A 419,055-nucleotide genomic window follows, 5' to 3' on the forward strand; every position below is an offset into this window, starting at 1 on the left:
CTCCTCGATGCGCTCGCGGATGCGGCGAATATGCACCATGACGGTGTTGTCCTCGCCCATGCCGTCGATGCCCCATACGGCTTCGTACAGCTGCGACTTGGAGAATACCACCCCCGGGTGCTTGCAAAAATAAAGCAGCAGCTGAAAGACCTGCGCCGGACAAGACACAGGCTCTCCCAGCACCGTAAGCTCCCCGGCGGATTCATCAACCTTAAACCGGCCGAAATCCCATGCACGCTGGATCACCGGCTGCTCAGACGATACGGTCGTCCCGATGCCGCCACGGCGCAGACGCGCCTTGATTCTTGCGGCAATCTCCAGCGGATTAAAGGGCTTGGTGACATAATCGTCTCCGCCCATCGCAAAACCGGTCAACACATCCAGATCCGATGCCTTGGCCGTCAGAAACAGGATGTGCGGACTACCATAGGAACGGATCTGCGGACAGAGATCAAATCCCGTGCCGTCCGGCAGCATGACATCCAGCAGCACGATATCCGCTCCGTGTGCAGCAATTTCGTTAAGCGCCTCCTTACAGCTGGAAGCCGTGTATATGCGGTTAAAGCCTTCCTTGCGCAGCACTATCTGCAGCATTTTCACAATGGAAGGTTCGTCATCTACAATTAAAATTCGTGTTTGATCCATTTTATCTCACCCGACATTTATGCTAGCACAACAACCTTAACAGGAGTTAAACAAATGCTGAAAGAGTTAAGAAAAAGTTAGGATGCCGTTTCCGAGTTATTTCATTTCGAGCTTTATACTTGGTGTCAGAGGTGATTGATATGAATTCAAATAAACGTTCCACGGCCGTGGATGCGATTCGCGGCTTGAGCTTGCTCGGCATCCTGATGGCCAATATGCTTATTTTTCAATACGGCATGTTCGGCAAAGACGAGCTGCATCTCTTCCAGCCATCCACGCTGGATCTGATCAGCCATGACATGCTGAAAGTATTCGTAGAGGGCAGCTTCATGCCGATCTTTACGTTCCTGTTCGGTTACAGCATGATTAAAATGCGGGAAAGCCTGATTGGCAAAGGGCTTAAATATGGCCGCAGCTTCTTCCGCAGGTCCGTGCTGCTGATCATTCTCGGCTGGCTGCATTCCACATTCATCTGGGAAGGCGATATTCTGTTGTTTTACGGAGCGATCGGGCTTTTCCTGTTACTATTTGTGAAACGGAAGGCCAAAACGATCTTGATTTGGGGCATCCTCGTCCTGACGCTGTTTGCCATCTTCGGATATGGCTCCATGGAGCCTGCGACAGGTGAAACAGAGCGCATGGAGAATTATGTGAAACAATCTATTGAGGTCTACGGCAACGGTACGTTCAGCGAGATCGTAAACTTTCGTTCAACTGAGGAAATGCCCATCGACCTTCCGGACTGGTTGATGCTGCTGGTCATTCTGATTGCCCCACTGATGAGCGCGCCGATGTTCCTATTTGGTATGGTCGCAGCCAAGCGCGGGCGCTTCCTTCATCCTTCCAAGGAGATCAAGCTGTATCTAAGATGGTCTCTACTCGTTCCGGTCGGGCTTGGTCTAAAGACCGCCGGGGTTATGCTCGGGTCGACCGACAACTGGAGCGGCGTCTTCACGATGATTGGCGGACCTTTGCTCGCGCTGGGCTATATCCATCTGTTCGCCTCCCTATACGCCTTCTCGTCTAAACAATCGGTTATCATCCGGGCGTTTGAAGCGGTTGGACGGATGTCGCTAACCAACTATCTGACGCAAAGCGTTGTATGCGTATTGATATTCTACGGATTCGGGCTGGGCATGTTCGGCAAGCTCGGTGTGCTGCAAGGAGCGCTGCTGGCGATCCTGATCTATGCTGTACTGGCAACGGGCAGCCTGCTCTGGTTGAAACGATTCCACGGCGGCCCAATTGAACGGCTGCTGCGCATCGGCACCTACTGGTCGTGGAGCGGCAGGGCGAAACCCAAAGCCATGACGCCAACTGCCGCCATCCCTACCGCAGAGTTTCCGGCAGAAGGTCCTCCAGCGACCTGAGTATTCCATGCTTTTTTCGGCATAAAGCACAGTTCCTCCCAAGATGAAATCAGAATGCTCGTTCATGTATAATGGACATACATGCAAGGGGCTAGACATTACTGGAATGTATCCGGTCATCACCGAAGGAGGAATCAAGCATGCTGGTTGTTACAAACTCGATTAAGGTTAAACCGGGCTTCGGACAAGAAATTGCGCAGCGATTCGCTGAAGCGAAGGGCGTGCAGGACATTGAGGGATTCGTGCGGATGGAAGTATGGCACGAAGCCAAAGAAGGCGCAGAGGCTGAGGAACTGAAGGTCTCTACGGTATGGGAAGACGAGGAGGCCTTCAAACGCTGGACTTCCAGCGAATCATTCCGGCAATCCCACGGTCAGGGCCGCAACGAGAATATTTTGGGCGCTTCCTTGAACAAATATGAGCTGTTGATCAGTCATAAAAAGTAATCAAACAGCATAAATACCCCGCCCGGGCGTTTGCCTGTGGCAGGGTATTTTTTTGCCGTGATATGACAGATACCTTCTCCATTTCGTTCGCGATCCCTATGAAACCAAAAAAGACATACCTCAGGGCCCCTGATCGTTTATCGCGTACCCCGGCAGCAATTCAGGGTTGTGGGAGCGCCCCAACTCGACCATGTACGTGTTCAGGTCGCTCAACTCGGGACCCGCCAGTATATACGATTGTCCATCCACCTCAAACTCGTTCGCCAAGCGAACCTCCCGCTCACCATCCATATCCATTCCAAAGTCACCAAATATGATCACGACGAAATGGTTATATTAAGCACGATCAGGCAAGGCCATACATTCTGAGCAAAAGGAGCTTACGTCATATGGAAAGCACGCACGATTTTGTGGAAAAAATGAACGAGAATGCGGAGAAGGCCCGTCGCAACAAAGAGAATCACGGCAAAGGAACGCCAAGCGACAAGCTGCCGGGCAAGCAGCACAGCACCAAGAAGTAGAATGACGCATGCCGCGATCCTCACAGGATCGCGGCTATTGATATCAGGAGCGCTTCGAACCGGTTATCCGCGCTTCCCTATTACATATGATTTAAAGTCCGCTGGATGCCTGCTTCAGCAAGGATCCGAGCGCTTCATAATCGACCTGCTGCCCTGACGAGATTTTGATGGTTTTTCGTTCAGGCGGTCCCTCGAACAGCGTCTCGGGCCAATCCAGCCCATCCGCATTGAAAATCGTAAAGCTCACGGCGCTCTTCGCGACGCTGATCACCGCCGCATATTTTCCATTCTTCAGAAAATGGGGCTTTTTATATTGAAGCCGTTCCGAAACGTCCGGGATCGTGCTGTGCACGAGCTCCCGAAGCCGCTCGCTGACTTCCACCTTCCAGGTATCACTGATCGCTGCAATGTAATCCGTTACTTCTTGATTCATCTTATTGGCTCCTTCTTTATCATATAGTATTTTTCAGCTTAGCCCTGATGAACCATCTGCCAGGTCATGCCGTATCGGTCCACCACTTCACCGTAGTAGGCTCCCCAAGGCTGCAGGGCAAACGGATATTTCTCGGTACCCCCATCGCTGAGATGGCGATAAGCAGCACGGGCATCTTCCTCGTGATCGAACGTGATGGCCAGCCCCATGCTTGTGCTCTTGCCGGTTCCTTGAAAAGCATCTGTGAGGATCAACTGATTGCCGCCAGCCAGTGTTAACGACATGTGCATGACTTTATCCTGATGGGCTTCCGGTATTCCCGGCATGTCTTTGAATGTAGTCAACAAACCGATCTCTCCACCCAGTGCTTGCATGTAAAAATCCGCCTGACCTCTTGCATCCTCGGAAATAATAAAAGGTACCATTTGTGCTTGCATGTTCATCTTCCTCTCGGTTTATTTTTTGTTTTATATCTAAATGACGAATGGGATTTGGCGTAATCGACACATCTTCATATTTTTTTAAAAATTTTTTTAAAAATTTTTCTTCAGCTTATCTTAGGACTCCGCTGACAGGCATTCTGCCGCTCGGTCAAGCAGCAGGGCACGTTCCCTCAGGTTATCCGTCAGCGATGCGGCCAGCTTGAACTCCGCACAGGCTTCGTCCAGACGCCCCAGCTTAAAGAGCAGGTCTCCCCTTACGCTCGGGAGGAGATGGTATCCCTTCAAGGCCGGCTCGCCTCGTAAAACATCCACGATCTCAAGTCCGATCTCCGGACCAAAAGCCATGGAGAGGGCCACGGCCCGGTTCAATTCCACGATGGGCGAAGGAGAAACTTGGGCTAATGCCTCATATAACACGGAGATGCGAATCCAGTCGGTTTCTGCCGCACTGGGCGCTCCGGCATGACATGCGGAGATGGCTGCCTGGACAGCATAAGGCCCGGTCATTCCACCCAACCGCTCGATCCGTTCCAGAGCGGCAAAACCGCGCCGAATCAATAAATAATCCCACAAGGCCCGATTCTGATCCATGAGCAGGACAGGCTCCCCCTCCGCGTTGACCCGGGACTTGAATCTAGAGGATTGAAATTCCATTAACGCAACCAAACCATGCACCTCGGCCTCCGTCGGGGCGATCTCTGCCAGCACCCGCCCAATCCGAAGCGCTTCCTGACACAGCAGCGGGCGAATCCACTGGCTGCCGGATGAAGCTGCATACCCCTCATTAAACATGAGATAGATGACCTCAAGAACCGATGACAATCGCGGTTTAAGCTCGGCTCCCTGAGGAATCTCGAATGCCACCCGGGTCGCCGACAGCGTCCGTTTGGCACGAACGATTCGCTGCGCGATCGTCGGTTCAGGCACAAGATAAGCGTGGGCAATCTCCGCCGTCGTTAATCCGCCAAGCAAGCGCAGCGTCAGAGCCACCCGCGCTTCAGGGGAAAGAACCGGATGACAGGTCATGAAGATCAGCCGCAGAAGATCGTCGTTCACTTCCCCCGGCTCCGGTACCTGAATATCCGAATCTATCCGGGAGTCCATTTCACGTCCCAACAGCTCATACTTCTGATCGCGTACCTTATTCCGGCGCAGCAGGTCCAGCGCTTTGCGCTTCGCAGCGGTCATGAGCCATCCACCGGGATTATCCGGTATGCCGTCTATCGGCCAGCGTTCCAGCGCAGCGATAAGCGCATCCTGAGCAAGATCCTCGGCGATACCGACGTCACGAACCATGCGAGTCAGGTAGGCAATGATTTTGGAGGATTCGATTCTCCAGATGGCATCGATCGTGCGATGGGTATCTGCTCCTGACATTACGGATTCTGCCTTTGGATGTGTTCACGCATTTCGTATTGTTTAGCCTGCGCTTCCGGGTCCTGCGTTAAGTCAGTCGGTTCAAACACCTGACGGAGCTCGATCTGGCCCGCACCGAAGCCGTGTGGATCCGGCATGCGTTTAGCCCACTCTATCGCCTCTTCCCTCGTCTTCACTTCGATCAAGGTATACCCCGCGATCAGTTCCTTCGCTTCCGTAAAGGGACCATCGGTAATTTTCGGCTTGCCCCCGGGCTCCGGATAAGATATCCGGATAGCGCCCGAACTTGGATGGAGCCCATCGGCGGCAAGCAGCACGCCCGCTCTGGCCAGCTCCATGTTGTACCTCATCATGGCATCCAACTGCTCTGCGCTTGGCAATACACCTGCCTCGGAATCCTCGGTTGCCCTTACAATCATCATAAATCTCATTCTTATTCCCTCCTGGTTCTCGAGACTATCTTGAATTTTCGTTCTATGCTTAATCAACGAATAGAAAATGCTCTAATCGACAAAGACATCAACATTTTTCAAAAAATAATAGGTTACAATCATTTCGTTACTGAATCGTTTATTCCTGTTTGAATGATTCGGCTCCATAAAAAAAAAAAAACCAACCAAGGCAAACGCTTGATGGGTCTTTGGAGTTGGACTTGATTCAAACCTGGTCCCATGGCTGCGGTTCATCCCATGGACTTGCTTCGCTCCCGATATGTTTTATTCTTCGCCCGATTGCCGCAGGCTTTCATCGAGCACCATTTCCCCGTTCCCGGCCTCGAGCGGTCAACGAATACCCACCGACAATCGTCGGCAGTACACACTCTCAATCTGCCCCACATATTCTTTTCACGAAGCCGAAATACCAGAATCAACAGCCGGGCCATCCCACCTCTTCCCTGTGTATCCACTGGCTCCATGGTGTCTGCGGTCTCACCAAAGCGATAAAAGAACCGGAACCGTCCGGCTACACGGTTTAACGCTTGGAAGCCAGCTTCCTGATGATCATGTATATTATTCGGAATAGCTGCTCTTAAGCCGCCCCGCAGCTCGCGGGCCAAAGCCAGATCCTCTTCAGATACGGTGTCCTGTTCCAGAATAAAGCCGTTTTTTAACAGCCACATGTGCAGCTCCTGCGCAGTCTGGAGCAGCTCCAAACCCGGATCTCCTTCATATCGCATGCGTTTATCATGGGTATTGATAAAATCCGCGATGATTTCGAGTTGATCAAATTCCTGTCCCACAACAAAACAAACCTCCTATTGATTTCTCCAAAACAAACAAGTAAAGTGTATTTATCGGTTAGCTAACCAGTTATATATATTTAACGGTCACTCACAACATTATAAAGAAGCCCCTTGTCTCCATTTATCTTTCTACCTACCGCAAAATTTGTTGTCATCAGTATACCAGACTCCCATTCTTTCCAAGAGGTGAAACGAATGAAGATCCAACCGTTTTCTTTTCAAATCGAGCCAGCTGCCCTCGATGATTTATATCGGCGCCTGGACATGACCCGATGGCCTGACGAAATCCCCGGCGGACAATGGGATTATGGAATTCCCCTTGATTTCATGAAGGATATGGCCGCCTACTGGAGGCATGAGTTCGATTGGGGAGCCTTCCAGCGCTCCATTCATACCTTTCCGAATTATATCGCTGAAATCGATGGAGTCGACATTCACTTCATACATATTAAGGGCAGCGGCGAGCACCCCATCCCGCTCCTCATTGCTCACGGTTGGCCCAGCTCCTTCTATGAAATGCTGGAGCTTATCCCTTACCTTACCAATCCTGAGCAATTTGGCGGCCATGAGGAAGATTCCTTCGACGTTGTCATCCCATCGATCCCGGGTCATGGATTCTCAGGTATAGAACTGCGACCGGGCTTTGAAGATCGCCAGGCGGGGGAACTGCTTATGAAACTCATGACAGAACTCGGTTACGAACGATTCGGTGCACACGGCTATGATATCGGAGCCAGCATTCTGGGACTCATGTGTCTCGACCATCCCGACCGTTTCATCGGCTATCACACCACATCGCCAGGGAATCCCAGTCCCTATCTGGATTCGAACTCAACGCTTTCAGCCGAGGAGGCCGAGTTCCTCGACTATCAGAAGCAATGGGGACGCGAGGAGGGCGCTTACGCCCATATTCTGGGCACACGGCCGCAGACGGCAGCTTATGGATTGCATGATTCACCCGTAGCGCTGGCCGCGTTCATTCTGGAAAAATGGCACTACTGGACATCTCCCGAGGATGGCGATGTGTTGCAGCATTTCAACAAGGCGCAGCTCATGGCCAACGTCTCCATCTACTGGTTAACCCAGAGCATCAACGCCTCGAACCGCTATTATTATGAAGGCAAGCATACGAGGTGGCCGGGGCCCAAAGAAAGTTCACCTGTACCGCATGGTGTCACCTTAAGTGCTCAGCGGAACGAGCGTCCTCCCCGATCATATGTAGAACGGATCTTCCCGAATGTGATCCACTGGAAGGATCTAAATGCTGGTGGGCACTTCATTGCAGCAGAACAACCGGCCTGGATTGCTGAGCAAATCATGGCTTTCTTCAAGTTGCTCCGCGATTCGCCGCAGGATGTTGTGTAATTTTACGAATAATAGGACAGGAGATCACCGCATCGGTACCGAAATAAGTAGCTACCATTTCTCATGAATGCGGTGATCTCCTATGGTAACTAACATTCCGAACCGGATCCATATTATCGGCTCCGTCGGAAGCGGAAAAACGACACTCGCCAGGACGCTGTCCGCCCAGTTCCACATTCCTTATTACGAGCTCGACAATGTGGTGTGGGAGCGAGCCGAGCCGGATGATATTCGGAGGAGCGATGCGGACCGGGATGCGATGTTAATAAGCATCATCAACACGAAATGCTGGATCATCGAAGGCGCTCACCTTAAATGGGTCAGCCCCAGCTTCCGCCGTGCAGATCTTATCATATTCCTGAACCCGTCCTACTCCACAATAACCTACCGGATCATTACAAGGTTCATCAAGCAGCGACTGCGACTTGAACAGGCGCATTATACACCCAACTGGGACATGTTCAAAAAGATGTTCGAATGGAGCGCCGCGTTTCAGCGGGAAGGCAGATATCAGATTCAGGATACGCTCGAAGATTATCCCGGCAAAGTGATCGTCGTGAAGAGTCATCGACAACTCATGCAGCAGCTTAAGCAGTGGATACCCTCCATAGAACACCAAGAAAGGACCTCCGGTTAGCCGGAGGTCCTTCTCACTTAGAAAATATCCATGCTCAAATACCGCTCTCCCGTATCCGGAGCAATACAGATAACCCGCTTCCCTTCCCCCAGCCGCTTCGCTACGTGAAGAGCAGCGAATACCGATGCGCCGGAGGACGGCCCCACCAGAATTCCTTCCCTGCGAGCCAAATCCCGCACCGTTTGCAACGCATCCTCGTCGGCGATCTGGATGATCTCATCATATACGCTCGTATTCAGAATCTTCGGTACAAAACCCGGGCTCGTGCCCACTAGCTTGTGCGGTCCAGGCTTTCCGCCGGAGAGCACAGGCGAGCCCTTCGGCTCGACTACCGCGATATGCAGATTCGGCAGGGACTTCCTCAGCTCTTCCCCGGTACCGGTTACGGTGCCGCCCGTTCCCGCCGTTGCCACGAAGGCATCCAGCCGCCCTTCCATCTGCCCCAAAATTTCCGGCGCTGTCGTCAACCTGTGAATGTCTGGGTTGGCCGCATTCTCAAACTGCTGCGGAATGAAGCTGCCGGGAATCTGCTCCCTGAGCTCAAGCGCTTTGGCAATGGAACCCGGCATGCGCTCGCTGCTCGGTGTCAGCACGACCTCCGCGCCGTACGCCTTCAATATATTTATCCGTTCCTTGGACATGTTGTCCGGCATAATCAGGATAGCGCGGTAACCCTTAGCGGCTGCTATCATCGCCAGGCCAATGCCCGTGTTCCCGCTCGTTGGCTCAATAATGGTACCGCCTGGTTGGAGTAATCCTTGCTCCTCTGCGGTATGAATCAGATTGTACGCCGCCCGATCCTTCACGCTGCCGGAAGGATTGAATCTCTCAAGCTTTACATAGACATCAGCAGACCCTTCAGGCACTAGCCGCTGAAGTTTCACCATTGGCGTCTGACCGATCATATCAACTACACTATTATAAATCTCCATGATGTTGATGCTCTCCTTTATATAGGAAGTGAAATCATTCTCCACTAAACCAAATTACTCACAAAGACAATAAACTTACTCGGATTATAACAAAAATGTCGATCAACGTACATCCACAGAAGACGGACCGCAGTTAGAAGAAGTTTTTCTTTGCGATATCAGGAGGTCACGAGCCTCGAAGTTTATACTTTCTGATATCTAAACAAAAACGTTGAAGGTTCCCGACTCATAAGGCGAGGCTCGCCGCTTCAGTATGAATTTATGGTATGCTGTTCAAAGAAAATAACGATCGGGCTCCCCCTCGGAAGACAAACCCTTCCATGGTCTATGCACGATCCACGTATAAGAGGAGGCGCAAGAAAGCGTGAATATTCCGCTGTCACTACCTGAAGATCAACCCGTCCTGCTGCTCGACCGGACCCATGATTTATCGCATCAGGACGTGCTGTACCATTTTGCGCTGGACGAGCTCCTATGCAGGCTGACCGGAGATGGCGGGCCGGCCGTCTGCCATCTGTGGCGGCATCCGCGCGCTTTTGTCATGGGCGTGCGCGACAGCCGCCTCCCCCATGCACCGCAAGGGGTAGCCATGCTTCGTTCCCTCGGCTATGACACCGCCGTCCGCCATTCGGGCGGTGCTGCGGTTCCCTTAGACGCTGGCGTGGTGAACCTGTCCCTCATCCTCCCCTTTTCCTCTACGGGACCGGCGCCTGACTTTCATCAGGACTTTGAGATCATGGTGGAGCTGATCCGGGAGGCCCTCCGCTGCACCGGACAGAACGTAGATACCGGCGAAATTGCTGGCGCCTTCTGTCCCGGAACGTTCGATCTAAGCATAGGTGGCCTTAAATTTTGCGGCATTGCCCAGCGGCGGCAACGTAAAGCCTTCATTATCCAGGCTTTTATCATCGCCGAAGGTTCAGGCAGCGAGCGCGCCCGGCTGGTTCGTTCCTTCTATGATATTGCCGCTGCGGGTGCAGACCCCAAGCAATATCCTCTAGTAGAAGCTAACAGCACCGCCAGTCTTGAAGAGCTTACGAACATCGGCACCGGCCAGAACACCGTCCACCCATTTATAATCGCTGTAAAAGAAGTCATCCGCAGCTGGCAGTCAGGCATGGAGCTGACAGAAGCCGCTTCCAGGTTTACGATGCCAGGCTCTGAGGAGATTCGTGTCATGGCCGAACAGATGCGGCAGCGCTACAAAGGCAACTTAATATGATTATGTATAGTCTCCGCAAGTCCAGCCATGTTCAGGGGCGCCGCTAGACGCCCCCTCCAAGATGACTTTATTTTTACAATTCCACCATTCACCGATGATATTCCCTTAACACTTCCCCTATAAACTTGTCCTGATGGCAATTTATACATTAGGGGTGGATAAGCTTGAGTAAAACGATGGATCGCAAAACGTTTCTGTCTTATCTGGGTACTGGCGCAACCGCATTGGCAGCCGCTTCCGCAGGCTTAGGTGTATTGGAAGGGAAGGCTTCGGCCATGTCCGGAACCGCAAATCATCTGTTCGGATTCAAAACGAATCGGGTCAGCGGTTACTTCGAACCAATTGAACCAACCAAAGCAGACCAGCTCGTCCTGCCTAAAAACTTTAAATATGATGTCATTGCGGCTTTTGATGACGTGATCAATCCGGCTGGCGAAAAATTCGGCTCCGGCTGTGATTACAACGCATTTTTCCCGCTTAAGGGCTCCAATGTCCGCGGCCTTCTGGTCAACAATCATGAATACTCCACCATCTTCTCCATCGGTCCTGTAAAGGATGGGAAGATGACGGCGGATCAAATCCATAAAAACCTGTATTACCAAGGTATGTCGGTCATCGAAGTATACCGTGATGAGAAGGGTGTGTGGAAAATGGACACCACCTCCACCCATGCCCGCCGTATCAACGGCTTCAGCAAATTCGATATCACCGGCCCGGCCAAAGGCATCCCTGCCCTGAAAGGCGCAACGACCGCTACCGGCACGTTTGCCAACTGCTCCGGCGGCGTAACGCTTTGGAACACGGTCTTATCTTGCGAGGAGAACTTCGAGGACACCGCGGCAGTCTCTAACCTGCCGGATACGCATTACGGCTGGGTCGTTGAGGTCGATCCGTTCGATAAATCCTTCCTGAAGAAGCACACCGCCCTCGGCAGATTTAATCATGAGAATACCGCGATGGGCCTTGCCGCAGACGGCCGGATCGTTGTCTATATGGGCGACGACAAGAAGGATGCCTGCGTCTATAAGTTCATTAGCAAAAGCAAATATGATAAAAGCAAAGGCCGCGCTAACTCCGCGCTTCTGGAAGACGGAACCCTGTACGTGGCCAACCTGAAGTCGGGCAAATGGCAGCCAGTCACCCTGGAGGCCGTAACCAAGGCCGCCGCAGAGGATAAAGAGGCCCAAGCCAAATTCAAGTCCCAAGGCGATGTTGTCACTTACTGCCAGGAAGCTGCGCGTCTTGTCGGCGGAACACCAACGGACCGTCCGGAGGACATCGAAATCTCGCCGTTTGATAACACCGTGTTTATCTGCCATACGAACAACGACAATCACGGCAACATCCACGGTCATATCACGCGTATCTTTGAAGCGGGCAACGATCTGGCCGCCATGGAGTTCGACTTTGAGATCTTTGCTGCAGGTGGACGCCAATCCGGATTCAGCTCGCCGGACAACCTCGCGTTCGACTCGAACGGCGATCTGTGGGTCGTGACGGATATCTCCAGCAGCAGCCAGAACAAAGGCGTTCACAAACCCTTTATGAACAACGGACTGTTTGTGATTCCAACAAGCGGGCCGGAACAAGGGGTCGCGCTGCAATTCGCCTCCGGTCCGGTGGAATCCGAGCTTACAGGTCCTTTCTTCACACCCGATGAGCAGACGCTCTTCCTATCCGTTCAACACCCGGGCGAGAATACGGAGGACCTCAGCAAACCAACCAGCACATGGCCTCACCGCTCCGGTGAAAACATGGCGCGCTGCGCCGTCGTGGCCATTAGCGGCTTCAAACTGGAGTAATACCAATCGAAAGGAGCGAGGATCATGCCGTTTGGCAACATCGGAATCGGTGGTTTAATTCTTATTTTGATTATCGCACTCATCATATTCGGTCCATCCAAGCTTCCTGAGCTCGGTCGCGCTTTCGGGCGGACCTTAAGCGAATTCAAGGGCGCAACCCGTGGCTTGATGAACGGAGACGACGAGAATGGAAAAAAAGACGATGCTCCGCAAACTGCTGCAGCGGTCGATAAGCAGCACAGCTAATCCGAACGACCAGAGCGCGATCGAGCATCTGGAAGAAATGCGGAAGCGCCTGATCCGCACCCTGATTGCGTTTCTCGTCGCAATGGTGGCTGCCTTCATCTACGTCGAGAAGATCTACCACTGGCTGGTACGAGGCATGGACAAACAGCTCGTTCTGCTCGGTCCCTCCGAAGTCATGTGGGTATATATGATCATTGCAGGCGTTGTGGCCGTAACCGTCACGCTTCCCATTGCCGCCTATCAAATATGGCGGTTCGTGCAGCCGGCGCTGCCGGATGGGACTCACCGCTCGGCTGTGCTGCTCATTCCCGTGATCAGCGTATTATTTATTGCCGGCATCTGCTTCGGATACTTCGTGCTGTTCCCGATGGTGCTGCAGTTCATGCAGCGTATGGCCGAAGGCGCATTCCAAACGATGTATACCGCGCAAAAATACTTCACGTTCATGATCCATATGACCGTTCCTTTCGGATTCCTGTTCGAAATGCCCGCCATCGTCGTTTTTCTGACGAAGCTCGGCATCGTGAATCCGCATCGGCTGGCCAAGATGCGCAAATCAGCCTACTTTCTGCTATGTATCGTGGCCGTCACCATCACGCCACCGGATATCATGTCCGATTTGATTGTGATCGTTCCGCTGTTCCTGCTGTACGAAATCAGCGTATCGATCTCCAGATTCATCTATCGCAAGCAGCTGCAGCTCTCTCAAGTGGAGGGCAGCGCAACCTAGTAAGGAACCAATTTCAATGTGTGCACTGCTCCCTGTGCGCACGTTGCGTGGTCCGGTGCATGCTTTTTACGAGATTTGTACGAATAATCATACAAACTAAATGGATAAGAGCTATCGACTCAGAATGTTGTACGAAAAATCGCACAACAGGAAGGCTAATGCCAGCTGTTATACGAGATTTGTACGAGAAATCGCACAAACTGAATGGATAAGAGCTGTCGACTCAGGAATTTGCACGAAAAATCGTACAACAGGAAGGCTAATGCCAACTGTTTTACGAGATTTGCACGAATAATCGTGCAAATACGAGTACGAAGGGATCCTTATAGGAAATTAGAACGAAATTTCGTTCAACCTAAGTACATGTCCGTTTCCCCCGAAATTGGACGAAACTTTATAGAACCCGTGAACTGGACAGCCTCAACATGCAGGTTGTCTGACCTACGGGTTCTTTTTTTTTTTGCAATCCTCCCCTTTACCGATATCTTCGCTTCAACACGTATCCCCCGCTTATTTCGAACCGATTGTTTCGTTATATCCCCCCTCATCTGAGACTTTTGACGTGATTCCATTGTATATTCGAAATGATCCATTGATTTATTAGTCAAGTTCTCCTAGTATTTTTAATAGGGTATCTATTGGCTCGTCATGAATGCTACTGCCTCGGCAGCATTTATGATAGCGCTATCAAATGGCGTAACGCGAAAACACAAATTGCTATTTGAAAACCGTCTCGGTGTGTAGAATGAATTAGTTCCGGCTAAAAACTTAATAATCTAAAATCGTAAAAAACGGGAGGTTGCAGATATGAAATGGAATCACTTCAAGTCCAAGCTTCTGCTTAAATACACACTGTCCTACATCTCCATTTTCCTGATACCTCTTGTTATATTAACCATCATTATTTATCACAATGCCGTGAATACGCTCCGTTCCGAGATCGAGCAGACCAATGTCAATCAATTGACCCAGGCCAAAACTGTCATCGATGAGCGCATGAAAGAATTGCAGGACATCGCCTTTCGCATCGCCTACGATGAGCAGCTGACCCGTTATTGGACTCACCATCCTTACTACAGCCGGGAATCCATCGGGGCCTTGGTCAAATACAAAGCCACCAGCTCCATTATTGATGAATTGTTCCTGTTCTTCCGCGGAGATAACAGCATTTATTCGTCACAGGGATTTGAGAATCTGAATGTCTTCACCGACCGCTACAAATTCAACAGCTGGAACGAAACGGAGATGGTCCGTGATTTAAACTCTGTCCCGATTCCGACCATGCGTCCGGCGGAGCAAGTGGTTCGGGGGACCAAAATCCAAAATTCCATGCTGGCATACCTTGTGCCGATCGCACCTAACAATACGCCCGCCCACGGCACCGTCATGTACCTGATCCATGAGTCCAATCTGACCGGATTGATCGAATCCATCCTCAGCGACTATCATGGAATGACATATATATTCGATAATTACGGACAAGTGCTGGCCGCCAATCACCAAGGCGAAACCATTACCGAGCAGGAAGTCCACGCCCTGTTCGCACTTGAGCCTGGAACGCACAGCCTTTCCTTGAACCAAGAGCCGCATTCGGTTGTATCCGTCAAATCCGATGCGGGTTGGACTTATGTCACCGCAATGCCAAGCAACCAATTTTTCAGCCGTATCGTTCATATTCGTACCTTTGTAATTCTGGTATTCTCCTTCGTTGTAGTGATGGGCACCATTCTTGCCATTATGCTGGCTCGCAGGCAATACCATCCGATTTCAGACTTGATGGAGTTCATCCGCTTGAAGAATGACCCGGAAACGTCCACATCCAGCAACGAGCTGGAATGGATCAAGAAAACGCTGCACGACTACAGCCAGCGCGTCGATCTTCAAGAGCCTTATGCACGGAATCATATTCTGCTCATGCTGCTAAAGCATGGCCATACTGGTGAATTCCCTTCCGAGTTCACCGAGAAGCTGGGCATCCGCTTCAGCCAATCCCATTATTTTGTCGTGACCATGGGCTGGGAGTCGCACGCCCTGCCCATTGGCGACAATCCGGAGCGGCGGCCCGTCATGCAGTTAATGAACGATGTGGAGCTGCCGGCGTTTTCCGCCTATGCTTATGGAGTGGAGCTGCCACAGCCCGATCAGTTGGCCCTCATTGTCGGATTTGATGCCGAAACCGGGCATGATGCGAGCCTTAACGCCCGTATGGAGCCGATCGCCCTGGCCCTGCAATCGATGGCGGGAGAGCACACGGGTGTCTCTCCTGCGATCGGGGTAGGCAACCGCTACAGCTATCCGGAGCAGCTGAATCAATCCTTCATTGAAGCATCAACCGCTTTGGAGGCTTCCATGCTGCACGGACAGGGCAGCAGCACCTTCTTTAACGCTCTTTCCGGTTCCGGCGCACAGGATTCATCCTTCTGGGTCCCTAAGGATGTGCTGCTGAAGCTGGTTCAAAGCTTGAAACAGGGCAGTTATGATGTAGCGGTTCAGATGGTATCCACCGCATTGAATAACCTGAAGACGGAAATGCCGTCCGTACCGCTGCTGCGCTGTATCTGCTTCGATATTCTGAATACGATGCTGAAGACCGCGTCCGAGCTTGGCATCCATCATGTGGTCAATCAGCTTCCACGGGTCACCTCTTATGACTCGCTGGAGGATTTGGAGAAGAAGCTGGCAGGCCTTGCCGCGGAAATCTGCGCCCATGTCGAGGCGAAGAGCGAGACCGAAGAGAGCTCCCTGATGGACGAAATCGTTGCCTTTATCGATGCCAATTTTACGGACTATGACCTCAGCCTGGGCACGATCTCGTCTAAATTCTCCATCTCTTCATCATATTTCAGCCGCTCCTTCAAGGAGAAGATCGGGATGAACTTTACCCAATACATCTGGCAGAAACGAATGGATGAGGTGATCCGGCTGCTGCTGCACACAACCGATCCATTAAAGGATATCATCACCCGGGTCGGTTACCTGGACACGCCGAACTTCATCCGCAAATTCAAGAAAGAGACGGGGTACACGCCCGGTCAATACCGCAAAATGCACAGCAGCAACGGCGCTGCTGATTCGCCGGATGAGGATGACGAAGAGTACACCGGATAACGAATTCGGATGATGGCGAAGAATAGTGAGTCGGTAGCAGTTTTGCCGCAAAAATAGAAACCTCCCCTGAACCGTACCGTTCAGGGGAGGTTTTCGTATGTTTTAAACTCATCCGAGTTATCAGATCCACCGCGACCGCCAGCTGTTCCTATTTCCCGGCCGAGATGCTTTGAAGTCTTTGATGCATAGCGCCCAGCAGGCGATGGGTCGGGTCGCATCCATATTCCCAGAACATGATCCCGGCCAAGCCTTGTTCTTTCACATAATTGCATTTGCACTGAATCGATTCCTCATCGTCATAAGAAATCAAGCTGGAGCCGTTAAAAAGGTACGGCGCACAGGCTTCCTCGTCCCAATAACGAATGTAGCCGTTCTTGTTGATGTACTCCGCAGCCAGCTCGGCAAAGGCCGGACCATAGCCGCCTGTGCTGCCAGCCATTTGATGAAGGCCATGGTTTCGATCCGGCACCTCGTTCCATACACGGGAGTAAAATGCGGCACCGATGACTATCTTCTCCTTCGGGACGCCGGCGCGAACGAACAGGTTCACGGAAGCATCCGTGCTGATTCGGAACAGATCTCCGGTTGACGTGTACAGATTCGTATGATGTCCGGTCAGGACCTGAAACCCGCCTCGCATATCATAGGTCATCAACTGGACAAAATCCAGGTACTGCTGTACCTCGGCCATCTCCGTGCCGTCTACATAGTATTGGTCAGCCCCTGCCGCAATCGTGAGCAGGTAATGCCGGCCATCCCGGGAGCCCTTAGCATCCAGCGCCTCCCGGATCGTCTTCAGCAGCAGGGTGAAATTCCGTTTATCATCCGGACTCGACCCTATGTCGGCTTCACCGTAACATGGATACTCCCAGTCCAGATCGATACCGTCAAAAGGATATTCCTCCAGCACCCGTATGGCGGATGCGGCCATGCGGTCCCTTCCGCCCTCGGTTGAAGCGGCTTCGGAAAAACCACCAGCGCTCCAGCCGCCAACAGACAGAAGTACCGTAAGAGTCGGGTGATCCCGCTTGATGTTCCGGACAACCTCGCCATTCTTCAAATGCTCGGTGGTAATCTCATCGTTCTTGACATGACCGAAGGCTACGTTCAAATGCGTTAATTTCAGCAGATCCTCATGCGTCATGTCGGGAAGAACCGAATCGACGGCGTAACCCGCCACAATATACTTCGTCATTACTCTTCACTCCGATCCCTTCTAGGGTTGTAATATCGCGGTTGCAATCTGCAGGGCTTCCTTCCCGGTGCCGATCTTGTATCCGGAAGCCGCATAACGGATTTGATCCTGACGGTCCAGGACGAACAGATGAGGATAACCGGCTTCATGGGTTGCAGGATTCGGGATGAAACCCGACAAGGAAGCATAACTGGAATCCCGTACAAAAATAGTGCGGGCCGGCAGCTTCGGATAGCTTACCGGATCAAAGGAAGCTGTCCATTCCGCATCCCCGATCACCAGCACAATCGGTAAGTCCAGCTTATCCAGCGGCTCGGCCAGCTCGCTGAGCTCGCGGAGCAGATGCTTGGTCGGCTCCCGCTCCGGTTCGATCCAGGCAGCGATAGCGCCCTCGGTTCCCAGAAGATCCTTAAGATCCGCTCCCGTTCCGTCTAATCGGGTAAGCGTACTGCCCGGCGCCAGTTTGCCCAGCACCGGAATGTCGACCGCCGTCTCACGATAGGTCAGCGCCACGCGCGTGGTGTCTCCGGCACGAACGGTAAAGTACGTGAAGCGCACTCTTACCGTTCCGTCCTTCAGCCGGATGCCCGACGTTAGACGGTACGAACCCGGCTCAACCTCATACGGCTCGTTGTAAACATCGGTGCTGCCATAAGGATACACCAGCGTTTTGTACACGCCGTCTTCCAGGCGGGCGAAGGTAAAGTTCTCGGCATAGGATGCGGCCGGCGTATCCTGCGAAACCTCCGGATCCCTGAGGAACTGCAGCATCCCCCAGCCTGAGCTCTCCTGATTCCGGGGGGAGTCCAGAGGGAAGGCTGCATCTTCCCAACTTCCATCACGTAAGTACTGCGGCTTCTGCTCGCTCGGATGCAGTCGGGCGGGAATCCCCAGACTGCGGCATACAGCCACAAACAGAATGTCCAGCGACTGCTCGTCTCCCTTCATGAGACTGTACGTGCCTGCCGGATTTCCCTTACCCTTCAGGTTGGGAAGGTCCTCAGCATAGGCATAGCCCTGCTCCAAATGCCCGGCAAGCGTAGAAGGATTCTTCCTGAATGCCGCAGTCTCCTCCGCCGTAAAGGCATCAACGAATACACGGCGATACGGGACCAGCATTTCATAAGAAACCCGCGGACACAGGATGTACTTCACGAAGGTATCCTCATCCCACTGTCCACGCTGTGAGAGGGCACCCATCAGATGATCATCCAGCGTTTGCCGGAAGGTATCAATCAAATCCTTTTCGTTCAGCGATTCCAGCAGCCGCAGCGGCCACTCGCCGTAATCGCCGGAATGCTCCTCCAGGAACGCTGCGATTTCCTTGCTGTTGCCTCTGGCTTTTCGAAGGACGTCCCACACCCGCTCCGGAGGCAGTCCTAATGACTGGGCCAGTGCAGTTGCCTCTTCTTCGCTCAGGAATGTACCCTCATATTCGGTCCGGACCTTCGTCCCTTCCTCCAGACGGTGGTTATGAGCCTGGGTCTTCTCCTCGGATAACGCCGTCGCGGCGTCCCCTTCTCCTTCCGGTGGAGGAACCATATCGAAATCCACGATCCCTGACGGCTGTTCGGATGAATCAAGCACAAGTTCGATATGTCCGCCGTCCTCGGCCTTGAACAGGACTTCACTCCACTTGCCGCCGCTGACCGCACGAACCAAGAGGTCGCCATAACCGGTCTTAAAGGAAGCCTTCCCTTGCTCATCGGTCTTGATTTCGGCAATCGGATAAAATTCAGCCATATTATACAGCTCAAATCGAATGCTTGCGCCGGATACAGGCTCTCCCTGCTTATCCTTCACGCTCACGTAAAGGGTGCGAGCCGGTGCATAGTTCTCCAGCAAATTAATCTCCGTAAACCCCTTTTCGCATAGGGTAATATCCTCCGGACCGGGGTAATCGGCAAAAATTCGCGTATTGATCAGCATCGCCCTGCGTGCCGGCGGACTGAACCAGCCTTGATTCAAGCGGGCTTCCGGTTCGCATGCCCCGATGTAATACCACTGGCCGTCCGCCCATGCTTCCACCCAGGCATGGTTGCTGTCGCAATGAGCCCAGCGCGGCGTATAGACCTGACGCGCGGGGATGCCGATGCTACGAAGCGCGGCCACCGCCAGCGTGGACTCCTCGCCACAGCGTCCGCGTGCGTTCCGGATCATCGTCAGCGGCGAAATGGTTCGCAGATCGCTGCCGATGTAGGTCGCCTTCTCATGGCACCAATAATTGGTTTCCAGAATGGCATCCGCCATCGATAACTTCGCCGTCCGTTCGGCCAATTCGTTGTAGAGAATACCGCGGTAATCCTCAATATTCTCCGTATTAACCCGGTAAGGAAGCACAAAATGCAGGAACAGATGATCCGGCACGCGCTCGCCCCAAGGCACGCGCTTACGGATGTCCAGGGCTTGGCGCACATGATTCAAGAACAATTCTCCATCATAGTCGGCCATGTCGTTCACCGGCATGTAAGCAAACAAATATTTCAGGGCCCAAATCTCTTCATCGGTCAGTTCCTGCTCCAAAACATGAAACAGCTTATCTTTGCGCGCTTCCGCAAAGATGATCTTCTCCTGGAACTTTTGCTCGATCCGCTCCCGTGTCTGCGAATCCAGCGAGAACACCGCGGTTTGGCTGGTCATCCTAGCGTTCACTCCCTCCATAGCTTTCCGTCTTCCCGAATGCAGATTAGAGCCGTGCCGTCCGATGAAGGCGCGCTAATCTGGAACAGGCTGCGAGTCGTTTCAATCACAGGCTGGATGCTCCATGCATCCTCGCCCATGAGCTGCTTCATGTCCTGCGTAAATTCACCATGGGCTTCATAGTAATTACGCTGCCGGTAATAGAGTCTGCGCAGCTCCCATTTGATCCGTTCGTCTTCCGGAAGCGTAAACGGCTGTTGCTCCTCGCCACCCGCGAACACAACGTAACCCCACAGCTCAGGGTAATGCATATTGATGATGCCCATAGGCGACCATACCCAATTGTCCTCCGGAAAAGGCTTGCCTGTCTCCGGATTCAGCACCTTACGGTACTCGCCGTCTTGCACTTCGGTCTGCCATTCCACGCGCGAGAAGTTGACGCGCCAGAACTCACCTGGCGCAGGGCGGCGGCCACCTTCGGCACATTCCTTGAGACTGGTCCAAGGAATCGCCACCTCCACGCTCCATTTCCGGTTGTCGGCGCCAGGACGGTTCAGCTCCCCATCGATAAATACCGCCGTCTTAAGACCGCTGATATCCCAGCCGTTGACCGGAGGTCCGCCATCCCGGTACGGTTTCACGAGCAGCAAGTCCCACACCGTGTTCAAGGCATTAATTTCGAATTCATAATATTGATGGCTGTCTCCGTCCGGATCAATGAATATTTCAAAGTCATTATCATAGAAAACAACCGAATCGCGTTCAGTCAATGTCGCCCATATCTGATCCTCGATCAGCTCGGCGGCAAAATAAAAATAATCGTCGTCCCACAGCATTTTGACCCGGGTCCGTTTCCCCGGCTTCGGACGAAGATCCCCTTCGATATCAACGAAATCGTCGGTCCACTCCGCCGCATCCCAGAATGCCTTATCCACGCGGCCATCCAGCACGAGCGGCTGCCCCGCACGCTTGCATAAATAATGCTTAGGAGCATACTCAATCCTCGGCTCCGGCACTCCACTTCTGTTCATGTCATTCTCTCCGCTTCATGAGGGAGGCTAAGCACTTATCTAGCGCGTCCCTCCCCGTGATGGTTAGTTATGCGTGACAACAGCTCCCGAGCCGCCGTACATCTCCAGCTCCTCGTCAAACTCCAGCTTAAGAACCGTCACCTGCTCATGCGCGTCTTCAGGAGTCATCTTGATCCACGTCGTCCCCGGGATGTTGAACCAAGGCACGCCCCCATGAATCTCGTGGGTAAGCTCCTTGCCCGAATGCAGCACAGTAATCTTCTTGATCGGGTTGCACAGCCCCTTAATGCACACATTCTCTTTCGGAGCGTCATAGACAAACAGGTACAGCGTCTTTCTGTCCTCGGAAATCGTGCTTCCCCCCAGATAATAGCGGGTCATAATGCCTTCACCCGTTCCGAATACAGCCTCTTCATGGGTCCGGATCCATGCTCCCAGCCCAAGCAGGATGTCCTCCTGCCTTTGATCGATGGTGCCGTCTTCGCGCGGACCGATATCCAGCAGCATATTACCGCCCATCGAGATGCAGTCGCAGAACATCCGAATGATCTGGTTCAAGGATTTGTATTTATGATCGGTCGGCACGTAGCCCCATGAGCTGTTGATCGTTGTGCAGAATTCCCACGGTCCCTCCGGTCTCGTGATCGGAATGCCCTGCTCCGGCGTTTTATAATCACCGTGGCCCTGCAGCCGTGAGTTGATGATGATATCCGGATTGAAGGATTGCAGGTAATGCTTGAACTCCGGCAGATTCCACTGCTCGGCACTTCGCTCCCAATCGCCATCGAACCACAGCAGATCCACTTTCCCGTAATTCGTCAGGATCTCCCGCAGCTGGTTGTTATTAAACTCCAGAAATTTCCGCCATTTCTCCTGATCCTGAACGCCGTCCACGGGACTGGTGTGCGGGTTGACGCTGCTGAGATCCTCCGGCACCTTGCCTCCTTCGAACACGCTCGGATAATCCGGATGCGACCAATCAATCAGAGAGAAGTACATGCCTAGGTGAATCCCCTTCTCCCTGATCGCTTCGGCATACTCCCGCACGATGTCTCGATTGGCCGGTGTCCGCTTGACCACGTTGAGATCGCTGTACTGCGTATCCCACAGCGCAACACCATCATGGTGCTTTGTTGTCAGCACGGCATACCGGGCACCGGATTTCTCGATCAAATCCGCCCATTTCTCCGCATTGAATTTCGATGCCGTAAAACCGTCCAGCTGCTTCATGTACTCGTCGTAAGTGATCCTCCCATTGTAGAAGGACCAGGATTCCGAGACTCCGTCCACGGCATAAATGCCATAGTGAATGAAGATGCCCAGCTTGGCTTCTTCGAACCATTTCTGCATATCTGTCCACACCTCTTCTTGAAGTCGTTGTAAGTGAAAAATACGTTTATGAGGTTGTTCAAAAAGTCCGCTTTTGATAAGAAAACCTCTATCGAGGCCACTTCAAGGATGAGCGACCGCGATGTATAGGTAGGTTTTCTTGCGATATAGAATTTCATCAGTTCCACTGATAACTCATAAATTCTATATCTAACACGAAGCGAATCAGGAAGCAATTCGGCATCGAATCTTGAATTCAGCCGGGCCTAAGCGGATGCTTACGAAGTCATGTTTCCTGCGGAAACATCTTAGGTGCTCACGTACCCAAAACGTACGCTCCGCTCCTGACGTCCCTAGCTTCATCCAACTGAAGCGTTTTGAAAAAACACCCATCGGAAGCATAAGCTTCGGTGCTGAAAATCGACCTTTTTGAACACGCACTTTATATAACCCGTCTCTTAACGAAACCGCAATACATGCGCAATCGGGGCCGGTCCCTGACGTTCCTGATCCGGAAGACGGACCGCAACGCCATCGTCCGTGCGGCGATAATCGAGCGCCTCCTGACCCCCGACGAGATCAATGCGGCTGAACGCCGTCTGAATCGGAATGTGCAGCTCTTCAGGAACAGCATCTTGTTCATTTCGATACAGATAGATGGCATAGGTCGTATCGTCTTTTTGGGTAAACTGGACGGCGCCGGAGGAATACGGCTTGCAGATACGCGTGCCATATATCGCCTCTCCATAGACTTTCAGCCATGCCCCCATGCCCTTCATTCGTGAAATAGCCGTCTCGGGCAGCCTACCGTCCGGCTGCGGACCCACATTGAGCGCTAGATTTCCGCCTTTGGCCACGATCTCGACCAGCAGATGAATGAGCTGACGAACCGTTTTATAACGATCCTCGTAGCGGAAAGAGAAGGAAGTTCCCATCGTGATACAGCTCTCCCAAGGCACATGAAGAGCACGCTCAGGGAGGGTCTGCTCCGGCGTAATCAGATTCTCGTAAGGCCCGCCGACCGTGCGGTCCGCCGAGAGGAGCCAAGGCTGAATCTCTCGCGCTTTCTCTACCACTTCACCCAGGCGGATATTCTGATCACGATAATCGTTCACCCAGCCTGCATCCAGCCACAGTACATCAATGCGGCCGTAACGGGTCATCAGCTCCATGATCTGCTCATGGGTAAACTGGACAAACTGTTCCCACAGCCACGGGTATTTCTTCGGGTCATAGCTAGGACCGCGTGACGTAAAGCTTCCAGCCTCCATTCCCGGCGCCCAGTAGTATGGCGTATGCCAATCGGCCTTCGAGAAATAGGCGGAGATGCCGAGCCCTTTGGCACGAAATGCCTCGAACAGCTCCTTCGTGATATCGGCGTGTTTATGCATATGGAACGGACAGTCTGGACCCGTTACACGGTAGTCGGTCGTATGCGTGTCCCACATGCAGAACCCGTCATGATGCTTGGTGGTAAAGTTCAAATATTTGAAGCCGTTATCGGCTGCCAGGTCAGCCCACAGATCAGGCTGAAAGCGAAGCGGGTTGAAGGTCTTGTTTAGATCAAAATACTGCCGCTTAAGCTCCTCCGCATCGATATCCCAGTCAATGCCGTCACGTGACCAATCCGCGTCTTTATCGCTCAGTGCCCATGATTCGACAAGACCCAACTGGGAATACGGTCCCCAATGCATCATCAGGCCCAGCTTCTGGTCCTTGAACCATTCCAGACGCTCCAAGAGCAGCGGATCCTCCGGCTTGACCCATTTGTCCTCACTGCTGAAATTGTGCACGCCCTGCTCCACTACTGCTTGCTCTTCCTCTACCAGCTTGTTCTCCGACATGGTGTACCTCCAATAGTCATTTGTTGATAACGATAGGTTTGAAGACCGCAAGGAACAGGCTTGCCTGCCCCTAAAAACAATAGCCAACCCCCGGTCATGAATCGACCGGGATACGTTGGCTCTTTGTTTTTCATCTATGCATCTGATTATTGCTCGGCGTTCCAGCGATCATATGCGCCTTGGTAAAGCTCGACGAGACGGTCGCTGCCCATTTTCTTAACTTGTGCAACGTATTTATCCCAATTTTCAAGCGGCTCTTGGCCTGTTACGAATTTCGCTTCCATCTGTTTCACATACGTTTCCAAATCGGACAACAGTGAAGTTGCCTCGCTCTGCTCTTCATTCGTCAAATAGACGTTAGGGAATGGCGATTTGCCGATTGGCACCAGCTTCTCTTGATTCTGCTGATCGATCCACTCATCGAATTCGGTACGAAGACCTTTTGCAACATCCGGATCATTGACGCCTGGTGTCAAAATACCGTAGTTCGGCGTGATTTTGCCGCGATACTCCTCACGATCTCCGCCGCCTGGCACCGGGAGCCATTCTTTCACGCGGTTTGCCTCATCCTTGAATTTCCACAACGTGCCTTCAGGCCCTTGGTTAAACAGTGTAGCGCCTTCATAGCTGTACAGATAATCGATCCAGCGCATGGTAGCTTCCGGAGCCGGGTTGCTGCTCGAAATGGCGAATGTGCCTCTTGCCGACATACCAGGGTGCATGCCGTATACAGGAGAATCGGCGATTTCACTCTTCACCGGCGTCATGAGCGGATGCTCGCTGCTAGGTTCGCCACCGAGCGTGAAGTACGCATGGTAGTCGTTAAACAGAGCCAGCTGATTGTTTTCTCCCTTGGCTTTTTTCTGATCGCCTGTTTGCGAGAAGGTTTCATGATCCAGCAGTTCTTCCTTCCACAGACGGTTCATGAACGTCAGATAGCCTTTGTAGCCTTCTTCCTGGTAAGGATAGTGCACTTTTCCGTCCTTGTCGGAATAAATCCCTTCGTTGTACATGCCCCAGAAGCCGAAGAAGTACATGCGCAGGTCATCCAGCTTGACCGAAGTCAGCGGAATCTCGTCTTTCTTTCCATTTCCGTTAGGATCTTCTTCTTTAACGCGTTTCAAGAATGTATATAGTTCCTCTGTTGTCTTAGGTTCGGACACGTTGAGCGCTTTTAAGAACTTGCCGTTATACCACATCGGGCCTCTGTACCATACGGCGGCCTTGTCGACGAATGGCAAGGCATAGATATGTCCGTCCGGTGTCGTAAAGGACTTGCGAACATCCGGGTTCTCATCAAATATCTTTTTGATGTTCGGTGCATAGCCCTCGTCAATGTACTTCTCCAGCGGAATGAGGATTCCTTGGGTACCATAGGTCACCTGCTCAGCCGGCTTCAGGTCGGCCGCATAAAACATATCGGGCAAATCACCGCTGGCGAACACCAGATTCTTTTTTGTTTCAAAGCTGTCAATCGGAGAAAGCTGATATTCCAGCTTGATGCCTGACAATTTCTCCATCTCTTGTAGTACGGGCATCGTATTCCAATCGGCTACACCGGCATCCTGTGACATGACCGTCAGCGTGATCGGCTCATCCACAATCGGGAAACCTTCCTTTTTTACCCCTTCCGTACTGGCCGTCCCGGACGGTGCTGTAGCAGCCCCGTCTCCTTTGGGTGAACCACAGGCTGCAAGCATTGTTGCTGAGAGGGTGAGGCAGAGTAAAATAGATGATGCCTTGCGAAGCTTTTTCATGACAACAACTCCCCTTTTTTTGGTGTGGATTTATGGTATAAGATCAGCCCTTAACGGAACCAATCATAACACCCTGCACAAAGTAACGTTGAAGGAACGGGTAAACCGCAATAACCGGAAGTGTCGCAACGATAATGACCGCATATTTGACCAGTGCAGCAATTTCCGCCTTGGAATTCATCGCTGCTGCGGATGAGGCGTCAATCGCACCGCCGCCCTGTGCCGCCATCTCCTGAAGGACCAGGATTTGACGAAGGAAGAGCTGCAGCGGGTACTTCGCGGCATCATTCAGATAAATCATGGCACTGAAATAGCTGTTCCAGTGACCGACTCCGTAGAAGAGTGCCATGACAGCAATAATCGGCATCGAGAGCGGCAGTACGATTTTGATGAATAACCGGAAGTTCGTACAGCCGTCGATATGGGCCGCTTCCTGAAGCTCCTTCGGTATGGTCGATTGGAAGAACGTCCGGGACACGATAACGTTCCAGATGGACGCAGCTCCAGGCAGAATAAGAGCCCACATGCTGTTGACCATGCCAAGATCTTTAACGAGCAGGTAACTCGGAATCAGTCCCCCGCCGAAAAACATCGTAACCAGAAACACCGCCATAAAAAATCCTCTGCCCACAAAATCAGAACGGCTGAGCGCATAGGCTGCAGGCAGCGTGACAATCAGATTCACGATCGTACCGATCACTGTATAAATAATCGTGTTCTTGTAGCCAATCCAAATGTTGGCGTTCTCAAACACTCGGGCATATCCATCAAAAGTTATCCCTTTCGGAATCAACCACATTTCACCTGAGCTTACGTACTTCGGATCACTGATGGAGGCGCTGACAATGTACAGCAGCGGGTACAGTACGATGACAAGCGCAATCGTCAGATAGATGTAGTTGCATAGCAGGAATAATTTATCCCCTTTGCTTTCCCTTACCGTGGATGACATATGTTATTCCCCCTTCTACCACAGGCTGTTTTCGCTGGTGCGACGAGCGATTTGGTTCACCGCAATCAGCAGAATCGCATTAATGACCGAATTGAACAATCCGACGGCGGTAGAGAAGCTGTACTGTGCGTCAACCAGACCGGAACGATAAACAAATGTCGAGATGACATCGGAAGAGCTCATATTCAGCGGGTTCTGCAGCAGCAGGATCTTCTCGAATCCGACGCCCAAAATGCTGCCCATGTTCAGGATCAACAGGATGGTAATCGTAGGTATAATCGCCGGGATGTTGATGTGCAGAATCCGTTTGAACCGGCTTGCTCCGTCCACGACAGCTGCTTCATGCAGCTGAGGATCGACACCCGATAAGGCTGCGAGATATATAATGGTACCCCAGCCTGCACTCTGCCAGACCCCGGACAGCACATACACCGTCTTGAACCATGCAGGGTCCGTCAGGAATTGAGGCGCCTGAAAGCCAAGCATTTCCACAAAGTTAACAATCATGCCGGACGAAGGCGACAAGAAGGTGATGATCATACCGGACATGACAACGACCGAAATAAAATGCGGTGCATACGTGACGGTCTGTACGGTACGTTTAAAGAACGAATCCTTCACTTCATTGAAGGCCAGTGCCAGAATGATGGGCAGCGGAAACCCGATAGCCAGCTCATACAAGCTGATGCTCAAGGTATTCCAGAGCAAGTCCCAGAAGTAATAAGAGTTAAAGAAGCGTTCGAAATGGTCGAATCCGACCCACGGGCTTCCCGTTATTCCCAACGTCGGGATGAAGTTTTTGAAGGCGATTTGGATCCCGTACATCGGGCCGTAATGGAAAATGACAAAATACAGAAATGCCGGAGCTATAAACAAATACAACTCCCAGTTTCGAATCATCCTCCTCCATAATGTATTTTTCTTACGATTCGGCATCGTGTTAACCGATAAGCTTTGCGACAGGGCGGATTGACCATCTTGCTGCATAGGTTGCCCCCTCCTTTTCTAATGAAAATCCAGCCATTTTTTTCGGAAAAGCACCCCTGTTTAATGTAAAAGAAAGAGCCTTCCTGGCCACTCCTTAGCGTGCGGCTTTTCGCCCGCTTCAGAAATGTTAACGCTTACACACCAAGTGTATGGACCGCGGCACTATCCGTAAATATGTCATTTTCAATGGTCTAATGAAAACGGCTTCATGCATTGGTATGACGGGCTTTTTACGTCCTTTCCACTCTTGTCATTGTCGTTTTCGGGTAGGAAAACATGTGGTTTTTGACCCTTCCCCTCTGGTAAATTGTCATCCAGGTCAATGGGATGATCCTTGACAGATGTCATATCTGACCGTAAGTTGGAAAAATAAACCGTAAAAGCAAAACTGACATATTCTAAAAGAAATGAGGGATTACGCATGTTGCCATCCTCCTGGATTTTAGCCGGCTACGCAGGGCGCAAGGTCTTATCCACGATCACGACCGAAGATGCCAAGCGGCTCACTCACTTGAATATCGCTTTCGCCCATATCCAAGAAGACAAGATTACGTATACCGATACGAACACCATTCACGAGATCCAACGCTTGAAAGCCGTCAATCCCGAATTAACCATACTGTTGTCCGTTGGCGGCTGGGGCTCCGACGGATTCTCGAAAGCGGCAGCCACGTCCGAAGGAAGACAAAGCGTGTGCGAATCGGCGATCAAGCTGCTGCAAGAGTTTCCATTCGACGGCATTGACCTGGACTGGGAGTATCCATCTTACTCGATAGCCGGAACGGCGGCATCGCCAAGTGACAAGGAGAACTTCACGCTGCTGCTGAAGGAGCTCCGGGAAACACTGGATCAGTACGGGCGGGGCAAGAAGCACTATCTGCTCACGATCGCGGCCGGAGCCGATCAATATTATATCGATGGCACCGAGATCCATAACATCCACCCCTATCTCGACTTCATTCAGCTGATGACGTACGACATGCGCGGTGGATTCCAGACGATGACGGGCCATCACACCAACCTGTACACTTCCACCGGCGATCTGTTCCGAATCAGTGTCGATGCTTCCGTCCGCCTGTTCACCCTAGCCGGTGTGCCGCGCGAAAAAATCGTGATCGGCGCCGGATTCTACTCCAGAAAGTGGAAGGATGTGCCGGATGTCAACAACGGTTACCTCCAGGTAGCTCCATCTTCTGGTGGTTACGGTCCGACCTATACCCAGCTTGCAGCCGAGTATTTTAACAATCCTTCATATAAGCGGTACTGGGATGATGAAGCCAAAGCGCCCTATTTATTCGACGGCAGCAGCTTCATCACTTACGATGATGCCGAATCCCTGACCCATAAATGCAAATATATACAAGATCAAGGCTTGGCTGGTATTATGTTCTGGGAATACAGCTGTGATGCGACACACAACCTGCTGGATGCAATGTACAAAGCACTCCACTCCTAAAGGAAGCAGAAACTTGCCTGAGCCTAACAGCCTCACTCCCCCTCAGCGTGTCTTTATTTCGCTATTCGTTCCGGACTCTTTCCTTATGGTGGAGGAGTCCTTTTTCACTGCTTACGCAAAAAAAGAGGCTGATGACAGATAAAATGTAATGTTTTCTTCCATACTGTTAACTTCCGATTATTGCGCTGCAATGGCTTGGCTTTATTCTAGGAGTTCCTTCCGAACTCCGTAAATATGTCGTTTTTATCTTTAACTATAGAGCATACAAAGCCTCATAAACACTGGAAATTTCATACTGTATATGTTGATCTTGCACCTTACATGAGGTTTACAATTCACTGACCATCTTGGGATTTGCACAGAAAAAAAGCCATTCCTGAACACGGAACGGCTTTTTTCATCTAGGAGAGAATCGATATCTCTCTTTATTTATGTCATTTATATGTCATTAAATGTAACTCATCTAGCTGTGTTTCGGTCGTCATTCGTAACATCACCAAAGAAGCGGATCGAGTACAATGCACACAGACCGACAATCGTATAGATAATACGGGACCCTGCGGAGCTCTGTCCTCCAAATAATGCAGCTACCAGGTCGTATTGAAACAGGCCGACCAAAAGCCAGTTAATGCCCCCAATAATCAATAACAGCAAAGCAATTGTATTAAATGTTCTCATCGCTTAACACCCCCTTGCGTCCGATTTTCACATCATTCGTTACATGGTTTGTTATTCTAAGGATTTTAGTATCTATTTTTAACCATTTACGGCGTTTGTAATCATGCCCGAACAAAAAAACATCCCCTAAAACCGGGATGTTCTTGCACCGAGATCGTTCTCTTCCTTTAGACTCCCTTGGGGAAACCGCGTTTATGATGCAGAAGCTCGAGAAATACCTCAACCGCCTTGGTATGATAAGGTGTCTTCTGTGTAATCCATGAGAACTGCCGGGCCACCGGCTTGCCGTTCGGTAGCAGCATATGCAGCGTTCCGAGCTGAACCTCCTTGCGCACCGCCCATCGCGACAGCAGCGTGACGCCAAGGCCTGCCTCCACGGATTCCTTGATCAGCTGGGTGCTTCCAAACTCCACGATATGCTGAGGGTGAATATGATACCGTGAGAACATCCGCTCCGTTGCCGCGCGGGTGCCTGATCCAGCTTCTCTGACAATCCAGGTCTCATCCGCAAGTTCGGAGAGCGATATCTCTTGCAGATGGTCATACCGCCCGCCCCGGGGAACCATCACCACCATCTCATCCTCGGCAAAGGCCTCGATATGCAGCTTATCATCCTGATAATCCCCCTCCACGATGCCGATATCCGCCTCATGGCGCAGTATCATCTCCCCCACCTCCGTGGTGTTCCCGATCATAATCGATGGGCGGATCAAGGGATAATGTTCCCTCATATAAGCGATCAAATGCGGCAGTATATATTCCCCAAAGGTGTAACTGGAGCCAATGGACAAATTGCCGCTTGCCCGATGCATCAAATCGTCCACAAGCGTGTTCATGCGGGTGTACAGACCCAGAATATCCCTCGCATGGTGATACACGATCTCTCCGGCTTTCGTCAGCCGGACATATTTATTGGTTCGCTCCAGCAGCTTGGTGCCAACTGACCGCTCGAGCGATTGGATATATTGGCTTACCGCGGGCTGTGTCATCAGCAGTTCCTCGGCCGCACGGGTAAAATTCCCCTTCTCTACCACCGTAACGAATACCTCCAATGTTGGATCCACCTTTGGGCCTCCTTCGTTTGCAATATCCACAAATGGTTATGAGTTATATTATCATAACTTAACACTTATGATGATCATCATAATGATTTATTTTTCTTATCCAGTGGAATGAGATACGATGTGTTCAGACCAACCGAACGAATCGGAGGTTACATCTTATGACAGAGCCAGCTTATTCCAAATCACAAGAACACGTCCATCGCCTGGTTCGATGGACACAGCATACGCTGCCCGCAGCCGCAGGCGGCATTGCCTTTACCTTTGTCATCGCCCTCATCGGTTACGCATTAGCAAGCGTGCCAGGCCTTGGCTACCTTGGCCAGCTCGCATGGGCGATTCTCATCGCCGCGATATACCGGCAGTTGCGCGGTTACCCGGAGAGACTGCGCATTGGAATCCAATTCACGGCCAAGCGGCTGCTGCGTGTAGCGATCATACTATATGGCTTAAAGCTGAATATCGGCATCGTGTTCCAGCAAGGCCTTGGTTTAATGATGAGGGATGTCATCAGCGTTGTATTTGCCATTACGCTTACCCTGCTGATTGCCAAATGGCTGAAGGCCGATATGTCCCTGTCCCTCCTGCTCGGCATTGGAACCGGCGTATGCGGTGCGGCGGCTATTGCTGCCGTATCCCCGATTCTCAAGGCGAAGGAGAAGGACACCGCGCTTGGAGCAGGGCTTATCGCCTTTCTTGGAACCATCGTTGCTATCGGATATACCCTTGTCCAGCCGCTGCTTCCTTTAACAGACACTCAATACGGCGTGTGGTCTGGCGTAAGTCTTCATGAAATCGCCCATGTGGCACTGGCAGCTGCTCCGGCAGGTGAGGACGCCCTTGCGATTAGTCTGCTTGCCAAGCTGGGACGCGTATTTTTGCTTGTACCACTCAGTATCGCACTCATGGTCTGGATGAAGCGCACCGGGCGTTTACAGAGTCAAACACGGATGGAGTTTCCCTGGTTCCTGCTAGGCTTCATGGCAGCGAGTGTACTGGGAAGCTGGGAATTTACCGGACAACCGATCATTCCCCTGCCAATCAAGGATTGGATTTCTCAGGCAGCCTCCTTCATTCTTGCCATGGCCATGGTGGGACTTGGCCTGAATGTCCACTTGAAGGATATACGCGGTGCCTGGCGGCCGCTGCTGGCCATGTCCATCACCACCGTGCTGCTGATCCTGCTTACTTATGCCATGGCATAAGTAAGCGGAAGGCAGCCAGTGTGTAAGGAACGAACACCATCCCTAGCGTTGAACTTTTGCGCAGGGGATGGTGTTTTTTTCGTACATGATCAGCCTGGGGGGGCGTGTGTTGCCGCCGGTTTCGGGATCTTCCTCCCCTTGCTTCCTTATTACCGGAGCTTGTCCAGGCGGCATGGAGGTATCCGCTTTGATTTGCCTCTTCACACATTAGATGGATTTTCTTAGGCTATCAATCACTCCTTGATGAACACCCTCATGCCAAAGACTCCCTATGAACAAGTCTCCCAATGTGTACAGCTTACGATCCTTCCCCAAATCAAAAACCCGCGACGCAGATTCTCCGAGTCTCCCAAGGAACCCCCGTCTTTTTCTTTCCATTTTAGGGTAAAACTAAATGTAGGCGATCCGCCCATTTCGGGTGGACGGTTTAGCTCCCCAGCTTTCTTGGGTATTTGAGTTTAGTATGCAGTAAACATGCAGAGCTATCATGATAGAGGAGATGGATGTATGCAACGAAATCATACGATTATGCAATTCTTCGAATGGCATGTTGCTGCCGATGGCTCGCACTGGAACCGACTCAAGAACGCAGCCCCGGAGCTGAGCAAGGCAGGGATCGATGCGGTATGGATTCCTCCGGTGACGAAGGCATCGTCCGCTGTGGACAATGGTTATGGCGTATACGACTTGTATGATCTGGGAGAGTTCGACCAGAAGGGAACGGTTCCCACGAAGTATGGAACCAAACAGGAATTGATCGATGCCATCGCAGCCTGCCACAAGAACGGGATTGCCGTCTATGTGGATCTGGTCATGAACCATAAGGCGGGCGCAGATGAAACCGAGCGGTTTCGGGTTGTGCAGGTCGACGAGATGGATCGGACCAAGGATATATCCAAGCCATTCGAGATTGAAGGCTGGACCAAATTCACCTTCCCTGGCCGAGGGGATCAATACTCCTCGTTTCAATGGAATTTCACGCATTTTAACGGTACCGATTACGACGATATCAGCAAGCGTTCAGGCATTTACCGGATCGTCGGCGAGAATAAATCATGGAGCGATAACGTTGACAATGAATTCGGCAATTACGACTACCTGATGTTTGCCAACATTGATTACAGTCATCCGGATGTACGCAAGGAAATGGTGGCATGGGGCAAGTGGCTGGTAGATACGCTGCAATGCAGTGGTTTCCGGCTGGATGCGATCAAACATATTAACCATGACTTCATTAAAGAATTTGCCACCGCCATGAAGAAAAAGCGTGGAGATGATTTTTACATCGTGGGCGAGTTCTGGAATCCCGAGCTTCAAGACTGCCGAGACTTTCTGGATACGGTGGATTACAGGATCGATCTGTTTGACGTGTCTCTTCACTATAAACTCCAAGCGGCTTCCAAAGCCGGCCGTTCCTTTGACCTGCGGACGATCTTTGACGATACGCTTGTGCAATCGCACCCGATGAATGCTGTCACATTTGTGGACAACCACGACTCACAGCCGCAGGAATCGCTGGAATCCTGGGTGGAGGACTGGTTCAAGCAGAGCGCTTATGCGTTGATCCTGCTGCGAAAGGACGGTTATCCTTCCGTCTTCTATGGCGATTATTACGGAATCGGCGGCGAGAAGCCCATTCCCGGCAAAAGGGAGGCGATTGACCCGCTGCTCTATGCCAGAGCGAATCGGGCGTATGGCGAGCAGGATGATTATTTTGACCATCCGAATACGATAGGCTGGGTTCGCCGCGGCATCCAGGAAATCGAGTTCTCCGGCTGCGCGGTGGTCATTGCCAATGGCGAAGCCGGGGATAAGCGGATGTTTGTCGGCGAGCATCGAGCCGGAGAGGTATGGGTGGATCTGACCCGCACCCGGAAGGATCGCATAACGATCGGCAAGGATGGTTTCGCTCTTTTTCCGGTGAACGGCGGCAGTGTATCTGTCTGGGCTCATCCGGATGTTCCCGTAAAAGGGTAAGCAGCAGCATTTGAACAAAAAAAGACCGGAAGGATGGGTTTCGCCAGCACTCCTAATGTGTAGGAAAACACCTGGCGCAAGTCCTCATCCTTCCGGTTTTTCGCGTTAACGGCTACGTACCGATCAGCCTTTAACCTGATAACGACGGCGCAGGCCCTCGCCTAACAGGTTGAACGTGATGATTAGCAGCATCATCGCAAATGCGGGATAGACAACGAATTGGAACTTTCCTAACCATATATCCGCTCGATTCTTGGACAGAATCGTCGCCCAGTTATACCCGGTCTCCACAAATTCCATGACATAATAATTAACTTCCTTCCACTCATGACCAAGAAAGATGTTCACGATCGCAAGTTGACCAAGCAGCAGCATGACCTTTCCCATATCCAAACAGAAGTTGACGATCACCTCGGGGAACATGACCGGAATATAATAATTCTTGGTCAATGTCCTCGTGCGAAGTCCTAACGCGGTTCCGGCCTCCATGTAAGGCTCGCTTGCCATTTTGTGGGCCTGCTGCTGTATCGTTATCGCAACACGTCCTGCTTCAACGCTGGCCAGAATTAGAATGGCCCAGCCCATCCGCTGCTGGGAGAAGAGAAAGAACGGAAGCGCAAGCAGCAGGGCCGAGGCGAAGACCGGCGGCAAATAGGAGCACAGCTGGTTCCAGAAGGTAATGAACTGGTGGGTGAAGCCCTTCCTCTTGCGGGCAATCAATCCCAGGGGAACCCCTATCGCATATCGGACAGCCGTAATCGCGAGCACAAGCAGAATCGTATCCTTGGCGGTCACAACCAGCTTGCTCAGGTTATCGACCCCCCTCTTATCCGATCCCAGCCAGTTCTTCGAAGAAGGTTTATAAGGCGGAAGGGTCAGCTTCTGCTTCCCGTCCTTCATGACCCATCTGGAGGGTTCCTTCTTCAAATCCTTATCAATGAAGGGCATGTACGGTCCCGCCAGCATAACAAAGACAAAGAAAGCAAGCAGAATGCCGCCAATCCATAAAGGGAAATTCTTCAAGATGACTCACCTCGTTTCTTATCGTGGATCAAAGTACTTGCGTGCCGAATGACTGATCCATTGGACGATCATGAACAGCACCATGAAGGAAAAAGCGATATAAATAATGACACCTGGCTCATAATTGCCGCCTGTGCCGCTGAACGTATTGAAATCCAGTGCCTGAAACAATCTCCAAGCCGCTCCAGGATAGTTGCGGTAATATTCCACCACGAGCAGGTTCGACAAGATGAAGACCAGCAGACCCGGAAGATGGGTCAGGATAGTCGCGATGCCGTTGCGCAGCATATGTTTGTAGACGACCTTCCGGTCGCTCAGCCCTTTGGCTTTAGCCAGCAGTATGTATAACTTGCCTTCCTGTGCAAGCAGAGAAGCCGAAGTGATTCGGGCGATGAAGAAAATCGGGTAAATCGACACGAGCAGCGAAGGCAGCACGAAGGCCTCCCAGCCGTCAACCGCAAAATAACGGATAGCCGGTACATGCTTAACGAGCACCCACTGGGCGATCAGCATCAGAAAAAAATCCGGAATGGATTGGAACAGCCATGTGGTCCAGTGTCCCAGCACATTGAATTTGGTCTTGGACAATTTGTAGTCAAGGACTCCCTTCAGAATGCCGAACACGAATCCAATGATTAAAGCGGATACAATAACGAGCAGGCTTTTACCGACAGCTCCAAAAGCGGCGGCTTCCGAAGACTGGTCGATATACCGCGATTCTCCCAGCGTTCCGTTCTGAACGGCGGCTGCAAAATAATCTCGGATATACGTAACATACTCACCCAGATCAAAGGAATAATTCGTCACCCACAAATTGCTGTCCAGCGACAGATTCAAATCCCTCGGAACCAGGACAATGAGGACGATGAACATAAAAGCGAGCAGGCTGGTTACCGTCGTTTTGAGCATTTGTGTTTTTAATCTCATAAAGTCCTCCCACACATAGTTTCAGCAGTACCTCTTGTTTCATCTTCTTAAATACTTATTCTACTACTACCATATATCTCCTAAATTAGTCCAGATGAAAATACAAAATTTTACTCTCTATATTTCCGCATCATGTATTGCATTCCAGCTTTTGTCATGCATATAGCATATAATTGCCGCTGCCGTTTCTAGCAAATTGCAATCCATGGCGAAAGAATATACTCTGATTGTATATACATCTCATTGGAGGAGGTTCTACGGCGATGTCCATCTATGAATATGAAGTAAAAACGATACGCGGCGAGTCCCAAACGCTCAAATCTTATGAAGGCGACGTCATGCTCATTGTCAATACAGCGACCAAATGCGGCTTTGCCCCTCAATTCGACGGTCTGGAGAAGCTGCACCAAACCTACCGCGATCAAGGATTGGCCGTTCTCGGTTTCCCCAGCAGTCAGTTCATGAATCAAGAGCTGGAGGAGGACTCCGCGATCGAGGAGGCCTGCAAGCTCAATCATGGCGTCACCTTCCCGTTATTCTCCAAGATTGATGTGAATGGCACGAACGCTCATCCGCTCTACCGGCATTTGACGAGCGAAGCTCCCGGCGCATTGGGCATTAAAGCGATTAAATGGAACTTCACCAAGTTCCTTGTGGACCGCAGCGGCAGGGTGATCAAGCGCTTTGCGCCAACTGATACTCCGGAGAAAATAGAAGAGGATATCAAGAAGCTGTTATAATGCAGGCAGCCGATTCGGATAAAAAATGGGCTTGCCCGAGGTCCATCGACCTTGGGCAAGCCCTTCACGTCATGCGGTTCGGCATCATCAATGCTTTGCCATTGCATCCTCTGTATGCTGGTGTTCTGTCAGCTCCCTATCCGGAGAGCCAACGGTACGATCTTTATACTGTGTGCGGCAGCTCGCGCACCCAGACGGCCATTTCATTCTCGCCACGGTTGCCCCATAAATAGTATGGAATGGCCTTTAATGCCGCAGGAAGCCTCTTTTTCGGAGAGGAACGATACAGTTCATCGCCCCAATCATCAGACTCTTCAAGCCACCCATCCCCTTCAATGATAACGGCACCGCCGAGAAAATCCGGGTCGAATCGGGAATGAAGCTTCGGATCGCCTGCGAGCGACAGTGAGGATACCGGCGCTCCATGATCGACGCTCTCCAGGCAGTATACTAGCGGTCCCCGCTGAATCGCGGCCCTGCCGGTATTCTCCCGTATATTGGGATTAGCTCTTACTTGATGAATCTCCATGGAGAATGCCAGTTCCACCGTATCCCCCGGCGCCCACACTCTCTTCACGTAGGCATAGCCGTCTTCGGTAATATCCTCCACGATCACCTTTTGCCCGTTCACCCGCATAACGGCTTTGCCCTGCGACCAATTCGGAATGCGGAGAGCGACGGTCCACTCGACTGCCTGCTCAGGCTGAATCGTAAGCATAACATTCCCGTCCCACGGCAGCGCGCTGGTCTGGGTTACCTTCACCGGCACGTCCCCAAACCGGACCTCCGCTTCGCCGCCGATGTACAGATGGGTATACAGCGTGTCGTCATTCATCGTATACACATATTCACCCAGCGACGACAGCAATCTCGCCACGTTTGGCGGGCAGCAAGCGCAGGCGAACCATCCCGGCCGAACCGGCTTCACATGGAATTTGCCTGGATTATGGCGGCAGGCGGTAGGCCATACCTCAAGCGGATTCACATAGAAGAAATGCCGCCCGTCCTGAGCCATGCTGCCAATGACCGTGTTGAACAACGCACGCTCCATTACGTCCGCATACTCCGATTTGGGTGACAGCTGCAGCATGCGCTGGGCAAAAAAGATCAGCCCAATGGATGCGCAGGTCTCCGAGTATACGGTATCGTTCGGCAGATCATAGTCCGTGGTAAACGCCTCGCCATGATGAGTGGAGCCGATCCCCCCGGTAATGTACATCTGTTTGCGGACTATGTTATGCCACAGATTAACGCAAGCCTCAAGCAGAGCAGGGTCTTTCGTTCTGGCAGCTAAATCCGCCATCGCCGTGTACATGTAAACGGCACGAACCGAATGCCCAACCGCCTCCTTCTGTTCCCTGACCGGCAGGTGGCTCTGATGATAAGCCAAATGCGGCGGATGCAGTACCGAGGGGTAGAATGACTTCTTCCCGCGCTGTTCCCACTCCTGAAGGAAGAAATGGGGTTCAGTCCCGCGCTCATCTATGAAATACTGACTCAGACTCAAATATCTCGGTTCCTGAGTCACCTCGTACAATTTGACCAGTGCCAGCTCAATCTCCTGATGGCCGTCGAACCCATGGATTTTGCCATCCTCGGGTCCAAAAACGGTATCGATATAATCCGCCAAGCGGCACACCACATCCAGCAGCTTCCGCTTGCCTGTCGCCCGGTAATGCGCAACTCCAGCTTCAATCATATGGCCGGCGCAGTACAGCTCGTGGCAATCCGTCAGATTGGTCCATCGCTTCCCCGGCTCCTTCACCGTAAAGTACGTATTCAGATAACCATCCGGCTGCTGGGCATCGGCCACAAGATCGATCAGCTCATCCACCTGCTCCTCCAGCTTCGGATCCGGATGAATGGCAAGCGAATAAGCCGCAGCCTCAAGCCATTTGGCGACATCGCTGTCCTGAAACACCATGCCGCCGTATTCACCCTCCTCCCTGCCGGCAGCAATTCGAAAATTGGACACGCCATAACTCGGTTCCACACCCGGAATTCGATCATGGAGAGCTTCATATTGGTATGGGATCACCACTTCCCTTACCAGTTCTATGTAACGGGACCAGAAAGGATCCGTCAGTTTCACTTGCTTAAGGGGGACGGCGGCTGAACGCGAAGTAAGAGTAATCATCTTGGATATACACTCCTTTTGGAATTCATAAGATAAAGCCTCGACACTTCCCATTCTACGTTCTATGATAGGATGAAAACGATAACATAATCGACCTAATTTCTTATACGATTTCACACTTCCCTGGAGGTGTTACCATGACGGAACGGAGTGTTCTTTCCTTTCCTTCGCCGCCGCTCCCCTACTTCCTTGAATCAGGAAAAACACATTATATGCCGGGCGAGTCGCATCCCAACCGGAGAAACCTTGGCGTTTTCGATCTCATCCTGGTTCAACGCGGCTGCTTGTTCCTGGGCGAGGAGGATATGCAGTGGACGCTTGGCCCAGGGGACTCCGTTGTATTATTGCCGGATGCGTACCATTACGCCGTGCAGGGGTGCCAAGAGGAAACCTCCTTTTATTGGCTGCATTTTCAGTCCGCGGCATCAAGTGCAGCCGATGATGATTCGATCTCACACAACATAAAGCTGCCGAGGCATGGCCCTATCCCTTATCCGGAGCAAGCCTATCAACTGTTCGATTCCCTGCACCTGCTGGCAACGGAACCGAGGTCCACGGCATTTTGGCGGGAACAAACGCTGTTTATCCAGCTGCTGGAGCTGCTGTACCCGTCAAGATCGGATCAGGAGCAATCGCGGGTACGCAAAATAGCGGAGCAGGTAGAGTCCTATATCAAAATGCATTACCGTGAGCCCATCAGCAACGCACGTTTATCGTCCGACCTGCATTTCCACTACAATTATCTGACGCGCTGCATGAAAGAATCGCAAGGCGTGACGCCAACGGAATACCTGCTGCAATACCGCCTGGACCAGGCGAAGCGGCTGCTGTTAACCACCCAGTGGTCGATGGCGCGGATTGCGGAGCATGTGGGGTTTCAATACCCGCCTTATTTCTCCCGCCGCTTCTCCGCACGTTTCGGCCTATCGCCTTTGCAATTCCGAAAGCAGTATACGGAGTAAGACGCGAAGATGGGGCCAGCTTCGAGACACCCTACACTCTGCCATTCGGTTGGCAATGGAGATCGGCGGGGCCTTGATCGCAGAGCAACGAGTTGGCGATGCATTATCAGCAGCAAAAAGAGACGGACCCCTCTAGGGCCCGTCTCTAATGAATCTATTGCGTAACGCAACGTTACGCTTCATTCGGCAGATTAAGCTGCCATGATACGCCGAACTTGTCCGCGATCCAGCCGAATTTTTGGCTAAATCCATAGTTGTCCAGTGGCATCATCGCACCTCCGCCATCAATTAATGCCCCGTACACCTTCTCAATCTCCGCTTCCGACTCGCAAGTCAGATAGATGGAGAAGGAAGGTGTGAACGTAAAATCATGCTTCACATTGCTGTCAATGCACATGAACGTTTGCCCCTTCAACGAAAAGGCTGCATGCATAACGCTTCCCTCGGTTCCCGGCTGATTGGGGCCATAACGGGCAATGCTGGTTATTTCGGAATCCTCAATAATGGAAACGTAATGGTTCATGGCTTCTTCGGCATTACCTTGGAACATTAAAAACGGGGTAACACTCTTCATGGACAATACACTCTCCTTGTTCATCTGATTAGGATGGGTAGTTAATATTTCCTGTCTCGAGCAGCTGCTTCAAGCCCTCAAACATATAACCCCATCCATGTTCGGTTTGGGTATGATACTCCGTGAGCGCCTTCTCGATATCCTCTGCGGTCCAATCTTCCTCGTGAGGAACAACAATCTCTTGCGTGAATGTCATGTCACATCCTGCGTCCACGGCTTTGAACTCAACCGTTATTTGGTCCACGGTTTCGCTAAACTGGGGCATCCTGAAGGTAAGCACCAGCTTGTGAGGCCGGTCGATTACAAGATACTCCCCAATGGCCCGGTACTCCTTGCCTTCCCGAACGTCAACAATCTCCCAGGTTCCGCCCACCCGAGGATCATTACGGGCGATCTTGTTCGTCGTTTCCATCGTAAACAACCATTTGCGCATCATGTCGGGGTTTAACCAGGCATCAAACACTCGTTCCGGCGCTACCTCAAACAAGCGTTTCATGACCAGTGTAGTTGTAGAGGCTTTCTCCAATGTAAATCATCCTTCTCTTATTAAAAGTGGTATTCCGTCTGTTTCCCCTAGTTCTCATCGTTGTCCAGGATGTTCAGCCGTATTCCTGTTAATGCTCCTCCTTCTTCGCTTTGTTCAGCTCACGTTCCAATGCATCAAATTGCCGGGTCCAGAATCGTTCGTAGAATTGCAGCCATTCCATCGCCCTGGACATGACGCCCGAATTGAGACGACAGGTATGTGTCCGCCCCTGAATGGATCGATCCAGCAGGCCGGAGCGCTCCAGCACCTTAATATGCTTGGAGGCTGCCGCAAGCGACATGTCAAACGGCTCGGCCAGCTCGGATACGGTCCGCTCCTGCGCCGCGATCATACGCACCATCTCTCTTCGGGTCGGGTCAGCCAGTGCGTGGAAGATGTGATCCAGTTGTTCTTCGTTATTTTGTTCAACCATGTGGTTAACTATAATAGATGAATCCCACAAAGTCAACCAATTGGTTGAATATAGGGCAACAAAAAAAGCCAAGCCCTCCATTTAAAGGGTCTGGCCACGATAATTCTTTTACTCGATCCTGCCCCGACAGCACTTTACGCTCGCCACAGCATTTTTTTATCCGATAACCTCATCAAGCAGCCCCTCCAGCTCGCCATAACTCGTCACGGTATGCTGCGGTTGATGCTCCGATTCCGGCCCAACGCTCCGATGATTGAACCAAATCACATGCCAGCCCGCGGCCAGGGCGCCAACCACATCATTACGCCACGAATCGCCGATGTAATAAGAGCCCTCCGGCACCGTTCCGGTCAGCCGATTCACATGGTGGAAGATCCGCGGATCGGGCTTGTCCCAGCCCACGGCTCCGGATACGAACAGACGCTCCTCCGGTATGAGGTCACCCAGCTGCATAGCTGCGATTTTATTCATCTGGTGTTCCGCCGGACCATTGGTAATCAAGCCAACGACATGCCCAGCATCCGCCAATTTCTTAAGAAGCTCCCGGGCGCCTTCAAACATCGTGATGTTATACTGTCGGTCCAGGTAGGTCTGCTGTATCGCCTCAGCCTCCTCGAGGGTCAGCTGTATGCCGAATTCGGCCAACGCGTATTGAAAACGACGCCTGCGCATATCCTCAACCGCTTCCCCATAAGCTGCCGTGCCAGCCCCTCCGAGCTCTACGGACAGCTTATCGCTGTAATAGCGCATCCGGTGATAGGCGGCTTCATAAGGAAACGCACCATCAGGCCGGGCAACCTCCTGAACGGCATCGCGAAAAGGCGCCAGATGGTCATACAATGTATCATCCACATCGAAGAAGATCCCCTTCGGTGATATTGGTGTCTTCATACGCATCCCTCTTCCTCATTCGATCTCTCTATTGTACCCGCATCGGCACTCCCCGGGTCAAGCCTATCTGTTAATAAGTTCCTTTCCTATGATATGATGGCAGTAAAGCGGCAGAAAACGGCAATGGCAGCCTTCGTCCGTACTCTCAGAAGCCAGGAAAGCGCCAATTGCAATGCCCGATTCATGTACCCGGATAAGGAGATGAATAATGATGACCAAGGATATGACCGAAGTGTGGAGTAAGGATTTCGTTCCCGAGGGGAACCGTGCCAGCAACGTGGACCGTTTTACCGGCTTTGAGGATACCTACGACCAGCATCGCCCCGAAGCTCCCGAGGAGGTTGTCGCCCTGCTGACAGGATATTTGGAACGCAAGCCCTCCCTCGTCGTCGACTTGGGATGCGGCACGGGACTGTCCTCGTTTGCATGGAGAGACGCGGCGGACCAAGTCATCGGCGTTGAGCCGAATGATGATATGCGGGGTAAAGCCATCGCCAAACTGCAATCACTGCAGCAAGAGGCCGACGCCAGCCACGATGTTCAGCTTGCCGACATCAAGTTCGTCTCCGGCTATTCAAACCAATTGGCGCTTCCGGATCAGTCCGCGGACATCATCACCTGTTCCCAATCCTTTCACTGGATGGACCCGGCCAGCACGTTGAAGGAAGTCTCCCGCGTTCTGCGCGAGGAAGGGATATTCGTGGTATATGATTGCGATTGGCCGCCGAGCCTGACCTGGAAGGTCGAGCAATCCTACCATGAGCTGATCGAATGGGCAGAGGACATCATCGACCGCCATGTGGAGGCACAGGAGAAGGCCTATAAAGGGAATAAGAACGAGCATCTGAAGCATATCCGGGAGAGCGGAGTGTTCCGGTTCTCCAAAGAGATCGTATTCCATCATATGGAGCCGTTCACCGCCGAACGATATACCGGCCTTGCCGTCAGTCAAGGCGGTATCCAGACCGTGCTCAAGCTGAAACCAACCGAATTGAACGATAAAATTGCACAGTTCCATGCGCTGGTCGAGGAGCACTTCCAAGGGCGGACACTTCCCGTGATGCTCAGCTACCGCATGCGGCTTGGCATTAAATAAAGAGAGCAAAAAGGGGCAGCCCAAGGGTCTATTGACCCTGGAGCTGCCCCTTAATCGTTAACCATAAGTATAGAAAAATCGCGCATTTCCCACCACCCGCTCAACCCTTCACGGCACCTGCCGAAATTCCATCAACGAAATATTTCTGCAAGAAGATATATACCAGAATGCTTGGAATGGCAGCCAGCAGCGAGCCTGACGCAATCCAGCCGATCTGCGCGCTGTTCTCTCCGAAGAAGCTGGATAACGCAACCGTGATCGTTCTCGAATCCGGCTCCTGCAGGAAGAAGAGCGAGAACTGGTAGTCATTCCAGATCGAGTTCGCATTCATGATGAGAATCGTAGCCGTTACAGGCTTCAGCAGCGGGAAAATGATCCGGAAGAACAGCCCGGTCCGCGTTGCCCCGTCGATCATGGCGGCCTCATCGAGTTCCCGCGGAATCGTTCCGATAAAGCTGGTATAGAGGAAAATCGCCATCGACAGCTGAAACGTCACATGCAGTAGCACGATCCCCAGATACGTATTCATAAATCCGATATCCACGAACAGTTTATACAGCGGCACCAGAATCGTAAGCGGAGGAACGATCAGCGCGCTGACAAATATACCATAGACCCATTTATTGAGCTTCGACTGATAGCGCGCCAGAGGAAAAGCGGCAAGCGAGCCAAAAGCCAGAATGAGCACGACCGATAATATCGTGATGACACCGGTATTGAGAAACGCCTGGCCCAGCTGGGCATTCTGCCAGGCGCTCACGAAGTTGTCGGTAAACCAGTACCCCGGAAACAGCCACTTCGAGCTCATGTCCCGCATATCCTTGAAAGAAACGGTCAGCAGAATGTAAAAAGGGATGATGTGCACCATCGCCACGGCAAAACCGATGATCGTATAAATCCACGTACGCTTTCGATGCTTCATTGGGACAGCTCCTTTCGACGTAAGAAGTACAGAGCTGTCAGACTGATGACGGTAATGAGCAGGAACATCAGATTGCCGAGCGCGGCCGCGAGCCCCGCATCCTGACGGGCAAAATAAAGCTCATACATCATGGTGGATAGGGAAGCCGAGGCATACCCCGGTCCGCCGTTTGTCAGCGCTTTAATGACATCAAACAGCTTTAATCCCCCAATCAGATTCAGGATGATGCTGGTGGTGAGGGCCGGTGCAAGCAGCGGGAACGTAATCCGGAAGAACCGGTTTTTTGCCGTGGCTCCGTCGATTTCAGCCGCTTCGTAATAATCCTTCGGAATGCCCTGCAGCCCTGAGAGAAAGATCATCATCGCGATCCCAAGGTACTGATAGGTGTTAACGACCATAATGATCCACACGTTAATGTTCGGCTCGGCGAGCAGATTGACCGGTGATCCGGTAAACAGCATGAGGATGTCATTGATGGCCCCGCCATTATACTGGAGCAGGAAATACCATATATAACCCATGATGATCGGGCTGACAATCGCAGGAATATAGACGATAACTCTGACGAAGGTCCGGCCTTTGCCGTACTTGTTCAACAACAGCGCATACACGAGGCCCAATATATTCTGAAAAAGCGTACTGCCGACGCCGTAAATAAGCGTGTTCAGAATAACGGTGTGGATTCGGCTATCCGTCAGCATTCTATGGTAGTTATCAAGTCCAATGTAATTCATCGCCTGAGAGAACCCGTTCCAATCGGTAAAGGAAATGAGCAATCCGCGGAAAAAAGGATAAAAAATAAATACGATAAACAGCAGCAATGCGGGAACGTACATCCAGTTCAGCATAAAATTCGAATGGGTAAACCGCTTGGTGCCCCGGACCGGAGCGGCTTCACTTCTAGCCATGCCTGTCTTCACTCTCGCTCACACTCCTCTTTGCCAAGTGATAAGGCGCGCATAAGCGCAGCTTGCCTGCACTTCGCGCGCCTTCATGTTTATTCCTTGGACAACCGTTCCACCTCAACCTTCATGGTCTCGCTGAACTGCTCCGGCGTCACCCGGCCGGCCAGGAGCTCGGTGCCCGTCTTGCAGAGCACGTCCCACATGCCGTTCGGCAGGTAGACACGATCAAAATAAGGGAAGACGCGAATATCGGCGTATTGTTCATAGTAAGCGGTCAGTTCATGGTTCGTCTGCACATCCTTGAGCCCGGGAGGGTTCTTCGACACGTTGGAGAGCTTGGCCATATTCTCCGGCTTGGCAAAATACTGCAGCAGCTTCTTGGCTTCATCCGGATGCTTGGAATCCTTCCACAACGCAAGCGTATTGCGCTCCCCACCGGCGAATGTCGGCGTATCGCCTTCGATCATGGAAGGCACCGGCATAATACCGATATTTATGTTCGGATCGATTTTATGGACGTCATCCATGAATGCAGGCCCTACCAGCACGAACGTTGCTTTGCCTGCGGCAAAGGCTGCCGGAAGGTCACTTCGCTTCGCCGTCAGAACGTCTTCGTTCATAAGGCCCCGTTCCTTCAGATCGACCAAGCTTTGAGCCAGCGGCGTGAAGCCGGACCAGTCGAACGTCCCGTTCAAGAGAGCCTCGGCTTGATTATTCGGAGCCGTAATGAGAAGCGGGCTCGCAAAATTGTCCAGGTACTGCCCGATCATCGAATCGTCGATGCCCGAGAGATAGAAGGGTCTCGTCTTGCCTCCACTTTCTTCCTTGATCTTTTCGCCGGCCGCAATTAACTCCTCGAACGTGCTTGGCACCTCGATGCCGTATTCCTTCAGCATATCGGCATTGTACAGGAGTCCGTCCTTCGCTTCGGTCAGTACCAGCGCGTATAACTTGCCATCCTCATCCGTCACCACGTCACGAATCGTGTCGGTGAGATTGGCGGCCCACGGTTCATCCCTCAGATCCGCCAAGTACTCTCCATAACGAAGTTTGGCCCAGCCATGCGTATCAAAAATGTCAGGCAGGTCGTTGGCGGCCATTTTGACCTTCATGGTGTTCTCATAGCCCGTGCTGTCAAACTGCAGGTTGACGCTGATGTCGGGATTCTCCTTGGTGAAGCCGTCCACGATCCCGCGATACACCTCGGTAAGCGACTCATCGGCGACGTTGACCATCATCGACAGCGCGACTTTCGCTTCACCGGAGCCAATTTTGCCGGAGCCGCTGCCGCCGTTGTTCGTGCCTGCGCCTGTTTCTATTGCGTCCGGCCGCGAGGAGCACGCCGTGATCAAGCACAGCAAGGCGACAGCCATGATCCAACATGCACGTTTTTTCATCAATACCCACCTCATTCGAAAATGTATAGTGTAACAATCCTTGCATCATTAAGGTTAGCATACATAATAGCGCTTACATATGATCCAAAACTACGATGTAAGCGCTATTTTATCTGTATTGTCGCCCCGTCCAGGTTCCAGTACAATAGAACCAACATGCTTATTCGAGACTTAGCGAAATGGAGGCTGCTCCCGTGAAGAACCGCACCTTGTCCATGCGCTCCAAGCTTATCATCCTCTTTTCCGTGACCATACTGGTCCCTGTCCTTATCATCGCTTACGTGATGCCTTCCTATTATACAAAGCTGATTACGTCGGAAACGGAGAAGCTGACCGAGTCGTCCCTTGTCGGGCTGACCAGCAACATCCAATATTATCTGGATGAGCTCGAACGGGTGACATCCATCCCCTATAACTACGACGAAGTCATGTATGCCCTGAAACTCAGATCCTCCGGCCTGTACCCGAAATCGGATCAATATACCCAATATAAGGCGGATTACGCCCTGTACAACACACTGCCAACCGTGCTCGAAAATATGCACAAGGAGATTCTAGGTACCCTGCTGCTGCCATTCGACGGCTCCGTATTCTACAAAGATAGCCGCTCCACCCTCTACACCGCCCGTACCGATTACGACTACACGGGCCAGGATTGGTACATCGATGCGGTCAAGGCAGGCGGTAAAGCCACCTTCGTGAAAGTCCATGATCAGGATTATGTGAAGATGGACGGTCTCCAATCGGTCTTCTCCGTCGCCAGGCTCATTCGCGACATGGATACACGCAAACCGATTGCGGTCATCATGTCGGATGCCGATACCGTCGTCATCGACCGCATTGTGCGCCAATTGATTACAAACGACTCGGTCGTTGTCATCACAGACAAGAATGGGCAGCTGGTCTATGCAAGCCAACAAATTCCCGAGGAAACCTTGAGCCAGCTCTCGGCAAGCGAGGTCAGATATCATAATCAGACGTACGTTAAAGTGTCGAAGACGATTGAATCCAGCTCGTGGATGGTGACCTCCCTGATCCCTCAAAGCCGATTTACGGAGAAGGTGCAGTGGATGCATAACGTCGGCATGATCTTTGCCGGCGGCGGTATGATCCTTACGCTGTTTCTGTTTCTTGCCTACTCCCGCAAGCTGCTCACTCCGTTTAGGGAGATGATCGGCGTGATGCGTCACGTGCAGCGCGGCGATATGTCCAAGCGGGTCGATATTCACGGCAAGGACGAGGTCGCGGAGCTGGGCGGCGCGCTGAACCGCATGATCGTCAGGCTGGACGAGATGGTCATCAGCGAATATCGTGCCAAACTCAAGCAGCAGGACGCGGAAATGCAGGCTCTGCAGGCACAGATTAACCCCCATTTCCTGTACAACACGTTGAATGGGTTTATCGGCCTGAACCGCAAAGGCGAGCAGCAGAAGCTCGACCGGGCCATCCGCTCGCTCAGCGGGCTGCTGCGCGACATCCTGTCGGCCGATATGTCGATCACGCTGGAAGCGGAATTCAACATTATCCGCAAATATGCGGAGCTGCAGTCCATGCGCTTTGGAGACCGGCTGAACTTCTCCTTCTCGCTGGAGCCCTCGCTGGCTTCGCTGCGAATTCCCAAGTTGCTGCTGCAGCCGCTGGTCGAGAACTCCGTTGTACATGGCGCCGAGCCATGCGCCCACCCGTGCCATGTCGAGATCAACGCCTACACGCGGATTGCAGACAGGAGGGCCCATGCCGTCATCCTTATCAAGGATAACGGCACCGGATTTAACCCTAAGAAGCTTGAACACAGCGATCGCGTCGGACTCCGCAATGCACAGGAACGGCTTGCGCTCATTCGAGACGGTCAGGCTTCACTTCATATCCAAAGTCAGCCTGACCAGGGAACAACCATTACGATCACGATGGAACTGGAAGAGGAGGGGATTGCGCGATGAAGATTATCGTAGCGGATGATGAAATGCTGGCAAGAGAGACGCTGATCCTGATTCTGGAGGACATTCGGCCCGGTCTGGACGTGACAGAGGCCAAGAACGGCCTGGAGCTGGTACAGCAGGCGTCAGAGCTGAGGCCCGACATCATATTCGTCGATATCCGGATGCCTGGCAAGAGCGGACTTGAAGCGATGGAAGATGCACTCCCTCATACCCCCTATGCACAGTGGATCATTATGACCGGTTTTGCGGAATTTGACTATGCCCGTCAAGCCCTGAAGCTGGGTGCTCTGGATTACCTCCTGAAACCAATCGAGCCCTCCGATGTGGAGCGAATCGTGCAGCGTGCTGCCGCCCGGATCGGGCAGGACACAAAATCGCTCAGCCGAGAGTTTGAATCGGTGGTCACATCGCTATGGCATAACCCGATCATGCAGACCGGACCGGAACACGAGACTGCCGAACTGGAAGGCCAATGGACGGGCATGCTGCTCTATGAGACGCAGCCCGTCCATGGTAATGACGCTCGATCCGAACAAGCCGGACTTCTGCCGCAAGCTGCACGCCAGGTCATCGCCGACCACGGCTCCAAGGAGCTGCTTCTGGCCCTAATCGGACTGGAGCAAGGCGAATATGCCCTGATTGGAAAAGCGCTCACTTCCCCAGCGGAAGCAAACTTGCGACGCTTACCCAAGCTGCTTCACGACATGCTGAACAGCCGTTCTCCTGAACATCCCCGGAGCCGTCCGGCAGCCGTGCTGGAATCGGGAACCTATGATTCGTTCGAACCGCTGCGGAATGAAATGCTGGAGATGCGTTCCCTTTCCTACCTGCGTAGCGTCGCAGACGATGGGAAGCCCCTGCTTCTCGCCGATATGCGGCGGCTGGCAAAAGATCCGGTGACCGCCCGGTTTGGCACAACTGCGGTCCAGCTCGTTAGAGCATATGCCGAGGGAGATTATACCGCCTTTATGACCTGCGGTGATAAACTTAGGATGCTGTGGGCCGATGAACGGGAAGCCGCGCGTAAACTTCAATCCAGACTGCTGGCTTTTCTGGCAGGCAGCCTGACCAAGGAAACGCCGACACCGATGTTTGAGGGGTTTGATCCATGGTTAGAACAGCTTTATGAAGAAACAGGGACCCGGCTGCTCCGCAAAAAATCCGAGGGTGACCCCACAGCCAAAGAATGGTTTGAAGAGGTCGTCCTTTATTTGGAGGCGCATTTTTGCGGTGATATTACCGTTTCCGCCGTGGCCGAGCGGTTCGAGGTTTCACCAAACCACCTCAGCACCCTTTTTCATAAACGAATGGGGGTAACCTTTAGCCAATACGTAACCCGGCTGCGGATGATGAAAGCGAAGGAACTCCTGTCTATCCCCGGCATGAAGGTCAATGAGGCAGCAGAGCAAGTCGGATATTACAGCACCCGGCATTTTACCAATCTGTTCAGGGAATATGTCGGTTGTTATCCCTCTGAGTTTGGCAAGCTGCTGAAACCTAAATGATAAAGCTTCACTATTTTCTCCACATCAGCCCGCACAGCAATTCGAACAGATCCAGCACATGGCGCGGATTTTTGCCAGTCAGCTGCTTGATCTGGTTTAAGCGGTAGTTCAGGGGACAATTACACAATCCTGCTTCACTGTTATCCCCTGCCTCTCCTTCATCATTTTTATGTGCTCTGTCATCCCGGCTCGCGGGTACGAATCTCATTAGGGGCCACATGGGCAATGGCCTGCATCGTCTCGAATTGGCCGCTTGAGCCGACTTTACCGGATAGCAGAGTACCGAGGATGCCGCCCGCGAAACCAATCGGAATGGACACGATGCCCGGATGCTTGAGCGGGAAGATCGCTTCCGCCCGGATCCAGCCGGCCCCGGGATCCATCACGTTAGGCCCCACGGCCATGAGCAGCAAGGAGGATACCAATCCGGCCGCAATGCTCGACATGGCCCCATACGTATTAAATCTCCGCCAAAATAGCGTGAACAGCAGCACCGGCAGATTAGCCGAGGCCGCTACCGCGAACGCAAACGAAACGAGGAATGCCACGTTCAGCTTCTGCGCGCCGAGGGCGAGCACAATCGAAGCGGTGCCAACCACGATGGCCGAAAGCTTAGCCACTCTCATCTGCTGTGCCTCGGTCGCCCGTCCTCTGCGGAAAATGATGCTGTAGACGTCATGAGCAAATGCGGAAGATGCCGTCAGCACAAGCCCCGAGATCACGGCCAATATGGTTGCGAAGGCAACAGCCGATACAAAGGCCATTAAGAATTCGCCACCCAATGCGCTTGCGAGCAGCGGCGCCGCCAGCTCAACCCGCTCTGACAAAACGGACCAATCGACGAAGGCAGCCGCCCCAAAACCAAGAAATATGGTCATGGCATAAAAGATGCCGATCGTAAACGTTGCCGTTTTTACCGAAGAACGGACCGTACGCGGGTCTCTTACCGTGTAGAAACGCGCAATAATATGCGGAAGTCCCGCTGTCCCTAACACCAGCGCCATATTAAACGACAGCATGTCTAGCGGGTGGTCGAACATGTTACCCGCCATCAGAAACCGCTCCTGCAATGGGGTCGCCCGCTTCATGGATTCGAATAAGCCGAGCAGATCCCAATCGAACCTTGCCAGTACGATGAGACTCACGATAAAGGTGCTGCTGACCAGCAAAATAGACTTGACGATCTGCACCCAGGAAGTTGCGAGCATGCCGCCGAACGTGACGTAGACGGTCATTAAGCCTCCGACCAACACGATGGCAAGCGACGTTTCCAGCCCGAACAGCAAATGGACGAGCCACCCGGCACCAACGAGCTGGGCAATCATGTAGAAGACGGTGATCATCATGTTGTTGACGGCGATACATCCGCGCAGCCGTTTCTCGCTGAACCGCACCGCCACTGCATCCGCCATCGTGTACCTTCCCAGGTTATGAAGCGGCTCGGCGATGATGTACTGCACGATCACATAGGAGGCGAGGAAGCCGATCGAATAGAAAAAGCCGTCGAAGCCGTACACAGCAATGGAGCCCGCGATGCCAAGGAAGGACGCCGCGCTCATATAGTCACCGGAAATGGCCAAGCCGTTTTGCAGCCCGCTCAGGCGATTGCCCGCTGCATAGAAATCATTCGTGCTTGTTGTCCGCTTGGCGGCATAATACGTAATCATTAACGTGCCGACCACAATCGCCAGAAAAAAAACGATGCCGGATATGTTCATTTGCATGCCTCCTTCCGCTTCAGCCTCAAAGTCCTGTCCTGTTATTCCTTTATTTTACGATAAAATGACAAAAAAAGGGCGATCCCCTGTGCTGCTAAGCAGCTGGATACACCCTTTTTGGTCAATGAATTGAATCCGGATTACGCGCCCGTATTGGCCTTGACCAGCACTTCGGCATACTTCGCTTCATCCTTGGAAGAGGATAGCAGCGTCCCGATATAAGCTGCCACGAAGCCAAGCGGAATGGAGATAATGCCCGGGTTGCTCATCGGGAAGATCGGATCGCCAATCAAAATCGCTTTGCCGGCCGGATCCCATATATTCGGACTAAGCGCCACAAGAATCACCGTGCTGATCAATCCTGTCAGCATCCCGGTAACCGCGCCTGTCGTATTAAACCTCTTCCAGAACACCGTGAACAGGATGACCGGCAAATTCGCGCTGGCCGCAACGGCGAAAGCTAGCGAGACAAGGAATGCCACGTTCATCTTCTGAGCGAACAATGCGAGCAGAATGGAGACAATGGATACGCCAATCGATGCATACCGTGCCATCTTCAGCTGCTCCTTCTCCGACGATTCGCCGCGGCGCACGATTTGGCCGTAGAAATCATGGGCGAAAGCCGATGCGGCGGATAGCACAAGCCCCGTCACCACCGCGAGGATCGTCGCGAACGCAACCGCCGAGATGAGCGCGAAGAGGAAGTCGCCACCAATCGCTTTGGCCAGGAGCGGCGCAGCCATGTTGCCCGCTTTATCGACCGCGGTAATATCCGCCGCGCCTACGAAAGCGGCAGCCCCGAAACCGAGAAAGATCGTCATGACATAGAAGATGCCGATAATCCAGGTAGCGTATACCACGGAGCTGCGTGCCGTCTTAGCATCCTTAACGGTAAAGAAACGGGTCAAAATATGCGGCAGACCTGCCGTGCCCAGTACTAGGGCAAGGTTGAGCGACAGCGTCTCCAGCGGGATTTTGTATTTATTCCCCGGGTTCAGGAATGCCTCCTGCAGCGGGGTGGCCGTCTTCATATGGTGGAACATCTGGGTCAGGCTGAAATCGAATTTGGCGAATACGATCAGCGAGATGATGAACGTGCCGGCCATGAGCAGTATAGCTTTCGAGATTTGAACCCAGCTCGTGGCGTGCATGCCGCCGAAGACAACATAGATGGTCATGAGCACGCCGACAATCAGCACGGACGTAACATAGTCCAGTCCCAGCAAAAGCTTAATCAGCGCGCCTGCTCCAACCAGTTGTGCGATCATGTAGAAGATGGAGATGGAAATCGTGTTCAGCGCTGCAACGCCGCGCACTTTCTTGTCGGAGAAACGAGCGGCAATCATATCCGCCACCGTATACTTCCCGAGATTCCGAAGCGGCTCGGCAACAAGGTACAGCACCACCAGGTAAGCCACGAGAAAACCGATGCTATAGAAGAAGCCGTCAAAGCCAACTAACGCGATCGAGCCTGCGATGCCAAGGAAGGAGGCAGCAGACATATAGTCGCCGGCAATGGCTGTCCCATTCTGCCAGCCCTTGAGACCTCCGCCTGCCGTATAGAAGTCGCTGGTGTTGGTTGTTTTCTTGGCAGCGTAATACGTTATGATCAGCGTGAGAAATACAATTCCGCAAAACAACGCGATAGCCATAGTCGATTACGCCCCCATATCCTTTTTAATATCGTCTACCATACGGTCAAACTGGGCCGCCTTGCGGGAGTACAGGATGCACAAGACCCATGTCATGATGAACTGCGCGAATGCAAATACCCATGCCCACGTGATCGGGCCAATCGCCGGGTGGTTCAACACGTCGGTGTACGAAGTAAGAATCGGCAGTGCAAAGTAAAACAGAAGAAAAAAGACGGTCATCGGAATAATGAACCGTTTCTTGCGGGAGAGCAGCGTTTTGAATTTTTCAGAATGCCATACTTCGGTATAGCTTTTTTCTTCCATTGCCTTTCCCTCCATTAACGATCAAGGATTCTATTGCGTCTCCCATATATGAAAGCGCTTTAGAATGATTATATACAGGAGGATTGTCTGCGACCACAGCTCCTGCGCGAAACGTCCGATAGGGTGCGCGAAAAGGCGGATATGCCGCCTGAACCGGGAGACAACCACCGTCCTCACGCGCTTCTCCCTACGCCTCTCTAAGCAACCGGAACAAATCCCGGGCGGCTTCCCGCGACAAGGGAATCATCGTCCGCTGCTCATCCTTTAGCACAATATTGTAAGCACCGTTCTGCCAAGGGGACAGCTCCGCAATCCGGTTCACGTTAACCAGGTAACTGCGATGAGGACGAAAGAACGAGTAACCCGCCAGCTTCTCCTCCAGCTCCTGCAACGTGCTTTTGCTCGTAATCCGCTGGCCTTCCGCCGTCCATATGCGGATGACCCGCTCCTCGCGCACCGCGTATAGTATCGCCTCGGGATCGACGAGCACATGCTTGTCCCCATCATCGAATAGCAGCTTGCCACGCATACTGCGGGCAGCAGCCTCAGTGGATGGATACGGAGCTATCTGGGGGGCGACATCATAAGCTTCCTGCTTTGGGGAGACTTGCCCTTCATGAACCCTGCTGCGAATTCGCTGCAGGGTTTCCTTTAATCGCATATGGCTGTAAGGCTTCAGCAGATAATCAATCGCATTCAGACCAAACGCCTCGACAGCATACTCGTCATAGGCTGTCGTAAAGACAATCAAGGGCGAGATCGGGGAGGCCTTCAGCATCCGCGCAGCCTGCAATCCTTCCAGCTCCGGCATATGAACGTCGAGAAAGACGACATCCGGCTGCCGTAAGGGAACCAGCTCGAGCAGCTCCCGGCCGTTCGTGGCATAAGGAAGCAGCTCGATATCAGGCTCCTGTTCCAACAGGTAAGCCAGCTCCTCCCTTGCCAATCGTTCGTCTTCCGCTATCATCGTTTTAATTCGCTTCACGGTACCGGCTCCCTTCCGATAGACTGCAGGGGATGCTGAAGGATATGCTGCATCCGCCCTCTGCAAGATTCTCTACGATGAGTCTGGCTTCCTTGCCAAACATGCTGATTAAACGCTGGTTGATATTGTAAATTCCGTTCCCCGTACCCTCGCTGCCGATGATCGGTTGTTCGCCGAGGCTGTCCAGCACCTCAGGGGAGATACCTGCCCCGTTGTCCCGCAGCTGTACAACCGCCATATCGCCCGCCCGCTTTAGGGTCAACTGGATGATGCCCCCGCTCGCTTTATCGCGCAAGCCGTGCTTAATGCTGTTCTCCACCAGCATTTGCAGCGTTGCAGGCGGAATCATAAGCTCGCCCAGCACCGGATCCAGCTGGCATTCAAACGTGAACTGATCCTCAAACCGGATTTGAATAATGTCCAAATAGGCATTCAACAGCTCCATTTCCTCACGAATGGTCGTTCTGCGGGAGGCCATGACCTTGACGTTCAAGCGCATGAACGCCCCCAGCTGCATCGTGGCATGTCTTGCCAGCAGCGGATCACTCCGGATCAACGAATGGATCGCATTGAGCGTATTGAACAGAAAATGCGGATTGATCTGCGCCTGCAGAAGCTTAAGCTCCGCCTCTTTCATTAAATGGCTTATCTTCTCGTGGGCCGTGGCCCCGAGCTGGTAAGAAATCAGCTGTCCAAGCCCTTGAGCCATGACCAGCTCAACGCGCCGAATATCCTGCGGTCGCTTGAAATAGAAATGAATGACGCCTACAATCTCGTGACCCTCGATCATCGGGACAAGAATGGCGGCGCCGAGCGCCGAATGACGGGGCTGAATATCTTCCGCGTTCTCTATGATCCGAAGCTCGCCGGTCGCAATGACATTCTTGGTCAAGTCGGATGTGATCTCTTCTCCGGGATCAATGGTACGGCTGGCGGCACCGGCATGGGCCAGGAACCGCTCCGTATCCGTAATGGCGACTGCCGTTGTTTTCAGCTCGCGCAGCAGCAAGGTGGCCACGGCCTGTGCCGTACGGTACGTCAAGCCCTGCTTCAGATGCGGCAGCGCCGCTTCCGCGATATGGAATGCCTTCTCCGTCTCGTAAGCGGCTGCCCGCTCTTCCTCGGTGAGCGCAACCCGCAGCATCGTCGTGAAGATCGCAATGGAAATGCTGTTGGTCAGCACCATCGGGAGACCGATCAGGTTGACCAGCTCAACCGCGCGGTCCGGCTCATCTGAACAGATCAAAATAACCCCCATGTGCAAGATCGGGGCGAACATCCCCACGAATAACGCTTTTGCCGGCGAGATAACCCGCTCCTGCGAGAAGAATCGGGCCACGCCCCCGGCCAGGGCACCCGTAAGCGGTACGGCGATAGCTCCTGCCAGCCCCGTGTAGCCCCCGATATACAGCAGATGGGCTCCCGCCAAAAGCCCGCCCCCGATGCCAACGCGGGGCCCGCCGATCAGCCCGCCAATGACAACGCCAACCAGAGCGGAATGGGCCAGGGCCTGCTCCTCCGTCAGCTGCATCAGCCAGAAGGAGGAGCTCGACTCGCCATTCTCCACCACAACGCCTGCATACACCCCGAGGATACCGAAGAGGCCAAACAGACAGGAATAGATGAACATTCGCGTGCCAGACATCTCTTTGCGGTCCAGCAATTGGCGGAACAACGGAATTCTCGTCAGTATAAACGTCAGGATGAGCAGCATGCCCATCCGTTCGAACAGATGCAGCGTCAACTCCTGCATGGACATCCCTCTTCTTTGGTAGACTAGGAATCTTCAAATGTCGTCAGTAGACGATATCGATAGATAGGATAGATGTGAATGCGGTTTCATTTCATGCAGTAAAGATTATATAGTACAGCGAGGATTTGGACAATAAAAAGGAATAACATGAAACTTATGTAAAAATATTCACGCAGGGGACATACCCTTCAGTGCACTCAAAAAAACCGTATCCCCCGCAGTTAAGCGAAAGATACGGACAGTAAGCAGCTGCAAGGCCAAAATATCCGAACTTGTTCCTCGTCCTGATCTGTTAAGTCTCTTTGGAATCGCGAGAGCTTACGAGCCGGTCGAATTGGGTTTTCCAGCTCTTCTCCGGGATATCGACCACTTCCGAATGATCTGATTGGTCACCTCCGATAGCAGCAAACCCAGGGCGATGGCGCCTGAAATCATGAAGGCCTGCGCTCCCAGCTGAACAGCCTGATCAAATTGATTCTGGGCGACATGCCGAAGGGCATTGTAGGCGACTCCGCCCGGTACGAGCGGAATAATCCCCGACACGCTGAACACGATAATGGGCGTCTTGTATTTTTTGGCGAAAAAATGGCTGATGATCGTCACGCAAAAAGCCGCAAACACAGTGGCCGTCACCGGCTCAACCATCATGTTCTGCAGCATAATGTAGAGCAGCCAGCCCACCATGCCGGCAAACCCGCACTGCAGCAGTGCTTTTTTGGGTACGTTGAATATGATCCCGAAGGCCGCCGAAGCAACAAAACTCGTGATGAGCTGCTGTATATAAAAGGTTGCCACCATCTTCACCTCCACTCACACATCTCTTAGAATGATAACGTAAACGCAATTCCCGCTCCGATGGCAAAGGACGTAACAAAAGCCTCCGCGCCTTTGGACAAGCCGGATATCAGATGCCCCGCCATTAAATCGCGGATGGCATTCGTGATCAGCAAGCCCGGTACCAGCGGCATCACGGAACTGATAATGATCGTATCCAGCTGATGGCCGAATCCGTATTTGATCATCCATACGGAGGTTATGCCGATGACCAGCGCTCCCGAGAATTCGGCGAAGAATCGCACCGGTATGACCCGATGCATGAATAGAAAGCAGGAGAAGCCAAGACCGCCCGCAATGGCCGCCGGTACGAAATCCGGCCAGACGCCGCGAAACATAATGAGGAAGCAGCCGCTTGCGATCGCTGACAGGAGAATCAGCAGCCATGTCGGATATATCGCCTGCTCATGTTCGATTTTCTCAAGCGCCCTATGAGCCTCTTCAATCGTCAGCTCACCGAGGCTTATGCTCCGAGACACGCTGTTGACCTGATCGATCTTATCGAGATTGGTTGTCCGATCCGAAATACGAATAAGCCGCGTAATATGCTGAGGCTCCTCCACCGAGAAGATAATCCCGGTCGGAGTCATATAGCTGTGGCTGTTCTCCACGCCGAAAGCCGCGGCGATCCGCATCATCGTATCCTCGACCCGATAGGTCTCGGCACCGCTTTGCAACATGATTTTTCCTGCTAACAAGCAGACCTTGATGATGTCATGCTCCCGCTTCAACAAGTCATTCAAAACGACAATCCTCCTGCTGAACACATTCCGATTCAGAATCTTTGCCTATATTATAGTATCATTACCATGATTAAGCATAGGATATGCTTTAAAGCAGCACTGCAGCAGCTGCAATCGTTCTGAACAAAGTCATCCTCCTACACTCCATATATGACATTTACCTATTTTCCGCAGGTTGTTGACAAATCATTCCATCGTACTTATAATTACAATCATTACATATCCAACGTTGGATATCCAGTTATGAAATTATTCTTCACCTACACATCCTAAGGAAGTGACCCAACATGACCAACCTCATCCTGCTCTCATTCCTGCGCCAGCGCCCGATGCATGGCTATGAAATTCAGCAGCTTATTCAGGCCAGCCGCATGGACCTATGGACGAATATTCTGTCCGGCTCCATCTATTATGCACTTAACAAGATGGAAAGCGACGGTCTGATTGCAGCCACCGCTGAAGAGCGGACCGGTGCGAGACTTCGCAAAATTTACAGTATTACGGATGAAGGCGAGAAGTTATTCCAGAAGATGATCCGCGAAACCTTGACGCTTCCTCCCCATACCGTCAAATCCGACTTCTCTCTTGGATTGGTCTGGATCGAGAACATTCCCAAGCAGGAAGCGGTGGAATTGCTGCAGCAAAACCGCAAGCAAGTGGAAGAATCGCTGGCACAATGGCGTTCAGGTAAAGAAATCAAGGGACAGTACGGCTTATCGAAGATCGCTCTTGCTACCTTCGATAATGCGATCTCAAGCCTGGAACAAGACATCGCCTTTCTCAACAAGATCATAACACTCGTTCAAGAATAAGCCTCAGCATCAGCTGCGGCTTTCATTTCCGGTCAATATCCAATATTGGATATATAACATTGGTTAACAAGGAGCGTGAATACGAGATGATGTTACCTACTCTCATTCAAGCGAAAGGTTTAAGAAAAACCTATGGTCAGCGAACGGTCGTACATGATGTGGCTCTAGATATACGAGAAGGTGAAGTGCTTGCGATCATCGGGCCGAACGGCGCGGGGAAATCAACGACGCTGGATTTGGTGCTGGGGCTGCGCCGACCCGATATCGGCACGGTCACCTACTGGACTACGGATCCTGCCCCGCACATCGGGCTTCAGCTGCAGTCCGCTCCCTTCTTTCCGGGATTTACCGCCCTTGAGAATCTGCGAATGTTCGCTGCTTTCTATGGCAAGCGGCTCAAGGATGCGGAGCTCATCGAGCATCTTAGAAGCTGCGGGCTTGCGGATGTTGCCAAAACCGATGCGCTTCGGCTCTCGGGAGGCCAACAGAAACGGCTCGCCATTGCCATAGCGCTAATCCATACACCCAAGCTGCTGTTCCTCGATGAGCCTACCGCAGCACTGGATCCACGGGCACGCCGGGATATCCGAGAGCTGATCCGTTCTCTGGCAGACAAGAGCACCTCGATTGTCTTCACTTCGCATGACATGGAGGAGGTTCATAAACTCGCTTCCCGGCTGGTGCTCATCTGTGATGGGCGGGTGAAAGCTTCCAGCACGCCGGAAGAGCTCCTCGGCTATTACCGAACAGATAGCCTCGAACAACTGTATATCCAACTGACCGATGATCAGGAATAAAGGCCGGTCAGAATAATAAAAACCTTAGGAGGAATATATATGCGAATCATTATGACCACCATGCTGCGGAGTATGTTCCGCGACACCCATACCCTGGTCTGGAACATCGTTTTTCCCATTGCTATGCTGATCGGATTGGGACTATATTTCAACGACGCAGCCTATTCTCACCGACTCCTCGCGGGCGTGCTGACAACGAACATTTTGTTTGGGGCCACGATGGTTACCGCCTTTAACGTCATGGCCCAACGCAACCGCGGCATCTATAAGCTGCTGCGGGTAACACCTTTTCGCACTGTCTCGTTCATTACCGCAATGACAGGGGCACGAACCGTGCTGGCACTGCTCGTAAGCGTGTGCGTCATCCTCATGAGTCTATTTATGCTCGAGGTGAAGCTAAGCCTGACAGGGCTTGCGCTGATGCTGCTTGTTCTTCTGATCGGCACCATTTGTTTTACCGCACTCGGTTTTCTGGCAGCCAACCTTTCTCGGGACGAGAACAATGTCAACATGATCTCGAACCTGATAAGCTTTCCGATGCTGCTGACAAGTGAAGCCTTCTATTCGTTAGAACATGCACCCGCATGGGTCGTCATCCTGGGTCAGCTGCAGCCGTTCCATTACCTAGTCGATGCCATGTCCATTGCCGTTTCTCCGCAAGGCGATATCTCTGGCATCTGGATGCCCCTCATGATTCTTGCGGGCTTCACGGTCCTTATCCTCGGCGCAGCCGCATGGACCTTCCGCTGGGATGCGGAGCAGCCTGCCGGATGGAAGCGGGCAGCTGCGAAGAAAGCGGCGTCGATGTAACAGCGTACAAAAATCCAATGAGCCCCTTGTATAAAAGACACCTCATGCGGTATACTGAACAACAATATTAACATCAGGCCGATGAAGAGCTTCCAACTCCGAGGCGTTCTCGTCAAGGGGATCTGATCCTATAATCGATCAGACATCTCCCTAAGTTAACCGGACCCGCCCGTTACCGCGGAATCAAAGTGGATTGAACACGGACCAACCTGTTTCGTGATTAGGTTACGGTTCAATCAATTTGGGTGGCACCGCGAGCGCATAAGCGTCCCTCGTCCCATATGGACTAGGACGCTTTTTTATTTTTTTCAGAAGAAGGAGCGCGGTGATTATGCTAGATATGAAATGGATCAGAGAGAGCACAGAAAATCAGGAAGAACTGCAGCGAGTGGCTGACCAGAAAGGCATCGCCCTGTCGGTTGCCGAACTTGTCCGGCTGGATGACCAGCGCCGGACACTGCTGCTGGCCGTGGAGAGATTGCGGCAGCAGCGCAATGCCATCTCGCAGGAGATCAGCACGCTCGTGCGACAAGGTAAACAGGAAGAAGCCGAGCGGACGAAGCAGCAGGTCAAGGACATCAACGATCAGTTGGGCAAGCAGGAAGCGTTATACCGGGAGGTTGACGACCCCTACAACAAGCTGCTCATCCTTGTACCGAATATCGTTTCGCCGGATACGCCAGTCGGAGCTTCGGATGAGGACAATGTAGAGGTCAGACGGGTTGGCGAGCCCCCCGTGTTTGATTATGAATACAGGGATCATGTCACGCTCGGCGAGCTGCACCGGATGATCGACATTCCCCGCGGCGTCAAAACCGCCGGCACACGCAGCTACTACCTGACCGGCATCGGCGCCATGCTGCATCGGGCCGTCCAGCAGCTTGCAGTGGATATGCTGGTCGCCAAGGGTTTTACCCTTATGGACGTACCGTTAACCGTTAGGACGGAGGCCATGGAGAACACAGCCTTCTTCCCGCTTGGTCAAGATCAGGCTTTTCAAATTATGGAGCAAGATAAGTGGCTCGTCGGTACGTCGGAAGTGCCGTTGGTATCGTTCTATAGCGGTGAAGTCGTCGATGTGACGCAGCCGATTCGCCTGGCAGCAGCATCGCTGTGCTTCCGGAGCGAGGTCGGCTCGGGCGGCCGGGACGTCCAGGGCCTGTATCGTGTGCATCAGTTCGCGAAGGTGGAACAGGTCGTTCTTTGCGAGGCCAGCGCGGAAGCCTCGGAGCAGCTTCTGCAAGAGATCACAGCCAATGCCGAGGAGCTGCTACAGAAGCTCGAACTGCCTTACCGTGTCGTTGCCGTCTGTACCGGGGATATGTCGCAGAAAACGTACAAGCAATACGACATCGAGACATGGATGCCAAGCCGCGGGGCTTATGGGGAGACTCACTCGTCGTCGAATCTGCTCGACTTTCAGGCGCGTCGCTCGAACATCCGCTATCGGGACGCAGAAGGCAAGCTGCGCTACTGCCACACCCTGAACAACACAGCCGTCGCTTCGCCGCGAATTTTCATCCCGCTGCTGGAGAACCATCAGCAGGCCGACGGTTCGATCCTCATTCCAAAGGCGCTCAGACCTTACATGAACGGGATGGAGCGGATTGAGCCTCCAAGTGAAACAAAATGAACAAAACCAACATAATCTGAACATTCCACAGCGCAGCCGTCAAGGCTGCGTTGTTTTGCTATTATTACCTTCTTAACAAAAAGCTTGCCAAAGCTCCGTCATAAATACACCGAATGGATTCACCGATAATTAGATCAGAATAAAAGCATATATTATATGGAGCAGTTATATAACACAAGAAAAGGTTCCTCTAAATGCGGTCTGGCTTCTGTGAAGGTTCTTCGAAGTACATTTTTCTTTAGATTATCGAAGCTATAAGCTTACAGCGAAGCTGAACCATTCGATAATCGCAAGAAAAATTTCCTCTGAATGCGGTCTGGCTTCTGTGAAGGTTCTTCGATGTACATTTTTCTTTAGATTATCGAAGCTGTAAGCTTTCAGCGAAGCTGAACCATTCGATAATCGCAAGAAAAATATCCTCTAAATGCGGTCTGGCTTCTGTGAAGGTTCTTCGATGTACATTTTTCTTATGGATTAAGTAGGTATATAATGTTCGTTATATGGGGATATCAACTATCGATAATAGATTTCATATTTTCCAGCATCCAGACGGATGTCTTCTCCCTATATAAAAACTTACCGTGCCGCGCACGAATAAGGAGGTCAACCCATATGACAGAACCCCATCTTGATCATACAGCGCCCAAAACGCTTCGCGATATCCCTATTTCCATCCTGGATCTCGCCCCAATTACAGCGGGCAGCACCGCTGCACAGTCGCTGCGGAATACACTCGATCTGGCCCAGCATGCCGAGAAGTGGGGGTATAACCGCTACTGGCTTGCCGAACACCACAATATGCCGGGGATCGCCAGCTCGGCCACTTCGGTCGTCATTGGCCATGTCGCCGGGGGCACGAGCAAGATCCGCGTCGGATCCGGCGGCATTATGCTGCCGAACCACGCTCCCCTGGTCATAGCCGAGCAGTTCGGGACCCTCGAATCGTTGTATCCCGGCCGGATTGATCTCGGTCTTGGCCGTGCGCCGGGATCGGATCAGCTCACATCCCGGGCACTCCGCCGCGGTCCGGGCAGCGACGGGCAGGATTTCCCGGATCGCCTCGGCGAGCTGCGGAATTACTTCCAGCCCACCTCAGGCTCGTCCATGCGTATCCGGGCGATTCCCGGTGAAGGCCTGCATGTACCGATCTGGCTGCTCGGCTCCAGCGGTTTCAGTGCGCAGCTGGCAGGCCAGCTGGGGCTTCCGTTCTCTTTTGCAAGCCACTTTGCTCCGGATTATCTGATGGCCGCTCTCGATCTGTACCGTACCAGCTTCCGCCCTTCATCCGAGCTGAGCAAGCCGTATGCCATGATCGGCGTGAACGTAATCTGTGCCGACACGGACGAGGAAGCGCAGCGTCTGGCTACCTCGCCGTATCAGCAGTTCCTGAACATCATCCGCGGCCGTACCGGCCAGCTGAGCCCGCCGGTGGACAGCATGGATGATCTGTGGAACCTGCAGGAGCAGGCCATCGTGAAGCGCCAGCTCAGCTTCTCCGCCATCGGCAGCCCTGCAACCGTACGTGCGCAGTTGGAGGAGTTCCAGCAGTCGACGAACGCAGACGAGATTATTGTCGCAGCCGCCATCTACGATCATGAGGCACGCCTGCGTTCATATGAGCTGCTGGCGAATGTCGTCGGTATCAAATAAATGTTGTACCAAAAAGACCAGTCACACCCGGTATTCCGGTGCTTGACTGGTCTTTTTTTCTTTATATATTACAGCGTCAATCCGCCATCAATTGTAACCAGCGAGCCTGTCATGTAGCTGGAGCCCGGGGAGGCCAGGAAGGCAACCACGTTCGCGATTTCATCCGCCTCAGCCGGACGTCCCATCCGCATGTTGCCCACTTCCTCAGGCATGTAGCCGCCTTCCATGAAGGACTTGGCCACCGCTGCCGTAAGCGGTGTCTGAACGCCGCCCGGACAAATCGCGTTCACGCGAATGCCCTGCTTCACGTATTCCAGCGCTGCTCCCTTCGTCAATCCTACCACCGCATGCTTGCTTGCCGAATAAGCGGCTGCACTGTGCTCGCTGCGGATACCTGCCGTGGAAGCGGTATTGACAATATGTCCGCTGCCCTGCTCCTTCATGACTTTCAGTACATACTTCATACCGAGGAAAACGCCCTTGACGTTCACGGACATTTGACGGTCAAATTCGTTCTCGTCGATGTCGTCCAGCATCGAGAATTTCTGCACGATGCCTGCATTGTTGAAGAAGAAATCGATTCTGCCGTAAGCTTCAACCGCCTTGTTCACATAGTTCTGAACATCCTCGGTTTTTGTTACATCCGCTTGCACGAAGATTCCCTCTCCGCCCTGTTCCTTGATCAAACGCAGCGTTTCTTCGCCGGCTTCCTTGTTGAAGTCAACGAGCACTACCTTTGCACCGTTCTCTGCCAATTTCAAGCTGCTGGCTCTGCCGATCCCGCTGGCTGCGCCTGTAATGACAGCGATCTGTTTGTTATCGGACATGAAACAACACTCCCCTTGATGATAAGATAAATTAGGTCTGACCGAGTAGTATCACGAACATTTCTGCCGTCTATAGCCTATAGACAAGCCAATGGAAGAATGACTTACTTCGCAAAATATCCGCCATCAATCGGCAGCTCAACACCTGTAATATAAGAAGACTCATCCGAAGCAAGGAACAATACGCCGCGAGCGATATCTTCCGCTTTGCCCAAGCGTGGAAGCGGAGTCTGGGATTGGAACCATTGCATCATTTGCTCATCCTTGAACAAGTCCACGGTCATTGGCGTTTCAATGTAGCCAGGGTGAACCGAATTACAGCGGATGTTATGCTTTGCATAGTCAACGGCTGTGGCTTTAGTCAGCATGCGCACCGCGCCTTTGCTTGCCGTGTAGGGACCAGCGCCGCTGCCGCCTGTCAGGCCGGCAATGGAGGAGATGTTGACGATGGAACCGCCCCCGGCTTCGATCATGTGTGGGATGACATATTTCTGACCGAGGAATATGCTCGTAACGTTAATCGACATCGTCTTCTCCCAGCCTTCCACCGTCAAATCCATGAACGGCGTTGCATTGGAGACACCGGCATTGTTCACCAGAATGTCGACTTTGCCGAATTTTTGAACCGTCTCGTCTACAACACGAACCCAATCTTCCTCAGAAGCTACGTTGTGCTTGAATCCGATCGCTTTGCCGCCAAGCGCTTCAATCTCGGCTACGACGTCTTTGATCTTGTCTTCCTGAAGGTCCGTAATCGCAACCTTAGCTCCCTCTTGTGCAAACAAAAGAGCGTCAGCTTTACCCATACCACCTGCTGCACCCGTAATGATTGCTACTTTATTGTCTAATCTCCCCATGAGAATACCTCCTGATATATTAGTCGTTAGTTTGGCTATCTTCATTGGACTGCCCGATCTTAAGCTGCAGATGTTCAATCATCTTCTCATATGAAGCGATCAACACATCCATCTCCTGATCCGAGAAATCCGACCATAAGCCTTCATTCAAATCACGGTACTTCGCAATCATCCGGGCTTCAACTTCACGGCCCTGCTCCGTAATCTTAAGATAGACCTGACGTCTGTCCTCGATTGACGCCACCCGTTCAATATAACCCTTGCTGACCAGCTTGTTGCTCAAGTTGGTCACAGCCGACAGCGTAACATTCAAGGCATTGGCAAAATACGAGCTGGTCTGCTGCCCCTCATACGCCAAAGTCTGAAGCACGTAGTACTGGGGGCCGGTCAAATCATTGTCCAGAATCTTGGCATAGTTCGCCACAAGCGTCATCATCTGACGAGCCACCATGTTAGATAATTGTTCCCTCTTATCCAGTTTCATCACCTCGATGCACAACGAAGTACTTACAAATATATTACAAATTTAAATAGTTAAAAGCTTTTAACAATCTAAATTGTATACCCTTTCATATCGCTCGTCAACCACGATAAAATGCCCAATCTGGTTGTTATTCCCATCGTCGCAAGTAGAGAAGACGCAATGCGCTCAAAGTGAATATCGCTTGATCGAACCAAGCAAGGATTTTAGTGGATATCGCTTTCTAATCTATAGAAGAAAAGAGCACCCTCAGGTGCTCTTGAGAGTATATCCATCCTCGTTTCGGCGTATCCGTTACGAGAAATAGCCGGTATTCATAGTAGGCGCGAGCCGCGCTTTCTCTGCCATTCCCAGTGGCGAAGAGTGAGATCACCGCTTCGGTAAATCCGCCATTCCGATCCGACGAGACAAGGGCAGCTAATTGATGAAGTCGCACGAAATAGGAGATCCCTAATACGCGGCGTCCGCTAACAAAAAAAGGCACCACCCTAAGGTGATGCCTTCCAAGCCTTTTGTTACCCTGCCGTATCCATCCGCGCATCCAGCGTGAGTTGACGCAGCTGATCGAGTGTCATGCGATCTACGAAGCGCGAGAACTTCTCTTTCTTCTTGCCGTTCTCCTGATAGACGACGATCAGCTTCAGGATGATCGGGGCCAGCTGCTCCGGCGCTAAATCCTTATGCAGCGGCTTTGCCAGAGCAGCCTTCAACCCTTTCGGCTCTCCACCTACATAGATATCATAGGTATTTCTCATCTTAATAACGGCAATATCCTTCAGCAGCGGTTCACTGGTGCCGAGCGCGCAGCCGGCGTAACCGATCTTTAGCGGATTAGGTACAGGATGATCGGCGATCGCTTCATCCAGCATCTTCGCAACATCCAGTCCCGAATCCTCCGCCCCCCGGCAGAAGTTGCAGGTGATCAGGCTCTTGGAGACAAAACCGGCAGGATGAACCTGAAGTCCGGCGGCTTCCAGCTTAGCCTTTGCTTCTTCCACCCGCTCTGCGTCCATCTCCACGTAGAGCTGTTTAAAGGTAGTCATCTCAATGCGGGCATCCTCACCCACGATGGAGCCCAATACGGACAGCTGATCCGGGCGGAACAGCGTTCCGCCCACTTCAAAGCCGGGTGTCACTGCGAATTTTTGCGTTGCCAATGTCTACACCCCCATCAAGTCGCCCTAATAATCATATCCTTGCTAGGTTGCTTCATACACTATATATGAACGGTCAGTCTGCTTTCGTTATACCTTCATTCGCTGCAGGCGAAGGGCATTCAGCACGACCGATACAGAGCTCAGTGCCATGGCGGCCCCGGCCACCCAAGGTGCCAAAAGCCCGATGGCGGCAATCGGAATGCCAAGCGAGTTATAGCCCAGCGCCCAGAACAGGTTCTGACGGATGTTGCTCATCGTCTTGCGGCTCATGTAGATGGCATCCGGAATGCTGTTCAGGTCGCCCTTCATCAGCGTCACGTCAGCAGCTTCCATCGCCACATCCGTACCTGTTCCGATAGCCATTCCAATGTCGGCAACCGCAAGTGCCGGCGCATCGTTAATGCCGTCGCCAACCATGGCGACCTTCTTACCTTGCTGCTGGAGCTTCTTCACTTCATCTGCCTTGCCTTCGGGCAGCACCTCAGCACGCACATGGTCGATGCCAACCTGCTTCGCGATGGCCTGTGCCGTGCGTTCATTGTCACCGGTAATCATGATGACCTCGATGCCCATTTCTTTCAATCTCGCTACGGCAGCACGGGACGTCTCCTTGATCGTATCCGCCACAGCCACAAGACCCGCATATTGGCCGTCTACCGCTGTCAGCATGGCAGTCTTACCCTCGGTTTCAAGCTCTGACATTTTGCCGAGGATCGAATCAATCGGTACGTTATGCTGTGCCATCAGCTTGCGTGTGCCTACCAGCACCTCATGCCCTTCCACGCTGGCACGGATGCCGTAACCTGGAATGGCTTCAAAATGCTCGGCAGCCGGAAGCTGCGTACCTTTTTCCTCAATCCCGGCCACAATCGCTTCAGCAAGCGGATGCTCGGAGCTCTTCTCAGCAGATCCGACCAGACGAAGGAACAGCTCTTGATCTAAGTTATTCACTTCCACATCGGTCAACTCGGGTTTACCTTTCGTGACTGTTCCTGTTTTATCCAGAATAATCGTATTGATTTTATGGGTAGACTCCAAATGCTCCCCGCCCTTGAACAGGACGCCCAGTTCTGCAGCACGGCCCGAACCCGCCATGATCGAGGTCGGTGTAGCCAGACCCAGCGCACACGGACAAGCAATAACCAGAATCGCAATGGCAATTTCTAACGATTGCGCGAAATTACCAGGCGCTATCCAGAAATACCATACGAGGAAGGCAACAATCGCTATGCCGACCACGATCGGAACGAAGATGCCGGAGATGACATCAGCGACCCGCTGAATCGGAGCTTTGGAGCCTTGTGCTTCCTCAACCACCTTGATAATTTGGGCTAGAGCGGTCTCTTTACCTACTTTCGTCGCTTCAAGCGTCAAGCGCCCGTTCTTGTTTATGGTGGCGCCGATGACGGCGTCGCCCGCTTTTTTCTCAACCGGGATGCTTTCACCTGTCAGCATCGACTCATCTACCGCCGACGTGCCCTCCACGACTTTACCGTCCACCGGGATTTTCTCACCCGGCTTCACTAATACAAGATCACCCACCAGGACCTGTTCCACCGGGATGGTCATTTCCTGACCGTCACGAACGACCAGCGCTGTTTTGGCTTGAAGCCCCATCAGGGTTTTGATAGCCTCCGATGTACGGCCTTTGGCCAGGGATTCGAACAGTTTCCCCATAATGACCAGCGTGATCAGCACCGCACTCGTTTCATAGTACATTTCGGGCCCATGGTGTACATTTGCTCCGGCAGCGGCCCAATCGATCGTTAAATACAGACTGTAGAAATAGGCTGCCGAGGTACCGAGTGCGACCAGAACGTCCATATTGGCGCTTTTGTTGCGAAGAGCCTTATAGGCTCCCACGTAGAACTGTTTTCCGATAAAAAACTGTACCGGCGTTGCCAGGATCAGCTGAAACCAAGGGTTCATGAACAGATCCGGCATCCAGATCCAGGAGGTGAAGGAGAAATGGCTCACCATGGCCCAGAGCAGCGGCAGCGACAGAATCGCCGACAGGAGTAGCTTCCGCTTTTGCTTGGTGATGGCCTCCTTGCGGTGACCTTCCTGATCAAGCGTCTCCTGTTTGGAAACCGCCTGATACCCGAGCTTCTCCACACGCTGTTGAATATCGCTAAGGCTTACCTCTGCGGGATTGAATTCCACCCGGGCCGTCTCCAGTGCAAAATTGACGTTGGCCTGATTAACACCTGGCATCTTGCTTACCACTTTCTCGATTTTCGAAGCACAAGCGGCGCAGTACATGCCAATCAGCTGCAGGTCCACTGTTTCCTTTGCTGTTCCGTAACCCAGCTTTTCAATTTTCTCTTCCATCTGCTGGACGGTAACCACATTCGGATCAAATGTAACCGACGCTTTTTCCAGCGCAAAATTCACATTCGCTTCCTGGACGCCTTCCATTTTATTTAGGCCCTTCTCAATCCGATTCGCACAGGCGGCACATGTCATACCCGTTAACTGCAGCGACGTTTTCTTCTGTTCCAATGTTGTTCCTGCTCCCATCTTCTCCTCACCCCTCTTCATCCTCGTGCCGTTTGGTTAAACTACGTTATATCCTTGTTCCTCGATAATTTCTTTGATTTTATCCACATTGACTTTGCCTGCGTCATATTTGACGGAGACCGTGCCTGCCTTCAAATCCACATGACCCTCGATGTTCTCATTCTTTAAAGCTCCCTCAATGGAATTGACGCAATGCATGCAAGACATACCTTCTACTTTTATTGTTACCTGTTCCATGTTCAATCTCTCCTTTGGGTTATGAATTTATTTTGAGCAGCCCTTCTAAAAGCGTGCCCGGAATAAGTTTTGAACTGGTTGTTCTCGTTTCTTGATGTTAGTATACCCCCCTACCCTATATATAGTCAATGGGTTTTCTCATTTTTTTTGAAAAATTATGTCCTCGCTATGAATTAACCGCATAACCATGCGCTATTCTTCACCCTGAATAAACACTTACTGCCACCTTTAGAAGGTGGCAGCTCCATGGAAACTCATCTTAACCAGACCGTCCCCAGCTAGGAATTCCATTATTTCATTAACTTGTTCATGGTTGTTAACAGCTCGGTAATTACCTCGTCGTCACCTTCCTGCAGGCGTTCCACCACACAGCTCTTCATATGATGCTCAAGCAGCAATTTGCTGACGCCGTTCAAGGCCGACTGGATCGAGGAGATCTGGTTTAATACATCATCACAGTACGTATCCTTCTCAATTAAGCCCTTTACACCGCGAATCTGTCCTTCAATCCGGTTCAACCGGCTGACGAGATTGCTTTTCGTTTTGTCGGAATGATGGCTCTTCCGTTCACTGGTTACTGCGCATGCATCATGTACATGTTTCTCGACTGTCATACCCATTCCCCCCTTGATCACATTACTTCATCTTATTCTAACCCTATTCTCAGTATATCATATAGCCCCCCACCCTATAAAGCCCAGCTTATGGAATATATAACCCGACTATATCCGGATTTACATCGGGATCGATTCATTTATTGAGATTTTAGAACGATTCATATAACATGGTCAAAAGGTAATCATCATTTTACGGGAGTGAATAAAATGAGCCGTATCACCATACTGATCGCGGATGACGAATCCGAGATTGCGGATCTGATTGAGTTGCATTTAAAAAAAGAAGGTTACCACTGCATTAAAGCGCGCAATGGCCAGGATGCCATTCATGCGGTTCAAACGTATCCGATTGATCTGGCCATCTTGGATATTATGATGCCCAAGCTCGACGGCTATGAGGTAACCCGGCAAATTCGCGAAGAGTTTTTACTGCCTATTATTTTTCTCAGTGCCAAAATCTCGGACCTTGATAAGATCGAGGGGTTGGTGCGAGGGGCGGATGATTATATGACCAAGCCGTTCAACCCCATGGAATTAGTAGCTCGCGTGAACGCCCATCTCAGGCGTACCAAGCAGTTGAGTCAGTCGGCAGCGGAAGTGAATAAACCTATCGTGGAGATCGGGGGCGTCGTCATTTATCCGGATCAGCGAGTGGTCGAGCTCTACGGTAAGCCCATTGAATTGACGCCAAAAGAATTTGATATCTTGTATCTGCTCGCCAGGCATCCCAAAAAAGTCCATAGTGCCGAACATATATTTCAGCAGGTATGGGGTGAAGACTACTATGAAGGCAGAAACACGGTGATGGTACATATTCGTACGCTGCGGAAAAAGCTCGGGGAAGATACCAACAAGCATAAACTGATCAAGACGGTATGGGGAGTAGGTTATACCATCCATGTCTAACATGATATTTAGCTTTCGGACTAAAATGATTCTGCTGCTCATGGCTAGTATGCTTGCATCCGGCGGTATTACCTTTGGGATCTATAAAGCTCTCCAACTGTACTATCGTTCTGAAGTTTTGTTTGAGAATCCGTTAACTCGAATTCGATATTTCATGAGGTACGAAATTGGAGATGTGAACTCGTTTTTAATTATTTTTGTACCGCTTGCCATCATGTTTTTCTTCTTGTTCACCAAGCCTTATGCTAAATACTTCAAAGAAATCTCCAAGGGGATCCATCAGCTCGCAGCCGGCAATTTCATTGATCGGGTCCATATTACGTCCAAAGATGAGTTCGGTACGATTGGGCGAGATATTAATTTAGCCATGGATAACCTGCGGGAAGCCGTAGAACGGGGCGACTCTGCTGAGAGCAGCAAGGATCAGCTGGTTCTAAACCTGGCCCATGACTTGCGCACACCTCTGACCTCCGTTATCGGGTATCTGGATTTCATTCTTAAAGACAATCAGCTGACTCCGGAGCAGTCCAGGCACTATGCCCATATCGCTTACACCAAGTCTCAACGCTTGGAGAAACTTATCGATGAGTTATTTGAAATCACCCGAATGAACTACGGCAAGGTCCAGCTTGAGAAGAACATGATCAATCTCGATGAGCTGCTTAACCAACTGAACGAGGAATTATATCCTATATTTGAAAAAAACGGCCTTACCTCCAGAATGAACATTGCGGAGCAGCTGATTATAGGCGGAGATGGAGATTTACTAGCACGCGTATTTGAGAATCTTCTCACCAATGCGATCCGGTATGGGAATGATGGCCAATTCATAGACATTCAGGCATATGTGGATGCCGATGAGGTTGTCGTTCAAATCATCAACTATGGGGATTGTATTGAACCTGAGGAGCTTCCGCATATCTTCGATATGTTTTACACCGGCGATCGGGCACGAAGCCATCAAACGGGAAGCACGGGGCTCGGACTCTTCATTACCAAAAACATCGTGGAGCAGCATGGTGGAACCATTTCCGCACAGAGCAGCATGATCCGTACAATCTTCGAGGTGCGTTTGCCCAAGGGCGCTTCATTTATTTAAGAAAAATTTTAGAAATAGCCTACTTCTTTTTTAAATAGTTTCCCCTAACCTTAAGAACATACGACTGGGGGCCAAAGAATAGGAAGCAGGCTATTTATTTGCCAGAGGGATGCGTAATAACTATCCATAAACAACAGGGTGTCCGCATACCCCTCATGAAACATGGATGAAAAAATAAAAATATTCCGCGCCTCTTTTTCTGTTTCGGGCGAATTTTTCTCAAGGAACTTTCCTTTTTTATAGTTATAGAAGTAAAACAGGATGTCATCGGGCTGTGACGGCGCATATAACTCCCCATATCGTTCCTTGATCTCGCCAATTTCCATTCCTATTTCAGCACATGCTCTTGGCCCGTGCCAAGCACTTCTTCAGCATCCGCACGATTCATGCCGTAGTAAAAATACATACTCATAGAAGGTTCGGCATTCGAAAAGTATCCAGCCATAAAAAAAGATGCCCCACCAGATCCAACATCTGATGGGGCACCCTAATTTCCACGTCCAGTTATAAATGATCTTAATAAATCGTCCGCCCCTGCTCATCCGGCACGCCGGATTTACGGAAGAAATATGTGTTGATTACATCCCGCCAATGCTTCGCATGCTCGGCTTGATCAATCAGCCGGTCCGTCACCTGAGCGAAACGCTCCGGATCGACCATTCCTTCCAGCGAGGTCCATGCCTCAAGCAATCCAGCCGCTGCTTGCGCCCCGTCAAAATGCGCATCATAGATATGCTGAATCACCGATTTACCGGATTTCAACACATGGGAATACGGCACATGATGGAAGAACAGCAGCAGCTCGTCAGGGCAATCCGTCAGCGAATCATATCGAGCCCTATTCGGTTCGAAGTACTGTGCGGTATAGCCTGTGCCCGACGCCACCGTGCGGTCGACGCCCATTCCGTCCCGATCCGCGAAATGGTACGTACCCCACCTTGAATATTCATAGCCGTCCACATCCGGACCGTAATGCGTATGCCGCGTAATCATCCAGCCCACCCCGAGCGGAGAGGTGTAGCTTTCATAGATCGGCCACGATTGCATAAGCATGTCGCATACCGTGTTGACCACCATGTCGTCATTACCGAAGGTTAACCTCGTCCATTCTTCCGCGATCTCCTCGGAGGACAATTCCGGATCCCAGACCAGACGTCCAAAGCCATACAGATTCGCCTGTGCCAAGGTGTGACCCGTCCAGTTCTCATCATTTCCAATGTTGGAAACGGCAGCGATTCCGCTGTATTTCATGCCGTGCAGGGAACCATTCACGATCTTCTTCACCTCGGACCCCGCCCCATTCGCATAGGTATCGAAATCCAGCACCTCTTTCCATTGCGGCACCAGATAGCATACGTGACGCTGCTGTCCGGTATATTCCTGGGCGGCCTGGAACTCGAGCACTTGACTGGTCTCTTTCAAGCTGCCAAACAGCGGCGATACCGGTTCCCGCACTTGAAAGTCCATGGGCCCGTTCTTAATCTGCAGCAGCACATTGTCCTTAAACCTGCCGTCCAGCGGGGTAAAATGATCATAGGCCGCCCGTGCGCGGTCTGTGCTGCGGTCGCGCCAATCCTGCATGCAGTTGTAGACGAAGCAGCGCCAGATGACGAGCCCGCCATGCGGCTCCAAGGCTTCAGCCAGCATATTGGCGCCATCGGCATGGTCCCTGCCATAGGCAAACGGGCCGGGGCGATGCTCCGAATCCGCCTTCACCAGGAAGCCGCCAAAGTCCGGAATATGATCGTAAATCTCATTCGCCGTGTCCTTCCACCACTGCTGAACCTCTTCGTTCAGCGGATCGGAGGTCGATACGCCGCCGATATGCAGCGGAGCCGCAAAGTTAATGCTCAAGTACAATGTAATCCCATATTCCCGGAAGATATCCGCGATCTTCGTAATCGTCGGCAAATATTCCGCGGTAATGAATTTCGTCTCGATCTCGTGCACATTGACGTTATTAATGGAGATGGCATTCATACCCACGGAAGCCAACAGACGAGCGTAATCTCTCACGCGATCCAGATTTTCGGCAAACCGTCCGTTTTCGTAAAAAATCGAGTTGCCCGAGTACCCGCGTTCCACCGAGCCGTCGGCATTATCCCATTGATTGATCATCCGCAGTCCGTTCGCTGGCTGCTCGGTTACGTTCAGTCCAGTTAACGGTTGGTCAGAGGCCAGCAATCTCAATAAATGAAACATCCCATATAATACGCCTTTACCGGATCCACCGATCAATACCAACTTCTCCTGCTGCCCTTGGATTGAATGCTCCAGCTGAAAACCTTCTGCGCCTAGCTGGGCTGCCATCCGGCCCCTATCTCGACCTGATCTGTCCCCGCCTGAGCCGACCCCATCGATTTCTCCCATGTCTGCTTCAGCTGCCGCAAGAATGCGTACCTCGAGATAAGATGAAGCCGGGGCCTCGACCGTGATGACCGGTACAATCCCCAGCATGGATTGGCACGCACGCTTCAGTTCCTCAATGGCAGCGTTCACAACCCGCGACTGCTGCAGGTCCGCTACAATCGTGCCGAGCAGCCTGCTGTATCCGGAGGCAAGCTCCCGGTCCTTGATGGGCGCATACTGCAGCCACGCTTTATATAAAGTGCTGTTCAATGTAAACTCCCCCTTTTTGTCCAAGGTCAACGTTTCTCTCCAGCATCTCACCGTTTTCAACGCCTGCTTCCTTAAGCTCGAACATGCAGACGCCGGCCACAAGGACCGGCATCATGACAAACTGATGGCGTCTTCAGCCGCCTGTATTATCGCTATTGTTATATAAAATGATAGCTTAAGCCCTAGTATCCTTACACCTTAATCGTATGCTCCACCAACCGGTGAAACGCCGGTTTCGGCTGATGCCGCTCATCGAACAGGAAAGGCCAATTCTTCCGTCCCTGTACCGGGAAATCGTCCAGCCAAGTATAATCGTCGGCTGCGCCCCAGAAGGTGACGGACGTAATATGTTCCCTGTACTCCTTCAGAATGCCGAACATTGCCTCGTACCGCTTGGCTTGAGCCTCCAGAAGCTCTTCTGGCGCTTCGGTCAGATCCTTCCGCTTGTCGTCAAACCGGAACATCGACACATCGAGCTCCGTGAGCTGAAGCTGCAGGCCGAGCGATGCATACTTCTCGATCGCGGCGCGGATATCGTCAAGACCCGGATCGTACAGATTCCAGTGTGCCTGCAATCCTATGCCATGGATCGGCGTTCCTTGATCCAGCAGCGACTTGATCAGTGTATGGATTTTGTCCCGCTTGTTCGGATGGGACTCATTGTAATCGTTATAGAATAACAGCGCGGACGAGTCGGCTTCATGAGCATACTCAAATGCCTTGGAGATAAACTCCGGACCGGCAATGTCCAACCACTTGGATGGACGAAGCAGCTCGACGCCTTCATCGGCAATTACCTCGTTGACGACGTCCCAGGCGTAAATATCATCCTTGTACCGCTTTACGACCGTATCGGTATGCGATTTCAACCGTTCAAAAAGCGTGGCTTTATCCACCAAGTCCCCGTTTTTGTCTACGAACAGCCAGTCGGTTGTTTGGTTATGCCACACCAGCGTATGGCCGCGCATCTTCATCCCATGCTTGCGGGCGAAGATGACGAGCTGGTCCGCATCCTTGAACGTATATCTATCCTCCGCCGGATGCACGCTGACAAACTTCATTTCATTTTCCGCTGTGATGCTGTTGAAATGATAGGATAGCAATTCCTCTTGCGTTTCGATCGTCCGCGGGCTCACGGCCGCTCCAATGAGAAAGTCATTCGCGAACCATTCCTTAAGCCTCGGTTCATTTCGCTGCGTGTTGGACACATCCAGTCCCTCCTTGAATTATAGATAATAGCAAGATTGATGGTTATGATCGTGATGCCACAGGCATCGGTTGGTCGACAGCCATCCATTCATGCCCCGGACCACGCACCGTGCGCACAGGGAGTAGTTCGCACGATGTACTTTAAATTAGCGGCTCCCGGAGCTCAGCCTTTCACGCCGCCCAGAGTCATCCCTTGTACGAAGTATTTTTGCAGGAACGGATACACCAGAATGATCGGCACGCTGGCCACAATGGTCATCGTTGCCCGAATGGAGGTCGGCGTAACCTGATTCGCACCGCTCTCGGAGCTTGCAAACTGGCTTGCGTAATCGTTGCCCGAATTCAGCGATGAGTTCGAATTCTGGAGTATTTTCATCAGTTCATACTGCAGGGTGCTAAGCTCACTGTATGAAGAGTTGTACAAGAATACGTCAAACCAGGAATTCCACTGGGATACCGCCGTAAACAGCGATACCGTAGCAAGCACGGGCACGCATAGCGGAAGCACGATTTTCATGAAAGTCGTGAATTCGCCGGCGCCGTCGATCCGGGCCGATTCCAGAATTCCTTCTGGTAGTCCTTCAATAAAGGAACGGATGACGATCACGTTAAACACGCCGATCAGGCCTGGAATGATGTACACCGAGAAGGTGCCCAGCATGCCCAATTCGCGAATCAGCAGGAAGTTCGGAATCAAACCGCCGCTGAAATACATCGTTAAGATGAAAGCAATCGATACGAATTTACGCAGCACATATTCCGGACGGCTGATCGTATAGGCGACCATGGCACAGCAGAATACCGAGGTAATCGTTCCGATCACCGTACGCAGAACCGAGATGAAGGTAGCGTGAAATATCGTTGCTTCGTTAAATACATATTTATAATTTTCCCACGTGAAATCCCGCGGCCATAAATAAATGCCGCCTTTCACCGAATCCGTCGCATTGTTGAAGGATACCGCGAGCGTATTGATGAACGGGTATAACGTGATAATCATGAGACAGATCATAAACACCATGTTAAAGGTATCGAATAACCGGTCCGCAGGAGACTTGAACCGGGCATGAGCTCGTGGTGAATCTGACATCTTCGCCATATGAATCCTCCTGTACGTTTTCTGATAGAGAACGGTCCTCGCAAGCTTTCGCTTAGAACAATCGATCTTCGCCCAGTCTCTTCGCGATATGGTTGGCCGTGAACAAGAGTATGAAGCTGACGACCGTCTTGAACATACCGGCTGCAATCGAGAGCGAGAAGTTGCCCATCTGAATACCGTATTTCAGCACGAAAATATCCAGGTTCTCGGAATAATCCACGTTCATGCCATTGCCAAGCAAATATTGCGGTTCAAAACCGGATTCGAGCAGGTTGCCGATATTCATAATCAACAGGATGATGAATACTGGTTTCAGACCCGGCAAGGTGATGTTCCAGATCCGTTGAAAGCGTCCGGCGCCATCGATTTCCGCCGCCTCGTACTGCGAGGGATCGATCATCGTCATGGCAGCCAAATATATAATGGTGTTCCAGCCGACATTCTTCCATACTTCCGAAACACCGAGTATTCCCCAGAAATATTCCCCTTCCCCAAGCCATAGGATCGGTTCCTTAATCATCCCGAACCACATGAGGAGTTCATTGATAATCCCGCCGTCTGCGGACAGGGCCGTCGAAATAATGCTCGCAGCCACAACCCAAGAGATGAAATGGGGCAAATAACTGATCGTCTGCACGACTCGTTTGAACATCAAATTACGCAGCTCATTGAGCAGAATCGCTAACACAATTGCCGTCACAAAACCTAAGACGAGGTTGATAAAACTCATGGCAAGCGTGTTGCGCATGACCCTGAGGAAGTGTTCGTCCTGAAACAGGAAGGTAAAATGCTGCAAGCCTACCCATTGCTGATCGAAAATCTTCTTGGCCGGTTTAAAATCCTGAAACGCGATTGTCCAGCCCCATAAAGGCATGTACTTAAAGACAAACAACCATATCAAAAAAGGAATCGACATGAAGACCAGCGCCTTCTGTTGCAGCAGCTTCTGGAAAAAGCCTTTTTCGCCTGTTGGCGGTTTATTGTTTAATTCAGTATCGTTTTTCCGTTGTTTATTGAAGAAACCTTTCGATACCGCCGGCGTTTCGCGCAACGCCCTCGTCTCTGCAGGTCCAATCGGGTTCGCATTATCCACGGTTTCTTCTCCTTCCTATCCAGCCTATCAATTTTGCTGTTATAGAAGAGGAGGGACGGATACAACCATTTTGTGTGGTCCGCCCCTGATCACCTCTCCTTCATCTATTATTGTCCCTGGACATTTGCGATTTTCTTAGCTACTTCCTCGGTGATCAGATCCTCGTATCCCTTCACATCCAGCTTGCTGAACTCGCCCACGTATTCATTCCAGATGCCGTCAAACTGGGCAGGGTTTGCAAGAACCAGTTTCGGGAAGTATTTACGCTGTAAATCGCTTTTCTTCTGCGTGAAGATTTGGGCCGGTGAGCCCTGGTCAATCGGAATGCTCCAAGCCGGGTACCATGGACGGTCGTCCGGTGCGGCAAACAATTGCGAGAAGGAATCGATGTCGTATGCTTCCAGCAATTTCTTGTCCGGTTCGGAGTAGGACATTTTGGCAACCTCAGGCTGGCGTCCTGCACCCACGGAATTACCGTCAGGAAGCGTAGAACCGTTGCCGTAACGAGGCCAGTTGTATTCAAAGTACTTGAAGCCGAACGACTCGCGGAAGGCTTCCGTATTGGTCTGTACAATCTGCTCTTCCGTACGGTAGAAGCGTCCATTCTCATCGACGGAATACGTCTCGTCCTTAATGCCCCAGTTCGACAGAATCTGGTTCTCGTCCGTAAGCAGGTTGTTGAAATACTTCACAATGCGCTCGGGATCCTTCGCGCTGACGGAGATCCCTACACCGCGGTTGTTAACAAAGGATGGTGGATCCAGATATTGATCCTTGGTATTCTCATCGTATACAATCGGCAACGCCATATATTCGAGATCGTCGTCACCCGATTTATTGGCTGTTTCGCGCAGGTTGTTCATCGCTTGGCCTACCTGCCATCTATAGTCGAAGAAGCCGAGAACCTTACCGGAAGTCAGTTTGGCAAGGTATTGATCATAGTTGTCCACGAAAGAGGATTTATCGAACAGGCCTTCCGCATTCAGCTTGTTCAGCTCCTGCAGGTAACGCTTCGTAATGTCATCGTCCGCGTAATCGTTCGCTACATGGGTTTCCATGTCAATGATGATCCCGCCATCGTTCGGATAGCCGGCCAAGTGCATTGGGGCATTGGTCAAGGCAAAAAATTTATCCTGCGTCGTCAGTGCCAGATATCCGGTCAAGCCTTCCTCCGGATGTTTCTTCACGTAGTCGCGAATCAGGCCCAGGTACTCGTCGAACGTCTTGATCTTCGGATAACCCGCTTCCTTCAGGACGCGGCGTTGAATCCAGAATGCTCCTTGCTCGATATTGGGAGCCGACGTGTACTCGCCTACAACCGCGCTTAGCGGCAGGAAGTAAATGTTGCCGTCCTCGGCCTTCATGAGGTTGTAATACGGCTCGTACACGCGCTTGATGTTGGGGCCGTACTTATCGATCAGGTCATTGAGCGGAATGAAGGCGCCAGCCCCGACCAGCTTGTCGATCGAGCTCCCCGGTACAATCACATCGGGATAATCGTTACTGGCAATGAAGGTTCCCACCTTGGTGTTCTCGTCCCCTACCAGATGTTCCATTTTAAAATTCACGCCGGTTTGGTCCTCAAAAATTTTACCGATGGTGGTCTCGTTCGTATTTTTGTCTTTACCTGCTGCTGAGTTAAAGTAGGTGAAGGTGACCTTCTCTTCTTTCTTCTCGCCTTCGCCGCCGGCTGCCGGTGTGTCATCCGCTGCCTCTTTACCGCCGCCGCAAGCTGCCAGAAGCGATACCATCATAACCACGGTCAGACAGCTCAGCCAAAATTTCTTGTTCATGCTCTTGACCTACCCCTTTCGGTCTCGTTTATTTGTAAGCACTTTCATTATAAGAGAGCTCTGGAGCGATTTTCACCCGTCAATCTTTAGGTGATACTTAGAAAACTATAGAACCGTATCTTTTGTCGTGAAAAATGGCAGATCGGTAGCCTTCTCAACTGCACCCCTGCCGATTAACGAACAAATCCTGCTTATAGTCACTCCGAACCGGAGTGCCAAGCAGGATTTGCCGACGTTATGTTTCGATGGGGATAGACAGTCTTACCCGGGTACCTTGTCCAAGCGAGCTGTCGATTTCAAACTGGAACCGGCTTCCGTAGTACAGCTTCAGCCGGTAGATCACGTTCTGAATGCCGATCCGCTCGCCCATCTCGTCCTCCGTATCCAGGTAGCGATAGATGCGTTCTACTTGCTCTGCGGACATGCCCGCCCCGTTATCCTGAATGTTGCAGATAAGAGTTTGTCCCTCGCGTGCAATATGAACCTCAATGCGCCCCCCGTGCTTGAGCGGCTCAATGCCATGAATGCTGGCATTCTCCACAAAAGTAACGATGGCCATCTTCGGTATTTGCAGGTGTCCCTCTTCGGCTGGCGCATGTACCGAATAATCGATTTTGTCGCCAAACCGGTATTTCTGGATCTCAAGGAAACAATGGATAAACTCAACTTCTTCCTTGAGCGTCACCATGTCTTTTTTCCAAACTAAAGAATTGCGGAAGATCTTGGCCATATTATGAATGATTTTTGCCGTCTCATCCTCATCCTTCATCAGGCTGCGCATGCGGATGGTCTCCAGGGCGTTAAAGAGAAAGTGCGGATTAATCTGGCTCTGAAGGGCGTTCAATTGCGCGTGCCGCCGCTGCAGCTCCAAATTCTTCTTCTGGATATCCGCCACATACACGTCGTTAATCAAGCTCTTGAGCTGCAGGGTCATCCGGTTGAATTCACCCGTCAGCTGACCGATCTCGTCACGTGCCTCAGCCTCTTGGATCGTGTCGTAATGCTGGTTCTTGACCTTCTTCATATGCTTGAGTATCCGTACCAGACGTACGTTCAGAGAACGGCTAATCCAGACAATCACGAGGGTCGGGAGCAGAAAATTCAGGCAGGTCAGCACAATGACGAACCGCAAGGACTGATGCACGTCGCGCAGCACCACATCCTCCGGCGTCACGGCCATGATCGTCCAAGAGTTCAGATTGTTGGTCGTGAACGTATCGGTATGAAACTCCAGAAAGTTGTCGCCATGCACGATGCCGCTGTACGGTACGGAACCCTGTATGACATCGACTTGCGGATCCGTGGTGTATTCAATATTTCCGGCGCTGCTCAGCAGGTACACTTTGCCCTGTACATTCAGATTGCTCATGATCTGCCGGATCGAGGGCATCCGCATATCGATCTTGAGATACTTGGCATGGTCATCCTGGGAGCTAAAATAATTCATGCTCCGGATGATGCTGAAGCTGTCCAATTGACCGTTCTTGCCCGTACGCATCACGATCGGCTGGGTTACGTTCTTGCCCGCGATCGCCTTGTACCAAGCTTCTTCCTTCACCTGGTCATCGATATAATTAATGCCCCCGGAATACAGCAAGGTTGGATTATCCACATAAACCGTAATCTCGCTCACCGAATTGTACACAGCACTGCCTGAATTCAAAATGCGGCGGAGATAGGTATCATAGGCCTCGATATAATCAGCCGGATGATCGTATACCGTCTCCACGATCTCGTTCAATTGAATGTCCGTGTAGAAGACGGAGGATATCTCCAGCGCGTCCTCGACTTCACGACGGAACTCATTCTTCATCTGCTCAAGCGCCACCGTTATATCCTGGATCCGCTGCTCCCTCACGCTGCCGGATGTCACGTTGTAGAAGATGAGATTGGTGACCAGGATGGGCAAAAATACGGCCAGGAAATACATTAGCAGCATCTTGTCCCGCAGACGGACGTTATTGAGGCTTGGTTTCATCGATCCGTCCCTTCGGACGCAGCCTCCTTCATCAAGCGGCTCCGGTACTCGCTTGGCGTCATTCGCTCCAACTTCTCGAATTGCGTAACGAAATAGTCCGGGTTGCCGAAGCCGACCCGTTCCGCCACCTCATAGATGCGCAGATCCGTCTGGCGCAGCAATCGCTTCGCTTCGTTCACGCGCAGCTGCAGCAGGAAATCATTAAAGTACATGCCATATGCTTTTTTGAAGAGCTGTCCCAGATAAACAGGGTTCATATAGAACTTCCCTGCGATGCCCTTCAGGCTGATATTCTCATGATAATGGGTTTCGATATACGCCTTAATCTTCTGAATTCCGCCCTTGTGCTGCTCCTTGCGAAGACGAGCAATATAGTTTGCGCTCTCAATCGCAAAATCCGTAAACAGCCGCATCAGCCCCTGAAGCGACAGGTTACGGTCATGCCACTCGGTCATCGGTTCTAGGCTGGATATTTGATTCTGATCCCCATCCATACTGCTAAGCACCCGGACCACGCCTAGCACGCATTGGTTGATTGCCGTCTTCACCGCTTCGGGAGCGTACAGCTTCTCCCGGAAGGATTCGAACAGCAAACGAATCGTCACTTCCAGCTTCTCGAAGTGCAGCTCCTCGATCTGCTCCAGAAGCTGCTGGTAAAGCCCCTCTTCCAGCCCGATGTAGTGAAGGGTATGCTGGGAGGCCTCCTCATGGATCACAATGCCACTCTCATCATAAATGTACTTGTACAGGAGTGATTCTTTGGCTGTTTCGTAAGCCTTCTGAATGTGGGACAGTTGCATAACCGGTTGACCGAAGTAAACAAAGACTCGTTCGTCGTCCGAGTCGGCAAGCGATTGCTGAATGCGTCTGGCAAATCCCCGCTGACACCCTTGGAACGAGTGCAGGATGCTGCCCGGGACGATGATGCCGATTCGACTGCGGTGCTCATGCAGGTAAAAGGGCTGTTCTCCACTCGAGATCGCTAGGAGAGTCGCTTCCACCCTGTCCTTGAATTCTGCTCTGCCACCGTCATTGTCGTTCGCCCTCGAAGCCAGCGGGTGGTCATTCCGCTCGACAAAGACGTAGAACAGATGACCCTCCGGCTGGAGCTCAAGGCGTTGCTCCCATTCCTGCAGCAGCGCCTCATCGGCTTCCCCTATAATGAGTGATTCCATCAAGGCTCCGGACATCAGCCTCTCTTCTCTCATGCGGGCCTCGCGGTCTAACTCCAGCCGTTCGCTGAGCCGAACCAGCGCATGGCTGAACTCCGTCTCGTCAATCGGTTTCAGAATGAAATCATGCACGCCATAGCGGACAGCCTGCTGTGCATAGTTGAAATCATCGTATCCGCTTACAATAATGAAATACGGCTTCACGATGTCCTTCATGACGACATGCCTGATCAGCTCGAGTCCATCCAGCACCGGCATGCGGATATCGGTGATGACCACATCCGGCTGTAGCCGTTCAATCAGTTCCAGCGCATCTTCCCCGTTGTCCGCCTCATCCACAATTTGGAAGCCGCAGGCTTCCCAATCAATCAGCTTCAGAAGCCCTTTGCGCGTAAACACCTCGTCATCCACCAATATCGCCCGGTTCCATTGCACGGTATGTCCCCCCTCACCTGTTCATGCACATCTTCCTGTTACATATCTTCTATCCGACTAACAGCAAACGCTTTCATATAGTAAGTCCATTGTTCATGCTCCGCACGGAATTGTCAATGGATTTGAAAATAGCGCTCAGCATTGCGGTAGCAAATATCCTGGATAATGGCACCGATATATTCATAATCGGCGGGCAATTCCCCTTCCCTGATCCAGTCCCCGAACAGGCGGCACAGCACTCTGCGGAAATATTCATGCCTCGGGAACGACATAAAGCTCCTGGAATCGGTCAGCATGCCCACAAAGGTGCTGATCAGCCCCATGGAAGACAACGCGGTGAGCTGCTTCAGCATCCCTTCCTTCTGATCGTGGAACCACCAAGCGGAACCAAGCTGAAGCTTGCCCTCAACGCCAGCCGACTGGAAATTCCCGATCGTGGTGGCAATCATTTCGTAATGAGAAGAATATAGGCTGTACACAATGGTTTTCGGCAGCTGATCGTTCCTATCGAGCCTGCTCAGAAATCCGTTCAGGCTTTCCGCCAGATGGAAATCAAGAATCGAGTCATACCCGCTGTCCTTGCCGATCTTCGCGAACATGCGCGCATTATTGTTCCGAATCGCCCCAATGTGCAGCTGCATGGTCCAGCCCTTGGCGTGATACATTTCCCCAAGCTTGAGCAGGGTGTAGGTGCGATATTTCCGTTCCTCAAGCGGTGTGATGCTGCCCCCACTAATCGCTTTGCTGTAAATGTCCGCAACCTCTTGTTCATCGACTTGTTCGCAAGGAAACGCGCCGAAGCCGTGATCCGACAGGCGGCAGCCATGATCGTGGAAATATTGAATCCGTTCTTGCAGTGCATCCAGCAACCCTTGATAAGTATCCACAGCTAAACTGGCCGTCGTTCCTATAGTCTCAACATAAGAAGTGAAGTCGGGGTGCGTGAGATCCAGGACCCGATCCGGACGGAATGCAGGGGCAACGACGGTGGACAGCTCCCCATGATTGCGAATGGCGCGATGAAACTCCAACGAATCGACGGGATCATCTGTCGTGCAGGCCACTTTGACCTTGAACTTTTCCAGAATTCCGCCTGCCCGCAAGGCAGGAGCCTTCAACTGCTCATTGCAAGCTCCCCAGATCTCCTTGGCATTCTCCGCGGTCAAACGCTCTTGAATTCCGAAATAGCGGGTCAACTCCAGATGGGTCCAGTGATAAAGCGGATTGCCGACCAATCGCGGAACGCATTCCGCCCAGGCCATGAACTTCGCTTCAGGACTGGCGCTGCCTGTAATCAACTCTTCGTCGACGCCGAGCCAGCGCATCGCCCTCCATTTGTAATGGTCCCCCTCCAGCCATAGCTCCGTCAGGTTATCGAACTGGCGGTTGATGGCGATATCCTTCGGGTTTAAATGATTGTGGTAATCGAATATCGGCATCCCTTCCGCATAATCATAAAAAAGTTTCTTTGCGCTGTTGCTGTTCAGCAGCAGATTTTCCGTATCCAAACGGCTCATGTGATTCCCCTCCGATTCTTATTTCGATTTTCAGTTCCATACTACCATACAAGTATGGTAGTATGGAATACATTAGGAGGTGATGCAGTGGTAGAATCTTTGCGATTACAGCCAGGATCGGCCGGAAATATCGTGTACTCCCGGCTTAAACAGCAGATTGTCAGTCTAGAGCTGCCGCCGGGAACGGCTCTATCCGAGAAGGAGGTTTCCCTTTCGTTCGAGGTCAGCCGGACGCCAGTTCGGGAAAGCTTTGTCCGTTTGGCCCAGGAGGACCTTGTGGTTGTGCTTCCCCAGCGCGGCACACGTGTTTCGCTCATCGATTCGGAGCTGGTCGAGGAAGCGCGTTTCATGCGCGAACAGCTGGAGAAAGCCGTGGTCCGGCTTGCCTGCGAAAGCTTTCCCGAGGATAAACTCGCCGAGCTGGAGCAAAATCTGTCCGAGCAAAGCGAGAGCATCGAGAAGCATGACGGTAAGCACATGTTTGAGCTGGATGAGGCCTTTCACCGTATTTTGTTCGAAGGCTGCCGTAAGGTCGGCACATGGAACGTGCTGCAGCAGATGAACGCTCATCTAAACCGGAGCCGGATGTTATGGCTGTCCGCCGATCCGAATTGGACCAACCTGTACGAGCAGCATCGGGAGATCGCGGAGGCGATTGCACGCCATGACGCCGATCATGCCGAACGAGAAATGCAGGCGCATCTGAGCCTGATCATCTCCAATCTGGCCGTGCTGAAAGAGAAGCATCCCGATTATTTTAAATAGGCCTATGCCAGTGGATAGACTTTAACCGACTCGCAGGCTTCCATCTTGGCAGTGCACTCGTAACTTGCAAAATTCCCAGCAGCTTTGCGTTAACTCCTTAAACTTGTAAAGGCGGTGAAGAAAATGCGCATGGTATTCAGGTGGTTTGGTGAGGGCAACGATACGGTCTCACTGGATCAGATTAGACAAATCCCTGGCGTGGAGGGCATCGTATGGGCACTTCACGATATTCCTGTCGGCGAGGAATGGCCGATGGAGCGGATTGAAGAAGTCGTGGGCCAGGCGAAAGCGTACGGCCTTCATATTGACGTCGTGGAAAGCGTGAATGTGCATGAGGATATCAAACTTGGGCTCCCCTCACGGGATCAGTACATAGCCAACTACATCCGGACGATTGAGAAATTGGGCCAGGTCGGCGTCAAAGTCATCTGCTACAATTTCATGCCGGTATTTGACTGGGCTAGAACCGATCTTCATAAGCAGTCTGCCGATGGATCGACGGCTCTCTTCTTTGAGAAAGCCAAAATCCACGGCACTGATCCGATGGAGCTGGTTCAGACGATCAACCGAAACAGCACGCTTACGATGCCTGGCTGGGAGCCGGAACGTTTGGCCCATCTAACCTCCCTGTTCGAAGCATACCGCGGCGTTACCGAGGACGATCTGTGGCGCAACCTCGAATATTTCTTAAACGCCGTCATCCCGGCTGCCGAGAAGAACGGTATTCGAATGGCCATTCACCCGGATGATCCGCCTTGGCCGATCTTCGGTCTGCCGCGGGTCATTACCAGCCAGGACAATCTGCGGAGATTCCTCAAGCTATATGATAGCCCGGCGAACAGCTTGACCCTGTGCAGTGGATCGCTCGGCGCCAATCCGGACAATGACATCGTCTCCATGATCCATGAGTTCCACGACCGGATTCCTTTCGCACACATCCGGAATGTGCGCGTCTATGAGAATGGCGATTTCATCGAAACGTCCCACCGCACCGAAGACGGTACCGTCGATATTTCCGGCATCGTGCAGACTTATCATGATAACGGTTTCACTGGATATGTAAGGCCCGATCACGGGCGGCATATTTGGGGTGAGCAGTGCCGTCCGGGTTACGGTCTATATGACCGCGCCTTGGGCATTATGTATCTCTGGGGGTTGTGGGACGCTTACAGCCGGGAGCGCGCAGGCAGCGCAGCTCAGTTGAAGGAGGCCGTTCAATGAGTGAGGTAAATAAGCATACAACAGGTACCTCTGAATCCGGATCAAGCGGTGCTTCCTATGCATCCACGCCGCAAGTGACGCCAGCCCTTCCTATCCATCCATCATTAAACGGGAAGACGGTTGTCATTACGGGCGGCTCCGGGGTGCTGTGCCGAGCAATGGCTCTGGAACTGGGTCGGCAAGGCGCCAAGGTCGCCGTCTTGAATCGTACGGCCGAGAAAGGGCAGCAGGTAGCGGACGAAATTACGGCTGCCGGCGGTACAGCGATTGCCGTTCCCTGCGATGTAACGGATGTGGAAAGCGTCCGGCAAGCCGAGAAGGCTGTGCGCGAGTCTTTCGGACCCTGCGATATCCTTATTAACGGAGCCGGCGGCAACCGGAAAGACGCGAATACAACCAACGAGATACTCCGTCCGGAGGATGTGGGGCAGCCGGATCTTACAACCTTCTTCGGGCTAAGTGTGCCTGGCTTCCGCAGCGTATTCGATTTGAACTTCATCGGCACGCTCATACCGACGCAAATTTTTGCGGAAGGGATGCTGGGGTGTCCCGGGGCCGTCGTGCTGAATATCTCGTCCATGAGCGCACCGAGCCCGATGACCAAGGTTCCGGCGTATAGCGCAGCCAAAGCGGCCATCAACAACTTCACGCAGTGGCTGTCCGTTCATCTCGCGGAATCGGGCATTCGCGTGAACGCGATTGCGCCGGGCTTCTTCCTGACCGAGCAGAACCGCAATCTGTTGACTCATAGCGACGGTTCATTAACCGAGCGCTCTCATAAAATCATCTCCCATACCCCCATGAGACGGTTCGGCGTGCCGGAGGATCTGCTGGGCACCCTGCTCTGGCTCGTGGACGATCAGACCTCCGGCTTCGTCACGGGAACGGTAATTCCCGTGGACGGCGGCTTCATGGCTTATTCAGGCGTATAACGGATTACTATGCTGCAGAGCAGCAGCCTGTCAGCCATAAGCTTGACTGGCTGGACCATGATGAGTAAGCAGATGAAATGCTGGAGTGACCTCCGCGAGGAGTATCTCCTGAGAATTCCTCAGCATTATACAGCAGCAGGGCCGACTTAAGATCTTAGATCTTAAACCGGCCCTGTACTTTTTGTATCACGGCAACTGTATATGTCTGAGTTTATCCGGATTTGCCACGGTATACATCGTTTCGATCCGATTGTTTTTAAAAGCAAAAGAATAAATAAATTGGACTCCGTTATCCAACTGGATCCGCATTCCCGGCAGACCATTGACGGTAAGATAAGAGTATACATATTTCCCTTCATACATTTTAAGCAGGTTCAAATGCAATTGGATCACTTTATGGACTCCAACCACAGGAATTTGCGCCGCTCTGACTTTACCGCCGCCATCCGAGTAGAACACAAGGTTCTCGTTTAACAGCAACAACAGCTTATTCGTGTTCCCCTGTAAAAGGGAGTCTACAAATTCCTTGATTTGCTCCTCCGCCACCGAGATCGATGGACTCTGATCAGGAACAAAATGAATGCTGCCCTTAGCACGGCGGAAGATTTGACGACAATTGGCGCTGCTTTTTCCCAGAATTTCAGCTATTTCATCATAGGAATAATGGAAAATCTCACGAAGAAGGAACACGGCTCTTTCCACCGCGTTGAGCTGCTGAAGGAGCAGCAGGTACGCTGTAGAGATGGACTCTTGCTGCTCTACGATATGAGATGGGTCCGTCTCTGACGCCATATTCTCGATCAGGGGTTCTGGCAGCCAAGGGCCGACGTACAGTTCACGTTTTTTGGCAGAAGAGCGCAGCAGATCCAAACAACGATTCGTTACGATTTTGTACAGAAACGCTCTCTCATTGCGAATATCCTCCGGGTGGGGCAATTGGTTATAACTAATGAAAGCCTCCTGCACGATATCTTCCGCATCCATCACACTTCCCAGCATTCGGTAAGCTAACGAGAAAAGAGCGGATCGATAGGTTTTATACAATGACTCTGTGCTCATCATTCGGGATCCTTGCCTCACTTTCAAGCGAGAGTATATGCTGTACAGCCCGTTTGGCGCTTGCGGTTGCAGCATCAACCAAGAGTTCGCCATGCGCTGCCCATTCTCCCGCTACATATAACCCGATGATTTCCGGGACGGCTGGACCCGGGTTCTCTTGGCGGTTCACATGCATAAAATCGTGGCAGACCGTGATGTTAGGAAGGTATTGTTTCTCAACGAGCTCGTTGCGCCAACCCGGCTGCACCAAGTCTAAGGTTTCTTCTAATTCCTGCAAATCCCTTCTTGCATCCTTCTCCTTGCCCTGATACTTCAGCAAGGTTATGACTTGTGCGCCATCTTCACTGAGGTAAGCCGCTCGGGATTGATTCGAGAGAAAGACGGTTTGATCGAGGCCGTACACAAACTGCTGCTTCGGTTCCGGAAGACGACGCAGGGCTACATCCAAGCAAGCCGCTGTCACTTCGACCGCCTGCTCCTTCCAAGTATGAAGGGCAGTTTCTTCTGCATGAGGCACCAGTTCGTGAGCAACAGCTGGCGGTGTGGTAAGAATAATATGGTTTGCTTCTATTTTCATGCCATCCCCGCATAGGACATGCCGTACCCTTCCCTCGTGATGATCAACTGAAATCACTTTATTCTTCGTTACGATTTGAACTCCCTGCTCGAGAGCCTTTTGTTTTAATTCATCGACCATGGCTCCCCAGCCCCGATCCAGATACAGCACCCCCTTCAGCGCGTGCTTAAGCTGCTGCAGTACGGGACCGGCAGCCTGCAGGTCAGGGGCTACCACATAACTCGCTGTACGCAATAGCGAATAAAATAAATTTCGTACCATGGGATCCTGCACGTTACCTTCAATCCATTCGCGCAAACTCATGTTGTCGTACAGCTGCGTATCCAGTTTACCTAATTTCGCAAGCCAGGCACCGAGCTCCATCTTGCCCTTCCAGGTTAATAGTGGGGTAGTGAATAGGGATTTCACGCCCATGGGTAACGGACTTAGTTTCCCTTTCCATATCCCGTACCCGTCAATTGAAGGTTGGCCTCCCGCCAATTGGAGCCCTAATTCGCGAAAGGTTGAAAGGGCATCTCCATGGTATAAGGCATGCCCGCCCAGATTGAAGTAGGCTCCCTTCTTCTTATGGGTCATGGCCCGACCACCTAAACGTTCCTGCTTCTCAACAAGTATCGTTTGCTTCCCGGCTCTTGCCGCATAGATTGCGGCTGTTAAACCGGCTACGCCTCCACCTACAACAGCTACGTCATATTTTAGCATCCGTCATCATCCCTTTCGGTTTTATACGGGTATGACGGGCGAGGATACCCAGATGTGACAGGAATGAAGATCTAATCCGAAAATTCATATCATCCATGATTTCGGAACTCCTACCATAAAGCCCCTCTTCAATACGAAGAGGGGCTGCATGGCTCTATATCATAACCGCACGTTTGAGATTCATTTCGGTTTACTGCACGGTCTCCGCCTTAAAAAAAGCAGGCAAGTACTTTTTGTTCGCCTCCAGCATTTCACCCAGCAGCTGCTTCGCTACACTTACGGAAGGCACCAGCGGATGGTGAACCAGCGCTTGCAGCGCAATTCCGCGATCACCAGTAATGGCCGCTTCAATCGTCAATTGTTCATACACTTTCACCGCATGCATCAGTCCTTTAACATGGGAAGGAACGTTCTGCGGTGTAAGCGGAATCGGCCCTTGGCCCGTTACCACGCAGTTGATCTCGATGCTGGCATCCGCAGGCAGGAAGTCATAGATATTGCCGTTTGCGACATTCAATGTCTGGATATCATGGCGGTCATTGTAGATGGACGTCATCAGGTTAACTGCCGCTTCGGAATAGTAAGCGCCGCCCCGCTGCTCCAGCTGCTTCGGCTTCACGGCCAAATTCTCATCCTTGTAGAGCTCAAACAGCTCCTGCTCAACCCGGCTGACCACATCCGCTCGAGTTCCGTCCTTCTCCAGCGATGCCTTCATATCTGCAAACATCGTATCGGTCATGTAGAAATATTTAAGATAATACGTCGGGATCGCTCCAAGCGAGCGGATAAAGTCCGTATCCCAGCCGAAGGTCGGCACGTTCTTCGCCGTATACGATTTGCCGCCGTCCAGCAGCTCCGGCATCTTCTCGTCCCCGTTAACGATAGCCGACGTCACCCAGTGAAGATGGTTGATCCCGACAAACTCGGCCAGAACGTCCTTCTCCGACACGCCGTACTCGGCCGCCAGGAACTTCTGAAAGTTAATTGGCGAATTGCACAGACCAACGGATTTCACCTTACTGTGCTTTGCAACCGCCTCGGTAACAATGCCCGCCGGATTCGTGAAGTTCAGCATCCATGCATTCGGTGCCAGCTCCTCGATATCACGACAAATGTCCAGAATCACCGGAACCGTGCGCAGCGCCTTCAGCATGCCGCCAGGACCCGTCGTCTCCTGACCGATAACGCCGTGCATAATCGGAATATGCTCATCCTGTTTACGTGCCGCAAGCAAGCCGACACGCATCTGGGTCGTCACAAAATCGGCACCTGCAATCGCTTGTCTGCGATCCAGTGTCAGGTGAACCTCTATCGGCAGGCCCGATTCTTTCACCATGCGTTTCGCTAGATTGCCTACAATCTCCAGCTTATGCTTGCCCTCTTCAATATCAACGAACCATAATTCGCGAATCGGCATTTGCTCATAATTGCGAATGAAACCTTCAACAATTTCCGGGGTATAGGAGGAACCTCCCCCGATGACCGCTATCTTCAATCCTGCTGCCACATTAATCGCCTCCAAGGTATGATATCAATCCGTATTTATCAGGTTCTATATTAAAACGATAAACTGATCAGGCTGTGGTTACCTGCTCAAACGTAAATGCTTTCAGTTTGGCCTCCGCCTGTGCATCAATGGCATGACCGTCGGCATCCATCGCGCAGAGAAGCGCGCCGGAAACCGGATCGGATGTCAGTCTTACACAGCTCGCATGTGGTGCCCGGACCGCAACAATCCGTTCGATCGCATCCGTCAGGATCGAGCTATTCGGCCTGTTCAGCACACTGCCGATATAAACAATGTCAAAGGCTTCATCTGTCATGTCCAGCCGCCGGATCAGCGTACATACCGCATTAGCCAGCTCTTCGCCTTCATTCTCAAGAATTCGGGTTGCCACCTCGTCACCTGCTTCAGCTGCCTGGAACAGCGTCTTCACCAGGCTTGGCGGAACCTTTGTCTTACCGTAGAGGACATCCTCATACATCGGTTCTACGGACGTGTATCCCATCTGCTCCAGTACGAGCGATGTCAATAAGGTTGCCGGGCCCCGATCATCCCAGGCCCGAATGACTGCCCGGAAAGCCAGCGTGGCAAATCCGAAACCGCCCGCGTATCCATCTCCATACAAGAAGCCGAATCCGCCATACTGCAGCTCTTCTCCCGCACGGTTGCGGGCTGCGCTGTTGAAGCCTGTACCGCAGATCAATGCGGCGCCATACGGACGGCTCGTTCCAGCCCTCATCCCGATAATGGTATCGCATGCGATATCGTGCTTAGGATAACCGAGAGCCCCGATCATCGGACGCAGGATCTCGTAATCGGCTTCCCTATCCGCTCCGGCCAAGCCAAAATAAGCATAACTGATATTTTCTTTGGCAACTCCCGCCTCTTGTAAAGCCGCATTACAGGCTTCCTCAATATTACGGGCCGCATGTTCACGGTGAATCTGGTGATTGCCGTTCCCAGATGCTCCCTTGCCGAGAATATTCCCTTGCTCATCGCAGATCACGGCGTGTGTCTTACTACCGCCGGCATCTACACCCAGATACAGACTCATGCATTTCACTCCTACCCGCCATACAGCGGCGTCATGTGGTGGTATATATTTAAGATACCGCTTCCACCAGCATCCATCTACTGCTATACGATCAAGGAGTGATACTATCTTACTGTTTTCTTGGTTTTGAAGTGGAGAGGATTACAGGAGTGCTGGCATAAGCACGCTCCCGAATTTCGCTTGGCGATGCGCCGACATGCTGCTTGAACAGACGATTGAAATTAGACAGATTCCGAAACCCGCAGGATTCCGCAATCTCGATAATCTTCTGGTCCGTCGTCTCTAGCAAGTGCACGGCATGCGTCAACCGCAGCTGGATCAGATAATGGTGCGGTGAAGTGCCGACCGCCTGCTGGAACAGAGAGCTGAACCGGGAAGGGCTCAGATGCGTTAAGTCCGACAGCTCCTGCAGCGTCCAGCTGTAGTCCAGCTGAAGCTCCATCGTGCGCAGGACTTCTTTTAACGCATGCATTCCCCTGCCCTTGATCGGACTGTTCGCTTGAGCCGGAATCGACAGATGACGGTTCGCCAAACTCAGGAATCGAATAAGATCCGAACGGATCAGGCTCATATAAGCGGTTCCTCGGGCCTGATACTCTTCCCTCATGCGCCCCAGCAGGTGAGCCAATTCATCGTGCACGGGGGACTGCCTCTCCATGTTTCCAAGCGAACGGAAGGGAGCCATCAGATCCGGATCGAACTTGAGGTCAATGGATAGCAGCGAAGGCTCGAACATAATGACATCCATCACCAGGTTCTCGGTCTCATACGCCCGGTGAAGATCATTGCTGTTGATGAAAATAATATCTCCCTGCTGAAACGGGAGTTTCATCCCGTTGATCAGAATAAATCCGGTCCCGCTCTGAATATAGTTGAGCTCCAAAGCATGATGCCAATGCAGGCGCTGGGCTCCGGCAAATATGCCGTGCGTGGTCGACGCTGTAAAAGGAAAAGCAGCGTTCGTAAAATCAATAGCATCAGGAACGACACTCTGCGGACGATTCACTAAAAAAGCACCTCCATGCCTTCGTACGTCAACGTGTCAACAATTTAACCTCATCGTAACATGGCGCTTATCATAAGAAAAACGTTTATCGACGTATCTTCTCAGAAGACAAACCGCATATAACGAAGAGCCCGAAGGCCAATTAAGAGTTGGATCACCGAGAGAGCTGTGATGAACAAAAAAAGGACCCTGCCTCAGTATGCCTGGGCAGGGTCCTTATAGGTTCATTAAGATAACGTAAGCTCAACCGTCCAGCCGAACGGATCCTCAACCGTTCCGAGCTGGATGCCTGTGATGGCATCATATACGCGTTTAGAGAGTTCGCCCGTTGCTCCCTCACCAATCTTCAATTGCTCATCCTGCCATTCCAGGGATCCAATCGGTGAAATTACCGCTGCCGTACCGGTACCAAAAGCTTCGGTCAACAAGCCGCTGCGGTGGGCCTCCACGATTTCATCAATGGAGATGGCCCGTTCTTCTACCGGGATATTCCAATGCTGAAGCAGTTGGATAACCGAGTTCCGGGTAACGCCATCCAGGATGCTGCCATTCAGCGCCGGGGTTACGACCGTATCGCCCAGCTTGAAGAATACGTTCATGCTGCCGACTTCCTCGATATATTTGCGATGTACGCCATCGAGCCACAGCACCTGCGAGTATCCCTTAAGCGTTGCTTCATCCTGCGCCTTCAAACCTGCCGCGTAGTTGCCAGCCGTCTTGGCATTGCCCACGCCGCCGGCTACGGCACGCACGTATTTCGGCTCCACATAAATGCTGACCGGATTGATGCCTTCTGCATAATACGAACCGACCACCGACAGGATAATCATGAACTTGTATTGCAGTGATGGCGCTACGCCAAGCACGGGCTCGGTTGCGATCACAAACGGACGGATATAGAGCGATGTGCCCGGCTCTGAAGGAATCCAGTCGCGGTCCACGAGCACCAGCTGCTTGAGCGCTTCCATAACAAGTTCCTCGTCCAATGCCGGAATGCTCAGGCGCTGGTTGGACAGGTTCAGCCGCTGAATATTTTTGCTCGGGCGGAACATGAGAATTCGCTCATCTTCCGTCAAGTAAGCCTTCAGGCCTTCAAATACGGTCTGCCCGTAGTGAAATACCTTGGCGGCAGGGTCCAGTTCGATCGGCTGATACGGAACGACGCGCGGATCGTGCCAGCCTTGACTAGCATCATAATCGAGAATAAACATGTGGTCCGTAAATACCGTGCCGAAAGCCTGTTTGTAGTGGCTCGGCTTTGTCTTCGGGGTGGTCGTTAACTCCACGGGTATCGCGTAAGTCATGTGCACACATCTCCTTATTTTGTAAACGTTATTAGTTGAATCATATCAATCGATACCCTATATTAAAAATATCTGATTTATAGGGATACCATACCTTAAAGGTATGGAGAGGGGGTATGAAGATGGACATTCGACAGCTACGATATTTCCTGACGATTGCGCAGGAAGGACAGATCACGCGTGCAGCAAAACAGCTCAATATGGAGCAGCCTCCATTAAGCCGTCAGCTGAAACTGATGGAGGAAGAGCTCGGCGTTCTGCTGTTTGAACGCAGCGGCAAGCAGCTTCAGCTCACACACGCAGGCGAGCTGCTGCAGAACCGAGCCGCATCCCTGCTGAACCAGTTCAATGAAACCCTAACCGAGGTGAAGGAGATCCACGCTGGAATCCGCGGCATGCTCTCCATCGGCGCCGTCGTCTCCTGTATTTCGCTCTTGCCCCAGCGCATCCAGATTTTCCGGCAGCAATATCCCGAGGTCACCTTCAAGATTCGGGAAGGCGATCACTCCCTGCTGGCGGATCAACTCGACAAGCGTAATATTGAGCTGGCAGTGACCCGGCTCCCTTTCGAATCCAGCTTCGGGCCTGAGCGTTATGCCGTTCGGCCTCTGCCCTCCGACCCGTTCGTCGCGGTCCTTCCAAGCAGCTGGGAAAGTGTATCCTCCCATTCGGAAATCTCGATGCGCGAGCTGGCCGAATATCCGTTCTTATCCTTAAAAACCGATCAGACGATCGGGATGCATGAGCGGGTCATCCAAGAATTTAAGCGCGGCGAACTTGAACCGCATGTCATTTGCGAATGCTCCAGCGTTGCCATTATCGTTGCTCTGGTAGCTGAAGGCATCGGTGCCACCATTTTACCCGAGTCGGTGATGTCCTCATTTGCGATTCCCAACATCCGGACACTGTCCATTACGAGCGCTGATTTCCAGTCCGACGTGGGCATTGTCTGGCTGAGGGATCATGTACTATCCAATCGGGCCCGGCATTTCTTAGCTACCTTTATAGAATAACATTTGTTGATGCCCCTCGTCTTCCCCGGCTTTGTCCAAGCCGTGCCACTTTATGGATTCACTATTCATTGTTAACAAACTTGAAGTCTCGAATCGTTCCGCACCGGATAAACCCGATATTTTGGTACAATCGATTGGAGTCCGGGTTGACCTGATCGGCATACAGCATGGGTACCAAACCGTCCTGCAGCAGACGAAGTCCAAGGTCTGCAACCAGGGCGCTGGCATACCCCTTTTTCCGTTCAGCCCTCGGCGTGTATACTGCGTTTATGCGACCGTGCCTTGGCGAACGGTGTGCAAGATTAGCCATCGAGACCGCTTTGTCACCGGCTATCCATAAATACAACCCGCCCTGCTGAATGAGTCGCTGCGCTGTCTCGACTTGGCTTGCCGCATTCGCGCGGACCCCATAAGCATCCTCCGAGAATCCAACCAGAAACCGGGCCACCTGCTGCGTATCTTCTTCAGCGGCCTGCCTGATCGCGCCCTCGACAAAATGAGGAGGCTCCACAGCGGGGGCATGATAAGACTCCATGATCATATGATGACGGTAGGTCCCTTGACGCTCCTCTGCATAACAACGTGCAAACTGCTCTGCCACACCCGGCTCCCCGGTCACCCCAGGCAGGGTCACCGCTTCAAGCTCGCTTACCAGCTCTTGGAGCAGGTGCTGCCGCTTATCCCCGGAAACCTCCCGGGAAATCCATAACCACGCGTTCCCCCGGGGAGACTGCGCAAAGATCATCCGTCCATCCGGCGATTTCAGCCCCATGTTCTGCGGTGACCCAGCAAGGAGATGAATCAGATTGTATGACACCTCATCCTGAATAAAATCTTCCTGGTACAGCACCTCGTCCTGAGGCATCAATTTCGCAAGCATACGTACACTCCTCTCTTTTCCATGGTCTAAAGGAACACAAAAAAGCCCCGTCCCTTGTAGGGACGGAGCCTTGTCTCCGCGTTACCACCCTGATTCGCACCGGTCAAGCCGGTACGCACTCTCGTCATCATCCATCAATGATGCCCCATGGTAACGGCAGGGAATACCGGATACGCCTCAAGTTATAAACGATCGGCGGATCTGCTCCGAGGTGATGGCCATACATCGCCGCTGACTGCTTCGCACCACCCAGCAGTTCTCTGATTCAACTTCCACTTGCGACCCTGGCGTCCTCATCCTAGCATTTTCGAAAAATTTAACTCAGTTTACTCCCAGCAGCATCCAGCTGTCAAGCCCGATTCCACATATGAAGAAATGCTTATTTGTTATTAAAACGGAAGACCAGCATATCCCCTTTTTCCGGATGGACGCCTTCATGCTCCGTATATCTTCCGCCCGTGTACGTGTTCAACGTCTTGCGCCAAAAAATCTGGGTACTCATATTGCGCTCGGTCGGATTCGTTTGTAGCTCCCATGCACCTTGGAACTGATCGAACACAAGCTCAGCCGCTCGTTGGGCTACACCTTGTCTTCGAAAAGTCCGAAGCACAAAAAAATCATTCAAGTAGTACTGAATATTCGGCGATGGAATGTACGGGGTGGTCGCCACCAGGGCCAACCCTGCCGCGATACCATCTACAGAGATCAGATAAGGAAAAAGAACCGATGGCTGCTCCCACCACATATCGAGCTGCTTGCTCTGTTCGCTTAAGGTCGGCACATCCTCTTTTTCAAATACACCGAACCGGTTAGGACGGACCCCCCATATCTCAGCAATGTCATGCAAGTACAGTGGATAGATGTTATGCAGAATAAATGACTGTTCCTTCGGGCATAAACGTACCTCAATATTCACGGTCAATTCCCTCCCTAAATGAATGATGTATGTAAGTTTAGTATGTCTAGGATAACATATTTACTCTTCCAAGAGGTTTACAGGTATGTAAATTGCGTTACGAATGTAGTAAAAATCTGTTAACCTTACTTCTTATTTCACCATGATTTCATTATATGTCCTACAGCTCATCCAAAATAATGTTGAATTCTGTTAATTTATATCATGCAAAGAGCCAACCGAATGTATGCATCGGTTGGCTTGTAGTTTTCTAGAGAGCTGTATTCAGTGGGTTTGCCGTCTCACCAAACAGTATAAAATTCCTTGCCGACAATCTCCTAGTTCGAGGAGGCTTCCTCCGTCAATCCTAGGGCATTCCGCGCCATCGTCATATACTCTTCCTGACTCGTCAGGAGAGCGAACTGGGCAATCAGCACGGGATAGGCGGCATGCTGCTCGACAATATGATCAAACATGCGCGGCCACACCTTCCCTCCGGCTTGTTCATACCGGTCCAACAGGACGCGGAGATTATGCTCGCCATAAATGGCGTAGTATAACACGAAGTCTTTGGCGGGACTTGCTACCTCCGACTCCGTCCAATCCAAGAGCCCGGTAACCTGCACGCGCTCATCAATCAGGATATGCGGGGGATGAAGATCGCCATGGATGAGGGCAGAATGCGTTGGCCAATAGGAATCCTCTTCCAGCCATTTCTGCCATCTTTCCCACAGCGCATCGGAGACGCCCAGACGGTTCTTGATGTCTTCCATATTTCGCGCCGTCTCTTCACGAACCTCTTGGGGACTCTTCACCCGCAGACCTGCTGCTCGCGCCGCATCATGATCGATGCCATGCAAGGCAACCAGCGTCTCAGCCAATGAGCGGACAAATCCGTCACCCGGGTTCTCATGATCCATATTCCATGCATAGCCTTCGGAGCTGACGGAAGCGGCAGGCTCCCCACTAAGCAGCGGGTAGGCGATGAGCTCCGGCGTATAAATCCGCCAATCTGGTACATCAACCGGAAGATAGGATGGGATCAGCTTAAGGACCCGGGCTTCGTTATCAGCCCTTTCCAGCACATCCGATCGCCTCGGTTTACGCAGAATCCACCGTGCTCCGGTCCCTGCTTCCTCTGCGAATCCAACAAGGAAATCCATGCCGGATTCATTCATTTCAATTCCCTCCGGATTCAAATTTACCCCGTGTTTTCCGGTAATCTCCAGCATCTCTTGTATAATTTGTGTATACTCATCATTTTGTTTTGCTATTGTCATAAGGAATCAATCCCCTTCCATATTTCATTGCATCATCGCCGTCATAACAACAAAAAAAGCACAGGCATCGAGCTGCCTGTGCTGGGTAACCGGAACGGGTTCTATAGCTGTCCACCGTTCCTGGAATGCCTAATCTAAATACACATCCAAATAAAACAGGAAGGTGAAAACACCGTTATCCCGCAAATGAATAGACGTGTATTTCTATAGACATATCATAAAAATGGGTTACGTAAAAAAGACGGACCCATCCCGATTACCCTGCATCTGTGCAGGTCTCTTTAGCGCTATTTCATTAGCCGCGAAAAGATCTCAATCGGGAATAATCCAACATACGTAACCCTCCGTTCGTTATAAGTTGTGTTTAACTTTACCAAAACCATCCGTACTTTGCAAGACCTGCCTCGGCAATCATTTCCACTTTCCATGGAAGAACCTACAATCCGTAATGTTCAGCATAGAATGACCAAGTCACCCCGCAAGTGCCTGTTTCACATCTTCCGACTCTATTTACGCTTCCTGCAAATGCTCTTTGCAAAAAGCCATGAGTTCTTCCTCTTCCTCGGGCTCCATATCGAAGTCCAGGTACTGGTCCGTTGTCCGCTCATAGAAGTCGTACTTTACAATGCGCGAACGCTCCTCATCGTCCAGGTAAATCACTCTCAAATAGACGCCATGCTCCGAATAAAGCTCATCGTCCTCGGGCACGTCCAAATCACATACAAACTCAAAACGTTTGCCTGTCAGGATTCCAAAAGGATCCTTCACCAATTCAACGCTGTATTCTTTGATTGTCAGCATATTCCCATCCTTCCTATCACTCTACTCATTATACACAACAGCGCATTTTGGGGCAGGGCAGCCAATATCAATATACCCGATCTACCGTATGCAAGCCGACCTTCATTTATCGTCCTCTTGACCGGTCCGTTCCTTCCCCTTGGCAGTTGCTGCGAACGTTCTGGTCATAGACTTGATCAACTCTACTTTACGGTAGCGCATGGCCGACCAATCCTCATCGATAGCGATTTGCCGAACGGGCTCATAGCCTTCTTCAGCAAGAATGCCCGTAATGCTCTCCCGGCTGCAATCGGAGTTCCTGTAGGTCTTGGACGACTTCTTGGGGTAACACAGCCACAGCAGGCCGTTGTCTGCCACGGAGCTGGCTGCGATCTTGGCAAACCGCTGCAATTCGTCATTGCTTGTCCCGAATGCTTGCACAAAATCGTACGGCACTTGTCTAGGCTCGGTATGAACATCCCCTTGCAGGGAGTTGATGACCTCATGATAGGCCTGCGGCGCGTTTAGCATCAGAACCGGCTGGCCGAGGTCTTTGAATTGCAGCTTTTTGACGGTTGGATGTGTCTCCAGCATGTTTAAGTTCATTCCTCTCGATTCGATTGTAATATAAAGCACTTCGGACACCTTATTAAGAAGAGCATACCCATATGAGTGGGTACGCCCTTTCAACTGGCCAATCCATACGGCGGAAAAATCCCCCTGAGATTGCACGTTATTCTTGTTACTGCGCTTTCTTAATCTGCTTGCTTCGCAGCTGCCCGCAGGCCGCATCGATGTCGGTTCCATGCTCCAGGCGAACGCTGCAGCTGATGCCTTGTTTTTTTAAGGTATCATAAAAAGAGGTGATCGATTCTTTCGTGCTGCGCTGATACTGGCTGTGCTCATCTACCGGGTTGTACGGAATGAGGTTCACATTCGCCAGATTGCGTCGCTTGCCAACAAGCTCTGCCAGCTCGAGCGCATGCTCAGGCTGATCGTTTACATCCTTCAACAGAATGTACTCCAGCGTGATGCGACGATTCGTTTTTTCCAGATAATAATCAATCGCTGCCATCAGCTTCTCGATCGGAATCGCCTTGTTAATCTTCATAATGCGGGTCCGGATCTCGTCATTCGGCGCATGCAGGGAGATGGCCAGATTTACGCCCAGATCACTGTCCGCGAACTCGATGATTTTGTTAGCCAGTCCGCTGGTCGATACCGTAATATGACGGGGACCGATGGCAAGCCCCTTATGATCCTTGATCACGCGAATGAAATCCGACATGTTCTCATAATTATCAAACGGCTCCCCGATCCCCATCACTACGAGGTGGCTGACCCGCTCGCTTTTGCCTCTTTGATCCAAGTGAAGCTGAACCTGCATGACCTGTTCCACAATTTCCGCTGCGGATAAATCCCGGCTTTTCTTCAGTAAACCGCTGGCGCAGAAGCTGCAGCCGATGTTGCAGCCGACCTGGGTGGTCACACAGACCGATAAACCGAATTTATGCCGCATCAATACAGTCTCAATCAGGTTGCCGTCCACCAGCTTGAACAGGAACTTAACCGTTCCGTCCAGAGATTCCTGCTTGGTATGCTCCTCCAAGGTCAGAATCGTATAATGCTCCGCGAGCAGCTGCAAGCACTCCGGATGCACATCCGTCATATCGGAAAAAGCGGTGACCCGCTTCCGATACAGCCACTCCCATACCTGTGTTGCCCGAAACTTTTTATGTCCACGCTCGCCAAGCCAAGCTGTCAACTGATCTAATGTTAATCCATAAATGGATGGTTTGTTCATTGATTGGTCCTCTTTCTATTCATAGTCCACTCCTTATTGTCCCAAAATTCCGAAGCGAACACAAGGGGAGTTATAGGCAATTCACGCTTCTTGTACGTAAAACAGGATTGACATATCCAATAAATACCTTTATCTTATCATTGACTGACTTAATCAATCATAAATATGAATAGCAGAAGGGAGACATCGGCTCGATGTTCAACGAAGTTCACCGCCATCAGTCCTGCCCCTGTATTCCAAATTTGAATTTCAGAAGGAGCTTTTGTGTTTATCATTGACTGACTAAATCAATCTATATTGGAGGTCTTCGAATGAAAACAAAAGGCAAAGCGCTCATTCTAGGTGGAGGCATAGCCGGACTATTCACTGCAACCGTGCTATCCAAGCATTATGACGAAGTGATTGTCACGGATCGGGATGAGTTTCCGGCAGGACCGAAAAATCGGGCAGGTACGCCGCAGGCCTATCATCCGCACCGTTTCCTTGAGCGCGGCAAAATGATCGTTGAACGATGGTTCCCTGGCATAACCGAGGAATTACTTCAGCAAGGGGCTCATTCCCGAGGACTGAAATCCGTTAAAATGACCACCCGCTACGGCACGCTGGAACTGCCCGATGAGCCCAATGCGGGATGCAGCCGCCCCCTGCTGGAGTGGACCCTGCGCAGCAGAGTGGCCAAACTGCCCAACGTTACTCTCTTACCGAAACTGACGGCGCAACAATTGCTGTTTGACGCTGACAAGAATGCCGTTACCGGCGTTGTGTTCCGGGATAGAAGCGTCAAGGAACCGGCGCTCCTTCATATGAATGCGGATATCGTCGTTGATGCAAGCGGGCGTGGGTCTAAGCTCGCTGATTGGCTGCAGAACCTCGGGTATGCGATACCGAAGGCAGAAAGGCTGCGCATATCTCTCGGTTACAGCACGCGGCTCTATAGGGTTGCGGAGGAAATTCAGGCTGTGTGGAGTACCATCCTGAATGAAGGAGATCCCTCCCTTGGTATCGGTACGGCCGTATTCAATCCGATCGAGAACCAGATCGCGGAGGTGGTTCTATACCGCGCTGGAGGAGCTTCCTATCCGACAACCGACCATCAGCTATACGACCAGGAAGCCCAAAATCTGTTCGGTGCCACCATCGGAGATTTGCTTCAGCAGCTTGAACCGGTCTCAAGCCCGCGGGGCTACCGGATCGAGGAATGCGTGAGACAGCATTTTGAGCAGATGAAGGATTGGCCTTCCGGTCTGCTGGTCCTCGGCGATGCCTTCTGCAGCTTCGATCCGATATTCGGCCAGGGCATGACGGTGGCGGCCATCCAGGCTGATACGCTGGATCAGTGCTTGCAATCGATGCAGAATGGTGTCCTGTTTGAGGAGGGATTCGAACGCTTCGCCCTTCTAAAGATTCAATCCGCCATGGAGCCTGCATGGTGGCTTAGCGCAGCTACGGATCTCAGATGGCCGGGCGTGACATACGAAGGCCATCTGTCCGCCCAAGGATTCTCTTTTGCCCAGAGCCTGTTTGATATATGCCAGGAGCTGGCTTATGGCCATAACGATATGGCCGTATTCGAACAGTACATGATGGTAACAGGTCTTTTCGCTTCGCCTCAGGATTTGTTTAATGCAGAGTATATCACCTCGCTTGTGAATGCGGACCCATCGGGAAAAGGTAAAGCTTGGCTCCATCAAGTATTACAGGAAACAAACTTGCCGCTGGAAGAATTATTGGCGCGGATCATCCCGGTCTTTAATAACGAATTCCTGCCCTCATTGATGGGATTGCCCGATTAAATCAAATGCGTTATTGTTGATATCAGCAAGAGAATACCATGATGAGGGATGGACGCAATGGCCCCGTTAAACGAAGAACAACTGCATCAAATACGCGACGAACGAAAAGAACAAATCATGCAAGCTGCCATCAAAGTATTTTCTAGAAGAGGTATTTTCGGAACCAAAATGAGCATGATTGCCAGCGAAGCCAGAGTCAGCCATGGCCTTCTCTATCATTACTTTAAATCCAAAGACGAGTTGTTCATCACGCTCGTTCAATGGTCGATGGAGGAGGCACGGCTAGCGCTTTCCGAAATCTATAACGTGCCCGGTACCCCTCTTGAGAAAATTACATTGCTAACCTCCATGATTCTCCAAGAGGATGATAATTCGCACTTTATGCTGATTCAGCAAGCACGTACCTCAGATGGCGTGCCCGAAGAGGCCAAGCGGATTATCGAGAACTATTCCATCCATGCCTTCGTTGACCAGCTGATGCCGCTGTTCGAAGCAGGGCAGGACGCCGGAGAGATTGCGGCTGGCGATCTGAGGGAGTTGGTGGCCTGTTATTTATCCGTGCTATCGGGATTAATGACGCTGAAGTCCCAAGGGGATCCGAGCTATGCGCCCCCTAAGGCGGAGCTGCTGCTGCGACTGCTTACGAACGGATAAAGGTAATAACGCAAACCAAACACACCTCCAAATGAAACTACCCGGATCATTTCCGTACATTTCATAAGAGGTGTGTTTTTATTATTGTCGTATTAGAGGAGCGCCCCGGGTTCATGCTTCTCCTGCTCCCGTATTTGCGAGCCGTCGCTCAGCGTAATCCAAGTGTCGAACTGCCGCTGTCCTTCATGCAGGCAAATAACCCTCGCACCACGGAGCATGCCTTCCCGGCCATATGTACCATAACCGGTAGCTCTGCCGTAACAGAGACGGATGCCGTGCAATTCCCCCCAGTAATCATTGATATGATCATGTCCGGCAAAAGTGCCCATCACATCGCCCCGCTCCAGCATGGCCGCGAACAGACCGGTATTCACTTCGGGACAGCACACTCTCTCGAACTTGCTCCCGTAGCACGTTTTCCGCTCCCAGACTTCATGATACTCCGGTAGAGGGATATGGAAAAAAGCCAATGCGGGCAGCGGATTTCCTTGATGCTTGGCACTGTAAGCCAAGGACGCCATCTCATACCAGCGAATCTGATCGCGCCGAATCCAATCGTACCCCGGAACAGCAGGATGTTCAGACTCTCTCCCTGAATCGAAGAAATACAGAACGGCCGCCGTGTCTTTCCCATGACTGTCGTACAACGGAATCGTATAATTACCAACGCCGTGAACTTCTGGCGAGCCATGCTCTGCACAGTTGTAGGTGTGCTGCAGAGCTGCATTCATAAGTTCTTCACGCGTGACATCCCCCTCCGTATCATGATTCCCGAATACGAAAGCCCAGCGGATTCCGCGTGACTCCACCGTCTTGACAACATCCTTGAAGGCCTGCACCGGATCCTGGCACTTTTTCCAGCCGGGATCGGCTTCGCCCGAATAAATGAGATCGCCCGTAAATACCACCAAATCCGGCTGCTCCAGGTCCAGTACCGTTTCCATGCAGCGCCGGCTCATCTGATCCTCCGGCTCCCCATTCTTCCAATGAATATCTGTGAACTGCACAATCTTAAAGGTATGATCGTCTCCGAATCGAAGAGTTGGCTTCAACATAACCGTCTCCTTTACATGGCATGTGGTTTTTTAATGAATTCTTGTGGTTTTATGTGTATATTAGTGGAGGTAACGACGAAAAGTCAATGATTTTTCGTTGACAATCTCGTTTTACCAGCCTAATATAAGATCGAATCCACATCTTCGGTCAACATCAGTCATATACAATATTGAGGTGAATGAATTTATGTCTGTAACCTATGAGGAACGCAGGGGGAAGATCTTAAATCAATTGGAGCTTGAAGGCAAGGTGAAAGTCCACGCCCTTGCGGAGCTGCTGGAGGTATCCGCAGAAACAATCCGGAGGGATTTGGATCGGTTAGAGAAAGAAGGCCAGCTGCGCAAAGTTTACGGCGGCGCCGTCAAATCCCGTTCCGGGCATATTGAGCCTTCCTTCACGAGTCGTTCCCAGACATGCGCAGAGGAAAAGGCCGCGATTGGTAGACTCGCAGCTTCCCTAATTAAGGAAGGGGAGACCGTTCTGCTCGATAACGGAACAACCACGATTGAAGTCATGCGTTATCTTAAGGACCGGTCTGATGTCACGGTCATCACCCACTCGCTGCCAGTCCTGAATCTGGCGATGGAGATTTTCCAGGGAAAGATTATTTATATCGGCGGGGATATGGACCGGACTAAACAGGCGGCAACAGGTCCTCTGACCGAAATGCTGCTGGAACAGTTCAAGGTCAATAAAGCGTTTATCTCGGCCGGCGGCATCTCATTAACCGATGGCATTACCGATTATGATCTGGATGAAGCCTACATATCACGAAAAATGCTGGAGCGTTCCGAGGAAGGCATCGTCCTTGCCGATCATACGAAACTCGGGGTAACCACGTTCTCGAAGCTCGCCAAACTGGAGGACATCTCCATGGTTATCACGGATCCAGGCTGTTCACAGGAATGGGTGGATAACCTGTCCGCTCGCAGCATTGAAGTCCTTATCGGACATTTCTGATGGAACTGCTATCACTGCTGCTGGTGCTGTCTTCCGGTTTAACCCATGCCCTTTGGAATCTGTTCACGAAGCGAAGCATTCATAAATCGGTGTTTCTGTGGTGCATCCATTCTGTCACCTTAATCCTCCTGATGCCTTCTTTTCTCATGGAGATGTCAGGGCTGAAGCTGGAACCGCACATTTACGGACTTATGCTTCTGTCCATGACCATCCAAGGCTTCTATATCACGCTGCTCTCCAAAGCCTATACTCATGGCGATATGTCCCAGGTATACCCGTTTATGCGAGGGCTTGGCGCTATGCTGACTTCGCTGTGCAGCCTCGTGTTGTTCCATGAGCATCTAAGTGCAGCAGGTTATATGGGCCTGAGTATCATCATCTTTTCGCTGTTTGCTTTATCGGGTTTGAGATTCAAAGGCCCTTCCAGCCTGAACCCCAAAGCCTTAAGCTATGCTTGCCTGGTCGGGCTTTGCATTTCAGGATATACCCTGACCGACAAGGCCGTTCTGGATGCGGGGGTCTCCCCTATCGCGCTAATCCAGTTATCCAATATCAGTTATTTCATCGCTCTGATCGTTCCCGTGATGCTGTCAAGAGGGCTAAAACAGGAATGGTCGGTGAACTGGCGCACGATCCTGCTGGGCTCCATCCTGGCACCGGGATCTTACCTGCTGTTCCTGTTCGCCATGCGGCTCACCCCGCTTGCGCACATCGCGCCGGTCCGTGAAATGAGCACGGTATTTGGCACCATACTCGGCATCATCGTTCTGCGTGAGCAGCAAGGCTGGCGGCGAATCATTACGTCCGTGCTCATCACGCTAGGTATCGTGACCATTGCCTTATGGGGGTAGCAATCGTCATCGCAAGTCAGCAATCCTTTACACATTTTGCATAATGTCTTATTCAACTTCAATGCTTAAAGATCAAATTGTTCTTACCGAGGAGGAGTTTATCGATGGCTAAACGTGTCGTTATTCTTGGAATTGATGGAGCAGGCAGGTTCGTTCAAGAAGCGGACGCACCGCATCTTCACGCCCTGCTGCAAGCAGGAGCATACTCGTACGATGCTCAGACCGTATTTCCCAGCATCAGTGCTGAGTGTTGGGGCTCGCTGTTATATGGCGTAGGACCGGACCAACATGGTCTTGATAATGATCGGGCAATTCACCAGCAAATTCCGGAGAGTTTCCCCTATGCTTCACTATTCAAGCTGGCCCGCCAGCAATGGCCGGATGCTCCTCTGTCTGCATTCAGCTGCTGGGAACCGATCAATACAGGAATCATTGAGAATACGATCAACGTTCATATGGAATCCAAACCGGACCCCGAGCTGACGGAAGCCATCGTCGATTATATTCATCAGAAGCCCAATTTCAAACTGATGTTCATTCAGTTGGATCACCCCGACGGTGCGGGCCACAAGTACGGATTCGGTACCGATAAGCAGCTGGAGCAGATTGCCGTTACGGATAAGTACGTAGACATGATGGTCAAGGCACTGGATGATCAGCAGCTGCTGGAAGACACCTGGATCATCACGGTCACGGATCACGGCGGCGGAGGCGCTCATCCTAATGACCACGGCAGTGATCACCCGATGGATATGACCATCACCTGGGGGATTACAGGTCCGGGCGTAAAACGCGGCCTTCTCGATGCACCGATCAGCATCATGGACACGGCCGCCGTCATCGGTCATGTGCTGGGGCTGCACGCACCGGATTGCTGGGAAGGAAAGGTACCTGAAGGAATATTCTAATCCGGAAATTCGAGTTAGGGGGAAGCCCGTTCCAAGATGAATCACTTTCTCTTACCTATTCAATATGAAAAAAGCCGGCGATTTACACGCCGGCTTCTGTCGTTAAGACGATCTCTTCTGTTGTTTTTAGGTCCGCAAACCATTTCAGGGTAGCGTTCACATGATCTATGATCTGCTGCGCGGTTAACACCGAATTGTTCCAGGTGCTGTGAGCATCTGATACCAGCGTGACATCGTAGCCCAAACTGAATGCTCTCCTGCATGTGGTATCTACACATAACTCACTCTGCATACCCGCAAGAATGACATGTTGGACACCTTTTCGTTTCAGTTCTTCCTCAAGCGTCGTGTTATAGAATGAATCCGGTCTGGTCTTCTGAATGATCGTATCCGACATCGCAGGCGCAATCTCAGGGTTAACCTTCCACGCCTCCGACCCTGCCTTCAAACTTTCGTCATTATGTTGTATGTAAAAGACAGGAATGCCGCCGCTTCTAGCTATTGCGATCAGCTGCTTGAGATTGTGGAGCAATCGATCTCCTTCAAACACCGGATCATTCACTTGAAACATCTCATTCTGCACATCAATGACCAATAGCGCACTCTTCTTCAACTATAACACCCTCCTGTACGATCCATTTACTCCTCGGCTTTATTATAGAACGAACGTTCCTGCTATGTATATGAGCATTTTGCAGTAACCTGAGTCCTTGATACACAAGGAGTTCCAAGCATAAAAAAGGACTTCACCCTAACTTAGAATAGAGGAAGTCACCGCGAAGCAGGACGGGGCCATCGTGAATAAAGCAGCCTACATGGTCAACAGCAGTTTGAAAAATAGCATGGCTAAAATGCTGCAGGTCCGCCCATTTTGAGAATCAAGCCTCGCATTAAGCTTTGATTGCTAGCAGATTCTGCTATCTTTAAATCGATGCAAAATGCTCATTTATTAAGTCCATGGATAGTTTCTCTCATAACAGCTGCTGATTTTTCAAGCATCTGTCTTTCGGTTTCATTCAAATCAATTTCAATAACTTCCTTAATTCCAGTACGATTTACCACAGCAGGTGTACTTAAATACAAATCGCTTTGCCCATATTGTCCTTCCATCAAACATGACACCGGAAGAATACTATTTTCATCTGCGAATATTGCTTTAGTGATCCGTACCAAACACATACCAATGCCATAATAGGTAGCACCTTTTCGATCAATGATGTGGTACGCGGCATCTCGTGTATTTTCGAAAATACTCAGTAATGCAGCTTTATCTCCTGAGTTGTTACGTCTAGCCAATACTTTCTCTAAACCTTCAATCCCAATAGCTGCTTGAGACCAAACCGGAACTTCGCTATCTCCATGCTCCCCAATAATTGCAGCATGAACATTACGTGGATCGACTCCAAGATATTCACCCAACATGAAACGAAAGCGAGCACTATCTAAAGTCGTTCCTGATCCGATTACACGCTCTTTTGATAAACCACTCTCTTTCCAAGCAACATAAGTCATAATATCAACAGGGTTACTTGCAACTAAGATGATACCATTAAATCCGCTCGCCATAATATCTCTGGTAATACTTCGAATAATCTCCGCATTCTTACCAACCAACTCAAGACGTGTTTCATTTTTGTCCTTTTGGGGAGCACCTGCGGTAATAACCACGAGATCGGCTTTCTCGCAGGCGGCATACGTACCAGAAGTTACACGAGTAGTGGTTGAAGCAAATGCCATACCGTGTTGTAAATCCATTGCTTCACCTTCTGCTCGCTTTTCATTAATGTCAATTAGTGTTAACTCTTCAACAACGCCTTGATTGATCAAGGCGTAGGCATAACTACAACCTACCGCTCCTGTACCCACTAATACCACTCGGCTAATTTTGTTCTTCATAAATCCTCCTAGTATAGTAATAGGTTTATTATCCCAATGGCAACAAGGAATATTAGACTTATTTTGATTGTAAATTTAAACAATAGATTTTCCTGTCCACTTAAACCTACTGATGCTGCCGCTACGGCTATCGATTGTGGGCTGATCATTTTAGCCATGTCGCCACCAATCACGTTGGCTGCAACCATTGACCCGGGATCAATTCCGATTTGGCTAGACGTTACGGCTTGAAGTGGTGCAAATAATGACCCACTGTTGACCACTGATCCAGTTAGGAATACACCTATCCAACCCAACACTGGAGAGAATAATGGAAATAACCCTCCAGTCGAAGCGAATGCTAACCCTAACGTAGACGACATTCCGGAATAATTACAAATATAAGCAAAGGCTAAAACACTGCATATCGTTATGATTGGGAATAGCAGTTCTTTAAAAGTATCTTTTATTGAACTTTTTACCGTTGACCATTTAATACGGTAAATCAAAATAGTCAACAATCCTGCTAGTACGATCGCGGTAACGGTTGAAGATAACAGATCCACGTTGAAAATCGCCGCATACGGACTAGGTTCGGTTGTTATTGGTGGATGCTTGATAATTTCGTTATGAACACCTTGGATTGGTATCTTTAAAATGAGATCGTCAAATGTGACTTGTGAAAACAAAATTACAAATACGGTGAGCATGATGAATGGTAGCCACGCGACTGTAACTTGTCTAAAATCACTTTTGTATTTGGTTTTTTCACGCCACAAAGTAAATATCGTGAGAGCGATCAAACTCAAACTTGCAGCCAAAATATCAACGAGAACTGCACCAATCGTATTGAGTACTGCAAATTGTACTAAGGCGAAGGTTCCTCCACAAACAACGATCGATAACCAAGTCTCACGAATGCCTTTCATTCCATCAACCAGAAATACAACTAAGAATGCAACAATGAAGCTGACAATCGGAATAATATAAGATGTATAGCTTGCCACATCTAATGGAGATAAATCGGTCAATTGGGCCGGAGTAGTTACTGGTATGCCCATTGCACCGTAAGACCCTCCTGCAATATTAGCAACTAAGCATATACCGGCGGCATTGATTGGTTTGAAACCCAATCCAACGAGGATTATCGCTGTTATTGCGACCGGGGCTCCAAACCCGGCAGCACCTTCTAAAAATGCCCCAAAGCAATAGGCAATCAGTAACACTTGGATGCGTTTGTCCGGAGTTATTGAGGTTATACTTTCTTTGATGATTTCAAATTTTCCGGTTTTAACCGTTAACTTATAAAGAAATATTGCAGCTAATACAATTGCTGCCACTGGCCAAACTCCTGTTAATGCCCCGTATATTCCAGTTCCCAATACTTTAGAAAAAGGCATTCCGTAAGCAACCATTGCAGTCAACGCCGCAATAACAACACTCAAAACTCCTGCTATGTAGCCTTTAACTTTGAATACTGACAAAACGATAACAAAAAATAATATGGGTATTGTAGCAACAATTGCCGATAACCAGATATTATTTAATGGGTCATAATGTTGGTTCCATTCCACTAAACACACCTCACCATATAAAAGCCGTGCCCAAAGATTGAGTACGGCATTAGTATGATGGAGTCATATAGTTTTTATTCATCGGATGTCTACGGTCGTAGGCCTTCTGTAAAACTCTAAAAATTTACGTCCACCCACGCAAACAAAGGAATCCCTCTCTTAGGACTCCTTTTACCTCTTCTTCAGCTCCCCATCGTAAAGCCGATAAAAAACAGCCAAGGCAACTTTTAGCTACTCCTCCTCGACGATAACCCCCGGGGTTGCCGACTTTTTCTTTACATTATACTGATGAAGCTTCCTCATGGTCTTGTAAAGCTGCTGCAACTCCTGTTCATCCAAAATGTCGAACATAGAAGTTTGGAAATCTGACAGCAGCGGGATAATCTCTTCTAGTAGGGCCTGTCCCTTATCCGTTAGCGAGATATACTTTACCTTCCAATCCTGCTTGCGGACAATCAGGCCCAGCTTCTCCAGTCGTTTCACCATATGCGAAACACCGCCGCCGCTAATGGAAAGATATTCGGCCAGCTCCTGCTGTGATAAAGGTTGGTGGGCAAAAACCTGAATCAAAACGTCGAATTGGGCAACCGTGATGCAAAACGGCTGTAAGAACTCATTCGAGAGGTGGTTGCCAATCTGTTGAAAACGGGTAATCCGAATCCAAGACAGCATGGCTAATCGGTTCTCCTGATGAAATCCCAATTGTTTCATTGACTCCCTACACCTCCACTCCCTTAATCACAGTCAATTTATCACTCAAGTGAAAAACTGTCAAATCAACGCCCGCCGCTCCTTGAATATTTGATATATCAACTAGTAGTATTATTCGTTTATTATATATACCAATTAATTCTCTCCAATTTATCGGTGCTGAGAGCGCCTAATCTTGAAATATAAACGCGAAAACGATATTATGGACATAGAATCTTTGAACTACATGCACAATGAGCAGTGTATTCATTTTGTACATTCAAACATAACAACTGTAACTTTTTATCAAAAGTATCAATTAGACTTTGATATAAACACCATAAAATGATATATCAAATTCAGGGAGGAGATCCGCTTTGGAACAAATTCCACTATACCAACATATCGTAAATGCTCTAACAGCCCAGATTGAATCCGGGGAGCTCCAGGCTGGAGATCAGCTACCGACCGAAGCTGAGATTTCGAAAGAATACAACGTCAGCCGGATCACCTCGAAGAGGGCGCTGACCGAGCTGGAGAATGCCAAGCTGATCTACCGGATCCAAGGTAAGGGAAGTTTCGTGAGCACAGACAGGGCCCCACACAGGCCCCTGGGCAAGACGAACAAGGAGATTCTGCTGATTCTACCGTTCACTCATAACCCGGGGCTTGGAGATTATGAAAAAGGCATCAACGAATTTCTCGCAACGACCGACTATACCCTGAACATTCAGTCCAATACGATTGTCGGACAGCGGAAGCTGCTGGAGGCCGCGCTACAAAGCGCCAATTCGGGATTGATTCTCTACCCGATAAGCAGCATCTCGGATCTTGGCATTCTGTATCAGTATCACCTGGCAAAGTACCCGCTTGTGACGATGGATAAATGCATTGAAGGCATTCCATTCCAGTCCGTTGTCTCCGACAACTTCGGCGGCGGATACTTGGCCTCCAAACATCTGATCGAGAATAATCATAAGAAAATCGCCTTTATCTCCTCCTTGAAGGTAGAGAACTCTTCCTCGATCCGAGAGCGGTATTTCGGTTATTTGAAGGCTCTGTATGATTACAGCCTGATCGATTACAGCGTCAGTGACTTGACCGACTGGTACTTGACCCACGACAACGACAACGGCAGAGAATACTATATTCAGTTTATCCAATCCGTTGTGACACAGGGAATTACGGGGATTGTTGCCGAGAATGACCTGATTGCGATCGAGATCATTCAGATTGCCAAAGAGCTGGGTCTATCGGTACCGGATGATTTCTCCATCGTGGGCTTTGACAACATTCATCTCGCAAGCTTCGTTGAACCCAAGCTGACCACCATATCCCAGGACTTTGGACAGATGGGATATCAAGCTGCACAAAGCCTTATCACCCTGATCGAGAATTCCCTGGATCAACCGAATGAGAATGTCGTAGTTCCCGTTCGTCTCATTGAACGTCAGACCGTAAAAAAGCTGTAACACGCCTATTTCTAAAATCAAAGGAGACTTTTACATGCTAAACTATATCGATACAAGGCAAGGCACCAACAATCAGTACACTTATTCCAACGGGAATGCGCTCCCTTATACGGGTGTACCTTTCGGTATGAACCACTTTGTTGTCCAAACCAAAAATGAAGGAAGCTGGTTCTTCAACCCCAATGACCGCGTCTTCCAAGGCATTCGCCTGACGCACCAGCCAAGTCCATGGATGGGCGACTTCGCCCACTTCCTGATGACGCCGATTGCGGACGACAAAATCAGAGGGTCCGTCTTCACCTGTCAAAGTTCCTACCGGCCCGAAGAAGCGATATTCAAGCCCCACTATCTCAAAGTAAAGCAGCAGCGTTATAACATCACCACGGAGCTGGTTCCCAGCACCTACGGTGCGGCAATGCGCATGAAATACAATTCCGGGCAGCAGGCAGGCTTTGTCCTAAACGTTAATAACATAAGCGAATTCCGACTGGATGCAGCCCAGCGCAGACTAACGGGCTATGTCAGCAACTTCGCAGGCTGTCACGATGACGGGTTCCGTATGTACGTAGCCATGAGCTTTAGCAAGGACATAGATCTCGCAACAACAGGTTATTACAACGAGGAAGGCCAGTTCTTCCCTGAGATTGCTTTTAGCGGTGTCGACCAGCATGCCGTCATTCGTTTCAAAGACTGTGAAGGGGACGTGCTGGAGGTTAAACTGGCAACGTCGTTTATTAGCCTGGAGCAAGCAGAGCTTAACCTTGCGCGCGAGCTGAACACATCCCTGGATGAGCGGAAGGAATTGGCTGCGCAAGCTTGGAATCATTACCTGAACAAAATCCGGGTCACTCACCCGAACGAAGAATATATGCGGACCTTCTATACTTGTCTTTACCGCATGTTCCTGTTCCCGCAGAAGTTCTATGAGCTGGATGCCAACATGGAGCCGGTACATTACGATACAACGGCCCGATCCGTCAAGAAAGGGATTCTCTATACCAACAACGGCTTCTGGGATACTTACAGAACCGTATATCCGCTCTATTCCATCATCGCACCGAAAGAATATGAAGAAATGCTGGAAGGTTTCCTGAATTCCTACCGCGAAACCGGCTTCCTGCCGAAATGGCTGTCTCCGGATGAGCGCGGACTGATGCCAGGTACGCTTATTGATGCCGTCATTGCGGATGCCGCGGCTAAAGGATTGGCTCCGCACCTGATGCCGGAGCTGCTGGAAGCCATGCTGACTGCCGCTACCACGCAGAGCGGAAAGGACTGTTATGGACGTCAGGGAACGATGGACTACATACAGTACGGTTACGTGCCAAACACCTATCACGAGAGCGTGAACCACACGCTGGATTACGCATACAGCGACTACTGCATCAGCCGCGTGGCCGATGTCTTGGGCCGATCAGATGTAGCGGATCAATATAGACAGAGCGCGCTCAACTACAAGAATATCTTCGATACGGAAACTGGGTTCATGCGGGCAAAGGATCCGAACGGCCAGTTCCGACCGGATTTCAGTGATACGAGCTGGGGGCTCGATTATGCCGAAGGAAGCGCCTGGCAGACCAGCTTTGCAGTGTTCCAGGATTTCCAGGGTTTGATTGAGGAATACAGTTCGAAGGAACGATTTTTCGACAAAATAACCGAATTGTGTAACAAAGCACCGGACTTCGACGTGCGGGGCTACGGCTTTGAAATTCATGAGATGAGTGAGATGGCTGCCATCGACTATGGCCAGCTGGCCATTTCCAACCAGCCAAGCTTCCATATTCCTTATCTGTTCAACTATGTAGGGCAGCCGGCTTCTTCCCAGGTTGTCATTAAGCAGCTGATGTCGAACCTGTTCAACAGCGGCTTTAACGGCTTCCCGGGTGATGAGGACAATGGAAGCATGTCCGGATGGTATGTATTCAGCTCCATGGGCTTCTACCCGGTATGTCCAGGCAGCAATGAATACGTCCTCGGTATCCCGTTATTCGACAGCGTGAGCATTGAGCTGCCAAACGGTAAGCAGATGTTGATTCATACCGACAACAATAATCCGCAGTCCAATTTCGTTGCGAACGTTCAATTAGAGGGACAAGATTATACCAAACTGTACATTACGCATGAGGATATACTGGCAGGCAAGTCCCTTGATTTCCGTCTCGGACTGGCTCCAAGCTATCGTTCTTACAGCCCTGATGAGTTGCCGTTCTCGATATCGAAGAAGTAACTGTTACAACTATGCTCATATAAGAAAGGGGCATCCCCATTTAGGTTAGCAGCCTGGGGATACCCCTTATGTATGAGGTATACATGGATATGACCAACTTCGGTTCCTCCATAGATGAAACGAGCGCTGACGTATACGGTCAGCGCTATTTATGTTTGCCATGGCTTACACCAGAAACATCGCCACGACGGTAGTCACGGTCAGTCCTAGCAGCACCGGCTTCAAATTTCGTCTGGCAAGCTCGAACGGGCTGACTCCGCAGATGGCTGCAGCCGGGATCAACGCCCAGGGAATGAGCGTACCGCCACCTACCCAGATTGCGGCAACCTGCCCAAGCGCCGTCAGGGTAGCCGCGCCCGAGCCAATGGCCGTAGCGAACAGCTGCGCGATCGAGCCGGCAAGCGATATACCCGAGAAGCCCGAACCGTCAAGCCCTGTAATCGCGCCGGTGATCGTCAATGTTACCGAACCCACCGCACCGTTCAGCGGCACCGCATTCGCGAGGGCAACCCCCAGGTCGTTCACGATCCCATGAGATGCTTCCGGAAGCACTTTACCGAACAATTCGGTAAATGCTGCATCCCCCAGATAGAAGAACGCCGCAATAGGAATGACGGGACCGAATACTTTGAATCCAAACATGAATCCCTCGATCAAATACGAGGTGACCTTCTCTAATCCCCGGTTGCGGTGAGCCAGCAAGGCAATGACACTGAGGATAAGGACGGCTGTGCCGCCGACCAAGGCCGTTGCATCTCCGCCCTGCAGCTTTAGGATGAACATGGTGACAACGTCTGCCGCGAACAACAGCAAAATGACGATAGCCAACCATTTTTTCATAACCGGGGATATCGCCGAAACAGCATCATCCTCTTCGGTACGCGTGGTAAGCGCGTCCCCCATGCTTTTAATGGTTACCAGTCCATCTCTCCAGCTGCCGTTCCGCTGATCTCTGCGCATCATCCAGAATGCCGTTACGGTTGTCACAAGTCCCATGACGATCACGAGCGGCACACTGGCAGCCATAACGCTGGATACAGGCAAACCGGCTGCATCCGCGGTTAATTTAGGCGCACCCTGGATAATATAATCTCCCGATAGCGCAATGCCGTGACCGAACAGATTCATCGCCACCGCCGCACCGAGGGCCGGCAAACCCACACGGATGGCCACAGGCAGCAGGACCGCACCAATTAACGCAACTGCCGGTGACGGCCAGAAGAAGAAGGACGTGACCATCATAATGATTCCGATGCCCCAGTAAGCCATCGTGGGAGTACGTAGAAACCGGGTTAGCGGGGCCACCATCGTCTCGTTGATCCCCGTCTTGATCAGGACTCGGCTCATCGCCACAATGATGGATATAATCATGATGGTGCCCATCAGCTCTTTAGTTGCATAAATGAATGAGTGAAACACGCCGGAGACCGAGCCGCTTAGCGTTTCCGTAGCCAGAAGGCCAAGCGCAAATATTCCGGTAATACAAATAAGCGACGTATCGCGCCGCCGAATCAACAGCGTCATGATCAAGACGATAAACGCCAGGTACACCCAGTGAATCGCGGTTAAATGAATCCCCATATGAAGTCACGCCCTTTCTCAGGCAGCAGGTTTGATGTGACTACATCTTATGCATGGGCCTGGGCAAAGGTTAATTCGGGATCGTGCCATGATTCACAACTTGATTGGGCATCTCATATACTTGGTATGTTATGACCTATTTCATCTAGATTATGGTAAAATAATCAAAACATAAAAGAGGTGTACAGCATGCCAAATCGGGAACAACGCTTCATCGCTATAGCCGCGATCATTCAGGTGATCATCGTTGTAATCTTGGGGTATAACCGTGTTCGGGATTCTATCCGATTTACCAATGAGACATTTGATCCTTCGTTCTTGTCTCAAGGGGCCTACATTCTATTATCTCTCGTTATATTTCTCCTGTTCATTACCGCTTCGTTAGGGGCATGGGCACAAAAGACATGGGGATGGTCGGCAACAGTGGGACTATATGTTACATTCATATTTTCCATCTTCATGTCAACAGGTGTTGCCATGCGAGTGTCCGACATTGATATCAACGCGCAATTCTTTTGGAAGCCCATACTCTTGATTATCATCTCCATTGCTGCGCTATGGTTTTGGTTTCGAGCGGCCATCCGCAGCAGATTCCATCTACAGCTTAAATCAGCGATACTGCTTACTTTGGTTGCCAGCATCGGGTTCATTCTCCTCGCAGTTCTCATAGATTACCTCCAATTCAGAATCATGGACCACTGGATTTCCAACGTCATCTCCAATTCGGTATAGTAGTACATGATGTAGTTTGGAGTTAAAAGGAGTTGGAAGGATCAGTGTATACCATCCTGATTGTGGAAGACGATGAACGCATCGCGGATAAATTAAGATCGGCTATTTCCAAATATGATTTTAACGTACGGATCACCGAAGACTTCAGCCGCGTCATGGACATTTTTACGGATACGAAGCCGGACCTGGTTCTGCTGGACGTCAACCTGCCGAAATACGACGGTTTCTATTGGTGCAGGCAAATCCGTACCCAATCGCACTGCCCGATCATCTTCATCTCGGCGCGCGACAGCGGCATGGATCAGATTATGGCGCTGGAAAACGGGGCGGATGATTATATTACGAAGCCGTTTGACATGGAGCTCGTTCTGGCCAAAATCCGCAGCCACCTGCGCCGTGCGGTCGGTGCCTATGCCTCCGGTCAGGAAGATGAGCATACCGTCGAAAGCGCCGGTGTTATCATCTATCCGGAGCGATTCGTCGTGACCTATGGAGACGAGTCTGCTGAGCTTACCCAGAAGGAAGCAGCCCTGCTGACGATGCTGATGGAAAAAGACGGCCGTGTGGTCAGCCGTGAGCGGCTGCTGGACCTGATGTGGGAAGATCAGCATTTCATTGATGACAATACGTTAAATGTTTATATTACACGGGTTCGTCGCAAGCTTCGCGAGCTGGGCGCCGGAGATCTTATCGAAACCGTCCGGGGAGCAGGCTACCGATTCATGACAGGCAGGGAGCCTCAATGAGACTCTTCTTGCGGGAGCATCTCCCGCTCATTCTGTTTTTTACCGTTCAAATGCTGCTCATCCCCCTGCTGTACTGGCTTACCGGCGAAGGCAGACCTTTTACTGTCGTGTTATATGGGGTGCTGCTGAGCAGTGTCGTGCTGCTTCTCTATCTTGCATACCGGTATCTTTCCCATCGCACGATGTATCAAGAGCTTTCTTCCGAGGAGCTTTCGGAGAAGGAATTCATAAGCCCTCCCCTGGGTGAAGCGCCTCTACCGGAAGCGATACACGAGCGGATCGGCCACTATGAACGCTTATACCGCGAACAACTGCATCGGCATCAAAGCCAAACCGACCAGCATCTGGCATTCGTCAACCGCTGGGTACATCAGATGAAGACCCCGCTGTCGGTGATTCAGCTAACGCTCGATGAAGTCGAAGAAACACCCGCCGAACATATTCGGGAAGAGCTTGAGCGCATTCGTAAAGGCCTCGAAATGGTGCTGTATACCGCGCGCCTGGACCGGTTCGAGCAGGATTTCGCGGTAGAAGCCATCGGCCTTCATGCCGCGGTAAGCGAATCCGTCGTCGAGAACCGCAAGCTGTTCATTCGTAAGGGGATTACGCCGGTGTTCCAAATCGATGATCGGATCTTTGTCTATACTGATGCCAAATGGTTTCGATTTATGCTGGGTCAGATTCTGACGAACGCCGTGAACTACTCCGGCAGCCCTGGCAAGAAGATTCAATTAACTGCAGAAGAAGCGGGAGAACACATCAAACTCCATATCCGCGATGAGGGTATCGGCATTGCGCCCGAGGACATCAATCGGGTGTTCCATCCCTACTTCACCGGAGAACGCGGTCGGCAATATCATGAATCTACCGGCATGGGCCTATATCTTGTCCGTGAAATTGCCCATAAGCTGGATCACACCGCCCAACTGGAATCCACGCTGGGTGAAGGAACTACCGTTACCTTGACGCTGCGGAAAGCAGTAAAAGAAGACACATCTCAAACTTAGATGTGTCTTCTTTGCATTGGACAGAGGCTAATTTCATATCGATCATCTCGGAATACGAACAAAAAATACGAACATAACCTTATGGCAGTTGTAAGCTCCGTTTCACCTAAATCCATAGCAGGGTCAAGTCAGTATACGATAGAGTTAGGTTACACTATGAGGTATATAGAAAGGAGCATCTGGTTTTATGGATATTCTTGAAGTAAAAGCATTAAACAAAGTATATGCGGGCAAAGTGGCGACACAAGCTCTTACCGATATTCATCTCACCATCCAAGAAGGAGAATTCGTCGGCATCATGGGCCCTTCTGGCAGCGGCAAAACCACCCTGCTGAACATGGTGTCCACCATCGATCGTCCAAGCTCGGGCGAGGTCAAGATCGGGGGCAAAAATCCTTATACTATGAAAAAAAGCGAGCTTGCCCACTTCCGTCGCAGACAGCTCGGCTTTGTGTTTCAAGATTTCAATCTGCTTGATACGTTAACGGTTGCCGAGAATATCGTGCTTCCGCTTACGCTGGACCGCCGTCCGCTCAAGGACATGGAGTCGCTGCTGCAGCAAACCGCTTCACGGCTTGGCATCCGCGAAATTCTGAATAAACGCGTGTACGAAATTTCGGGAGGGCAACGACAGCGCACCGCGATTGCCAGGGCTATCATCGGCGCACCTCTGTTATTGCTTGCGGATGAGCCTACAGGAGCGCTCGATTCCAACTCCTCACGCATCGTGATGGAGTCGTTAGCTGAGATTAACGAGCGGGATCGTACCACATTGATGCTAGTTACGCATGATCCTCTGGCCGCAAGCTATTGCAACCGCATCGTCTTTATTAAAGACGGCAAGCTTGCCGCCGAAATTCACCGCGGAGAGAACCGGCAGGCCTTTTTCCAAAAAATCATCGATACGCTATCGTTCTGGGGAGGGAATACAAGTGAGCTTTCCTCAATTCGCGTTTAACAACGTCCGGCGTAACGCGCGTCAATATTTCGCTTACCTGCTTAGCAGCTCGTTCATGGTCATGATCTTCTTTACGTATGCGGTGTTCATCTATCATCCGGCTATCGAGAATTCGCCTATGGGCACTATGACGCGTACAGGAATGACAATTGCCACGGTCATCGTCTACGTGTTTGCGTTCTTATTCGTGCTGTATTCGATCAGCGTCTTCCTGAAGTCGCGGAACCGGGAGTTCGGTATACTTACCATCCTCGGAGCCGAAGCCAAACAGATCAATTGGCTGATCTTCCTGGAGAACATTCTGATTGGCGCCATTGCCATCGTAACAGGCATCGCCAGCGGAATGCTGTTATCCAAGGTATTCCTGCTCATCAGCACCAAAGTAATTGATATGGACGAGCTGCCGTTCTATTGGCCGGTCGAAGCGATGCTGCTGACCGCCGGTGCGTTCGCCGCGCTGTTTCTCGTCATTTCGCTCTTTACCTTGTTATTTATTCGGAAAAATCAAGTCCTGGAGCTTCTCAAAGGCACCAGCAAACCGAAAACCGAACCGAAAACCAATCTGTTCCTGGCCCTCTTGGGCGTGGTGCTGCTTACCATCGGCTTTACCGTCCTTCGCGTCAAAGAGTTAGACCCTACGGGACTGATGATCGCCGCGGTAACCGGAATTATGGGCACGTATTTCTTCTACTCCCAGCTATCGGTGTGGGTTGTCCGGATGCTGCAGAGAAGCCGCACGACCACATGGAAAGGGACCAACCTGCTGTGGATTTCCGAAATGAGTTACAAGATCAAAGACAATGCCCGCATGCTATTTTTGGTCACGGTTGTGGTGGCCCTGGCTTCCATGAGCACCGGTTTCGTGCTGGCTATGCAGCAATCGGTCAACTCGGTATATTTGGATAACCCGTATGCGCTAAGTTACAGCTACTACGGCAATACCGACGATAAGAAAGTGCAGGAAGAATTGGCTCTGATTGAACAGCGGCTGCAGTCTGAAGGGTTGGCGTACAAACAGGCGGATATTGAGACTATCTACTATAGCATGTCACCGAAGGGGGAGAACTCCTTATCCATCATGCCGCAATCCCAATACAACCTTTTGGCTGCCATGATGAATGTGGAGCCGTCCGGGACATTCGGCGAGAATGAAGCCTTATTGGCGGAAACCCCGATTGCAGCGAAGAAGAGCAAGGGAACGCTAACGGAATTGGATATCGAATTATCCGGTCAGCCCTACTCTTTCAGCTTGGAGAACCGCACAGACCGGATTGCGGCTGTGGTATATAGCGGCAGGCTGCTGGTCGTCACGGACAACATGTTCGAGGAGCTGCGGGAGCAAATAGCTAACAGATTCGGAGTAAATCGAATGAGGCAATTTATGCTCCCAGCTTCTGAGGGGCTTCCCGAGAAGGATGATACCGAAACCAAGCTCGGCCTTGAGCTCTCAAAATGGAACCGGGATGCCATTCATGAAGGGTATGTTCAATCCAGGGCGGAGAACTATTACACCAATAAACAAGGATTTTCGTTATTCAGCTTTATCGGGGTGTTTGTTGCCTTGATATTCTCAATCTCATCGGCAAGTTTCTTGTATTTCAAACTGCATACGGAGCTTTCAGCTGATCAAGCGATGTATCGTTCTCTGTCCAAGATTGGACTCAGTGCGCGGGAGATGAACATCTCCGCAACGATTCAGATTGCCGTACTATTCTTTATCCCCATCCTGGTTGCAGCCCTGCAGTCCCTAGTTGTGCTCGGTCCGATTCTCGGATATCTGGATGTTCCGTATGTAAGCGGTCCTGTACTTGTTGCTTCATCAGCATTCCTGGCTGCCCAAACGATCTATTTCCTGATCGCCAGAGCCCGTTATATTAAATCTGTGAATGGAATGATGGTGTGAATGCATAAAGAACAAAAAGACACAGTGACTCAGCATCGGCCTGCCATTGGAAAGGGGCGATTACATTTTTTAGACCAGTTCAGGGGGTTTGCCCTCCTTGGTCTGCCGTTTGTTAACGTATTGGCGCTCTGGCTCATCGCCACGCCGGAAACCGCAGCGGATTTTTGGCTGCAGCGAGGGCTTAACTTTTTCGTAGAAGCCCGATTCTACACCATCTTCACGTTCCTGTTCGGACTAGGGTTCTACATGTTTCTATCCCGAAGCGCTTCATCGGGAGGAAAGCCAAGACTTCGGCTGTATATCCGCCGATTAGTGATTTTAGTGCTGATCGGGTTCATACATCAGCAGTATCAATCCGGGGAGGCCTTGTTTCATTATGCGATTGTCGGTCTGCTTGCGGTTCCACTCTATTGGGCACCGCGGAGGGTTAACCTTGGCATTGGATTGGCGGGGTTTACATTTGCGGCAATCATGGGAGGCAAGCTGCTGACCATCCCGTTCCTGATCCTGTTAGGGCTGGCCGCAGGCCAATATCGATTAATGGACATCATCAGCAAGGAATTACGATTAAGCAAGCTGCGCATGGTTTGGCTGCTGTCGTTACTTGGAACCGTCATTGCCATCGGGGCCATGTGGTGGGCAGCACCTCCCGAGCCGATGTCACCGTTTTTATTCAAGGTAGAAGGCGAATCGCCATCACCGACCATGGAAGCGGCCTTCACTCTGGCACATATCGGGATAGCGACGGGCCCTCTCGTGTCCGTATTTTATCTAAGCTCACTCTTAAAGCTTGGGCGTACCCGCATAGGTGCGAAGATGCTGTATCCGTTGCAGGCATATGGGCGAATGGCGCTTACCAACTACATTGGACAGACCGTCTTTCTGGTAGGGATTCAGCGCTTGATCCTAGACGCCTCACCCACAACGTATGTCGTATCGACGCTCGTTTCCCTAGGGATTGTTGCCTTCCAAATCATAACCAGCAATCTGTGGATGCGTTGGTTCCAATTCGGACCTCTCGAATGGTTGTGGCGATGCGGTACCTATGTGTCCATCGTGCCGATTCGCAAAAAAACAGGAGCCCTATAGGGTTCCTGTTTTTTGGGTTTGTTATTGCCGAGTGGCCAGATAAACTCCCCATATCAGCGTCCCTCCCGCTATCTCATCCTCAGCTCCAGGCGCCTGATCTCCTGCTCGATGACCGTCAATCCCGCCTCAATCCGGGGTTTCTCCACCCCGATTATACATAACCGAATCCGGTCATTTTGCTGATTCTCCGGCAGCAGATGCAAATCCACGTTCGTAACCGAACCCCCTCTTTGCATCAGGCGCTCCTGCAGTAAAGATGCCTTTACGTATTTCGGGAGGCGGAGGGTGATGAACACGCCGGAGGAAGGGCAAGTATAGGAAATGCCGCTGCCGAAGACACGGGCACACACCTCGGTGGCATATCGCATCTTCTCCCGGTAATGTGCCCGAATTCTGGCGGCATGGCGCCTGTACATTCCACTCTTGATATAAATTTCAAGGGCGCCTTGAGAGAGAATCGGAGATGAAACGTCCGCAGCGTTCTTATACGTTATGAACAAATCCAGCAAGAGCTCGGGAAGAATAACGGCACCCATTCGAATACCCGGCAGAATCGTTTTCGAGAAGCTTTTGACATAGATGACATGGTTTGACTGATCCAGTGCGTACAAGGGGTCTACCTTCGCATCCTCCTCCAGATCCGCCAGATAATCGTCTTCCACGATATAAACATCATACTGCCGGGCAAGCTCCGCAATACGCAGCTTCTGCTCCAGCGAATACGAGGTGCCTAGCGGGTTAAGGAATCTCGGTACCGTATAGAAGAATTTGATCTGTCCACTACGAAAATGAGACTCCAACACCTCCATGTCGATACCCCGCTCATCGCGCTGGATTCCGATCACCGAACAGCCTGCAACGCGCGCTGCCGCCAAGAAACCGAAATACGTCGGCTGTTCTACCAGCACCGCCTGCCCCTTACCCGGAAAAGGCATGCGCGTCAGGATCGAGAAGGCTTGCTGCGCTCCAGTGACCACAGCGATGTGATCGGGTTTCGCAAAGATCTGCTGCCCATAGAAGTACCTGCTCAGCTCGTTCCTTAAAGAGAAGATCCCCTGCGGATCGGTGTAACCGAACAGCTCCTCCTTATACACGGAAATCGCCTTCCGTAAGCAGTGCTCCATCTCCTGGAACGGCAAAAAATCGCCCCGGGGTGTCGTTGAGGCGAAATCAATCGGCTCGCTTTCCGTTCGCGCCGAGGTGCGGTTCTTCCCTTCAACAAGGTAGTAGCCGCTCTTGGCTACCGGGTAGATGACATCATCGCGCTCCAAGGTCTGATATGCACGAACGACCGTGTTGGGACTACAGGAGAACATTTTGGCCACGGCCCGGACCGAAGGCAGCTTATGGCCTGACCGGATATGCCCCCCTTCCACTTCCCGGATCATATACGCAACAATTTGCTCGTGCTTCGTGTCCATCCCAATCATCCCCCTGTATTGATACAGTTGATCTAAATTGTCCTGTTCATTTTCTGCTCCATGATTAGAATTAGCTTATTCCATGACATAGCGGAAGTAAAGACATAGGAAAGGAGCTGACGGGTCAGCGATGAAAAAAGATCGGGGTTATGCGTGGATCATACTACTGTATCTATGGACACTTGGTTTTGCAGCGGCAATCAGCCGGTTTGTCATGTCTTATTACCAGCACGAAATGGCACGGGATTTGGACGTGGACCTGACCTTTATTAGCTTCACATGGTCCTTCAACATTGCCGTCGCCGCTATCTGTTCTCCCCTCGGCGGATGGTTAACCGATAAATACGGCCCCAAAAAAATGATGCTCCTGAACGCCCTGTTTGGCGTACTGTCCATGCTGACCGTGCTTACGCTTCATCATCCGGCGGGATTTTTCATAGGACTCGGACTGCTCTCCGGCCTCTCCGGCATGGCCGCGAGTACAGGATATGTCGTGGTTACAAGCTGGTTCAGCCGGCATAAGGCGAAAGCGCTCATGATCATGACCAGCGCAAGCTCCCTCGGATTGGCCATACTGACGCCTCTATTTGTCAGCAATCGGGATTGGCTTGACTGGACAACGGCATTCACCATCACCTTGTGGATTACGCTCATTTCCATACCGCTCACTTTCCTTATCATGAAGGAACGCCAACCGGGTCAGCACAGAGAGAAACCCGCTGTTTCGGATTCACCCCCATCAACGGGACGGCTGCCGTTCCTCTCGATCGCCAGGGAGATGGTAACCAACCGGACGGTACTCCTGGTGGTCTTTGCCTTGTTCACTTGCGGCTTCAGCATGGGAACGGTTGAAATGCACCTGATGGCCATCCACCGGCATGATCATGTCGGCTCGGTAATGTTCACATCCTCACTGAGCATTCTCGGTCTGCTTGAGTTGGCAGGCGGGCTGCTGTTTGCCTTGCTCCTGGATCGGATGTCCAGAAGTTTGGCACTGTCCTTCCTGTATGCATTCCGAATTCTGGCCTTTACGATGCTGTTTCTGCACTTCAGCATTTCTCCGATCGTCTTCTCGGTCATCTTCGGAGCCAGTTATTTAGGGGCCATCCCCGGTGGCATATTGGTGGCTAGCGAAGCTATGGGCAATCGCTCCGTTGGATTGCAGACAGGAACGCTGCTTATTTTCCATCAAGCGGGAGCTGTTCTCGGTTCTTTTTCCGGCGGATTCCTGTTTGACCTCACGAACAGCTACCAATGGTTGATCGGCCTCAACCTGATGTTCAGCGCCTTGTCGGCTATGGGCTACTATCATCTTCATCGAACGTCGAATCGAAGACGTTCCGTCCCGGGTCAGTCGTCGGCCGAGGCTTAATAAACTCCCTATAGGCAGGTGTTCTTAATGAAAATGGCTTTTATTCTGTTCCATGGGATGACGTCCCTGGACCTTATCGGCTTCACCGAAGTGATGACCAGGCTCTCCCGTATCCGTCCCGACTCGGAAATCTCCTGGGATTACTGCGCGATGAGCCAGCAAATTACGGATGATCGCGGACTGGAGTATGTCATATCCAAGGTAAGACCGAATCTGTCGGAATATGACCTGGTCTTCGTGCCTGGCGGCTTTACTACGCGGGAGTTGAGGTTCGACCCCGATGTACTGGCTTGGCTGCGGACAGCCCGGGAAGCACAACATCTCGTATCCGTGTGCACAGGATCGCTGCTGCTTGGCGCGGCCGGGTTGCTGGAGGGCAAGCGGGCTACCTCCAATGGTTCGGCTTACGAGCTTTTGGCACCCTACTGCAAGGAGGTCGTTCATGCACGCATTGTACAGGATGACCGCCTCTTTACGGGCAGCGGGGTTTCTTCATCCATCGATCTCGGCCTGTACGTGCTGGAGAGGTTAACCGATGCAGCCACCGCGGAACGGGTGAAATCGGATATGAGCTACCCGTATTACCAGACGGGAAACTCATCCTCGGTCTATCATGCCAAGACAGGCGTATAAATTCCGAAAAAGCCTCCCCGAAATGGGCCCACTTTCCCCATTCCGAGGAGCCTGGCGGGTTCATAGAAGCCTAATCTCCATTAAGCATAAACACGCAGCCGATCATCAATTAGACCCAGCAGCCATGCTCTTTCTCCAGGGACATCCTCTCTCAGCCTGGCTGCCGCTACCGGCAGCATCCAGCGGTCGATCTCCTCCATCTTTGCATGAGATAATCGACGATATTCATTCAGGTATATTTTATTCCATAGGATTCGGGCCATCCGAAGCGGAATCACCATAAGGCTCGACTGTTCGAGCGGATGAAAAGGAGATTGAAACATCAGGGATGTCCTGGCGATGTCGCATAGAGGGTCACCAATCGTGGCGTTATTCCAATCGATCGCCCGGTATCCGCTCTCCGCCACGATCACATTGTCCGGGTGGAAGTCGCCATGACAGATGGAGTCCCCCTCAGGAAAAGAGTCCAGTACCTTGCATATGGCCTGCGCCTTTCCCTGCAGGATGCCGCTTGCATCAAGAATTGCATGCTCCAGCCTTTCTTTTTGCGGCGGCAGCAAGGTTGTCGTGCAGCCATGCATCGCATGTTGGAGCCGTGCCATCTCACGGGCGCACTTCATGAGCTTGCGCGGTGACGATTGAACCTGATGCAGCATTGACGGTCCTGTCACCCGTTCATACACCAGCCCCGTTCGTCCCTCGATATCCACCATGTCAAAGACGGCAGGGGCAGGCACGCCCGCTTCCGCAACGATGCGGCCCATCTCCGCCTCATATGTCACCCATTCCGGGGGGTACCCTTCATAATACAGCTTTAAAGCCTGAGACTCTCCCCATTCATACACCTCTGCGCTCCTGCCTCTTCCAATCTGTGTACCCTTCTTCAAAGCATTTCCTCCGCTTCCTACGTCAGCTGGATTTTGATTTCGAACGCATCATTAACCGCTGAATCCAGCCTGGCTCCTGAATCCGGCAGTTGTGAAATGCGGATATCTTCCATTCCCCGTTCTGTTTGATGAGCACGTTGGTATTAATCGAGAATCGGCTGGTGGGCGGCTTCTTATGAAATCTTAGCTGTACCGCTCCTGTTGCGTGGGCTATCGCAAGCTCCGGGGTCAGGAAACGCAGTTCCGTTGGGGTGGGTCCCGCCACCAGCTTGGAATCTCGCAGAACCCCGTTCCACAGCTCCTGATGGACCTCATCGATCTCTTGGCGGCCCTTCAAGTGCTGTCCGCTAAACGTGACGTAATCCGCATCATCCGTAAAGCATTCCGCATAAGCCCGGCCATTCCCTTCTCCCCACGCCTTGGACAGCGAATCGAATAACGTTTGGATCGCCTGGCGATCCTCGTACGTTCCGTTCATCAGCCTCATCTCCATTCCTTTCTTGCTCTTAAGCGGGATCGCTGAATCTTCTTTGAACCCATTGTATGATAATCCGGCCGGTTTTGAATTCCCACTCCAGGATGAAAACCGACTCGGTCTTGGGACCGAGCTGTTCCTTCAGAACCGGCGAGCTAAGTTCTTTACGTACGCAGGAGCGCGAGATATGATATCGTTATCCACGCAGACCGAATCGTAAAGGAGGTTGCCATCGGCATGATGAAGATCAGCGCTTTTGCCAAGGTCAGCGGCATTTCCATCAAGACATTGCGATATTATGATGAGCTGGGCCTATTGAAGCCGGCCCATGTTGATGAACAAAGCGGATACCGTTACTATTCCGAGGAGCAGCTTCTGACCGTCAAGCGAATTGCCTCTTACAAGGAACAGGGGTTTACCTTGGAACAGCTCAAGCCTTTTTTTGAAGAGGATCTAGAAACCGATGTCGTAAAGAACAAACTTGCGGATAAAATGACGGAGCTTCAGCATGCGATGCAGACCCTCCAGCAGCAGCTGGAGGGAGTGAACAGCAGGATGTCGCGCTTGGAACCATCCGAAGCCGGTGATCCGGCAGGCCCCATCCGTATCCGGGAAGTCCCATCCCAGCTCGCCGCTTCCATTCGCGACCAAGTCCCCCGTAGCCAGCTATGTCTCTTGCTTGATGAGATTACGAAATACGCTATCTTATATGGAGAAGAGGAAGCTAGCCAACTAACCATCCTTTGGCATAATCACGACAGCGAGAATACCGACATCGCCGACATCGAAGTCGCAGTCCCCATAACTAGGGATATACCTGCTAATGGTCGGGTGCGTGTAGACTTCCTACCGGAGTTGCAATCTGCCGCATCTCTTGTCCATCGTTGTGATCCGTACGGCTATAGCTGTCTCGCCTTACCCGAGCTCAAGGCATGGATTTCGTCCCAAGGCTTCGTTCAATCGGACCGGGAGCCGATCCGTGAGATCTATCTCACCTCGGATAAAGATATCTACGGCAAGAAGCGTCCTGCGGAATTGCTTATCCCCTTACGAGGTAACATGGAGTAACCCTTCCTTTGCACTAATAGGCTACCGAAAACGAACCTCGACCCAGCCTCCATCCGTACTTACAGCAGCAGTAATCTGGTATGACTTTTATGTTCATGAAAAAACTCTAGAAAAATTCTAAACCACCCTCTTGACTCTCCCCTTAACAGGAGAGTGTACAGTAACGTTAAATCGAACAAGAGGAGTGGGGTTTCATGAAACGATTGGAAGGCAAAATTGCATTGGTTACAGGTGGAAGCCGAGGAATCGGCAAAGGAATCGTCCTTCGGCTGGCGGAAGAAGGGGCGCTGGTCGCTGTGCATTACGGCACCCGCAGCAATGCAGCGGATGAGGTTGTTCAGACCATTCAAGATCAGGGTGGGCTTGCTATCGCCCTGGGTGCCAAACTGGAATCGGTAGCCGGAGCAAAAGGACTTATTCATTCGCTGGAGGAGGAACTTCTTCGCGTAACGGGGGACAACCGTTTCGATATTCTGGTGAATAACGCAGGCATCGGAACCTCCAACACCTTTGAAGAGACGACCGAGGAAAGCTTCGATGAGCTGCTTGCCGTCAATGTAAAAGCACCGTTCTTCCTGGTCCAACAGGCGCTGCCGCTCCTGCGTGACGGCGGACGCATCGTCAACATCTCCTCCGGTGTTACGCGTATCGCCTATCCGCATATTATGGCTTACAACATAACCAAGGGAGCCATCAACACGTTCACCTTGCATCTCGCCAAGCTACTGGGTCCACGTGGGATCACGGTGAATGCGGTTCTACCAGGCATCGTGGATACGGATGTGAATGCTGCATGGCTGTATACACCGGAAGGGCAGTTGCATGCCGCGGAGATGTCCGCGCTTGGCCGAATCGGCCAGCCGTCCGATATTGCAGATGTCGTCGCGTTTCTCGCATCCAGCGACGGACGCTGGGTAACAGGACAAATGGTTGACGCAACCGGCGGTTCTCATCTGTAAGTATAAAAGAAGCTATCCGTGCCTGGCATTAACGCCAAGCAAGGATAGCTCTTATGCTATATTCTGCTGGTAATCGGATCCGCCAATCTACTCAAGATCGCTTTTTCCTGTACCTGTTGTTAATCAGATTCGCCCATCCGCACAATCGACTTCCGCTCCGGGTTCCAGCGCCATGACGGAGCCTTACCCCGCACAAGCAGACCTCCTACCCATTTATCGGTCGTTCCGGTGTAGGGGGCATAGTCGGACTTCCCGGCTAATACCTCCCGCCCTAGACTCGTCACTTGCAACACCCGATCTTGGAAATGGGGTACAGCTAGTTTGAAGTCGGGAAAAAGTGCTGTACCATCGATAACGAGCAAGGAATCCGGTCCCTCTGTCAGCTTCGCCAGGTAATACCAGAACTCCAGATCTCCCATTCCCAGTGTATGGAGCTGGTCACCTACCTTTCGGAATAACTCGTGAGGCTTATGGATTCCGCCCGCTACAGCCTCTAACGTGGTCTGCTCAATGATCCCAAGTCCATTGTTCACGGAGGGCAGCCGTGCCAGATGGGCTGCGAATGCAGCCCTAGCAAAAGGCAGTGCCGAGGAATCAACCTCCAGCATGCGCTGATGTTTCTCCGGCAGATCCGAAGTATAGGCTTCCCACAACATACTGCCCAGCATGAGCTCTTGTTCTCCAATCGTGTGCCATGTGCCCGATAAAGTCTCGAGCTGCTCCGTGCTGAGCTGCCCCAACCCACGAAAAAGCTCGATGCCCGGGTATGCGCCAATGCACAGCAGACTCAGCTTCGTATTTCCCAGTGACTGTTCCTTAAACCAATGCAGCAAATAAGACAGCATCGTCTGGTCAAACAGATCATGCTCAAACCAGAGCACGATTTCATCATATTGCTGAAAATCCTGAAGCTTCCTCTCCTGCGCCTCGCAGGTCCCGATATATTCCTTCTGCGGAATCCCCAGCGTTTGCTCCAGATACTGAGCTCTTGTTCTCCGATGATCCGGCACGTCCATCTTCGTGAAGACCGGACCAAAAGAATAAAGCTCTCGCCACACCAGAATGTCCCCTTGAATGTTCCCTTGCTTCAGTTTATCTCCTACCGAATCCCCATTAACGATATGCAGCATACGCCTGCCTCCCTCATATAGATCGGTGAACACCGATACAAAGTCGGCTACATGAAGCGTGTTCTTCAGCTTCAGCCGGGCATCAAAGAGCCTCTTCTTCAAAGCCGGCAGGGATATATCCAAATATTGCGAGATCTCCCGCAGGCTGTAGCCTTGAAAATAATAGAGCTGGACCGCAATCCGCATGCCGGGTGGCAAATCTGCGATCGTGGCATGCAGCTGACCGATCATCTCTCTCTTTTCCACGACCGACTCCAAGCTTCGCTGATCTCCAGCCGCCAATTCAACCTCATGCAGCGGTAACGTCTGAAATTGCTTGCGGCGCAAGTCCCTGTAACACTGCCGCTCAACGATCACTTTGAACCATCCGGGAAAACGCCGGGGATCCTGCAGCTTATGCAGATTCGCAAAGACCTCCGTAAATGCCTCCTGCACGGCATCTTCCGCTAAATGTTGATCCTGCAATTTATCGTAGGCCACGGCCAGCGCCATGCCGGTAAAATGCCGAACCAAGCTTTCCTGGGCCTCCGCACTTCCCCGCCGGGCTTCCTCAATCCACTGGAACACGTTCACTAAAACCTCCCTTCCCGGTGTCTCTAACACTTAAGTGCCGATTCGTATAAAAAAGGTTACCTCTCTTCAGGAAATTATCGTCTACACCGGATGGATGATATATCGGAAATTCTCCATTGCCTTCGCCGGCGCTCCCGAAACACGGTTCCAATGATGATAGAAACTAAATGGGAATTTAAAGAGATGGCCGAAGTCCCAGTCGGTCGCAGCCCCGTCGATACCCGCCCAGTACTCCGACTGATGCGGCAAACAAGACGATCTTGCAGCCTCCACAAGTGGCAGCCGATCCACCGGAGATACGATTCGGATCGGCTCTGCAGGGTCCAGCTGGTTGCTGGTACGGAGCACCTTCACGATTTTGAGTAAACCCGGCAAGCCTCTATGGAAATAAGCGTGGTGGCCAAGATCGTACAATATGTTTAAGGCATGTGAGAAGGTCAGCATATGCCCCATCAAATCATGATGGGCTTCCGCTCTGTAGATCACCGAATAAGAGGCCAGTTCGTTCAAAATAAAGGCCGAGAGCTGATCGCCGTCCGTTATTTCAGGTATCCCGTCAAGTTCATCCAGGGTCAACCGTTTGACCTCGGCTGCAGAATATCCGATCCAGGACCTTCCCGGAATCGTCTTCACGAAAGAGGAGACTAATTCCGCAATATCGGTTGCTTCATGGCAGAGACCGCCTCCAAGCTCGTGGAGTGCAGCCAGACTTATTGCGGCATAGATCACATTGTGCCCGACCCAGTGCAAACCATCAATCGTATCGTCAAGGGCCGCAAGAATCAGTGATTCGGCGCTTTCCACGCTCACGCTTTCCTCTGTCACCGTTCCCGGCTGCAAATACTTGCCGAGCATCCTCCGGTTCTCCGCTGCCACAGCCTCTTCGACCTTCCCGGTCAAATGGTTTGCTTTTATAAAAAAATAACCCGCGATCGCGGCCGCTCCGTAATGGGCTTGCCAAATATCCCCCGTTTGCCGTCTACTCTGCGACAGTATGGATAATCCGTCTCCGAGAATCGCCGTATCATTATCCCTCATCATGAATCCTCCCCATACCCTCTTGACATTCACCTAACACCTGTGTAATGATTCTCATCATATTCATCTTGCTCTCTCTTCTTATCCGAAGAGCAGCTGCTGATGAACTTAAGAACAACATACCACACGGCTATGAGAAGAAATAGTAGCTTATCTCTCGAGGTCCAAGCGAACCGGCGAATGGTGCGAGGCCCGGTACCCCGAATAAAGTGAATGGATCTTCTCGCTTCAACCCGAACCTCCGATCTGTGCCGGGGCAGTAGGCCTTGACGGCTCTCCACCGTTATTTTGGGAGATATGGCGGGAATAATGGTGCATCTTCCTCATTTTCACGTCATGCTTAAGAGCGACCGTACAGTCGAACTTGGGTGGTACCGCGAAAGTTACACTTCGTCCCATAGAGGGATGAGGTGTTTTTGTGTTGTTCGCAAACAATCAGGAGGTGTGTTATGAAACGATTATTGTCAGGAATTAAGCCGAGTGGAGATTTGAATATTGGCGGATATGGAGGTGCCCTCCGTCAATATGTGAAGCTGCAGCATGAGTATGAGTCCTATTTCTTCGTGCCGGATCTGCATGCGGTCACAGTCTATCAGGATCCCAAGGAGCTGCACCAGCGCACACGAGACATAGCCGCTCTGTACATTGCGTCAGGCATTGACCCCGATAAAGCGACGATCTTTCTGCAATCCCAGGTCCCTGCGCATGTGGAGCTCGGGTGGTTGCTGGAGACGCAGGCGCATTTCGGGGAATTAAAGCGGATGACCCAATTCAAGGAGAAATCGGACGGAAAAGATACCGTGAGCTCCGCGTTGTTCACATATCCGGTCTTGATGGCTGCCGATGTGCTGCTCTACCAGGCAACGCATGTGCCTGTCGGTGACGATCAGAAGCAGCATCTGGAGCTGACCCGTGATGTAGCCGAGCGCTTCAATAACCGGTATAGACACACATTTACGCTTCCCGAGCCGATCATTCAGGATATTGGCTCCCGCATAATGGGCCTTGACGATCCGTCCAAAAAGATGAGCAAAAGCAATCCGAATAAAAATAGCTGCGTCCATATGATGGATACGCCGGAGGATATCCGCAAGAAATTATCCAAAGCCGTTACCGACTCCGATGGCCAGGTCCGGCATGACTGGGAGCAAAAACCGGCGGTCAGCAATCTGATCGAGATTTACTCCGTATTCTCCGAGGAAGCCATCTCCGTCATTGAGAAACGGTATGAGGGCCAAGGATACGGCACGTTCAAGAAGGAATTGGCCGAGGTGGTCATCGAAAAACTTCAGCCAATCCAGGAGAAGTTCCATCAAATCGTGAATTCCTCCGAGCTTGATCGCATTTTGATGGACGGAGCGAAGCGGGCTTCCGAAACCGCAGTCCCAACACTGCTTGCCGCCAAGAAAGCGATGGGATTGGTCACGTTCTGAAAGAACCGAGAGGGCGTCCCCTTGATGACTGTTTCCTTATCGGGAATCAGAACAAGGGACGCCCTGCTTATTTTGTTGGCATGCCTTTTTACATTGTACACAAGTATCTACGCCGCTTTAGTCTGTCCCGCCTCGCTTTAACCCCATGGTTCTTCTTATTCTCGCCTTATTTATTGAAATGCCTGCTATGTCGTTCCAGCCCCCTTGACATCATCTCCCTATCGTAACCGTAATCTTGTTCCCTTGATCAGGAACAGTGATCGCCAAGATGCCACTCTTCGAATCCAGGAAAGGGCGCAGCTCGAGTTGATAGGCGTCCGTACCGGCAACCGCCGCGTCGCTCCTGGATATCGATTCCAGATGGGGATGGTAAATCAACGTCTCTCCAACGGATGAAACGAAATCTATACTTAAACTGCCGTTATCATGATCATAACGGTATGCTGAGAGCACGCCGGCTGTCGCTTGCGGATACGCGCGATTCAACGCCTTGACATATGGGGCTTCCTTGAAGCCGTCACACCAACACCAGTATGTATTGCTCCAAAGATACCGCTCAAATATCGCAATGATCTGCTTGGAAAGCTGAAAGGTTGCCGGATGTTGGGAGAAGGCCCCCCATTCCCCGACCAGGACCGGCACGTTCAATCGTTCCTGCACCTTGCGATGGGTAGCAAAAATCAGCTGGACGCGATCCTGATTGTAAATGTCATAATGCTCCGTATCGACCACCAGATCATAGCCGTGCGGTGCAAACACCTGATGGTGTAAGGTTTGACCAGCTGGATCCTGCACTAGCTGCAAGCCGGACTCGATCCCCATGTTCGAGAAATAGCTCGTTTCCAACATCAAAAATCCGTCCGGGGAAACGGAGCGAATTGCTGCCGCTGTCTTGTTGAAAAAGGGCGCGAGAACTTCCCGTTCGAAGATTTGCGAGACTTCTCTGGCGCTGTCGACGAGTATGCGGTACGTATCCATCTCCGCCATCCCGGCAAGAACCTCTAGCCTCTTTTCCTCGTCAAACCAGAGTCCGGCAAGCTGTTCCATGTTCGGGTCGGCTATTCCCATCACATGCCCCGCATATGCGGCAATGATTGTGCCAAGCACCTCCTGTCCGCTTGTTCCGGGGTACGGCTCGTTCATCATGTCATAACCGATGATATTCGGACAATCAGCCATAAACTGTGCGGCATGCTTCCACATCGCTGCATAGTGATCCTGCAGGCCGATCCCGTCGGAAGCGGACGTATTCCGCCAGAAGTGATCCAGAGCGCGGTTCACAGCCGGACTTTCCAGGTAGGCGTCACTCCAAATATGTCCGGTAATATGAGGAAGATCGTCGGAGAGGGTCGCCCATGCGGGAGCCCCGTCGCCGTAGAGCAAGCTGTACAAATCCTGGTGCATATCCAAAAAAACATAGAGATCATTCTGCTCAGCCCATACAACTTGCTGCTTGATTCTGCTCAGATACGCATCGTCGTAGACCCCAGGCTCCGGCTCGACGCCATCCCATATTAAACCTAGACGGACAACGTTAAATCCTTGTTCGCGGAACCAGGCGAACAGAGCTGCATCACAGGGCTCAACATATCCTTTTGCCTTGTCCTTGCTTACGAGATTGATGCCGTTCAGGATCACTTGAGCGCCGTCTTCATTCAAGAATCGTTGTCCGTCGATCACTAATTTTTTCATGTCCGCTTCCCCCTATCGTTCTTCTACCGGAATGTAAATTTCAATGTAATGATTGTCGTACTGGTTATAGAGATTGACTTCGAGAGAATGACCCGCGATCTTTAGTCCGCGATTGCGAATGAAGGCTTTCATCTGATCGTAGTGATCGTCCATCTTGGCATAGTCGTCCCTGCCGATAACCACGCATTTTCTGGCACAGTAGCGAGGCTCAAGTTTCTGAAAGACGGAAGAGTCACCCTCCATCGGGAAGGTGGACAGAATGCCATTGTACAGGTATTTGTGAAAACGGCCTGCGTTAAGGTTATCTTGCGACACAATCGATATGGCATGACAGAATGCAAGCCATTCCCTGGCATTGATTCTTCGTACCTGTTGCTGCACTTTGCTCCCGAGTCCATGATCTCCGCTCTCCATGATGGAATCGGTAAGGAGCACCCAGCACGGGTGGCTTAGTACAAGCTCAATGACCTCCGTGTTATCGAACCGTTGAAGCTGAACATCCAACACTTCCAGCTTGTGAGACAAATGTTTCAAATAAATCCGCTGGCGATCGATGTCTTGCCGCTTGTCGGAGAGCAGCCTGCGAATAGCGTTTAGGCTGTTGTCCCGAAGCATCTCTTGGATTCGCTCGATCGACACATCCATTGCCCGCAGCATTCGAATCGTGATGAGTGAATCGAACTGCTCAAGATCATAATAGCGGTACTTGTTCGCGTCCCGACTGCGGGAATGTAGCAGTCCGATCTTATCGTAATAACGCAAGGTATCGATCGGGATATCCAGAATTTTGGACACTTCGCCAATCGTAAAATTCAAATTTAACGCCGATTCCTTCACATCTTCACCCCCCCCCCTTCTGGCGTTATTGCTGAACGCGGAGATGTCATCCTCTTTTTTCTTATCAAAAGGGTACAACGCCAGCGGAATTAATCCGAGGAGAAAAGCGGCCAGCGGAATCAAGCCGGTTGCTACCCGAATGCCGAGCATGGCGGACTCGGACTGTTCCGCCGCAAGACCGTCATATCCGTATGCTCCGATGACATTAATGAAGATAACCGTTTGCAGGCTAGAGAAGGCGACCGTGAATAACGAGAACAATCCGTCAAACAGCCCGGTTTTCCGCACGCCGGTCGTGCGCTCATTCTCGTCGATGAGCAGCGCCGGGGCCGGAGATATTGCCGTTCGAAGATAGTTCACAGCAAAGACGATCAGAACGTAGGATGCCGCCGCGGTCCATATGCCGTCAGCAAGAAAGATCCCCCCGTATCCGAGCACCACAAAGATTGTCCCCAGGTATACACTCTTCTTCGTTCCGTTTTTCTTGACGATAGATCCCATGACCGGCAAGAATAGGAGCGCGATCACATGCGTACTCACATCGATGACGGTAGCTTCGATACCCGTTGACTGCACGACGCTGTCCATGTAGTAGAGAAACGGCGTAAAGTAGAAGAACACGGGGCCGGTGACGATGGTAAATATAATAAAGGTGAGGAAAGGCCTTGATTTGATGATCTGCCAGGCTTCTTTGTAAACCTCTTTTGTATCGATATGTTGCTTATCCAGTGATTCGTACATTTGCGCATCTTCTCTCAGTCCCCTCAGGGCCAAAGTGAAGAATATCGCTTCTGCCACGATTACGGCAGAGAAGATCGGGATGATAACCTCCTGTTTTCCGTCCCCAACGAGCAGCAGCGTCGGAATCAAGGTGATCAGAAATGACATCGCTTGGGATAAGTAGTTCTGGATCACACCAACATCGATGCGTTCCTCCTTGGTTGGAGCCGCGATCAGCATAAACGATTGATAGGCTATACTGTAAGCGGTTGCAGCCGTGTCGTAAATAAATAACAACCCGGTATACAGCAGAAAGATCAACCACTGATCCCATGCCGGATTAGACAGCATCATGAGGAAGGAGGAAACGATCATGAACGGCACCGTCACTCTCATGATATAGACGTATTTCCCACGCTGCACGCGATGCCTCATTCTGTCGATCCATACGTCAAGCACCGGGTCGTTAATCGCGTTCCAGATGTTATAGATAATGTACACCCAAGCGACATACTTCGGACTGAGACCGATGATATCCGTGTAATACTTCAAGAACACATTGTGGATGAGCACTCCTCCGACTGACAGGATCGGACCAGGAAGAGCCAGACGCCATTTCTCCCCTAGAGTCAGTCCGGTAGCAGTGAAGCGAAAGGCTTGCCGCAAGGCACTTCGCTCTTTTCCCGATATTTTCCATCCCCCGATCGTTCAATGTTTCAACCAGATCCTGTATCCTGAACTCATTGTAAACCATGGAGTAACTCCAGATGAAATAGCCTTGTTCATTTTTTTCAGTAGATTTTTCGCCGGAAGAACGGGTTTCAGACTAATGAAAAAGGGAGCTGTGCTGGTTAAGCAAGCCCCTAATCGCTTATAGTCGGTCATCCTATGTGCAGTACAAGGTGACCCCACCATTAAATTTAAATATAGCTCTGTGTATCTCTATTTCTCCCAAACTTGTAGGTAGCAATCAGCGATAAGGCCAAGGCAAAAGCCAGCAGAATCGCCACATTTAGCATGATGTCATTCAGCTTACTTCCTTGCTGAAGCTTGCCAAACGTATCGAGCAGCCAATACTGCGGCAGGAAATCGGCGATTCGCTGAATCGATTCCGGCATCACGGAGAGCGGGAATACGCACCCTGCCAGCAGCGAAGTCGGCATGATCACCATCGTCTGGATTCCGTTAGCCATCATGGTGCTGTCAGAGAACGCGACAATGACCTGCGATAAACTGACCGCGACCAGAGCGAACAGCGACAGAATCAGGAACATCTGCCATAACGGAATGCCTGGCTCGATGTGAAAGAATCGGGTCATAACAAACAAGGTGGCGGCAATCTGGATCATCATCAGAACGATGTTCACGATAGCATTCGAGAAGACGTAACTGCGGGCCGTAATAGGCGACGATAAGAGTCGATAGTACGTACGGTTCTCACGATCCCGGATTGTCAATGCCGATAGATTCACGGCAGAGAATAACATGAACACAACCAAGTAACCGATCGTCCGGTTGGTCATATCATGATTGGCCGATTGATCCGCAACCGTAGTCGTGGACAATTGAAACGTTGAACTCCGATAACCGCTGTATAATTCGTTAAACGCAGCGGCATCGCCATCCGCTATAACCCCCATGGATGAAATATTCTGGACGTACGCGTTCAGATACGATTTGACATAACCGGTAACCTGAGCTCCCTTAATCGATTCGATCCGGACCGGCTCGGGTGTCCCCTGAATTACGCCTTTCGCAAACCCCTCGGGGAAGATCAGCACCGCATCCAGCTCACCCGACACAACCAAGCCATCCGCTTCCGATTCCCTAATGACCGATGCCTCGGTATGCTCCAATTGAGCAACAAAATCGATCGTATCTTGCGTGACTTTCTGTTCGATATCGTGATTCACGATGCCAATGGTAACGGAGGCATCTCCGGAGCCCTTGTAGATTAAGGTGGACAGCAGAATGCCGACCACGGGAAGCGCAATAACGAGCAGCAGGTTTTTATAATCCTTCAACGAGGTCAATACCGTCTTTCGAATGAGCCAGAGCATATCCTTCAACATTACAGTCCCTCCCTTCTTCGCATCGAAATCATGGCTACGGCCAGCAGCAGGATGGAAAATCCAATATTCAGCATCATCGCATGCATGGCTGCCGACCCGCTGCCTGAATAAATGAGCTGCAGCAGAGCTTCATTGGACCAATGCAAGGGAGAATACGTTGCAGCCTCCCTCATGAATCCCGTTGTGCTTGCAACCGGCGTATAACCTCCGCCAAAGAACGCAGCCAGTTGAATAATGACCATGATGACAGCTCCGGCTGCATTACCCTTCAGCACGTAACTGATGCCGAGCCCGAGGCTGAGCGCAAACAGGATCTCGGTGAACAAAACCAGGAACACCATGATGGGGTTCTCCCCCCAATAGGCATTGAACATATATTTGCTGATCAGCACAACGATGATGACAAATACGGCATTGATTGCGAGCGTGCCCGTTATTTTTCCGGCAAAAATCTCGGCTTTCGTCACCGGTGAAGCCAATAGGCGCTGTGCGGTGTTTCGCTTTCGCTCGCTATCGATGAGTCCGCCTGCCGTCAAGGCGCTGTACAGGATGATCATCGTAGTCACCGCAATCGCAAAATAATCAAGTGAACCCGGCTGCCTCGCTCCCTGAATAGAAGACTCAACCACATAGCTCTCTCCATCATTAACAAGCAGCTTGTTCTCATATTCCGGATCGATCTTCGAGGCTTCGGCTGACAGCCGGTACCGGTCGGTAAATGCGGACAGCATCCCCTGCACAATCCCGTTCTCCATACTGTTGCGGCTGTTTCCATCATATCGGATCCCTTGGCCGTCCATTTCCACGTAACCGGTGTACCGGTTGTTTCTCACTTCCTGCCCTCCGTCCATGCCTTCCCTGACTTGCTCAAAGACAATGCCCGATGAGCGCTCCGCCTCCTGCATAAATGCCTGCCATTGCTCCGTAAGCACGGGTTCTGCTCCGTCGTTATGGTATAACACCCGGATGTCTCCAATCGCAGTACTGCCGTTAAAAGCGCTCGACAGCGCCGTCCCTAGGATCAGAATGAGCAGCACGGGCGTTGCCAGCATGAATACCAGCATCCGTACCTCCCGGACGATCTTCATCTCCTTCAGTGCGATTCTCAGTACGTTCATATTCTTCCACCCCCTCTACCCTTGTCTGTTAATCCCGGAGGCTCCTGCCGGTCAGCGTCAGGAACACCGTTTCCAAATTCGGCTCGGAGGCTTGAACAGAACGAATCTCGATGCCCTGCGCCGTGAATTGTTGAATGATTTTATTCAAGTTATTGACCTCTGCATCGGAGCTGATGTGCACGATATTTTCCTTCACTTCAACCGCTTTGACGCCTGCAATGTCCTCCAACTTGCTCACTTCAAGATGGGTGGCCGATTGTACTTCAATTCCGATATCCTTCTGGTCCGTGATGATGGCCTTCAGCTGTGCCTTCGTGCCCTCCGCTATGATCTTGCCGTGGTCGATAATGGCAATCCGGGTGCAGAGCTCCTCCACTTCCTCCATATAATGGCTCGTGTACAGGATCGTGCTGCCCATCTCGTTCAGCTTCCTGACCGAATTCAGGATATAATTCCTCGATTGAGGATCGATGCCGACGGTCGGCTCATCCATGATGATCAGCTTCGGTCTGTGAGCAATTGCGCAGGCGATATTCAGTCGTCTCTTCATGCCCCCGGAGAAACTCTTCGGGTATATCTTATGTTTGTCGCTAAGTCCGACGAAGGCGAGGGCCTCCTCTGCCCTGCTCTTCAGCTCCGGTCCTCTCAATCCATACAATCCGGCAAAAAAATGAACATTCTCATAGGCGGTCAGATCCTCATAAATCGCAACCTCTTGCGGAACCATGCCGATCTGCTGCTTCGCGAACTTTCGATGCCTCACCAGATTCTTGCCCAGGATATGAACCTCTCCCTTGGTCATGGGCATGAGCGACGATATGATGTTGATGGTTGTGCTCTTGCCAGCTCCATTCGCTCCCAGGAAGCCGAAGATCTCGCCTTCCCGTATGTTCAACGACAACTGATCTACCGCTATGAAATCCCCAAACTTTTTCGTGAGCCCTTTGATCTCCAGCACGTTCATACGCGTTTCGCCTCCATATTCCATCCACGCATCAACCGGTGGACTTGATCTGTATGTATCGTACGAAAAAAGGATGCCCTTGCGATAGTGCACAAGTTCATCCTTACCCATGAGAATCTTCATGTTGTTGAGGACCCAAATCTTCACCCTTCGGGGGAAAGGAAGTCCCCTATGACCGATCTCCCTAATTCACCAAATCAAACTTACCGGGTGTTAGCGATAAGGAATCAAAGTGGTCACCGAGAAGCCGGTGGAGCCATCCACGATCACGGTTCCATTCACGACCGCGGCACGCTCCTCCATGCCTACGATCCCAAGACCCTTGATGACCTTCTGCATACCCTTTCCATTGTCGCTGACCTTGGCCTTGATCATGGTGCCCAGAACCTCAATATGTAACGAGACTGCCGTTGCGTTGGCATACTTCATCGTGTTGGTTAACGCTTCCTGGGTGTTATCCTGAATAATTTTCCATTGCAGCGGCGTGATCCGGTCCACATTGCCCTCATGCGTCAATACGGTCTTGATTGGATGCTGAGCCGAGAACTCCTCCAGAAATAAACGCATCCGGTTGATGCCGAGCTGTTCCGTAGGCGGCTTCACATTCTTCAGGACCAGCCTGATACTCTCAATGCCTTCTTTGGAGATCGATATGGCATTCTGGAGCAGCTCGGCGGACTTGTCCGGATTCGCTGTCATCAAGCGCTTGGCCGCTTCCATCTGAATCAATGCCCCTGTCATGGAATGCCCGATCTTATCATGAATCTCCTGCGACAGCCGATTTCGCTCTTCCAGCTTGAACATGTATTCAAACTGCCGGATGTACTCATTATTCTCGCTCAACCGCTGGGTCAACCGATCCAGTTCAAGGTGCATATGCTCACTCTGCTCCTGGTAGGATGCGACTCGGCTTACAAAAGTTCTTAGCATCGTAAGATAGATATAGGATAGAACGGATATAAAAACATACGTAATGACAAGCTCGTGAGGCACCATAAGCGCTGGAAGCAATAGGAGGATCAGGATCATCCAGCTCCTGCGAAGGTATAAAAACAGCAGTTCATACAGATTCGCGGGAAGCAGCAGGAACAACAGCGGATGTATGTAGAATGAGGAAGCCCCGACAATAAGAATAGCCAATACCATGAGGCACGGCTGTGCATTCCAGCTCTTGAAAATATAGACGGATACGTTCACGGACAGGTAGAGAAGAATGACAAGGATATACCACGGCGTTATCGCAACATCAGAGACATAAGACTGGCCGATCACATACAGGAACAGAATCGTTTGAAAGCCGATGACCCACAATTCGGCATAATTTCGACGTTCGCTCACTTATTCACTTCCCCCGTCAAATAAAAAATCGCGATCTGGGTTCGATGCTCAAGACCTGTCTTGCTGAGAACCGAAGTGATGTGATTGGCAATCGTGCCTTCGGAAATAAACAGCTTCTTCGAGATTTCCTTGTTGGCCAGCCCTTTGGCGATGAGCGCCATAATATCCAGTTCCCGTTCGGTGAATAGACTCCGGTCGAACTTGGCACCGGTGTCTTCCTTGTCCGGATTCAGCCCGGATTTGATTTTATCCAGCACGACGTCCTGCAGCACATGATGGCCGTGGTACACGGTTTTGATCGCATCGCGAATCCTTTCCGGGTCGTTATTCTTCAGCAGATAACCCTTGGCGCCGTTCAGGATCGCGTCGGTAATATATTCATCGTCGTCGAAGGTCGTCAAGATCAGCGTCCTGGTTTTGGTGCGCTCCGTAAGCTGTTTCGTGGCCTCAACCCCGTTCAGATTCGGCATCCGGACGTCCATCAGTGCCACATCCACTTCATGCGTTTCGCAATAGGCGACTGCTTCCTGGCCGTCTTCAACCGTCGCTACCACGTCGAACTCATCAAACGTAGCCAAAATGATTTTCATGCCTTCCCTGATAAAAGAGTTATCGTCCGCTATGATCACTTTAATCTTCAACTTACGCTCACACTCCCTTATTCAGGATTATACAGGCTGCCATCTTGAAGAACGATAGTATTTTATTCACCTTGAATAAAGGTTGATCGTCACGATGCTAAACACTTTTGCCATGATCACCCGACCGATATAGACCAACCTGCTTAAGCAAAGTAAAAAAGCAGTGCGGGTACACACCCCACACTGCCCATTCGCCAGCCTATTCTATTAGTGCGTGTTCATAAAGTCGGATTTTCAGCACCGAGGTTTATGCTTCCGAAGTGCGTTTTTTCAAAACGCTTTAGGTTAGATTTTGAACAACCTCTATTAAGAAGCGGTCATCGACTTTCTTTTGTCGGAAAGGCTCCCCTTCTTCAGCACCGAGGCAAGCAGCAGGACAAGGAAACCTCCGGCGACAGACCACAGTACGGCAGCATTCGCGGAAGATGCGGAAACTCCGTCAAAATACATCACATCTTTTAGAGCTGAAGCAGCAAAGCGGAGCGGCGTCCACGAGTATAGCCAATCCTGCGTTGCCTGCGGCAGAAACTCCGGCGCCATATTGAGAAGCGGCATCGAGAAGAACATCAGGAGCACCAAAATCCCCATAGCCGGGATTCCCATCCAGTTGAGCAGGGTCGACTGAAGGAGGAAAAAAGCAGAACCGGCCAGCCATAACATCAGCCAAACACGGCCCCCGTTGGCAAGCTCCATGCCATACCAGGAGGAAGCCATCCATATCAGGAAACCGGAGGCCAGACCCGCCAGCAGCAAACCAGCAGCGCTTTGCAGCACAATCGACGCCCCCCTGCTGCTGCCATCAGCTACGGCTTTCTGCAGCGCCTGGAACAAGAACACGCTAATGATCAGACACCCGATCCACAAAATCTGTACCAGCATGCCCGGCGCATTGCCGCTTGCATGGTTAACCCCGACAGGGTGAACAACCTCCTCATGAACCTCAAACGGGGTAAGGAGAGCCTGTGCGGTTGCTACCGGCAGCATATCCGTCTGCGTGCTGATCATGGTCAATGCCTGGTTGGAGAGCTGCACTCCCGCCATCTTCATTGCTTGCCCGAGCATCTGTTTCACCGCAGTGGATGCCTGCGTGCTCATCCCCTCGTTCACCAGCACCTGCACCACAGCCGGCTTCGGAGCAGGCGATTGCAGCGACAAGATGCCCGCGCTTAAGTCCTCAGGCAGCACGAGGGCTCCATAATACTTTTGGCTGTCGAGCCCTTCCCGTGCCTCCGCTTCCGATTTCACGATCTCCCAATGAATGGGCAGCTGTGAGTTTCCCTGCAGCATCCCCTTCATCATATCGCCAACAGCAAGGGGTTCGCCGTTCGGTAACGCCGCAGGCTGATCCAAGACGACCAATGCAACGGGCAGAGACTTCGGCTTCGCTCCCGCGATCGATCCCATCATGGCCACGCCGAAGATCGACAGCACCAGAATGATAACCAATGCGCCGACCCACAGCATGTTTTGTCTTAAGAAACCCATATCTACCACTCCTCGTCGTTAATGAACATACTGTTGATTAAAGATCACAGCGTTAATTATAATGAAGAGAGAAATATGTTCAATCATCAGCTTTCGGCGGAGTGTTCACTACTCATCAATGTACAAGCCTTCTGTTGATTAAGTGTTCAAATTGTACTGGAGGGGAATTCCTTGACCAAGAAGACGGATCGCCGGCAAATTCGGACGAATCAGCTGTTGCGGCAAACCTTGTTTGAGCTCATGGACGAAAAAAGCATAAGCGCGATTACCGTCACCGATATCGCCAATCGCGCCAATATCAACCGAGGTACCTTCTATCTGCACTATCGGGATGTGCCGGATATGCTGGATAAGATCAAAGAAGAGGTGCTTCAGAAGATTGAAAACATCGTGATCCATATCGATCCCAGGGATTCCAGAGACTATGCGGAAAAGGGAGAGCCTTATCCAGCGTCAGAACAAATATTCGAGGAGCTCATCTTGCATGCCGCCTTCTTCCGAGCCATTGTCGGCCCGAATGGGGACATATCCTTCGTTCGACAATTCAGGGAGTTCATGAAGGAGCATATGTTTGCTAAGCATGCGTTCAGAATGCCAGCAGGCGAGAATCAAATTATTCCGAGTGATTACCTGATTGCGTATATGACCTCAGCCAATATCGGCTTGGTCATACACTGGATCGAATCCGGCATGAACAAATCCGCAAGAGAAATGGCGATCATGATGACGCAGCTGCTCAATTATGGCCCGTTGATTACTTCAGGGATTATCCAAAAACAATAAGGATAACAAAAAAAGAGAAGCGGGGATTCCCTTGCTTCTCTTCTAACGTTACATGCATGTACACGCATGCCCTTGTTCTAATTGATCAATTGCTTCACTAATTCGCGATTGCGCTCTTTGAACATCTCGTTATGCGAAGAGACCATCGCGTACTTTTTGGCATCCGGTTCAATGAACTGCTTCGCGCTGTTCACCGCGTTCGCGGCATCCTGGAAGGCGCCTGCAATCAGGTGCAGCTTCCCGTCAAAATGCAGGATGTCGCCGGCAGCATACAGTCCCGGTATGGAAGAATTGCAGCTTGCGTTGCCCGCGATATAGTAATCATCCACCCGATGAATATCGAGCTTGCTGTTCTCCAGGAGGGACATATCCCGTTCATAGCCATGGTTAATGATCACTTCGTCCACGGCCAGATAGGAGACTTCCCCTGTTTCATTATTAGTTAATTCCACCCGCTCAATTACCTCATGATTATCCGAAGCAATAAGCTTCGTGATCGATGTATTGAGATGGCAAGTCGCCTTGCTGTTCATCAGCTGCTCGACCTGGGCTTCATGGCCTGACAATTCGCCTTTGCGGTAGGCCAGATATACCTTCTTCGCTACAGGCTCCAGCTCATTCGCCCAATCCACGGCCGAATTCCCTCCACCGGACACAATCACCGTTTTGCCCTTGAAGTGCTGCAGGGACTTCACCGTGTAGTTCAGGTTCGACACCTCAAACCGCTCGGCTCCTTCAATCTCCAGCTTCTGCGGATTCAGGATGCCTCCGCCAACCGCTACGATGACCGTTTTGGACAAATGCACGCCGGAATTCGCCGTATGTAATTCGAACAGCCCATCCTCATTGCGGGCGATCGATTCAACCTTCTCGTTTAACAGCACTTCGGGATTAAACGTCAGACCTTGCTGAACCATCTGTTCGATCAGCTTCGCGCCCGGAACAGGCGTCAGTCCGCCGACGTCCCATATCATTTTCTCCGGATAGACGTGAACCTTCCCGCCAAGCATGGGTTGATATTCTATAATCTTGGTCTTCATGCCGCGCAGTCCACTATAAAAAGCAGAATATAATCCTGCTGGTCCTCCACCAATAACCGTTACATCAAATATCTCTTTCCCACTCATGCATTTCACTCCCGGTCTATAGATTAAAAGGCTGTTTGTGATCACCTTGTAACGTAAATGATTATCATTATCAATTAGTATACGTTGCCTTTCACCGTTTTACAATCAATCATTTAGAAAAAATTCATATTGTCACAATTCCGCCTATATATAGGTATGTAACACCATGCCAATCTATATATGGATATTATTCGGATGAAACATGAATATTATTTAAAATTTCCATTAAGATATTTATTGACAACGACGCGGCCCCCCATTATATTTATGGATGAAATTGAGAATCATTATCGTTTGATAGCTAACTACTCTGGAGGTGAAATGATGATTCGCCTAAGTACAGATCGAATAAGCGTCGGTTACGGCGAGAATCTGATATTGAATCGTCTTAACGTAGATATTCCCGATAAAAGAATCACGACCATTATTGGACCTAACGGCTGCGGCAAATCCACTCTTTTGAAGGCCGTTACCCGCATTATTCCTTACCAGTCCGGTGCTGCCATTCTGGATGGAGAAGAAATCGCCAAGATGAACACCAAGCTGCTGGCGAAAAAGCTGGCCATTCTGCCCCAGACCCCAGAAGGACCGGGCGGATTGACAGTGGGCGAGCTTGTCTCCTATGGCCGATATCCTCATCAGCGAGGTTTTGGCCGCTTGACCAAGCAGGATATGGAAGTGATTGACTGGGCGCTGGAGGTTACCGGAACCCAGGATTACAAATATCGCTCAGTGGATGCTCTGTCCGGCGGACAAAGACAGCGGGTGTGGATTGCGATGGCACTTGCTCAGGAGACCGAAATGATCTTCCTCGACGAACCGACCACATATCTGGACATGGCGCATCAGCTTGAAATCCTGGAACTGCTGGAGAGGCTAAATATCGAGCAGGAGCGTACCATTGTTATGGTTCTGCATGATTTAAACCAAGCCGCCAGGTTCGCTGATTACATTATTGCGATGAAGGATGGAGATATCATTCAGGCCGGAGATCCGGAAGCCGTCATCTCACACGATGTGTTGAAGAAAGTATTCCATATCGATGCCGAGATCGGTCGCGATCCGCGCACGGCAAAACCGATCTGCATCACATACAATCTATTAAAAGGGGATAAAGAGGATGTACTCAAAACGGAGCAAAACGACAACTATGAAGAAACTACTCCTCCCGTTTATAGCGCTGCTGCTCATTCTTAGTGCTTGCAGCAGCAAGCCTGCAGAGACAAACAGCAACAATACAGGAACGGCCGAAACACCTAAAACAGACCAAAGCGAAACTCCATCCGGGACCATTACATATGAGTCAGAGAACGGACCCGTCGAAGTACCTGCTAATCCGCAGCGCGTGGTTGTACTGTCCTCCTACGTAGGCGATCTGCTTGCACTCGGCGTCAACATGGTGGGCGTTGACTCCTGGTCCAAAGCCAATCCTGCATTTGCGGACAAAATCAAGGATGCCGAAGAAGTGACGGATGAAAGTCTGGAGAAAATCATCGAGCTGGATCCCGACCTCATCATCGGCCTGTCCAATATCAAGAATGTGGATAAGCTGAAAGAGATTGCTCCAACCGTGACCTTTACCTACGGAAAAGTCGACTATCTGACACAGCATCTTGAAATCGGCAAGCTTGTGAACAAAGAAAAAGAAGCCCAGGCCTGGATCGACGATTTCAAACAACGGGCGCAAAAAGCAGGCGAGGACATCCGTGCCAAAATCGGAGAAGACGCAACCGTATCTGTTATCGAGAGCTTTGATAAACAGCTTTATGTATACGGCGATAATTGGGGCCGTGGTACCGAAATCCTGTATCAGGAAATGAAGCTGAAAATGCCTGAAAAAGTGAAAGAAATGGCATTGAAGGATGGGTATTATGCTCTTTCCGCGGAAGTGCTGCCGGAGTATGCCGGCGACTATGTCATTCTCAGCGAATTTGCGGATGCCGATACGTCCTTCCAACAAACCGAGACGTATAAGCAAATCCCGGCGGTGAAGAATGGCCGTGTATTCGAAGCAGACGGAAACCGGATTTATTTTAATGATGCAACCACGCTGGAGTACCAGCTGGACTTCATTACGGAACACTTTCTGGGCAAATAGGATATAGGCTGCTGTTGCACAGACTTATTTAGATTGAATATTCCAACTTTAAGATGAAAAGATGATTCCATGACAAAGCCTACGAAACGGTCCATTCCTTTTTCAATCCAATTGACTGCGGGCATCATCGTATTTATGGGCATGTTTGTCGTTGCGATGGTGTTCGGCGCAGCTGAAACCAGCATCAAGGATGTATGGTTTGCCCTCACCACCTCGATGGAGGGCGAGAAATTATCCCTCCTTCGCGAAATTCGGCTGCCCCGTGAGGTTGCCGCTATTCTGGTCGGAGCCGCGCTGGCGGTCTCCGGTGCCATCATGCAGGGCATTACCCGCAATCCGCTGGCGGATCCCGGCCTGCTCGGCCTTACCAGCGGGGCGAATGCGGCGCTGGCCTTCACACTGGCTTTCCTGCCGTCTGCCAATTATTTTGGCATTATGGTGGCCTGCTTCATCGGAGCAGCAGTCGGTGCCGTGATGGTCTTCGGCATTGGAGCCATGCGAAAAGGCGGCTTCTCTCCCTTACAGATGGTGCTGGCTGGATCAGCCGTATCCGCATTCCTGTACGCCATCGCCGAAGGAATCGGGATTTATTTCAAAATATCCAAGGATGTGTCCATGTGGACGGCAGGCGGCGTGATCGGTACATCATGGGGGCAGCTGCAGACGATATTTCCGTTTATTCTCATTGGAATTATGATTGCCATCGTGCTATCAAGACAGCTGACCATCCTTAGCCTGAGTGAAGAAGTCGCCGTCGGTTTGGGACAAAACATTGCTGCTATCAAAGGCGTCCTGTTTGTCGTGATTGTCCTCCTGGCAGGAACCTCTGTGGCATTGGTGGGGAATTTGGCCTTCCTCGGCCTGATGATTCCCCATATCGTCCGCGGGATCGTCGGAACCGACTACCGTCATGTCATCCCGATGTCCGCTCTGGTAGGAGCTATATTTATGCTGTTTGCCGACACGGTCGGACGAACGCTGCATGCTCCTTACGAAACGCCCATAGCCGCTCTGATCGCCATCATGGGATTGCCCTTCTTCCTGTTTATCGTACGCAAAGGAGGGCGGGGAATGTCATGATTCATCCATCGTTATTAAGAAAACAAAGAATTACGTTTCTAGTATTGTTGATCCTTACAGTGGTTACTGTCCTCGTTGGTTTGGGTCTCGGTTATTCGTCCGTTAGCTATGACCGGATTATTCCAACCCTGCTGGGCCAAGGCAGCTTCAAAGAGAAATTCATTATCTTCGATGTACGCCTGCCGCGCATGCTCATTACTTTGCTGGCCGGAATGGCGCTCGCCTTATCGGGTGCCATTCTGCAGAGCATCACCCGAAATGATCTCGCGGATCCCGGAATTATCGGCATTAACTCCGGGGCCGGGGTCGGCGTAGCCGTATTCTTCCTGTTCTTCCCGATCGAAGCCGGCTCCTTTATTTACATGCTGCCCTTGGCGGCATTTATCGGAGCTGTGCTAACGGCCGTGGGCATCTACCTCTTCTCTTTCCGAAAAGGCGAAGGCCTGCAGCCCGTTAAATTGGTGCTTACCGGTGTCGGGTTCTCCATGGCACTCTCGGGCGTCATGATTGTGCTCACATCATCTGCCGAGCGGACTAAGGTCGATTTTATCGCCAAGTGGCTGGCTGGAGGGATATGGGGCTCCGATTGGCCCTTCATTGTGGCGCTTCTGCCCTGGCTGATCATCCTGATTCCATTCACCCTGTACAAGGCTCAGCGTATGAATCTGCTGGGATTAAGCGATCCCGTGGGCATCGGCGTCGGCGTATCCATTGAGAAGGAGCGCATCGTGCTGCTTCTGGCCGCCGTAGCGCTCGCAGCATCCGCGGTGTCGGTCACAGGCGGCATCACGTTCATCGGACTCATGGGTCCTCATATTGCCAAAGCGTTGGTTGGCCCGCGGAATCAGATGTACATTCCGATTGCCATATTGATCGGGGGCTGGCTGCTGCTGCTCGCAGACACGATCGGACGGAATATCGTGGATCCTGATGGCATCGCCGCAGGCATTATGGTCGCTATTATCGGCGCGCCGTATTTTGTATATTTGCTGCTGAAGAAAAAATAACCGTTATTCTCTTTTCAAATGAACACCTAATAGCCCCTATTGCACTCTTTCAGAGGTGTAATAAGGGCTATTTTGTATGCGGTGAATCGCTTCATTCATACATAGAGTTCATAAATAAGGTAATATAAGGATAATTATCTCGGTAAACAAAAAGGAGGTATTATGGCAAAATCAAAGGAAGCGGTCGATTCAGCTGCAAAGCGACGGATGTCAACATTTCCTCTATGGATCATCGTGACGATCAGTTCACTATGCATGTTCTGGATATTTGACCTCTTGATCAACCTCGGGCTGCCTCGACAGGATGCAGGCTGGATCAACATCGCTATCGTTGGAATGTACCTCACAGGTTATTTTGTCGGTGAGCTGTATGTCTATCTGGATCGAACGTATGTTGATAGAAAGCAATCCTATACCCCGGGTGACGACATGAAGTCCGGATCCTTCAAGAAACGAATCCTCCTTCAGTTCCCCATATACCTCTTTGTGATCCTAAACATCCTATGTTTTAATTGGATTCATGGATTATTCCGATCCCTTGGGCTGTCTTCCTGGTATGCCTACTACTTACACATGTCATTACTATGCTTGTATTGGCTTGGCTATGGTAGCGGTCATTTCCGAGCTTATCTCTTCACAAAATAAAAAGGGTACCGCATGGATGCCCTCTTTATCGCGCAGGTAATATAAAACCTCGTTCCGCCAAGCGTTTGCCTTCACTTCTTCCCCCGGTTGGCCGCTTCCTCCAGGCGGCGGAACCGCTTCAGATCAGCCTTCCGAATCGGAATCGGCTCGCGGCTCAGCAGCTTCACCACGGCAATGACCAACAGCAGCAGCAGCACCGTGAACGGCAATGCCGCAATCAATGAAGCCGTCTGCAACGCTTCCAGCCCGCCTGCAAAAAGCAGGACACCGGCTATGGCTGCCATGAGCGTGCCCCACACGATTTTTGCCATTTGAGGAGGGTTCAGACTACCATAAGTGGTCATGCTGGATAAAATGTAGGTTGCTGAGTCCGCAGATGTCACCAGGAACGTCAGAATGAGTATAATCGCCAGCACATTCATGACTGAAGAAAACGGCAACTGGTTGAACAATTGGAACAGTGCCGACGTGACATCCGCATTAACGGCTGCAGCAATCCCGGTGCTCTCGTGCAAATCAAACCAGATGGCCGTCCCGCCGAATACCGCGATCCACAGACAGGCAATGACCGGCGGCACGACCATCACACCCACAATGAATTCGCGAACCGTTCTTCCCTTGGATACCCTCGCTACGAAAGCTCCCACATACGGGGACCAAGCAATCGCCCAGGCCCAGTAAAAGATCGTCCATTCCCGTACCCATGTGCCTTCGGCATAGGGTTGAAGCCGCAGGCTGTACGATACGAAATTCGTAATGTAATCGCCAAGCGCCAAAGTAAAGGTCTCCAGGATGAAGACGGAGGGGCCGCTAACAAACACAAACAATAAGAAAATGAGCGCCATCGCGAGATTCAGGTTGCTTAAGTATTTAATCCCTTTATCCAGCCCCGTTGTCGACGAGATCATATAAGCAACGAAAATAAGCCCCAACATTATTAACTGCAAGCCGACACCGTTGTTTACTCCCATAATGGTGTTCAAACCACCGCTCATCTGCAGAACGCCAAGTCCAATAGAAGTCGCGATACCCATGACCGTTGCAATCACCGCGAGGATATCAATCGTATCCTTCACACCGGGCTTCGAGCCGGTGACAGGCTCAAGCGCTGTAGAAACCAGCCCATCCTTCTGCTTACGAAACTGAAGAAACGCAATCACAAGTCCGACAAGGGCAAACACGGACCACTGACTAACCCCCCAATGAAAAAAAGAATAGCCCATAGCCACACGTGCCGCGTCTACACCTTGTGCTTCAACGCCGCCGAAGGGTGTCTTAAAAAAATGGCTCATGGGTTCAGCTACACCCCAAAACACCAGCCCTACACCAAATCCCGCAGAGAACAGCATTCCGATCCAGGTGAAGAACGGATACTCGGGCTTCTCCTTATCTCCACCAAGACGAATCGTGCCGTATTTACTGGTTGCCACCCAGATCAGAAATATAATAATCACAAAGATCGAGAGCAGATAGAACCAGCCGAACGTATTCGTCGTAAATCTGTACAAATACCCTGCCACTTCCCCGAAAGCTCCGGGCATAGCAGCCCCGAGAATAGCAAGAATGGCAATGATGACGGCCGAAACCGTAAATACGATGTTCTTGAATAAACTCCCTTTCATATGCTCCACCTCAGGCTATTAAGTCATCCATTCCTATACAGTATTTGTATTTAAACCAGAATTGATGTACTTAATCGGTGAATGTGTGCAGCAAAGGATAATTCTTCTGATCGAGGCTATCTTGAAGTGCTATTCGTTGGGGACCTCTTGAGAATCGATATACAATTGACCCAAAATAACCATCTGCTCAAGCAACGCTTCAAATTTCCGGCCAAATTCCGTTACCGAGTACTCCACCTTGGGAGGCACCTCTTGATACACCGTCCGTTTCACGATGCCGCTCTCCTCTAACTCCCGCAATTGCACGGTAAGCACATGCCTTGATACTTCAGGTATTCTCCGATGCAGCTCACCAAAACGCAGGGTTTCCTGAAACAGCTCATACAGGACTCGGGGCTTCCACTTCCCACTAATCATGTGCAAGCCCACTTCAGCCGGGCACCCTTTTTTCTCATCCTGATATGGCATATGTATTACTGAACCCCCTTGGTCATTGGTCATAAATAGATGACTATGTCATAAAATTCTGCGTACTTATCACAGCTTTCATTTTCAGATAGGCTATTGCTATCATCATACAGAAAGAGGAGATTCAATGAAACCATCCACTCCCGCAAGCCAAGTTTGGAAGCCCGAGGATATGAATGCTGCATTTGCTGACGCGTATAACTCAGGGGATATCGATCAGGTGCTGGCGTTGTATGAACCGAACAGTATTCATGTTCACCGCAATGGAAGCTTGGAGATCGGAATTCATTCTTTCCACCATACGCTGGAGGAACTGCTGCTGCTTCAAGGCAAGATGGTCTCCACCAATCTATACTGCATCCCATTTGAAAATATCGCTATGCTGCGTGCCTATTTTACCTTGCGTACCTCGGACCGGGACGGCCAACCTCTTCTGCTTCAAGGTTATACCTCCGAAATCGTGAGACAGCAACCTTACGGAAGCTGGCTGTACATCGTGGACCATCCGTTTGGTTCGGATGAAGTGGGATGAATAGTAAGATCCATTATTTCAGCGATACAAAAAAAAGCAATCCGCCCTTGTCGTAAATAAGCGGATTGCTTCTTAAGATTCATTACATTATTCCTTTACGAATTCCTTCGTGCTGCGAACGGTATCAATCGGACGAACCATACGCTCGATCTGTTCGCGCTTTGGTTCCAGGAATGGAGGCAGAGACAGCTTCTCGCCCAGCGTTTCATATGGCTCATCGCCCATGAAGCCTGGACCGTCGGTTGCGAACTCAAACAGAATTTGCGGTGCAACACGCGCATACAGGGACTGGAAGAAATAGCGGTCTACAAAGCCTGACGTATGGAACTGGAAGTCGTCCAGACGCTTGATCCAATGTTCCAGCACTGAGCGGTCCTCGACCCGGAAGGCCGCGTGGTGTACAGTGCCGAAGCCCTGCTGGGCTCTTGGAAGCACGGCGTTGTACTCAACAACCACCTGTGCGCCATTACCGCCTTCACCAACCTCAAACAGATGAAGTGAACCTTCCTTGCCGATTTCCTTGAATTGGAGCACTTTCTCCATCATTTCCTTGAAATTATCGAAGTTGGATACCCGTACAAACACCGGGCCGAGTCCTGTTATTGCATGCTCCAGCGGAATCGGTCCTTTCTGCCAAGGAGTTCCTGAAGCCACACCTTCGTTGCTCTCATCGGAGATGAGCTGATACTGCTGATCGTCAAAATCAACAAAGGCGAGTGTCTTTTTGCCAAATAACTCTTGAATGCCTTGATGCTTCACATCCATTCGGTCAAATCGCTTGACCCAATATTCGAGCGCTGCATCGTTAGGGACACGGAACGAGGTTTTGTAAATCTCGTCTGTACCATGTCTGCCCTGCGGGATCCCCGGAAAATCGAAGAAGGTCATATCTGTGCCGGCACTGCCCTTGTCATCTGCAAAGAACAGGTGGTATGTCTGAATATCGTCCTGATTAACCGTCTTCTTCACGAGCCGCATGCCGAGCACATAGGTGAAGAACTCGTAGTTCTTCTCGGCACTGCTCGTAATGGCTGTTACGTGGTGAATTCCTTTTAATCCGTTCATGATTAATTCCTCCATCTCTTATATTTAGAAAGTGTTGGCGCAACCTACATAAATTATTATTTCGATTTAAAACATCTTTAATTTAAGATAATAATATCACAAGAATTCTGTTCCGTCAACCTTCTACATTCAAAATCTTATTTTAGCCGTGCATGATATACAAAAAACGGCCGGACATAAGAACATCCAGCCGTTCTATTTCTTTCCTCATAAGAGAGAGACTCTCCATGTCCGTTATGCGCCTGTATTGGATAACCCAATGACAGGAAACAGCTCGATGCGTTGATGGGTCTCCTCGTGATACAACCATCCATCCCGAACATGGTCCACAAACAATATGCCGTTCAGGTGATCAATCTCATGCTGCATACATCTGGCCAGATAATCTTCGCCATCCAGAATTACCGTCTCGCCTTGGCGATTCAATGTCTTTACCTTAACTTTATTGGCTCTCTTCACATATCCGTAATACCCTGGATAAGAGAGACACGCTTCGGGGCCCAGCTGTTCCCCGTCCATCTCTACGATTTCTGGATTAATCAGCTCGATCAATCCTTCTCCGCAGTCCATGACAATAAGTCTTCGTAATATACCGATTTGTGGTGCGGCAAGACCAGCGCGCCCTTCGCTGTCATACAGAGTCTCTGCCATATCATCCAGAATCTTCAATGCTCTGGCATTTACGGTATCGACTGGCCGGGCGATCTTTCGCAAGATCGGATCCCCGAATGGCACAATAGCTTTAACCGTCATTCACTTAAGCCCCCTTAGTTCTAGAAGGAGGTGTATGCACCCATAAGTCACCTGGAGTACACTCTAAGGTTGTGCAAAGGGCATCTAACGTCTCTGCCTTCATCTGCCTGGGCTGGTTCGTCAGCAAGGCACTAATGGAAGCAGCTGACAGGCTGTAATTCGCCTTCTCTTTCATCAGCCGCGCCAAAGCCGCTCCCGACCATATCCCTCTCTCCGCCATCACATTACGTAGCATCCATTCGAGCAAAGGGTCCCCCTCCCGTTCCATTCAAATATTAGCTCACACCTTATTTTATTAGGTGCTACCTAATATCTCAAGTCTTTTTTAGGGATCTAACCCTAACCGAAGGAGTTCTCTACAGATCTTGAGGATCCTTAGGAGACACTTAATCGGAAACGAGTTCAGCCTGGACAATCAAACGATGTGTAGCCTCGTAGATAGGATCGCAAGTGATCAGTGTAATGATCTGCTCATCCGGGTCTCCTTCCAGAACAGATACATCGGTCGGCTCCACGACGGAAATCTGGTCAACTCGGTAAATCAGTTCACGGCCTTCCGTTTTTATGATGACCTCATCGCCGTATGTGAGCTCATTCAATCGATTGAACAGACGCCCGGTCTTATGGGCGCGATGGGCGGCAATGGCGGCATTTCCGGCTTCTCCGAGTTTTGCCGTCCCCGTTACGCGAGCAGCCGCATTCTTCATATTCGATTGGGTTGCTCCCTCCAGAATGGGAAGTTCTAACTTCAACTTGCTAATGGTGATAATGCCGATAGGTGAACCTTCTTCATAACTGGCCTGTTCCTCTTGTGTTGAAGCTGGTGCCTCTCCCTCATCCAGGATACGGGAGAGCTCCTTGTAGTGAACAGCCACGTTATCTTGCGCGGTTCTCTGTTGAGCTTCAGCCTCGATTCGCGCTGCTTCCTTCAGCAAGCCATCCTGCTGGCGGTCCGCATTCCAGTCGCGGAGGATCGGATATAAGAATATGAGAAATCCAACAAGAATCAAGGCAACCGAAAGTTTCCGCATGAACAGCCGTCCTTCCTTACTATAATTGAAATTCAAATCCCCCTCTCCAGATATTAGCAGGGAGAAGGGGATATCATCATTTATTGACGTTTGTTACGCAGGCGGCGGCTTAAGAAGTAGCCTGCAAGTATAAGTGCCAGTCCTCCGAGTTGGAACGGTGCTGGATTGCTCTCTCCTGTTTTCGGGAGCGTGGCAATCGGGCCGCCTTCCGGCTTGGTTTCATTCACCGGATTACGATTCGTATTGTTCCCGGCGGATGGGGTAGAAGGATCTTCCGGCTTCGCCGTCTCGTCCCCAACCAGGGTGTCATCTTCTTCCGGTTCCTCTACAGGGATTGGTTCTGGATCAACTTCGCCCGGTACGACGGGATTGGTTTCTCCGGGTTGTACAACTTCCCCGGGAACGGTTGGCGTTCCTTCATCGGTATTACCGCCCGGTGATGTCCCTGGATTACCTGGGTTTGGATCGGGGTTACCCGGGTTTGGATCCGGATTGCCAGGATTCGGATCGGGGTTACCCGGGTTTGGATCCGGATTGCCCGCTCCAGCCGCACTGACCCTCTGGCCATTAAACGTACCAAGGCCCGTACCAAATATACCTTGGAACATCAAAATAACAATGAGAGCCAGCATGCCTCCTTTCTTTTTCATAGTTTAACTCCACCTCTAAGTATGATTTCATCTGTTTTTAGTAGAATATTATGACAAGTGGTCGTGTGTACAGATGCTACAGCCTGTAATCATACATGGTGGAACTCGACAATTTCTCTACAACAAACAGATTAAGCTGGTTTCGACTTGTTCCGCACAAGCGGTTTACGACTAGCGCTCTTGGATCTCCCTGCAAGGCTGGTCCCAATCACACCAATAAGGACAAGCGCTGCTCCAATGATATGATAATAAGCCAGCTCTTCATTCAAGAAGGCGACACCTCCGAAAATCGTGACGACGGTGGCCAGATTGTTAAAGATGCCCATCCGGGATGCCTCCATCTGGGACAATGCATAATTTGACAGTAGCGATGTTCCAAGGGAGGACAAAACGCCAAGATACAGAGCGGCCCATACGAAGGATGGATGCAGAAACGGGTCAAAATAATGTACGAGCGTCCCCTGCGCAGCATGTTGAGCGGCCGACATCAGGTTAAACAGCACGAATCCGATCATCGACATGATGAACGTTATATCAAGTACCGACTGCTTCTGCGTTAACTTGCGTGCCATCACGCTGTATATCGCGTTGGAAAGCGCCGACAGCAGAATTAGTACAATCCCGAGCGTACTTGATGTCTCGAAGGAAACGCCCTTCAGCACGAATATAGAGATGATCCCTGACACTGACAACACGGTAAATAGCTTTTGTGCCCAGCTGGAGCGTTCCTTCAAAAACAGTGACGCCAAGAGCAACGTAAAGATCGGTACGGTAGCGTGGATGATCCCGGCCTCGGCTGAAGAGGTGTAGACCAAACCGAAGGTTTGCAGCGTAAAAAACAGGAATGGATAGAATATGGCCAGCGGCACGATGGTCAGCAGCCGTTTCAAATCCAGCTTGACCTTTCTACGGGCGATGAGGAGTGCAAGCGATGCGGCAATGAACGAAATAGTGAACCGGTGGGCCAATGTGTCCAGCGGGTTAGAGACGATCAGCGCCAGCTTCACAAACATAAAGGAAAAACCAATGATGACTGTATATCCCAACGCGGCGGCATAAGCACGGCTTGTATTCGGTGTATTCATAATAAGTATTCTCCTTCATCTTCTCTATTTGAGTCCAACCAGAGGAGGTTGGTACATTTGCTACTTATCTTACGGTAGGAAGGACTTCCTGACGATTTGAAATAACGCCAACTGTACCGGTACAGTTGGCGCGATGAAGGAAGTAATGACAAAAAGGCTGTTTCCCATCATCCCAAGATGATAGGAAACAGCCCCGCTATACTTTAAATCCTAACGTTTCATAACAGGTATAGGCCTGCCCCGTTATCAATAACAATACTCGTTAATCACGTTTAACCGAAATCCAGCCGTCGCCCTCCTGATGTAACGTTGCGCCGAGCGCTTCGGCCATAAACCGAAGCGGAACATAGGTAGAACCATCGCTATGCACGAATGGAGCTTCCTTCAGCGTCACGTTTTCACCGCCGACGCTGGCTGTTTTGGAGCCTACGGTCAATACGATTTCTTCCCCTGTCAGATCATTGATGACTGTAATTTTCTTGGAGCCTTTGGTCCACTTCACTTCGGCGTCTAACTGGTCTGCCAGGTAACGAAGCGGGACGAAGCTCTGATTGTTCTTCTTGATTACACCATATCCATAATCATCGCTTGAGGGGCTGAGGAACATCGATTTTTGCGTGATCTTCAGATCATCCTTCAACACGTTATAGATGAGGGAATCCTTTTCAAAGTTCCGCAGCACTTGGCCTGGCGTCACCGTCCCGTTCAAGACGTCGAGCACGCCTTTGGACGTGTCTACCTGATTGGCTTTGACCGCGCCACCGATGTTCCATACTTCACTCTCGGAATAAACCTTAAAGGACTTCAGCGGCAGTTCCTCAGAAGCCGGAAGCGCGATGTTTAGTTCCAACGCACTCTTGCGTGTATTCAGCTGCTCATCGAAGAAATAATCCAGCTTGAGTGTTGTATCCTTGCCGAAGACCGTTTCGGATCCAGGAACCTCCTCTAATAACTGTTTCTTCTGTTCATCGTAATTTACCATCAGCTCGCTCAAACCGCCATGAACCATTTCGTAAAGCGAAGCGACGGCTTCTTCCTTGGACTCTTGCGGCAGGAGCTCCACATCTTCGCCGTAGGTCTCGCCAATGCTGGTCATCATCGGATAAATAGCATCGTAAGCATCGCCTATCAACTGCTTCAAACCGGCTTCGTCCTTAAGTAAACTCTCTGCGAAGGGTTTGAACATATTCAGAATTTCCTCACCCGTCAACTCCATATGGAGATGCGTCAGGTTCAAGCTTTCCCCGTTCACCTTCTCCTGAGCGGACTTCACCGCGATTGTCGATGGATTCGGGAAATGCTTCAGCACAAGCCCTGCCGCCTTCTTCACGACATCTTGAATCGCCTGCTCATACTGACTGGTATCAGGCAATCCGGGAACGGTCGTATCCATCGATAGATAGAACGGCTGCTTGGCGCCTTCCAATTGAATCGCCATTCCTTTGGAATCCATGGATATATGAAGCGGAATTTTCTTGTCCGAATATTGGACACTGCCCTGAATGGACACGGTTTTGCTATCCTGCACGATGGCATGGTCCATATTCAAGGATAACGAATTAATGAGATCAATCGCTTGTTTATCTTCAGTCGATAGGGCCTTGTCTGATGGCACCACCTCGAATCGAATACTTGCCTTGGATTCGCTGGATTTAACATCGAGACTGGTAAGCAACGCCTTGTTGATATCCAGTCCCCCGACAGCCTGACATCCTGTCATAACGACCAGCACAGCTGCAACGAGTACAGTCAACCATTTGAACTTCTTATACATAACTATAGTTTTCCCCTCCCAAGTCATAGGCTCATTTCTATTATGGGAAGTGAGGAAATGTTTGTAAATAGGTATTTAAGCCTCGTCACATGCGCACACGCAGAATGGCTGCCCACAGATAGCACATATCGACATTTTGCTATACACTGGGAATGAAATATGGATAGTAAAGTGCAAGTTCAACAGTCAACTTTTTTTAGCACCGGGAAGGTTTGCTAAGGGACTTTTGAACAACCCTATAAAGCGTGGTGAATCTCTTGTTTAAAATTATGTTAATCGAAGACGACGTGACCCTATTCCATGAAGTGCAGGAGCGCCTTTCGCAATGGTCGTATGACGTTTATGGCGTCCACGATTTCAGCGCCGTACTTCAGGAATTTACAGCCGTTCAGCCCGATCTGGTCATTATCGACATTCAGCTGCCGAAGTTTGACGGGTTCCATTGGTGCCGAATGATTCGGTCCCACTCGAACGTGCCGATTATCTTCTTGTCTTCCCGCGATCATCCGACGGATATGGTGATGTCCATGCAGCTTGGAGCCGATGATTTCATTCAGAAGCCGTTTCACTTCGATGTCCTGATTGCCAAAATACAGGCCACTCTGCGCCGGGTATACAATTACAATACCGAACGGACCGAGCTGAGAACTTGGCGCGGAGCCACTGTCGAATTCGGTAAAAATACGATTAGCAGCCCCCAGGGCACCGCTGAACTGACAAAGAATGAAATGTTCATTCTGAAAATCCTCATGGAGCGGAAGAATCAAATCGTCAGCCGGGAGGATCTAATCAAGAGCTTATGGGACAACGAGCATTTTGTCAGCGATAATACCTTAACGGTCAACGTCAATCGGCTGCGCAAGAAGCTGGAGCCTCTCGGTCTTGATCCCTACATCGAAACCAAAGTGGGACAAGGTTATATGGCCACGGAAGAGGCCCATACATGATGATAGCCTATATCCGGGAACGACTAAGCTGGATTCTGTTCTTCCTGTTTCTGCAGCTGCTGTTACTGTTCATAGCCGCCGTGGACTCCCAAATCCCGTTCTTGCCCATCCTTTATATCGTGTTTCTGTCGATGCTGTTCTTCCTGGTGTTTCTGTTCGTGAGGTACAACCGGGAAACCAAGTTCTACAAAAGCCTCCAGGCATGGGATGACACTTACGATTTAGCCGCCATCAGCGAGCCGGAGCACCCCTTTGAGGCGATTGCCATGGACATCCTCTCCCTGCAAACCGAGCGCTTCAAGAAGGAATCCTCCATGCGTCTAATGGAGATACAAGGGGAGGAGGACGAGCTGTTATCCTGGATTCACGAAGTGAAAACGCCGCTCACCACCATGCAGCTGATGATCGAGCGCATGAAAGACGAGACGTTAAAAGCTCAGCTCCAGTATGAGTGGCTCCGCATCCACCTGCTGCTTGACCAGCAGCTGCACCAGAAGCGCATCCCCTTTATCCGGAATGATCTGGTAATCGAGGTATCCGCGCTTGAACCGATCATCTTTCAGGAAATACGTGCGCTCAAGTCCTGGTGCATGCAGAAAGGCATCGGATTTGACGTTTCCCTTGAGGTAACGGAAGTGCTCAGCGATGCCAAGTGGCTGGGCTTTATCATCCGCCAGCTGTTGACCAATGCAGTCAAATACAGCAACGCTTCGGACATCCTCATCGAGAGTGATCTCACGGATGATCATGTCAGACTCACCATCCAGGATTCTGGACGCGGCATTGATCCGAAGGACATGCCCCGGATTTTCGACAAAGGCTTCACGTCAACCACCTCGCATCAGGACGGTGCCGCAACCGGCATGGGGCTCTATTTAACGCAAAAAGTAGCCGATGCCCTTTTGATCCGCATTCAGGTGGAATCGAAGCCGGGCATCGGCACCACCTTCACATTAATCTTTCCGAAACGGAATGATTTTGTGAGCATGACCGACATGTGACAACAATGTCACATGCTTTTGCGCTTTGTTCGGCGAATCGAAGGAAAAGATGCTCCGACTCCTTTATGATAAGGACAGATAACGAAGGAGTGAGTGAAATTGGCAATTCTTGAAGCTAACCAAATTCATAAAAGCTACGGCAACAAATTCAATAAACAGGAAGTGCTGAAGGGCATCGATATCCGCGTGGATAAAGGCGAGTTCGTCAGCATCATGGGCGCTTCAGGTTCAGGGAAAACCACCCTGCTGAACGTGCTGTCCTCGATCGATAAAGTAAGCCTCGGCAGCATCAAAATCGAGGGTAAAGAGTTTACGGGCCTCAAGGAGAAGGAGCTGGCGGAGTTCCGGAAGCACCATCTGGGATTTATTTTTCAGGAGTATAACCTGCTCGATACATTAACCGTCAAAGAAAACGTACTGCTGCCCCTCTCTATAAAGAAGGTTTCCAAAAAAGAAGCCGATCAGAAATTCCAAACCATTGCGACTGAGCTGGGCATCTATGAACTCAAGGATAAATATCCGAACCAAATCTCCGGGGGACAGAAGCAGAGAACCTCCGCAGCCCGCGCGTTCATCCATGATCCGAGCATTATTTTTGCCGATGAGCCGACAGGAGCGCTGGACTCGAAGTCCGCTTCCGATCTGCTGAACAAGCTTAGCGAATTAAATCAGAAGATCGACTCCACGATTATCATGGTAACCCATGATCCCGTGGCCGCCAGCTATTGCACCCGGGTTGTCTTCATTAAGGATGGACAGATCTATTCCCAGCTGAATAAGGGTGAGCAATCGCGGCAAGCCTTCTTCAACGACATTATCAAAACCCAGGGCGTGCTAGGCGGTGTTCAGAATGAACATTAATTATCTGATCTACCGGAATTTGAAGAAAAATATCAAAAATTATTATCTGTATGTATTTGCGCTTATCTTCAGTGTGGGCCTGTACTTCGCGTTTGTTACGCTGGAATATGACCCGGCGATGGATGAAGCGAAAGGCTCCATTAAAGGGGCGGCTGCGCTTGGCGCAGCTTCCGTGCTGTTAGTAGCCATCGTGGCCATATTCCTGCTGTATGCCAACACGATTTTCATTAAACGGCGCAGCAAAGAGATCGGACTGTTTCAGCTCATCGGACTGACCAAGGGCAAGATATTCCGAATTCTCAGCGCGGAGAATCTGATTCTGTATTTCGGTTCGATGGTCATCGGCATTTTTGCAGGATTTGCGGGTTCACGCTTGATCTTAATGATTCTGTTCAAGGTCACCGGCGTTGATACCGAGGCGGCGCTAACCTTCTCTACCGAAGCGATGATTCAGACTGTGATTGTGTTTGCCGCCATCTACGTGCTGATCATGATCATGAATTATACATTTATCAAAAGACAGAGCATTCTGTCCCTCTTCCACGCGGTATCAACCACCGAGAACCGGGTGAAGAAAATGTCCTTCTTGGAGATGCTGCTCGGTCTGTTTGGAATCGGGCTCATTGTTCTCGGTTATTATGTGTCTACCAAGCTGTTCGGCGGAGCCTTCACCTCCATGAATGAGTTGTTCATGGCCATGATCCTGATCCTGGGATCGGTTATCATCGGGACCTATCTGTTCTATAAAGGTTCGGTCAGCTTCCTGTTCAATGTGATCCGCAAGAGCAAGGGCGGTTACTTGTCCCTGAACGAGGTGCTGTCTCTCTCCTCCATCATGTTCCGCATGAAATCAAATGCGCTGCTGCTGACCATCATTACAACCGTATCCGCACTTGCGATCGGACTATTGTCACTCAGCTATATCTCTTACTATTCGGCGGAGAAATCGGCCGAGCAGAGTGTTCCTAACCATTTTGCAGTGGCAGACGAGAAGGATCTCACGGCTTTTATTCAGGCACTATCCGATGAGAATATCGAGATTAAGCAGACCAACCGCGATGTCATTCAGGTGACTGCGGACCTATCCGGCGTTATCGGGACCAGTCTGGATACATCTGGACAGTTAGGACCCACAGCCATCCCGGTAATCAGTGATGCCAGCGTGAAAGACAAGGATGTTTCCCCCGGAGAGATGCTGTTAACGGGATTCAGTGACGCAATCCAGCAATTTATGGCGATTCAAAGCGCAGGGGAAATTGAACTCATAAGCCCGAATCAAAGCTTTAAGCAAAAGCTGATCGGCCTGGACAAAGAAGCCTACGTTTCCTATTATTTCGAAAGCGGTGGACTGCCTATGGCGATTGTGGACCAGTCCGTATTCGATAAGCTGGCTTCGGACCTGGATCCAAAGATTCAGAAGAAAACCAATGTCTATCACGGCATCGATATTGTGGATCCGAGCGCTATTGATCAGGCCAATCAGATCTTTAAGAACCTCGGCATTAGCGAGGGAACAGGGAACCTGTCCCAGACGGAAATGGTCTTCAACCAGAAGAGCAATATGGGCTTGATGATGTTCATCGTGGGATTCCTGGGACTTACCTTCCTGATTACTTCAGGATGTATCCTGTACTTTAAGCAGATGGATGAAGGTGAAGAGGAGAAGCCGAATTATACCATTCTCCGGAAGCTGGGCTTCACTCAAGGAAACCTGCTGAAGGGGATTCAGATCAAGCAGCTGTTCAACTTCGGCATTCCGCTGGTTGTCGGGTTGTCCCACAGTTACTTTGCCGTTAAATCCGGCTGGTTCTTCTTCGGAACCGAGTTATGGCTGCCTATGGTCATGGTAATGCTGTTGTATACGGCGCTGTATTCCATATTCGGGTTGTTATCGGTCATGTTCTATAAACGGGTAATTAAAGAAGCGTTATAAACGAGGTGCATGGTTGGGCCCAGGGATGATTCGGGTACCATCCATGCATTTTTCGTGTGGGAGGCGTGAAAAACTTTGGATTACCATTCCAACGCTCTGCAGCTCTTCTGCAGCTTCCGAATATACACAATCTGGCCGATATGATAGGCATTGTGCAGGGCGGCATTGCTTATGATCTCCCACCACTTGGCCGGCTCCGGAAATCCGTTCACTTCCTGCTCAAGCTTGGTCTCTGACAGCAGTTCCTGCCACTGCAATAAGACCGCTATCAATCGGTCTCTCAACTCTGCAAAAGTTGCGTGATCCGCAATGATGAAGCTTAAATGATTGCCCCCAATAGAGGGCACGGCATCTATCCGCGATTCACGGTACCTGGACTGCCACGTTTCATTCCAATACAGCAGGTGCTGTATGATCTCAACAATGCTATGGCTCTCGTTGGCAGGTGTCCAGAACGCTTCATCCTCGGTCAAATGTTCCACAGATTGCTGGAACGGGATATGCCAGCTGGGATCATTCGCATTCGCTAACATTTGATTCATTAGAACATCATTTGCATGCGCCATGGGTCATTCACTCCTTCATGCGCCCGGTAATGAGCAGCATCACAAATCATGACTAATTTTACTATAGGATGAAGTCCTGTGATTCGCAGAAAATGATTAAAATTATTCTTTCTCGGCTAATCATGCCCGCATAGAATCTACCTTACATGGAATAAGTCCAAATAATACTGCGCCGTTGGCGTATCATTCTTGAAACGCAGCTCGATCTTCTCCAGGCTTCCCTTGCACAAACCCACCGTAATCTCAAAATAGCTTGCTCCGTGCATCGCATCAACAGGACTTGCATGATGGTCTTCCTCCCTCATCGTTGACCGCTCGTTGATCGATAGAATCTGTTCGCAGCCAAAAGAAGGATAAGTCTCATGGTATATATCCTGAAGTGACGATCGGATAACCGGGTATAGCTGCTGCAGCATGGCCTTCTCGAGCTGCTGCTCTCTTGACTTCTCTTGTGGCCGTGCGTAGGCTGCGCTTCCTACCGGGCCGAAAATGAGGAGGCCGCTTAGAAGCAGCAGACAGAAGGTTAATTTTGGCTTCACGTGCATTCACCTTTTTCGTTTTTCTGCTTAGGATTTCCTATTGGAAGCTTATATAGTCCTCCTTGCATTTTCGTTCATGCATGCCAAAAAAGACTGCCTCAGCGGCAGTCTTACATGACTTTAAATCTTTGATGAATGCACGACAGCATGCCCGTCGTTCCCGTCTCTTTCTTTTTTCCCAACTAAGAAGTGATACAGCACAATACCCGCAGCGAGCAGGACTGCCATTGCAATGTACATGCCCCGGAAGCCGACAAGCGGTGTCAGGAAGCCTAGAATAAAGGGTCCGAACCCGATTCCCACGTCCACAAATATATAAAAGGTCGACGTCGCAAGTCCAATCCGGTGAGCCGGAGAACGCTTGATGGCAAGGGCCTGGGAGCTGGACTGCGTCGTACCGTAGCCCAGACCGACAAATACGGCCGAGAGCAGCAAGGTCAGACCGTGGTGGGCTTGACTGAGCAGCACCATGCCGATTGCAAATGAAAGTATCGCAGGATACATCACCACGTTGGCCCCTCTTTGGTCAAACCACCGGCCCGTGAACGGTCTCGACAGAATGACCACAATAGCGTAGACAATAAAGAAATAACTGGCTATTTCGGTCAAACTGATCTGTCCGGCAAAGATCATGAGGTACGTTAAAACGCTGGAATATCCGAAACCCATGACGAAGCTAACCAGTGAAATCGGTAATGCTTTCGGTTCAATAAAATTAGATAGTTTCAATCCTTGCAGATCCTTCTCTTGCTCAGCGGTCAGCACCAGCTTCGGTATGTTCATAAAGAATGCGGACAACAAAGAGAGAATACCCAGTACCGCGCACAGCGTGAAGTTAGCCATCATCGAAGCATGTTCGTTAATCATCAGACCAATAAAAGGGCCAATGGCCGAAGCGATAATGATACTCACGCCATAATAACCCGTACCTTCACCCCTTCTGGAGTTTGGAATCAGGCTGGCTGCAATCGTGCCTGTTGCCGTGGAAGCGAGTGCGAAGGCTATGCCGTGGAAAAACCGGACAATGAGCAGCACGCTCAGGCTGTTCACGATGAAATATAACCCGATAAGAACGCTAAAGGCAATCAGACCGGTAAAAAGAAGTTTTTTGCGCCCGACCCTCTCAATGATGCTGCCTCCGATCAACCGTCCAATCAAAGCGCCCACGACAAAAATGCTGGAAGCCAAGCCAGCCATTCCTGTTGATGCATGAAATTCATTCTTCGCATATGAGGACATAATGACCACTAATAAATAAAAACATAAAAAGAGCAGGAAATTGACGCCAAACACAATCAAAAAATCCTTGCTCCACAATCGATCTCGCGAGTCTGCTTGCTCCAAGTTAATCACCTTTTCTAATAATGTTGTCTCTGACCGTCTCCATCACACGAATAACCGTGGCCTGTTCCTCAGCAGAGACACCTTCCATAATCTCCTGTTCATATTGGTCGAACACCTTGCGGACTTGCTGGACAACGCCAACTCCCGTCTTGGATAGCTGAATGCGCTTCTCCCGTTTATCACGCACCGGAATTTGCTCCACGTAGTCGAGCTTAATCAGCGCGTTCACGGTTCGGGTTACCGTGGGCTTCTCCACGTACAGCATTTTGGATAGCTCCACCAAGGTCATCGACTCGTAAACATCCAGATAGTACATAATGGACCACTGGGCATAATACAGGTTATAGTCTTCAAGCTTACGGTTCAGCTCATTGACGAAAGGGCGATGCAGCGTAAAGTATTTATGGAAAAAATGTCTGTGGGCGTCCATTTGATACCTCCATCCAAAATGGTTACCTTGGGTAACTATTTATTGATTATAAAGAAGATCCTTTGCATTGTCCATCCCAATTGATTTCCAATTACAAACGCTAGCCGCTTTCCAATCAGCATAACGACGCTTATTCTCCCTGTTTTGAAATGATCTATTCGCTTCTTGCCCCTTCCGTGAGCGAACATCGGGCAACAAAAAAAACGCCCTTGGGCGATGGAAGATAAGACAGCCATCTAAGGGCGATTTTATTTGAGATGTTTGATCGTGGTCTAGCCAATATCACTGATCGAATCGGAGATGGGCCCAGATACATCGAACAGCCTGCCCATATAATCACTCAGCAGGATGCCATCCGGGTCCAGCTCTTCCCGAACCGCACGGAATGCTTCCCACATCGGATAGAGCTCCTTCAATTGAGCAGCCTCAAGATTATGCATTTTTCCCCAATGCGGCCGGCCGCCATACCGGAGGAAAATGCGCTCCATCGCATGGAAGTAATCTTCATACGGCATGCCTTTATACATATGAATCGCAATATAAGCGGAATCCCGGCCATAAGCGGGGCTTAACCATATATCATCGCCCTTGGCATAGCGGCATTCCACAGGAAAATGTACTTGAAACTTGCCTCGCGACAGCTCTGTACGCATGTCTTCAATAACCGCATTCATCGACTCTACCGGAATGTTATACTCCATCTCGTTGAAACGAACGAGCCGCTGGGTCGCAAACAAACGATGGCTGTAATTCACTTTACGCCCCAGTGGAACCTGTGACGCCGAGAAACGGCTGACATACGGACTTGCTTTCGGCACCTTACGGCACAGCTCCGAGATTAGACCGAAAAGGGTATTCTCCACCAACACTTCACTGATATAATCCCTGATCCGATGTTCCTTCACTTCTTGATCGGTCTTATTCATCAGCTTGATCTGGCACGGCTCCGCATAAGGGAACCAATAAAATTCGAAATGGCGGTTCTCTTCCGCTAATCGAGCCTGCTGTTTCAAGCATTCGTCGAGGGTTACTCTCCGGCTTTCATATTCTATTTTGTAAGCCGGCTCAAGCCTCAACGTCACTTGCACGATAATGCCGAGTGTACCCAAGGAAACCTGCAGCGCCTTGAACTCATCGAGATGCGACTCCCTGCTGCACTCCAGCACCTCACCTGTGCCGGTCACCACCGTCAATCCAACAACTTGTGTGGATATATTCCCGAATGCCCGGCCCGTACCATGCGTCCCCGTACTAATGGCCCCCGCAATGGATTGCACATCAATATCGCCGAGATTCTCCTGTGCCAGCCCATGCTGGAACAGGAGGTCGCCGAGCAGCTTCAACTTCGTCCCCGCCCACACGGTGGCTATTCTGGCTTCAGCGTCGACATGGACCAGTCCCTGCATGGCGTCCAGGGAGACCAGGCAGTCCTCGGATGCAGCAATGGGAGTAAAAGAATGTCCTGAGCCGACCACCCGCAGCCGCCTGCCCTCCTGCCGGCACATCTGCACCATCTTCACCACTTCCGGAATGGATGCAGGATACAGCACCGTTCTTGGATTGGCTCGCACCGCTCCCGACCAATTGGACCATTGGACCTGCTTCATAGAAAACACTCCCCCATTCCACGGTAGGTGGCATATTCGCCCACGATACGGCCTTGCGAGACCGCATACAGCACCTTGAATCGTTCGCACAGCTCCCCGGCCTTCGCATGACGGAAGAACACCGGATCTCCCAGGCCTAGCTTCACATGGGCAGGCAAGCGCAGCGGCGTTTGAACCTCACCGGCACCCTCCAGCGAGAACAGCTCCAGTCCTTCAGGCAAATAGGGCTTCGCCAGCTTATCCTTATCCGCTGTTCCCGATGCCGAGTATCCCCCGCCCATACAGGTCACGATCCCTGCCTTCGGTATCCGCACCACCTCTATGGCATAAGCTGCTGCCGGCTTATAACGGAATGACGCATAATGGTCGAACAGCCCCGGCGCATAGAAGCCCGATCCGGCCGTAATCTCGGTTACCCACGCTTCCTTCCGGGAGCTGTCCAAACTTCCGGTTCCTCCTGCGTTGACGAAGCGGAGCTGGATATCCATGGCATTAAGCCGCTCCACGACTTCCTGCTTTCGCTTGGCGGCCTCAACGATGGAGCGGCTCTTCAGCCACCGGACCATCGTATTCTTTACATATTTTCCGGCTGTGTTATCCCCGACGCCTGCCACCTGCGCCTCGTATCCCATGATGCCGTCCAGTCGAAGCCAAGGGGAGCCAATGATCTGCTCCACTATCGGGTACATGCCCTCCCACGAATGGACGGGCGATCGCCACACACCGAAGTGGAGGCCGGGATAATGTACCGACATATCCAGATCAATGCATAGCGGCATCACGATACTCTGTTGTTTGGCGAACTGTTCGATGTGCTCGACATGCTCCACACTGTCCACCATTAAGGTAATCGAGCGGCCTTCGCTAACCAGATTCACGATGGACCGAACCGCTTCCGACTGCCACTGAGGATAGCCAAGCAGCAAATCATCGAAGCCTTTTTCTGCTAGAAATACGGCTTCCGCAGCGGTATAACACATGATCCCTTGAAACATGCGATCCGAATCCAGGATACGATGCAGCACATCCACGGAGCGGATCGACTTGCTGGCCAGCCGTACCTTCTTGCCTCCTGCAGCCCGCGCAATCGCTCGTGCATTGTCATCCAGCATGTCCAGATCCACCAAGGCGAACGGCCTCGGGACTTCCGCGAATATCTCTTTATAGTACTCGTATGTCGACATCCCTCTATCAACACCTTCCCGTTTCCCCTCACGCCTATGCCAAATGATATTCTCGAAGCCTGCGGATTATCCTTCTGCACACACCCATCCACACAATAAAAAAAGCCCAGCCGGTGGTTGGCTGAACAAATTTATCGTATAGGAAATATAGTGCGTCTTATGTTTCTTGAACCGTGAAGTATGTTGAAACTCTATATATCCCGAAGGAACCTATCGGGCCTACACACTTGTCGCGGCATATTGACGCCCAAGCGCCTGCAGCCGTTCCGCAATCGCATGCTCGATATCGCGATCCAGCGGCAGTTGTTCCGAGGCGTAAGGTGCCAACAGCGGATGATCACCGATCATTACCGCGTGCAGCGCATGCTGAAACATCGTGATATCATTGGCATCGTTGCCAAAGGCAACATACTCGCCCTCCTTCACGCCCAACTGCTGAAGCCCGCTCCATTTATGTATCCCCTTAGGGCTGATATCCAGCACATTTTCCCCACCATGCACGTGAACAACGACATCCAGCTGTCTCAGCCTCTCCTCCACTTCCGCCATATCGTCTAAGGTCAGCATCAATATTTTCACAACCGAAGTCAGCTCCTGGAGCGCCACGTTCTTAGCCAGCTTGTGCGGATCCAAATTTAGCAGAATCGGATGATCTGCAGGACCCGTATAGGCATAATCCCATTCTCCATCGATCAAATAGCCCACGTTATACGTTATTAACAGCTGAAGAAGGCTCGGGAGCACCTCGCTGTCAAAGCCCGCCGTGGAGACCCGCTTTCCCCCTGCCGCCACCATCGAACCGTTGCCTCCGATCATCGGGTAGTGATGAACACGCTCATGAAGGACGGGAAGCAAGTCGCGAATCGGCCGGGCGGAAGCAAAAATAACCTCATGCCCTTGCGCCACCAGCTCCTCCAATGCCTTCAACAACTCGTTCGAAACCGGCTGCCCTTTAAAACAGATCGTTCCGTCCAGATCGAATACAAATTTCATGCCCATGTCCTCCTGTATCTTCTCATTGCTCTTATCATAGCAGTTGATCGTATAATGAGAAGGACATTTGTCCAGGAGAGAAAGGAGCAACCCAAAGACCCATGAAACTACTTCATGATGCACCCTTGCTGAGAGCCAAGCTGGAGCAATTTCAATTCGAGAGCATGCTGGATCTGAGCAAGCCTGTGCCTTTTACATTGCAGCAATACGAGCCTGGCGAGATCATTCTGCATGAAGGCTTCGCCATGAATTCCCTTTTGTTCCTCGTGCAAGGAAAGATCAAGGTGACCTCCAGCATCGAAACCGGTAAATCGCTTCTTCTGCGCTTTGGCCATCCTTTTTCCATCATCGGGGATATTGAATTGATTCGAAGCGTCCCGGTCCAATCCCAGATTGAAGCCGTTAACGAGTGCCTGTTCATCGGGCTGTCCTTTGACTATATTAAGCAACATGAAATGACGAACGCTCGCTTTACATCCACCTTGCTGGATCACCTGAGCTATAAACTTCAGACCTGCACGACCGCTTCCCGCGTCAATCTGTTGGCATCGGTGGAGAACCGGTTTGCCAGCTATCTCATGTCCACCCTGTCGCCGGGGGCCAATCCTTCCTTTGGGATGGAGCTGAAGACCGACCATATCGGGGAGATTGCCAGCTTGCTTGGCACCACGCACCGACATTTGAACCGGGTGATGTTTGCCTTCGCCCAAAAGGGGGTCCTGGAGCGGAGCGGACAGACCATCCGTATTCTGGACTGGAACGCCATAGAGGTGGCATCGAATGGGATTCGCTATGAGTAGATCGCCCGGCCGAAACTTTTTTCTCAAGTTCTTGTAACGAATCGGCCATGGGCCTGCGGCAAGCGAGTCCGTTGAGATGCAGTTCAGAAGCAAGGAGATTGAAAACAAGAGACCGCCAGGGTAGCCCATTAGGCCCCGAGCGGTCTCTTGTTGAACCTCAAACTGTCGTAACGGGTCTAAACAATAATCTCCACTCGATCCAAGCGTAGACCAAGCCGACCACCCCGAACAGAATAATCGCGGTGCTGACATAGAGCTCATATTCCTGTATGAATCGAACCTCATAGGATTCATAGAACAGGAAAGCCCCAGCCCCGGCCCACATCACGGCATACAGCAGAGCATACAGGATGAGGGAAGCTCTAACCCATCGAATCATGCCGATTAGCCACGATAACGGGAGCACGATCACCGGATATAGGATCGAGGATAAGAAGATCGGGATGATCACCAACACCAGACCCATATTACGAAGGCCATAATGTTCCGTCGTTGCAATCTTATATCCTTCGATATACTCCAAGCCTACGATCGCACCGGTAAACATCCATATAAATACGAACCACAGCAGAAAATATCTGGCAACCCGCAAGATGTACACCACCTTGTACGTTTATGTCATAAACGGTATGGTCCGAAAAAAGGTTACGTTTAATTCCGTTTCATCTCAATAAAAGTGCTGCCAGCTTACTCCGCAGGTTCACCAGCCGCTTCCCAGCGGTCGATTTCCTTGCGCACCCGAGGGGCGACTTCGGTTCCCAGCAGTTCAATGGCTCGCATGACTTCATCATGAGGCATCGTTCCCACCGGCACGTGCAGCATGAAGCGGGTAATGCCCACATGCTTGCGCAGGTGAATGATTTTTTGGGCGACCGTCTCCGGGTCCCCCACATAGAGCGCTCCTTCGAAGCTCCGAGCCGCATCGAATCTTGCGCGGTCGTAGTTTCCCCAGCCCCGCTCCCGTCCCAATACATTCATGCTGGCTTGGGTGGATGGGAAGAACTTGTCCGCTGCCATCTCCGTATCTTCCGCAATAAATCCATGGGAATGCGAGCCGATCGGCAGCTTCGATACATCATGACCCGCATGCGCGGCCGCTTCTTTATACAGCTTAACCAGCGGTGCGAACTGCAGGGGACTCCCGCCGATAATCGCCAGTACCAGCGGCAAACCGAGCAGGCCTGCCCGCACGACCGATTCCGAATTGCCTCCGCTGCCAATCCACACCGGCAGCGGATTCTGAACCGGGCGCGGGTAGACGCCTAAGTTATGAATCGCCGGGCGATGCCCGCCCTGCCAGGTTACTTTTTCCGACTCGCGGATTTTGAGCAGCAGCTCCAGCTTCTCGTCGAACAGCTCATCATAATGGCTCAGATCATAGCCGAATAACGGGAACGATTCGATGAACGAACCTCTGCCTGCCATAATCTCGGCACGGCCGTTCGAGATGGCATCCAAGGTGGCGAAATCCTGAAACACCCGCACCGGATCAGCGGAGGACAGCACCGTCACCGCACTGGTCAGCCGAATCCACTTCGTCTGCGACGCAGCCGCAGCGAGCACAACCGCAGGCGAAGATGCCGCATAATCCTTACGGTGATGCTCGCCTACCCCATACACATCCAATCCCACCTGATCAGCCAGTACGATTTCCTCAACAACCTCGCGCAGCCGCTGTGCATGGCTCATCACTTCGCCTGTTGTCACATCCGGCCAAGTCTCTACGAACGAGCTAACTCCAATCTCCATCATGATTTCCTCCTATTATGCTTTGCCGTGGGGCAGAACCGCAGGCAAAAGGTTATCGTTGTTTTATGCCTTAGGGCAATCAACATCGTTATCAAGCATTCAATTATCTTTATATTGAACTTTTAGTAGGGATTTTTCAAGTTACAAGTTAACTGATAACGTGAATCCTGCGGGTCAATGGACATGAGGAATTCAAAAATGGCCAGAATCCATGCGGATTCCGGCCATTCATGATATCGTTTGACGCTGATGGTATGGAGAGCAGCTTATTGCTTTGTTGCCAAGTATTCCTCCAGGCGATCCCAGGTTTGGGTAATGCCTTCTTCCATTCCCATGTCCAGCACGGTTTTGAGAGCCTCCGGAGATTCGTACACTGCCCGGCTGATCAGCTTTGTCTTTCCATCCTGCTCCTCGAATGACATTGTAACCGTTGTTGCGGGCATTCCCTCCGCAATATTGCCTTCTGCATCCGAGAAATAGTCGATGTAGACAATTTTCTCAGGCTCCTCAATTTCTTGGTAGACCGATTTGCCCCAGGATTCCATGCCGTAGAAATCCCCCTGATTCTTATCCAAACACTTCATGCAGTAATGCCACGAGCCGCCCGGACGGAAATCCATATTGGATACGGTAACCTCCCATCCGCGAGGCCCCCACCACTGCTTCAGATGCTCTCCATCCGTAAACACCTTGAATACCAGCTCCCTAGGTGCATTAAACACACGTTCCAATACAAGTACTTCCCCTTCAACCCGCGTAATCATTTGGTTTGTCATTATCAATTCCTCCTCATATTAGGTGTTAATCCTGTTTCTTACCTGTTCCTTCCGATTGCAGTTTCTCTAAGTAGTTATCCAAGTTGTCGAAGCGCTCGTTCCATATGCTTCGGTAATTATGGAGCCAATGGTCCAGTTCTACAAACGGTTCCGACCGCAGCATGTAGTTCCGACGGTTCGCCTCCGCCCTTACTTCCACCAGCCCGGCATCCAGCAGCACCTTCAGATGCTTAGACGCTTGTGGCTGCCGAATGTCAAGACGTTCAGCGATTTCCCCTACCGTTAAAGGCCCTTTCAGCAGGAGATCCACAATACGAAAACGATTCGGTTCGGCTAAAGCGTTAAATGTGGTTAGTTCCATCTTGTTGGGATGACGGATACAGACCCGCTGCTATTGCGTGTACGGTGATTGTCTGTTCTCTCTGTCCACGTCACCAACATCACCTCTTTTTTTGCTGATTTAATGGTGTACCGTACTTCCTGATCACAATATACCACGATAGGAATATTCTTGTAAAGGAATATTCAAACAAAATTTTTGATTTCCTTTATCACAACACAAAAAAGCAATAAACGCGGGGCTTTACTCGGGCCACGTCTATTGCTTCTTGTCTCTTTATCCTTCGTATTCCTTACTTAAAGAACACCTTGTCTATATTATATTTGGCCTTGAATTCATTTATGATATAGGTTTCATAGATTTCTCTATGAACGGCGTCTTCAATGATACAGACCTCCATTCGTGTAACCTCATCCCGATGCTCCTTGATCGGAGAAACGCTATCTTCAAAATGCTTCTTAATCCGCGGTCTTAACTTTCTTGCTTTGCCAACAAACAGGAGTTCCTCCTTGCTGTTGTAGAACATGAAAATCCCGCCCCGATCTCTTGGAATCAGGTGAAAATCTGTAAATCCGTAAATGTGGCTCAATTCCGGAGCTGCCTGCTTGGTAATGGTGACGTCTACCTTGGGAATGGTTATATTGATCACGACTAACGCTCACTTCCTCAACTCATATATTGATCTAAATCGTATCACTAATCTGCTTATTTGCCCATGCGGGAAATTCAAAAGCACCCCTCTCTAGGCATCCGCATAGGATGGAAACTAGGTATGACTAATAACGATGGGGGTCTTTTACAATATGAGCATTCAATATCCCGGACACCAGGAACAAACCTTGTATCAAGCTGAACCCAACATGAGGCACAACATCAAATCTGTTCGCGATCATATTCACCATCTATGTAAGCAGCATGCGAATCAGCTGGTTCGCGTCGAAATGCTCGACGGTGATGTTTTTGAAGGGACCATCATGCATTGCGAAAAAGGGATTCTGTACTTGAGCATGCCCGGATACGGAAACCAGCGCGGCTTCGGCCCCAGTTATTATAACAATGTAATTCTGCCACTTGTCCTCTTCGAATTGCTTGTCATCACCTTGCTTTACATCTAGAAGAAGGGCTTACATTGTTATTCGGCAGCCTCCCGCGTACTTCCCAACCTAATAACCCGATTAAGGAGTGAATCCATTATGGCATTTATGCCGCCGCAAGGACCCCAGGGACCGATGCAAGGGCCCTCATCCCCTCCTCCACAATTTATCCCCGAGCAGCCTGTGGCCAGCACCTTCGCTGTTGACCCTGGAGCAATCACGGGCTGTTTATTTCGAAACACCTATATTTGGCCGAGAAATGGACCCGGCTTCTGGTTTTTTCCTACTTTCGTTGGCCGCACCTCGGTTGCAGGTTTTCGATGGACGGGAAGAATATGGGTATTCTCGGGGTTCGATTTAAGAAGTATCCAGTCGTTCACTTGTTTCTAAAACCCTTATATTCAAAGTATGGATCAGCAGGCTCGATAAATGGCCTCGATGATCCGCCCGCTCATCAAGAGAGTGCCCCTGCGGTACTCTCGAGTTCTTGCATACTGGACAAGCTTTCCTTAGTAGGGGCTTCCCTATTCAGGGTATCCATTTTCCCCAAAAAATAAAGTTCTTGATTATCCTCCGACAACATTAAATAATATGTAACAGTCCCTCTTTAAAACCGATAATGATGATTGGGATTATATCTTTAACAAACACAGTAGAAAGGTTGACTTGAACACCATGGATATATCGCAACACGCCACTGGGAAAAAAGGCGCCAAAGAGCCATTTCCCATCTCTATACTGTCTCTCACCGTTGGTGCTTTTGCTATTGGCATGACGGAGTTCGTCATCATGGGAATACTCCCTAATGTCGCGGATGATCTGAATGTCAGCATTGCATCGGCCGGGCAGCTGATTACGATGTACGCCCTCGGGGTAGCCGTAGGGGCACCTATTCTAACCGTTCTAACCCACCAAATTCCACAAAAAAAGCTGCTTCTGCTGCTCATGGGCCTGTTTATTCTGGGTAACGGCATTTCGGTCTTCGCTCCGAGCTATGCCGTTTTGATGGGTGCCCGCATGCTGACCGCGCTGACGCACGGTACTTTCTTCGGTGTGGGAGCCGTCATCGCTTCGAACCTGGTGCGACCGGACAAGCGTGCTGGGGCGGTGTCCATCATGATGGCCGGATTAACGATAGCCAATATCATCGGGGTTCCGATTGGCACCTTCATCGGCCAGACGATGGGCTGGCGTGCTTCATTCGCCGCGATTGCCGTTATGGGGGTGTTGGCATTGATCGGCATCCTGATCTTCATTCCGAAGCTACGGCAGGAACAAGCTTCAAGCATCGTTCAGCAAATCACAGCACTCATTAGACCACAACTCCTTCTCTTCCTGCTGATCGGGGCGCTTGGCAACGCTGGCCTGTTCGCCGTCTTCACTTATATTGCGCCGCTGCTGATTGAGATCACCGGCTTTGCCGAACCAAGTGTCACCTGGATTCTGATCCTGTTCGGTATCGGCGTAACCGCCGGTAATATCGTGGGCGGAAGGCTGGCCGACTGGAAGCTGCTGCCCTCCATTCTGGGCGTTTACTTTGCGACGGCCGTCATTCTTACCATCCTCACCGTGACCATCCATAACCCGGTCACAGCCGTGCTGACCATCGTGCTGTGGGGAGCTGCCTCTTTCGCCGTTATGCCGGGCATGCAGGTGCGCGTGATGAGTCTGGCCCAATCCGCCCCAGCGCTAGCCTCCACGGCAACCCACTCTGCGGGCAATCTCGGAAACGCAGCGGGAGCCTTTATCGGAGGGTTGGTCATTACGCATCTAAGCTTAACCGCCCTGCCTTGGGTGGGCGCTGGACTGGTGGGACTCGCCTTCATTCTGGGCGCAGCCTGCTATATGTATGAGCGCAAGGCCGTAACGGCTAATGCTTAATCTGTTCCATTAGGTATGTAACTCTCGCTGCCATACCGGGCATGAACCATGTTGAAAAGGCGTAACCGGACATCGTGATTCCGGTTACGCCTTCTATTTATATATTCGTTGATCCCCTGCGATTACAGAGCTTTGATCTCCAGCAGCTCATACTTGACGATACCCATCGGCGCTTCCACGTTGACTTGATCACCAACCGCTTTGCCCATCAGTGCTTTGCCAAGCGGACTCTCATAGGAGACTTTATTGTTCAATACGTCGGCTTCTGCCGGTCCTACGACCTGATATTCAAGCTTCTCTGCAAACTCGATGTCGTTCAGGACGACATTCGAACCAACATTCACCGTTTTCGAGCTTACATGCTTGGCGTCGACAATCCGGGCGTTATTGAGTGTTTTTTCCAGGATAATGATGCGCGTTTCCATGAACGCTTGGTCGTTCTTGGCTGAGTGGTACTCGCTGTTCTCCTTCAAGTCACCATAGCTGATCGCGAGCTTGATCCGTTCCGCTAACTCTTTGCGTTTTACATACTTGAGGTCATCAAGTTCTTCCTGGAGTTTATCATAGCCCTCCTGGGTCAAGATCAGTTCTTCTGCCATGTTCATCACATCCACTTTTTAATTTCTTACTTCTAGTGTACTCTTTATTTCGAAAATAAGCGAAAACTTTCTGAAAATCGATGGATGGAATATTTGGGATTTAATGACAATGACGGCGTTGCCGCTACCCAGATTGAACCACTTGGACAGCTATACATGAACGATTATTTTGAACAAATCAGGATCGTTGTATTCCCCGAGATAGAACACGCCGAGAAGAGAATGTACATCGCAGCCCCGGCAACCACCCTAGAGGAAGCGAACAATGTTCTGAAGAACGCGAGATAAGAGAGCACGGTCTCCTGCTTATGCATATAGCCCCTGATTTCTCCGCAAGGAGAACCAGGGGCTATATAAGATGATGGGATGCCATGGCCTATCGGCACGTGTATCCACCTGCTATTGGATTCATTCCAATAGCTTACGAACTCGCTTCGATATCAGCCTTCAACGCTTCATACTGCTCCATCAGCTCACCCATGATCGGATGCTCACCGGCAATGCCGGTATAATGGGAGGCCGTGTCGCTTGCACCGATATCCCGGACCGATGCTTGCAGCTCCACGCTTTCCGGATCTTCCGGAACATCGAACAACAGTGCCGCTGCCATGGATTTCGCCAAGCTCTTATACGCAAGCCCGCTTTCGAATGCCAGCATGGCTGGCGACACCAAGCGGTCGCCCGGGGACAGCTTCCGAATCGGCGAGCGGCCTACGCGGGACACCTCATCGGTCAGCGCCGGATTGCGGAACCGCTCCAGGATGGTATCGATATAGGCTCCATGCTCGGTAGGATTGAAGCCGTGTTTATGCACAAGCGCAGCTCCCGTCTCCTCGAGCACAGCGCGGACATGACTCGCTACCTCTTCATCCTTCATGGCGTCCTGGATGGTCTCGTAGCCTTTCAGAAAGCCTACATATGCTGCCGAGCAGTGTCCGGTGTTCACCGTGAACAACTTGCGTTCAATATACGGCTCCAGGCGATCCACATAGTGAATGCCTTCCACAGGGACATAGTCCTTAAACATCTGCGAGCGGTCCACCGCCCACTCATAGAACGGCTCCACCACAACCTTCAGACGGTCCTCATGCTGCTGCAGCGGCACAATCCGGTCTACGGCCGCATCCGGGAAAGCAACCCGCTGGTCGGCCTTCTGCTTCGTCTCGTCATCAAGCTTCCCGTAGACATGCTCTTTCAGCTGCGTGCTGCCACCGATGGCATTCTCGCATGCAATAATATGAAGCGGTGCAGCAGACTCCGCTTGCAGCCGAAGCTTCAGCCCCTCGGCAATGGTGCCGGCGATGAACTTCAGAATATTCACGCCTACCGCTGTTGTCACGAGATCCGCTTCCGCTACTGCACGTGCGGCAGCTTCAGGCTCCGAGGCGCTGTTGAGTGCCGTGATGCCTTTAACGATGGTGGTCTCCTGTCCTTCGCTGGCCAAGGTTACGGGATACTCCCCGCGTGCTTTCAGCTCCGATACCAACTCTTCGTTCACGTCGATAAAACAAACCTCATAACCGGCTTGTGACAGCAAGAGCCCTATAAAACCGCGTCCGATGTTGCCTGCTCCGAAATGGACTGCTTTCATGCGCCCATTCCTCCTTCGAAGATCGCCAGAATCTCCTCTTCGCTGGAAGCGTTCATTACCTTCTCAATGCTCTCGTCATCCGTAAAGATCATGGCCACATTCGTCAGAATCTCCATGTGGTCACCACCGGCAGCCGCGATACCAATGACTATAAACGCTGGCTCATCTCCTCCGAAATCTACGCCTTCCGGGAAGCGGACGATGGACAATCCCGTGGAAATCACCATGCCTTTGGCCTCTTTGGTGCCATGGGGAATCGCGAGCCCTCCGCCCATATAAGTGGATGCAATCTCTTCGCGTTCCAGCATTTTATCCACGTAATCCTCGGAAACATGGCCTGCCTGCACAAGCAGATTCCCCGCCATGCGGATGGCTTCGCTCTTGCTATCAGCCTTTGCGTTCAGTACGACTTTATCTTTGGACAGTATGTTACTCATGTTGGTCTCCCTCTTTCTATGGTCTGTAATTGAAAAAATGCTGAAGCTCTTCCGCCAAATAGGAGCGGATTTCTTCCTCGCTGCCCCGCTCCATCAGCTCGATCAGCTCGGAGTGAAGCAGCATGGCGCTGATTTCACTGAGCACCTCCAAGCTCTCCTTCGGAAGCTGCTTCGGCGCCAGCATCAGCAGTATGACACCCGCCTCCGCCCCGTCCTCCAGCGGCGCTGCATGCGCCAGCCGGAACAAGGTTAGAGACGGCCAGGTAATATAGCGGCTGCGCGTATGGAATAAGGCCAGCGTCGTATCCGGAATGAGCTGGGTGCCCATCCGTTCCCGCTCAAGCAAACGCTCCTTCACCTTCTCCGCATCACGGACAGCCCCGTGCTCAACCACCTTAGCCAAAGCTTCGTTCAATGTGCCCTGCATATCATCCTGCCGATTATCCAGGTGGTACACATGAAAGCCATCCAAAAGCGATACAATCTCGTTCATCAGGGCAGCCTGCATGCGCAGACGCTCGAATGATGCGACCTTACGCTCTTCCTCGATTCGCTTATCGGCAGCCATGCCTGCGGCCGGTTTCAAGGATGTGCTCTGGATGAATTGCAGTAATGCCTCTTTATCATCCGCCGTGAGCAGCGGACTTAATCTCACATACCGATCCTTCGACAGCGGAAGATCAATGGTCGATATGATGAGATCATATTGCTCCTTCGGTATCCGGGCCGCTTCATACCACGAGACGTTGCCGAGCACCTCAATCTGCGGCATCTCCTTACTCAGTCGTGTCCCGAGAAGCCTCGAGGAGCTAAGGCCGCTGGAACATACCAGAATGGCTTTCAGATGATGTCCCAGTTGGTTCAGCCGTTCGCTGGATGCACCGAAATGCATAACCAGAAACCCGATTTCTTCATCCGGGACGGTTATGTCCAGCTTCATTTCATCAACCGAACGACGGACGATTCCGAACAACTCCTCATAATCCTTCCGAATCGGGCTCAGCAAGGGATTACGGATCCGGGTCCCTTCCCGAATCCGTTTCATGGCAGCCCCGATGTGCTCCACCAGACCTGCCCGCAGCGTGCGGTCTTCCTGGAACGGAATGCCGGTGCGCCCCTGAACCCGTTCGATCAGACGCTGGGCGATCTCCACCATCTCCACATCCGTGTGAGCCAGTTCGCTGACCTCGGACATGTCCTTCGCTGATTCGAATAATTGAGCTATATATTTCATTTCAGGATCGTGAAAATCAATCTTTAAGGTTTGGCCTAGGCGACTCGCGAAATCCTTTGCCTCCTCCACTGACGCTGAGGATTTACCATATCCCGTCATATCCGCTGTCTCTATGCTCCGCCCCTGCTTGATCCTGTTTACGGAAACCGATAACGCTATGAGCATCGCGGTATATGCACCTTCGTTAAGACTCTCCGTCCAATCCCAGTTCATATCCCATAAACATTTCTCTACATCCAGCAGCACCGGTTTATCAATCATGGAGAGTAGACGGGCGGTCACCGGCTCGCTTTGATCACGATATCCATCCCCGACAAGATCGGAATAATCCAGATATTCCTCAACAAGGCGACAAATCGCCGATCGCCTTACGCCTTCCGAGCCTTCAATCTCGATACCATAGCCTCTGCGGCGAATTAGGTTAAGGTTAAACCGCTTCATTAATGGCTCCAGCTCATCCAGGTCATTACTGATGGTCGGTACGGTTACCTTTAAACTATGGGCCAAAGCAAACAGTTTGATGGGCTCATTCTCCTCAAGCAGGGCGCATAGCATGAGGATTTTGCGCTCTTCGACGGAATAATCAGCTGGTTTTCCTGCAAGCAGGCGCTTCCGCAGCTGAGCCATCTCCTCAGGCGTCTCCTCTTCCAGCCGGATACCCGTTCCCGACTTTTTATGAAGCAGAACGCCCGTACCCTGCAGTTCCTTCTCAATCTCCTCCATTTCCCGGTGAACCGTCCTGACGCTGACCCCGACCTCAGCGGCTATTTCTGCAGCCGTCATGCCCTCGTTCCTGCTCATCAGGAGCAGAAGGATTTGTCGCTGGCGGGCAGTGATGTGTCCCAGACGCATGGCCCCCTTCGTCATGAAATGAAAGACAACGCCGGCATTACTACGCCAGCGTGTCATATGGTTTTAGGCTTATGTTAGTCTTTGAGTCGATCCACCAGCTCATCATATCTCGGACTCTTCAAGAAGTTGTCGATGGAGATATGCTCCGCATTCGGATTCTTCGCGATGGCCCGCTCGGTGAGTGTCTTCTGGGTAATGACGATATCCGCGTCATCCGGTATTTCACTTACCGCCGAGTTCACAACCGTAATGTCGACGCCCGCTTGCTGCAGTTTCTTTCTTAATACCGAAGCGCCCATCGCGCTGGAGCCCATGCCGGCATCGCAAGCAAACACGATTTTGTTCACGTTGTCTTTGTCCAGATTGGCCACAGCCGCAGAAGCTGGGGCGACTTGGTCATTCATGCCGCCGGTTTTCATTTCCTTCATCTTGGCCGATGCTTCTTCAAGATTCGGCTCTTCTTCAGTCTGTTTGCCTGTTTTGAGCAGTAATGCCGCTACAGCAAAGGAGACCACCGTTGCAACAATAACACCGGCTAGGACCGCAATCAGACCACCTTTAGGCGCCATGGCGAAGTAAGCAATGATGCTGCCCGGCGACGCAGGGCCCACCAATCCGGCTCCAAGAATCTGGAAGGTGAAGGTGCCGGCAACACCGCCTGCAATAGCAGCCAGGATCAGAACCGGTTTCATCAGAATATATGGGAAATAGATCTCATGAATACCGCCCAGGAAATGAATCACGACCGCGCCCGGTGCGGAGGATTTGGCAGAACCGCGACCGAAGAACCAATAGGCGAGAAGTATACCCAGCCCGGGACCGGGATTCGATTCCAGCATATACAGAACGGATTGACCGATACGTGCCGCTTCCTCTGTGGCGATCGGACTGAATATTCCATGGTTGATCGCATTGTTGAGGAACAACACCTTCGCCGGCTCAATGATAATGTTGACGAGCGGCAGCAGGTTGGCATTGACCAGTACGTCAACACCTGCTGACAGCGCTTTGGTAATGCCCTGTACAAGCGGCCCAATTCCAGTGTATGCCACCAATGTCAGCGCGCCGCCGATGATGCCGAGCGAGAAGTTGTTCACCAGCATTTCAAACCCGGATTTGATTTTGCCGTCAACCAGCTTGTCGAACTGCTTCAGTACCCAAGCTGCAATAGGACCGATAATCATGGCGCCGAGGAACATTGGAATATCTGCCCCGACAATGACGCCGACCGTAGCAACCGCACCGATAACCGCACCACGCTTGCCGTGGATCATCTGTCCGCCCGTATAACCGATTAAGAGCGGGAGCAGGTACGTGATCATCGGGCCAACCAGCGCTCCCAGATTCTCGTTCGGGAACCAGCCGGTCGGGATGAACAGAGCCGTAATCAGACCCCAGGCAATAAACGCGCCGATATTCGGCATCACCATGCCGCTAAGGAGACGGCCAAGCTTCTGAACCATTACGCGAATGCCTTTGGAAGCGTTTGTATTTGTCTCGTTGGACATCGTATAGAACCTCCTAGTCATATTTGAACATAAATCTGAAATTTGTTGTGTCGCTTTCATCTGACATCTCTATGTTAAGTCAGCCCGGCAAAAGGCTCAATGAAAGGAAAAGCGGGTTTCGTCAAGAATATTGTTGACAACTTTTAAATGGATCATGTCATAATTTTGAAAATGCAGTCCTGACGTGGTTTCTTTCGTAGAGCAAGCCTGCCCGCAGCGAAGGAGTAAAACGCTTTCAATAAAGCGCGGTGTGTATCCTCGTATACAGCATCCGCTATTCTATGCTCATCCCTTTCTGATTGTCGATTCGCTATCTTAACAAAACAAGCCCTCCCGGGTCCGGAAGTGCTTGTTCATTCATTCTTATTCTTCTTGTGTCTGCAAAATATAACCTTTTCCCCGGATGCTTTCAATGTCCAGAATGCCTCGCGTCTTCTTGCGCACCCGGTAGATCAGCGCATTCAGCTCCTCGGAGCTCACATCGGGCACTTCATCCGTTCCATAGCTCCGCTCGGGCCAAATGTATACCTTGAGCTGATCTTTGGACACGAACTGGCCTTGGTGGTTGACTAGCAGCTCCATGCATTTGTACTCTTTTTCCGAAAAAGCACACACATCCTCGCCATATACCAGCTCCTGCTTGAAAGGATTCAGCCTAAGTCCGCCTGAAGCCTCGACCGCTGCCAGCTGTTTGATAAGCGGTGTAATGTCCATCGTCTCATCCATGCTGAGGATGGAGAAGGACAACACGATCAGATCTCCAGCGAGTACTATGGTATCTCCGTGCTGAAGGGAAATTTCATCATGGGGAGCCAGCCGTTCCTGATTGACGAAAGTTCCATGTTTGCTGTTCAAATCCTTAATGCTGAATTTCCCGTTTCGATACAGCAGCGCTGCATGCTGCCGGGACACAAAAATGTTATCAAACGCGATATCCGGATCAAAATGCTGGCCCTTGCGGCCAAGCACCGTTATGGGTTTGGTCAAAGCTATAACGTCTCCACGCTCATAGGGGTTCCCCCGCTCCACCATCAAAAAGGAGGATTTATCCATCATGCTCCCTCCCGTTCTTATTATGCTGCTCATTGTGTTTATCAGTTCGCTATTATGCAATTGTTATGGTCCAGCTATTGAGTATGCGCCCAAAATCACTAAGATGTATGAAAGAAGGATTTTAAATAGAGAACTTAGACAGAGATAGAGATAAATATAAATCTACTACTGCATATTGTATACGATTTTGGGGGATTGGATCATGCGAAAACTAAAAAGATGGAAGAACATCATACTGTTTGTTCTCGTGTTGTTTGTGTTTCTGTTTGTAAATAATACATCCCTGTTCACCAAAGACCGTGACGTAGAGCCGCTGCTGCTGGCGCATCGGGGGCTTGGCCAGACCTTCTCGATGGAAGGCATTCAAGCCGATACTTGCACCGCCTCCCGCATCTATGTGCCGGAGCATGCTTACCTTGAGAACACCATTCCGTCCATGAAAGCCGCATTCGAAGCAGGCGCCGATATCGTGGAACTGGATATCAAACCAACCAAGGATGGCCAGTTCGCCGTGTTCCATGATTGGACCCTGGAATGCCGTACTAACGTGGAGGGCTCGGTCAAGGATTATACCATGGAGCAGCTAAAAAACATAGACATCGGGTATGGCTATACGGCCGATCAGGGAGCGACTTATCCTTTTCGGGGAAAGGGCGTCGGGCTGATTCCGTCGTTAGCCGAGGTACTAGAGGCATTCCCTGACGGCTCATTCCTGATCCATATCAAAAGCGCCGACACTGAAGAGGGGAAACTCCTGGCAGAGTACTTGTCCGGACTGCCGGTGAAGCGTCTCAGCCAGCTGACCGTTTACGGAGACGATGAGCCGATTCGGGCATTAAAATCGCAGCTTCCATCCCTGCGCGTCATGTCAAGGGGTACGCTGAAGAGCTGTCTCGTATCCTACGCCGGAGCCGGCTGGAGCGGCTACCTTCCATCGGTTTGCCGCAACACCCAGCTTCATATACCGGAAAAATACGCCCGTTACTTGTGGGGATGGCCGGATAAATTCCTGAACCGAATGGACAGCATAAATACGCGCGTCATCCTCGTCGCCGGGGACGGCGGATGGTCGGAGGGCTTTGACTCCGTAGCGGATTTGGAACGACTGCCAGAGGACTACAGCGGCGGGATTTGGACGAATCGGGTCGACGTGATCGCCCCGGAGCTGACCTTGAAGAAGAATGAATGAGTTGAAGCATCATGTTCGTTCAATTCATGAATATGCGCGAGTTGCAAACCCGCATAAACCGGAAAATTAGCCCACTAAAAAGCCCCTGCCTCATCGCGGGGGCTTTTTTTTATTTTCACGGGGTGTAGGGCAAAGTTTTTGGGACGATTTTACCGATTACTATTAATAGGGGTCTTTTAGCCTAATTTCATAACTAGAATCATTGAAATATATAGGAGTTGATATTTTGGCCAGGGAAACAGAGAAAAAAGGAATGGCGTGGTTTAAGAGTGCCCGCTCAAATCAAAACCAGCCCGAGAAGAACATTGCCGAACAAGAGGATCTTGACGTAACGGCAGAAGAAGTGGCAGCTTACTCCGCGGAGCCTGAACTGCCCGCTGCAGAAGGAAACAAACAGCTATTCTCCAAGGATAACCAGGACAAGATCGGCCTCGATGTCATTGTTTCGATCGAGAACATGCTGAAGGAACGACAGCTGCTGACCTATAAGAATAGGGGCCTTGAGGATCAGCTCTTTACCGCCAACGAAACGATTAACCGGTATAAGCATGAGCAGATTAAGAGAGATCAGCTGGTTCAGGAGAAGAACAAGGAAATCCGCGAACTCGAGAACGTGCTGACCAATAAACAGATGACCTACGACCAGCTGCTCGAGGATTACAAGGAATACCAGCTAACATCGAACCTGGCGTACGAGAAGCTCTCCAACCAGTTGGAAACCGAAACCGCCAAGTACAACAAGCTCTATGAGGAGTCTAACAATACGCAATATCAGAGCATGCTCAAGATCAACTCGCTTGAAGAGAAGGTTCGTGAGCTGGAGATTGCCAATCAGAAGTACGCAGAGCAATACCAAAATATCCTGGATGATAAAGCCAAGCTGATGCAGACCATCAATGATTTTACCGAGAAGATGTCCTTCTCCTTCTCACCGAAAACCACGGCTTCCAATACACCATCGGAATAATCATACCCGCATAAACAGCTAGAGAAAGGGGGGCCATCATGTCACAATCCTATGGGAAAATCATAGAACTGCTGGCGATCGAGAGGGATACCGAAGCATTCGGTCTACGAATCAAGCTATCCCTTATAGAGTCTGCGGAGCTAATATGGTTAACCGATAACGAGACCATAGCGAATATAGCAACCGTGGCAGAGTTCGACGGGGTTCATAAATACCGACTATCCTTACATACCGCATGGGATGCTAACAAACAGCAATACATAGGTTCCATTACGCGTACATATCGTGATCATAGTGAGCGCTTTTCATTTGCCTGCTCCGTTCCTTTCAGGAACGAATTAGAGTCCATAAAGAAGATCCGACTTGTAGATGACTTGCATACGCTGCCCTTCTTGTCCACACATCGATCCGAAACGGATCAGTCCGAGGAGATGCAAGCCGAACAGGACATCAAGACCTATCATTTCGCGAGGAAACGGCGCCATCTTCCGCTTAAGCTGGTAAGCGCAATCATGATGAGCTTGGTTTTTGTTGTATTATTAAGTTCATTTAATTACTCGTATCCCGGTTACATTCGGCCACACCCTGCAGCAACGGCCACGGCGGAAGCAGAGACCGTCATCCAATTGTTTGCCGAGAACCGGAGCGCACTCATTGGGAAAACCGTGGCAGTCTCAGCGGAGGAAGCAGCGGAGAGCAAACCGGAGGATATCAAACCCTCTGCCTCCGTTCCACAGCTGGAGCTGGAAGAGTTCATCTCGTTCGGCCTGCCCAAAGGCTATGTAGCCCTTACATTCGATGATGGGCCATCCAAGCACTCCATCGATATTATGAACGTCTTGAAAAAACACGAGGTTGGCGGAACGTTCTTCTTTGTTGGCACCAATGTGAAAAAACATCCCGACTATGTCAGGGCCATCCATGCGAACGGATACTCCGTCGGCAGTCATTCCATGACCCATAGCCAGCTGACAAGCCTTACCTATGAACAGCAGCAGGCAGAGCTGACCCGCGTGGCCGACCTTATCGAGCCTATTACAGACGAGAAGCTGGTACTCTTCCGTCCGCCCTACGGTGCCTTTGACGATCGGACCGAGGCGTTAAGCCAACAGCAAGGTAGTAAAATGGTGCTCTGGAACCGGGATCCCGAGGATTGGCTGACCCGCGACGAGGATAAAATCCTCGATTATGTCCAGCATATCGAAGCTTCCGGCTCCATTATACTCCTGCATGAATCTCAAGCAGTAGTGGACGCCTTGCCGAAGATTATTAAGCACCTGCAGGATCAGGGGCTCACTATCGTCAGTTTGAACTAGCCAGACTATGGCTTTAAGAAAGACGACGTCTATCGACGTGCTTTCTCAGTAGACAGACCGCATTTAGCGGAAGTTTTTCTGGTGAGATAAAGATGGTGAGTCTCTGAAGTTTAAGAAAAGGCCGTCCCCGTTGTTCTGTAACTTCAGACATCGGGGTGCGGCCTTTTTTATGGATAAATGAACGATGGATCCGAGAAGCTATCTTTATTCGTCTCCGGGACTTCTTAAAGGCTTTAGGAACGCAAGCGTAGAATAGTATGTTCGAGGTGAACCTATGACAACCTGGATTTCCACTCGCAAGAAAACCATTCTTGCTATCATCGTCGCTCTTGCTCTAACCGGCATTGTCTTCATAGCCTACGCTATCATCCAAAGCAAGGAGAACCCCGACGTGACAGCAGCTTTCATTGAAGAGCATATGATTAACGACAATGGTACCATCGCTACCTATCTCAAGCCCACTTCCTCCGAGCACCCGGACATCGTTGCCGGAAGAGAGGCGTTATCCGAGTCACTTGGGCTTTGGATGCAGTACGCCGTTTTATCTGATGATCAATCACGGTTCGACGATAGCGTCCAGCTCCTCACCACCCATTTTCTCCATCAGGAGCAGGAGCCCTATATCCGGTGGAAGCTCAGGCCGGACGGTGAATCCGAGGTAACGACCAATGCGCTGGGCGATGATTTTCGAATTCTCGATGCCCTGCTGAAGGCGTTCAAGCGCTGGGGCGACGAAAAATACCCTCAATTGGCGAAGGAGATCGGCTCCACATTGCAAGCCTCGGCTCAAACCCAAGGATATTTCGTGGATTATCATGATTTTGAACGTAATGAATCGGCAGCCGTGTTAAGCCTGGTCTACGCGGACATTTCGGCACTGCGCGAAATGCAGAATAACGGAATCCTGTCCCGCCAGGAGTATGAACAGTATCAGGATCTGCTCTCCCAAATGCCTTCAGACGGCGTCTTCTATCCCAAAACGTATCAGATCAGTTCCGGTCAATATAAGTACGATGCATCGGTCAATCTGATTGACCAGCTGATCGTTGGCATTCATCTGGCGGAGATGGATCAGCGGCCGAAGGAGCTCATACAATTCCTCAAGGGAGAATTCCAGCAGAATCAGCAGCTGGTGGGCCGCTACAACCGGAAGACACGAAAGCCCGACGCGACATATGAGTCGCCTGGTGTCTACGGCCTGGCTATTATCCTGGCGCTAAAAACGAATGACCTCCCTTGGGCCCGGCAGCTGCATGATCGAATGATCCAATTCCGAGACCAAGATCCTGCTTATCCGGGAGGGTATGTGTTTGATGGGAATACACATGCTTTTGATAATCTGTTTCCTCTGCTCGCGGAGACGCTGTTAGAATCAACTGGGAAGTAATCCTCGTCGCTGGGACCTCTAGCGTCTTTACAGGCTCTCGATGAGCATATACACGCCCGTAAAGATCAAAATGATATAGGTGAATATCTGGAATACGCGCTGGTTAATGACGTTGAATAGACGCTGTCCGATCAACAGCCCGACAAATACCAAGGGAAGTGCAATTCCACTCGACATCCAGACCGTCTTGCTCGTTCCCGCCACGATGACCTGAATGATCAAACTCAGGGAATAGATGAACAAATAGAAGGCGAGGGTCGTCCCTCTGAGCTTTGCCTTCTGCGTGTCGGTCCCCGAGAAATATAACAACAGGGGCGGACCCGGCATTCCAATACTGGTCGTTAGAGAGCCTGCTAGCCCCCCTACCGTAAGATCCCTGCCCTGGCTCTGGCGGATTCTGAATTTTAGCATCAGCATGACGGTTAGTGCCAATATGATCAGACTAATACCTAACTTAAGATAACGAATATCGATAAGCGAAAAAATAACGATGCCGACAGGGAGACCTGCCGCACTTCCGATCACCAATCGCTTGAGGATGCCATAGTCGATATCCTTGCGTATCCTCGCAATCAGAGCAACCGAGATGACAAGCGATAGAATCAAATTAATCTGAATGGCCTCGTTAGGCTGGAATAAGAGCAGCAGAAACGGCGTAGCCAGGATAGAGAACCCAAATCCGGTGCTGGTCTGTAGGATGGACGCTACAAAAATAATGACGACAAACAGTATAATATCCACGCTGCACCTGCTTTCATCACGTATTGCGGGAAGCTCCTATTCGAAGCAACTCCATCCTACCATTGTAACATATTGGAATCATGGAGAAGGGTCAGTTGGCGCCATTAATTTGTGCATGTTGCGCACCAGATGCTATACGACGTGCCATGGTTAAATGAGAAAAACCCTCCACTAATGGAGGGTTTTGTTACCGTGTATCCACGATGAAATGGGATAACACATCTTATATCTTTTTAACAAATTCCGATTTCAATTTCATTGCGCCGAATCCGTCGATTTTGCAATCGATATCATGATCGCCATCGACCAAGCGTATATTTTTCACTTTCGTGCCTATTTTCAATACAGAGGAGCTGCCTTTTACTTTAAGATCTTTGATTACCGTTACGGAATCGCCGTCGGCCAAAACATTGCCGTTCGCGTCTTTAATGATCTTCGTATCTTCATCATGCTCCGCTTCGGACTCCAGGGTCCATTCATGAGCGCATTCCGGACAAATCAAGAGGTTCCCATCCTCATATGTATATTCAGAATTACATTTCGGGCAATTCGGCAAAGTAGACATCGTTTCGTATTCTCCATTCGTTTTATATTAACTATACCCTATATTAGAAACCTATGCTGGCCAATACTTGTGTTACTGAGAATTAAGCCTTTCCGCAGACACCGTAGAAGAACATATGAACCATCCCCTCCAGGAAGCCGTCCATATCATCACTTTGCTGGGCCATCGCCAGAATCGATTCATATTGATTCATGTACAGCTGGATAAAAGCCAGGATGTGTTCCGTCGATACCTCCGGTGAAATTTCGCCGCTGTCCTTACCCTCCTCAATAATCTGAATCGTAAGCGGAATAGCTTTGTTCCTGTACTGTTCGTCCATATAACGGGCCAATTCTTCGTCATCGATTAACAACTCTTTGATCAAACCGGGCGGGAAATCATTGTAGGACTCCTTCTCCAGAAAAATAATGTGTTCGATCTTCTCCTTCAAGGAATGACCTTCGCTCATATATTCCTCGAAATCCCGGATCGCCTTATCAAAATAGTTGCGAAAAACCTCACGCAGCAATTCCTCCTTGCTGCCAAAGTAATTATAAATCGTCACCTGCGATACCTTGGCTGCCTTGGATATATCGGCAATCCGAATCCGCTTCAGCTCCGAGGTTCGCACCAGTTCCAAGGTGGTTCTCATTATCTTCTCTTTGATCAGATTCGCTCTTTTCTCAAAACCGTTCATATCCCTTCATCCTTACTCCTAAGATTAGTTATGTAATTAGTGAAATTTAAACATAAATTAATTTCATAAAATTATTGACGATACCACAAGCCAGGTATATTATAACATATGAAATATACGATCTATAATATTTCATTTCTTCAATTTTCCGGAGGTGGCGGTATGTTAACCGTTCAACATTTGACGAAGACATTTTCCAACGGGAGGGGCATCTTCGATGTATCTTTTTCGGTGGATCCGGGTGAGGTTTTTGGTTTTTTAGGGCCGAATGGCGCCGGAAAATCAACGACGATCCGGCACATCATGGGTTTTATGAAGCCGGATCAGGGACACGTAAAGGTAAATGGGCTGGATACCTGGAGGGAACAAGGGAAGTTTCAATCGGATGTAGGGTATCTGCCAGGAGAAATTTCCTTTATCGAAGGGATGACCGGAAAGGCCTTTCTGGATTTCATGGCCGACATGCAGGGAATTCGTGACTTGTCCAAGCGGAATCGATTAATCGATCGTCTACAATTCGATGTTCAGACCCCGATTCGTAAAATGTCCAAAGGAATGAAACAAAAGGTTGGGATCGTCGCTGCCTTCATGCATGATCCCAAAGTCATTATTCTGGATGAGCCCACTTCGGGACTCGATCCACTGATGCAGAAGGTGTTTATTGAGATCGTTCTGGAGGAGAAAGCCCGCGGTACGACATTCTTAATGTCATCCCACAGCTTTCAGGAAATCGAGAGAACCTGTGATCGAGCCGCCATTATCAAGGACGGGATCATCATTGCCGTCAAGGACATCCACGAACTGCAATCCATGCAGCGGAAGCTGTTCGAGGTTAACTTCGTGCATCCAAGCGATGCCGAGGCCTTCCGGAGCTCGGGGCTGCTTATCGAATCTTATGAAGGCAATCGGGTGAGAGTAGCCGTCCAGGGCAATTACGATCAGTTTATCCAAGAGACGGGGAAATACCCTGTGCGGAGTATCGATGTCTTCACCCAGAACCTCGAGGATATCTTCATGAATTATTATGATCGGAAGGGGATATCGAAATGAATGTCACCTTATACAAACAGATGATGAAAGTAAATATGAAAAGCTTGATGAACTACGCGTTCGGTTCCGCTTTCTATATCCTCCTGATGTTCTGGTTATATCCCAGCATCGCCAAGAACACAAAAGCCATTGATGATTTAGTTGCATCGATGCCGGAGGGCGTCGGAAAAGCCTTCGGGCTTAATGGTTTCGGTACAGCAGAAGCTTTCATCTCCGGGGAATATTACGGATTAATTCTGGTTCTCATCCTGGCTATCGTCTGCGTGCAGCTGACGACCCAGCTTATGGCCAAATTGGTCGATCAGGGCTCGATGGCCTATCTGCTATCCGCCCCGACAACAAGAGGGAAAGTGGCGCTCACGCAAGCGATGGTTACGACAAGCGGGCTCTTCCTTATCCTAGCTGTTACGACGTTGGCCGGATTCGCCGGAAGTGCTTGGCTGCTGGGGGATTCCTACGAATTCGATACCGCCCGATTCATCCAGATGAACGTAGCGGCTTTCCTGCTCTTTTTTGCCATCTCCAGCGTCTGTTTTCTCGTGTCCTCGCTGTGTAATGATGAGAAGAAGGCACGAAGCATTTCCGGGTTGATTACGTTTGGGTTCTTCAGTCTGGATTTGATCAGTAAATTCAGCGAGAAAATCGAATGGCTGCGCAACCTTACCCTCTTCTCTCTCTATCGGCCCGGTGAAATTGTTAATGGAATTGGGGAATTCATGACAACCTCCCTAGTGCTGGCCGCCATCGGTCTGATCGCATTTGGTCTGGCCGTCGTGTTATTTCGAAAACGAGATTTGCCGCTGTAATCAAGCATCTACCGATTTACCCCATATTTGTTATTGCAACTCAAGAGGCTCCACCATCTGTTGTAGCAGACGGGGAGCCTCTTGAGTTCTTCTTATGGCTATCTTTATGTTATTTCACCCATTTATGCAGAAGTGGTCCTTCCTCTCCAAAAACAGGGTCCATATCCGGGACGGGCACGCTTCGGATTTCGTTGATCGCCTGCGCCCGATCCGTCGGGTTCCGCTCCCTCATATTTGGCGTATTCCCTTCGGGATAGGCACCAATCACTTCAAAATCAGGGGTGCTGGTGAGCTTCATATGTGCAGTGCCCGCCGGCAAAACAATCACATCACCGGTAGCAAGCTCTAGCCGTTCTCCTGCATCGCCGCCCACAAGAACGGTCGCGCTTCCAGACCGTACACCCAGGACCTCATGTGTGTTGCTGTGATAATGATGGTAATCGTATACGCCGCCTGCCCAGCTTCCGCTCCAGTGATGCCGGTTGAAGGCAGCCTCCAAGCCGCTCGGGTCATCTGCGAATACTCCATTGTATACAATGACCGGCAGATCGGGATTATTCGGAACCTCTCCATCATCCTTCACGAAAAATGATCGGACATGTACTTCCACCATCATCCGCTCCTTTCAACTCATTGATGCACTCGTAGTACCAGTACCCGGGACGAGCCGTTTTCAAACCGAGTTGTCCAAAATAAATGTTATGGAGAACGGTCAAAGCGAGTTAACCGTTCTTTGTGGTATCATGTCCGAGCCGCCCAGCATGGCCTCCGCAATCATCAGGAAATCCTCTCGTTTGATCTCCAAATGCCCATAACGAAAGGCATAGCCCCAATTTCGCTTCCCTCGCGTAAAGCTAAGCTGGTCCAATAGGCAGGCTATTTTGACTTCCTGACCGGGAATATACCGGATATCCCGGCGCAAGGGGACGAATGATGCCGTCATTTGATACTCGTAAACTCGATCATTCACAACCTGGCCCATGGCTGTAAAAGCTTGGAGTGCCTCCCCAGACCTCAATTCGGTGCGCGGGGAATAATAGATCAGCCAATCTCCTTCGCGCATACGCCGCAGTGGAGCCGATTTACCGTGACATAGTTGGGCGAATCCCCCTTCCATCCCCAATTTCACATGCGATTCGGATACCACTCCAATCCAATAACGGGTCCGCTCTTCTAATTGCTCCAACACATCCTGATAGTCCACGACCTGACGTTCCATCATACACGCTGCTGCTCCAAGGCTTGTTTCAACCGGTCTAGCTGCCGGACATGATGCCGATAATGCATCTCGATGAGCAAAAACCACTCTTGGGCATGCAATCCTCCGAAACTCGGATGGGGGACGGTATGCTGCAGGGATGCCTCTCCAAGCATTGGCTCGGTTTGTCTCATTCGTTGGACGACAGTATCCAAACCTTGAATCAACTGCTCTTTCGTTGCAGGCTGCTCCGGGGTATATTGGGGAGACGGCGGAACCTGAATACGGATGGGAGGGAAACTGCCCTGTCCGAATATTGCCATACCTACTTCCGTTTTTCCCGCTGAAGAGACTGCTGCATCCTCAATCGGGTTTAAACATAACTCAATATATCGCAGATGCATGGATAACGCGGATTGAATCAAGTGCTGATACATTTGCCCGATCGACCACTCGTCCTCTGCTTGTCTGTACTTTAATTCCTCCATGCCGAAACCATCCAGCTCCTGTAGATACACCTGCACCGTCTCTTCAAACCGCTGCAATGCTTCCGTTGTATTCATATCTACCACTCCCATGAATCGTCTTTGTACCGAATATACAAAAACACTACTGACAACGTCATGTCAGTAGCGTTTTAACATCTTTTCCGCTTCGTCGCGGATTCGGTCACGGAAGGATTCTGGCTCAAGAACGACGACATTCGATCCCCAGCCGAGCACCCACTGCATGATTTCCTCCGGCCGGCGAACGCGTAAGCTCACCAGCAACCCGTCCTCACATTCTTCCAATGTCTCCGTGTAATAATTACCTGATTCCTTAACTCGATCCGCAATATCGGGATTTGCCAGAATCCGCACCCGCAGATTACGGTCATCCGGAGGTCGATAGTCGGCCAAGTTAAAATCCGGCGGCATCTCAAAACGCTCCTCAAGGACCGTCAGGTCCTTCATGCGGGATAGCCGAAAATGGCGGATGCCTTGCCGGAGGTCACACCAGGCAACTAATGTCCATGAACCTTGGAGAAAGACCAGCCCATAAGGAGCTGCCGAGCGAAAGCTCTTTCGGTCGCCTTTGGAGTCGGGCATCTTCTTCACATAATGGAATTCCACCTTACGCTCTTCCAGTATGGCTCGACGAACCATTTCAACATAGTCCTTCTCTTCTCTTGAAGTTGCCTTGTTACCGGGAGTCAGAAGCCGCATGGTCTTCCGAACCCGCGAAGCATCGGCGCGTACAGGCTCCGGCAGAATAGACTCTATCTTTTTGCGGGAAGCCTGAGCCTTCAAACCATATCCTTCGTCAAAGCGTTGTTCGATGAAATCCGTTCCAATGAGCAGCGCCACGGCTTCCTCCGCCGTGAACATGACCGGTGGCAGAAAATACCCCGCCATTAACGAGTATCCTTGCCCGGGGGCCCCCATCACGGGTACGCCCGCTTCGCTAAGGGCCTGAATATCCCGGTAGATGGTCCGGACGCTCGTCTCGAATATGGATGCCAAATCTTCGGCCCGCACAACCTTTCGCTGCTGCAGCTCAAGCACGATAGCCAGCATCCGGTCTGTCTTGTTCATGCTGCTGTACCTCCCGTTCCATTATTAAAGCCGGTGCTCTATTATTCTGCAAACAGCGAAACCAGTCAAGAAGATTAGCTTAAACCTCTCCCCAGTACACCTTCGTCTCATAATCAAAAAACACGCAGCCAGCCTGCTCATTCCGTTCAAATATCGTGCGCAGTCTGTTCATCATTGGATCGTAGTTCGGATGGCCCGGCAGCGGAGCGTAAGAGGACGAGTGCAAACGGCCGCATAAGCCCTCATAATCAAACGTCTGCCGATTAAAGAATTTCCCCTCCCTCATGTCCCCCGTCCGGAAAAAAGCAGCCAGCGTTTCACGCGAAATGTTCTTCTGATCCACTTCTTTATAATCGGTTCCATAGGTAAGGAGCAGCTGCTCATACGTTTCCAGGAACGGCGTTCCCTGCGTGAGCCTGGAATTCCAGATCAGGGCAACCTTCCCGCCCGGTCTCAGGATCCGCCGGAATTCCGATTGGGCGGCATCACGGTCAAACCAATGAAAAGCCTGGGCGCTCACGATATGATCCACGGATTGATCAGGCAGTCCCGTCACTTCGGCTGAACCCGTAACCATTCGAAAGCCGGGCTCGCCTCCAAGGTCCGACTCGGCAGCTTCCCGCATCGCCTGATTGGGTTCCACGGCAGTCACTCGGCTCCCCCGCTTCAGCAGCAGCTTCGTGAAGATCCCCGTCCCGGCCCCAATGTCGGCAATCTCTCCGTCCAATCCTACCGTATCATACAAATAATCCATGACCTCTTGCGGATAACTCGGGCGATACTTCGTGTACGAATCGACGCGATTCGAAAACCGTTCCTTGCTGTTCATCCTAACCACGCTCCCATCAAGATATAAGCGAAATCCAGACAACGACGACTGTAGTTTCATTAGATGAAACTTAATTTCATTTTTCAATTCCATTTTATAGCAACACTCGCTTATTAGCCAGCATTTATTGCCTAACACCTAACCAGATCGGCGGGTGCCTCATTTTGAGCACTTACAATACAGAAAACCCCGCATTCGCCTGGGCAGGTGAACCGGGGTTATTTGGGATTCAATTAGAACGGACTGCCTGTCGAGCTGAGTCGTGATTGTCGTCGCCGCCACCTGCAAAATATGTTACAGCAAACAGGCTGCCGAAACCTGACGCGAAGTTGTATCTAGGGCTCATACTCGCTCAGCTTCCCCTCATAGATCAGCTGCAGGCGCTCGCTTTGGCGAAAATCGTCCGGCGTCACCAAGGCGGGCAGCTTATGCCATAGCCTGACTCCGGACCGCTGCAGAATCTCCGCCACGAATTGCGAACAAAAGTAGGAATTGCTGAATTCGATCGGTTCCTTTAGCGCGATGCCCAGGACGCCCAATATATTATAAAAATACTTTTTGTCCTTTCGGATAAAAGCCTGCAGGACCCGCTTCATTTTCGCGATGTCGCGTTCCGACACCTGAAGCTCATAGATGACGCACGTCGTGTTGGGATATTTGCTGAACGTTCCCGTCTTCAAATCCTCCTTCACGAATCCGCCGTTCAGAGGATTGTTCGGATTCTTCCTCCCGAAGCTATATAACTCCGACAACTCCCGGTTAAAGGATATCGAAGCGTGGTTGTAAGGTGCTCTCGTGTAGCCCTGAATGACTTTCGTAAAGAGCGTGCCGGTATTGGTAAGCAGTATAAAGACCGAGCGATCATCTACCATTTACGAAATTTCCCCTTATCCGTATTGAATTATTCCTTCATAATAACATATGATTCCTTTAGTAGAACAAGAATGATACCCGTGACAAGTTGGTGATGATAGACATATGGACAGCTCGCTTTTAACCTTAATCCTGATATTCTCCGTCTTATCGGTCATCCAGCTCCTCTATTACGTGATGAGCAAGACGCAGCCGAATATCGACTATACCGAAGTCGGATTTCGCATCAAAACCTGGTGGGGCATGCTGGTCATCTTCTGCTTGGCGACGCTTCTGAATCCCGTGGTTTCCCTGCTATCCCTCATGGTGCTAACCTTCTTTACACTCAAAGAATATTTCTCGATGATCAAAACACGAAAAGCCGATCGTCGTTTATTTCTGTGGGCGTATTTAACCATACCCGTTCAATTCTATTGGATCTATATCGAGTGGTACGGGATGTTTATCGTGTTTATTCCGATCTATGTATTCCTGGTGCTGCCGCTTCCGCGGCTGATCAACAAAGGCACCGTCGGATTCATGCGCAGCGTCAGCTCGACCCAATGGGGCCTGATGCTCATGGTGTTCGGTCTCAGCCACCTGGCCTATTTCCAGTTTGCCACGCCCCAGTATGGAGCAGGGCTGGTGCTGTTTCTGGTCGTCTTAACGCAGCTGAACGATGTGGTGCACACGATCGCCTCCCTCTATTTTGGCAGACGAAGAATTGTGCCTACCTCCAACCCAAATCTGACTTGGGAAGGCTTTGCCTGCGCGTTTATCATTACCACCGTAAGCTCATATCTTATCTATCCGTATCTGACGCCGCTCAGCCCGACGTTTGGCCTTCTGTCCGGCATGCTCATCAGCCTCGGCGGCTTCTTCGGCAGCTTGACGGTTTCGGTGCTGAAGCGCGATTTGTTAATCGGAGATGACGGGCGGTTCGATGCCTTGAAGAAAAGCTATCTGAGCCGGGTCGACAGCCTGACCTATACCTCACCGATTTTTTTTCATTTCATCCGTTACTTCTATGACTTTATGTAGTACCTCAGATAACCACAGGTATACAAGCCATAACCATGCGAGCTTAGGCTCAACTTGGTTATGGCTTTTGTCAGATATAGATTTCCGTGCTTAATCGCTTTAGCCGCCTAAAATATAGAAAGTTGAACCAAAACAGAGACTGCTCTCGAAAAGCATCTATGTATTCGTTTTCTTGCTCCATAGAGCGGTTTTACATTTAGGAGCCAATTACGATAGTTTATTACATAGGGTGTCATATGGGTTTATATGGAATGAAAGGTTTTAAATGGAGATGATATTATCCCTTTATGCCTGGATTTTGTCCCTTGACATTGCTTGCTATAGAAAAAGCGCATACCTAATCCGAGTCCATAGAGTAGGCGCACCATACTGGTCTTCACAAAGAGAGACAGAGAAGAGAGGAGTGAGGAGTTTGCAGTACTTTTTTTATGGATTAGCCAGCGTATTCCTTGTGTTTCAAACCCTGTATACGTTCATCCCGCTGCTATGCAGCAAGGTGAAGAAGCTGAATCCTGGTCTCGCCGAAAAATCAATCTCTGTGCTCGTCCCCGCTTACAATGAGGAGCTGACGATTCGGAATTGCATCGATGCCATGGCCGGCTTGCATTACAGCAACTATGAAATCATGATCATCAACGATGGCTCCAAGGATGGAACGTTATCCGCGCTTGACGAACTCCTGGATTTGGAGCCGGATGCCAGGATGGCAGACAGTAAACTGACTTATAAGCCGATAAAAGGATTCTATCGCTCGCATCGATACCGCCATATTTATGTTATCGACAAGGTGAATGGCGGAAAAGCGGACTCGCTGAATGCAGGCATCGATTATGCTGCTTCCGATATCGTGATCACTCTGGATGCGGACAGCATGCTGGAAGCCGACTCGCTCAAGTACGTGAATCAATACTTTCACGATGACGAGATCATTGCGCTGGGCGGTACCGTCAAAATTGTACAGGGTGCCGTGCGGGATAAGAACGGTGCCATCATTGAGAAGTTTCGCGGAAAAGGGCTCATCAAGAGCCAGATCATCAATTATACGCACGGCTTCTACGTCCGCAAACTCACGCAATCGTATTTTAATTCGATCGTAGTGATTTCAGGCGCTTTTGGTGCCTTCTATAAAGACGTTCTCGTTCATGTTAACGGATTCCGCAGCACGGTGGGGGAGGATATCGACATTACGCTGAAAATCCACGAGTACATCAAAGCCAATCAATTGAAGAAAAAACTCGTCTACGCCCCTGAAGCGGTATGCTACACCGAATGCCCGGAGAATCTCCCCAACTTCTATAAGCAGCGCATTCGCTGGCAGAAGGCGTTTATTGACTGCATCCTCATCTATTGGTCCAGGCTGTCCCGGAAATTCAGTGTCAGCGTGAGCCTGTTCTTTGCGATAGACGGGTTTATGCTGGGGACGCTCTCGGCGTTTACGACGATATTTTATCTGGGGCAGACACTGATCGTTGGCGGGAACATCCTGCATGCGATCATCTTCCTGCTGATGAGCGTGCTGCTGAATGCCGCACAGATCATCATCGCCCTGTACTTATGCCGCAAATATGGCAGTACGTATACGTTCTCCGATTATGTGAAGATGTTCTTGTTCAGCCAAGCGGAGCTGTTAACCTATCGGAATTTGCTGCTGTACATTAACATTGCGGGGACATTCAAATATTTTGACAATGATGAGGGCTGGGGCTTCGTGGAGCGTAAAGGCGTGGCCGCCATCAGCCAGAACATTGCCGCAGGATCGAATTAACTTATGGTGAAGGAGGCTGCCTGAAACAGCATGAGTCCCAATAAAAGAATTATCTATGTCGATATTCTAAGAATTCTATCCATTGTTGCCGTCATTATTCTGCACTACACAGCGGAGGTGCTAACCAGCACGAATGATTTCAATTCCTCCTCCTGGTGGATCAGCAACGGGTTCAACTCCATATCCCGCTTCGCCGTACCGGTCTTCTTCATGATCAGCGGAGCGATGATCCTGCGCACGAAGATTACATCCTACCGGGAGTTCTATACCAAGCGCGTCGTACCGCTGCTCATTCCCCTTCTGACCTGGTCGCTTATCTATGGCTTGTACAATCAATACTATCTGATGCGAAGCAAGCTGAATGCCTATGAGTTCGTTGTTGACTTCGGGTATCGGCTGCTGACCGACCGGAATTATGTGCATCTGTGGTTCCTGTACGCCATTATAGCCATCTATATGACGGTGCCGCTGATGAGCAAATTCATCAAATCCTGCAGCGAGAAGGATCTGCGGTATTATCTGCTCCTCTGGTTCATCGTCAGTATTGCCTATCGCTTCATCTCGGATGCCGTATTCCGTGCAACGGATCAATACATCAACATTCCGATCATGAACATCCCGTTCTTCATGGGCTTTCTCGGCTATTTTATCCTGGGGTACTATCTATTCCATTTTGAACTACCGCTCAAGGCAAAAAACATACTATACAATCTGGGCATCATCTCGTTTTTTATCACGCCGGTAGCCACCTATTTTGTCTCGCTGCGCAGCGGTGTCCTGGATGAGATGTTCTACGGCAACTATTCCGTCACCACCTTCTTCATGGCTGTCGGGTTGTTTATCTTCTTTAAGGAAAAGGAGGCCAAGATCAGCGATCAAGTGAACCATAAAATCCAGAAATTGATCAGCTCGGTCTCCCGGGCCAGCTTCAGCATCTATCTGATTCACCTGCTGGTCGAAATGATGTTATCCGGCCGAACCGAGGTCGAGGCCACGTTTCTGGAGGCCTCCCTCAGTCTGATCGTGAATATCTCCATCATCTTCGCCATCAGCTACATCACCGTCAAGGTACTGAACCTAAGCAAAACGGCAACCTACATTCTATTCGGCGGGCGGGGTTAAAGGACGATGAGAATCACGATATATACGAAAATATTCATTGTGGTGCTGCTTGCGGGCATGGGTCTCTATTTCTATCAGATCTCCGCGGCGGAAGAGCGGAAAATCACGGCGGTATACGTGGAGGCCTGGCAGGATTACCGAAACATCAAGCTATCGGAGAAAGGCGTGGACATCGCGTTCATCGCTTTTGCCAAGATCAAAGGAACGGATCTCTATTTCCATGAAGACAGCACGACCAACAACCAGATCAAAGAAAACATCAAGCAGTTGAAGGCAGCCAATCCGAAGACCCAAATGGTGCTGGCCGTAGGTGGTTACGGTGCAGATGGCTTCTCCGACGCTTCGCTGGACGGCAACCGGTACCTCTTCACCGAGAGCATCATCAACCTGATCAAGGAACTGGATTTAGACGGCGTGGATATCGACTGGGAGTATCCGGCGTTCCATGCCTGGAACACGCAGAAGGCCCGCCCGGAAGATACGAAGAATTTCACCAGCCTGATGAAGGAACTACGGGAGAAGCTGTACAGGCTGCCTCACAAGAACAAGAACTATCTGCTGACGTTCGCCTCTGGAACCCAGGACTGGTATTTCCAAAATGTCGAGGTCAAAAAAGTGGAGAAATACGTGGATTACATCAACGTCATGTCCTATGACCTGACAGGCAAGTGGTCTGACACCACAGGCTTTAACTCCAATCTGTATGTGGACAGCCAAGGGAAATCCAAACACTCCATTGATGGAATTATCTCGATGTATCTGGACCATGATATCGACAGCAAGAAACTGCTGCTCGGCGTGCCCGCTTATTCGTACGGCTGGAAAAACGTGAAAGAGGCCAAGGGTGCTAAAGACGGCCTCTTCGCTCCTGGGACGCCCATCGACATCGACAAGGTGAACCTCAATTATAAGCAGATCGAGAAAGCCTACCTGAACAAAAATGGCTTCAAGCGTTATTACGACAACAAAGCCAAGGCCGCCTACCTCTATAACGGCAATACCTTCATCAGTTACGAGGATAAAGAAGCCTTGAAGGAGAAGGTGGCGTACATCCAGAGTAAGAATCTTGGAGGCGCGATGGTCTGGCAGTACTCCCAGGACGCGGAGGACGGCATCGTGAAGTATCTGACGGAGCATTTGAATGAGAGGCAGCAAGCCGCCAAACGATAATATAAGGCATACAGTACCTTTTCTCAAACCATTCTTTACAATTTCTTAGAGGGTAAGCGTCTAAAGTCACTACTGCTTTACCAAAAAAGCCGATGATCCTCGCAGTCGAGTGCGGGTCATCGGCTTTTTATATTCTGTCAGCCCCTGCATGTGCTTGTTGCGGCCGATTCATCAGTATTCTATATTTTCGTTTATCACATTTCACCAGTGATTCTTACAGCCTCTATGTGACTATATCGATTAAAATAAAGATCTTTGTCCTTTTTGATCCATCTGATCACGATATGACAGAAGAGAAAGAACCATAACAGAGCTGTAAGAAAAACCACTCCAATTACAAATAGGTTGGCTAGAAGATCTTCACCCATTTGATTAGAAAATATCTTCGATAATGCTGAGAGCAATAAAGGCATATAAACAATGATGTAGCGTCGGCTCAAGCTTCCTAACCAGTTCCCCTTTTCCGGAAGTAATCTCATGCGAACGATCTTAGAACCCACCGTATGTCCTTTCCAAATCACAGGGATAACTACCATAACCACAAAGAAAATAATGGCAAAGATAATCTCGTCAACAAATACTCCTGGTCTCTTCAGCAACCCGAATATAAAGCTGGTTATCACTCTGGCAATAATAATATTTAGAAGAACCTCCATGAGTTGGGCACCAAAAGTTGCTTTTCTCTGATTGTTAAAGAAGTGGCTTTGCTCACTAAGGGTTTCCCTCGATGGAATTAACACCAAAAACATGGGAGCGAGTATAAAGCCTAGTACAGTCCCCACCGTATTTGTCATCAAGTCATCTACATCAAATATACGATAGGGGCATTCAAAAAAGCCAAACAAAGCGGTTCGTTGGGTTATTTCAAAGAAAAGCGAAACACTAAATCCAATAAGAGCAGCATGAAACCATTTAGCTTTCCCCTTAAAAAAGTACCTCAGAAAGACACCTAAAGGAAACAAAAGCAAAACATTAAAAAACATTTGATAAAAGGCCCGCGTCGTTAACAAGTCGATATAACTTGAAGGCACCGCCCAATGAAATCCGCTTTCACGTTGAATATCCCGTATAAATTGAAAAGGACGATTTTGAATAAAAATCGCGCCGGGATCAATCGAAGCACAATTATTCCGAGCACTGGGTATTGGAAAAATCACTAAGAAGAATGCACTTAATCCATAAAAGATAAAGCTTAAGATAAGTAATGTTCTCCAAAAGCTAAAGTACCCATGTTTACGGTACTGATAAACGGCCCATGGAAGCGTCAAAATGAAAGCTAATAAAAAACAAATGGCTATCGCAACGAAAATAGGCAATACATATGCTTGCATTTCATTCTCCCTTTCTAATAAACAAGCCGAGGAATATAATAACAGGAAATTTGAATGAATTTCAATCATTTATATTCTTCCCAAATAATGATCCGTCATCCCAGTAAAACAATAATAGACCGTCTCTTTCTGCTCTGTGATAGATGAAAAAAGCCCATGGGTTGAAATCCATCGGCTTCCTAAATTCTTTATTTCCATATGCACCTGGCCCTCCCTCCTAGTGTTGCAGAGTGGGGGCGGATCCTATTTTCGCATTGCGGGTCCGATCAAGGGCTAAGAGTCCCGCTTTAATGGGCCTCTGGCAACCGTTCATGTTCCAGTCCTAGTTCGAGCAACAATTTCATCCATAAAGCATTGTAATGTGCTCGTTACATATGAATCTTTTCGCCGAATAAAAATAGTTGTGACTTCATGGTAAGGTTCAGGTATGCTATGGCAGAATACCGTTCCATTCGCAACCAGATTGGAAATAGATGACTCTGGGATAATCGTGATTCCTATTCCTGCAGCTACACTGCCTATAATCGTCCCGAACGTTCCAAACTCCATGATCTGTTTGGGAATAATCCCCTCGGCCTTCATCCAGCTTTCCAGTCTATCGCGATACCCGCAGCCTTTATTGTACAGCAATAGAGGCCTTTTCGTTATTTCCTCCATGGAAAAGGTTTTCTCTTTAGTTACAAGTACCAGCTTTTCTTGAATAACCTCAACCTGTTCGATTAATGGATGCCTGATAGGTCCTGTCACAAAGGCTCCATCCAGCTTCATATCAATCACCTGTTGTAACAGAAGATCGGTAACCCCGGCTTTTAATGATAATTCAACATTGGGGTACTTACGATGATAAGCCGATAAAATATATGGAAGAAACATCACCGTCTCCACAATCCCAATTTCCAGAACACCCGAGGGGTTCGATGTATCTTGAAACGTACGTTTCAGTTCTTCCACTCCGGACAAGATCTCCCTCGATTGTTCTAACAACCGCTTTCCTTCCGTGTTTAAGATCATCCCTCGCTTATGCCGATAGAACAATGGCGTCCGAAGCTCTTTCTCAAGCAGCTTAATTCTGGCTGTCACATTGGATTGAACGTAGTTTAGCTCCAATGCGGCTTTACTGACACTTCCATACGTAGCAACAGCCTGAAAAATTTTCAAATCATTAAACTCCAATCTAACCCCCCCTGCTCTCTGGTACGTATTCACACCTGCGAAGTATCATTATAAATGATCATAAACTTTATTTTCAATCATTTTACTAAAACCTTTCGCCCTCCTATGATGAGTTATACACAAACAAAGAGTTGGCAGGGAGAGAGACATTACATGCTAAAGAAACAAATCGTCATCGGGTCCATGCTATGCCTGATCGCAAGTATGTCATGGGGGGCTATGTTTCCTGTTGCACACATCGCGCTGCAGCAAATTGATCCATTCTATTTTTCGTTTATCCGTTATTTCGTCGTTGCCGTCATCCTCAGCGTGTTGCTGTGGATGAAAGAGGGGAGAGCCTCCTTTCGTCTGGAGGGAAGAGGCAAGACATTGTTGTTCTTGGGAACGATGGCATTTACGGTCTACAATATGTGCATTTTCCTTGGACAGCAGCTCATGGGTGAAGCAGGTGCTGTCGCAGCCTCTATTATGGAGTCACTCATGCCGATGATATCCATTATGATCTTGTGGATCACGTCCAAAAAAACGCCGAATAAATACATGCTTAGAAGTGTAGCTATCGCGTTTGTCGGTGCTGTACTCGTGATCACCAACGGGAAACTTACCTTTTTCAAAATGGCTGGACAACATCTTGTTCCTTTATTTCTGATTTTTGTTGGGGTATTGGGATGGGTGGTGTATTCGATGGGGGGAAGCCGATTCAAGAATTGGTCGATCCTGCGTTATTCTACGCTAACCTGCTTGCTAGGAAGCGCTGTGTCCTTCGTTATCGTTACGCTTGGGTCCGTCTTTGATTTGATTCCTGTTCCAACATGGAACACGATTCTCTCGGTTAAATATGAAATGTCTTTCATGATTTTATTGCCCGGGCTAGCAGCCTTGCTCTGCTGGAATCAAGGGATCAAATGGTTATCACCGCTTAACGGCATATTATTTATTAATTTTGTTCCCATTACCACATTCGTTATTATGGCTCTTCAAGGCTACCAAATCAGTAATTATGAATTTTATGGAACGCTGCTCATTATCTTTGCCCTTGTACGAAACAATGCGTACCAGAGGAAAACCATACGCGTTAATGATAACAGAGCTTATTCTGTTGCCCATGAGCCTAAAGATGAGATCATGGAGACTGCCCGGTGAGATATCGGACAGCTCAGGCACTATAGCATATTCAGCCTGTTCCGGGGAATGCGCAATCCGCACCAGAATCTCAACGGCTTCCTTGATATCAAAATTCATAATCCCTCAGCTCCCTTTCCATCCGACGATTCCCTTTTACAAGAGGGCCTTAGTTCACAGCAGCTGAGAGTATACACGGCCGATTTGTCGGATTTCACGAATCTCCAAGTCTCGCTGGATCAGATCAAGAAACACGAGGATCATATCGACCTGCTGTTTAATAACGCAGGTGTCTCCTTCGGCGAACTATCCTATTCCAAACAAGGGCGCGAGATGCATTTTGAAGTAAACTCCGTGGTGCCATATGTCATCTTGATGGAAATGAAAGAGCTTCTAGAGAAGGGCAGCCTCAAGACAGTAATCAATACATCCTCCAATGCTTTGTTGTATCTCAAACAGTTCGATTACCATACATTGGCTTCCCCTACCGTGTTCAAAAAGCTGGTTGGGCCTTATGCCGCGAGTAAATTAGCCCTATCGTTGTGGACTCAGGAGATCGCCACTGCCATACAGAAGGATGGCATTATGATCCGGAGTGTCTGTCCGGGAGCGAATAAAACAACCATTACCAAGAACGCCGGGATGCCCAGATTGATGATCCCGATCCGCAACCTGTTCTTCTCCCATCCCAGTCAAGGAGCTTCACGGCTGTATGAAGCAGCGCTGGGCAGCTCCCAACAATCGACGGGAGTTTTCCTCAACAAGGGTAAAGCAACGCCATTGAAATTCTCGAGCCAAGGTTCGGAGCTGCTTAGCACGATAGAGCTAATCTATAAGCAGGAGTTTGCAGCCATATCTTAAACCCATGCAGCAGAGTTAATGATGTTTTCAGCCCATCTCATGAAGGCCTGTTATCGGGTTTGCTGCCATTCCTCCATGAATCGCAGGGTGTTGCGTGCGTGATAATCGGCTAAATTTCGAGCAAATGCCTGATCCGGGAATCCACGGTGAAGCAGCTTCAGGCCGCCCGAGGTTAATGAGATATAGTGATGCAGACGGTAAAATAACATCCGATTCGGATCAAGCCCATCATGTCGCAAATACCGGTAATGCTCCCCGAATCGAAGCTCAAGAAACGTATGCTCATGCTCGATGTCGAAGAATTGCGCACCTTCGATATCAATCAGATAGGGCTCTAAACGGTCTGTAACCAGGACATGATCGGGTCCCAGCTCGCCGTGGATAAAGCCATATCGCTTGCGGGAATCTATCCTGGATTCCAGCTCATGCAATACAGCGAGCAGACTGTCGTGATTCTTCCGGATACTCTCGTTATGCAGGACGATGTAGGACAGCTGTTCCTTCGCATTTTTCAACTGCACATGATGGCATCGTTCCCGTTGATTCCCGCTTTGATCGGGTTTTCCATAGTTCTGTCTGTGGTTTGCATGCATGCGTTCGATCATGTGACCCAACCGTTCGAAGACCTCATCCTGAACCCGTTGGTCCGGGTGCTGAAAGTAAGTTTCCGCCTTCTGTCCTTCTATATATTCAACAAGAGCATAGTCAAACGGGTAACTGTCCTGTTCCGTGTGAAGATCATATAGAGCTGGCGTAGAAATACCATGATCCCTTAACCATCGGTTATTGCTTTCGAACGAATGGCCCCCAAAGGACCGTTCCTGCACACTCTCGTTTGCTATTTCTTCCTGAAAATAATTCTTCGTCAAATCCCACACATACAGCACGCATGGGAATCCATTTTGACATTGGATCTTATAGACAACCTTTTGCGCCCCGCCATGCATCTTCGTTACATCCGCCACCACATAACCGGTACCCAAAACCTTCCCGACATACTCCTGTACATCTGTTTCATCGAGGTGACAAGTCCAAGTCATGAAACCACGCTCCATTTCATTTGTTTTTGCCGGCTCCCCCACTCTATGGCATTTCCGGGTAAAAATATAGACTGTTTCTTTCGGTTCTGCTATGATGTTGAATAAGGTCTCGAAAAAAATAGCCATACGATTTATAGCCCTTGGACACCGGTCCAGGGGCTTTTTTGATGCATCTCGACTCATGCGGAGCTCGACTGGATCCAGGAATGAAGGAGTCCTGCGATTTTTGTCGAATCTCTTGGTATCATGCGAACAATAAATCAAACGGCCCTTCAATATATCGCCATCGTTACCGTATTTCTCAGCGTACTTCTGGGCCTACGCTGGGCTTGGTCTGAGATATTCGCTACATCCGAGCATCCCCGAGCCGTCCAGGGTGTGCTCGATATGCGCGGACAGGATCTAAATGAAGCACCTCCCGTCTATTTGGATGGCCAATGGGATTTTTATCCTGGGGAGTTATTAACCCATGAAGATCTGCCTGCAAAAGAAAGCCAATATCACAGCATCCTTGTTCCGGGAGATTGGGGACCCGTGCTAAATCCGGAAACCAGATCCTCCTATGGGTACGGCACGTATCGACTTCGGATCTTAATCGATCCGCTCCAGCAGCCTGTCGCCTTCTGGCTGCGGGGGATTCAGGCTGCATCCGCCGTAGATATCAATGGCGTAGCCTCTGGGGTAATCGGGGCCCTTGCCGACAATGCTGATGATTATATACCCACAAGCATATCTTATACCTCGACCTACGCTGTAGAAGGGACAACGGAGATTGATGTGCTCATACGAGTAGCCAACTTTGACGAACCATATAACGGTGGGCTTGTCCGCTCCATCCGATTTGGCTCGGCGGCTTCCATTGACTATGTGCGCTGGTATTCCATTGGATTTCAGCTGGTTACGTTTATCGTGCTGCTGCTTCACGGACTGTATGCCTGCATCCTGTATCTGTTTAACCGGCAGGAACGGGCATTGCTCATTACAAGCCTATTGACGCTGTCAGTCGGTGTTGCCATTCTATGCGGTCACGATAATGTGCTTCTATTATGGCTGCCGATTAATTACACATGGGCAGTGAAGATCCGGCTAATATCGCTGTTGTGGCAAAACCTGTTTATTCTGCTTCTATTCCGAAGATTCTTATCGACGCAGCAAGGAAACCTATGGATCAAGTCGTATACCGCGGCCCTTATCCTGCTCTCCGGGTTTGTGCTGGTTTCGCCTGCTTCATTCGTCAATGCAACGATTGATTTAAAAATATTTTTGCTCTTCTATTTCATTCCATTTGCCGGATTCATTCATATCGTAGGGACCATGATCTTCAAAAAACATACCGATCAGGACGCGGTCTTCCTGCTTCTGAGCGCGGCAGGCATCATATCGAACCTCATATGGAGCGCCATGGAATCGTTCAGTGAATTGACTACCGTGTATTATCCAATCGATATCATCGCCGCGATTGTGGGCTTCTCTACCTACTGGTTCAAAAAATACTTTCGCAATAGCCGAGAGAATGCGAAGCTCAACGTTCAATTGCAGGAAACAGACAGGTTGAAGGACGAGTTCCTTGCCAACACGTCGCATGAGCTGCGAACGCCGCTGCATGGCATTATGAATATCGCACAGACCGTCGTAACCAAAGAGAAAGAGCAGATGAACGAGGGCAGCGTGAAGGACATGGAGCTGCTAATCACACTCAGCCGCAGGATGTCGCATTTGCTTGGTGATTTGCTTGATATCGCCCGTCTCCAGGAACACCGCATTACACTGGAGGTGGAGCCGCTGCGCATCCAATCAGTCGTTCCCGGAGTCATGGCCATGCTCCGATTCATGGTGGAAGGCAAGCCGGTGCGGCTGCATATGAATATATCGCCATCGATGCCGCCGGTAATGGCCGATGAGAAGAGGCTTGTACAGATTTTATACAACCTGGTGCACAACGCTTTGAAATATACGGAGGCCGGGTCCATCTCCGTCTCCGCAGAGATTCGGAACGGAGAGGCCGTCATCCATGTCGCGGATACCGGGGTTGGTATGGACGAAGACACGCAAGCACGGGTGTTTGCCCGTTATGAACAAGGGACATACGGAATCCGTGACGGGCGGGGTATCGGGCTTGGCTTAAATATATGCCAGCAGCTGGTTGAACTGCATCGCGGCGTCCTGACCGTTCGCTCCGAGCCGGGCAAAGGCTCTGTATTCAGCTTTAGTCTTCCGCTGGCCCAAAAATCGGATATCGCGTTGCCCGAAGATTCCCATCATTCGCAGCTGGTGACCGAAGGAGACCATGTTATCTTGCCTGCCGGGTTCATATTTCAAAATAATGCCATGGATGAGGTTGCAACCGCTCGGAGTATCCCGCCGCTTTTGACGGATCGGCAGATCCATATCCTTGCAGTTGACGATGATCCCGTGAATCTCAAGGTGCTTGTGGACATCCTCTCGACGGAGCCGTACAACATCACCATCGCAAACTCCGCCCGTGAGGTGATGGAGTTGCTGGACACTCAGCCATGGGATCTGTTGATCGCCGATGTCATGATGCCCCATATGTCCGGCTACGAGTTGACGCAGAAAGTGCGGGAGCAATACTCCGTATCCGAGCTTCCGATTCTGCTGCTGACTGCACGCAGCCAGCCGGCCGACATCTATACCGGATTTTCCTCCGGAGCGAATGATTATGTGACCAAACCCGTCGATGCACTCGAGCTGAAATATCGAATCCGGGCTTTAACCACGCTGAAGCAATCCATCCATGAGCGTCTTCGGATGGAAGCCGCTTACTTGCAAGCACAGATCCATCCCCATTTTCTGTTCAACACACTCAGTTCGATTATGGCGCTGAGTGAGATTGATACGGAGAAGATGCAGCGGCTCGGAGATGCGTTTGCTGCCTTTTTACGCATTAGTTTTGACTTCCTTAATACGGGAGAGCTTGTTGAATTATCCCATGAGCTGGAACTTGCGAAAGCCTATCTATATATCGAACAAGAGCGGTTTCCGGACAGATTGTCCGTTCTATGGGAAGTGGAGCCGGATATTCAACTGCTGCTCCCTCCGCTCTCCATTCAACCTTTGGTTGAGAATGCCGTCAAACATGGCATCCTTAGCCGGAACAAGAGCGGGACTGTCCGTATTCGGATTGCACGCCAAGAAGGCGGGACACTCATAGAGGTACAGGACAACGGCAAGGGTATGGAGCCTGGACAGGTCATGAAACTGATGAGCCCGGCATTACAGGGTCGGAGCGGCATCGGAGTATCCAACACGAATCGGCGTCTGACCCAATTGTACGGGAGGGGCTTGTCCATCAACAGTACATCCAATACTGGAACAACAGTCTCGTTTATCGTTCCGGATCACGGCCGTTCCAGTTAAGATCCTGCTTCGAAGGATTAAGCAGACAGCTACTCCCCCCATATATAAAAAGGCCAAGCAAAGTAAATCTTGCTTGGCTTTTTGAGGTCCTTGGAGTTATATCCATTACCTGTGTGCATGATGGTCAATTTTTTAAGGTGGAGCGTCTTGATCATGCTAATCTCCGAAGTTCATTAAACTTGTTCTTATTTCTCCCTATCCTTTTTCCTATTGGAGCACTCCTTCATCCTTACGTCCCGCAAAAGGTTCGGTATGGACGGGACAGCTCAGGCACGATTGCATATTCCGTCTGTTCCGGGGAATGCGCATATGGATCGGACAGCGCGTGGAGCAGCTGCTCCATCACACTGTAGTCCCCTTCCTGCTCCGCTGCTTCCAGCGCTTCCTCCACCCGATGGTTCCGCGGAATGACCGCCGGATTGCTGCTGCGCATTAAGTGATGGGATTGTTCCTTCGATTCCTGCTGGCTGCCAAGTCTCGCTTGCCAGCGCTCATACCAGGAAGCTAATTCGGGTGTGCCGTATAGAGGCGTATCCTCCAGCTTGTCAAACGTTAACGCACGGAAGGTATTGGTATAATCCGCCTGGTGATTTTTCATCATCTTGAGCAGGTCTTCGATCAGGGATTCGTCATCCTCCTCTTCATGGAAGATTCCCAGCTTGGCTCTCATGCCTGCAAGCCACTGCTCGTGATATAGATCGGTAAAGGTTCCGATCGCACCCTCGGCCAGCTTGACGGCCTGCTCCTCTTCTTCATGCAGCAGAGGCAGCAGGGATTCGGCCAATCTTGCGAGATTCCAAGCCGCAATATACGGCTGGTTGCCATAAGCATAGCGGCCTTGAGAATCGATGGAGCTGAATACCGTATTCGGGTCAAAGGTATCCATGAAGGCACAAGGGCCATAATCAATCGTTTCGCCGCTGAGGGTCATATTATCGGTGTTCATCACCCCATGAATAAACCCGACCAGCTGCCACTTGGCGATTAGAGCGGCCTGACGCTTGATGACCTCCTGAAGCAAGACCAGATAACGGTTGGCGCCGTCACTAAAGTCAGCCTCCGGGTAATGCCGCTGCAGAGTGTAATCCGCCAGAATCCGCAAATCCTCGGTTGTGCCCGCTCCCCTTACATATTGAAACGTCCCCACTCTCACATGACTTGAGGCCACGCGGGTCAGAATCGCACCCGGCAGCTCTCTCTCACGAGTGACAGGCTGGCCGGTGGATACCACCGCCAGGCTGCGGGTGGTCGGAATCCCCAGCGCATGCATGGCCTCGCTGATGATATATTCGCGCAGCATCGGACCCAGAGCCGCCCGACCATCGCCTCCACGGGAGTACGGCGTCCGGCCCGAGCCCTTAAGCTGAATATCCATACGCTCACCCTGCGGCGTGATTTGTTCACCCAACAGGATCGCACGGCCGTCGCCCAGCATCGTAAAATACCCGAACTGGTGCCCGGCATAAGCCTGTGCGAGCGGAGATGCTCCCTCGGGTATCTCGTTGCCCGCGAGCATCGCCACGCCCTCTGCGCTTTGCAGGGCCTTGGCATTTAAACCCAAAGATGCCGCCAACGGCTCATTGAGGATTACCAGCTCCGGTGAGCGTACAGGGGTGGGATCTTGTTTGGTAAAAAAGGACTCCGGCAGTTCGGCATAACTGTTATCAAAATTCCAACCTATATCGATCATGTCTTTCTTATTGGTCATGGGATCTCCTTCTTCAAGCAGTATGATGATGACAGTATCTACTTATTATTTAAACACAAGTCGCTCTTTGTAGGGTTTACTGAAGGAAATTTATTATTCTGCTGGTTCAAAGCTACACTCCATACCATAAGAAAAACGTCTATCGACGTACTCTCAAAGCAGAAAGACCGCGTTTAGCGGTAGTTTTTCTTGCGATATCAGGCAGCAGCTCCTCCGAAGTTTAAACTTCTGACATCTTAAAAAATCGCTGTCGAGAATGCCTCGACAGCGATGTTGACCATACCAATCCAGATATTAATCCCGGTTCGCCAGCTTCGCCAGCAACCGGATAATTTCGATATACAACCATACGAGCGTAACCAACAAACCGAAAGAGCCGTACCATTCCATATATTTGGGCGCACCTTGCTGTGCTCCCTCTTCGATAAAGTTGAAATCGAGTATGAAATTCAATGCTGCGATGATGATGATCACAACCGAAATCCCGATGCCGATCGGAGTGCTGTCATGCAGGTAAGGCACCGCCACACCGAACAGGCCCAGAACCATACTAAACAGGTATACAAGCGCAATGCCGATCGTTGCTGCAATAATCCCCTTTTTGAAGCCTGCAGTTGCCCGGATCAGACCTGTTTTATAAGCGAGCAGCATGCCCAGGAATATGCACATCGTCAGTAAAGCCGCTTGCAATGTGATTCCGTAGTACAGATATTCATAATGAGCGGATAATGCTCCGAGGAAGAATCCTTCCACAATCGCATAGATCGGTGCCAAGTAAGGTGCTGCCTTCGGCACAAAGCTGATGATCAACGCCAGGACAAAGCCGCCTATGGCTCCCCCGATCATGAACGGGAATACATCATACCCATTAAAATACATAACCCATGAAATGACCGCCGCCCCGATCAGCAGCGCGAGCAGCATGAACGATTTGTTCACCGTTCCGCCAATCGTCATCGTTTCCTGGCCGTTATAATACCCACTTCTCTCAAATGTTTCTTCGTTTAGTGTCGGATTCCCACTGCGCCCTATCAATTAAATGCCTCCCTAACTTTCTTTTTTGTATCCATTTTAGCACAGGTTGGAATATTTTAGGATGCAAAAAATATTGCATCACGGATGAATTGGAAATGGCACTAATTCAATGGGAAGCTCTATTGATGAAGCCGATAATATCCATAGATCTGAAAGTCATGACGATCTTCTTCTGCACTCCAATACCATTGAAGGCTTCCAACGATGTTATTCATCAAACGATAAATCTCCTCACGAAGCCTTTTATTGACCTCCTCAACTTCACGCTGAATAGCTGTAAGCAATACATAATCGATTACTAAGCGCTCCCCGTAGAAGTATGCCTGATTCTCATCATCCAAAGATTCTAATAAAACATTCAGATATTGCATTCTTTGTGCACCTTATCCTTTAGCTAAAGTTAAAGTTGAAGACACTTGGATGTATAACTTCATTTTAGTGTATATAAGCACTATTTTAAATTAAATATCGAATATTATATTCTGTTTGTTCCCATACTACTTCTTTAATCTGGAATAGAGGTGGTTAAAGATGCTCCTGAAAATGATAGGTGAACGAATCAAGCAGCTTAGAAAAAAACAGGGAATGACACAGGAGGAACTGGCAGAGAAGGCTGGGATTAACGCCTCTTACATAGGAACGGTAGAACGTGGGGAACGAAATATATCCATTGAAACACTGGAAAAGATCATCGAGGGACTGGGAGTATCGTCAGCAGCTATGTTCCAGTTCCACGAGACAGAGAGTCTGGATACCGCAAGTGAGAAGGCAGAGATCCTAGAATCCATCAGCTCGCTTCTTTATTCTCGTACATTGGCTGAAAGCAAGCTGCTCTTTCGTGTACTTAAAGACATCTTGGATACTATGGATGATCGGGAGAACTAATATTACCCCCATCTTACATATACAAAGAAAAAGCATCCCCCACTCAGGAGATGCTTCATTCGTTTTACGAATCTTTTAGAACTGCGAAATATTGATAACTCTTGCTTATGTTATTTTTCCAAGCCGCCAATGAAAGCCTCAAAGTTCGAAGCAAGTCGGGTTATTTTGTAATCATTGGCCTTGTCCACATGGATAACCTCGGGCTCCCCGTCATTACCGGATGAACGGTAATCCAGCATTACGACCTCGGACTGGGAAGGACAATCGCAAATGACCACGCCAATCTCAGGGTATCCGCCATTCTCGATCATAAAACGGCTGCCCAAGCTTCCGCACAATGATTTTTTCTTCTCTCGTCCAATGCCCAAAACACCTTTGATTTCAATATAATCCTGCGCTCCATCCCCGATAGGGAACTTTCGGTTCCGGGGAATCCCGCCATTATGTAATTTCATTGCTTGAATATACGATGCGGGAAGCTTGAAGACCAGCGCTTCCTCTACGGATTCAATCAATTCATCCGTAGGCGGTGCCGACACGTATTGGTCTGCCTCAAGCGCGCCATCATCCCAGAAATTCAGCACATCGGGGTCCGTATAAGACATCGTAGTGGACTCCTTAGCAGGTTTCGGAGCGGTCTTGTTCCGAATCCACTCCAGAAACTCTAACGTATCCTCATCGCCGGGATCCAGATGATCGGCCACTTCAAATGCTTTCCGGGCATCTTCATACCGATCCAAGTAATAATAAGCGAGCCCTATGCGGTAATGCCACAAAGGATCATCCTTACCCTCTTCTTGAATGGATAGGAATTGCTCAACCGCCTCTTCATAACGTTCAAGATTATTCAACGCTCTGCCCAAATGGCTGATCAGCTCATAATCCCGCTCATCCTCAGGGATCTCCATAATCGCATCTACGATTTCTTCGAACTCATCCTCTTCGTGCCATTCTTCCAGCTGCTCCAAAAGCTCCTCACTCATTGCTTCACGCCTCCCACTCTAATCATCCTTTCTGAGATTATACCATTCCGGCATGGCACTCTCCAGCATGGTGAAGCTAGCGGTGCATACTAAGCACTTGGACGTGATTATGCTCTTTTTGAACCTGATTTTACGATCACTTCTAGTTTAGAATGTATAAATTTCAATATCAGAACCAGATTCACAGTATAATAAATGAGCATACTATTGGTGTACGGTGAAAGTCTGTATATATAGGTATTCGAATATAGCGTAGAAGAGGTTGAAGATGGGCAGGAAACATTTTACAGATTATCAATTAAGCGAAGCGATAGTGAAAGCGCTGAATAGCTTGGGATATGATACACCGACAGAGGTACAGACGGAAGTCATTCCCGTTGCGCTTGAGAAAAGGGACCTGGTGGTCAAATCGCAAACAGGTAGCGGCAAAACAGCTGCTTATGGTATCCCGCTCTGCGAGCTGGTGGACTGGAATGAGAATAAGCCGCAGGCATTAATCCTGACGCCAACCCGCGAACTGGCGTTACAGGTCAACGAAGATATCACGAATATTGGGCGTTTTAAGCGGATCAAAGCAACACCTCTTTTTGGGAAACATCCTTTCCATATCCAAAAAGCCGAGTTAAAGCAAAGAACGCACATGGTTGTGGGTACGCCGGGACGTGTGCTGGACCATATTGAACGCGGATCGCTCTCGCTGGAGCGGATTGCCTATCTCGTCATCGACGAAGCAGATGAGATGCTGAATATGGGCTTTATTGAGCAGGTTCAGTCGATTATTCAAAAGCTGCCTCGTGACAGGGTCACCATGTTATTCTCTGCTACGTTTCCTGAGGATGTGGCCAATTTGGCCCACAAATATATGAACCAGCCTGCCCGCATTGAGATTCAAGCCAGTGGTATAACAACTGCCACGATAGAACACGCGCTCATTCAGGTGATGGAGACGAACAAGTTCGCCCTTCGTCAAGATCTGCTCATTGTTGAGAGTCCGGACAGCTGTATAGTGTTCTGCCGTACGCAGGAGCATGTAGATAAACTATTCAGATCATTGGCTGAACTCGGTTATCCATGTGATCGTATTCACGGTGGAATGGAACAGGAAGAGCGTTTCGAGGTCATGAATGCATTCAGAAGAGGACAATTCCGTTACTTGATAGCGACGGATGTAGCCGCCAGAGGTATCGATATCACGAATATCACCCATGTTATTAATTACGATATCCCGCTTGAGAAGGAAAGTTATGTTCACCGTACGGGGCGTACAGGACGCGCAGGCAAGACGGGAAAAGCGATTACCTTCGTCACACCGAGGGACGACAGGAGATTAGCCGACATTGAAGCGTATATTGGATTCGCGATTCCGAAAATAAAAGCTCCCTCCGAACAGGAAGTGGATCGCCATAGGGAAGATTTTGAACAGAAACTAAAGTTTAAGCCTGAACCGAAAAAAGATAAGCGCGAGCAATTAAACAAGCAAATTATGAAGCTTAACTTCAATGGCGGCAAGAAGAAAAAGCTAAGAGCCGTAGACTTTGTTGGGACGATTGCTAAGCTTGACGGGGTAACTGCAGACGATATTGGGATTATTACGATCCTCGATTTTGTGACCGATGTTGAGATTCTGAACGGCAAAGGACCGCTTGTGCTTGAAATGATGCAAAACACGACGGTCAAAGGCAAACTGCTAAAGGTGCGCCAAGGGAATAAATAAAAAGTTAAATTTGACATAACAAGGGTGATCTTAGCAATGTGCTGAGGTCACCCTTCTGTATTGGACTCGTGTAATCATTTATTTTGATTGTTAATAACTTGTGAAGAAATCAAACTTTCCACGATTGAGGTTTGAAAGCGAGGTGTAGGCTATTGCCCGTTATTACTGTCATTTTGGTACTGTCCATTACCTTAACACTATTCACGACATCATTCATTATCGTAATTCTAGTAAAGCAACTGCGAGCACGCAACAAACGAAACACGCAGCGCAAGGCGATTCTCACAGGTGGTATGTCCGCTCAAGCGAAGATCAACTCGATCCAGCAAACGAATGTGCAGGTCGATAATCAACCAGAAGTGTTGCTGGATCTAAGCGTCACGAAACCGAATGGCGAGACCATTCATACGGTAGTAAGAACCGTCATCCCGATCGTGAATATACCTGCCTTTCAAAAAGGCAACATCATCGAAGTAAAGCATATGACGATAGACAACGAGTTAAAATTTGAGGTTGTAGGTGCCTATGTTCCTTGAGATTGAGATTACAACTCTCCCTCAAGAAAACGGATGAGGTACGATTCAGGCTGCGCGAAGAACTCGGTAAAGCTGCATAAATCGGCGTACGTCTGATGCTCCACATCGTAGCAACCGATCTGGCCTTTTTTCTTCGGATTCCACAAAAGCAGCAGATCGGAGTAATTATCGATATTGGCTGACAGACGCAGCAGCTTTTGCCGACCGACTTTCATCTCGATCGTATCGGTCAGGGGGAAGAAATCGATATACCCGATTTCATATTCATTCTGCGATAGCTTAAGCCGCAGCTGGTCTCCTGTCAGAAAGCTGACGAGTTCATCGGTCAATTTATATTTTTTCAGCGCATACTTCTTGTTCTCTAAACTATGAAACTCAGCTGGCTCCAGCGATTTCAAGAAGTCCGCCAGGGCGGTATCCTTATTGCTCACAGCAATCGTATATGGTCGTTCACCGTCCTTTTCCGCTATCGTCACGTCCGCGTCTCGCTCAATCAAATATTTGACCATGCCTTGATTCCCCATCCGCGCGGCGACGGTTAGCGGGGTCGCTCGATAAGGATAGACCATATCGGGCTGATTATAATTGATGTCCGCCCCATGATCGAGTAGATAATCGAGGGTCTTATAGTCATGGTCCGACACGGCTTGGCGCAGTACAGCGCTGCCATGCAGCTTGATATCCAACCCCAGCTCATGAATGAGCGGGATGTTTTTTTTGTTGCCGTAATAGGCCTGTGCATATGCACCTGACCCGATTTGATTGAGTTTATCCAGCTCGGCGCCTTGCGCAGCGATATACCGAACGATATCTTCCTTACCATAGCGAACAGCCTTTAAAAAAGCTGGATTATGATGGACATTCAGGTTAACGCCCTGCTCGACCAGTAGCTCCACAACATCCATTCGCTGAGATATCAGCGCCAGATCAAGCGGACTTAACGTCGTATATCTGCTCAGTACGATGCCTTCCTCTATATTCCAACCAGCGGCGATTGCTTCCTGCAAAGCCGGAATGTTTCCTTTGTAGATGTGCATGGCTATTTCCGGCAGCTCTTCGAATTTGCCGATATCTTTCAGAACGATCATCTATTTTCCTCCCTGCGAAAATCCTGTGTACGTATGTTCCTTCCTTAATTCAATAATTGGAACGAATTCGATGTGATCCATCGCCTGCGGCACGACTTTGAGCGGCTCCGTCGAACCGATGATTTCATCGCCTATGTCTCGGCGGCGGACAGCGTCGAGGAAGATTCCCTGACGACCAGTCAGTTGCTTCGACGATGTGTCAGCGAAGAGCTGCTGTAGAAGGCCATGCCTGACGCCAAAGAGAAGGACGAAGCCTTTCGGGCGGCCATAAATGCGGTACAGCAAAAGCCCCTTCGGGAGCAGGTATCCAAATCAAGCGTATTATCCCTACTATCAAAACGTCTGGATGTTTTCCGGCCATAACTTTCCGGTAAAACGCGAAATACAACAAAGATATCGAATGGAAACTTCCAGGCGGCAGCTATTTCCTCTAACGGCAGCAGCTCGTCCCTCAATTGGCCTACGCACGTTCCGTGTGTATCCAGCGTAAAAGCTAGCTTCATCCCACGTCCCCCTCTAGAAGATCTTATAAAACATAGCCCTGCTTAAATTTATCTTGTACTAGAATGCAGTTCCCTCTTGATGAGTACCGATAATAATCTATGTGTTATGAAATCCTTTCGCACCCTTTCGACAAGAGCCATGCCTCCATAACGGCAAACGCCTGCCCTGCATTCTGTTCATAGAAGATGGCTACCTCTTGCTGATAAGCATAATTGAATCGTACATATCCGCCCAGTTCCCGGTAGAACAAAAGGCAAACATAGGGCGTTTCAATAGACAGATCGGAAGGAAAGGCCGCTTGACACATTCCCGCCAGCTCAGGCAATGACAGCCCATCCTGCACCGGAGGCAAACGTAAGAAGAGATGGCTCCGCGTACCTGTCCACGGATCATAATAAACGGCTTCCTCTTGGCTGCGCCCATACACCTGACGATATATTTCGTCCAGCACTTCCGCGTACAGGCCTTCATCGTCCTGCTCCCGTGCCTGCAGCGAAATCGCCTTTATACGCTCCTCATGCCGGGGCAACCACAGCAGATCGCCCGCCTGGGGATGCACGGCCAAAAAATCACCGTCCACCGTTGTTCCTATTGCGATACACTCTGCAATCTGCTGCTCGGTAATCGGGCTGTCTTCATCGTGCTCCCATAACCCGTACTCGGCAAAAGGATGAAGCACCTCCATATCCGGCAGCTGGACATTCATCCACCCTCGGTAAGTCCCTTCGCCGAATCGCTGCAAAAACCGGACGTAGCCCGGTGGATAAACAGCTGCATCCTCCCTGGCAAGCTCCTGATTTTGACCATCTGATAGAAGCCTGGGTTCAGATACGATGTACATGATCACTCCTCCTATTTTTGAGTAGATTCACTTCCGTCAACGAATTTCAATTGGCAATGCCCCTACCCATTATTCCACAATTTTCAAGTGGTGACGATAGCCCCATCGTCGCTTGCCCAATTCCCTTCCTCCAAATATGACACGTGTCATACAGATCTCTTTACAGGTGTGAATGTTCCGTCAAACGGATCGCACCTACAATAAAGTGACAAGAGAACTTAGAAGGAAGAAGGAATGGGAGAGATGGAACAACGAAAAGACAGAATCCGCCTGCTGGACATTTTGCGGGGCTTTGCGATCCTGGGAACGCTTGGAACGAATATTTGGATCTTCGCGCATGCGGGGGACCTCAGCTACATTACAACCTTTGATCATTCCGGTTGGTGGGGAGCGAACGACTTACTTCGCATGATCGTCTTATTCCTGGTGAACGGGAAGCTGCTAGGACTGCTGACAATCATGTTTGGCGTCGGCCTGGAAATGAAGTATCGGCAGGCTAAGCGCAAGGGAAAGCCGTGGCCTGGCGTTTATTTATGGGCCGTTATGTTTTTGGTCCTCGAAGGCCTACTGCATTTTATTCTGGTCATGGAGTATGACATCTTGATGAGCTACGGAATTACCGCCATCATTGCAGCCTTCATCGTAAAGGGCGGCGACCGGCTCATCGCCCGCACGATGAACGTGATCGGCAGCGTCTTCGCCATTGCGATTCTGACCCTTGCGGGACTGATGCTGGCGAGCGGTGGCCATATCTCACTGGGGAGTTTTGGCGATGTCGTTGCTCTTTATCAAGAAGGCACTTGGGTGGAGCAAGTTCAATATCGGCTGGCGAACTTCCTTCCGCTGCGAATGGAGGCCATCCTCGTGATTCCGACCAATGTGTTTCTGTTCCTGCTGGGGGTTCGCTTCATGCGGGCAGGGGTATTCTCCCCGGATGAGAACGGCAAAAAGCTGCGGAGTACGCTATTCAAGCTTGGGATATATGTTGGTGTGCCGCTCAATTTGCTCATTTTTATCCCCGGCGGCGCTTTCGATCTACCGGTGCGCTATTTATTCGCCCCGCTGATGTCCATGGGGTATATAGCAATCATGGCGAGAATGATACAATATACGAAATGGGAATGGCTATGGCGCCGTCTGGAGAACGTCGGAAAAATGTCGCTAAGCTGCTATGTGCTCCAGAACATCCTCGCATCCGCTGTTTTTTACGGCTGGGGGTTGGGGCTTGCCGGCAAGCTGAATTCAGCGGCCATTATCGCCATCTGGCTGGTAATCTCCGCATTTCTACTGGGCATGTCGTCCCTATGGCTCCGCGGCTTCAAGCTGGGACCCATGGAGACCATCCGCAAACAGGCGGTAGGTTTCTTCGAATCAAGATAGCCAAAGTTGGGGGCTTGATATGTTCTATAAGTTGTACCCGAGGGATCAGATCAAAAGTTATTTGCTCATCGATATCGTACTGACCGTATTCTTATGCTACCGGGTGTTTCGTTCGGATACGGCGCTGGGACTGTGGGGCAGCCTTTTGCTGCTCCTGCTGTTCCTTGTTTCGTTCTATGTCGCGCTATGGCATCGGGGCGGCTGGCTGCTCGCTGCCGTGCTCACGGGTCTGTTCGCGATTGCCGTGCTCGGAACGTATATCGGGCCGAACGTCCTGCTGTTCGGGATCATTTTTGCCGACTTGCTGGGCCGGTCCAAGTCCAAGGGGCACATTGCCATCGGCAGTGCAGCCATTGCCCTATCGTTCCTGCTCGTGTTCGTTTTCCGGCAGGAACCGCTGCTCGAAACGTCCAATGCCATTTACCTTCCGGTCATGATCATTCAGTCGGTATATCCGATCGTCATCTACATTAAGGAGAAAGCGAAAAGCCTGCAGGGGGAGCTGGATGAAGCCAACGAGCAGATCGCAAAGTATATCCAGCAGGAGGAGCGACAGCGAATCGCTAGGGATCTCCACGATACCTTGGGACAGACCCTCATGATGATCAAAATGAAGAGCGAGCTGGCGAAGAAATGGGTGGATAAGGATGCTGCCCAAGCCAAGCGAGAGCTAAGCGAGATTCTGGATACCACCCGAACCGCCCTGAAGCAAGTGAGGGAGCTGGTATCCGATATGAAGTTCATCTCTCTGGCAAGCGAGCTGGAGCATGCGGCCAAGCTGCTGCATACGGCGGGAATTTCGCTGAGTATCGAGAATCCGGAGAAGCCCCCGCTGTTATCCAGCGTGGAGGAAACGATGCTTGCGCTCTGCGTCCGAGAAGCCATGACCAATATTATCAAGCATAGTCGCGCCAAGCGGTGCACGATCATGCTGGAAACGAAGGACCATGCCTTCGGCATCCATATTGCGGATGATGGCGTGGGGCTGACGGGGAACGGCGACGGAAACGGCATCCCGTCGATCATGGAGCGGATGAAGACGCTAGGCGGCTCTTTCGCCATCGCCCCGTCGCCTGAGGGAGGCACCAGGGTATCCTTGAATCTCCCGCTTCGCCGGCATGAAAAGGAGGACGCTTCATGATTCGAATCGTTATTGCGGAAGATCAGAAAATGCTTCGCGGTGCATTCGCCTCATTGCTTAATTTCGAAGATGACATCGAGGTGGTGGCCGAGGTGCCTGACGGGCAGCAAGCCTGGGACGCGATCCAGCAGCATCAGCCGGACGTGTGCCTGCTCGATATCGAGATGCCTCATATCAGCGGCCTGGAATTGGCCGAGTCCATACGTCAAGCAGGTCTGCCCTGCAAAATCATGATCGTTACGACCTTCGCGCGCCCGGGTTATTTGCAAAAAGCGATGGATGCGCAGGTGGAGGGCTATCTGTTAAAGGACGAGCCGATCGATTTCTTGATCGCAGCCATCCGGCGGGTCATGAAGGGCGAGCGGGTCGTGAGCACCGATCTGGCGGCCGCACTCTTCATGAAGGAAGAGAACCCGCTCAGCGAACGGGAAATCGAAATGCTTCGCTTAACCAAGGAAGGCATGACCACCGGCGAGATCAGAAAAGCCCTATTCCTGACGAGAGGAACTGTTCGCAACTACCTCTCTTCAGCCATACAGAAGCTTGCGGCCGAATCCCGGCAGCAGGCCGTGGCAACCGCCGAGGATAAAGGATGGCTGTAAACATCCTCGGACACAGCGCCCCTTGTTTATGACTTGAAGGAGGAGATCGAAATGAAAGCTTTGGCCCAAACGACAACCAGCATTCCATGGCAGCGGTTGACGACCGCCTATGGAAGAGGAACGGACATTCCGCGGCTCATGGAAACCGGGCAGTATGAGGAATTGGCCAACCTGATCGAGCATCAAGGGACCCTGTGGCAGACAACGCCGTGGGCCCTGCTTATACTCCTGCGCGAGCTTGCCAAGCGGACACCAGAGCAGGTCACCTCGGAGGAAGTTGAGCTGTGCATGGCCATAGCCTAACCAGACGATTACAAGAGAAGAAGGAATGGCGATGATCGCTCGAGGTTATCAATTGATCAAGCCAGGCCATGCAATGAGCGAAACAGAAATTAACAGACTGCTTGCAGGGTATGAAGATGCGTCCCAAGTAGCAAGATGGGCCAAGCCTTCTGTAGCAATCCTGCTGTCAGCAGATATTGTCCAAGGAAGCGGGGATAAGGGATTGACTCCGAAATCCACGATGACGCGGGCTGAAACGGTAGCCTTGATGCAGCGTCTGCTGCAAGTTACCCATTTAATCGATTAGATCAATAAGTATGAGTCAATGACCCGCATGAGGCACTTTGGAAAAAGTGACCGCTTGCGGGTCATCTTTGTTCGACAGTCTAACACCTGAATCAGTGGCCTATTTGTTATTCATAACGAGCTCATATTTCTTAAAGATCCAAGAGTGAACCATGTCATTCATCGCATCTTGACTTATGCGAACAGATGGCTTTTGCTCTTCCATCGCATCTTTCGAAAGTACCGAGAAACGAAGCGGCTTTGTCATTTTTTTCGTGTATTTTGCTATTTCATCAAAAAAATCATGAGTTAACGGCTGATGTCCCCGAATATCCTCATAAATATAATACTTCCCTTTTTCATCCTCTACATTGATTTGAACGCCTTTAGGAAGGGAGAGCATGACATACGGTAATGCATCTTCTGCCCACTGCCCAAGATAGGGAAATTGGACACCTTCATTTCTGACAAAGAATCCGGAGTTTTCATTACCCATAACTAAAGAAATAGAATAGACAAAGAACGGGTGGTAATCGGGCTTTTCTGAAGCTGTAAAATACTGATAATAGGTTCTATACGCCTCAGACACCTGATTTAGATCATCTTGGGTCCTGGCATAATTCGTATGATGGAATTGCGCTTGTTTTTGCTCAAATAGTGTCAAAACACTTTTAAATTCTTCCGGCGTTATAAAGAATTTCACTTTATAAAATCCGCTGTTTTTCAATCTATCCATTCATTTCACCGCCAAATATTAGACTCATTAATAATTCTGATACCTATTCCACATATCCCGCACTTTTTCCTGGATTCTCTATAACATTCATTTCCGTCGTTGTAATGACACCGTTCATCGGCGCACAAACCCCGGTAAGAAAAAAGCCGCAGCTTCAATGCTTCGGCTTTTTTTCGTATCGATAAAATAACACTTCCTACGTCTCGCTGCGCACGTAAAAAGTTACCTTGGTCCCCTTACCTAATGTGCTTTTTATTTGGAGCCCTGATCCGAAGTGCCGCTTTAAGCGCTGATGCGTATTGATCAGGCCGACTCCTGAGCTACGGTCTGCTTTCCTTTCCAATATCCGTTGCAATTGAACTTCGTCCATTCCGATCCCATTGTCTTGAACCGTTATCTCTGTAAGCGTGTCATGGACAGAAATTCGAATATGTATTTCCCCTCCGCGAGTCCGCTTCATAATGCCATGTCTTATCGCATTTTCAACCAAAGGCTGAATCGAGAGGAAAGGGATTTTTAACTCTTCGCAGTCATCAACCTCCCAAACGACCTGTAGCCGCTCATCAAACCGGACCTTTTCGATGTATAGATATGAGCGCACTAGACTTAACTCCTCTTTGATCGAAACAAGTCCATCCGTATCTTGGAATCTAAATTTATACCTCAAAAAATTGCTGAACTCATCAAGCAAATGACGCATCTTGTCCAAATTAATGTCACTTAGAGCGGTTACGGCGCTTAATGCATTGAATAAGAAATGAGGTTGGATTTGCGCTTGCAGCCATGCCGCCTCCAATCGCAATTGTTCTCGTACCGTTTGTTTAATCGTCGTTAGCGCTTCAATCCGCGATCTGATTTCTAATGCTTCCACCGGCTTTGTCACATAATCGTTTGCTCCTGCGACAAAACCGCTTTGGATATCCTTCGGCTGGCTTCTTGCGGTAAGGAGCAGCACTGGGAGCTCGGTAAGTGTATACCGCTCTCGAATTCTTCGTGTCAGCTCATATCCCGATATCTGCGGCATCATAATATCGGTGATGACCAGATCCCATTCCTTCGTGTCCAGCATAGCCAATGCTTCCTTACCGCTCGTTGCCATCGTTACATCATAATCGTCAGGCGGGAGTATGGCTTCGAGCACTTGCAGATTAACAGGATCATCATCCACAATTAATAAGAGCGGACGATCACGATTCATTGCAATAAAGGTTGTTTGTTTTTCCGCTGACGGAATGTCCTCTTTTTCCAGAACAATTGAGGCTGTTTCCTGAGTCGACACTGCCTGTAATGTTATGGATTCGAATGAGTCGGCAACATCTTCTTCCTCCTCTGCATTCAAACCCGCTAGCTTTAACGAAAATGTAAATTTCGAGCCTTCTCCTAAAACAGAGGACACCTCTAACGTACCTTGATGAAGTTCAATGAGCTGCTTGCTTATACTTAAGCCTAACCCAAAGCCGCCTTCAATCATGGTCTCACTCGCGCTGGCTTGCTCGTACGGAAGGAATAAGCGTTTCAGCATGTCCTCATCCATGCCGATCCCGGTATCAGCAATAACAACATACGCTCTTCCGTCCTCTGCCAAAGCCTGAATCGAAATGCCCCCTTCATTCGTATACTTCACGGCATTATGAAGTAAATTGAAAACGATTTGAATCACCCGGTTCTCATCCGCTATGACGGGAGGAAAATCCTCAGGAATCTGATTTACAATGTTGACAGACTTCACCTCTGCATTAAATTGCAGCATATCAATGACTCCCGTTATGATCGGCTGAATCGATATGACTTTTTTCTGTAAACGTGGGTTGCCTTCCCGCAGACTCATCACATCAATCAAATCATTTAATATGAGTGTTAGCCGACGTCCTACGGATAGTACCGTTTCGAGCTCCTTGACACTTCGATCCTGTAACAAATGTCCTTCCCTGTTCAAAACGGACTGTGACATGTTAAGGATGCTATGAAGCGGATTTTTAAATTCATGAGACGTATTCGCCAAAAATTGATCTTTATGGTCATTCACTCTTTGCAAGGTTGCGGCAATCTCCTTGGTGTTGGCATGCATGTTGAAATACCCCTTAAACCATACGGCGGCCAAGCATCCCATCGAAAAAATCAGATCAAACGGATAATGGGCAACGCTCAAAGCGCTTTCCCGCAAGATTAGCGCCCAAAGGAAATGATGGACCAGCGCAAGCATGGAAAAAAGCAGTAACAGATGGTCTTTGATACCCTTGATTACCTTTTTTACGATGGCAATGATCGTGATGATTGCTGTGGTAAAGCCCAATAGAAAATAAACTGGGAAGAGCATGATCACCTGAGGCGGAGCCAAGAACAAGGTCAAGCCGGCAGTCCCAATAATCATAACATTATAAACAGGATAAACCCTGCTCCAATAAGGGAGTTCGCGATGAGTGGTACATTCCAGCAACGCATAGCATCCAATCATGAACGCCGCATTGGACAGCCGAAAATCCCAATCGCTGCCGATGTAGAATAATTGATGGAACAACTTCTCATCCGTACTCAATACACTCGAAAGGGTTACGCACAAGGTCAGCAAAGAAAAATAAAGCAGCCTCTTTTCCCTATTTCCCAGTAAAAATAAAATAAGCGCATAAACCGAATGCATCAAAAATAGGATAGCTCCCAGCGTCTGCATGGAAACGGAGAGTTTCATTTCCTTCCCAATGGCTGCTTCCGAACCGAATTTAATGGACCTGGCAATGCCGCCGCTCCGACTATCCACATAATTTGCCGCCTGAATCACCATTTCGATAACGCCATTGTCGTCTGCCGTAAAGCTTGTAGAATAAGGCAGGTTCTTCGCCGTATATTCATCCTTCGTTTCCGCTACCCGACCGGATTTGGCAAGCAACCGGCCATTTACGTATATTTCGGATGAAGTACGCACGTTGGATACACGAATGCTATAATTCATGTCGTTCTCCGGACTTACAAGAATACGCAGTCGATAGGTCCCAAATCCATAGGAAGTTGACTCTTCACCATGCAGAGCCTCATTCCATCCTCCCGGAACCGAAATCAGTCTGGGCTCCAGCTCTCCTGATACATCCTGCCCGCTATCATCCAGCAACCAGTGCGAGGGATAAAACTCCCACTGCCCATCAAGCAAGAGCACGCCGCCATCTTCTGCATTCCAATGACGCAAGTCCAATTGCCCATTCGTAATGGACACCTGCACCTGATGAGGGAACAATTCCATCCACACCATGCGCAGGCTCGATAGAATGACTAACAATAACCCAATAAACAAGATCATATGACTCTTTTTTATTTGGTATTTTGGTGAGTCGTTTGCCAAGAAGTATTCCTCTCCTAATCCATTCTAATATAGGCACTGCTCCATGAAAGAACAACCATTGACGACTTTCATGCCATCAATGGTTGTTTGAGTTGCTTCATTATATATCGGCCAGGATGGTCAATCTCAGCAGCCTTGCAATCAGTGGCTTACGGCACTCGTCAATTGCGCAACATCCAAATAGTGTCCTACATCAGATTAGCAGCCCTATCTATACAAAAACTATACATGCTGGGCACGGGCCTTGACCGCGATTCTACGATGGATCCGACGATATAGCAACCAAAAAAAGAGCGTTCCCCACTTAAGGGAAACGCTCATTCTAGTCATCCGAATTATTTCAAACCCAGCACTTCAAAATCATAAATTCGCGCTGCCGTATCCCCGCCTTGTGTTGCCTTCTCTACTTGAAGACGCACGTACTGTGCGGAGGTAAGTTCGATGGCATGGCTGCTGACCGCTTTCGTATTGTCTTTGACCGATACCGCATCCTTCCATTCCTTGCCGTCCGAGCTTACCTGAATGGAGAATGCCCGCGTATTGAATGCGGCCGGCTCGCCTCCGGCTTCCGCATGCTTGATCACGAATTCGCTGATCTTATGCTCGGCTCCCAAGTCCACCGTCATCGAATGAGGCCCGTCTCCGACAGCACACCATTTGGTAGCCGTATTACCGTCCACCGCAAATTGAGGTGCTTCCTTCTCATTCACAAAGCTGGATGCTGACGTTTTCTTGCCAAGGGCAAGGTTGCCAACGCCATTCTCCGCTTCCCGTGTAACCGTGATGAGCTTCTTCCGAACCAAGTCCTCGCCAACGCTATTTTTAGCAGTTAGCGTCACTTCGTACGTTCCTTCCTCCGGATATGTCACTTTAGGATTCTGCTCCGTGCTGGACGCTGGCTGTCCACCTGGGAAGCTCCAGCTCCAGGACTCCGTTACTTCCGAGGAAATATCCGTGAATTGCACCGTTTCTCCTGGTGCGATCAGCGTTTTATCCGCTTTGAAGGCTGCAACCGGCTTCGGATATTCCGGCCAGTCAAAGCTTATCGACGATGCTTTTCCTTGTTCATAATGACGGTTCACCGGAATCACGACCATCTTGGTTGCCTGCTCTTTCAGCAGCCGCTTCATTTCCGGCACGTAATACACGGTATTCCCCGTCATGCCCATCAACTCGTACTTGCCGTCCGGATGAACCCGGTACACCTGGTAGTACATCACGTCCTCAGCCTGTTTCGGTGCCTTCCAAGACAACCGCGCATCCCCATATATTCCGTCCCGGAAGTCGTTCTCGATCACCTGAAGATCGGTCACCTGGTGCGGTTTCTTCGCCTTATCATTCACCTGCGTAACGGCCAGTTTGCCGATATTGGCCCAATAATCCGCTATGTCCGCGGCAGATTCGAATTGAAGCGAGATTCCCACGATCGTGCGGTCTTTATACTTGTTCAGCTTGACGCTTCCCTGCTTCCAATCCTGATCCGCGCCCGTGGCGGTCCACTTGCCAGGCTCGAAAAATTCATACTTATCCGGCGCATCGGAGAATGCCAAACCGATCTTTACCTTGGCGTCCTTCGCATTGTCTGCATAGACAAGCGATACTTCCGTCGTCGCTTCTACCGGGATATTCGCCTTATACAGCTTGACATGGGTAGAGGAGTCTTTGCTTACGGCACCCGCCACCTGAAGCGAGCTGCCTCCGTAGTAGGATTTGCTAAAATCAAATCCAGGCTTGAGGGCTTCACCTTTGCCGCTTAGTTCCGTGATCCAGCGCCAGGTCGGCAAAATATCCTGCAGGCTCCGGTTACTCCAGTCGCTGCTTCGCATCACTTTGCCGTCCACAGCAAACATATGCCCGTTGCCCGTATTGAAATGGGTGACAAATTCGGAATCGGTGAGCACGGTTTTGGCAATCACATCATTCGCAATCCCTCTCCAGCCAAGCGGATCGGTCCCTTCAGGCTGCGAGGTATGGGCCGGATTCATTCCAGGTCCCACCCAGAAAACCTGCTCCTTTTTCATATACTCCTCATGGGTTTCGGAGCTGTTAAACGCCCAATCCGGACGGTAAATGCCAAGGGAGGTTGTAGCTTTCTTGCCTTCCGGGAACACAACCGGCCAATTGAATTTGCCCTCGTAGCCGTTTGCTTCCACGTCGATGCCAGCGTAAAGATCATACGGACTGCGACCAAGCTCCGCCGCTTTAGCCGGGGAATTTAAGAACGGCGTGATGTAATCGTATTTGCCGTTCTTCTCATCCTTGTACTGCCAGCGAAAATCGATAAACATATTGTCGGAAACCCGCTGATTTCCCGCCTGGAAGAACATCTCGTTCTTATCCGTCAAGGCCCCCTGCCACTTCACCGGTCCCTCCTTGATCATGGAATCGTACCAGATCACTTCCATGCCCGGCGCTTTTTTCTGCTGAAGATACGTTAAAAATTCAGCCATCTTGGCGGCATCCTCTGGCGTTCCTCCCTGAGTTTCCTGATTGATAAACCAGCCGTCAAATCCGTAATACGTTGCAACCTCAATCAGTTTGTCTGCCACGGGGAAGGATCCGTCCTCCCGCTGCTTTAACAGATCATGCAGCCATTGGATCTTGCCTCCATGCTCGGTTTGCGGTAAGAAAACGGTTCCAAAAACAGGTACGCCATTCTTGTGAGCCGCATCGATCACATCGGCGCTTGGCGGAACGATCAATCCTTCGCCTGCCGAGCCGCCCCACATCACCAGCTTGTCGATATACTGCCAGTTACTGAACGTATAGGTATGGAACTTCTCCGAGCCTTGGGAAGGAGCTCCGCTTGTGCTTGGATACATGGAAGCAATCGATAAAACCTTCACTTCCTCCTTGGCATTGCGGTTTACCTTATTGCCCTGGATACGCTGATCTTCCAGCTTCACCGTTCCCCGGTTAAAAAGCGCATCCTTATCCTTAGACGGCGACCATTCCAGCAGCGTGTTCGGATACCAGTATGACGAGTGAGGCTGTGCTGCTTCGGCTTCTCCAGCAAAACCCGTCAGGGACGCGGCCAGCACTGCCGTGCTCATCCATACCGTCATTCTGCGTTTCCACTGGGCTTTCGTTAAATAATCCGGTTTGATTCGTTTCAATGGAACAACCTCCTATGTTTATGATTTCTAGATATGACAGAGAGAAACGGCCGTGAAGATCAGCCGTTTCTACCCTCATACACTTTTTATGGATTACTTGTTTTGAGCTTTCCACTCATCAAACTGCTTTTGAGCCTCAGCGATAACTTTGTCAATTCCAGCATCCTGGAACTTTTGTTTTGCTTTTGGCAAGTATTCTTCAGGATCGATGGAGCCGGTATACAGTGCAGGAATAAATTCCTTCGCTACGTTCGTGATAGCCGCAACTTCCGTTTTTACCGGAGCCGTATCAAAGTTAAAGCCGAACGTAGGAGCTACTACAGCGGAGCTGTTAAATTTCTCGAATGCTTCCCACTTGTCCTTAGGCTCGCCTTCATGAAGGTACGTCAGGAACATATTGCCGAGCGCAAATCCAGGCATAGCATAGCTCTCTTGCATAGCAGGCATATCCTCGATGTACGGCTCTTCAAGCTTCTTGTAGTGCGTTCCTTCCAAACCGTATTGAATCATATTCCGGAGTTTCACATCTGTGTTAAGCAGGTTCAAGAACATCATCGCCCGCTCCGGATTTTTGGAGTAAGAAGAAATCGCCATCATTGAGCCTGCTGCGGAGCTGGTGTAAATGACAGGATCATGCATCGGTCTCGTCACAATGTCATATTTCGCGTTTCTGGACCAGCCGAGCTCTGCGTATGGCTGGGTAATCTCGCGGTCCACGAGCCATTTGCCGGTTTTGATGTTATCAATGCCATCCAGCGTCGCTACGTCCTCGCGCACATAACCCGCTTTATAGTATTTGCGCATCGTGGTCAGAGCCGATTTCAGTTCAGGTGAATCCAACAGGTTCACAAATTTAAAGTCTTTGGTGTCAAGGTACATACCGATCGGAATTTCATCACCAAGCGGGAAATCAACCGGCAAGTACGGCTTAAAGCCTTTCGGTACAGCAAGCGGTGTAATATCTGCAGGCTCGCTCTCTTTAATCGTTTTCAGAAGCGGCTCGAGATCCTCAAGCGTCGTTACATTGGAAATGTCCAGGTTGTACTTATCCAGATACTTCTTATTGAAGCGCCATACAAACTGTTGTGCCAATTCCTTGTTGGCCGGGATGCCATAGTTCACGCCGTTGACCTTCGTTCCTTCCAAGAAACGAGGATCCAGCGTTTCCTTAATGCCTTTTCCATATTGATCAAGCAGGTCATTCAGCGGCTTAAACGCGCCCTTGGCTGCATTTGGGAGATAATCGAACGCCCATGAGCTAGTGAAGGCGATGTCGTAATTCTCACCGGAGCTTGTAATAACCTGCATCCGCTGGCTGTAATCGCCCCAGTCGATCATACTGATCTCGATCGTTGCATTGATTTTTTCCGTCAAATATTTATTGATTTCCTCTTGAACCACGGGAAGATCCTTCTGGTTAGGCCCGATCATGTACATTTTTAGTTTGACCGGATCCAGCTTGGATACATCGACCGTACCGTCGCTTTGAACGGCTGCCCCTTCTTTCGAAGGTTCGCCAGACTTAGCGCCTTCCTTACTGCCGCAAGCCGACAATACGACCGTCAGCAGAAGCACGAGAGCAAGGGACAGTATAGAGACCTTTTTCTTAAACATGTGTTTTTTCCCCCTGTGTCACTTAATGGTTAATGCTATATTGACACCGCTTACACACATGAGACATCAAAGCCGGATTTCTCCGGCAGTGTGCGATGCGGGTACAACCTTATGAAATTATGCTTGAAATTATCCTTTAACCGAGCCTACAGTCAGACCCTGGACAAAATATCGTTGAAAGAACGGATACGCCATAACAATCGGCAGTGTCGCCAATACGACCATCGCCATCCTCACCGTCTCTGTCGGCAGGCCAGCTGCTGCATCGAATGAACCGATATTTTGCGCATTCTGCGTCAGAAAGTCCATGTTCTTCTCGATCTTCATGAGCATGAACTGCAGCGGAGGCGTTGCCTGCGGATTGTTATAATACAGCAAGGCGTTGAACCAGTCGTTCCAGTACCCCAAAGAGCTGAACAAACCAATTGTGGCAATCCCCGGCAGCGAGACCGGCATCACGATTCGGATAAAGGTCAGAAATTCGCCGGCGCCATCGATTTTGGCGGACTCAATAATTTCATCCGGAATCGTCGTTTGGAAAAAGGTCCTCATGACAATGATGGAGAACGCGCTCAAGGATAAAGGAAATATCAACGCCCAGATTGTGTTCTGCAGATGCAGAAACTGGGTCATCACGATATAACCAGGTACCATACCACCCGAGAACAGCATGGTAAAGAATGCAAGGAAGCTGAAAAAGCCTCTAAATTCAAAGTTTCGACGGGACAATGCATAGGCATAAGTCGTAACCAAAGCCAGACTTACCAGCGTCCCCAGTACCGTGACCAGGAGCGTTAAGCTGAATGAGGATAGCAATTCGCCTCCCGTTTCGAAAATATATTCATACGCTGCCGTACTGAACTGACTCGGCAGCAGCCTAAAACCTTCCAAGACCAGCGTCTGTTCGTCCGTCAGGGAAATAATAATAACAAATAGAAACGGAAAGATACAGGAAAACGAGAAAATGCCGATCACGATATTGAAAATCGTATTCCACAATGGGGAGATGGCGTTGTAATCTCTCTTCTTTGAACGCTTTGCCGGCGGATTCGCGGTTTGCGTGGATAGCTGCGGCATTATAGGTACACCTCCCTCGGATTAGAAGATCGCATGATCTTTTTCAATTTTACGAACGATATAGTTAGCGACCAGAATCAGAATCAATCCTACAAGCGATTGGTACAAGCCCGCCGCCGTACTCATTCCGATATCTCCCATATTGATGAGTCCACGGTAAACGAAGGTATCGATAACATTCGTGACCGGATACAAGGCGCCCGAATCCTTCGGAAGCTGATAGAACAATCCGAAATCGGAACGGAAGATGCCCCCGATTGCCAATATGGTCAGTATGATCATTAGCGGTTTCAACAGCGGAATCGTTATGTATCGCACCTGCTTCCACTTGGTGGCTCCGTCGATGACAGCCGCTTCATAATAAGACTTGTCGATCCCTGTAATAGCGGCCAGGTAAATCACGCTGTTGTAGCCCACGCCTTTCCAGATGCCGACAAAAACGAGAATGAAGGGCCAATACTTCGCTTCCGAATACCAACTGACCGGATCTCCTCCGAAATAGGTAATGATCTGATTCAGCGTCCCTTTGTCCACACTCAGGAAGGTGAACGCAAAATAACTGATAATAACCCACGACAAAAAATGCGGCAAAAACATGCCGGTCTGATATACCTTGGCCGTCCGCTTGTTGACAAGCTCGCTTAGCATGATCGCAAAGCCCACTGCAAAGACCAGACCCAGGATGATAAAAGCCAGGTTGTATAGGATTGTATTTCTCGTAATGATATAGGCATCATTGGTTGTAAACAGATACTCGAAGTTTTTGAACCCTACCCATTCGCTGTTGAACACGCTGGCGAAAAAGCCGTCCGGACTTATACGGAAGTCCTTAAAAGCGAGAACGGTGCCGAACATAGGCAAGTAAGCAAAGATAAGAAACCAGATGGTTCCGGGCAGTATCATCAGCAGCATAAACCGGTTGCGTATTACCTTTTTGATGAACCCCGACATGAGCACTCCTCCTCTTCCCTGTTAAATACAAGTGATGCGACTGTTGTAGAAGATCCCCCATGATCTTTGTCGATGCGGCTATTCTATCACTCGCCCTTTAACTACTATCATTGTGCCAAGTAAGCGCTATCGTGCTCAAGTTGAAAAATACTAGAACGGGATGGATAAATTAAAGAATCCCCCAAAAACAGCAAAGAACAGGCCAAAAGGTTATCCACCCTGAGCCTGTCGCTAATGGTTTACTGTTCATTTAGATCCGATACATGGACCTCATTTCGGTTGGAGATACGCCTGTATATTTTTTGAACTGCCTGTAAAAGTACGAGCTGTCCGTATAACCTACGCTGAACGCAATATCCGCCGTCTTCTGATCCGTATGTAATAGAAGCTGTGTTGCTTTCTCGATGCGGTACTGGTTCAAATAATCCGAGAAGCTTGCGCCGACCTCCTGTTGAAAAAGCTGCCCCAAATAATTCGGATGCATCTGCAGCCGCTGACTGAGCGTCTTCAGAGAAAGCTCTTCCGGATAATGATGCTGCACCTGTTCCACAAGAAACGAGACATGCAGGCTATAGCCCTGATCCGCTTCTTGCAGGCGCGCGAGACTGCGCTCGACGATACGCCATACATGATTTCGGAGCCCCTGTAGCGTATTAATCCGGTGCATTGGGGTAAATATCTCGCTGTAATCGGGGTTTTTCTCCATATCCTTCGCCGCGATCATCAGTTGGACTGCCGCATTCAAGCAGGTTCCCCGGGGTACCGTCTGCTCCCCACTGCCATCGCCGAGAACAGACTCGATATAAGCCTGCAAGGAGGGAACGTCTCCCTCGATCAGCAGCTTTGCGAACGTGTCGGGACGAGCGGACGGCGAAGAAGCCTGAACGGTCTCCGGTTCCGCAGGCGAACTGTAAAGGGTCATGTCATCTCCGGCAATCAGGCAGGCGTTGAAATGGCCCTTCGCTTTCCTGTAGCTCTCCTGAATATCTTTGAAATCATTGAGTCCCGCATTCCCTTCGGAGCACCACATGCGCAAGCCAGTCAGCTCTCGCAGCTTAACCATGGCATTTCTCATGCCCTCCCGTGCGGCATCCCTCCGTTCATTCATCGCGACCGACATCACGACGATGTCGTCATCCGCATCGGGGAAGCAAATTACCTCATGATCTCCCCCAAGCTCTTCCGAAAAAGCCCGGCAATATTCATCGGCTAGGCTGGTTAAGCGATAAAGCTGGGATACCGGGCGTTCGTCGGATATGAGCCGCAAAACATAAACCTGGTAAGACACATAATTCAGCGGAATGCCGAGAAGTTCGGCTCTTTGTTTTAATTCCGAGCTTTTAATTTCGCCGTTGACCCAACGCTGCAAAATATTGCTTCGAAGGATCTTCCAATCCTCCTCGGAGCGAAACCGTTTCAACTCCTCGCGCTCCCAATCGCCGCGGATATGCTTAATGGTGGCTTCCAGCTCCTCGATGTTGATCGGCTTCAAAATGTAATTCTGAATGCCGAGCGTGATCCCCACCTTCACATATTCAAATTCTTCGTACCCGCTCAGCACAATAAATTTGGTGCGGGGATGCATTTCTTTAACCTTCTTGATAAGCTCGAGCCCGTTCATTCTTGGCATCATAATATCCGTGATCAGCAAATCCACCGGCTCTTCCCTCAACCGCTCAAGCGCTTGTAACCCATCGTTGGCCGAACCTGTTACGTGCAGGTCGTAATTCTGCCAATCCACAATGGTGGCCAAGCCCTGAGCAATCAAAGGCTCGTCATCAACAAAAAATACCTTCCTCATGTCGTCTCCCCCTTACGAAGCATCGGTATTTCCATGCGGACCTCGGTTCCCTGTCCTTCTGTGCTGTTTATGGTCACTCCGTAATCATTTCCGTAATTCAGCACGATTCGTTCATGCACGTTCATCAGCCCGATCGAACGGTAACCTTTGTCGGGAGGCTGGAGGACCTTATCCAAAGTGCCGCGGATTTGGGTCAGCTTTTCCTCCGGTATGCCCGTTCCATTGTCCGATACGATGATCACAACCCGGTCATCTGCCCGACGGGCACAGACTGAAATTTTATTGTTGTCTTCCAGCGGACGAAATCCATGAACGATATAGTTCTCCACGATCGGCTGGACCAGCAGCTTGATAATGCTGACATTTTGGATTTCCGGATCCACCTCGATTTCCGTCTCCAGCCGTCCGTCATAGCGAATGCGGAACAAGTCGAGATAAACGGAACACATGTCTATTTCCTCTTCAACGGTAACCACCGTGCTTTTTTTCACCATGTTCTTGAACATGACCGACAAGCTGTATATCATTTGACCCACTTCTTTTGCCCCCACGAAATACGCCTTCATGCGTATCGATTCGAGCGTATTATATAGAAAATGGGGGTTAATCTGGGATTGCAGTGCAACCAGCTCCGCGTTTTTTTGCTTGATTTCCGAGGTATACATTTTATCGATATATTGCTCCAAGCGGTCGCCCATGTCGTTAAACCGGCGGGAAATCTGCTGAAGCTCATCTTCGCCGGACATCTGTATACGCGTCGACAGATCGCCTTCGCCGATCCGGTTCATCGAGCGAATAATCCGCTGCACTTTTTTGGAGAACTTGCGAACGATCGTAAACGTAATCGCGAAACTAGCCGCCATAAACACCAGGGTGACCAGGATCAGTCCGGTTCTTAAACTCTCTGTGCTTTCTTCGATCAGGGATTGCGACACAATCCCCACCACTGACAGTCCCGCATTGCCGACATTTAATATGTTTACTTTGGAGGGTTCATCCAGCTCCACCCAGTCCCCGGCTTTTTCCTGCTCTAAGTGGTAGGGAAAGGCTTGACCGTAGTACTCATCCTCTGAATCGTAAATAACGGTTCCCTGCGCGTTCAACACTAGAATTCGGCCTTTTACTGAAGCACGGCTCTCCAGCCAGGATGAAATTTGCCGGGCGTCGAACTCCACATTCATCATTCCCACCCGATTCAGCGTCCACGGATCCTTCAGCTCTCTCGAATAGGAATACGATCTTGGACTGGAACCTCCGGACGAACCCGAGGACTCGTTTTGAGGCATGGTATCCCAGCTGTGCTGCTCCCGGCGGGCGAACCAGGTCTCCCACTTGTTCTTGGAACCCGCTTCATTGTTCAACTGCTGGTTGGTCCGGCTGATATGCATGTAAAAATTGTTCGGATAACTGTAGATTGACACACTTCTGCCGCTTGATTCCTGCTCCAGATAATTTTTCAGCAAGGTATTGAAAGACCGTAAACGCTGCTCCCCTGTCCTTGTGTACAAATCCAGCCGGTATTTCAGGTAACTCTCATATTCATGGTTCAAAAAATAGATCAGCTCATCGCTCAGCGTGGCATCTCCGTAAATCTGCTGAAATATATTCTGTATCCCCTCATACTGCCGACTCAAATAAATATTCAGAACATGCGCGGATTTGAGATTCGCATCGGTCTGTTCACGGAGTATGCGCTGCGTCTGGTATTGATAAACCAGAGTTGCCGCAATCGCGAACAGCACGATCATGACGGTTGAATACAGCACAACGATTTTGTTGAACATTTTTCGCTTTAGATGATTTAAATAGAATTGGCGCAGTTTGAAAATATGAAACACACCCTGTTCTATAATGGTCACTTCGGCACCCAGTGTACACCCTTTCCGTAAACCCGGCAATTGAAATTTGCATCGTTATGAAGCTCAAAGAAATACATCGCGCCCTTTCCGAAGCCCTCCAATCCTGAACTCCGTCCATACAACCGGACGGTGAATCAATGTTTTCCTAGCGAGGCATGGCGGGCGATGCAGGGAACGAGAAATGATATCCGTTCGACCTGATCGAACGCATGAATGGAAATGCCAAACTATGATTTGGAATGGAACGGAATGGGACAAGTCAGCACAATACATTTATGATATCGACGAGCAGAGGAATGCCCTTCTATATGTTGAATATGTATACGGACCTAAATTATAGATGAAACCGAGGATATGAAGGATGAAACTTCAATTACTATATCATGAATATCTGAATCTAAAATTCAATAGAGGATTGCCGTCCGTTCCGTTGGACGGCTTTGAATATGGACTTCTTGAGGAAGATGGCGCTGAATTATTCTTTGTCGAACGTAAAGATGAGGCCTTTGTTGAATGGACGTACGAATTACAGCCCCGAGATCCCCATTATGCTGCGAGCCCGGACTGGAAGCCTGTGCTCTCGGCATTTTTTAACCATCTGGACGTCTATGACGAACTCGTGCTCTATTACCTGTTATTTACGATCAACAAGACTACATCCATCGTAAGGACCAATCCATTCCTTGCCATGAATGATTTTATGAAGAACTACTGCTTTTTTCAGTTGGCTCAGTTGACGGATGCCTCCCGGTTGAACGAGGAGCAGAGGCAACAATTAAGGGACTTCTTTTTCTTTTTCTACCTGTATGCTCACCCGGTTAATGAGGAGACGCTCTACGCCTTTTCATTCAACGGGCAAGATTTGATTCATACGAAAACCAATATCCTTATGGAGCATTATTTTACTGTATATCACGATTACTATAGCGAGAATCTCGACAAGCATAGAGACCAACTGTTCATCGCTCCTCATGAAATTCATGCCTGCAAGGATCTCACACTGGAGCTGTTAAGGTCCATCGAGGGTAAATTACCCAAGCTAATCATGCCTTCCGAAGAGGGTTTAGACGTACTATTACAGCTGATCAATAACGTTGATGATTTGATTCATATGAACGCCGAGAATAAAACAACGTTATTCGGTATTATGAAAGACTTTCTCTCGGACAATCGCCTGAACCCCTATAGACAGCATTGTTTCCGTATGCTGCTCCAGAATTACGTTTGTTATATCCTTTATTTTAAGTTTGATGAAATTGATGATCTGGTCGATTACTTTAAAGGCACTCCGGTATGGTGCGAAGCGATCATCAATTACATTTTTACTGATGCCATCTTTATTCAGAAGATGATGAGGCAGAACCAGATCGATATAACCAAGTATCCGAACGTGATCGAATTCTTCAATGAGGAAGCCCGAAGGATTTACCTGTAAGCCAATGTATGGCCATCCCGCAAGGAATGGCCATAATGCGCCGTCTTCATCACAGCTGGATCTTGATGACCGTTGCGCTCATTCATATAAACCCGAAATAATGGGGCCCAACCAAAAAAATGGTACCTATCCTTCTGATTATGAAATTCGATAGAATTAAGATGTCTCCATTGTAAGCGTTTTCCTTTATTCGCATATGCTGGGGAATTCATTTATCTTAAGGGAGGGTATTTATGAAGCGATCTCAAATTTCGGAAAGGCGGTATAGGCAAAAGGTATTGAGTTTGTTCTTAGCGATCGTGATGCTGGCTGGCATCGGTCTATTGCCGACTTCGAAGGTTCAGGCTGCTGGAACCACCATTGCCTCGATGTCTTACTTTTCAGCTGCAGACGGACCTATCATCACAAAATCAGGCGTTGGGCAGGCCAGCTACGGTTTTGTCATGCCGATATTCAACGGAGGCTCTGCCACCTGGAATGATGTTGCCCAGGACCTGGGAGTAAAGGTGAAAGTAAATGGCAGCTGGGTCGATATCGACAGTGTCAGCAGCTTTGTCTATAACCAGAACTGGGGGCACTGGAACGACGGCGGCTTTACCGGCTATTGGTTCACGCTCTCCGCAACGACCGATATTCAGCTGTACTCCAAAGCCAATGGGGTTACGCTTGAATATTCACTTGTCTTTCAAAACATCAACAAAACAACCATCACCGCGATGACCCCGACCCAAGGACCGCAAATTACAGCAGGGTTTACCGGCGGTGCCGGCTTTACCTATCCTATTTTCAACAATGATCCGGCCATAACCTATGCGGCCGTAGCAGATGATTTGAAAGTGTATGTGAAGCCTGTAAACAGCAGCCAGTGGATCGATATCGACAACAATGCAGCCAGCGGCTGGATCTATGATCAAAATTTTGGCCAATTCACTGACGGAGGAGGCGGCTACTGGTTTAACGTAACGGAATCGATTAACGTCAAATTAGAATCAAAGACCTCTTCGGCTAACATCGTCTATACCATCACCTTTAATGAGCCCGTAAGAAACTCTTATGTCCTTACGCCTTATGAAGGAACGACCTTTACAGCCGATGCGAGCGGCGCTATCGGCATCCCGCTACCTAAGATTGATGGGGGTGCGCCAATCGGCACGGAGCTTGGCAATTTCGTATACCAGATTAACATCAACGGGCAATGGGTGGATCTGGATAACTCAAGTCAGAGTGGATTCGTTTACTCCGCTAATGGCTACAATAACATGTCCGATGCCAACCAGTGGGGATATTGGGCCGACCATATCTATGGCCTGTGGTTCCAGCCGATCCAGGTGGATATGCAGATCCGTATCGGCTATCCACAAAATGGACAGGCAGGTGGAAGTGTGGGCAGCAATTTCGTCAACTATACCCTGATTGGCAACCCAGATGCTCCTCGTCCAGATGTAACCGATCAGGAGGATATTCCGATCGGAACGCCAAACGACCCAGCCATCGAGGGTAGGAATCTCATCTGGCAAGATGAATTTAATGGAACCGCGCTCGATCAGAGCAAATGGAATTATGAAACAGGTTACTATCTCAATGACGATCCCAATACCTGGGGTTGGGGCAATTCGGAGCTGCAGCATTATACCGATCATGCACAAAATGTTTTTGTACAGGACGGAAAACTTAATATCAAGGCCTTGAACGAGCCAAAATCCTTTCCGCAGGATCCAAGTCGGTATGCACAATACTCCTCTGGCAAGATTAACACCAAAGATCATTTTTCCCTCAAGTACGGCCGAGTGGACTTCCGTGCAAAGCTGCCTACAGGCAACGGCATCTGGCCTGCGCTCTGGATGCTTCCCCAGGATAATGTGTATGGAACATGGGCATCATCCGGTGAAATCGACGTGATGGAAGCAAAAGGACGCTTGCCAGGCTCGACGAGCGGCGCCGTACACTTTGGGGGACAATGGCCGACGAACCGGTATCTTTCCGGTGAATATCACTTCCCTGAAGGGCAAACCTTTGCCAATGACTATCATGTTTATTCCGTAGTCTGGGAGGAGGACAACATTAAATGGTATGTGGATGGCAAGTTCTTCTTTAAAGTGACCCGGGATCAATGGTATTCCGCAGCGGCGCCGAACAATCCAAATGCGCCTTTCGATCAGCCGTTTTACCTCATTATGAATCTAGCGATCGGCGGGACCTTTGATGGCGGCCGGACCCCGGATCCGTCCGATATCCCTGCAACGATGCAGGTAGACTATGTGCGTGTGTATAAAGAAGGGGAAGGCGGCGGCCAGAATCCAGGAAACGTGCCGGTTACCGGCGTAACAGTGAGTCCGACCACGACACAGGTCGAAGTCGGGCAGCGTGTTCAATTAAATGCCAGCGTGGCACCGTCCAATGCAACGAATAAGCAGGTCACCTGGTCCGTTTCCGGTTCCAGCGTCGCTTCCGTGAGTCCGAACGGTCTCGTGACCGGACTCGCTCAGGGTACAACAACCGTCACGGCGAAGACCGCTGATGGCAATAAAGCAGCCAACGCCACGATCACCGTTGTACCGGCATCATCCACCGTTATCGTCATCGGCGATGAGGTGAAGGGCCTGAAGAAGATCGGCGATGACTTGCTGTTCTATGTCAATGGCGCAACCTTTGCCGATTTACATTATAAGATCAATAATGGCGGGCAGTTAAACGTAGCCATGACTCCAACGGGGAACGGTAACTATACCTACCCTGTCAACAACCTGAAGCATGGGGATACCGTCGAGTACTTCTTTACCTATAACCCGGGGCAAGGAGCACTAGACACGCCTTGGCAGACGTATGTTCTTGGGGTCACGCAAGGAACACCGGAGTAATCGGGGAAACTTGGACAGACATGTCTCTGCCGATATACCGATGCCTGCTCCGGGTTGCAAGAGTGCAATGTGAAATAAATCAGGGCAAACAGAAGGCCGTCGACATCATCGACGGCCTTGCTTCAGTAGATCAGCTATCGCCGGTTCTCCGTTAACTGATTCACTCGTCCTTATATTTTTGCAATATCTTCAATATTACGACTGAACACTCGCTGCTTTACTCGCCTGTCTTGAATGTAAGATTTTCATGGCGTATCTTGCTATAGGCTGTGCGACCAACATTTCAATCCAGAACGCTACACCAAAGTTTCGAGGCCAGGTATGGAGGAAATTTTTAAACGGATCCAGACTTATGTGTTTGGTGCCAACCATCGGGCCAATAATGGAGAGCAACAGAGATAATACCGTTACATTTAGAACGATATTTAATAATACTCTTGCATTGAATCCATCGGTCTGTCCCACAAATTTGGGCATCACCTTACCAACGAGCGGGCCTGCGATCAGCTTTACGCATAACACGACGATGACCCACATAATAGGAATCACTTTTAGACCATCCATGTAAACTTCTTTACTAAAGCCGCGTTCCAATCCCATAATAATCGGCGCGATCGTGTTTACTGAAATAATCGATATGATCAATAAAAATAATATACCCTCTTTTCCGTTTCTAGGCAGTCTTGTCTCTACGTACTTCTGGTTTGCCATTCCCTATCATCACCCCTTATATAAATGGTTCACCGTGTTATTTTAGCGATTTTGGGGCTTCTTCATAAGTGAACATTTTGTGAACATTCTCGCCTCGCTGATCATTCGGTCATCAAGCGTTTACACCAACATGCCGTTCAATTTCCGATATACCGATTGATTAAAACCCCATAGCCCATTACGATTACTTATAAGATACTTGTCCTGAGAGACATAGCTATCCTCAAAACAGAAAAAGCACATGGACTGTATGCCGCGTAAAACAGGAAGCCTTCTGAACGTTTGACGCGGCTATTTATAAATACGTACATTACGTCCCATACTTAGGTCTATCAACGGTGAGAGGATCAACATCTAACCAACTCGTTCCGTAAGGGGGATAACAGACGCATGGAAAAGGAATTCATACTGACACACAAGCTGTTGACCCTGCTCGATTCCGAATATCGCTGGTTCACCCTTGCCGAGATTGAAGAGCAGCTTGGCGTATCGGACAAAACGATCCGTAAAATTATCGATGAAGCCAAGCAGGAGCTTCCTCCTTCGATTCATTTTGAAATCTCGCGGGGGAAAGGCGTCATTCTCCACTATGATAAACGAAATGTCGCGATTGGCGAGGTCATCTCTTCCATGTACAGGCAGAGAACCTTCTACCAGCTGCTCGATGTGCTTTTTGCCGAGGGAGGGCGCTACTCGCTGGATGAGCTGGCCGACAAGCTGTATATGAGCTCTTCCTCGCTGAAAAAGCTGATCATCCGGCTGAACAACCATGAATTGAAGCGATACCATTTGCGCATTGCGTATTCCATGCCAGAGGTCAAAGGCAGTGAAATCAGTATTCGTTATTTCTACTGGAAATTGTTTTACGATGCCTATGAATTCTCAGGCTGGCCATTTGCCGACATAGACCAAGCCCAGATCCATGAGTATGTTACGGCGATCGAGTCGGAGAATGACATCGTGTATTTCCTTAATGCCAAGCGAAGCTTGTCTTTTCTGGCGGCGATCATGATTACCCGAGTGCTGCAGGGCAAATATGCGGATGTTCGGAGCGGGCCATATGACTGGGAGAACCGTATGCTTCACGCCTCTGTTGCCGCATTGGCCAGAGCGCTGGAACAGCGGTACGCCATTCATTTGCCGCTGGACGAAATCCGGTTTCTGCAGGCCATGTTCAGCTTAGGCCAATACAATTATTATGATGAAGCGAAAGTCAGCGCGATGATATCGAGGGAGAAAGCGAATCTCATGCAAATCGGGGAGGAAAAATATCAAGTTATCAATCATTTTCTCATGCTGGCGCTTGCCGCGTTCCCTGCGATTGATATGAACGACCGGTTTATCTGGGAAATCGGAGATTTCTTTGAGAAGCTCCGGCTGGAAAATGCGCTTCCCGATCTGATCGCCGTCTCGGCAAGCGGCCTGACGGAATACGTCCAAAGGGATTGCCGGCCCATGTACCAGAGCGTAAAGAGCTGCATGCTAGAGTGGAGCCAGCGCTACCCGGGCATTCAGTATAACGACTATCATCTGACGAAGCTGACGCTGTTGATCAGCTCCAGCCTGCGCTATAACAGCAAAAAGGCTTTCCTGCTAATCGGCGAGGAATTCTCCATCCGCCATTACGTCGCCAAGCTCATCAAGAATGAAATCGGTGACGAGCTGATCATCAACACCTCCATTATGGAGGGGCTTACCGATGAAATGATTCAGAAGCACAGCATCGATTTCGTGATCAGTACGTTTCCCGTCGAGCTGCATACGGTGCCCGTGGTCATTATTTCAACAATACCGACCAAACGAGATTTGGAAAATATCCGTAAGGAATTAATGCAACCATGAGACTCATGGTTGCATTTTTCCGTTAAGCTCCGTAACATTCTGGTCTTGGTTATCCCTCCGATTCTGACTATGATAAAGGCAGATCGAGAATAAAGCGCTTTCTTAAAAGGGAGGCCAGTAAGCAGGAGGAGCAAGATGAGCATACATTTGGGAGCAAAACAGGGAGATATCGCAGAACGTGTGCTGCTGCCCGGCGATCCGCTGCGGGCGAGGTTTGTGGCAGAGCACTTTTTGGAGGAGGTAAATTGTTACAACGAAGTGAGAGGCATGTACGGGTACACCGGTCTTTATAAAGGGGTTCCCGTTTCTGTCCAGGGTACGGGAATGGGCAACCCGACCATGAGCATATATGCGACGGAGCTGATTCAGGATTACGGGGTCAAAAAGCTGATCCGCATCGGTACTTGCGGCGCCATGCAAAATGAGCTTCAGGTCCGCGACATCGTACTGGCCCAAGCCGTATCCTCGGACAGCAATCTGATGGAAAAAATATTTCATGGCTGCAATTACGCGCCAACCGCCGATTACGGCATGTTAAGCAAAGCGCATCAACTGGCTCAGGAGAAGCAGGTGAATGTCTTTGTCGGCAACATCTATAACTCCGATGAATTCTATAGGGAAACTTCGGACCGTCTTCATAAGTTCATGGAGTTCGGCGTGCTCGCAGTCGAGATGGAAAGTGCCGCCCTATACACGCTGGCCGCGAAATACGGCGTCAAGGCCCTGTCCATATTGACGGTAGGCAGTCATCTGCTGACCAATGAACGCTCGTCCCATCAAGACAGCGAGAAGTCCTTCCACGACATGGTGGAGGTCGCGCTCCATACCATCTTAGCCGACGAATAGGGATTGCTTGAAAACAAACTATGCTCTAGGGGGAAAAATCAATGGGACTCAAACGCGGATTTAAATATGATTTTTCGTTGTTGGCCATTTTGTTGATCCCGATCGGGATCGCCATCAACTTTGTCGGTGCGCAAATCATACTGCTGCTCAAGCTGCCGATTTACCTGAACACCATCGGGACGATTCTGACGGCCATGATTGCCGGTCCTTGGGTCGGTATGATTACGGGGGCGAGCACCAATCTCGTTGTCGGCATAACGAACCCGGTCTCGTTCGCATTTACGCCTGTACAAATGGCCGTCGGTCTGGTGGTCGGACTCCTCTCCATGAGAGGCATGTATACGAAGCTGTGGAAAGTGATCTTGTCTTCATTCGCTGTCGTACTGACCGTTCTTATCGTGGCCTCTCCGATCCAGGTGTTGATGTTCGGCGGAGCGACCGGCAACTCTTCGGATGCCGTGGTTGCTACATTCCTGGCCTCCGGTCAGCAGATCTGGACAGCGGTATTCTCAACCAAAATCCTGGTAGAAAGCGTCGACAAAATCATCAGCAACGTCATTGCCTTTGTCATCGTGATGAAGATGTCCCCAAGATACTTGTCCAAGCTCAATTACGGTGCAGCTTTTATCAAAAAGAAATGACGTGTAGTCCATAATGGATACGCTTTCATAAAGGAGGGGTTCTTGTGAATAACGAACGGTCCTTGTTGAGCCGTCTTTATCCAACAACCAAGTTTATGATTACCATCGCTTTATGTTTGGCCGCATTTATCGTGCCCGGCTACGGGTTCAGCTACGCCGTTCTACCGATTTGCATGGTGCTGGCCTACTTCGCCGGCAGCTTTAAGGAGTTTTCCAATCTGGCGATCAAGGCTCTGCTGATGATTGTTGTGTTCATCTTTATCCTGCAGAGCTTCTTCTATCCCGGCAACGACATTCTGTGGAGCTGGAGCATCTTCTCCATCAAGCGGGAAGGACTTGAGTTCGCCCTGTTCCTGACATCCAAAATCGTGGCGGTGGCATCAGCCTTCATTCTGTTCTTCCGCATTACCAAGGTCAAGGATTTGGTCCATTCCCTGGAACAGATCGGCCTGCCGTCCAAAGTAACCTATGTCATCTTGTCCACCTTACAGCTCATTCCGGAGATGAAAAAGCTGACCCACGTCATCATGGATGCCCAAAAAACAAGAGGCGTTGAAACCGAAGGCAAGCTGCTTGTCCGCATGAAGGCCTTCCTGCCGACCCTAAGTCCGCTCATTCTCGGATCCGTGGCGAGCACGGAGGAACGGGTACTGACGCTGGAGTCGAGAGCCTTCTCGGCCAATGTCAAAAAAAGCAGCATCTACAAACTGGAGAAAACAAAGCATGACCGGCTGGTTCGAATTTTGCTGGTCGTACTGCTTGCTATCTTAATCGTCTGGAGAGTTGCGCTATGAGTATCATTACGATCAAGAATCTGTCCTATCAATATCCGATCAGCGAGTCCGATGCACTAAAGAACGTGAATGTGACGATCGAAAGAGGCAAGCTGTATGCGCTGATTGGGGCCAACGGAGGCGGAAAAACGACCCTGTGCAACGTCATTCGCGGGTTTATCCCCCACTTCTATAAGGGAGATCTGCGCGGCGAGGTGCTGATTGAAGGCAAGGATATCCGCGAATGGGGCATGGGCGAGCTCTCCCAAAAGGTCGGCTATGTGTTCCAGAATCCATTTACACAGATCAGCGGCGTGAAGGATAACGTGTTTGAGGAAATTGCATTCGGCCTTGAAAATCTGGGCATGGAGCCCACACTTATCCGGGAGAAGGTGGATCAGGTCATCAACATGCTGGATATCGATTATTTGCGGGACAAAAACCCGTTCGAGCTCTCCGGCGGCCAGAAGCAGCGGGTTGCGCTTGCCTCCATCATCGTCATGGAGCCGGATGTGCTGGTCATTGACGAGCCGACCTCGCAGCTTGATCCGAAGGGAACGGAAGAAGTGTTCAAGATTATCGAGCTGATGAAGAAAAAGGGGAAAACCATCATACTCGTCGAACATAAAATTGAGCTGATTGCTGAATATGCCGACGATGTCATCCTGCTGAGCGAGGGTGAAGTAGCTATGCAAGGCAGCTCGCAGGAGATTCTTACCGATGAGCGTGCCCTGGCATTCGGAGCCGCGCTCCCCCAATATTCGCTGTTCGGCCTGGACATGCGCAAACGGGGGATGGAACTCGGTAGCATCCCCTTAACGGAAAAAGAAGCCCTCGAGGCCGTGCAGACATGGATGAAGAAGGGGGTTAACGCATGAGCTTTCTGACTTTGACGAATGTTTCCTATGCCTATCCGAACGGCTACAAAGCGGTGGACGGCGTCAACATGTCCTTTCAAAAGGGGGAATCCGTTGCTATTGTCGGCCAGAACGGGGCAGGTAAAACGACCACCGTCAAGATGATGAACGGGCTGCTCAAGCCTTCCGAGGGGGATGTCGTCATCGACGGCTGGAATACACAGGATTATACCACCGCGCAAATATCGCGGAAGGTAGGCTATGTGTTCCAGAACCCGGACGATCAGATCTTTCATAACGATGTGTACAGCGAGATTGAATTCGGCCCCCGCAAGCTCGGCCTTCCGGAGGAACAGGTCAAAGCGAATGTCATGAAAGCGGCGGAGCTGGCAGGCGTCGTTCCGTTTCTTAAGGACAATCCGTACAATTTACCCTATTCCATGCGTAAATTCGTAACGATTGCTTCCGTCATTGCGATGGATTCCAGCGTCATCATCCTGGATGAACCGACGGCAGGTCAGGATCTTCCAGCCATGGCCCGGCTCGCCCATCTGATCGAGGCTTTAAACCAGGAAGGAAAAACCATCATCACCATCACGCATGATATGGAATTTGTCGTGAACAACTTCGAGAGGGTCATCGTCATGGCGAACCGTCGGGTCATTGCGGATGACGATAAGCGGGCCATCTTCTGGAATCTGGATGTGCTGGAGCAGGCGATGCTGAAGCAGCCGCATATCAGCAGGCTCAGCCACTCCCTGGATATCGGCCATAACATTCTGGCGATACCGGAGCTTGCGGACGAGCTTGCCAAGCATAAATGAGGGAATAAGGGAGTGACAACGATATGGAGCAGGAGCAGGTTAAACACATCCTCTTGGATGTGGATACCGGCGTGGATGATGCCCTGGCGCTCATCTTTGCCGTAAAGTCCAATAAGCTGCGTATAGAAGGCATTACAACGGTATTCGGCAATGTGGACGTGAAGCAGGCGACGAAGAATACGCTCCAGGTGCTGGAATTGGCGCAGCCCCGGTACGAAATTCCCGTTGCCATGGGAGCGGATGCCCCTTTATTTCGCCCTCGACGGGAAAACGTAACCGCCATTCATGGAGCAAACGGCCTGGCCGGATATGAACTGCCGGAGGCGCGGCAATCGCCGGTGAACGAGAGGGCATCCGATTTCATCGTGCGGAAGGTGCGGGAACAGGCGCATGACATTACGCTGGTCTTCACCGGCAGGCTGACCAATTTGGCGGTGGCGCTCGCCAAGGACCCGTCGATCGCGCAGAAAACCAAGCTGGTGCTGATGGGAGGCGCCATCAAGGTGCCGGGCAATATAACGCCCGTATCCGAAGCCAACATTCACGGCGATCCCGAAGCGGCGCACCGGGTGTTCAAGTCCGGGATTCCGATCACGATGGTGGGCCTGGATGTGACCGGAAAGGCCAAGTTCGGCGAGGCTCATTATCAACAGCTCATGAGCGGCTTCAGGGATGAACAGGCAGAGTTAAAAGCTTTCATGCAGCATATATTCACCTTCAGCTTTGAGGCAAGCGACCGTTTGAACGAGGGCAGATACCGGCTGATGCATGATCCGCTGGCACTGGCTGTCGTTGAGGATGCTTCCCTTGTGGAGACGGAGGATTATTACATCTATATTGAGACAAAAGGACAGCTATCTTCCGGTGCAACGCTGGTCGACTTCAGACGTCCACAGTCACGGACCAATGCCACTGTCTGCATGCAGGTCCGTGAAGAGGCGTTCTTGCAGCATTATATCCGAACGGTGCTGTCATAACCGTCAGAGAAAGGAGGAACATGATTGATGAATCGAATCGTATTGGATGTGGATACGGGCGTTGACGACGCTTTGGCGATTGCCTACGCTGTCCGATCCTCGGCTCTTGATATTCTAGGGATAACGACCTGTTTCGGAAACGTACCGGTGGAGGATGCGACACGAAATACGCTCCATGTATTGGAACGGCTTGGTGCAACCGGGATTCCTGTCGCCATGGGGGAAGCCGCCCCCTTGTTCCATCCCTCGATGAAGTCGTATCCCGTCCAGTTTCATGGCGAGAATGGACTCGGCAACTTGGCATTCCCCGATCCGGCAGCTAAGCCGGTCTCAACGTCGGCCGCTGCCTTTATGGTGGATCAGATCCGGCGATATCCGAAGCAGGTAACACTGATCTGCGTCGGCCCGTTGACCAATCTGGCTGCGGCCATTCTGCAGGCGCCGGAGATATCGTCGCTTGTCCGTCAGATTATCGTGATGGGCGGAGCCGTGGGCGTGTCGGGCAACCGCCGAATGCATGCGGAAGCGAATGTATGCTCCGATCCGGAAGCGGCCCAACTCGTCTTCCAATCCGGAGTTCCGGTTACGCTGGTCGGACTGGATGTGACCATGCAGACCGAGCTCAGTCTAAAGGATATTCAGCGCTGGAGAGACCTGGATTCGGATCTAACCCGCTTCTTGGCCGATGTAACTACCTACTATATCGGAGGCTACCGGGAAGCCTATGGCGACCGGACAGGCTGCGCCCTGCATGATCCGCTTGCAGTAGCCGTCGCGATCGACCCGAGCCTGGTCGAGGTTCAGCCGATGGTGCTCCAGGTGGATCTGGAAGGCATCCACTCCTATGGCAGAACCATTGCCGATCTTCGTCCGCGTTGTACCGACCGGCCGAACGTCAACGTCTGCATCGGCGTCGACGCCAAGCGGTTCCAGGAGCATTTTATGGAGACATTGATGAGATAAGCTGCATAATAAGAGTGAACGCCGAGTGCGTTCGCTCTTATTTGATTGATGCAAAAGCCGGTCAGTCCTGGTATCTCATGATCCAAATCCAAGATGCTCACCCCTTAGCCCTCATCTAAACGTTACTCATTGTATGGTCCAAGGGATGATTATCCGAGAACAAATCCGGATTGTCCTTGAGCATTTCCGTTATGACATCCGCCACCACGGCCGCATCGCATACCCGGACAACGGCATCGCCAAAATGCCCCTTATGCATCGCGCCCCGACTTTCAAGGACCTCATCGACCTTCCAGAAATGCTCCGACCACGACAACCCGCAATGTCTGTGGGAAGGCACCGGGATTTCCGTTCCATCTGGTAAAACGGTGTACAGCTTCTCATGGCCATCCGTTAACCTGCCCGGGATGTCCACCCACTCTTCGACTCCATGAATAAAGGTATTGCGCTTCAAATCGACACCCACTAACAAAATCGTCGCCTTGCGGTCGAGCAGCTTGCCCCAAGCGGATCCTCTAGCGCATGGCGTATCAAAACGATGATCGTCGCTTGTGAACGTGATGGCATCCCGACCTAATGCCGCCACGGAATGCGTGGGGTGCAGCGAACGCACCACATCAGGGCGTTTGCGAAAAAGCTCCGGCAGGATTCCGACACAGGATGGGGATTGGTCCACGTAAAATCTCGGATTATCCGCATTGATATAAGACCACGTGTGGGTGGGCAGCACCAGCAGCCCTTCTTTCATGTACGCTGTCAGTGCATCGAGGACGGTATCCGCGCCGCCTTCAACCGGCCCCATACTCTTCATGGAAGAATGGACCAAGAGCGTCCCTTTGCCGTCAATGCCCAACTGCTCTAATTGCTTCATTAAGCTTTCCCATGTATGCATGTTCTTCTCCTCCTGGGCCAGGATATCTAAACTGGCTGTCGCTATTATTTTTCGATGATTTCCCAGTGCAATTCGGCGGGTGTATCGGTTACTAACTGTCGAAGCGCAGATTCTACAAGCTCAAGGCTTACGATGTACTGCTGAGGAAACTCACAGGCTTGGCCGCCTAACGTAACCTCGACAAACTCCTCTTCCTCCTCCTGTGAGCCGAGAAGGTTGTGAATCGCCGTGCTTGTCTCCACCGTCACAATGAACTCGTGACTGCCGCCGCCAATCATGATCATGTTATCCATATGCTGAATGCTGACCTGACTGCGTGTGAAGCCATCCATCTGCCGGATGACGTCCAGGCACTTCTCCAGCGATGCTTGAGCATGTTCGACCGTGTGCGCCACAGCTCCTTGCCGCTGTTCCTCATAAATGGTGATCACCGATCAACTCTCCTTTGGATAGGCTTTTTACTTAAGATACGTCCATGATATAGAGGACTGGGAATATTTGCAATGTTCCTATGCATATTGGTTCTAACGTTCCAAGCTTCGCCTTCTTTTCGCCTAATCGGTTACAAATACTTTCTTCTATACATCAAGGTAATCTGATCCGCAATGTATTCAGCGCTATGCTCGGTACCATCCTTAATCCACCACATAATAACCCCCAGAAGTGATGATGCCACAATATCAACGGAGGCAACCCGACTCGTGGAATTGATGTTTCTTGCGTCTCTGCGTTGTTCTATCGTATTTTTCAATAGGTTCGACAAGTGGGTTTTGAAGCCCGTATGCTCAACCAACACGGCGAAAATTTTCCGGTATTCATAAAAATAATTTAAAAATGTAATCAGCTGCTCCCGTTCGTTTCGGCTCTTCAATTGTAATAGCGGCTCGACTTTCATGGACAGGTCGTCAAAGATCTCATGCACGATCTGGCGCAGCAAATCGTTAATATCCTCATAATGCAAATAAAACGTGGCACGATTCAGTTCTGCGCGGGTTGCAATTTTTTGAACGGTCAATTGAGAGATCTCCAGATTGTCGGCCAGTAATGAAAAAACGGCCTGCTTCAGCATCTTTTTGGAGCGAATGGCTCGTGGATCCACTCTTTTATGTTCAGGCATGTCATCCCTCGATTATCGTTAATTTGTCACTTCATCGACCGATCTTCCGATACTGTCGTTTAGTCGACAGTTTCAGCAGAATTGTAAATAGGAATCACTCTTCAATGCTGATAAGATATATTTTATTGACACTGTGTCGAAAAAGCAATGAAGAGAGGACAGCAGCCATGCAAGAAGACATAAAGAAAATAAATAAAGGGATATTACTAACCATCTTAATCCTGGGTTGTTTCTTATCCACGCTCAATCAGACGCTGTTAAATGTCGCCTTAAGCAATCTAATGGATGTATTTGATGTCACGGCAGCCACCGTACAATGGATTTCAACGGGATTTATGCTGGTCAACGGGATATTGATCCCGATTACGGCCTATTTGATGAAACGCTTTACCACGCGTCAATTATTTATAAGCGCCATGTCGTTTCTATTAATCGGTTCGATCATCTGTGCGGCGGCGCCCAGCTTTGTTGTGCTCTTGTTAGGACGGATGATCCAAGCAGCCGGTGCAGGAATTGTCATGCCGCTCATGATGAGTGTTGTGCTCGCCATCTTCCCCGTCGAAAAACGCGGCAGCGCTATGGGACTGCTGGGACTGGCCATGATTTTCGCTCCGGCCATTGGGCCGACGCTCGCGGGCTTTATTGTCGAATACCACTCTTGGCGCTGGTTATTTATCGGACTCATCCCACTTGTCATCATTGTCATAGCATTGGCATTCAAGTATTTAGTAAATGTATCCGAAACGTCTAAGTCGAAGCTTGATGTGGTAAGCGTTCTTTTATCAACGGTCGGATTTGGCTTTATTTTATACGGCTTCAGTAGTGCAGGCAGTAAAGGCTGGGACGATGTAATGGTCATCCTGTCCTTGGGTATCGGGATTGTTGTAACGGCCATATTCTGTATGCGACAAGTCAAGTCCGATGATCCACTGTTGGACCTGTCTGTCTTCAAAAATAAAGTCTTTACGATAACGTCTCTTATTAACGTATTAGTCACGATGATGATGTACGCAGATATGATCTTACTGCCTATTTATCTGCAGAATGGTCGTGGTTTTACAGCATTCGATGCAGGACTGCTCTTATTGCCGGGTGCGCTTGTAAATGCGTTGATGTCACCCGTCACCGGTAAATTATACGACCGTTTCGGTGCGAGGCCGCTGTTCATCATTGGTTTGCTGTTTATTATTCCATCCATGTGGGCGGTAACAGATTTATCTGAATCGACAACGTATATGTATTTAATGATTCGTACCATTTGCCTACGAATTGGATTAAGCTTCATCACCATGCCACTCAATACGGCCGGGCTCAATGCGCTGCCCAAACAACTCGGTACGCACGGTACGGCAGTGAATAATACCGTTCGCCAAATTGCCGGTGCCATTGGTACTGCTGTCGTGATTACGATTTATACCGTGCAGGCAACAAGCCATGCAGCTGCAGTGATGCAGAACAATCCTTCTACGACTGCTGAGCTCCTTAAATCCCTTACATCCATTTTAGGGGCAAGCGACGCCTATTACTTCATGATGATTCTAGCAGTTGTCGCGTTTGTTATCACATTATTTATGCCTATGAAAAACAAGACCATGATCGAAAGAAAGCAAACATAGTTAGCAAGGAATGCCCTCTGTTGTAACCGGCACTAACCTAGCAATTACGGTATATAAGAAAAGCCAATCCTTTTAAGGAGTGGCTTTTCTTCGATTTATTTGACGAAAGGATTACCGATTACATTTTGAATACCGTAGATCCGAAATCGCTCGCCTTTTCGATCCCACATTTACCTTCGCCGATGCTCTACCGAACCCGGAACGATTCCCTTATCCAAATCGCTGCGTTTTGTACCACTTGGCTTTTCTCCCTGTCACTTTGTCTATGACGAAAGAATAGAGCGCGCGCAGGGAAATCAACAGAAATAGCTGAGCATACGTGAAATACGATAGGCAGGATAGAATAAAGTTTTGGGTCGTGCTTTGCCCGACATCGGTTGCCAGCGCCAGATTGATCTGCAGCACAAATAGGTAATACATCAATCCCCAGGCAACCATCAGATAGACGTATACATCATCGGCAAACTGGAACGGTGACACCACATCCGGATTGAACAGCGCAATCACCCAGTAGGCCAAGTTGACGACGATGATGATATCCGACACGATAATGGATAATAAGAACCAGAAATAACTCGCCGCATAATACAGCACTTGCAGCTTAATCCGCCAGCTTGACCGATTAAACAAATGATGGATGTTCTCAATCACGACCGAAAAATTCCCCTTGGCCCATCGTTCCCGCTGCTTCAAGTACACACTGAGCTGCTCCGGCTCCTGCTGATAAGCTTCCGCCTGGGGAGCCAGAGCGATCAGCTGTCCCCTTGTCATAATCTCGAACGAGATGGCCGTATCCTCCGTAATGGCCTCCGTATCCCAGCCGCCGATCTCGCGCATCAGATCCGTTTTTACAATAAAATTCGTCCCTGGAATCGTCCCCAGCTTGAACAGCTCCCACAATCCGGTATGATAGATTCGCTGCGCGGTGACCAGTTCGAGATTAATGCATTGGGAGAGGAAATTCTGCCCGCGGTTTCTGGCCTTGTTCCGTCCAAATACCGCTCCATAGGTTTCAGGGTCTTCCATCGCTTTTTCAATCAAAAAGTACAATGAGTTCCGCTCCGGTGCCGCATCCGCATCAAAAATACAAATCCACTCGTTCTTGGCATACTCCAGCGCATCATTAAGCGCACCCGATTTGCCACCCGTTCCTGTACGTTCAAAAATCATAAAATCCCGGTCGCGATACGCTTCCTTGCTCTTCAAAGCCTTCAATTTTCCGGCCGTATCATCACTGCAGTTATCGGCAATGACAATGAGCTGCACCTTATCCTTCGGGTAATTCAGCCGCAAAATATTCTCCGCCGTTGCCGCGATAACCAATTCTTCATTGTGCGCCGGCACCATGACAGTTACCTTGGGGAAAAGCTCCATCTCATCCACCCCGGGAATGTTCCATTCCCTGCGGCTCTGCCTGAAAATAAACCGAACGGCTCCCCCCATAATCAGGATCGACTCGAATACGGCAGCCCAAATGCTAATAATACAAAATATTAATAATAAGTCAGCCACGGATCTTCCTCCGGTCGTATTTTCGCTGTACACGAACTCGAAGGGCCATCGTTGCAATAAACAGACCCAGCGCCGCAAGGGTAAACATCAGGCTGACAATTTTGCATAGCGGGACAAACCATTCCGTATAAGACATTTCTTCCTCCTCCTGCCGCTAACTAAATAAATTGGCAATGATTTATATATATTCTCCGATCAAATCGGTCTCCGTATTGCGTTCGAGCGCGGCAATGACCGCATCCGCATCTTCATATTTACTGAACTGCTCCTTAGCAAACACCAGCGCTCCTGCACGGATCACCAGCTTCAGCTCCCCGCCTTTCCGGTCCTGAAACGGCATGTCCATCAGCGCGTGCTTGATCCGGTCCGTCAATGCCTTTAAATACTCCTGGTTCGTCATGGGGAGCAGCAAGACAAAACGCCCCTCGTCAAGGCCGAACTTGTAATCCTCGTACCGAATATGATTCCGTATCCCTTCCGATAAGGAAGCGAGCAGCCGAGCATAGCCTTGGGAACCAAGGGATTCCCGCACCATCGGCAGAAATTCAATTTTAAACATGGCCAGGCAAAAGGTATATGCATCCGCATAACGATTGGCCAGATTCGACTGCTTGACCAGCGTTTCCTTAAAGGCTTCTTTATTGCTTAGCGAGGTAGCCAAATCCACTTCCGGATTCTTTCGCTGCAGCTCCTCAAGCCGCTCCATCAGCCGCTTGTTGCGAATCAGCCCGGCTTTGATAAATGTGGCCACGGCCACATTGGCTGGCAGCAGCCAGAGCCAGGAGATGGACAGCACATCGACCTCGGCATACGTCGTAAGCCATACAAAATAAGCAACGATATAAACAAAAGTACAAACAACCGAGACCCCGGGGGGGACCAAGAAACCGAGCAGCAGAGCCGCAAGGCATCCGATGCTGAATCCCAGTTCAAGCAGCGTAAATGATGAGTCTCTAAAAACATTAATATAGACCAACAACTCCTGCAGGACCGCTATACCGATCAGCAGTACGTACCCCCAGACCATGCGCTGGATCAATCTTTTATTTTCCATGTCCACCTCGATCAAAAGCATATTCCCCTAATAAAGGAAGCAAGTTATCAAAAATATGCGTATTTTTTCCGAATACATATCCTCCGGGATAACGAGCATCTTTTCCCTTGAGAGTCTGCATGCGTTTGTACAGCTTTGCTGCAAATGGCCTGTCATCCCTTTGAATAGCATACATAATTGCAAGCCCATACACCGAAGAAGACTCGTAATTCACCACGGCCGTTCGATCAGCGCGTCGATACTGTCCGGCTACTTTCCCCGTCCGCTTAAACTCTTGCTTCAGGAATGTAAGCAGCGGCTCTTGGCCCCTTTCCGTTTCCCCGGCATGCAAAGCGACTAACAGCTGATCAATTAAATTCGCATTTGCATCATATGTATATTCCCCGGTCACTACATTAAAGGACTTGGGGTAGAACACACCGTCATCCGGCATTTCCTGCAGAAGGGAATGATATCGATTGTACGTTTCCATATCCAGTAACCCTTCTTCCAGGAGCGCTTTTAGTGCCGGGAGATCCACATAGGCAAGACTCAATGTATCGGGCAAATCCTGACTGTAGAAATCGAAGAAATCCACCAGATACCCGTTTTTCTGTGACCGGCTTAACAAGGTTTCCGCGAGATCCCTGGCCGTCGTCTTCCATTCGGAGTGGCCCTTCCATATCCGGGCACCCTCGAGCAGAGCCCCGATAATCCGCAAATCGTCGCCAAGCGCGTTCGTGCTAACGTCCGCCCCTCCTTCGGGATTTAGTTTCCACACAATATAATGGCCATCCGCTATAAAATAACGGGTTAATATGTCATAACTCTTCTCAAATGCGACAAGGTCACGACTTTCCAGCGCCGCCTGCATCCAAAACCCGAGGGACTCGGAGAGTGCCTCTCGTCCTGCTGCCAATTCAGGATGGATCGACGGGGCTTCCTGCAAATAGGTAGCCAGTGTGCCATTCGGGTTGGTCATATTCATCGTAATAAAACGTTTTGTTGAAATATCCCCCTTAGCTTGGATCAAACATCCCCCGATCCCCAAAGCTGCGCTTAACAATATACTGAGGCCTATCCACAAGACTTTACGTCCGCTTCGCCATTCCAAGCCGCCCAACCTCCATTCACCCAGGAGTAACACCCTTATACCAAAAGGCATCTGCACCCGAGGGTTCTCACCCCCTCGCGAATTGTATCATTCAATTCTGTACAAAAACTGTACAGGTCAGGGCTTGAAGATGAAACAGTGTGATTGGAAAAAAATAAGAAAGGAGCATGCCGCAGCAGCTCCTTTCTTACTCATCACATTTTATTTTTCAACTTGATGCTTATTTTGATTAATAATAAAAAACCGTCCCTCAAAGGCTTAACCCAAATTTCAGTGTGCTGATGATTCTCCCGTTCACTTCAACTGATCGTCCAACATTGCTTCAATAACTTTCAGTATCCTCTTTTGCTCATTTTCACTTCTGCTTCTGAGCCTGTTCACAATTTCTGCGAGTGTAGACTCGCTGGCCTCTCCGCTCACAGGCTGGATATAACTAAAAAACTCCACCATCGAGAGGTTGAGCGCATTCGTAATTTTATCCAGTACCACAACGGAACATACTTTTTCGGAACGCTCCAGCTTACCAATATACGTTTCGTGTACCTCAGCCTTACTTGCAAGTTCCTCCTGGCTTAGCCCACGTAGTTTTCGGAAGTGCCGAATGCCTTCCCCTACCATCTTCATCAAATCACTCACAACGATCACCCTAAGCAAACCATAGTCGTTAGTGGCTTCTCAAGGCGTGCTCGATTCGCTTATCCGGCATGAACCAGATTACGGCAACAAGTACGAAAAAGAAGCCGGATATCCAAACACTCACATAAGCGGTCAAGGCCGCAGTCAAGTAGAGTAAAGGAGACAGTTTTCCCTTCCAATCTTTACCTATCGATCCGACGAATGAGGAATCGCCGGAATGCTGGTTCATAATCATGCGCTGAAGCAGCCAGTACGAGAACGCCGCTAGCAATAAAATTATCCCGTACAGCGCCGTTGGAGTGGGTGCAAAATGGCTTTCCCCCATCCAAGCTGTCGTGAACGGCACAAGGGATAGCCAAAATAAGAGCAGCAAGTTGAGCCACATCAACCGCCCGTTCATCGTTCGAACCATATGCAGCAGGTGATGATGATTGTTCCAATAGATGCCGACATATACGAAACTGAAAATATAACTAATAATTTTTGGACCAAGTTCAACTAGCGCATGCCAGTCATGGCCTTCCGGCACTTTGAATTCCAGCACCATGATCGTAATAATAATGGCCAGCACGCCATCGCTGAATGCTTCCATCCGATTCGCTTTCAAAGCACCTTTTCCCCTCGCTTCATATTATCCCAGGCGTCCTCTGCCATTCCTGGTTCGCTACCACTCTTTATAATTTCCATCTAAAGCGGAAAGCCATACCTATACAGTTCTTGTGTTTTCAAAATGAAATTCAAATTTCTCAAATCGATTTCTGAGATCATCCTCGTGTGGGATCCACTCCGAATCACTCCATAAAGACATGCTTATGAGTTCCGACAGCTTATCTACGGCTTGTTCCGACTCGTAATCCTTATGAAGTCTTCGAAATCTCCACTTTGAATATCCAACGCTACTCGCAGGTAGTCATCATGAAGCCGCTCTTCTTGGAGTCCGTATTCACTTCTCGTCCACGGTTCACAAAATAAGGCTTATTCCCTGCTTCCTCCATAGCTTCAAAAATTCCATCATCTACGTTCATCTTGGAAAGATGCTCGGACATCTCAATGTACGTCTCTTATATTCATTATAGAGATCGTTTGTCCAGAGTCTACCTACTTTTCACCTGAATTTTGGAAATGACCTTGAACGACTCCACATCCCTCTGCAACACTCTCCAACTTTCCACAACATTATTTTTCGCCGTTACTTATGATAAGGTCCCAGATTCATTCCCTGAACGATCTACTCCGTATAGCGCATTCATGTGCTCAATATGGGCCGCACCCCAATCATTCAATGCCTGTAACACCGTACTTAAACCTTTGCCGTAATCCGAAATCGAGTATTCTACTTTCGGAGGGATTTGGTTATAAACCTCACGATGTACGATATCGTTATACTCAAGTTCTCTTAATTGTTGAGTAAGCATCTTTTTGTTTATATCTGGTATTGCTTTTTGAAGCTCGCTGAATCTCATTGTGCCGTTCGAAATAAGCTGAAGCAGAATGACTGATTTCCATTTTCCCACTAAGATATCCAAGGCTGATTCAAATTTACAATACTCTTTCATTGAACTTCCCCATTTCCCTTTGCCTGGTTAGGTAACTTTTTGTTTACTATGTTTAGATAAAGTGCCTACTTCCTTAAATCGAATACCAAAGTCTATTATACCTTTAGAGGATGTTGATAAAGTAGTCAGGAGGTTGGCACCATTCATGAATATCGCAATATGGATCATTCAAGGGCTTGCAGCACTAGGTTTTGTCTACTCAGGGTGGTTGAAGGCATTTCAGTATGAAAAAGCCAAAGAGTCTTGGGTTTGGGTAAAAGACGTTTCAAAAGAGTTCGTCGTCTTTATCGGGCTAGCAGAATTGTTCGGGGCACTTGGAATCATTCTGCCCCAAGCGTTGAATATTGCACCTGTATTGACGCCAATTGCTGCAACCGGACTTGCCGCAGTCGTTCTTTTCGGCGCCCTATACCATGTTTCACGTAAAGAATATAGAGAAATCGGCGTGAACATTGTCTTCTTCGCGTTAACTGTATTTGTTGCGATCAGTCGTTTTTAAGCGGAAACAACATGTATAGAAGCCATCGAAGTTTCAATATAACTAAACGCTTCTACCAATAGGCAGGTTTAAAGGTATTTCAGCAGGTTGTTTAAAATGACGGCATATCCGTTAGCAAACATATGGATCCCGTCGATGGCGTATTCCTTTTTTAAGTTACCCTCGCTATCCGTCAATCCTTCGTTTACGTCAATAAATGTATATCCGTGCTTCACCGCAAGCTGCTCAACCGCTTGGTTGGCTTTCCGGATGGCCTCATTCGTCCGATTCTGGAACACCTCATCCATCGAAGCTCTGGGCACGAAAGGAAATTCAGCCTCGGCATTTACGGGATAATACGCCATGACGTACACCTTGCAGTCCGGCAGCCTTTCGGCAATTCGAGTCAAAATTTCGTCATAGTTTGCCAGTAAGTTTTCCAATATATAATCAGGCGCGCTGATGTCGTTGGTACCGATGTTGATAAAAATTTGAGAAGGCTCCAGTTCGAAAATGCATGTCTCCAGCGACGCTATCAATTCCGCCGTCACGTAGCCGGCAATGCCGCGATTATATATGCAGTATCGGTGTTCCAGCGTTTGCTGCAGCTCGTTAATCGAAAAAAATTCCATCAGTGACGAGCCGACAAGCACCGTTTGGCCCTTCCGGGCAAGCTGATTGAGGATCTTGTATTTTCGCAGCTTCTCCTTCTTCTCATCATGCGCTTCCGGGAAATCGTCCAGTTCCTCCCGCTGCTCTCCGCTCCGGACTGCTTGAACATGTTCATGACCGTCTGATGATGCCATTTAAAAGTTCCCCCTCCTTCATCGGTTGACTCTCGATCCCACTCGCTGGAAGTTTCCAATCATTTAAAGTATTCGCGAAGTCATGACACGATCCTGCCCGTTAGCTTAGTGACTACGAATCCATTTTGTGCAGCACTATCTTAATATTTGTTTACGTTACAACTAAAACCCCAAGTTGTTTTATAAAAAAGGCTGCCACGGTTAAGGATACATGTTCTTGTCCCTCGACAACTAATGACACAAATCCCCCCCTGAAGAAGTAAAAAATAAAAAAGGAAGGGCGCTAATGGCCCTTCTCTTCAACAGTCAGCGATGTGTATCTGATAAGCAGAATATATCTTTAAAACAAAAATCAGACGTCTTTTGCATGTTACGTTGTGCAAAAAATGGTGCTTACTTTAGAATATACGTTCTAGAAAATGCTTTAAAAACCGATCTGATTGTACTTGCGTACAGACTTGAATTTTTGGCTCGCCACTATGCCTACCTATGGTTCTACCAGTTTCTTCCCCTTCTGTAGCAACCCTAACATTCAATTTTTTTGTCTTTACAAAACTAGAATCAATGGCAACTCCTACAGCAAGCGGATCATGAAGCGCACAACCACCAATATCAGGATGTGATGATGCATATGCACTCATGTAAAATTCAGTCATATCAGCAAAAAATGGGGCAACTTCCTTGCCTGACGCACGCCAGTCAGCAAGTTTTTCTTCAGGCAATAACGTTTCAAGCGTTACATCAAGTCCGACAAGAGTTACAGGTAATCCTGATTGGAACACACAATCTGCTGCCTCCGGATCGCTTACTATATTCGCTTCACAATATGGAGTCACATTACCGGGTACATAAACGGCACCCCCCATTATCACAACCTCTTTTACAAGAGAAACAATTTCAGGGAACTTATTTACAGCGAGAGCCAAATTCGTGAGTGGCCCAACCGCAATAATCGTAATCTCATTTGGAAGCTTTTTCACCTGATCGATGATAAAATCGGTTGCAGATTCAGCTTCAACAGTTCTCATCGGGTCCTCGTCTAATGTGTTACCCAATCCATCTTCACCATGGATATGCTTTGGATAGTGTTCTTTCATACCACGTGTTAATGGTTTTTCTGCTCCCAAAAATACAGGTACATGTTTACCCAATTTCTCTACAACTGCTAAAGTATTGCGAGCTGCTTCTTCAACTGGCACATTCCCAAAACACGTTGTGAAACCAAGTATCTCTAACTCGGGAGAATTTAATGCGTAAGCCATTGCCAATGCATCATCAATACCGGTATCAACGTCAAATATAATTGGCTTCAATATGCCCCACTCCATTCCTAACAACGCCCTTTTAGATTCCCATTCAGAATAGACGTTACAAATTCTCCGATAATCCAAGCGGAATCTCTACATATCTTCGATTTATTCTAGCCTTTCTACAACTAATCGCTCCATTAATAACTGTATAAATCTTTCCTGATCAACATCTAAGCACACCTCTACATTTCCATCATCTGCAAGCATGGCCAATGTTTGTCCTGTTTGTGGTCTATTGTCATACTCTACATAAACCTTCATTTTCCTTGTCTTTACTAGGCTTCTATCAATTAGTAGGGCAACTGTTAGCGGATCGTGCATGTACGTATGCTGTTCGTTATTATATTCAAACCACCCTTTCATCATAGTAGACAAGGCTATATTAAGTAAGTTACCTGTGTCATGAAGTTTTCTTCTTTCTTCTTCTGTGATGATAACTTTTAGTGTAACATCCAAGCCAACCATCACAATAGGAGCATTGCTTCTAAACACAACAGATGCCGCTTCAGGGTCGCAAACAATATTATGCTCTACAAGTCTCATTTCAGGTCCACTTTCTCCAAAACGTGTGACCCCACCCATCAACACAATTTCCTTTACATTTTCAACGATTCTGGGTTCACGAATGATGCTAGCTGCTATATTCGTTAAGGGACCAATCGGTACTAAGGTAATCTCACCGGGATTATTCATAACGGTTTCAATGATAAAATCAACCGCATGTTTACTATCATATTCTAGAGCATCTTCCTCAGTTAATAGACCTTCTCCCTCATGTCCGGCCATCCAAATTTCGCGATTATTCAGCAACGGATTGTTAATACCTGCGTAGACATGTACATCTTCTCTATTTCCAAATTGAAGCAATTTCTTTACCATCTTTGCCCGAAGATCAACATCACCGTACACAGTAGTAACACCCTCCAAGATGATCTCCGGTGATCTCATTGCCAATGCCAAAGCCATGGCATCATCGATATCGCTTCCTATATCTGTATCAATAATAACTCGATTTAAAGTCATGAAGAAATTCCCCTTTCAATTTACAAAAAGCCATTATACATTATATTCATTTATCCAATATAAGGAATTCAAATACTTTGCATTTGCTGAACCATTTCCTTAATATTTAGTATTCTCCCATTCATGCCCAGATCATGGCTTAAAGAACTTATAGCTGGTTGCTTTAAACTACTTCTTTCTAGAACATCAAAATCCCAGAATATATCCCTTTTGTCAGAATCCTCAATTTTTTTCTTATTTGCCATAACGATTACCCGTTGAAAATTATCCACTACAAACTCCATATCATGAGTAATGGTTATAATAATCTTATTTTCTTTTTGCAAAGTCGAAATAATCGACGATAGTCTCTTCAATGATGGTAAATCTTGTCCAGCTGTTGGTTCGTCAAGAATAACAACATCAGGATTCATTGAAATAATCGATGCAATTGTAACAAATTTTCTCATCGAGTAAGCCAAATTATATGGGTGTTCCTTCAAAAAGGGCTCTAGGCCGGTTAGTTCTATTGCTTTTTGAGTGTTTTTTTTCACAACTTTTGCAGGTAATTTTAAATTTTTGGGTCCAAACTCTATTTCACTGTATACATCACTATGAAAAATTTGATCGTCTGGATTTTGAAACACATATCCTACCCTTTTAGAAAGTTGTGCAGTAGTGTAATCTTTTGTATTCCAATCTCCTACATATATCTCTCCCTCTGTTGGTCGCAACAAACCATTAATTAGCTTTACCGTTGTCGTTTTTCCCGCCCCGTTCTGCCCGACAATAGCTACTGCCTCTCCTTGTTTGAAAGACATGGAGATATTTTCCACAGCAGTGTGCCCATTAGGATATCTATAAGTTATATTTTCTAACCTAACACCATTCATTTTTTATCCTCCCTTAACTTATTCCATTCACGAATTGTCGAAATTGCATTTTTTCTTGTATATGGAATTTGATCTATAGAGAGTCCTTGCTTTTCCATCTCAATTCCCAATAGAGCATATTGTGGCAGAGCTCCTTTATGAGAGAGAACACGTTCATCCGTGAAAATTTCATGGGTCTCTCCTTGCATAACAATCTCCCCATCCTTTAACAAAACAACCACATCCGCATATTCTGCTAATAAATCTATCTTATGTTCTACTAAAATAATTGTTTTTCCCTTTTTCTTCATGATCTCGATAATTTTAAAAACTTCCTCTGTACCTTGCGGGTCTAATTGTGATGTTGGTTCATCAATTACAAGAATTTCAGGTTCCATGACAATAATGGACGCAAGGGCAACCCTTTGTTTTTGTCCTCCTGACAGTTCAAATGGGTTTTTATCTACTAGTCCCTCAATATGAAATAAAGATAACACCTCATCAACTTTTTTGTGAATTTCCTTTGTTGGTAACCCAAGGTTTTCCAAACCGTAGGCAATTTCTTCGTATACTGTATCTTTTGTGCCACTAATTTGAGTAAATGGATTTTGAAACACATATCCCACTTTTTGTGATAATTCACTAAGTGTCCATTCGCGAATATCTTTGCCCTCAAGAATGACATCACCACGAAGATGTCCTTGATAAAAATGTGGTATAAATCCACGAATAGTATTGCATAAGGTTGTTTTTCCAGCACCATTATGTCCAATTAGTGCGTAAAGCTTGCCCTTTTCAATATTCAAACTTATATCACGTAAAACTTCCTTGTTTTCAATGGGATATTTATATGATAGATTCTTAATCTCTACTACGTTCATAATAAAAATCTCCTCATTATTAAAATAATAAACAACAGCATAATAGCTATTCTGACGATCATATCTTTTGGTGTTTTTTCAATATGATACACATGTGTCTTTTTTACTTTAGAGGAAAAAGCTCTTGATTCTAATGTTAGTACCCTTTCCTCCGTTCCTTGTATTGATGAAAGAATAAGGGGGCCAATTAAGGGAACAAACGCCTTTACACGAACTAAGAACTTTCCTTCAGTCTCAATTCCTCTTGATCGCTGTGCATCGGCAATCGTATTAGACAGAGCCTTCATTTGTGGAATTATCTGTAAAGTCGATAGTATTACAAAACTTACTTTTTTCGATACGCCCATTTTTTCAAGAGAGTACATGAAATCCTTGATCTGTGTAATTTGAAAAAACAAAATGAGGGATGCACTTATGGCTATAAGTTTAGAGGTAAGCAGTAAGCTATTCATAATGCCTTCTTTACTAATAGACAAGAAACGCCACTCATATAAAACCGTTTCCCCAGGTATTAAAAACACTTGGAAAATGAAAATAAACAGTACGATAACGATGATTGTTTTGCAAAATACACTTATAAATAACTTGAATCTCCCAGCAAGTAAAGCGATGATTATAATTATTGGTAATATAGAATACTGGTATATATAACCTGGCAACATTAATGCTGAAATAATAACAAAGAAAACAGCTAACATTTTTGTGGTAGGGTACAGATCTAAAATAAACCTATTAATAGTATTCATCTATTACACTCCCCCAATCATTTACGATAACCTCTTTTTGAAATATGGGTATCCATAATTCATTTTCGACAAATATCTTTGTGGAATTTTCTTTACAGTCAACAAACTAACTCCAACGGTAACACTTGATGTAAGGATTCCACTTATAATAGAAGATGAAAATACAGAATAAAAAACGGTTTGTCCCGAAGCTATTATGGCACCCGTGAGAAGATCGAGACCTGAACCAGTAACACCACCAAATACAAAAATGGAAGTAAGCGTTCCAAGTACCTTTATACAAATAGAATAGAATATGCAAAAACATGTCTTCTAAAAAATCGGAAAGCACTGATCTCTGAAATTGCCCTAGACTCTGGGTTTGTCAACGATGCACAATTTTGCAGTATGTTCAAGCGGGCAACTGGTATGACCCCGACAAAATATCGTGAGCAGGTAAGTGCTAATACCTCGTATAATAATAAGATTAAGAAGACCCCAACCTAAACTGGTTGGGGCCTTCTTTCACCTTAATGTAACGATGTGGAGCAAGAAATAATGAGGCGTGCTCAGCGGCTGGATAAGGAAAGGATCGGCTGAAAAATAAGGACGTTAAGAGCAGCTCGCCGCCGATCACGAATAGCCCCTTTGGGCCTTCCAAAAGGGCTGTTCCTTTCTTCTTCGGTTACGGTGATTCGCCTTCTGCCGCAGCAGCTCCGGGTGGCTTCATCAAGCCTTGAACGGCGCCGAGAAACGGGCGTATGGACTTGATCATGCCGTATCCCATCCTCACGACCGGGACAAATCTTTGGATCATGCCGAACAGGCGCATGCCGCCGCCTAACGCACCGCCGAGCGATCCCGCAGCAGCGCCGCCAAGCCCGCCGATGCCGCCTAATCCCCCGAACAGCGAGCCTATCATCGGCAGAAAGGCCGATACCCGGACGTCGGGCTTGCGGGAGCGGGAACGGACGGAAGGCTTGCGCGCGCCGCTTCGCCGGCTCCCGGAACGGCTACCCGAAGCATGGGAGCCCGCTCTGCGCTGCTTAGGCCGGGAGCCTTGCTTCCGCGGCTGAGCTCCGGTGCTGGCCAGCGTCAAGCCACTGCTGTTGGCGTCGGTAATGTAGCCAACGTAGGTCTTTCCGCTGTGCAGGGTGATACATACCGGCTGACCCTGCAGCCGCTTGACCCGTGCGAGCACCTCTTTGGATTGTTCCATGGAAGTTCACCTCGCTCACTGGTTATGGTTCATTGTACGCTAGGGGCGGACTGCCTGCTTGTGCGAATGCAGCATGCACATAAGCCCTCCTCGCTGCGCCAACGCCTTTTTCCCCGTGTCGCCTTCATTCTCACCCAAGGATGGGTTGCTTTTATTAATTGAAATATTGATGAATCATAAGTAATAATGAGATTATGCTTAAATCAATGATGAAGGAGTTAACCATCACTTACGGTACAACTTCATGGCTGGTTACTGCTTAGTAATTTCATTGCAGCATAGTACACACATAACCGGAGGTATACATGTATGAGTAAACATGATGCAGAGTATTATATATCCAAGCTTGGGCTTGAACCCCATCCAGAGGGCGGATATTACAAAAGAACGTTTGAATCTGAGGAAAAAACTTCAGATCAAGAATTGTCCGTTTCCTTTGAGGGAACAAGATTGCTTTATACAAGCATCTACTTTTTATTAGGCTCAAATGACCTCTCCCATTTCCATCGTTTGAAATCCGATGAACTATGGTATTATCACGCTGGAGGTCCATTAACAGTACATGTTATTGATGAGAATGGAGAATATAAGGAGTTTAAATTAGGAATAAACTTGGATAAAGGAGAAGTCCCGCAAGTGTTAGTCCCAAAAAATTGTATCTTTGGTTCATCTGTTAAGGATCAAGATACCTTCTCATTAGTAGGGTGCATGGTTTCACCTGGTTTTGAGTTTCGGGACTTTGAGTTATTTACACAGGACGAGCTCTTTGCTAAATACCCACAGCATAAAGATGTCATCATGAAGTTAGCCTATGAAGTGATTCCAGTTTAGTTTTAAATAGCCAGTCGGTGATATTCTATCGGCGACTGGCTATTTAGTTTCGCATGAATATATAGAATCCGTCCTACAATATTTAGTCCTACATCAACTATTTATATAGATCATCATCGCTATTTGTACGATTGTCTGACAATTATGCGAGAGTGTTAGTATTGTCCTAGAAGACCTTCCTTCATGGCAGTTTTTTCGCAGCGATGAAATCCAACGAGCCCTGCAATTAGATATACCAGCGAATTTAGTCCCCACCCCATGCCCAACAAAACGTCTTTTCAAGCCTGCTGAGGGATCTTCTGAAAAAACCTGCCGCTATTTGTGGTACGGTTCATCTTAACGGCACTATCGGCTAAAATTGCGAGAGGAGCTGCCGCGGCAGCTCCTTCGTTATTTTCATTGAAATATTGAGCTAACCTATCTGGTAACGGCTTCCTTATGCCAACATGTTAAATTCGCTTGCAGTTTAACTTAATGCGTTGGCTTCAGCCCATTTACTACCCCCATCGCTCTAATGGATTGCAGCAGCAAGAGCCCGATCTATCGCAAAGTATCCGACATTCCCCCTACATCAACGAGCATTACGTGTTGCCGCCTTGAGTATGCACTGTCGTGGCTGTCGGGTCGACACCGCCCGTCAGGCCTTTACTTGGACTCAATACGACCCAGCGGGATGGCGCTATTTTCCAGAGCCGCACGAGCTGCCGGCCAGCTGGAATCGTCGAGATCGAGCGCGTTGCGAAGGTAGGCCAACGTGAGCCGCTGGATCAGGGCGACTCGTTCGGGGCTCTCGTCCGTCGTCTCCGCGACGCTGTAGCCGGGGATCCCGCCGAGCGAGTGCTCTGCCCCGAAGAGGGTGAGCAGGCTCTTGCTGCCCGGGCTCAGGAAGTACGGGTCGGTGAACCAGTCCGGCCCCCGAGTGGACAGTTGAGACTGGTCATGGTCTCCCGCTACCACGAGGGTCGGCGTGCTCATGTCCGAGAAGCTCGGGTTCATGAAGGGGAAGTGCTCGGCTGCGAACGGAGACAAGTCAGCTCCGCCCCGGCCAGTAGTGGCCAGCAACACGCCCGCCTTAATCCGCGAGTCGGACATGTCCTCTCCCGGTCTGCCATGCGCATCGAGGACTCGTGCCCCTAGCAGCATGCTCACCGTCTGGCCTCCCCAGGAGTGTCCAGCTGCGGCGATGCGGCTTCGATCGAGGCGCCCGTTGAGGCCGGGAACGGAAGCCTCAATAAGATCAAGCTGGTCGAGGGTGCGCTTCATGTCCTCGACTCGGAAACGCCAGATCCGTGGTGTACGGGGATCATCAGGAGGAAGGTTCAGTGTCCTCGAGTCGAGATGGGTGGGTTGAATGACGACGAAGCCGTGAGCAGCCCAGAAGTCGGCCAACGGGCCGTAGCCGTCCAACGACCAGCCATAGCCGTGCGAGAAAACAATAATAGGCAATTCACTCCCAATCGCGGGCGCAGACACTCGTACTTGCAGATCCTCACCACGGCCCGGGGCTGGTAGCACTACCGGCTTCACCGAGATAACTGGAGTAGGCGCACTAACGTTGATTTTCATAATAAATGTTCCTTTCTTGGAAAAAGATTAGCCCAACCGTTTCTGGGAGGAAGCGGTCAAGCAGGTTCCTGAAATACGGGTACTCTTCGATAACACGTTCGAGATAAATCACCAGGGGAGCGGGCCGCCCTCGTTCGACAACTTGCCCATCGGACCGTTCGCTTCGAGGAACACGAGGCGCACGGGCGCACGGGCGGCCCGCATAGTAACACTCTCCCTTTTTATTTCGATGTGCGATCTTTGCAATATATTCTCAGGTTGATATATCAACCTGTATCAACGATAACACATTGTAGTTGACGCGTCAACCGTGCTATTATGTTCCTATGGATAAGAACGAACTAAACAAAGAGGAAATGCGAATATGGCATATGTGGAAAGGCTCCTTTCAGAGCATCTTCGGTCGCGTAATAAAAGAGATGTCGGAGCACACAGGACTATCAGAGGGTGATTATGGGGTATTGGATCGGTTAGACCTTTTGGGGAACGGCAGCCTTCGCCAACAGGAATTGGCCGACTCGATGGACTGGGATAAGAGTCGATTATCACATCATCTGACGCGGATGGAAAAACGCAGACTTGTGATGAGGAAACCATTAGACACTGATCGGGGTGTTCAAGTCGTCATCACTTCCGCTGGAAAATCAGCATTGGATGATGCCCGTCCCATAGTCTCCATGGCAATACGCAAACATTTCCTTGATCAATTAACGGATCAAGACATTGAGTCGATTACTAGGCTGGCGGAAAGGACAAAAACAGGGTCTTCAGCGTCTTGTGAAGCCCCGCCAACATGACAGCGTTTTTGATGTTATTCATGAAGAGAAAGTGGACCGGTACTCCATGAAAAGAACTCTCCAGATTCGGAGGGTTCTTTTCATTTTTTATCCATATATTTCGCCCTTATCGACAGTTACTTTTTTACTTATTTTTATGTTCATTTTATTTATATTAAATGTAATCTCATGTTTACTCTTTACCGTCACTTGTGATACGATTCTCCGCACTGTCTGTACCGGCAAGTTTTAAGGCCATCCTTTACGGGATGGCCCTTTCTTTTAGTCACGTTTACTTAACTATTCCTTTTGCTTAGCTCTTCGGAATCAGATTGAATAATTGCTTGCGTAGCTGCTTTTTGTCCACCTTATCCACGACCGTTCGAGGCAACGAATCTAGGATGAACAGTTGAGTTGGCCATTTGTATCTTGCGAGACTCGGTTCGCAAAACGCCTGCAGCTGTGCCAGGTCCAAGCTACCGCCGTCCCGCAGAACCACGCAAGCGACGAGCCTCTCACCTTCGCAAGGAAGTGAGAGTCCGATCACCGCCGAATCAATAACCATCATTATTCAGGTGTTAAAATTCGGATTAATAAGAGAATACCACTTATATTGAATGATTGGGCATTAATCTTTCCAATTAAATACAGCAAGTCCGGCAGGATCTATTCGTGTTGAATGCCTTAAATACGATGCCTCATTTTATTTTCAACACCGCAAAAATGCTTTTGTTTTAAAATTTTCCTTGTTCAATAATCCTTATCCTGCTATTATGAAATAGCATGATTTTTGGAAAGCGAATAGTCAATATATTTAGGATCTTTCCAAGCAGATAATCTTTGACCACTTCTATTTAGGAAGTTAAGGCCATACGGACAGCCGGGTCAATTGCCGATTGGCAACTTTCGTTGCCTTATTGATTGAGTTCAAAGCTCAAATTTTATAAGTTGGTTACTTTACAACCAGTGCTTATGCACACAACTTGTGAAACGGTCAATAAGAGTGGTAAAAGTAATTATTTGCTATATAGACTCTGATCCTAACATGATATATTTGAATATTAAGCGCCTTTCTATAAAACGTTGAGTTTTATAGCTGACTGACGAGCAAGCAAGAGGTTTGTCCGGTCATGCTTATTGGGACTATCTTATTATTTGACTATATCAAAGCAAGTGTGATGCGCATGGTGCGTGTTTCGCTTGCTTTTTTTGTTGCCGTTTTACATTAAAAAAATTTATTTGGGATAGGAGATCGAAAAATGGGAAAAGCACTAATCATTGGCGCCGGCGGCGTAGCATCTGTAGCCATTCATAAATGCGTTCAAAACAGCGAGGTTTTCGAAGAAATCTGTATCGCCAGCCGTACGAAATCCAAATGCGATGAGCTGAAAGCAAAATTGGAGGGTGGCAAAACCAAAATTACGACCGCACAGGTCGATGCAAACAACGTAGATGAGCTGATCGCTCTGATTAACGAAGTCAAACCGGATATCGTCATGAACCTGGCTCTGCCTTACCAGGATTTGACGATCATGGATGCTTGCCTGGCCACCAAAACGCACTATATGGATACGGCAAACTATGAGCCGGAAGATACGGCGAAATTCGAATACAAATGGCAATGGGATTACCGCGAACGCTTTGAAAAAGCAGGAATCACAGCTCTTTTGGGCAGCGGATTCGATCCAGGCGTAACCGGCGTATTCTCCGCTTATGCGCTGAAACACTATTTTGACGAAATCGAGTATATCGACATTCTGGATTGCAACGGCGGGGATCACGGCTATCCTTTCGCAACCAACTTCAACCCTGAAATCAACATCCGTGAAGTGTCCGCTAACGGACGCTACTGGGAAAACGGGAAATGGATCGAAACGAAGCCGATGGAAATTAAGCGTGAATATAACTTCGCTGAAGTCGGCCAAAAGGATATGTATCTGCTCTACCATGAAGAGCTTGAATCCCTTGCGCAAAACATGCCTGGACTGAAACGCATCCGTTTCTTCATGACTTTCGGTCAAAGCTATCTCATGCACTTAAAGGCGCTTGAGAACGTAGGAATGACTTCCATCGAACCGATCGAATACGAAGGAAAACAAATCATTCCGCTTCAATTCCTGAAAGCCGTACTCCCGGACCCGGCTTCCCTGGGACCTCGGACAGTGGGCAAGACGAACATCGGCTGTATCTTTAAAGGAAAAAAAGACGGCCAAGACAAGACTTACTACGTCTACAATGTTTGCGACCATCAAGAGTGCTACAAAGAAGTGGGCTCCCAAGCCATCTCCTATACAACTGGCGTGCCTGCCATGATTGGCGCAGCGATGGTCATGACGGGCAAATGGAATAAACCGGGCGTATTCAATATCGAAGAGTTCGATCCGGATCCATTCATGGAAGAACTGAACAAATGGGGCCTTCCATGGGTAGAAGACTTCAATCCGGTCCTTGTTGACGCATTGCCTGAAGAAGCGAAACAGCCGGAGCTTGTTCGCTAATATGCGGTTCGAGGAATTACCGACACCCTGTTTCGTAGTCGATGAAGCACTCATCGAAAAAAACCTGAACATTTTGAACGGCGTTATGCAGCGTACGGGAGCCAAGATTGTGCTGGCGCAAAAAGCTTTTTCCATGACCGCCATGTATCCCCTCATCGGACAATACTTAAGCGGCACGACTGCGAGCGGTTTATTCGAAGCGCGGCTGGGTCACGAGGAAATGGGTAAAGAAAATCACGTCTTTGCGCCTGCCTATCGTGAAGATGAAATCGACGAAATTATTTCCATTTGCGATCATATTATCTTCAATTCCTTCTCCCAGTTGGAAAAGTATAAAACGAAAGCTCTTGCTGCGGGTAGAAAAGTAGGCCTTCGCATCAATCCGGAATGTTCGACGCAAGAGGGACATGAAATCTATGACCCCTGTTCGCCGGGGTCCAGATTTGGCGTGAAACGAGAGGATTTCCGGCCGGAACTGCTCGAAGGCGTTTCAGGACTACACTTCCATACCCTGTGCCAACAGAACTCGGATGATTTGGAGACCACGCTGAATGCGGTCGAAGACAAGTTCGGGCAATGGCTGCCGCAGATGGAATGGATCAATTTTGGTGGCGGTCACCATATCACGAGAGACGACTATGATATCCCGAGACTCGAAGCTTGCATTAAGAGGATGCAGGAGAAATACGGTTTAGAAGTCTACCTCGAACCCGGAGAAGCCATCGCACTCAATGCGGGCTATATGGTCACCTCCGTGCTGGATATCCATCGAAACGGCATTGAAATCGCGATCGTGGACACGTCCGCTACTTGCCATATGCCCGATGTTCTGGAAATGCCTTATCGTCCGCCACTCGTCGATTCGGGCGAAGCCGGGGAGAAACCATACACCTATCGGCTTGGTGGTCCGACCTGCCTGACGGGTGATGTCATCGGAGACTATTCCTTCGATCAGCCCCTTAAGAACGGTGACAGATTAGTGTTTGAAGATATGGCGATCTACTCCATGGTCAAAACCAACACCTTCAACGGCATGCCGCTGCCGGCCATCGCCGTGCAGGAGAAAGACGGCAATTACCGCGTCGTACGCGAGTTCGGCTATCAGGATTTTAAGATGAGACTAGCGTAATGAATAACCAAAGCCTTAGCCCTGCAATAAGGGTTAAGGCTTTTTGGTCTAGTTCAGTTTAACAGGGCTATCGGCCAATTCCGCCAGCACCTTGCCAAGTCGGTCAAGCTGCTGTTCATTAGCTTCTATACAGATGGGCTTAGCTTGTTCAAACTCCTCTTTTTTCTTGAAAAGTTGACGGAAGGTGACCCTGGTCCGGCCATCGAAGCCCTCGAAGGTAGCCGTTACCCGAAATTCATGAACGTTTAGATGATCAATCACGACCCGCTCCGTCGGCACAATCTCAACAAAGACGTTATGGTTAGGATAATCCACGCCATCCGGTCCGTGCATGGTGAACTTCCACGTACCTCCCGGCCTCATATCGCATTCGTGAAACGTATTCGTGAAGCCTTGCGGCCCCCACCACTTTGCCAATAAACCAGGGGTCGTCCATGCCTGAAATACAAGCTCCCGCGGGACATCGTACTCGCGCGAAGCAATAAGTTCATTCTCACCTATAGTCATGTTCCTACCTCCCTTCTACTACCTTGCCCAGTGTGTCCAACATGATGTTTGTACCGTGCTCTCGTATTTCTGGCGTATCATGTCCGTCAAAGAATGCACCTTGCTCTGTGAAAATCAAATTCGTACCGCCCTCCACCTTGAAAAGCTCGACCGTTGTGATCGACACGGAGAAGCGTACGCCGCCCGAATCCAGTGTGTACGTATAGACAATGCGCTGCTCTGGAACAAGCTCCTGGTAGCTGGCGTCAAAGGTAAAGATCGGCCCTTCGGGCGGCCCGCCGCTGCTGTACTCGCGCCCTCCAACCTGGAAATCAAAGATGTCTGGCTTCGAAAACCACTTGGCTTTGGCAATCGGATCAGCCCATGCGTGATAAACCCTCTCCGGCGAAGCGGCATAAGTCCGCTCCACAACAAAGGTTCCATGCTTGACGAATCGTTCGTTCATTGATTTTCCTCCTTATGTTCCGGATTTCCGCTCTCCTCGGCAAGAAAGTCTCCCAAAAGGTCCAAATGTCGCCCCCAACTGGTTTGCCGCTCAATGACCGGTTTCTCAAATCCGATCTTCATCGCTTGCAGAAGGCTCGTGAAATCTTCAACCGTTAATTCAGATTTGCCCTGCATAAGCTTGGATACATGTCTGAGCTGCTCCAATAGTTTCTGTTGCTGCTTGATCTGTTCTTGGATTTGATTTATCTGCAGGCCCACGATCTCAAGCGGACTGATCTGCCCGCCAGTTAAGGCCGACTTAATCTCCACGAGAGATAACCCCAGCTCCTTAAGCGATAATATCTGGTGTAATCGTGACAAGTCCAATTCATTGTAAAGCCTGTGGCCGGATTCCGTTTGTCCTGACGGGGAGAACAACCCGATTTGATCATAAAACCGCAGGGTTCGGACGGTAAGCCCTGTCAGCTTGGCGAGATCCCCGACCTTCCAATGTCTCTTCATGAACCATCCCCACTCTTTGGCGCTAGCTATGTACCGGTAGCTCTATTGTAAAACATTACGTTACGTAAGGTGCAAGCGAAATCGTAACGCTCTCCCAGTATATTTTTTTGCGCCCTAATTTTGAACACAAGCTATTAATCCAATCCCATCAACACTACTACAAAGCTGCTTACCTTTTAAAACCCGATCCAGTGGCTATAATCAAGTTTACATAACAAGCACAGAAGGCCACCGAAATAATTGTGGTACGGTTCCACCGTATCATCTATAACGCGAAATCGAAGAGCTTTATCGACCAATATAAATCACTTGCGAACATAAATAAAAATGAGCCCAGTATAATTACCGGACTCATTTCATATAAACTGCCCAATATATATGATGTCTGGCTTTTTAGAGTCACTTCACAGATGGAACAGCATTTATATCATTAAGGCTTCGACACGGATACGAGAAGCTCGTTATCCCCAGAGATGACCGTCATTTCAGGCGGTAGGATTAGGACTTTCACGAAGCGCGTATCTTCGATTTCCATCGCGCTGATGTCCAGCTCAACGGTAGATGGCACCAAATCTTATATTTCGCACTACTTATGATAAGGTTCAGCTTAACGGGTCTATCGGCGAAAATTCACCAAGGCACTTAAACGCCAACCATCTTTATTTGTAATGACCCATAATCATATTCAAAGGGTTTTTATCACAAACGTATGCAACTAACTTATACCAGCTCATCTGCGATCATTTTTGTCTTTTCCGCAAGCTCTCTCATATCATCGGCCGGAACAAGCTCGGATAATTCGTAAGCCAGCGGATTACGGGAAAACTTGTACAATTCATCCCGAAGCAGGTTCCTTTTTTCTTCGGAGGCATCTATATAAAGTTTGCACGGCTGCCTAGCCTCATCCAAATCATGCAAATCGACATAGCCTGATTTATGAGACTCCAACACAATGGCTGAAAGATCCATTAGAACTGAGCAGGCAATATCAAGTTCTGCTCGAAACGTGCCGTTAGCATTTTTCATATCAAACCCAATACTTCCGCCGTTTATCAAGTCCCCCTCAGAAAGCAGAACATCGAAACCCAAGTCCTCTAAAATCTGATTGAGCGTCACATCCGTTGAGTCCAATTGTTCCAAATAGTCTATTAATGCCAGCGAATCATCGGAACCGCCAATTAAATCTCCCCACCATTTGCTTATGTACATGTTCTTCTCCCACTTTCTTTTAAGCATTGTAATTATCCAAATAAGATCGTTTCATTATATAAGGGGTCATAGGCTTTAACTACGCTTAATCCCTCAAAAGCACACTTATCAATGCCATTTCACTGAGCCACCATCAGTCTATGCCCGCTGCCTTTAGCAGGCGAAGCAATAGCTCCTTGCGCGATTCCTGCGCCTTGCGAGCCAATGCAGCCAGCTTCTCCAACTTGCCCCAGATCGGATACAGTACCCGCTCAGCCTCATCATCCGACAGAGTCTCTATTTGCTGTACGAATAGCAACAGCTTGTCTTCGCTTTCCAGCTCCGGCTGAATCTTCAGCTTTAGCGAATCGTGGGAGCGCAGCAGGCAGACGATCATGGTAGGAATCGAGCGTTCCGTTATGCCATAGGTTTCGGCAAAAACGGCTGTGAACTTGTCATGCACCAACTGATGCTCATCATCCACAAGGTCCATGTAAGCTTCAACAAGCGGAAAATAACGCTCGGACGAAAGCCCCAGCCCGAACACAGCATAGCTGCCCGGCATGACGCTTTTTTCGTCCTCCGTATCTTCATACCATTCAAATTCTACCATCGCCTCACGAGCATATTCCTCCAATAACGGATGCAGCTCGGAATAAGCCAGAGCATTCGCAAACAAACGGTGCGTGTCTGATTTGGCTAGCCCCTTGATGGGCAAATACTCTCTTACACTGGATTTTAACTTGATTTTGTAGCTTTTTGGGAAGCCCTTTCGAAGCAGATTGAGAATAAACGAAATCGCCCGCTCATACGCCCCGGCTTCTTCCTTGCGAATCGTGATGGTGAAGAGGGAAAAAACATCGTTAGCCTTGCATTCAACCAACTCATGGCGCATATTCACTTCATCGTGCGAGAAGCTGTCGCTGCCCTCCTTCAACATACGTAAGGCTTTGCCACTGCCAAGCTGCTCCGCCAGCTCCAGGAAAGTCTGCCCCCTAGATTTGCTGTAGTTCGGCTCATAACGAATAATCATTACGGCGCCGTATAACAGAAGGTCAATAGGTTGATTCGGTTCATCCTTATTCTCAAGAACCGCATCCGGCTTGAGCACATATTCGTTGGTCCTGTATTCGGAACGGGTGACGTCATAGTAACGTGGCAGGAATACATCCTCGGCCCAGCCCGTCAAAGCCCTAATAATATCTCTTCGATGCTCCGCGAGAGCCTCAACCCGTTCTTTATTCAACTCCTGAATCCGGTCAAATAAAGCGATCGTCTTTGCAGCTTCCGGTTCGGGGAACAAATACGGATCCAGCAGATGACGCGCCAAAAAGAAGGTCTCCAGCGGCTTTGTCGGGTAAGAGCCCTTCTCCAGTTTTTTCTCGATATAGGACTGAATTCGCTCCAGAAGCTGTCGCTTTTTCGCTTCATATACCGTTTTCAGCACCGTTAATTCCACAAGCCCGTCTGTCGTCGCGAAGGTTCCTTGAAAGGTAAACTGGTAATTGATCAGCGGCGACGTTTCCAACTTGTCCAGCCTCTCCCGTACGATTTCCACCAGCAGATGCTGGACCTCATGCAATATCTGCTCCCGTGTAAAGGGCGAAACTTTCATCGACTTTTTGCCAGCGGCGCTCCCCATAGATTTCGAACTGTCAACCCCAGTCCTCCCCGGCCGATAATCCAGCATGACAAAGTTAAAGATGCCTACTTGCAGCGTGGTGCGTAAGACCACTTCCTCTACGTTCGTTCGATTCTCCTGTTCGTCAAACCACTTATGAATGGCCGTTTTCATCTCTTCCAAGGCTTCTTTCTGCAATTCGTTCATTGTCTCTCACCTTTCCACATATTCCATCTTTTCTCAACATTATCATACTATGAAAATGGAAATCCTTGTTGAAACTATATACCTCTTCTGGAGACCAGCTAAAGCTCAATCCTTAGTCCGTTAATGAAGGGCATGACCTGCCTCAAAATCTCTCTTAACCTGAGTTGAGCAGAACCCACCCGATTCCGCATACCACTTTGCCCTTCGCTTCATCTCCAAAAAGAGCGCAAAAAAACCGCCATGGCTTTGGCGGCAGTGGCATGTTTATACCGATTTAAAATTAAGAAGTCCGAGCGAACAAGTTTTATAATCAGATTCTAAGGAAACAGAATTTAACTCAAAGCACTTCAACTTTGATACATCGCCATAGGGCCTGTACGTCCTTGCGATGTATTCTTTATTGTACGAAGTCAACACGGAGCCAACGCTTCGCTTCAACATTTTCAGCGCAGGTTGAATCGAGCGTTCGCTCGTATTCGTCCCGATCAAAATTCTGACCACCCGAATACCGGCCTCAGCATCTTGCGAATCCAATAAGCGATGATCGTCCCTGGGTTCCATGAACCGGGATTCTGCAAGTACTCCATGTATTGATCGTTGATAATATAAGTCCAAGTGGAAGTAGGGCTCTTCAGCCCGAACTCTTCCCACTTCGCCGGATCATTCGAACCTCCGAGCTTTACGAGCATATTTGCCGACTCTCTACTTATTTTAGCCGGAATTTGCTCGTAGGCTTGGATGATTTGCGCATGAAATTCGTCGATCGGATTGCGATTAGCAAGGCTCGTCAAATGGATGCTTTCGCGAATGTAAGAAACGTAAGCCAGATGCTCAGCCCAGAACTTGTCGATATAGTAAAGCCGTACCCGCTGCTCCGAAGGGCTCACCTTTGTCTCGCCTTTCAAAATTCTGAGACGCTCCTCGTATAAAATACGCCTCTGTTCCTCCACCATATCCGAATAACAATTCAGTTCCTGGCGGATATGGAAGTTTTGGCCCATAATAACGCGCTGAATATGCGTAATTTTGCTGTAGAGCACCGACTCTCCGAGTGCTTCTTCCTGCCTAAGATCGCGATACATGGGCGGAATCGCTTTATCGATGCCGAATTGAAGGATCAACTCGTCCTCCAAGCTGACGAAAAATACGGAAGCTCCGGGGTCGCCTTGGCGGCCGGAACGCCCTCGCAGTTGGTTGTCGATCCGCACGCTTTCGTGCATATGTGTACCAATCACGTACAACCCGCCCAGCTTGGCGACAACTTCTGCTTGCGTGGGGTTGCCGCCGCCGAGCCGAATGTCGACGCCGCGTCCCGCCATGTTCGTAGACACCGTCACGGCGCCGATTTCTCCCGCTTTGGCGATGATCTCGGCTTCTTTTGCGTCGTTCTTCGCATTCAGAACATGGCAAGGTACATCGGCAGCCGCTAGCGCCTCCGCCAGCATGTCAGACTCCCCAACGCTTGACGTACCAATGAGAATCGGACGCCCCGCCCTATGGACGGACGATATTTCTTGTACAAGTGCCTTAAGTTTGGCTTCTTTATGAGTATAAATCCGGTGCGGATGGTCGATCCGTATGTTTGGCTGGTTCGGCGGAATTTGCATGACCTGCAGCGCATAAATATTTTCGAATTCCATTGCGGAAGCGTGCGCGGTAGCCGTCATTCCGCAAATCTTCGGATATAGGCTAAGGAAGTGTTGAAGGGTGATCGTACCGAGAATTTTCCCGCCGGCTAAGGACTGCAGCCCTTCTTTGGCCGCAAGGGCGGCTTGCAGCCCGTCCGGCAAATGCCTGTTCTCCGCCACGCGGCCGGTATATTCGTCGATCAGCTCGATTTTACCATTCCTGACGATGTAATCGACATCTTTTTTCAATAACGATTCCGCATGCAGCGCGCAATTTAACGACGATAACAAATGACTATTATGGCTATCGTACAAATTGCCGCATCCCAGCAGCGATTCGGCTTTAGCAGAGCCCGCTTCATTCAAATAAACATTCCGCTTGAACTCGTCGAAGTCGTAATGCTCATCTTGCTCAAGCTGCCTAGCCACTTCTGCGAAACGGATGCCGTCACTCTTGGCTGAGCCCGGCTCGCCGGCGATGACTAGAGGCACTCGAGCTTCGTCGAGAAGCAGTGAATCTGCTTCGTCGACGATGACGTAGTGGAAAGGACGATGCACGGCATCGGCTTCGTCTAGTGCGATCGTGTCGCGCAAATAATCGAATCCCGCCTCTTTGGCCGTAACATAGGTTATATCTGCGGCGTACGCTTCCCTTTTCTCGGATAATCCCATGCCCGCTTGAACCGATTTTACCGTTAACCCAAGGAAACGATAGATCGGGCCCATCCACTCCGCATCTCGATATGCCAAATAATCGTTAAAAGTCAGCACATGACAGCCTTCGCCGGTTAGCGCATTTAGATAAGCAGGCATAACAGCAGAGAGCGTTTTTCCTTCACCGGTATGCTGCTCGATCAAAAATCCCTCGTGCAGAGCGATGGCAGCCATGATCTGGACATCGTAGGGCTGTAATCCGAGCGTTCTCTTCGCTGCCTCACAAACTAGCGCATAGGCATCGACAAGCAGCTCGTCCAAAGGCATACCCGATTTTGCTTCCTTTTTCAGCCGGAGAGATTCCGCTTGCAGCCTCTCGTCGTCCCAAGCTTCCATATTCCGTTTCCTGCTAAGCTCTGCTTTGTCCCGATAGCCCTTCAACTTAAGCCGGATATCGCGGTCTTTGAATTCTTGCATCAACTTGACGACTACATTCATCGGAATTTGATCCCTCCTCGGTAGAAATAACTCCCCATCATAATATATTGGTTAAAACCACATGCCACCCTCCTAGTTAGTGACTCCAAAGGATATATGTAACAATTATAATGTCGGGATACTTTTTTGTCATTTTCTATTAAAAAAAGGGATGAGTCCGGTATAATTACCGGACTCATTTCATTAAACTGCCCAATACATATGATATCTGGCTATTTAGGGCCAGGTCTTTCGGAAAAGCCTCTACTTCAATTTTTATTCACTACATCATAGTTTGTGAACTGAAGCGTGACTTCAGAATCCATGCCTAGGTTAACCCCCTCCATATCGATTTGCTTCTGAGTCAAGGTTTTTAGCTCATAGGATGAAATCAAGCCATCATACTCTGCCGTGATGAGCGCTGTTACTTCCGACTTCGCCGTTACTACACCACTAGCGCTGATCTCCACTATACTTGGATCACTGCTTGTATAGGTGACGTTTATCTCTACCTTTTCACGGCTTCCATCACTGTATACTGCAGTAGTCACCGTTTGATCACTCTCCCCAACGGCCAGCGTAAGCAGCCCCTCGAGCTCAAGCCCAATCAGGCTAACTGGCTCTTCTTCGTTGCCTTCTGATACCGCTTGTAAAACAGGTCGTTTAACAATACCGTCCCATCTCCAAATAGCGTTAAAGTCCCACCCTAACCTGTCTGTATAGGTGGATGGAGTCTCTATTTCAGTTTCAGATAGACCTAATCCTTTAATCGTCGTTAAGTATCCTTCAGCAACTCCTTCTCGATCCACAATCATGACATCAAGTGCATAATTATTTTCGAGGGTGGGGGTGTGCCCCGCAAGAACTCGTCCCATCACCCGGTTCGCCATCGTTGGCGCCGTAACCGAAGGACCCAGGGCAATGACATTTCTGACGACCGTATCATTGTATCCGTATCCAGTCACTCCGCCCGCATTGCTCGTCATCGCCCGAACGGTTCCAGACGCATACACGTTTTCTGTTAGGCTGCCCGAGTTCGTAATTCCGATTAGGCCGCCGGCCTGACTTACCTGAGCGGTTACATCCGCGGTAGAATAGCTGTTTCTGACGATACCATTGGAATAGCCTACTAGACCGCCCACTGTGCTGGAGCCTGTAATGGAGCCTGTTGAAAGACTATTCTCTACCTCGCCATTGTTCGTGTTGACGAGTATGCCTATTCTGCTCCCGCCAGTGACGCTGGCATCTATCATGGCTATATTTTTAATCACTCCGGCATTTAGATGGAATAAGCCGCCGCTCGAAGAATTAAAGTTAACTATTTTCTTCCCGCCGCCATCCAGTACACCGGTGAACGAAACTTCTTTAAAAAGTGGCTCAGCCGGTTGTCCGGCGTAATCCAAATCATTGTCCAAAATATACTTTTCTGCTGGGAAGTTTTCCATAACGTTCAAATCAGTAATGGATTTGATTTTGTAATAACCTGCTTCATTTCTTTCCAAAGGCACGACAGGTTCGCTTGCCTCTTCAGGATTACTGCTCAATACCGGACGCTTTAACGTATCATCCCACAACCAGATCGACTCAAAATCCCATTTCAGTCTATAGGTATACGTATTAGGGTCTTCAACCTGTTGCTTTGATAGCCCTAAACCTTTTCTGTTATCAGCAGCGGCAATACTTTCGCCTTCTTTATCCACAATCATGCCATCGAACGCATAATTATTCTCAAGCGTTGCGGTATGCCCGGCAAGGACTCGTCCCACCACACGGTTCGCCATCGTCGGCGTCACGACTGAAGGACCCAAAGCAACAACGTTTTTAACAACCGTATCATTATAGCCATAGCCAGTCACTCCGCCTGCATTGCTTTTAAGAGCCTGGACGGCTCCAGATGCATACACGTTTTCCGTTAAACTGCCTGCGTTTGTAATTCCGATTAGGCCGCCAGCTTGGTTCGCCTGAGCAGTTACATCCGCAGTAGAATAGCTGTTTCTCACGATGCCATTGGAATAGCCCGCTAGACCGCCCACTGTGCTGGAGCCTTCGATTGAGCCCGTTACATAACTATTCTCTACCTTTCCGTTGTTCGTGTTAACGAGTATGCCTATATTACTCCCGCCAGTGACGCTTGCATCTACCATAGCTATGTTTTTAATCATGCCGCCATTGAGATGGAATAAGCCACCATTTTCTGATTTAAAATTGGTTAAAGATTTATGATTTCCATCAAAAATGCCAAGGAAAGGCATCCCCTTAAATAGGGGTTCAAATAGCTGCCCTTCAAAATCAAGATCGTTTTCCAATATATAATTTTCATTTGGAAATTCTGAAATGGTCTTTAATTCGCTAATCGAACGAATGATGTAGTACCCATCTTCGTTCTGATCAAGCTTCGGCTTTGGAATATGATCTTCGTTAATTTGCTCCAAATTACTTTGCAGTAATGGACGTTTGGCATCTTCATTCCAGATCCAGATCGAATCAAAATCCCAACCGAGGGTTTCTGTGAAAAATGATGACTTCGTAAATGTTTCGGTACTGACCCCCTGTCCTTTCTCATTGTTCGGATCATTCACTGTAATGTTCTCACTGCTAACAAACATATTTTCATCGGCGTAATTATTGACTAAAGTTGCCGTCTCCCCAGCTAAAACTCTGCCGACAATTCTATTCGATGCAGTACCTGTAACAATAGATGGATTTAATGCCATACTATTTCGAATGACCGTATGGTTATATCCGTATCCGCTGATGCCGCCAGCATTTGATTCTTCTGCTATTACGGCTCCGGTTGTATAGACCTGTTCTGTTGTACTCCCCCGATTCGTAATCCCGATCATGCCGCCGGCTTGCTTGCCTCGTGCATGGACCCGAGCTGTTGAATAACTGTTTCTAACGATACCGTTCGAGTAGCCCACAAGACCGCCAACGGTAGAATTGCCTCGAATAGATCCAGTACTGTAGGTATATTCCACGATTCCATCATTCTGATCCACCAGGATCCCAACATTACTTCGGCGCACATCAATGTCAGCATTGATAATGCCTACATTTCGAATCGTCCCTTCATTAACGGCAAAGAGACCCGCGCCGCCTGAAGAGACAATAACGCCTGATATCGTATGTCCTTGTCCATCAAATGTACCCGTAAATGGAGTGCCATTCGCGCCAATCGCTTCAAAAAACACGCCATTACCGTCAATGTCCCGATCTAAAATAAAATGTTTGTCCGGGAACTCATGCATTTTATAGAGTCCACTGGCACTTTTGATTTGATATGGGTTGCCTTCCGAACCATCGCCCAGCATTCCTTCTTTAGCTATTAACGGGTCCGTTAACGGCTCTTGATCGATTGGATTATTAACCAATCTTACGATGATCGTATGTTCATCGCCAAATGCAAGAGGGTTGTCAAATAAGATGATTTGTTCACGTCCGAGGTGTTCTAGGGTTGCTTCTTGAATCACCGTTTCCAACAGCTGTTCACCTGTATGATCACGCTTTTCCCCGATAACGGTGACACGTTCAAGTGAGCTCGGGTAATTCAAAACCCCAACGCCCTTCAAGACGTTATTTTCTACAATTGCGCTCGTTAAGCTCATATAATTTTCAGGTTGGTTAATCGTAAATGAATCCATTTCAACTCCGTCGCTGTTGTAAGCTTTCAACGTGAGAGATTGATCGTTTGATTCTAAAATAACACCCGTCTGCTTATTTTCATCATACACGATATGATCCCAGTCAAATGATTTGTTATCAAAGAACGTTGGACCTGATGACCCAACTGTCACAAAAGTTGTTCCTAAATTCATCGCTTCTTCCGATATATCTTTTACACCGTTTCGTATGGTTGTCCGTTTATACACATGATCATGACCGCCAATATACATACTAACGCCAAGCCGTTCAAATGCTTGAGACAATTTCACTCTCATCATGTCCATACCGGTCTCATCGCCAGATTGACCGCCATAATAAGGATAATGCCCCATCACAATTTTCCACTTCTTGTCGGTTGCCCGCAAATCTTTTTCCAGCCATGACATCTGCTTGTCGAAATCCAGCACAGAATTCAGAACAGCAATGTGCATATCGCCATAATCAAACGAATAATTCGTTTCCCGGTAACTGCCTTCACCGCTCTTCGGCAGGTTGAAAAACCCGGAGAACGGCCCGATTTTCCGCTCCGTCGCACGTTCACGGTCCCCGACAATGTGAGCAGAAACGAGACCCATATCATTGTTGTAAATGTTGCTAAACACATCATCCCAGGCATACATATTGCCGCCGTTCTCGACCAAGTCTCCGACTTGAATCACAGTCTGTCCGTTTGAATTTTTCTCCTGCAGAACATCCAGCATATTTTTAAACAGTCGGAAACTTTCCGGATTTCGATCTGGAACTTCAAGATCTCCCATCACATACATGACGGCTTCCTCTGAAGCTGGCGCGGTCCTAAAGCTATAACTGCCGCTCCAAGGTCCAGTCGGTGACATTCCATACCGATAGTCATACTTAGCCCCTAAGTCGAGATCTGTTAAATTCGCTTCATGAGCTGCAAGCACCCGATAATTACTCTTCGCAAACGTATCACCATAGGCGACTTGAAAATAAGAGACTTCCGCTTGTACCACTTCAGCATGGTCCCACGTCGTCTCGGACTCAGGTTTATATTGAACATACGACGTTTCTAATGCCTTATCCGTCACTACATTTATTCCCACTTCATGTTCGCTTGCACCTACATTAACAATGGGTTGAAATTCATTTAAAATTTTATCGGCATCTAGCTTTTGTTGATCAACAAGTAATCGAATAAGTTCAACACGCGTATTTCCTTGAGAGTCGGTTGCTACATACTTAATGAAATATTCTCCATACATGTCGACCTTGAAATGCTGATTTGCTACGGCTACTTCTCCTTTATCATTTAAAACGATGGTTTCCACCGATAAAGATTGACCGCGATTATCCGTCGCCGAAGCGCCCAGCACCTCCACTTGATCCCCAAGCTTAATCGTGTCCGGATATTGTCCATGTACCGTAATTTCAGGCGCGTGCACCGTGCCCCTCGTTTCATCACCAATCCAAATTGGAGCACTTATAGCTTCTTCACCGTCTGCTTGGAAAGCTCTAACGATGAAATAATCCCCATCTTTACTTGCTAAGCTTACTTCCTTTTTAAATTGATTGCTGGCAATATTGCGGTACTCCTTGACGATTTCACCGCTGTTTTTGTAAACAACGACTTTATCCAAATCATCGTTAGCATCAGGATCATTTATCCGTACTTTAAGTTCAATTTCTTTTGTTTTGGCTGGAAGGATCGCCCCCATCATCTGACCTTTTGCTGAAACCGCCATTTCTAAGTTACGATCAAATGATACATAGGTGCGGTGGTTTCGCATCGCCTCGTAAAGACCTTCTCTTGTTAGATTATCCCCCCACATACCGGTCACATGGGGCTGGACCATTCCCCAATTTCCTTTGTGCTCGTCTCCGCCAAACACAGGTGAAACATGCCAGCCTTGATCTAACGCCTTGGTATAGATTGCAAAATCATTGGAGGATTTGTATTCCATCAGATTAAGGTTTCTATCAACATCCCGGTTATAATGTTTAAATTCATTGAAACTCCAATTTCCTGACGAGCGTGGATGATTAAATTGAGCAATCGCATTAGGATCTTGGGCAAGTCTTGCGTAAAAGGTTGGCAAATCATATTTTATGTCGCTCCAGCCCCAAGTGCCATCCGCACCTACTCCATGTGTTCTTGCAAACCATGGGGCATTAAATAAGTTGATATGGCCCGCTTCATCATACCAAGTCACTTCCGTACCAGGCAGCGTAATAAATTCGTGATCACGATTGTGAGCATCTGATTGCTCATGCAGCAACTTGTATTCTTCTGAATAAGAGTCTTGAACATCCGTAATAAAATCACTGCCCGTACTGATGTCATAAGTCACGTCGTGTTCAGTCACTGCATAAAAATCAAAGTCTGTATTAGCTTTCACAAAATTGTAAGCATCATTAGGCAACAATATCCCATCACTGAGAGATGTGTGGGTATGCATGTGACCTTTGAACAGTGAAGCTCCTAAGTACTTAGCTCTATCTTTTTTAGAAACACCATCTTCTTTATCTGAAGACGCCGCGAATACATTAATGCCGTAACAAAGACTAACAACCCCCGCAATGAAACAAGCCATCACAATAAAAGGCAGACTTCTTCTTTGGGACTTCAATTAAAATCCTCTCCTTTTTCGGCTTAAATGGTAATACAGGTATTAGAAAAACAAACAGCCCCTAAACTAAAAATGCGTCTGAAGGCTGTTCATATCATCTATCTTGTTAATCACAGTCGCAACAATCGCTTTATGATAGGTGCAAGCGACTGTGCCATGCGCAAAAATCCGAGGTCCGTTGGATGTGTTCCGTCAACCGTACAATCATTGACGAAATCATCGCCTAGCAGCTTAAAACCGTCAACGAAATGGAGATTACAGTCTCCTTCTGTCCGCCTCTGTTCAACGTTCTCTATCTGAATCAGCCTGCGGCGATCATGAAGCTCCCTTCTCTCCGTATAGAACTGATCTTCTGCAGTGCTAATCCTTGAGACTACTAATATAGGAACTTCGGGATGCCGCTCTCTCAAAATTTGGATGAAGGCAGGCAGCGTTCGTGCGATGTTTCCGGCTTCGCCCGTATTCCCTTCATAATCAAGAATGAATAGCCCCGGATCATGAATTTCCGACATGATATGCGCGAGTTCCGGCTCGCCCTTTCCATTCCCCGAGAAGCCAAGATTTACGAACTCCACCGGAATCATACGGCTGAGAATATTAGAATAAGCCATACCCGGCCGGGAGGCGCATCCCCCTTGCGTAATCGAAGTTCCATATATAATGACGGGTCTACTGCTTGCATAGGCAGGTGCATCGCTTATGACAGCATCCTTATCTACACCGATCCACACCTCCTCTACCCCTTGGTAGAGCGGCATGTTTAAGGTGACGGCCACATCTTTTTTTGTATCCCACTGATAAAGCTGTGATTCATATTCACTTTCCGTTGGCTTGAATTTAGCCGTGGTGATAAAGCTCTGCTCTCCCGGCTCTCCAAGATAACAGTCAACCCCGCACTGCCCGGTAGGCGGCATATGATACATATTGGCCGGTCCGGCAAGACGCATCCTTATGACCAGCCTTGAGGAATTGGTGCGAAAGCGAATTTGCCCGCCTGCCGTACAATAAGCAAGCGTATCAACCGCGGGCGGCAAGACAGCCCCGGAAGCCAAAGGCAGGCGTCTGTAAATCCCATCCTGTGCAAGCCAAGGGAAGCCCGCGATGTGAAAGGGCGCTTCAAGCGGAGAATGCCATTTCAACTGTTCGCCATTTGTTGTCTCCGGGTATATAGTTCCGCCCAGTTGATCTAAGTTTATCTCTTTCGATTGAACGGCCATCTATGTCTACTCCCTCACTATATTTACTAGAATCTGTTTGCTGTGTTTACTCCATTTGGAATACATATTTCCGAATCGCCTGAGCAACGCCGTCCTCATTGTTGGTAGCCGTGATTACGTCCGCTATTGACTTGATATAATCTTCACCGTTAGCCATCGCCACACCGAGACCTGCCGCCTTCAATAGCTTCGCGTCATTATCACTGTCTCCCATAGCAATTACATCGGACATAGAGAAGCCAAGCATCTGACAAACCTCGCGTACTCCGCTTTCCTTCGTAATGCCTTTAACTGAAATCTCCATATTACTAAGGGCCGAACGGGTAACTTCAAGCGTCCCCCAACTGAGCAGCTCTTCCTTAATTTCCGCGAGCTTCTGTTGATCATTGCTGCCAATGCCGAATTTCATCCAATCCCGTTCGAACATCTCCGGAGTCCAATCCTTGTCGCCCGTCAAGCTTTTCACGCTGTAGCCCCAGTACCATTCGCCCCGCTTGGCAGCAATGGCGTGCATATCGCGGACCGTGTCCCGAGGGAGGAAGACTCGCTTTTTAAGCCTGCCCGGTCCCTCCCAAACTTCTGCGCCATTGAGCAGCACCATCGGGGAATCGAGCTCAAGCTCGTCCCAGAAGCCCTTGGCAGTTTGCAAGCCTCTCCCGGTGGAGAACATTACTTTAACACCCTGATCTACTGCATATTGAAGCCACTTCTTGGTCTCTTCCGTAATGTGCTTTTCATCCGTCAGAAGAGTCCCGTCCAGATCCAATGCAATCAGCTTATATTTCGCTTTCACTTGCTGCACCGTATTCATCCCTTCACCGCTCCCATGGTCGCGCCTTCCATAAGAAGTTTTTGGAATAAGATATAAATAATAATGGACGGTACCATCGCAATGGTTACACCGGCAAACAAAGTCACCCAATCCGCAGTAAACTCCATTTGCTTATTGGCAGAATACATTTGCACCGCAATGGGATATTTTTTGGGATCGCTCAAGTAGATGAACGGCGCTAAGAAATTGTTATAGAACCCTAGGAACTTGAATACGCCAACGGTTACAATTCCCGGTGTAGACAAAGGAACGATAACACGCCAAAACTTTTGGAATAATGTAGCGCCATCCATCGTTGCGCTTTCCTCAAGCTCCATCGGCAAAGAGCTCATAAACCCTCCGAGCAGCATAAGGTAGAACACGCTTTCACCCAAACTGGACAGAAGAATTAATCCGGTCAAGCTATTGGTCAAACTCAGTTCCCGCATAATGACATACTGGGGTACAAGCGCATTGATGCCCGGCAGGAACAGGGACAACATAATCAAGCCCCAAATCAATTTTCTACCTTTGAACTGCATTCTAGTAAGCGCATAGGCGTTAAGTGTTGTAAAGAAAAGTCCAAGGACCAGACTTCCGCCAACATAATAAAGGGTATTTAAGAGTGATTGCCCAAAACCGTATTGATTCCAAGCCTTCGAATAATTCTGCAATCTTAGTTCCGAAGGCAGCGCCCATATATCTTTAAAAAACTCAGGATTGCTTTTTAACGATTCATAAATAACCCAGATTAAAGGAAATATTATAGTCAGCGACCAGGCATACAGCACCAGACGCCACACAATGTCCATTAACGTTCGTTTTTCCTTCAAACATATCCCTCCGAACCTTCATTTGGAAACTAATACTCGTAGCCTTTGTTCGGCACAAATTTATCGATTAACAGCTTTGCCGTTACTAATATGACGAATAGAATCATACCGACTGCGGAAGCGTAGCCGTAATTCCGATACTCTACGCCAAAAGCTAAGTTAAACATGTAGAGGCCGATGACGTCCGTCGACCCGAATGGCCCCCCATTCGTCATAATGAGGATGATTTCGAAGCCCTTCATTGTGCCGACGACAAGGAACAAAGCGCTGACGCGGATAATTGGCGTAACAAGCGGCATTGTAATTTTAAACAAACGTGTCATATGTCCGGCGCCTTCAAGAATCGCCGCTTCGTACAATGACTTTGGAATCCCCAGCATCGCATTGGCAAAGATAATAACGTACAAGCCGACGCCGCCCCAAACCCATGCCGGGATAATGGATGCAAGCGCCGTGCTTTCATTGCCCAGCCAATAGAAATTTCCGGTATCAATTCCGACGAACTTTAGAATCCCATTCAGCAAACCGTACGATCCGTCATAAATGAAAGCCCAGAGGAGAGCGACTACGACCGTAGATAAAACGTTCGGGAAGAAAAACAATACCTTCAAAAATTTATTTTCTTTATACGATTTATTGGTAATTAAATAGGCAAGGAGCAGGGAGATGATAATAACAAAGAAAGGCACTGTTATCATAAGAATCAAGTTGTGGGTAAGTGCGCGCCATACATATTTATCTTGGAATGCGGTGACGAAATTGGACAGCCCGACAAACGTTGCATCCGTAAACCCGTCCCAATTGAGCAGCGCATAATAAACGGATAGAATGTTCGGAAACAACGTAAACAGCAAATAGCCGCCAAAGGGAGGCACGATGGCTATGAACAGAAATATCCACTTCTGCGTATTCGCTTTATCTAGACCCATAAGCTTGCGCATAGCGGTCTTTGGTGTCTTCACAACGGTTGAATCAGACACAAGAGGTCAACTCCTATCTTACTAGACGTTTATAAGAGGTTGTTCAAAAAGTCGTCTTTTGATCACGAAGTGAGTCAATAAGTAACTCGGCATCGAATCTTGAATTCAGCCGGGCCTTCCGGTGCTCACGTACCCAAAACGTACGCTCCGCTCCTCACTCCCTAGCTTTATCCAACCTTCTCGGTGCTGAAAATCCGACTTTTAGAACACGTACTATAAGTCACTTGCAGTGCGAAGCCTACAGGATCTCAGAAGTTAAAACGGAAGAGCGGAGATGAGCCCCCCGCTCCAACACGTCTTATTATTTCTTTTCAGCCTCTAGAGCTTTCTTCAGCAGCTCTTCAGCTTGCTCCAGAATCGGTTTCGGATCCTGCATACCCATAGCAAATTTCACAATATTCTCATTCATCAATTTTTCTGCTTGAGCAAGATTCGGATCGGAAATGTTGATAGACCGGCTTGCTTTAAAAGTCTGAGCATTATTATCTGCAATGTACTTCAGAACAGATTGAGCAGAGCTGGAAAGGTTAGCCGCTCTGGCAGGATCTTCCGTCAAATCCTTGCGCATTGGCAAAGCGCCTGCCTTTTCGGCAGCAAATTGTTGATTTTCAAGCGTAACCAGCCATGCGATCAGTTCTTTGGCCCACTTTTTGTTTAGTTCCGGCTTAGCTGCCCAGATATAGTTGAAGTTTGAAGTTCCGCTTCGAATCCAAAGCGTTTGATTGGTGTTATCTCTGAAAGGAACAGCCATGAAACCCCAATCGAAATCCGCAGGCGTTGCTTCCTTCATCTCATTCTCGACATGTGTCCCAGTCGATACCATAGCGGCTTGCCCCTGAATAACCTGCATTTGCGATTGCGTATGGTTCAATGCCGGAAGTCCTTCTGCAAAATATCCCAGCTTGCCAAGCTCATAGAAGCGCGTCCAGGTTTCAACCGTCTCTGGATTTGTATATTGCGGCAGACCATAAGTTCTATAATTGTCGATAAATTCATCGACATGGCTATTGATATCAGCCAACTCAAAATTTTTGGCTGTTCCGAAAGCCCAGTTATGGTAGCTTGGATGAATGCCTGGGAACGTAATTGGAGCAATGCCGTCCGCTTTAATGTCTGCTAGAAGCGCTTTAAATTCGTCCCATGTGTTCGGGTTTTGGTTCCAGCCATGCTCTTCGAATAGCTTTTTGTTAAAAAACAACCCGCCAAAGCTGCTCGCCGTAGTAAATTCATACCTTTTCCCATTGATCAGCGGCGTTGACTCGTACATGCCAGGCATCATAAGATCCTTGACCTTTTTATCCGGTACGTCTGGAAGAGGGAACTCCCAGATGTCATCCATTGGTTCAAGCTTGCCGGCTTCAGCGAGCCCAATAATACCTCCAGACGGCTCTGTATTGAATAGATCAAACATGTCATTATCATTGCCTGCCGAGATTTTTGTAGAAAGAATCGTCTTCATATCAGCTGAAGCCGTGATGTCTATTTTGACATTGGGATACTTGGCTGTGAACGATTCAACTGCATAATCGAACCACTCCCGGCCATATCCTCCTACAAAGAAGCCTACCTTTAGCGTTACTTCCTCATTCTTCGGCAATCCATTCTCATAAACATCTACTTCAGCAGATACACCCGCCTTATCCGAACCAGCAGGAGTTGTACTTGGGCTAGCCTCGTTCTTTCCGCTGTTACCACCGCAACCAGCCAGCATTGTTAAAGATAATAGCGCTGCAACACCCGTGCTCATGAATCGTTTCATTTTTCCATTAAACATTATTTCGCTCCCCCATTAATTAATAAATAAATTAGATTAACTATTTAAGCATAACTATGTTTTGTTAATCAGCAATCAAATCAGGGTAAATAATTTGTAAATAGATACTGGCTATAACCTCTGGAGCCTCACCTCCTATATGCACTGTAAACGCTTACATATTAATTACTAATTGGCCCGTTGTCAACCCTTTTATCAATTGTTTTGATCATTAATTACCCTATTTATAATTGGGAGAGTTAATAGGAATGCCCGAATTTCCAAAAATGATAATTTCATCTGAAATCCCACAATGCTTCTAAGACTTCGATTAGCGCAGAAATCGCCTTTTATGCCAAGACGTTGCATAATATACTTCGTGCGGCGGATATGAAATAAATTTGTTATGATAATAAAAGATTTTAGCTGGTATTGCTCCATCAATTGCTTGCTAAAGATTAAATTTTGAACGGTGTTGTATGACTCGTCTTCTTTTAATAGTCTTTTTGCCGGAACGCCCTTCTCAACCAGGTACTTCTTCATCAGCTCCGCTTCCGAGTGACGTGAACCAACCGCTCCCCCCGATACAATGATATATTTGTGCCCATACTGCCGAAATAGTTTGTAAGCCTCATCCAGTCTTTCCTTAAGCAAAGGGTGTATTCGGCCGTCTTTAGATACATAGCCAAGTACAATAAGTGCATCTGCTTTACCAGGTTTCAACTTAACTGCATGCAGCCAGCATATGTAAGTCAGCACCGCCATCGCCGCTATTGCAATTATCCATCCAATCCATGCCATTATTTGCTCCTCTAGGCGTTAATTTGTTATGTTTAATCAAATCAGTTTACAAATATAATATCTTTTTTTATCACAATGTCAATACAATCCGTTTCGTTTTTTTAGTATTTTTGGATTAAGAGCTTTCGTATGGGCTGCATCATACTGCATAAAACCGCCATCTATCGTCATTTTTTTTGGAAATTCATAAGGAATGTTAGTTGAATTTACTAACTTGCAACTTTTATTCATCTCGTATTAATGCTACACTTGAAGCAAAGTATGTTCCTAATTTGTCAAATGTTTTGAATCTATATTATATAAAACGTTGTTGGAAAGAGGATGCATATCGTGAGCGATTCGGTCAAACCAACTAGTCATATGTTATTAAAATCAATTAATCAGCAGAAGGTTCTTTTTCTCATTTATTCAGAAGGGCCGATCTCTCGCGTAGAGCTTGCGGAAAAGACTGGACTAAGCAGACAAACGGTAACCAATATCGTTAATCGCCTGTTGAAGGAAAAAATAATCGTGACAGGGGAGCTTATCGACTTGGAGGGAGGCAGCGGAAGGAAAAGAGTCGGCCTTCATATCAACAGCGGCCACTTTTATGCCATCGGGCTTGAGCTCGCCGGCAAATACATTCGCGGAAAAGTATACAACCTGCGTCAAGAGGCTGTCGCATCAGCAGAACGCACGAGCAATAAATATGGTTCTATAGATGTGCTGATGCAGCTGTTGCATGAAGTTATTGATGAGCTGCTCACCCAGGTACCCAACACCTCCAAAGTAAAAGGGATCGGAATCAGTATGCAGGGCCTGGTAGATTCTCAGCATGGCATCGTTCTGCGGACCCCCGGCATAGGCGTTCATCGCCTGCCGCTCAAGCAGCTGCTTGAAGACAAATATAACATCCCCGTGTATATCGAGAACGATGTCAATCTTCTCTCTGTCAACGAGAATATGAACGGCTCCTTGAAGGAATCCAATAACAATATCACCATTAAGTTTGATTATGGTACAGGCGGCGCAATCGTCCACAATAAACAAATTATGGCAGGATCAAGCTTTGTTGCAGGTGAATTCGGGCATTATAAAGGCTTCTATGGAGAAGATGCCTATCCATGCCATTGCGGCAGATCCGGATGCTTAACGACGTTGGCTTCCAGCAGCGGACTGAGTGTATCCATCAAATGCACACTAGAGGAGTTCGCAGAAGGCATAAGAACTGGAGATCCTAAGTTCCTTAGTTTATACGAAAAAATTGTTGATGGCATCGCGACCGCCGTTACCAATATCATTACATTTATAAATCCAGACAGTTTGCTTATGACTGGGCGAGTCATTCCTACCATCAGTCCCGAAATGTTCAACGAGATTAAAGCTAGAGTGATGCACCAGTTACCTGTGACAGTTAATAACGTACAATTGATCCACCTTCATAACAAACCGGATGAAACAAAGCTTGCTGCCGGGTTAGTTATTAAACGTGCATTTGAAATACCGCTGGATACTTTATCTCTTTAATACGACGGATTAAACCATACCGGAACGGTTCATCTCTGACTTAGAATGAGCCGTTTTTACTTTTTACCATCGACATAACTTTAGATCGTACATTTCGGTGGATAAACCTTATAACCGACAGTGTCAGCCCTCTTTCTCTACAAAATGCCGACCCACGGAGTAATATTCATCCTTATTCACGGCATCGTCCAGCCACTTCATCAGCTTTACTCCGTCCTGTTCGGCTGTGTAAAAATGATTTAATGGGGAGAGTGTATGTGGTGTCCTGCCCGTCTTCTCGTTAAGACCGTAATCCGTGATGTAATAATAGTAGCCTGGCAATCCTTCAGTTAGCTCTCCGGCAGATTGCAACATGCGGGCCGACCAGCGATGCACATATTCGCCATCGTCCAAAACGTCACCATTCAGATCCTTTTCAAAGTCGAACAGCAGCTCATCATAAAGCGTATTGGACTGCAAAAGAACCGCATTGTCCGGGAGCAGCTTGCGGTTCGCCGCGAATACGGACGAAATCAAATCGCCGTTGACTTCATAACCAAAGGTTTCTGCAAAGTTGACCTTCCATTCGTTATCGATAATATCCGGCCAGCGGTCGACATTTAAGTAGGAGCCGTCCGAATATTGATAAATGCGGGCATCCGGGTAGCGTTTCGCAATCTCAGGCGCCCAGAAAGCAGCTCCGAATCCTCCGGCGCTTTCTCCCGCAATGAGGATCTTTTCCGGCGCAGCGAAGTGGTTTGCAATCCATTCCAATGCTGCGCGCGTATTGGCTTGACCGTTGTAACGCATTGTAAACGGCTTGCCTTTGGCGTCCGTATATTCCTTGGATGCATTCCCGATATGCAGATCACCAGTAGAATAAGGGATATATACAATATTCCAATCCTTGAACGGATTGTCGGGGTTATTATTTTTCAACAGGCCGCCAAGCGTACTTACTTTAAAGAATGGAATGTTCGGAAAGTAATATTTGATCTCACCGTTCTTCATTACATTACTCAGACTGATCGGCTGCGCGGCAGTCACCGCATCCCAGGCCACACCGCCCCCAGAAAAATAAATGATCAATTTATCTTCAGTAGCTGCTCCCTTATTGGCAAGTAAATAGTATTCCGAACCGTCGGCAGAAATTACTTGTGCATCCTGGTCAAACTTGATTTTATTCCAGACATAGCGCTCTGCAGCAGCCCATTTATCCGGTTCAGCAGGCTTTTCAAGCATGAAGAAATAAACATAACCCGCCAAAACACCCAAAATAAGTGCAATTCCGCCGATCGCAGTCAGGAGAATCTTGTTGATTCTTTTCACTATTTTCTTTTTTGCCACACAAAGACCGTCCTCTCAACCATAAAGTAGTCCACAAGTTTTTCAAACTTCGTTATCATGCTAATTTTAAGGTCCAGTGTGAATTTAAGCACCATAAAATTTAGAGCGCTGTTTATGCTACTGATCTAAAAATAAATTATGTTGAATTAGTGCTCGAAACCAGGGGTCAAAGTGTGGCGAATTATAACTTAGATGTCCTCTATCTCATACACTCGCCAACAATCTCAAACTTCAACAACACCCCAATTTTCCGCCGTCACTTATGGTACGTTTCAGCTTAACGGATCCATCGAAAAATAAGGGCACCTAAACGGGTACCCCCTAAACTGGATCAAAAGAAACCTAAAAAAATCGCGTCCTCCAAGGGAGAACACGATATAAAACAGCTTGACTCCGTGTTTCAACATCGTCATTAACGCTTTCGGGCGACCACCGCTAACCGGCCGTTTTCGGTCGAGTACTCGCACGTGGACAGTACAATAAGCTTGTCGCCATACCGGGCTGTTACGCCCGTGTCATAAAGAGCGAGTTTTTTGATGTTCTGAACATACGAATCGAACTCGGCGGGTGCACTTACATTCTCAATCTGGTAGTATTTAAAAACATCGTCCGATTTGCGATAAACTTGTGACAGAATAACGGCAACAATCTCATATTCTTCCTTTTCGTAAAGCGTGCTGAACTGGAACGAAGCATGCTCTTTATAAAAGCTTTCGTTCTTGTATTTCATTAAATCCTTAAACATCCAGCCGCTTTTCATGTGATGTCCATGAATCAGCAAAATGTCCGAACCGTTGGTCCGGCTATGCGCGTCCAAAAAGGGGAGGCCGCCTTTGTTTTCCTTTTTATCAAAATCATGATTGAGATAGTACTCCGCATCCTGTGGATTCTGCATGACCGGGTACTCAATTTGGGTGCCGTCAATCTTCAGCCAACCGACGATGTCCGAGTTCCTCTCGTAAAGCCCTCGAAATTCGGGAAGCATGACCGGCTCATTCGCCTTATTGAACAAAAGGGAGGGGAATGCATCCCCTCCGCCTTTGTCCGACCCTTCCTCCCAAGCTTTTGTCAGCTCTTCGATTTTCTGCTGCTCAGCATAATTCTGCAAGAGAGTTCTCGCAAAACTGACGAGAGAAAATACCAACACAAGGAAGGAAACGGCGATAAGAAATTTTTTAGTTTTGCTCATTTTCTTACCGCCTTTCCGGTCACTGGATGTACTTTTTCTTCTTGTTACCGAGTAGACAGAATCCGATCGTCATCAAGGACATCAGCGCCAAAGCCAGATAGAAGATTGGCGATACGCTGTTGTCTCCGGTTTTCGGAGTATCGTCCAGCTCGTTGCCAACGTTGCCGGTTCCGTTGTTACCGTTGTCGGTTTCGTTGTTGCTGTTGTCGGTTCCGCTGTTACCGTTGTCGGTTCCGTTGTTACCGTTGTCGGTTCCGCTGTTACCGTTGTCGGTTCCGTTGTTACCGTTGTCGGTTCCGTTGTTACCGTTGTCGGTTCCGTTGTTACCGTTGTCGGTTCCGTTGTTACCGTTGTCGGTTCCATTGTTACCGTTGTCGGTTCCATTGTTACCGTTGTCGGTTCCATTGTTACCGTTGTCGGTTCCATTGTTACCGTTGTCGGTTCCATTGTTACCGTTGTCGGTTCCATTGTTACCGTTGTCGGTTCCATTGTTACCGTTGTCGGTTCCATTGTTACCGTTGTCGGTTCCGTTGTTACCGTTGTCGGTTCCGCTGTTACCGTTGTCGGTTCCGTTGTTACCGTTGTCGGTTCCGTTGTTACCGTTGTCGGTTCCGCTGTTACCGTTGTTACCGTTGTCGGTTCCATTGTTACCGTTGTCGGTTCCACCGTTACCGTTGCCGGAGTTGCCGCCGGAACGGATCGGCTTCATTGGCACGTCGTATTTTATTATGTCATAATCGACAGAAATCGTATCGCTCCTGTGCGTCTCATATCCGTCCTTCGTTACGATCAGATAGTAATCCGCTTCAGGAAACACCATGTACGCATAGAAACCATTGGCGTCGCTATCCTGCTCCGGGCTCTCGTTGTCGTGCGGCGGAAAATTCGGAACTCGAGGAAGCGTTACTTTCGTATCCGGAATGCGGCCGTTATCTCTATTCCGCTTCGTATCCGCATAATACAGGGTAACTTTGGCTCCGTCAATTTTCTTGCCAGTGATGGCATCTCCTGTCGTTTCATCATAAACCGTACCGTAAGGGTCGACCAATTCCTCGGAAATATTCAGCTCTCCGTTAGCTTTCACGTCCAGTTGCGTCACTTTGAGGAGCAGTTCCTCGCCGGTCTCAGCTTTATAGCGAACTTCCATTGTGTACTTCTGCTCGCTTAGCCCTTCCACGGAGAAAGTTCCATTCGAAGCCATCGGGAACGCCTTGGGACGACCGTTCTCCTTAATATAATTGCCGTCCTTGTCCTTCAAATAGATATGCATCTGGCTGGTAAACGAATCGTTGAATAGCGCTTTTGTTCCATTCAGCTGCTTGAACAGAACGATCCCTACCGCCGTAATGTCCGCCGGAACGGTCTCGTCCGTCACGCTGACGTCCACAGTGGCCTTCTGCGTGAATTCGACAGGGAAATCCTTCCCGCCTACCTGATACACCTTCGTATACGTGATCGTATAGTCGGTATCCGCTACGGCAGGGAATGAATATTCACCCTTCTCATTTGTCCAAATCGTCTTCTGTTCGTTGTTCTTCTTGTTCGTCACGATGATTTCCGCGTTCGGAATGACTTCGCCTGTGTTGTTGTCACGCAGCACGCCTTCCAGATACGGGCGGGTATTGACAAAGTGCGCTTCGGCCACTTTTTTCTCCGGAATGGTGCCTGTGCGAACGAGCCTTTCAGGATCCGTCACATAGCCGTCTTTCGTATAATCATCCTGGGCCACCTCATACTGGAGATACGTCGGAAGTCCTTGCACAACGATAGTCTGGCCATCTATAAGCTCGAAGGTCTCTCCGCTCTTAATCATGCCCTTGCTGCCGTCCGACTTCTCATAGGAGTAGGATTTGTTATCTCCCTTACCTGTGAAGGTGATTGTGTACTTGAACAGCTTTTTCTTGTCATCGTCTTTACCTTTAACCGTGTTGCTGATGAGCAAGCCGCCCTTTATGACTCGCACGTTCGTGAACGGGGCATTTTCATCTTTGCCCTCCATGACTCCGGTATAATACCGTTCCTCAGGGTTCGTCACGTATTCGTCGGCTGTGTAGTCCTTCTGGGTAACTTTGTATTTCAGATCCTTAGGCAGACCCACAATTTCCAGTGTCTCTCCATGCTTGAGTGTGAAGGATTCGCCAGACTTGATCGTGCCCGGTGTACTTGTCGCGCCATCCGACTTCGTATACGCGTAGCTTCCATCCTTGCCTGCTTCTTCAAAGATGACGGTGTACTCGAACTCCTTCGTCTTGTCGCCGCCGTTGCCCATGACCGTATTGCTGATCGTCAGCTTGTTGACGGTCCGATCATTGGTGAAGTCCGCTTCGCGATCGACGCCCACCATTACTCCCTCATCAGACAATCCTGTAGGGGTGGTCACGTAGCCGTCGTTCTTGTAACTGTCCTGGGTGATCGTATACTTCAAATTGTCGGGAAGATCCTTAATTTTAAAGGTCTCACCATGCTTGAGCTCAAAGGAAACGCCGGATGTGATCGTGCCCGTCGTGCCGTCTGAATGCTCATAATCGTAGGCTTGATCCTTTCCCGCACCGTCAAAGGTCACCGTGTACTTGAACGGCTTGTCCAGTTCTGCGCCGTCCCCCGTTACGGTATTGCTGATGGTCAGATCGTTAACGTATCGCTTGTTGACAAAATCTGCCATGTGGTCACCTTTATTCTCGATTGTGCCGAACAGCTCTCTCGTTTCCGGCATGGTCGTGTAACCGTCTGGAGTATAATCTGTCTGGATTACCGTATAGCCCAGATCTGCAGGCAGAGCCGGAAATACAACAGATTCTCCGTCCTTGAGGAAGATCTTGTCTCCGCTCTTGATCGTGCCAGACGTATTATCCGGCTTCTTATAGGTGTACTCCCCGTCCTTGCCTTCGCCGGTGAAGATCACGGTATATTCAAAATCCTTGGAAGAATCGCTGCCGTTGCCTTCCACCTTATTGCTGATGGTCAGCTTACCTTGGGCCGGCGTAGGCACGACCAGCGGATTATCAGAGGTTACTTTTACGCCATCTACCCAGATAGGCTTGCCTGGCGTATTTCCTACATACACCTGATACACATGGGTGATCGGCAGCCAGGTATTCAGATCAATGTAGGTTTCCTTCAGCTCGTAATAGCCCGGATCCGGGAACAGCAGATTAAGTTTCCCTCCGCTATCGGTTGTTCCTTTTGCAACTTCCGTTCCATCGCTCTTCTTATACAGTGTAAACTGTACACCCTGCAGCGGCTTACCGTCAGGATCAACCTTCTTCAGTGGTAATAGAGCATTGGAACTTGAACTGCCGGCTACATCTGAGCTGTCCAGCGTGCTTTCGCTTCTGGCACTGACAGATTTCAGATTGTCATCGCCCTCCAGCTTTACCTCGTTGCCCATCTTGTCTCCGGCTTTCGCTTTAGATGGATCAACCTCCGTTTGGTACACAAACTGGTAAAACTTATTAGGGTCGTTCATTTTGAATTTTAGAACTGTGGTACCTCCCGCGCCTGGTGCAGCTTCAACCTGAACTTCGGCATTCGGGTCACTTAGGTCCAGTGCTGGGCCCTCTCGTTCCAGAGCACCGCTGGCAGTCAGTTTAGCAGGATAAACTGCCATACTAGGCGATGTCAGCACAAGCTTTCCGTTTTCTTCATAGCGCAGGTTCATGTTAGCACCTATCGTATCCTGCAAAAACACGCCCTGCTCCATGTTGAATGGCGGGGTATAGTTCACTGTCCATTCCAGCACCCCTGGAACTGGCTTAGTTACCGACTTGCCCAGGGTCTGAATAGGTACAATAACTTTGCGCTGTTCGGTGAGGACCTTTTCCACACCGCCCCATGTCATATGTAGGTCGGCTTTGTTATACAGCACCTGCCTGTCTGTACCGTTTGTAGTGTATTCCTCCAAATATTTCTCCAGAGCTGCATTGGAAGGTCTCGCCTTCACCAGAATGACATAAGGACTTTCCAATTTAGAGAAGGTGAACGTTCCTACGTTTCCGCTATGGGAGAAGTTTACTACATGAGCATTAGTGCCTGGTTCAATAATTGTTCTGGCATCATTTCTAATACCATATTCGGTACCACTACCATTGTCCGAATAACCTTTCCAAAGCTCAAAATCTTTGCCTTCAGAAAACGGCACGAATTCCCAGCCTTCAGGTAGTGTGTCCACTAGCTTGATATTGCTAATGACTCGATTACCGCTGTCCTTAGCCATTTCTTCTGTGTTATATCCAGGCATATTTACCCCTAAACGGAATGTGACCGTCTTGGTTGTCCTGTCATAGCCAGAAATCGTCCACGCTTCATTGCTGTCGTTTCTAATGTAGCTACCAACATTATTTGGGGTTACATTTTCAGGTGTACCATCTGCCTTCAAGGGCTTCGAAGCAAAGAGCATATCCTTGTTCAGCATACGCACATGAAGATTGTTTCCACCGTCCGCTGTCTTCACTGTTCCGCCGTCGAACAGCAAGGCCCGGTTAGTTTGCCCCTTGGATACGTTAATATCTTGTCTGAACAGAATATCCGGATTTGTTACGACAGAGCGGAAGCTGAAAGAAGCCGGCTGATCCGTGTATCCTGTTACCTTGATCAAGTCCGCTACGGTCTTGCCGTCAACGGTTAAAGGAATCGCCTTCAAATTCAGATCTTTATTTGCGCTATTAAGCGTATCCTTTCGATATTGCTTCCATAGCTGGTTGGCCGTCACATTCGCTTTAATCTTGGCAATCGCTGCTGCGTCAACCTCACCCGTTGCATCCACTGCACGGTCCAGGACGTTCAGATCTCCGCCATGAACGAGTACATCGTAAACTACCGCGTCCGGCAGCGCATACTGTGGATTTAAATTAACGGTCCATGTGACGCCGCCTAGGTTATAATCCTCCATCGAAATTGAGATTGATTTAGTAAAATTATGCGCGCCGATGTTGACAATTGCCTCATCCGTCACTGCGTTAGGTCTTGTACCGGTCATGATATCGTTGTTCTGTATGCCATCTGGCGTATCCAAATTCCAGTTGGCACGTGGGTCGATTCTAAAGTTGGAACCGCTTTGTACTTTGGACTTAATGATTAGTTCCACTTTACCGTCAACATCGCCAAAGGTATAAACGCCGTTCGTATCTGGTTTAATTGATGTTTCTCCAGATGCAACGCCATCCACCCATGTCTGCCATGTAGCTGATTCAAACTCCAGCCCAGCAGGTAATTCATTTGTGATAGTAAAGTTCTTTAACCCTTTTTTGTTATATTGGTTCACAACGACTGTCCATGTGATTGTTTCATTAGGATGGTCATAAGAAGCGCTAGCTTGAATCCAGTCTGGAGCAAAAGAAATCTCCTGACCTGCCTCCACTAACTTATCATCACCCTGATTCAATTGCACTTTACCATGCATGTCCCGATAGCTACGACCAAGATTGCCTGGTGGATTCTTATGCTCGTAATAATAGCCTTCCTTTGGAATCCATGTTTTATATTCGACCTGCGGATTTTCACCTGTTCCATTTGGGAAAGTATAGGTCAGCGATCCGTCTGCCCCAATGTCTGGAGTTACATTTTGACCATTTACTTTGAATGAATCCTCCATATAGATACCGCGGACATTTCCAAAGCCTGTATTATAGGATGCAGGGTTCGTATAAAACGTCTTCCCGTCCAGCCGCAGTTTGATTGTATTATCAAACTGATCAAAAGCAGATACGGTTGACTGCCAAGTAATTGCCCCCTCAACAAATTGCTCGCGTTGAATTCCACGATAACTATACTGATCCCACCTAATCATTCCCGGCGAGCTTAAAGTAATGCTATACGCTGCTGTAACATCTGGGTTATTTAGCTGATAAGTTGTCCCAAAGATGTCGATAGGCTTTGTTTTGCCATAGTCTATTCCCGTTACATCGGCATCTGCAGTAGTTTCAAAGCTGAAGTTAATACCACGTCCGACACCGTTGAAAAAGTTGTCATCACCGTTAAATGCAATCTTGATGCTATTCGGCGTGAAATAGGCGGTACCGAGCTGTTTCATACCTGAATCAGTCTGTGCATTCAGGGTTTTAGTAGCTGTCGGCAGCACCACTTCCTTGAAGTAGTCTTCTTTTTTCAGCTCAATCCAGTCACCCTTCTGAATGTATAGGTCGGGATTCGCATTTGTCGGATTAGCGTCATCACCATTCACTGGTACCTTGAGACCTTCCGACTTGAGCGTGAATTGCTGTCTACCCTGAATAATACCGTTTGGATCAATAACAGCATTTCCCTGTGTCACCTTCAGCGGAAAGTTTGAATTAGCATTTATAAACACCGCTGTTTTGTCCGACGGGGCTCCCGCCATCACTATGTAATTGTTCGGCACGTCGTACACCGCCTTAGTTACTGGCGGCGGTTCGTCCACGCTCGGCGAATCGGCTTCGATAACAGCCTCCGCCCCGGAATCGCTTAGAGCGCCATCCGCATATCCAGTTCCAGAGAACGCCACCGTCTGCAAGACAAGCATAATTGCCAGGCAGAGAGAGAGTATTGCTTTACCTATGCTGCGTTTTCGTTTCAAGACACATTTCTCCTCCATTCCCGAAACTACTGAAATTTTTAGCGACAGTAAGATCATCGACCCGATAACGCTCAACCGAATAGACATCTTCTATTTGCTTGATCCCAGCAGCCCTTTGAATCATCGAAATCTTGTAAATTCCCTCCCTTTCACCTCCTCCATAGATACTGATTGACTTGTTAGTACATGTAGTAGGGCTCTCTTCCTGTTATCATAGTTTTGCTGTGATTTATCTCACAAAATCTTCTCAGGTGTAGGACACCGATAATAGGATATCTAGATATGACCAGCCTGTTTTAGTTCTATTTATAATATTTATAATTGAGAAGATTTACCTGATTAGTGTACGTTATAAGTCTCTACAAAATCTCTACAAAATCTCTACAACGTGAAGAATTGCCTCCTTGTAAATCTCAATAAAAACAACCACCGACAGACTTCAAAGCAAAGCGTTATATATAGTTCGCAATAATGGCTGCCTAACATCGCAGTAATTTTGAGACACTCCCCGAAAAAATGGCGCCTAACGATTTGAGGATCTGATTTAATAGAATAAAGATATTCTCCTACGTAAGTATTTTCTTTTGTTGCATAGATTGGGGGAAATCGTTATTTGATGTACTTCCGAAGAGAAAGCACCTTTCACCGCTGTCTCCTTCTGCCGATATCATTTGTTCAGCTTACGCTCCGTTTCGTTCGGCCACCTGCAGATCGGCGACGCATGGATAAAGAAATAATAGCCGGGATGAGTCCAATTGCGACGCAGACTCCGCCAAACCAACCAACTGCTGCAAGAGAGATGCTGTCTACAACGATACCCCCAATTACAGCCCCTACGGCCATTCCCAACTGCACGATAGAATTGTTCAAACTCAGGATGATCCCCGAAGCCTGAGGAGCCATGCCGATTAAATAAACTTGTTGAACCGGCCCCGTCGACCAAGCGAAAAAGGACCATAACATAAGCAAAGGCAACACGACCATGGACGAATGGGAGAACGCCGTCAGCAACAATAATATTCCCGAGTGAAAGAGCAAGCCTCCAATCATCGTACGGGGGATACCCCATTTATCTGCACCGTAGCCGCCAACTTGGGAGCCTATGAGACTGGCCAGCCCAAACGCAAACAGCCCGACGTTTACCATCCCTTCGCTCATTCCTGTAATGTCCAGAAGAAACGGCGTTATATAGGTGTACAGCATCGTATAACCCAATATCCAGAAAAAACTGATGGAAAGCGCGACAGTGATTCGGGGGCTTTTTAATAAGGCGAGCTGTTCCCGAATAGGAACAGGAGCCTCTCCTTCCGATTTCGGAATTGTCAGCAAAAGGACCAACATCGCGACCAAGCTCAGGGCTCCGACTCCCGTGAAGATGATTTTCCAATCATGTGAGCCCGCAATGATCCTCCCAAGCGGGACCCCTAGAATAAGTGCGAGGTTAAAGCCCACCAGAACTGTGGCGATAGCGCTACCCTGTTTTCCAGGATGAGATATTTTGGCGGCAACCGTCAGGGCGACGACCATAAATACCCCCGTGCTGATCGCCAAAATAATTCTTGCTCCGAGCAGCATGCCGTAGCCTGTCGTTGAGACAGTGATCAAATTCCCAACGAAAAATAATCCCAAAGCCGACAGCATAAGCTTTCTTCGATCCATTTTTGCCGTGAGTGCAATAAGAATCGGGGTGCCGATGGCATAAGCAAGCGAGTAGACCGTAATCAACTGCCCGGCCGCCGCTACCGACACTCCAATATCACTTGCAAGCATATCCAAAATGCCGGCAATCACAAACTCCGAAGTTCCGACTAAAAAGCTGACAATGGCCAGAATATAAATTTTCCATGAATTCCCCATCTATTTCTCCTCTTTTCATTTCAATAGATCTAAATCTATAGAAGTAGTATTTAAAAAATAATGCTCAATTCGCCGACTTCATTTCTCGGCTCAATCAAGCCTCCTCGTTCCAAGCATTCGTACTCTGCTTTAAGCGTTATAGCCTTACGTCTGACGGGCGAGCTCCTTACGGACAATCGGCGCTACTTTGGTGCCGAGAAGCTCAATCGTCCGCAGCAAGTCGCGATGCGGCAATGAACTGAAATCGTTGTACATCATGAATCGAGTCAAGCCTAGGTTCTTATGCAGCAGCACGATCTTCTCTGCGACATATTCGGGATCTCCGACATAAAGAGCGCCGTGCAGGCTGCGGGCTGAATCGTACGAGTCACGTGTATAAGGAGACCAGCCTCGTTCCCGACCGATTTGGTTCATTTGCTCGGCCATGACAGGATAATACCGCTTAGCTGCCTCTCTTGTCGTATCCGAAATAAAGCCATGCGAATGCGTAGCAATTTGCAGCTTATTCGGATCGTGACCGGCTTTCACGGCGGCCTCTTTATAAAGCTCAACCAAGGGTGCGAATCTTTGCGGCTCCCCTCCCAGGATAGAGAAGGCAATCGGAAGTCCCAGCAAACCGGCCCGAACAGCTGATTCCGGGTTGCCGCCCGTACCGATCCAGACAGGCAAGGGCTCCTGCTGTGCACGAGGATAGATTCCCATGTTGTCAACCGCCGGGCGATGACCGCCGCGCCAGGTCACCTTTTCGGAGGCCCGAATCTTTAACAGCAGTTCCAGTTTATCTTCAAACAATTCCTCGTAATCTCTTAGGTCATAGCCGAATAGCGGAAACGATTCGATGAACGAACCCCGCCCGGCCATGATCTCCGCTCGCCCGTTCGACAGACCGTCCAGCGTTGCAAAGTCCTGATATATCCGCACCGGATCGTCCGAAGATAGCACCGTCACTGCGCTCGAGAGCCGGATCCGCTTCGTTGTAGCGGCAGCGGCGGCCAGAATGACAGCAGGCGACGAGCTTGTATAGTCGATTCGATGGTGCTCGCCGACGGCATAGACGTCGAGGCCAACTTGATCTGCTAATTGCACCTCTTCGATTGCCTGGCGCAGCCTCTCGGCATGCGAGACACCGCCATTTCCGGGATTAGCATGGAGGAAAGTGCTCATTCCAATCTCCATCGTATTCGTTTGACCGCTCATAGTTATTCTCTCCTTCTTAATATGGAATAGGGATGATTAGCAAAGATCATTGAAGGATCATTCCAAGTCGACACGTACGCCAAAATCTCCTTCAAGTATGAGCCCCACCATTTCTACTGTTCTAAATATATAGAAATGATTTCGAAAAAAATTACGCCAACAAAAAGGGCGCAAATTTTTCCGCTATTTCTCGATTGACGTTATAGTGAATAAACGATCCATTCTTGCGAAAATCAATCAAGCCAGAGTCCGTCAATTGCTTCAAATGATGCGATAGCGTCGAGCCTGCAACCGATTCAAGCCTTTCACCGACGGCGGTGAAGCATAAATTGCTCTCTTTCGCGAGCAGTAAAGCGATTTTCAGCCGGGTTGGTTCCCCCAAAGCTTTATACACTTTAACCGCTTGCCCGATATCTTCTGGATTTTCTCCCACTATTAGCACCTCCCCGCATCCATTCCGCAGTTCTATAACTATCGAAATCAATATTAGCACCGCTTCGTTCAAAAGTAAAGGGGGAGACATTGATTTTGCGCCCGATCAGCGCCGATAGATCGTAACCAGCCCAGGCCGCGATCCTGCTCATGGTAAATAAGTGCATAAAACGGATGATGGTTTGGTGACTTCACCATTATACCTCTAAACAATCTTCTCGAATTAAATATTGGATAATAAAGCCATTCCTTGCTTTGGTACGTCTAATTAGATATATGAACTAAAAGTGGGTGAGGAGAATCGAAAATCTCGTACATAAAGCACGATTAGGTGATCACCATGCGTATATCGCGTTATTTCAGCAATATGAACAGCAATTGTATCGAACAGCCTTCATGTACGTGAACAATCAACAGGACGCTTTGGATGTCATCCAAGAAACGGCCTATCGCTCATTCAAGCTAATTGCGACCCTGAGGGAACCAAAATATTTTAAAACGTGGTTAATCCGAATTTGTATTACTTGTGCAATCGATCTGCTTCGTAAGCGGAAAGAAGTCGTTCATCTAAAGCCCGAACATGTAGAGTTTGCTGTCAGTAATGAGGATTACGATGTGCCGCTTTCGATTTCATTGAAGCAATTACTTGAACAATTAGATGAGGATGAACGAAGCGTAGTCCTGCTGAGATTCTATCATGATTTCACGATCAGGGAGATTTCCGAAGTCCTGCAAATCCCTCTCGGTACCAGCAAAACGATACTATACCGCGCCTTGCAGAAGCTAAGGAAGATAGTTAAGGAGGAGTCTGTATATGAGCAATAATATAAAACAAGCCATAGAGGAAATCCCTATTCCTGCAATGCTTCATGAACGAAGTTTAATGGGCATTCACCAAGCGAAAGAAGAATGGGATGTGGCATTAGCTGCTCCAAAAAAGAGGAAGCGGGTTATGAATCGAATGGTTGCTGCCTCCTTGATCGGCGTACTCTCCATTAGCGCAGCAGTTACATTCAATCCGCATCTTTCAGCTGCAATTCAAAGGGCACTGCAGTTCATTCCAGGAATAGGTGTTGTTCAAGAGAGTAGCACAGATTCTTATATGCTGACAGAACCAGTTGATATTAAACTTAGCAATCATGACGTTACCATAACTTCTATGTTGGTTCAAAAGGATATGACGACGATTGAATTGAACGCATATACAGAGAGTTCTTATAAGATTAATATCATAAGCGAATCTGGTGAGGTGTACAAAAGCTCATATGTTTCCACATATGGTGGCGATGCCTTTTCAAAAATCACACATAAGTTCTATGGTCATGTTGATATTAAAGATTATGCACAGTTGTCTTTTGATGATTTCAAGAAGGAGGTATTTACCATTCCACTTAGCAAGGTGGATAGCATTGACAGCCTAAACGCTATCGGTAATTCCATGGAAAGCCATGATCTCGAGATTACGGCTATTCCAACTCCTGCAGGTCATAAGGGCAGAATATTTTTAAGTACGGAACACTCGAATCCATTCAGATATAATGAACATAGTTCTGCTGAGAAAGGTGATCTTATTATACTGAATGAAAACATCAGCGTTACGGATGAATTTGGTAATGACTATCCAATAGATAACAAGGGCACATGGATTCCTTTTAAAGACATTTATTTCAACTTGGGAGGCTCAGATGTTAAGAAATACACGTTAACCATCCCGCAATTGATGAGTGTCGGTCATGAGGAAGCCAATTTCTCGATCAACGTTCCGGACGGACAAGAAGGACAATTAAACCAATCCTTCGACATAGCTGGTTACTCAGTAGAACTGACTAAATTCAAAAAATTCAAGTCGCCAGATAACAGAGACCTGATAGAGATATATGTAGAGATGCCAAACACGCAACAGTTGAATCGTTCTTTAAAGGATTTCGATGTTTCTATAGATACTACACTTGGATCGTACAAGGCACGTGATGCAACAACTGGCGTGTTGAAATCTTTCTCGGTTAGTTATGATCCTAACGACTCGGGAAAACTGGATGTTACTGTATCCAAACCGATTATTGATATGATGGGGCCATGGAAATTTGAAATAGCAGCAGATAAATTTAAGAGCAAACAGGTCGTCGAACACGAATAAGAGCAGAGATCTCTGGTCTAAATGATCATGGCGACTGCATGTACTAAAATGGAAGTTTGAATTCCCGTCGTTAAGAAGCCTAGTATTTAGAAAAGAGAGCAACACGAGTGACTGCCACTCCCGGGCGGTAGTCATATCCGGGGAAATAAAAGCATTAAAAATGAGCTGGCGGGGACATACCGCCAGCTCATTTTCGTGCCGTATCATATTGCAGGCATGTTAGTAAAGATGCCGGTTCCGTCGGCTGGATCGGGACACCTCACGCGACTCTCGGCGCGAGGTGCTCGGTCATACGTCGGCCGGACTTATTCCCGTTCTCCTGCCGCATATTCACCCGGACTGACGTCCATCACTTCTCTGGAAGGCTGGATCAGCGACATTTCGAACCTGCAAGGCCAATGCACGTCCGGCGCCATCTCCCCATTCAGCAAGCCGGCGATCGTTTCGCCGTCGCTCACCGGTACATCCGCTTCAAACAAGTAGGCTGCGACATTGAATGCATGCCGTGACACGTCATTCGGATCCAATGTATGAAAGTGGTACTGGACATCCGGAAGGCCGAGCGCAAAGAGACCGAGTGAATCGATCAAGCTGTCTTCGGTCCCATGAATGGTAAAATAGCGGATATTCATGCCGAACTGCAAGAACCGCGCAGCTCCTTCGTACGGATTATCCGCAATTTCGGCCGTATGCAGCAATTTCCCGCTTGATGGAATCCAGATCGCTTTGCAGGTCGGGAACAGGCTTACGGCAGCCTCCAGCCAATCCGCCAATAAGGCGCTGCGCGATTTATAGTCCAGCCCCGACGCCATGAAGTCGCTGATCAGCAGCTTATAGCGGCATTTTTCCAGAACGTCCTCGGCATCCGACATCGTCCAAAACTGGGTGCGCTCCAAGTCGGTAATCGTCTCCGGTTGAAAAGGAGTAACGTCTGCCATCATCACCTGAGCTGGCAAGTTCCCCTCCTGGTAGGCTACTTTATAGGCCTCTACGGCAAACGACGACAATGCGCCATCTGCCGACACGGTATCCGTTTTCCCGCATCGGGTTTCTAACGCATTCCGGACGGCTTCCACATTCGGCCGTTCCACTTTCTCCTCAAACAGCAGATACATTTGAAATAACCGCTGAAACTCACTTTTTTCATCCAAATCTTGCTGAAGCACGTGTTCGCTCTCCATTTCTCCTCTACCTCTCCGTTCGTATGTCGTTCCCCTATACTATAGAGATTGCCGCATGATTCACGCAAGTCCGATCAGGAAATTGATTCCAAAGTCGGATCTATGGGGGTTACAGCCTTTCCCAAATCCGAAATTCCATTTCCGCTTTACGCCTATCAAAGCATTCGGGTGAAACTGGACCTTCTGTAACCCCTTCAACAAATAGCGAAAAACATGGGAGAGGACGAACACCATTTATTACAATGCGGAATATACAAATGAATAGGCACTTATCCCAATCATGCTTATTCTGTAAACTTTGCGAATCGGAATAGGCACAAAGGAGTGTTTCAGGTTGGTAGTAAAATCATCTCACTATTTTGCCCACGGCAACACTGCGCACGGAGCTCATTTCTTGTATACATCCGCATTTGAAGGGCTAAACAAGATATTTGTCCTTACGGGACCCCAAGGTACGGGGAAATCGACGGTCATTCAAAGCTTGGCGGATAGCCTGCTGGATAAAGGCTTGCATGTGCAATGCTTCCACTCCCCTCTCCGTCCCGACGAACTGGATGGCATCATTTTAACGGAATTGAAGGTTGGTATTGTCGACGGGCGAGTCTGTCAGGGGTTTTCGGATAGCGGGGCCGATGAAATTGTCTTTATTCATTTCGAGGAAGCGTTTGATAACAGCCTTGTTTTACCGGAACACTTCATAACGATAGAAGATCTTAGAGGCAAGCTTGAGAGCGCCTATTCAAAAGCGTATGAAACGTTCGCAATGGCATTGCGGATTCATGACGAGTGGGAAAAATATTATATCGAAAATATGGATTTCTCGAAGGCGGACCAGATTACGCAGGATTTGATTCAAGAATTATACGCCGGTCATGAAAGCGATACGCCAACCGCTTCGCGCCACTTATTTTTCGGAGCTGCGACTCCGAGGGGGGCATTCGATTTTATTCAAAGCTTGACCGCTCAGCTGGAAAGACGGATTTTCATCAAAGGAAGGGCGGGATCTGGCAAATCGACGCTGCTGAAAAAGCTTGCCTCCGCTGCCGAACAGAAAGGAATCGAAGTTCAAGTGTTTCATTGCGGCTTTGATCCGAACAGTTTGGATATGTTGATATTCCCGAAGCTTCGAACAGCTATCTTTGACAGCACCGCTCCGCATGAATACTTCCCGGATCGGGACGGGGATGAGGTCCTAGATATGTATACACGCACTATAGCACCTGGAACAGATGAAGCTCATGCTGCCGAAATAGCCGGTATTAAAGCGCGCTATTCGGCAAAAATGAAAGAGGCCACCTCCCATCTGGCGGAAGCCAAGCCATCGATTCTCAAATTAAGGCCTACTATGTTGCAGCCACCAATTTTTCGATCGTAGAGAAACTCCACCTGCAATTACAGTCCGAATTGAATGAACTGATCAGCTCAATTCAGCTTTCAAAATAAACATACAACCCAAAAGCGTTCTATTTCTGGCGAGACTCAGCAGTCTAATGCAAGCTGAGCCCCGTTTGAAATTGAATCTGCTTCCACTTCTCCTATGGCCTTCTCCAAAACGACTGTGCGTATGGGACTGCAACGGAGGGCTCTCCCTTTATCATGAATACATCTCTATTATCTGCGTGTACAATCGCCGCTTTCTCGGAGATGCGAGACACACTATAACGTTTGTCGTATATGGTTACCGATTTGCATCCAAATTTCGACCTACTTATGGTACGGTTCCCCGTATCATCTATAGGGCGAATTTTGGTGCGACTAAACGGTAAGCCTTTCGAAACCGCCCATCCGATCACCGGATGGGCGGTTCTTACTTCCTACTTCTCCTGCTCCTTTATCACCTGCTCAATCCCGAGCAGAATCAGCTTCAAGCCGAACTCGAACGCCTTGTCGGTCCCCATCAGTTTGAACAGCCCGTTCGTGAACATTCTCCGGAACAGTCCCGCATCCGTCTCGCTCATGGAATCCAGAAGGCGAGTCATTTCCTCACCCGGAAGCGCTCCCGCTCCATGGTCCTTAAGAATCGCGGAGACATTGCGCTGGTGCTCATAATCGTCCAGAACGAAGTTGTAGACATAATTCATAATCGTAAGAACCGCTTGTATTTTTTGCTCTTGCTCAAGAGGCGTCGATTCCACGCAGAGCAGCATACGGTTGGTGAACCGAATGATGTCCGGTTCGTGGGGCAGCGTCGACATCATGAGCTGCGTGGAGCAAGGATACCGGCTGAGCACGCTTCGGACCGTTACCGCAAGTCCCTTCAGCTGCTCCTTCCAGTCCCCCTCGGAGTGGTACTCCTCCAGAATGATTTTCGATACCTGGTTGGCCAGACGCTGGTAGAGATTCTGCTTGCTCTTAAAGTACCAGTATATAGAGGGAGCCTGAATCCCTAGCCTAACGGCCAATCGTCTCATGCTGAATTTCTCGATCCCCTCCTCACCAAGTAACTCCCACGAGGCTTCCAAAATCCTATCCTCCGAAATCTGAGGTTGCTGTTTTTTCATCGTTATCCGCCCTTTTATCTAACAGTGTAAGTTTATGCTTTACAGGTTCATAGGTTCATGATATCATCTAACACTGTAAGGTTCAAACTAACACTGTAAGATTGAACTCAAAATAAATAAATAAAGAAAGTAGTGACCCGCATGGATGCAGAAAACCTCCATTACTTTGAAAAAGCCCCGGTCGGGAAAGCCGTAGCTCACTTCGCTGTACCTATGATGCTAGGCACGTCAATGAGTGTCATCTATTCCATCTTGAATGCCTATTTCCTTGGTACACTTCACAATACCGCCATGTTAACCGCACTCGCGCTAACCTTGCCGCTATTCGCAATTATCATGGCGCTAGGCAACTTGATTGGCATGGGTAGCGGTACATTCATCTCTCGATTGCTGGGAGAGAAAAAATATGATGACGTAAAGCAAGTATCGTCATTCGCTTTTTACAGCAGTTTGGTTCTCGGTCTGATTGTGATGGCCGTCGGTCTCCCGTTGATCGATCCCATCGTTTATGGCCTGGGGGCAACGCCTGACTCCTTCGGATTCACGAAGGCCTATGTCACGATTATGCTTATCGGTTCACCAATCGTCGTATTATTCTTCACGCTGGAGAATATCGTGCGCTCGGAGGGTGCAGCCATCACATCGATGATCGGTATGATTCTCAGTGTGGTCGTCAATATTATTCTCGATGCGTTCGTCATCTTCGTGTTCCATTGGGATGTGATCGGCGTTGCGTCTGCTACGGTCATTTCCAACTTGGTTGCGAGTGCATTCTACGCCTTCCATATTGGTTACAAGAGCCAATTCTTAACCGTCTCCGTAAAATGGTTCAAAGCTTCCAAGGAGATTCTGAGCAATGTATTCAAAATCGGAGTTCCCGTCTTTATTATGAGTATCTTTTTGGGTGCAATGTCGCTTATCTTAAATCGTTTTCTTGTTGAATATGGAGAGCCGGCCGTAGCGGCTTACGGAATTTCATCACGTTTATTGCAATTTCCTGAGTTTATTCTGATGGGCTTGTGCGAGGGAGTCGTGCCGCTCATTGCCTTTTCCTTTACAGCGAATAAATTACGGATGAAGCAAACCATTGGATTTACGATCAAAACGATTGTGGCGTTAGCCGTCGTATTCGGTGTCATCGTCTATCTGATTTCCGATCACTTAATCGGTTTATTTACGAATGACCCGCAATTAATAGAAATGGGCAGCTACATTTTGCATGTGACGTTCTTATCCTTGTTCATTACAGGAATGACCACGTTGTTTACGGGGATCTTCCAAGCAACAGCACAAGGAACGGCCGCGTTTATTATGTCCGTTATTCAAGGAGTTACTCTGATTCCTGTGCTCTATATCGCCAATCGGATGAACGGCTTCCACGGGGTGGTCTGGTCGCTCGTCATTGCGGATGCCGTCGCATTCCTTGTCGGTGCCATCATGCTGTATGTTTTGCGGAACAAATTGCAGCCGGATTTTGATAGTTTAGTACAGTAGAAACCTAAAACACGCAAGAAGGCAGGGTAAGGGCACCCCCTGCCTTTTTTATATACGGTGAAGCCAAAAATTTCACCGAATACAAGAAATACCTGATCATTTGATTTATTTTTATTTACATTGATGCGGTTTGGAAACTATCACGAACAATTCATTCATTCATTCATGCATGGCAAGTAACTGCACATCGAATTGATTGGAAGCAATATAGCTTAAATGGTGATTTACAGGAATATCGAGTGAAAGATGGTTTTTTTTGATCCCAGCCCTCAAATGGGATACAGTGATACAATAATAAAAATGGAGACAATAGGTTTGAAGCGGTATCTCTAACGGGCAAGGCCAACCAAACCGGTCGTCTATTTATTTCTTCATCGCTTCGATTGCATACTCCAACTCGACGTCTTGCCCGTCCATCATGCTTGCTTTGAACGTTTCTTCATTTAGGGGGATTTTGATATCGGGAACCGCGCCCCCCACTCCGGTTTGGTCGGCGTCTCCCTGGACCTTCTTGTTCTGATTGAGCGACCTTCCATCAGGGAACTGGATGACGTAGCCTTCCGGCATCTTGATCTCGATCGGGCTGCTCATAAGTCCGAACGAACCGGCCGTTGAGGTGAACCCTACGATTTTGACATTGGGTACGCCTTTTAGAACAAGAGGCATCCCTTCTCCTGAGCTTCCGGTTCTGCTGTTGATCAAGATGGCCACCTTCCCGTCGAAATAGGGCTTTACGGGCTTGACCTTGACGACTTCATTCCGGTTCAGTTCAAATTTCCCCGTGTATCTGTTGTAATAACTGACATATTCGTAGTGTTTCATCTCCTTGACGAAGAAACCGGCCAGATTGGCGGCAAGCTGATCGTCCCCGCCGGGATTGTTCCGCAGATCGATGATCAAGCCTTTTGCGTGCCTGTCCTGGAACATTTTCAATAGGTCCGCCAGGCTTTTTTCCGGTGAGGTGGCGTTTGAGTCGGGGAGAAAATGCTTGATTTTCACATATCCATAGCCGTTGCCAAGAATTCTCCCTTCGATAGGGGAAGCATCCAGATCGGCTTGGGTGAGTTGGATTCTCGTCTTCTTCAACGTCTCGAATTGATCGTCATAAGCCGTCAGCTTCGTACGGATATGCTCGGACTCCCCCCAATTGCGAAATTCGACCTGTACTTCCTTGCCGATCGGCGCGCGCACCATAAATCGCCCCTGATTGAACCTCTTCACCTCATCCGTAGCCATGTTGTTCTCGTTCCAAGTCGTCTGGTCGAACGTTTCCTTCCCCGTTTTTCCGTCCCACGCGACGATTTCCGCACCTAGCTTTATTCCGCTCTTGGCCGCGGGGCTGTTCTCCAAAACCAGACTTACGACAACTTTGCCGTTATCCAATTGAACGGTGCTTAGTCCAAAGCCGCCGCCAACTTCCTTTTTAAATACCGTATTCCCATCGTACACATTATCGTTAATAATTTTGATATGTCCGTCCCGCAGCGAAAACAGATATTCTCTTAACGTTTTATAGTACAAATCGAAGTTTTCGTCTTTCTCGGCCTGTTTGAATATAGGCTCATACTTGCTTCGGCGCTCATTCCATTCGATCTTCTTCCATTCCCCGAACGGATATTCCCGCGATAATCTTTCATTCATGGCCACGAACGCCTTGGAGTAGCTCATGCCGCTAAAATCGCTAATCGGGTTGTACCGTAATACCCCCGCGTTTGCTAACGCAAACACAATGGGGACAACTCCGCATACGCAGATTACGCTCCTAACGCTCCTAAATACTTTCTTCTTTGGAGCCGTCCAGACTTTGGGCTTTAACAGTCTCCTTATTGTGCATAAAAACACGATTAGCGTCAGCGACTCGATGATCAGAGCCAAATGGGTCATATCCCCGGACAGGATACTTGCAATGGCTGCGAGCACACCCACACTGGGTAAAAAATCAAACCATCTGGAATATTTTTTGATAGGTACCGCGTAAACCGTCAATACGAATAAACTGATGATGCACATAACCAACTCATAAACCGTCAGCCATTTTACCGAATCGATCGTGCCAATAACGCTCATTTTCCGTCTCCTCCAATTCCTTTTCTCCTGTAGTCGTTGCGATACATTCGGAAGAGTATGGGAGAAATATGAACGGAGCGTGAACTGGTTTACGCTTTGACAGGCGGAATGGCGGGCAGATGAACGACGACTTTCGTGCCTTGTCCGACTTTGCTTTCCATATTAATATCACCCCGGTGAAGAGCGACAATTTTTTTGACGATAGCCAGTCCAAGGCCGTTGCCACCGCCACTGCGATTCCGGGACCTGTCCGTCATGTAAAAACGCTCAAAAACGCGGTCCAGTTGTTCAGGTGCAATACCGATCCCGGAATCGGATAAAGTCACGGTATATCCGTCCATGCGAGTCCTTAATTGAAAATGGATAAGTCCGCCTTCCGGCGTAAACTTGATGCTGTTGCCGAGCAGATTCGTCCATATTTGATTGAGCTGATCCTTATCGGCCGTTATTGCAACAGCCTGAGGCAAATCCAGATCAATATCCATGTTTTTCTCTGACCATAGAGGTTCGCAGTTCACGACAACCTGCCTGATTTGTTCGTCAAGATGAAACGTGGCGTACTCCAATGGATGGTGATTGGAATCGAGGGACGCGAGCTTGAGTAAATTATCGCTGAGCCTGGATAATCGGCCACTTTCGGCCAAGATGATATCAAGATACTGAATGCGCTCGTCTTCGGCAATTGCTTTTATGTCCTTCAGCGCTTTCGCAAAACCGGAAATGGACGTTAAAGGGGACTGAATCTCGTGCGACACATTCGAGACAAAGTCCTGACGCATCTGCTCCAATTGTTTAAGCCCAACCGCCATCTCGTTAAAGCTCTGAGCCAAAGTTCCCAGCTCGTCCTTGCGCTTCACTCCCAATTCCACGTCGAAATCGCCCTTCGCAAGCCGTCTAGTCGCGGCAGTAAGCGTCTTTATCGGTTTTACAACATAGATGGCGGCTATGAGAATGCAGGCGCTTCCCGTAATCAGAACAAATAAAAGGATGGTAAACATCAAGTGAATGAGGGTCGATTCGTTCCTGGATGAGGGCCGCAAAAATAAAGCTTGACGCTCACCGCCGATTTGGAAAGGCAGCCCGATGAACGTCTCCTTATCCTTGGAGGAAGACCGGTATATCTCGCCTTCCCTTACTTTCCGAATGGATTCCTGCGAAATCGCAAGATCTTTCGTGTCGGAGCTGTACTTGAAGGATCCCATGGCTCCAGAGTCGTCGTATAGTTGAACGGAGTAGGAGGTCAGCTTCACCATGCTATCCATAAACCGAGCCAAATTTGCCGGCCCCGTCTGTTCGTAGACGCGAATGATTTCCTCGCCCGCGGCTATCAAATCGTTCTGCCCGATTCGGTCTATTTTTTTCTCGAATAGGGCGAGCCCCGCCAGAACGGAGACAATCAGGCCTATTCCCATGGCAGCCAAAAACGTTAGCACGACGCGGACGTATAAAGACCTTGTCATTTCTTCACCTCTAGCCGGTATCCGAGACTGCGGACCGTCTCGATTCTGAAATGCTCGGAATCCTCGGTGAAGCGCTCCCTAATTCTCTTAATATGGACATCGACGGTTCGGTCGTCGCCTTCGTAATCCATCCCCCATATTTGCATGATTAGCTGTTCTCTGGTAAATATCTGTCCAGGGTGACAGGCCAGTTTGAACAGAAGCTCAAACTCTTTTAACGGCAATATGAGCTCTTCGCCTTGTCGAACCACTTTGAAGGCCCGCCGGTCCAACACGATTCCACCTAATTGAACGATCTGGGAGGAAACGATTCGATAACGCTTCAGAAGCGCTTTTACTCTCATCACAAGCTCCAAGGGATCGAAAGGCTTGGTCACATAATCATCCGTGCCGAGCTGGAAGCCTTTCACCTTTTGCCCCGATTCTCCTTTGGCTGTTACCATAAGCAGCGGAATTTCCGGATATAGACGACGGATCTCCCTGCACAACTCCCATCCGTCCATATGCGGCATCATAATATCGAGAATAACGATATCGACAGTCGAATTCTCCATGATGGATAGCGCCTCGACACCGTCTGCCGCCTCGACAGTATCGAGCCCTTCGTTCCGCAAATACAAGGCTATGAGCTTGCGAATATGGGCATCGTCGTCTGCGACAAGAATTCTGGTCATTTTCCTATGGGCCTCCTTTGAAATTCACCTAAATTTACGTACGGGCTTTTGATGGAATTATAGCTCTTCCGCATTAAAGGGTAAATCGCCCAAGCTGTCATTGCATACGGAGGAAGGATTAAAAGGTGTAATACAGCTTATCAATGACGTTGATTATTTGATACATATTTACTCCGATAATAAAACAACGTTTACTCTGCTTCAGAATTATGTCTCTTATATCCTTTATTTCGAGTTTGGTGAAATTAACGACTTGGTGGATTACTTGAAAGGCCTTTTCTGCTCATTAATACGCTTGCCTCGAAGCCTATCCACGATTTCTGAGAGTGTAGACTCGCTTCCCTCTCCGCTCACTGGTTGGATATAACTAAAGAACTCTACCATATTCTCCACTTTAAAACGCGATGTTTCCAAAGGCTTGGCCGCAAACGCAATATCGCGTTCTTTCAAAATGCGGTTCACATAATCAAGGCTCTCTTGACTCTCGCTGGCGGGTGCAACCGTAAATTCATGCTTGTATTTGTTCATAAAGTAGCGAGCTTCATTAGCACGTAAACCAGAAAGCGCTTCTGCTACAGGTGAAGACTCTAAACCAATCGTAGACACATTGATGGCGCAGAAATGTGTGTAAAGCAAACTTGACAAAAGATCTGGTTTTAATTACATTATGTATAGTTTAGTTTACATTTTGGAAATGATTCCTTTAATGAGGAGGTCAATATGTCCTATCAAGAAAAAAAAATTTTTGTTTCCATCATCAGCAGTTTACTCATCTTCACGCTCTACACTTTATACGCTGTAAACAAGGCCGAGGAAGGCAGCATCACTTCGGCCAGCGACTTCAGTTTTTGGGGTTCCTTCATTCTGGTGCTGCTCCCGGTGTCGATTGTAGCTAAGATTATTATTCATGTCGTGTTTGTCATCATCAATAAAATCGCCACGAATGAAGATGGGCCTTCTTTTGAAGATGAGTTGGATAAGATCATCGAGTTGAAGGCAGACCGGATTTCGCTTTATGTGTTTTTCTTCGGGTTTATATTATCCATGATTCCACTCGTTACGGATCTTCCAACTTACTTAACGTTTCTTGTGTTGATCTTCTTCGGTTTTTTATCCGATCTACTGGGACGTATCGCTCAATTCTACTTTTATAGAAAGGGAGTCTAACATGGGAAAGGATGCGATCAGCAATCATATACGGAATCTTCGCTTTCATCATAACGAGATGACCCAGCAGCAATTAGCTGATAAGGCCGGGGTCACCAGACAAACGATTGTTGCTATCGAGAAGGGGAATTATTCACCTTCATTGGAGCTGGCTTTTCGCATCGCGCGTGTCTTCGAAAAGTCCATCGAAGAGGTCTTTCAATATGATGATAAGGGCAGGTAAGGATGAGGAGGCTCATGGATGATGAGGAAGAATACAAATTCAGGCAGAAGGTCTGCAGTAATTACCGGGGTGTTATTATTAGCCGGGTTGGTTACAGGTATATTTAGTGTTGTTCCAGTTATAGATGGAGCAGACTACCTTGTTCAGGCTTCTACAAATGGAAATCAGGTACTGATAGGAGCGTTTTCCCAGTTGTTAATGGTTGTTGCATATGTGGGTATTCCTATTGCGTTGTATCCGGTTCTAAGTAAGCATAATAAAGGTTTAGCTCTTGGATCTGCTGCTTTCGGAATCATTGCGGGTGTGTTCATTATTACTGGTGTAATCATTCTTCTGTTGCTATTGACATTAAGCCACGAATTTGCAAAAGTTGGAACTCTGGATGACTCGTATTTTCAGACCTTGGGTGGATTGTTACGGGAAGGACGTGATTTGGTGAATCATGTGGCCACGACACTGACATCTGTTTTGGCTATGTTCTTGTTTAACTGCATATTTTACCAAACAAAATTCGTCCCACGCTGGTTGTCCGTTTCGGGTCTTATTGGATCTATATTGTCCATATTGGCGAGCTTATTATTTATGATTCGCTTCATCGGTCTCGATGCAACCTACATGACGTTGAACGTTCCAATAGCCTCTCAACAATTGGTTTTGGCTATATGGCTAATCCTTAAAGGATTCAACCGGGCGGATGCTCTTGAAAAGAAGGTGTAACGGAAATGAATGCATCAGAACGTTTCTGGGACAAAACAGCAAGTCAATATGATCAAATCGAGATGAAGGATGAACAGACTTACATCAATATAATAAAAAGAACGAAAACGCATCTTAAAATAAGCAGCATTGTTTTGGATTTCGGCTGTGGCACTGGGTTGATAGCAAATGAAATTGCCGAATATGTGAAAGGGATTCATGCGATTGATATATCTTCGAATATGATCGCAATTGCAGAAAAAAAGGCAAAAGAGCGAAACATCGCAAACATAAACTACGCTCATGCGACCATTTTCGATGAAAGGCATAAGAAAGGCTCATTTGATGCCATTTTGGCCTTCCATGTTCTGCATTTGTTGGAAGATGAACATATCGTTCTGCAACGAATGAATGAACTGTTGAAACCGGGAGGATTATTGATTTCTGCAATACCATGCTTGGGAGAAAAGAAATTTCTAAGCAGCTTGTTATTCATTGCAGGTAGAGTTGGTCTAACGCCGAATATAAGATCATTTAAAATACGAAATTTAATCGATACAATTGAGAAAGGGAGTTTTTCAATTGTCGAATCAGATTGCTTGAAGAAAAGCTCTCAGGAATATTTCATTGTTGCTAGGAAGATTTGATATGTTACGAAAGAGCCATTTCACCAAATATTTCGCCGTTACTTATGATACGGTTCAGCTTAACGGAGCTATCGGCGAAAAAACAACCATCGACGATCGTAACTCGTCAATGGTTGTTCGGGTAACTTGTTTACTTGTCTATCAAATTGGTTGTTTTAAGCAATCTTGCAATCAATGCCGTCGTTTCGGCACGTGTCATATTCGATTGCGGACTGAGCAGTTGGGGCCCGTTGCCCTGAACGATTCCCACTTCGATCAGCCGGGCGACTTCCGCTCTCGCCCAAGCGGATACGCTTGCCGCGTCTTTATAATTCGCCAGCAGTTCAGCAATGCGATTCTCGCTGAGCGAGGTTTGCGGGTCGATCAGGTTGTATGCCCGCGCGACCATCGCGATTCCCTGTTCTCTCGTAATCTGTTGGTCACCATAGAAGTTACCGTCGTCATAGCCTCGGACGATATCGAATTCAGTAGCAATCGCAACGGAGTTTCGATACCAAGCGGAAGCCGGAACGTCAGGGAACATGTTCTCTGGTGCGTTCTGCCGCATCAAGCCCAAACCGAGCCCAACAATTTCCGAAAACTCGGAGCGCGTCACGTTCCGATCCGGCGAGAACGTATTGTTCCCGGTACCCGCAAGATCAAGCCTTGCGGCAATATTGTTCACGTCCGCTTTGCCCCAGTGCTTCTTCACGTCGTCGAAATCCTGCGGATTCCAGATGACCGAGTAGGAACCGCTGCTGCGCAAATCGTTGATCATCGCATAATAGCGATTGTTGATCTTCGTCACGACCGTCGGAACGTGGAACACGCTGCCGTCCGGATTGACGATAACGCCTGTGGTAATGCGGTTCGGATCGATGTCTTCCGGTTGAGCGATGTATTTCGCCGCATATCCGTTCAATTGTTCCGATCTGACCGTCTTGCTGCCATGCGAGAAGGTGAGATCCAGATCGACCGGGTTGACCAGAAGTTCGTAACCTTCCGCTGACGCTTTGTTCTTTGCGTTATTGATCAAAGTATCCGAAGAACGCTTTATGTCGATATGAACCGCTATATCGCCGAGCGCCGCGTTGTCCAATTGCTTGGACACCCCGTTGAAGTCCATTTTTCCGCCAGGAACCGGATAGATCGCTAGCGGATTGATGATCTCTAGGGTTGCGCCCTTATCGGCGATTTGCTTCACGGTTTCTGCCGTCAATCCGTCAACCTTTAAATCGCTGTCTTTCGGAGAAAGAATCTCAAGCTTTTGTCCGTTGCCTTGATTCAAAGCATTGTTCAGCTTGTCCAGATCGACTTGAACCGACGTTATCGTGCGGTCTCCCGAAGTTGACGTTTTGCCGGTTGCAAACGAATACTCTTTCCCGTTCACGGATGTACGAATGTCCGAGCCATCCGACGGTACAGGTGCAGTTGCGCTTCCCCCTTCATTGCCGCCATTACCGCTATTACCGCCATTACCGCCACCACCGCCATCGCCAGGCGTAGGTGCACTGGCTCTGGTTACGATAACGGTATACAACCTTTCAACGCCATCCTGATCCGTCACCTTAAAGACGACCGTGTTGTCGCCGACTTGAAGCGAATGAAGCGGAGTTGCGGTTCCTCTGGCGATCCCAGCGTATGCCCCGCCATTTACGCTGAACTCGATCGTAGCGGTCGAATCCAAGGTTACCGGCGTCCAATGAAGCTGATAGACGCTGTTCGTAACGCTCATCTTATAATTTTCCGTTAGCGTGTCGAATGCAGGCTCCAAGACACCGGTAGAAGGCGTCAGCGATATGAGCTTGTTGGAAACACGATAAACTTCAATCCGATACACATTCGTATTGCCATTCGGATCGGTCACCTCTACCTTGATGACATTGAGGCCTTCATGGAGCGGCAGACGATCCCATTCGGCGGCATCGACCTCTTGTCCATTTAATGTCACTTTGACGGTACTGTTCGGATTCAATGCTTTCAGTTCAATGCCGACCCCATAGACGGAATTCGAAACCGTCGTATAATTCAAGTATCGATCGCCGTCGAACGGCGGTTCGAAGTCGATCGGGCTTCTATCGTCGGCATTGAAGACGTTCAGCGATTCAAGCTCCGCTCCCGCCATCACGAGGTTTCCGCGCGCAGTCTCAAGCGCCTTTAATGCCGCATCGATCTCCGCCTTCGTTGCGTTCGGATCATTCAGAACGGTCTGGGCCTCGCCCAGCTTGTTCTGCAACTCGGCCCAGCTCTCCTCCGTATAATCCGTTTCCGTCAACGTTCCGCCGGTAATTTCGCCGTTAATCTCATCCACTTTCTCCTGAAGTGCCGCTATGCTTACTAGCGCTACACGAGCATCCTCAAGAGCCTTCAAGGCTGCATTCACTTCATCTTGCATTTTATTCGCATCCGTAAGAATGCTATTAGAATCAGCTAATGCTTGCTGAAATGCCTGCCAGCTGGCTGCGGTATAATTGGCCTCCACCAGGGTTCCGGCATCAATAACATGAGACTCCAACGACCTCTTATCCACATACTCCACAAATGTAAAATAGCTGCCGTCAGACAATACGCTGCTGTTCACCGTAATTTGACCCGTCGCAGCATCCAGCGGCAGCGCGGTTACATCCGACGAGAATGCGCTATCCGGACTTACGAATAAGAACACTTGATTCTCGCTTGCATCCGCGCCGTCCACTTTTAAGGTAATCGGAGCATCGCTCCAATCGGCGCTTTTGTCGACCTTGTATGCGCGATTCATCATCTTGGCCGACGTTACGCTGGTTGCGAGCTGTAATTGATGGCTTGCGGGAAGATCGTCATTATCGATGACTTTGGCGTACACGGTCGACAAGTTATTGTCGCTGAAAACGAAGAAGCTTTTATCGTTTGCAATCGGGTTCGTATTAGCATCGTTAGTCGCTGTGATCGCATCACCCAGCGCAATCGTTACATTGGCGCCCGCTACCTGCGACTTCGATTGCTTCTGATTCAATGTGCCGTTATCGTCGCGGCCAATTCCCGTAATGTGCTTGCCATAGCCGGTGTTGTCGGCATGGCTAAACATCTTGGTTATGCCGTCGCTGGCCAAATAATCACGGGTTGCCATCGTCATCCCGTATTTGAGAGCCAGGTAGCTATTGACCTGTTGCCGCTCCGTATCTGTCAGTGTGCGGTTATATACCAGGACTTCCGCGATGTTCCCGCCCTTGAAAGGTGTTGCTTTAGCTCCTCCGATCGCATAGTATCCGTCATCTGCCCCGGTCGTCTCCCAATTCACTGTATTGGTCGATTCGCCACCAGTTATCGCCCCGTTCATGTTAAGCCTCCAGCTATTAACCGCGCTTGAGACATTCAACATGGTAGGTAATTCTTTAAAGGGATTAACTGTCCCCCTCACTTGAGTAGAACCGAGACCTGAAGATATTCTACCGAAACCGGTTTTTGGGGAACAATATTCATCCGGCATAGTCCCCCCCATTACCCAAGGAAAGCCGCTATTGTACGTACCAGGAGGAGGCACTGCTGGGCATGCTTCATCCAGATCTTTTGACTGAACGGAAAATACTTCCCGTGCATTTGAAGTTGGATCGGCAAATGGCGAATTCGTCTTATATTGTACGGCAGCATCGGAACTTTCGGGAACGGTCACGAGGTGGAAGTTGATCATTTTATTGCCGATATTCTCCACCTTCTGTTCCTTTGTTGCAAACGGAGTCCATTTCCTTCCTTCATCCGCCAAGTCCTGCAATTCGGTAACAAGGTTGTTTTCAATTTTCCCCTGCTCCATGCTCTTCGTGAACTCTACCCAGGAGATCAAATCTCCGCTAACCCCGCCTGGAGCAGGAGCAGCCGCTTTCGCCGTTTGTGGCGCAAGCATAGTGAAAAATCCTTCCGCTACTAGCATAAAAACAAGCAGCAGGATCAGTTGTTTATTCCAATAATTCCTGGATCCATGGACGCGCATATAAATCATTCCTCCAAATTCATTGCGATTTTAAATGAAGTGGGATAAGCCCCCATCCTCATAGCTGACTTTTTCGATCCTCCTTTACGATATAATAAAAAAACTTCCGTCCTTTAAGCGGCATGCGCTAACAGACGGAAGTTTCCGTCGTATTCGGCGGCTGGCTGGCATTGACATTTGCGTTTTCAGCAAATCCTTTAGCCCCTCTAGCTTTGCGTCCCCGTCTTTCAACGGGTTTGCCATTATCGTACGAGTATGTATACAGTATTGAATTTAAACACTTGCGTAATTAGGATTATACTTCGAAAAAAATGGACGGTTAGGCCCGATACTCCAACTTTGTTGAAACCTACTTTTATTTGCAGAATTTTAGGAAAAGTGATCACCACTATTTTTTTTATTCGGGACGATCATGTCGGATCCGCCAAAAATCTACTTATTTCTTCATTAACTTATAGTCTACTAGCTCCTCCTATACATTTTCTATACAACCTTATCTGACTTGCAGCGGTCACGGCCTTGAGGGGCTGTTTGTCAACTTTCTCCGGAAAATGGTCGGCCTACTGCTCGGCTTCGGCGGAGTCGCCTCGATGAGCATCGGTGGATTGGAGGCATCTCCATCTTCGGCATTCTGCTCGCCTTGGGATCCGCAACTAAGCTGGGCGCTTGGCACAGTCTATATCAAACGGCAGGCGGCCAAGGTCGATTCGCTGTGATGACCGCTATGCAGATCGTGATTGGAGGCATCGTCATGACGGCTTACGGCTCGACTGTCGAGAGCTGGTCAGAGGTGCGCTGGACGGCAGCCTTCTTGTACGATACGCTGTTCATCTCCGTATTCGTCATTGCGCTCGGTTGGCTCGTATACTTCAAGCTAATTGGTTCAGGCGAGGCATCGAAGTCGGCTCGCACACGTTCCTCATCCCGGTCGGCTCAATCATCTGCAGCATTTTGTTCCTGAATGAACATTTGACGATGAACCTTATCGTGGGCATGGTGCTTATCGTTGCCAGCATATTGCTTGTAAATGTAAGGCCAAGACAGGTCTAACGTGACTTAATCGTAAAATACCGCACGCTCAACGCAGCCAAAATCATCGTCGCGAAGATTTCAGTTCTGCCCTTAAAAGTACTCTAATTCGTTGCCTCCATCCACCACGGATGGTCCCTACACCTGGTGTTTTCGTGCAAATTTCGCCCTACTTATGATACGGTTCAGCTTAACGAGGCTATCAGCGAAAATTAAGAAAGGAGCAGCCAAGGATGCTCCTCATGCAATCACTTATTTATCACCTAGCTTTATCCCCGCTATTCAACCTGTTATGTACATGAAAAGTTACCTTTGTCCCTGTACCTAACGTACTTGTGATATGAAGTCCAGTTCCGAAGTGCCGTTTTAATCGCTGATCCGTATTAATCAATCCGACACCTGAACGACTATCCGCTTTTCTTTCTAATATTCGTTGCAATTGAACCTCGTCTATTCCGTCCCCATCGTCTTCAACGGTTATCTCTGCATGCGTCTCATAGACAAAAATCCGAATAAGAATCGTTCCTCCACGATTGCGCTTCATTATGCCATGTCTTATCGCATTTTCAACGAGAGGCTGGATCGTAAGAAATGGGACTTTTAAGTCCCCGTAGCCATCTATCTCCCAAATAACCTGTAACCTTTCTTCAAACCGAGCCTTTTCAATATTTAGATAAGAACGCACTAGACTTAACTCCTCTTCGATCGGAACAAGCCTATCCATATTTTGAAATTTAAATTTATTCCTCAAAAAATTGCTGAATTCATCGAGCAAATTACGCATCTTATCCAAATCAATATCGCTTAAAGCTGCTACAGCATTCAACGCATTAAATATAAAATGAGGCTGGATTTGCGCTTGCAGCCATGCAGCTTCTAATCGCAGTTGTTCCCGAACGGATTGTTTAATCGTAGTTAACGCCTCGATCCGCGATTTTATTTCTATTGCTTCCACTGGCTTCGTCACATAATCGTTTGCCCCCGCTATAAAACCGCTCTGAATATCTTTCGGTTGGCTTCTTGCGGTAAGGAGCAATACAGGGAGCTCCGTGAGTGTAAACCGCTCACGAATCATTCGTGTCAGCTCATAACCGGACATCTGTGGCATCATGATATCGGAGATGACCAGATCCCATTCCTTAGTGTCCAGTATAGCTAATGCCTCTTTACCGCTCGTTACCATCGTTAAATCATATTCGTCTGGTGGTAGTATGGCTTCAAGTACTTGAAGGTTGACAGGATCATCATCAACAACTAATAGAATCGGACGTTCACGATTCATTTCTATTAAAGTTGTTTGATTCGTAGCTGGCGGAATTTTCACTTTTTCCATATACACTGAGGAGGCTATTTCTTGAATCGGCATGAATTGTAATGGTAAAGAATCAAATGAGTTCGTCACATCATTCTCTTCCACCGCTTTCAAGTCTGCTAGCTTTAATGAAAATGTAAATGTTGAGCCTTCTCCTAAAGTAGAGGACACATCTAACGTACCCCCATGAAGCTCAACCAGTTGCTTGCTTATGCTTAAACCCAACCCAAAGCCACCATCAATCATAGTCTCACTCGTGCTGGCTTGCTCGTACGGACGGAATAGGCGCTTAAGCATGTTCTCATCCATTCCGATCCCGGTATCAGCAATAACGATATAGGCTCGTCCATCCTTTACAAAAGCTTGAATCGAAATGACCCCATCATTCGTATATTTCACAGCATTATGAAGTAAATTGAAAACGATTTGAACAACCCGGTTCTCATCCGCATTTACTGGAGGAAAATCTTCAGGAATTTGATTTGCAATTTTTACAGACTTCACTTCTGCATTTAATTGCAGCATATCAAGTACTCCGGTCACAATTGGCTGAATAAATATGACTCTTTTCTGTATACGCGGATTGCCTTCCCGTAAACTCATCACATCAATCAAATCGTTTAATATCAATGTCATTCGACGTCCTACAGATAAAACCGTTTCAAGCTCCTTGATGCTCCGTTCCTGCAATAAATGCCGCTCCCTTTTTAAAACGGATTGTGACATGTTAAGCATGCTATGCAGCGGATTTTTAAATTCATGCGAAGTGTTTGCCAGAAATTGATCCTTATGGTCATTCATTCTTTGCAAGGTTGCAGCAAGCTCTTTGGTGTTCGCATGCATGATAAAGTAACCCTTAAACCATTCAGAGGCTAAACAACCCATCGCAATAATCATATCGAACGGATAGTAGACAAGACTTAATCCGCTATCCAGCAAGATTAACGACCAAAGAAAATGGTTCATCAACGCAAGAAAAGAGAAAAGCAGTAAAAGATTGCTCTTTAAACCTTTGATTACTTTTTTAAACATTGTAATCAACGTGATAACTGCAGCAATACCAACCAATAGATAATAAACCGGAAAGAGCATAATCACTTGAGGTGGATCTAAAAACAAAGTGATGCCGGCAGTCCCTAGATTCAATACTTTATAGACAGGGTACATCCTACGCCAATATGGAAGCTCGCGATGATTCGTACACTGGAGCAAAGCATAGGCTGCCATAACGAGGGCAATGTTCGCTATCCGGAAATCCCAAACACTGCCAATATAAAATATTTGGTGGAACAACTTCTCATCAACACTAAATACACTCATGATTGTTACACATAATGCAAGCAAACTGAAATAGAGCAGCTTCTTTTCCTTATTTCCTAGTAAATACAAAATAAGTGCATAGACAGCATGCATAATAAATATAATCGCTGCCAAAAACTGCATATAAACGGAAGCTTTCATCTCTTTAGCAATGGCTTCTTCTGAACCAAATTTAATGGATCGGACAATGCCCCCGCTTCGACTATCCACATAATTTGCCGCCTGAATGACGAGTTCGATTACACCGTTGTCATCTGCTGTAAAGGTTGTAGAATAAGGTAGGTCCTTCGAAATATATTCATCCTTTGTTGTCGCCACCTGTCCTGATTTAGTAAGCAATCGACCGTTTACATATAATTCTGATGCAGTGCGTACGCTGAGTACACGAATACTATAATTAAGGTTCTTTGCCGGGTCTACATAAAGACGCAAACGATACGAGCCATACCCGTATGGAGATGGCTTGTCAGCATGCAAAGCTTCATTCCATCCTCCCGGTACCTGAATATGCCTTGGCGCAATATCGCCTAACAATTGTTGCCGACTACCATCTATCAACCATTGCGAAGGATAAAACTCCCATTCCCCGTCAAGTAATAGAATGCTGCCATCTTCTGCATTCCAATTGCGCAAATCGAATTGCCCATTATGAATTGACGCCTGTTTGGGATCCTGAAACGTTTCCATCCATAAAATACGCAAACTAGTTAAAACAACTAATATGGACACTAGCAATAATATAATATAGCTCTTTTTCATTTGATATTTGGATGAGTGAGTTTCCAAGAAGTATTTCTCCCCTAGTCATTTTCTTCTAAGACATTTAAATAAGTTCTCTCCATAATTTACCACAGTTAATATAGCAGAGAAACGGACGATAGAGATATCTTTATGTCTATTATATAGAAATATCTACTTGGAATTTCGCGAGTTTGTTGTTCAAAGGTACTTTCAAGGTGCCGTCAAGCCGAGGCCCTCGAGCACGCAAGCGAGCCTCCCGAAAACCGTACTGCACACTCCTTTTTACTACTAATGAAGTTCCTTATCGAGTATATGTTGTGACTTCCTTTGTACAACACCCATCCGAGCATAGATATGAAGAGCGACAGCCTTGCAATCTCTCCTGCATCACTCACTACTGCTGTTATGATAAGAATAACCACACACCTTGGGGGATTAAGCCAATTAATTCGCCCTACTTGTGATACGGTTCAGCTTAACGGGTCTATCGGCGAAAAATGTGCCGCTGAGAATAAACAACCATCGACGACATGAAAGTCGGCAATGGTTGTTTAGCATAACTGTTTACTTGTCGATCAGACCGGTTGTCTTGAGCACTCTTTCGATCAGTGCTGTCGCTTCTGCGCGTGTCATGCTCGCTTGCGGATTCAACAGGTTAGCGCCTTTGCCTTCAATGATGCCAGCTGCTACCATTTGAGCAACAGACTCTTTCGCCCAGTTGGATACTTTGGCCGCATCAGCAAAGCTTGCAAGCGTTGTGGCAATTTCTGCCTGGCTCATCGCTTTTGGTGTCGCTGCAAATCGGTAGGCACGAGCGATCATTGCAATGCCTTGTTCGCGTGTAATTTCCCGCTCTCCACGGAACAAGCCGTCCGTATAGCCGCGTACAATGTCAAACTCATGGGCAATCGTCACTGCATTATGGTACCACTTCGCTTGCGACACATCGCTAAACATGTTTTGCGGCACATCCTGTCGCATGAAGCCCATGCCCAATGTGACAATCTCCGCAAATTCGGAACGGTTCACATTGCGGTTCGGTGAGAATGTATTGTTACCTGTTCCTTTCAATTGCAGTCTTGCTGCAATATTGTTCACATTGCTTTGCGCCCAATGCTTCTTCACATCATCAAAGTCCTGCGGATTCCAGATCACCGAGTAGGTGCCGGAGGTGCGCAGATCGTTGATTTGTGCAAAGTAACGATCGTTGATCTTTGTTACGACTGTCGGCAAGTGGAACATTGTGCCATCCGGATTCACCACGACACCCGTCGTAATCCGGTTCGGATCAATGTCTTTCGGCAGTGCGATATATTTCACCGCATACTTGTCCAGTTGGCCTGCGCGGACGGTTTTGCCGTCCTTCGAGAACGTAAGGTCCAGATCAACTGGGTTCACGAGCAACTCGTAACCTTTTGCCGCCGCTTCCTTGCGGGCGCTGTCAGCCAGCGCTTGTGGCGCACGTTTGATAGTGATGTCCAGCGCAATATCTTTCAGTTCCGCGCCATTCCATTGCTTCGCAATCGCGTCCAGATCCAACTGCTTCGCCGGTACCGGATAGATCGCTAGCAGTTCATCCTCAATCGTCAGCGTCGAGCCTGTGTCGGCCAGCTTCTTCACATCCGCTGCCGTCAGGCCTTTTACCTCAACGTCCTTATCTCCAGGAACCTGGATCACCAGCTTCTGGTTGTTTCCTTGGGACAAAATGTCGTCCAGCTTGCCTTTATCCACTTCGACAACGGTGAATTCATTGTCGCCGTCTTTCTTGGTGCTGCCGGTAGCAAACGAACCCTGCTCGCCGTTCACGGTTGTTTTAATGTCGGAAGGCTGGGAAGGATTTGGGACTGTCACTGGCGGCCACCAACCGTTATTACCGCCGCCTGTAGAGACACGTTCTAAGTTTTTATATGCGTCTTCCAACGCTTTCTTCGCATCGTCTACTTCTTTCTGCGTTGCATCCGGTTTTTTAAGCACTTCTTCGGCTGCTTTCAACGCATCGTCGAGCTTTTTCCAGCTTTCAAGTGTGTAGTCCGATTCCTTTAAGCTGCCGTCCTTCTGCTTACCGTTGATTTCATCTACTTTTTGTTGCAGCTCGGACTTGTCTACCTCGGCCTCTTTCTCCTTCAAACCGTTGCGCGCTTCTTCCAACGCTTTCTTTGCATCGTCTACTTCTTTCTGCGTTGCATCCGGGTTCTTAAGTACCTCTTCGGCTGCTGTCAATGCATCTTCAAGCTTTTTCCAGCTTTCTGGCGTGTAATCCGATTCCTTTAAGCTGCCGTCCTTCTGCTCATCTTTGATTTCATCCACTTTCTGTTGCAGCTCGGACTTGTCTACCTCTGGAGCCTTTTCTTTCAAACCTTCACGTGCCTCTTCCAATGCTTTCTTCGCATCGTCAACATCTTGTTGCGTCGCATCCGGGTTCTTAAGTACCTCTTCGGCTGCTGTCAATGCATCTTCAAGCTTTTTCCAGCTTTCCGGCGTGTAATCCGATTCCTTTAAGCTGCCGTCCTTCTGCTCACCTTTGATTTCATCTACTTTCTGTTGTAGCTCGGACTTGTCTACAGGAATTTTGACCAAGCCATCATACGCTTCTTGCAATGCTTTTTCCGCTGCGTCTACCTCTTCCTGCGTTGCATCCGGGTCCTTCAGCACCTCTTCGGCTGCTGTCAAAGAATTCTCGAACTTTTTCCAGCTTTCCGGCGTATAATCTTCTTCTTTCAGCGTGCCCGTTCCCTTGTCGTCTTCGATTTGATTAACAAGCTCGCGAAGCTTGGTCTTATCTGTTTTATAAATGATCACGGTGTAGGTGTTCTTCTTGCCCTCAAAATCCACGGTTACGATGATCTCGTTAGGGCCCGGCTGAAGCGGCAGATCGTCCCATTTCTTAACTTCTTTCCCATGGAACGTTACATTAACCTCGCTTTCCGGATGCAGTTCCTCAAAAGAGAGCTCAGCACTGTAGACACTCTCCGTTACAGTAGCTTGATAGTTCAAATATCTGTGTCCATCGAATGGAGGCTCCAGCTTGATTTCCTTCCCGCCCTGGGCGTCGAACACCTTCAACTCCAGCTTCTCAAGAATAGCATCTTTGGTGACCAGATTATCATAAGCTTCTTTTAGTTCCTTGTTCGCATTGTCAATTTCCCGTTGCGTAGCGTTCGGATTACCCAGCACTTCTTTGGCATGCTTTAAGGCATCATCAAATATTTCCACACTTTCTGATGTGTAATCGCCTTTATTAAGTTCGCCACTGTCAATGATTTGCTCTAGTTCGTTTACTGTTTTTTCAAGCTCCGTCTTATCCGTCTTCAATCCGTCACGTGCTTCTGTCAACTTCTCCAACATCTCGTCGACTTCTGTTTGTGTCGCCTTCGGATCATTAAGCACTGTCTCAGCCTGCTTCATAGCTTCCTCTAAAGCAGCCCAGCTATCCTTGGAATAATCCTCTTTATCAAGCTTCTCGTCAACAATTTCCTGACGTTTCTTTGCCAGTTCCGTTTTGTCCGCAGCCAGTTTATTTTGCGCTTCAGCTACTTTGTCCAGCGCTTCATTGACTTCCTTCTGCGTCGCATCCGGGTTATTTAATACTTTCTTGGCATCTGCCAGCTCTTTCTGGTAAGCTTCCCAGCTATCTTTGGAATAATCAGCCTCTTTTAAGGCAGCTTCTTCAGCAATCTTCTCCTGGAGAGGCTTCTTGTCTACAAATTTAACAAAGGTAAAATGACTTCCGTTGGCCAGCTTAGCGCTATTAAAGGTAGCCTTGTTGGTCGCATCCAGCGCTATTAGCTCATCCTCGGGTCCAAATTTGTCATCTGCACTGATTAACAGAAAGAGCTTGTAATCTTCAGCGGGTTCATTATCCAACTGCAAGGTAATGTTTGCATCCTTCCAGTTGCTCTTTTGCACCTTGAATACTCGATCCATCAGCTTGGTTGTCTCATTCAACCCTTTTGGAAACGAACTAGTATCAGTAATAAGTTTCGTATATTGCCCCGTTCCCCCATTATCACTGAACGTGAGGAAGGACTTATCGTTTGGAATTGCATTTTTATTGTCTTTATTAGAAGCTGCAATTTGATCACCAAGTGCAATCGTTACTAGCGCCCCTGCTTCTTGCGAAAGAGACTGCGTCTGCTCCAGACTGCTTGCTGCATCCTTGCCAATACCGGTTATGCGATTGCCATAGCCGCTATTGTCTACAGCCGTCCACATCTTTGTGGTACCGTCGCTTGCGATATAGTCGCTCTTGCCGCCGTTAAGCGTAATTCCATACTTCAATGCCAAATAAGACTCAATCTTGGCCGCATCTACACTCGTTTCTCCGCTGTATAAAATAATTTCGGCCACATCTGCGCGAAGGCCATACCAGTTCATTGTCGATCCTGGGGTCGCACCAACTACAGGTGTGAATGCAAATTCACCAAATGGGTTATTTCTACCTACTGGAACTTCTTTTCCATCAACTCTGCCAATGTGTTTTGTGGCGTTTTGAATCTCATAGCCGGCAATTTGGTATCTGCTTCTGTCCGGAACTCCGAATTTGCGCCAAATAGAGTTCCCGCCAGTCCCAACTGCAAACAACTTTTCTGAGCCGCCCAAAATCAAGGCACCATAATCTTTAGTTGTAGTGGATCCAATAAGCGCACCCGCATCTCCAGATTCAGGCCACTTATAAACTGCATAACCTGATTGGAATGTAATATTCTTATCGCCAACCAGCTTGGCCGAAGCACCATAATGGCTTGAACTAGGTGGATTGTTGAACTTTACACTCGGGTTAAAGTTTACCCCGCTTGCATTAATTTTAGGGGTTCTAGCTTCTTGTCCACTCGGAACATTCAAGGTAAAGTTGACTGGACTCACTGATTTATCTGCCCAACCGGTCAACTGATTATTCGCATCGGCTGCAGCATCGTCGGCTTTAAGCCACAGTACCAAATTACTACCTACCCCTCCGGGTGCTGCCGGATCCCCAGCCGCTGCCGCGGACCGTGGCGCAAGCGCACTAGAAAAACTGCCTGCAGCCAGCACGAATATCAGTAGCATCATCAGCTGCTTTTTCCAAATTTTGTTTTTTGGTAAATACACTCTCTATCCGTCCTCCTTTTCACTACAATCTGACAATCATCTTTTCCCTCGCTTTAACCGATCAATACGAGTACGATACCGGGATTTCTGAACCCCCTAATCATCACCCCCATATAGGATGTCGATCCAATCTAGAAATAAAAACCTCCGTCTAAAAGCGGCATGCGCTAGACGGAGGTTTCCGTCGTATTTGGCAGCTGGCTGGCATTGGCTTTTGCGTCTTCAGCAAATCCGTTAGCCCCTTAAGCTTTGCGTCCCCGCCTTTCAACGGGTTTGCTATTATCGTACGAGTATGTATACAGTATTGAATTTAAACACTTGAGTAATTAGGATTATACTTCGAAAAAAATGGACGGTTAGGCCCGATACTCCAACTTTGTTGAAACCTACTTTTATTTGCAGAATTTTAGGAAAAGTGATCACCACTATTTTTTTTATTCGGGACGATCATGTCGGATCCGCCAAAAATCTACTTATTTCTTCATTAACTTATAGTCTACTAGCTCCTCCTATACATTTTCTATACAACCTTATCTGACTTGCAGCGGTCACGGCCTTGAGGGGCTGTTTGTCAACTTTCTTTATGCTTTTTTTCTTCTTAGGAGGGATAGTCCTGCAAGCAGCATGATGCATCTCGCCAGCAAATAGCTGTACATATTCGTAGCTGTGTTCGGCAACTTGTTATCTGTGCCTTTACTGTCTCCGGACTCTACATTCACCGAATCATTCGAAGTATCGGATGGACCAGGTTTATCAGATTCACCTAATATATCCGTTTCATCGGACCCACTTAATCCGCCGGGTCGGCTGAAATCTGGAGATTCAACATCCGAATCTTCCCCTCCTGGATTGTTCGGCTTAACCGAAGAAGATCCATCACTTTTTGATATGTATTACGGGAAGTTTAGGGTCGGTTTTTGAGCTATTTTAAATGCTTAAATTCCCCCCAAATCGAGTATTCACCCCCATATTAGGATAGTCCCCCCCCAGTATCAGGGGCCGATCATGTCCGCCAATCAACTCTTACATCGCCGGACCCGAACTCATCTGATCTATAGACAAGGTTTATAGTGGTAAAATATAGATATGAAATATTGGGGGTGAAGTTGTGTATGGCTGAGTACAAAGATAATAGGAAGTTGAACTTTCTATTACGGCACCTAGAATATCATAACACCTACAAAAAAACGTTCAATAATGAGGAAGAAAAAGGGAAGAAACTCCTCCATTTTATAGTTGATTGTCCCGGCCGCGTCGCGGGGAATCCCCCTCCGCCGCTCAGGGTGCGAGTATCTTCCTCGGGAGGGCGATGTCGTTGATGAGGGATGCTGCGGAGGGTAAGCAGAAGCACGGGCAGCAAGAACATATCGAGACGTTGCCGCTGTTCTCCACCACGGATAAGAACGGACGGATGACTATGCTCCGGCCGGGACGTAGCGTCGGACGCGCGGCTCCGCTGATACCGTGGCTGCTTTCAGCCGCTGCACTGTGGGCGCTGACAGGCTCCGTGCCGTTCGGCGCACTGCTCGGCATGGCGCCGACACCGGCGATCAGCATGCTCCTCGGTCATCCGGTCACAGTGGGCGTCGCCGTTTTGCTGCTGTTCGTCGCGATCGGTACGACCGGTGGAGTGTACTCGCGATCGATTGAGCAGTTCGGACAGACCAGGGTGGCGGGCCTGTTCGCGACGCTATCGGTAGCAGGAGGGCTCGCAGCAGTCGCGGGAGTCCTCCTGCTCTGGACGCTGACAAGCGACCTATCGCGCCCCTTTGACCTCGAGGCCATAGTGACATCGCCGACGATCCCGCCAGAGCTCGGCGCCGTCGTCGGAGCTAGCTTAGCCCTCTGGGCCGCCATCGCGCTCCTGCGGTTGCCCGGCTCTATCGCCCACGCCCGGCGGCGTCAGGCGGACATCGAGCGACTCCGCGTGGAGGGTTCATCATGCAATGGGACGTTGACCGCCGTGAATTTTACTAACAGTTGGCTCTTCAATTTCCCGATGTTCACGGTTGATGTAAATTATATCGTTGACGGTGCTCCTCGTGTCGTCTCAGCACACATGCGCACCAGCGCCGACCGCGTTCCCGTCGTCGGGTCGCGAATGATCGTGCTGACCGACGATCGCGGAACCACCCACGTAGAGCTGGACCTGGCGAGTGGAGCGGCATTCGAGCCGGACGTGGGTAAGTACGCCCCATCGGACGGTTGATTTTACGGCCCTGATGCAACATGGTTATAAGGAGTTCAGGCAACACGGAGCTAAAGCTTCGCTCCACCATTTTTAACGCAGGACAAATTGGGCGCTTGCTCGGTATTCCTATGCGCAGCAAGTAGCAAGAGAGGCCTTGGTGGATCATCCGTATCACAACATGGAAAATGGGTTATTTACGCCTATAACATTCCCAAGCGTCCCACCAAGGAAATTTTTCGCCGTCACTTATGGTAGGGTTCAGCTTAACGGGTCTATCGGCGAAAACAAATGGCGGTCCTATGGCCGCCAAGCTTCACCTTCGCTAATGATCGCCGTGACTTTATCGGCTGCCGCTTTCCCCACGTTTTAAGCTTCTGCTCAATCACACCCACGCCAATAAACCACTTTAAAATTCTCTACTTTAGAGGGCTTGGTAATGTCAGCCTTTTTACAGGGGGAGGCGAAACAGATGGTGGCCCTGTGTGGCAGAATACTTGTTACCATGCTTTTCAGTTGCCTTGGATCTTAGTTCCGCAAGATGTATCTCTTAGAAATGAAACGTACCAAAAAAATATTTGGTACATTTTGGGACGGATAAGATAGGGGTTTTTGACCGTTTCAAAAAGCATGCTTTTCGAAAGTTGAGAAGAACAACTTTATAAAAACCAGCGGTGTTGGAAGTTCGGAGTGGCTGAATTAAAATCGGACAGCGACTCGCTGCCGCCGAAGAAGAAAATACCAAGCGTTGCTCGACAAACGGCGCAACAAGGAATGCCCCTACACCTCTAACGCAAAAGAAACGGCCTGCTCTCTCGTCATTCCTCTTCCAATCGTAATGGCCTCGTTAAACGGCGCATCGCCGCATTCTAGCCTGCAGGTTCGTTTCGCCTGCTCGTAAATCCATTGAAACTGGGGCTGGGCCGCGGAGCCAAGATTGGCTCGTAATTTCTCGGAGACTCCGATCAGCGTAGCGGCCACCCGGTATTCTCCCAGCCCGCACAACGCGCTTGCAAGCCCCTCGACTCCTCGCGCGAGGAACCACGTTCCCGGATATGTTTGGCAGATGGCGATGCCTCTCTTGAAAAGCGCCAACGCTTCTCTGGGTTTCTGCCGGTTTAACGCAATATATCCCAAGGCCCGAAAAGGTCCCGACAACTCCAAGTCGTCTTTTGCTTTCTCGAATAGCGTGGCACTTTCGACGAGCAAGGGTTCCGCCCGTTCCCACTGCTGCTGCGCCACCAGGATGTAACTCAGAGTACCTAAGGATGACGCAAGGCTCCAATCGTCACCTGAATTCCTGGCATGCAGCACGCTCTCTTCTGCTAGCCGAATCGCTTCGTCCGTCAAGCCCGAATGCGATGCCAGCTGAGTAAGCATACGAAGCTGAGATGCCAGGAGCGCCGGATGACCGAGCTTGCGAGCTTCATCCGCGCTTTGTCTGGCCAGGTCTTCGGCTTCCTGGACTTCTCCCATGACCCACAGCAACACGCTAAGACCATGCTTCGCTTTTACCGCGTGTTCTTGAACGGAAGTTTGACTGTGCGTCGCCAGAGCCGCACGCAGCTGTGCGGATCCTTCCTGCAAGGTCCCTTCATGCAGCCAGTAATAATAGAGGCAGGATGCCATTCGTATTGCAGCTTCCGCCCGCGGATGATCGCAGGCTAGTTTCAGCGCGGAGCGAATGTTGGCGTATTCCCGCCGAATCGCCACGAATGCGGCATCCCGGTCTCGACTGCGGAACCCCCGTTCTGCTCTTTCTACGAATCGACAGTAGTGCTCGACGAAGCGGCGGATCATCCGTTCGCGTTCCTCGCCGGTGCAGTGCCTCTCCCATTGTTCGCTTCCAAATTGTTTAATCGTCTCGAGCATCGCATATCTGTGCCTAGGTCCGCTACTCGCCAAATCAACAGATAGGAACGATTTATTGAATAGGCTAGCAACCAAGCTTAAGGCATCCTGACGATCGAACCGTCCGAGCGAGGGGTTCGATTCCTCATCCACGCAGATCTGTTCGACCGCTTCCAGCTCGAATCCCCCGGTAAAAACACTCAGCTTCCGCAGCAGCTGCCGCTCTTGCTCCGTGAGCAGGGCGAAGCTCCATTCCAGGGTGGCTCGAAGCGATTGATGACGGGGTGCGGCCGTTCGCTTCCCCGCTGTAAGGACGGCGAACATATCGGACAGCCGTTCGTCGAGTTGCTCGATGCTGAGCACGTTCGTCCGGGCGGCTGCCAGCTCGATGGACAGCGGGATGCCCTCCAGACGTTTGCAGATTCGCCCGACGATCTTCACGTCCGCTTCCGATACGCGGAAGGAGGGAGATACGGCGGTCGCGCGCTCGATAAACAGCTGAACGGACTCGCGGGACAGAATGGCGTCATCTGATGCGTGATCCCGCAACTCATTCTCCGTGGGGAACGTGAGCGGCGGAATCCTCCATACGCGCTCCATGCCGATGTTCAACGGCTCCTGGCTGGTGGCCAAAATAACGACCCTAGGGGAGGCCGACAACAACCGCTCGATGAGAGAAGAGCAAAAATCGATCAAGTGCTCGCAGTTGTCGAACACGAGAAGCATGCATTTGTTCCGGATATGGTTGAGCAAGGACTCGATAAGCGGCCTTCCCTTCTGTTCCTTGACGCCCAATACCGAAGTGATGATTCTCAGCGCCGAGAGCGTATCCATCGCCGAAGCGAGCTCGAACAGCCACACGCCGTCGGGATAAGAATGGCAGGCGTCCGATGCGACCTTATACGCCAGGCGCGTCTTGCCACTTCCCCCGGCACCCGCGAGCGTGACGAGGGGGGAATCGGCAAGATGTTGCCGAATCTCCCAGACCTGTTCGAGGCGGCCGATAAATGAGGACATTCTGCTTGGTAGATTCGTTGCTCCATATGGTGCGGTAGCACTTCGCGGCGATTCATCGGTCCTGTGTGCCGGCGAACCTGCCGATCGGATTCCGGAGTGAACGTCAGCCTCTCTACCCGCAGAAGCAGCTGCGAGAATCGCCTCGAACCATTGTTCGTCAAAAAGGGGATACATCCGGTTGTTTCCTGACCTGTCGTCATGGAATCGACGGACCGTCTCCCAAAGCAACTGAGCCTCCGCGCGCTCGGAACCGCGAAGAAATTTTTGTTCAACGACAAAAAGTTGAATCAACAATTGCAGATTATCAGCTCTCGGCAGCCGTTCGCCATTTTCCCACTGCTGAATCGTCCTTATATCCACCCCGATCCGCTCGGACAGATCGATCTGCCGCAGCTTCGCCCTTCCTGCCGGGCCCGGTCTCTGCCGCAGTTTGCGAATCATCTCTTCCGGCCATATCCGTTCCGTTTGATTACCTGTCATTTATTCTCCTCCCGATAACACGAACTTACACGAACTTACACGAACTCTTCGTACGAATTCGCCTGCATTCTTAGCATAGACGTCATCGTGCTAAGATTCAATCATACCGAACACGCCGAGTAAGCGTGAGGAAAAGACTAAAGGAAAACGAGAAGGAGGAATGCGGCATGCCATTCGTACGCATCGCATTGATGAAGGGCAAATCGGCGGAGTATCAAAAGAATGATGTTCCCACGCTATTTGGTTGATTTCGATGTGCAAAAGCTCCCTCGCGTCCGGACGGATGTGATCGTCATTGGGGCGGGGATTGCCGGCTTGTTTACGGCGATTAAAGCGAGCGAGACGAAGTCGGTGGTAATGATTACGAAAAAATCGCTGCTCGATAGCAATACCCGATACTCCCAAGGCGGCATCGCGGCGGTCATCTCCGATGAAGACTCGCCGGAGTTTCATAGGCAAGACACTTTGGTTGCCGGGGCGGGTTTGTGCGACGAAGCAGCGGTTAGCGTGCTTGTGCACGAAGAGCCGGACGGCGTCCGCGACCTGATTCGGATGGGGACCGTATTTGACGAGGAGAACGGCGAATTGGCCTTGACGAAAGAAGGGGCACACAGCCATCGACGTATCCTGCATGCCCATGGGGATGCGACGGGGGCGGAAATCGTGCGCTCGCTGTCGGAACGGACGAAGCAGGACCCGAACATCGAGCTGTGGGATGACCATTATGTGATCGATCTGTTGACCGAGAACGGCGAATGCCGCGGCGCGCTTGTGCAGAAGCCGGATGGGACACGAGTCGTGGTGGAGGCGGACGCCACGATTCTCTGCTCCGGAGGGGCAGGACAACTGTTCCGCTATACGACGAATCCGGACATTGCTACGGGCGACGGCATTGCGATCGCGCTCAGAGCCGGTGCGGAAATTCGCGACGTCGAATTTGTCCAGTTCCACCCGACCGCCTTGTGCTATCCGGGTGCGCCGCGGTTTCTGATATCCGAGGCGGTGCGCGGCGAGGGTGCGATCCTGCGCAACACGAAGGGCGAGCGCTTCATGGCCCGATATCACGAGCAGCTTGAACTGGCTCCGCGCGATGTTGTAGCAAGAGCTATTCTCGATGAGATGGAAGCAACGAAGTCGACGTTTGTCTACATTGATATTACGCATGAATCGGAAGAATTCGTCAAGCGCCGCTTTCCAACCATCTACGACTTCTGTCTGAAATATGGGCTCGATCTGTCCACGGACTGGATCCCGGTTGCACCGGCGGCGCACTACATGATGGGCGGCGTCAAAACGGATCTGCATGGGGAGACAGCGGTGAAACGGTTGTTCGCCTGCGGCGAAGTGTCGTCGACTGGCGTGCACGGGGGGAATCGGCTGGGCAGCAATTCGCTGTCGGAGGCGATTGTGTTCGGCCGCCGCATTATCGAGCGGATCGCAGCGCTGCCGCTGCTGGGCCACGGGGTGCAGCAGCTCTGCGCGGCGACGCACCGGCAAGAGCCGCCGCGGCATTCGATTGTGGAAAAGCGGCTGAAGCTGCAGAAAATCATGCTGCGCGAAGCCGGTATAAGGCGCGATGCGAAGGGGCTTCGACGCGGATTGGACGAGCTGAAGCGGCAAGTCGCGTTCTTTGACGGGGCATTAACGAAGCAGGAAGAATATGAATTTGCCAATTTGCTTACTTGCGCGTTGCTAACTACGAAAGCCGCTCTGCGACGCGAAGAGAGCCGCGGCGGACATTATCGGATCGATTACCCGAAGCGTGACGACGACCGCTGGATACGCCACATCGTCTTTCGGTTAACGCACGAGGGACAGTTGGAGGAGAGCATTCAAGCGGCTGGAGCTGAACCGCGAACGGATACGCCGCAGGTTTGAGCCGCGGCGGGGTGGAGTCGATGGAGCAGCTAGGGCCGCCTCACGAAACGGAAATAATCGTACGGCAAGAGTCGCTGACCGGGCGTAACGGCCTGAACTTACCGGGTGCCACCTGGTTGCTCTGTTGCCATGTGTAGTCGCCAATCATGTGAACTGGCAGGAAACAGCCCAACGATCAAACCATACGTTTATTACGGAAGCGAGGGAATGTACATGTTATACGAGCTGCGCATTTATACGATTCATGAAGGGAGAATGGATGCGATTCAGCAGCGATTCGAGCGGCACACGCTCGGTATTTTCGAGCGGCTGGATATAAAAGTGGCCGATTTCTGGATCGATCAGACTGGGCATCCCAAGCTGTATTACGTGATGGAATACAAGAATATGGAAGATCGGCAGCTGAAGTGGGGCACGTTTGTGCAAGATCCGGAATGGGTCGAGGTGAAGCGCAAGTCCGAGGAAAGCGGTCCGATCATAGCGAAGATAGAGGAAATATTTATGAAACGGGCCGAATTTTTTAGGCGTTAACGTCGCTTGCCCTAGCAGTGGATATATTTGAACGAAGCCCAGCGGCAAAGGCTAGCCGCCGGGCTTCGTTTCATTTAAGCTCCCTTTCGACAGCAATTGTTAGATTAATCACCGTCTTGCGCGGCTTGCTCCGCTTCATGAAGTTCCGCTCGCTCCGACCGGGCGATGAAGACCAGGGTTCCCCGCACTCCGCATACCTGTTCACAAATCGCCGCGCATGTGTTTACGATTGACACGAGATGCTTGGAGTGGTTTAAGTTTCGCCGTCACTTGTGATATGGTTCCCCCCGATTAATCTTCACCGCCCGATAAATCTGCTCTACCAGGACCAGGCGCATCAGCTGGTGCGGCAGGGTCATCCGCCCGAAGCTGAGCTTCGTTTGGGCGCGCTTCAGTACGTCCTCGGAGAGGCCGTTAGAGCCGCCAATGACAAAGGCGACGTTGCTGGTGCCGTACGTCCCCAGCTTGTCGATGTGGGACGCCAGGTCCTCGCTGGACCACAGCTGGCCGCCGATCGCGAGAGCAATGACGTGCGTGTCCGGCTTGATGTGGCTGAGAATACCGACGCCCTCCTTCTCCTGCACTTGGCGCATCTCCGCTTCGCTCATGTTCTCCGGGGCCTTCTCATCCGGCACCTCGTGCACGGACAAGCGCACGTAAGGCGCAAGACGCTTACTGTACTCCGCAATGCCCTGCACCAGGTACTTCTCCTTCAACTTGCCTACGCATACCATCTGTATATTCATAGCGTTTTTCGCTCCTTAAACTCTGCTGTTATGTCGTTCATTCTAACATTGTACCGCCACCAATTAAAGGACATACCCAGACCCGCCCCGCCTTCCTACAGCAAGCTCCCTGTATTTCCTTGTCAACGCAAAAGCCAGCAGAGCATTAGAGTTTGAGATTGCCAACTCATTTACTTCTAAGCTTGTTCGACTGTGTTTGACCAACTTACAGCGATTATCGAAAAAAAAGAGCCGCTCTCTGAGAGTGACTCTTCTCTTCGTGTCTATTTTAAAAAGACCGGCAGCTCCTTCAGCGCAAACATCATCGTGCTATCCATCCGTTCCAGCTCTACGGAGCGATCACGGCGATATTCGGGGTAACGATCCAGCAGGGTCTGGAGGGCAATCCGGGACTCCATCCGCGCCAGCTGTGAGCCCATACAGTAGTGGATGCCGCTTCCGAGGCCCAGATGCGGGTTCGGATTCCGGTGGATGTTGAATACGTCCGGCTGCTCGAACACATCCTCGTCATGATTGGCCGAAGCCATCCAGATATAAACGAACTGTCCCTGCTTCAGCTCCTGCCCGCGCAGCACGGTGTCCTGCTTCACGCTGCGGAACATCAATTGAACAGGTGAGAAGTAACGGAAGACTTCTTCGATTGCCCCTGGAAGCAGCGTTGAATCTCCAAGTACCTCTGCACGGACCTCAGGCAGGCTATCAAAAGCAAGCACCGCCGATGAGATCAGATTGGTTGTCGTTTCATTACCCGCTACGAGAAGGAGAATACAGAACCCGATAATCTCCAGGTCGGTGAGATGTTCATTGTCGATACGCGCCTCCACCAGTTTCGTAATCAGATCGTCCTGGGGATGACGACGGCGATTCTCCGCGATTTCGGAGAAGTATTCGCTCATCTCACGCTGACACTGATAATAAGCATCCCCATTGTTACCTACCAGGGCGTCCGACCACGCCTTAAATCGCTCCCGGTCCTCCATCGATACGCCGAGCATCTCGGCAATCACCGTGATCGGCAGCGGACTTGCGAGATCGGCAACGATATCCATCTTCCCCTTCTTCTCCGCTTCGTCCAGCAGGGATGTCGTGATCTCCTGGATCTTGGGGGCAAGCGATTCTATGATACGAGGCGTAAAAGCATGGGATACCAGCTTGCGCAGCTGACGGTGCTTCGGCGGATCCTGCCGCAGGATGCTGGATTCAATCGGGTCATCGGAAGAAGAGGCCCCTTGAGAAGAGAACAATTCGTAATTCGTGAAGACGGCTTTAACATCCACGTATTTATAAACGTTCCAGCCTCCATTACCCTCAATTGCCTCCACCGGAGATTCCGTCCGCATCTGGCGGAACCATTCCAGCGGAAGTAAACCGTTCTTATTCCATTCCATGCTTAACACCTTCGCTTTCCATCGCTAATTTGAACTGACTGGTCAGTTATACATACTTAAAAAAAGAAGGCCTTGCTTATTCAAGCGATATAAACAGGCCTTGGGTAATCATCGTGAAGGCAAACCGCTCCAGATCCTCGCGTGAATACGTATCCTGATGATTCAGGTAATAATTACATGTGCTCTCCAGCGTTCCGACAATACTGGCAGCGGCCAGATTAGGATCAACGGCACGGCACAGGTTCTCTTCGCACTGACCTTCCTCGATGATGCTTGCCAGGAAGCTTAAATACTTCCGTTTCAGCTCCTTCAACTCGTCCAGAACATCCTGCTCGATGCCGTTCGAAATCTCATTAAATACGATGTGCGAGAAATGGCGGGATTCGAGAAACAGATCCAGATGATGGCGAATCGTGCGCTCAATCTTCTCCTTCATTGGCAGGGAGGAATTCAGGTCTGCCTCCGTCCGCTGCATAATATCTTCGAAGCCCTGCTTCACCACCGTCTTGAAGAGCTGGGATTTGCCCGGGAAGTTATAGTACAGAGTCCCCTTGGCAACCTGTGCGCGGGCGGCAATCTCGTCCATGCTTGCGCGGTGATATCCGTTCTCGGAGAATACTTCAATGGCTGCTTGGATAATTTTATCTTTGCTCACAATCGAATCGGCCCTTTCACAACTAAATTTCAGATCACCGTTCTTATTCTGACTGGTCAGTTCAAAAATAAGATACCATGCTGGCAAAAATTAGTCAACCGAAGACATGCCCCTACTTATACCGAAATCTCAATCTCCATATAATTCGATCCTTATGATGATTTCCGTGGTATCCTATACATATGGCCTAATACAGTGTATATTTCAACAGTGCTGGTAAACAATCAGCATATAGGGACAAGAATATACCGTAACGGAGTGATGGGTTGAGTAAATCCAAGGGCAAGGGCGGAACAGGCAGAGGCACAGGCAAGAAGGGCTGGAGCCGCTGGGATGCAAGTGCGAGAAGAGCGAAGAGTAAACCCAAACCTTATACCAGTAAAGGGGCCAAGCAGGCAGACGGTACATCGGAAGCCGAGAATCATAAAGGTACCCCGAAATGAACATATGGTACAGATCGACCTGATACATCATATTGAAGGAGATGAACAGATTGGACAGTCAAGAATTAATAACGGACATGCCCGAGAATTACGAGGAGCTCAAAAGCTCCGCCAACCGGAATGCCAATTGGAGAGAACGGTTAGACGCGGTGGAAGCGTTGGGAAATTGGAAAAATCAGAAATCCATTGATATTTTGCTGCATAGACTGAATACGGATGCGGTTTATCAAGTGCGAGAGGCAGCCTATCGTAAACTCCTGGCCTTTGGTGAGGACGTGCAGATGCCGGAAAGACCCAAAGGCGAACTGATGAAGGACGTTTCGAAGGTGTTGCTCCGCATTAAAAAAAGCCTTCCCCGTGACCACACGTATGAAGACTTCAAAGAGAAATTAAAAAAGATGAGAATCGACATCTACGATACGTACGAAGGTGACAAGGGCGATGACTTTGATCACTGGCTGGAACAGACTTGGTCTTCATTATTAAGAAGATAACAAGGCGTCAAGCCTTCCGGAGCTGACTCTGTATATGAGAAATCCGGTTATGTTATACTGAACACAAATATTAGTTATAGGAGTGGTACTCTGAGAAAGCAAAAGCCCATGTCGTTTGATGATCTGTTGAAGGAATTACAAGGCCAGAAATCGGTACAGGAGGATCCGGATAACATCTCTCTGGAAAAGCTGTTCAATGAATCGTTTATGCGTAAACATTCATCGCACAGCAGTTTTGGAGATTTTGTGGTAAAAGGTAACTTCCAAGTGGAAACGCACGAAGATATCGATAACATTCCGGATGAACTGTTTGACCGTCATGTTTCAAGAGAAACCGATTTCCCAGATTGGAAATCGATGCTGGAGCAGGCAAAAGCCGATCACGCTGCGGCCATTAAGTAAATCATGATAATGTCGCTGCAATGGCGCAGCTATGATCAGGGGCCGTTGGCCCCTTTTTCTATTTCCATCCGTTAGATGTGGAATGCATTCGACATCGTCTTCCTTACTTCGACTCGGACTTGGATTCCGATTCCGATTCGGTTTCCGTCTCCGCCTTCTCCCTAAACCTCTTGTAGAGCTTCGTAATATTCGCCGTATTGATCTCGATGTTGTGCTCGTAAGCGTATTTTACCGCATATCCCAGCGCCAGGGTAGTGGCACCCGCTACCGTTGCTCCGGCGACCGACCCGGCTCCAGGGAAGACCTTCACAATCTGCCGAAAAATACTCTTGCCGATATTCCCGAATATCGTGGCAATGACCAGCTCCTTCGCCGTCTCCTTGCTGATCGGCCTATTGTACAGTACCGCAAGCCTGGTGAGCAGACTCACCTGAATGCCGGTAATCGGAATGATATCCGACCCCGGAATGGGTGATGCGCCTACCGCTCCTGCCGAGATCGAGGCTCCGATGATCCATCCGTTGGCAGTCGCTGACTTCTCCTTGATACTTTTGGCAAAGAGAATGTCTTTAGACTTTTTTTTAAGCATCTCCAGAATGCTGCTCCGCAGCCGGTCAATGTTTTCTCCCGTCCGTGAAGATACCGGCGCAACCTCATAATGCCCACCGGTCTCCTTCTTAATCCGTGCTACCAGGCGGTCGATTTCATCTGCAGCGTCTATTTTGTTCAGCACGATCAAGATGTTCGAGTTCACGTCCTGAATCTTCTCGAAGGACTTCTTCTCCGCCTCGGAGAAGACCGTACCCGCAGCGTTCAGGAAGAATAGAACGATATCCGCTTGTTTATAGTATTTCAAGGTGATCTCCGAGTTCGCGGTGTTCACATCATTCAACCCGGGTGTATCCATGAAGTAAATATGCTCCTTGTACTTATGCGGTTTAATTTCCGTCGTTTCTCCAGGCTCTGCCCCGACACCAGCGACCTCTTCACCGACGATCCGGTTCATGGTGGAGGACTTGCCTGTATTCACATCACCAATCAGAGCGATGAGAATTTCCTGCTTCAGCTGTCGGTTGATGTCATCCATTTCCTTCTCATAGGCCTCATCGGCTGCCCGACTGATCTCGTCTTCCCATGATCTTCTGTAGTCACCCATTTCTGATCGTCTCCATTCACGCTAGGTTACCCGCGCCTCCGTGTAATCTATACATCCATCATACACTACGGAGGACTGTCCATCGAAGCTTTGTTTCTTCTATTCACTTCAACATCTCTTTAAACAAAAAAAGCGTGAATTCATCACGCTTTCTCATTTGGATTATTTATTTAATTTAAATATTCACGTTACACAACTAAAAACTCAGCATGCTTCTCGCACTCCGCGCACTTCACCGGTGGGTCCCAGTCCGAAAACTCGGTCTCCTTCAGATCAACAATATCCGGGGCATCCTCATATTCATCCACGAAATTTTCGATCGCTAGTTCCACATGTTCCTTGCATACGACGTACATTCTATGCATCCTTTCTATCTTTCGCCTCATGTTGTGTTTTTCTTCAAACCAGTATAGCCACTCTTCTGTTCTACCACACTCTACGAGAAAAAGAAATGTTTTTAACCCATTTGCTCATCCCGGCCGTTTTTCAATCCACAAAAGCTTCCTATCTATCCATGGATTTCACATCCAAAGTCCTTATACCCACCATCATTTCGATGCAGACAGCAAAAAAAGAGCGTAATCCACGCTCTTCTTCGCGGCCGTTTCACGGCTCGTATCTAACCTTTTTCAATCTCTCTATATTGGATATTATTCAACGCTAACCATAATATATACCCATGAACCTACTGCATTAAACAATGGACAAGCACATTTACTCCAAAAAATCAGCAGTGACTTGGGCCAACCAAGTCAACCAATCCAGCCTGCATTATTCTCCAGGCTTCTCTTCCAGCATCACCTTCAGCGACTGCAGCTTGCCGTCACGATAGAAGGTCACGTCCAGGTCTTTGCCCACCTTCGTGTTAAGGTAGAGATGCTTACGCAGCTCCAGCGTTGTCGTGATCGGTTTGCCGTCCAGTTTGATGATCACGTCGTTCAGTTGCAGGCCGGCATCCAGCGCAGGTCCAAGCGCATCCAGCACGACCACGCCTTCGGTTACCGTCTTCGGCAACTTGAGGTTCTCCTTCTCCTTCTTGCTTAGTGGAGCATACGGGTTACCCAAGTCCACGGTGTATACGCCAAGATAAGGGCGTGCAATATGCCCCTTCAGCATTAGCTCGGTTACAACCTCCGTAATTTCATTGACAGGAATTGCAAACCCAAGCCCTTCTACGCCGGTGTCCGCAATTTTCATCGTGTTGATGCCGATAACTTTACCATTCAAATCCACCAAAGCGCCCCCGCTATTCCCCTCATTAATGGCAGCGTCGGTCTGAATGACCGCCTGCTCCCAATCGTAGATGCCGTCCTGGTTCAGGGATACCGGTATCACACGATTCGTGTAGCTGACAATCCCGGATGTGAGCGTGTCGCCCAGGCCCAGCGGGTTGCCGATAGCGATGACCGTTTCGCCGAGTCGAAGCTTGGAGGAATCCCCAAACTCTGCGACCTCTCCGATGCCTTTACTGTCAATCGACAGAACAGCAATATCGCTAACTTTGTCTGTTCCGACCAACGTCGCCTTCTTCTTCTCGCCACCTACCAGCACAACCTCAAGGGAAACGGCACCTTGAACCACATGGTTATTCGTAATCACGAAGGCTTTGCCTTCAAGTTTCTTGAAGATAACGCCAGAGCCCAGGGTGTCTTCCTGTGAACTGCCGAAATCATTTCCGAAATCAAAATCCTCACCGAAGTCGAATCCCTCCGGAAGCTCAAAGTCTCCCTCTTCCTCTGGCAGGGTACCGAAATCCTCTTCCAACCCTTCTCCCTCAGGGCCTACCTCTTCAGGCACCGCGCTCTCTTTATGTGTCAGCACACTGACAACAACCGGTCGCACCTTCTGAGCAACGCTAATAATCCGTTCATAGGGATCCCCATCGGACGTGGACAGCTGATGGCTGCCATTAATCAGGGTAATCGGTGAAGAGGTTGCAGGATGGCCCGTTATGAAGCTGAACAGCATCACCGCAATCAGAGCACTGCACACCGAACTGATCGCGGAAATCTGGAATGTCGATAAACCCTTTTTACGGCGGGTCGTCCGCCACTTCGTTCGCTCAGGTCGGTCCTCGCTGGTATTTTTGCTCCGTCTGGAAATTTTAGTTGAATAGAAATCATCGTCAAATAATCCCATTGCGATCCCTCTCTCCCCTTGGTTGCTACGCGTCAAGATACTTTACCAGCTTCAGACCCTCCGCCATTACCGACTGACCTATGAAATCATCTTGTCGTCATAACAACCTGCCCTGTACCGAGTGTATCTAGTTTCCTATGAAATCGGCAGCGTATCACCTGTTAAATATCTCTCTATTGTAAAGACTCTTCAGCGGCTAAAAAAGTTGCATTTTTGAGCATTCTGCTTGAACTTTTATCGAAATATGGCTTTACATTGAATATTTCAATCCATAGCCTGAAATGTAGTTCCAAAAAAGGTATGTATTGCCACCCAACAGTTCAAAAAAAACCCTGTATTCTTCTATTACCACAAACAGGGCGACTTAAGCGCAAAACATCTGTTTTTTCTAAAAAAAGATGGGAAAACCTGGGCTGGCCGCATTTTAGAAATGCAAACTCCCTGGTACTTATTCGATGCAAGTGCTTAACAGAAGCATTCAGACCTTCTAGGTTTCTATTGTACCACACGAACAGAGGTTCACGTCAGCTTTCTTTAATAAAAACAAATGCCAAATTGATGGAAATTTTGAGAGTCAGTACAATGAGAGATTCTTCATTTCATAACAACGAATTGCCCGAATGAACCTATTAACCTTGTATACGTACAGACAACCAAATGGTTCCATTATGCAGGGATTTTCTTCAATCCAACTCTTCTCTTCCGGCATATCCGCTATTCCTAACAGCCTGCAACCCTCATTCGCGCATTTCCCCCTTAAACAGGATACCGGACAATTATGTAAAGAAAATGGCAATATTGTCAGTCTCTCATGACAAATCGATCCAGTCCAGAACACAACGTTGAAGGGGACTTCGGCGACCCACACATCATTCCTATTTGGATTCCCCGCAACTTATTCTTCCTAAGCCACCCCTTGGAAAAATTCTTCCTGCTCCCCTCCGCTTGACCCCTGTAGACAAGATCGGCTTATCTTGTTTCCCTATTAAAAAGACCAGAAACCCTATCACATATGGTAGGGTTTCTGGTTGAAGATGAATCTAGCTTATGCGCCCACTACTGACAAGATAATAGGCTCTCCCCGCAATTAAGCGAGCACGGTATCCATCACCATTCGTAAGAAACGGCGGTAGTCCGCTTCATAGGCCACATTGATCTCGGGCAAATGTTCCCAAGTATGGTGATGGCGCGTATCCAAAATCGTCATGCCCAGGGTTAATTCCCCCTTCGTCTCGATCCCGACCTTGCCCTTCACGTATTGAATCAAGGAAGGCTCGATTACTGCGGCGACAGCCATCGAATCGATGAGCACGCAATACGATTCAAAGCCGCGTCCCAGCACGAATTGAATCATGTTATGCAGGAAATCCGCCTCGCGGTTTTGAGACTGCTTCAGCTCGGCAAGCTCACTCTCCGTAAAGTTCACGTCAAAATGAGTAGCAACGTCCAATCCGATGGCATACAGCGGCACGCCTGAGTTAAATACGATCTCTGCAGCTTCCGGATCCACGTACACATTCCACTCACTCTGCGGATTATCGCCGGTAGCGTTAGCTGTTGCATATCTATTAAGACCATAGGAACCGGCAATCGCCGTGATCGAGCTGATCATTGGTTTGATCTCCGGTGCAATCATCATGGCCAGCGCCACATTGGTCAGGGGACCCAGCGCCAGAATATGAATATCTCCCTCATTCTTCTTGACCATCTCTATAATCATGTCAGCGCCATGCAGGCTTGACAGCTCCAGCTTCGGCGCCGGCAGATGATATTCAGCTTGTCCGTCCGAACCATGACTGAACGGATCGGAAGCCAGTGCCCGCACCAGCGGTTTCCCCATGCCTTTAGCCACAGGGATATCGATCTTCCCAAGCAGCTCCATGACTTTCAGGGCATTCGTGCTAGTCACATCGATCGGATAGTTACCGGCTACCGTCGTAACGGCCTCTACCTGAAGGGCAGGGGATTTGATCGCCAAGATCAGGGCCAGGGAATCGTCCATCCCCGGATCACAGTCAATAATTACCTTTTTCATTGAACTCTTCCTCTCTCCATACGAAAAAATATTACTTTACACTTCCCTGGGTGAGACCGCTCACCAAATAGCGCTGGAACACAATCGTTAGTACAATAACAGGCAGGCTAGATATCAAGCCGCTGGCCGACATCAGCCCCCGGTCCAGTCCGCGTTCGCTCACGAAGGTGCTGGTCAGAACCGGCATCGTCTTCGTATGGGCGCCCGACAGCGTCACCGCGAACAGGAACTCATTCCAGCAGAAGATGAAGCAGATCAGCCCCGCTGCCGCAATGCCCGGCATGACCACCGGCAGCACGATGCGGAAGAACAATCCGATGCGGGAACAGCCGTCAATCATCGCCGCCTCCTCCATCTCCACGGGCAGCTGGGCGAAGAAGGAACGGAGCAGCCATATGATTAGCGCCATATTCAGCGCAGAATAGGTAATGATTAAAAGAACATACGTATCCAGCAGATTTACGCGGTAAGCCAGCAGGAAGATCGGCACAATCACGACAACGGGCGGAATCATCCGCGTCATCAAGAGCAGATTCGGCAGCAACGGGCCCCCGGTACGGAAGCGTTCAATCGAATAAGCCGCAATCGCACCGATAACCACGGTGATCAACGTGGCAATGCCGGAAATCAGCAGGCTGTTCACCAGGCTTGTCACAAAATCCGGATTCTGAAACAGGGTCAGGTAACTGTCAAAGACCGGCTGCTCCGGGAACCAGACCGGCGGAATGGCCATCTGGTCAACAGGGCGTTTAATCGATGTCAGCGCCACCCATACGATCGGCAGCATGAAGAAGAGGAAGAACAGGAGAAGTATCCCTGTTTTGAATCCCGTAAACAGATGGTCTTTCAGTTTTCGGCTATTCATCGCTTCTTCCCTCCCCGGCTAAGCATATAAAGCGCGCCGAATATGACCACGGCCAGCAGTATCATCACGGCAGTGGAGACAGCCGACGCATATCCCATGTCATAGCGGCTAAATGCGATTTTATAGTTGTATACCGACACCAGCTCGGTTGCCGTGCCCGGTCCGCCACTGGTTAGAATGTAGACCAAGTCGAAGGTCCGGACGGCGTCCATCGCCCGCAGCACGGCTACGGACAGCAAAGCCGGGGCAACCAATGGCAGGGTCATCGACCAGAAGGTCTTCCATCTGGAAGCCCCGTCCATCTGGGCGGCCTCGTACACATCGTCCGGGATCCCTTGAAGGTTAGCGAGTACCATAATCATGACAAACGGACTCCACTGCCACACGTCCGCCAAAATGACCGAGAACATCGCCCAGCCCGGATCGGTCAGCAGCTTCGATGTATCGAAGGGAATATGCAGAAATTTAAAGATGGGTCCTAGCGGCGTAAATTCCGGAAGCAGGAACAGCCTCCAGGCTACCCCGACAACAACCGGAACCATCATCATAGGGACCATAAAGGCAACTTTGAAGAATGACTTCCCCCACACATGACCCTTCAGCAGCAGGGCCAGCATCGTTCCCACGATCATTTCCGCGGCAACGGCACCTACCGTGAACTGGACACTTCTCCATAATGAATTCATGAAGGTGGTGTCCGCCAGAAGCCTTTTGAAATTATTGAGTCCAATAAATTGGATGCCCAAATCCGGTCGCTGTAGCGGGTAGGAGAAAAAACTGAGTCCCAGTGCTGCCAGAATCGGAATCAGCAGAACCAGAACGATGATCAGAATGCCCGGCAAAACGAACCATAGTCTTTCACGTGGTTGAGATGGCATTGTTCATTAACCGCCTTACGTTAGAGAATATAGAGAAAGGAAGGGTGCCCCTTCCTTTCTCTTAGCAGCGAACTGCTGTCATTCCTGTATGATCCTTAGTATCCTCGCGATTTCATCAATTCATTGAATTCGGTTTCCGCCTCTTTCAGGGCATCCTCGGCAGCTCGTTCGCCGAACAAATATTTCACGACGGCATTCGGTAGAATTTCGCCTGTAATCGTCGAACCTTCCGGAATGAGCGGCAGCGTCTCCAAGCGGAAGGAATTCATGATGTCCGCATGCGGCTCATAGAAGCTGTATTCCGAAGCCAAACTTCCGGTAAGCGCCGAAGTACGGGCAGGAATGTTTCCTACCGGCGCTGCCTTCTCCATCATTTCTTGGCTGGTTGCGAACTCCATCCATTGGAAAGCAGCCTCCTGATTGTCGGAATGCTTGGTCATGACAAAACCGTATGGCAGATAGAAACGTTTAATGTCGCTGGTGTTGTCATCATTTGCCGGAATTGCAGTGAATCCGACTTTCCCGGCAATAGTGGACTGATTCGGATCCTGCGCCATTTGCGCAACCGTAGTGGCCATCTCCGCCATCGCGCTGCGTCCTTGCAGGAACTCGGAGGAAGCATCCGACCAGCCATACTGTCTGGCCGCAGGAGAGGCATACTGGAACAATTCCTTGAAGTCATTCAGCGCTTTGATACCCGCTTCATTGTTGAATTGCTGTTTATAATTGTCGTCGTATAAGTCGCCGCCGTAGTTAAACAGACGGTTATAGAACGCAAAACCGGACAGAATGCTATTCTCGCCCATCAGTGTCACACCGTACAGGTTCTCGTCCGGTCGGTTGAAGAATGCCGCGATATCCTTGTACTGCTGCATCGTCTGCGGCGGCTGAAGCTCATAGCCATACTTGTCCTGAAACGCTTTCTTCTCGGCCGCATCTTCAAACAGGTCGGTCCGATACAGAATACCGTGCGTTTCATTCATATAAGGAAGGAAATACAGCTGTTTGTCCGCACCGAAATAAGCGTTGTCGATTCCCGGAAAATCATCCAATTCCAGCTCGTCCAGTTTGGCCTGCTCCGTGGCAATCGGAACGATATAGTTCGCCAGTTGGAATTCAGGCACCCAGCCGATCGGGATGTACGCCAAATCGAAATCGACCTGTTCGGATACAAATTTTAATTTAAGCTGTTGTTGATACTGGTCGTAAGGAAGTTCCACGACATTCACTTTCACACCGTACTTTTCCTCGAAGTCAGGGATGATGCTCTTGAACGCATCCGCATGGGAACTGGTTTCCGCCATAATCGTCAGGGTCTTCGAACCCGAAGTCTCCCCCGATCCAGCCGTTCTGCTTCCAGCTCCAGACCCGGAACATGCGGAGAGCAATAGTGAAACCATGAGTAATGCCGCTAACATTGTAAAACTTCTCTTTTTAGAAAATACCATGATAAGCCGACTCCCCCGTTTTTCTCTATAGTTTGTTGGTTCCTAACCCATAACCTGTAACGAAAATAACAAAAATACCGACAATAGAATAGAAACGTCCCCCTAAAGCATAAGATGACACGCCTTGTCGAATTGTCATAATAGGAACTAACTGATAGGATAATAACAATAAAACAAGCGGGATATCACCCGAATTCGGTCATCTTTTTATAATAATCGGCTAATATTTAGCCACAAGGAGGGGAATTATGAACCGGTTGCTGTTTCTTTTCCATACTCACCATAAAAAAGACACCTACATTCAGCTGCATCAGCATAAATGCTATGAACTTGTTTATTACTTTGGCGGAAGCGGAAATACGCGGATCGGAACGACCAATTTCACCTTCAAACCGCATACCTTCGCCCTCGTCTCTCCGCATACCCTGCACGATGAGAAGCATACCTCCGATTCGGAGCTGCTCTTTATCGGCTTTCTCTGCGAACAGGAAGAGGTCATCCGCAATTTGAACAAAGTCATTGAGGATGACGATAAACATACGATCCAGCAGCTGATTCTGAGGATGGAATATGAGTTTACCTCCCAGCAGGAGGGATATTATGAGATGCTCAATCTGCTCGTCAGCGAGTTGACCACGCAAATTCAGCGCCTGGTAGGTCTGAACAAACATCTCCAGCCGGATGAAGGACGGCTTAAATACGCCATCAATTATATGGACGAGCACTTTCAGCAAAAAATTTCCGGCGAAACGTTAGCCAACATGTCCGGGTACAGTTACGAGCGTTTCCGCCATTTGTTTAAGGAAACAACCGGCGTCTCTCCTCAGCACTATTTGCTGCGCAAAAGGCTGGACCATGCCAAGTCCCTGCTGCTGCACACGGAAATGACCATCTCGCAAGTGGCTAACGATTCGGGGTTCGTCAAGGACTCCCAGTTCTCTGCTGTATTCAAACGGGAAACCGGGGTTACTCCAATGGCCTTCCGCAAACAACCCAGCCTCTAATACGAAGTACATCTGAGGTATACCTCAATTAGTCTATACGTTAGGTAAGATTTCGTCAGATATTGAACGCAAGGGATGCTCTGATTCTGATCCTGTGTGCAGAATTTGCTACCTCTGCCACAGTCCCATTCTCTTCAGCTCTTCCCATAGTTGAACTGGTTAGGTTATCCATTCATCTGTAGGTGACCTGCAGGGAATGTTATGAAGGGGAAACCATACTGTAAGGAGGGGTTATGGAATGGCTAGAAGATCAAGGCGGCGCCGGAGTCCCGAAATGCAGCAGTTCATGACCAACGTCATGCGGGAGGAAGGCTATCAAGTAGACCCGCAGAGACAGCAGGACGTCAAATATGAGGTGGCCAAGTCACTTGGTGTTCCGCTGAAGCCGGGCGACAACAGAGATCTGACCACCGAGCAGGCCGGTAAAGTCGGCGGTGCGATTGGCGGTTCCATGGTCCGGGAGATGGTTCGTATGGCGCAAGAGAGTCTCAGCAAGCGTTAGAACGAGCCTTGTTTCTTGGAATACGGTATCCTTAAACAGCAAAAACAGCTCCATATCATAGATCCCTATGACGGTGGGGCTGTTTTTGTTATGCCTATATAATGATAACTAATATACAATGGCTTCGAAAATGAATTCTTCTATGGTAAACCTGTCGTTGCCTAAACTATTCTCCTACCTTATCCCAAGGGGTCGGACGGTCATAGTACGTATCGCACAATTTAAACTCGCTATCCTTAAAGAAGCAGCCGCGGTCCTCCATCGTATCGCGTACGGTCATTCTCGCCAGCTCCATCATGTTGTGATCGAGGCTGAGATGAGCAAGATATGTACGTTTGGTATCTCCCGTCAACAGCTCGCTTAAGGCATCGCCTGCCGAATTATTCGATAAATGCCCCATGTCGCCGAGAATCCGGCGTTTGGTATTCCACGGATAGCGTCCCATCCGGAGCATCTCAATATCGTGATTGGCTTCCAGGACCAGGACATCCGATCCATCCAGCGCTTTCTTCACCTTATCACTGACATAACCGAGGTCCGTAGCGACGCCCAGCTTCTCGTCGCCGTCATAGAAGCAATAACCGACCGGTGCCGCAGCGTCATGGGATATTTCAAACGGCTCCACCCGAAGCGTGCCAAAATCCTTGACCTCATGACTCTCCAGCACAATCCGGTTCTCTTCCGCAATCTTGCCCAGCGACTTGCTCATCGCTTCCCACGTCTTCTCATTCGCATAGATCGGCAGATTGTATTTGCGCGCCACCGCGCCAAGCCCACGAATATGATCCGAATGCTCATGCGTGACCAGAATCCCGTCGATTTCTTCTCCCATCATTTCGCGTTCCTTCAACAGCTCATCGATGCGCCGTGCACTTAAGCCCGCATCAATCAGCAGTGTCGTATCCTCATTGCGGACAATGGTCGCATTGCCCGTTGAGCCGCTCGACAGCACGGAAAATGAAATCCCCATAGTCTTGTTACTCCTTTGTCGTATCGCTTTTTGGCGTCAGCACGTCCCCGCTGATGCCTTGTACATAGATCATCTCGCCATGATCCAATGTAAACCGCCAGGTTGGTGCTGCTAACTGATCCTCCGTATTAAACAACTGTCCATAATAGCCAAGCTGAATGTCCCTTACCGCCGAATCAGGCGGGATGAAATTACGTTCAATAAGTGTCTCCAATGCCTTCGATGCGGGCAGAACCTTCTGCTCCACCATATCGCTGCTTGGCAGAATCTCAAACACGGGTACGCGAAACGCATGGATCTTCTGGGTTTCATGGATAAACTCCAATTCCACATTAAACAGCGGCCATTCCTTCTGCACCAACGGTCGGAATACGAAGACGTTCTCCTTATCCGATGGCTCATCATGGCGATAGTTCCCAAGATCCGCGATCTTGCCTTCCAGCGCATTCCGCAATTCCTTCTCATCGGCATAAATCAGCTTGGTATCCACCGGCTGCTCCAGCCCTACCGGCTCTCCCTGGGCTTCCGCGCTGTAGATATAATTAATCTTGGGCAGCTGCGGCGTTTCTGTTGGAATCGGACTCAGCAATTGAATCCCATTCTCCTCCATCACCTGCTGGGTGCTCTCGGAAAGCGAGGTGAAATCCAGATTGGAGCCGACCTGCTCGCGGTAATCCATCCAGAGCTGATAGCCCAGCACCAGATTCAGCAGCAAAAACGCGTAAATCAATACATTTTTGGCACGGCCCCAATCCATGATCATCCCTCCTTGTGATTCAATTTCCATTTTCAACATTTATTCGAGTGTGATAACTGACCCGTTCTGGAGCTCCAAGGCCCATACAGGCTTTAGCAGCAGCCCTTCTCCCGTCAGCACCGGTAAATAAGCAGGATCCAGACCCATAACCATATTTTTCTCCTCGATATAAGGCTTCAGCTTCGCTTCCAAGGCCTCGCCCCCTGTCAGCTTCACCATCTGCTTCTTCAAGGCAGCAGACTCAAGATATAAGAGCGAGCGCTCATACGAGGTGACTGTTCCCTGCTGTAAATCCAATTCCATGACGCCATACTGAAAGCCTGGTGTATTCAGGATCGGGTATCCGCCATAGTACTGCTGGAATTTGACCAGTGTCCGATCCTCGGATTCACCCGCCTTAGCTAGCCTGTACGTGCCATTCCAGCCCCCGTGCTGATTCACGAAATCGATGGCGGACAGCACGTCCTTGCCGGGGCTGCTCTCACCGGATGGCGGCGCAGCCGGATCGGTATAACTGATCCATTTCTGCCCCTGATCTACCTGCAGGCTCCGCTTACTGTCCGTATAAATCTCGGACCCGTCTTTTTCCCGGATGTTGCGGGTGATACTAGGGTCAAAGAACAGACTTCGCTGCATCTGCTCTACCGTATATTCGCCAATCGGCAGTTCAATGCTGACCATATTCAGTTCCTTCTCCGGGGTATAATACCGGCCATTCACCATCTTATACGGTGTCCAGCTCAGCCCGAAGTCCACCAGTTGATCCACGTCCTGTACGGTCAAATCCGCCTGCGCAGCTTCATAAACGACATCGCCCTCCGTACTGAAAAACATCACATGAATCTTCGCTTCGCCTTCCACGCTGTACAGCCATATTTTATTGATGCTCTCCCCTTCAAACAGGGAATCCGGAACGATCTGCATCACTCTCTGGAGCAGGGTAACCGGAATGCCGGAATCAAAGCTCAGCTCAATGCCCCGATTCTCGGAGCGAACCTTGGCCCAATCGATGTTACTGACCATCCGTCGCTGGAAATTATCAAAGGTTCGGCCTTTAAGCCGGTTATATACGAGATTGTAGAAAGTATCATTCGGATAGAACACCGTATGTTGGTCTTCGCCCAGATGAATAATCATCTTGTCGGGAAAGAGCAGATTCTCAGCCTTTTCCTCCGGGCCCATTTCCTCGGTTCGGATATAGGCGTTCTTAGATTGCACAACCGAATCACTGCCTGGAAAGCGGAAAATCAAAACGTAACTCTGCAGCAAACTGCCAACGACCAACACAACCAACAGAATGGTCTTTAATCGTTCCTTCACGTTAACGCCCTCCCCTCATAATCCAGGGGCAAGGTGAAGGTCACCGTGGTGCCTTTCTCCAGCTCGGAATGAAGCGTAATAAAACCTCCATGTGCCCTGACAATTTCCCGGGCAATGGATAGACCGAGCCCCGTTCCGCCTAAATTGCGCGTCCGGGCCTTATCTACCCGGTAGAAGCGCTCGAAGATCCGGTCAAGATCCTTCTTCGGAATGCCGATCCCGGTATCCTTTACCGATAAGGACAGCATGCCTTCCTCCGTAATGCTTGCATCCATGGTGATTGTGCCTCCGTCTGGCGTATATTTAAGAGCATTAGATATCAGGTTGTCGAGAACCTGGTCAATGCCATCCCGGTCCAGCATAGCTGTCGATACGCCCGGTTTCACCTCAATAATGGTACGGATATGCTTTTGCTTCATTTGGAAAGAGAAACGGTCCTCTACGTCCTCCAGCATCTCCACAATGTCCGTTGGCTCCTTATGCAGCGAAGCCTCCTTGGAATCAAGCCGTGACAGATGCAGCAGGTCCGTTACCAGCCGGATCATCCGGCCGGTCTCATTCTGAATGACGCCGACAAATCGCGGCCCCATCTGTTTATCCTCCAGCGCCCCATCCTCGAGCGCCTCGGTATAACTCTTGATGGTTGTCAGCGGCGTGCGCAGCTCATGGGATACATTCGCCACGAACTCCCGCCGGGATGCTTCCAATTTTTCTTGCTCTGTAACGTCTTGCAGGACCGCAATCGTACCGGTGATGCCGATCTCCCGCCGGTGAATCGGAGTAAAGGTCACACGCATCATGAACGGTTCGCTGCCCTCGTGCGGCACAATCTCCAGCAGTTTGGAATCATGACCTTCGCTGAGCGCCAGCGCCTCCGACTCGGACTCCTCAAGACCCAGTAGGGACACGATATCGTGTCCTGCCAGTTCTTCCCCCTCCACGCCCAGCATTTCGCCGGCGCGCCGGTTCATTAGAATGACGCGTCCCGCTTCATCGGTTGCGATAACACCGTCGCTCATATTGGTCAGAATCGAAGCAAGCTTCTCTTTCTCTTCTTCGTTCTGCGAGAGGGCTTCGCGCAGACGGCTGGTCATATAGTTGAACGCCTGGCTGAGCTGGCCGATCTCATCGCTGCCGAACACTGGCGTTTTCTCAGTAAACCGGCCATCTGCGACAGCCCGGGCATGCTTGGTCAGCTCCTTGATCGGATGGGTAATCGTATGTGACAGGATTACGCCAAGCACCGCCGTCAAACCAAGGGCCAAGAGAATGCCCGATATAAAAATATTGTTGATCCGCTGCATCGTGCTGTACAACTCGCTCATGCTGGCTACGATATAAATCGCACCGACGATTTTCTCGTTGTACATGACGGGCTTGGCCACCACTTTTTTGCGGATATTATCATCATCGATGATATACTCTTCATTATCCTGTATTCCCTGCAAGGCCCGGCTGACAACCGTCTGCGTGTTCTTGGTGTTCACATAATCAGCGTGGGAGGGTAGCGAGGTCGTCAGTACCCGCCCGGTGGGATCCAGCACCTGGATCTCGGCTCCGTTCAGATTGAACAAATTGTTCACCATGACACGCAGGCTCTCATACGGGTCCTCCTCCGTATCATTCTCGCCACCAAGAGTTTTGGCTGCCAGAACCGACATCAGCTCTGCGCGCTCCTGCAAATCCTTCGTGAAGTTGCTGGTCAGCGAGTTCTTCATCGCACTAACAAAATACACCCCGATCAGCTGCATCGCGATCAGAATGAGAAGAACATAGATGATGATGACCTTCGCCTGAATGGTGCGGAAGAAGGACAACCACTTCATTACAGGCCTCCGTTTTTAGCGCTGCGCATCAGGTAGCCTAGTCCGCGCCGAGTCAGGATATATTCCGGCTTGCTCGGATTCTCTTCAATCTTCTCGCGAAGTCGGCGAATGGTAACATCCACAGTCCGCACATCGCCAAAGTATTCAAAACCCCATACCGCCTGCAGCAAATGTTCACGAGTCATCACTTTGCCGGCATTACGGGCCAAATAATACACCAATTCATATTCGCGGTGCGTCAGATCAAGCGCTTCCCCGCTTTTGTATACCATGTACATATCGGTATCAATAAACAGCTCAAACAGCCGCAGGCCTTGTCCGCCTGCACTTGTGTCGCCTGTGTTATCCGCTGAGTTGTCCGGCTTCTGCTGACGGCGCAGATGCGCCTTCACGCGTGCCAGTATTTCTCTGGTGCTGAACGGCTTCGTCACGTAATCATCCGCGCCAAGCTCAAGTCCGAGCACCTTGTCGATCTCCCCGTCCTTCGCCGTCAGCATGATAATCGGGATCTGCAGGTTCGCGGCACGTACCTCGCGGCACACATCCATTCCGTCTTTTCCGGGCAGCATCAAATCAAGCAGCATTAAATCCGGCCGCTTCGTGAGTGCAATCTCTACCGCGCTAATGCCATCAAAAGCGCAGATGACCTCATAGCCCTCTTTTTCCAAGTTAAACTTTAAAATATCGGCGATGGGTTGTTCGTCATCCACCACCAGAATGGTTCCCTGCATTGTCCTGTTCACCTCATACCTTCACTTAAAGTGGATGTTCAAAAAGCCCCCCTTTGATCACGAAGCAGCACCAGTAGCCCACTCGACATCGAATCTTGAATTCAGCCGGGCTTTCCGTTGCTCACGTACCCAAAACGTACGCTCCGCTGCTCAATCGCTAGCTTCATCCAACCTTCTCGGTGCTGAAAGTTTGACTTTTTGAACTCACCACTTAAACGGTCTTCCTCCCATTTTACCACACCTGCCGCCGCTACACACCCACAGCTCCTAACAGCTCACCTGATTCAGGGGGCGGCTACTTTAATGATAATCTTGAATGAATAACAGATCAGGCGTAAGAGAAGAGGACTCCCTTCGCTTTATGAGTGCGCGGATTAAAATGATGAAGATCGTGCTCTTGTAAAACCGTCTCGATAGTTGAAATTCATAACTTTTCTGGATTATGATGGAACTGCTATTTTTAAGGGAATTTCATCCGTTTTATTTAAGTTAAGAATGAGTGCTCAATTTATAAATATAGGAAGGGGTTATATGGATGGAAAGTACAAATATAGTTACTCATTTTAGACCCATATATATTCTGTTTATCCTCATTCTGATCATCTCATTGTTCATCATGATTTTTCGGAATCGCCATAAAATAATCAATGGCTTTACAATCGCAATAATTACCCTTATTAGTTTGGCAGTATCGGCTCATCTGACCTATCAAATAGGTTACCTTGCAGATGAATTAGGAACCAGCGGCGACGCTGTTTCCTTTATGATGTTTATTGCAGTGGTGATACTATCGTTGGTTAATCTCCTAGTCTACGCCTACAAAAGAGAATAATTCTTATCGCGGGACACCACTTGCGCCCCCACTGCAGACACTTTCCCGTTCTGTCCCACCCACACCGCCTCCCTACGGCCGCTCGATTTAGGGAGCGGCCACCAGCTTCGCAGCTTAGCAGGAAGGCACGGGGATGGATTCGACAGATAAGGGAAAATATCTTGGAAGACGCCTTTGGGAGCCCTTTGTCCCCTCATAAAATTCAATTCAGACAAAGGGCGGACAACAGCGGCCGGAAAGATATTTCCCGTTCTGTCCCACCCACACCGTCTCCCTACGGCCGCTCGATTTAGGGAGCGGCCACCAGCTTCGCAGCTTAGCCGGAAGGCACGGGGATGGATTCGACAGATAAGGGAAAATATCTTGGAACGCCTTTGGGAGTCCTTTGTCCCCTCATAAAATTCAATTCAGACAAAGGGCGGACAACAGCGGCCGGAAAGACATTTCCCGTTCTGCCCCGCCCACACCGCCTCCCTACGGCCGCTCGATTTAGGGAGCGGCCACCAGCTTCGCAGCTTAGCAGGAAGGCACGGGGATGGATTCGACAGATAAGGGAAAATATCTTGGAAGACGCCTTTGGGAGTCCTTTGTCCCCTCATAAAATTCAATTCAGACAAAGGGCGGACAACAGCGGCTGAAAAGATATTTCCCGTTCTGCCCCACATCCCCACTCCGACTGGCAAGACGCAAAGATGGCCGCCCCCGTTAAGGAGCGGCCATCTTCACTATTATGATATATGAACCAATAATGGCTTATGTCGCATTGGTTTACCTAGTATAACACAGAACTACAGATAATTCATCGGATTTTGGGCAACTCCATTTTTTTGCACTTCGAAATGGAGATGAGTTCCAGTAGAACGGCCCGTATTGCCCATGACGCCCAGCTTGGAGCCTTGTCCAACGGATTGTCCGCTGCTCACGGAAATCCTGCTCATATGCCCATATAGGGTGCGGTATCCATTGCCATGATCGACAATGACGACATTGCCGTAACCGCTCTGCTGACCAGCGAAGACCACGGTTCCCGAAGCGGCTGCCATAATCGTGCTTCCGCCAACCATATCGACACCCTCATGGCTTCTTCCCCAGCGATGACCGTAGGCACTCGTAATGCGTGCCCCGCTGACCGGCCATGCGAACATGCTGCCATCGGACTTTCGGCTCACTGTCACCGCTTTTTTCTTAGGTGCTACCTTGGTGCCTTTATACACGACTTCCGGCAACGATTCCTGAACCACTTGTTGGCCTGTCCATTCCTTGGAGACAACCTCGCCATTCTCTTTGGTCACGATATAATCCACCATTTTGACGCCATCCCGTCCGGGCCGAACGACCTTTCGTTTCCCAAGTGGAAGCTCGCTGCTCTTGCGGACAATCGTTTCCGGTTTGCTCGGCTGCTTCAACGACACCGTCTCCACCGTTCTTACCGTCAGCGGCGCTTCCGGCTTCGTTACCTGCAACTCGGCCCCGATCTGAACATATTTCTCCTCCAGTCCGGGATTCAGCGCCATGACGTCCGCAGACTTCATACCGAAATGCTGTGCAATTGAGGAGATCGTATCCCCCTCTTTCACCGTGTACACCACCGGCTTGTCCTTCGTGCCGGTCAGCACCTTGACCGCTTCTTCCACGTCCAGCACCTTGTTCGGGTCGGCCTTCGTGTTAGCAAGCGAGATCTTCTCCTTGATATCCACGGACTTGAGCCCGCTTCCGTCATCGCTCTTCTTGCCCGATGCCGATGCGGACGTTTTCGTGAAAGCAACCCTCTGCGTCTTCTCCTTCTGGGCAGCCGCTGGAGCGAACTTCAGCTTAGCCGCTTCAACGGCGACCTTGGCCGTCTGTTGATCCTTTACGATCGCCACAGTCTTGCCGTTCACCTTCAGCTCCACGCCGCGGGCATATGCCTTCAGCATGTTATCCAGCTTATGGAGTGTCTCCTCGCTGTTCACCTCGGGTTTAAAGGAACGATCGGCCTTTGTTGTAATGCCGTCGGTATGAAGCACCATAAGTACATCAGGATACTCCTCCTGATACTCCTTCTGCTTCTCTTTGAGCAGCTGGTCAAGCTGGGCATCATCTTGAATGGTACCGATTGCTTTTCCATCTACATACACATGATAGAACGGAACCGTATTCGCGTTCACATACGCTTTTCCGCCCGTATATATCGATCCTGCTATGAGCATTGCCCCTGCCGAAATCCAAATCCACCTGCGCGGTGAGGTCCATCCCCGTTTTTGTGGATTTGACGGCTCCGAGGGCTCACGATTCGAGTTGTTGTTGTGGGCAGAATGATCGGCTGCTTGCTTGCGCAAGAGGCTGTCTATCCACCGTTTCCCCTTAGAACCTTTCATGTCTCTCTCCTTTAAGCCTTGTTCATATGTAAGAATCCATTCATCTGAACATGCTGACTTAGCATTGAATGTGACACAACCTGTCAAAAGGTATCAAAATTTTAACCTTTTCGATCTTCGTATACTTTAACATAGCCTTTACAATCATTTCAAGTTTACGAAAACAGCGAAAAACCCGCGCCCAGCGCGGGTTTCCTCATTTTTCCTAATATATATCCTTAGCAAGTCAGTGACAAAACAGTGACAGAACAGGCCTGAACGCCGTCATTCCGTTATTCTTTGAGCATGGTGATCAGTTTATCGAATTCCTCTGCATTCAAATATTTGGATATGCCCTGTTCGATGTCCGCAAGTTCCGCTGCGGTCAGACCATCCTCCATCGCCTCGGAGATCTTCTGCATTTCCGATTGAGGCAGCTTATTCATCAGCATGGTAAAAATCTCTTCCTTCTCCTCTGTTGGCAGACTGTCCTTCCGATCCACAATTTCCCCCGGTGTCATTACAATCTCCTGATCCTCCAGCGAGGAATCGTCAGGCTGCTCTGTCGTGTTTGTGCCCATCACTGGCAAGGAATTATCAGGTGCCTCTTCATCTGCTGGCGGCTCACCCGTCGTCCCCAATGGGTCCGAACTGGTCTCCTCGTCCTCTTTTGCCTCACCTTTCGTCTCTGATCCGACTCCTGATGCCGGTTCTTTGGACTCGGTACCTTTATCTTCTGCCGATTCGTTATCCTTCACGGCGTTGACGCTGCCAACATCCGACTTTGTGCCGGAGCCCATGCCCAGCATCGACTTCATAATACCTCCAACCCCCATCGACTCTGTCTCCAGCTGAATGTTAAAGCTGGACAACACCGATTGAATATAGGCATTGACCACGATGCCTGTTGTCACAATCGTGAGCGTGCTCACCAGGATGGCGGTCAGGCTGACTTTCAGCAGCCATTTCATCCACTTCATCCGTATTCCTCCTTCGCTCATGCATGCTCTGAAATGACATGGCCATAATTGCTTTCTTTTTTCCAGTATTGACGGCTCGGAATCGCTTCAATCCCATATCATCCATTTTTTCTACTTCCATTTGATATATTTCATGATTCAGGTGATTTTAGGCCACACTACTTCTGTGCTATGAAGGCTGCAATCGACCGCACAGGGGTATTTATGATACATATATAGTCATCAGAACTGCACACGAAGGAGGTTCATTCTAGTAATGATTCATATATTAATCGCCGATGACGACGCGCATATTCGGGAACTGCTGCAATATCATCTGCAATCCGAAGGATACACGGTGTTTACTGCCGCTGATGGGGAAGAAGCTTCAACTCGCTTGGCCGAGGAACAAGTTCATCTGGCTGTCGTAGATGTCATGATGCCGAACAAGGACGGTTATCAGCTCTGCGACGAAATCCGACGTTATTATGATTTTCCCGTCATTCTGCTGACGGCCAAGGATCAGCTCGTGGATAAGGAGAAGGGATATGCCGTCGGCACGGATGACTACTTAACCAAACCATTTGAACCAAGGGAGCTGCTATTTCGAATCAAAGCGCTTCTTCGGCGCTATCAGCTGGTCAGCGCGGACAAGATCCGACTGAACGAAACCACCATCGACCGCAAAAGCTACGAAGTCCAAGGACACGGGAAGGTACTGATGCTGCCGATGAAGGAATTTGAACTGCTCTCTCAGCTTGCGAGCTATCCGGACCGGACGTTCTCGCGCGAAGAATTGATTCAGCTCATCTGGGGAACAGATTATGACGGAGATGACCGGACTATTGACGTCCACATCAAACGGCTCCGGGAACGCTTTGTAGACCGAACTGGCGATTTCCAGATACGGACCATCCGGGGTGTGGGGTATAAATTGGAGGCGGCGCCGCAGTGAGAACTCTCTATTCGCGCATCGTCCTCACCACCGTTGCCATCATGGTGATCAGCAGCTTGATTGCTTTTGTGCTGTCCAATCTCTACTATCAGTACAATCTCAAGCCATTTAATGATCAGAAGGTCACCACCATGGCCAAAAATATCGGTGAATTCTATAACAGCCACCCGGAGATGGATGTACATGATTATCTCCACCACATCGGACAGCTCGGTTATCAATTCTATTTGGTGAACGATCAAGGCAAAGAGTGGTTCTATGGCGGCTTATTCCGTGAACGCGATCTCTCGACCGAAACGGTGCAGCTGGTACTGAACGGGAAGGTGTACCATGGCATCGGGGAGTTCCCATCTGAACTGTTCATTACCGGTTTTTTCGACAATGTCCTAAGCAATTCCATCGGCATTCCATTACAGGTTGACGGCAGGTCTCACGCGCTCTTCATCAGGCCCGATATTACCGTTCAATTCGGGGAAATGCGAATCTTCTTCTCGATCATCATGGCGATCGCCATTCTGCTGAGCATCCTGCTTGTGGGCATCATTACCCGATACATCGTGAAACCGATCGTGAAGTTAACCGAGGCTACCCAAAGCGTGGCGCAGGGCCAATATAACATTGAGCTGAATGTCGCCAGGCGGGATGAGCTGGGGCAGCTCGCGGATCATTTTTCCCAGATGGCCAAAGGTTTAGCGCAGCTGGAGCAGATGCGCCAGGAGTTCGTATCTAATGTGTCACATGAAATCCAGTCACCGCTTGCTTCCATTCAAGGCTTCTCGCAGACGCTGCAAACCAAACGCTTGTCCGAGGAACAACAGCAGCATTACCTGGCGATCATTGAAGCGGAGAGCCGCCGCATGTCCCAACTCAGCAAACAGCTGCTTATGCTGGCTTCCTTGGATAAGGAAGAGAATATTCTGGAGAAAACCACCTTCGACGTTGCCGAGCAGATCAAGCAGGTATTGTTCCACACCGAATGGAGCTGGCGGAGCAAGGATCTCACCATCGATATGTCGCTGCCGTCAACCTATATTCACGGCGACCAACAGCTGCTGCATCAAGTATGGACGAACCTCATCACGAACAGCATTAAATTTACGGCTCCGGAGGGCGTCATCACGCTGCGTGTCACCGATCAACTCAACAAACAATGCAGCATCGAGATCTCAGATACAGGGATAGGCATTCCGCAAGAGCATCTCCCCCACATCTTCAACCGATTTTACCGTGTGGATGAGGCTCGGGATCGTTCCGAGGGCAGCAGCGGATTAGGCTTATCCATCACCCGGAAGATTGTCGAGCTGCATGGCGGACATATTGAAGTGACGAGTCAGCCTGAAAAAGGAACCACCTTCACCGTCATCCTCCCTATCGCGTAATGAAGCCTTATCTCTGAGTTCATGCTCTGTTCATATTCCATTCCTATACTTGAAGCATATCCCGCAAGATAGATACGAAGGGATAAGGTGCTGCTTAATTACAGGAATGGAGATGAGAAACATGTTTCTTGCACTGCGCGAACTTCGACATGCGAAGCTGCGCTATCTGCTGATTGGCTTCATTATGGTGCTGATTGCCTGGCTCGTCCTGTTCGTGACCGGATTGGCCCAGGGACTCTCCTCTGATAACGCCTCTTCCATACAAAATATGAAAGCCGACTATCTGGTCCTTCAGGAAGAGTCCGATCATCGGATCAATCGCTCCATTCTTACCGAGGAGCTCTGGACCGAAGTACGGAGCCACCCAGGTGGAAACAAGGCCACCCCGCTAGGGGTACACATGAATACGCTGACTAAGGAAGGCTCCACAGCTAAATTCGATGCAGCTTTTTTTGCCATCGACATGGAGAGCATGTTAGCTCCCAAGGTTGTTGAAGGTACCATGATTAACAATACGGATGCGGACCATGTCATGGCTGACCGCTCCTTGAAAGATGACGGATACCAGTTAGGTGACCGGATCGTTGATCAGGCTACAGGCGCCACATATACCATTGCGGCGTTTACTGAAGGACAGTCCTACAGCCATGCTCCGGTTATTCATATGAATTTTGAAGGGTGGAAGGCTCTTCAGCCAAGGAGTGCGAAGCAAGAACCCATCTATAGTGCAATTGTTTTGAATGGCAGTCCGGAACAAAAGGAAACCCTAGCGCGGGACATATCTGGTATTGAGATTATAACGAAAAGCGATGCGCTGCAGGGCATCCCCGGATTTAAGGAGGAGCAAGGCTCTCTTATCATGATGATTGTATTCTTGTTTGTGATCGCGGCTTTTGTCCTGGCTGTGTTCTTTTACGTCATCACGATTCAGAAAATGAATCAGTTCGGCGTCTTGAAGGCCATTGGAGCTGGAACCGGATATCTGGTGAGGAATCTCATTTTTCAAGTCCTGACCCTTACCATCGTCAGTCTTGCGATCAGCATTGGCCTGACTTATGGAGTATCGCTCCTACTGTCCGGCATCGTACCGTTTTCATTACCCCCTTCGGTCGTCCTGCTCTGTTCGTTGCTATTCCTCGCGGTATCCCTGATGGGATCGCTATTGTCGCTGTATCGCGTCATCAAGATCGATGCCATCGAAGCTATCGGGAGGGCTGCATAATGAAATCATCCAAACTGTTATTGGATCAGGTGAGCAAAGAATTCGGCGATGGGGATACCACAGTTAACGTACTTAACAACATATCACTGGACATCAAAAGCGGGGAATTTGTCGCGGTTGTTGGGCCTTCCGGCTCCGGCAAAAGTACCTTTCTCTCCATTGCAGGGGCACTGCTATCCCCTACCCAGGGACGAATATGGATGGGCGATCAGGAGGTTACAAGGCTATCTGCAAAAAAATTGAATCAGCTGCGGCTGAACCATATCGGATTTGTCTTTCAATCCTCCAATCTGATTCCTTATCTAACTGTTCGCGATCAGCTCCTCCTGATTGCCAAGCTGGCAGGTCAGCACGGCCAGGAGCCGCAGCAGCGGGCGGATGAGCTGCTTCATCGGCTGGGTTTATCGCACCGTAAGTTTCATTACCCTGAGAGCTTATCCGGCGGCGAACGGCAGCGCGTTGCCATTGCCCGGGCATGGATGAACAATCCGGAGCTCATTCTTGCAGACGAGCCGACTGCAAGCCTGGATTCGGAGCGCGGTCGAACCGTTGTTCAGATGCTCGCCGATGAGGTCAAGTTGCGCCAGAAAGCCGCCGTCATGGTCACGCATGACAAGCGCATGCTCGATCTATGTGACCGAATCGTCTATATCGAGGACGGCAAGTTAACCGAACAGCGACCGCCCACTCTACTATAGTATGAAAAAACCGGATTCATCCCTAGTAACCTAGTAGATGAATCCGGTTTTTATTATGCTGGATCGTGTACCTTGTCCAGCTCTCAAGAAAGCCATACACCTCATTGAATTCGTATGGCTTCTGTCCCCCCTACATTGTTCTGACTGCATATACCCGCTGCTTTTAGCCCCAATTCCAAATTATCAGCGTGCTGTCCTCTATGTCTCTCTCCATTATAGGGTGGATGGACAACCGACTAAGGGATAATATTATTCAAATGAAGGGACAAATTCTTCCACATTTTGGTTATCAATGTTATCTCGAGGTGTTTCTTGATTTCACTTCATTGCCCAAAAGAAAAACCCGCCGACAATATCATCGGCAGGTTCATGGACCTATCTTATTGTTGAAGTTGAACTTCTAGTCTCTCTATTCTTGGTCCAACGCTAGATTATTTCTCGTAAATCGGAAGCACTTGATTCGTCTGCTCCCGGTTGCGGCCAACGGAGAAGATGGCAATCGGAATGCCGGTCAGCTCGGATACGCGCTCGACATAGCGACGGGTGTTCTCCGGCAGATCCTCCAGCGTTTTTGCTCCGGTAATGTCTTCGTTCCAGCCTGGCAGCTCTTCATAGATTGCTTCGCATTCAGCAAGCATTTTCAGGCTTGCTGGATAGTGTGTGATTTCTTCACCGCGGAATTTATATGCAGTACAGATCTTAACGGTCTCAAGACCACTCAGCACATCAAGCGAGTTCAGGGACAAGCCGGTAATTCCGCTCACACGGCGGGCATGGCGTACAACTACGCTATCGAACCAGCCTACGCGGCGAGCACGTCCGGTCACCGTGCCGTATTCATGTCCTTTTTCACGAATGTACTCACCGATCTCATTGTCCAGCTCCGTTGGGAAAGGTCCATCCCCTACACGCGTCGTATAGGATTTAGCCACACCGATCACCTGTTGAATCTTCGATGGCCCTACACCGGAGCCGATACATACACCGCCGGCAGAAGGATTCGAAGACGTAACGAACGGGTACGTGCCTTGGTCGATGTCCAGCATAACGCCTTGCGCGCCTTCGAACAATACTTTTTGATTCGCATCGATTGCATCATTCAGGATGACGGAAGTATCACGCACATATTTACGAATGATTTCGGCGTATTCCAGGTATTGCGTCAGAATCTCTTCGACATTGAGTTCTTCCCCGCCATACACCTGGGTAATGACTTGATTCTTCTCCTTCACCAGATGGCGAAGCTTCAGCTCGAACTCTTCCGCATCCATCAAATCTGCGATCCGGATGCCGTTACGTGCCGCTTTATCCATGTAGCAAGGGCCGATTCCCTTGCGGGTCGTACCGATTTTGTTCGGACCTTTGCGATCCTCTTCCAGAGCATCCAATACCATATGATAAGGCATGATAACATGAGCACGATCACTGATTACCAGATTATCCGTGCTAAACCCGTTATCATGAATATAATTAATCTCTTCAATAAGTGCAGCCGGGTTAACGACCATACCGTTTCCGATCACACAGGTTTTATCTTTATAGAATACTCCGGATGGAATCAAGCTAAGCTTGAATTTATTACCGTCAATCAGAATGGTGTGGCCGGCATTGTTGCCGCCTTGGTAACGGGCTACCACGTCAGCGCTTTCCGCCAAATAATCCGTGATTTTCCCTTTCCCTTCATCTCCCCATTGTGTTCCCACAACGACTACCGTTGACATATTCATTCCTCCGCCCGGGCTGTTACACCCTTAATATTTCACGTAACACTGATGAAATAACCTCTACATGATGATTAAAATTCAACCTCACTGCACTAAAGCAGCAATACCAGTGTAACAGTCCCCATTTTTAAAGTCAAATACAAAAACGAACAATCGTACATCAGTGTGTACGATTGTTCGGAATTAGGACGAGATTATACAATGATTGCCGCATTATTCGGGGAACCACCATAAGAAAAACGACTGTCGACGTACTTTCTCTGAAGACAGACCGCGGTTAGAGGAAGTTTTTCTTGCGATATCAGGAAGGGCCCAAGCTTCGAAGTTTATACTTGATATCTTAAGAAATGCCCCTAACTTACAGCCAGCGGCAAGTATCTGTCTGGCTAGACTAAGGTTGGATACCGCCGTTATCCGGCGGCGAAGGCATCGGCATGGGTTCGCTCGTAATTGACGAATTTATTAAAGTTCTTCAGGAAGACCAGTTCCACCGTGCCTACAGGACCATTACGCTGTTTGGCAATGATGATCTCGATGATGTTCTTCTTCTCCGTCTCCTGATTGTAATAATCATCCCGGTACAAGAACGCAACGATATCGGCATCCTGCTCAATCGAACCGGATTCCCGAAGGTCACTCATCATCGGACGCTTATCCTGACGCTGCTCCACTCCCCGGCTGAGCTGTGACAGCGCAATAACCGGCACTTCGAGCTCACGGGCGATTTGTTTAAGCGTACGCGAGATCTCGGATACCTCCTGCTGCCGGTTCTCCCCGGCCTTGCCGCGTCCATGAATGAGTTGGAGGTAATCGATCAGGATCATGCCGAGCCCCTTCTCCTTCTTCAGACGGCGGCACTTCGCACGTATATCGGCAACCGTAACGCCCGGTGTATCATCAATGTAGATCTCGGCTTCCGACAGAGCTGCAATGCCCATCGTGAGTTTGGACCAATCCTCATCACCCTTGAAATCACCGTTACGCATGACCCCGGCGTCCAGGTTAGCCTCCGCACAGATCATACGCTGTACGAGCTGCGGCGCTGACATCTCCAGACTGAAGATCGCTACGGTTTCCTTGGCACGAATCGCCACATTCTGGGCGATATTCAAGGCAAATGCGGTTTTACCTACGGAAGGACGGGCAGCTACGATGATCAAGTCGTTGCGCTGGAATCCGCTTGTCATTTTGTCCAAGTCCACGAAGCCGGATGGAATTCCCGTTGTATTTCCCCGGTTCTGATGGAGAACCTCCACCTTCTCGAATACTTCCATCAGCACATCGCGGATCGCAATAAACCCGCTGCCTGTGCGTCGATTGGAGATCTCGAGAATGCGGCGCTCCGCCTCGCTGAGCATACCGGATACATCTTCTCCTCCGGTATATCCTTCACTGACAATCTGTGTTGCGGTTCGAATCAACCGCCGCAGCATCGATTTCTCTTCGATGATCTGGGCGTAATAATCCACGTTTGCAGCCGTCGGAACCGCATGTGCCAGCTTGGCTAAATAGCTGACGCCTCCGACCTCTTCCAGCTGCCCTTTATCTTGCAGGAGAGATGTAAGGGTCACCAGATCGATCGGTTGATTGCCTTCCCCGAGCTGCACCATAACTTCATAGATCATCTGATGCGTTTTGTCGTAGAAGTCCTCGGCCTGCACCCGCTCCATCGCTGTAATTAGCGCTTCACTTTGCAGCAGAATGGCACCCAGCACCGCCTGCTCTGCCTCAAGGTTCTGCGGGGGGACCCGATCGAAATAGAGTTCTCCTCCCATATTACTCCTCCGTAATTTGAACCTTGAGCGTCGCCTTGACGTCAGGGTGCAGCTTCACCGGAATCTGGGTAACACCCAGACTGCGGATCGGATCGCTAAGTTCAATTTTGCGTTTGTCGATTTTAATCTTCTGTCCTGCCAGAGCTTCAGCAATTTGTTTGCTGGTAATGGCACCGAACAAACGGCCGCCCTCTCCAGCTTTAGCTTTCAGGACAACTGTCATCTCTTCCAGCTTCTTGCCGAGCGCCTGCGCCTCTCCCTTCTCCTGGGCTTTGCGCTTCTCCTCGGAAGCCTGCTGCTGCTCCAGCGTCTTCATGTTGCCGTCGGTTGCCGGACGAGCGACTCCCCGCGGAATCAGGAAGTTTGTTGCGTACCCTTCCGAAACTTCCTTCACTTCACCTTTCTTGCCTTGACCCTTCATATCTTTTATGAAAATGACTTTCATTCAAATAACCCCTCTTTCGCTTCGATGTCCTTCAGTACCTCCATCAACTTCTCCTCGGCTTTCTCAGGCGTCGTATCCAGTTGTACTGCGGCGTTCGTTAAATGTCCGCCTCCCCCGAGACGTTCCATAATCATCTGAACATTCATCTTGCCCATGGAGCGGGCGCTAATGCCAATCTTGCCGTCTGTGCGTTCGCTAATGACAAACGATGCCTGCACATCCGTCATATTCAGCAGCATATCCGCTACTTGAGCGATCAGCAGCTGCGGCATAGGCTCCCCGCTCGTCGATACCGCAATGGCGATATGGTCATATACCATTTTAGCATGTTTCACGATTTCTGCCTTCGCTATAAATTCTGTCAGATCTTCCTTGAGCACCCGCTGAATCATCATCGTATCAGCTCCGTGACGCCGCAGGAAACCGGCAGCCTCGAACGTTCTCGATCCCGTGTGGAGGGCAAAATGCTTGGTATCTACCGTGATCCCCGCCAATAGGGCCGTCGCCTCAACCGGAGTAAGGGATACCCGCTCGTGAATATATTGCAGCACCTCGGTAACCAGCTCACAGGTCGAGGAGGCATACGGTTCAAGATAGATCAGCACTGCGTCATTAATAAACTCTTCTCCGCGCCGGTGATGATCCATCACCACAACCCGGCTTGCGCGATGAACCAGCCGCGGCTCCATCGTCATGGAGGCTTTATGCGTATCAACCACAACGAGCAATGTATGCTCTGTCATCATCTGCATCGCTTGTTCGGTGGAGACGAATCGGTTCATCAAGGCCTCGTCCTTGCGGACCTCTTCCATAAGCCTCGAAATCGACGGATTCATTCCCTCCATCACGATATAAGCCTCCACTTTATACATCTGGGCTGCTTTCAGTATGCCGATTGCAGCGCCGACCACGTCCATATCCGGCAGCTTATGGCCCATGATGATCACTTTGTCGCTCTCCTGCATCAAATCACGCAGCGCATGGGAGATGACACGTGCCCTTACGCGCGTCCGTTTCTCCACTGCATTGGATTTACCGCCATAGAAGGAGAGCCTTTGACCCGCTTTGACGGCAGCTTGATCTCCGCCGCGGCCCAGCGCCATATCCAAACTGGATTGTGCCAGCTGCCCCAGCTCCGTAATGTCCTCTGAACCGAAGGCAAGGCCAACGCTTAGCGTCAGCGGTACCTTCAGATCGGCGGTCATCTCCCGGACTTCATCCAAGATGAGAAAACGGCTGTTCTCCAGCGCATCCAGCGACCGGTGGTTGAGCATCATCAAATAGCGGTCCGAGGAAAGTCTCCGCAAATAGACGTTAAATTCACGCGCCCAATCGGTGATCTCACTGGTTACCTTCGCAATCAATGCCGTACGCTGTTGATCATCCATCCCCTGCGAGGCCTCATCGATGTTATCCATCATGATAATGCCCAAAGCCAATCGCTCATCCTCATACCGCTGCCTTAGCACGGCCAGCTCGGTAATCTCATCCAGATAAATGAGTCGCTCATCCGGAATGACCGTTGCTCCATAGAACTTATCCTCGTGGGAGATCTCCAGACGAATTTCTTTCGGCAGCTTCTCCTTGTTATCCTTCTTCTCTTGGGCTTCCTTCATCGCGTTAACCAGCTGAGGAAACAACTCCTGCAAGGATACCCCGACCAACGATTGATGCGGAAACATATTGACTACAAATTGGTTATGCCACTCCACTGTCTTGTCTTCGCTGTACAGCACAATGCCAAATGGCAGTACGCTTACCGCTTCGCCCTCGACCCGCTGAATCCGAAATGACAGATCCCCAATATAATCCACCAGCTCGCGTCGGAATTGCATCTCCGTCTTCAGCATCGCATAGCCGCCTACCACCGCAAGCAGCAATCCGACCAGCCCCAGAATGGTATTGTAGAACGACAGAAAAATAACAAGCAGAAGCACCAGCGCAAACGCCCAGACGGTATGATAGCCGTGCCAGCGCTTCTGCAGAAATTTAGGCATGACTCATCACCCTATCTTTTGGTTTTACTAAACGCCTGACGAAGTGGGAACGCCAAGTCCAGGATTCCGATAATCATAGCCGGCGGGAACAGCACAATCGGTATAGCCGTCAAAAGCGGTACAATCGGATGCCACTTCCGTTCGTGAGCGAGATAGTAGAAGAACCCCAGCGCTTGGATCATGAAGCAGATCTGCAGCAAAGGTGTAGCGTTAGCCACAATCATCTTCATGAAGGTATTGTCCGAATCGACGGTTGCTATGTTGATGAAGAAAATGAGCAAGTAGTACCAGATCAGGGAACGCGGCAGCATCCATTCTCTAGCCGGCTTCAGCCGCGGCACGGACAAGCCCATGCTGCCCAGCGTAGGACGAGCCAAAGCATGGGTTACCACCGTCATGAGGAACGAGCTGATAATCATCGCAAATGGAACCAAGCGCATCGTTTGATCTTTAATGAACTGTGTATCGAGTTCTGTGCCAAGGAACTGTCCGCCTAGGCCGCCTTCTACACCCATCTCAGTGAGCGGAGCGGTCGTCATCTTTACAATCTCATCCACGTACTCCGACAGATTTAATTGGAAGAAGGCCGTGCTGATCATGAGCAGAACGAGCATTTCCACCAGCATGACAGCCATGCCATACTTCAATACCTGCATGGCAGCCTTCCGCTTCCGATACAAATACCCCATGACGATCCCCGGAATGGCAAAATAGATCGCGAATAACACATATATGGGATGAATCAGAAGCGCGATCAGCCACACGGGCACCACATGCATGATAAATGATTTTGTATTCAAAGCCGTAAACAGAATCGCAACCGGCAGAACTAACAAGAAAGCCGTTACGATCGAAAAGGGTGTGAGTAGTGATAGCAGCAGAAGCAAATAAATAACGCTCCATACCGCCGTAGTCCAGCGCAGTTTCAATATGTTCACCTCTTACGTAAATGTTCTTCGAGCGCGGAAATATCCTGGTACCAATCTTCCAGTTGATGTCCTTCCTGCTTATGCTTTTTCAATTTCTCTAACAAGAGATCGTCCAAATCCCGATAGGTCAAGCCGAGCCTTCGGCCCAGTATGTATGAGCTCATCATCAGGCTTGCCAAACTGTCTCCAACCTTTGTAGTGCTGCCTTCCCATAGAGCTTTGAATAACCGGGATACATTGTCAATTACTTCGGTTTTGAGCCATTCAATCACTTTGGCGCGTTTAGCTACATCCAAGTCCTTCGGCATATTTGGCATATCCATCTCTCCCTGAAAACAGCTTTATTCTCCATTATAGCATAAAAAAAAGCCGCCCACACAAAGGCCCATGCACCCTGTCCATCCTTAGAACCAGCGGATAGAGATAACCTACCTTCTCTTTGTACTCCAATAGGGCCCCGGTTATTCCTCCCCGCTCTTTCACTGCTGCCTCGCTTCTATAAAAATAGGACGTGTTACCCACATTGTCATCGTGGTCCCACGCCCTTGTTTATTCACAAATCTACTTGATTATGATGCCCCGTGGGACTCCATCGTCTCCTTGGAGACAAACCGTTCACAATACTCAATGATAAGGCTTCTGCGTACAATGCCGATAAAGCGGTTCATATCGTCCACCACAGGCACAAAGTTCTGCACCTTGGCCAGATTAATCAGATCCTCCATCCGGGCGTCAATCGACACCGGTTTAATATCCATACGAAAAGGAACATCCTTCAATAAAAATTTCGAAGCATTCTCAAAAGTGATTTTGCCATCCGAATTTTTCATATGCCACAACAGATCACCTTCCGTTACAGTCCCTGCGTACTGTCCGTTCTTATCCAGTACGGGCACAGCCGTGTATCGGTGAAACTCCATCCGTTCCAGCGTCTGCCTGAGCGTAGAATCCAGTGTTAAACAGATCACTTCCTGCTTCGGTAATAGAAAAAAAGCGATATTCATAATGCATTATCCTCCTTATGACTCCAACTTCTGAAGTCATGTTAAGTAACCTTCCTGATTTAAAGCCTAGGTATGCAGGTTACTCCTTCCCCTATCCATACTCATACATACGTTAACTTCGTCGTTCTGATTCCTTGTATAGGGCACAAAATCAGCAGCCATCCGACTGCTGATTGAGATGAAGCAACGTACTATGACATTCATCCGGGTATACCGGTGTATATTTATTTCAACTTTTGCTTCTCTGCATCTTTGGGCTGCAGCAGCTGGTCAGCCGGTGTATCCGGATTCATCCAGTTGTCAATCAAATCCCGGGCTTCCTGCACATCATCCATGTCGGGCTCGTTGTAATAGACGCCGCCAATTTTCATGCCTTCCCCCATGATTGTAAAGCTGGTCATATCCACTTTGCCCCCGGTCAGCATCTGCTTCGCCAGGTCAATAATGAATTTAGGCTGCATATCGGTCTGGAAATTATCTCCCATGATCTCAATAAGTTCAGGCACCTTGCCGATCTGATCAAGCTTCATCACCCGCTTGGCCGCTACGTCCAAAAACACTTGTTGTCTCTTCGCACGATTAAAGTCGCTATCTTCCCGATATCGGACATAATTCAAAGCTTCCTCGCCGTTATAAATCGGTTTGTTGGCTTCAATCGTGAATTTCTCATGGTCTCTGCCTTTATTGACGATATCCTTGCCGATCGGCAGCTCCACGCCCCCGATGGCATCAACAACATTCTTCAAGCCCTTAAAATTAATGGAAGCATAATAATTAAGTTCTTCCTCGAAAAATGCCTCCATCGTATCTTTGGCCATTTGATGTCCGCCAAATGCAAACGCGTGGTTAATCTTGTCTTTCTTGTCCTTACCGATAATATCGACATACGTGTCCCTAGGAACCGATATTAAGAGCACTTTGGACTCCATGGGACGTACAACCGCATAGATCAACGTATCCGAACGCGCAGGTTCATCCTCCCGCTGGTCACTCCCAAGCAGCATAACGGAGAACGGTTCGCTCTGGAGTACTACAGGTTCAGGGGTCTTGTCGCTCTGGAGCGGTTTATACGATTTCTGCAATGATTCCTCTACATCTTTTGCCATAAACAGATCAAATGCTACAACCGCAAGCTGCGTTCTGAACAGAAACGCGGTGGAGCCCAGCAGTATGACCAAAGCGAGAGTAATATATATTGATTTCCTCTTCATGAGTTCGATTCCTTCTTTATTATAAAATAATTTAATGGATAAGTCAGATCGTTAAAGGTCCTTGCTTGCACCCCAAGCTACTTGGCTCACCCTCCTCTCCTTATTAAACGGGAACTCTTCCCGTTGACTCACTTCATATCAGTAGGCCAGTTCCAACACATCATCTATTGTAAACCAGATTATTGTCAAATGTGAACCCTTCACGGGCAGTTCTATAAATCTACCAAATCTTCAACGATCCGCTAAACGGGTCTCTTATCATACGTAAGAGCGGCTGTGACTCCTGAATATTGAAACCAGTCATCCAGTCGCTCTCTCCATGTTAACGTTTTAGCAAATCCGTAGTCAAACAGCTTGCGTGTCTCTTCGAATCTTGCTTCTTTAGACTCGGTACCCATGACAACGGCAACAAGCCGACTGCCTTGTTTCTCCGCGGTGCCCGTGAAGCAGTATCCTGCATTGACCGTGTACCCTGTTTTTAAGCCGTCCGTGCCTTCATAGGAATAAGGGCCTCCTACCGATGGCAGCATCCAATTGGTGTTGCTTAAATATAAATTGCGTCCACTGATCTTGGTTTGGGTCTTGCTGGAGGTGCTAAGAATATCCGGGTGGCTGCGAATCAAATGCGCTGCCAGTTTGGCCGTATCCTCTGCGGTCATCACTGTTTCTCCATCCAATGGCCAGGCTTGATCGCTGCCTGTGTCTCGCTCGACTCCTGACGCGTTCACGAATCGTGTCGCGCTGGATAAACCAATCTCTTTTGCTTTGGCATTCATTTTTCGGACAAACGCTTCCTCAGAGCCCGCAAAATGCTCGGCAAGTGCTACGGCGGCATCATTCGCCGAATAAACCGTTATGCTCTGGAACAATTCGCGCACCGTCAGAATTTCACCCGATTTCAGGGCAATCTTAACTCCTCTGACGTCCGTTGCGAGATCACTTATTTTGACTTCATCGTCCCAGGATCTGCTTCCGGTTTTGATATCATCAAGAATAACCAACTCGGTCATCAACTTGGACATGCTTGCAGGCGGTAAAGGTACATCGCCATTTTTGCTGAGCAAAATACGCCCGGTGTTTAAATCCATCAAGACAACCGCTCGCGCGTCCACCTTCGGTTTAAACCCCGCTCGTTCTATATTTCCTATGACAACCGCCCCAATCGGGACGATAATTAACAACATCATGACCAACCAAAGCCACCGTTTTTTCATAGAATTAGCCCTCCATAGTTATAGACGGTTGAAAGGGGCATTTGGTCTGCGTTTTTTCAGAAATTTTATTTAGAAATTTTTGTAAATACGGTCGATTAGTCACTCGGAAATTAAAAAGACCCCCTTCCGTCCGCAGACGGAGGAAGTCCCCCTATGAATCTATTTATTTTCTAATACATGTCCTGATTGCTGTCAGAAAACTTAGATATGTAGAGTCATATTAAGCGTAGTGACAAGCAACGAAGTGGTTATTACCCATATCGCGATACTCTGGAATCTCCTGCTTGCATAGTTCTGAAGCCAGTGGACAACGAGTATGGAACTTGCAGCCTGATGGCGGATTCGCCGGGCTCGGAATGTCGCCTTGCAATACAATCCGCTCGCGCTTCAGCGTTGGATCCGGTACCGGAACTGCCGACAACAATGCCTTCGTATAAGGGTGCAGAGGATTGCGGAACAGTTCTTCCTTGCTAGCCATTTCTACCATCGATCCCAGATACATTACCCCAATTCGGTTGCACAGATGCTCTACAACACTGAGATCATGAGAAATGAACAAGTAGGTCAACTGTTTCTCGCGCTGCAAGTCACTAAGCAAGTTGATGATTTGCGCTTGAATCGATACGTCCAGTGCAGATACCGGCTCATCCGCTACGATAAAGTCTGGATTCAGAATCAACGCGCGGGCAATCCCGATCCGTTGACGCTGTCCACCGGAGAATTCATGCGGATAACGATCATAATGATAGGCAGCAAGGCCGCAAATCTCAAGCGTTTCTATAACGCGATCCTTAAGATCCCTACGGTTAACTAAACCATGGTCAATGAGTGCTTCGCCGATCGCTTCGCCAACCTTGATTCTTGGGTTCAGGGAGCTGAATGGATCCTGGAACACAATCTGCATCTTCGGACGCAGTGCACGCATTTTCTCTTTGGACAATGTATGGATATCTTGACCATTAAAGATAACTTTACCTTCCGTTTTCTCCAACAAACGGAGAATGGTTCGGCCAATGGTGCTCTTGCCGCAGCCGGATTCACCTACAAGCCCGAAGGATTCCCCTTTGTTGATGGTAAAGCTGACTCCGTCAACTGCTCTTACATTACCCACCGTCCGCTGCAATATGCCGCCGGTGATGGGAAAGTATTTCTTCAAACCATCAATTTCGATCAATGCTTGACTCATTACGCTTTCCCCTCCTCTTCATACAACCAGCAAGCGACCTTATGGCCGTTAGAATCGGTACCGAGCGGAGGTGTCTTCTCTCTACAAATCTGCATGCATGATTCACAGCGATCATGGAAATGACAGTTGTCTCCAAGATCTACCGGATTGGGTACCTGTCCCGGAATCGAATACAGACGTTCTTGGGTCTGGTTAATGATGGGCTTAGCTTTCAAAAGCCCCTTGGTATATGGATGCTTCGGCTGCTTGAAGAGCTCAATTACCGGAGCTTCTTCAATGACTTTTCCTGCATACATAACAACAACGTAATCAGCCATTTCGGCTACGACACCCAGGTCATGCGTAATCAGCATAATGGATGTATTCAGCTTCCCCTTGATGTCGCGCATCAAATCTAAAATCTGGGCCTGAATCGTAACATCAAGCGCAGTTGTTGGCTCATCTGCAATTAGGAGCTTGGGATTACAGCTAAGCGCAATCGCGATCATAATCCGCTGGCGCATACCGCCGCTGAGCTCATGCGGGTAGGAGTCGAAAATCTTCTCCGCACGCGGTATTCCTACCAGATTGATAAGGTCGATGGCACGTTGTTTAGCCTCTTTACGGTTTACGAGCTGATGTAGCAGAATCGGCTCTACAATCTGCTCCCCGATCGTTAACACCGGGTTGAGTGAGGTCATCGGCTCCTGGAAGATCATGGCGATATCGTTACCGCGAATCAAACTCATCTCGCGCTTGCTCATCTTCAGCAGGTCCTTGCCTTCATAAAAAATCTCACCGCCAACCGGAGGTGTATCAATTAAACGCATGAGTGACATGGCTGTCACGCTTTTACCACAGCCCGATTCACCGACCACGCACAGTGTCTCGCCTTCACGGATTTTGAAGCTGACATCGTCGACGGCTTTTACAGTACCTGCGGAGGTTTGAAAATGCGTTTTTAAATTGCGGAATTCAACTAATTCTTTTGCCATATTCGCCTCTCCTACTTCTTCATTTTCGGGTCAAGTGCGTCGCGAAGTCCGTCACCGATCAAGTTAATCGCAACTACGGTAACAAGAATACACATGCCTGGCGGTATCCACAGCCACGGTCTCTTGCGGAAGTCAATCAAATTGTTTGCCGCAGAAATCATATTCCCCCAGGATGGTGTTGGCGGAACAACCCCGACTCCTAGGAAACTCAATGCCGATTCATACAGGATAGCTCCCGCTACACCAAGCGTTGCAGATACAATGATGATTGGAATCGTATTAGGAAGCAGGTGACGGAAGATTTTTCGACGATCTTTAAGTCCCAGAGCTTCTGTTGCTTGCATAAACTCCTGTTCGCGGAGCGTTAAGATTTGACCACGTACGAGACGTGATATACTACTCCATCCCAATATACCGATTATAAGCATCAAGAAATAGATGCGTTTGGAAGGATCCACCTTCAAATCAGACAAAACCGCACCCATGATAATCAGAATTGGCAGCCCTGGCAGAGCCATGAAGATATCAGCAATACGCATAATCAGCGTATCTACCCATCTGCGATAGAATCCAGCCAATGCCCCAAGCGTAGCTCCGATAATAACGGAAATACCTGTAGCTACAAGTCCTACTGTTAAGGATATTCTCCCTGCGAGCATCATACGCAAGAGAATATCACGCCCAAGTTTATCTGTACCCAGCCAATACTTGGCACTTGGAGCCAAATTCTTATCAGCTACACTATAATCATACAAAGAATGAGGCGAAAATACCGGCCCAATAAAACACAACAAAAACATAAATACAATTATGAAAAGTCCGATGACAGCGAGACGGTTTCTGGAAAAACGGCGAATGGCCATTCTCCATGGGGAATCCGGCTGCTTCTTCGGAACTGGTAGATTCGTTTTTAATGGTGCAGCCTCTGCGGACAAATGAATCTCCTCCTACTTTAAGCGAATTCTTGGGTCAGCGGCGCCATATAGAACATCCGACAACAAGTTGCCGAGCAATGTCAATACGGAGATAAATATCGTGAAGCCGAGCATAAACGGATAATCCCGCATACTGATCGATTCCAGATATACCTGACCAACCCCAGGCCAAATGAAAATCTTCTCCAAAATGATGGCTCCACCAAATAAGCCTGGCAATTCGAAGCCCATCAAAGTGATCGCAGGAAGCATTGCATTACGCAAAGCATGCTTGAAGATAACCGTACGTTCCTTTAAGCCCTTAGCCCGTGCTGTCCGGATGTAATCCTGACGGATAACCTCCAGCATGCTTGTACGGAAATACCGTGTCAAGCTGCCTGTGCTGAGCATAGTAAGTACGGTAACCGGCAAGAACATATGCCATGCAATGTCAACCAGTTGCTGCCACGTGTTTCCATTCATACCTGAAGTCTTCATGCCGCCAACCGGGAACCACCCTAAATCCAAGGCAAAAATCTTGATGAGAAGGAGCCCGATAAAGAAAGAAGGCAGTGACATGCACAAAAAGATGAATAATGTCACGAGTTTATCAAACAATGAATACTGAAATTTAGCCGAGAATACCCCAGCAAAGATAGCAATGATCCAGCTTAATATTAACGAAAAAACAGCAATAAAAAAGGAGTTCCATACATAGTTACCCATAACGGCAGTAACCGGTTGTTTGTGCTGAAGGGAATCTCCGAGATTGCCCTTTAACATATTGCCAGCCCAAGTGAAGTATCGCTCCACCGGCGGCTTATCCAAACCATAAATTTCCCGAAGCTGCGCTGCTTTCTCAGCAGTCATCGTCGGGTTATCCATTGCAGTGATATAATCACCTGGCACCATTGCTGATATTGCAAATATGAGAATCGAGATCCCGATCATTGTCGGGATAATCTGCAGCAGCCTCCGGATAATGTACTGCTTCATAATATTCCTCCCGGCTTATAAGTGGATATGCCCAGCTCTTGCGAGCTGAGCATATGTTTCCTGCTGTTATTGTTCAAGTTCGACTTTGTAAAGATCAAGCACGAAGTTTTTGTATGGAGTGATTTCCATACCTTTAACTCGGCTGTTGATACCCCACATATCACGTCTTTGGTAAATCGGGAGATCCGGAACGTCTTGATTCAGCACTTGATATGCTTCTGCATATGCTGCTTTACGCTCCTCAAGATCGAAGGCTTTTAGACCTTTATCCATTGCTGCATCATAAGCAGGATTGGAGTATCCGATATCATTTTGCGCTCCTTTTGTACGGTATACAGTGGATTCTGGATCTGGAGTCAAGCCCCATGCAGCAAAGAACATTTCGAAATCGCCTTTATCCTTCTTATCCATGATCGCATTGAAGTCTAATGTTTCTGCAATGATCTTAATGCCAAGCTCTTGGTAGTTCTGATTCATTACCGGAATCAAAGCATCTACAACCGGGTTATCAGCTGTTGCAGAGAAGTGAAGCTCAAATTTCGTGCCGTCTTTCTCACGGATGCCATCAGCACCTGGAACCCAGCCTGCTTCATCAAGAAGCTGCTTCGCTTTCTCGATGTCGAAATCATGTGTATCGATACCTTCAGTAGTATATGCCCATGATACATTCGATTGTGGAATGTTGATTACGTTAGCATAAGGACCATAGATAATTTCAACGATTTCTGCACGGTTCAAACCGTATAATAATGCTTGACGAACTTTCGGATCTTGGAACTTAGGATTTTTATGGTTCAAGGCAACGTAACCGTACCCATTGGTTGGGAAGATGTTGATATCCAAGAAGCCCATGGATTTCAACTCTTCTACGGTATCTTCGTTAACGGTAACCATATCCATATCGATTTCACCGGATTGGAACATGGCCAATTTAGTTTCATCAGTAGTTGTTTTGTAAATTACGTTTTTGATTTTCGGAGCCCCCAGGAAGTAGTTCGGGTTAGCTTCCAATACAACCTCTTGACCAGGAGCGAAGCTCTTCAGTACATACTGACCGCTACCGATTGGTTTAGTATGCAGGTTCTTCATGTACTCCAGGTTGCCTTGTTTGTAATCTTTACCGTAGTATGCTTCTGGTACGAAAGAAATGTCTCCTAGAGAATCCTTCGTCATAGCGTTTGCTTCAGTTACTTCAATCTCGATGGTGTGGTCATCGATAACTTTAACACCAGAGATGTCCGTTGCTTTACCATCATGATACTCTTGACCACCTTTTACATGTGTCGAGAAGATATCAGATTGACCGTCATAGCTAGCATCATGAAGAACTTTCATCGCAAATGCATAATCTTTTACTGTTACAGGTGTGCCATCTGAATAAGTTACACCCTGTTTCAATTTAAACGTATACTTTAATTTATCCTCGGAAACTTCAACGCTTTCTGCCAAACGGTTCGAATACGTTCCATCACCGTTCAACGTGAAGAAAGAATCGAAAATTGCTTCTACAACATATTTATCATATGCTGTTTGCCAGAAGAACGGGTTGAAAACACCTTTTGGTGAAGTCATACCAACGATCAGTGTATCTTTACGATTTTTAGCAGCTGTTGGATTCTTAGATGGATCAGTCGCTTCGAAATAACCTTGGCTTTCGTCTCCAGTTTCAGCAGGCGGTTCTGTAGTATCTTTGTCGCCTTCAGCTGGTGGTGTTTGCTCCGTTTGCTCCCCTTGACTTGGCTGTTCTGCTGTTCCTCCGCCTCCACATGCTGCCAATACCGTCATGGCCAAAAGCATGATTGCAAGCAGGAGTGACATTCTTTTCTTCATGCGAATCCTCCTCTTAAAAAATGTTGTTGCAATATAAATTATCAGGACGAATATTGAAATCATCCTTAAATAATTTCGGTATTGAAGTTCTCTAGGATGTCATTGCATGATGTGAAATAAATTGAAAGTTTTACAGAAAATATACCATTGGTCAATTAGTGCCAAAGTCTCTAGCAAAATCTTCTTGCCTATAAAATTAATGTTATGATACGTGTAAATTTAGGTAACGTCAATTACTTTTTTTCATTTTTCTCAAAAATCATGTTTTTAACGTCATTTTCGAGGTTAATAATTAAGTTTATCTCCGTTGGATATCCTTAGTTTACTGAAAATGTATGTAATATCAAGATTTATTTACAATTTATAACTATATTCGTTCATGGTTTTGCAGCGTTCATGTAATATTAAATTACATATATTTCGGAATTTAATTCTATTTATTAATTTTTCGGTCTATTAGGTAATGTGTATGTTATTTAATTTAACATAACTTGAGTTGGTCTACCCTGAATACAAGTAGGAACCATTTTTATGTAATATATTATCCTTACGATATGCTTCAATTCGTTATTAGATGACGCAGATTTATGATTCTACTTTTTCATAGTTTAGGCTCCTACTGCGTTAAAGCTTAAAAAAGCAATCCGGGACTGTGATCCGGATTGCTTTCACGTTGAATTTCATGTCAGATAAATCAACCTTGCTCTTTCATACTTGCGAACTACAGATTCTTTACCCAAGCGAGTTTTAAATCCATCTCTTCAATGCACTGCTGGTGATCATGTGTATCATCAGCCACTAACGGCGTGACCGGATACATTCGCATCTGTCCGCGGTACGTATGAAGCAGCGGATGAACCGCATGTCTTCCTTGGATTTCCGGATCCAGCCACTTTGCCATATTTTCCTCAGACAAAATCGCCGGCATTCGGGTTTCGAACTCTCGAATCGCTTCATTGGCATCTGTCATTAGAACCGTACATGTTCTCATTTCATTTCCCCTGGCATCTCGCCATGTCTCGTATAGACCGGCCATACCAAATATTTCATGATCTCCGATAACGGTCCGTACCGCATAACTCCGTTTGCCAACCGTTCTCCAGTAATATAAACCGTTACAAGGGATCACACAGCGTCTTGTATCAATCGCTCTACGGTAAGTGGGATTTTGATCAACCGTTGTAATATCCGCATTGACCGCATCTTTACCCCAATAGGGCACTAGCCCCCACCGATACTCGTCGAGCACCCGCTCTCCCTGTTCCTGTACAATGACCGGCATGGTTTGAGTAGGGCTAATGTTGTATCGGCTTTTGTAGTAATACATTACCCGTTTGATGCCAAAGCGTTGATTCACTTCATCGATCCCAGCGGACAGCGAGAATCGTCTGCACATACAACTACCTCCTTTTTCCTTTATCGTTTGGATAATGGAGGCGGAATATGCATAATAAGACTAACAACATGGAGCTTCCACTACTTGTACGCTTGTATCCCTGGAGTGGACATTATATAATTGAAAGGTTTCTGCAAGTTATATGTAATCACATTATTAAATTTTCTTTAGCGCTCTGTCGTACCAATGTTCTGATATCATGTTTGTATACGATAGACATCATCTTCGACCAAGTAAGCATCAAATTTGCCCATAACGTTCTCTTCTATTGAGCCAACATTTCGATTGTACTTTATTTTCAAAGTGGTGATCTTCCCAGCTCTCATTTGATGAGCCGATACATACCTATATATAATAGAAGGAATTTTTTCAGATTTCTTTTTTTCGCCTTCATAATCGTATTTTTAATTCTTACAAGGGTACTCCAGTTATCTTATAAAATGTATTGCTTACAATAGACACTGTCCATTTAAAGCAGACATGGTTTCAGGGCTTTAAAACTGGAAAGCTTTACACTAGGCTTGTGTTTCTCGGTAGCTGCTTTTCCTTCTTAGTGTACACTCTGGGGAGACACGGTTCTTCTGCGGAGACATTATACATCCCAACATTTGGATAACCCTGATTCATCCCAAAATCAATTATTTCCGCATCACGTGCTGAGCTTTCACACCTGTGAGGTAAGCTTGGATTGTAACTTGTAAGACTCTCGTCTTTAACAACTCTCATCACATCCCTCCTCGAAACCAGCCTGTACTCTTCCATAATAAAAAACGGTCCAGCCTATAAGTTAGGCTGGACCGCTCTGACACAAATGATTACTCAGTTGTGTATGGAAGCAATGCGATTTGACGGGAGCGTTTGATCGCAATCGTCAGGGCACGCTGATATTTAGCGCTAGTACCTGTTACACGACGAGGCAAGATTTTTCCGCGCTCGCTGATGAATTTCTTGAGCAGGTCTGTATCTTTATAGTCAATGTGAGTAATTTTGTTCACAGTGAAGAAACATACTTTACGACGCTTGTTGCGGCCGCCACGGCGTGCTGGTCTTTTGTCGTTGTCTCCGCCTTCTCTTTGTTTAAAAGCCATGTGTTGTCAGTCCTTTCCGTATTAAAATGGCAAATCATCATCCGAAATATCGATCGGTTTTCCTTCATCGGAAAAAGGATCCTGATTGTTGTTTCGCGAGTTGTTATTGTTCCCACGGTTTCCGCCACTGCTATTGCTGTTGCTTCCTCCGCTAAACGATGATTCCTCACGATTTCCTCCGCCACCGCTTGTTTCACGGTTTGACTCCAAGAAGCGAACATTATCGGCAATGACTTCGGTGACGTATACACGCTTACCTTCGTTATTCTCGTAATTCCGCACTTGAATGCGCCCTTCTACAGCCGTCAGACGGCCTTTACGCAGATAGTTTGCACAAGTCTCCGCAAGCTGTCTCCAGGTCACGACCGGAATGAAATCCGCTTCGCGCTCCCCGCCTTGTCCAGTAAACGGACGATCGACAGCAAGTGTAAATTGCGTTACAGCAACACCTGAAGGAGTATATCGCAGCTCGGGATCCTTAGTCAGTCGGCCAATCAAAATGACACGGTTCAACAATCCAATCCCCTCCTTAGAACGAAATCAATTACAAAGTTTTTTTACGTATTAAGCAACGTCGTTCGTGATGAGATAACGAATAACTTCGTCAGAAATCTTCATGAGACGCTCAAGCTCAGCTACAACTTCAGGTGTTGCGTTGAAGTTTACCAGAACGAATACGCCATCACGGAATTTCTTGATCTCATACGCAAGACGGCGTTTACCCATTACGTCATGCTTTGTAATTTCTCCGCCGTTGGAGATGATGCCTTGGAATTTATCGACTGCAGCTTGAACAGCTTCTTGTTCAATGTCAGGACGAATAATGTACATCACTTCATATTTGCGCATATGTTTCACCTCCTTATGGACTTCGGCCCTCAATCTCTGTTGAGAGCAAGGAGCGAGTCTAACTCGCACCATAATACTATATCAGAACGGGTGATCGGATGCAAGTTTCTTTTCAATGCTGAATATGCTCTCTTCCCTTTATTACCGCGCTTTTCTCACTTTCCCTGCGATGATTTAGAGTCCAATGGCGCATGATAATACATGCAGTCCATCCATCATAATGAGGAGGAATTCCACAATGGGAGAACAGTCCGAATTTCGTGCAGGTGACAAAGCCCCAAACAACGGCATTTATATGGAAGTGGGCGTCAGAGACCATATCATGGGGATCGAAAATCCTCGTCAAATCCAAATGAACAAAGGTGATACGTTTCCTGAAACCCAAAACGACGATCGTGTATGGTTAAACAAGCGCAGAGTGCAGCCTAAGTAACCACCTGAAGTCATCAGCCTGGAGTTTTTTACATTATGCTTACCTCATCCTTTGCGCACGGTACGAAGTCAGGGCATGGCTTGAATCACTGTTGACCAAGCCATGCATTCTAAACATTTGATATTGGAATTTTTATCCGGTGAATTTTGTGTGTATACAAAGGCACCTTTATGCGCACATTATAATCAGGCGGTGCATGAGAGAGGTGTGGTTCCGTTGAACGTTGCAGCAGAACGACGCATGAGGTTTCTGATCGTCACACGGATTGCAAGCTGAGGAAATGAGCCGAATGCTTGACCTCTTGGACAAGTGAAGCTATTGACAAGGTTCGCAGAAGTGCTGATAAAATGATTCCAATTCACAAGCACCGCCTACCCAGAAGGAAGGGCCCAATCGGGCCCTTCTTTTTTGTGCAAAATACTCGGGACCAAAAACTCAATTTTGTTCCAACGAAAAACACCCTCTGCAGGTCGTCTGCATGAGGGTGTTTTATTCAAAGGCGCTTTACAGCTTAACGCCTAAATTATGTATCAACATCGTTTATAACCATAACAGCGGAACTTTAAACGATTGGTGGCGGAAAGGGTGGGATTCGAACCCACGCACGCCTTGCGACGCCTAGCTGATTTCGAGTCAGCCCCCTTGGGCCTCTTGGGTACCTTTCCACAGCAAGGTTGATTATATCATGGAAACATTATCTGGTCAATAGCTTGTCTTAACGCTTCGGGGAGGAGATATTACGGTGTATCTCCTGCCCCTTCCGTCTCCTGAGCCGAACGTAAAACCTTCTTCATATTCTTCTCAAACTTTAAACGGGGGATTAACACACTATGCTGACATTTGGTACATTTGATCCGAATATCCATCCCCATGCGAATAATCTCCATCTCATTATTCCCACAAGGATGCGGCTTCTTCATCTGAACGATATCCCCTAACTGAAATACCTTGCGCTCCATGGCTACCGCTCCCTTTTACTTCTATCACTTCTTCTATCTATTATATATCATTGGTTAACCGATTAGATCAACCCTGCACGCGTTCTTGTCCCAAATCCCGTGCTTCAATCGCCTGTTTGATATCCGTAAAAATCTGACGCTCCACATCTTCCCTTGCATTCGGATTGCATTCCGCCACAATACGAACAACATACTCGGAAGTATTCAATGACTGGATTCCTAATACATCCGGTGTTCGCTGTACCTCGGGACTGCGATCCATGATTCCCGTTAGGGCCGCTTGAATCAGTGTAATCGTGTCCTTCACCTGCTGGTCGTTCTTTACCGGTAGATCTACAATGGCTAATGAGTTGGAAAGGGAGTAGTTCGTGACGCTGGTAATCATCCCGTTCGGAATAATATAGGTCTCCCCATTCAATCCCTTTACACGCGAGGTGCGAAGCCCGATCATTTCGACAGTTCCCCGGTACTCACCACTTTTGATTACATCACCTACCGCAAACTGATCCTCGAATATAATGAAGAATCCGGTAATAACGTCCTTCACTAAACTCTGTGCACCAAAACCTATAGCAAGACCAAGGACTCCGGCACCGGCTAACAGCGGTCCTAACTCGAAGTGGAACTCCGAGAGAATGATCAAAATCATGACAAAGTTGCATACAACGGAGGTTACATTTTTTAACAACTCCCCTACCGTGACAAAACGTCTTGAGTTCACTTGTATTCGACTCTTCTCCTGCCTAAGGAGAAACTGATCAATCATTTTATACACAACCCGTATCACAAGACGCGTCAGAATAAAAATGATGATAACCCGAATGCCGGATGACAGGATATGCATCCACATCTCTTCATTCGTTAACCATCCCCAGACTTTATCTTTCAAGCCTTCAGCCTCCTTAGCCAATCCCTCTAAATCCACATCATCTGCATCCCCTGATAAGTAACCAAAGCCCCTCATCCTGATGTCCTCCTCTTACTCTTCGATGTTGATATACCTCTCGTTGTTATGCAGCGCAAAGATTCCCCGGATCTCCACATGCTCCTGCTGAATGATCTCTTGAACATCTTTTAACGCATCATATGGGAATTGAATCGATAATGCACAGCCTGCTGTAATCTCTTTTGGTGTAGGAAAAAGATCAATTTCGATATCCGCGTACTCCAACAGCATTTCCGCACGCAGTGCCTGCTGGGTGGAATCGAATGCGATCAACATCGCGCCTTCCACTGCCCCGTCCCCCTCCATCATACCTATCATTTCTATGTATGATCTTCTCATCATCATTTCCAATGATTAAGAGTTTTATATAAACCTTTTCATAGATCAACATATTCATATACCTCATGCAGTCCAGGTCATATCCTCTTTCTAAGAACATCCTTCTGTCTGACATGAATATAAATCACATTTTAAGCGAATCCCAAAGTATAAAAACAGTCTTTCATCCATATACTGATACTACCAAATGCAGACGAAAGGAAGATTCTATGAACCGTCTATCTAAAATCACGTCTCGCCCGGAGGCTTCCAGCTTAAAAATACCACACACAGACCCTAATATCCATTCTGCTATTATACATCGCTTGCTCTTCCATCTCTCTGACGCCCGTATTCAGCATCGTCCGCTTGTCATTGTCTGCATCGGTACCGACCGGTCTACCGGCGACTGCCTGGGGCCGCTTGTCGGCACCTCACTTGCACGCTACAACAGTTCCATGTTTCATCTCTACGGTACGCTGGACGAGCCTGTCCACGCCATGAATCTGAAGGATACGCTAACGGCCATATACGAAAAATTCGACAACCCTTTTGTAATCGGAATTGATGCTTGTTTAGGGCAATCATCAAGTGTAGGCTCTATTCAGATATCCGATGGTCCTCTAAAGCCTGGAGCCGGCGTACATAAAGAATTACCGCCGGTCGGCGATATCCATGTAACGGGTATCGTCAATGTCGGCGGCTTTATGGAATACTTCGTATTGCAGAACACTCGCTTAAGCTTGGTCATGCGGTTGTCTGATATTATTGCAACCTGCCTATTTGCAGGCATCAAAGAGTGGAACCGTTCTACCCTTCTTGCAGCGCAAGAGTGACGGCCTCTTTTTCTTCTGGAGACAATGGATATTTGGACTGCCCATCCTTCAGTGGTTTAGCGTACACAAAAGAGCTCTCCCGGTTATGCAGACCGGTCAGCACGATTCCTTCCTCTTGTTCGCTGAGAATAGCCAGGGAGAAGCTCATTTCGTTTCCCCGCTCGCCAAACGCATTGTATCGTACGATACCAACCTTGGACTTCATCCCTTTCAAACTGCCGCTGATCGTATCCAGCATTTTTTGATGATTGGCATGCCCCTCTTCAATCTCATCCATTTGGATTTTCAATTGGACCAACAGTGATTCGATGTCTTCTACCCCACTACCTGCCATCATCGCATCATAACGACGCCTCATTTTACGTAGTTTTGTCCCTTGTACAATTAAAGTTACCCATAAGATCAAGATGATCATGACCATTCCGACGACAAACCAATGAAGCTGCTCCATGATCAATTCATTTAATTCAGACATGCTTTCTTCCTTCCTCTTCTCCATCTTGATCTATTCAATTAACTATGAATCTCTGCAATCGCTTTTCGCATGAACTCTACCTCGTCACGGCTAGTAGATATCCCCACGCTCGCTCTGATTGCACCCGTCTGTTCCGTGCCTGATACCATATGGGCAAGCGGTGTACAATGATAACCGGCACGCACAGCAATTCCATATTCCCGGTCCAGTCGGAAAGCCAATTCAGACGCACTGAATCGCTCCGACACAAATGCAACAATACCTGTCCTCGCCTGTCCAAGAGCAGGACCTAGTATTCGAAGGCCTCCTACCTCTTGTAGACCCTCCATCATACATTGCGTTAACTCCCATTCATGCCGGTAAATATGCTGGGGTGTCCATTCAAGCACCTTCTTCACACCCGCTTGCAATCCCGCATATCCAATCGTGTTAGGCGTCCCTGCCTCATATCGATCCGGACGTACCGTTGGCTGTTCAATAGCCTCCGATTGACTCCCTGTGCCTCCGTGCAGTAATGGTTCCAGATCAATATCAGGCGAGATATACAACCCGCCTGTCCCCTGCGGCCCCAGAAGCCCTTTATGCCCCGGAAAAGCCAACATGCCTACATGCATCTCCTCCACGTGAACATCCAGCATACCGGCACTCTGGGCAGCATCTACGAGCAGTACAGCCCCTTTCCTCTTCACCAGTTCTCCTATTTCAACGAGAGGAATAATCGAACCAAGAAGATTGGAACTGTGACTACATACAACAAGCCTAGTATTAGAACGAAAAGCTCCCTCCATTAGTTGCACATCAAGCTGACCTTCCTCATCGACAGGAACATAGTCCACTTGTATCCCTCGGGTGCGTTTCAAAAACTCTAACGGTCTTCGCACTGAGTTATGTTCAATCATAGTGGCAATCACATGGTCGCCTTCACGCAAATAGCCTTTGATTGCTAAATTCAACGCTTCTGTTGTATTCGATGTCAGCGCAATATCATTAGGATTTTTCACCCCAAACAAATCGGCGAGCGTCTTTCGCGTTCCGTAGAGTACACGAGAAGCTTTCACCGCCATCCGGTGACTCCCACGTCCCGGGTTTGCAGCCTCCTCCTCCATTGCCTTTCTCATCGCCTCAAATACTTCAGGAGGCTTTGGCCACGAAGTGGCTGCATGATCCAGATAAACGATCGGGTCCATGATGTTTCCCCTTCATCTTTACCGTATTGGTGTCTCTTAACAGGATATGTCCAAAAACCTCTTTAATCCAGCATCAAGGCTATGGCTTCACGTTTAGTTAAATAAAGACATATCTCATTCCCTTACAGGAACGTCGACATGTCTTTGGTTTTTAATCGCACTCATTTGCTGTTCGACCATTTGTTGTTCAACCCGTCACTCACAATAGTATCTTCTTCAACAAAACTACGACTCTTTATTGAAGAAGTTCCAACAACCGCTCCAGGTCCTGTCTGCTATAGTAATTAAGCTCAATCTTCCCTTTATCCTTATTGTGCTTAATTTTGACAGTTGTTTTAAACCGTTCTCTCAGATCCTCTTCCAGATGATCGATATAAGGATCCCTATTCTTAACCTTAGGCTTCGCTTTATCCGTTGGTTTACGATCCAGATTCTTAACAGCTTCCTCTAGTTCACGAACACTCCACTCTTGCTCAACACACTGTTTTGCCAACTGCTTAACAAGAATTGGATCCTTAATTCCAACGATCGCTCGGGCATGTCCCATGGATAATGTTCCACGTGAAACATTATCCTTCACTTCTTCTGGTAGAGAAAGCAACCGCAAAAAGTTAGCGATGTGAGAACGAGACTTACCTACCTTCAATGAAAGCTCTTCTTGGGTTAAGGAAAATTGTTCCATCAAACCTTGATAAGCTACAGCAATCTCCATGGCGTTCAGGTTCTCGCGCTGCAGGTTCTCAATCAGGGCAATTTCCATAACTTGTTGATCGCTAAAAGATCGAACCACCGCCGGAATCGTAGCTTTTCCGCAATATTGAGATGCCCGGAATCTGCGCTCCCCGGCAATAATCTCATACCCTTTCAGCACACTGCGGACGATAATCGGTTGTATAACTCCATGCTGACGGATCGATTCCGCCAATTCCTGGATTGCCTCATCGTTAAATGTCTTGCGCGGCTGATACGGATTCGCTCGCAATTGACTGAGCGGAATTTCCACTACCTTGTCATCATCATGAATAGACAAAGATGGAATAAGCGCATCCAGCCCTTTTCCCAATCGTTTACTCATACGAGATCACTTCCTTTGCCAGCTCCAAGTATACTTCCGCTCCCTTAGAACGAGGATCATATGTAATGATCGACTGTCCATGAGAAGGTGCCTCACTCAAACGAATGTTTCTAGGAATAATCGTTCTGTACACTTTTTCCTGAAAATACTTTTTCACTTCTTCAATCACTTGAATGCCCAGGTTCGTGCGCGCATCCAGCATCGTCAGCAATACGCCTTCAATCTTGAGAGAGGTATTCAGATGTTTCTGAACAAGGCGAACCGTATTCAGCAGCTGACTCAGACCCTCCAGTGCGTAATACTCACATTGAATCGGGATAATTACTGAATCGGCCGCGGTCAATGAATTGATCGTTAAAATGCCAAGCGATGGAGGACAATCAATCAAAATATAATCGTACTGAGGCTTGATTAATTGTAGTGATTTCTTCAATCGTACCTCACGAGAAATCGTAGGGACAAGCTCAATCTCAGCACCAGCCAATTGAATGGTTGCCGGAATGATGTCCAATCCTTCTATGTTAGTCCCACAGATGGCGTCCTTCGGGTGTACTTCATTGATGATAATATCATATATGCAATTTGCAACATCGGCTTTATTAATGCCAACCCCACTCGTTGTATTCCCTTGGGGGTCTATATCCACCAAAAGCACCCGTTTGCCTAGCGAAGCCAATCCAGCTCCCAGATTGACGGAAGTCGTCGTTTTGCCGACACCGCCCTTTTGATTTGCTATGGCAATTATCTTTGACACTCATTTCACCTCAATGTAGGAAGACTCTTCTAAGTAGTCGCAATAGATGATATACAGCGATAGGCTGTATATGTATTAAGCGAACGATCCCGGTAACTCCGGGATGCCCAGGATATAGCGGTGATGAAAATGAGTAATAATAAATTACATGGTTCTCATCTGTAACAACAAACCTTACCCCTTCGTTAATCGATACAGCCTGGTGCAGGGCACTATCTCTTGATCAACAGAAAAAGCGGTACGATGCATACCGCTTCACACCATATCTTAACGTTTAGGTATTTTTATAACGATCTCATAGTGATCTTCATGATCATTCTCTGTTGTTTTAATTGCCATCCCGGAACCGGATACCATATCAATCGATTGACGAATCGTGTTCAAAGCCAGGCGAACATCCTTACTATAAGATATACGCTTAGACTTCTTCATCGTTGTTACTTCTTTATAAAAGGCGATTCGTGCCTCCGTCTGCTTCACATTCAGTTCCTTGGTAATGATCTCATCCAGCACCTTGAGCTGGGTTTCTTCATTATCCAAAGAAAGCAGCGCACGAGCATGGCGTTCCGTCACTTTACGTTCCATCAAGGCCACTTTGACTGCTTCCGGCAGCTGCAGCAAGCGAATCTTGTTTGCAATCGTAGACTGGCTTTTTCCTAAACGCTGTGCCAAGCTCTCTTGTGTCAGTTGATGAAGATCAATCAGCTTCTGATAAGCAACAGCCTCTTCAATGGACGTCAGTCCTTCACGCTGCAAATTTTCGATTAACGCAATCGATGCCGCCTGTGAATCGTTGAACTCCCGAACAATGGCCGGAATCGTGTCCAGACCCAGCTTCTTAACCGCACGCCAGCGGCGTTCCCCTGCAATGATCTCATACATGCCATTACGGACACGAACAACGATAGGTTGAATGACTCCATGAGTTTTAATCGTCTGGAGCAGTTCATCAATCTTCTCATCATCAAAAATCGTCCGTGGCTGGTATGGGCTGCTGACAATCTCGTTTACCGGGATTTGTTTCACTTCATCCCCTTGGTTCCGCTCTGCCGCTAAGCCAAACAATCTCGAAAATTGTTCTTTCATTCCGTATATTACCACCTAATTTCATGATAGCACGGATAAGCCTCCGAATATCCCGGAATCGGTTAAACGATTGGACAACCACAATATGGAGCCATACACAGATGATTCCACCATCCATTGGCGCTAGAATCCACTGTGGTGCCAGGCATTTCCCTGCAAAAACAGATTTCATGCTGATCAGAGAAAAGACGCCTGTGGTGATCATAGACGTATTACTCTGATCCAAACCGCTGCATGAAGCGGTTTCTTCTTGAGAGATATAACAGGAGGTTTTATCATGATGCTTACTATCAATCGATATCTCACAAGTGGTATATATGTTTTCTACTTCGCATAAGGCCATGATCCCCTTGGGATCGCACGGCACTTTCCAAAAAACAGCAGCCACAACGATCAAGGTTGTTGACTGCACGAAGCAAGGATGGAAAAGTGACCAAACCAGGATTTATACTCTTTCATCCTATTAAAGAACGGGCAAACCGGCCCTTCTGTCCAAATGGATACTACGATTCTATTCTACCACTTTTTGTCCTATAACTCTATTCTCCAATATCACCTTTTTTCCTTCATTTCTCGCTTGCTTTATACATGATTTGTGCACAGTTCCAAAGTTTTTGCGTCGATATCATGTTAATAGGCCACCTTTATCTATCCTGCAGCCTTTCTAACGATCCTAGCATTCAGAATAATTGTGGGATTTGCCAATAGATTAGATCTCTCCAACGACCAATATCATCCAAGTCAAAGACGAGCTGAATCTCAAAAGCTAGTAGATGAATGAATACGAATTATGTAACATCGTGCGTCACTGCTCCCTTTGCGCACTTAGCGTTCTCCGGCGCATGATTATGATACCTTCAAACTTCCTTTCCTTAGGGGGTCTATCCTTCAATATTCAAGTTAGATAATATAGTTGATATCATAATAATCTGACAAGAAATAACACTTCCAAAGGGATGTCTATTTATACCCGACAACTTACTTCTAATGTTTCACGTGAAACATTGCAAATTTATCAGGTGCATCCACAGCGTTGATTTCATTCTTATTTATAAGCTCAGCTTGAACTTAAAAATCTCCCTTTAGAAGCCAGCCTTGGTTATGTTTAATAAAATCCACGCAAAGGGTGAACGCGTGACCAAAACCTAAAGATGCTTCCGTATAGACTTCCTCCCACTCGGTGATCCGAGTCGAATTCTTTATGTGATTTCACCCACGCCCCGATCTATAGAATAGATAAACGTACTGATGGACTTAACCAACGAAATCAAAATAAACAACGGTCTCTATGTGTATTGCATATGTGAATAGAAAAAGATATTAACGACCGATCTGCCCGCTCAACAAATCTTACACAGCCAATTAAAAAAGAGAAGAACTCCATAGAGTCCTTCTCTTTGATTAGTTTACTTGTCTCCTTGCCAAACTTGCTTCTGCAAGGGAGTCATTGATAGTGCCTTAGATCGGAGTTGCAAGATACTTACACAATCGGCGTCTTGCTGGCCGTACCCGCCTTGCGGGGGTACTTAGAAGGCGTGGCTCCCTTTTTATCGATCACCACGATATGCCGGCCAGATTCCTCTACGGGTAAGGAGAACGAATGAACCTTGTTCAAAGCCCCTCTCAGTTCCTTCAAGCTGCGAGCCGCCTCCTTCACCTCTTCCGTAGGGTCACTGCCCTTCATAGCGGCGAATCGCCCCCCTACCTTGGTGAAAGGTAGACAGAACTCGTTCAACACAGCCATGCGAGCAACCGCTCTTGCGGTGACCAGGTCGAACCCGTCACGGTACCCCTGCTTACGAGCAACCTCTTCCGCACGTCCGTGAATCAGTTCAACCCCATTCAGGCCAATCGTATCCACAACATGCTTCAGAAAGTTAATTCGTTTGTTAAGCGAATCCACAATCGTCAGTTTCACATGCGGGAAACATATTTTCAGAGGAATACCCGGGAAGCCAGCGCCTGATCCGATATCCGCCAGATTGCCGATTTGAGTCATATCCACGTAAAAGGCGAGTGTAATCGAGTCGTAAAAATGCTTCGTATAAACTTGCTCCCGTTCGGTAATTCCGGTTAAATTCATTTTCTCGTTCCACTCTACCAGTATTTCGTAATACATCTCGAACTGGTGAAGCTGTATCTCATCGATCGTAATCCCGTGCTCACCGAGCCGGTCAACAAAAGCCTTCTGAATGTCGTCCATTCCTTATCCTTTCGCTGCGGTTACCCGGTTATAATGCTCCAGGTAAACGAGAAGTATCGAAATATCCGCTGGCGTTACACCTGCAATGCGTGATGCCTGACCGATGGAGATCGGACGGATCTTGTTCAGCTTCTGCCGAGCTTCCATGGCCAGTCCGTTGATTTCGTCATAAACGATATCTTCGGGAATGCGTTTTTTCTCCATCTTCTGCAGCTTTTCCACATGACCCAGCTGTTTCTCAATATAACCCGCATATTTGATTTGAATTTCGACTTGCTCCTTCATTTCCTCATCCAGTTCGTAAGGAGACGGCGAGAGCGACTCAATCATCGCAAACGTGATTTCCGGACGACGCAGGATCGTCAGCATATTGCTTCCATCCACAATCGGTGCAGAACCGGCCGCTTCCAGCATCGCATTCACTTCAACCGGCTTCACCTTCGTTTGACGAAGACGTTCGATCTCTTGCTCAACCAGCTGCTTCTTCTGAATGAATTTAGCATAACGCTCTTCCGAAATGAGGCCGATGTCGTGACCGATTTCAGTAAGACGCAAATCGGCATTATCATGACGAAGCAGCAGACGATATTCTGCACGGGAGGTGAGCAAACGATAAGGCTCATTTGTCCCTTTAGTCACCAGATCATCGATCAGCACTCCAATATAACCCTGGGAACGATCCAATATCACTGGCTCTTTGCCCTGCACTTTACGTGCTGCATTGATTCCCGCCATAATGCCTTGTCCTGCTGCCTCTTCATAGCCCGAGGTTCCATTGATCTGTCCGGCTGTGAACAGACCCGGCAGTTTTTTCGTTTCCAAAGACGGCCACAGCTGTGTTGGCACCATTGCATCATACTCGATAGCATATCCGTTACGCATCATTTCTACCTTCTCCATTCCGGGGATGGAACGAAGAACCGCAAGCTGAACATCCTCAGGCATGCTGGTGGATAGCCCTTGCACGTAGTATTCTTTCGTATTTTTACCTTCAGGCTCAAGGAAAATTTGATGTTTCGGTTTGTCGGCAAAACGAACGATCTTGTCCTCGATGGATGGACAATAACGTGGCCCAGTACCTTCAATAACGCCGGAGAACATCGGTGCGCGGTGAAGGTTGTCATTGATGATCTGATGCGTATCCACCGACGTATACGTCAACCAGCAAGGAAGCTGCTCATTGTCGGAGGACTTTGTTTCATAAGAGAAGAACTTAGGCTTCTCATCCCCAGGCTGAATTTCGGTCTTGGAGAAATCAATCGTATCCTTATGCACCCGCGGGGGTGTACCTGTCTTGAAGCGAACAAGGTCAAATCCAAGCTCGCGCAGGTTATGCGCAAGTTTTACCGACGGCTGTTGATTGTTCGGACCGCTCTCATACATCAATTCCCCCATAATAACTTTACCGCGCAAATACGTACCGGTTGTCAGCACAACGGCTTTCGCACGATATTCCGTACCCGTCTGCGTTATGATCCCCACGCACACACCATCTTCTACGATCAGCTGATCCACCATACCCTGACGAAGGGTAAGCTTCTCTTCCTTCTCCATCGTCTCTTTCATGGTATGCTGATAAGAAAACTTATCGGCTTGAGCACGCAGCGCATGGACAGCCGGACCTTTACCTGTATTCAACATTCGCATTTGAATGAAAGTTTTATCAATATTGCGTCCCATTTCTCCGCCCAGTGCGTCGATTTCGCGCACGACATGGCCTTTGGCAGGCCCTCCAATGGACGGGTTACACGGCATAAAAGCAACCATATCCAAGTTGATGGTAACCATCAACGTTTCAGCACCCATTCGTGCAGATGCAAGTGCAGCCTCGCAGCCGGCATGTCCTGCACCGACTACAATCACGTCATAAGTGCCACCCATATAGCTCATAGCTCACCATCCTGTTCTAATTGTGTTATATACGTAATCAAAGGGCATCTACCTCGGATATCCCTGAAATTGCTCAGCTGTTCCTACTATATATAGTAATCCTTGGAGCTTATTTACCCAAGCAAAACTGTGAAAAAATCTGATCAATGAGCGAATCGCCAACCGCTTCGCCCAATATCTCACTTAACTGCTCCCAAGCCATTCTCACATCGATTTGGATCATATCAATCGGGATGAGCTGTTCAGCCGCATCGTAAGCATCCTGCAGCGACTGCTTGGATTTCTTCAGCAAAGCGATATGTCGCACATTGCTTACATACGTCAGATCTCCGCCTTCAATCTGGCCGCTGAAGAACAAGTTGGATATAGCCTCTTCCAACCGGTCAATTCCCTCTTGTGCCTTCATCGACATCGGAACAATCAATTCATCGGGGTAGTACCGATGCAGAATGTCCAGATCGAGATTAGACGGTAAGTCCATTTTATTCATAATGACAATACATTGTCTACCGCGTATTTGTTCCATCAATTCCAATTCGTCCTGATGCAGCGATTCACTGGCATTCAGCACGAGCAAAATGAGATCCGCTTCGTTTACCGCATGCTTGGATCGTTCAACGCCGATCTGCTCGACCACATCCATCGTTTCCCGGATACCCGCCGTATCGAGCAGCTTCAACGGAATATTGTTAATAGTCACAAATTCCTCAATCACATCGCGAGTCGTCCCCGGTATATCCGTGACAATCGCCCGATTATCCTGGGCCAGCGTGTTTAGAAGCGAAGATTTGCCCACATTAGGGCGACCGATAATGGCTGTCGTAATCCCTTCACGTAGGATTTTCCCTTCTTGCGCAGTCTTCAGCAGCTTATCAATTTCACCCATGACAAGCTGGCTTTTCTCTTTAATGAATTCTGAAGTAAGCGACTCCACGTCATGCTCAGGATAATCGATATTCACTTCAATATGGGCCAGCGTTTCGACCAAGGTATGACGAAGCTCGTTAATCTTACGGGATAACGTTCCTTCAACCTGCTTGAGGGCAACGGAAAAGGCGCGATCGGATTTCGAACGAATCAGGTCGATAACGGCTTCCGCCTGGGATAGATCGATTCGCCCGTTTAAGAAAGCCCGCTTCGTAAATTCACCGGGTTCCGCCAAACGGATGTTTAATTGAAGCAACAAATCCATCACCCGCTTGACGGAGATGACCCCACCATGGGCACTGATCTCGACGACATCCTCGGTCGTGAACGATCGAGGAGCACGCATCACCGTCACGAGCACCTCTTCGAGGTTCTCTCCCGTTTTCGGATCTACAATATGACCGTAATGAACGGTATGGGAGTCCACTTCCGTTAACTTGTTTTTACTTTTGAATATACGCTCCACTTCCTGAACGGAATCCGGCCCGCTAACGCGAATAATCGCAATGCCGCCTTCACCGACAGCTGTTGAAATAGCTGCAATCGTATCACTAAACATCGTTTCCTTCACCTCTTTCTTTCGTAAAAAACATCAGAATTACAGCCATATCATATATAATCCGGCTGCTACATCTATCAACGTTAAAGAAAACCTCCTGATGGAGTCTTCCTGTATATGTCTTTTTAAAAAACAATGACTCCCTCTTGAAGCTTAAGGAGTCATTGTTTATATATACTCTTCAACTCATTTAGGACGACTTGGGTGTAATGACAACCCGCCGGTTCGGCTCTTCGCCCTTGCTGTACGTCTTCACGGCTCCATGCGACTGGAGTTTGGCGTGAATCACCTTCCGCTCAGCAGCAGGCATAGGCTCAAGCACAATCTCTTTACGGGTCTTCAGAACCCGTCCCGCTAACCGATCCGCCAGATCCTCCAGCGTCTTCTTGCGACGGTCACGGAAGTTCTCAGCATCCAGTACGATGCGAAGATAACTGTCGGAGTAACGATTAGCTACGATATTCGCCAGATACTGAAGGGCATCCAGAGTCTGACCTCTGCGCCCGATCATCAGTCCAAGTCCGGCACCGGAAATTTGAAGCGTGGTAAAGTCTTTCCCCTTCTCGACGTCAACCGAAATATCAAGCCCCATGGCTTGTCCGGTTTCAATCAGAAAGGTGATGGCTTCCTGGTAAGGATCCTTGCCTGCAAGCGAAGCTGTGTCAGGGCTCTCTGTATCCATGCTGACAGCAGGTTCCTGCGTCATTACAGAGGTATTAGAGACCTGAACCACTTTGGCTGGAGCAGCTTGCGCGTTCGTAGGTGGTACTTCCTTCACAGATGAATCGCCGCCAGCACCGTCAGGCAGGAGCGTTAGTTCGACTTTCGCTTCCTTGACCCCGAACAGGCCCAGGAATCCTCTTGATGGCTGACTCAATACTTGAACCGATACACGGTCTTGACTTACACCCCATCGGGCCAGCCCTTGTGCGACAGCATCTTCAATGGTTTTTCCTGTTGCGACGATTTTACTCATCTCGACTTCTTGGCTCCCTTCGAACCTTTTTTCCCGCCTTTGCTGCCACTCTTTTTCCCGCCCTTGTTACCGCTCTTATTGCTCTTCTGACCGTCGGTTGCGCTGGCAACGCTTGCCACGATAGCAGCCTTGTCATTGTTGCGGTACAAGAAGTAGTTCTGCACGATCGTGTAGAGGTTACTGTAGAACCAGTACAACGGAAGTGCCGAAGGGAACTGGAAGGACATTACAAAGATCAGAATCGGATAAACAAACAGCATGAACTGCATCATTCCCATTTGCTGAGACGGGTTCATCTTCATCATCATTTTCGTTTGGAAAAACGTAGTTACAGCGGCAAGCACCGGCAAAATAAACAGCTTGTCCGGTTGACCTAATTGCAGCCACAGGAATTCGTGATCACGAAGGAGATTGTTATAGTAAATCGAATGATAGAGTGCGATAAATATCGGCATTTGTACGATCAGCGGCAAACATCCCGCCATCGGATTAACCTTATTCTCCTGGAAGAGCTTCATCGTTTCCATTTGAACTTTTTCAGGTTGATCTTTATATTTCTCGCGAATTTTCTGAATTTCAGGCTGAATGGCCTGCATTGCCTTCGAGCTTCTGACCTGTTTCAGAGTCAGCGGTAAAATCAAAGTACGGACGATAAGCACCATCACGAGTACGGACAATCCGTATTCACCGTTAAACCATGTAGCAAACGTATCAAGTGCCCATGTAAAGTAATAAACAACGTTGCTCTGCCAAAAGCCTCCATTTTTCAAATCTTCAATGGTACGCGTTTGGTCAGCTCCACCAGGCGCACAACCTGATATAACGGCCACTGCAAGTATTACAGCGGTGAGGAGGAACCATTTCCCTCGTCTTGTCTTCATGAACGACACTTCAAAACCCCTCTCTTCGCCATTCCATTCCACGGTAAATCATAACATATTTATATGGACAAATAAACACATGGTTCAGCCCCTCTTCGCTTTCAGAAGGGACGATTTCCTCAATACATGAAGCACGCTTTTTTCCAGCTCCTGATATGACTTATCGAGTGCTCCCTTTCGAACGATAAAGATCAGGTCAATATGCTCGATAATCTGATGCTGATGGTGCCTGACAATCTCTTTAACCAGCCGTCTCATCCGGTTGCGGACAACCGCATTGCCGATCTTTTTGCTGCATGAAACGCCAACGCGAAACTGCTCTACCTCTTTTTTGCGTGACCAATATACAACAAATTGATGATTGGCGAAGGACTTTCCGTGTCGATATACCCGGCTGAAATCAGCGCGGTTCCGTAAACGAAGTTTTCTATGCACAAGTTTCTCCCGCCCTGCCGTTAATCAAGTTCAAGAATTAAACGTTTCTTTGGCATCTCTTCTATTATAATAGTATAGTCATGCCAAAACCGCTATAAACACTCACTTGGAATACTTTAAGACACACTATAGCCTATATCCTGCCGATTTCAAAAGGAAACTCCTCACACTGCAGGAGATATTACGAAAAAAAGACCACCTCGGTGGTCTTCGTGGCACAATATTAAGCGCTCAGTACTTTTCTGCCTTTTTGACGGCGGTTAGCCAATACTTTGCGTCCGTTCTTCGTGCTCATTCTTTTACGGAAGCCGTGTACCTTTTTACGTTTGCTTACATTCGGTTTGAAAGTCGGTCTCATGAATTAATGCACCCCCTTACAGGAATATGTCGTACCCATATTTTAAGATCATAACGTCAATCGACGCACTTTCACGGAAGAATAGACCGCGATTTGTTGAACCGACGTCTATGGACGTATCTCTTGTAAACAGACCGCTAAATGGCAGCGGATAATGTTCTCATCTTCACAGAAAATGCCTTTATACATTTAATCACGTTCAGGCCCAAAAGTCAAACCTTAGTTAACTTCAGCAAGCACTTAAGTTTTCCACAAGTAGTCATTATTGCTAGTTTTGAATTATCCACATGGGGATAACCTATTTAAATAGGTTGTGGATGTCATTTTTCGATCCATATAACGCCTTTCATCCCTAAAATGTCCCTTATTTACACAGGCGCTATAAAAGAGTAGTATAAATAATTGAATTTAAGTTGTATACAAGTATACACCGAAGAAGGAGCTGCTTTGTTTTATGAAAATAGGCATGATCGGTCTGGGGAAAATGGGCCTCAATCTGGTTCAGAATCTAATTCATCATCAGCATCAGGTCGTAGCTTACGACTTAAATAAGGAATTGGTCGATCAAGCTGCCCAGTGTGGTGCCGAGGCCGCAGCATCAACTGAATTGCTTGTTGCCAAACTGGATAAACCCCGCATCGTTTGGATGATGGTACCAGCTGGAGATATCGTGGATTCCGTCATTGATTCCCTCACCCCACTCCTCGAGTCCGGTGATATTCTGATTGACGGTGGCAATTCACATTATAAAGATTCCAAAGCCCGTGCAGCGCGGCTGGAGGATCAAGGCATTCATTATTTTGATGCCGGCACTTCCGGCGGTATGGAAGGCGCTCATAACGGTGGCTGCTTTATGATTGGGGGCAACCGCGACGTATTCAACAGCATTGAACCCCTATTTAAGGATATGGCTGTTGAGAACGGTTACTTGTATGCCGGGGAAAGCGGCAGCGGTCATTTTCTGAAAATGGTCCATAACGGAATCGAATACGGCATGATGCAATCCATTGCGGAAGGCTTTGAAGTGTTGGAAAAAAGCGCGTTCGACTTCAACTATGAGGATGTAGCGCGGGTATGGTCCAATGGTTCCGTCATTCGGAGCTGGCTCATGGAGCTGACGCAAAACGCATTTTCCAAGGATCCGAAGCTGGATGGCATCAAAGGGGTGATGAAATCATCCGGTGAAGGAAGATGGACCGTTGAAACGGCACTTGAGGTTCAAGCCAGCGCTCCAGTCATTGCCATGTCGCTGTTCATGCGATATCGCTCCCTTGACCAAGATACGTTCCACGGCAAAGTCGTTGCAGCACTGCGTAATGAATTCGGTGGCCATGCGGTTGAAAAATCGGAATAGCATTAATTCTCTTCTATAATCTGCTGTTTCTTAAGGGCATCATGTCATAGTCTCATTATGGTCCCTTTTCCTTTCGATGTGGTATCATTACCACTAGAGAAAATTAGAATCAGTACCGGATTGGAGAATTATGCTATGAAATTTCCCTCAACGTGGCTTCAAGGAGCCTCTCTCGGAGAGGCCATCGCCAGTGAACTGAGATTACAGATTATTAGTGGTACCATCAAGCGCGGAGAAATCCTGTCCGAGAACCGGATTGCAGGTGAATTCGGCACCAGCCGATCTCCTGTGCGGGAAGCAATGAAAACGCTGTCCAGCGAAGGACTGATACAATTGGAGCGCATGGGCGCCGTTGTCATGGGCTTATCGCTTAAGGAAGTAGAAGAATTATACGATGTCCGTTTTCTTATTGAGAGCTTTGTTCAAGGCCAAGTGTTTGCGAATCCCCAGCCGAAATTAATCCAACATTTAAAACAAATCGTTGATCGGATGGAGCTTGCCGCGAAACATCAGGACCCGGTTGAATTCTCCTATCAGGATTTGGCTTTTCATGAACGGATCATTACGGAAGCGAACCATAAACGGATTCTTCATCTGTGGAAGAGCATTCGCCCTATCGTGATCACGGTCATGTTAATTACGACCCGTCAGGTGTTCGGTGGCGGAGGCGCCAAGATTCGGTATGTCATGGACAAGCATCTTCAGCTTATTGCAGAGATGGAATCCCTGGATCCGGCACGGATCCAAACGGCGGTTCAACATTATTTCGATGATTCCCGTCAAACGCTTCATCTTAGTTTTCCGGAGGGTTAGCTTAATCCTCCCTTCCTCCGTCTTACGAAACACTGCATGCGCTCTAAGTTGTCGACAAGTATACAATAGAATTCAGCTTTGTTTTGGGTATACTACCGCAGAACAGCTCGATATGAACCATTTCCCAATTCAAAATGGGTAATCTATAGGAGGAAGCAAGATATGAACTCACTATTCGGTCTCAGTCATAATGCTACATTAATGATCTGGACGCTGCTGACGATCGTCTTCCTGATCGTGCTGATTTCCAAATATAAATGGAACCCATTCGTGACCCTACTGATCTCCGCTCTGATCCTTGGTCTATTGACGGGCATGCAGCCTGCGGATGTTATTACCTCGATCACAGGCGGCCTGGGGGGAACGCTTGGAACGATTGCCATCGTTATCGCCCTTGGTACCATGCTCGGAAAAATGATGGCTGAATCCGGAGGCGCCGAGCAAATCGCGACCACCCTCGTTGATCGCTTCGGCGAAAAGCGGGTCCATTGGTCCATGATGATTGTCGGCTTTATCGTCGGTATTCCCGTATTTTTCGAGGTGGGCGTTATCCTGTTGATTCCTATTGTCTTCACGGTTGCACGCAAAACGAAAATGTCTCTGCTGCACATCGGCATTCCGATTCTCGCCGGATTGTCCACCGTTCACGGTTTGGTACCTCCGCATCCCGCTCCAATGATTGCTATTGAAGCTTATGATGCGAACCTTGGCATGACGATCCTCTACTCGCTCCTGGTCGGGATCCCTGCAGCAATACTGGCCGGTCCGGTGTTCGGCAAATTTATCGGCAAACGGATCCGAACCGAACCACCCGAGGAACTTGCCGAGCAGTTCTCAAGCAAAGCTGAACGCGGATTACCCGGCTTCGGCATCACTTTGTTTACAATCTTGCTGCCGGTCATTCTGATGCTTATCGGTTCCGCAGCCGATATTATCGATCCGGAGTCCACCAGCTTTATAGCCGTGTTCTGCAAATTTATCGGTCATGAAGTCATTGCACTGCTCATAGCTGCAGTCTTCTCCTTCTTCTCGCTGGGATTCGCACGCGGCTTTAATAAACATGATCTGTCCCGCTTCACTAGCGAATGTCTCGCTCCGATCGCTACGATCATTCTGATCATCGGTGCGGGCGGTGCATTCAAGCAGGTTCTGATCAACAGCGGCGTCGGCAATGCCATTGCCGAAATTGCAACCGGTGCAAATATCAATATCATCCTGTTCGCGTGGCTTGTAGCCGCACTCATTCGAGTTGCAACCGGTTCCGCCACTGTAGCCATGACGACTGCCGCAGGGATTGTCGCTCCTGTGCTTGCCATGACGCCTGGGGCTAACGTAGAGCTTGTGGTGCTCGCTACCGGGGCAGGCTCCATCGTACTGTCTCACGTGAACGATGCCGGCTTCTGGATGGTAAAAGAATTCTTTAACATGACGGTAGCCCAGACGCTGAAATCCTGGACCGTGATGGAGACAATTCTGTCCCTGACCGGACTGGTGTTGGCTCTGGTTCTCAATGTAATTGTATAATGAAGCAATAAGACACATGGGGGCTCTCGGAATGCTGATATTTTGACAGCGAACCGGGTGCCCTTACGTAGAAAGAAGGTATGTCTCTTGAGTACTCAGAACTATATGATCGGTGTCGATATCGGAACAACCAGCACCAAAGCCGTGCTTTTCAAGGAGAATGGTGAGGTTGTAGCCAAAGCCGGCGGCGAATATCCGCTGCTCACCCCTACTCCCTCTACGGCGGAACAAGATCCGGAGCAAATCTTTCAGACCGTCATTTCCTCTGTCCAAGGGGTCATGTCGCAGAGCGGGATTGATCCGGCTCAAGTTCTGTTCGTATCTTTCAGCGCGGCTATGCACAGCGTCATTGCCGTAGATAGCCAAGGCACCCCGTTGACTCGCTGCATTACCTGGGCCGACAACCGCAGTGCTGCCTGGTCTGCAAAGCTCAAAAAAGAACTCGGCGGGATGGAGCTGTATCTTAGAACCGGAACTCCGATTCATCCGATGTCGCCTGTGACCAAGCTGATGTGGATGCGCCATGAGCTGCCCTCCATCTTTCATCAAACAGCCAAATTCATTTCGATTAAAGAATATGTTTATTTCAAACTATTCGGCCAATATATTGTAGACCACTCCATAGCCTCCAGTACCGGAATGATGAACCTCGAGGCACTGGCATGGGACCAGCAGGCGCTCGAGCTCGCTGGCATCACGGAGGACCATTTATCTACGATAGTACCGACGACACATATCATAGAAGGCCTGAAAATAGAGTATGCCGCAGCCATGGGGCTCTCCACTTCCACACCCTTCGTGCTTGGAGCTGCCGACGGCGTGCTGTCGAACCTCGGCGTGAATGCCATCAAACCGGGAGTCGTTGCCGCTACCATCGGTACGAGCGGTGCAATCCGTACGGTTGTCGACAAACCGATGACTGATCCGAAGGGTCGTATTTTCTGCTACGCATTAACGGAGAAACACTGGGTCATCGGCGGCGCGGTTAACAACGGCGGCATGATTTTCCGCTGGGTTCGCGATGAATTTGCCGCCTCCGAGGTCGAAACAGCCAAGCGGCTCGGCATCAATTCGTATGATGTTCTAACCAAAATCGCGGACCGTATTCCGCCAGGCTCGAACGGACTGCTATTCCACCCGTACCTGACCGGAGAACGTGCGCCGTTATGGGATCCCAATGCCCGTGGATCGTTCTTTGGTTTAACCCTGAATCATAAAAAAGAGCATATGATCCGCTCCGTGCTGGAGGGCGTGATCTTTAATATGTATACCGTTCTGCTGGCGATGGAGGAACAAATCGGCCGGCCGGCCAAAATCCATGCCACCGGCGGTTTCGCCCGTTCACCGATCTGGCGGCAGATGATGGCGGATATTTTTGATCAGCAGGTGATCGTACCGGAGAGCTACGAGAGCTCTTGCCTTGGCGCCGTAGTCCTTGGTCTGTACGCTACAGGAAGAGCGGATTCACTCGACATTGTAGAGACGATGGTTGGCGGCACCCATGAACACCAGCCTGTGAAGGAAAGTTCTGATGTTTATAAGGCTCTGCTGCCAATCTTTATCCGCATTTCGCGGAAGTTGGAAGAAGATTATGAAGCCATCAGCCAATTTCAGCGCCGATTCGAGCAATTGTAAGCTTACTATAGTAAGGAAAACGTCTATCTACGTACATTCTAGAGAAAACAGACCGCGATTAGATGTTGTTTTTCTTGCAATATCAGGTAGGCCATGTTTCGAAGTTTATACTTTATCTGAAGTAAAAGCCCGTTTTCGATGGATCCGATCCATGGCGAAAACGGGCTTTTTTTGTCATAATGCCTGTGTGAAAAATATCCACAATGAGAATCCCATACCGAAAATTCCCCCTGCCTTACACATAAAGAAGTAGAAATCGCTGGGCTCCGGACTTTCAACCATCCAATTCGAGGGCGATATATGAAACAAAAAGCGTTGAAAGGCTTCATAACGAAATCCGCACCAGGCATAGATCAGCATCACGAGCGCCAATATGAAGAATCCTACGCTGCCGTTAGGGTCATGATATCGCTCGTTGGAAGCCTTCACAAGCTCTGAGGGGAAGTAGCGTGGCTCTTCCGGATCGGATCGGTGGACTTGCCCCGTTCCATCGCTGAACCTGATGCCTGGAACCATCATTTCTCCCTTCTCGTCGTATGAAAGAAAACTCCGATCTCCAAACGGCTTCGCACGGTAGGCCTTTTCGCCGGGATAAAGCACTTCATATGACGCAGAATCGTCCGATTCCTTGCCATATGCACGGATTTCATATATCTCGCCCGCAATCTCAACTCGTTTCTCTTCTTCATAAGTATGAACATAAATTGGCTCACCGCGGCCAAATGAAGCCCTATATTCGATGCTCCCGCTTCCCAAATCGGTATATTTGGCATACTTTAGTCCTTCCATATGAAACACTTTCTTCGAATAATAGCCCTGGGCCCACACGGTAATTAGAACCAATGCGGCCGCCAGAGCGAGTAATAACCCTATTCTTCTCCAATTCAAGGCCTTCCCTTCCGTCCGCATCCTTGACTCCCCGTTCCAATTTTTTCTAAATCATACGGTCCCTTCACAAAAAAGGTTTCAAAAGCCAAAGGATTGCCTATTGCCAACTTAAGTCCCTAATAAACTCCTGTTATACGACACCCATCGCGAGTTAAACCTTAAATAAGGGGCCTTTCAAAGGCTCACGGGTACAGATTAAGCAAGATTTTTCTATAAAAAAAGCCCTAAATGGAAATCTAGCGATTCCATTTGAAGACTATCCACAGTCATTTTTCACCTTTGGTCGATTGATTGGCTGCTAGAACATTCAACCATAAGTTATGAACAGATGGTGAGAGAAGAAAATTCTGCTTGCGAATCGGACAACCTGTGAATAATTTTTTGCGTTTTGAGGCCAATGATGTCGAAGGCTAAACAAATTATAAACAATATATAGTGGTGTGAATAAAAATTATGCACAACGTATTGAATTTGTGGATAAATTAGCGACATACATTGAAAATAAGGCCTTCTTTTGCTATGATGATATTACTTTTGGTTGTGAATATGTGAATGAAGCTATAATATTATCAACAGGCTGTGGATAAAGTTGTGAACAATTTCAATTTATCCATATTTTTTTGTTTCCACAGGAGTTAGTTCTGGGGATAATTAGACATCATTCATTTTCTTTCGACAATTCCACACATGGCTCTAGCCACATTTGGAAGATTTAAAGGAGTGACAGTT

368 protein-coding genes, 1 tRNA gene, 1 pseudogene and 2 riboswitches (1 of these 372 running past the window's edge) are annotated in these 419,055 nt (G+C 49.2%); of the genes and pseudogenes, 129 read left to right on the forward strand and 241 right to left on the reverse strand.

Features of this window, described 5'->3' with window-relative positions; all coding sequences use genetic code 11:
* Positions 1 to 645: the 5' portion of a response regulator transcription factor gene (locus MHH48_RS33050; RefSeq protein ID WP_076323876.1), read on the reverse strand. 75 nt of this gene lie to the left of the window's left edge; only the first 645 of its 720 coding nucleotides appear in the window; the start codon lies at positions 643 to 645; its stop codon lies beyond the left edge, outside the window.
* Between the two features lie 140 nt (positions 646 to 785).
* Here MHH48_RS33050 and MHH48_RS33055 point away from each other — a divergent pair, with 140 nt between their 5' ends.
* Both MHH48_RS33055 and MHH48_RS33060 read left to right on the forward strand, forming a co-directional pair.
* Positions 786 to 2,015, forward strand: coding sequence for a DUF418 domain-containing protein (locus MHH48_RS33055; protein ID WP_076323875.1), 1,230 nt, complete (start codon positions 786 to 788; stop codon positions 2,013 to 2,015).
* A 140-nt stretch (positions 2,016 to 2,155) separates the two neighbouring features.
* Entirely contained in the window at positions 2,156 to 2,461 is a 306-nt protein-coding gene (locus MHH48_RS33060) for an antibiotic biosynthesis monooxygenase (protein WP_076323874.1), read from the forward strand.
* Between the two features lie 120 nt (positions 2,462 to 2,581).
* Here MHH48_RS33060 and MHH48_RS33065 read toward each other — a convergent pair whose 3' ends face one another.
* Positions 2,582 to 2,758: a hypothetical protein gene (locus MHH48_RS33065; RefSeq protein WP_179090657.1), complete on the reverse strand. Its 177-nt coding sequence runs from the start codon at positions 2,756 to 2,758 to the stop codon at positions 2,582 to 2,584.
* A gap of 92 nt (positions 2,759 to 2,850) precedes the next feature.
* Between MHH48_RS33065 and MHH48_RS33070 the strand changes: the two genes are divergently transcribed.
* Positions 2,851 to 2,982 (forward strand): DUF4023 domain-containing protein, encoded by a 132-nt coding sequence (locus MHH48_RS33070; protein ID WP_076323873.1) that lies wholly within the window; start codon positions 2,851 to 2,853, stop codon positions 2,980 to 2,982.
* A gap of 91 nt (positions 2,983 to 3,073) precedes the next feature.
* Here MHH48_RS33070 and MHH48_RS33075 read toward each other — a convergent pair whose 3' ends face one another.
* The 5 genes from MHH48_RS33075 to MHH48_RS33095 all read right to left on the reverse strand — a co-directional run bounded on the left by MHH48_RS33075 (position 3,074) and on the right by MHH48_RS33095 (position 6,475).
* A complete protein-coding gene (locus MHH48_RS33075; RefSeq protein ID WP_076323872.1) occupies positions 3,074 to 3,415 on the reverse strand; it encodes a DUF1801 domain-containing protein in 342 nt (113 codons plus the stop codon).
* 38 nt (positions 3,416 to 3,453) lie between these two features.
* Entirely contained in the window at positions 3,454 to 3,852 is a 399-nt protein-coding gene (locus MHH48_RS33080; protein ID WP_076323871.1) for a VOC family protein, read from the reverse strand.
* Positions 3,853 to 3,972: 120 nt separating this feature from the next.
* Positions 3,973 to 5,235 carry an RNA polymerase sigma factor gene (locus tag MHH48_RS33085; RefSeq protein ID WP_076323870.1) on the reverse strand — a complete coding sequence of 421 codons (1,263 nt, stop codon included), beginning with the start codon at positions 5,233 to 5,235 and terminating at the stop codon, positions 3,973 to 3,975.
* Positions 5,235 to 5,666, reverse strand: a complete 432-nt coding sequence (locus tag MHH48_RS33090) for a YciI family protein (protein WP_076323869.1) — start codon at positions 5,664 to 5,666, stop codon at positions 5,235 to 5,237. The genes MHH48_RS33085 and MHH48_RS33090 overlap by 1 nt, the downstream gene beginning before the upstream one ends.
* A 251-nt stretch (positions 5,667 to 5,917) precedes the next feature.
* Complete coding sequence (locus tag MHH48_RS33095; protein WP_076323868.1) at positions 5,918 to 6,475, reverse strand: CGNR zinc finger domain-containing protein; 558 nt, start codon at positions 6,473 to 6,475, stop codon at positions 5,918 to 5,920.
* Between the two features lie 198 nt (positions 6,476 to 6,673).
* Here MHH48_RS33095 and MHH48_RS33100 point away from each other — a divergent pair, with 198 nt between their 5' ends.
* Both MHH48_RS33100 and MHH48_RS33105 read left to right on the forward strand, forming a co-directional pair.
* Positions 6,674 to 7,843: an epoxide hydrolase gene (locus MHH48_RS33100; RefSeq protein WP_076323867.1), complete on the forward strand. Its 1,170-nt coding sequence runs from the start codon at positions 6,674 to 6,676 to the stop codon at positions 7,841 to 7,843.
* 82 nt (positions 7,844 to 7,925) lie between these two features.
* Positions 7,926 to 8,480 (forward strand): DNA topology modulation protein FlaR, encoded by a 555-nt coding sequence (locus MHH48_RS33105; RefSeq protein ID WP_076323866.1) that lies wholly within the window; start codon positions 7,926 to 7,928, stop codon positions 8,478 to 8,480.
* Positions 8,481 to 8,497: 17 nt separating this feature from the next.
* On the opposite strand, the gene cysK is transcribed toward MHH48_RS33105, so the two are convergent.
* On the reverse strand, positions 8,498 to 9,412 hold the full coding sequence (gene cysK / locus MHH48_RS33110; RefSeq protein WP_076323865.1) for a cysteine synthase A: 915 nt from the start codon (positions 9,410 to 9,412) through the stop codon (positions 8,498 to 8,500).
* A gap of 364 nt (positions 9,413 to 9,776) precedes the next feature.
* Here cysK and MHH48_RS33115 point away from each other — a divergent pair, with 364 nt between their 5' ends.
* The 5 genes from MHH48_RS33115 (at position 9,777) to MHH48_RS33135 (ending at position 16,520) form a co-directional block, all read left to right on the forward strand.
* Complete coding sequence (locus MHH48_RS33115; protein ID WP_076323864.1) at positions 9,777 to 10,634, forward strand: ligase; 858 nt, start codon at positions 9,777 to 9,779, stop codon at positions 10,632 to 10,634.
* A gap of 176 nt (positions 10,635 to 10,810) precedes the next feature.
* Positions 10,811 to 12,436 (forward strand): alkaline phosphatase PhoX, encoded by a 1,626-nt coding sequence (locus MHH48_RS33120; RefSeq protein ID WP_076324077.1) that lies wholly within the window; start codon positions 10,811 to 10,813, stop codon positions 12,434 to 12,436.
* A 24-nt stretch (positions 12,437 to 12,460) separates the two neighbouring features.
* Complete coding sequence (tatA, locus tag MHH48_RS33125) at positions 12,461 to 12,682, forward strand: twin-arginine translocase TatA/TatE family subunit (protein WP_015737862.1); 222 nt, start codon at positions 12,461 to 12,463, stop codon at positions 12,680 to 12,682.
* 37 nt (positions 12,683 to 12,719) lie between these two features.
* Positions 12,720 to 13,412, forward strand: coding sequence for a twin-arginine translocase subunit TatC (tatC, locus tag MHH48_RS33130; RefSeq protein ID WP_339273727.1), 693 nt, complete (start codon positions 12,720 to 12,722; stop codon positions 13,410 to 13,412).
* 807 nt (positions 13,413 to 14,219) lie between these two features.
* Positions 14,220 to 16,520 carry a helix-turn-helix domain-containing protein gene (locus MHH48_RS33135; protein ID WP_076323861.1) on the forward strand — a complete coding sequence of 767 codons (2,301 nt, stop codon included), beginning with the start codon at positions 14,220 to 14,222 and terminating at the stop codon, positions 16,518 to 16,520.
* Positions 16,521 to 16,668: 148 nt separating this feature from the next.
* On the opposite strand, the gene MHH48_RS33140 is transcribed toward MHH48_RS33135, so the two are convergent.
* The 8 genes from MHH48_RS33140 to MHH48_RS33175 all read right to left on the reverse strand — a co-directional run bounded on the left by MHH48_RS33140 (position 16,669) and on the right by MHH48_RS33175 (position 28,255).
* Entirely contained in the window at positions 16,669 to 17,715 is a 1,047-nt protein-coding gene (locus MHH48_RS33140) for a glycoside hydrolase family 18 protein (protein WP_076323860.1), read from the reverse strand.
* Between the two features lie 21 nt (positions 17,716 to 17,736).
* Positions 17,737 to 20,355 (reverse strand): transglutaminase domain-containing protein, encoded by a 2,619-nt coding sequence (locus MHH48_RS33145; protein WP_076323859.1) that lies wholly within the window; start codon positions 20,353 to 20,355, stop codon positions 17,737 to 17,739.
* A gap of 8 nt (positions 20,356 to 20,363) precedes the next feature.
* Positions 20,364 to 21,386, reverse strand: a complete 1,023-nt coding sequence (locus MHH48_RS33150) for a carbohydrate-binding family 9-like protein (protein WP_076323858.1) — start codon at positions 21,384 to 21,386, stop codon at positions 20,364 to 20,366.
* A 63-nt stretch (positions 21,387 to 21,449) separates the two neighbouring features.
* Positions 21,450 to 22,736, reverse strand: a complete 1,287-nt coding sequence (locus MHH48_RS33155; RefSeq protein ID WP_076323857.1) for an alpha-L-fucosidase — start codon at positions 22,734 to 22,736, stop codon at positions 21,450 to 21,452.
* 437 nt (positions 22,737 to 23,173) lie between these two features.
* Positions 23,174 to 24,559: an alpha-L-fucosidase gene (locus MHH48_RS33160; RefSeq protein WP_076323856.1), complete on the reverse strand. Its 1,386-nt coding sequence runs from the start codon at positions 24,557 to 24,559 to the stop codon at positions 23,174 to 23,176.
* A gap of 146 nt (positions 24,560 to 24,705) precedes the next feature.
* On the reverse strand, positions 24,706 to 26,316 hold the full coding sequence (locus MHH48_RS33165) for an extracellular solute-binding protein (protein ID WP_076323855.1): 1,611 nt from the start codon (positions 26,314 to 26,316) through the stop codon (positions 24,706 to 24,708).
* Between the two features lie 43 nt (positions 26,317 to 26,359).
* Positions 26,360 to 27,268 (reverse strand): carbohydrate ABC transporter permease, encoded by a 909-nt coding sequence (locus tag MHH48_RS33170; protein ID WP_076323854.1) that lies wholly within the window; start codon positions 27,266 to 27,268, stop codon positions 26,360 to 26,362.
* A 15-nt stretch (positions 27,269 to 27,283) separates the two neighbouring features.
* On the reverse strand, positions 27,284 to 28,255 hold the full coding sequence (locus MHH48_RS33175) for an ABC transporter permease subunit (protein ID WP_076323853.1): 972 nt from the start codon (positions 28,253 to 28,255) through the stop codon (positions 27,284 to 27,286).
* Between the two features lie 421 nt (positions 28,256 to 28,676).
* Here MHH48_RS33175 and MHH48_RS33180 point away from each other — a divergent pair, with 421 nt between their 5' ends.
* The gene (locus tag MHH48_RS33180) at positions 28,677 to 29,711 is read left to right on the forward strand and encodes a glycoside hydrolase family 18 protein (protein WP_076323851.1); all 1,035 of its coding nucleotides are present in this window, start codon (positions 28,677 to 28,679) and stop codon (positions 29,709 to 29,711) included.
* Positions 29,712 to 30,170: 459 nt separating this feature from the next.
* Here the strand turns inward: MHH48_RS33180 and MHH48_RS33185 are convergent, their stop codons facing one another.
* Both MHH48_RS33185 and MHH48_RS33190 read right to left on the reverse strand, forming a co-directional pair.
* A complete protein-coding gene (locus MHH48_RS33185; protein ID WP_076323850.1) occupies positions 30,171 to 30,389 on the reverse strand; it encodes a DUF378 domain-containing protein in 219 nt (72 codons plus the stop codon).
* Positions 30,390 to 30,556: 167 nt separating this feature from the next.
* Positions 30,557 to 31,453: a LysR family transcriptional regulator gene (locus MHH48_RS33190; protein ID WP_076323849.1), complete on the reverse strand. Its 897-nt coding sequence runs from the start codon at positions 31,451 to 31,453 to the stop codon at positions 30,557 to 30,559.
* A gap of 158 nt (positions 31,454 to 31,611) precedes the next feature.
* Between MHH48_RS33190 and MHH48_RS33195 the strand changes: the two genes are divergently transcribed.
* The gene (locus tag MHH48_RS33195) at positions 31,612 to 32,655 is read left to right on the forward strand and encodes a putative sulfate exporter family transporter (RefSeq protein ID WP_076323848.1); all 1,044 of its coding nucleotides are present in this window, start codon (positions 31,612 to 31,614) and stop codon (positions 32,653 to 32,655) included.
* Positions 32,656 to 33,162: 507 nt separating this feature from the next.
* The gene (locus MHH48_RS33200; RefSeq protein WP_076323847.1) at positions 33,163 to 34,632 is read left to right on the forward strand and encodes an alpha-amylase; all 1,470 of its coding nucleotides are present in this window, start codon (positions 33,163 to 33,165) and stop codon (positions 34,630 to 34,632) included.
* A 123-nt stretch (positions 34,633 to 34,755) separates the two neighbouring features.
* Here the strand turns inward: MHH48_RS33200 and MHH48_RS33205 are convergent, their stop codons facing one another.
* The gene (locus tag MHH48_RS33205; RefSeq protein ID WP_076323846.1) at positions 34,756 to 35,655 is read right to left on the reverse strand and encodes an ABC transporter permease subunit; all 900 of its coding nucleotides are present in this window, start codon (positions 35,653 to 35,655) and stop codon (positions 34,756 to 34,758) included.
* An 18-nt stretch (positions 35,656 to 35,673) separates the two neighbouring features.
* Positions 35,674 to 36,582 carry an ABC transporter permease subunit gene (locus MHH48_RS33210; protein ID WP_076323845.1) on the reverse strand — a complete coding sequence of 303 codons (909 nt, stop codon included), beginning with the start codon at positions 36,580 to 36,582 and terminating at the stop codon, positions 35,674 to 35,676.
* A 263-nt stretch (positions 36,583 to 36,845) separates the two neighbouring features.
* Between MHH48_RS33210 and MHH48_RS33215 the strand changes: the two genes are divergently transcribed.
* Positions 36,846 to 37,322: a glutathione peroxidase gene (locus MHH48_RS33215; RefSeq protein WP_076323844.1), complete on the forward strand. Its 477-nt coding sequence runs from the start codon at positions 36,846 to 36,848 to the stop codon at positions 37,320 to 37,322.
* 163 nt (positions 37,323 to 37,485) lie between these two features.
* Here the strand turns inward: MHH48_RS33215 and MHH48_RS33220 are convergent, their stop codons facing one another.
* Positions 37,486 to 39,459 (reverse strand): beta-L-arabinofuranosidase domain-containing protein, encoded by a 1,974-nt coding sequence (locus MHH48_RS33220; protein WP_076323843.1) that lies wholly within the window; start codon positions 39,457 to 39,459, stop codon positions 37,486 to 37,488.
* 137 nt (positions 39,460 to 39,596) lie between these two features.
* On the opposite strand from MHH48_RS33220, the gene MHH48_RS33225 reads away from it, so the two are divergent.
* Positions 39,597 to 40,421 (forward strand): AraC family transcriptional regulator, encoded by an 825-nt coding sequence (locus tag MHH48_RS33225; protein ID WP_076323842.1) that lies wholly within the window; start codon positions 39,597 to 39,599, stop codon positions 40,419 to 40,421.
* Between the two features lie 172 nt (positions 40,422 to 40,593).
* On the opposite strand, the gene MHH48_RS33230 is transcribed toward MHH48_RS33225, so the two are convergent.
* The 4 genes from MHH48_RS33230 to MHH48_RS33245 all read right to left on the reverse strand — a co-directional run bounded on the left by MHH48_RS33230 (position 40,594) and on the right by MHH48_RS33245 (position 42,851).
* Positions 40,594 to 40,995, reverse strand: coding sequence for a VOC family protein (locus tag MHH48_RS33230; protein WP_076323841.1), 402 nt, complete (start codon positions 40,993 to 40,995; stop codon positions 40,594 to 40,596).
* 28 nt (positions 40,996 to 41,023) lie between these two features.
* The gene (locus tag MHH48_RS33235) at positions 41,024 to 41,521 is read right to left on the reverse strand and encodes an SRPBCC domain-containing protein (protein WP_076323840.1); all 498 of its coding nucleotides are present in this window, start codon (positions 41,519 to 41,521) and stop codon (positions 41,024 to 41,026) included.
* Between the two features lie 88 nt (positions 41,522 to 41,609).
* Positions 41,610 to 41,954, reverse strand: a complete 345-nt coding sequence (locus MHH48_RS33240) for a metalloregulator ArsR/SmtB family transcription factor (RefSeq protein WP_076324076.1) — start codon at positions 41,952 to 41,954, stop codon at positions 41,610 to 41,612.
* A gap of 156 nt (positions 41,955 to 42,110) precedes the next feature.
* Positions 42,111 to 42,851 (reverse strand): HAD family hydrolase, encoded by a 741-nt coding sequence (locus MHH48_RS33245; protein ID WP_076323839.1) that lies wholly within the window; start codon positions 42,849 to 42,851, stop codon positions 42,111 to 42,113.
* Positions 42,852 to 43,056: 205 nt separating this feature from the next.
* On the opposite strand from MHH48_RS33245, the gene MHH48_RS33250 reads away from it, so the two are divergent.
* Entirely contained in the window at positions 43,057 to 43,941 is an 885-nt protein-coding gene (locus MHH48_RS33250) for a class I SAM-dependent methyltransferase (protein WP_076324075.1), read from the forward strand.
* A gap of 100 nt (positions 43,942 to 44,041) precedes the next feature.
* Here MHH48_RS33250 and MHH48_RS33255 read toward each other — a convergent pair whose 3' ends face one another.
* The 3 genes from MHH48_RS33255 to MHH48_RS33265 all read right to left on the reverse strand — a co-directional run bounded on the left by MHH48_RS33255 (position 44,042) and on the right by MHH48_RS33265 (position 47,165).
* Positions 44,042 to 44,863: a carbohydrate ABC transporter permease gene (locus MHH48_RS33255; protein WP_076323838.1), complete on the reverse strand. Its 822-nt coding sequence runs from the start codon at positions 44,861 to 44,863 to the stop codon at positions 44,042 to 44,044.
* Entirely contained in the window at positions 44,860 to 45,783 is a 924-nt protein-coding gene (locus MHH48_RS33260; RefSeq protein ID WP_237566627.1) for a sugar ABC transporter permease, read from the reverse strand. The genes MHH48_RS33255 and MHH48_RS33260 overlap by 4 nt, the downstream gene beginning before the upstream one ends.
* 77 nt (positions 45,784 to 45,860) lie before the next feature.
* Positions 45,861 to 47,165, reverse strand: coding sequence for an extracellular solute-binding protein (locus MHH48_RS33265; protein WP_144023483.1), 1,305 nt, complete (start codon positions 47,163 to 47,165; stop codon positions 45,861 to 45,863).
* Positions 47,166 to 47,359: 194 nt separating this feature from the next.
* Here MHH48_RS33265 and MHH48_RS33270 point away from each other — a divergent pair, with 194 nt between their 5' ends.
* Positions 47,360 to 49,105: a sensor histidine kinase gene (locus tag MHH48_RS33270; RefSeq protein WP_179090661.1), complete on the forward strand. Its 1,746-nt coding sequence runs from the start codon at positions 47,360 to 47,362 to the stop codon at positions 49,103 to 49,105.
* Positions 49,102 to 50,610 carry a response regulator gene (locus MHH48_RS33275; protein ID WP_076323835.1) on the forward strand — a complete coding sequence of 503 codons (1,509 nt, stop codon included), beginning with the start codon at positions 49,102 to 49,104 and terminating at the stop codon, positions 50,608 to 50,610. The genes MHH48_RS33270 and MHH48_RS33275 overlap by 4 nt, the downstream gene beginning before the upstream one ends.
* A gap of 10 nt (positions 50,611 to 50,620) precedes the next feature.
* Here the strand turns inward: MHH48_RS33275 and MHH48_RS33280 are convergent, their stop codons facing one another.
* From MHH48_RS33280 to MHH48_RS33315, 8 genes are all read right to left on the reverse strand, one after another.
* Positions 50,621 to 50,818 carry a hypothetical protein gene (locus MHH48_RS33280; protein ID WP_076323834.1) on the reverse strand — a complete coding sequence of 66 codons (198 nt, stop codon included), beginning with the start codon at positions 50,816 to 50,818 and terminating at the stop codon, positions 50,621 to 50,623.
* The gene (locus MHH48_RS33285; protein WP_076323833.1) at positions 50,790 to 52,328 is read right to left on the reverse strand and encodes a cation acetate symporter; all 1,539 of its coding nucleotides are present in this window, start codon (positions 52,326 to 52,328) and stop codon (positions 50,790 to 50,792) included. Before MHH48_RS33285 ends, MHH48_RS33280 begins: the two co-directional genes overlap by 29 nt.
* A 140-nt stretch (positions 52,329 to 52,468) precedes the next feature.
* Entirely contained in the window at positions 52,469 to 53,980 is a 1,512-nt protein-coding gene (locus MHH48_RS33290) for a cation acetate symporter (RefSeq protein ID WP_076323832.1), read from the reverse strand.
* Positions 53,981 to 53,986: 6 nt separating this feature from the next.
* Positions 53,987 to 54,286 (reverse strand): DUF485 domain-containing protein, encoded by a 300-nt coding sequence (locus MHH48_RS33295; protein ID WP_071218738.1) that lies wholly within the window; start codon positions 54,284 to 54,286, stop codon positions 53,987 to 53,989.
* 187 nt (positions 54,287 to 54,473) lie between these two features.
* A complete protein-coding gene (locus MHH48_RS33300; protein WP_083659734.1) occupies positions 54,474 to 55,271 on the reverse strand; it encodes a LytTR family DNA-binding domain-containing protein in 798 nt (265 codons plus the stop codon).
* Entirely contained in the window at positions 55,258 to 57,024 is a 1,767-nt protein-coding gene (locus MHH48_RS33305; protein WP_076323831.1) for a LytS/YhcK type 5TM receptor domain-containing protein, read from the reverse strand. The genes MHH48_RS33300 and MHH48_RS33305 overlap by 14 nt, the downstream gene beginning before the upstream one ends.
* A 318-nt stretch (positions 57,025 to 57,342) precedes the next feature.
* A complete protein-coding gene (locus tag MHH48_RS33310; RefSeq protein WP_076323830.1) occupies positions 57,343 to 57,822 on the reverse strand; it encodes a threonine/serine exporter family protein in 480 nt (159 codons plus the stop codon).
* 23 nt (positions 57,823 to 57,845) lie between these two features.
* The gene (locus MHH48_RS33315) at positions 57,846 to 58,601 is read right to left on the reverse strand and encodes a threonine/serine exporter family protein (RefSeq protein ID WP_076323829.1); all 756 of its coding nucleotides are present in this window, start codon (positions 58,599 to 58,601) and stop codon (positions 57,846 to 57,848) included.
* Between the two features lie 287 nt (positions 58,602 to 58,888).
* Between MHH48_RS33315 and MHH48_RS33320 the strand changes: the two genes are divergently transcribed.
* The 5 genes from MHH48_RS33320 to MHH48_RS33340 all read left to right on the forward strand — a co-directional run bounded on the left by MHH48_RS33320 (position 58,889) and on the right by MHH48_RS33340 (position 64,303).
* Positions 58,889 to 59,413: a PadR family transcriptional regulator gene (locus tag MHH48_RS33320; protein WP_076323828.1), complete on the forward strand. Its 525-nt coding sequence runs from the start codon at positions 58,889 to 58,891 to the stop codon at positions 59,411 to 59,413.
* Between the two features lie 86 nt (positions 59,414 to 59,499).
* Positions 59,500 to 60,210 carry an ABC transporter ATP-binding protein gene (locus tag MHH48_RS33325; protein ID WP_076323827.1) on the forward strand — a complete coding sequence of 237 codons (711 nt, stop codon included), beginning with the start codon at positions 59,500 to 59,502 and terminating at the stop codon, positions 60,208 to 60,210.
* 39 nt (positions 60,211 to 60,249) lie between these two features.
* Positions 60,250 to 61,020, forward strand: a complete 771-nt coding sequence (locus tag MHH48_RS33330; RefSeq protein ID WP_076323826.1) for an ABC transporter permease — start codon at positions 60,250 to 60,252, stop codon at positions 61,018 to 61,020.
* Between the two features lie 331 nt (positions 61,021 to 61,351).
* Positions 61,352 to 62,653, forward strand: coding sequence for a serine--tRNA ligase (serS, locus tag MHH48_RS33335; protein ID WP_076323825.1), 1,302 nt, complete (start codon positions 61,352 to 61,354; stop codon positions 62,651 to 62,653).
* 612 nt (positions 62,654 to 63,265) lie between these two features.
* Positions 63,266 to 64,303: an LLM class flavin-dependent oxidoreductase gene (locus tag MHH48_RS33340; RefSeq protein ID WP_076323824.1), complete on the forward strand. Its 1,038-nt coding sequence runs from the start codon at positions 63,266 to 63,268 to the stop codon at positions 64,301 to 64,303.
* 68 nt (positions 64,304 to 64,371) lie between these two features.
* Here the strand turns inward: MHH48_RS33340 and MHH48_RS33345 are convergent, their stop codons facing one another.
* The 8 genes from MHH48_RS33345 to MHH48_RS33380 all read right to left on the reverse strand — a co-directional run bounded on the left by MHH48_RS33345 (position 64,372) and on the right by MHH48_RS33380 (position 70,996).
* Complete coding sequence (locus MHH48_RS33345) at positions 64,372 to 65,130, reverse strand: SDR family oxidoreductase (RefSeq protein WP_076323823.1); 759 nt, start codon at positions 65,128 to 65,130, stop codon at positions 64,372 to 64,374.
* Positions 65,131 to 65,234: 104 nt separating this feature from the next.
* Positions 65,235 to 65,987: a glucose 1-dehydrogenase gene (locus MHH48_RS33350; RefSeq protein WP_076323822.1), complete on the reverse strand. Its 753-nt coding sequence runs from the start codon at positions 65,985 to 65,987 to the stop codon at positions 65,235 to 65,237.
* 19 nt (positions 65,988 to 66,006) lie between these two features.
* Positions 66,007 to 66,423 (reverse strand): MarR family transcriptional regulator, encoded by a 417-nt coding sequence (locus tag MHH48_RS33355; protein ID WP_256720651.1) that lies wholly within the window; start codon positions 66,421 to 66,423, stop codon positions 66,007 to 66,009.
* A 268-nt stretch (positions 66,424 to 66,691) separates the two neighbouring features.
* Positions 66,692 to 66,904 (reverse strand): hypothetical protein, encoded by a 213-nt coding sequence (locus tag MHH48_RS33360; RefSeq protein WP_144023482.1) that lies wholly within the window; start codon positions 66,902 to 66,904, stop codon positions 66,692 to 66,694.
* A gap of 79 nt (positions 66,905 to 66,983) precedes the next feature.
* Positions 66,984 to 67,625 carry a nitrite reductase gene (locus tag MHH48_RS33365; protein WP_076323820.1) on the reverse strand — a complete coding sequence of 214 codons (642 nt, stop codon included), beginning with the start codon at positions 67,623 to 67,625 and terminating at the stop codon, positions 66,984 to 66,986.
* Between the two features lie 87 nt (positions 67,626 to 67,712).
* A complete protein-coding gene (locus tag MHH48_RS33370) occupies positions 67,713 to 70,145 on the reverse strand; it encodes a heavy metal translocating P-type ATPase (RefSeq protein ID WP_076323819.1) in 2,433 nt (810 codons plus the stop codon).
* A 36-nt stretch (positions 70,146 to 70,181) separates the two neighbouring features.
* Entirely contained in the window at positions 70,182 to 70,382 is a 201-nt protein-coding gene (locus MHH48_RS33375) for a cation transporter (RefSeq protein ID WP_076323818.1), read from the reverse strand.
* 290 nt (positions 70,383 to 70,672) lie between these two features.
* Positions 70,673 to 70,996, reverse strand: coding sequence for a metal-sensitive transcriptional regulator (locus tag MHH48_RS33380; protein ID WP_071218722.1), 324 nt, complete (start codon positions 70,994 to 70,996; stop codon positions 70,673 to 70,675).
* Positions 70,997 to 71,206: 210 nt separating this feature from the next.
* On the opposite strand from MHH48_RS33380, the gene MHH48_RS33385 reads away from it, so the two are divergent.
* Entirely contained in the window at positions 71,207 to 71,905 is a 699-nt protein-coding gene (locus MHH48_RS33385) for a response regulator transcription factor (RefSeq protein ID WP_076323817.1), read from the forward strand.
* Positions 71,898 to 73,004, forward strand: coding sequence for a HAMP domain-containing sensor histidine kinase (locus MHH48_RS33390; RefSeq protein ID WP_076323816.1), 1,107 nt, complete (start codon positions 71,898 to 71,900; stop codon positions 73,002 to 73,004). The genes MHH48_RS33385 and MHH48_RS33390 overlap by 8 nt, the downstream gene beginning before the upstream one ends.
* A gap of 516 nt (positions 73,005 to 73,520) precedes the next feature.
* On the opposite strand, the gene MHH48_RS33395 is transcribed toward MHH48_RS33390, so the two are convergent.
* From MHH48_RS33395 to uxaC, 8 genes are all read right to left on the reverse strand, one after another.
* Entirely contained in the window at positions 73,521 to 75,623 is a 2,103-nt protein-coding gene (locus MHH48_RS33395) for an alpha-glucuronidase family glycosyl hydrolase (protein WP_076323814.1), read from the reverse strand.
* A 191-nt stretch (positions 75,624 to 75,814) separates the two neighbouring features.
* Positions 75,815 to 76,831 carry an endo-1,4-beta-xylanase gene (locus tag MHH48_RS33400; RefSeq protein WP_076323813.1) on the reverse strand — a complete coding sequence of 339 codons (1,017 nt, stop codon included), beginning with the start codon at positions 76,829 to 76,831 and terminating at the stop codon, positions 75,815 to 75,817.
* 164 nt (positions 76,832 to 76,995) lie between these two features.
* Positions 76,996 to 77,931 (reverse strand): carbohydrate ABC transporter permease, encoded by a 936-nt coding sequence (locus tag MHH48_RS33405; RefSeq protein WP_076323812.1) that lies wholly within the window; start codon positions 77,929 to 77,931, stop codon positions 76,996 to 76,998.
* A gap of 52 nt (positions 77,932 to 77,983) precedes the next feature.
* Positions 77,984 to 78,847 (reverse strand): ABC transporter permease subunit, encoded by an 864-nt coding sequence (locus tag MHH48_RS33410; RefSeq protein WP_256720668.1) that lies wholly within the window; start codon positions 78,845 to 78,847, stop codon positions 77,984 to 77,986.
* 284 nt (positions 78,848 to 79,131) lie between these two features.
* On the reverse strand, positions 79,132 to 80,817 hold the full coding sequence (locus MHH48_RS33415) for an ABC transporter substrate-binding protein (protein ID WP_076323810.1): 1,686 nt from the start codon (positions 80,815 to 80,817) through the stop codon (positions 79,132 to 79,134).
* A 235-nt stretch (positions 80,818 to 81,052) separates the two neighbouring features.
* Entirely contained in the window at positions 81,053 to 82,795 is a 1,743-nt protein-coding gene (locus MHH48_RS33420; RefSeq protein ID WP_076323809.1) for a sensor histidine kinase, read from the reverse strand.
* On the reverse strand, positions 82,792 to 84,402 hold the full coding sequence (locus MHH48_RS33425) for a response regulator transcription factor (RefSeq protein ID WP_076323808.1): 1,611 nt from the start codon (positions 84,400 to 84,402) through the stop codon (positions 82,792 to 82,794). The genes MHH48_RS33420 and MHH48_RS33425 overlap by 4 nt, the downstream gene beginning before the upstream one ends.
* 113 nt (positions 84,403 to 84,515) lie before the next feature.
* On the reverse strand, positions 84,516 to 85,919 hold the full coding sequence (gene uxaC / locus MHH48_RS33430; RefSeq protein WP_076323807.1) for a glucuronate isomerase: 1,404 nt from the start codon (positions 85,917 to 85,919) through the stop codon (positions 84,516 to 84,518).
* 87 nt (positions 85,920 to 86,006) lie between these two features.
* Between uxaC and MHH48_RS33435 the strand changes: the two genes are divergently transcribed.
* The 3 genes from MHH48_RS33435 to MHH48_RS33445 all read left to right on the forward strand — a co-directional run bounded on the left by MHH48_RS33435 (position 86,007) and on the right by MHH48_RS33445 (position 88,837).
* Complete coding sequence (locus tag MHH48_RS33435; protein ID WP_076323806.1) at positions 86,007 to 86,684, forward strand: GntR family transcriptional regulator; 678 nt, start codon at positions 86,007 to 86,009, stop codon at positions 86,682 to 86,684.
* A 123-nt stretch (positions 86,685 to 86,807) separates the two neighbouring features.
* Complete coding sequence (gene uxuA, locus MHH48_RS33440) at positions 86,808 to 87,905, forward strand: mannonate dehydratase (RefSeq protein ID WP_076323805.1); 1,098 nt, start codon at positions 86,808 to 86,810, stop codon at positions 87,903 to 87,905.
* Entirely contained in the window at positions 87,902 to 88,837 is a 936-nt protein-coding gene (locus tag MHH48_RS33445) for an SDR family oxidoreductase (protein ID WP_076323804.1), read from the forward strand. The genes uxuA and MHH48_RS33445 overlap by 4 nt, the downstream gene beginning before the upstream one ends.
* 186 nt (positions 88,838 to 89,023) lie before the next feature.
* On the opposite strand, the gene sigJ is transcribed toward MHH48_RS33445, so the two are convergent.
* The 6 genes from sigJ to MHH48_RS33475 form a co-directional block, all read right to left on the reverse strand.
* Positions 89,024 to 89,899 carry an RNA polymerase sigma factor SigJ gene (gene sigJ, locus MHH48_RS33450; protein WP_256720648.1) on the reverse strand — a complete coding sequence of 292 codons (876 nt, stop codon included), beginning with the start codon at positions 89,897 to 89,899 and terminating at the stop codon, positions 89,024 to 89,026.
* Positions 89,874 to 91,175, reverse strand: a complete 1,302-nt coding sequence (locus tag MHH48_RS33455) for an FAD-dependent oxidoreductase (protein WP_076323803.1) — start codon at positions 91,173 to 91,175, stop codon at positions 89,874 to 89,876. The genes sigJ and MHH48_RS33455 overlap by 26 nt, the downstream gene beginning before the upstream one ends.
* A 190-nt stretch (positions 91,176 to 91,365) precedes the next feature.
* Positions 91,366 to 92,682, reverse strand: coding sequence for a 6-phospho-beta-glucosidase (locus MHH48_RS33460; protein WP_076323802.1), 1,317 nt, complete (start codon positions 92,680 to 92,682; stop codon positions 91,366 to 91,368).
* Between the two features lie 67 nt (positions 92,683 to 92,749).
* On the reverse strand, positions 92,750 to 93,733 hold the full coding sequence (locus tag MHH48_RS33465) for a BadF/BadG/BcrA/BcrD ATPase family protein (RefSeq protein ID WP_076323801.1): 984 nt from the start codon (positions 93,731 to 93,733) through the stop codon (positions 92,750 to 92,752).
* Positions 93,734 to 93,842: 109 nt separating this feature from the next.
* Positions 93,843 to 94,739 carry an AraC family transcriptional regulator gene (locus MHH48_RS33470; RefSeq protein WP_076323800.1) on the reverse strand — a complete coding sequence of 299 codons (897 nt, stop codon included), beginning with the start codon at positions 94,737 to 94,739 and terminating at the stop codon, positions 93,843 to 93,845.
* Positions 94,740 to 94,966: 227 nt separating this feature from the next.
* Entirely contained in the window at positions 94,967 to 96,043 is a 1,077-nt protein-coding gene (locus MHH48_RS33475) for a branched-chain amino acid aminotransferase (RefSeq protein ID WP_076323799.1), read from the reverse strand.
* Positions 96,044 to 96,165: 122 nt separating this feature from the next.
* Here MHH48_RS33475 and MHH48_RS33480 point away from each other — a divergent pair, with 122 nt between their 5' ends.
* Complete coding sequence (locus MHH48_RS33480) at positions 96,166 to 97,056, forward strand: LysR family transcriptional regulator (protein WP_076323798.1); 891 nt, start codon at positions 96,166 to 96,168, stop codon at positions 97,054 to 97,056.
* A 61-nt stretch (positions 97,057 to 97,117) separates the two neighbouring features.
* On the opposite strand, the gene MHH48_RS33485 is transcribed toward MHH48_RS33480, so the two are convergent.
* From MHH48_RS33485 to rlmN, 6 genes are all read right to left on the reverse strand, one after another.
* Entirely contained in the window at positions 97,118 to 97,936 is an 819-nt protein-coding gene (locus tag MHH48_RS33485; protein WP_076323797.1) for a GNAT family N-acetyltransferase, read from the reverse strand.
* Positions 97,937 to 98,315: 379 nt separating this feature from the next.
* Entirely contained in the window at positions 98,316 to 98,852 is a 537-nt protein-coding gene (locus MHH48_RS33490) for a GNAT family N-acetyltransferase (protein WP_076323796.1), read from the reverse strand.
* A 317-nt stretch (positions 98,853 to 99,169) separates the two neighbouring features.
* A complete protein-coding gene (mphI, locus tag MHH48_RS33495; protein ID WP_076323795.1) occupies positions 99,170 to 100,111 on the reverse strand; it encodes a macrolide 2'-phosphotransferase MphI in 942 nt (313 codons plus the stop codon).
* A 510-nt stretch (positions 100,112 to 100,621) separates the two neighbouring features.
* On the reverse strand, positions 100,622 to 100,912 hold the full coding sequence (locus MHH48_RS33500) for a DUF6509 family protein (RefSeq protein WP_076323794.1): 291 nt from the start codon (positions 100,910 to 100,912) through the stop codon (positions 100,622 to 100,624).
* Positions 100,913 to 101,014: 102 nt separating this feature from the next.
* Positions 101,015 to 101,485 (reverse strand): DUF3052 domain-containing protein, encoded by a 471-nt coding sequence (locus MHH48_RS33505; protein ID WP_076323793.1) that lies wholly within the window; start codon positions 101,483 to 101,485, stop codon positions 101,015 to 101,017.
* A gap of 148 nt (positions 101,486 to 101,633) precedes the next feature.
* Positions 101,634 to 102,695: a 23S rRNA (adenine(2503)-C(2))-methyltransferase RlmN gene (gene rlmN / locus MHH48_RS33510; protein WP_076323792.1), complete on the reverse strand. Its 1,062-nt coding sequence runs from the start codon at positions 102,693 to 102,695 to the stop codon at positions 101,634 to 101,636.
* Positions 102,696 to 103,006: 311 nt separating this feature from the next.
* On the opposite strand from rlmN, the gene MHH48_RS33515 reads away from it, so the two are divergent.
* Together MHH48_RS33515 and MHH48_RS33520 are read left to right on the forward strand one after the other, a co-directional pair.
* Positions 103,007 to 104,488 (forward strand): FAD dependent oxidoreductase, encoded by a 1,482-nt coding sequence (locus MHH48_RS33515; RefSeq protein ID WP_076323791.1) that lies wholly within the window; start codon positions 103,007 to 103,009, stop codon positions 104,486 to 104,488.
* Positions 104,489 to 104,545: 57 nt separating this feature from the next.
* Complete coding sequence (locus tag MHH48_RS33520; protein ID WP_076323790.1) at positions 104,546 to 105,142, forward strand: TetR/AcrR family transcriptional regulator; 597 nt, start codon at positions 104,546 to 104,548, stop codon at positions 105,140 to 105,142.
* 92 nt (positions 105,143 to 105,234) lie between these two features.
* Here the strand turns inward: MHH48_RS33520 and MHH48_RS33525 are convergent, their stop codons facing one another.
* The gene (locus MHH48_RS33525; protein ID WP_076324071.1) at positions 105,235 to 106,194 is read right to left on the reverse strand and encodes a metallophosphoesterase family protein; all 960 of its coding nucleotides are present in this window, start codon (positions 106,192 to 106,194) and stop codon (positions 105,235 to 105,237) included.
* 190 nt (positions 106,195 to 106,384) lie between these two features.
* On the opposite strand from MHH48_RS33525, the gene MHH48_RS33530 reads away from it, so the two are divergent.
* The 3 genes from MHH48_RS33530 (at position 106,385) to MHH48_RS33540 (ending at position 108,917) form a co-directional block, all read left to right on the forward strand.
* Entirely contained in the window at positions 106,385 to 107,158 is a 774-nt protein-coding gene (locus tag MHH48_RS33530; protein ID WP_076323789.1) for a DeoR/GlpR family DNA-binding transcription regulator, read from the forward strand.
* A complete protein-coding gene (locus MHH48_RS33535; protein ID WP_076323788.1) occupies positions 107,158 to 108,009 on the forward strand; it encodes a DMT family transporter in 852 nt (283 codons plus the stop codon). Before MHH48_RS33530 ends, MHH48_RS33535 begins: the two co-directional genes overlap by 1 nt.
* Before the next feature lie 104 nt (positions 108,010 to 108,113).
* Entirely contained in the window at positions 108,114 to 108,917 is an 804-nt protein-coding gene (locus tag MHH48_RS33540) for an alkaline phosphatase family protein (protein WP_076323787.1), read from the forward strand.
* A gap of 82 nt (positions 108,918 to 108,999) precedes the next feature.
* Here MHH48_RS33540 and MHH48_RS33545 read toward each other — a convergent pair whose 3' ends face one another.
* From MHH48_RS33545 to MHH48_RS33560, 4 genes are all read right to left on the reverse strand, one after another.
* Positions 109,000 to 109,530 carry a cysteine hydrolase family protein gene (locus MHH48_RS33545; protein ID WP_076323786.1) on the reverse strand — a complete coding sequence of 177 codons (531 nt, stop codon included), beginning with the start codon at positions 109,528 to 109,530 and terminating at the stop codon, positions 109,000 to 109,002.
* Positions 109,531 to 109,859: 329 nt separating this feature from the next.
* Positions 109,860 to 110,813: an L-lactate dehydrogenase gene (locus MHH48_RS33550; protein WP_076323785.1), complete on the reverse strand. Its 954-nt coding sequence runs from the start codon at positions 110,811 to 110,813 to the stop codon at positions 109,860 to 109,862.
* 8 nt (positions 110,814 to 110,821) lie between these two features.
* Positions 110,822 to 112,375 (reverse strand): lactate permease LctP family transporter, encoded by a 1,554-nt coding sequence (locus MHH48_RS33555; protein WP_144023481.1) that lies wholly within the window; start codon positions 112,373 to 112,375, stop codon positions 110,822 to 110,824.
* Positions 112,376 to 112,597: 222 nt separating this feature from the next.
* A complete protein-coding gene (locus MHH48_RS33560; protein ID WP_076323783.1) occupies positions 112,598 to 113,077 on the reverse strand; it encodes a MarR family transcriptional regulator in 480 nt (159 codons plus the stop codon).
* A 356-nt stretch (positions 113,078 to 113,433) separates the two neighbouring features.
* Between MHH48_RS33560 and MHH48_RS33565 the strand changes: the two genes are divergently transcribed.
* Together MHH48_RS33565 and MHH48_RS33570 are read left to right on the forward strand one after the other, a co-directional pair.
* Positions 113,434 to 114,528: a GntR family transcriptional regulator gene (locus tag MHH48_RS33565; protein ID WP_076323782.1), complete on the forward strand. Its 1,095-nt coding sequence runs from the start codon at positions 113,434 to 113,436 to the stop codon at positions 114,526 to 114,528.
* A 34-nt stretch (positions 114,529 to 114,562) separates the two neighbouring features.
* Positions 114,563 to 116,755, forward strand: coding sequence for a GH92 family glycosyl hydrolase (locus tag MHH48_RS33570; RefSeq protein WP_076323781.1), 2,193 nt, complete (start codon positions 114,563 to 114,565; stop codon positions 116,753 to 116,755).
* Between the two features lie 165 nt (positions 116,756 to 116,920).
* On the opposite strand, the gene MHH48_RS33575 is transcribed toward MHH48_RS33570, so the two are convergent.
* Complete coding sequence (locus MHH48_RS33575; protein ID WP_076323780.1) at positions 116,921 to 118,336, reverse strand: hypothetical protein; 1,416 nt, start codon at positions 118,334 to 118,336, stop codon at positions 116,921 to 116,923.
* Positions 118,337 to 118,525: 189 nt separating this feature from the next.
* Between MHH48_RS33575 and MHH48_RS33580 the strand changes: the two genes are divergently transcribed.
* The 6 genes from MHH48_RS33580 (at position 118,526) to MHH48_RS33605 (ending at position 124,771) form a co-directional block, all read left to right on the forward strand.
* Positions 118,526 to 119,068: a hypothetical protein gene (locus MHH48_RS33580; RefSeq protein ID WP_076323779.1), complete on the forward strand. Its 543-nt coding sequence runs from the start codon at positions 118,526 to 118,528 to the stop codon at positions 119,066 to 119,068.
* Positions 119,069 to 119,112: 44 nt separating this feature from the next.
* Positions 119,113 to 119,814, forward strand: coding sequence for a response regulator transcription factor (locus MHH48_RS33585; RefSeq protein WP_076323778.1), 702 nt, complete (start codon positions 119,113 to 119,115; stop codon positions 119,812 to 119,814).
* Positions 119,811 to 120,821: a sensor histidine kinase gene (locus tag MHH48_RS33590; RefSeq protein WP_076323777.1), complete on the forward strand. Its 1,011-nt coding sequence runs from the start codon at positions 119,811 to 119,813 to the stop codon at positions 120,819 to 120,821. The genes MHH48_RS33585 and MHH48_RS33590 overlap by 4 nt, the downstream gene beginning before the upstream one ends.
* Positions 120,822 to 121,008: 187 nt before the next feature.
* The gene (locus MHH48_RS33595) at positions 121,009 to 121,779 is read left to right on the forward strand and encodes an ABC transporter ATP-binding protein (RefSeq protein ID WP_076323776.1); all 771 of its coding nucleotides are present in this window, start codon (positions 121,009 to 121,011) and stop codon (positions 121,777 to 121,779) included.
* Positions 121,754 to 123,682, forward strand: coding sequence for an ABC transporter permease (locus tag MHH48_RS33600; protein ID WP_076323775.1), 1,929 nt, complete (start codon positions 121,754 to 121,756; stop codon positions 123,680 to 123,682). Before MHH48_RS33595 ends, MHH48_RS33600 begins: the two co-directional genes overlap by 26 nt.
* The gene (locus tag MHH48_RS33605) at positions 123,683 to 124,771 is read left to right on the forward strand and encodes a DUF418 domain-containing protein (protein ID WP_076323774.1); all 1,089 of its coding nucleotides are present in this window, start codon (positions 123,683 to 123,685) and stop codon (positions 124,769 to 124,771) included.
* Between the two features lie 68 nt (positions 124,772 to 124,839).
* Here MHH48_RS33605 and MHH48_RS33610 read toward each other — a convergent pair whose 3' ends face one another.
* The gene (locus tag MHH48_RS33610; RefSeq protein WP_076323773.1) at positions 124,840 to 126,192 is read right to left on the reverse strand and encodes a PLP-dependent aminotransferase family protein; all 1,353 of its coding nucleotides are present in this window, start codon (positions 126,190 to 126,192) and stop codon (positions 124,840 to 124,842) included.
* A gap of 130 nt (positions 126,193 to 126,322) precedes the next feature.
* Here MHH48_RS33610 and MHH48_RS33615 point away from each other — a divergent pair, with 130 nt between their 5' ends.
* Together MHH48_RS33615 and MHH48_RS33620 are read left to right on the forward strand one after the other, a co-directional pair.
* Entirely contained in the window at positions 126,323 to 127,564 is a 1,242-nt protein-coding gene (locus MHH48_RS33615; RefSeq protein ID WP_076323772.1) for an MFS transporter, read from the forward strand.
* A 27-nt stretch (positions 127,565 to 127,591) separates the two neighbouring features.
* Positions 127,592 to 128,197 (forward strand): DJ-1/PfpI family protein, encoded by a 606-nt coding sequence (locus tag MHH48_RS33620; protein ID WP_076323771.1) that lies wholly within the window; start codon positions 127,592 to 127,594, stop codon positions 128,195 to 128,197.
* An 80-nt stretch (positions 128,198 to 128,277) separates the two neighbouring features.
* Here MHH48_RS33620 and MHH48_RS33625 read toward each other — a convergent pair whose 3' ends face one another.
* Positions 128,278 to 129,084, reverse strand: coding sequence for an aminoglycoside phosphotransferase family protein (locus MHH48_RS33625; RefSeq protein WP_076323770.1), 807 nt, complete (start codon positions 129,082 to 129,084; stop codon positions 128,278 to 128,280).
* A 22-nt stretch (positions 129,085 to 129,106) separates the two neighbouring features.
* A complete protein-coding gene (locus MHH48_RS33630; RefSeq protein WP_076323769.1) occupies positions 129,107 to 129,562 on the reverse strand; it encodes an SgcJ/EcaC family oxidoreductase in 456 nt (151 codons plus the stop codon).
* Positions 129,563 to 129,796: 234 nt separating this feature from the next.
* On the opposite strand from MHH48_RS33630, the gene MHH48_RS33635 reads away from it, so the two are divergent.
* Both MHH48_RS33635 and MHH48_RS33640 read left to right on the forward strand, forming a co-directional pair.
* Positions 129,797 to 130,627 (forward strand): MerR family transcriptional regulator, encoded by an 831-nt coding sequence (locus MHH48_RS33635; protein WP_076323768.1) that lies wholly within the window; start codon positions 129,797 to 129,799, stop codon positions 130,625 to 130,627.
* 194 nt (positions 130,628 to 130,821) lie between these two features.
* Positions 130,822 to 131,586 carry an SDR family oxidoreductase gene (locus tag MHH48_RS33640; protein ID WP_076323767.1) on the forward strand — a complete coding sequence of 255 codons (765 nt, stop codon included), beginning with the start codon at positions 130,822 to 130,824 and terminating at the stop codon, positions 131,584 to 131,586.
* A gap of 119 nt (positions 131,587 to 131,705) precedes the next feature.
* Here the strand turns inward: MHH48_RS33640 and MHH48_RS33645 are convergent, their stop codons facing one another.
* Both MHH48_RS33645 and MHH48_RS33650 read right to left on the reverse strand, forming a co-directional pair.
* Positions 131,706 to 133,283, reverse strand: coding sequence for a sigma-70 family RNA polymerase sigma factor (locus MHH48_RS33645; RefSeq protein ID WP_076323766.1), 1,578 nt, complete (start codon positions 133,281 to 133,283; stop codon positions 131,706 to 131,708).
* 87 nt (positions 133,284 to 133,370) lie between these two features.
* Positions 133,371 to 134,327: a hypothetical protein gene (locus MHH48_RS33650; protein WP_076323765.1), complete on the reverse strand. Its 957-nt coding sequence runs from the start codon at positions 134,325 to 134,327 to the stop codon at positions 133,371 to 133,373.
* 449 nt (positions 134,328 to 134,776) lie between these two features.
* On the opposite strand from MHH48_RS33650, the gene trpS reads away from it, so the two are divergent.
* On the forward strand, positions 134,777 to 135,760 hold the full coding sequence (gene trpS, locus MHH48_RS33655; protein ID WP_076323764.1) for a tryptophan--tRNA ligase: 984 nt from the start codon (positions 134,777 to 134,779) through the stop codon (positions 135,758 to 135,760).
* Positions 135,761 to 135,970: 210 nt separating this feature from the next.
* Here trpS and MHH48_RS33660 read toward each other — a convergent pair whose 3' ends face one another.
* The 8 genes from MHH48_RS33660 to MHH48_RS33695 form a co-directional block, all read right to left on the reverse strand.
* Positions 135,971 to 137,452, reverse strand: coding sequence for a cellulase family glycosylhydrolase (locus MHH48_RS33660; RefSeq protein WP_076323763.1), 1,482 nt, complete (start codon positions 137,450 to 137,452; stop codon positions 135,971 to 135,973).
* Between the two features lie 12 nt (positions 137,453 to 137,464).
* A complete protein-coding gene (locus MHH48_RS33665; protein ID WP_340389475.1) occupies positions 137,465 to 139,675 on the reverse strand; it encodes an MFS transporter in 2,211 nt (736 codons plus the stop codon).
* Positions 139,676 to 139,929: 254 nt separating this feature from the next.
* Complete coding sequence (locus MHH48_RS33670; protein ID WP_083659731.1) at positions 139,930 to 141,081, reverse strand: ABC transporter permease; 1,152 nt, start codon at positions 141,079 to 141,081, stop codon at positions 139,930 to 139,932.
* Entirely contained in the window at positions 141,081 to 142,199 is a 1,119-nt protein-coding gene (locus MHH48_RS33675; RefSeq protein WP_076323761.1) for an ABC transporter permease, read from the reverse strand. Before MHH48_RS33675 ends, MHH48_RS33670 begins: the two co-directional genes overlap by 1 nt.
* 28 nt (positions 142,200 to 142,227) lie before the next feature.
* Positions 142,228 to 143,163 (reverse strand): ABC transporter ATP-binding protein, encoded by a 936-nt coding sequence (locus tag MHH48_RS33680; RefSeq protein WP_076324068.1) that lies wholly within the window; start codon positions 143,161 to 143,163, stop codon positions 142,228 to 142,230.
* Positions 143,164 to 143,376: 213 nt separating this feature from the next.
* The gene (locus MHH48_RS33685) at positions 143,377 to 144,501 is read right to left on the reverse strand and encodes a histidine kinase (RefSeq protein ID WP_076323760.1); all 1,125 of its coding nucleotides are present in this window, start codon (positions 144,499 to 144,501) and stop codon (positions 143,377 to 143,379) included.
* The gene (locus MHH48_RS33690; RefSeq protein ID WP_076323759.1) at positions 144,498 to 145,142 is read right to left on the reverse strand and encodes a response regulator transcription factor; all 645 of its coding nucleotides are present in this window, start codon (positions 145,140 to 145,142) and stop codon (positions 144,498 to 144,500) included. Before MHH48_RS33690 ends, MHH48_RS33685 begins: the two co-directional genes overlap by 4 nt.
* Positions 145,143 to 145,448: 306 nt before the next feature.
* On the reverse strand, positions 145,449 to 146,627 hold the full coding sequence (locus MHH48_RS33695; RefSeq protein ID WP_076323758.1) for a DUF3533 domain-containing protein: 1,179 nt from the start codon (positions 146,625 to 146,627) through the stop codon (positions 145,449 to 145,451).
* Positions 146,628 to 146,798: 171 nt separating this feature from the next.
* Between MHH48_RS33695 and MHH48_RS33700 the strand changes: the two genes are divergently transcribed.
* Positions 146,799 to 147,410: a TetR-like C-terminal domain-containing protein gene (locus tag MHH48_RS33700; protein ID WP_076323757.1), complete on the forward strand. Its 612-nt coding sequence runs from the start codon at positions 146,799 to 146,801 to the stop codon at positions 147,408 to 147,410.
* A 77-nt stretch (positions 147,411 to 147,487) separates the two neighbouring features.
* Here MHH48_RS33700 and MHH48_RS33705 read toward each other — a convergent pair whose 3' ends face one another.
* Complete coding sequence (locus tag MHH48_RS33705; protein ID WP_076323756.1) at positions 147,488 to 148,537, reverse strand: NAD(P)/FAD-dependent oxidoreductase; 1,050 nt, start codon at positions 148,535 to 148,537, stop codon at positions 147,488 to 147,490.
* 324 nt (positions 148,538 to 148,861) lie between these two features.
* Between MHH48_RS33705 and MHH48_RS33710 the strand changes: the two genes are divergently transcribed.
* From MHH48_RS33710 to MHH48_RS33730, 5 genes are all read left to right on the forward strand, one after another.
* Complete coding sequence (locus MHH48_RS33710; protein WP_076323755.1) at positions 148,862 to 149,734, forward strand: ABC transporter ATP-binding protein; 873 nt, start codon at positions 148,862 to 148,864, stop codon at positions 149,732 to 149,734.
* Positions 149,688 to 150,635, forward strand: coding sequence for an iron-hydroxamate ABC transporter substrate-binding protein (locus MHH48_RS33715; protein ID WP_076323754.1), 948 nt, complete (start codon positions 149,688 to 149,690; stop codon positions 150,633 to 150,635). The genes MHH48_RS33710 and MHH48_RS33715 overlap by 47 nt, the downstream gene beginning before the upstream one ends.
* A 69-nt stretch (positions 150,636 to 150,704) precedes the next feature.
* Positions 150,705 to 151,715, forward strand: a complete 1,011-nt coding sequence (locus tag MHH48_RS33720; protein WP_076323753.1) for an iron ABC transporter permease — start codon at positions 150,705 to 150,707, stop codon at positions 151,713 to 151,715.
* A complete protein-coding gene (locus tag MHH48_RS33725) occupies positions 151,712 to 152,722 on the forward strand; it encodes an iron ABC transporter permease (protein ID WP_076323752.1) in 1,011 nt (336 codons plus the stop codon). The genes MHH48_RS33720 and MHH48_RS33725 overlap by 4 nt, the downstream gene beginning before the upstream one ends.
* A gap of 162 nt (positions 152,723 to 152,884) precedes the next feature.
* Positions 152,885 to 153,367, forward strand: a complete 483-nt coding sequence (locus MHH48_RS33730) for a hypothetical protein (RefSeq protein ID WP_076323751.1) — start codon at positions 152,885 to 152,887, stop codon at positions 153,365 to 153,367.
* Positions 153,368 to 153,438: 71 nt separating this feature from the next.
* Here MHH48_RS33730 and MHH48_RS33735 read toward each other — a convergent pair whose 3' ends face one another.
* Positions 153,439 to 154,989, reverse strand: coding sequence for a BCCT family transporter (locus MHH48_RS33735; protein ID WP_076323750.1), 1,551 nt, complete (start codon positions 154,987 to 154,989; stop codon positions 153,439 to 153,441).
* Positions 154,990 to 155,118: 129 nt separating this feature from the next.
* The gene (locus tag MHH48_RS33740; protein WP_076323749.1) at positions 155,119 to 155,457 is read right to left on the reverse strand and encodes a helix-turn-helix domain-containing protein; all 339 of its coding nucleotides are present in this window, start codon (positions 155,455 to 155,457) and stop codon (positions 155,119 to 155,121) included.
* Positions 155,458 to 155,584: 127 nt separating this feature from the next.
* Between MHH48_RS33740 and MHH48_RS33745 the strand changes: the two genes are divergently transcribed.
* Positions 155,585 to 155,989 carry a DUF4440 domain-containing protein gene (locus MHH48_RS33745; protein WP_076323748.1) on the forward strand — a complete coding sequence of 135 codons (405 nt, stop codon included), beginning with the start codon at positions 155,585 to 155,587 and terminating at the stop codon, positions 155,987 to 155,989.
* Between the two features lie 87 nt (positions 155,990 to 156,076).
* Here MHH48_RS33745 and MHH48_RS33750 read toward each other — a convergent pair whose 3' ends face one another.
* From MHH48_RS33750 to MHH48_RS33780, 7 genes are all read right to left on the reverse strand, one after another.
* Positions 156,077 to 157,069 carry a ring-cleaving dioxygenase gene (locus tag MHH48_RS33750; protein ID WP_179090660.1) on the reverse strand — a complete coding sequence of 331 codons (993 nt, stop codon included), beginning with the start codon at positions 157,067 to 157,069 and terminating at the stop codon, positions 156,077 to 156,079.
* A 219-nt stretch (positions 157,070 to 157,288) separates the two neighbouring features.
* Complete coding sequence (gene def, locus MHH48_RS33755) at positions 157,289 to 157,807, reverse strand: peptide deformylase (protein ID WP_076323746.1); 519 nt, start codon at positions 157,805 to 157,807, stop codon at positions 157,289 to 157,291.
* Positions 157,808 to 157,811: 4 nt separating this feature from the next.
* The gene (locus MHH48_RS33760) at positions 157,812 to 158,054 is read right to left on the reverse strand and encodes a helix-turn-helix transcriptional regulator (protein WP_071220536.1); all 243 of its coding nucleotides are present in this window, start codon (positions 158,052 to 158,054) and stop codon (positions 157,812 to 157,814) included.
* A gap of 139 nt (positions 158,055 to 158,193) precedes the next feature.
* Positions 158,194 to 158,874: a class D sortase gene (locus tag MHH48_RS33765; RefSeq protein ID WP_256720643.1), complete on the reverse strand. Its 681-nt coding sequence runs from the start codon at positions 158,872 to 158,874 to the stop codon at positions 158,194 to 158,196.
* Positions 158,875 to 158,918: 44 nt separating this feature from the next.
* The gene (locus MHH48_RS33770) at positions 158,919 to 159,488 is read right to left on the reverse strand and encodes an LPXTG cell wall anchor domain-containing protein (protein WP_076323745.1); all 570 of its coding nucleotides are present in this window, start codon (positions 159,486 to 159,488) and stop codon (positions 158,919 to 158,921) included.
* A gap of 131 nt (positions 159,489 to 159,619) precedes the next feature.
* Entirely contained in the window at positions 159,620 to 160,573 is a 954-nt protein-coding gene (locus MHH48_RS33775) for a DMT family transporter (protein ID WP_076323744.1), read from the reverse strand.
* Positions 160,574 to 160,835: 262 nt separating this feature from the next.
* On the reverse strand, positions 160,836 to 162,347 hold the full coding sequence (locus MHH48_RS33780; RefSeq protein WP_076323743.1) for a copper amine oxidase N-terminal domain-containing protein: 1,512 nt from the start codon (positions 162,345 to 162,347) through the stop codon (positions 160,836 to 160,838).
* A gap of 257 nt (positions 162,348 to 162,604) precedes the next feature.
* Between MHH48_RS33780 and MHH48_RS33785 the strand changes: the two genes are divergently transcribed.
* From MHH48_RS33785 to MHH48_RS33800, 4 genes are all read left to right on the forward strand, one after another.
* Complete coding sequence (locus tag MHH48_RS33785) at positions 162,605 to 163,294, forward strand: response regulator transcription factor (RefSeq protein ID WP_076324066.1); 690 nt, start codon at positions 162,605 to 162,607, stop codon at positions 163,292 to 163,294.
* Positions 163,291 to 164,295 carry a sensor histidine kinase gene (locus MHH48_RS33790; RefSeq protein ID WP_076323742.1) on the forward strand — a complete coding sequence of 335 codons (1,005 nt, stop codon included), beginning with the start codon at positions 163,291 to 163,293 and terminating at the stop codon, positions 164,293 to 164,295. The genes MHH48_RS33785 and MHH48_RS33790 overlap by 4 nt, the downstream gene beginning before the upstream one ends.
* Positions 164,296 to 164,394: 99 nt before the next feature.
* Positions 164,395 to 165,156 carry an ABC transporter ATP-binding protein gene (locus tag MHH48_RS33795; RefSeq protein ID WP_053490949.1) on the forward strand — a complete coding sequence of 254 codons (762 nt, stop codon included), beginning with the start codon at positions 164,395 to 164,397 and terminating at the stop codon, positions 165,154 to 165,156.
* The gene (locus tag MHH48_RS33800; RefSeq protein WP_076323741.1) at positions 165,146 to 167,089 is read left to right on the forward strand and encodes an FtsX-like permease family protein; all 1,944 of its coding nucleotides are present in this window, start codon (positions 165,146 to 165,148) and stop codon (positions 167,087 to 167,089) included. The genes MHH48_RS33795 and MHH48_RS33800 overlap by 11 nt, the downstream gene beginning before the upstream one ends.
* Before the next feature lie 80 nt (positions 167,090 to 167,169).
* Here the strand turns inward: MHH48_RS33800 and MHH48_RS33805 are convergent, their stop codons facing one another.
* From MHH48_RS33805 to MHH48_RS33835, 7 genes are all read right to left on the reverse strand, one after another.
* On the reverse strand, positions 167,170 to 167,655 hold the full coding sequence (locus MHH48_RS33805; RefSeq protein WP_076323740.1) for a DinB family protein: 486 nt from the start codon (positions 167,653 to 167,655) through the stop codon (positions 167,170 to 167,172).
* A 137-nt stretch (positions 167,656 to 167,792) separates the two neighbouring features.
* Entirely contained in the window at positions 167,793 to 168,194 is a 402-nt protein-coding gene (locus MHH48_RS33810; RefSeq protein WP_256720642.1) for a hypothetical protein, read from the reverse strand.
* A 120-nt stretch (positions 168,195 to 168,314) separates the two neighbouring features.
* Entirely contained in the window at positions 168,315 to 169,547 is a 1,233-nt protein-coding gene (locus MHH48_RS33815) for an MFS transporter (RefSeq protein ID WP_083659729.1), read from the reverse strand.
* Positions 169,540 to 169,968, reverse strand: a complete 429-nt coding sequence (locus MHH48_RS33820) for a MarR family transcriptional regulator (RefSeq protein WP_076323737.1) — start codon at positions 169,966 to 169,968, stop codon at positions 169,540 to 169,542. The genes MHH48_RS33815 and MHH48_RS33820 overlap by 8 nt, the downstream gene beginning before the upstream one ends.
* Positions 169,969 to 170,240: 272 nt before the next feature.
* Positions 170,241 to 171,575, reverse strand: coding sequence for a D-arabinono-1,4-lactone oxidase (locus MHH48_RS33825; RefSeq protein ID WP_076323736.1), 1,335 nt, complete (start codon positions 171,573 to 171,575; stop codon positions 170,241 to 170,243).
* Positions 171,572 to 172,759: an amino acid deaminase/aldolase gene (locus MHH48_RS33830; protein ID WP_076323735.1), complete on the reverse strand. Its 1,188-nt coding sequence runs from the start codon at positions 172,757 to 172,759 to the stop codon at positions 171,572 to 171,574. The genes MHH48_RS33825 and MHH48_RS33830 overlap by 4 nt, the downstream gene beginning before the upstream one ends.
* Before the next feature lie 219 nt (positions 172,760 to 172,978).
* Positions 172,979 to 173,752, reverse strand: coding sequence for an HAD-IIB family hydrolase (locus tag MHH48_RS33835; RefSeq protein ID WP_076323734.1), 774 nt, complete (start codon positions 173,750 to 173,752; stop codon positions 172,979 to 172,981).
* 101 nt (positions 173,753 to 173,853) lie between these two features.
* Here MHH48_RS33835 and MHH48_RS33840 point away from each other — a divergent pair, with 101 nt between their 5' ends.
* Positions 173,854 to 174,552: a cyclic nucleotide-binding domain-containing protein gene (locus MHH48_RS33840; protein ID WP_076323733.1), complete on the forward strand. Its 699-nt coding sequence runs from the start codon at positions 173,854 to 173,856 to the stop codon at positions 174,550 to 174,552.
* A 157-nt stretch (positions 174,553 to 174,709) separates the two neighbouring features.
* On the opposite strand, the gene MHH48_RS33845 is transcribed toward MHH48_RS33840, so the two are convergent.
* The 5 genes from MHH48_RS33845 to MHH48_RS33865 all read right to left on the reverse strand — a co-directional run bounded on the left by MHH48_RS33845 (position 174,710) and on the right by MHH48_RS33865 (position 178,066).
* Positions 174,710 to 175,144, reverse strand: coding sequence for a hypothetical protein (locus tag MHH48_RS33845; protein WP_076323732.1), 435 nt, complete (start codon positions 175,142 to 175,144; stop codon positions 174,710 to 174,712).
* A 95-nt stretch (positions 175,145 to 175,239) separates the two neighbouring features.
* The gene (locus tag MHH48_RS33850; protein WP_076323731.1) at positions 175,240 to 176,301 is read right to left on the reverse strand and encodes an LLM class flavin-dependent oxidoreductase; all 1,062 of its coding nucleotides are present in this window, start codon (positions 176,299 to 176,301) and stop codon (positions 175,240 to 175,242) included.
* A 266-nt stretch (positions 176,302 to 176,567) separates the two neighbouring features.
* On the reverse strand, positions 176,568 to 177,077 hold the full coding sequence (locus MHH48_RS33855; RefSeq protein ID WP_076323730.1) for an SRPBCC domain-containing protein: 510 nt from the start codon (positions 177,075 to 177,077) through the stop codon (positions 176,568 to 176,570).
* Between the two features lie 25 nt (positions 177,078 to 177,102).
* Entirely contained in the window at positions 177,103 to 177,438 is a 336-nt protein-coding gene (locus MHH48_RS33860; protein ID WP_076323729.1) for a metalloregulator ArsR/SmtB family transcription factor, read from the reverse strand.
* A 271-nt stretch (positions 177,439 to 177,709) separates the two neighbouring features.
* On the reverse strand, positions 177,710 to 178,066 hold the full coding sequence (locus tag MHH48_RS33865; RefSeq protein WP_076323728.1) for a nucleotide excision repair endonuclease: 357 nt from the start codon (positions 178,064 to 178,066) through the stop codon (positions 177,710 to 177,712).
* 154 nt (positions 178,067 to 178,220) lie between these two features.
* Between MHH48_RS33865 and MHH48_RS33870 the strand changes: the two genes are divergently transcribed.
* The 3 genes from MHH48_RS33870 to MHH48_RS33880 all read left to right on the forward strand — a co-directional run bounded on the left by MHH48_RS33870 (position 178,221) and on the right by MHH48_RS33880 (position 180,392).
* Positions 178,221 to 178,532 (forward strand): hypothetical protein, encoded by a 312-nt coding sequence (locus MHH48_RS33870; protein ID WP_076323727.1) that lies wholly within the window; start codon positions 178,221 to 178,223, stop codon positions 178,530 to 178,532.
* 78 nt (positions 178,533 to 178,610) lie between these two features.
* Positions 178,611 to 178,901 carry a transporter gene (locus tag MHH48_RS33875; protein ID WP_076323726.1) on the forward strand — a complete coding sequence of 97 codons (291 nt, stop codon included), beginning with the start codon at positions 178,611 to 178,613 and terminating at the stop codon, positions 178,899 to 178,901.
* Positions 178,902 to 179,186: 285 nt separating this feature from the next.
* Positions 179,187 to 180,392 carry an MFS transporter gene (locus tag MHH48_RS33880; protein WP_076323725.1) on the forward strand — a complete coding sequence of 402 codons (1,206 nt, stop codon included), beginning with the start codon at positions 179,187 to 179,189 and terminating at the stop codon, positions 180,390 to 180,392.
* A gap of 122 nt (positions 180,393 to 180,514) precedes the next feature.
* Here MHH48_RS33880 and greA read toward each other — a convergent pair whose 3' ends face one another.
* Positions 180,515 to 180,991, reverse strand: coding sequence for a transcription elongation factor GreA (gene greA, locus MHH48_RS33885; protein WP_076323724.1), 477 nt, complete (start codon positions 180,989 to 180,991; stop codon positions 180,515 to 180,517).
* A 93-nt stretch (positions 180,992 to 181,084) separates the two neighbouring features.
* Between greA and MHH48_RS33890 the strand changes: the two genes are divergently transcribed.
* Complete coding sequence (locus MHH48_RS33890; RefSeq protein ID WP_076323723.1) at positions 181,085 to 181,279, forward strand: hypothetical protein; 195 nt, start codon at positions 181,085 to 181,087, stop codon at positions 181,277 to 181,279.
* Positions 181,280 to 181,412: 133 nt separating this feature from the next.
* Here the strand turns inward: MHH48_RS33890 and MHH48_RS33895 are convergent, their stop codons facing one another.
* The 5 genes from MHH48_RS33895 to MHH48_RS33915 form a co-directional block, all read right to left on the reverse strand.
* Complete coding sequence (locus tag MHH48_RS33895; RefSeq protein ID WP_076323722.1) at positions 181,413 to 182,582, reverse strand: mannitol-1-phosphate 5-dehydrogenase; 1,170 nt, start codon at positions 182,580 to 182,582, stop codon at positions 181,413 to 181,415.
* On the reverse strand, positions 182,579 to 183,019 hold the full coding sequence (locus MHH48_RS33900; RefSeq protein ID WP_071220559.1) for a PTS sugar transporter subunit IIA: 441 nt from the start codon (positions 183,017 to 183,019) through the stop codon (positions 182,579 to 182,581). Before MHH48_RS33900 ends, MHH48_RS33895 begins: the two co-directional genes overlap by 4 nt.
* A 16-nt stretch (positions 183,020 to 183,035) precedes the next feature.
* Entirely contained in the window at positions 183,036 to 185,105 is a 2,070-nt protein-coding gene (locus MHH48_RS33905; protein WP_076323721.1) for a BglG family transcription antiterminator, read from the reverse strand.
* Between the two features lie 74 nt (positions 185,106 to 185,179).
* On the reverse strand, positions 185,180 to 186,613 hold the full coding sequence (locus MHH48_RS33910; protein WP_076323720.1) for a PTS mannitol transporter subunit IICB: 1,434 nt from the start codon (positions 186,611 to 186,613) through the stop codon (positions 185,180 to 185,182).
* Between the two features lie 363 nt (positions 186,614 to 186,976).
* Positions 186,977 to 187,669 carry an FHA domain-containing protein gene (locus tag MHH48_RS33915; protein ID WP_256720640.1) on the reverse strand — a complete coding sequence of 231 codons (693 nt, stop codon included), beginning with the start codon at positions 187,667 to 187,669 and terminating at the stop codon, positions 186,977 to 186,979.
* Between the two features lie 199 nt (positions 187,670 to 187,868).
* Here MHH48_RS33915 and MHH48_RS33920 point away from each other — a divergent pair, with 199 nt between their 5' ends.
* The 4 genes from MHH48_RS33920 to MHH48_RS33935 all read left to right on the forward strand — a co-directional run bounded on the left by MHH48_RS33920 (position 187,869) and on the right by MHH48_RS33935 (position 192,525).
* The gene (locus MHH48_RS33920; RefSeq protein WP_076323718.1) at positions 187,869 to 188,855 is read left to right on the forward strand and encodes a glycerophosphodiester phosphodiesterase family protein; all 987 of its coding nucleotides are present in this window, start codon (positions 187,869 to 187,871) and stop codon (positions 188,853 to 188,855) included.
* A 226-nt stretch (positions 188,856 to 189,081) separates the two neighbouring features.
* A complete protein-coding gene (locus MHH48_RS33925; RefSeq protein ID WP_076323717.1) occupies positions 189,082 to 189,822 on the forward strand; it encodes a hypothetical protein in 741 nt (246 codons plus the stop codon).
* Positions 189,823 to 189,860: 38 nt separating this feature from the next.
* Positions 189,861 to 191,138: a polysaccharide deacetylase family protein gene (locus MHH48_RS33930; protein WP_076323716.1), complete on the forward strand. Its 1,278-nt coding sequence runs from the start codon at positions 189,861 to 189,863 to the stop codon at positions 191,136 to 191,138.
* 274 nt (positions 191,139 to 191,412) lie between these two features.
* Positions 191,413 to 192,525: a glycosyl hydrolase family 8 gene (locus MHH48_RS33935; RefSeq protein ID WP_076323715.1), complete on the forward strand. Its 1,113-nt coding sequence runs from the start codon at positions 191,413 to 191,415 to the stop codon at positions 192,523 to 192,525.
* A 27-nt stretch (positions 192,526 to 192,552) separates the two neighbouring features.
* On the opposite strand, the gene MHH48_RS33940 is transcribed toward MHH48_RS33935, so the two are convergent.
* The 3 genes from MHH48_RS33940 to MHH48_RS33950 all read right to left on the reverse strand — a co-directional run bounded on the left by MHH48_RS33940 (position 192,553) and on the right by MHH48_RS33950 (position 194,507).
* Positions 192,553 to 193,266, reverse strand: coding sequence for a sulfite exporter TauE/SafE family protein (locus MHH48_RS33940; RefSeq protein ID WP_076323714.1), 714 nt, complete (start codon positions 193,264 to 193,266; stop codon positions 192,553 to 192,555).
* A 223-nt stretch (positions 193,267 to 193,489) separates the two neighbouring features.
* Complete coding sequence (locus MHH48_RS33945) at positions 193,490 to 193,831, reverse strand: zinc ribbon domain-containing protein YjdM (protein ID WP_076323713.1); 342 nt, start codon at positions 193,829 to 193,831, stop codon at positions 193,490 to 193,492.
* 82 nt (positions 193,832 to 193,913) lie between these two features.
* Positions 193,914 to 194,507: a TetR/AcrR family transcriptional regulator gene (locus MHH48_RS33950; RefSeq protein ID WP_076323712.1), complete on the reverse strand. Its 594-nt coding sequence runs from the start codon at positions 194,505 to 194,507 to the stop codon at positions 193,914 to 193,916.
* Positions 194,508 to 194,669: 162 nt separating this feature from the next.
* Here MHH48_RS33950 and MHH48_RS33955 point away from each other — a divergent pair, with 162 nt between their 5' ends.
* Both MHH48_RS33955 and MHH48_RS33960 read left to right on the forward strand, forming a co-directional pair.
* Positions 194,670 to 195,557 (forward strand): ABC transporter ATP-binding protein, encoded by an 888-nt coding sequence (locus MHH48_RS33955; protein WP_076323711.1) that lies wholly within the window; start codon positions 194,670 to 194,672, stop codon positions 195,555 to 195,557.
* Positions 195,554 to 196,363, forward strand: a complete 810-nt coding sequence (locus tag MHH48_RS33960) for an ABC transporter permease subunit (protein WP_076323710.1) — start codon at positions 195,554 to 195,556, stop codon at positions 196,361 to 196,363. The genes MHH48_RS33955 and MHH48_RS33960 overlap by 4 nt, the downstream gene beginning before the upstream one ends.
* A 109-nt stretch (positions 196,364 to 196,472) precedes the next feature.
* Here MHH48_RS33960 and MHH48_RS33965 read toward each other — a convergent pair whose 3' ends face one another.
* From MHH48_RS33965 to MHH48_RS33990, 6 genes are all read right to left on the reverse strand, one after another.
* Complete coding sequence (locus MHH48_RS33965; RefSeq protein WP_083397623.1) at positions 196,473 to 196,973, reverse strand: cupin domain-containing protein; 501 nt, start codon at positions 196,971 to 196,973, stop codon at positions 196,473 to 196,475.
* A gap of 102 nt (positions 196,974 to 197,075) precedes the next feature.
* Positions 197,076 to 197,582 (reverse strand): EVE domain-containing protein, encoded by a 507-nt coding sequence (locus MHH48_RS33970; RefSeq protein WP_076324065.1) that lies wholly within the window; start codon positions 197,580 to 197,582, stop codon positions 197,076 to 197,078.
* Positions 197,582 to 198,124, reverse strand: coding sequence for a DinB family protein (locus MHH48_RS33975; RefSeq protein ID WP_076323708.1), 543 nt, complete (start codon positions 198,122 to 198,124; stop codon positions 197,582 to 197,584). The genes MHH48_RS33970 and MHH48_RS33975 overlap by 1 nt, the downstream gene beginning before the upstream one ends.
* 63 nt (positions 198,125 to 198,187) lie before the next feature.
* Complete coding sequence (locus MHH48_RS33980) at positions 198,188 to 199,135, reverse strand: YafY family protein (protein ID WP_076323707.1); 948 nt, start codon at positions 199,133 to 199,135, stop codon at positions 198,188 to 198,190.
* Positions 199,136 to 199,214: 79 nt separating this feature from the next.
* Positions 199,215 to 199,964, reverse strand: coding sequence for a class I SAM-dependent methyltransferase (locus MHH48_RS33985; protein ID WP_076323706.1), 750 nt, complete (start codon positions 199,962 to 199,964; stop codon positions 199,215 to 199,217).
* A 335-nt stretch (positions 199,965 to 200,299) separates the two neighbouring features.
* Positions 200,300 to 200,836, reverse strand: coding sequence for a hypothetical protein (locus MHH48_RS33990; protein WP_076323705.1), 537 nt, complete (start codon positions 200,834 to 200,836; stop codon positions 200,300 to 200,302).
* Positions 200,837 to 200,942: 106 nt separating this feature from the next.
* Here MHH48_RS33990 and MHH48_RS33995 point away from each other — a divergent pair, with 106 nt between their 5' ends.
* The 4 genes from MHH48_RS33995 (at position 200,943) to MHH48_RS34010 (ending at position 205,914) form a co-directional block, all read left to right on the forward strand.
* Positions 200,943 to 201,857, forward strand: a complete 915-nt coding sequence (locus MHH48_RS33995; RefSeq protein WP_076323704.1) for a phosphatidate cytidylyltransferase — start codon at positions 200,943 to 200,945, stop codon at positions 201,855 to 201,857.
* A gap of 412 nt (positions 201,858 to 202,269) precedes the next feature.
* The gene (locus MHH48_RS34000) at positions 202,270 to 203,622 is read left to right on the forward strand and encodes a glycosyltransferase (RefSeq protein ID WP_076323703.1); all 1,353 of its coding nucleotides are present in this window, start codon (positions 202,270 to 202,272) and stop codon (positions 203,620 to 203,622) included.
* A 30-nt stretch (positions 203,623 to 203,652) separates the two neighbouring features.
* Positions 203,653 to 204,744, forward strand: coding sequence for an acyltransferase family protein (locus tag MHH48_RS34005; RefSeq protein WP_076323702.1), 1,092 nt, complete (start codon positions 203,653 to 203,655; stop codon positions 204,742 to 204,744).
* 6 nt (positions 204,745 to 204,750) lie between these two features.
* Positions 204,751 to 205,914 carry a glycosyl hydrolase family 18 protein gene (locus MHH48_RS34010; protein WP_076323701.1) on the forward strand — a complete coding sequence of 388 codons (1,164 nt, stop codon included), beginning with the start codon at positions 204,751 to 204,753 and terminating at the stop codon, positions 205,912 to 205,914.
* Positions 205,915 to 206,108: 194 nt separating this feature from the next.
* Here the strand turns inward: MHH48_RS34010 and MHH48_RS34015 are convergent, their stop codons facing one another.
* Positions 206,109 to 207,314 (reverse strand): VanZ family protein, encoded by a 1,206-nt coding sequence (locus MHH48_RS34015; protein ID WP_256720637.1) that lies wholly within the window; start codon positions 207,312 to 207,314, stop codon positions 206,109 to 206,111.
* 240 nt (positions 207,315 to 207,554) lie between these two features.
* Entirely contained in the window at positions 207,555 to 208,418 is an 864-nt protein-coding gene (locus MHH48_RS34020; RefSeq protein ID WP_076323700.1) for a LysR family transcriptional regulator, read from the reverse strand.
* Between the two features lie 153 nt (positions 208,419 to 208,571).
* Between MHH48_RS34020 and MHH48_RS34025 the strand changes: the two genes are divergently transcribed.
* Complete coding sequence (locus MHH48_RS34025) at positions 208,572 to 209,561, forward strand: DMT family transporter (RefSeq protein WP_083659728.1); 990 nt, start codon at positions 208,572 to 208,574, stop codon at positions 209,559 to 209,561.
* Positions 209,562 to 209,744: 183 nt separating this feature from the next.
* Complete coding sequence (locus MHH48_RS34030; RefSeq protein ID WP_340389542.1) at positions 209,745 to 210,401, forward strand: SDR family NAD(P)-dependent oxidoreductase; 657 nt, start codon at positions 209,745 to 209,747, stop codon at positions 210,399 to 210,401.
* Between the two features lie 50 nt (positions 210,402 to 210,451).
* On the opposite strand, the gene MHH48_RS34035 is transcribed toward MHH48_RS34030, so the two are convergent.
* Positions 210,452 to 211,441 carry a phosphotransferase gene (locus tag MHH48_RS34035; protein ID WP_076324062.1) on the reverse strand — a complete coding sequence of 330 codons (990 nt, stop codon included), beginning with the start codon at positions 211,439 to 211,441 and terminating at the stop codon, positions 210,452 to 210,454.
* Positions 211,442 to 211,687: 246 nt separating this feature from the next.
* Between MHH48_RS34035 and MHH48_RS34040 the strand changes: the two genes are divergently transcribed.
* The gene (locus MHH48_RS34040) at positions 211,688 to 214,819 is read left to right on the forward strand and encodes an ATP-binding protein (RefSeq protein ID WP_076323698.1); all 3,132 of its coding nucleotides are present in this window, start codon (positions 211,688 to 211,690) and stop codon (positions 214,817 to 214,819) included.
* 229 nt (positions 214,820 to 215,048) lie between these two features.
* Here MHH48_RS34040 and MHH48_RS34045 read toward each other — a convergent pair whose 3' ends face one another.
* The 3 genes from MHH48_RS34045 to MHH48_RS34055 all read right to left on the reverse strand — a co-directional run bounded on the left by MHH48_RS34045 (position 215,049) and on the right by MHH48_RS34055 (position 217,933).
* Positions 215,049 to 216,527 (reverse strand): YdiU family protein, encoded by a 1,479-nt coding sequence (locus tag MHH48_RS34045; RefSeq protein WP_076323697.1) that lies wholly within the window; start codon positions 216,525 to 216,527, stop codon positions 215,049 to 215,051.
* A 294-nt stretch (positions 216,528 to 216,821) separates the two neighbouring features.
* Positions 216,822 to 217,562 (reverse strand): Bax inhibitor-1/YccA family protein, encoded by a 741-nt coding sequence (locus tag MHH48_RS34050; protein ID WP_076323696.1) that lies wholly within the window; start codon positions 217,560 to 217,562, stop codon positions 216,822 to 216,824.
* Between the two features lie 119 nt (positions 217,563 to 217,681).
* Positions 217,682 to 217,933 (reverse strand): hypothetical protein, encoded by a 252-nt coding sequence (locus MHH48_RS34055; RefSeq protein WP_076323695.1) that lies wholly within the window; start codon positions 217,931 to 217,933, stop codon positions 217,682 to 217,684.
* Positions 217,934 to 218,093: 160 nt separating this feature from the next.
* Here MHH48_RS34055 and MHH48_RS34060 point away from each other — a divergent pair, with 160 nt between their 5' ends.
* A complete protein-coding gene (locus MHH48_RS34060; protein ID WP_076323694.1) occupies positions 218,094 to 218,447 on the forward strand; it encodes a helix-turn-helix transcriptional regulator in 354 nt (117 codons plus the stop codon).
* A gap of 110 nt (positions 218,448 to 218,557) precedes the next feature.
* Here MHH48_RS34060 and MHH48_RS34065 read toward each other — a convergent pair whose 3' ends face one another.
* Positions 218,558 to 219,430 carry an SMI1/KNR4 family protein gene (locus MHH48_RS34065; protein ID WP_076323693.1) on the reverse strand — a complete coding sequence of 291 codons (873 nt, stop codon included), beginning with the start codon at positions 219,428 to 219,430 and terminating at the stop codon, positions 218,558 to 218,560.
* Positions 219,431 to 219,698: 268 nt separating this feature from the next.
* Between MHH48_RS34065 and MHH48_RS34070 the strand changes: the two genes are divergently transcribed.
* Both MHH48_RS34070 and MHH48_RS34075 read left to right on the forward strand, forming a co-directional pair.
* Positions 219,699 to 221,144: a DEAD/DEAH box helicase gene (locus MHH48_RS34070; RefSeq protein WP_076323692.1), complete on the forward strand. Its 1,446-nt coding sequence runs from the start codon at positions 219,699 to 219,701 to the stop codon at positions 221,142 to 221,144.
* A 152-nt stretch (positions 221,145 to 221,296) separates the two neighbouring features.
* Positions 221,297 to 221,680: a hypothetical protein gene (locus MHH48_RS34075; RefSeq protein ID WP_256720636.1), complete on the forward strand. Its 384-nt coding sequence runs from the start codon at positions 221,297 to 221,299 to the stop codon at positions 221,678 to 221,680.
* A gap of 8 nt (positions 221,681 to 221,688) precedes the next feature.
* On the opposite strand, the gene MHH48_RS34080 is transcribed toward MHH48_RS34075, so the two are convergent.
* The 3 genes from MHH48_RS34080 to MHH48_RS34090 form a co-directional block, all read right to left on the reverse strand.
* Positions 221,689 to 222,768 (reverse strand): ankyrin repeat domain-containing protein, encoded by a 1,080-nt coding sequence (locus MHH48_RS34080; protein WP_076323691.1) that lies wholly within the window; start codon positions 222,766 to 222,768, stop codon positions 221,689 to 221,691.
* Positions 222,769 to 222,947: 179 nt separating this feature from the next.
* Positions 222,948 to 223,271, reverse strand: a complete 324-nt coding sequence (locus MHH48_RS34085; protein ID WP_256720635.1) for a hypothetical protein — start codon at positions 223,269 to 223,271, stop codon at positions 222,948 to 222,950.
* Positions 223,272 to 223,375: 104 nt separating this feature from the next.
* The gene (locus MHH48_RS34090) at positions 223,376 to 224,113 is read right to left on the reverse strand and encodes a hypothetical protein (RefSeq protein ID WP_076323690.1); all 738 of its coding nucleotides are present in this window, start codon (positions 224,111 to 224,113) and stop codon (positions 223,376 to 223,378) included.
* Between the two features lie 243 nt (positions 224,114 to 224,356).
* Here MHH48_RS34090 and MHH48_RS34095 point away from each other — a divergent pair, with 243 nt between their 5' ends.
* The 5 genes from MHH48_RS34095 to MHH48_RS34115 are packed head-to-tail and all read left to right on the forward strand — an operon-like array spanning position 224,357 to position 227,825.
* Entirely contained in the window at positions 224,357 to 225,493 is a 1,137-nt protein-coding gene (locus tag MHH48_RS34095; protein WP_076324060.1) for a DUF418 domain-containing protein, read from the forward strand.
* A 19-nt stretch (positions 225,494 to 225,512) separates the two neighbouring features.
* Positions 225,513 to 226,634, forward strand: a complete 1,122-nt coding sequence (locus tag MHH48_RS34100; protein WP_076323689.1) for a sensor histidine kinase — start codon at positions 225,513 to 225,515, stop codon at positions 226,632 to 226,634.
* Positions 226,631 to 227,236, forward strand: a complete 606-nt coding sequence (locus tag MHH48_RS34105; protein WP_076323688.1) for a response regulator transcription factor — start codon at positions 226,631 to 226,633, stop codon at positions 227,234 to 227,236. Before MHH48_RS34100 ends, MHH48_RS34105 begins: the two co-directional genes overlap by 4 nt.
* A 51-nt stretch (positions 227,237 to 227,287) precedes the next feature.
* Complete coding sequence (locus MHH48_RS34110) at positions 227,288 to 227,539, forward strand: hypothetical protein (RefSeq protein ID WP_256720634.1); 252 nt, start codon at positions 227,288 to 227,290, stop codon at positions 227,537 to 227,539.
* A 25-nt stretch (positions 227,540 to 227,564) separates the two neighbouring features.
* Positions 227,565 to 227,825 (forward strand): S-layer homology domain-containing protein, encoded by a 261-nt coding sequence (locus tag MHH48_RS34115; RefSeq protein ID WP_076323687.1) that lies wholly within the window; start codon positions 227,565 to 227,567, stop codon positions 227,823 to 227,825.
* A gap of 99 nt (positions 227,826 to 227,924) precedes the next feature.
* Here MHH48_RS34115 and MHH48_RS34120 read toward each other — a convergent pair whose 3' ends face one another.
* The 8 genes from MHH48_RS34120 to MHH48_RS34155 form a co-directional block, all read right to left on the reverse strand.
* Entirely contained in the window at positions 227,925 to 228,539 is a 615-nt protein-coding gene (locus tag MHH48_RS34120) for a hypothetical protein (protein WP_076323686.1), read from the reverse strand.
* Between the two features lie 196 nt (positions 228,540 to 228,735).
* On the reverse strand, positions 228,736 to 231,870 hold the full coding sequence (locus MHH48_RS34125; protein ID WP_076323685.1) for an ATP-binding protein: 3,135 nt from the start codon (positions 231,868 to 231,870) through the stop codon (positions 228,736 to 228,738).
* 335 nt (positions 231,871 to 232,205) lie between these two features.
* A complete protein-coding gene (locus tag MHH48_RS34130; protein WP_076323684.1) occupies positions 232,206 to 234,986 on the reverse strand; it encodes a discoidin domain-containing protein in 2,781 nt (926 codons plus the stop codon).
* 93 nt (positions 234,987 to 235,079) lie between these two features.
* Positions 235,080 to 236,600 carry an ABC transporter substrate-binding protein gene (locus MHH48_RS34135; RefSeq protein WP_076323683.1) on the reverse strand — a complete coding sequence of 507 codons (1,521 nt, stop codon included), beginning with the start codon at positions 236,598 to 236,600 and terminating at the stop codon, positions 235,080 to 235,082.
* A 129-nt stretch (positions 236,601 to 236,729) separates the two neighbouring features.
* Entirely contained in the window at positions 236,730 to 237,677 is a 948-nt protein-coding gene (locus MHH48_RS34140; RefSeq protein WP_076323682.1) for a carbohydrate ABC transporter permease, read from the reverse strand.
* Positions 237,678 to 237,698: 21 nt separating this feature from the next.
* Positions 237,699 to 238,628: a sugar ABC transporter permease gene (locus MHH48_RS34145; protein WP_076323681.1), complete on the reverse strand. Its 930-nt coding sequence runs from the start codon at positions 238,626 to 238,628 to the stop codon at positions 237,699 to 237,701.
* A 250-nt stretch (positions 238,629 to 238,878) separates the two neighbouring features.
* The gene (locus MHH48_RS34150) at positions 238,879 to 240,429 is read right to left on the reverse strand and encodes a response regulator transcription factor (protein WP_076323680.1); all 1,551 of its coding nucleotides are present in this window, start codon (positions 240,427 to 240,429) and stop codon (positions 238,879 to 238,881) included.
* The gene (locus MHH48_RS34155; RefSeq protein WP_256720633.1) at positions 240,426 to 242,327 is read right to left on the reverse strand and encodes a sensor histidine kinase; all 1,902 of its coding nucleotides are present in this window, start codon (positions 242,325 to 242,327) and stop codon (positions 240,426 to 240,428) included. Before MHH48_RS34155 ends, MHH48_RS34150 begins: the two co-directional genes overlap by 4 nt.
* 322 nt (positions 242,328 to 242,649) lie before the next feature.
* Between MHH48_RS34155 and MHH48_RS34160 the strand changes: the two genes are divergently transcribed.
* Both MHH48_RS34160 and MHH48_RS34165 read left to right on the forward strand, forming a co-directional pair.
* Positions 242,650 to 243,723, forward strand: coding sequence for a hypothetical protein (locus MHH48_RS34160; RefSeq protein ID WP_076323679.1), 1,074 nt, complete (start codon positions 242,650 to 242,652; stop codon positions 243,721 to 243,723).
* Between the two features lie 233 nt (positions 243,724 to 243,956).
* Positions 243,957 to 246,581: a family 16 glycosylhydrolase gene (locus MHH48_RS34165; protein WP_076323678.1), complete on the forward strand. Its 2,625-nt coding sequence runs from the start codon at positions 243,957 to 243,959 to the stop codon at positions 246,579 to 246,581.
* Between the two features lie 195 nt (positions 246,582 to 246,776).
* On the opposite strand, the gene MHH48_RS34170 is transcribed toward MHH48_RS34165, so the two are convergent.
* The gene (locus tag MHH48_RS34170) at positions 246,777 to 247,292 is read right to left on the reverse strand and encodes a hypothetical protein (protein WP_076323677.1); all 516 of its coding nucleotides are present in this window, start codon (positions 247,290 to 247,292) and stop codon (positions 246,777 to 246,779) included.
* 390 nt (positions 247,293 to 247,682) lie between these two features.
* Between MHH48_RS34170 and MHH48_RS34175 the strand changes: the two genes are divergently transcribed.
* From MHH48_RS34175 to MHH48_RS34210, 8 genes are all read left to right on the forward strand, one after another.
* Entirely contained in the window at positions 247,683 to 249,134 is a 1,452-nt protein-coding gene (locus MHH48_RS34175; protein ID WP_076323676.1) for a helix-turn-helix domain-containing protein, read from the forward strand.
* Between the two features lie 135 nt (positions 249,135 to 249,269).
* Positions 249,270 to 249,980 carry a purine-nucleoside phosphorylase gene (gene deoD / locus MHH48_RS34180; RefSeq protein WP_076323675.1) on the forward strand — a complete coding sequence of 237 codons (711 nt, stop codon included), beginning with the start codon at positions 249,270 to 249,272 and terminating at the stop codon, positions 249,978 to 249,980.
* A 41-nt stretch (positions 249,981 to 250,021) separates the two neighbouring features.
* A complete protein-coding gene (locus tag MHH48_RS34185) occupies positions 250,022 to 250,621 on the forward strand; it encodes an ECF transporter S component (RefSeq protein WP_076323674.1) in 600 nt (199 codons plus the stop codon).
* A gap of 44 nt (positions 250,622 to 250,665) precedes the next feature.
* Positions 250,666 to 251,415 carry an energy-coupling factor transporter transmembrane component T gene (locus MHH48_RS34190; RefSeq protein ID WP_076323673.1) on the forward strand — a complete coding sequence of 250 codons (750 nt, stop codon included), beginning with the start codon at positions 250,666 to 250,668 and terminating at the stop codon, positions 251,413 to 251,415.
* Positions 251,412 to 252,272, forward strand: a complete 861-nt coding sequence (locus MHH48_RS34195) for an ABC transporter ATP-binding protein (RefSeq protein ID WP_076323672.1) — start codon at positions 251,412 to 251,414, stop codon at positions 252,270 to 252,272. The genes MHH48_RS34190 and MHH48_RS34195 overlap by 4 nt, the downstream gene beginning before the upstream one ends.
* Positions 252,269 to 253,075, forward strand: coding sequence for an ABC transporter ATP-binding protein (locus tag MHH48_RS34200; protein WP_076323671.1), 807 nt, complete (start codon positions 252,269 to 252,271; stop codon positions 253,073 to 253,075). The genes MHH48_RS34195 and MHH48_RS34200 overlap by 4 nt, the downstream gene beginning before the upstream one ends.
* A 23-nt stretch (positions 253,076 to 253,098) precedes the next feature.
* Positions 253,099 to 254,052, forward strand: a complete 954-nt coding sequence (locus MHH48_RS34205) for a nucleoside hydrolase (RefSeq protein ID WP_076323670.1) — start codon at positions 253,099 to 253,101, stop codon at positions 254,050 to 254,052.
* 27 nt (positions 254,053 to 254,079) lie between these two features.
* Positions 254,080 to 255,015: a nucleoside hydrolase gene (locus MHH48_RS34210; RefSeq protein ID WP_076323669.1), complete on the forward strand. Its 936-nt coding sequence runs from the start codon at positions 254,080 to 254,082 to the stop codon at positions 255,013 to 255,015.
* A gap of 115 nt (positions 255,016 to 255,130) precedes the next feature.
* Here MHH48_RS34210 and MHH48_RS34215 read toward each other — a convergent pair whose 3' ends face one another.
* The 3 genes from MHH48_RS34215 to MHH48_RS34225 form a co-directional block, all read right to left on the reverse strand.
* Positions 255,131 to 255,907: an AAC(3) family N-acetyltransferase gene (locus tag MHH48_RS34215; protein ID WP_076323668.1), complete on the reverse strand. Its 777-nt coding sequence runs from the start codon at positions 255,905 to 255,907 to the stop codon at positions 255,131 to 255,133.
* A gap of 44 nt (positions 255,908 to 255,951) precedes the next feature.
* Complete coding sequence (locus MHH48_RS34220; RefSeq protein ID WP_076323667.1) at positions 255,952 to 256,338, reverse strand: hypothetical protein; 387 nt, start codon at positions 256,336 to 256,338, stop codon at positions 255,952 to 255,954.
* Positions 256,339 to 256,469: 131 nt separating this feature from the next.
* A complete protein-coding gene (locus MHH48_RS34225; RefSeq protein ID WP_076323666.1) occupies positions 256,470 to 257,024 on the reverse strand; it encodes a TetR-like C-terminal domain-containing protein in 555 nt (184 codons plus the stop codon).
* 167 nt (positions 257,025 to 257,191) lie between these two features.
* Here MHH48_RS34225 and MHH48_RS34230 point away from each other — a divergent pair, with 167 nt between their 5' ends.
* Positions 257,192 to 258,640 (forward strand): DHA2 family efflux MFS transporter permease subunit, encoded by a 1,449-nt coding sequence (locus tag MHH48_RS34230; protein WP_076323665.1) that lies wholly within the window; start codon positions 257,192 to 257,194, stop codon positions 258,638 to 258,640.
* A 210-nt stretch (positions 258,641 to 258,850) separates the two neighbouring features.
* On the opposite strand, the gene MHH48_RS34235 is transcribed toward MHH48_RS34230, so the two are convergent.
* The 8 genes from MHH48_RS34235 to MHH48_RS34270 form a co-directional block, all read right to left on the reverse strand.
* Entirely contained in the window at positions 258,851 to 260,152 is a 1,302-nt protein-coding gene (locus tag MHH48_RS34235; RefSeq protein WP_076323664.1) for a glycosyltransferase family 2 protein, read from the reverse strand.
* Positions 260,145 to 260,288, reverse strand: a complete 144-nt coding sequence (locus MHH48_RS34240) for a hypothetical protein (RefSeq protein ID WP_179090659.1) — start codon at positions 260,286 to 260,288, stop codon at positions 260,145 to 260,147. The genes MHH48_RS34235 and MHH48_RS34240 overlap by 8 nt, the downstream gene beginning before the upstream one ends.
* A gap of 42 nt (positions 260,289 to 260,330) precedes the next feature.
* Positions 260,331 to 261,206, reverse strand: coding sequence for a diguanylate cyclase (locus MHH48_RS34245; protein ID WP_076324058.1), 876 nt, complete (start codon positions 261,204 to 261,206; stop codon positions 260,331 to 260,333).
* Positions 261,196 to 262,299, reverse strand: coding sequence for a glycosyl hydrolase (locus MHH48_RS34250; RefSeq protein WP_076323663.1), 1,104 nt, complete (start codon positions 262,297 to 262,299; stop codon positions 261,196 to 261,198). The genes MHH48_RS34245 and MHH48_RS34250 overlap by 11 nt, the downstream gene beginning before the upstream one ends.
* 294 nt (positions 262,300 to 262,593) lie before the next feature.
* Positions 262,594 to 262,935: a helix-turn-helix domain-containing protein gene (locus MHH48_RS34255; protein WP_076323662.1), complete on the reverse strand. Its 342-nt coding sequence runs from the start codon at positions 262,933 to 262,935 to the stop codon at positions 262,594 to 262,596.
* A 28-nt stretch (positions 262,936 to 262,963) separates the two neighbouring features.
* Positions 262,964 to 263,542: a TMEM175 family protein gene (locus MHH48_RS34260; protein WP_076323661.1), complete on the reverse strand. Its 579-nt coding sequence runs from the start codon at positions 263,540 to 263,542 to the stop codon at positions 262,964 to 262,966.
* A gap of 289 nt (positions 263,543 to 263,831) precedes the next feature.
* Positions 263,832 to 263,981, reverse strand: a complete 150-nt coding sequence (locus tag MHH48_RS34265; RefSeq protein WP_179090658.1) for a hypothetical protein — start codon at positions 263,979 to 263,981, stop codon at positions 263,832 to 263,834.
* A 147-nt stretch (positions 263,982 to 264,128) separates the two neighbouring features.
* Positions 264,129 to 264,491 carry a winged helix-turn-helix transcriptional regulator gene (locus MHH48_RS34270; RefSeq protein WP_076323660.1) on the reverse strand — a complete coding sequence of 121 codons (363 nt, stop codon included), beginning with the start codon at positions 264,489 to 264,491 and terminating at the stop codon, positions 264,129 to 264,131.
* A gap of 145 nt (positions 264,492 to 264,636) precedes the next feature.
* On the opposite strand from MHH48_RS34270, the gene MHH48_RS34275 reads away from it, so the two are divergent.
* Entirely contained in the window at positions 264,637 to 264,990 is a 354-nt protein-coding gene (locus tag MHH48_RS34275; RefSeq protein ID WP_076323659.1) for a DoxX family protein, read from the forward strand.
* 68 nt (positions 264,991 to 265,058) lie between these two features.
* Here MHH48_RS34275 and MHH48_RS34280 read toward each other — a convergent pair whose 3' ends face one another.
* From MHH48_RS34280 to MHH48_RS34310, 7 genes are all read right to left on the reverse strand, one after another.
* Positions 265,059 to 265,775, reverse strand: a complete 717-nt coding sequence (locus MHH48_RS34280) for a GDSL-type esterase/lipase family protein (protein ID WP_083659726.1) — start codon at positions 265,773 to 265,775, stop codon at positions 265,059 to 265,061.
* A gap of 398 nt (positions 265,776 to 266,173) precedes the next feature.
* Positions 266,174 to 267,088: a nucleoside hydrolase gene (locus MHH48_RS34285; RefSeq protein ID WP_076324056.1), complete on the reverse strand. Its 915-nt coding sequence runs from the start codon at positions 267,086 to 267,088 to the stop codon at positions 266,174 to 266,176.
* A gap of 102 nt (positions 267,089 to 267,190) precedes the next feature.
* Positions 267,191 to 268,108 carry a nucleoside hydrolase gene (locus MHH48_RS34290; protein WP_076323658.1) on the reverse strand — a complete coding sequence of 306 codons (918 nt, stop codon included), beginning with the start codon at positions 268,106 to 268,108 and terminating at the stop codon, positions 267,191 to 267,193.
* A gap of 68 nt (positions 268,109 to 268,176) precedes the next feature.
* Entirely contained in the window at positions 268,177 to 268,980 is an 804-nt protein-coding gene (locus MHH48_RS34295) for an ABC transporter ATP-binding protein (protein ID WP_076323657.1), read from the reverse strand.
* Positions 268,977 to 269,840, reverse strand: a complete 864-nt coding sequence (locus MHH48_RS34300) for an ABC transporter ATP-binding protein (RefSeq protein WP_076323656.1) — start codon at positions 269,838 to 269,840, stop codon at positions 268,977 to 268,979. The genes MHH48_RS34295 and MHH48_RS34300 overlap by 4 nt, the downstream gene beginning before the upstream one ends.
* On the reverse strand, positions 269,837 to 270,586 hold the full coding sequence (locus MHH48_RS34305; RefSeq protein ID WP_076323655.1) for an energy-coupling factor transporter transmembrane component T: 750 nt from the start codon (positions 270,584 to 270,586) through the stop codon (positions 269,837 to 269,839). Before MHH48_RS34305 ends, MHH48_RS34300 begins: the two co-directional genes overlap by 4 nt.
* A 664-nt stretch (positions 270,587 to 271,250) precedes the next feature.
* A complete protein-coding gene (locus MHH48_RS34310) occupies positions 271,251 to 271,784 on the reverse strand; it encodes a hypothetical protein (RefSeq protein ID WP_076323654.1) in 534 nt (177 codons plus the stop codon).
* A 309-nt stretch (positions 271,785 to 272,093) separates the two neighbouring features.
* On the opposite strand from MHH48_RS34310, the gene MHH48_RS34315 reads away from it, so the two are divergent.
* Positions 272,094 to 272,615: a cupin domain-containing protein gene (locus tag MHH48_RS34315; protein ID WP_076323653.1), complete on the forward strand. Its 522-nt coding sequence runs from the start codon at positions 272,094 to 272,096 to the stop codon at positions 272,613 to 272,615.
* 645 nt (positions 272,616 to 273,260) lie between these two features.
* Here the strand turns inward: MHH48_RS34315 and MHH48_RS34320 are convergent.
* On the reverse strand, positions 273,261 to 274,181 hold the full coding sequence (locus MHH48_RS34320; protein ID WP_076323652.1) for an alpha/beta fold hydrolase: 921 nt from the start codon (positions 274,179 to 274,181) through the stop codon (positions 273,261 to 273,263).
* A 419-nt stretch (positions 274,182 to 274,600) separates the two neighbouring features.
* Here MHH48_RS34320 and MHH48_RS34325 point away from each other — a divergent pair, with 419 nt between their 5' ends.
* Positions 274,601 to 274,978 (forward strand): MarR family transcriptional regulator, encoded by a 378-nt coding sequence (locus tag MHH48_RS34325; RefSeq protein WP_237566648.1) that lies wholly within the window; start codon positions 274,601 to 274,603, stop codon positions 274,976 to 274,978.
* Between the two features lie 292 nt (positions 274,979 to 275,270).
* Here MHH48_RS34325 and MHH48_RS34330 read toward each other — a convergent pair whose 3' ends face one another.
* Complete coding sequence (locus tag MHH48_RS34330) at positions 275,271 to 275,525, reverse strand: hypothetical protein (protein WP_076323650.1); 255 nt, start codon at positions 275,523 to 275,525, stop codon at positions 275,271 to 275,273.
* Positions 275,526 to 276,216: 691 nt separating this feature from the next.
* On the opposite strand from MHH48_RS34330, the gene MHH48_RS34335 reads away from it, so the two are divergent.
* Positions 276,217 to 277,455: a saccharopine dehydrogenase family protein gene (locus tag MHH48_RS34335; RefSeq protein WP_076323649.1), complete on the forward strand. Its 1,239-nt coding sequence runs from the start codon at positions 276,217 to 276,219 to the stop codon at positions 277,453 to 277,455.
* A gap of 1 nt (position 277,456) precedes the next feature.
* Positions 277,457 to 278,584: a carboxynorspermidine decarboxylase gene (nspC, locus tag MHH48_RS34340; RefSeq protein ID WP_076323648.1), complete on the forward strand. Its 1,128-nt coding sequence runs from the start codon at positions 277,457 to 277,459 to the stop codon at positions 278,582 to 278,584.
* 48 nt (positions 278,585 to 278,632) lie between these two features.
* On the opposite strand, the gene MHH48_RS34345 is transcribed toward nspC, so the two are convergent.
* From MHH48_RS34345 to MHH48_RS34410, 14 genes are all read right to left on the reverse strand, one after another.
* Positions 278,633 to 279,091, reverse strand: coding sequence for an SRPBCC family protein (locus MHH48_RS34345; RefSeq protein WP_076323647.1), 459 nt, complete (start codon positions 279,089 to 279,091; stop codon positions 278,633 to 278,635).
* A 4-nt stretch (positions 279,092 to 279,095) separates the two neighbouring features.
* On the reverse strand, positions 279,096 to 279,536 hold the full coding sequence (locus tag MHH48_RS34350; RefSeq protein ID WP_076323646.1) for an SRPBCC family protein: 441 nt from the start codon (positions 279,534 to 279,536) through the stop codon (positions 279,096 to 279,098).
* The gene (locus tag MHH48_RS34355; protein WP_076323645.1) at positions 279,533 to 280,039 is read right to left on the reverse strand and encodes a MerR family transcriptional regulator; all 507 of its coding nucleotides are present in this window, start codon (positions 280,037 to 280,039) and stop codon (positions 279,533 to 279,535) included. The genes MHH48_RS34350 and MHH48_RS34355 overlap by 4 nt, the downstream gene beginning before the upstream one ends.
* Positions 280,040 to 280,469: 430 nt before the next feature.
* Positions 280,470 to 280,574 carry a hypothetical protein gene (locus MHH48_RS34360; RefSeq protein ID WP_244879114.1) on the reverse strand — a complete coding sequence of 35 codons (105 nt, stop codon included), beginning with the start codon at positions 280,572 to 280,574 and terminating at the stop codon, positions 280,470 to 280,472.
* 185 nt (positions 280,575 to 280,759) lie between these two features.
* Positions 280,760 to 281,248: an imm68 putative immunity domain-containing protein gene (locus MHH48_RS34365; RefSeq protein WP_076323644.1), complete on the reverse strand. Its 489-nt coding sequence runs from the start codon at positions 281,246 to 281,248 to the stop codon at positions 280,760 to 280,762.
* A 133-nt stretch (positions 281,249 to 281,381) separates the two neighbouring features.
* Positions 281,382 to 283,055, reverse strand: coding sequence for a DUF6138 family protein (locus MHH48_RS34370; RefSeq protein WP_076323643.1), 1,674 nt, complete (start codon positions 283,053 to 283,055; stop codon positions 281,382 to 281,384).
* Positions 283,056 to 283,540: 485 nt separating this feature from the next.
* Positions 283,541 to 285,835: an accessory Sec system translocase SecA2 gene (locus MHH48_RS34375; protein WP_076323642.1), complete on the reverse strand. Its 2,295-nt coding sequence runs from the start codon at positions 285,833 to 285,835 to the stop codon at positions 283,541 to 283,543.
* A 248-nt stretch (positions 285,836 to 286,083) separates the two neighbouring features.
* A complete protein-coding gene (locus MHH48_RS34380) occupies positions 286,084 to 292,065 on the reverse strand; it encodes a CehA/McbA family metallohydrolase (RefSeq protein WP_256720630.1) in 5,982 nt (1,993 codons plus the stop codon).
* A 110-nt stretch (positions 292,066 to 292,175) separates the two neighbouring features.
* On the reverse strand, positions 292,176 to 293,282 hold the full coding sequence (locus tag MHH48_RS34385) for an SGNH/GDSL hydrolase family protein (RefSeq protein WP_076323641.1): 1,107 nt from the start codon (positions 293,280 to 293,282) through the stop codon (positions 292,176 to 292,178).
* A 46-nt stretch (positions 293,283 to 293,328) separates the two neighbouring features.
* A complete protein-coding gene (locus MHH48_RS34390; RefSeq protein ID WP_076323640.1) occupies positions 293,329 to 294,093 on the reverse strand; it encodes a Cof-type HAD-IIB family hydrolase in 765 nt (254 codons plus the stop codon).
* Positions 294,090 to 294,926, reverse strand: coding sequence for a carbohydrate ABC transporter permease (locus tag MHH48_RS34395; RefSeq protein WP_076323639.1), 837 nt, complete (start codon positions 294,924 to 294,926; stop codon positions 294,090 to 294,092). The genes MHH48_RS34390 and MHH48_RS34395 overlap by 4 nt, the downstream gene beginning before the upstream one ends.
* Before the next feature lie 29 nt (positions 294,927 to 294,955).
* Positions 294,956 to 295,906 carry a sugar ABC transporter permease gene (locus tag MHH48_RS34400; protein WP_076323638.1) on the reverse strand — a complete coding sequence of 317 codons (951 nt, stop codon included), beginning with the start codon at positions 295,904 to 295,906 and terminating at the stop codon, positions 294,956 to 294,958.
* A gap of 301 nt (positions 295,907 to 296,207) precedes the next feature.
* The gene (locus MHH48_RS34405) at positions 296,208 to 297,680 is read right to left on the reverse strand and encodes an extracellular solute-binding protein (RefSeq protein ID WP_076323637.1); all 1,473 of its coding nucleotides are present in this window, start codon (positions 297,678 to 297,680) and stop codon (positions 296,208 to 296,210) included.
* Positions 297,681 to 297,875: 195 nt separating this feature from the next.
* On the reverse strand, positions 297,876 to 298,460 hold the full coding sequence (locus tag MHH48_RS34410; RefSeq protein ID WP_076323636.1) for a YdcF family protein: 585 nt from the start codon (positions 298,458 to 298,460) through the stop codon (positions 297,876 to 297,878).
* 321 nt (positions 298,461 to 298,781) lie between these two features.
* Here MHH48_RS34410 and MHH48_RS34415 point away from each other — a divergent pair, with 321 nt between their 5' ends.
* Positions 298,782 to 299,966 (forward strand): ROK family transcriptional regulator, encoded by a 1,185-nt coding sequence (locus MHH48_RS34415; protein WP_340389608.1) that lies wholly within the window; start codon positions 298,782 to 298,784, stop codon positions 299,964 to 299,966.
* Between the two features lie 123 nt (positions 299,967 to 300,089).
* On the opposite strand, the gene MHH48_RS34420 is transcribed toward MHH48_RS34415, so the two are convergent.
* From MHH48_RS34420 to MHH48_RS34445, 6 genes are all read right to left on the reverse strand, one after another.
* Positions 300,090 to 301,292, reverse strand: coding sequence for a pectin acetylesterase-family hydrolase (locus MHH48_RS34420; RefSeq protein ID WP_076323634.1), 1,203 nt, complete (start codon positions 301,290 to 301,292; stop codon positions 300,090 to 300,092).
* 412 nt (positions 301,293 to 301,704) lie between these two features.
* Positions 301,705 to 302,481 (reverse strand): class B sortase, encoded by a 777-nt coding sequence (locus tag MHH48_RS34425; RefSeq protein ID WP_076323633.1) that lies wholly within the window; start codon positions 302,479 to 302,481, stop codon positions 301,705 to 301,707.
* A 19-nt stretch (positions 302,482 to 302,500) separates the two neighbouring features.
* Positions 302,501 to 309,031 (reverse strand): carboxypeptidase regulatory-like domain-containing protein, encoded by a 6,531-nt coding sequence (locus tag MHH48_RS34430; RefSeq protein ID WP_340389614.1) that lies wholly within the window; start codon positions 309,029 to 309,031, stop codon positions 302,501 to 302,503.
* 675 nt (positions 309,032 to 309,706) lie between these two features.
* Positions 309,707 to 310,888 carry an MFS transporter gene (locus MHH48_RS34435; RefSeq protein WP_340389617.1) on the reverse strand — a complete coding sequence of 394 codons (1,182 nt, stop codon included), beginning with the start codon at positions 310,886 to 310,888 and terminating at the stop codon, positions 309,707 to 309,709.
* Positions 310,889 to 311,032: 144 nt separating this feature from the next.
* Entirely contained in the window at positions 311,033 to 312,085 is a 1,053-nt protein-coding gene (locus MHH48_RS34440) for an LLM class flavin-dependent oxidoreductase (protein ID WP_076326733.1), read from the reverse strand.
* A gap of 151 nt (positions 312,086 to 312,236) precedes the next feature.
* Positions 312,237 to 312,518, reverse strand: coding sequence for a metalloregulator ArsR/SmtB family transcription factor (locus MHH48_RS34445; RefSeq protein WP_083659884.1), 282 nt, complete (start codon positions 312,516 to 312,518; stop codon positions 312,237 to 312,239).
* A 290-nt stretch (positions 312,519 to 312,808) separates the two neighbouring features.
* On the opposite strand from MHH48_RS34445, the gene MHH48_RS34450 reads away from it, so the two are divergent.
* Positions 312,809 to 313,342, forward strand: a complete 534-nt coding sequence (locus MHH48_RS34450) for a sigma-70 family RNA polymerase sigma factor (RefSeq protein WP_306024485.1) — start codon at positions 312,809 to 312,811, stop codon at positions 313,340 to 313,342.
* A complete protein-coding gene (locus MHH48_RS34455; RefSeq protein WP_076326734.1) occupies positions 313,332 to 314,654 on the forward strand; it encodes a hypothetical protein in 1,323 nt (440 codons plus the stop codon). The genes MHH48_RS34450 and MHH48_RS34455 overlap by 11 nt, the downstream gene beginning before the upstream one ends.
* A gap of 305 nt (positions 314,655 to 314,959) precedes the next feature.
* Here MHH48_RS34455 and MHH48_RS34460 read toward each other — a convergent pair whose 3' ends face one another.
* Positions 314,960 to 315,835: a DUF4261 domain-containing protein gene (locus MHH48_RS34460; RefSeq protein ID WP_076326735.1), complete on the reverse strand. Its 876-nt coding sequence runs from the start codon at positions 315,833 to 315,835 to the stop codon at positions 314,960 to 314,962.
* A 334-nt stretch (positions 315,836 to 316,169) separates the two neighbouring features.
* On the opposite strand from MHH48_RS34460, the gene MHH48_RS34465 reads away from it, so the two are divergent.
* Positions 316,170 to 317,210, forward strand: a complete 1,041-nt coding sequence (locus MHH48_RS34465) for a hypothetical protein (protein WP_340389630.1) — start codon at positions 316,170 to 316,172, stop codon at positions 317,208 to 317,210.
* Positions 317,211 to 317,649: 439 nt separating this feature from the next.
* On the opposite strand, the gene MHH48_RS34470 is transcribed toward MHH48_RS34465, so the two are convergent.
* Complete coding sequence (locus MHH48_RS34470; RefSeq protein WP_340389633.1) at positions 317,650 to 318,336, reverse strand: TetR/AcrR family transcriptional regulator C-terminal domain-containing protein; 687 nt, start codon at positions 318,334 to 318,336, stop codon at positions 317,650 to 317,652.
* Between the two features lie 141 nt (positions 318,337 to 318,477).
* On the opposite strand from MHH48_RS34470, the gene MHH48_RS34475 reads away from it, so the two are divergent.
* Positions 318,478 to 319,830: an MATE family efflux transporter gene (locus tag MHH48_RS34475; protein ID WP_340389636.1), complete on the forward strand. Its 1,353-nt coding sequence runs from the start codon at positions 318,478 to 318,480 to the stop codon at positions 319,828 to 319,830.
* Between the two features lie 363 nt (positions 319,831 to 320,193).
* Here MHH48_RS34475 and MHH48_RS34480 read toward each other — a convergent pair whose 3' ends face one another.
* From MHH48_RS34480 to MHH48_RS34495, 4 genes and pseudogenes are all read right to left on the reverse strand, one after another.
* Positions 320,194 to 321,897 carry a S41 family peptidase gene (locus MHH48_RS34480; protein ID WP_076326712.1) on the reverse strand — a complete coding sequence of 568 codons (1,704 nt, stop codon included), beginning with the start codon at positions 321,895 to 321,897 and terminating at the stop codon, positions 320,194 to 320,196.
* An 89-nt stretch (positions 321,898 to 321,986) separates the two neighbouring features.
* Positions 321,987 to 323,357: a sensor histidine kinase gene (locus MHH48_RS34485; protein ID WP_076326713.1), complete on the reverse strand. Its 1,371-nt coding sequence runs from the start codon at positions 323,355 to 323,357 to the stop codon at positions 321,987 to 321,989.
* Complete coding sequence (locus MHH48_RS34490) at positions 323,354 to 324,031, reverse strand: response regulator transcription factor (protein WP_076326714.1); 678 nt, start codon at positions 324,029 to 324,031, stop codon at positions 323,354 to 323,356. Before MHH48_RS34490 ends, MHH48_RS34485 begins: the two co-directional genes overlap by 4 nt.
* A 381-nt stretch (positions 324,032 to 324,412) precedes the next feature.
* Positions 324,413 to 324,643: pseudogene (locus tag MHH48_RS34495) on the reverse strand (phage tail protein); the annotation flags it as partial.
* Between the two features lie 108 nt (positions 324,644 to 324,751).
* Here MHH48_RS34495 and MHH48_RS34500 point away from each other — a divergent pair.
* From MHH48_RS34500 to MHH48_RS34515, 4 genes are read left to right on the forward strand one after another with little or no spacing between them, the layout of a single operon-like run.
* Positions 324,752 to 325,198 (forward strand): hypothetical protein, encoded by a 447-nt coding sequence (locus tag MHH48_RS34500; RefSeq protein ID WP_076326715.1) that lies wholly within the window; start codon positions 324,752 to 324,754, stop codon positions 325,196 to 325,198.
* 1 nt (position 325,199) lies between these two features.
* Positions 325,200 to 325,421: a helix-turn-helix transcriptional regulator gene (locus tag MHH48_RS34505; RefSeq protein WP_076326716.1), complete on the forward strand. Its 222-nt coding sequence runs from the start codon at positions 325,200 to 325,202 to the stop codon at positions 325,419 to 325,421.
* Positions 325,422 to 325,439: 18 nt separating this feature from the next.
* The gene (locus MHH48_RS34510; protein WP_076326717.1) at positions 325,440 to 326,138 is read left to right on the forward strand and encodes a DUF4386 domain-containing protein; all 699 of its coding nucleotides are present in this window, start codon (positions 325,440 to 325,442) and stop codon (positions 326,136 to 326,138) included.
* A gap of 5 nt (positions 326,139 to 326,143) precedes the next feature.
* On the forward strand, positions 326,144 to 326,764 hold the full coding sequence (locus MHH48_RS34515) for a class I SAM-dependent methyltransferase (protein WP_076326718.1): 621 nt from the start codon (positions 326,144 to 326,146) through the stop codon (positions 326,762 to 326,764).
* A 130-nt stretch (positions 326,765 to 326,894) separates the two neighbouring features.
* Here MHH48_RS34515 and MHH48_RS34520 read toward each other — a convergent pair whose 3' ends face one another.
* Positions 326,895 to 330,707 carry an S-layer homology domain-containing protein gene (locus MHH48_RS34520; protein ID WP_076326719.1) on the reverse strand — a complete coding sequence of 1,271 codons (3,813 nt, stop codon included), beginning with the start codon at positions 330,705 to 330,707 and terminating at the stop codon, positions 326,895 to 326,897.
* A 152-nt stretch (positions 330,708 to 330,859) separates the two neighbouring features.
* A riboswitch (cyclic di-GMP riboswitch) is annotated at positions 330,860 to 330,958 on the reverse strand.
* Positions 330,959 to 331,297: 339 nt separating this feature from the next.
* On the opposite strand from MHH48_RS34520, the gene MHH48_RS34525 reads away from it, so the two are divergent.
* Both MHH48_RS34525 and MHH48_RS34530 read left to right on the forward strand, forming a co-directional pair.
* Positions 331,298 to 331,423 carry a hypothetical protein gene (locus MHH48_RS34525; protein ID WP_340389649.1) on the forward strand — a complete coding sequence of 42 codons (126 nt, stop codon included), beginning with the start codon at positions 331,298 to 331,300 and terminating at the stop codon, positions 331,421 to 331,423.
* Positions 331,423 to 331,668 (forward strand): hypothetical protein, encoded by a 246-nt coding sequence (locus tag MHH48_RS34530; RefSeq protein ID WP_179090760.1) that lies wholly within the window; start codon positions 331,423 to 331,425, stop codon positions 331,666 to 331,668. The genes MHH48_RS34525 and MHH48_RS34530 overlap by 1 nt, the downstream gene beginning before the upstream one ends.
* Positions 331,669 to 331,995: 327 nt before the next feature.
* Here MHH48_RS34530 and MHH48_RS34535 read toward each other — a convergent pair whose 3' ends face one another.
* Complete coding sequence (locus MHH48_RS34535; RefSeq protein WP_144023549.1) at positions 331,996 to 335,154, reverse strand: ATP-binding protein; 3,159 nt, start codon at positions 335,152 to 335,154, stop codon at positions 331,996 to 331,998.
* Between the two features lie 519 nt (positions 335,155 to 335,673).
* On the reverse strand, positions 335,674 to 340,197 hold the full coding sequence (locus MHH48_RS34540) for an S-layer homology domain-containing protein (protein ID WP_076326720.1): 4,524 nt from the start codon (positions 340,195 to 340,197) through the stop codon (positions 335,674 to 335,676).
* 189 nt (positions 340,198 to 340,386) lie between these two features.
* A riboswitch (cyclic di-GMP riboswitch) is annotated at positions 340,387 to 340,485 on the reverse strand.
* A gap of 1,030 nt (positions 340,486 to 341,515) precedes the next feature.
* Between MHH48_RS34540 and MHH48_RS34545 the strand changes: the two genes are divergently transcribed.
* Positions 341,516 to 342,406 (forward strand): hypothetical protein, encoded by an 891-nt coding sequence (locus tag MHH48_RS34545; RefSeq protein ID WP_076326608.1) that lies wholly within the window; start codon positions 341,516 to 341,518, stop codon positions 342,404 to 342,406.
* A 759-nt stretch (positions 342,407 to 343,165) separates the two neighbouring features.
* On the opposite strand, the gene MHH48_RS34550 is transcribed toward MHH48_RS34545, so the two are convergent.
* Complete coding sequence (locus MHH48_RS34550; protein ID WP_076326607.1) at positions 343,166 to 345,733, reverse strand: helix-turn-helix domain-containing protein; 2,568 nt, start codon at positions 345,731 to 345,733, stop codon at positions 343,166 to 343,168.
* 225 nt (positions 345,734 to 345,958) lie between these two features.
* On the opposite strand from MHH48_RS34550, the gene nadB reads away from it, so the two are divergent.
* Together nadB and MHH48_RS34560 are read left to right on the forward strand one after the other, a co-directional pair.
* On the forward strand, positions 345,959 to 347,611 hold the full coding sequence (nadB, locus tag MHH48_RS34555; RefSeq protein WP_076326613.1) for an L-aspartate oxidase: 1,653 nt from the start codon (positions 345,959 to 345,961) through the stop codon (positions 347,609 to 347,611).
* A gap of 207 nt (positions 347,612 to 347,818) precedes the next feature.
* The gene (locus tag MHH48_RS34560; protein ID WP_083659874.1) at positions 347,819 to 348,142 is read left to right on the forward strand and encodes an NIPSNAP family protein; all 324 of its coding nucleotides are present in this window, start codon (positions 347,819 to 347,821) and stop codon (positions 348,140 to 348,142) included.
* Positions 348,143 to 348,408: 266 nt separating this feature from the next.
* Here MHH48_RS34560 and rlmH read toward each other — a convergent pair whose 3' ends face one another.
* The 3 genes from rlmH to MHH48_RS34575 all read right to left on the reverse strand — a co-directional run bounded on the left by rlmH (position 348,409) and on the right by MHH48_RS34575 (position 350,931).
* Positions 348,409 to 348,888: a 23S rRNA (pseudouridine(1915)-N(3))-methyltransferase RlmH gene (gene rlmH, locus MHH48_RS34565; RefSeq protein WP_076326606.1), complete on the reverse strand. Its 480-nt coding sequence runs from the start codon at positions 348,886 to 348,888 to the stop codon at positions 348,409 to 348,411.
* A gap of 263 nt (positions 348,889 to 349,151) precedes the next feature.
* On the reverse strand, positions 349,152 to 350,276 hold the full coding sequence (locus tag MHH48_RS34570; RefSeq protein ID WP_256720879.1) for a cytochrome P450: 1,125 nt from the start codon (positions 350,274 to 350,276) through the stop codon (positions 349,152 to 349,154).
* Between the two features lie 76 nt (positions 350,277 to 350,352).
* A complete protein-coding gene (locus MHH48_RS34575; protein WP_076326611.1) occupies positions 350,353 to 350,931 on the reverse strand; it encodes a TetR/AcrR family transcriptional regulator in 579 nt (192 codons plus the stop codon).
* Between the two features lie 266 nt (positions 350,932 to 351,197).
* Here MHH48_RS34575 and MHH48_RS34580 point away from each other — a divergent pair, with 266 nt between their 5' ends.
* From MHH48_RS34580 to MHH48_RS34590, 3 genes are all read left to right on the forward strand, one after another.
* Complete coding sequence (locus tag MHH48_RS34580) at positions 351,198 to 351,374, forward strand: DUF3934 family protein (RefSeq protein ID WP_076326604.1); 177 nt, start codon at positions 351,198 to 351,200, stop codon at positions 351,372 to 351,374.
* A gap of 41 nt (positions 351,375 to 351,415) precedes the next feature.
* Entirely contained in the window at positions 351,416 to 351,868 is a 453-nt protein-coding gene (locus MHH48_RS34585) for a HEAT repeat domain-containing protein (RefSeq protein WP_076326603.1), read from the forward strand.
* Positions 351,869 to 351,976: 108 nt separating this feature from the next.
* The gene (locus tag MHH48_RS34590; RefSeq protein WP_076326602.1) at positions 351,977 to 352,270 is read left to right on the forward strand and encodes a hypothetical protein; all 294 of its coding nucleotides are present in this window, start codon (positions 351,977 to 351,979) and stop codon (positions 352,268 to 352,270) included.
* Between the two features lie 103 nt (positions 352,271 to 352,373).
* Here the strand turns inward: MHH48_RS34590 and MHH48_RS34595 are convergent, their stop codons facing one another.
* The 7 genes from MHH48_RS34595 to MHH48_RS34625 all read right to left on the reverse strand — a co-directional run bounded on the left by MHH48_RS34595 (position 352,374) and on the right by MHH48_RS34625 (position 360,761).
* Positions 352,374 to 353,426 carry a GTPase gene (locus MHH48_RS34595; RefSeq protein ID WP_076326601.1) on the reverse strand — a complete coding sequence of 351 codons (1,053 nt, stop codon included), beginning with the start codon at positions 353,424 to 353,426 and terminating at the stop codon, positions 352,374 to 352,376.
* A gap of 188 nt (positions 353,427 to 353,614) precedes the next feature.
* Entirely contained in the window at positions 353,615 to 353,782 is a 168-nt protein-coding gene (locus tag MHH48_RS34600) for a CxxH/CxxC protein (RefSeq protein ID WP_006207301.1), read from the reverse strand.
* Positions 353,783 to 354,197: 415 nt separating this feature from the next.
* On the reverse strand, positions 354,198 to 355,565 hold the full coding sequence (locus MHH48_RS34605; RefSeq protein ID WP_076326600.1) for a trypsin-like peptidase domain-containing protein: 1,368 nt from the start codon (positions 355,563 to 355,565) through the stop codon (positions 354,198 to 354,200).
* 1,087 nt (positions 355,566 to 356,652) lie between these two features.
* On the reverse strand, positions 356,653 to 357,600 hold the full coding sequence (locus MHH48_RS34610) for a nucleoside hydrolase (RefSeq protein WP_076326599.1): 948 nt from the start codon (positions 357,598 to 357,600) through the stop codon (positions 356,653 to 356,655).
* 31 nt (positions 357,601 to 357,631) lie between these two features.
* Complete coding sequence (locus MHH48_RS34615; protein ID WP_076326598.1) at positions 357,632 to 358,465, reverse strand: carbohydrate ABC transporter permease; 834 nt, start codon at positions 358,463 to 358,465, stop codon at positions 357,632 to 357,634.
* Positions 358,462 to 359,343 carry a sugar ABC transporter permease gene (locus MHH48_RS34620; protein WP_083659872.1) on the reverse strand — a complete coding sequence of 294 codons (882 nt, stop codon included), beginning with the start codon at positions 359,341 to 359,343 and terminating at the stop codon, positions 358,462 to 358,464. The genes MHH48_RS34615 and MHH48_RS34620 overlap by 4 nt, the downstream gene beginning before the upstream one ends.
* Before the next feature lie 95 nt (positions 359,344 to 359,438).
* Entirely contained in the window at positions 359,439 to 360,761 is a 1,323-nt protein-coding gene (locus MHH48_RS34625; protein WP_256720878.1) for a sugar ABC transporter substrate-binding protein, read from the reverse strand.
* 278 nt (positions 360,762 to 361,039) lie between these two features.
* Between MHH48_RS34625 and MHH48_RS34630 the strand changes: the two genes are divergently transcribed.
* Positions 361,040 to 361,795, forward strand: coding sequence for an AraC family transcriptional regulator (locus MHH48_RS34630; protein ID WP_076326596.1), 756 nt, complete (start codon positions 361,040 to 361,042; stop codon positions 361,793 to 361,795).
* A gap of 238 nt (positions 361,796 to 362,033) precedes the next feature.
* On the forward strand, positions 362,034 to 362,297 hold the full coding sequence (locus MHH48_RS34635; RefSeq protein ID WP_256720877.1) for an alpha/beta-type small acid-soluble spore protein: 264 nt from the start codon (positions 362,034 to 362,036) through the stop codon (positions 362,295 to 362,297).
* A gap of 166 nt (positions 362,298 to 362,463) precedes the next feature.
* Here the strand turns inward: MHH48_RS34635 and MHH48_RS34640 are convergent, their stop codons facing one another.
* From MHH48_RS34640 to MHH48_RS34670, 7 genes are all read right to left on the reverse strand, one after another.
* The gene (locus tag MHH48_RS34640) at positions 362,464 to 363,267 is read right to left on the reverse strand and encodes an MBL fold metallo-hydrolase (RefSeq protein ID WP_071219359.1); all 804 of its coding nucleotides are present in this window, start codon (positions 363,265 to 363,267) and stop codon (positions 362,464 to 362,466) included.
* Between the two features lie 7 nt (positions 363,268 to 363,274).
* Entirely contained in the window at positions 363,275 to 364,024 is a 750-nt protein-coding gene (gene yycI, locus MHH48_RS34645) for a two-component system regulatory protein YycI (RefSeq protein ID WP_076326594.1), read from the reverse strand.
* Between the two features lie 39 nt (positions 364,025 to 364,063).
* Positions 364,064 to 365,344, reverse strand: coding sequence for a two-component system activity regulator YycH (gene yycH / locus MHH48_RS34650; RefSeq protein WP_076326593.1), 1,281 nt, complete (start codon positions 365,342 to 365,344; stop codon positions 364,064 to 364,066).
* Positions 365,341 to 367,170, reverse strand: a complete 1,830-nt coding sequence (walK, locus tag MHH48_RS34655; RefSeq protein ID WP_076326592.1) for a cell wall metabolism sensor histidine kinase WalK — start codon at positions 367,168 to 367,170, stop codon at positions 365,341 to 365,343. The genes yycH and walK overlap by 4 nt, the downstream gene beginning before the upstream one ends.
* Positions 367,170 to 367,901, reverse strand: a complete 732-nt coding sequence (gene yycF, locus MHH48_RS34660; RefSeq protein ID WP_076326591.1) for a response regulator YycF — start codon at positions 367,899 to 367,901, stop codon at positions 367,170 to 367,172. The genes walK and yycF overlap by 1 nt, the downstream gene beginning before the upstream one ends.
* Before the next feature lie 1,620 nt (positions 367,902 to 369,521).
* Positions 369,522 to 371,090, reverse strand: coding sequence for a peptidoglycan DD-metalloendopeptidase family protein (locus MHH48_RS34665; protein ID WP_076326263.1), 1,569 nt, complete (start codon positions 371,088 to 371,090; stop codon positions 369,522 to 369,524).
* Positions 371,091 to 371,362: 272 nt separating this feature from the next.
* A complete protein-coding gene (locus tag MHH48_RS34670; RefSeq protein ID WP_076326264.1) occupies positions 371,363 to 372,049 on the reverse strand; it encodes a hypothetical protein in 687 nt (228 codons plus the stop codon).
* 256 nt (positions 372,050 to 372,305) lie between these two features.
* On the opposite strand from MHH48_RS34670, the gene MHH48_RS34675 reads away from it, so the two are divergent.
* From MHH48_RS34675 to MHH48_RS34690, 4 genes are all read left to right on the forward strand, one after another.
* Complete coding sequence (locus MHH48_RS34675; protein ID WP_076326265.1) at positions 372,306 to 372,983, forward strand: response regulator transcription factor; 678 nt, start codon at positions 372,306 to 372,308, stop codon at positions 372,981 to 372,983.
* On the forward strand, positions 372,980 to 374,362 hold the full coding sequence (locus MHH48_RS34680) for a HAMP domain-containing sensor histidine kinase (RefSeq protein ID WP_076326266.1): 1,383 nt from the start codon (positions 372,980 to 372,982) through the stop codon (positions 374,360 to 374,362). The genes MHH48_RS34675 and MHH48_RS34680 overlap by 4 nt, the downstream gene beginning before the upstream one ends.
* Before the next feature lie 121 nt (positions 374,363 to 374,483).
* Positions 374,484 to 375,584 carry an ABC transporter permease gene (locus tag MHH48_RS34685; protein ID WP_076326267.1) on the forward strand — a complete coding sequence of 367 codons (1,101 nt, stop codon included), beginning with the start codon at positions 374,484 to 374,486 and terminating at the stop codon, positions 375,582 to 375,584.
* Entirely contained in the window at positions 375,584 to 376,282 is a 699-nt protein-coding gene (locus MHH48_RS34690) for an ABC transporter ATP-binding protein (RefSeq protein ID WP_076326268.1), read from the forward strand. Before MHH48_RS34685 ends, MHH48_RS34690 begins: the two co-directional genes overlap by 1 nt.
* Positions 376,283 to 376,713: 431 nt before the next feature.
* Here MHH48_RS34690 and MHH48_RS34695 read toward each other — a convergent pair whose 3' ends face one another.
* From MHH48_RS34695 to rpsF, 18 genes are all read right to left on the reverse strand, one after another.
* A complete protein-coding gene (locus MHH48_RS34695; protein WP_076326269.1) occupies positions 376,714 to 378,003 on the reverse strand; it encodes an adenylosuccinate synthase in 1,290 nt (429 codons plus the stop codon).
* A gap of 413 nt (positions 378,004 to 378,416) precedes the next feature.
* Positions 378,417 to 379,781, reverse strand: a complete 1,365-nt coding sequence (gene dnaB / locus MHH48_RS34700) for a replicative DNA helicase (RefSeq protein ID WP_071219350.1) — start codon at positions 379,779 to 379,781, stop codon at positions 378,417 to 378,419.
* Between the two features lies 1 nt (position 379,782).
* Positions 379,783 to 380,226: a 50S ribosomal protein L9 gene (gene rplI, locus MHH48_RS34705; protein WP_076326270.1), complete on the reverse strand. Its 444-nt coding sequence runs from the start codon at positions 380,224 to 380,226 to the stop codon at positions 379,783 to 379,785.
* Positions 380,223 to 382,223, reverse strand: coding sequence for a DHH family phosphoesterase (locus MHH48_RS34710; RefSeq protein WP_076326271.1), 2,001 nt, complete (start codon positions 382,221 to 382,223; stop codon positions 380,223 to 380,225). The genes rplI and MHH48_RS34710 overlap by 4 nt, the downstream gene beginning before the upstream one ends.
* A gap of 11 nt (positions 382,224 to 382,234) precedes the next feature.
* Positions 382,235 to 383,152: a DUF2232 domain-containing protein gene (locus MHH48_RS34715; protein WP_076326272.1), complete on the reverse strand. Its 918-nt coding sequence runs from the start codon at positions 383,150 to 383,152 to the stop codon at positions 382,235 to 382,237.
* Between the two features lie 5 nt (positions 383,153 to 383,157).
* Positions 383,158 to 383,460 (reverse strand): MazG-like family protein, encoded by a 303-nt coding sequence (locus MHH48_RS34720; RefSeq protein WP_179090743.1) that lies wholly within the window; start codon positions 383,458 to 383,460, stop codon positions 383,158 to 383,160.
* Positions 383,461 to 383,721: 261 nt separating this feature from the next.
* Entirely contained in the window at positions 383,722 to 384,156 is a 435-nt protein-coding gene (locus tag MHH48_RS34725) for a CBS domain-containing protein (RefSeq protein WP_076326274.1), read from the reverse strand.
* 224 nt (positions 384,157 to 384,380) lie between these two features.
* Positions 384,381 to 385,367, reverse strand: coding sequence for an LCP family protein (locus MHH48_RS34730; RefSeq protein ID WP_076326275.1), 987 nt, complete (start codon positions 385,365 to 385,367; stop codon positions 384,381 to 384,383).
* A gap of 242 nt (positions 385,368 to 385,609) precedes the next feature.
* On the reverse strand, positions 385,610 to 386,581 hold the full coding sequence (locus MHH48_RS34735; RefSeq protein ID WP_076326276.1) for a D-alanyl-D-alanine carboxypeptidase family protein: 972 nt from the start codon (positions 386,579 to 386,581) through the stop codon (positions 385,610 to 385,612).
* 220 nt (positions 386,582 to 386,801) lie between these two features.
* Entirely contained in the window at positions 386,802 to 387,767 is a 966-nt protein-coding gene (locus MHH48_RS34740; protein ID WP_076326277.1) for a dipeptide ABC transporter ATP-binding protein, read from the reverse strand.
* Positions 387,767 to 388,741, reverse strand: coding sequence for an ABC transporter ATP-binding protein (locus MHH48_RS34745; protein ID WP_076326278.1), 975 nt, complete (start codon positions 388,739 to 388,741; stop codon positions 387,767 to 387,769). The genes MHH48_RS34740 and MHH48_RS34745 overlap by 1 nt, the downstream gene beginning before the upstream one ends.
* Positions 388,742 to 388,752: 11 nt before the next feature.
* Positions 388,753 to 389,676 carry an oligopeptide ABC transporter permease gene (opp4C, locus tag MHH48_RS34750; protein WP_076326279.1) on the reverse strand — a complete coding sequence of 308 codons (924 nt, stop codon included), beginning with the start codon at positions 389,674 to 389,676 and terminating at the stop codon, positions 388,753 to 388,755.
* A 12-nt stretch (positions 389,677 to 389,688) separates the two neighbouring features.
* Positions 389,689 to 390,651 (reverse strand): ABC transporter permease, encoded by a 963-nt coding sequence (locus MHH48_RS34755; RefSeq protein ID WP_076326280.1) that lies wholly within the window; start codon positions 390,649 to 390,651, stop codon positions 389,689 to 389,691.
* A gap of 66 nt (positions 390,652 to 390,717) precedes the next feature.
* A complete protein-coding gene (locus tag MHH48_RS34760; protein ID WP_076326281.1) occupies positions 390,718 to 392,481 on the reverse strand; it encodes an ABC transporter substrate-binding protein in 1,764 nt (587 codons plus the stop codon).
* A gap of 721 nt (positions 392,482 to 393,202) precedes the next feature.
* Positions 393,203 to 393,877 (reverse strand): SOS response-associated peptidase, encoded by a 675-nt coding sequence (locus MHH48_RS34765; RefSeq protein WP_076326282.1) that lies wholly within the window; start codon positions 393,875 to 393,877, stop codon positions 393,203 to 393,205.
* 815 nt (positions 393,878 to 394,692) lie between these two features.
* Positions 394,693 to 394,965 carry a 30S ribosomal protein S18 gene (gene rpsR / locus MHH48_RS34770; RefSeq protein ID WP_006207333.1) on the reverse strand — a complete coding sequence of 91 codons (273 nt, stop codon included), beginning with the start codon at positions 394,963 to 394,965 and terminating at the stop codon, positions 394,693 to 394,695.
* A gap of 21 nt (positions 394,966 to 394,986) precedes the next feature.
* Positions 394,987 to 395,481 (reverse strand): single-stranded DNA-binding protein, encoded by a 495-nt coding sequence (gene ssb / locus MHH48_RS34775; protein ID WP_076326285.1) that lies wholly within the window; start codon positions 395,479 to 395,481, stop codon positions 394,987 to 394,989.
* Between the two features lie 48 nt (positions 395,482 to 395,529).
* A complete protein-coding gene (gene rpsF / locus MHH48_RS34780; RefSeq protein WP_036640509.1) occupies positions 395,530 to 395,814 on the reverse strand; it encodes a 30S ribosomal protein S6 in 285 nt (94 codons plus the stop codon).
* 238 nt (positions 395,815 to 396,052) lie between these two features.
* On the opposite strand from rpsF, the gene MHH48_RS34785 reads away from it, so the two are divergent.
* On the forward strand, positions 396,053 to 396,247 hold the full coding sequence (locus tag MHH48_RS34785) for a YjzC family protein (RefSeq protein ID WP_053490757.1): 195 nt from the start codon (positions 396,053 to 396,055) through the stop codon (positions 396,245 to 396,247).
* Between the two features lie 574 nt (positions 396,248 to 396,821).
* On the opposite strand, the gene MHH48_RS34790 is transcribed toward MHH48_RS34785, so the two are convergent.
* From MHH48_RS34790 to MHH48_RS34805, 4 genes are all read right to left on the reverse strand, one after another.
* A tRNA-Ser gene (locus MHH48_RS34790) sits at positions 396,822 to 396,912 on the reverse strand.
* Positions 396,913 to 396,984: 72 nt separating this feature from the next.
* Entirely contained in the window at positions 396,985 to 397,206 is a 222-nt protein-coding gene (locus MHH48_RS34795) for a DUF951 domain-containing protein (protein WP_076326286.1), read from the reverse strand.
* Between the two features lie 67 nt (positions 397,207 to 397,273).
* The gene (locus tag MHH48_RS34800) at positions 397,274 to 398,170 is read right to left on the reverse strand and encodes a mechanosensitive ion channel family protein (RefSeq protein WP_076326287.1); all 897 of its coding nucleotides are present in this window, start codon (positions 398,168 to 398,170) and stop codon (positions 397,274 to 397,276) included.
* A gap of 15 nt (positions 398,171 to 398,185) precedes the next feature.
* Complete coding sequence (locus MHH48_RS34805) at positions 398,186 to 398,440, reverse strand: DUF3343 domain-containing protein (RefSeq protein ID WP_083659846.1); 255 nt, start codon at positions 398,438 to 398,440, stop codon at positions 398,186 to 398,188.
* A gap of 260 nt (positions 398,441 to 398,700) precedes the next feature.
* On the opposite strand from MHH48_RS34805, the gene yyaC reads away from it, so the two are divergent.
* Positions 398,701 to 399,306, forward strand: coding sequence for a spore protease YyaC (yyaC, locus tag MHH48_RS34810; protein WP_076326288.1), 606 nt, complete (start codon positions 398,701 to 398,703; stop codon positions 399,304 to 399,306).
* Here yyaC and MHH48_RS34815 read toward each other — a convergent pair.
* From MHH48_RS34815 to rpmH, 12 genes are all read right to left on the reverse strand, one after another.
* Positions 399,281 to 399,781, reverse strand: coding sequence for a DUF4446 family protein (locus tag MHH48_RS34815; protein WP_076326289.1), 501 nt, complete (start codon positions 399,779 to 399,781; stop codon positions 399,281 to 399,283). The genes yyaC and MHH48_RS34815 overlap by 26 nt on opposite strands.
* 38 nt (positions 399,782 to 399,819) lie before the next feature.
* A complete protein-coding gene (locus tag MHH48_RS34820) occupies positions 399,820 to 400,968 on the reverse strand; it encodes an aminotransferase class V-fold PLP-dependent enzyme (RefSeq protein WP_076326290.1) in 1,149 nt (382 codons plus the stop codon).
* A 235-nt stretch (positions 400,969 to 401,203) separates the two neighbouring features.
* Positions 401,204 to 402,043, reverse strand: a complete 840-nt coding sequence (locus MHH48_RS34825) for a ParB/RepB/Spo0J family partition protein (RefSeq protein ID WP_076326291.1) — start codon at positions 402,041 to 402,043, stop codon at positions 401,204 to 401,206.
* Positions 402,036 to 402,797, reverse strand: a complete 762-nt coding sequence (locus tag MHH48_RS34830) for an AAA family ATPase (protein WP_076326292.1) — start codon at positions 402,795 to 402,797, stop codon at positions 402,036 to 402,038. Before MHH48_RS34830 ends, MHH48_RS34825 begins: the two co-directional genes overlap by 8 nt.
* 267 nt (positions 402,798 to 403,064) lie before the next feature.
* Positions 403,065 to 403,883: a nucleoid occlusion protein gene (noc, locus tag MHH48_RS34835; protein ID WP_076326293.1), complete on the reverse strand. Its 819-nt coding sequence runs from the start codon at positions 403,881 to 403,883 to the stop codon at positions 403,065 to 403,067.
* A 1,480-nt stretch (positions 403,884 to 405,363) separates the two neighbouring features.
* Positions 405,364 to 406,086 (reverse strand): 16S rRNA (guanine(527)-N(7))-methyltransferase RsmG, encoded by a 723-nt coding sequence (rsmG, locus tag MHH48_RS34840; protein WP_076326294.1) that lies wholly within the window; start codon positions 406,084 to 406,086, stop codon positions 405,364 to 405,366.
* A 3-nt stretch (positions 406,087 to 406,089) separates the two neighbouring features.
* Positions 406,090 to 407,976 carry a tRNA uridine-5-carboxymethylaminomethyl(34) synthesis enzyme MnmG gene (gene mnmG / locus MHH48_RS34845; RefSeq protein WP_076326295.1) on the reverse strand — a complete coding sequence of 629 codons (1,887 nt, stop codon included), beginning with the start codon at positions 407,974 to 407,976 and terminating at the stop codon, positions 406,090 to 406,092.
* Positions 407,977 to 408,085: 109 nt separating this feature from the next.
* Entirely contained in the window at positions 408,086 to 409,462 is a 1,377-nt protein-coding gene (gene mnmE, locus MHH48_RS34850) for a tRNA uridine-5-carboxymethylaminomethyl(34) synthesis GTPase MnmE (protein ID WP_076326296.1), read from the reverse strand.
* A 190-nt stretch (positions 409,463 to 409,652) separates the two neighbouring features.
* Positions 409,653 to 410,438 carry an RNA-binding cell elongation regulator Jag/EloR gene (jag, locus tag MHH48_RS34855; protein ID WP_076326297.1) on the reverse strand — a complete coding sequence of 262 codons (786 nt, stop codon included), beginning with the start codon at positions 410,436 to 410,438 and terminating at the stop codon, positions 409,653 to 409,655.
* Positions 410,435 to 411,328, reverse strand: a complete 894-nt coding sequence (locus tag MHH48_RS34860; protein WP_076326298.1) for a YidC/Oxa1 family membrane protein insertase — start codon at positions 411,326 to 411,328, stop codon at positions 410,435 to 410,437. The genes jag and MHH48_RS34860 overlap by 4 nt, the downstream gene beginning before the upstream one ends.
* Before the next feature lie 75 nt (positions 411,329 to 411,403).
* The gene (gene rnpA / locus MHH48_RS34865; protein ID WP_009591465.1) at positions 411,404 to 411,754 is read right to left on the reverse strand and encodes a ribonuclease P protein component; all 351 of its coding nucleotides are present in this window, start codon (positions 411,752 to 411,754) and stop codon (positions 411,404 to 411,406) included.
* 223 nt (positions 411,755 to 411,977) lie between these two features.
* Entirely contained in the window at positions 411,978 to 412,112 is a 135-nt protein-coding gene (gene rpmH, locus MHH48_RS34870) for a 50S ribosomal protein L34 (protein WP_006207379.1), read from the reverse strand.
* A gap of 454 nt (positions 412,113 to 412,566) precedes the next feature.
* Here rpmH and gnd point away from each other — a divergent pair, with 454 nt between their 5' ends.
* The 4 genes from gnd (at position 412,567) to gntK (ending at position 417,438) form a co-directional block, all read left to right on the forward strand.
* Positions 412,567 to 413,466, forward strand: coding sequence for a phosphogluconate dehydrogenase (NAD(+)-dependent, decarboxylating) (gnd, locus tag MHH48_RS34875; protein WP_076326299.1), 900 nt, complete (start codon positions 412,567 to 412,569; stop codon positions 413,464 to 413,466).
* A gap of 135 nt (positions 413,467 to 413,601) precedes the next feature.
* On the forward strand, positions 413,602 to 414,279 hold the full coding sequence (locus MHH48_RS34880) for a GntR family transcriptional regulator (RefSeq protein ID WP_076326300.1): 678 nt from the start codon (positions 413,602 to 413,604) through the stop codon (positions 414,277 to 414,279).
* 162 nt (positions 414,280 to 414,441) lie between these two features.
* Positions 414,442 to 415,803, forward strand: coding sequence for a GntP family permease (locus MHH48_RS34885; protein WP_076326301.1), 1,362 nt, complete (start codon positions 414,442 to 414,444; stop codon positions 415,801 to 415,803).
* Between the two features lie 87 nt (positions 415,804 to 415,890).
* Positions 415,891 to 417,438 (forward strand): gluconokinase, encoded by a 1,548-nt coding sequence (gntK, locus tag MHH48_RS34890; RefSeq protein WP_179090742.1) that lies wholly within the window; start codon positions 415,891 to 415,893, stop codon positions 417,436 to 417,438.
* A gap of 174 nt (positions 417,439 to 417,612) precedes the next feature.
* Here gntK and MHH48_RS34895 read toward each other — a convergent pair whose 3' ends face one another.
* Positions 417,613 to 418,326: a hypothetical protein gene (locus tag MHH48_RS34895; RefSeq protein WP_256720856.1), complete on the reverse strand. Its 714-nt coding sequence runs from the start codon at positions 418,324 to 418,326 to the stop codon at positions 417,613 to 417,615.
* Positions 418,327 to 419,055 lie beyond the last annotated feature (729 nt).

The organism is Paenibacillus sp. FSL F4-0100 (assembly GCF_037993005.1).
Classification (GTDB): domain Bacteria; phylum Bacillota; class Bacilli; order Paenibacillales; family Paenibacillaceae; genus Paenibacillus_AQ.

Bases quoted from the DNA above. Each gene is read 5' to 3' on its own strand.
- MHH48_RS33875 (WP_076323726.1), top strand. From the start codon at position 178,611: ATGGCATTTATGCCGCCGCAAGGACCCCAGGGACCGATGCAAGGGCCC.
- MHH48_RS33580 (WP_076323779.1), top strand. From the start codon at position 118,526: ATGCCAAATCGGGAACAACGCTTCATCGCTATAGCCGCGATCATTCAG.
- MHH48_RS34335 (WP_076323649.1), top strand. From the start codon at position 276,217: ATGGGAAAAGCACTAATCATTGGCGCCGGCGGCGTAGCATCTGTAGCC.
- noc (WP_076326293.1), bottom strand. From the start codon at position 403,883: ATGAAAGAACAATTTTCGAGATTGTTTGGCTTAGCGGCAGAGCGGAAC.
- MHH48_RS33675 (WP_076323761.1), bottom strand. From the start codon at position 142,199: ATGAACGTACTGAGAATCGCACTGAAGGAGATGAAGATCGTCCGGGAG.
- MHH48_RS33730 (WP_076323751.1), top strand. From the start codon at position 152,885: ATGGCAAAATCAAAGGAAGCGGTCGATTCAGCTGCAAAGCGACGGATG.
- MHH48_RS33255 (WP_076323838.1), bottom strand. From the start codon at position 44,863: ATGAAGCATCGAAAGCGTACGTGGATTTATACGATCATCGGTTTTGCC.
- MHH48_RS33780 (WP_076323743.1), bottom strand. From the start codon at position 162,347: ATGTATAAGAAGTTCAAATGGTTGACTGTACTCGTTGCAGCTGTGCTG.
- MHH48_RS34735 (WP_076326276.1), bottom strand. From the start codon at position 386,581: ATGAAAAAACGGTGGCTTTGGTTGGTCATGATGTTGTTAATTATCGTC.
- MHH48_RS34325 (WP_237566648.1), top strand. From the start codon at position 274,601: ATGTCGGAGCACACAGGACTATCAGAGGGTGATTATGGGGTATTGGAT.
- MHH48_RS34570 (WP_256720879.1), bottom strand. From the start codon at position 350,276: ATGGAATGGAATAAGAACGGTTTACTTCCGCTGGAATGGTTCCGCCAG.
- MHH48_RS33145 (WP_076323859.1), bottom strand. From the start codon at position 20,355: ATGACCAGCCAAACCGCGGTGTTCTCGCTGGATTCGCAGACACGGGAG.
- MHH48_RS33290 (WP_076323832.1), bottom strand. From the start codon at position 53,980: ATGGCTATCGCGTTGTTTTGCGGAATTGTATTTCTCACGCTGATCATA.
- MHH48_RS33155 (WP_076323857.1), bottom strand. From the start codon at position 22,736: ATGCAGAAATGGTTCGAAGAAGCCAAGCTGGGCATCTTCATTCACTAT.
- MHH48_RS33990 (WP_076323705.1), bottom strand. From the start codon at position 200,836: ATGGTAGATGATCGCTCGGTCTTTATACTGCTTACCAATACCGGCACG.
- MHH48_RS34230 (WP_076323665.1), top strand. From the start codon at position 257,192: ATGCAAGAAGACATAAAGAAAATAAATAAAGGGATATTACTAACCATC.
- MHH48_RS33520 (WP_076323790.1), top strand. From the start codon at position 104,546: ATGGCCCCGTTAAACGAAGAACAACTGCATCAAATACGCGACGAACGA.
- MHH48_RS33295 (WP_071218738.1), bottom strand. From the start codon at position 54,286: ATGGAAGAAAAAAGCTATACCGAAGTATGGCATTCTGAAAAATTCAAA.
- MHH48_RS34665 (WP_076326263.1), bottom strand. From the start codon at position 371,090: ATGAAAGGTTCTAAGGGGAAACGGTGGATAGACAGCCTCTTGCGCAAG.
- rpsR (WP_006207333.1), bottom strand. From the start codon at position 394,965: ATGGCTTTTAAACAAAGAGAAGGCGGAGACAACGACAAAAGACCAGCA.
- MHH48_RS33215 (WP_076323844.1), top strand. From the start codon at position 36,846: ATGTCCATCTATGAATATGAAGTAAAAACGATACGCGGCGAGTCCCAA.
- yyaC (WP_076326288.1), top strand. From the start codon at position 398,701: ATGAACCGTCTATCTAAAATCACGTCTCGCCCGGAGGCTTCCAGCTTA.
- MHH48_RS34525 (WP_340389649.1), top strand. From the start codon at position 331,298: ATGAGCATCGGTGGATTGGAGGCATCTCCATCTTCGGCATTCTGCTCG.
- MHH48_RS33410 (WP_256720668.1), bottom strand. From the start codon at position 78,847: ATGTCGATTCCTTTTTTGATATGGTTGTTTGTCTTTAAGTACATGCCT.
- MHH48_RS34675 (WP_076326265.1), top strand. From the start codon at position 372,306: ATGATTCATATATTAATCGCCGATGACGACGCGCATATTCGGGAACTG.
- walK (WP_076326592.1), bottom strand. From the start codon at position 367,170: ATGAAGTGGTTGTCCTTCTTCCGCACCATTCAGGCGAAGGTCATCATC.
- MHH48_RS33415 (WP_076323810.1), bottom strand. From the start codon at position 80,817: ATGAACAAGAAATTTTGGCTGAGCTGTCTGACCGTGGTTATGATGGTA.
- MHH48_RS34500 (WP_076326715.1), top strand. From the start codon at position 324,752: ATGTCCTATCAAGAAAAAAAAATTTTTGTTTCCATCATCAGCAGTTTA.
- MHH48_RS34300 (WP_076323656.1), bottom strand. From the start codon at position 269,840: ATGAACGTAGTAGAGATTAAGAATCTATCATATAAATATCCCATTGAA.
- MHH48_RS34690 (WP_076326268.1), top strand. From the start codon at position 375,584: ATGAAATCATCCAAACTGTTATTGGATCAGGTGAGCAAAGAATTCGGC.
- MHH48_RS34165 (WP_076323678.1), top strand. From the start codon at position 243,957: ATGAAGCGATCTCAAATTTCGGAAAGGCGGTATAGGCAAAAGGTATTG.
- MHH48_RS34550 (WP_076326607.1), bottom strand. From the start codon at position 345,733: ATGACAGGTAATCAAACGGAACGGATATGGCCGGAAGAGATGATTCGC.
- MHH48_RS33385 (WP_076323817.1), top strand. From the start codon at position 71,207: ATGAGCCGTATCACCATACTGATCGCGGATGACGAATCCGAGATTGCG.
- MHH48_RS33230 (WP_076323841.1), bottom strand. From the start codon at position 40,995: ATGAAGAGTGTTACCCCGTTTTTAATGTTCCAAGGTAATGCCGAAGAA.
- MHH48_RS34740 (WP_076326277.1), bottom strand. From the start codon at position 387,767: ATGAGTCAAGCATTGATCGAAATTGATGGTTTGAAGAAATACTTTCCC.
- MHH48_RS34305 (WP_076323655.1), bottom strand. From the start codon at position 270,586: ATGAATACTATTAATAGGTTTATTTTAGATCTGTACCCTACCACAAAA.
- MHH48_RS34005 (WP_076323702.1), top strand. From the start codon at position 203,653: ATGAGTCCCAATAAAAGAATTATCTATGTCGATATTCTAAGAATTCTA.
- MHH48_RS34610 (WP_076326599.1), bottom strand. From the start codon at position 357,600: ATGAAAAAGGTAATTATTGACTGTGATCCGGGGATGGACGATTCCCTG.
- def (WP_076323746.1), bottom strand. From the start codon at position 157,807: ATGACGGTTAAAGCTATTGTGCCATTCGGGGATCCGATCTTGCGAAAG.
- MHH48_RS34375 (WP_076323642.1), bottom strand. From the start codon at position 285,835: ATGAATGTAGTCGTCAAGTTGATGCAAGAATTCAAAGACCGCGATATC.
- nspC (WP_076323648.1), top strand. From the start codon at position 277,457: ATGCGGTTCGAGGAATTACCGACACCCTGTTTCGTAGTCGATGAAGCA.
- MHH48_RS33820 (WP_076323737.1), bottom strand. From the start codon at position 169,968: ATGGACGCCCACAGACATTTTTTCCATAAATACTTTACGCTGCATCGC.
- MHH48_RS34695 (WP_076326269.1), bottom strand. From the start codon at position 378,003: ATGTCAACGGTAGTCGTTGTGGGAACACAATGGGGAGATGAAGGGAAA.
- MHH48_RS33970 (WP_076324065.1), bottom strand. From the start codon at position 197,582: ATGGAACGTCAGGTCGTGGACTATCAGGATGTGTTGGAGCAATTAGAA.
- MHH48_RS33370 (WP_076323819.1), bottom strand. From the start codon at position 70,145: ATGGGAGCAGGAACAACATTGGAACAGAAGAAAACGTCGCTGCAGTTA.
- MHH48_RS33960 (WP_076323710.1), top strand. From the start codon at position 195,554: ATGAATGTCACCTTATACAAACAGATGATGAAAGTAAATATGAAAAGC.
- MHH48_RS33280 (WP_076323834.1), bottom strand. From the start codon at position 50,818: ATGAGATTCGTACCCGCGAGCCGGGATGACAGAGCACATAAAAATGAT.
- rplI (WP_076326270.1), bottom strand. From the start codon at position 380,226: ATGAAAGTCATTTTCATAAAAGATATGAAGGGTCAAGGCAAGAAAGGT.
- MHH48_RS33375 (WP_076323818.1), bottom strand. From the start codon at position 70,382: ATGGAACAGGTAACAATAAAAGTAGAAGGTATGTCTTGCATGCATTGC.
- MHH48_RS34635 (WP_256720877.1), top strand. From the start codon at position 362,034: ATGGCTAGAAGATCAAGGCGGCGCCGGAGTCCCGAAATGCAGCAGTTC.
- MHH48_RS33680 (WP_076324068.1), bottom strand. From the start codon at position 143,163: ATGAACGTGCTGGAGATCAAAGGGCTCACGAAAAAGTTTGGGGATTTC.
- MHH48_RS34095 (WP_076324060.1), top strand. From the start codon at position 224,357: ATGGAACAACGAAAAGACAGAATCCGCCTGCTGGACATTTTGCGGGGC.
- MHH48_RS33210 (WP_076323845.1), bottom strand. From the start codon at position 36,582: ATGAGATTAAAAACACAAATGCTCAAAACGACGGTAACCAGCCTGCTC.
- MHH48_RS34385 (WP_076323641.1), bottom strand. From the start codon at position 293,282: ATGGCCGTTCAATCGAAAGAGATAAACTTAGATCAACTGGGCGGAACT.
- MHH48_RS34405 (WP_076323637.1), bottom strand. From the start codon at position 297,680: ATGTTTAATGGAAAAATGAAACGATTCATGAGCACGGGTGTTGCAGCG.
- MHH48_RS33310 (WP_076323830.1), bottom strand. From the start codon at position 57,822: ATGGTGGCAACCTTTTATATACAGCAGCTCATCACGAGTTTTGTTGCT.
- MHH48_RS34160 (WP_076323679.1), top strand. From the start codon at position 242,650: ATGAAACTTCAATTACTATATCATGAATATCTGAATCTAAAATTCAAT.
- MHH48_RS33085 (WP_076323870.1), bottom strand. From the start codon at position 5,235: ATGTCAGGAGCAGATACCCATCGCACGATCGATGCCATCTGGAGAATC.
- MHH48_RS33380 (WP_071218722.1), bottom strand. From the start codon at position 70,996: ATGACAGTCGAGAAACATGTACATGATGCATGCGCAGTAACCAGTGAA.
- MHH48_RS33735 (WP_076323750.1), bottom strand. From the start codon at position 154,989: ATGAAAGGGAGTTTATTCAAGAACATCGTATTTACGGTTTCGGCCGTC.
- MHH48_RS33405 (WP_076323812.1), bottom strand. From the start codon at position 77,931: ATGGCGAAGATGTCAGATTCACCACGAGCTCATGCCCGGTTCAAGTCT.
- MHH48_RS34670 (WP_076326264.1), bottom strand. From the start codon at position 372,049: ATGAAGTGGATGAAATGGCTGCTGAAAGTCAGCCTGACCGCCATCCTG.
- MHH48_RS34765 (WP_076326282.1), bottom strand. From the start codon at position 393,877: ATGTGCAGACGATTCTCGCTGTCCGCTGGGATCGATGAAGTGAATCAA.
- MHH48_RS34720 (WP_179090743.1), bottom strand. From the start codon at position 383,460: ATGCCGAAGGACTTGGATGTAGCTAAACGCGCCAAAGTGATTGAATGG.
- MHH48_RS33575 (WP_076323780.1), bottom strand. From the start codon at position 118,336: ATGGGGATTCATTTAACCGCGATTCACTGGGTGTACCTGGCGTTTATC.
- MHH48_RS33055 (WP_076323875.1), top strand. From the start codon at position 786: ATGAATTCAAATAAACGTTCCACGGCCGTGGATGCGATTCGCGGCTTG.
- MHH48_RS34390 (WP_076323640.1), bottom strand. From the start codon at position 294,093: ATGAATACGGTGCAGCAAGTGAAAGCGAAATATAAGCTGATTGCATTG.
- MHH48_RS33930 (WP_076323716.1), top strand. From the start codon at position 189,861: ATGTCACAATCCTATGGGAAAATCATAGAACTGCTGGCGATCGAGAGG.
- MHH48_RS34435 (WP_340389617.1), bottom strand. From the start codon at position 310,888: ATGGGGAATTCATGGAAAATTTATATTCTGGCCATTGTCAGCTTTTTA.
- MHH48_RS33640 (WP_076323767.1), top strand. From the start codon at position 130,822: ATGAAACGATTGGAAGGCAAAATTGCATTGGTTACAGGTGGAAGCCGA.
- MHH48_RS33250 (WP_076324075.1), top strand. From the start codon at position 43,057: ATGACCAAGGATATGACCGAAGTGTGGAGTAAGGATTTCGTTCCCGAG.
- MHH48_RS33995 (WP_076323704.1), top strand. From the start codon at position 200,943: ATGGACAGCTCGCTTTTAACCTTAATCCTGATATTCTCCGTCTTATCG.
- MHH48_RS34015 (WP_256720637.1), bottom strand. From the start codon at position 207,314: ATGATTGAAATTCATTCAAATTTCCTGTTATTATATTCCTCGGCTTGT.
- MHH48_RS33455 (WP_076323803.1), bottom strand. From the start codon at position 91,175: ATGCTAAAATATGACGTAGCTGTTGTAGGTGGAGGCGTAGCCGGTTTA.
- MHH48_RS33650 (WP_076323765.1), bottom strand. From the start codon at position 134,327: ATGAGGGATAATGATACGGCGATTCTCGGAGACGGATTATCCATACTG.
- MHH48_RS34515 (WP_076326718.1), top strand. From the start codon at position 326,144: ATGAATGCATCAGAACGTTTCTGGGACAAAACAGCAAGTCAATATGAT.
- MHH48_RS33330 (WP_076323826.1), top strand. From the start codon at position 60,250: ATGCGAATCATTATGACCACCATGCTGCGGAGTATGTTCCGCGACACC.
- nadB (WP_076326613.1), top strand. From the start codon at position 345,959: ATGTTCCCACGCTATTTGGTTGATTTCGATGTGCAAAAGCTCCCTCGC.
- MHH48_RS34035 (WP_076324062.1), bottom strand. From the start codon at position 211,441: ATGACTTGGACTTGTCACCTCGATGAAACAGATGTACAGGAGTATGTC.
- MHH48_RS34460 (WP_076326735.1), bottom strand. From the start codon at position 315,835: ATGGAGAGCGAACACGTGCTTCAGCAAGATTTGGATGAAAAAAGTGAG.
- MHH48_RS33850 (WP_076323731.1), bottom strand. From the start codon at position 176,301: ATGGAGATTGGAGTTAGCTCGTTCGTAGAGACTTGGCCGGATGTGACA.
- dnaB (WP_071219350.1), bottom strand. From the start codon at position 379,781: ATGGGAGGAGAACTCTATTTCGATCGGGTCCCCCCGCAGAACCTTGAG.
- MHH48_RS33185 (WP_076323850.1), bottom strand. From the start codon at position 30,389: ATGAGAACATTTAATACAATTGCTTTGCTGTTATTGATTATTGGGGGC.
- MHH48_RS34415 (WP_340389608.1), top strand. From the start codon at position 298,782: ATGCATATCGTGAGCGATTCGGTCAAACCAACTAGTCATATGTTATTA.
- MHH48_RS33895 (WP_076323722.1), bottom strand. From the start codon at position 182,582: ATGAAAGCAGTCCATTTCGGAGCAGGCAACATCGGACGCGGTTTTATA.
- MHH48_RS33135 (WP_076323861.1), top strand. From the start codon at position 14,220: ATGAAATGGAATCACTTCAAGTCCAAGCTTCTGCTTAAATACACACTG.
- MHH48_RS33350 (WP_076323822.1), bottom strand. From the start codon at position 65,987: ATGGGGAGATTAGACAATAAAGTAGCAATCATTACGGGTGCAGCAGGT.
- MHH48_RS33635 (WP_076323768.1), top strand. From the start codon at position 129,797: ATGATGAAGATCAGCGCTTTTGCCAAGGTCAGCGGCATTTCCATCAAG.
- MHH48_RS33465 (WP_076323801.1), bottom strand. From the start codon at position 93,733: ATGAGTCTGTATCTGGGTGTAGATGCCGGCGGTAGTAAGACACACGCC.
- MHH48_RS34060 (WP_076323694.1), top strand. From the start codon at position 218,094: ATGCTCCTGAAAATGATAGGTGAACGAATCAAGCAGCTTAGAAAAAAA.
- serS (WP_076323825.1), top strand. From the start codon at position 61,352: ATGCTAGATATGAAATGGATCAGAGAGAGCACAGAAAATCAGGAAGAA.
- MHH48_RS34685 (WP_076326267.1), top strand. From the start codon at position 374,484: ATGTTTCTTGCACTGCGCGAACTTCGACATGCGAAGCTGCGCTATCTG.
- MHH48_RS34330 (WP_076323650.1), bottom strand. From the start codon at position 275,525: ATGATGGTTATTGATTCGGCGGTGATCGGACTCTCACTTCCTTGCGAA.
- MHH48_RS33515 (WP_076323791.1), top strand. From the start codon at position 103,007: ATGAAAACAAAAGGCAAAGCGCTCATTCTAGGTGGAGGCATAGCCGGA.
- MHH48_RS34280 (WP_083659726.1), bottom strand. From the start codon at position 265,775: ATGGCATCATCAGACGGTCATGAACATGTTCAAGCAGTCCGGAGCGGA.
- MHH48_RS33945 (WP_076323713.1), bottom strand. From the start codon at position 193,831: ATGTCTACTTTGCCGAATTGCCCGAAATGTAATTCTGAATATACATAT.
- MHH48_RS33160 (WP_076323856.1), bottom strand. From the start codon at position 24,559: ATGTCGGAGAACAAGCTGGTAGAGGAAGAGCAAGCAGTAGTGGAGCAG.
- MHH48_RS33805 (WP_076323740.1), bottom strand. From the start codon at position 167,655: ATGGCGCATGCAAATGATGTTCTAATGAATCAAATGTTAGCGAATGCG.
- MHH48_RS34350 (WP_076323646.1), bottom strand. From the start codon at position 279,536: ATGAACGAACGATTCGTCAAGCATGGAACCTTTGTTGTGGAGCGGACT.
- MHH48_RS34135 (WP_076323683.1), bottom strand. From the start codon at position 236,600: ATGTTTAAGAAAAAGGTCTCTATACTGTCCCTTGCTCTCGTGCTTCTG.
- MHH48_RS33500 (WP_076323794.1), bottom strand. From the start codon at position 100,912: ATGCTGACAATCAAAGAATACAGCGTTGAATTGGTGAAGGATCCTTTT.
- MHH48_RS33915 (WP_256720640.1), bottom strand. From the start codon at position 187,669: ATGATGGATAAATCCTCCTTTTTGATGGTGGAGCGGGGGAACCCCTAT.
- MHH48_RS34365 (WP_076323644.1), bottom strand. From the start codon at position 281,248: ATGTACATAAGCAAATGGTGGGGAGATTTAATTGGCGGTTCCGATGAT.
- MHH48_RS33740 (WP_076323749.1), bottom strand. From the start codon at position 155,457: ATGCCATATCAGGATGAGAAAAAAGGGTGCCCGGCTGAAGTGGGCTTG.
- MHH48_RS33830 (WP_076323735.1), bottom strand. From the start codon at position 172,759: ATGTCGACATACGAGTACTATAAAGAGATATTCGCGGAAGTCCCGAGG.
- MHH48_RS34510 (WP_076326717.1), top strand. From the start codon at position 325,440: ATGATGAGGAAGAATACAAATTCAGGCAGAAGGTCTGCAGTAATTACC.
- MHH48_RS34175 (WP_076323676.1), top strand. From the start codon at position 247,683: ATGGAAAAGGAATTCATACTGACACACAAGCTGTTGACCCTGCTCGAT.
- MHH48_RS33090 (WP_076323869.1), bottom strand. From the start codon at position 5,666: ATGAGATTTATGATGATTGTAAGGGCAACCGAGGATTCCGAGGCAGGT.
- MHH48_RS34520 (WP_076326719.1), bottom strand. From the start codon at position 330,707: ATGCGCGTCCATGGATCCAGGAATTATTGGAATAAACAACTGATCCTG.
- MHH48_RS33530 (WP_076323789.1), top strand. From the start codon at position 106,385: ATGTCTGTAACCTATGAGGAACGCAGGGGGAAGATCTTAAATCAATTG.
- MHH48_RS34815 (WP_076326289.1), bottom strand. From the start codon at position 399,781: ATGTCTGAATTAAATGAATTGATCATGGAGCAGCTTCATTGGTTTGTC.
- MHH48_RS33590 (WP_076323777.1), top strand. From the start codon at position 119,811: ATGAGACTCTTCTTGCGGGAGCATCTCCCGCTCATTCTGTTTTTTACC.
- MHH48_RS34295 (WP_076323657.1), bottom strand. From the start codon at position 268,980: ATGAATGGTGTTAGGTTAGAAAATATAACTTATAGATATCCTAATGGG.
- yycI (WP_076326594.1), bottom strand. From the start codon at position 364,024: ATGGATTGGGGCCGTGCCAAAAATGTATTGATTTACGCGTTTTTGCTG.
- gnd (WP_076326299.1), top strand. From the start codon at position 412,567: ATGAAAATAGGCATGATCGGTCTGGGGAAAATGGGCCTCAATCTGGTT.
- MHH48_RS34615 (WP_076326598.1), bottom strand. From the start codon at position 358,465: ATGAATAGCCGAAAACTGAAAGACCATCTGTTTACGGGATTCAAAACA.
- MHH48_RS33320 (WP_076323828.1), top strand. From the start codon at position 58,889: ATGACCAACCTCATCCTGCTCTCATTCCTGCGCCAGCGCCCGATGCAT.
- MHH48_RS33670 (WP_083659731.1), bottom strand. From the start codon at position 141,081: ATGTTGAAGGATATGCTCTGGCTCATTCGAAAGACGGTATTGACCTCG.
- MHH48_RS33120 (WP_076324077.1), top strand. From the start codon at position 10,811: ATGGATCGCAAAACGTTTCTGTCTTATCTGGGTACTGGCGCAACCGCA.
- MHH48_RS33275 (WP_076323835.1), top strand. From the start codon at position 49,102: ATGAAGATTATCGTAGCGGATGATGAAATGCTGGCAAGAGAGACGCTG.
- MHH48_RS33240 (WP_076324076.1), bottom strand. From the start codon at position 41,954: ATGGTTGAACAAAATAACGAAGAACAACTGGATCACATCTTCCACGCA.
- MHH48_RS34820 (WP_076326290.1), bottom strand. From the start codon at position 400,968: ATGGACCCGATCGTTTATCTGGATCATGCAGCCACTTCGTGGCCAAAG.
- MHH48_RS33305 (WP_076323831.1), bottom strand. From the start codon at position 57,024: ATGCAGGAGTTGACGCTGCATCTGTTCGAACGGATGGGCATGCTGCTC.
- MHH48_RS33340 (WP_076323824.1), top strand. From the start codon at position 63,266: ATGACAGAACCCCATCTTGATCATACAGCGCCCAAAACGCTTCGCGAT.
- greA (WP_076323724.1), bottom strand. From the start codon at position 180,991: ATGGCAGAAGAACTGATCTTGACCCAGGAGGGCTATGATAAACTCCAG.
- jag (WP_076326297.1), bottom strand. From the start codon at position 410,438: ATGAGTAAAATCGTCGCAACAGGAAAAACCATTGAAGATGCTGTCGCA.
- MHH48_RS33715 (WP_076323754.1), top strand. From the start codon at position 149,688: ATGAAGAAACTACTCCTCCCGTTTATAGCGCTGCTGCTCATTCTTAGT.
- MHH48_RS34730 (WP_076326275.1), bottom strand. From the start codon at position 385,367: ATGAAGAGGAAATCAATATATATTACTCTCGCTTTGGTCATACTGCTG.
- MHH48_RS33840 (WP_076323733.1), top strand. From the start codon at position 173,854: ATGAAACTACTTCATGATGCACCCTTGCTGAGAGCCAAGCTGGAGCAA.
- MHH48_RS34170 (WP_076323677.1), bottom strand. From the start codon at position 247,292: ATGGCAAACCAGAAGTACGTAGAGACAAGACTGCCTAGAAACGGAAAA.
- rlmH (WP_076326606.1), bottom strand. From the start codon at position 348,888: ATGAATATACAGATGGTATGCGTAGGCAAGTTGAAGGAGAAGTACCTG.
- MHH48_RS34585 (WP_076326603.1), top strand. From the start codon at position 351,416: ATGAACAGATTGGACAGTCAAGAATTAATAACGGACATGCCCGAGAAT.
- rpmH (WP_006207379.1), bottom strand. From the start codon at position 412,112: ATGAGACCGACTTTCAAACCGAATGTAAGCAAACGTAAAAAGGTACAC.
- MHH48_RS34710 (WP_076326271.1), bottom strand. From the start codon at position 382,223: ATGCCTAAATTTCTGCAGAAGCGCTGGCACGGCTATCATACCGTCTGG.
- MHH48_RS33955 (WP_076323711.1), top strand. From the start codon at position 194,670: ATGTTAACCGTTCAACATTTGACGAAGACATTTTCCAACGGGAGGGGC.
- MHH48_RS33475 (WP_076323799.1), bottom strand. From the start codon at position 96,043: ATGACTTACGCGATACCCGTGGAGTTAACGACCACCCCGAAGACAAAG.
- MHH48_RS34490 (WP_076326714.1), bottom strand. From the start codon at position 324,031: ATGACCAGAATTCTTGTCGCAGACGACGATGCCCATATTCGCAAGCTC.
- MHH48_RS34150 (WP_076323680.1), bottom strand. From the start codon at position 240,429: ATGAGGAAGGTATTTTTTGTTGATGACGAGCCTTTGATTGCTCAGGGC.
- MHH48_RS34200 (WP_076323671.1), top strand. From the start codon at position 252,269: ATGAGCTTTCTGACTTTGACGAATGTTTCCTATGCCTATCCGAACGGC.
- MHH48_RS33550 (WP_076323785.1), bottom strand. From the start codon at position 110,813: ATGAAGAACAAAATTAGCCGAGTGGTATTAGTGGGTACAGGAGCGGTA.
- MHH48_RS33100 (WP_076323867.1), top strand. From the start codon at position 6,674: ATGAAGATCCAACCGTTTTCTTTTCAAATCGAGCCAGCTGCCCTCGAT.
- MHH48_RS34010 (WP_076323701.1), top strand. From the start codon at position 204,751: ATGAGAATCACGATATATACGAAAATATTCATTGTGGTGCTGCTTGCG.
- MHH48_RS33750 (WP_179090660.1), bottom strand. From the start codon at position 157,069: ATGGAGGAATTAATCATGAACGGATTAAAAGGAATTCACCACGTAACA.
- MHH48_RS33880 (WP_076323725.1), top strand. From the start codon at position 179,187: ATGGATATATCGCAACACGCCACTGGGAAAAAAGGCGCCAAAGAGCCA.
- MHH48_RS34455 (WP_076326734.1), top strand. From the start codon at position 313,332: ATGAGCAATAATATAAAACAAGCCATAGAGGAAATCCCTATTCCTGCA.
- MHH48_RS33285 (WP_076323833.1), bottom strand. From the start codon at position 52,328: ATGAACATATCCGGCATCGTTTTTTTTCTGGCGATTGTGGTCGGCACG.
- MHH48_RS34310 (WP_076323654.1), bottom strand. From the start codon at position 271,784: ATGGAACAATCCAAAGAGGTGCTCGCACGGGTCAAGCGGCTGCAGGGT.
- MHH48_RS34245 (WP_076324058.1), bottom strand. From the start codon at position 261,206: ATGGAAAATAAAAGATTGATCCAGCGCATGGTCTGGGGGTACGTACTG.
- MHH48_RS33595 (WP_076323776.1), top strand. From the start codon at position 121,009: ATGGATATTCTTGAAGTAAAAGCATTAAACAAAGTATATGCGGGCAAA.
- MHH48_RS33975 (WP_076323708.1), bottom strand. From the start codon at position 198,124: ATGAATACAACGGAAGCATTGCAGCGGTTTGAAGAGACGGTGCAGGTG.
- MHH48_RS33540 (WP_076323787.1), top strand. From the start codon at position 108,114: ATGGCTAAACGTGTCGTTATTCTTGGAATTGATGGAGCAGGCAGGTTC.
- MHH48_RS34800 (WP_076326287.1), bottom strand. From the start codon at position 398,170: ATGAGGGGCTTTGGTTACTTATCAGGGGATGCAGATGATGTGGATTTA.
- MHH48_RS34360 (WP_244879114.1), bottom strand. From the start codon at position 280,574: ATGGAAATCGAAGATACGCGCTTCGTGAAAGTCCTAATCCTACCGCCT.
- rsmG (WP_076326294.1), bottom strand. From the start codon at position 406,086: ATGGACGACATTCAGAAGGCTTTTGTTGACCGGCTCGGTGAGCACGGG.
- MHH48_RS33920 (WP_076323718.1), top strand. From the start codon at position 187,869: ATGCGAAAACTAAAAAGATGGAAGAACATCATACTGTTTGTTCTCGTG.
- MHH48_RS34825 (WP_076326291.1), bottom strand. From the start codon at position 402,043: ATGAGTAAACGATTGGGAAAAGGGCTGGATGCGCTTATTCCATCTTTG.
- MHH48_RS34215 (WP_076323668.1), bottom strand. From the start codon at position 255,907: ATGCATACATGGGAAAGCTTAATGAAGCAATTAGAGCAGTTGGGCATT.
- MHH48_RS34145 (WP_076323681.1), bottom strand. From the start codon at position 238,628: ATGTCGGGGTTCATCAAAAAGGTAATACGCAACCGGTTTATGCTGCTG.
- MHH48_RS34205 (WP_076323670.1), top strand. From the start codon at position 253,099: ATGGAGCAGGAGCAGGTTAAACACATCCTCTTGGATGTGGATACCGGC.
- MHH48_RS34620 (WP_083659872.1), bottom strand. From the start codon at position 359,343: ATGCCATCTCAACCACGTGAAAGACTATGGTTCGTTTTGCCGGGCATT.
- MHH48_RS33775 (WP_076323744.1), bottom strand. From the start codon at position 160,573: ATGAATACACCGAATACAAGCCGTGCTTATGCCGCCGCGTTGGGATAT.
- mnmG (WP_076326295.1), bottom strand. From the start codon at position 407,976: ATGAGCTATATGGGTGGCACTTATGACGTGATTGTAGTCGGTGCAGGA.
- MHH48_RS33935 (WP_076323715.1), top strand. From the start codon at position 191,413: ATGACAACCTGGATTTCCACTCGCAAGAAAACCATTCTTGCTATCATC.
- rpsF (WP_036640509.1), bottom strand. From the start codon at position 395,814: ATGCGCAAATATGAAGTGATGTACATTATTCGTCCTGACATTGAACAA.
- MHH48_RS34590 (WP_076326602.1), top strand. From the start codon at position 351,977: ATGTCGTTTGATGATCTGTTGAAGGAATTACAAGGCCAGAAATCGGTA.
- MHH48_RS34240 (WP_179090659.1), bottom strand. From the start codon at position 260,288: ATGTCTTATACGGAATGGTTTGTCCCGCTATGCAAAATTGTCAGCCTG.
- MHH48_RS34345 (WP_076323647.1), bottom strand. From the start codon at position 279,091: ATGACTATAGGTGAGAATGAACTTATTGCTTCGCGCGAGTACGATGTC.
- MHH48_RS33835 (WP_076323734.1), bottom strand. From the start codon at position 173,752: ATGAAATTTGTATTCGATCTGGACGGAACGATCTGTTTTAAAGGGCAG.
- MHH48_RS34725 (WP_076326274.1), bottom strand. From the start codon at position 384,156: ATGAATATCGCTTTTTTTCTATTACCGAAGCAGGAAGTGATCTGTTTA.
- MHH48_RS33720 (WP_076323753.1), top strand. From the start codon at position 150,705: ATGACAAAGCCTACGAAACGGTCCATTCCTTTTTCAATCCAATTGACT.
- MHH48_RS33485 (WP_076323797.1), bottom strand. From the start codon at position 97,936: ATGCTTGCGAAATTGATGCCTCAGGACGAGGTGCTGTACCAGGAAGAT.
- MHH48_RS34275 (WP_076323659.1), top strand. From the start codon at position 264,637: ATGAATATCGCAATATGGATCATTCAAGGGCTTGCAGCACTAGGTTTT.
- MHH48_RS33910 (WP_076323720.1), bottom strand. From the start codon at position 186,613: ATGTCCAACGAGACAAATACAAACGCTTCCAAAGGCATTCGCGTAATG.
- MHH48_RS33900 (WP_071220559.1), bottom strand. From the start codon at position 183,019: ATGAGTAACATACTGTCCAAAGATAAAGTCGTACTGAACGCAAAGGCT.
- MHH48_RS33790 (WP_076323742.1), top strand. From the start codon at position 163,291: ATGATGATAGCCTATATCCGGGAACGACTAAGCTGGATTCTGTTCTTC.
- MHH48_RS33825 (WP_076323736.1), bottom strand. From the start codon at position 171,575: ATGAAGCAGGTCCAATGGTCCAATTGGTCGGGAGCGGTGCGAGCCAAT.
- rlmN (WP_076323792.1), bottom strand. From the start codon at position 102,695: ATGAACAAACCATCCATTTATGGATTAACATTAGATCAGTTGACAGCT.
- MHH48_RS33985 (WP_076323706.1), bottom strand. From the start codon at position 199,964: ATGAACAGCAAGGAACGGTTTTCGAATCGCGTCGATTCGTACACGAAG.
- MHH48_RS33860 (WP_076323729.1), bottom strand. From the start codon at position 177,438: ATGGAACTAACCACATTTAACGCTTTAGCCGAACCGAATCGTTTTCGT.
- MHH48_RS33535 (WP_076323788.1), top strand. From the start codon at position 107,158: ATGGAACTGCTATCACTGCTGCTGGTGCTGTCTTCCGGTTTAACCCAT.
- MHH48_RS33195 (WP_076323848.1), top strand. From the start codon at position 31,612: ATGACAGAGCCAGCTTATTCCAAATCACAAGAACACGTCCATCGCCTG.
- MHH48_RS34090 (WP_076323690.1), bottom strand. From the start codon at position 224,113: ATGTACATCGTATCTGAACCCAGGCTTCTATCAGATGGTCAAAATCAG.
- MHH48_RS34055 (WP_076323695.1), bottom strand. From the start codon at position 217,933: ATGCAATATCTGAATGTTTTATTAGAATCTTTGGATGATGAGAATCAG.
- MHH48_RS33570 (WP_076323781.1), top strand. From the start codon at position 114,563: ATGCTAAACTATATCGATACAAGGCAAGGCACCAACAATCAGTACACT.
- MHH48_RS34625 (WP_256720878.1), bottom strand. From the start codon at position 360,761: ATGTTAGCGGCATTACTCATGGTTTCACTATTGCTCTCCGCATGTTCC.
- MHH48_RS34120 (WP_076323686.1), bottom strand. From the start codon at position 228,539: ATGGATAGATTGAAAAACAGCGGATTTTATAAAGTGAAATTCTTTATA.
- MHH48_RS33610 (WP_076323773.1), bottom strand. From the start codon at position 126,192: ATGGACACGAAGCACGAGCAAATTGTTGCGTATATGATCCGGGAAGTG.
- MHH48_RS34320 (WP_076323652.1), bottom strand. From the start codon at position 274,181: ATGAAAATCAACGTTAGTGCGCCTACTCCAGTTATCTCGGTGAAGCCG.
- MHH48_RS34760 (WP_076326281.1), bottom strand. From the start codon at position 392,481: ATGAAGAAAAGAATGTCACTCCTGCTTGCAATCATGCTTTTGGCCATG.
- mphI (WP_076323795.1), bottom strand. From the start codon at position 100,111: ATGACAATAGCAAAACAAAATGATGAGTATACACAAATTATACAAGAG.
- MHH48_RS33075 (WP_076323872.1), bottom strand. From the start codon at position 3,415: ATGAATCAAGAAGTAACGGATTACATTGCAGCGATCAGTGATACCTGG.
- MHH48_RS33605 (WP_076323774.1), top strand. From the start codon at position 123,683: ATGCATAAAGAACAAAAAGACACAGTGACTCAGCATCGGCCTGCCATT.
- MHH48_RS33065 (WP_179090657.1), bottom strand. From the start codon at position 2,758: ATGGATATGGATGGTGAGCGGGAGGTTCGCTTGGCGAACGAGTTTGAG.
- MHH48_RS34785 (WP_053490757.1), top strand. From the start codon at position 396,053: ATGGGAGAACAGTCCGAATTTCGTGCAGGTGACAAAGCCCCAAACAAC.
- MHH48_RS34600 (WP_006207301.1), bottom strand. From the start codon at position 353,782: ATGTACGTCGTATGCAAGGAACATGTGGAACTAGCGATCGAAAATTTC.
- MHH48_RS33660 (WP_076323763.1), bottom strand. From the start codon at position 137,452: ATGAAAAAATTAGTGATCGACGGACAACGATTCTTGAATGAAGACGGC.
- MHH48_RS33980 (WP_076323707.1), bottom strand. From the start codon at position 199,135: ATGAACAAGACAGACCGGATGCTGGCTATCGTGCTTGAGCTGCAGCAG.
- MHH48_RS34505 (WP_076326716.1), top strand. From the start codon at position 325,200: ATGGGAAAGGATGCGATCAGCAATCATATACGGAATCTTCGCTTTCAT.
- MHH48_RS34085 (WP_256720635.1), bottom strand. From the start codon at position 223,271: ATGAAGCTAGCTTTTACGCTGGATACACACGGAACGTGCGTAGGCCAA.
- MHH48_RS33105 (WP_076323866.1), top strand. From the start codon at position 7,926: ATGGTAACTAACATTCCGAACCGGATCCATATTATCGGCTCCGTCGGA.
- MHH48_RS33630 (WP_076323769.1), bottom strand. From the start codon at position 129,562: ATGAACGGAACGTACGAGGATCGCCAGGCGATCCAAACGTTATTCGAT.
- MHH48_RS34410 (WP_076323636.1), bottom strand. From the start codon at position 298,460: ATGGCATGGATTGGATGGATAATTGCAATAGCGGCGATGGCGGTGCTG.
- MHH48_RS34885 (WP_076326301.1), top strand. From the start codon at position 414,442: ATGAACTCACTATTCGGTCTCAGTCATAATGCTACATTAATGATCTGG.
- MHH48_RS34065 (WP_076323693.1), bottom strand. From the start codon at position 219,430: ATGAGTGAGGAGCTTTTGGAGCAGCTGGAAGAATGGCACGAAGAGGAT.
- MHH48_RS33710 (WP_076323755.1), top strand. From the start codon at position 148,862: ATGATTCGCCTAAGTACAGATCGAATAAGCGTCGGTTACGGCGAGAAT.
- sigJ (WP_256720648.1), bottom strand. From the start codon at position 89,899: ATGATGAGCACAGAGTCATTGTATAAAACCTATCGATCCGCTCTTTTC.
- MHH48_RS34545 (WP_076326608.1), top strand. From the start codon at position 341,516: ATGAGGGATGCTGCGGAGGGTAAGCAGAAGCACGGGCAGCAAGAACAT.
- MHH48_RS34195 (WP_076323672.1), top strand. From the start codon at position 251,412: ATGAGTATCATTACGATCAAGAATCTGTCCTATCAATATCCGATCAGC.
- MHH48_RS34140 (WP_076323682.1), bottom strand. From the start codon at position 237,677: ATGCCGCAGCTATCCACGCAAACCGCGAATCCGCCGGCAAAGCGTTCA.
- MHH48_RS33170 (WP_076323854.1), bottom strand. From the start codon at position 27,268: ATGTCATCCACGGTAAGGGAAAGCAAAGGGGATAAATTATTCCTGCTA.
- MHH48_RS34105 (WP_076323688.1), top strand. From the start codon at position 226,631: ATGATTCGAATCGTTATTGCGGAAGATCAGAAAATGCTTCGCGGTGCA.
- MHH48_RS33225 (WP_076323842.1), top strand. From the start codon at position 39,597: ATGACGGAACGGAGTGTTCTTTCCTTTCCTTCGCCGCCGCTCCCCTAC.
- MHH48_RS34115 (WP_076323687.1), top strand. From the start codon at position 227,565: ATGGCGATGATCGCTCGAGGTTATCAATTGATCAAGCCAGGCCATGCA.
- MHH48_RS33480 (WP_076323798.1), top strand. From the start codon at position 96,166: ATGGACATTCGACAGCTACGATATTTCCTGACGATTGCGCAGGAAGGA.
- MHH48_RS34560 (WP_083659874.1), top strand. From the start codon at position 347,819: ATGTACATGTTATACGAGCTGCGCATTTATACGATTCATGAAGGGAGA.
- MHH48_RS33745 (WP_076323748.1), top strand. From the start codon at position 155,585: ATGAAACCATCCACTCCCGCAAGCCAAGTTTGGAAGCCCGAGGATATG.
- MHH48_RS34080 (WP_076323691.1), bottom strand. From the start codon at position 222,768: ATGATCGTTCTGAAAGATATCGGCAAATTCGAAGAGCTGCCGGAAATA.
- MHH48_RS34315 (WP_076323653.1), top strand. From the start codon at position 272,094: ATGAGTAAACATGATGCAGAGTATTATATATCCAAGCTTGGGCTTGAA.
- MHH48_RS33855 (WP_076323730.1), bottom strand. From the start codon at position 177,077: ATGACAAACCAAATGATTACGCGGGTTGAAGGGGAAGTACTTGTATTG.
- MHH48_RS33165 (WP_076323855.1), bottom strand. From the start codon at position 26,316: ATGAAAAAGCTTCGCAAGGCATCATCTATTTTACTCTGCCTCACCCTC.
- MHH48_RS34100 (WP_076323689.1), top strand. From the start codon at position 225,513: ATGTTCTATAAGTTGTACCCGAGGGATCAGATCAAAAGTTATTTGCTC.
- MHH48_RS33070 (WP_076323873.1), top strand. From the start codon at position 2,851: ATGGAAAGCACGCACGATTTTGTGGAAAAAATGAACGAGAATGCGGAG.
- tatA (WP_015737862.1), top strand. From the start codon at position 12,461: ATGCCGTTTGGCAACATCGGAATCGGTGGTTTAATTCTTATTTTGATT.
- MHH48_RS33445 (WP_076323804.1), top strand. From the start codon at position 87,902: ATGAGTGAGGTAAATAAGCATACAACAGGTACCTCTGAATCCGGATCA.
- MHH48_RS34270 (WP_076323660.1), bottom strand. From the start codon at position 264,491: ATGAAAGAGTATTGTAAATTTGAATCAGCCTTGGATATCTTAGTGGGA.
- MHH48_RS33150 (WP_076323858.1), bottom strand. From the start codon at position 21,386: ATGAACAGAAGTGGAGTGCCGGAGCCGAGGATTGAGTATGCTCCTAAG.
- MHH48_RS33615 (WP_076323772.1), top strand. From the start codon at position 126,323: ATGAAAAAAGATCGGGGTTATGCGTGGATCATACTACTGTATCTATGG.
- MHH48_RS33870 (WP_076323727.1), top strand. From the start codon at position 178,221: ATGAGCATTCAATATCCCGGACACCAGGAACAAACCTTGTATCAAGCT.
- MHH48_RS33265 (WP_144023483.1), bottom strand. From the start codon at position 47,165: ATGAAAAAACGTGCATGTTGGATCATGGCTGTCGCCTTGCTGTGCTTG.
- uxuA (WP_076323805.1), top strand. From the start codon at position 86,808: ATGCGCATGGTATTCAGGTGGTTTGGTGAGGGCAACGATACGGTCTCA.
- MHH48_RS33560 (WP_076323783.1), bottom strand. From the start codon at position 113,077: ATGAAACAATTGGGATTTCATCAGGAGAACCGATTAGCCATGCTGTCT.
- MHH48_RS33140 (WP_076323860.1), bottom strand. From the start codon at position 17,715: ATGACGAAGTATATTGTGGCGGGTTACGCCGTCGATTCGGTTCTTCCC.
- MHH48_RS34040 (WP_076323698.1), top strand. From the start codon at position 211,688: ATGCGAACAATAAATCAAACGGCCCTTCAATATATCGCCATCGTTACC.
- MHH48_RS34045 (WP_076323697.1), bottom strand. From the start codon at position 216,527: ATGACCAATAAGAAAGACATGATCGATATAGGTTGGAATTTTGATAAC.
- MHH48_RS34595 (WP_076326601.1), bottom strand. From the start codon at position 353,426: ATGGGTGACTACAGAAGATCATGGGAAGACGAGATCAGTCGGGCAGCC.
- MHH48_RS33180 (WP_076323851.1), top strand. From the start codon at position 28,677: ATGTTGCCATCCTCCTGGATTTTAGCCGGCTACGCAGGGCGCAAGGTC.
- uxaC (WP_076323807.1), bottom strand. From the start codon at position 85,919: ATGAGCCGTTTGGATACGGAAAATCTGCTGCTGAACAGCAACAGCGCA.
- MHH48_RS34425 (WP_076323633.1), bottom strand. From the start codon at position 302,481: ATGAGCAAAACTAAAAAATTTCTTATCGCCGTTTCCTTCCTTGTGTTG.
- MHH48_RS34485 (WP_076326713.1), bottom strand. From the start codon at position 323,357: ATGACAAGGTCTTTATACGTCCGCGTCGTGCTAACGTTTTTGGCTGCC.
- MHH48_RS34110 (WP_256720634.1), top strand. From the start codon at position 227,288: ATGAAAGCTTTGGCCCAAACGACAACCAGCATTCCATGGCAGCGGTTG.
- MHH48_RS33355 (WP_256720651.1), bottom strand. From the start codon at position 66,423: ATGATGACGCTTGTGGCGAACTATGCCAAGATTCTGGACAATGATTTG.
- MHH48_RS34605 (WP_076326600.1), bottom strand. From the start codon at position 355,565: ATGGGATTATTTGACGATGATTTCTATTCAACTAAAATTTCCAGACGG.
- trpS (WP_076323764.1), top strand. From the start codon at position 134,777: ATGAAACGATTATTGTCAGGAATTAAGCCGAGTGGAGATTTGAATATT.
- MHH48_RS33770 (WP_076323745.1), bottom strand. From the start codon at position 159,488: ATGAAAAAGAAAGGAGGCATGCTGGCTCTCATTGTTATTTTGATGTTC.
- MHH48_RS34265 (WP_179090658.1), bottom strand. From the start codon at position 263,981: ATGTCCGAGCATCTTTCCAAGATGAACGTAGATGATGGAATTTTTGAA.
- MHH48_RS33705 (WP_076323756.1), bottom strand. From the start codon at position 148,537: ATGAGTGGGAAAGAGATATTTGATGTAACGGTTATTGGTGGAGGACCA.
- yycF (WP_076326591.1), bottom strand. From the start codon at position 367,901: ATGCAGGGAACCATTCTGGTGGTGGATGACGAACAACCCATCGCCGAT.
- MHH48_RS34640 (WP_071219359.1), bottom strand. From the start codon at position 363,267: ATGGGGATTTCATTTTCCGTGCTGTCGAGCGGCTCAACGGGCAATGCG.
- MHH48_RS34755 (WP_076326280.1), bottom strand. From the start codon at position 390,651: ATGAAGCAGTACATTATCCGGAGGCTGCTGCAGATTATCCCGACAATG.
- MHH48_RS34355 (WP_076323645.1), bottom strand. From the start codon at position 280,039: ATGAAGAGACATTGGAAGGTCGGGGATCTCGCCAAGCTGACAGGGCTT.
- MHH48_RS34795 (WP_076326286.1), bottom strand. From the start codon at position 397,206: ATGGAGCGCAAGGTATTTCAGTTAGGGGATATCGTTCAGATGAAGAAG.
- MHH48_RS34070 (WP_076323692.1), top strand. From the start codon at position 219,699: ATGGGCAGGAAACATTTTACAGATTATCAATTAAGCGAAGCGATAGTG.
- MHH48_RS33245 (WP_076323839.1), bottom strand. From the start codon at position 42,851: ATGCGTATGAAGACACCAATATCACCGAAGGGGATCTTCTTCGATGTG.
- MHH48_RS33060 (WP_076323874.1), top strand. From the start codon at position 2,156: ATGCTGGTTGTTACAAACTCGATTAAGGTTAAACCGGGCTTCGGACAA.
- MHH48_RS34480 (WP_076326712.1), bottom strand. From the start codon at position 321,897: ATGAGCGTTATTGGCACGATCGATTCGGTAAAATGGCTGACGGTTTAT.
- MHH48_RS33220 (WP_076323843.1), bottom strand. From the start codon at position 39,459: ATGATTACTCTTACTTCGCGTTCAGCCGCCGTCCCCCTTAAGCAAGTG.
- MHH48_RS33905 (WP_076323721.1), bottom strand. From the start codon at position 185,105: ATGCGTCTGGGACACATCACTGCCCGCCAGCGACAAATCCTTCTGCTC.
- MHH48_RS34290 (WP_076323658.1), bottom strand. From the start codon at position 268,108: ATGACTTTAAATCGAGTTATTATTGATACAGATATAGGAAGCGATATC.
- MHH48_RS33950 (WP_076323712.1), bottom strand. From the start codon at position 194,507: ATGAACGGTTTTGAGAAAAGAGCGAATCTGATCAAAGAGAAGATAATG.
- MHH48_RS34470 (WP_340389633.1), bottom strand. From the start codon at position 318,336: ATGAAAAAACAGCAACCTCAGATTTCGGAGGATAGGATTTTGGAAGCC.
- MHH48_RS33345 (WP_076323823.1), bottom strand. From the start codon at position 65,130: ATGTCCGATAACAAACAGATCGCTGTCATTACAGGCGCAGCCAGCGGG.
- MHH48_RS34745 (WP_076326278.1), bottom strand. From the start codon at position 388,741: ATGGCAAAAGAATTAGTTGAATTCCGCAATTTAAAAACGCATTTTCAA.
- mnmE (WP_076326296.1), bottom strand. From the start codon at position 409,462: ATGTTTAGTGATACGATTGCAGCTATTTCAACAGCTGTCGGTGAAGGC.
- MHH48_RS34025 (WP_083659728.1), top strand. From the start codon at position 208,572: ATGCTAAAGAAACAAATCGTCATCGGGTCCATGCTATGCCTGATCGCA.
- MHH48_RS34225 (WP_076323666.1), bottom strand. From the start codon at position 257,024: ATGCCTGAACATAAAAGAGTGGATCCACGAGCCATTCGCTCCAAAAAG.
- MHH48_RS34475 (WP_340389636.1), top strand. From the start codon at position 318,478: ATGGATGCAGAAAACCTCCATTACTTTGAAAAAGCCCCGGTCGGGAAA.
- MHH48_RS34530 (WP_179090760.1), top strand. From the start codon at position 331,423: ATGACCGCTATGCAGATCGTGATTGGAGGCATCGTCATGACGGCTTAC.
- MHH48_RS33325 (WP_076323827.1), top strand. From the start codon at position 59,500: ATGATGTTACCTACTCTCATTCAAGCGAAAGGTTTAAGAAAAACCTAT.
- MHH48_RS33800 (WP_076323741.1), top strand. From the start codon at position 165,146: ATGAACATTAATTATCTGATCTACCGGAATTTGAAGAAAAATATCAAA.
- MHH48_RS33725 (WP_076323752.1), top strand. From the start codon at position 151,712: ATGATTCATCCATCGTTATTAAGAAAACAAAGAATTACGTTTCTAGTA.
- cysK (WP_076323865.1), bottom strand. From the start codon at position 9,412: ATGGAGATTTATAATAGTGTAGTTGATATGATCGGTCAGACGCCAATG.
- MHH48_RS33175 (WP_076323853.1), bottom strand. From the start codon at position 28,255: ATGCAGCAAGATGGTCAATCCGCCCTGTCGCAAAGCTTATCGGTTAAC.
- MHH48_RS33390 (WP_076323816.1), top strand. From the start codon at position 71,898: ATGTCTAACATGATATTTAGCTTTCGGACTAAAATGATTCTGCTGCTC.
- MHH48_RS34210 (WP_076323669.1), top strand. From the start codon at position 254,080: ATGAATCGAATCGTATTGGATGTGGATACGGGCGTTGACGACGCTTTG.
- MHH48_RS33080 (WP_076323871.1), bottom strand. From the start codon at position 3,852: ATGCAAGCACAAATGGTACCTTTTATTATTTCCGAGGATGCAAGAGGT.
- deoD (WP_076323675.1), top strand. From the start codon at position 249,270: ATGAGCATACATTTGGGAGCAAAACAGGGAGATATCGCAGAACGTGTG.
- MHH48_RS34440 (WP_076326733.1), bottom strand. From the start codon at position 312,085: ATGAGCGGTCAAACGAATACGATGGAGATTGGAATGAGCACTTTCCTC.
- MHH48_RS34880 (WP_076326300.1), top strand. From the start codon at position 413,602: ATGAAATTTCCCTCAACGTGGCTTCAAGGAGCCTCTCTCGGAGAGGCC.
- MHH48_RS33420 (WP_076323809.1), bottom strand. From the start codon at position 82,795: ATGAAACCAAGCCTCAATAACGTCCGTCTGCGGGACAAGATGCTGCTA.
- MHH48_RS33695 (WP_076323758.1), bottom strand. From the start codon at position 146,627: ATGGGTTTCTTAAGACAAAACATGCTGTGGGTCGGCGCATTGGTTATC.
- MHH48_RS33505 (WP_076323793.1), bottom strand. From the start codon at position 101,485: ATGCTGGAGACACATCCAACCGTCAAAAAGCTGCAATTCAAAGACCTC.
- MHH48_RS34370 (WP_076323643.1), bottom strand. From the start codon at position 283,055: ATGAACGAATTGCAGAAAGAAGCCTTGGAAGAGATGAAAACGGCCATT.
- MHH48_RS34185 (WP_076323674.1), top strand. From the start codon at position 250,022: ATGGGACTCAAACGCGGATTTAAATATGATTTTTCGTTGTTGGCCATT.
- MHH48_RS34630 (WP_076326596.1), top strand. From the start codon at position 361,040: ATGAACCGGTTGCTGTTTCTTTTCCATACTCACCATAAAAAAGACACC.
- MHH48_RS33620 (WP_076323771.1), top strand. From the start codon at position 127,592: ATGAAAATGGCTTTTATTCTGTTCCATGGGATGACGTCCCTGGACCTT.
- tatC (WP_339273727.1), top strand. From the start codon at position 12,720: ATGCGGAAGCGCCTGATCCGCACCCTGATTGCGTTTCTCGTCGCAATG.
- MHH48_RS33200 (WP_076323847.1), top strand. From the start codon at position 33,163: ATGCAACGAAATCATACGATTATGCAATTCTTCGAATGGCATGTTGCT.